Annotated in this window: 394 protein-coding genes, 5 tRNA genes, 5 pseudogenes and 1 riboswitch (1 of these 405 only partly in view); of the genes and pseudogenes, 221 read left to right on the top strand and 183 right to left on the bottom strand. The window is 60.6% G+C overall.

Going from position 1 to position 459,808, the window contains the following annotated elements:
• The coding region (locus BW33_RS21570; protein ID WP_047601074.1) for a retention module-containing protein at nt 1–2,446 on the bottom strand (2,446 nt) is incomplete at its 3' end.
• A gap of 357 nt (nt 2,447–2,803) precedes the next feature.
• Here BW33_RS21570 and BW33_RS21565 point away from each other — a divergent pair.
• The 11 genes from BW33_RS21565 to BW33_RS21515 all read left to right on the top strand — a co-directional run bounded on the left by BW33_RS21565 (nt 2,804) and on the right by BW33_RS21515 (nt 17,332).
• Complete coding sequence (locus tag BW33_RS21565; protein ID WP_007961502.1) at nt 2,804–4,156, top strand: TolC family outer membrane protein; 1,353 nt, start codon at nt 2,804–2,806, stop codon at nt 4,154–4,156.
• A 42-nt stretch (nt 4,157–4,198) separates the two neighbouring features.
• Complete coding sequence (locus BW33_RS21560) at nt 4,199–6,355, top strand: type I secretion system permease/ATPase (RefSeq protein ID WP_027611114.1); 2,157 nt, start codon at nt 4,199–4,201, stop codon at nt 6,353–6,355.
• Nucleotides 6,345–7,712, top strand: coding sequence for an HlyD family type I secretion periplasmic adaptor subunit (locus BW33_RS21555; protein WP_047601073.1), 1,368 nt, complete (start codon nt 6,345–6,347; stop codon nt 7,710–7,712). Before BW33_RS21560 ends, BW33_RS21555 begins: the two co-directional genes overlap by 11 nt.
• A 373-nt stretch (nt 7,713–8,085) precedes the next feature.
• Nucleotides 8,086–8,982 (top strand): TauD/TfdA dioxygenase family protein, encoded by an 897-nt coding sequence (locus tag BW33_RS21550; RefSeq protein ID WP_047601071.1) that lies wholly within the window; start codon nt 8,086–8,088, stop codon nt 8,980–8,982.
• A gap of 18 nt (nt 8,983–9,000) precedes the next feature.
• The gene (locus BW33_RS21545) at nt 9,001–10,026 is read left to right on the top strand and encodes an ABC transporter substrate-binding protein (RefSeq protein ID WP_047601070.1); all 1,026 of its coding nucleotides are present in this window, start codon (nt 9,001–9,003) and stop codon (nt 10,024–10,026) included.
• A gap of 5 nt (nt 10,027–10,031) precedes the next feature.
• Nucleotides 10,032–10,892, top strand: a complete 861-nt coding sequence (locus BW33_RS21540; RefSeq protein ID WP_047601068.1) for an ABC transporter ATP-binding protein — start codon at nt 10,032–10,034, stop codon at nt 10,890–10,892.
• A gap of 20 nt (nt 10,893–10,912) precedes the next feature.
• On the top strand, nt 10,913–11,779 hold the full coding sequence (locus BW33_RS21535; protein WP_003220459.1) for an ABC transporter permease: 867 nt from the start codon (nt 10,913–10,915) through the stop codon (nt 11,777–11,779).
• Nucleotides 11,780–11,981: 202 nt separating this feature from the next.
• The gene (locus BW33_RS21530; protein WP_047601066.1) at nt 11,982–12,899 is read left to right on the top strand and encodes a LysR family transcriptional regulator; all 918 of its coding nucleotides are present in this window, start codon (nt 11,982–11,984) and stop codon (nt 12,897–12,899) included.
• 220 nt (nt 12,900–13,119) lie between these two features.
• On the top strand, nt 13,120–14,658 hold the full coding sequence (locus BW33_RS21525) for an MFS transporter (protein WP_047601064.1): 1,539 nt from the start codon (nt 13,120–13,122) through the stop codon (nt 14,656–14,658).
• Nucleotides 14,659–14,684: 26 nt separating this feature from the next.
• Nucleotides 14,685–15,755 (top strand): HlyD family secretion protein, encoded by a 1,071-nt coding sequence (locus BW33_RS21520; RefSeq protein WP_047601062.1) that lies wholly within the window; start codon nt 14,685–14,687, stop codon nt 15,753–15,755.
• Complete coding sequence (locus BW33_RS21515) at nt 15,752–17,332, top strand: efflux transporter outer membrane subunit (RefSeq protein ID WP_236645230.1); 1,581 nt, start codon at nt 15,752–15,754, stop codon at nt 17,330–17,332. The genes BW33_RS21520 and BW33_RS21515 overlap by 4 nt, the downstream gene beginning before the upstream one ends.
• 44 nt (nt 17,333–17,376) lie before the next feature.
• On the opposite strand, the gene BW33_RS21510 is transcribed toward BW33_RS21515, so the two are convergent.
• The 5 genes from BW33_RS21510 to BW33_RS21490 are packed head-to-tail and all read right to left on the bottom strand — an operon-like array spanning nt 17,377 to nt 24,091.
• On the bottom strand, nt 17,377–19,563 hold the full coding sequence (locus tag BW33_RS21510) for a lipase family protein (protein WP_047601061.1): 2,187 nt from the start codon (nt 19,561–19,563) through the stop codon (nt 17,377–17,379).
• Nucleotides 19,564–19,575: 12 nt separating this feature from the next.
• The gene (locus BW33_RS21505) at nt 19,576–20,388 is read right to left on the bottom strand and encodes a hypothetical protein (protein ID WP_442965410.1); all 813 of its coding nucleotides are present in this window, start codon (nt 20,386–20,388) and stop codon (nt 19,576–19,578) included.
• Between the two features lie 12 nt (nt 20,389–20,400).
• Complete coding sequence (locus tag BW33_RS21500) at nt 20,401–21,135, bottom strand: hypothetical protein (RefSeq protein ID WP_052032738.1); 735 nt, start codon at nt 21,133–21,135, stop codon at nt 20,401–20,403.
• A 35-nt stretch (nt 21,136–21,170) separates the two neighbouring features.
• On the bottom strand, nt 21,171–22,028 hold the full coding sequence (locus BW33_RS21495) for a DUF4123 domain-containing protein (protein WP_047601060.1): 858 nt from the start codon (nt 22,026–22,028) through the stop codon (nt 21,171–21,173).
• Nucleotides 22,025–24,091, bottom strand: coding sequence for a type VI secretion system Vgr family protein (locus tag BW33_RS21490; RefSeq protein ID WP_047601059.1), 2,067 nt, complete (start codon nt 24,089–24,091; stop codon nt 22,025–22,027). Before BW33_RS21490 ends, BW33_RS21495 begins: the two co-directional genes overlap by 4 nt.
• A 349-nt stretch (nt 24,092–24,440) precedes the next feature.
• Between BW33_RS21490 and BW33_RS21485 the strand changes: the two genes are divergently transcribed.
• Nucleotides 24,441–26,036 (top strand): glycosyltransferase family 39 protein, encoded by a 1,596-nt coding sequence (locus BW33_RS21485; RefSeq protein ID WP_047601058.1) that lies wholly within the window; start codon nt 24,441–24,443, stop codon nt 26,034–26,036.
• An 18-nt stretch (nt 26,037–26,054) separates the two neighbouring features.
• Here the strand turns inward: BW33_RS21485 and BW33_RS21480 are convergent, their stop codons facing one another.
• Together BW33_RS21480 and BW33_RS21475 are read right to left on the bottom strand one after the other, a co-directional pair.
• Complete coding sequence (locus BW33_RS21480) at nt 26,055–26,813, bottom strand: slipin family protein (protein ID WP_003220464.1); 759 nt, start codon at nt 26,811–26,813, stop codon at nt 26,055–26,057.
• Nucleotides 26,814–26,815: 2 nt separating this feature from the next.
• A complete protein-coding gene (locus tag BW33_RS21475; protein WP_081794241.1) occupies nt 26,816–27,367 on the bottom strand; it encodes an NfeD family protein in 552 nt (183 codons plus the stop codon).
• Between the two features lie 154 nt (nt 27,368–27,521).
• Here BW33_RS21475 and BW33_RS21470 point away from each other — a divergent pair, with 154 nt between their 5' ends.
• Nucleotides 27,522–27,983, top strand: a complete 462-nt coding sequence (locus tag BW33_RS21470; RefSeq protein WP_047601057.1) for an aminoacyl-tRNA deacylase — start codon at nt 27,522–27,524, stop codon at nt 27,981–27,983.
• 127 nt (nt 27,984–28,110) lie between these two features.
• Nucleotides 28,111–28,356, top strand: a complete 246-nt coding sequence (locus tag BW33_RS21465; protein WP_047601056.1) for a DUF2789 domain-containing protein — start codon at nt 28,111–28,113, stop codon at nt 28,354–28,356.
• 3 nt (nt 28,357–28,359) lie between these two features.
• Here the strand turns inward: BW33_RS21465 and BW33_RS28660 are convergent, their stop codons facing one another.
• Together BW33_RS28660 and BW33_RS21460 are read right to left on the bottom strand one after the other, a co-directional pair.
• Nucleotides 28,360–28,551: a type II toxin-antitoxin system RelE/ParE family toxin gene (locus BW33_RS28660; RefSeq protein WP_442965409.1), complete on the bottom strand. Its 192-nt coding sequence runs from the start codon at nt 28,549–28,551 to the stop codon at nt 28,360–28,362.
• Nucleotides 28,552–28,636: 85 nt separating this feature from the next.
• Nucleotides 28,637–28,915 carry a CopG family ribbon-helix-helix protein gene (locus BW33_RS21460; protein ID WP_047601055.1) on the bottom strand — a complete coding sequence of 93 codons (279 nt, stop codon included), beginning with the start codon at nt 28,913–28,915 and terminating at the stop codon, nt 28,637–28,639.
• Nucleotides 28,916–29,116: 201 nt separating this feature from the next.
• Here BW33_RS21460 and BW33_RS21455 point away from each other — a divergent pair, with 201 nt between their 5' ends.
• The 11 genes from BW33_RS21455 to pgaD all read left to right on the top strand — a co-directional run bounded on the left by BW33_RS21455 (nt 29,117) and on the right by pgaD (nt 43,240).
• A complete protein-coding gene (locus tag BW33_RS21455) occupies nt 29,117–29,545 on the top strand; it encodes a MarR family winged helix-turn-helix transcriptional regulator (RefSeq protein WP_047601054.1) in 429 nt (142 codons plus the stop codon).
• Entirely contained in the window at nt 29,542–31,605 is a 2,064-nt protein-coding gene (locus BW33_RS21450; protein ID WP_047601053.1) for an FUSC family protein, read from the top strand. Before BW33_RS21455 ends, BW33_RS21450 begins: the two co-directional genes overlap by 4 nt.
• Entirely contained in the window at nt 31,602–31,811 is a 210-nt protein-coding gene (locus tag BW33_RS21445) for a DUF1656 domain-containing protein (protein WP_047601052.1), read from the top strand. The genes BW33_RS21450 and BW33_RS21445 overlap by 4 nt, the downstream gene beginning before the upstream one ends.
• Nucleotides 31,808–32,695, top strand: a complete 888-nt coding sequence (locus tag BW33_RS21440) for an efflux RND transporter periplasmic adaptor subunit (RefSeq protein ID WP_047601051.1) — start codon at nt 31,808–31,810, stop codon at nt 32,693–32,695. The genes BW33_RS21445 and BW33_RS21440 overlap by 4 nt, the downstream gene beginning before the upstream one ends.
• A complete protein-coding gene (locus BW33_RS21435) occupies nt 32,692–34,134 on the top strand; it encodes an efflux transporter outer membrane subunit (protein ID WP_047601049.1) in 1,443 nt (480 codons plus the stop codon). Before BW33_RS21440 ends, BW33_RS21435 begins: the two co-directional genes overlap by 4 nt.
• Nucleotides 34,135–34,227: 93 nt before the next feature.
• Entirely contained in the window at nt 34,228–34,863 is a 636-nt protein-coding gene (locus BW33_RS21430; protein WP_047601048.1) for a hypothetical protein, read from the top strand.
• A gap of 246 nt (nt 34,864–35,109) precedes the next feature.
• On the top strand, nt 35,110–36,615 hold the full coding sequence (locus BW33_RS21425) for a YdgA family protein (protein ID WP_047601046.1): 1,506 nt from the start codon (nt 35,110–35,112) through the stop codon (nt 36,613–36,615).
• A 247-nt stretch (nt 36,616–36,862) separates the two neighbouring features.
• Nucleotides 36,863–39,343, top strand: coding sequence for a poly-beta-1,6 N-acetyl-D-glucosamine export porin PgaA (gene pgaA / locus BW33_RS21420; protein ID WP_047601044.1), 2,481 nt, complete (start codon nt 36,863–36,865; stop codon nt 39,341–39,343).
• 12 nt (nt 39,344–39,355) lie between these two features.
• Entirely contained in the window at nt 39,356–41,353 is a 1,998-nt protein-coding gene (gene pgaB / locus BW33_RS21415; protein ID WP_047601043.1) for a poly-beta-1,6-N-acetyl-D-glucosamine N-deacetylase PgaB, read from the top strand.
• A 1-nt stretch (nt 41,354) separates the two neighbouring features.
• On the top strand, nt 41,355–42,710 hold the full coding sequence (gene pgaC, locus BW33_RS21410) for a poly-beta-1,6-N-acetyl-D-glucosamine synthase (protein ID WP_047601041.1): 1,356 nt from the start codon (nt 41,355–41,357) through the stop codon (nt 42,708–42,710).
• Nucleotides 42,707–43,240, top strand: a complete 534-nt coding sequence (gene pgaD, locus BW33_RS21405) for a poly-beta-1,6-N-acetyl-D-glucosamine biosynthesis protein PgaD (protein WP_047601040.1) — start codon at nt 42,707–42,709, stop codon at nt 43,238–43,240. Before pgaC ends, pgaD begins: the two co-directional genes overlap by 4 nt.
• 159 nt (nt 43,241–43,399) lie before the next feature.
• Here pgaD and BW33_RS21400 read toward each other — a convergent pair whose 3' ends face one another.
• Nucleotides 43,400–44,923, bottom strand: coding sequence for an FAD-dependent oxidoreductase (locus tag BW33_RS21400; RefSeq protein WP_047601038.1), 1,524 nt, complete (start codon nt 44,921–44,923; stop codon nt 43,400–43,402).
• Between the two features lie 139 nt (nt 44,924–45,062).
• Here BW33_RS21400 and BW33_RS21395 point away from each other — a divergent pair, with 139 nt between their 5' ends.
• The 5 genes from BW33_RS21395 (at nt 45,063) to BW33_RS21375 (ending at nt 48,892) form a co-directional block, all read left to right on the top strand.
• Nucleotides 45,063–45,623, top strand: coding sequence for a YbhB/YbcL family Raf kinase inhibitor-like protein (locus BW33_RS21395; RefSeq protein WP_047601037.1), 561 nt, complete (start codon nt 45,063–45,065; stop codon nt 45,621–45,623).
• An 89-nt stretch (nt 45,624–45,712) separates the two neighbouring features.
• Nucleotides 45,713–47,398, top strand: coding sequence for a vWA domain-containing protein (locus BW33_RS21390; RefSeq protein ID WP_047601036.1), 1,686 nt, complete (start codon nt 45,713–45,715; stop codon nt 47,396–47,398).
• A gap of 29 nt (nt 47,399–47,427) precedes the next feature.
• Complete coding sequence (locus BW33_RS21385) at nt 47,428–48,009, top strand: RNA polymerase sigma factor (RefSeq protein ID WP_236645231.1); 582 nt, start codon at nt 47,428–47,430, stop codon at nt 48,007–48,009.
• On the top strand, nt 48,006–48,605 hold the full coding sequence (locus tag BW33_RS21380) for a hypothetical protein (protein ID WP_047601033.1): 600 nt from the start codon (nt 48,006–48,008) through the stop codon (nt 48,603–48,605). Before BW33_RS21385 ends, BW33_RS21380 begins: the two co-directional genes overlap by 4 nt.
• 56 nt (nt 48,606–48,661) lie before the next feature.
• Entirely contained in the window at nt 48,662–48,892 is a 231-nt protein-coding gene (locus BW33_RS21375; RefSeq protein WP_007963505.1) for a hypothetical protein, read from the top strand.
• Between the two features lie 76 nt (nt 48,893–48,968).
• On the opposite strand, the gene BW33_RS21370 is transcribed toward BW33_RS21375, so the two are convergent.
• A tRNA-Arg gene (locus tag BW33_RS21370) sits at nt 48,969–49,045 on the bottom strand.
• A gap of 442 nt (nt 49,046–49,487) precedes the next feature.
• Between BW33_RS21370 and gabD the strand changes: the two genes are divergently transcribed.
• The 3 genes from gabD (at nt 49,488) to BW33_RS21355 (ending at nt 53,736) form a co-directional block, all read left to right on the top strand.
• Nucleotides 49,488–50,930, top strand: a complete 1,443-nt coding sequence (gene gabD / locus BW33_RS21365; protein WP_007963502.1) for an NADP-dependent succinate-semialdehyde dehydrogenase — start codon at nt 49,488–49,490, stop codon at nt 50,928–50,930.
• Between the two features lie 185 nt (nt 50,931–51,115).
• Complete coding sequence (gene gabT / locus BW33_RS21360; protein ID WP_003220503.1) at nt 51,116–52,393, top strand: 4-aminobutyrate--2-oxoglutarate transaminase; 1,278 nt, start codon at nt 51,116–51,118, stop codon at nt 52,391–52,393.
• Nucleotides 52,394–52,524: 131 nt separating this feature from the next.
• The gene (locus BW33_RS21355; protein WP_047601030.1) at nt 52,525–53,736 is read left to right on the top strand and encodes a response regulator; all 1,212 of its coding nucleotides are present in this window, start codon (nt 52,525–52,527) and stop codon (nt 53,734–53,736) included.
• A 117-nt stretch (nt 53,737–53,853) separates the two neighbouring features.
• Here the strand turns inward: BW33_RS21355 and BW33_RS21350 are convergent, their stop codons facing one another.
• Both BW33_RS21350 and desA read right to left on the bottom strand, forming a co-directional pair.
• Nucleotides 53,854–54,843 (bottom strand): GGDEF domain-containing protein, encoded by a 990-nt coding sequence (locus BW33_RS21350; protein ID WP_047601029.1) that lies wholly within the window; start codon nt 54,841–54,843, stop codon nt 53,854–53,856.
• 277 nt (nt 54,844–55,120) lie between these two features.
• The gene (gene desA / locus BW33_RS21345; RefSeq protein WP_047601028.1) at nt 55,121–56,302 is read right to left on the bottom strand and encodes a delta-9 fatty acid desaturase DesA; all 1,182 of its coding nucleotides are present in this window, start codon (nt 56,300–56,302) and stop codon (nt 55,121–55,123) included.
• A 147-nt stretch (nt 56,303–56,449) separates the two neighbouring features.
• Between desA and dibA the strand changes: the two genes are divergently transcribed.
• The 6 genes from dibA (at nt 56,450) to BW33_RS21315 (ending at nt 62,858) form a co-directional block, all read left to right on the top strand.
• Nucleotides 56,450–58,369 carry a phosphodiesterase DibA gene (gene dibA, locus BW33_RS21340; RefSeq protein ID WP_047601027.1) on the top strand — a complete coding sequence of 640 codons (1,920 nt, stop codon included), beginning with the start codon at nt 56,450–56,452 and terminating at the stop codon, nt 58,367–58,369.
• A 290-nt stretch (nt 58,370–58,659) separates the two neighbouring features.
• Nucleotides 58,660–58,842, top strand: coding sequence for a sulfur starvation response protein OscA (gene oscA, locus BW33_RS21335; RefSeq protein ID WP_003220508.1), 183 nt, complete (start codon nt 58,660–58,662; stop codon nt 58,840–58,842).
• Nucleotides 58,843–58,991: 149 nt separating this feature from the next.
• On the top strand, nt 58,992–60,005 hold the full coding sequence (locus BW33_RS21330; RefSeq protein WP_047601026.1) for a sulfate ABC transporter substrate-binding protein: 1,014 nt from the start codon (nt 58,992–58,994) through the stop codon (nt 60,003–60,005).
• A 155-nt stretch (nt 60,006–60,160) separates the two neighbouring features.
• Nucleotides 60,161–60,979 (top strand): sulfate ABC transporter permease subunit CysT, encoded by an 819-nt coding sequence (gene cysT, locus BW33_RS21325; protein WP_027611147.1) that lies wholly within the window; start codon nt 60,161–60,163, stop codon nt 60,977–60,979.
• Nucleotides 60,980–60,992: 13 nt separating this feature from the next.
• Entirely contained in the window at nt 60,993–61,865 is an 873-nt protein-coding gene (gene cysW / locus BW33_RS21320) for a sulfate ABC transporter permease subunit CysW (protein ID WP_003220512.1), read from the top strand.
• Nucleotides 61,866–61,868: 3 nt separating this feature from the next.
• Nucleotides 61,869–62,858, top strand: coding sequence for a sulfate/molybdate ABC transporter ATP-binding protein (locus BW33_RS21315; RefSeq protein ID WP_047601025.1), 990 nt, complete (start codon nt 61,869–61,871; stop codon nt 62,856–62,858).
• A gap of 89 nt (nt 62,859–62,947) precedes the next feature.
• On the opposite strand, the gene BW33_RS21310 is transcribed toward BW33_RS21315, so the two are convergent.
• Nucleotides 62,948–63,475: an Mpo1 family 2-hydroxy fatty acid dioxygenase gene (locus BW33_RS21310; RefSeq protein WP_047601024.1), complete on the bottom strand. Its 528-nt coding sequence runs from the start codon at nt 63,473–63,475 to the stop codon at nt 62,948–62,950.
• A gap of 82 nt (nt 63,476–63,557) precedes the next feature.
• Between BW33_RS21310 and BW33_RS21305 the strand changes: the two genes are divergently transcribed.
• Nucleotides 63,558–64,235 (top strand): Crp/Fnr family transcriptional regulator, encoded by a 678-nt coding sequence (locus BW33_RS21305; protein ID WP_047601022.1) that lies wholly within the window; start codon nt 63,558–63,560, stop codon nt 64,233–64,235.
• A gap of 126 nt (nt 64,236–64,361) precedes the next feature.
• Here BW33_RS21305 and uraH read toward each other — a convergent pair whose 3' ends face one another.
• Both uraH and BW33_RS21295 read right to left on the bottom strand, forming a co-directional pair.
• Nucleotides 64,362–64,772 carry a hydroxyisourate hydrolase gene (uraH, locus tag BW33_RS21300; protein ID WP_047601020.1) on the bottom strand — a complete coding sequence of 137 codons (411 nt, stop codon included), beginning with the start codon at nt 64,770–64,772 and terminating at the stop codon, nt 64,362–64,364.
• 2 nt (nt 64,773–64,774) lie between these two features.
• Complete coding sequence (locus BW33_RS21295) at nt 64,775–65,269, bottom strand: GlcG/HbpS family heme-binding protein (protein ID WP_047601018.1); 495 nt, start codon at nt 65,267–65,269, stop codon at nt 64,775–64,777.
• A gap of 136 nt (nt 65,270–65,405) precedes the next feature.
• On the opposite strand from BW33_RS21295, the gene BW33_RS21290 reads away from it, so the two are divergent.
• From BW33_RS21290 to BW33_RS21280, 3 genes and pseudogenes are all read left to right on the top strand, one after another.
• Nucleotides 65,406–66,086 carry a heavy metal response regulator transcription factor gene (locus BW33_RS21290; RefSeq protein ID WP_027611153.1) on the top strand — a complete coding sequence of 227 codons (681 nt, stop codon included), beginning with the start codon at nt 65,406–65,408 and terminating at the stop codon, nt 66,084–66,086.
• Complete coding sequence (locus BW33_RS21285) at nt 66,076–67,464, top strand: heavy metal sensor histidine kinase (RefSeq protein WP_047601017.1); 1,389 nt, start codon at nt 66,076–66,078, stop codon at nt 67,462–67,464. Before BW33_RS21290 ends, BW33_RS21285 begins: the two co-directional genes overlap by 11 nt.
• A gap of 11 nt (nt 67,465–67,475) precedes the next feature.
• A pseudogene (locus tag BW33_RS21280) lies at nt 67,476–67,886 on the top strand (HipA domain-containing protein); the annotation flags it as partial.
• A gap of 3 nt (nt 67,887–67,889) precedes the next feature.
• Here BW33_RS21280 and BW33_RS21275 read toward each other — a convergent pair.
• Nucleotides 67,890–68,894, bottom strand: a complete 1,005-nt coding sequence (locus BW33_RS21275) for an AraC family transcriptional regulator (protein WP_047601016.1) — start codon at nt 68,892–68,894, stop codon at nt 67,890–67,892.
• A gap of 100 nt (nt 68,895–68,994) precedes the next feature.
• Here BW33_RS21275 and BW33_RS21270 point away from each other — a divergent pair, with 100 nt between their 5' ends.
• Nucleotides 68,995–70,068 (top strand): fatty acid desaturase, encoded by a 1,074-nt coding sequence (locus BW33_RS21270; protein ID WP_047601015.1) that lies wholly within the window; start codon nt 68,995–68,997, stop codon nt 70,066–70,068.
• Between the two features lie 112 nt (nt 70,069–70,180).
• Here the strand turns inward: BW33_RS21270 and BW33_RS21265 are convergent, their stop codons facing one another.
• From BW33_RS21265 to BW33_RS21255, 3 genes are read right to left on the bottom strand one after another with little or no spacing between them, the layout of a single operon-like run.
• On the bottom strand, nt 70,181–71,791 hold the full coding sequence (locus BW33_RS21265) for an arylsulfatase (RefSeq protein WP_047601014.1): 1,611 nt from the start codon (nt 71,789–71,791) through the stop codon (nt 70,181–70,183).
• Between the two features lie 13 nt (nt 71,792–71,804).
• Complete coding sequence (locus BW33_RS21260; protein ID WP_047601012.1) at nt 71,805–72,620, bottom strand: ABC transporter ATP-binding protein; 816 nt, start codon at nt 72,618–72,620, stop codon at nt 71,805–71,807.
• Nucleotides 72,617–74,215: an ABC transporter permease gene (locus BW33_RS21255; protein ID WP_047601010.1), complete on the bottom strand. Its 1,599-nt coding sequence runs from the start codon at nt 74,213–74,215 to the stop codon at nt 72,617–72,619. Before BW33_RS21255 ends, BW33_RS21260 begins: the two co-directional genes overlap by 4 nt.
• A gap of 397 nt (nt 74,216–74,612) precedes the next feature.
• Here BW33_RS21255 and BW33_RS21250 point away from each other — a divergent pair, with 397 nt between their 5' ends.
• Nucleotides 74,613–75,626 (top strand): ABC transporter substrate-binding protein, encoded by a 1,014-nt coding sequence (locus tag BW33_RS21250; RefSeq protein ID WP_047601008.1) that lies wholly within the window; start codon nt 74,613–74,615, stop codon nt 75,624–75,626.
• Between the two features lie 85 nt (nt 75,627–75,711).
• Here the strand turns inward: BW33_RS21250 and BW33_RS21245 are convergent, their stop codons facing one another.
• Nucleotides 75,712–76,632, bottom strand: coding sequence for a LysR family transcriptional regulator (locus BW33_RS21245; protein ID WP_047601007.1), 921 nt, complete (start codon nt 76,630–76,632; stop codon nt 75,712–75,714).
• A 181-nt stretch (nt 76,633–76,813) separates the two neighbouring features.
• Between BW33_RS21245 and BW33_RS21240 the strand changes: the two genes are divergently transcribed.
• Nucleotides 76,814–77,734: a TauD/TfdA dioxygenase family protein gene (locus tag BW33_RS21240; protein WP_047601005.1), complete on the top strand. Its 921-nt coding sequence runs from the start codon at nt 76,814–76,816 to the stop codon at nt 77,732–77,734.
• A 110-nt stretch (nt 77,735–77,844) separates the two neighbouring features.
• Here the strand turns inward: BW33_RS21240 and BW33_RS21235 are convergent, their stop codons facing one another.
• Nucleotides 77,845–79,461: an alkaline phosphatase family protein gene (locus tag BW33_RS21235; RefSeq protein WP_047601004.1), complete on the bottom strand. Its 1,617-nt coding sequence runs from the start codon at nt 79,459–79,461 to the stop codon at nt 77,845–77,847.
• Between the two features lie 215 nt (nt 79,462–79,676).
• Nucleotides 79,677–80,621, bottom strand: a complete 945-nt coding sequence (locus BW33_RS21230) for a LysR family transcriptional regulator (protein ID WP_047601003.1) — start codon at nt 80,619–80,621, stop codon at nt 79,677–79,679.
• A 165-nt stretch (nt 80,622–80,786) separates the two neighbouring features.
• On the opposite strand from BW33_RS21230, the gene BW33_RS21225 reads away from it, so the two are divergent.
• From BW33_RS21225 to BW33_RS30085, 13 genes and pseudogenes are all read left to right on the top strand, one after another.
• Nucleotides 80,787–83,147 (top strand): TonB-dependent receptor, encoded by a 2,361-nt coding sequence (locus tag BW33_RS21225; protein WP_047601002.1) that lies wholly within the window; start codon nt 80,787–80,789, stop codon nt 83,145–83,147.
• Nucleotides 83,148–83,170: 23 nt separating this feature from the next.
• Entirely contained in the window at nt 83,171–84,514 is a 1,344-nt protein-coding gene (locus BW33_RS21220) for an aryl-sulfate sulfotransferase (protein ID WP_047601001.1), read from the top strand.
• 189 nt (nt 84,515–84,703) lie between these two features.
• Entirely contained in the window at nt 84,704–85,030 is a 327-nt protein-coding gene (locus BW33_RS21215; RefSeq protein WP_047601000.1) for a hypothetical protein, read from the top strand.
• Between the two features lie 162 nt (nt 85,031–85,192).
• Nucleotides 85,193–85,516 carry a hypothetical protein gene (locus tag BW33_RS21210; protein WP_047600999.1) on the top strand — a complete coding sequence of 108 codons (324 nt, stop codon included), beginning with the start codon at nt 85,193–85,195 and terminating at the stop codon, nt 85,514–85,516.
• 53 nt (nt 85,517–85,569) lie between these two features.
• Nucleotides 85,570–85,905, top strand: a complete 336-nt coding sequence (locus BW33_RS21205; protein ID WP_047600998.1) for a hypothetical protein — start codon at nt 85,570–85,572, stop codon at nt 85,903–85,905.
• Between the two features lie 274 nt (nt 85,906–86,179).
• Nucleotides 86,180–86,995: an energy transducer TonB gene (locus tag BW33_RS21200; RefSeq protein ID WP_047600997.1), complete on the top strand. Its 816-nt coding sequence runs from the start codon at nt 86,180–86,182 to the stop codon at nt 86,993–86,995.
• A gap of 44 nt (nt 86,996–87,039) precedes the next feature.
• The gene (locus BW33_RS21195; RefSeq protein WP_047600996.1) at nt 87,040–87,765 is read left to right on the top strand and encodes a MotA/TolQ/ExbB proton channel family protein; all 726 of its coding nucleotides are present in this window, start codon (nt 87,040–87,042) and stop codon (nt 87,763–87,765) included.
• A gap of 1 nt (nt 87,766) precedes the next feature.
• On the top strand, nt 87,767–88,168 hold the full coding sequence (locus BW33_RS21190) for an ExbD/TolR family protein (protein WP_003220570.1): 402 nt from the start codon (nt 87,767–87,769) through the stop codon (nt 88,166–88,168).
• Between the two features lie 221 nt (nt 88,169–88,389).
• Nucleotides 88,390–88,971, top strand: a complete 582-nt coding sequence (locus tag BW33_RS21185; RefSeq protein ID WP_047600995.1) for an alpha/beta hydrolase — start codon at nt 88,390–88,392, stop codon at nt 88,969–88,971.
• 56 nt (nt 88,972–89,027) lie between these two features.
• A complete protein-coding gene (locus tag BW33_RS21180; protein WP_047600993.1) occupies nt 89,028–89,948 on the top strand; it encodes a sigma 54-interacting transcriptional regulator in 921 nt (306 codons plus the stop codon).
• 276 nt (nt 89,949–90,224) lie between these two features.
• Entirely contained in the window at nt 90,225–91,022 is a 798-nt protein-coding gene (locus BW33_RS21175) for a MetQ/NlpA family ABC transporter substrate-binding protein (RefSeq protein ID WP_027611172.1), read from the top strand.
• Between the two features lie 633 nt (nt 91,023–91,655).
• A pseudogene (locus BW33_RS30275) lies at nt 91,656–91,853 on the top strand (ABC transporter permease subunit); the annotation flags it as partial.
• A 23-nt stretch (nt 91,854–91,876) separates the two neighbouring features.
• Nucleotides 91,877–92,574 (top strand): annotated as a pseudogene (locus BW33_RS30085) (transporter substrate-binding domain-containing protein); the annotation flags it as partial.
• Nucleotides 92,575–92,693: 119 nt separating this feature from the next.
• Here the strand turns inward: BW33_RS30085 and BW33_RS21160 are convergent.
• A complete protein-coding gene (locus BW33_RS21160) occupies nt 92,694–93,890 on the bottom strand; it encodes an AAA family ATPase (RefSeq protein ID WP_047600991.1) in 1,197 nt (398 codons plus the stop codon).
• Nucleotides 93,891–94,092: 202 nt separating this feature from the next.
• On the opposite strand from BW33_RS21160, the gene BW33_RS21155 reads away from it, so the two are divergent.
• From BW33_RS21155 to BW33_RS21145, 3 genes are read left to right on the top strand one after another with little or no spacing between them, the layout of a single operon-like run.
• Nucleotides 94,093–95,196 carry an efflux RND transporter periplasmic adaptor subunit gene (locus tag BW33_RS21155; protein ID WP_047600990.1) on the top strand — a complete coding sequence of 368 codons (1,104 nt, stop codon included), beginning with the start codon at nt 94,093–94,095 and terminating at the stop codon, nt 95,194–95,196.
• On the top strand, nt 95,193–96,257 hold the full coding sequence (locus tag BW33_RS21150) for an efflux RND transporter periplasmic adaptor subunit (RefSeq protein WP_047600989.1): 1,065 nt from the start codon (nt 95,193–95,195) through the stop codon (nt 96,255–96,257). The genes BW33_RS21155 and BW33_RS21150 overlap by 4 nt, the downstream gene beginning before the upstream one ends.
• Entirely contained in the window at nt 96,254–99,307 is a 3,054-nt protein-coding gene (locus tag BW33_RS21145) for an efflux RND transporter permease subunit (RefSeq protein WP_047600988.1), read from the top strand. Before BW33_RS21150 ends, BW33_RS21145 begins: the two co-directional genes overlap by 4 nt.
• 84 nt (nt 99,308–99,391) lie before the next feature.
• On the opposite strand, the gene BW33_RS21140 is transcribed toward BW33_RS21145, so the two are convergent.
• From BW33_RS21140 to BW33_RS21085, 12 genes are all read right to left on the bottom strand, one after another.
• Nucleotides 99,392–100,021, bottom strand: a complete 630-nt coding sequence (locus tag BW33_RS21140) for a class I SAM-dependent methyltransferase (protein WP_047600987.1) — start codon at nt 100,019–100,021, stop codon at nt 99,392–99,394.
• A 158-nt stretch (nt 100,022–100,179) separates the two neighbouring features.
• Nucleotides 100,180–100,824, bottom strand: coding sequence for a methionine ABC transporter permease (locus tag BW33_RS21135; protein WP_027611182.1), 645 nt, complete (start codon nt 100,822–100,824; stop codon nt 100,180–100,182).
• Nucleotides 100,814–101,935 (bottom strand): methionine ABC transporter ATP-binding protein, encoded by a 1,122-nt coding sequence (locus tag BW33_RS21130; protein WP_047600986.1) that lies wholly within the window; start codon nt 101,933–101,935, stop codon nt 100,814–100,816. Before BW33_RS21130 ends, BW33_RS21135 begins: the two co-directional genes overlap by 11 nt.
• A 2-nt stretch (nt 101,936–101,937) precedes the next feature.
• Nucleotides 101,938–102,747, bottom strand: coding sequence for a MetQ/NlpA family ABC transporter substrate-binding protein (locus BW33_RS21125; protein ID WP_047600984.1), 810 nt, complete (start codon nt 102,745–102,747; stop codon nt 101,938–101,940).
• A 119-nt stretch (nt 102,748–102,866) separates the two neighbouring features.
• Nucleotides 102,867–104,225 (bottom strand): LLM class flavin-dependent oxidoreductase, encoded by a 1,359-nt coding sequence (locus tag BW33_RS21120; RefSeq protein ID WP_047600983.1) that lies wholly within the window; start codon nt 104,223–104,225, stop codon nt 102,867–102,869.
• On the bottom strand, nt 104,225–105,418 hold the full coding sequence (locus BW33_RS21115; RefSeq protein ID WP_047600981.1) for an SfnB family sulfur acquisition oxidoreductase: 1,194 nt from the start codon (nt 105,416–105,418) through the stop codon (nt 104,225–104,227). The genes BW33_RS21120 and BW33_RS21115 overlap by 1 nt, the downstream gene beginning before the upstream one ends.
• Before the next feature lie 38 nt (nt 105,419–105,456).
• The gene (locus tag BW33_RS21110; protein ID WP_047600980.1) at nt 105,457–106,698 is read right to left on the bottom strand and encodes an SfnB family sulfur acquisition oxidoreductase; all 1,242 of its coding nucleotides are present in this window, start codon (nt 106,696–106,698) and stop codon (nt 105,457–105,459) included.
• Nucleotides 106,699–107,093: 395 nt separating this feature from the next.
• Nucleotides 107,094–107,858: a hypothetical protein gene (locus BW33_RS21105; protein ID WP_047600979.1), complete on the bottom strand. Its 765-nt coding sequence runs from the start codon at nt 107,856–107,858 to the stop codon at nt 107,094–107,096.
• Between the two features lie 466 nt (nt 107,859–108,324).
• On the bottom strand, nt 108,325–109,074 hold the full coding sequence (gene tcyN / locus BW33_RS21100) for an L-cystine ABC transporter ATP-binding protein TcyN (RefSeq protein WP_047600978.1): 750 nt from the start codon (nt 109,072–109,074) through the stop codon (nt 108,325–108,327).
• 4 nt (nt 109,075–109,078) lie between these two features.
• Nucleotides 109,079–109,744 carry a cystine ABC transporter permease gene (tcyL, locus tag BW33_RS21095; protein WP_003220607.1) on the bottom strand — a complete coding sequence of 222 codons (666 nt, stop codon included), beginning with the start codon at nt 109,742–109,744 and terminating at the stop codon, nt 109,079–109,081.
• A complete protein-coding gene (tcyJ, locus tag BW33_RS21090) occupies nt 109,744–110,544 on the bottom strand; it encodes a cystine ABC transporter substrate-binding protein (protein WP_047600977.1) in 801 nt (266 codons plus the stop codon). Before tcyJ ends, tcyL begins: the two co-directional genes overlap by 1 nt.
• Before the next feature lie 292 nt (nt 110,545–110,836).
• A complete protein-coding gene (locus tag BW33_RS21085) occupies nt 110,837–111,829 on the bottom strand; it encodes a D-cysteine desulfhydrase (protein WP_047600976.1) in 993 nt (330 codons plus the stop codon).
• A 190-nt stretch (nt 111,830–112,019) separates the two neighbouring features.
• On the opposite strand from BW33_RS21085, the gene epsC reads away from it, so the two are divergent.
• Both epsC and betT read left to right on the top strand, forming a co-directional pair.
• Nucleotides 112,020–112,946, top strand: coding sequence for a serine O-acetyltransferase EpsC (gene epsC / locus BW33_RS21080; protein WP_047600975.1), 927 nt, complete (start codon nt 112,020–112,022; stop codon nt 112,944–112,946).
• Nucleotides 112,947–113,404: 458 nt separating this feature from the next.
• Nucleotides 113,405–115,366 (top strand): choline transporter BetT, encoded by a 1,962-nt coding sequence (gene betT, locus BW33_RS21075; protein ID WP_177327514.1) that lies wholly within the window; start codon nt 113,405–113,407, stop codon nt 115,364–115,366.
• Between the two features lie 24 nt (nt 115,367–115,390).
• On the opposite strand, the gene BW33_RS21070 is transcribed toward betT, so the two are convergent.
• Both BW33_RS21070 and BW33_RS21065 read right to left on the bottom strand, forming a co-directional pair.
• Nucleotides 115,391–115,651: a hypothetical protein gene (locus BW33_RS21070; RefSeq protein ID WP_047600972.1), complete on the bottom strand. Its 261-nt coding sequence runs from the start codon at nt 115,649–115,651 to the stop codon at nt 115,391–115,393.
• 308 nt (nt 115,652–115,959) lie between these two features.
• Entirely contained in the window at nt 115,960–116,997 is a 1,038-nt protein-coding gene (locus BW33_RS21065) for a LacI family DNA-binding transcriptional regulator (protein ID WP_047600971.1), read from the bottom strand.
• A gap of 205 nt (nt 116,998–117,202) precedes the next feature.
• Here BW33_RS21065 and BW33_RS21060 point away from each other — a divergent pair, with 205 nt between their 5' ends.
• The 3 genes from BW33_RS21060 (at nt 117,203) to mgrA (ending at nt 121,897) form a co-directional block, all read left to right on the top strand.
• Nucleotides 117,203–119,428 carry a TonB-dependent receptor gene (locus BW33_RS21060; RefSeq protein WP_047600970.1) on the top strand — a complete coding sequence of 742 codons (2,226 nt, stop codon included), beginning with the start codon at nt 117,203–117,205 and terminating at the stop codon, nt 119,426–119,428.
• A gap of 1 nt (nt 119,429) precedes the next feature.
• The gene (locus BW33_RS21055; protein WP_047600969.1) at nt 119,430–120,749 is read left to right on the top strand and encodes an LLM class flavin-dependent oxidoreductase; all 1,320 of its coding nucleotides are present in this window, start codon (nt 119,430–119,432) and stop codon (nt 120,747–120,749) included.
• 110 nt (nt 120,750–120,859) lie between these two features.
• Complete coding sequence (gene mgrA / locus BW33_RS21050) at nt 120,860–121,897, top strand: L-glyceraldehyde 3-phosphate reductase (RefSeq protein ID WP_047600968.1); 1,038 nt, start codon at nt 120,860–120,862, stop codon at nt 121,895–121,897.
• A 90-nt stretch (nt 121,898–121,987) separates the two neighbouring features.
• Here mgrA and tauD read toward each other — a convergent pair whose 3' ends face one another.
• From tauD to BW33_RS21015, 7 genes are all read right to left on the bottom strand, one after another.
• Nucleotides 121,988–122,827: a taurine dioxygenase gene (gene tauD, locus BW33_RS21045; RefSeq protein WP_047600967.1), complete on the bottom strand. Its 840-nt coding sequence runs from the start codon at nt 122,825–122,827 to the stop codon at nt 121,988–121,990.
• A gap of 135 nt (nt 122,828–122,962) precedes the next feature.
• A complete protein-coding gene (tauC, locus tag BW33_RS21040; RefSeq protein ID WP_047600966.1) occupies nt 122,963–123,796 on the bottom strand; it encodes a taurine ABC transporter permease TauC in 834 nt (277 codons plus the stop codon).
• Nucleotides 123,793–124,587: a taurine ABC transporter ATP-binding subunit gene (tauB, locus tag BW33_RS21035; RefSeq protein ID WP_047600964.1), complete on the bottom strand. Its 795-nt coding sequence runs from the start codon at nt 124,585–124,587 to the stop codon at nt 123,793–123,795. Before tauB ends, tauC begins: the two co-directional genes overlap by 4 nt.
• Before the next feature lie 16 nt (nt 124,588–124,603).
• A complete protein-coding gene (gene tauA / locus BW33_RS21030) occupies nt 124,604–125,581 on the bottom strand; it encodes a taurine ABC transporter substrate-binding protein (protein ID WP_047600963.1) in 978 nt (325 codons plus the stop codon).
• A 208-nt stretch (nt 125,582–125,789) separates the two neighbouring features.
• Complete coding sequence (gene gshA, locus BW33_RS21025; protein ID WP_047600962.1) at nt 125,790–127,373, bottom strand: glutamate--cysteine ligase; 1,584 nt, start codon at nt 127,371–127,373, stop codon at nt 125,790–125,792.
• A gap of 247 nt (nt 127,374–127,620) precedes the next feature.
• Nucleotides 127,621–128,004, bottom strand: a complete 384-nt coding sequence (locus tag BW33_RS21020; RefSeq protein ID WP_052032737.1) for a PaaI family thioesterase — start codon at nt 128,002–128,004, stop codon at nt 127,621–127,623.
• On the bottom strand, nt 128,004–130,328 hold the full coding sequence (locus tag BW33_RS21015) for a Tex family protein (protein ID WP_047600961.1): 2,325 nt from the start codon (nt 130,326–130,328) through the stop codon (nt 128,004–128,006). The genes BW33_RS21020 and BW33_RS21015 overlap by 1 nt, the downstream gene beginning before the upstream one ends.
• 358 nt (nt 130,329–130,686) lie before the next feature.
• Here BW33_RS21015 and ompR point away from each other — a divergent pair, with 358 nt between their 5' ends.
• Both ompR and BW33_RS21005 read left to right on the top strand, forming a co-directional pair.
• The gene (ompR, locus tag BW33_RS21010) at nt 130,687–131,427 is read left to right on the top strand and encodes an osmolarity response regulator transcription factor OmpR (protein WP_003220637.1); all 741 of its coding nucleotides are present in this window, start codon (nt 130,687–130,689) and stop codon (nt 131,425–131,427) included.
• 114 nt (nt 131,428–131,541) lie between these two features.
• Nucleotides 131,542–132,855, top strand: coding sequence for an ATP-binding protein (locus BW33_RS21005; RefSeq protein ID WP_003220639.1), 1,314 nt, complete (start codon nt 131,542–131,544; stop codon nt 132,853–132,855).
• An 88-nt stretch (nt 132,856–132,943) separates the two neighbouring features.
• Here the strand turns inward: BW33_RS21005 and rimK are convergent, their stop codons facing one another.
• Together rimK and rimB are read right to left on the bottom strand one after the other, a co-directional pair.
• Nucleotides 132,944–133,849: a 30S ribosomal protein S6--L-glutamate ligase gene (rimK, locus tag BW33_RS21000; RefSeq protein ID WP_007949201.1), complete on the bottom strand. Its 906-nt coding sequence runs from the start codon at nt 133,847–133,849 to the stop codon at nt 132,944–132,946.
• Nucleotides 133,846–134,325: a retropepsin-like aspartic endopeptidase RimB gene (gene rimB, locus BW33_RS20995; protein ID WP_003220644.1), complete on the bottom strand. Its 480-nt coding sequence runs from the start codon at nt 134,323–134,325 to the stop codon at nt 133,846–133,848. The genes rimK and rimB overlap by 4 nt, the downstream gene beginning before the upstream one ends.
• A 216-nt stretch (nt 134,326–134,541) precedes the next feature.
• Here rimB and BW33_RS20990 point away from each other — a divergent pair, with 216 nt between their 5' ends.
• Nucleotides 134,542–134,946, top strand: coding sequence for an RNA-binding S4 domain-containing protein (locus tag BW33_RS20990; RefSeq protein WP_027611206.1), 405 nt, complete (start codon nt 134,542–134,544; stop codon nt 134,944–134,946).
• Nucleotides 134,947–135,035: 89 nt separating this feature from the next.
• Here the strand turns inward: BW33_RS20990 and BW33_RS20985 are convergent, their stop codons facing one another.
• Complete coding sequence (locus BW33_RS20985; protein WP_047600960.1) at nt 135,036–135,836, bottom strand: phosphatase PAP2 family protein; 801 nt, start codon at nt 135,834–135,836, stop codon at nt 135,036–135,038.
• 104 nt (nt 135,837–135,940) lie between these two features.
• Between BW33_RS20985 and hslO the strand changes: the two genes are divergently transcribed.
• Together hslO and BW33_RS20975 are read left to right on the top strand one after the other, a co-directional pair.
• Nucleotides 135,941–136,843 (top strand): Hsp33 family molecular chaperone HslO, encoded by a 903-nt coding sequence (hslO, locus tag BW33_RS20980; RefSeq protein WP_047600958.1) that lies wholly within the window; start codon nt 135,941–135,943, stop codon nt 136,841–136,843.
• 181 nt (nt 136,844–137,024) lie between these two features.
• Entirely contained in the window at nt 137,025–138,566 is a 1,542-nt protein-coding gene (locus BW33_RS20975) for a phosphoenolpyruvate carboxykinase (protein ID WP_007964688.1), read from the top strand.
• A gap of 54 nt (nt 138,567–138,620) precedes the next feature.
• Here the strand turns inward: BW33_RS20975 and BW33_RS20970 are convergent, their stop codons facing one another.
• From BW33_RS20970 to BW33_RS20945, 6 genes are all read right to left on the bottom strand, one after another.
• Nucleotides 138,621–139,886 carry a type II toxin-antitoxin system HipA family toxin gene (locus BW33_RS20970; protein ID WP_047600956.1) on the bottom strand — a complete coding sequence of 422 codons (1,266 nt, stop codon included), beginning with the start codon at nt 139,884–139,886 and terminating at the stop codon, nt 138,621–138,623.
• Complete coding sequence (locus BW33_RS20965) at nt 139,883–140,374, bottom strand: helix-turn-helix domain-containing protein (RefSeq protein ID WP_047600955.1); 492 nt, start codon at nt 140,372–140,374, stop codon at nt 139,883–139,885. Before BW33_RS20965 ends, BW33_RS20970 begins: the two co-directional genes overlap by 4 nt.
• Nucleotides 140,375–140,552: 178 nt before the next feature.
• Entirely contained in the window at nt 140,553–140,783 is a 231-nt protein-coding gene (locus tag BW33_RS20960; protein WP_047600954.1) for a YhfG family protein, read from the bottom strand.
• Between the two features lie 77 nt (nt 140,784–140,860).
• A complete protein-coding gene (locus BW33_RS20955; RefSeq protein WP_047600953.1) occupies nt 140,861–141,160 on the bottom strand; it encodes a hypothetical protein in 300 nt (99 codons plus the stop codon).
• A gap of 342 nt (nt 141,161–141,502) precedes the next feature.
• Nucleotides 141,503–142,645 (bottom strand): hypothetical protein, encoded by a 1,143-nt coding sequence (locus BW33_RS20950; protein WP_047600951.1) that lies wholly within the window; start codon nt 142,643–142,645, stop codon nt 141,503–141,505.
• Between the two features lie 91 nt (nt 142,646–142,736).
• Entirely contained in the window at nt 142,737–143,012 is a 276-nt protein-coding gene (locus tag BW33_RS20945; protein WP_047600949.1) for a hypothetical protein, read from the bottom strand.
• 302 nt (nt 143,013–143,314) lie between these two features.
• Between BW33_RS20945 and BW33_RS20940 the strand changes: the two genes are divergently transcribed.
• From BW33_RS20940 to BW33_RS20925, 4 genes are all read left to right on the top strand, one after another.
• The gene (locus BW33_RS20940; RefSeq protein WP_047600948.1) at nt 143,315–143,818 is read left to right on the top strand and encodes a hypothetical protein; all 504 of its coding nucleotides are present in this window, start codon (nt 143,315–143,317) and stop codon (nt 143,816–143,818) included.
• A 181-nt stretch (nt 143,819–143,999) separates the two neighbouring features.
• On the top strand, nt 144,000–145,928 hold the full coding sequence (locus BW33_RS20935; protein ID WP_047600947.1) for a RecQ family ATP-dependent DNA helicase: 1,929 nt from the start codon (nt 144,000–144,002) through the stop codon (nt 145,926–145,928).
• Nucleotides 145,929–146,147: 219 nt separating this feature from the next.
• The gene (locus BW33_RS20930) at nt 146,148–147,374 is read left to right on the top strand and encodes a 3-hydroxyacyl-CoA dehydrogenase (protein WP_047600945.1); all 1,227 of its coding nucleotides are present in this window, start codon (nt 146,148–146,150) and stop codon (nt 147,372–147,374) included.
• Nucleotides 147,375–147,581: 207 nt separating this feature from the next.
• Nucleotides 147,582–148,007: an acyl-CoA thioesterase gene (locus BW33_RS20925; RefSeq protein WP_047600944.1), complete on the top strand. Its 426-nt coding sequence runs from the start codon at nt 147,582–147,584 to the stop codon at nt 148,005–148,007.
• 61 nt (nt 148,008–148,068) lie between these two features.
• Here BW33_RS20925 and BW33_RS20920 read toward each other — a convergent pair whose 3' ends face one another.
• The 4 genes from BW33_RS20920 to BW33_RS20905 form a co-directional block, all read right to left on the bottom strand.
• Complete coding sequence (locus BW33_RS20920; protein ID WP_047600942.1) at nt 148,069–148,551, bottom strand: glycine zipper domain-containing protein; 483 nt, start codon at nt 148,549–148,551, stop codon at nt 148,069–148,071.
• Nucleotides 148,552–148,791: 240 nt separating this feature from the next.
• A complete protein-coding gene (locus tag BW33_RS20915) occupies nt 148,792–151,140 on the bottom strand; it encodes an FdhF/YdeP family oxidoreductase (RefSeq protein ID WP_047600941.1) in 2,349 nt (782 codons plus the stop codon).
• Entirely contained in the window at nt 151,137–151,976 is an 840-nt protein-coding gene (fdhD, locus tag BW33_RS20910; RefSeq protein ID WP_047600939.1) for a formate dehydrogenase accessory sulfurtransferase FdhD, read from the bottom strand. The genes BW33_RS20915 and fdhD overlap by 4 nt, the downstream gene beginning before the upstream one ends.
• A gap of 92 nt (nt 151,977–152,068) precedes the next feature.
• Entirely contained in the window at nt 152,069–152,956 is an 888-nt protein-coding gene (locus BW33_RS20905; RefSeq protein ID WP_047600937.1) for a LysR family transcriptional regulator, read from the bottom strand.
• A 139-nt stretch (nt 152,957–153,095) separates the two neighbouring features.
• Here BW33_RS20905 and lysM point away from each other — a divergent pair, with 139 nt between their 5' ends.
• On the top strand, nt 153,096–153,536 hold the full coding sequence (gene lysM, locus BW33_RS20900) for a peptidoglycan-binding protein LysM (protein WP_008080501.1): 441 nt from the start codon (nt 153,096–153,098) through the stop codon (nt 153,534–153,536).
• A 102-nt stretch (nt 153,537–153,638) separates the two neighbouring features.
• Here lysM and yrfG read toward each other — a convergent pair whose 3' ends face one another.
• Complete coding sequence (gene yrfG, locus BW33_RS20895; RefSeq protein ID WP_047600935.1) at nt 153,639–154,301, bottom strand: GMP/IMP nucleotidase; 663 nt, start codon at nt 154,299–154,301, stop codon at nt 153,639–153,641.
• Between the two features lie 88 nt (nt 154,302–154,389).
• On the opposite strand from yrfG, the gene nudE reads away from it, so the two are divergent.
• Nucleotides 154,390–154,956 carry an ADP compounds hydrolase NudE gene (gene nudE, locus BW33_RS20890; RefSeq protein ID WP_047600934.1) on the top strand — a complete coding sequence of 189 codons (567 nt, stop codon included), beginning with the start codon at nt 154,390–154,392 and terminating at the stop codon, nt 154,954–154,956.
• Nucleotides 154,957–154,961: 5 nt separating this feature from the next.
• Nucleotides 154,962–155,795: a 3'(2'),5'-bisphosphate nucleotidase CysQ gene (gene cysQ, locus BW33_RS20885; protein WP_047600933.1), complete on the top strand. Its 834-nt coding sequence runs from the start codon at nt 154,962–154,964 to the stop codon at nt 155,793–155,795.
• Nucleotides 155,796–155,880: 85 nt separating this feature from the next.
• Here the strand turns inward: cysQ and BW33_RS20880 are convergent, their stop codons facing one another.
• Genes BW33_RS20880 through rfbC form a run of 4 tightly spaced genes read right to left on the bottom strand, consistent with a single transcriptional unit; the run spans nt 155,881 to nt 160,108 of the window.
• Nucleotides 155,881–156,336, bottom strand: a complete 456-nt coding sequence (locus BW33_RS20880) for a YiiD C-terminal domain-containing protein (RefSeq protein ID WP_047600932.1) — start codon at nt 156,334–156,336, stop codon at nt 155,881–155,883.
• Nucleotides 156,333–157,715, bottom strand: coding sequence for a sigma-54-dependent transcriptional regulator (locus tag BW33_RS20875; protein ID WP_047600931.1), 1,383 nt, complete (start codon nt 157,713–157,715; stop codon nt 156,333–156,335). The genes BW33_RS20880 and BW33_RS20875 overlap by 4 nt, the downstream gene beginning before the upstream one ends.
• Complete coding sequence (locus tag BW33_RS20870; RefSeq protein ID WP_047600930.1) at nt 157,712–159,520, bottom strand: sensor histidine kinase; 1,809 nt, start codon at nt 159,518–159,520, stop codon at nt 157,712–157,714. Before BW33_RS20870 ends, BW33_RS20875 begins: the two co-directional genes overlap by 4 nt.
• Before the next feature lie 42 nt (nt 159,521–159,562).
• Nucleotides 159,563–160,108, bottom strand: coding sequence for a dTDP-4-dehydrorhamnose 3,5-epimerase (gene rfbC / locus BW33_RS20865; RefSeq protein WP_047600929.1), 546 nt, complete (start codon nt 160,106–160,108; stop codon nt 159,563–159,565).
• Between the two features lie 146 nt (nt 160,109–160,254).
• On the opposite strand from rfbC, the gene BW33_RS20860 reads away from it, so the two are divergent.
• From BW33_RS20860 to BW33_RS20850, 3 genes are all read left to right on the top strand, one after another.
• Nucleotides 160,255–163,167 (top strand): aminotransferase, encoded by a 2,913-nt coding sequence (locus BW33_RS20860; protein ID WP_047600928.1) that lies wholly within the window; start codon nt 160,255–160,257, stop codon nt 163,165–163,167.
• A 228-nt stretch (nt 163,168–163,395) separates the two neighbouring features.
• A complete protein-coding gene (gene aguA, locus BW33_RS20855) occupies nt 163,396–164,502 on the top strand; it encodes an agmatine deiminase (protein ID WP_047600927.1) in 1,107 nt (368 codons plus the stop codon).
• A 246-nt stretch (nt 164,503–164,748) separates the two neighbouring features.
• Nucleotides 164,749–164,961: a hypothetical protein gene (locus tag BW33_RS20850; RefSeq protein ID WP_007961849.1), complete on the top strand. Its 213-nt coding sequence runs from the start codon at nt 164,749–164,751 to the stop codon at nt 164,959–164,961.
• Nucleotides 164,962–165,135: 174 nt separating this feature from the next.
• On the opposite strand, the gene BW33_RS20845 is transcribed toward BW33_RS20850, so the two are convergent.
• The gene (locus BW33_RS20845; RefSeq protein ID WP_047601086.1) at nt 165,136–167,229 is read right to left on the bottom strand and encodes a TonB-dependent receptor; all 2,094 of its coding nucleotides are present in this window, start codon (nt 167,227–167,229) and stop codon (nt 165,136–165,138) included.
• Between the two features lie 256 nt (nt 167,230–167,485).
• On the opposite strand from BW33_RS20845, the gene BW33_RS20840 reads away from it, so the two are divergent.
• From BW33_RS20840 to BW33_RS28655, 6 genes are all read left to right on the top strand, one after another.
• Complete coding sequence (locus BW33_RS20840; protein WP_047600926.1) at nt 167,486–168,154, top strand: DsbA family protein; 669 nt, start codon at nt 167,486–167,488, stop codon at nt 168,152–168,154.
• Nucleotides 168,155–168,449: 295 nt separating this feature from the next.
• Entirely contained in the window at nt 168,450–169,736 is a 1,287-nt protein-coding gene (locus BW33_RS20835) for an OprD family porin (RefSeq protein ID WP_047600925.1), read from the top strand.
• Nucleotides 169,737–169,967: 231 nt separating this feature from the next.
• A complete protein-coding gene (locus BW33_RS20830; RefSeq protein WP_007961854.1) occupies nt 169,968–170,714 on the top strand; it encodes a 2OG-Fe dioxygenase family protein in 747 nt (248 codons plus the stop codon).
• Between the two features lie 79 nt (nt 170,715–170,793).
• Entirely contained in the window at nt 170,794–171,171 is a 378-nt protein-coding gene (locus BW33_RS20825) for a GNAT family N-acetyltransferase (protein ID WP_008080517.1), read from the top strand.
• Nucleotides 171,168–171,884, top strand: coding sequence for an AzlC family ABC transporter permease (locus tag BW33_RS20820; RefSeq protein ID WP_003220701.1), 717 nt, complete (start codon nt 171,168–171,170; stop codon nt 171,882–171,884). The genes BW33_RS20825 and BW33_RS20820 overlap by 4 nt, the downstream gene beginning before the upstream one ends.
• Nucleotides 171,863–172,180, top strand: a complete 318-nt coding sequence (locus BW33_RS28655; RefSeq protein WP_003220702.1) for an AzlD domain-containing protein — start codon at nt 171,863–171,865, stop codon at nt 172,178–172,180. Before BW33_RS20820 ends, BW33_RS28655 begins: the two co-directional genes overlap by 22 nt.
• Here the strand turns inward: BW33_RS28655 and BW33_RS20815 are convergent.
• The gene (locus tag BW33_RS20815) at nt 172,097–173,023 is read right to left on the bottom strand and encodes a LysR family transcriptional regulator (protein WP_007961685.1); all 927 of its coding nucleotides are present in this window, start codon (nt 173,021–173,023) and stop codon (nt 172,097–172,099) included. The genes BW33_RS28655 and BW33_RS20815 overlap by 84 nt on opposite strands.
• A gap of 351 nt (nt 173,024–173,374) precedes the next feature.
• Here BW33_RS20815 and BW33_RS20810 point away from each other — a divergent pair, with 351 nt between their 5' ends.
• Complete coding sequence (locus BW33_RS20810; RefSeq protein ID WP_007961687.1) at nt 173,375–173,785, top strand: MbcA/ParS/Xre antitoxin family protein; 411 nt, start codon at nt 173,375–173,377, stop codon at nt 173,783–173,785.
• Nucleotides 173,782–174,462: an RES family NAD+ phosphorylase gene (locus BW33_RS20805; protein WP_047600923.1), complete on the top strand. Its 681-nt coding sequence runs from the start codon at nt 173,782–173,784 to the stop codon at nt 174,460–174,462. The genes BW33_RS20810 and BW33_RS20805 overlap by 4 nt, the downstream gene beginning before the upstream one ends.
• Before the next feature lie 51 nt (nt 174,463–174,513).
• On the opposite strand, the gene BW33_RS20800 is transcribed toward BW33_RS20805, so the two are convergent.
• A complete protein-coding gene (locus BW33_RS20800) occupies nt 174,514–174,789 on the bottom strand; it encodes a DUF3077 domain-containing protein (protein ID WP_047600922.1) in 276 nt (91 codons plus the stop codon).
• Between the two features lie 448 nt (nt 174,790–175,237).
• On the opposite strand from BW33_RS20800, the gene BW33_RS28650 reads away from it, so the two are divergent.
• The 3 genes from BW33_RS28650 (at nt 175,238) to BW33_RS20790 (ending at nt 180,025) form a co-directional block, all read left to right on the top strand.
• Nucleotides 175,238–175,474 (top strand): helix-turn-helix domain-containing protein, encoded by a 237-nt coding sequence (locus BW33_RS28650; RefSeq protein WP_081794239.1) that lies wholly within the window; start codon nt 175,238–175,240, stop codon nt 175,472–175,474.
• A 502-nt stretch (nt 175,475–175,976) separates the two neighbouring features.
• Nucleotides 175,977–178,115, top strand: coding sequence for an ATP-dependent nuclease (locus tag BW33_RS20795; protein ID WP_047600921.1), 2,139 nt, complete (start codon nt 175,977–175,979; stop codon nt 178,113–178,115).
• Nucleotides 178,100–180,025, top strand: a complete 1,926-nt coding sequence (locus BW33_RS20790; protein WP_047600920.1) for an ATP-dependent helicase — start codon at nt 178,100–178,102, stop codon at nt 180,023–180,025. Before BW33_RS20795 ends, BW33_RS20790 begins: the two co-directional genes overlap by 16 nt.
• Before the next feature lie 120 nt (nt 180,026–180,145).
• On the opposite strand, the gene BW33_RS28645 is transcribed toward BW33_RS20790, so the two are convergent.
• The 9 genes from BW33_RS28645 to BW33_RS20740 form a co-directional block, all read right to left on the bottom strand.
• Nucleotides 180,146–180,505 (bottom strand): hypothetical protein, encoded by a 360-nt coding sequence (locus tag BW33_RS28645; RefSeq protein WP_081794238.1) that lies wholly within the window; start codon nt 180,503–180,505, stop codon nt 180,146–180,148.
• A gap of 268 nt (nt 180,506–180,773) precedes the next feature.
• Entirely contained in the window at nt 180,774–181,754 is a 981-nt protein-coding gene (locus tag BW33_RS28635; protein WP_081794236.1) for an integrase domain-containing protein, read from the bottom strand.
• Between the two features lie 910 nt (nt 181,755–182,664).
• Nucleotides 182,665–183,987, bottom strand: a complete 1,323-nt coding sequence (locus BW33_RS20770) for a tyrosine-type recombinase/integrase (protein WP_047600915.1) — start codon at nt 183,985–183,987, stop codon at nt 182,665–182,667.
• A gap of 172 nt (nt 183,988–184,159) precedes the next feature.
• Nucleotides 184,160–184,235, bottom strand: a tRNA-Thr gene (locus BW33_RS20765).
• 419 nt (nt 184,236–184,654) lie between these two features.
• On the bottom strand, nt 184,655–185,890 hold the full coding sequence (locus tag BW33_RS20760) for a methyltransferase (protein WP_047600914.1): 1,236 nt from the start codon (nt 185,888–185,890) through the stop codon (nt 184,655–184,657).
• Complete coding sequence (locus BW33_RS20755; RefSeq protein ID WP_047600913.1) at nt 185,871–186,560, bottom strand: ABC transporter permease; 690 nt, start codon at nt 186,558–186,560, stop codon at nt 185,871–185,873. The genes BW33_RS20760 and BW33_RS20755 overlap by 20 nt, the downstream gene beginning before the upstream one ends.
• The gene (locus BW33_RS20750) at nt 186,557–187,252 is read right to left on the bottom strand and encodes an ABC transporter permease (protein WP_007961693.1); all 696 of its coding nucleotides are present in this window, start codon (nt 187,250–187,252) and stop codon (nt 186,557–186,559) included. Before BW33_RS20750 ends, BW33_RS20755 begins: the two co-directional genes overlap by 4 nt.
• A 77-nt stretch (nt 187,253–187,329) precedes the next feature.
• Complete coding sequence (locus BW33_RS20745; RefSeq protein WP_047600911.1) at nt 187,330–188,079, bottom strand: ABC transporter substrate-binding protein; 750 nt, start codon at nt 188,077–188,079, stop codon at nt 187,330–187,332.
• 13 nt (nt 188,080–188,092) lie between these two features.
• Nucleotides 188,093–188,866 (bottom strand): ABC transporter ATP-binding protein, encoded by a 774-nt coding sequence (locus tag BW33_RS20740; RefSeq protein WP_041071351.1) that lies wholly within the window; start codon nt 188,864–188,866, stop codon nt 188,093–188,095.
• Between the two features lie 553 nt (nt 188,867–189,419).
• Between BW33_RS20740 and gabP the strand changes: the two genes are divergently transcribed.
• Nucleotides 189,420–190,811, top strand: coding sequence for a GABA permease (gene gabP / locus BW33_RS20735; protein ID WP_047600910.1), 1,392 nt, complete (start codon nt 189,420–189,422; stop codon nt 190,809–190,811).
• Nucleotides 190,812–190,881: 70 nt separating this feature from the next.
• Here the strand turns inward: gabP and BW33_RS20730 are convergent, their stop codons facing one another.
• From BW33_RS20730 to BW33_RS20720, 3 genes are read right to left on the bottom strand one after another with little or no spacing between them, the layout of a single operon-like run.
• Nucleotides 190,882–191,334, bottom strand: a complete 453-nt coding sequence (locus tag BW33_RS20730) for a hypothetical protein (protein ID WP_047600909.1) — start codon at nt 191,332–191,334, stop codon at nt 190,882–190,884.
• A gap of 6 nt (nt 191,335–191,340) precedes the next feature.
• Nucleotides 191,341–191,754, bottom strand: coding sequence for a hypothetical protein (locus BW33_RS20725; RefSeq protein ID WP_047600908.1), 414 nt, complete (start codon nt 191,752–191,754; stop codon nt 191,341–191,343).
• 28 nt (nt 191,755–191,782) lie between these two features.
• Nucleotides 191,783–192,733: an alpha/beta hydrolase family protein gene (locus BW33_RS20720; RefSeq protein WP_047600907.1), complete on the bottom strand. Its 951-nt coding sequence runs from the start codon at nt 192,731–192,733 to the stop codon at nt 191,783–191,785.
• A 243-nt stretch (nt 192,734–192,976) separates the two neighbouring features.
• On the opposite strand from BW33_RS20720, the gene BW33_RS20715 reads away from it, so the two are divergent.
• Together BW33_RS20715 and BW33_RS20710 are read left to right on the top strand one after the other, a co-directional pair.
• Nucleotides 192,977–193,426, top strand: coding sequence for a hypothetical protein (locus BW33_RS20715; RefSeq protein WP_047600906.1), 450 nt, complete (start codon nt 192,977–192,979; stop codon nt 193,424–193,426).
• A gap of 73 nt (nt 193,427–193,499) precedes the next feature.
• A complete protein-coding gene (locus tag BW33_RS20710) occupies nt 193,500–193,781 on the top strand; it encodes a YceK/YidQ family lipoprotein (RefSeq protein ID WP_047600905.1) in 282 nt (93 codons plus the stop codon).
• Between the two features lie 9 nt (nt 193,782–193,790).
• On the opposite strand, the gene BW33_RS20705 is transcribed toward BW33_RS20710, so the two are convergent.
• From BW33_RS20705 to BW33_RS20680, 6 genes are all read right to left on the bottom strand, one after another.
• Nucleotides 193,791–194,144 (bottom strand): hypothetical protein, encoded by a 354-nt coding sequence (locus BW33_RS20705; RefSeq protein WP_047600903.1) that lies wholly within the window; start codon nt 194,142–194,144, stop codon nt 193,791–193,793.
• Nucleotides 194,145–194,310: 166 nt separating this feature from the next.
• Nucleotides 194,311–194,386, bottom strand: a tRNA-Phe gene (locus BW33_RS20700).
• 103 nt (nt 194,387–194,489) lie between these two features.
• The gene (locus tag BW33_RS20695; protein ID WP_003220737.1) at nt 194,490–194,762 is read right to left on the bottom strand and encodes an oxidative damage protection protein; all 273 of its coding nucleotides are present in this window, start codon (nt 194,760–194,762) and stop codon (nt 194,490–194,492) included.
• Nucleotides 194,759–195,826, bottom strand: a complete 1,068-nt coding sequence (gene mutY, locus BW33_RS20690; protein ID WP_047600902.1) for an A/G-specific adenine glycosylase — start codon at nt 195,824–195,826, stop codon at nt 194,759–194,761. Before mutY ends, BW33_RS20695 begins: the two co-directional genes overlap by 4 nt.
• Nucleotides 195,823–198,048, bottom strand: coding sequence for an AsmA family protein (locus BW33_RS20685; protein WP_047600901.1), 2,226 nt, complete (start codon nt 198,046–198,048; stop codon nt 195,823–195,825). Before BW33_RS20685 ends, mutY begins: the two co-directional genes overlap by 4 nt.
• A gap of 78 nt (nt 198,049–198,126) precedes the next feature.
• The gene (locus tag BW33_RS20680; RefSeq protein ID WP_047600900.1) at nt 198,127–198,531 is read right to left on the bottom strand and encodes an acetyl-CoA sensor PanZ family protein; all 405 of its coding nucleotides are present in this window, start codon (nt 198,529–198,531) and stop codon (nt 198,127–198,129) included.
• Nucleotides 198,532–198,849: 318 nt separating this feature from the next.
• Between BW33_RS20680 and BW33_RS20675 the strand changes: the two genes are divergently transcribed.
• The 7 genes from BW33_RS20675 (at nt 198,850) to BW33_RS20645 (ending at nt 204,660) form a co-directional block, all read left to right on the top strand.
• On the top strand, nt 198,850–200,514 hold the full coding sequence (locus BW33_RS20675) for an OFA family MFS transporter (protein WP_047600899.1): 1,665 nt from the start codon (nt 198,850–198,852) through the stop codon (nt 200,512–200,514).
• A gap of 264 nt (nt 200,515–200,778) precedes the next feature.
• Nucleotides 200,779–201,372: an imidazoleglycerol-phosphate dehydratase HisB gene (hisB, locus tag BW33_RS20670; protein WP_007909204.1), complete on the top strand. Its 594-nt coding sequence runs from the start codon at nt 200,779–200,781 to the stop codon at nt 201,370–201,372.
• Nucleotides 201,372–202,010, top strand: a complete 639-nt coding sequence (gene hisH / locus BW33_RS20665) for an imidazole glycerol phosphate synthase subunit HisH (RefSeq protein WP_027611254.1) — start codon at nt 201,372–201,374, stop codon at nt 202,008–202,010. The genes hisB and hisH overlap by 1 nt, the downstream gene beginning before the upstream one ends.
• Nucleotides 202,011–202,271: a DUF2164 domain-containing protein gene (locus tag BW33_RS20660; RefSeq protein ID WP_007952545.1), complete on the top strand. Its 261-nt coding sequence runs from the start codon at nt 202,011–202,013 to the stop codon at nt 202,269–202,271.
• Between the two features lie 42 nt (nt 202,272–202,313).
• Nucleotides 202,314–203,051, top strand: a complete 738-nt coding sequence (gene hisA / locus BW33_RS20655; protein WP_047600897.1) for a 1-(5-phosphoribosyl)-5-[(5-phosphoribosylamino)methylideneamino]imidazole-4-carboxamide isomerase — start codon at nt 202,314–202,316, stop codon at nt 203,049–203,051.
• A gap of 9 nt (nt 203,052–203,060) precedes the next feature.
• Nucleotides 203,061–203,831, top strand: a complete 771-nt coding sequence (gene hisF, locus BW33_RS20650) for an imidazole glycerol phosphate synthase subunit HisF (RefSeq protein WP_007909211.1) — start codon at nt 203,061–203,063, stop codon at nt 203,829–203,831.
• A 73-nt stretch (nt 203,832–203,904) separates the two neighbouring features.
• Nucleotides 203,905–204,660 (top strand): substrate-binding periplasmic protein, encoded by a 756-nt coding sequence (locus BW33_RS20645; protein WP_047600894.1) that lies wholly within the window; start codon nt 203,905–203,907, stop codon nt 204,658–204,660.
• Here BW33_RS20645 and BW33_RS20640 read toward each other — a convergent pair.
• The 6 genes from BW33_RS20640 to gpmI form a co-directional block, all read right to left on the bottom strand.
• Nucleotides 204,641–205,945, bottom strand: a complete 1,305-nt coding sequence (locus BW33_RS20640; protein ID WP_047600893.1) for a Vps62-related protein — start codon at nt 205,943–205,945, stop codon at nt 204,641–204,643. The genes BW33_RS20645 and BW33_RS20640 overlap by 20 nt on opposite strands.
• 207 nt (nt 205,946–206,152) lie before the next feature.
• A complete protein-coding gene (locus BW33_RS20635) occupies nt 206,153–207,631 on the bottom strand; it encodes a S1 family peptidase (protein WP_047600891.1) in 1,479 nt (492 codons plus the stop codon).
• A 130-nt stretch (nt 207,632–207,761) separates the two neighbouring features.
• Entirely contained in the window at nt 207,762–208,538 is a 777-nt protein-coding gene (locus tag BW33_RS20630; protein ID WP_047600890.1) for a divergent polysaccharide deacetylase family protein, read from the bottom strand.
• 2 nt (nt 208,539–208,540) lie between these two features.
• A complete protein-coding gene (locus BW33_RS20625; RefSeq protein WP_047600888.1) occupies nt 208,541–209,860 on the bottom strand; it encodes a S41 family peptidase in 1,320 nt (439 codons plus the stop codon).
• A gap of 31 nt (nt 209,861–209,891) precedes the next feature.
• The gene (locus BW33_RS20620) at nt 209,892–211,178 is read right to left on the bottom strand and encodes a murein hydrolase activator EnvC family protein (RefSeq protein WP_047600886.1); all 1,287 of its coding nucleotides are present in this window, start codon (nt 211,176–211,178) and stop codon (nt 209,892–209,894) included.
• Between the two features lie 253 nt (nt 211,179–211,431).
• Complete coding sequence (gene gpmI, locus BW33_RS20615) at nt 211,432–212,961, bottom strand: 2,3-bisphosphoglycerate-independent phosphoglycerate mutase (protein ID WP_047600885.1); 1,530 nt, start codon at nt 212,959–212,961, stop codon at nt 211,432–211,434.
• A gap of 154 nt (nt 212,962–213,115) precedes the next feature.
• Between gpmI and BW33_RS20610 the strand changes: the two genes are divergently transcribed.
• The 3 genes from BW33_RS20610 to secB are packed head-to-tail and all read left to right on the top strand — an operon-like array spanning nt 213,116 to nt 214,328.
• Nucleotides 213,116–213,529: a rhodanese-like domain-containing protein gene (locus BW33_RS20610; protein WP_047600884.1), complete on the top strand. Its 414-nt coding sequence runs from the start codon at nt 213,116–213,118 to the stop codon at nt 213,527–213,529.
• A 1-nt stretch (nt 213,530) separates the two neighbouring features.
• Complete coding sequence (gene grxC, locus BW33_RS20605) at nt 213,531–213,785, top strand: glutaredoxin 3 (protein ID WP_047600883.1); 255 nt, start codon at nt 213,531–213,533, stop codon at nt 213,783–213,785.
• 57 nt (nt 213,786–213,842) lie between these two features.
• Entirely contained in the window at nt 213,843–214,328 is a 486-nt protein-coding gene (gene secB / locus BW33_RS20600; RefSeq protein ID WP_027611264.1) for a protein-export chaperone SecB, read from the top strand.
• A 159-nt stretch (nt 214,329–214,487) separates the two neighbouring features.
• Here the strand turns inward: secB and BW33_RS20595 are convergent, their stop codons facing one another.
• Nucleotides 214,488–214,943: a tRNA (cytidine(34)-2'-O)-methyltransferase gene (locus tag BW33_RS20595; protein ID WP_003220777.1), complete on the bottom strand. Its 456-nt coding sequence runs from the start codon at nt 214,941–214,943 to the stop codon at nt 214,488–214,490.
• Between BW33_RS20595 and BW33_RS20590 the strand changes: the two genes are divergently transcribed.
• Nucleotides 214,942–215,382: a hypothetical protein gene (locus BW33_RS20590; RefSeq protein WP_047600881.1), complete on the top strand. Its 441-nt coding sequence runs from the start codon at nt 214,942–214,944 to the stop codon at nt 215,380–215,382. The two genes, BW33_RS20595 and BW33_RS20590, sit on opposite strands and share 2 nt — an antisense overlap.
• Nucleotides 215,383–215,891: 509 nt before the next feature.
• On the opposite strand, the gene ntrC is transcribed toward BW33_RS20590, so the two are convergent.
• The 5 genes from ntrC to glnA form a co-directional block, all read right to left on the bottom strand.
• Complete coding sequence (gene ntrC / locus BW33_RS20585) at nt 215,892–217,328, bottom strand: nitrogen regulation protein NR(I) (RefSeq protein WP_007961729.1); 1,437 nt, start codon at nt 217,326–217,328, stop codon at nt 215,892–215,894.
• Nucleotides 217,325–218,410, bottom strand: coding sequence for a nitrogen regulation protein NR(II) (glnL, locus tag BW33_RS20580; RefSeq protein WP_047600880.1), 1,086 nt, complete (start codon nt 218,408–218,410; stop codon nt 217,325–217,327). Before glnL ends, ntrC begins: the two co-directional genes overlap by 4 nt.
• A 231-nt stretch (nt 218,411–218,641) precedes the next feature.
• Nucleotides 218,642–219,259 (bottom strand): DUF4124 domain-containing protein, encoded by a 618-nt coding sequence (locus BW33_RS20575; protein WP_047600879.1) that lies wholly within the window; start codon nt 219,257–219,259, stop codon nt 218,642–218,644.
• Entirely contained in the window at nt 219,256–219,768 is a 513-nt protein-coding gene (locus BW33_RS20570; protein WP_047600878.1) for a DUF4124 domain-containing protein, read from the bottom strand. Before BW33_RS20570 ends, BW33_RS20575 begins: the two co-directional genes overlap by 4 nt.
• A gap of 283 nt (nt 219,769–220,051) precedes the next feature.
• Nucleotides 220,052–221,458 carry a glutamate--ammonia ligase gene (gene glnA, locus BW33_RS20565; protein WP_003220788.1) on the bottom strand — a complete coding sequence of 469 codons (1,407 nt, stop codon included), beginning with the start codon at nt 221,456–221,458 and terminating at the stop codon, nt 220,052–220,054.
• 328 nt (nt 221,459–221,786) lie between these two features.
• Between glnA and thiI the strand changes: the two genes are divergently transcribed.
• Both thiI and typA read left to right on the top strand, forming a co-directional pair.
• Complete coding sequence (gene thiI, locus BW33_RS20560) at nt 221,787–223,241, top strand: tRNA uracil 4-sulfurtransferase ThiI (protein ID WP_047600876.1); 1,455 nt, start codon at nt 221,787–221,789, stop codon at nt 223,239–223,241.
• A 139-nt stretch (nt 223,242–223,380) separates the two neighbouring features.
• On the top strand, nt 223,381–225,201 hold the full coding sequence (typA, locus tag BW33_RS20555; protein WP_007961739.1) for a translational GTPase TypA: 1,821 nt from the start codon (nt 223,381–223,383) through the stop codon (nt 225,199–225,201).
• A 190-nt stretch (nt 225,202–225,391) separates the two neighbouring features.
• On the opposite strand, the gene BW33_RS20550 is transcribed toward typA, so the two are convergent.
• Nucleotides 225,392–225,829 carry a YkgJ family cysteine cluster protein gene (locus BW33_RS20550; RefSeq protein ID WP_007961740.1) on the bottom strand — a complete coding sequence of 146 codons (438 nt, stop codon included), beginning with the start codon at nt 225,827–225,829 and terminating at the stop codon, nt 225,392–225,394.
• Between the two features lie 259 nt (nt 225,830–226,088).
• Here BW33_RS20550 and BW33_RS20545 point away from each other — a divergent pair, with 259 nt between their 5' ends.
• The 5 genes from BW33_RS20545 (at nt 226,089) to BW33_RS20525 (ending at nt 235,610) form a co-directional block, all read left to right on the top strand.
• Nucleotides 226,089–228,539, top strand: coding sequence for a glycogen/starch/alpha-glucan phosphorylase (locus BW33_RS20545; RefSeq protein WP_047600875.1), 2,451 nt, complete (start codon nt 226,089–226,091; stop codon nt 228,537–228,539).
• A gap of 168 nt (nt 228,540–228,707) precedes the next feature.
• Entirely contained in the window at nt 228,708–232,310 is a 3,603-nt protein-coding gene (locus BW33_RS20540) for a DUF2339 domain-containing protein (protein ID WP_047600874.1), read from the top strand.
• The gene (locus BW33_RS20535) at nt 232,307–233,671 is read left to right on the top strand and encodes a DUF3999 domain-containing protein (protein WP_047600873.1); all 1,365 of its coding nucleotides are present in this window, start codon (nt 232,307–232,309) and stop codon (nt 233,669–233,671) included. The genes BW33_RS20540 and BW33_RS20535 overlap by 4 nt, the downstream gene beginning before the upstream one ends.
• A 322-nt stretch (nt 233,672–233,993) precedes the next feature.
• Nucleotides 233,994–235,004 carry a class 1 fructose-bisphosphatase gene (locus BW33_RS20530; protein WP_007961744.1) on the top strand — a complete coding sequence of 337 codons (1,011 nt, stop codon included), beginning with the start codon at nt 233,994–233,996 and terminating at the stop codon, nt 235,002–235,004.
• A 3-nt stretch (nt 235,005–235,007) separates the two neighbouring features.
• Nucleotides 235,008–235,610 carry a DUF924 family protein gene (locus BW33_RS20525; RefSeq protein ID WP_047600872.1) on the top strand — a complete coding sequence of 201 codons (603 nt, stop codon included), beginning with the start codon at nt 235,008–235,010 and terminating at the stop codon, nt 235,608–235,610.
• Between the two features lie 106 nt (nt 235,611–235,716).
• Here the strand turns inward: BW33_RS20525 and BW33_RS30575 are convergent, their stop codons facing one another.
• Complete coding sequence (locus tag BW33_RS30575; protein ID WP_373557751.1) at nt 235,717–236,481, bottom strand: methyl-accepting chemotaxis protein; 765 nt, start codon at nt 236,479–236,481, stop codon at nt 235,717–235,719.
• Between the two features lie 93 nt (nt 236,482–236,574).
• A pseudogene (locus BW33_RS30570) lies at nt 236,575–237,597 on the bottom strand (cache domain-containing sensor histidine kinase); the annotation flags it as partial.
• Nucleotides 237,598–237,891: 294 nt separating this feature from the next.
• Here BW33_RS30570 and BW33_RS20515 point away from each other — a divergent pair.
• The gene (locus BW33_RS20515) at nt 237,892–238,146 is read left to right on the top strand and encodes a lipoprotein (RefSeq protein ID WP_047600870.1); all 255 of its coding nucleotides are present in this window, start codon (nt 237,892–237,894) and stop codon (nt 238,144–238,146) included.
• A gap of 31 nt (nt 238,147–238,177) precedes the next feature.
• Entirely contained in the window at nt 238,178–238,747 is a 570-nt protein-coding gene (locus BW33_RS20510; RefSeq protein ID WP_047600868.1) for a lipocalin family protein, read from the top strand.
• A 92-nt stretch (nt 238,748–238,839) separates the two neighbouring features.
• Here the strand turns inward: BW33_RS20510 and BW33_RS20505 are convergent, their stop codons facing one another.
• Nucleotides 238,840–240,204, bottom strand: coding sequence for a formimidoylglutamate deiminase (locus BW33_RS20505; RefSeq protein WP_047600867.1), 1,365 nt, complete (start codon nt 240,202–240,204; stop codon nt 238,840–238,842).
• Between the two features lie 188 nt (nt 240,205–240,392).
• Here BW33_RS20505 and hutC point away from each other — a divergent pair, with 188 nt between their 5' ends.
• The 18 genes from hutC (at nt 240,393) to BW33_RS20415 (ending at nt 262,882) form a co-directional block, all read left to right on the top strand.
• Nucleotides 240,393–241,061, top strand: coding sequence for a histidine utilization repressor (gene hutC / locus BW33_RS20500; protein WP_230679353.1), 669 nt, complete (start codon nt 240,393–240,395; stop codon nt 241,059–241,061).
• The gene (locus BW33_RS20495) at nt 241,058–241,630 is read left to right on the top strand and encodes a HutD/Ves family protein (RefSeq protein ID WP_047600865.1); all 573 of its coding nucleotides are present in this window, start codon (nt 241,058–241,060) and stop codon (nt 241,628–241,630) included. Before hutC ends, BW33_RS20495 begins: the two co-directional genes overlap by 4 nt.
• A gap of 481 nt (nt 241,631–242,111) precedes the next feature.
• Complete coding sequence (gene hutU / locus BW33_RS20490) at nt 242,112–243,794, top strand: urocanate hydratase (protein ID WP_047600863.1); 1,683 nt, start codon at nt 242,112–242,114, stop codon at nt 243,792–243,794.
• Nucleotides 243,795–243,948: 154 nt separating this feature from the next.
• Nucleotides 243,949–245,421, top strand: a complete 1,473-nt coding sequence (locus tag BW33_RS20485; protein ID WP_047600861.1) for a purine-cytosine permease family protein — start codon at nt 243,949–243,951, stop codon at nt 245,419–245,421.
• A 69-nt stretch (nt 245,422–245,490) separates the two neighbouring features.
• Entirely contained in the window at nt 245,491–246,459 is a 969-nt protein-coding gene (locus tag BW33_RS20480) for an ABC transporter substrate-binding protein (protein ID WP_047600859.1), read from the top strand.
• Between the two features lie 84 nt (nt 246,460–246,543).
• Nucleotides 246,544–247,395, top strand: coding sequence for an ABC transporter permease (locus tag BW33_RS20475; RefSeq protein WP_027611284.1), 852 nt, complete (start codon nt 246,544–246,546; stop codon nt 247,393–247,395).
• On the top strand, nt 247,392–248,222 hold the full coding sequence (locus tag BW33_RS20470; protein ID WP_047601084.1) for a quaternary amine ABC transporter ATP-binding protein: 831 nt from the start codon (nt 247,392–247,394) through the stop codon (nt 248,220–248,222). The genes BW33_RS20475 and BW33_RS20470 overlap by 4 nt, the downstream gene beginning before the upstream one ends.
• Before the next feature lie 135 nt (nt 248,223–248,357).
• Nucleotides 248,358–249,881, top strand: a complete 1,524-nt coding sequence (hutH, locus tag BW33_RS20465) for a histidine ammonia-lyase (protein WP_047600858.1) — start codon at nt 248,358–248,360, stop codon at nt 249,879–249,881.
• A gap of 116 nt (nt 249,882–249,997) precedes the next feature.
• Nucleotides 249,998–251,530: a histidine ammonia-lyase gene (gene hutH / locus BW33_RS20460; protein ID WP_047600857.1), complete on the top strand. Its 1,533-nt coding sequence runs from the start codon at nt 249,998–250,000 to the stop codon at nt 251,528–251,530.
• 102 nt (nt 251,531–251,632) lie between these two features.
• Nucleotides 251,633–252,838 carry an imidazolonepropionase gene (gene hutI / locus BW33_RS20455; RefSeq protein ID WP_047600855.1) on the top strand — a complete coding sequence of 402 codons (1,206 nt, stop codon included), beginning with the start codon at nt 251,633–251,635 and terminating at the stop codon, nt 252,836–252,838.
• Nucleotides 252,839–252,848: 10 nt separating this feature from the next.
• Complete coding sequence (gene hutG / locus BW33_RS20450) at nt 252,849–253,652, top strand: N-formylglutamate deformylase (protein ID WP_047600854.1); 804 nt, start codon at nt 252,849–252,851, stop codon at nt 253,650–253,652.
• Nucleotides 253,653–253,889: 237 nt separating this feature from the next.
• Complete coding sequence (pip, locus tag BW33_RS20445; RefSeq protein ID WP_003220824.1) at nt 253,890–254,861, top strand: prolyl aminopeptidase; 972 nt, start codon at nt 253,890–253,892, stop codon at nt 254,859–254,861.
• Nucleotides 254,858–255,295 carry a D-aminoacyl-tRNA deacylase gene (gene dtd / locus BW33_RS20440; RefSeq protein ID WP_003220826.1) on the top strand — a complete coding sequence of 146 codons (438 nt, stop codon included), beginning with the start codon at nt 254,858–254,860 and terminating at the stop codon, nt 255,293–255,295. The genes pip and dtd overlap by 4 nt, the downstream gene beginning before the upstream one ends.
• Nucleotides 255,296–255,602: 307 nt before the next feature.
• Nucleotides 255,603–257,387 (top strand): glucan biosynthesis protein G, encoded by a 1,785-nt coding sequence (locus BW33_RS20435; RefSeq protein WP_177327511.1) that lies wholly within the window; start codon nt 255,603–255,605, stop codon nt 257,385–257,387.
• Nucleotides 257,380–259,950 (top strand): glucans biosynthesis glucosyltransferase MdoH, encoded by a 2,571-nt coding sequence (gene mdoH / locus BW33_RS20430; protein ID WP_047600852.1) that lies wholly within the window; start codon nt 257,380–257,382, stop codon nt 259,948–259,950. The genes BW33_RS20435 and mdoH overlap by 8 nt, the downstream gene beginning before the upstream one ends.
• Before the next feature lie 266 nt (nt 259,951–260,216).
• Nucleotides 260,217–261,014, top strand: a complete 798-nt coding sequence (locus BW33_RS20425) for a transporter substrate-binding domain-containing protein (RefSeq protein WP_047600851.1) — start codon at nt 260,217–260,219, stop codon at nt 261,012–261,014.
• 181 nt (nt 261,015–261,195) lie between these two features.
• On the top strand, nt 261,196–262,155 hold the full coding sequence (locus BW33_RS20420; protein ID WP_047600850.1) for an amino acid ABC transporter permease: 960 nt from the start codon (nt 261,196–261,198) through the stop codon (nt 262,153–262,155).
• Nucleotides 262,148–262,882, top strand: a complete 735-nt coding sequence (locus BW33_RS20415) for an amino acid ABC transporter ATP-binding protein (RefSeq protein WP_041071506.1) — start codon at nt 262,148–262,150, stop codon at nt 262,880–262,882. Before BW33_RS20420 ends, BW33_RS20415 begins: the two co-directional genes overlap by 8 nt.
• A 91-nt stretch (nt 262,883–262,973) precedes the next feature.
• Here the strand turns inward: BW33_RS20415 and BW33_RS30565 are convergent, their stop codons facing one another.
• The 11 genes and pseudogenes from BW33_RS30565 to ubiE all read right to left on the bottom strand — a co-directional run bounded on the left by BW33_RS30565 (nt 262,974) and on the right by ubiE (nt 271,155).
• The gene (locus tag BW33_RS30565; RefSeq protein WP_442965414.1) at nt 262,974–263,687 is read right to left on the bottom strand and encodes a methyl-accepting chemotaxis protein; all 714 of its coding nucleotides are present in this window, start codon (nt 263,685–263,687) and stop codon (nt 262,974–262,976) included.
• Nucleotides 263,688–263,828: 141 nt separating this feature from the next.
• A pseudogene (locus BW33_RS30560) lies at nt 263,829–264,773 on the bottom strand (methyl-accepting chemotaxis protein); the annotation flags it as partial.
• A 306-nt stretch (nt 264,774–265,079) separates the two neighbouring features.
• On the bottom strand, nt 265,080–265,787 hold the full coding sequence (locus BW33_RS20405) for a 16S rRNA (uracil(1498)-N(3))-methyltransferase (RefSeq protein ID WP_047600847.1): 708 nt from the start codon (nt 265,785–265,787) through the stop codon (nt 265,080–265,082).
• Nucleotides 265,784–266,575, bottom strand: a complete 792-nt coding sequence (gene tatC, locus BW33_RS20400) for a twin-arginine translocase subunit TatC (RefSeq protein WP_038360030.1) — start codon at nt 266,573–266,575, stop codon at nt 265,784–265,786. The genes BW33_RS20405 and tatC overlap by 4 nt, the downstream gene beginning before the upstream one ends.
• Entirely contained in the window at nt 266,572–267,036 is a 465-nt protein-coding gene (gene tatB / locus BW33_RS28625; RefSeq protein WP_047600846.1) for a Sec-independent protein translocase protein TatB, read from the bottom strand. The genes tatC and tatB overlap by 4 nt, the downstream gene beginning before the upstream one ends.
• A gap of 10 nt (nt 267,037–267,046) precedes the next feature.
• Nucleotides 267,047–267,328 (bottom strand): twin-arginine translocase TatA/TatE family subunit, encoded by a 282-nt coding sequence (locus BW33_RS20390; RefSeq protein ID WP_003220847.1) that lies wholly within the window; start codon nt 267,326–267,328, stop codon nt 267,047–267,049.
• Between the two features lie 25 nt (nt 267,329–267,353).
• On the bottom strand, nt 267,354–267,686 hold the full coding sequence (locus BW33_RS20385; RefSeq protein WP_007909355.1) for a phosphoribosyl-ATP diphosphatase: 333 nt from the start codon (nt 267,684–267,686) through the stop codon (nt 267,354–267,356).
• Entirely contained in the window at nt 267,679–268,080 is a 402-nt protein-coding gene (gene hisI / locus BW33_RS20380) for a phosphoribosyl-AMP cyclohydrolase (RefSeq protein ID WP_003220851.1), read from the bottom strand. Before hisI ends, BW33_RS20385 begins: the two co-directional genes overlap by 8 nt.
• A gap of 80 nt (nt 268,081–268,160) precedes the next feature.
• Nucleotides 268,161–269,765 (bottom strand): ubiquinone biosynthesis regulatory protein kinase UbiB, encoded by a 1,605-nt coding sequence (gene ubiB / locus BW33_RS20375; RefSeq protein WP_047600844.1) that lies wholly within the window; start codon nt 269,763–269,765, stop codon nt 268,161–268,163.
• Nucleotides 269,762–270,385 carry a ubiquinone biosynthesis accessory factor UbiJ gene (locus BW33_RS20370; protein ID WP_003220855.1) on the bottom strand — a complete coding sequence of 208 codons (624 nt, stop codon included), beginning with the start codon at nt 270,383–270,385 and terminating at the stop codon, nt 269,762–269,764. Before BW33_RS20370 ends, ubiB begins: the two co-directional genes overlap by 4 nt.
• Entirely contained in the window at nt 270,385–271,155 is a 771-nt protein-coding gene (gene ubiE, locus BW33_RS20365; RefSeq protein ID WP_007961779.1) for a bifunctional demethylmenaquinone methyltransferase/2-methoxy-6-polyprenyl-1,4-benzoquinol methylase UbiE, read from the bottom strand. Before ubiE ends, BW33_RS20370 begins: the two co-directional genes overlap by 1 nt.
• Nucleotides 271,156–271,309: 154 nt before the next feature.
• On the opposite strand from ubiE, the gene BW33_RS20360 reads away from it, so the two are divergent.
• The 3 genes from BW33_RS20360 (at nt 271,310) to BW33_RS20350 (ending at nt 273,144) form a co-directional block, all read left to right on the top strand.
• Nucleotides 271,310–271,585, top strand: a complete 276-nt coding sequence (locus BW33_RS20360) for a polyhydroxyalkanoic acid system family protein (RefSeq protein WP_003220859.1) — start codon at nt 271,310–271,312, stop codon at nt 271,583–271,585.
• A 205-nt stretch (nt 271,586–271,790) separates the two neighbouring features.
• Nucleotides 271,791–272,213 carry a phasin family protein gene (locus tag BW33_RS20355; protein WP_047600842.1) on the top strand — a complete coding sequence of 141 codons (423 nt, stop codon included), beginning with the start codon at nt 271,791–271,793 and terminating at the stop codon, nt 272,211–272,213.
• A 10-nt stretch (nt 272,214–272,223) separates the two neighbouring features.
• Nucleotides 272,224–273,144, top strand: coding sequence for a phasin family protein (locus tag BW33_RS20350; RefSeq protein WP_047600841.1), 921 nt, complete (start codon nt 272,224–272,226; stop codon nt 273,142–273,144).
• 203 nt (nt 273,145–273,347) lie between these two features.
• On the opposite strand, the gene BW33_RS20345 is transcribed toward BW33_RS20350, so the two are convergent.
• The 10 genes from BW33_RS20345 to BW33_RS20300 all read right to left on the bottom strand — a co-directional run bounded on the left by BW33_RS20345 (nt 273,348) and on the right by BW33_RS20300 (nt 286,333).
• Nucleotides 273,348–273,968, bottom strand: a complete 621-nt coding sequence (locus BW33_RS20345; RefSeq protein WP_047600839.1) for a TetR/AcrR family transcriptional regulator — start codon at nt 273,966–273,968, stop codon at nt 273,348–273,350.
• 30 nt (nt 273,969–273,998) lie between these two features.
• Nucleotides 273,999–275,681: a class II poly(R)-hydroxyalkanoic acid synthase gene (gene phaC, locus BW33_RS20340; protein ID WP_047600838.1), complete on the bottom strand. Its 1,683-nt coding sequence runs from the start codon at nt 275,679–275,681 to the stop codon at nt 273,999–274,001.
• A 139-nt stretch (nt 275,682–275,820) separates the two neighbouring features.
• On the bottom strand, nt 275,821–276,675 hold the full coding sequence (phaZ, locus tag BW33_RS20335) for a poly(3-hydroxyalkanoate) depolymerase (RefSeq protein ID WP_047600836.1): 855 nt from the start codon (nt 276,673–276,675) through the stop codon (nt 275,821–275,823).
• A gap of 132 nt (nt 276,676–276,807) precedes the next feature.
• Nucleotides 276,808–278,487, bottom strand: coding sequence for a class II poly(R)-hydroxyalkanoic acid synthase (gene phaC / locus BW33_RS20330; protein WP_047600835.1), 1,680 nt, complete (start codon nt 278,485–278,487; stop codon nt 276,808–276,810).
• A gap of 257 nt (nt 278,488–278,744) precedes the next feature.
• A complete protein-coding gene (locus tag BW33_RS20325) occupies nt 278,745–279,122 on the bottom strand; it encodes a gamma-butyrobetaine hydroxylase-like domain-containing protein (RefSeq protein ID WP_047600834.1) in 378 nt (125 codons plus the stop codon).
• Between the two features lie 118 nt (nt 279,123–279,240).
• Nucleotides 279,241–280,578 carry an ATP-dependent protease ATPase subunit HslU gene (gene hslU / locus BW33_RS20320; RefSeq protein WP_047600832.1) on the bottom strand — a complete coding sequence of 446 codons (1,338 nt, stop codon included), beginning with the start codon at nt 280,576–280,578 and terminating at the stop codon, nt 279,241–279,243.
• A 55-nt stretch (nt 280,579–280,633) separates the two neighbouring features.
• Nucleotides 280,634–281,164, bottom strand: a complete 531-nt coding sequence (gene hslV / locus BW33_RS20315) for an ATP-dependent protease subunit HslV (protein ID WP_047600831.1) — start codon at nt 281,162–281,164, stop codon at nt 280,634–280,636.
• 290 nt (nt 281,165–281,454) lie between these two features.
• Nucleotides 281,455–282,162 (bottom strand): SPOR domain-containing protein, encoded by a 708-nt coding sequence (locus tag BW33_RS20310; RefSeq protein WP_003220877.1) that lies wholly within the window; start codon nt 282,160–282,162, stop codon nt 281,455–281,457.
• Between the two features lies 1 nt (nt 282,163).
• On the bottom strand, nt 282,164–283,900 hold the full coding sequence (gene argS / locus BW33_RS20305) for an arginine--tRNA ligase (RefSeq protein ID WP_047600830.1): 1,737 nt from the start codon (nt 283,898–283,900) through the stop codon (nt 282,164–282,166).
• A 213-nt stretch (nt 283,901–284,113) separates the two neighbouring features.
• The gene (locus BW33_RS20300) at nt 284,114–286,333 is read right to left on the bottom strand and encodes a primosomal protein N' (RefSeq protein WP_047600829.1); all 2,220 of its coding nucleotides are present in this window, start codon (nt 286,331–286,333) and stop codon (nt 284,114–284,116) included.
• Nucleotides 286,334–286,623: 290 nt separating this feature from the next.
• Between BW33_RS20300 and rpmE the strand changes: the two genes are divergently transcribed.
• The 3 genes from rpmE to BW33_RS20285 all read left to right on the top strand — a co-directional run bounded on the left by rpmE (nt 286,624) and on the right by BW33_RS20285 (nt 289,115).
• Nucleotides 286,624–286,839 carry a 50S ribosomal protein L31 gene (rpmE, locus tag BW33_RS20295; RefSeq protein ID WP_007968345.1) on the top strand — a complete coding sequence of 72 codons (216 nt, stop codon included), beginning with the start codon at nt 286,624–286,626 and terminating at the stop codon, nt 286,837–286,839.
• A 41-nt stretch (nt 286,840–286,880) separates the two neighbouring features.
• Entirely contained in the window at nt 286,881–287,663 is a 783-nt protein-coding gene (locus BW33_RS20290; protein WP_047601083.1) for a thermonuclease family protein, read from the top strand.
• A 183-nt stretch (nt 287,664–287,846) separates the two neighbouring features.
• A complete protein-coding gene (locus BW33_RS20285; RefSeq protein WP_047600827.1) occupies nt 287,847–289,115 on the top strand; it encodes a malic enzyme-like NAD(P)-binding protein in 1,269 nt (422 codons plus the stop codon).
• 212 nt (nt 289,116–289,327) lie between these two features.
• On the opposite strand, the gene BW33_RS20280 is transcribed toward BW33_RS20285, so the two are convergent.
• Entirely contained in the window at nt 289,328–291,772 is a 2,445-nt protein-coding gene (locus tag BW33_RS20280; RefSeq protein WP_442965413.1) for a penicillin-binding protein 1A, read from the bottom strand.
• 219 nt (nt 291,773–291,991) lie between these two features.
• Between BW33_RS20280 and BW33_RS20275 the strand changes: the two genes are divergently transcribed.
• The 11 genes from BW33_RS20275 (at nt 291,992) to hemE (ending at nt 307,786) form a co-directional block, all read left to right on the top strand.
• Nucleotides 291,992–293,056: a pilus assembly protein PilM gene (locus BW33_RS20275; protein ID WP_047600825.1), complete on the top strand. Its 1,065-nt coding sequence runs from the start codon at nt 291,992–291,994 to the stop codon at nt 293,054–293,056.
• The gene (locus BW33_RS20270) at nt 293,056–293,622 is read left to right on the top strand and encodes a PilN domain-containing protein (RefSeq protein WP_047600822.1); all 567 of its coding nucleotides are present in this window, start codon (nt 293,056–293,058) and stop codon (nt 293,620–293,622) included. Before BW33_RS20275 ends, BW33_RS20270 begins: the two co-directional genes overlap by 1 nt.
• On the top strand, nt 293,619–294,242 hold the full coding sequence (pilO, locus tag BW33_RS20265; protein ID WP_047600820.1) for a type 4a pilus biogenesis protein PilO: 624 nt from the start codon (nt 293,619–293,621) through the stop codon (nt 294,240–294,242). The genes BW33_RS20270 and pilO overlap by 4 nt, the downstream gene beginning before the upstream one ends.
• Nucleotides 294,239–294,766 carry a pilus assembly protein PilP gene (locus BW33_RS20260; protein WP_047600819.1) on the top strand — a complete coding sequence of 176 codons (528 nt, stop codon included), beginning with the start codon at nt 294,239–294,241 and terminating at the stop codon, nt 294,764–294,766. Before pilO ends, BW33_RS20260 begins: the two co-directional genes overlap by 4 nt.
• Before the next feature lie 13 nt (nt 294,767–294,779).
• Nucleotides 294,780–296,852: a type IV pilus secretin PilQ gene (pilQ, locus tag BW33_RS20255; RefSeq protein ID WP_047600818.1), complete on the top strand. Its 2,073-nt coding sequence runs from the start codon at nt 294,780–294,782 to the stop codon at nt 296,850–296,852.
• A 4-nt stretch (nt 296,853–296,856) separates the two neighbouring features.
• On the top strand, nt 296,857–297,375 hold the full coding sequence (aroK, locus tag BW33_RS20250) for a shikimate kinase AroK (RefSeq protein ID WP_027611316.1): 519 nt from the start codon (nt 296,857–296,859) through the stop codon (nt 297,373–297,375).
• 151 nt (nt 297,376–297,526) lie between these two features.
• On the top strand, nt 297,527–298,627 hold the full coding sequence (gene aroB / locus BW33_RS20245; RefSeq protein ID WP_047600817.1) for a 3-dehydroquinate synthase: 1,101 nt from the start codon (nt 297,527–297,529) through the stop codon (nt 298,625–298,627).
• Between the two features lie 10 nt (nt 298,628–298,637).
• Nucleotides 298,638–300,230: an AAA family ATPase gene (locus BW33_RS20240; RefSeq protein ID WP_047600816.1), complete on the top strand. Its 1,593-nt coding sequence runs from the start codon at nt 298,638–298,640 to the stop codon at nt 300,228–300,230.
• A 350-nt stretch (nt 300,231–300,580) separates the two neighbouring features.
• The gene (gltB, locus tag BW33_RS20235) at nt 300,581–305,026 is read left to right on the top strand and encodes a glutamate synthase large subunit (RefSeq protein WP_047600815.1); all 4,446 of its coding nucleotides are present in this window, start codon (nt 300,581–300,583) and stop codon (nt 305,024–305,026) included.
• Between the two features lie 33 nt (nt 305,027–305,059).
• Nucleotides 305,060–306,478, top strand: coding sequence for an FAD-dependent oxidoreductase (locus BW33_RS20230; protein WP_007909438.1), 1,419 nt, complete (start codon nt 305,060–305,062; stop codon nt 306,476–306,478).
• A 240-nt stretch (nt 306,479–306,718) separates the two neighbouring features.
• Entirely contained in the window at nt 306,719–307,786 is a 1,068-nt protein-coding gene (gene hemE / locus BW33_RS20225; protein WP_007968321.1) for a uroporphyrinogen decarboxylase, read from the top strand.
• Between the two features lie 131 nt (nt 307,787–307,917).
• Here the strand turns inward: hemE and BW33_RS20220 are convergent, their stop codons facing one another.
• On the bottom strand, nt 307,918–309,237 hold the full coding sequence (locus BW33_RS20220) for an MFS transporter (RefSeq protein ID WP_442965408.1): 1,320 nt from the start codon (nt 309,235–309,237) through the stop codon (nt 307,918–307,920).
• Nucleotides 309,238–309,310: 73 nt separating this feature from the next.
• Here BW33_RS20220 and BW33_RS20215 point away from each other — a divergent pair, with 73 nt between their 5' ends.
• Nucleotides 309,311–310,213, top strand: coding sequence for a LysR family transcriptional regulator (locus BW33_RS20215; protein ID WP_047600811.1), 903 nt, complete (start codon nt 309,311–309,313; stop codon nt 310,211–310,213).
• A 103-nt stretch (nt 310,214–310,316) separates the two neighbouring features.
• Here the strand turns inward: BW33_RS20215 and BW33_RS20210 are convergent, their stop codons facing one another.
• Nucleotides 310,317–310,754 carry a hypothetical protein gene (locus tag BW33_RS20210; RefSeq protein WP_047600810.1) on the bottom strand — a complete coding sequence of 146 codons (438 nt, stop codon included), beginning with the start codon at nt 310,752–310,754 and terminating at the stop codon, nt 310,317–310,319.
• A 117-nt stretch (nt 310,755–310,871) separates the two neighbouring features.
• Here BW33_RS20210 and BW33_RS20205 point away from each other — a divergent pair, with 117 nt between their 5' ends.
• Both BW33_RS20205 and BW33_RS20200 read left to right on the top strand, forming a co-directional pair.
• Nucleotides 310,872–311,177 (top strand): type II toxin-antitoxin system RelE/ParE family toxin, encoded by a 306-nt coding sequence (locus BW33_RS20205; protein WP_041074898.1) that lies wholly within the window; start codon nt 310,872–310,874, stop codon nt 311,175–311,177.
• The gene (locus BW33_RS20200) at nt 311,174–311,461 is read left to right on the top strand and encodes an addiction module antidote protein (protein WP_007943750.1); all 288 of its coding nucleotides are present in this window, start codon (nt 311,174–311,176) and stop codon (nt 311,459–311,461) included. The genes BW33_RS20205 and BW33_RS20200 overlap by 4 nt, the downstream gene beginning before the upstream one ends.
• Nucleotides 311,462–311,518: 57 nt before the next feature.
• On the opposite strand, the gene BW33_RS20195 is transcribed toward BW33_RS20200, so the two are convergent.
• The 21 genes from BW33_RS20195 to BW33_RS20095 form a co-directional block, all read right to left on the bottom strand.
• Nucleotides 311,519–312,322, bottom strand: coding sequence for a hypothetical protein (locus BW33_RS20195; protein ID WP_047600807.1), 804 nt, complete (start codon nt 312,320–312,322; stop codon nt 311,519–311,521).
• Between the two features lie 25 nt (nt 312,323–312,347).
• The gene (locus tag BW33_RS20190) at nt 312,348–313,574 is read right to left on the bottom strand and encodes a beta-ketoacyl-ACP synthase (RefSeq protein ID WP_047600806.1); all 1,227 of its coding nucleotides are present in this window, start codon (nt 313,572–313,574) and stop codon (nt 312,348–312,350) included.
• On the bottom strand, nt 313,574–314,302 hold the full coding sequence (fabG, locus tag BW33_RS20185) for a 3-oxoacyl-ACP reductase FabG (RefSeq protein WP_047600805.1): 729 nt from the start codon (nt 314,300–314,302) through the stop codon (nt 313,574–313,576). The genes BW33_RS20190 and fabG overlap by 1 nt, the downstream gene beginning before the upstream one ends.
• A complete protein-coding gene (locus BW33_RS20180; RefSeq protein ID WP_047600804.1) occupies nt 314,295–314,759 on the bottom strand; it encodes a hotdog family protein in 465 nt (154 codons plus the stop codon). Before BW33_RS20180 ends, fabG begins: the two co-directional genes overlap by 8 nt.
• Nucleotides 314,756–315,952: a beta-ketoacyl-[acyl-carrier-protein] synthase family protein gene (locus BW33_RS20175; RefSeq protein ID WP_047600803.1), complete on the bottom strand. Its 1,197-nt coding sequence runs from the start codon at nt 315,950–315,952 to the stop codon at nt 314,756–314,758. Before BW33_RS20175 ends, BW33_RS20180 begins: the two co-directional genes overlap by 4 nt.
• Nucleotides 315,949–316,545 (bottom strand): hypothetical protein, encoded by a 597-nt coding sequence (locus BW33_RS20170; protein WP_236645228.1) that lies wholly within the window; start codon nt 316,543–316,545, stop codon nt 315,949–315,951. The genes BW33_RS20175 and BW33_RS20170 overlap by 4 nt, the downstream gene beginning before the upstream one ends.
• Nucleotides 316,545–317,270, bottom strand: a complete 726-nt coding sequence (locus BW33_RS20165) for a class I SAM-dependent methyltransferase (protein WP_047600802.1) — start codon at nt 317,268–317,270, stop codon at nt 316,545–316,547. The genes BW33_RS20170 and BW33_RS20165 overlap by 1 nt, the downstream gene beginning before the upstream one ends.
• Nucleotides 317,267–318,514 carry an NAD(P)/FAD-dependent oxidoreductase gene (locus BW33_RS20160; protein ID WP_047600801.1) on the bottom strand — a complete coding sequence of 416 codons (1,248 nt, stop codon included), beginning with the start codon at nt 318,512–318,514 and terminating at the stop codon, nt 317,267–317,269. Before BW33_RS20160 ends, BW33_RS20165 begins: the two co-directional genes overlap by 4 nt.
• Nucleotides 318,501–319,664 (bottom strand): hypothetical protein, encoded by a 1,164-nt coding sequence (locus tag BW33_RS20155; protein ID WP_047600800.1) that lies wholly within the window; start codon nt 319,662–319,664, stop codon nt 318,501–318,503. Before BW33_RS20155 ends, BW33_RS20160 begins: the two co-directional genes overlap by 14 nt.
• Nucleotides 319,661–322,000, bottom strand: coding sequence for an MMPL family transporter (locus tag BW33_RS20150; RefSeq protein WP_047600799.1), 2,340 nt, complete (start codon nt 321,998–322,000; stop codon nt 319,661–319,663). Before BW33_RS20150 ends, BW33_RS20155 begins: the two co-directional genes overlap by 4 nt.
• The gene (locus tag BW33_RS20145) at nt 321,984–322,586 is read right to left on the bottom strand and encodes an outer membrane lipoprotein carrier protein LolA (RefSeq protein ID WP_047600797.1); all 603 of its coding nucleotides are present in this window, start codon (nt 322,584–322,586) and stop codon (nt 321,984–321,986) included. Before BW33_RS20145 ends, BW33_RS20150 begins: the two co-directional genes overlap by 17 nt.
• Complete coding sequence (locus BW33_RS20140; protein WP_047600796.1) at nt 322,583–323,008, bottom strand: acyl-CoA thioesterase; 426 nt, start codon at nt 323,006–323,008, stop codon at nt 322,583–322,585. The genes BW33_RS20145 and BW33_RS20140 overlap by 4 nt, the downstream gene beginning before the upstream one ends.
• Nucleotides 323,001–324,545, bottom strand: a complete 1,545-nt coding sequence (locus tag BW33_RS20135) for an HAL/PAL/TAL family ammonia-lyase (RefSeq protein WP_047600795.1) — start codon at nt 324,543–324,545, stop codon at nt 323,001–323,003. Before BW33_RS20135 ends, BW33_RS20140 begins: the two co-directional genes overlap by 8 nt.
• Complete coding sequence (locus BW33_RS20130; protein WP_047600793.1) at nt 324,526–325,473, bottom strand: LpxL/LpxP family acyltransferase; 948 nt, start codon at nt 325,471–325,473, stop codon at nt 324,526–324,528. Before BW33_RS20130 ends, BW33_RS20135 begins: the two co-directional genes overlap by 20 nt.
• Entirely contained in the window at nt 325,470–326,204 is a 735-nt protein-coding gene (locus tag BW33_RS20125; protein ID WP_047600792.1) for a glycosyltransferase family 2 protein, read from the bottom strand. Before BW33_RS20125 ends, BW33_RS20130 begins: the two co-directional genes overlap by 4 nt.
• Before the next feature lie 128 nt (nt 326,205–326,332).
• Nucleotides 326,333–328,012 carry an acyl-CoA synthetase family protein gene (locus BW33_RS20120; RefSeq protein WP_047600791.1) on the bottom strand — a complete coding sequence of 560 codons (1,680 nt, stop codon included), beginning with the start codon at nt 328,010–328,012 and terminating at the stop codon, nt 326,333–326,335.
• Complete coding sequence (locus BW33_RS20115; protein WP_047600790.1) at nt 328,009–328,554, bottom strand: membrane protein; 546 nt, start codon at nt 328,552–328,554, stop codon at nt 328,009–328,011. Before BW33_RS20115 ends, BW33_RS20120 begins: the two co-directional genes overlap by 4 nt.
• On the bottom strand, nt 328,551–328,805 hold the full coding sequence (locus BW33_RS20110; RefSeq protein ID WP_003220947.1) for an acyl carrier protein: 255 nt from the start codon (nt 328,803–328,805) through the stop codon (nt 328,551–328,553). The genes BW33_RS20115 and BW33_RS20110 overlap by 4 nt, the downstream gene beginning before the upstream one ends.
• 9 nt (nt 328,806–328,814) lie before the next feature.
• Nucleotides 328,815–329,075 carry a phosphopantetheine-binding protein gene (locus BW33_RS20105; RefSeq protein WP_007967290.1) on the bottom strand — a complete coding sequence of 87 codons (261 nt, stop codon included), beginning with the start codon at nt 329,073–329,075 and terminating at the stop codon, nt 328,815–328,817.
• The gene (locus tag BW33_RS20100; protein WP_047600789.1) at nt 329,056–329,865 is read right to left on the bottom strand and encodes a lysophospholipid acyltransferase family protein; all 810 of its coding nucleotides are present in this window, start codon (nt 329,863–329,865) and stop codon (nt 329,056–329,058) included. The genes BW33_RS20105 and BW33_RS20100 overlap by 20 nt, the downstream gene beginning before the upstream one ends.
• Nucleotides 329,841–330,560, bottom strand: coding sequence for a beta-ketoacyl synthase chain length factor (locus tag BW33_RS20095; RefSeq protein WP_047600787.1), 720 nt, complete (start codon nt 330,558–330,560; stop codon nt 329,841–329,843). The genes BW33_RS20100 and BW33_RS20095 overlap by 25 nt, the downstream gene beginning before the upstream one ends.
• Before the next feature lie 359 nt (nt 330,561–330,919).
• Here BW33_RS20095 and BW33_RS20090 point away from each other — a divergent pair, with 359 nt between their 5' ends.
• Nucleotides 330,920–331,690 (top strand): ParA family protein, encoded by a 771-nt coding sequence (locus BW33_RS20090; RefSeq protein WP_003220955.1) that lies wholly within the window; start codon nt 330,920–330,922, stop codon nt 331,688–331,690.
• 131 nt (nt 331,691–331,821) lie between these two features.
• Here the strand turns inward: BW33_RS20090 and trxC are convergent, their stop codons facing one another.
• From trxC to BW33_RS20065, 5 genes are all read right to left on the bottom strand, one after another.
• Entirely contained in the window at nt 331,822–332,256 is a 435-nt protein-coding gene (trxC, locus tag BW33_RS20085) for a thioredoxin TrxC (RefSeq protein WP_047600786.1), read from the bottom strand.
• Between the two features lie 80 nt (nt 332,257–332,336).
• Nucleotides 332,337–333,800 carry a protein adenylyltransferase SelO gene (gene selO, locus BW33_RS20080; protein WP_047600785.1) on the bottom strand — a complete coding sequence of 488 codons (1,464 nt, stop codon included), beginning with the start codon at nt 333,798–333,800 and terminating at the stop codon, nt 332,337–332,339.
• 48 nt (nt 333,801–333,848) lie between these two features.
• Nucleotides 333,849–337,202 (bottom strand): mechanosensitive channel MscK, encoded by a 3,354-nt coding sequence (mscK, locus tag BW33_RS20075; RefSeq protein ID WP_047600784.1) that lies wholly within the window; start codon nt 337,200–337,202, stop codon nt 333,849–333,851.
• A gap of 34 nt (nt 337,203–337,236) precedes the next feature.
• Nucleotides 337,237–338,979 carry a potassium/proton antiporter gene (locus BW33_RS20070; protein WP_047600783.1) on the bottom strand — a complete coding sequence of 581 codons (1,743 nt, stop codon included), beginning with the start codon at nt 338,977–338,979 and terminating at the stop codon, nt 337,237–337,239.
• Between the two features lie 200 nt (nt 338,980–339,179).
• Entirely contained in the window at nt 339,180–340,805 is a 1,626-nt protein-coding gene (locus tag BW33_RS20065; RefSeq protein ID WP_047600782.1) for a methyl-accepting chemotaxis protein, read from the bottom strand.
• A 278-nt stretch (nt 340,806–341,083) separates the two neighbouring features.
• On the opposite strand from BW33_RS20065, the gene BW33_RS20060 reads away from it, so the two are divergent.
• The 3 genes from BW33_RS20060 (at nt 341,084) to BW33_RS20050 (ending at nt 343,650) form a co-directional block, all read left to right on the top strand.
• A complete protein-coding gene (locus tag BW33_RS20060; protein WP_003220969.1) occupies nt 341,084–341,314 on the top strand; it encodes a hypothetical protein in 231 nt (76 codons plus the stop codon).
• Nucleotides 341,311–341,613, top strand: coding sequence for a cell division protein ZapA (locus tag BW33_RS20055; RefSeq protein ID WP_027611351.1), 303 nt, complete (start codon nt 341,311–341,313; stop codon nt 341,611–341,613). The genes BW33_RS20060 and BW33_RS20055 overlap by 4 nt, the downstream gene beginning before the upstream one ends.
• Before the next feature lie 99 nt (nt 341,614–341,712).
• The gene (locus BW33_RS20050; protein WP_047600780.1) at nt 341,713–343,650 is read left to right on the top strand and encodes a methyl-accepting chemotaxis protein; all 1,938 of its coding nucleotides are present in this window, start codon (nt 341,713–341,715) and stop codon (nt 343,648–343,650) included.
• A 120-nt stretch (nt 343,651–343,770) separates the two neighbouring features.
• Here the strand turns inward: BW33_RS20050 and BW33_RS20045 are convergent, their stop codons facing one another.
• Both BW33_RS20045 and putA read right to left on the bottom strand, forming a co-directional pair.
• Nucleotides 343,771–345,573, bottom strand: coding sequence for an acyl-CoA dehydrogenase (locus BW33_RS20045; protein WP_047600778.1), 1,803 nt, complete (start codon nt 345,571–345,573; stop codon nt 343,771–343,773).
• A gap of 301 nt (nt 345,574–345,874) precedes the next feature.
• Nucleotides 345,875–349,828: a trifunctional transcriptional regulator/proline dehydrogenase/L-glutamate gamma-semialdehyde dehydrogenase gene (gene putA / locus BW33_RS20040; RefSeq protein ID WP_047600777.1), complete on the bottom strand. Its 3,954-nt coding sequence runs from the start codon at nt 349,826–349,828 to the stop codon at nt 345,875–345,877.
• Nucleotides 349,829–350,285: 457 nt separating this feature from the next.
• On the opposite strand from putA, the gene putP reads away from it, so the two are divergent.
• The 4 genes from putP to BW33_RS20020 all read left to right on the top strand — a co-directional run bounded on the left by putP (nt 350,286) and on the right by BW33_RS20020 (nt 355,479).
• Nucleotides 350,286–351,770, top strand: a complete 1,485-nt coding sequence (putP, locus tag BW33_RS20035) for a sodium/proline symporter PutP (protein ID WP_047600776.1) — start codon at nt 350,286–350,288, stop codon at nt 351,768–351,770.
• A gap of 351 nt (nt 351,771–352,121) precedes the next feature.
• The gene (locus BW33_RS20030) at nt 352,122–354,137 is read left to right on the top strand and encodes a type VI secretion system Vgr family protein (protein WP_047600775.1); all 2,016 of its coding nucleotides are present in this window, start codon (nt 352,122–352,124) and stop codon (nt 354,135–354,137) included.
• Nucleotides 354,127–354,831: a DUF4123 domain-containing protein gene (locus BW33_RS20025; RefSeq protein ID WP_047600773.1), complete on the top strand. Its 705-nt coding sequence runs from the start codon at nt 354,127–354,129 to the stop codon at nt 354,829–354,831. Before BW33_RS20030 ends, BW33_RS20025 begins: the two co-directional genes overlap by 11 nt.
• A 330-nt stretch (nt 354,832–355,161) precedes the next feature.
• Nucleotides 355,162–355,479: a hypothetical protein gene (locus tag BW33_RS20020; RefSeq protein ID WP_047600772.1), complete on the top strand. Its 318-nt coding sequence runs from the start codon at nt 355,162–355,164 to the stop codon at nt 355,477–355,479.
• Nucleotides 355,480–355,547: 68 nt separating this feature from the next.
• On the opposite strand, the gene BW33_RS20015 is transcribed toward BW33_RS20020, so the two are convergent.
• The 3 genes from BW33_RS20015 to BW33_RS20005 are packed head-to-tail and all read right to left on the bottom strand — an operon-like array spanning nt 355,548 to nt 357,117.
• Nucleotides 355,548–355,964, bottom strand: coding sequence for a hypothetical protein (locus BW33_RS20015; protein ID WP_007967323.1), 417 nt, complete (start codon nt 355,962–355,964; stop codon nt 355,548–355,550).
• A complete protein-coding gene (locus BW33_RS20010; RefSeq protein ID WP_007967325.1) occupies nt 355,961–356,533 on the bottom strand; it encodes a type VI secretion system amidase effector protein Tae4 in 573 nt (190 codons plus the stop codon). The genes BW33_RS20015 and BW33_RS20010 overlap by 4 nt, the downstream gene beginning before the upstream one ends.
• Nucleotides 356,533–357,117 (bottom strand): PAAR domain-containing protein, encoded by a 585-nt coding sequence (locus tag BW33_RS20005; RefSeq protein ID WP_007967327.1) that lies wholly within the window; start codon nt 357,115–357,117, stop codon nt 356,533–356,535. Before BW33_RS20005 ends, BW33_RS20010 begins: the two co-directional genes overlap by 1 nt.
• An 83-nt stretch (nt 357,118–357,200) precedes the next feature.
• Here BW33_RS20005 and BW33_RS30265 point away from each other — a divergent pair, with 83 nt between their 5' ends.
• Nucleotides 357,201–357,401 (top strand): hypothetical protein, encoded by a 201-nt coding sequence (locus BW33_RS30265; protein ID WP_152546145.1) that lies wholly within the window; start codon nt 357,201–357,203, stop codon nt 357,399–357,401.
• 313 nt (nt 357,402–357,714) lie between these two features.
• Nucleotides 357,715–358,554 carry a 23S rRNA (adenine(2030)-N(6))-methyltransferase RlmJ gene (locus BW33_RS19995; protein ID WP_047600768.1) on the top strand — a complete coding sequence of 280 codons (840 nt, stop codon included), beginning with the start codon at nt 357,715–357,717 and terminating at the stop codon, nt 358,552–358,554.
• Between the two features lie 154 nt (nt 358,555–358,708).
• Here BW33_RS19995 and msrA read toward each other — a convergent pair whose 3' ends face one another.
• The 5 genes from msrA to aceE form a co-directional block, all read right to left on the bottom strand.
• Nucleotides 358,709–359,374 (bottom strand): peptide-methionine (S)-S-oxide reductase MsrA, encoded by a 666-nt coding sequence (gene msrA / locus BW33_RS19990; protein WP_047600766.1) that lies wholly within the window; start codon nt 359,372–359,374, stop codon nt 358,709–358,711.
• 195 nt (nt 359,375–359,569) lie between these two features.
• Complete coding sequence (locus BW33_RS19985; RefSeq protein WP_047600764.1) at nt 359,570–362,266, bottom strand: putative bifunctional diguanylate cyclase/phosphodiesterase; 2,697 nt, start codon at nt 362,264–362,266, stop codon at nt 359,570–359,572.
• A 253-nt stretch (nt 362,267–362,519) separates the two neighbouring features.
• On the bottom strand, nt 362,520–363,917 hold the full coding sequence (locus tag BW33_RS19980) for an alkaline phosphatase D family protein (protein WP_047600763.1): 1,398 nt from the start codon (nt 363,915–363,917) through the stop codon (nt 362,520–362,522).
• Nucleotides 363,918–364,189: 272 nt separating this feature from the next.
• Nucleotides 364,190–366,151, bottom strand: a complete 1,962-nt coding sequence (gene aceF, locus BW33_RS19975) for a dihydrolipoyllysine-residue acetyltransferase (RefSeq protein ID WP_047600762.1) — start codon at nt 366,149–366,151, stop codon at nt 364,190–364,192.
• Nucleotides 366,152–366,162: 11 nt separating this feature from the next.
• Complete coding sequence (gene aceE, locus BW33_RS19970) at nt 366,163–368,808, bottom strand: pyruvate dehydrogenase (acetyl-transferring), homodimeric type (RefSeq protein WP_003220999.1); 2,646 nt, start codon at nt 368,806–368,808, stop codon at nt 366,163–366,165.
• 262 nt (nt 368,809–369,070) lie between these two features.
• Between aceE and BW33_RS30340 the strand changes: the two genes are divergently transcribed.
• The 16 genes from BW33_RS30340 (at nt 369,071) to BW33_RS19895 (ending at nt 388,048) form a co-directional block, all read left to right on the top strand.
• Nucleotides 369,071–369,196, top strand: a complete 126-nt coding sequence (locus tag BW33_RS30340; protein ID WP_269079449.1) for a hypothetical protein — start codon at nt 369,071–369,073, stop codon at nt 369,194–369,196.
• Nucleotides 369,193–372,132 (top strand): bifunctional [glutamate--ammonia ligase]-adenylyl-L-tyrosine phosphorylase/[glutamate--ammonia-ligase] adenylyltransferase, encoded by a 2,940-nt coding sequence (gene glnE, locus BW33_RS19965; protein WP_047600761.1) that lies wholly within the window; start codon nt 369,193–369,195, stop codon nt 372,130–372,132. The genes BW33_RS30340 and glnE overlap by 4 nt, the downstream gene beginning before the upstream one ends.
• A gap of 713 nt (nt 372,133–372,845) precedes the next feature.
• The gene (gene waaF / locus BW33_RS19960; protein ID WP_047600760.1) at nt 372,846–373,880 is read left to right on the top strand and encodes a lipopolysaccharide heptosyltransferase II; all 1,035 of its coding nucleotides are present in this window, start codon (nt 372,846–372,848) and stop codon (nt 373,878–373,880) included.
• Between the two features lies 1 nt (nt 373,881).
• The gene (waaC, locus tag BW33_RS19955) at nt 373,882–374,943 is read left to right on the top strand and encodes a lipopolysaccharide heptosyltransferase I (protein ID WP_047600759.1); all 1,062 of its coding nucleotides are present in this window, start codon (nt 373,882–373,884) and stop codon (nt 374,941–374,943) included.
• The gene (locus tag BW33_RS19950) at nt 374,943–376,064 is read left to right on the top strand and encodes a glycosyltransferase family 4 protein (protein ID WP_047600757.1); all 1,122 of its coding nucleotides are present in this window, start codon (nt 374,943–374,945) and stop codon (nt 376,062–376,064) included. Before waaC ends, BW33_RS19950 begins: the two co-directional genes overlap by 1 nt.
• Nucleotides 376,065–376,871 carry a lipopolysaccharide core heptose(I) kinase RfaP gene (gene rfaP / locus BW33_RS19945; RefSeq protein ID WP_047600756.1) on the top strand — a complete coding sequence of 269 codons (807 nt, stop codon included), beginning with the start codon at nt 376,065–376,067 and terminating at the stop codon, nt 376,869–376,871.
• Nucleotides 376,871–377,605: a lipopolysaccharide kinase InaA family protein gene (locus BW33_RS19940; protein WP_047600755.1), complete on the top strand. Its 735-nt coding sequence runs from the start codon at nt 376,871–376,873 to the stop codon at nt 377,603–377,605. Before rfaP ends, BW33_RS19940 begins: the two co-directional genes overlap by 1 nt.
• On the top strand, nt 377,602–378,354 hold the full coding sequence (locus BW33_RS19935) for a lipopolysaccharide kinase InaA family protein (RefSeq protein ID WP_047600754.1): 753 nt from the start codon (nt 377,602–377,604) through the stop codon (nt 378,352–378,354). Before BW33_RS19940 ends, BW33_RS19935 begins: the two co-directional genes overlap by 4 nt.
• A complete protein-coding gene (locus BW33_RS19930) occupies nt 378,354–379,805 on the top strand; it encodes a lipopolysaccharide kinase InaA family protein (RefSeq protein ID WP_047600753.1) in 1,452 nt (483 codons plus the stop codon). Before BW33_RS19935 ends, BW33_RS19930 begins: the two co-directional genes overlap by 1 nt.
• A 213-nt stretch (nt 379,806–380,018) precedes the next feature.
• Complete coding sequence (locus tag BW33_RS19925) at nt 380,019–380,354, top strand: YceK/YidQ family lipoprotein (RefSeq protein WP_047600752.1); 336 nt, start codon at nt 380,019–380,021, stop codon at nt 380,352–380,354.
• A gap of 413 nt (nt 380,355–380,767) precedes the next feature.
• Nucleotides 380,768–382,525 (top strand): carbamoyltransferase family protein, encoded by a 1,758-nt coding sequence (locus BW33_RS19920; RefSeq protein ID WP_007967355.1) that lies wholly within the window; start codon nt 380,768–380,770, stop codon nt 382,523–382,525.
• Nucleotides 382,509–383,639 carry a glycosyltransferase gene (locus BW33_RS19915; protein ID WP_027611372.1) on the top strand — a complete coding sequence of 377 codons (1,131 nt, stop codon included), beginning with the start codon at nt 382,509–382,511 and terminating at the stop codon, nt 383,637–383,639. Before BW33_RS19920 ends, BW33_RS19915 begins: the two co-directional genes overlap by 17 nt.
• Nucleotides 383,639–384,535, top strand: a complete 897-nt coding sequence (locus tag BW33_RS19910) for an antimicrobial resistance protein Mig-14 (protein WP_047600750.1) — start codon at nt 383,639–383,641, stop codon at nt 384,533–384,535. Before BW33_RS19915 ends, BW33_RS19910 begins: the two co-directional genes overlap by 1 nt.
• 8 nt (nt 384,536–384,543) lie before the next feature.
• Nucleotides 384,544–385,980 (top strand): PIG-L deacetylase family protein, encoded by a 1,437-nt coding sequence (locus BW33_RS19905; protein WP_047601081.1) that lies wholly within the window; start codon nt 384,544–384,546, stop codon nt 385,978–385,980.
• Complete coding sequence (locus BW33_RS19900; RefSeq protein ID WP_047600749.1) at nt 385,977–387,131, top strand: glycosyltransferase family 4 protein; 1,155 nt, start codon at nt 385,977–385,979, stop codon at nt 387,129–387,131. Before BW33_RS19905 ends, BW33_RS19900 begins: the two co-directional genes overlap by 4 nt.
• 32 nt (nt 387,132–387,163) lie before the next feature.
• Nucleotides 387,164–388,048: a glycosyltransferase gene (locus BW33_RS19895; RefSeq protein WP_047601080.1), complete on the top strand. Its 885-nt coding sequence runs from the start codon at nt 387,164–387,166 to the stop codon at nt 388,046–388,048.
• Between the two features lie 15 nt (nt 388,049–388,063).
• Here BW33_RS19895 and BW33_RS19890 read toward each other — a convergent pair whose 3' ends face one another.
• Both BW33_RS19890 and BW33_RS19885 read right to left on the bottom strand, forming a co-directional pair.
• Nucleotides 388,064–389,281 carry an acyltransferase family protein gene (locus tag BW33_RS19890; RefSeq protein ID WP_047600748.1) on the bottom strand — a complete coding sequence of 406 codons (1,218 nt, stop codon included), beginning with the start codon at nt 389,279–389,281 and terminating at the stop codon, nt 388,064–388,066.
• Nucleotides 389,281–391,143 carry a bifunctional O-antigen ligase/aminoglycoside phosphotransferase family protein gene (locus tag BW33_RS19885; protein WP_047600747.1) on the bottom strand — a complete coding sequence of 621 codons (1,863 nt, stop codon included), beginning with the start codon at nt 391,141–391,143 and terminating at the stop codon, nt 389,281–389,283. The genes BW33_RS19890 and BW33_RS19885 overlap by 1 nt, the downstream gene beginning before the upstream one ends.
• Before the next feature lie 154 nt (nt 391,144–391,297).
• Here BW33_RS19885 and msbA point away from each other — a divergent pair, with 154 nt between their 5' ends.
• From msbA to hldE, 3 genes are all read left to right on the top strand, one after another.
• On the top strand, nt 391,298–393,100 hold the full coding sequence (gene msbA / locus BW33_RS19880) for a lipid A export permease/ATP-binding protein MsbA (protein ID WP_047600746.1): 1,803 nt from the start codon (nt 391,298–391,300) through the stop codon (nt 393,098–393,100).
• A 233-nt stretch (nt 393,101–393,333) separates the two neighbouring features.
• Nucleotides 393,334–394,038 (top strand): sulfotransferase family 2 domain-containing protein, encoded by a 705-nt coding sequence (locus BW33_RS19875; RefSeq protein ID WP_047600744.1) that lies wholly within the window; start codon nt 393,334–393,336, stop codon nt 394,036–394,038.
• Between the two features lie 124 nt (nt 394,039–394,162).
• Nucleotides 394,163–395,584, top strand: coding sequence for a bifunctional D-glycero-beta-D-manno-heptose-7-phosphate kinase/D-glycero-beta-D-manno-heptose 1-phosphate adenylyltransferase HldE (gene hldE / locus BW33_RS19870; protein ID WP_047600743.1), 1,422 nt, complete (start codon nt 394,163–394,165; stop codon nt 395,582–395,584).
• A 90-nt stretch (nt 395,585–395,674) separates the two neighbouring features.
• Here hldE and BW33_RS19865 read toward each other — a convergent pair whose 3' ends face one another.
• From BW33_RS19865 to BW33_RS19850, 4 genes are all read right to left on the bottom strand, one after another.
• On the bottom strand, nt 395,675–396,643 hold the full coding sequence (locus tag BW33_RS19865; RefSeq protein ID WP_047600742.1) for a hypothetical protein: 969 nt from the start codon (nt 396,641–396,643) through the stop codon (nt 395,675–395,677).
• 31 nt (nt 396,644–396,674) lie between these two features.
• Nucleotides 396,675–397,487: an aldo/keto reductase gene (locus BW33_RS19860; protein ID WP_047600741.1), complete on the bottom strand. Its 813-nt coding sequence runs from the start codon at nt 397,485–397,487 to the stop codon at nt 396,675–396,677.
• Nucleotides 397,484–398,659, bottom strand: a complete 1,176-nt coding sequence (locus tag BW33_RS19855) for an NAD(P)/FAD-dependent oxidoreductase (RefSeq protein ID WP_047600740.1) — start codon at nt 398,657–398,659, stop codon at nt 397,484–397,486. The genes BW33_RS19860 and BW33_RS19855 overlap by 4 nt, the downstream gene beginning before the upstream one ends.
• A 146-nt stretch (nt 398,660–398,805) precedes the next feature.
• Complete coding sequence (locus BW33_RS19850) at nt 398,806–399,138, bottom strand: DMT family transporter (protein WP_003221050.1); 333 nt, start codon at nt 399,136–399,138, stop codon at nt 398,806–398,808.
• Between the two features lie 102 nt (nt 399,139–399,240).
• Between BW33_RS19850 and BW33_RS19845 the strand changes: the two genes are divergently transcribed.
• Nucleotides 399,241–400,143 (top strand): LysR family transcriptional regulator, encoded by a 903-nt coding sequence (locus BW33_RS19845; RefSeq protein ID WP_047601079.1) that lies wholly within the window; start codon nt 399,241–399,243, stop codon nt 400,141–400,143.
• A gap of 11 nt (nt 400,144–400,154) precedes the next feature.
• Nucleotides 400,155–401,429 (top strand): lipid IV(A) 3-deoxy-D-manno-octulosonic acid transferase, encoded by a 1,275-nt coding sequence (gene waaA, locus BW33_RS19840; protein WP_047600738.1) that lies wholly within the window; start codon nt 400,155–400,157, stop codon nt 401,427–401,429.
• A 96-nt stretch (nt 401,430–401,525) separates the two neighbouring features.
• Here waaA and BW33_RS19835 read toward each other — a convergent pair whose 3' ends face one another.
• Nucleotides 401,526–402,959 (bottom strand): TolC family outer membrane protein, encoded by a 1,434-nt coding sequence (locus BW33_RS19835; protein WP_047600737.1) that lies wholly within the window; start codon nt 402,957–402,959, stop codon nt 401,526–401,528.
• A gap of 205 nt (nt 402,960–403,164) precedes the next feature.
• Nucleotides 403,165–403,270, top strand: a riboswitch (TPP riboswitch).
• Between the two features lie 146 nt (nt 403,271–403,416).
• Here BW33_RS19835 and thiC point away from each other — a divergent pair.
• The gene (gene thiC / locus BW33_RS19830; RefSeq protein WP_047600736.1) at nt 403,417–405,306 is read left to right on the top strand and encodes a phosphomethylpyrimidine synthase ThiC; all 1,890 of its coding nucleotides are present in this window, start codon (nt 403,417–403,419) and stop codon (nt 405,304–405,306) included.
• Nucleotides 405,307–405,526: 220 nt separating this feature from the next.
• Nucleotides 405,527–406,819, top strand: a complete 1,293-nt coding sequence (cytX, locus tag BW33_RS19825) for a putative hydroxymethylpyrimidine transporter CytX (RefSeq protein ID WP_047600735.1) — start codon at nt 405,527–405,529, stop codon at nt 406,817–406,819.
• Here the strand turns inward: cytX and BW33_RS19820 are convergent.
• Nucleotides 406,788–407,534 (bottom strand): RsiV family protein, encoded by a 747-nt coding sequence (locus BW33_RS19820; protein WP_047600734.1) that lies wholly within the window; start codon nt 407,532–407,534, stop codon nt 406,788–406,790. The two genes, cytX and BW33_RS19820, sit on opposite strands and share 32 nt — an antisense overlap.
• A gap of 229 nt (nt 407,535–407,763) precedes the next feature.
• On the opposite strand from BW33_RS19820, the gene BW33_RS19815 reads away from it, so the two are divergent.
• The 9 genes from BW33_RS19815 (at nt 407,764) to BW33_RS19775 (ending at nt 417,195) form a co-directional block, all read left to right on the top strand.
• On the top strand, nt 407,764–408,381 hold the full coding sequence (locus BW33_RS19815) for an NUDIX domain-containing protein (RefSeq protein WP_047600732.1): 618 nt from the start codon (nt 407,764–407,766) through the stop codon (nt 408,379–408,381).
• Nucleotides 408,372–408,824, top strand: a complete 453-nt coding sequence (locus BW33_RS19810) for a DUF1249 domain-containing protein (protein WP_007967395.1) — start codon at nt 408,372–408,374, stop codon at nt 408,822–408,824. The genes BW33_RS19815 and BW33_RS19810 overlap by 10 nt, the downstream gene beginning before the upstream one ends.
• 99 nt (nt 408,825–408,923) lie before the next feature.
• A complete protein-coding gene (gene cpdA / locus BW33_RS19805; RefSeq protein WP_047600731.1) occupies nt 408,924–409,739 on the top strand; it encodes a 3',5'-cyclic-AMP phosphodiesterase in 816 nt (271 codons plus the stop codon).
• A 218-nt stretch (nt 409,740–409,957) separates the two neighbouring features.
• A complete protein-coding gene (locus tag BW33_RS19800; protein ID WP_047600730.1) occupies nt 409,958–410,566 on the top strand; it encodes a YqiA/YcfP family alpha/beta fold hydrolase in 609 nt (202 codons plus the stop codon).
• 42 nt (nt 410,567–410,608) lie between these two features.
• Nucleotides 410,609–412,516: a DNA topoisomerase IV subunit B gene (gene parE / locus BW33_RS19795; RefSeq protein ID WP_007967400.1), complete on the top strand. Its 1,908-nt coding sequence runs from the start codon at nt 410,609–410,611 to the stop codon at nt 412,514–412,516.
• Nucleotides 412,516–413,505 (top strand): esterase-like activity of phytase family protein, encoded by a 990-nt coding sequence (locus tag BW33_RS19790; RefSeq protein ID WP_047600729.1) that lies wholly within the window; start codon nt 412,516–412,518, stop codon nt 413,503–413,505. Before parE ends, BW33_RS19790 begins: the two co-directional genes overlap by 1 nt.
• The gene (locus BW33_RS19785; RefSeq protein WP_047600728.1) at nt 413,502–414,026 is read left to right on the top strand and encodes a retropepsin-like aspartic protease family protein; all 525 of its coding nucleotides are present in this window, start codon (nt 413,502–413,504) and stop codon (nt 414,024–414,026) included. Before BW33_RS19790 ends, BW33_RS19785 begins: the two co-directional genes overlap by 4 nt.
• Before the next feature lie 7 nt (nt 414,027–414,033).
• Nucleotides 414,034–416,298, top strand: a complete 2,265-nt coding sequence (parC, locus tag BW33_RS19780; RefSeq protein WP_047600727.1) for a DNA topoisomerase IV subunit A — start codon at nt 414,034–414,036, stop codon at nt 416,296–416,298.
• 186 nt (nt 416,299–416,484) lie between these two features.
• A complete protein-coding gene (locus BW33_RS19775; protein ID WP_047600726.1) occupies nt 416,485–417,195 on the top strand; it encodes a PqiC family protein in 711 nt (236 codons plus the stop codon).
• Between the two features lie 270 nt (nt 417,196–417,465).
• On the opposite strand, the gene BW33_RS19770 is transcribed toward BW33_RS19775, so the two are convergent.
• Nucleotides 417,466–418,980 (bottom strand): AhpA/YtjB family protein, encoded by a 1,515-nt coding sequence (locus tag BW33_RS19770; RefSeq protein WP_047600725.1) that lies wholly within the window; start codon nt 418,978–418,980, stop codon nt 417,466–417,468.
• Nucleotides 418,981–419,114: 134 nt separating this feature from the next.
• Here BW33_RS19770 and serB point away from each other — a divergent pair, with 134 nt between their 5' ends.
• Complete coding sequence (serB, locus tag BW33_RS19765; protein ID WP_047600724.1) at nt 419,115–420,329, top strand: phosphoserine phosphatase SerB; 1,215 nt, start codon at nt 419,115–419,117, stop codon at nt 420,327–420,329.
• 135 nt (nt 420,330–420,464) lie between these two features.
• On the opposite strand, the gene BW33_RS19760 is transcribed toward serB, so the two are convergent.
• The 4 genes from BW33_RS19760 to BW33_RS19745 form a co-directional block, all read right to left on the bottom strand.
• Nucleotides 420,465–422,219 carry a hypothetical protein gene (locus tag BW33_RS19760; RefSeq protein WP_047600722.1) on the bottom strand — a complete coding sequence of 585 codons (1,755 nt, stop codon included), beginning with the start codon at nt 422,217–422,219 and terminating at the stop codon, nt 420,465–420,467.
• A 143-nt stretch (nt 422,220–422,362) separates the two neighbouring features.
• Nucleotides 422,363–423,223: an archaetidylserine decarboxylase gene (asd, locus tag BW33_RS19755; protein ID WP_047600720.1), complete on the bottom strand. Its 861-nt coding sequence runs from the start codon at nt 423,221–423,223 to the stop codon at nt 422,363–422,365.
• Nucleotides 423,223–424,056 (bottom strand): thiosulfate sulfurtransferase, encoded by an 834-nt coding sequence (gene rhdA / locus BW33_RS19750; RefSeq protein ID WP_047600719.1) that lies wholly within the window; start codon nt 424,054–424,056, stop codon nt 423,223–423,225. The genes asd and rhdA overlap by 1 nt, the downstream gene beginning before the upstream one ends.
• Nucleotides 424,057–424,098: 42 nt before the next feature.
• Entirely contained in the window at nt 424,099–425,637 is a 1,539-nt protein-coding gene (locus BW33_RS19745; protein WP_047600717.1) for an HDOD domain-containing protein, read from the bottom strand.
• A 166-nt stretch (nt 425,638–425,803) separates the two neighbouring features.
• Here BW33_RS19745 and motA point away from each other — a divergent pair, with 166 nt between their 5' ends.
• Together motA and motB are read left to right on the top strand one after the other, a co-directional pair.
• Complete coding sequence (motA, locus tag BW33_RS19740; protein ID WP_007952169.1) at nt 425,804–426,655, top strand: flagellar motor stator protein MotA; 852 nt, start codon at nt 425,804–425,806, stop codon at nt 426,653–426,655.
• 3 nt (nt 426,656–426,658) lie between these two features.
• On the top strand, nt 426,659–427,735 hold the full coding sequence (gene motB / locus BW33_RS19735) for a flagellar motor protein MotB (protein WP_047600716.1): 1,077 nt from the start codon (nt 426,659–426,661) through the stop codon (nt 427,733–427,735).
• A 52-nt stretch (nt 427,736–427,787) separates the two neighbouring features.
• Here motB and BW33_RS19730 read toward each other — a convergent pair whose 3' ends face one another.
• The 4 genes from BW33_RS19730 to rsgA all read right to left on the bottom strand — a co-directional run bounded on the left by BW33_RS19730 (nt 427,788) and on the right by rsgA (nt 430,894).
• Complete coding sequence (locus BW33_RS19730) at nt 427,788–428,279, bottom strand: toll/interleukin-1 receptor domain-containing protein (RefSeq protein ID WP_047600715.1); 492 nt, start codon at nt 428,277–428,279, stop codon at nt 427,788–427,790.
• Nucleotides 428,279–429,238: a caspase family protein gene (locus tag BW33_RS19725; RefSeq protein WP_047600713.1), complete on the bottom strand. Its 960-nt coding sequence runs from the start codon at nt 429,236–429,238 to the stop codon at nt 428,279–428,281. Before BW33_RS19725 ends, BW33_RS19730 begins: the two co-directional genes overlap by 1 nt.
• A gap of 2 nt (nt 429,239–429,240) precedes the next feature.
• On the bottom strand, nt 429,241–429,648 hold the full coding sequence (locus BW33_RS19720; protein ID WP_047600711.1) for a TIR domain-containing protein: 408 nt from the start codon (nt 429,646–429,648) through the stop codon (nt 429,241–429,243).
• A gap of 214 nt (nt 429,649–429,862) precedes the next feature.
• Complete coding sequence (gene rsgA, locus BW33_RS19715) at nt 429,863–430,894, bottom strand: small ribosomal subunit biogenesis GTPase RsgA (protein ID WP_027611409.1); 1,032 nt, start codon at nt 430,892–430,894, stop codon at nt 429,863–429,865.
• 107 nt (nt 430,895–431,001) lie between these two features.
• On the opposite strand from rsgA, the gene orn reads away from it, so the two are divergent.
• The 3 genes from orn (at nt 431,002) to BW33_RS19700 (ending at nt 433,515) form a co-directional block, all read left to right on the top strand.
• Complete coding sequence (gene orn / locus BW33_RS19710; protein WP_003221098.1) at nt 431,002–431,544, top strand: oligoribonuclease; 543 nt, start codon at nt 431,002–431,004, stop codon at nt 431,542–431,544.
• A 158-nt stretch (nt 431,545–431,702) separates the two neighbouring features.
• Nucleotides 431,703–432,314, top strand: a complete 612-nt coding sequence (locus BW33_RS19705) for a trimeric intracellular cation channel family protein (protein WP_003221099.1) — start codon at nt 431,703–431,705, stop codon at nt 432,312–432,314.
• Nucleotides 432,315–432,468: 154 nt separating this feature from the next.
• A complete protein-coding gene (locus tag BW33_RS19700) occupies nt 432,469–433,515 on the top strand; it encodes a Fic family protein (RefSeq protein ID WP_047600710.1) in 1,047 nt (348 codons plus the stop codon).
• Nucleotides 433,516–433,517: 2 nt separating this feature from the next.
• Here the strand turns inward: BW33_RS19700 and queG are convergent, their stop codons facing one another.
• On the bottom strand, nt 433,518–434,588 hold the full coding sequence (gene queG, locus BW33_RS19695; protein ID WP_047600708.1) for a tRNA epoxyqueuosine(34) reductase QueG: 1,071 nt from the start codon (nt 434,586–434,588) through the stop codon (nt 433,518–433,520).
• A 63-nt stretch (nt 434,589–434,651) separates the two neighbouring features.
• On the opposite strand from queG, the gene BW33_RS19690 reads away from it, so the two are divergent.
• From BW33_RS19690 to BW33_RS19635, 12 genes are all read left to right on the top strand, one after another.
• Nucleotides 434,652–436,151 carry a bifunctional ADP-dependent NAD(P)H-hydrate dehydratase/NAD(P)H-hydrate epimerase gene (locus BW33_RS19690; protein ID WP_047600707.1) on the top strand — a complete coding sequence of 500 codons (1,500 nt, stop codon included), beginning with the start codon at nt 434,652–434,654 and terminating at the stop codon, nt 436,149–436,151.
• Entirely contained in the window at nt 436,139–436,609 is a 471-nt protein-coding gene (gene tsaE, locus BW33_RS19685; RefSeq protein WP_007967425.1) for a tRNA (adenosine(37)-N6)-threonylcarbamoyltransferase complex ATPase subunit type 1 TsaE, read from the top strand. Before BW33_RS19690 ends, tsaE begins: the two co-directional genes overlap by 13 nt.
• A 51-nt stretch (nt 436,610–436,660) precedes the next feature.
• Nucleotides 436,661–438,040 (top strand): N-acetylmuramoyl-L-alanine amidase, encoded by a 1,380-nt coding sequence (locus BW33_RS19680; RefSeq protein WP_442965412.1) that lies wholly within the window; start codon nt 436,661–436,663, stop codon nt 438,038–438,040.
• Nucleotides 438,041–438,045: 5 nt separating this feature from the next.
• Nucleotides 438,046–439,947 carry a DNA mismatch repair endonuclease MutL gene (gene mutL / locus BW33_RS19675; RefSeq protein WP_177327513.1) on the top strand — a complete coding sequence of 634 codons (1,902 nt, stop codon included), beginning with the start codon at nt 438,046–438,048 and terminating at the stop codon, nt 439,945–439,947.
• Nucleotides 439,947–440,918: a tRNA (adenosine(37)-N6)-dimethylallyltransferase MiaA gene (miaA, locus tag BW33_RS19670; protein WP_047600704.1), complete on the top strand. Its 972-nt coding sequence runs from the start codon at nt 439,947–439,949 to the stop codon at nt 440,916–440,918. The genes mutL and miaA overlap by 1 nt, the downstream gene beginning before the upstream one ends.
• 94 nt (nt 440,919–441,012) lie before the next feature.
• Nucleotides 441,013–441,273 carry an RNA chaperone Hfq gene (gene hfq, locus BW33_RS19665; RefSeq protein WP_003221112.1) on the top strand — a complete coding sequence of 87 codons (261 nt, stop codon included), beginning with the start codon at nt 441,013–441,015 and terminating at the stop codon, nt 441,271–441,273.
• Between the two features lie 12 nt (nt 441,274–441,285).
• Complete coding sequence (gene hflX, locus BW33_RS19660; protein WP_003221114.1) at nt 441,286–442,587, top strand: ribosome rescue GTPase HflX; 1,302 nt, start codon at nt 441,286–441,288, stop codon at nt 442,585–442,587.
• Between the two features lie 96 nt (nt 442,588–442,683).
• Nucleotides 442,684–443,859 carry an FtsH protease activity modulator HflK gene (gene hflK / locus BW33_RS19655; RefSeq protein WP_047600703.1) on the top strand — a complete coding sequence of 392 codons (1,176 nt, stop codon included), beginning with the start codon at nt 442,684–442,686 and terminating at the stop codon, nt 443,857–443,859.
• Nucleotides 443,859–444,728, top strand: a complete 870-nt coding sequence (hflC, locus tag BW33_RS19650) for a protease modulator HflC (protein ID WP_047600702.1) — start codon at nt 443,859–443,861, stop codon at nt 444,726–444,728. Before hflK ends, hflC begins: the two co-directional genes overlap by 1 nt.
• A 313-nt stretch (nt 444,729–445,041) precedes the next feature.
• On the top strand, nt 445,042–446,229 hold the full coding sequence (locus BW33_RS19645; protein WP_047600701.1) for an ATP phosphoribosyltransferase regulatory subunit: 1,188 nt from the start codon (nt 445,042–445,044) through the stop codon (nt 446,227–446,229).
• A 54-nt stretch (nt 446,230–446,283) separates the two neighbouring features.
• Nucleotides 446,284–447,573, top strand: coding sequence for an adenylosuccinate synthase (locus BW33_RS19640; RefSeq protein WP_047600700.1), 1,290 nt, complete (start codon nt 446,284–446,286; stop codon nt 447,571–447,573).
• A gap of 139 nt (nt 447,574–447,712) precedes the next feature.
• Nucleotides 447,713–449,647 carry a methyl-accepting chemotaxis protein gene (locus BW33_RS19635; protein WP_047600699.1) on the top strand — a complete coding sequence of 645 codons (1,935 nt, stop codon included), beginning with the start codon at nt 447,713–447,715 and terminating at the stop codon, nt 449,645–449,647.
• A gap of 80 nt (nt 449,648–449,727) precedes the next feature.
• Here BW33_RS19635 and BW33_RS19630 read toward each other — a convergent pair whose 3' ends face one another.
• From BW33_RS19630 to BW33_RS19615, 4 genes are all read right to left on the bottom strand, one after another.
• Nucleotides 449,728–451,293, bottom strand: coding sequence for an ABC transporter permease (locus tag BW33_RS19630; RefSeq protein WP_047600698.1), 1,566 nt, complete (start codon nt 451,291–451,293; stop codon nt 449,728–449,730).
• Entirely contained in the window at nt 451,293–452,303 is a 1,011-nt protein-coding gene (locus BW33_RS19625) for an extracellular solute-binding protein (protein WP_047600697.1), read from the bottom strand. The genes BW33_RS19630 and BW33_RS19625 overlap by 1 nt, the downstream gene beginning before the upstream one ends.
• A 311-nt stretch (nt 452,304–452,614) precedes the next feature.
• Nucleotides 452,615–452,701: transfer RNA gene (locus BW33_RS19620), tRNA-Leu, on the bottom strand.
• Nucleotides 452,702–452,881: 180 nt separating this feature from the next.
• Nucleotides 452,882–452,968: transfer RNA gene (locus BW33_RS19615), tRNA-Leu, on the bottom strand.
• Nucleotides 452,969–453,193: 225 nt separating this feature from the next.
• Between BW33_RS19615 and rnr the strand changes: the two genes are divergently transcribed.
• The 7 genes from rnr to dnaB form a co-directional block, all read left to right on the top strand.
• Nucleotides 453,194–455,824 carry a ribonuclease R gene (gene rnr / locus BW33_RS19610; protein WP_047600696.1) on the top strand — a complete coding sequence of 877 codons (2,631 nt, stop codon included), beginning with the start codon at nt 453,194–453,196 and terminating at the stop codon, nt 455,822–455,824.
• Nucleotides 455,821–456,585: a 23S rRNA (guanosine(2251)-2'-O)-methyltransferase RlmB gene (rlmB, locus tag BW33_RS19605; protein ID WP_047600695.1), complete on the top strand. Its 765-nt coding sequence runs from the start codon at nt 455,821–455,823 to the stop codon at nt 456,583–456,585. Before rnr ends, rlmB begins: the two co-directional genes overlap by 4 nt.
• A gap of 295 nt (nt 456,586–456,880) precedes the next feature.
• Nucleotides 456,881–457,300 carry a 30S ribosomal protein S6 gene (gene rpsF / locus BW33_RS19600; RefSeq protein WP_007915844.1) on the top strand — a complete coding sequence of 140 codons (420 nt, stop codon included), beginning with the start codon at nt 456,881–456,883 and terminating at the stop codon, nt 457,298–457,300.
• A 29-nt stretch (nt 457,301–457,329) separates the two neighbouring features.
• Nucleotides 457,330–457,560: a 30S ribosomal protein S18 gene (gene rpsR, locus BW33_RS19595; RefSeq protein ID WP_002551829.1), complete on the top strand. Its 231-nt coding sequence runs from the start codon at nt 457,330–457,332 to the stop codon at nt 457,558–457,560.
• 36 nt (nt 457,561–457,596) lie between these two features.
• Nucleotides 457,597–458,490, top strand: a complete 894-nt coding sequence (locus BW33_RS19590; RefSeq protein WP_047600694.1) for a hypothetical protein — start codon at nt 457,597–457,599, stop codon at nt 458,488–458,490.
• Nucleotides 458,491–458,509: 19 nt separating this feature from the next.
• Nucleotides 458,510–458,956: a 50S ribosomal protein L9 gene (gene rplI / locus BW33_RS19585; RefSeq protein ID WP_003221136.1), complete on the top strand. Its 447-nt coding sequence runs from the start codon at nt 458,510–458,512 to the stop codon at nt 458,954–458,956.
• Nucleotides 458,957–459,076: 120 nt separating this feature from the next.
• Nucleotides 459,077–459,808: the 5' portion of a replicative DNA helicase gene (gene dnaB / locus BW33_RS19580; RefSeq protein ID WP_047600693.1), read on the top strand. The gene runs 666 nt beyond the window's last position; 732 of the gene's 1,398 nt are visible here — the first part of the coding sequence; it begins with the start codon at nt 459,077–459,079; its stop codon lies beyond the right edge, outside the window.

Here is a 459,808-nt window from a genome sequence, read left to right as displayed (position 1 = left end):
TGGACTGACCGTTGGCCAAGGTCACGACAACCGGCGAGCCAGTCACAGGCGCACCAACGGTCGCGGTGTAAGTGACGGTGCCACCCTCGGCGACCGAGGTGTCAGCGGACAGTTTGACCGTCGAAGTGTCGATGGTATCGGTCACTTCGGTGACCGCAGGGACAGTGCTTGGCACCAGATTTTCGAAGTTGCCGCCGGTTGCACCGTTGATGGTGACTTCGACTTTGCCGGCATCTTTGTAGACGTCATCGGCAGGTGCTGGAACCGTTACGGTACCGGTAGTCTTACCCGCGTCGATGGTGATCACCGAGCCGTTCGACAGGGTCACGGTGACCGGCGAACCGGCAGCGTTGGTCAACGTCGCGGTGTAAACGATCGAACCGCCCTCAGCCACGGTACCGGTTGCGCTCAGCGACAGGTTGGTGGTGTCGACAGTGTCGGTGACGTTGGTCGAAACCGGGGTTTTGTCGGCGACGAGGTTCTCGTAGTTACCGCCACTGACATTGGTGATCGAGTTGGTCAGCGGCGGGTTACCGGTCAACGCATCGTTCGGTGCGGTGGTGGTCACGGTGCCGGTGGTTTTGCCGACTTCGATGGTGATGGACTGGCCGTTGGCCAGGGTCACGACAACTGGCGAACCGGTCACTGGTGCGCCAACCGTCGCGGTGTAGGTGACGGTGCCGCCTTCGGCGACCGAAGTATCGGCGGTCAGTTTGACGGTCGAGGTATCGATGGTGTCAGTGACTTCGGTAACAGCCGGAACGGTGCTTGGCACCAGGTTCTCGAAATTGCCGCCGGTGGTGCCGGTGATGCTGACTTCGACTTTACCAGCGTCTTTATAGACGTCATCGGCAGGCGCTGGAACGGTCACGGTGCCGGTGGTTTTGCCGGCGTCGATGGTGATGACGGAGCCGTTGCTCAACGTCACGGTCACCGGGGTACCGGCCGGGTTGGTCAGGGTCGCGGTGTAAACGATCGAACCGCCTTCGGCCACAGTGCCGGTGGCACTCAGCGACAGGTTGGTGGTGTCGATGGAGTCGGTGACGGTGGTGGTCGCTGGCGTGGTGTTCGGCACCAGATTCTCGAAGTTGCCGCCGGTCGCGCCGGTAATCGTGGTGCTGACGGTGCCGCCGTTGTTGTAGACGTCATTCGGCGCGGTCGGCACGTTGACCGTGCCAGTGGTCTGGCCGGCTTCGATGGTGATGGTCGAGCCGTTGGACAGGGTGACGGTGACCGGCGTCTGTGCCGGATTGGTCAGGGTCGCGGTGTAGGTGATCTGGCCACCTTCGACCACGCTGCCGGTGGCGGTCAGGGTCAGGCCAGTGGTGTCGCGCGAATCGACGATGTTCGTCACGGCTGGCGTCGTGTTAGGCACCAGGTTCTCGAAGTTGCCGCCGGTGGCACCGGTGATGGTGGTGCTGACGGTGCTGCCGTTGTTGTAGACGTCATTCGGCGCGGTCGGCACGTTGACGGTGCCGGTGGTCTGGCCGGCTTCGATGGTGATGGTCGAACCGTTGGACAGGGTGACGGTCACCGGCGTCTGCGCCGGGTTGGTCAGGGTCGCGGTGTAGGTGATCTGACCGCCTTCGGTGACGCTGTTGCCCGCCGTCAGGGTGACGGTAGTGGTGTCGATGGTGTCGGTGACCTGAGTCGTGGCCGGGGTGGTCGGCGTGGTCACGGTGATGCCGTTGCCGCCGGTGGTGCCGGTGACGGTCACGTCGATCTGGGTCGGGTCGTTATAAACGGTGTCGTTCGGTGCCAGCGGCACGTTGACGGTGCCGGTGGTGGAGCCGGCCGGAATCACGATCACCGAGCCGTTGGACAGGGTGATGGTCAGGTCGGTCAGCGGCGCCTGGGTCAGGGTCGCGGTGTACACCAGCACGCCACCGGCTTCGGTAATGGTCGGCGTGGCGCTGAGGCTCAGGGTCGACTCACGCAGAGCGTTGGTGGTGGTGTCGGTCGTCTGGCCACCGGTGATGTTCTGCGCCGCTTGCGCGCCGGCGTTGATGCCCGCGGTCGGGAAGCCGATGGTCGGATCGACGCGGCCAGCGGTGGCGTCGAGCATCACGAAACTGTGGCCGCCGCCCGCCGCGCCGCCAGTTCCTGCGGCGGTAGCGCCGGCAGCGGTGGCTTCAAGGGCGGTGGTCGGGTCGGCACCGGCGGCGATGGCCTGCTGCAGCTCTGCTACAGAAGGCGCGGCCTGCGCGGTGGCTTCGGCCAGGTCAGTGCTGGAGTCGGGCGCGTTGGCGCTCCACTGGGTTTCACGGCCCAGGTCCAGGGTGCGGCCATCCGCCAGTTCCAGCGACACGGCGCCGGAGAGGCCGGTATCGATCTGGTCGCCGACGAACAGGCGATCGCCTTCAACGAGCACGCGGCGTACACCCTCGGGGGAGACCACGAATACCTGACCGACAATGCTTTTGACGATGGCAACAACACTGCTCATTGAAGACTCTCCGGGTGTCACGTTCAGTTGACTTCCATAGCCTGATGGCTTCGGCGCCGATTCAGTCTGGACGTACTTTTAAAATTTGCGAATCAAGTTTGACGCTGTTTTTCGTCAATATTTTGGCTAGATTCTTTCGCTATTAACTTTATGCCAAACTATTGACCTTCTGGGTGCCATCCTAAACAATCGCCCCACTAATGTCACATTGATATTTCCGCGGCGACCTGTCCCTCAGCGTGTGATCCAGTTCCTATTTTGAACTTTCCGACATACGGTCATTCCGGTTGCCAATCATCCGACGCAGCAGCACGTTTTGCTGTGATTCAAGACAAGAAGTCCTGGGAAATCTTTACCATGCGTTTGCACCTGTTCAAGGCTCTACCGTTCGCCCTCGCCGCCTCGTTTGTACAAGCACAATCCTTACCAGAAGCCATGCAGCAGGCACTGGATGTCCATCCGGAAATCCAGGCAGGGGTCAACAGCCGTTTGGCCGCGGATTATCAGTTAAAGGCTGCCAAAGGGGGATACCTGCCCAAGGTCGATCTGCTGGGCGGTTATGGTCGTGAGGGCACCGACAGCGTGACCACCCGCGCCAACGGTGGCGGCAACCACTGGGAAACTTTGAACCGCAGCGAGTCAAGTTTACGTCTCTCGCAAATGGTTTTTGACGGTTTTGCGACGTCGAGTGAAGTCGGGCGTCAACAAGCCACCGTCAACTCCCGCGCCTACTCGCTGCTCGGCACTTCCGAGCGCACCGCGCTGACCGTCGCCCAGGTGTACCTGGATGTATTGACCCGCCGCGAATTCGTGCGTCTGGCCGAAGAAAACCTCAAGAGCCACCAGCGCATCTACGACCAGATCCAGTTGCGCACCCAGCGCGGCGTCGGCAGTGGTGCCGACCTCGATCAGGCTGAAGCGCGGATGGCTCAGGCCCGCAACAATCTGATCACCGAACAGACCAACCTCGCCGACTCCGAAACCAACTTCCTCAGCGCCGTCGGCCAGATGCCAGATCAGCTGGAGCGTCCGGCACCGTTCATGGCGATGATGCCGGCCAACCTCAATGAAGCTCGTACGCAGATGCTGGAAAACAGCCCGATCCTGCGCTCGGCCGAGTCCGATATTGCCGCTGCCGAGAAACAGTACGAAACCGCCAAGTCGACCTTCTACCCACGTTTTGACGCCGAGCTGGGTCGCACCGCCGACAACGATCTCGACGGTCAGAACGGTCATAACAATGAGTGGCAGGCGATGCTGCGCATGCGCTTCAACCTGTACTCCGGTGGCAGCAACAAGGCTGACCTTGAATCCAAGTCGTACCTGTCGAACCAGGCGCTGGACATCCGCAACAACGCCCTGCGTCAGTTGAACGAAGAACTGGGTCTGGCCTGGAACGCCCTGAACAACGCCAATGCGCAAGTGCCGATCGCTCAGCAATACGTTGATCACAGCACCGCCGTGCGCACCGCCTACCAGCGTCAGTTCAGCCTCGGCGAGCGGACCCTGCTCGATTTGCTCGACAGCGAAAACGAGTTGTTCACCGCTTCGCGCCGTTTGGCCGAGATCAAGAACATTCAGTTATTTACTCAGTATCGAATCAAGGCGACCATGGGCGAGTTGCTCAAGAGCCAGGGAGTGGTCGCACCATTGGCATCCGTCGTGCAGAACGATGTGAAGCCGAAGGTTCAACTGCCCGGTATGAATTGAGCAGAACCTTCATTGTTCAATTGTTAGCCAAGAGTGCCGAGCGTGGAATCAGAAGTCAGTCGAGTTCAACTCATTCATGATCCGCGCGCGATGCACGACGATCCGTTACTGGATGGTCTGCTTGCTCTGTGCATGTTGCACCAGAAGCCGGCCAGTGCCGCGATGCTCACCACTGGCCTGCCGTTGCCCAAGCAACGCCTGAGTGTCGAGTTGCTGCCCCGCGCAGCGGCTCGCGCCGGGCTGCAGGGCCGGGTGCTGCAACGCAAACTGGAAGAGATTCCGGCGATTGCCATGCCGGCGCTGTTGCTGCTCAAGGATGGCCGCAGCGCTGTTCTGCTCGGCTGGCAAGGTGACAACGAAGCACGGGTGCTGCTCAGCGAAAGCGATGGCGGCGAATCGGTGGTCAGCCGCGAACTGCTGGCCGACGATTACACCGGCAAAGTGTTCTTCGCCCAGCCGCAGCACAAATTCGACGTCAACCACGGCACGCTGATCCCGCGCGCTCGCTCGTGGTTCCGCGACACCCTCAAGCGTTCGCGCTGGCTGTATGCCGATGCGATCGCCGCGAGTTTCCTGATCAACATCATCGCCATGGCCGCGCCGCTGTTCGTGATGAACGTCTACGACCGCGTGGTGCCGAACCAGGCCGAAGCGACCCTGTGGGTGCTGGCGCTGGGCATCACCGGTGCCTACATTTTCGACCTGATCCTCAAGAGCCTGCGCAGCCTGTGCCTGGATCTGGCCGGCAAGAAAACCGATCTGATCATCTCCGCGACGCTGTTCGAGCGTATCGTCGGCATGGCCATGAAGTACCGCCCGGCGCGGGTCGGCAGCTTCGCGCAGAACATCCATGAGTTTCAGAGCCTGCGCGACTTCCTCGCCTCGCTGACCCTGACCAGCCTGATCGACCTGCCGTTCACCATTCTGATCTTCATCGTCATCGCGATTCTTGGCGGGCATCTGGTGTGGATTCCGGTGCTGGCGTTCCCGATTGCGCTGTTGATCGGCTACGCGCTGCAGAAGCCGCTGGTCGCGACCATGGAACGCACCATGGCCCTCGGCGCCGAACGTCAGTCGAGCCTGATCGAAACCCTCGCCGGCCTCGATGCAGTCAAGGTCAACAACGCCGAAAGCGAACGCCAATACCAGTGGGAACAGACCATCGGCACCCTCAGTCGCCTCGAACTGCGGGTGAAAATGCTCTCCGGTCTGGCGATGAACATTACCTTGCTGATCCAGCAACTGGCCGGGGTGATCATGATCGTCTTCGGCGTGTACCAGATTATCGCCGGCAACCTGAGCATGGGCGGTCTGATTGCCTGCTACATGCTCAGCGGCCGTGCGCTCAGCCCGCTGGCGTCGCTGTCCGGTCTGTTGACCCGCTACCAGCAGGCGCGGGTGACCATGACTTCGGTTGACCAGATGATGGAGCTGCCGCAGGAACGCAATTTCGAAGAGCGTCCGCTGAGTCGCAAGGTGTTGCAGGGCGCGATCGAGTGCCGTCAGCTGAACTTCACCTACCCGGAGCAACAGAACCCGGCACTCAAGAACATCAACCTGGTGATTCGTCCCGGCGAGAAGATCGGCATCATCGGGCGCAGCGGTTCCGGTAAAAGCTCACTGGCGAAACTGCTGGTCGGCCTGTACCAACCGGATGACGGCGCGCTGCTGGTGGATGGCGTCGACATCCGTCAGATCGACGTCAGCGAGTTGCGCTACAACATCGGCTACGTGCCGCAGGACATCCAACTGCTGGCCGGTACCCTGCGCGACAATCTGGTCTCCGGCGCGCGCTATGTGGAAGACGAGTTGGTGCTGCAAGCCGCTGAACTGGCCGGCGTGCACGAATTCGCCCGCCTGCACCCGCAAGGCTATGAACTGCAAGTCGGTGAGCGCGGGCAGAACCTGTCCGGCGGCCAACGGCAGAACGTTGCACTGGCGCGGGCGCTGCTGCTCAATCCGCCGATCCTGCTGCTCGACGAACCGACCAGCGCCATGGACAACACTGGCGAAGAACGCCTCAAGCAACGCTTGGCCGCTGTCGTTGAAAACAAGACCGTGGTGCTGGTGACGCACCGGGCCTCGCTGCTGTCGCTGGTCGACCGGCTGCTGGTGGTCGACCGTGGACAGATTCTCGCCGATGGCCCAAAAGCCGCCGTGATGGAAGCGTTGAAGAAGGGGCAGATCAGTGTTGCTTAAGTCGGGTGTCAAAGAGTCGATCCGTCGCTACTTCAAGGGTTCTGCCTCGCTGCAGGGCCAGCCGCTGCCGGAGGTCAACAAGGCGCTGATCGAAGACGCCCCGCGCGTCGTGCGTCTGACCATCTGGGCAATCATCGGCTTCTTCCTGTTCCTGATGCTGTGGGCCAACTTCGCCGTGATCGACGAAGTGACCAAGGGCGACGGCAAGGCTATTCCGTCGTCGAAGATCCAGAAAATCCAGAACCTTGAGGGCGGGATTGTCTCGGAAATGTTCGTCAAGGAAGGTCAGATCGTCGAGGCCGGCGCACCGCTGATTCGCCTGGACGACACGCGATTTGCTTCCAACGTCGGTGAAACCGAGGCTGATCGGCTGTCGATGTTGCTGCGCGTCGAACGCCTGAGCGCCGAGGTCGATGACCGTCCGCTGAACTTCCCGGAAGACGTGCTCAAAGCCGTGCCGGGTCAGGCGAAAAGCGAGGAATCGTTGTACATCAGTCGTCGTCAGCAACTGCACGACGAGATCGGTGGTTTGCAGGAACAGTTGATCCAGCGTCAGCAAGAGCTGCGCGAGTTCAGCTCCAAACAGGCGCAATACCGCCAGCAACTGGGCCTGCAACGTCAGGAAATCAACATGTCCGAGCCGCTGGTGGCGCAGGGCGCGGTGTCGCCGGTGGAGGTGCTGCGACTCAAGCGTGCCGAAGTCGAAACCCGTGGTCAGCTCGACGCCACCACGTTGGCGATCCCGCGCGCCGAATCGGCAATCAAGGAAGTACAACGCAAGATCGACGAGACTCGCGGCAAATTCCGCAGCGAAGCGCTGACTCAGCTCAATGAAGCCCGCACCGACCTGAACAAGGCCCAGGCTACCGGCAAAGCGCTGGAAGACCGAGTCAGCAGGACACTGGTCACCTCGCCGGTACGCGGCATCGTCAACAAGTTGCTGGTCAACACCATTGGCGGCGTGATCCAGCCGGGCAGCGATATGGTGGAAATCGTGCCGCTGGATGACACCTTGCTGGTCGAAGCCAAGATCCGTCCGCAGGACATTGCGTTCCTGCATCCGGGGCAGGAAGCGATCGTCAAATTCACCGCGTACGACTACACCATTTATGGCGGGCTGAAAGCCAAACTGGAGCAGATCGGTGCCGACACCATCACCGACGAAGACAAGAAAACCACCTACTACATCATCAAGGTGCGCACCGAGCGCAGCCACCTGGGCACTGATGAGAAGCCGTTGCTGATCATCCCGGGGATGGTTGCGTCGGTGGATATCATCACTGGCAAGAAGTCGGTGTTGAGTTATCTGCTCAAGCCGATCATCCGGGCGCGGGCCGAGGCACTGCACGAGCGTTAGATTTGCAGCGCGGCTGATGGCCTATTCGCGAGCAGGCTCGCTCCCACATTGGATCTTTGTTAAACACTCATTTTGTGTTCACCAACGAACCCCTGTGGGAGCGAGCCTGCTCGCGAAGGCGTCAGCGGGAATAACACACTCCTGTCAGTAAGTGACACAAATCGTCACTCACCAACCAGTCCATTCCTCAACATCCGCCATATCGTTATTCATTAACGGTATTTAATTTCCGGTTCTTATAGCTATAAAGTCATCCCTCTGCGTACCTGCCGACCAATCGGCGCGCCGCACGACCTGAACCAACACGCAATCCAGCGTGAGTTTCTGATCGACGTGCGCGCCTGTGAGCGCGCCGTGCGTGGGAGATTGAAAGATGTCCGCAGCTACTGCCACCCCAAGCGCCGCGACTGCCGCGCCGCAAAGCTTTGAAATCCGTCCGTTCAGCGGTGCCGTCGGTGCCGAAATCATCGGCCTGGACCTGACCCGACCGGTCAACGACCAGGACTTCGCGCGCATTCATCGTGCGCATCTGGATCACCATGTCGTGGTGTTCCGCGACCAGCGCATCACTCCGCAACAGCAGATCGATTTCAGCCGCCGCTTCGGCGTGTTGCAGATTCACGTGCTCAAGCAGTTCCTGCTGGTCAATCACCCGGAAATCCTCATCGTTTCCAACATCGTCGAGAACGGCCAGAACATTGGCCTCGGCGATGCCGGCAAGTTCTGGCACTCCGATCTTTCCTATAAAGAGCTGCCGAGCCTTGGCTCGATGCTGCATGCCCAGGAGTTGCCGTCCGAGGGCGGCGACACGCTGTTCGCCGACATGCACAAAGCCTGGGACGACCTGCCCGAAGCGTTGCGCAAAGCCGTGGAAGGCCGCTCGGCCGCGCATTCCTACACCGCGCGATACAGCGAAACCAAATTCGAGGGCAATTGGCGTCCGACCCTGACTCCGGAGCAACTGGCGCAGGTCGCCGAAGTGGTGCACCCGATCGTCCGTACCCACCCGGAAAACGGCCGCAAGGCGTTGTTCGTCAGCGAAGGCTTCACCACCCGCATCGTCGGTCTGCCGGAGGAAGAGAGCAAACAACTGCTCGCCGAGCTCTACGCCCACAGCGTGCTGCCGCAAAACATCTACCGCCATCAGTGGCAGCCTCACGACATGGTGTTCTGGGACAACCGCTCGCTGATCCACCTTGCCGCCGGCTGCCCCGCGCACCTGCGCCGCAAGCTGTATCGCACGACCATTCAGGGCGACGCGCCTTTCTGATTTGCCGGAGATTCGATCATGTCCAAACGTCTTCCATTTGCACCGCTGGCCGCGGCCATCGGCTTGGGTTTCAGCCTGATTGCCGGCAGCCTGGTGGCGCCGACCGTGGCCCACGCCGAAGGTGAAATCCGCATCGCCGAACAGTTCGGGATTGTCTATTTATTGCTCAACGTGGTGCGCGATCAGGGCCTGATCGAGAAGTACGGCAAGCAGCAAGGCCTCGACATCAAGGTCGACTGGACGCAGCTCTCGGGCGGCGCGGCGGTCAACGATGCGCTGCTGTCCGGTTCCATCGACATTGCAGGCGCCGGGGTCGGCCCGCTGCTGACCATCTGGGATCGCACCCACGGCAAACAGAACGTCAAAGCTGTGGCCTCGCTCGGCAACTTCCCGTACTACCTGGTCAGCAACAATCCCAAGGTCAAAACCATTGCCGATTTCACCGAGAAGGACCGCATTGCGGTGCCGGCGGTGGGCGTGTCGGTGCAGTCGCGCTTCCTGCAATACGCGGCGGCCAAGCAGTGGGGTGACAAGGAATTCAATCGCCTCGACAAGTACACCATCGCCGTTCCGCACCCGGATGCGACCGCGGCGTTGATCGCCGGCGGCACCGAGTTGACAGGGCACTTCTCCAACCCACCGTTCCAGGATCAGGCGCTGCAGAACCCGAACGTGCACGTGGTGCTCAACTCCTACGACATCCTCGGCCCGAACTCGCCGACGGTGTTGTTCGCCACCGAGAAATTCCGCAATGAGAACCCGAAAACCTACAAAGCCTTCGTGGAAGCGCTGACCGAAGCCGCGCAATTTGCCCAGAACGATAAGGGTGCGGCGGCGGACACCTACATCCGCGTGACCAAGGCCAAAATTGACCGCGCCGAGCTGCTGAAAATCATCGATAACCCGCAGTTCGAATTCAGCGTCACGCCGAAAAATACCTATCCACTGGCCGAATTCCTATACCGCGTCGGTGCGATCAAGAACAAACCCGAGTCGTGGAAGGACTACTTCTTCCAGGACGCCAAGCCACTGCAAGGGAGCTGATCGAGATGAATGCCCCCTTGCAAGGCCACGCGGCCAGCAACCCGATCGCCAGTACGCAAGCGCTGCTGGCGGTGGATAACGTCAGCCTCGAATACCGCACCCCGCAACGGGTGGTGCGGGCCACGCATCAGGTCAGTTTCGAAATCGATCCGGCGGATCGCTTTGTGCTGCTCGGCCCGTCCGGCTGCGGCAAGTCGACTTTGCTTAAAGCAGCCGCCGGGTTCATTGCACCGAGTGAAGGCGAGATTCGCCTGCAAGGTCAGCGGGTTGATGGACCCGGTCCGGACCGGATCGTGGTGTTCCAGGAATTCGATCAACTGCCGCCGTGGAAAACCGTGAAACAGAACGTGATGTTTCCGCTGCTGGCCTCGCGAACCCTGAACAAAAAAGACGCCGAAGAACGCGCGCTGCACTATCTGGAAAAGGTCGGTCTGGCAGCGTTCGCCGACGCCTATCCACACACCTTGTCCGGCGGCATGAAGGCGCGGGTGGCGATTGCCCGCGCGCTGGCGATGCAGCCGAAAATCCTTCTGATGGATGAGCCGTTCGCCGCGCTGGACGCACTGACCCGGCGCAAGATGCAGGAAGAGTTGCTGCTGCTCTGGGAGGAGGTGCGCTTCACCTTGCTGTTCGTCACCCACTCGATCGAAGAGGCGCTGGTGGTCGGCAACCGCATCCTGCTGCTGTCGCCACATCCGGGGCGCGTGCGCGCCGAAGTGCACAGCCATCAATACGATCTGCAAAGCCTCGGCGGCGTGGCGTTTCAGGAGTCGGCGCGGCGCATTCACCGTTTGCTGTTCGATGAAGGCCAGTCGCCGGAAACCGAGCGTGACCATGACTTCAACGACATTCGTATCGCTTATTGAGCGTTCTGGAGGATTGCCCGATGAGCCAACCATCGTCTGTACGACAAGAGTTTGAAACCGTCCTTGAACCATTGACCAGCGTGCCGCTCGAGCGCGAATTGCCTCTAGGCCAACGCCTTTGGCAACAGGGCTGGCTGCGTAAGAGTGTGATCCTGATTTTGCTGGCGATCCTTTGGGAGGTGATCGCCCGGGTGCAGAACAACGACCTGCTGCTGCCAAGTTTTCTGCAGACCAGTCATGCGCTGTACGACGGCCTGCTCAGTGGTGAGTTGCTGGGCAAGGTATGGATATCGCTGGTGGTGCTGATCAAGGGTTACCTGATCGGCATCGTGCTGGCATTTGCCCTGACCACGCTGGCGGTGTCGACCCAGTTTGGTCGCGATCTGCTGAGCACCCTGACCTCGATGTTCAACCCGCTGCCGGCGATTGCCTTGCTGCCGCTGGCACTACTTTGGTTTGGACTGGGGCAGAACAGCCTGATTTTCGTGTTGGTGCATTCGGTGCTCTGGGCGCTGGCTTTGAATACCTACGCCGGTTTTCTCGGTGTCTCGGAAACCCTGCGCATGGCCGGGCGTAATTACGGGCTGAAGGGCATGCGTTTTGTGCTGTTCATCCTCATTCCGGCAGCGCTGCCGTCGATCCTCGCGGGGCTGAAAATCGGCTGGGCCTTTGCCTGGCGCACGCTGATCGCCGCCGAGCTGGTGTTCGGCGCCACCAGCGGCAAGGGCGGGTTGGGCTGGTACATCTTTCAGAACCGCAATGAGCTGTACACCGACAAGGTGTTTGCCGGGTTGGCGGTGGTGATCCTGATCGGGTTGCTGGTGGAGAACCTGGTGTTCGATACGTTGGAGCGGGTCACCGTAAAGCGCTGGGGCATGCAGCGGTAATTTGTGCTGTTCCCACTGGCGCCATTGCGAGCAGGCTCACTCCTGCAAGGGATCTGCGTCGAACACAAAATTTGCGATCACTGAAGATCAAATGTAGGAGTGAGCCTGCTCGCGATAGCGTCCCTAATTGGCGCCGCTAAACTTGAAAAATGTTTGCTAGCATTGCGCCTGAATCAATTCAGATCAGCCAAGAGTGCTCAGCATGCAACTCCCGGACATGAATCTTCTGGTCGCCCTCGATGCCTTGCTCGACGAGGGCAGTGTGGTCGGCGCCGCGCGGCGGATGAACCTCAGCCCCGCCGCCATGAGTCGCACCCTGACGCGTATTCGCGAGGCGATCGGCGATCCGATCCTGGTGCGCGCCGGTCGCGGCCTGGTGCCAACTCCCAAGGCGCTGGAGTTGCGTGAGCAAGTGCGCGAGGTGGTCGAGCAGGCCGCGCTGCTGTTTCGCTCCGCCGACAGCGTGGAGCTGGGCACTTTGCGCCGGCGCTTCAGCATCCGGGCCAACGACTTTTTCGTCGGTGTGTACGGCGGCAAATTGTTCGATACCCTCGATCAGCAAGCGCCGCACTGCGAATTGCGTTTCGTCCCCGAGGGCGATGGCGACGACGAAGCGCTGCGTGAGGGACGGATTGATCTGAGTGTCAGCAACACCCGTCCGGTGACCCCGGAAGTGAAGATACAAAACCTGTTTTCCACCCATTTCGTCGGTCTGGTGCGTGAGGATCATCCGTTACTCGACGGCGAAATCACCGCCGAGCGCTATGCCGGGTTCTCGCATATCAGCATGTCCCGTCGTGGCATTGCTCGCGGGCCTATCGACACCGCGCTGAACGCCCTGGGCCTGGAGCGGCGGGTGGCGGTGATCGCCCCGAGTTTTCACGCGGCGATGTTTGCCTTGCCCGATTCCGACCTGATCCTGCCGGTGCCCAAGGAAGCGTTGCTCAGCGTGCGCCGACTGGGCCTGAAGCTGCGCTCGTTCAATCTGCCAATCCCGTTGCCGACGCTGATGCTGACCCAGGCCTGGCACCCGCGCTTCGACAAAGACCCGGCGCACCGCTGGCTGCGCGAAACGCTCAAGGCGTGTTGTGACGAGACGTGGCTGGCCGCGCAACCCTGATTCCGCAAACCACACAACCCCCCTGTAGGAGTGAGCCTGCTCGCGATAGCGGTGTATCAGTCGCCAAAAATGTCGACTGAAATGCCGCTATCGCGAGCAGGCTCACTCCTACAGGAAATAGTTGTGTCTGACGCACTTATAACCTGCCAATAAGTCAATTTTCGTCAGCAGTAAGCCTTACTAAAATGCTCCGGTATTTTTCCTTCCGGAGTGTGTATCCATGACATCCCTGACGGTCCCGGCGCCCATCGCTGCGGCCAGTCCGGCGACGGCGGCCGCGCCACCGGTGTTCGGGGCGCGGATCATCACCGGCCTGGTTGGCGTGCTGCTGGCGGTGCTGGTCTCGGGCCTCAACGAGATGGTGACCAAAGTCGCGCTGGCCGATATTCGGGGCGCGCTGAACATCGGTTACGACGAAGGCACCTGGCTGGTGTCCTGTTACGCCGCGACTTCGGTGGCGGCGATGGCTTTCGCGCCGTGGTGCTCGGTGACCTTTTCGCTGCGCCGTTTCACCCTCTGCGCGATCAGCCTGTTCACGCTGCTCGGCGTGCTGTGCCCGTTCGCCCCCAACTACGAAAGCCTGTTGCTGATGCGCACCCTGCAAGGGCTGGCGGGCGGCGCGTTGCCACCGATGCTGATGACCGTCGCCCTGCGGTTTCTACCGGCCAATTTCAAACTCTACGGCCTGGCCGGTTACGCCCTGACCGCGACTTTCGGCCCCGGCCTCGGTACGCCGCTGGCCGGGCTGTGGAGCGAGTACGTTGGCTGGCAATGGACGTTCTGGCAAATCATCGTGCCGTGCCTGATCGCCATGGCGATGGTCGCTTGGGGCATTCCGCAGGATCCGCTGCGCCTGGAGCGCCTCAAGACGTTCAACTGGAAAGGCCTGCTGCTGGGTTTTCCGGCGATCTGCATGCTGGTGATCGGCTTGCTTCAGGGCAATCGGCTGGACTGGTTCGAGTCGAGCCTGATCTGCGGTTTGCTCGTCGCCGGTTCGCTGTTGCTGGTGGCGTTTCTGATCAATGAATGGTCGCAGCCGATTCCGTTTTTCAAGTTGCAGATGCTCGGTATCCGCAACCTGTCGTTCGCACTGATGACCCTCGCCGGGGTGCTGGTGGTATTGCAGGCGGTGGTGCTGATTCCGTCGAGCTATCTGGCGCAGGTCCAGGGTTATCGCCCGGTGCAGACCGCGCCAATCATGCTGATCGCCGCGTTGCCGCAGTTGATCGCGCTGCCGCTGGTGGCGGCGCTGTGCAACCTGCGCTGGGTCGATTGTCGCTGGGTGCTCGGCATCGGTTTGAGCATGTTGACGCTGTCTTGCCTGGGCGGCTCGCTGCTGACCTCGGAGTGGATCCGCGACAATTTCTACGTCCTGCAATGGCTGCAGATTTTTGGTCAGCCGATGTCGGTGTTGCCGCTGTTGATGTTGTCGACCGGCAGCATCCAGCCGCAGGACGGGCCGTTCGCCTCCGCGTGGTTCAACACGGTGAAAGGCCTGGCGGCGGTGATCGCCACCGGAGTCATTGAGGCGCTGACCACCGCGCGCCTGCATTTCCACTCGACCATGTTGATCGACAACCTCGGCAATTCACCGTTGGTCGATCGCAGCGATCCGGGGCTCGCCCATCGCCTGCATGAACAGGCCGTGGTGCTGACTTCCTCTGATCTCTATGTGTGCATGGCCGGCGTCGCGGTGGCGCTGATTCTGCTGATTTTCTGGCTGCCGACGCGGATCTTTCCACCGCGCGCGCCGACCTGATGGCTGTACTGAAACAGAAGGTTTTTATGACGACTCAAGCAAAGCAAAAACTCGCGGTGGCCGTGGCGGCCGCACTGGCGGTCGGCGTGTTGCTGTACCTGGCGGTGCCGGGACTGTTCGGCAAGCGTACCCAGCAAAATACCAACGACGCGTTCGTTTCCGCCGACTTCACCTTGGTGGTGCCGCGCGTGGCCGGGTTCATCAAGGAAGTGCTGGTGGAAGACAACCAGCGGGTCAAGGCCGGGCAACTGCTGGCGTTGATCGATGATCGTGATTTGCGCGCCGCCGCTGAAGCGGCCGATGCGCAAACCCTGGTCGCCCGTGCTCAGCTGCAAAATGCCAAGGCCACGCTGGAGCGGCAGACGTCGGTGATTGCTCAGGCACAGGCCTCGGTGGTCTCGGCCAAGGCAGAAATGGCCTTCGCTCAGCAGGAACTCAATCGCTACAACCACCTCGCCGGCGTTGGTGCCGGCACGGTGCAGAATGCGCAGCAGGCGCGCACGCGCATTGATCAGGCGAGCGCTCGGCTCGACACCGCCAGCGCGAAACTGGCGGCAGAGCGCAAGCAGGTAGAGATTCTCACGGCGCAGCGCGATGCAGCCGAAGGCAATCTGAAGCATGCGCAAGCGGCGCTGGAAATCGCCAGTTTCGAGCTGTCCTATACGCGCATCACCGCGCCGCAGGACGGCATGGTCGGCGAGCGTGCGGTGCGCGTCGGCGCCTATGTGACGCCGGGCAGCAAGCTGCTGGCGGTGGTGCCGTTGCAGCAGGCGTATGTGGTTGCCAACTTCCAGGAAACCCAGCTCACCGACGTGCAGCCGGGGCAGCAAGTGCAGGTGCATGTCGACAGTCTCGGGGGTGAGGCCTTGAGCGGTCGCGTCGAAAGCATCGCGCCGGCCACTGGGGTGACATTCGCCGCGGTGAAACCGGATAACGCCACGGGCAACTTCACCAAGGTGGTACAACGGATTCCGGTGAAGATCGTGCTTGAGCCGGGTCAGCCGTTGGCCGAGCGTTTGCGTGTGGGCATGTCGGTGGAGGCCAGTATCGACACTCGCCGTTCGGCGCCGGCGGAGCGCGAGGTGACTCAGCGATGATTCTGCGTAAAAACCTGTGTCGAGGGAGCTTGCTCGCGCGGGGGGGCGAAGCGACCCCGAAAATCGCGAGTGCTACGCACTCGAGCGGGAGCAAGCTCCCTCGCCACAAAAGTCTGTATCAGTCACTTGTTGTGGTGAGCTTGTTTGGCCTTAGCGCCTGTACCGTTGGCCCGGACTTCCACAAGCCTGAAGCTACACAGATCAGCGACTGGGCCAAACCCGCCAAGTCCGCTCCCAGCCAAGCCGTCAGCGAACCGCTGAACGAACGCTGGTGGGAGGTTTTCCACGACCCGCAACTCTCAGCCCTGACTCAGCGCGCGATGAACAGTAACCTCGATCTGCAACTGGCCAGCAGCCGTTTGCAACAAAGCCGTGCCGCGCGCCAGGTGATCACCGCGGATCGCTACCCGAACACTGCCGCTACCGGGAGCTACGCGCGTAAACGCAACAGTGGTGAAGGCCTGAATGACCCGTCCGGGCACAACGGCGATTCCGCTTTCAACCTGTGGGACGCCGGTTTCTCCGCCTCCTGGGAACTGGATTTCTGGGGCCGTGTACGCCGCGAAACCGAAGCCGCCGATGCCAACCTCGAAGTCGCCGAAAACGATCGTCGTGGCGTGCTGCTCGCGGTCCTCGCCGACACCGCACAGAACTACATCCAACTGCGCGGCGTGCAGAACACCCGCGCGGTCACCGAGCAGAACCTCGACGTCGCCCGGCACAGCCTCAAGCTGTCGCAACTGCGTCTGAACGACGGTGTAGCGACCGATCTGGACGTCGCCGAAGCCGCCGCGCAGGTTTCCGCCATCGAATCGCGCCTGCCGGCCCTTGAGCAGCGCCAGTCACAACTGATCAATGCGATCAGCCTGCTGATGGGCGAACCACCGCAAGCACTGGCCAAGGAGTTATCCACAGACGGTGCGGTGCCGCAGTCACCGTTGCAAGTCGCCATCGGCCTGCCATCGCAGTTGGCCGAACGCCGTCCGGACATCCGACAGGCCGAAGCGCGCCTGCACGCTGCCACCGCCAACATCGGCGTGGCCAAGGGTGATTTCTATCCGCGCATCACCCTGTCCGGCAACCTCGGATCGCAAGCGATGCAACTGAGCGATTTCGGTTCCTGGGGCTCGCGAGCTTTCGGTATCGGCCCGCAATTCAGCCTGCCGCTGTTCGACGGCGGACGCCTGCGCGGCATGCTGCAACTGCGCGAAGCCCAGCAACAGGAAGCGGCCATCGCCTACCAGCAGACCGTGCTGCGCGCCTGGCACGAAATCGACGACCAGCTGACCGCCTACAACGCCAGCCAACGCCGCCGCGACAGCCTCGCCGAAGCCGTACGCCAGAACCAGATCGCCCTGCGCACCGCGCAACAGCAATACGTCGAAGGCGTGGTTGATTTCGTCAACGTCCTCACCGTGCAAGGCGCATTGCTGGCAACTCAGGAGCAGTGGGTGGAAAGTTCGACCGGCGTTTCGCTGGCGATGGTCGGGTTGTACCGGGCGTTGGGCGGGGGCTGGGAGTCGGTGTATCCGTCGGGGGAGATGGCGAAGGGGACCCAATCGATACATTCGATTTGATCGGAGGTGCCGGGGACTCCAGCGTTTCGCCCCCTCCGATTGCACTAGATGATCGAATCGATATCAAGCGTATGCGGCGCACCGATCGTATGCCCGTAAAGTGAGGTCAGCCGTGCATCGTTGCTGGCGTTGTCCGGAGCCTGCGCGAGTTGTTCTTGCTTGAGGTTTTCCGGGTGCGCACGCCAGCGTTGCATGCACTCGGCGAGCAGCGCCGGCTGTTCGGCGAGCAGGCCATAGACGTCCGTTGCGCTGACCCGTTTATGCCGCAAGGCGCTCAGGCGCGCATGGCTGGTCTCGATGCGGCTGACTTCATGGCTGATCGCCTCGATCGTGCGCTCCTGGGTGCGCACGTAGGCCGCTGGCCGGGCCAGCAGGTCCTGGCGAGCGGCGCGCAATTGCCGGGTAATGCGCACCAGCGCTTGCTCCACCCATTCAAACTCGCTGTCAGTGACCCGCGTGCGATTCGCCTCATGGGCCTGTTGCCAGCGGCGCAAGGCGGCCCAGCACGCCGGGACATAGCCGCCGACCATCGAGTGATGCCCGGCATTGAAGATCTGCCGTAACAATCCCGGACGATCCGGCAGGCCGTTTTTCTGTTGCAGCGCGAGGGTGCACGCGGCGTGCTGGGTGATGGTGTCGCTGCCCGGCTCCCACAGGATCGAAGAGGTCTGCTGGCGCCCGAACTCCACCGGCATGGCGTGATGCAGGGTGCCATGGTGGTCGTAGGCTTCCCCCGTCCAGTTTGTAATCCCCGCGACGAACACCGACAGCCCGACCGGCACGTTGGTAAACATCAACGCCGCGCCAGTCCCGTAGACCCCAACTTTGGTATTCATCCAGCTACCCGGCACGCTGGGCACCGGGTCGTTGTGGTTGACCATGCGGTAATGCACCTGCGGGGCGGCGGCTTGGGTGAAGACGGTATCGCCGGCGCGGGGGGCGCCGTAGGTGTAGAGCTGGATGTTGTACGTGAAATTCGATCTGCGGCGCAGCATTTCCGCGAGCAGCAGGGTGATTGCACCGCCGAGGCTGTGGCCGCAGATGAGTAGTTTTTGGCCGGCGTAGAATCTGTCGAGATATTTAATTGCGAAATCGTATGCAGTCTGTGCTGCCGTGTAAAAACCTCGGTGTACCTGGCCCACGCCCTCAACGAATGGGACTTGCTGTGCATCGGCATCGCGCAATCCATCGGGGATGATCTCAAAAGTGCCCCGCACTGCAATCAAAATCAGTCCGTCATTGTGAGTTATGAACGCCTGAGTGTCAGTGGCCTTTTTACCGAGGTGCCTGTCGTCGAGAAAGTGAACCTTCTCGGGATGCTCCTGATCCTCCCCAAGGGCTGGATCATTGACCTCATACAGCGTCGGATCGAACGGCACGATTTCCAGCCTTCTCGAATACGCCACGTCTTCATACAAAGGGTAATAGGCATTCTTTTGCGCGGCATCGACGCGCCACAGCTCATCAGACTTGGCCAAGGCATCGGCGAACCAGTTGCCGACACTGGGTTGTTCGGGGAAGGTCACCTTGGGTTCCTTGATCGGAGCGGTGGCGGGTTTCTGGCCAAAAGGGCAGTAACTCAGGGTGGCCATCAATGCCAGTTGATAGAGGTTGAGTGCGCAGAACTCCGGCGCGGTCGACAGCATCGGGCGCAAGGCCCGCAACGCACGGACTTCCAGCACCGTGTGCTTGCGCGAGGCCAGAGCGACGCCGACCTGTGCATGCTTGCCCATGATCGCTGACAGGCCACTGTTGGCGGGGTAGTGGCGATAGACCTCGGGTGGTAGATGAGCGACATGCCGGACCAGATGGCGCACCTCCACCTGTATGTATTCGTCGCCGTCCGGAACGGGTTGTTCGCGGTTACGGGTGGCGTCCGGATTGCGGTAACGGGTTTGTTCGGCGCGAACCTGGAGTTCGGTGATTTTCAGTGGGTAGTGGGGACGTTCCATTACGCGCAGATAGACTTTTTCCTGACCCTCGTAAGCCTGTTCGAAGCGCAACGCAATCGGACCCGCGCAATAGTTTTCGACCTTTCCAATACCGTTGATATCGAGGTATCCATTGAATAGTTGTCCCTCTGAATCGACCGCAACATAGGCCAATCCCTCATAAGCCGCCCCCGAGCCAAACTCATCGACCAGTTGAAAACTGCTCCAGTTACCTTGTGCGGGGCAGCTCAGCAGGCGGTTGTTGAGCGGTGATTGCAGGTCCTTTTCAAGTGACGTCATGTGGAACACTCCTTATTCCGTGCAGCCGGGATAGATGGTGCAGATGCGGCCATCGACCATCTGGAAGGTGCTGAAATCGGTATGGTTGCCGAAGCAGAAGGCGTACTGGTCTTCGAAGTTGTCGCCCATGCAGCGCTTCCAGCCGTTAGGTACTTTGACCCAGGTCTTGCCGATGGCAGGCCTTTCTTCCTCCGCTAAATCGATCTTCATCCGCACGGTTTTTCCCGGCAGTTGGTCGAGGATATAAGCGGCAAAAGGGCGACCTCGCGCGAGTGCGCCAAGCTCATCGGTTTTTTTGCAGTCGAGGAGTTTTACGATGCGGCGGTACGGTCCCATCGTGCGGAACAGCCACTGGCACTGGCCGTAAAAACGGCTTTCACCGGTTTCGTCGAATGTGCCTTTGTACTTTTCTTCAAGTTCTCCGCGTATGGCCACGGCGGCATAGTCTGAAGCGAAATCCCCTCGATCTTTGCCATATGCAAAGTAGAGTTCCAGGTCGATTTTGCGGATCACCAACGGGCAGCCGCGCACGGTTCTGCGAATAGCTATTTCTGATACGGCCACGTAGTTCTCACGCCACTGCAGGTTGTACCCCTCGGCGGTATTGCGGCCGTCCGGAACAGTGCAGGTTTCACCTGCATCGGGTTCGTATTTGGCGATAGCTTGATAAACAAACCCCGGCGGCAAATCAGCCGTGAAGGTGAAGCTGTTGGACGGACTGCTCTTGCAGCCAGCCATAAGAGCGAAGCAACCACCCAGCATCGCCATGCATCGCAAGTGAGGCCCGGTGAGGTAGCTGTGCAACCCCTTTTCAAATGACGTCATGTGGAACACTCCTTATTCCGTGCAGCCGGGATAGATGGTGCAGATGCGGCCATCGACCATCTGGAAGGTGCTGAAATCGGTATGGTTGCCGAAGCAGAAGGCGTACTGGTCTTCGAAGTTGTCGCCCATGCAGCGCTTCCAGCCGTTAGGTACTTTGACCCAGGTCTTGCCGATGGCAGGCCTTTCTTCCTCCGCTAAATCGATCTTCATCCGCACGGTTTTTCCCGGCAGTTGGTCGAGGATATAAGCGGCAAAAGGGCGACCTCGCGCGAGTGCGCCAAGCTCATCGGTTTTTTTGCAGTCGAGGAGTTTTACGATGCGGCGGTACGGTCCCATCGTGCGGAACAGCCACTGGCACTGGCCGTAAAAACGGCTTTCACCGCTTTCGTCGAATGTGCCTTTGTACTTTTCTTCAAGTTCTCCGCGTATGGCCACGGCGGCATAGTCTGAAGCGAAATCCCCTCGATCTTTGCCATATGCAAAGTAGAGTTCCAGGTCGATTTTGCGGATCACCAACGGGCAGCCGCGCACGGTTCTGCGAATAGCTATTTCTGATACGGCCACGTAGTTCTCACGCCACTGCAGGTTGTACCCCTCGGCGGTATTGCGGCCGTCCGGAACAGTGCAGGTTTCACCTGCATCGGGTTCGTATTTGGCGATAGCTTGATAAACAAACCCCGGTGGCAAATCAGCCGTGAAGGTGAAACTGTCAGGCGGACTCGCCACACAACCCGGCAACATCCCCATGCAGCCCACCCACCCGGCATGTCGAAAAAATCGTTTCACTGCGTTGCCTCTTCAGCCATCGTTTTTACCCAGTGGCTCACCCGTTCGAAGTGGTCCAGCGGCGTTTCCCCCGGGCGCACTTGCCACTGCGCATCAAAGCCGTTGGCCGGCGCTCGCAAGCTGTGAATCAGCAGAAACTCCAGCTGCTGCGGGGTCTGCCACCCCCACTCATCCGCCTGCGCCAAGCGTTCGCGCAGCCAGGTTTGCGGTGGCTGTGTACGGGCGAGGTCGGCGTAGGCCTGTTCGTGTCCGGCCAGCAGATAGCGATGAGCGTTAAGCTGGCGAATCTCGCGGGTTTGCTCCGCAGGCACGGGTGTATGCAGCCACGGTGGAGACTCTGGCAGTGGATAGTGGCCAGGCGCCGGGTTGTCGCAGCTTTCCCATTGCGTGCCCTGCCAGTAACACACGCTGAGGGCGGGGCCGAGGTAGGCCGCAATGTCTTCGGTTGGCAGATACGCCAGTGTCCGGGTCAGCACGCGGTTGTCGTGAAAGCGGTACAGCGCCTGATGCGGGCGTGCGCCGATGATCAGCCGTTGCTGCCAGTGTTCGACCCACGCGGACAGGGAGGTTTGCGGCAGGCTGAACAGCCATCCCCAGTTGCTTTCCGGACTGGCGAGCAACGGCGCGATGCGCTTGTCGTCGTACCGCTCCAGGGCGAAGACAAACGGCCCGTTGTCCGCCAGTTCGGCGGCGGGTGTGTCTTTGTAGAGGATGCGGTAATGCTCGAAGTCGCTGGTTTGCAGCAGCGTCTGCCGGGTTTCCCGTTGTGGCGGCTGTGAGTCCAGTAGCACATACAGGCCGTGCCCTGAGGCGAATTGACCGGTCATCCAGCGGCGCGGAAACGTTTCGCTCATGCGGCGTTCTCCCGTGGCAGGCAGACGCCATCGCGACAGTCTTCGCAAAGCGCGCAGAAAGTCGCTCCCATGGCGTTGTTGTCCGCCAGCAGCGCGAGTTGCGTGGGCGCCAGCACGGGTGGCAATGGCGGCGGCAGCCCCACATCTGTTACGCCATCGGGCATCAATGCCCTCGCTGGCGTAACAGATGTGGGGCTGCCGCCGACCTGAATGGCACTGCTGCTGAAAATGCCACCGTGACCGATCACCAGATGCTCGCCACCGACCGTGAGGCTGATGCTGTTGCCGGCGTTGAGTACCAGATGATCGCCGGCGTTGAGGTGGATCTGCCGACCGGCTTCGATCACCTGCAACCGATCGACACGGCTATGACTGTCTCCGCTGACGTGCAAGTGATCGCTGGCATGCAGCCGGGTTTTGCGGTCGCCGTGCACGGTGCGCTGTTCTTCGGCCTGCAACACGCTGATGCTGTGGCCCTTGATGGTTTCGTGGCGCTGGTTGCCGACGTCCAGGCGGCTGTCGTTTTCCACCTTGTGTTCGAGGTCGCGCTGGGCGCGCAGGTAAATCAGTTCACGACCGGCGCGATCTTCCACATGCAATTCGTTGAAGCCGCCATTGTCCGGTGAACTGCGTGAGCGAAACACGCTGCGGGTCTTGTGTTCCGGCAGTTCATAGGGGGCCGGGTTGGCGCTGTTGATCAGGCAGCCGCTGACCACCGGGTGATCGGGGTCGCCCTCGAGAAAACTGACCAGCACTTCCATGCCGACCCGGGGCAGCGTCACGCTGCCGTGGGCGCTGCCGGCCCAGTTCGAGGCCAACCGCAACCAGCAGCTGCTGTGGTCGTCGTGATTGCCTTCGCGATCCCAGTAGAACTGGACTTTGACCCGACCAAACGCGTCGCAATGGATCTCTTCGTTGACGGGACCGGTAACCACGGCGGTCTGACTGCCGAAGATTCGCGGCTTCACGAATGATTGTGGTGGACGGTAGATCACCTCCCATGGCGTGGCGACAAAATCGTTCCGGTAGCCTTCTACAAAACCATCGTCAGCGGCGCCGGCCACCCCGTCCAGCGTTTCCTCCAGCACGGCGGGCTGTTTGCCGCAGTGGTTCACCTCGGTCAGCAGCCACAACCGATTGTTGTCCTCGCAGGGATGCTCGCTGATCGACAGGAAATGACCCGCCATCAGGCTTGGCTGATCGCTGTGGCCGCGAGCCTGCAAGTAGTCGGCGCGATGACTTTCGAGGGCGCGGTGGGTCAGTTGCTTGCCCCGCGCGCCGTCGGTGAAGAGCCCCGGATAGCGATAATCCTCAAGCGCCGGCCGTGCCGCGTCGCTGTCGGGCCGTTGGGTCGCCTCCAGCAGAAAGCGGGTCTTGCGAAAGTCATGATCGCGGCGCGTGGTCGCCGTGGGGCGGGTTTCTACCCGTACCTGCCATTGTTGGATCGCAGGCGTTTCGGCCACCATGCCGCTGTCCTGGCGATAGGGTGTGGGGCGCTCCAGACGAGGAAAAACCGTCTGATTGTCGCCCAGCACCAGCAGGTGTTTTTCCCGGCTGTGCTGGAAGTGATAGTGAATGCCTTCTTCCTGACACAGGCGCTGGATGAAGTGCAGATCGGATTCCGACTGGACACAGTATTCGCGCGGCGGATAGTCGGCGCCGAGATGAAACTGGTGCAGGTCACGTTGAATGCCGTTGTCCGCGAGAATCCGGGTAATGATCTGTGGCACGTTAATCTGCTGGAAAATTCGCTGGTTGAAACGGTGTTGCAGATACGAAAGGCGTGGAACCAGTGTCAGGCTGTAGCGAGTCAGGCGTTTGCCGCTATCGCCCCGGGCAACGCGATTGACTACGCCGTGGATGCCATGACCTTCGAGGTCGAACGCCAGGAACGCCTGCTGGTGCATGAAGCTTTCAAGGCGCAGGTTCGCTCGTTCGCTGACCAACTCGATCTCGAACGTGTAGGGCTGGCTGATGGATTCGTGGCCGGTGAAGGAGAGGACCTGCAGGTCATGTTTAACGTCGGTGAGCGAAAGGCTGAAGCGGGCACGGGTGGTCGACATCCTTTATTCCTTGTCCTGTGACGGGGCACAGGCTCTCGGACGTCGATGCAACGCTTGCGCGCAGACCTTCCATGGTCTTGCGCGCAACAAACGTCTCGGAGCCGGTTTTGTGCAACGCTAACAAGGCCGCCGAAGAAATGATGTCAGACGCTTCCCAAATTGCAGTTACACGTAAGCGGGGCGTGGAACGCGGTCAGGAGATGTTCGCAGAACCTGCTCCCTGCCGAGCGGGTTGCCGGATGTCGTGAAACCGTACACCGCCATCGACGGCCCTCCCGTGGCTGACCTAAAGTGACGGACAGGTTCGGCTCCATCCGTTCGCGATATTCCGGCACAGCAAGAGGACGCAATGGCGGCACACAGAGAAACGCCGGTCGGCGACACGCAGGATCCACGTGCTGTCCCCGGGGCATGGTTGGTTGCCTTGCGCCTGATTCGTTGGGCCCGGGAGCACTGGCTGTTACCGATCATGCTGCTCGCGGCGGCGGTGCGTTTTTTCGACCTGACGGCCGCGTCGATCTGGTTCGATGAAGGCTCCAGTGTTCTGCTCAGCCGGTTTTCCCTGCCTGATATCTGGGGGCATGCGGCCCATGACGTGCATCCACCGCTGTATTTCATGTTGTTGCACGGCTGGATAGGCCTTTTCGGTGACGGCATGCTGTCGATTCGCCTGATGAGCGCCGTGCCGGGAATCATCACCGTCGGGCTGGGGGTGTGGCTGGTGGATCTGCTCGCCACCCGCCGCGCTGCGTTGTTGGCCGGGTTATTGCTGGCGTTGTTGCCCACGGCCGTGCGCTACAGCCAGGAAGTGCGCATGTATGCGCTGCTCGGTGTGTGGCTGATCGGCGCGACGATCGCGCTGGTCTACTGGGTGCGCCAGCCGAGGCGGCATCGTTATCTGGTGGCCTATGCGCTGCTGATGACGGCAGCGTTCTACACCCACTATTTCACTGTTCTGTGCGTGATCAGCCACTGGCTGTATTTGACGGCGGTGCGCGTGCAGCCGGGGTATCGGCTGCGGCATATTCAGCGACCGGCGTGGTGGTTGGCGAACCTGAGCATCGCGTTGCTGTACTTGCCGTGGGTGCCGAATCTGCTTGATCTGCTGCGGCACATCCCGGAACTCAAGGCCAGTAATGACATTGGCTGGGAAGATCCGGTGACCCTCAGCTCATTGCCGTCGATGGTCTGGTCGTTGCTGATTCAGGACGACGGTTTGACCTTGCCGGTGTGGCTGTTCTGGCTGCTGCCACTGGCATTGGTGGCCGTGATCGGCGTCGCGTTGCGACGTGATCGCAGTGTGTTTCGCGGCAGCCTGTTGCTGCTGTCTTACAGCGTGGTGCCGATTCTGCTGGTGTTTGGCGTGTCGTTCCTCTCGCCGGTGTTCATCGAGCGGTATGTGACGGCCTATGCGCTGGGGTTGCCAATGCTGGTGGCGCTGGCGGTCGATCGTCTGTACGCAGGCTCTCGCGTGCTGGCGCTGGCGATTCTGGTGTTGTTCGTTGGGGTCGAGCTGGTGGGTGTGAAGAACAATGCCACGGTCGACAGCAACGATCAGTTCAGCGTGCTGGTCGACTACGTCAACCGGCACTTCATCGAGGGTGACCGGATCGTCACCAGCGACATGATGTGGTACCTCAGCTACATCTACTACAACCGCACCGACGCGCAGATCCGCCTGTATACGCCACCAGCGGCGGACGGGCGTTCCACGCGCCCCAATGCCTATGGGTTTGGCACTTTGGTCGGCGAGGAGGTTTTCCTCGATCAGCTTGGTGACGTGTCAAAGGGCAGCACGCGGATGTGGTTGATCGGCACGCTGGATGAACCCGATGAGTTTGCGGCGTTGCCTGAAGGCTGGCAGCGGCAGAGCGATGTCCATGCAGGCGGTGCTTTTGCACGCTTGTATGTGAGGGGGCCAGGCACCGATAAACCGGGCGGATGATCGCTGGCCTGCGCAGGCTCAGGATTTGCCCGACAAATCCGCCATCCCCTTGAGCAGCTCGATCGGCAACGGAAAGACGATCGTCGAGCTCTTGTCGCCGGCAATCGAACTCAAGGTCTGCATGTAGCGCAACTGCATGGCACCGGGCTGACGGCCGAGCATTTCGGCGGCCTGCATGAGTTTTTCCGAGGCCTGCAGTTCGCCTTCGGCGTGGATCACCTTGGCCCGGCGTTCACGTTCGGCTTCGGCCTGTTTGGCAATTGCGCGCACCATCGACTCGTTGAGGTCGACGTGCTTGATCTCGACGTTGGCGACCTTGATACCCCAGGCATCGGTCTGGGCGTCGAGCACCTGCTGGATGTCGATGTTCAGTTGCTCGCGTTCGGCCAGCAGTTCATCCAGCTCATGTTTGCCGAGCACCGCGCGCAGGGTGGTCTGCGCCAGTTGGCTGGTGGCCGAGAGAAAGTCTTCGACCTGAATGATCGCCTTCTGCGGGTCGAGCACGCGGAAGTACAGCACCGCGTTGACCTTCACTGAGACGTTGTCGCGGGTGATGACATCCTGCGGCGGCACGTCGAGCACCACGGTGCGCAGATCGACCCGGACCATTTGCTGCACCACCGGAATCAGCAGGATCAGCCCCGGACCCTTGACTTGCCAAAAGCGCCCGAGCTGGAACACCACGCCGCGCTCGTACTCACGCAAGATGCGGAAGGTCGAGCCGGCGAGTGCGATCACCAACAGCAGCAGTGCAACGAAACCGATTTGCAGACCCATGATCACTCTCCGTGTCGCACCGCGTCAGTCGCGGCGACTTTCAGCAATAAGCCCGTACGCCCGACCACCCGCACCGATTGCCCGGTGTGCAGCGGTGTCGTGCTGTGCACCTGCCAATGTTCACCCTGCAATTGCACCCAGCCGTTGTGGGCGTTTTGCGCTTGCACGGTAGTCACCGCCGTCACGCTGCCGACCAGCCCGGCATCGCCGCTGACGGCGTGGCGCGGGCGGGTTTTCAAGGCGCGGACGATCAACGCGATCAGCAGCAGGGCGCTGAGCAGGCCAAGTCCGATGATCATCGGTACTGGCAACTCGGCGTTGCCCAGAATCAGCGCGCCGATGACGAACATGATGATCCCGCCGAGGCCGATCACCCCGTAGTTGGGCAATGCCGCTTCGGCGATCAGAAAGGCAATGCCGAGGGTGATCAGCCATAGGCCGAGCGGATTGACCGCCGTCAGCGGGACGTCAGCCGCGAGGGCCGAGCCGCTGGTCAGCAGTATCAGGAAAAACGTGCAACATCGGCTATTCACGTGACCCTCCGGGAGAGTCATGGGGGTGTTTCCTTAAGTCTAGTTGAGCCTGGCGCTGGATGAATTCTGCTCAATGAGCAGATGTGTCCAGTGAGCGGATTTCCTTTCGCCAATGCCTTGTCGGACTAGACTCAGCAGAACAGGTACAACGTTCAGCGGGACACCGAGGTGCAGCATGCGTATGGCAAAAAAAGTGCAAAGCAGCCTGAACCGGGCGCATTGCGAATATGACATCGTGGCCCACCGCCACTCGGCCAGCAGCCTGGAAACCGCACGGGTTTCCGGAGTGCCCGCCGAACGCGTGGCCAAATCGGTCATTCTCGACGACCACCACGGGCATTACCTGATGACCGTGCTGCCGGCCAGCCGGCATCTGGACTTGAGCAAGGTGCGCAGCAGGGGCGAATGGCAGATCACCCGGGAGAGCAACCTGGCGCATATCTTCGATGACTGCGAACGCGGCGCGGTGCCGCCGCTGGGTGATTCCTACGGCCTGGACATGGTCATCGACCCGCTGCTGACCCGGCAGAAAGACATCTACCTGGAAGCCGGTAACCACAACTACCTGCTGCACATGAGCATGCCCGAATTCCTGAAAATGGTGCCGCATGCCGAGGTGCGGGAGTTGAGTCAGTAGGATTTGTAGCGTTTTTGCCGGCGCCCTCGCGAGCAGGCTCGCTCTCACAGGTTGAACACGTTCCCCTGTGGGAGCGGGCCTGCTCGCGAATAATCTCCCACCCACCGCATTCTTGAAGGAGTCCTCCATGGAACAGCCCACCCACAGCCTGCCGTCCCTGTTCAAACAACTGGGTCTGGACAACGACCCGACCAGCATCGACCAATTCATCACCACCCATTCACCACTCAAACCCGAGCTGCACCTCGCGGACGCGTTTTTCTGGAGCAAGAGCCAGGCGGATTTTTTGCGGGATGAGATTCTTGATGATGCGGACTGGGCGGAGGTGGTGGATCAGTTGGATGTGTTGTTGCGCAAGGGGCGGGAGGGATGACCGCTATTTTGGGAAAGGCCACATCTGTGCGGTATGAACAATCGCCATGATCCAGACCACCTCTCGATCCATTTGGTGAACGAGACGATAGCTAGGATGCGGAATGATCTCTCGAGTGCCAGCGATAACGCCGACAGGGCCAACTTCGGGGTGTTGGGAGATCCGGGATACCGCTTCAGTGAAGCGGCGATCCATTTCGAGGGCTACTCGCGGGTTTACGGCGTGTAAGTAGTCCCAGATTTTTCACGATCCTGTACAGCATTTTTAGTCCAGATAATCTTCATCCTTGATTGTCTGCCCGCCTGCGCCTGACGGCGAATTGTGCTTCAACTTCCTCGTTGGAAAAAACCTCGCCGGCGGCTATTGAGGCTCGCGCAAGCTCGACCTTTCGCTGCAAAAACATCTCGTACTCACGGGCTTCCCTTTGAGTCTGAACAAACTGACGCATCATTTCGCGCACGATCTGTGATGCAGGGCGATGCGAGGCCTCGGCTTCGGCCATGAACTGCTCTCGCAGCTCGAGCTCGAGTTTCATTGTGAAAACCGCCTGTTTTGACATTGCAATGTTCCCTTTAAAAGGTGATGTACTTACGAGGTACATACATCGTAATGCTTTGATTAGGAATCACGCGTTGCTCCGAGTGACCAACGGGCAGATTTGTTTCAAAACTTGACTGAAATTCCCCGCCAATGCGATATTGATAGTTAGCAAACTAACAGTGTGCATTTTCCCGTGCCGAATTCCCTCGACGCTCTCCAGATGAACATCAGCAGTGCCATGGTGGTGGCCGCCAGGCATTGGCGGAAGATCTGCCAGACCACGCTGGTCAACTATGGAATCTCCGAAGCCTGCGCCGTGCCCTTGTTGATGATCGGGCGGTTGGGCGAGGGCGTGCGTCAGGTGCAGGTGGCGCAGGCGGCCGGGATGGAGAGTCCGTCGCTGGTGCGCCTGCTCGATCAGTTGTGCTACGCCGGCTACGTCTGCCGCACCGAAGATGCGCAGGATCGCCGGGCCAAGTGCCTGAGCCTGACCGACAGCGGCCGTGAGCTGGTGCAATCGGTGGAAAGCGAGCTGGTACGTCTGCGTCATGAAGTGCTCGAAGGCATCGACCAGAGCGATCTGGAGGCTACGCTTCGGGTACTGCGAGCTTTTGAGGCGGCCAATCCGCCTGTGGTGATCAATTCTTGAACGGTTTTTTTTCCGGCATTCCTCCGGCCCGTGACTGGTTCTACGGGGTCCGTACCTTTGCAGCGTCGATGATTGCGCTGTACATCGCCTTGCTCATGCAAATGCCGCGTCCGTATTGGGCGATGGCCACGGTGTACATCGTCTCCAGCCCGTTTCTCGGCCCGACCAGCTCCAAGGCGCTGTACCGCGCCATCGGCACTTTTCTCGGGGCGGCAGCAGCGGTGCTGTTCGTGCCGATGTTCGTGCAGAGTCCGTACGTGTTGGTGGTGGTCGTCGCGCTGTGGACCGGGATTCTGTTGTTCTTGTCGCTGCACCTGCGCACCGCCAATAGCTACGCGCTGATGCTGGCCGGTTACACCTTGCCGCTGATTGCCTTGCCGACCGTGGATAATCCGCTGGCGGTGTGGGACGTGGCGGAGGCGCGCACCGAAGAGATTTTTCTCGGTATCGCCGTGGCGGCGGTGGTCGGCGCGATGTTCTGGCCGCGCCGTTTGGCGCCGGTATTCAACGACGCGGTGGGCAAGTGGTTCGCCGACGCCACCACCTACAGCCTGAAGTTTCTCAGCCGCGACGTGCAGCCTGAACAGATCGCCGCGCTGCGCATGGCCATGGTCGCCAACTTCAACAGCCTCGAATTGATGATCGGCCAGTTGCCCCACGAAGGTGCCCGGCCGCAAACCGTGCGCAACACCAAGGAATTGCGTGGACGGATGATCCACCTGTTGCCGGTGATCGACGCTCTGGAAGACTCGCTCTATGCCCTTGAGCGACGTACGCCGGAACTGGTGGAAAAGTTTGCCCCGCTGCTGACCGCGACCCAGGAATGGCTCGGCCATAACGACGCCGATCTCGAACGATGGCAGGCCCTCAAGGATCAACTCCAGGCCCTGCAGCCAAGCTGCGAGGCGCTGGAAGATCGCAAGCAATTGTTGTTCTCCAACGCGATTTATCGCCTCGGCGAATTTATCGATCTGTGGCAGGACTGCCGCAGTCTGCAGGACGCTATTCTCTGCGAGCGCCAGGACAGCTGGCGCGCGGTGTACCGGCACTGGCGCCTCGGGCGGCTGACGCCGTTTCTCGATCGCGGGATGATGCTGTATTCGGTGGCCTCGACTGTTCTGGCGATCATCGTCGCGTCGGTGCTGTGGATTCTGCTCGGCTGGCCGGACGGTGGCAGCGCGGTGATTCTGGCGGCGGTAGCGTGCAGTTTCTTCGCCTCGATGGACGACCCGGCGCCGCAGATCTATCGGTTCTTTTTCTGGACCGGGATGTCGGTGCTGTTCGCCAGTCTCTATCTGTTTCTGATTCTGCCGAACCTGCACGATTTTCCGATGCTGGTGCTGGCGTTTGCGATTCCATTCATCTGTGTCGGCACCCTCACGGTGCAGCCACGCTTCTTCCTCGGCATGCTCCTGACGCTGGTCAACACCTCGTCGTTCATCAGCATTCAGGGCGCGTACGATGCGGACTTCTTCGCCTTTGTGAACTCCAACCTGGCCGGCCCTCTGGGCCTGTTGTTTGCGTTCATCTGGACCCTGATCGCCCGTCCGTTCGGCGTCGAGCTGGCGGCCAAGCGTCTGACCCGCTTCAGCTGGAAAGACATCGTGCACATGACCGAGCCGGCCAACCTTGCCGAACACCGGCAGCTGGGCGTGCAGTTGCTCGACCGCTTGATGCAGCACTTGCCGCGCCTGGCCATGACCGGTCAGGACACCGGGATTGCCATGCGTGAAGTACGCGTGGGGCTGAATCTGCTCGACCTGCTGGCCTATACGCCACGGGTCACCGGTGCGCCGAAGGCTCTGCTGCAGCAAGTGGTGTCCGAGGTTGGCGAGTATTTCCGCGCGTGTCTGAAGGCGGGCGAACGCTTGCCGGCGCCGAGTCCGTTGCTGATGACCATGGATCGCGCGCGCCGCGCGCTCAAAGGCCACGGCGACGAAGAAACCCGGCTAAACCTGTTGCATGCCTTGAGCGGTTTGCGCCTGGCGCTGCTGCCCGGCGTGGAATTCGTCAGCACCAGCGATGCCGAAGAACCGCTGCCCGATGGAGCGCCCCTATGATCGGTGATCTGGATATCAGCGGGATTTTCCTGCCGACCCTGCTGGTGCTGATGGGCATCACCTATGTGTTGTTTCTGCTGGTGCACGGCGTGCTGACGCGTGTGCACTTTTACCGTCTGGTCTGGCACCGGGCATTGTTCAACGTGGCGCTCTACGCCGTGCTGCTGTACGGCGTGGACTCACTCAGTCGATACCTGATGACATGAAAAAACCGTTTCTGACCATCGGTCGCGTGGTACTGACCCTGCTGATCGTGACTTTTGCCGTCGTCCTCGTCTGGCGCATGGTGATGTATTACATGTTTGCGCCGTGGACCCGTGACGGCCACATTCGTGCCGACATCATTCAGATCGCCCCGGACGTGTCCGGGCTGATCCAGCAGGTCGAGGTCAAGGACAACCAGTTGATCAAGCGCGGTCAGGTGCTGTTCAGCATCGACCAGGACCGTTTCAAACTGGCCCTGCGTCAGGCTAAAGCAGCGGTTGCCGATCGTGAAGAAACCCTGGCCCAGGCGCAGCGTGAAGCCAAGCGCAACCGTGGCCTGGGCAACCTGGTGCCGGCCGAACAACTGGAAGAAAGCCTGTCGAAGGTCGCCCGCGCGCAATCGGCGCTGGCCGAAGCGCTGGTGACGGTGGACAGCGCGCAGCTCAATCTGGATCGCTCGGTGATCCGCAGCCCGGTGGACGGTTACGTCAACGACCGCGCGCCGCGAGTGCAGGAGTTCGTCACCGCCGGGCGGCCGGTGCTGTCGGTGGTCGACAGCAACTCGTTCCACATCGACGGTTATTTCGAAGAAACCAAACTCGACGGCATTCATGTCGGGCAGTCGGTGGATATCCGCGTGATCGGCGACAAGGCCAGGCTGCGCGGGCATGTCGAAAGCATCGTCGCCGGTATCGAAGACCGCGACCGCACCAGCGGCAACAACCTGCTGCCCAACGTCAACCCGGCGTTCAGCTGGGTGCGGCTGGCGCAGCGGATTCCGGTGCGTATCGCCTTTGACGAAGTGCCGGAAGACTTCCGCATGATCGCCGGACGTACCGCCACCGTGTCGATCATCGACGACAAAACGCAGGAGCCCGCGCAATGAACAAGGCCCTGATGATCGCCGGGTTGGGCGTGATGCTCTCGGCCTGTCAGATGGTCGGGCCGGACTATTATCTGCCCGCTGACGCCGCGGTGCAGCGCAAGGACTTTCAGGGCGAACTCGCGGTGGAGGGCAAACCGGTGGTGTCGGCGCCGGTGCCGGCGGATTGGTGGCGGCTTTATAAGGATCCACGTCTGGATCAACTGGTGCAGCAGGCCATGGCCTCCAACACTGACTTGCGCGTGGCGGCGGCGAACCTTCAACGGGCTCGCGCGCAAGTCGATGAGGCCGAAGCGGCGGGTGGCTGGAGCGCAGGCGTGAAGATGGGCGCGCAGCGTTTGCAGGAATCCGGTCAGGCGTTCTTGCTGCCGGAAAAAGTCCCGGTCGACAACGTCGGTGATATTGGCATCAGCGCGTCTTATCAGTTCGATCTGTGGGGCACTCTGCAACGCGGTATCGAAGGCGCGAAGGCTAACGCCGATGCGACGCAAGCGGCGGCTGACACCGCACGGATCACTTTGGTGGCCGACGTGGTTCGCGCCTACACCCAGGTGTGCGCCGCCAATGAAGAGCGGGAAATCGCCCAGCATTCCCTCGACCTGCAATCGCAGAGCACCACGCTGATCCAGCGTCTGCGCGATGCCGGGCGTGGCGATGAGACTCAGGTCACCCGTTCGCAAACCCAATTCAAGTCGTTGCGCGCCGACCTGCCGCGTTATGAGGCAGCGCGTCAGGCCGGGTTGTTCCGCCTGTCGATGCTGCTGGCCAAACCGGTCGAGCAATTGCCGGCCGGCACCGCAACCTGTGCCGAGTTGCCGAAAATCGCCCAATTGGTGCCAGTGGGTGATGGCGCTGCGCTGCTCAAGCGTCGTCCCGATATCCGTCAGGCGGAACGTCGCTTGGCGGCCTCGACAGCGGGCATCGGCGTCGCCACGGGCGAGTTGTACCCGGACATCAGTATCGGCGCGACCATCGGCACCGTCGGTCTTATTGACGACTTGGGTGATCCGTCGACCAACCGCTGGGGCTTTGGCCCGTCGCTGAGCTGGAAGGTACCGACCAACGGCGCCCGCGCGCGGATCCGTGAAGCCGAAGCATCGGCGCAGGGTGCACTGGCGCATTTCGACGGGGTGGTGCTCAACGCCATCCGCGAAACCCAGACCGGCCTGGCCCAGTACAGCGCGCTGCTGCAACGCCGCGACGCCCTGGCCGACGCCGAGCAATCGGCAAAACTGGCGGCGGACCAGACCCACCGCTTCTTCCAGGCCGGACGTGAGTCGTTCCTCGCCGACCTGCAGGCGACCCGCACCTACACCGACGTCACCGCGCAACTGGCCGCCGCCAACACCCAGGTCGCCATGAGCCAGATCGATTTGTTCCTCGCGCTGGGCGGCGGTTGGGAAAGCGGACGAACGCAAGCCTCAAGCACCAGCAAACCCTGAAGCCGTTGCTATGCTTTGAAGTGTTGGAAGGGTGCCACGTGCAACGCACCCTTTCAGCGCACATTGCTAGCGCTGGTCTAGGGGAAACCAATAATGAAAAACCCTTACGCTCTCGGCTTCTGGTGCGCCCTGGTAGCGCTGGTGCTGCTGTCGGCCACCTATTTCTACGGCATCATGCTGGCCCATCAGATCGACAAGGCCATGGTCTTCCTCGACAGCGCCGTCGCGCTGATTGCGGTCATGGCAATCGTGGTGGTGGCCTGGGCGTCGCTGCAGGTGCAGCGGGTCAAGAAACGCCAGATGGAACAGGGCAAGACGCTGGTGCTGATCTGGGACACCAAAGTCGCCCTGCGCCGGGTCGAAACCGTGTTCGACCGCTACTTCTGGGGCAGCTACTGGCAACCGGGACGCACCTTCGCCGAAGTCATGGGCGAACTCACTGGCACCCCGCTGGAAAAAAGCCTCGAAGCCCTGAAAAAACAGTGCCTGGAACTCGACAAGCAGATTGCCGATGAAGGCTGGCACTGGCTCAACAATGCCCGCGAACTGTCGGATGTCGCCACGGCCATGGCCCGTGAGCGTTATCAACTGGATTTCTGCGACCCCCGGGCCGACGGGCCGGGCGGGGCGGTAATCGATCGCGACTTTGAAGTGCTGGTGTATACCTGGACGGCGCGGCTCAAAAGCTTTGATCATCAACTCGATGAGATCGAGGTTCAGTACTCCTGAAAAGCAAAAGTTCGCAGCCTTCGGCAGCTCCTACAGGAAACGCATTCCTTTGCAGGAGCTGCCGAAGGCTGCGATCTTTTTGCTTTTGCGTGTGTCCATAGACACTCTTTAACCTTTAAACATTGGGCCGCCTCGTGCTGCCAGTGCTAATCTCCACTGCTAATTTCAGCGGAGTCGAGCCGCGACCCGGTCACGGGTTCAGGGAAGACGACCACATTTCAGCCACGGACATTGATCAGGTCATTCATGAATAAATCAGCAGGCGTGCTTCTCGGGATTGTTGTTGCCATCGGTGCGATCAGCGCCGGCGGGGCCTGGTATACCGGGACCAAGATTGAAGGTGTGCTGAACAACGCCGTCAGCAACGCCAATAAAGAGCTGCAGACCGCGATGGCCGGCTCCAATGGCACCGCGTCGCTGGAGCTGGTGTCGCTGGAGCGTCACACCTTCACCAGCACCGCGCACTACCGCCTCAAGGGTGAGGGTGAGATGTTCGGTGACCAGCCGGTCGAGCTGCTGTTCGTCGACCACATCGAACATGGCCCGCTACCGTTCTCGCGTCTGGTGTCGCTGAAGTGGCTGCCGGTCATGGCGACCAGCAATTACGAGCTGGAAAAGAGCCCGGCCACCGAAAAATGGTTTGCCGCCACCAAAGGCGCCGCGCCGCTCAAGGGCGTGACCAACATCGGCTACGACGAATCCACCACCAGCAGCCTGGAATTGCTGCCGCTGGAAACCGCGCTGGACGAGCAGTCGAGCCTGAAATTTTCCGGCCTGACCATGAACATTTCCGCCAGTGCCCAGGCGCAGAAGGTCAAGGCTGACGGCTACATGGACAACCTGAAACTGGTCACCGTGTCGCAGGATCAGGCGCCGGTGCAGGTCGAACTCAACGGTCTGACCCTGGCCAGCAACCTCACCAAGAGCAGCTACGGCTATTACACCGGGGAAAACACCCTGGAGCTGACCAACAGCAAAACCACCTTTGGTCCCAAGCAGTCGGTGCTCGGCGTGAAGAACTTCGAAATGAAGAACCTCACCGAAGAGAGCGGCAGCAATGCCTCGGGTCGCGCTGACTACAAGGTGGGTGAAGTCACCCTCAACGACAAGAAAATCGGTTCGGCCAACATGGCCATGAGCCTGAAGAACCTCGACATCCCGTCGACGATGTCGTTGATGCAGATCTACCAGACTAAGTTGCAGCCATACGAGAAGGAAGCGGCGGCCGCTGCCGAAGCCGGCCTGCCGGCACCGGAACTGAACCTGACCGAAGCCGAGTCGGCACAGGTCAAGGCTGACCTGCAGAAACTGCTGGCCGCCAGTCCGCAGATCGCGCTGGAAAACCTGTCGCTGAAAACCGCCAACGGTGAAAGCCGCGCGAGCCTGGTGATTGACCTGACCAAGCCGCAGTCGATGGATCTGCCGCCGGATCAACTGGGCAAACAGTTGATCGCGCTGCTGGATATGAAGATTCAGGTGTCCAAGCCGATGCTGATCGATCTGCTCAGCGTGCAGGCGCAGCTCGACGGTCAGACTGACGCCAAAGCCATCGTTGATCAGGCCAGCGCCGGTGCCGACATGTTCTCCGGCATGGCAGTCGGTTCGCAGTTGGCGACCGTCGATGGCACCAACGTCGTGACCAAGCTGCATTACGCCGCCAATCAGGTGGAGTTCAACGGCCAGAAGATGACCGTCGAGCAGTTCGTCGGCTTCCTGATGAGCAAGTTCGCTGGCGTCACGCAAGTGCAGTAATCCTGCGTTCTAAATAACAACGCCCGGCCTCTGATCCACAGACGCCGGGCGTTTTGCTGTCTGGTGTTCGGGTTTTCGTCTGAGCCGACGCCACGATTCTGAACAATTATTGCGTTCTGGATATTCGACTACGCTTGCATGCAAGACTGCCTGACTAAGCTTGGCCGGGTCTGTTTTGACCCGGTCTCCGTTACGAATGGGCAAGGGGGGCATTGCGACCCGGCTGGCCATGTAAGGATGCTGACGAATGCCGCGTATTGATGTTCCTGCTTTACATCGTGGTTTACGCCCGTTGTTTCGCGTTGCGCTGTGCAGCCAGTTGCTCTGGCCGGCACTGGCGTTTGCCGATACACCCTATGATCAGATGGTGCGTGATGCCCGTGCCGGCCAGACCACGCCTGCGCTGAACGTGCTGCGCCAGGTGCCACCGGGGCAGTCGACCACTGGCCAGATCAGCGATCACCTGCAGATCGCCAGTTGGGCCGGCCTCGATGCGGAAGTGGTGCAGGTCTATGAGACCCAGGGCCGTGACCGGGTGCTGCCGGTGCAGGCACTGACCGCCACCGCACGCGCCTATCGCAACCTCAAGCGTTGGGATCAGGCGACCCAGGTCTACAACAAGGCCCTGGCGCTGGAGCCGGACAACGCTGACCTGCAACTGGGTCTGGCGCTGACTCAGGCTGACTCGGGCAAACCTGACGAAGCCGTGACCCGCGCCAAGGCCCTGGTCGCCGCCAAACCCGACGATCCCTCGCGCCGCCTCGCACTGGGCTATGCCCTGACCCGCGCCGGCAAGCAGTACGACGCGCTGTTTGAATACGATCAGGCGTTCATCCGTGCCGGCAGCAAGCCGGAAGTCGCCCGTGAATACGTGGTCGCCCTGCAAAAGGCGCGGCTGCCGGAACCGGCGCTGCGTCTGGCCAATCAACGTCCCGGGTTGATCGACCCGGTCACCCTGCGTCGCCTCGAAGGTGATCTGGCTGCCGAACGCGTGCGTCTGGCCGAACTCGCCACCCGCAGCGAAAAAGAACGCTACGTGATCGCCGACCGCGCGTTGGCCGATTACGACAAATTGCTCGCCACCTGGACCCCGGACGCCAGCGCCCACGAGGACGTGGTTCGCTGGCGCATCGACCGCATGGGCGCACTCAAGGCCCGGGCGCGCACCGCTGATGTCATCAACGAATATCAGAAGCTGCAAGCCGAAGGCGTGAAGATTCCGACCTACGCCCTGCGCTGGGTAGCGGCGTCGTATCTGGATCAGCGCCAGCCGGAAATCGCCACGGACCTGTATCGCCAGGTGCTGTCGGCCCCGGACGCCGATGTCGGTGATCGACTCGAAGACACCACGGCGTTGTACTACTCGCTGCTGGAAAGCGACCGCGCCGATGACGCGCGCAAAGTCGCCGAGGATCTGGCCAAGACCCAGAAACCGCGAGTCGAACTCAAGGGCTTGCCGATCGGCAACCCCAACGATGAATGGATGGACGCCCAGCAGCTCGCGGCGCAAGCCGGCACCTACGGCTCCGACCTGCCGCACGGCGAGGAACGCCTGCAGACACTGGTCGATCAGGCGCCGGGCAACCTCGGTTTGCGTCTGGCCCAGGCCGATCTGTACCTGGCCCGACAGTGGCCACGCCGCGCCGAAAACCAGCTCAAGGAAACCGAGAGCATAGCCCCCCGCGACATGGGCCTGGAAATCGCCCAGGCGCGCACCGCGATGACCCTGCAGGAATGGCGGCAGATGGATGCGCTGACCGATGACGTGGTCGCGCGTTTCCCGGACAACCGCCAGGTGCAACGAGCGGCCCGCGAGCGAGAAGTCCATGACATGTCCGAACTGCGCGTCGAAGCTTACGGCGGCAAAGCCAATGGCGGTGGCAGCGGTGATGCCGGCGCGGTCAGTGGCAGTCGCGACTTCGGCATTCAGACTACGTTGTACAGCCCTCCGATCGATGAAGACTGGCGCGTATTTGCCGGCGCGGGTTATGCCACCGGCGACTTCGCCGAAGGGACCGGCCATCACCGTTTTCAACGTGTCGGTCTGGAACGTCGAACCCGCGACATGACGCTTGAAGCCGAAGTTTCCAATCATGATTATGGCTTTGGCGACAAACAGGGCGCACGTCTGGCGATCGCCCGTGACATCAACGACCACTGGCAGTACGGCGGCAGCCTCGAATACCTGTCGGCCGAGACGCCGTTGCGTGCGCTGAACAGCGACATCAAGGCCAACGGCGGCAACGCGTTCATCCGCTGGCGCGCCAACGAGAGCCGCGAGTGGCGGCTGTCGGTCAGTCCGTCGCACTTCAGTGATGGCAACAACCGCGTCGAGGCCTTGCTCACCGGGCGCGAGGGTGTCTACAGCGCGCCGAACGTGCAGGTCGATGCCGGTCTGGAAGTCGGCACCAGCCACAACTCGAAATCCGATGACGTGCCGTACTTCAACCCGAAGTCGGACTTCAGCGTGATGCCGACGGTCAACGTCAACCATGTGCTCTACCACCGTTACGAAACCTCGTGGAGCCAGCAGTTCCAGGCCGGTGCGGGTACGTACAGCCAACGTGATCACGGCACCGGCGGCATGGCGATGCTCGGCTACGGCCAGCGTTATGCCTGGAACGACGTGTTCGAGGTGGGCGGCTTGTTCAGTGTGATCAACCGGCCCTACGACGGTGATCGGGAGACCGATCTGCGTCTGCTTGTCGACCTCACTTTCCGCTTCTAGAAGAGTTTGAAGATGCCTTTGATGACGCGTTTCATCCTTCTGCTGGGAGTGCTGCTGGTCAGCGCCTGCGCCCAGCAAGCCCCGGCCTTCGCGCCGCCGTCGCAACGTCCGGTGGCGGCCAGTGAAAAACCGTGGCCGAAAAACCACGTGCTGGGCATCGCCTATCACGACGTCGAAGACCGTGACCCCGATCAGGCCGTGGTGGCGGTGCGCACCGAGCGCATGATCGAGCAGCTCGCGTGGCTGCGGGAGAACGGCTACCAACCGGTCACCGTCGATCAGATCATGGCGGCGCGCAAGGGCGGCCCGGAATTGCCGGCCAAAGCCATCCTGCTCAGCTTCGACGACGGTTACTCAAGCTTCTATACCCGCGTGCTGCCGGTGCTGCGCGCCTACAACTGGCACGCCTTGCTGGCACCGGTCGGCACCTGGATCGACACCCCGCTCAATCAGCCAGTGGATTTTGCCGGTGCACCGCGCGCACGCTCCGACTTCCTGACCTGGGATCAGGTGCGCGAGATCTCGCAATCGGGGCTGGTGGAAATCGCCGCCCACACCGACGCCAGCCACAAAGGCATCCTCGCCAACCCGCAAGGCAACCTGCAGCCGGCTGCCGCGACACGCCGCTACGATCCGCTCACCAAACGCTATGAGTCCGAAGAGCAGTTCCGCGCCCGGATCCGCAATGACGTCGCGACCATTTCGGAAAAGATCCGCAAAGTCACCGGCAAGAAACCGCGCATCTGGGTCTGGCCGTACGGCACGGCGGACGGCACATCGCTGGCCGTGGTCGGCGAGCAGGGCTACGAAATGGCCCTGACCCTGGACGACGGTCTCGATGCCCTCGACAACCTGATGAGCAGCCCGCGTTTCCTGGTGGCCTCCGATCCTGACGGCGAGCATTTCGCCAACAGCATCGTTGGCGTGCAGTCGGATTTCGCCATGCGTGTGGTGCACGTCGATCTGGACAACGTTTATGACCCGGATCCGGCGCAGCAGGAAATCAACCTTGGCAAGCTGATCCAGCGCATGGCCGACATGGGCGCCAACACCGTGTTCCTGCAGGCCTTCGCCGATCCAAAGGGCGACGGGCTGGTGCACTCGCTGTACTTCCCCAACCGTCACCTGCCGGTGCGCGCCGACATCTTCGATCGTGTTGCCTGGCAACTGCGAACTCGGGCGCACGTGAAAGTGTTCGCGTGGATGCCGGTCCTGAGTTTTGGCCTCGATTCGAAGCTGCCGCGTGTCACGCGCTGGGATCCGAAGACCGGCACCACTTCGGTCGATCCGGGCCAGTATCAGCGCCTGTCGCCATTCGATCCGCAAGTACGGCGGATCATCGGTGAAATCTACGAAGACGTGGCGCGCCTGACCTCGGTCGACGGCATCCTTTATCACGACGACGCGGTGCTCTCGGACTTCGAAGACGCCAGCCCGGAGGCCTTGAAAGCCTATACGGCGCAGGGTTTGCCGGGGTCGATCGCCGCCCTGCGCGACGATCCGGCTGCGATGCAGCGCTGGACGCGTTTCAAGAGCCAATACCTGATCGACTTCACCAACGAACTGACCGCCAAGGTGCGTGCGATCCGTGGCCCGCAGGTGCTGACCGCACGCAACATCTTCGCCGAGCCGGTGCTCAATCCTGAGAGCGAAGCCTGGTTTGCGCAGAACCTCGACGACTTCCTCGTGACCTACGACTGGACGGCGCCGATGGCCATGCCGCTGATGGAAAAACAGACCCTGGCGCAATCCGGCCCGTGGCTCGAAGAACTGGTGGCGAAGATCAAACAGCGCCCCGGCGCGCTGGATCGCACCGTGTTCGAACTGCAGGCCCGCGACTGGACGAAAAAGGATCAGGCCGACATCGATGGCGCCCAACTGGCGGACTGGATGGGCCGGCTCAAGCGTCAGGGTGCGACCAGTTTCGGTTACTACCCGGACAATTTTCTCGACAACCTGCCGGACCTGAAAACCGTAAGGCCTGCGCTCTCCAACAAATGGAACCCATGACATGCTGGATAGACTGTTAGCCCTGCTTGTTCTGGCGCTCGTCCTCGGCGTGCCGCTGGGGTTGATCTTCCTGGTCACCGGGCAGTTTCTGATGGACTTCGTGTTCTTCTACCCGTTGTTCATGTCCGGTCTGTGGATTGCCGGCGGCCTGTATTTCTGGCTGCACTGGGAACGCCACTGGCCGTGGAAGGACGACACCCTGCCGCCGCCACTGGAAGGCGAGCCGCTGATCTCGATCCTGATCCCTTGCTACAACGAAGGCGAAAACGCTGCCGACACCATTCACGCGGCGCTGGCCCAGCACTATCCGAACATCGAAGTCATCGCGATCAACGACGGCTCCAAGGACAACACCGCCGAAGTGCTCGACCGGCTCGCCCAGGAAGACCCACGCCTGCGGGTGCTGCACCTGGCGGAAAACCAGGGCAAGGCCGTTGCCCTGCGCATGGGTGCCATTGCTGCGCGCAGCGAATATCTGGTGTGCATCGACGGCGACGCGCTGCTGGCGCCTAACACGGCGGCCTATCTGGTGGCGCCGATGCTCGACAACGCCCGGCTGGGCGCGGTGACCGGCAACCCACGGATTCGCACACGTTCGACCCTGGTCGGGCGGGTGCAGGTCGGTGAGTTCTCGTCGATCATCGGCCTGATCAAGCGCACGCAACGGGTGTTCGGGCGGATCTTTACCGTGTCCGGCGTCATCGTCGCGTTCCGCCGTACCGCGTTGAACCGGGTTGGCTACTGGAGCCCGGACATGATCACCGAAGACATCGACATCAGCTGGAAGCTGCAACTCGATCACTGGAGCATCTTCTACGAGCCGCGCGCGCTGTGCTGGATCCTCATGCCGGAAACCCTGCGCGGTCTGTGGAAGCAGCGCCTGCGCTGGGCCCAGGGCGGTGCCGAGGTGCTGTTCAAGAACATTCGCGGCATCTGGCAGTACCGCCATCGTTACCTGTGGCCATTGCTGTTCGAATATTGCCTGTCGACCGGGTGGGCCTTCACGTTCCTGCTGTCGGTGATTTTCTGGGGCGTCGGCAAGTTCGTGGTCATGCCGGAATCGATTGCCGTGCATCACCTGATGCCGCCGGCGTTCACCGGATTGCTGCTGGCGATCGTCTGCCTGGTGCAGTTCGCCGTCAGCATCATCATCGACCGGCGCTACGAACCGGGTCTGGGCAGAACCATGTTCTGGGTGGTCTGGTACCCGATCGCGTTCTGGCTGGTAAGCCTGCTCACCACATTGGTCAGTTTTCCCAAGGTTCTGTTTGGCCAACATCAGAAGCGTGCGCGTTGGGTCAGCCCTGACCGCGGCATCAAGCCGGTTGGCGACGACGAAGAGGAGGTCATCAAATGAAAATCATCCGGACCCGGCAGCGGCCCTTCCTGGTGGTGGTCGATGTGGTCCTCACCGTGCTGGCCTGGGTCGGCCTGCTGTTTCTGCTGATCCGCGGATTGTGGCCGTTGATCGAGACCCACGCCGGTGGGCCTCGCATCGACAACTCGGCGTTTGAAGCCCTCGGCACCTTGCAGATCTACCTGTGGGTGGCGCTGGTCAACGCGGTGATTCTGATTGGTTGGGCGCGTTATCAGCAGCGCAAAAGCAGAAGCTTCGCCCAGCGTCGCTTGCCGGCACCGGTGGTCGATGATGAAGGGCTGAGCAAGAGCTTCCGCCTGTGCGATGACCGCCTGGAGAAGCTGCGGACCCCTGGAGTGATGACTATCCACAACGATCAGGAGGGCGATATCAGCCATGTGGTGCTGAACTTGCGTCCGATCGAGCCTGCGGAGCTACCGCCAGCGCTGGCGCCACTTGAACATCCGCGGGTGATCTTTCTGCACGCCGAGGATGATGACAATCGCGACCCGGTGAATCGCCCCACCTGAACGACGACGCCCCTGTAGAAGCTGCCGAAGGCTGCGATCTTTTGATTTTGATTTTAAAGATCAAAAGATCGCAGCCTTCGGCAGCTCCTACATTGTTCAGCATTCAGCATTCAGCATTCAGCATTCAGCAATCGGCAATCGGCAATCGGCAATCAGCATTCAGCGGCGAATCAGCTCCCAAGCTTCTTCCATCGCCAGCGGTTGTTTCATCCGCTCGGCGAGCATCGCCATGGCCCGCTCTTCCTCGCAGGCCACGGCGGCGACCACCACGCCGTTGTGGCCGAACAGGCCGATGAAGGGCGGATGCTCGGGTTCGCCGTTGAACTCGATTTCATCCCACTGACTGGCATGGCCAAGGTAGTCGTAGTTCCTGCCGAAGTGCCAGGTCCAGAAAAACGGCACATCCAGATAATGCTCATCGGCGCCCAACATGTTGGCGGCAGCGATGCGTGCGTGCTGCTGGGCCAGGCGCCAATGTTCGATGCGCTGCGGCTGGCCGCTCAGGGTGAACGTGGCGATATCGCCAATTGCCCAGAGGCCTTCGCAGACCCGCAGGCCGGCATCGACACGCAGCGATTGATCCTTCTCCCTTGGCAGTGAAGCGAAGGCTCCTGTCGCTGGGCGCACGCCGATCCCCGCCAGCACCAGATCCGCCGAAACGCGTAAGCCATTGTCCAACAGCACCGCCTCGACCTTGCCCTCGCCGGTGATTTCCCTGGCTTCGTGATCGGTGATGAATTTCACCCCGTGCTGTTCATGCAACGCACGGATCGCCTTGCCCACCGCTTCGCCGAATTGCGCGGCAAACGGAATGGCGTGGCGGGCAATGACTGTGACGTCGAGGCCGAATTGGCGCAGGGCCGAGGCGCATTCGAGGGCGATAAAGCTGTCGCCGATGATCAGCGCCCGCTGCTCGGGTTTGGCGGTGCGCATGATCTGTTCGGCCTGGGCTTTCGAGCGCAGGACGAACACCTGCGGCAGGTCAGCGCCGGGTAGTTGCAGCGGATTGGGCTCGCCGCCGGTGGCGAGCACTGCGGCGTCGTAGCGCAGGGATTGGCCGTCGTTCAAATGCAGGGTTTTCGCTGAAGCGTCGAGGGCAGTGATTTCGCCTTGTCGGCGTTCAATGCGCTGCTCTTGATAAAAATCTTCATCGCGCAGTGGCGGAGTTTCCTGCGCCGACATCTCGCCGGCGAGGACGAATTTGCTCAGCACTGTGCGGTCGTAACCGGCGTCCGCTTCGCGGTCGAGCATGATGATCCGGCCACCGAAACCTTTCTCCCGCAGAGCTGCCGCACATGCCGTGCCCGCTGCACCTGCGCCGACAATCACAAAGGTGCGCGAATCATCGGTCGGAGGCGTGTGCGCATCCGGCAGCGGTTGATCATCGACCCAGACTTCCTCGCCGCGTAGCTCCAGCGGGTAACGCTTGAGGCTGTCGAGGGCTGGTGGTTCGCACAACGCGCCGTCTTCGGCGCGAAACGCGGCTTTGTGCCAAGGGCAGATCAGGCGTCCGTTGCACAGCGCGCCGTCAGCCAGTGGCGCCCCGGCATGTGGGCATTCGCCTTGAAATGCGCGCAGTTGGCCATTGGCGTGGAGCAGGACAATCTCGCAGTCGCCGATTTCGACTTGCAGGCCACGGTCTTCGGGGACATCGGCGAAAAGGGCGACACGGTGCAGGCTCATGTTCGTGCTCCTGACAGGCATTTCTCTTACGAGTTTGCGCCGCAGTGCGAGGTTCAGCCAATTGCCACTGCCAAGCTACGAACGGTACAGCTATAGTTTGCAGGCCGACGAAGGCCCAACCGCACAAGGTACTCCCGGAATGACCCGATTGACCTCTCTCAACCCTTGGCTGGCGGCCGTCGCCGTCGCCCTTTGCGTGCAGTTTCCGGCGCAGGCGGCCGAGCGCTTTACCCTCGACATCCCCGGTGTCTCGGACAATCGCCTGTTCACCTCGGCCGCCGCGAGCGATGCGGCCGGTTGCGGTGGCAAGAACCAGTCCCCGGCACTCGCCTGGAACGCGGGGCCTGCCGGCACTCTGAGCTACGCGATCGTCATGCATGACCCGGACGGCCAGAAAGGTGCTGGCGTCGATCACTGGATTCACTACGGCATCAAGGCCACTACCCGGCAGATCCCGGCCGGCGTCGGCGCCAAATCCAGTCTCGAAGGCGTGGGCGGTACCAACACCAAAGGCACCACCCATTACATCGGGCCATGCCCGCCGGTTGGCGACAGCGCGCACCACTACATCATTCAGATCTACGCCCTTGATCTGGCCCCGGACGCTTTGCCCGCCGGCCTGACCCGCGCCGAGTTGATGGACAAGATCAAAGGCCACGTACTGCGTAACAGCAGCGTGGTGCGGCGTTATCACCGCTGAAAATATTTTCAGCGGCGTTTAACCCGATCTGAAGGGGCTGCCCGTCTCAGTGGATGAATGGATCACTTTTCATCCCGAGGTCAGCCCCCATGTCCCGCTCCCTGCCTTTTCTGCGACCCGTTGCCGTCGGTGTGTTGTTGACCGTCGCCGGTTGCGGCGTGTCTTCCAATCCCGAATCGGCTGCCGTCCCGGCGCCGGCCCAGCCACAGGCGTCGATTCAGCATGAGGCGCTCGTTGCCGACAGTGCGCTGGCCAAGCGCAGTGCGCGACCGGCGCCAATGACGAGTTTCGCGGCGATGCCGGCGAGGGAAAGTTATCCACAAGGCTATCGCGACGAGCAGCGCGAGCAGTATCAGGCGCTGGCCGACAACCCGATTCACAGCGTGACCGAGGCCCCGGTCTCGACCTTCAGCGCTGACGTCGATACGGGCGCCTACGCCAACGTCCGGCGTTTGCTCAATCAAGGGCGATTGCCACCTGAAGGCGCGGTGCGACTGGAAGAGATGGTCAATTACTTTCCCTATAACTACGCGCTGCCCAGCGACGGCTCGCCATTCGGCGTAACCACCGAACTGGCCGCCACCCCGTGGAATCCGCACACCCGTCTGCTGCGGATCGGCATCAAGGCGTCCGACCGGGCTGTGGCAGAACTGGCCCCGGCGAATCTGGTGTTTCTGGTGGATGTGTCCGGTTCGATGGATCGCCGCGAAGGGCTGCCGCTGGTCAAAAGCACATTGAAACTATTGGTCGATCAATTGCGCGAGCAGGACCGGGTTTCGCTGGTGGTGTATGCCGGCGAATCCCGCGTGGTGCTGGAGCCGACTTCCGGACGTGATAAAGCGAAAATTCGCACAGCCATCGAGCAATTGACCGCAGGCGGTTCAACCGCTGGTGCGTCGGGCATCGAACTGGCCTATCAAATGGCGCAGCAGGCGTTCATCCCCAAAGGCATCAACCGTATCCTGTTGGCCACCGACGGTGACTTCAACGTCGGCATCAGCGACTTCGACAGCCTCAAACAAATGGCTGTGGATAAACGTAAAACCGGGATTTCCCTGACCACCCTGGGTTTCGGTGTGGATAACTACAATGAGCACTTGATGGAACAACTGGCCGACGCCGGTGACGGCAACTACGCCTACATCGACAACCTGCGCGAGGCGCGCAAAGTGCTGGTGGATCAACTCGGTTCGACCCTGGCGGTGGTGGCGAAAAACGTCAAATTGCAGGTGGAGTTCAACCCGGCGCAGGTCAGCGAATATCGCCTGCTCGGCTACGAAAACCGCGCCTTGAAGCGTGAGGATTTCAGTAACGACAAGGTCGATGCCGGTGAAGTCGGCGCAGGACACACGGTGACCGCACTGTATGAAATTGTCCCGGCAGGTGAGAAGGGCTGGCTGGAACCGCTGCGCTACGCTAAATCGGAGAAGGTGGTTGCTGCGAAGGATGGAGAATTGGCGATGCTGCGTGTGCGTTATCAACAGCCTGAAGGTGGGAAAAGTCTGCTGATCGAGCGGCCGATTGCCAATCAGGTTGCACCGGCCAGCGAGGATCTGCGTTTTGCGGCGGCGGTGGCGGCGTTTTCCCAGCAACTGAAGGACGGTCGTTATATCGGCGACTTTGGCCTGAAAGACACCGAGGCACTGGCCCGAGGCGCTCGCGGCGACGACCGCTTCGGCTTGCGCAACGAGTTCGTGCAACTGGTCGAATTGGCGCAAAGCCTGCGCACCTCAACCGCATTGAATGCGCTGCCCACTGAGCGACGGATTGAATAGTGAGCCGATTGAAAGGCTTCATCAGTCAGCTGTTTGCTACGCCAGACAGCCTGGCCGCCAGCAGCGATGAAGCGCTGCTGGCGCGTTATCGCGAAGGCGACAGTGCGGCGTTCGAGATCTTGTACGCCCGTCATCGCCAAGGTTTGTATCGGTTTCTGCTCGGATTGAGCGGCAAACCGGAACTGGCTGACGAAGTGTTTCAGGACACTTGGCTGAGCCTGATCCGCAGCGCCAGTCAGCCACAAGGACGGGCGACGTTTCGTACATGGCTGTTCCAGATTGCCCGCAATCGGCTGATCGATCACTGGCGCAAACACGGCGTGCATCAGCCGCTGCACGACAGCTACGACGAACAGCTGCATGCGATTGGCGACGAGACCAATGACCCCGAACAATTGCTGAACCTCAGCCGCGACAGCCAGCGCCTGGAAAGCGCTCTGCAAACCCTGCCTGCCGATCAGCGCGAAGTGTTCCTGCTGCGCGCCCACGGCGACCTCGACCTGGCGCAAATCGCCAGCCTCACCGAAACACCGCTGGAAACCGTCAAGAGCCGCTTGCGCTATGCCCAGCAAAAACTGCGTCGGCTGCTGGCCGAGGAGGTACTGACATGACTGACGCCCGCCAGACACCCGAAGAACAACTGCTCAAGCATTATCGCGAGCAACACACCGGCGAGCCGTCAGAGCAGCTCGATGCGCTGATTCTCGCCGCTGCCCGCCGCGCAGCCCCGGCGCCCAAGCCAAGCCTGTGGCAACGCTGGCTGCAGGCCTGCCAGAAGCCGCGTTGGCAGGTCGCATTCGCCAGCCTGGTCGGTGTGGCACTGATGCTGTCACTGGTGCAACGCGCGCCCGAGCCACAACGGCAATTCGACTTCGCACCGGCCGCCAAACCGGCCGCGCCGCTGGCGCGCAAGCAAGCCCCGGAAGCGCAATCACTGGCCGCTCCGCCCGCTGCGGCCATGTCCGCGCCGGCACCGATGATGGAAATGGCCGCGCCGATGCAAAGCGACGCGATCAGCGACGACCAAGCCAAACTCAGCAAACGCGCCGCCGCCCCGGCCAACGGCCTCGATACGCAACTACGCGAAGTCCTGCGCCTGCGCGACTCCGGCCAGTCGCAAGCCGCTGATGCTTTGTACAACGATCTGCACAAACGCTACCCCGGCGTGGACCTCGACCTGCGACTCGAAAAAATCCGCCAGAACTGACCGCCTGTTCGCCCAGCCATTTGGCATTGCCCGGCAAAAACGCGCACTATCGGGCCATGGCTGAAGCGCTGGAGAACAAAGTGGCAGCAAAAATCGACCGCATCGCCCAACTCCTCAACTGCCCGCAGAAGGGCGAGGAGATGCGGCGCGCGATTACCGAGGCGCGCAAGGAGTTTCTGCTGAACCAGTCGGAAGAAGACGTCGTGGAAGAAGACGAGGTTTTTGAGGAGGTTGGGGAAGAAGAGGAAGACGACGATTACGACGAGTTTGACTGGACGACGGAGTGACCGTCGTCGCATGAAACACGGCGCCCACAAAAAAGCCCCGGACCATCACAGTCCGGGGCTTTCTCGTTTCAATTCATGGCGCACCAGGCGGGATTCGAACCCACGACCCCTGCCTTCGGAGGGCAGTACTCTATCCAGCTGAGCTACTGGTGCAGCGGGCGACATCATACCTAGGTCGGCTCGGGGCGTCCATGCCGGGTTTTGGCGGGTTTTGTCAGTGCGCGTGTCCGTAGAATCGCTGCATTCCTTAAAGCTGTAACGTCCTGCAAAACCCTCGCTTGGCGCTTTTTCCTGGCTGATCTAAGGTTTGGCTGCGGCCGGGGCTTTTTGCTCGTTGATCTGAAAAAACCAGCAAACGCTGGGTTTTTGTTCTTTTTTTCGAACGACCTATTGTCCTTTACCCCCTTTGATCCTACGATCCGTTTGAGATTTCAAACGCTCTTTGACGGGGTGTTGGAGCGCAGGTGCTTTGAATAACGCACGATCGCTGCGCCTCACCTGGTAGATGATTTCCCTGACGGCAGCCTTGCGAGGCGCCTTTCTACAATCATAATTTTGCTCCGCGCAGGCCGCGGTGCTGTTAAGGAAAGCCGACATGCAGCTTAAAGATACCCAGTTGTTCCGCCAGCAAGCCTTCATTGATGGCGCTTGGGTCGATGCGGACAACGGTCAGACGATCAAGGTCAACAACCCGGCCACCGGCGAAATCCTCGGTACTGTGCCGAAAATGGGCGCCGCCGAAACCCGCCGCGCCATCGAAGCCGCCGACAAGGCGCTGCCGGCCTGGCGTGCACTGACCGCCAAGGAGCGTGCAGGCAAGCTGCGTCGCTGGTTCGAACTGATGATCGAGAACCAGGACGACCTCGCGCGCCTGATGACCCTCGAGCAGGGCAAGCCGCTGGCCGAAGCCAAGGGCGAAATCGTTTACGCCGCTTCGTTCATCGAGTGGTTCGCCGAAGAAGCCAAGCGCATCTACGGCGACGTGATCCCGGGCCACCAGCCGGACAAGCGCCTGATCGTGATCAAGCAGCCGATCGGCGTGACCGCAGCGATCACCCCGTGGAACTTCCCGGCGGCGATGATCACCCGTAAAGCCGGCCCTGCGCTGGCCGCCGGTTGCACCATGGTGCTCAAGCCGGCTTCGCAAACCCCATTCTCCGCCTTTGCTCTGGCTGAACTGGCCCAGCGCGCCGGCATCCCTAAAGGTGTGTTCAGCGTGGTCTCCGGCAGCGCCGGCGACATCGGCAGTGAGCTGACCAGCAACCCGATCGTGCGCAAGCTGTCCTTCACTGGCTCGACCGAAATCGGCCGTCAGCTGATGTCGGAATGCGCCAAGGACATCAAGAAAGTCTCGCTGGAACTGGGCGGCAACGCGCCGTTCATCGTGTTCGACGACGCGGATCTGGATAAGGCCGTGGAAGGCGCGATCATTTCCAAATACCGCAACAATGGCCAGACCTGCGTCTGCGCCAATCGTCTGTACATTCAGGATTCGGTCTACGACGCGTTCGCCGAGAAGCTGAAAGTGGCGGTGGCCAAACTGAAGATCGGCAACGGTCTGGAAGAAGGCACCACCACGGGTCCGCTGATCGACGAAAAAGCCGTGGCCAAGGTGCAAGAGCACATCGCTGACGCCGTGGCCAAAGGCGCCACCGTGCTGGCCGGTGGCAAACCGATGGAAGGCAATTTCTTCGAGCCGACTATCCTGACCAACGTTCCAAAAGACGCGGCTGTGGCCAAGGAAGAAACCTTCGGCCCGCTGGCGCCGCTGTTCCGCTTCAAAGACGAAGCCGAAGTGATCGCGATGTCCAACGACACCGAATTCGGTCTGGCGTCCTACTTCTACGCTCGTGACCTCGGTCGTGTGTTCCGTGTGGCGGAAGCGCTGGAGTATGGCATGGTCGGTGTCAATACCGGGCTGATCTCCAACGAAGTCGCGCCGTTCGGCGGCATCAAGGCTTCGGGCCTGGGCCGTGAAGGCTCCAAGTACGGCATCGAGGATTACCTGGAAATCAAATACCTCTGCCTGGGCATCTAAGCCGGGAAAGGGATTGCTGCAAACGCAAAGGGCACGAGAGCGCTGTCCCTTTGCGTCGTTTCAAACCGGAATTTTCTCTGCGGCCAGGAACGCCGTGGCAGTCGATCATCGCATGCTGCCACCGCCGATTTCTCCCGCTTAATCCTTGAACCACGCCGCCCGATGAGCGGTGAATGAGGACTGTAATGAGCAAGACTAACGCTGAACTGATGGCCCGCCGCACCGCAGCTGTTCCACGTGGTGTTGGCCAGATTCACCCGATCTTCGCTGAATCGGCGAAGAACGCTACCGTGACTGACGTTGAAGGTCGTGAATTCATCGACTTCGCCGGCGGTATCGCCGTGCTGAACACCGGCCACGTGCACCCGAAAATCATCGCCGCCGTGACCGAACAGCTGAACAAGCTGACCCACACCTGCTTCCAGGTGCTGGCCTACGAACCGTACGTTGAGCTGTGCGAAAAGATCAACGCCAAGGTGCCAGGTGATTTCGCCAAGAAAACCCTGCTGGTGACCACCGGTTCCGAAGCCGTGGAAAACGCCGTGAAAATCGCCCGTGCCGCCACTGGCCGTGCCGGCGTGATCGCCTTCACCGGCGCTTACCACGGTCGCACCATGATGACCCTGGGCCTGACCGGTAAAGTCGTGCCTTATTCGGCCGGCATGGGCCTGATGCCAGGCGGCATCTTCCGCGCGCTGTACCCGAACGAACTGCACGGTGTGAGCATCGACGATTCGATCGCGTCCATCGAACGCATCTTCAAGAACGACGCCGAGCCGAAAGACATCGCCGCGATCATCATCGAGCCTGTGCAGGGTGAAGGTGGTTTCTACGTCGCGCCGAAAGAATTCATGAAGCGTCTGCGTGCCCTGTGCGACCAGCACGGCATCCTGCTGATCGCTGACGAAGTGCAGACTGGCGCTGGCCGTACCGGCACTTTCTTCGCCATGGAACAGATGGGCGTTGCTGCCGACCTGACCACTTTCGCCAAATCCATCGCTGGCGGCTTCCCGCTGGCGGGTGTCTGCGGCAAGGCCGAATACATGGACGCTATCGCTCCAGGCGGCCTGGGCGGCACCTACGCCGGTAGCCCGATCGCTTGCGCTGCGGCTCTGGCCGTGATGGAAGTGTTCGAAGAAGAGCAACTGCTGGATCGCTGCAAGGCTGTCGGCGAGCGTCTGGTAACCGGCCTGAAGGCCATCCAGGCCAAGTACCCGGTGATCGGTGAAGTGCGTGCCCTGGGCGCGATGATCGCGGTCGAGCTGTTCGAAAACGGCGACAGCCACAAGCCAAACCCGACCGCCGTTGCGGCTGTCGTGGCCAAGGCTCGCGACAAGGGCCTGATCCTGCTGTCCTGCGGCACCTACGGCAACGTGCTGCGCGTCCTCGTACCGCTGACCTCGCCGGACGAGCAACTGGACAAAGGTCTGGCGATCATCGAAGAGTGCTTCTCGGAGCTATAATTCCGGGCACTGTGTGATCTGATCGAGAAAAAACCCGCTTCGGCGGGTTTTTTTATGCCTCGGAAACCCTTTTGCGCTGTATCGAAAGGCCAGCATTGGCTAAGGTTCAGGCATTGCAAGGGAGAGCGCGCATGACCGCCGTTGATTTACCCGCCGTACCCCGAGTGCTGATTGCCGAGGCCGATCCGTGGTCTCGTGACCTGCTTAAACAAGTGTTGCTCAACGTGCGCTGTGATGCGCGGCTGGACTTGTGTGCCGATGGCCGGCAAGCCATGTCGTTACTCAGCGAAGTGCCTTATGACCTGGCCATTGTCGATTGGGAATTGCCCGGTATCGATGGCTTGAGCGTGCTGCGCAGCGTGCGCCAGCGCAAACGCAATCCGCCGCTGCCGTTCATTCTGATGAGCAGTCGCAACGACAGCGCCAGCGTGCGCGAAGCCATCCCGTTGGCCCCGACGGCCTATCTGACCAAACCGCTGAACATGGAAAGTCTGACCGAGCGGCTGCAGGGTTTGCTGCTGAATTCGGGTGAAGAGGTGTTCTGCGAAGTGCCGACGCTGGCGCCTGGCATGACCTTGTCGGTGTTTCTTGAGCGGCGTCGCGAACAAGCCGATGGCGCGCCGTTGATGACCGATGTGCAAGTGGCGGTCAAACGCAGCCTCAACCCCAATGGCCTTGATCTGAAGCTGCTGGAAGAAGAGATCCGCACCGATCCGCAGATCACCGCCGTGCTGATCGCCGCCGCCAACAGCGCGGCGCAGCATCATGGTGTGGCGGTGCAGACCCTGGGGCAGGCGCTGCATCGCCTCGGCACCGGGCAGAGCATGAACCTGATTCTCGGCCTGGCGCTCAAACGCAGCGCCAGACTCAGTGACCCGTGCCTGGCGGACTACGCCGAGCGCTATTGGGGGCTGTCGCTGCACACCGCCGAATACGCCCGCACCCTGGCGCGTCTGCTCGATCTGGATCAGGAGCGCTGCTACTGCGCGGGCATGCTGCATCGTCTCGGTGACCTGGCGTTGCTGCGCTGTTTGCAGGAGTGGAAGCAGGCCGGTGGCGAGCTGGATGAGTGGGAGGAGGTCGGTGACGCGCTGGCGGAGTTTGGCGCGGCCTACGGTTCGGCGCTGCGTACACGCTGGCGCCTGCCGCTGGAGCTGCGGGAGTTGATTGCTTCGGTCTACCAGCTCGGTGGCGGGGTCTACTCCCGAGAGGCGCTGGTGATGAACATGGCAGCGCAAATGGCCCGTCTGACCGAGCATGAGGGCGTTGAGGAACTGGCCAGGAGTCGTACGGCGCGGCTGCTGAAGATCGGGCTGCCGGAGTTGATGCGGATGCGCAAATAACCGGATTTGTCAGGATCCCCTGTAGGAGCTGCGGCACGCTGCGATCTTTTGATTTAACGATCAAAAGATCGCAGCGTGCCGCAGCTCCTACAGGGGAGGTAAATCGGACGGTGGATTTCAGCTTGAGATGATCCGGTTCTTGCCCTGACGCTTGGCCTCATACATCGCTGCATCCGCCCGGGCGAACAGGCTGTCGAGGCTTTCGTCTTCATACTTGAGGCTGGTCAGTCCCTGGCTGACGGTGATGCCGAAAGTCTGGCCGTCGACATTGAAGCTCAACCGCTGAATCTCCTGCCGCAGTCGCTCGGCCACTTGCAGCGCCATGTCCGGCGCGCAACCGGGGAACACGGCGGCGAACTCTTCGCCGCCAATCCGCCCGAACAGATCACCCCGGCGTAACGAGGCGCGCCCGCATTCGGCGATGCGCTGCAGCACGTTATCACCCTCCGGGTGGCCGTAACTGTCGTTGATCAGCTTGAAATCATCGATGTCCAGCAGCAGGAAGGCCAGTGGTGCACCTTGCAGGCGCGCCTCTTCGAACTCGCGGTTGGCGCATTCGAAGAAGTGCCGACGGTTGCTGCTCTGGGTCAGCACGTCGGTGGTCGCCAGGCGATGCAGCTCGGTTTCCATGTGCTTCTTGTCGGTGATGTCTTCGGCAATGCCGACAATGATCACCGGTTGCCCGGGCTCGTCCTGACGGTTGATGAAGCATTTGTCGCTGAGCCAGCGAACCTGGCCGTCGGCGGCGATGATCCGGTACTCGCGGTCTTCCACCGCGCCCTTGTGCAGCACTTCGGCAAGACTGCGTTCGGCATAATCCAGGTCGTCGGGGTAGATGCTGTCGCGCCACTGGTTGTAGTCGGCCAGCAACAGGCCTGCGGAGCGACCGAAAATCCGCTCGTACGCAGGGCTGACATACAGCACCTGACGGGTTTCCCAATTGAAGGCCCAGAGCACCGCGTTGACGCTCACCAGCAATGAGCTGAACAGCTGTTCGCGCTCGCTCAGCCGGGCGACTTCGCCTTGGGCGTGCATCAGCGCCATCAGGGTTTGCGCGGCCTCGGGCCACTGCGCAAGGGATGAGTCTTTTTGATTGTTGTTGACCATCGGCACGTTTCTCAAAAGGTGTGCCGCAATTTCGACAACGGCCACAGTACAGCCCGCCGGGGTGGCGAAGTGTCTTTGAGATAGGGCTTTCGGTGCTAAGTTCCGCGCTTTTGTGGCGAGGGAGCTTGCTCCCGCCAAGCGGTAATCACCATGATCACGCTGCCTGGAGGGGGAAATGGCATTAACCCTGTAGGAGCTGCCGCAGGCTGCGATCTTTCGATCTTGTCTGTTAAAACAAAATCAGAAGATCGCAGCCTGCGGCAGCTCCTGCAGGAGGTTATGCAGTAGGGCGCAGCGAGTAGGTTTTCAGCTGGTCGGCGAATTCACGCAGGGACTGGATGCCGCTGGCTTCGGCCTCGTGCACCCATTCCTTGATGGCGGCGAGCATGTCGTGACCATTGGCGCTGGTCTTGACCCAGATCTGCTGCAGGGCCAGACGTTTTTCGTAAATGACCTTCAGCGCCTGACTGTGCTCGAGCATGTTCTGGATGCGCAAGTGATGACGGTCTTCCAGCAGGCTGGTTTCCCGCGACAGCAAGCGTTTGGCCCGATGGAATTGATGACGTACCGAATGATCGACCTTGTCCAGCTCCTGCTTTACCAGCGGGCCGATGACCAATTTGCGGTACTGGGCCATGATCTGGAAGCGGTTGTTGAGGATCGCCATGGCGGTGTCCATGTCCAGACTGCCCTTGCCTTCGACGCGGTGGGCGATCGGCGCCACACGCTGCACTTTGGCCAGACCGAAGAAGCTGAAGACCTTGATCCACGCCCAGCCGAGGTCGAACTCCCACTTCTTCACCGACAGCTTGGCCGAGTTGGGGTAGGTGTGATGGTTGTTGTGCAGTTCTTCGCCGCCGATCAGGATGCCCCACGGCACCAGGTTGGTCGCCGCGTCGCGGCATTCGAAGTTGCGGTAGCCGATGGCATGGCCCAGACCGTTGACCACGCCGGCGGCCCAGACCGGAATCCACATCATCTGGATCGCCCAGATGGTGATGCCGATGGTGCCGAACAGCAGCAGGTCGATGACGCCCATGATCGCTACGCCGAGCAGCGGATAGCGGCTGTAGAGGTTGCGTTCGATCCAGTCTTCGGGGCAGTTCTTGCCGTAGATACGCAGGGTTTCCGGGTTCTCTGCTTCGGCGCGATACAGCTCGGCGCCTTTGCGCAGCACGGTGGACAGACCCTTGATGACCGGGCTGTGCGGGTCATCTTCGGTTTCGCATTTGGCGTGGTGTTTGCGGTGGATGGCGGTCCACTCGCGGGTGTTCTGCGCCGTGGTCAGCCACAGCCAGAAACGGAAAAAGTGTTTCAGGCCGGCATTCAGCTCGAGCGAGCGATGGGCCGAGTAACGATGCAGATAGACCGTGACGGCGACAATTGTCACGTGGGTCATCAGCAAGGTGACCGCGACCAGAGACCAGGCCGACAAGCCAAGAAAACCTTCGTACCACATAGGCTATAGGGCCCTCGATAAAGATAAAAACAGCCGTTGCATTATCACCAAGCACACAGATAAAACCAGTCGCCCTTTCAGATAAGAGTCGCTGGATGTTTCTTGACCTATAATTCCAGCCTTTTTTGTAGGGACATGGACAGCCGAATGCCTGCCACTTATCGCGATGCCTTGCATGCAGCGCTGCTCTATCTCGTGCTTGCCGTCGTCTGGCTGCAAGGCACTGGTTATTTATTAAACAATTTCTTCGATGAGTCCGTCGATCAACTGCACTGGCAACTGATCAACGGTTACGTCTGGGCGGCGCTCAGTGCCGGGATGATTTTCCTGGCCCGTGTGCGTTTGTGTGAGTTTCTCGGCATTGGTGCGCGGTTGCGCGAGCGTCAGGCCGATCGTGAACGCCTGCGCCAGGCGGCAGCGGTGTTCGATTGCACCCGCGAAGGTGTGCTGGTCACCAATCGTCAGGGCCTGATCGTGCATGTCAACCGCGCGTTCATGGAGATCACCGGCTATCAGCGTGAAGAAGTCCTTGGGCATCAGCCAAGCCTGTTCAAGTCCGGCCACCATCCGCCGGGCTTCTATCAGGCAATGTTCGCCACGCTGGAGAGCGAGGGCGAATGGAGCGGGGAGATCTGGAACCGGCGCAAGAGCGGCGAGATTTATCCACAGTGGCAGACCATCCGCGTGATTCACGATGATCAGGGCCGCCTCAGTCACTACGTGGCAGTGTTTTCCGACATCAGTGCGATCAAGGACTCCGAACACGAACTCAAGCACCTTGCCCACCACGATCCGCTGACCGACCTGCCCAATCGCCTGTTGTTCAGCGACCGCGCCGAGCAGGCGCTGGCGTCGGCGCAGATCCACAAGCGCGGCTGCGCCCTGCTGATGATCGATCTGGATCACTTCAAAATGATCAACGACAGCCTCGGGCACAACGTCGGCGATCGCCTGCTCAAAGCAGTATCGGCGCGCCTGCAGGAATTGTTCGGTCCCGGGATCACTCTGGCGCGGCTCGGCGGTGACGAATTCGCGGTGCTGGCGGAGAGTTGTCCACAACTGGTTCAGGCGGCGGCGCTGGCCCAACGCATTCTCGATGCGCTGAAGGAACCGTTCGGTATCGACCGGCATCAGCTGTTCATCAACGCCAGTATCGGTATCAGCCTGTTCCCCAGCGACGCATTGAGTGCCGATCAATTGCTGCGCAACGCCGACGCCGCGCTGTTCAAGGCCAAGAGCAGCGGGCGCAATGGTTACGCGTTGTACACCGAAGAGCTGACCGCGCATGCGCAACAACGCGTTGAGATCGCCTTCGAGCTACGCCGCGCGCTGGAGCAGCAGGAGTTGCGGGTCTATTACCAACCGGTTCACGATTTGCGCAGCAGTCGCCTGATCGGCGTTGAAGCGCTGGTGCGCTGGCAGCATCCGCAGCGGGGGCTGGTGTCGCCGGCGGAATTCATTCCGATTGCCGAGCGCACCGGGCTGATCGACGAAATCGACGCCTGGGTGATGCGCCAGGCGTGTTTGCAGATGTGCCAGTGGCAGCAGGCCGGGATTGTGTTGTCGTTTGTCGCGGTGAACGTGTCGTCGCGCTTGTTTGCCCGGCGTGAGCTGTATCAGCAGGTGGCGCAGGTGCTGCACGAGACCGGGCTGGATCCGGCGTATCTGGAGCTGGAGGTCACCGAAAGCGCGGTGATGGATGACCCGGAAGTGGCGCTGGAACAGATGCATCGCTTGCGTGAGTTGGGTATTCGCCTGGCGATCGACGACTTTGGCACCGGGTACTCGTCGCTGCTGCGGCTCAAGCGCTTGCCGGTGCAGAAGCTCAAGATCGATCAGGGTTTTGTCGCCGGTCTGCCGTGGGACGAGGATGACGCGGCGATTGTTCGGGTGATCGTCGCGTTGGCCCGCAGCATGGGCATGCAGGTGCATGCCGAAGGGATCGAGCAGGCCGAGCAGGCGGCATTTCTGCTGGAGCAGGAATGTGATCTGGGGCAGGGCTACTGGTTTGGGCGGCCGGTGCCGGCGGGGGAGATTGATTGGGCGCGGGTACCGTTTATCGGTTGAGTCCGATTCTGTGGCGAGGGAGCTTGCTCCCGCTGGACTGCGTAGCAGGCCCAAAAAAACGGCGAGCGCTTCGCACTCGAGCGGGAGCAAGCTCCCTCGCCACAGGGGTTGCGGTGCTCTTTCGTTGCGGGAACACCGCGCAAACCCTTGCTCCGTCAGATAATGTTTTCTAGTTATATAAACATTCTTAAATAGTCTTTTTAAGAATATCTGCGCCTCTCTTATATTGCTTCCACGCCGAACGCAGTGCCGCCCACTGCCAGGCATATCCCATTCAAAGGAGCAGCACCATGAGCGCATCCCTTCGCAGCGTTGACGGTCAGGACGAAACCACCATCTTGCGTGAAATCCAGAGCGCCCTGCGCGACCTGCGATTTGGCGCGGTGGAGATCACTGTGCACAACGCCCAGGTCGTGCAGATCGAACGCAAAGAGAAATTCCGTTTGCAGCAGCCGGGTAACAAGCCGAGCTGAGCTGAAGATCAAAAGATCGCAGCCTGCGGCAGCTCCTACAGGGGGCTGTGTGTGCAGGAGCTGCCGAAGGCTGCGATCTTTGGATGAGCAACCCGATTCCAGCAACACATAAGAAAAAGCCACCACCAAGAATTCCAGGAGCTTTCACCATGTCGTCGATTCGCCGTTACGCTTTGGCCGCCCTGGCCAGTGCTGTGTTTGCCGGTTCCGCGGTTGCCAAGGATTACGAACTGCTCAACGTGTCGTACGACCCGACGCGCGAGCTGTATCAGGACTACAACGCCGAATTCATCAAGTTCTGGCAGAAGGATCATGCCGGCGACACCGTGAAAATCCAGCAATCCCATGGCGGTTCGGGCAAGCAGGGCCGCGCGGTGATCGACGGTCTGCGCGCCGACGTCGTGACCCTGGCGCTGGCCGGTGACATCGACGAAATCGCCAAGCTCGGCAAGACCCTGCCCGCCGACTGGCAGAAGCGTCTGCCGGAAGCGAGCACCCCGTACACCTCGACCATCGTGTTCCTGGTGCGCAAGGGCAACCCGAAAGGCATCAAGGACTGGGGCGACCTGGTCAAGAACGACGTCTCGGTGATCACTCCGAACCCGAAAACCTCCGGCGGTGCGCGCTGGAACTTCCTCGCCGCGTGGGCCTATGGCCTGAAAGCCAACGGCGGCAGCGAAGAAAAAGCCAAAGAGTACGTGCAGACCCTGTTCAAGCACGTTCCGGTACTGGACACCGGCGCCCGTGGCTCGACCATCACCTTCGTCAACAACGGTCAGGGTGACGTGTTGCTGGCTTGGGAAAACGAAGCGTTCCTGGCACTGAAAGAAGACGGCGGCGCTGACAAGTTCGACATCGTTGTGCCGTCACTGTCGATTCTGGCCGAACCACCGGTGGCGGTGGTCGACAAGAACGCCGAGAAGAAGGGCAACGAGCAGATCGCCGAAGCCTATCTCAAGCACCTGTACAGCCCGGCCGGTCAGGAGATCGCGGCGAAGAACTTCTACCGTCCGCGTGACAAGGACGTGGCGGCGAAGTACGCCCAGCAGTTCCCGAAACTGGAACTGGTGACCATCGACAAGGACTTCGGCGGCTGGAAAACCGCGCAGCCGAAATTCTTCAACGACGGTGGCGTGTTCGACCAGATCTATCAGGCGCAGTAATCTCACCCTTAACCAGCCTGATGTTTGGGCACATGACATGTGGGAGCGAGCCTGCTCGCGAAGGCGGTATTTCAGGCGACAAGCACGTTGACTGATACTCCCTCTTCGCGAGCAGGCTCGCTCCCACATTGATGCGTTTTTAACCAAGGACTTTTATGTCGCGTCGTATCTCCCCCGTCATACCCGGCTTCGGGCTGACGCTGGGTTACACCTTGGTGTACCTCAGCCTGATTGTGCTTATCCCGCTGGCGGCGATGTTCGTCCACGCCGCCCAACTCACCTGGGATCAGTTCTGGACGATCATCACCGCGCCACGTGTGCTGGCAGCCTTGAAGCTGAGCTTCGGCACCGCGCTGTGTGCGGCGATCATCAACGGCATCATCGGTACGCTATTGGCCTGGGTGCTGGTGCGCTACACCTTCCCCGGACGCAAGGTGATCGACGCGATGATCGACTTGCCGTTCGCCCTTCCGACGGCGGTGGCCGGTATCGCCCTGACCGCGCTGTACACCCCGACCGGTCTGGTCGGACAGTTCGCCGCCGATCTCGGTTTCAAGATCGCCTACACCCCGTTGGGCATCACCCTCGCGCTGACTTTCGTCACGCTGCCGTTCGTGGTGCGCACGGTGCAGCCGGTACTGGCTGACATTCCCCGTGAAGTCGAAGAAGCCGCCGCCTGCCTTGGCGCGAAACCTTTGCAGGTGTTCCGCCATATCCTCCTGCCAGCGCTGTTGCCCGCCTGGCTGACCGGTTTTGCTTTGGCGTTTGCCCGGGGTGTCGGCGAGTACGGCTCGGTGATTTTCATCGCCGGCAACATGCCGATGAAAACCGAGATCCTGCCGCTGCTGATCATGGTCAAGCTCGACCAGTACGATTACACCGGCGCCACTTCCATCGGCGTGCTGATGCTGGTGGTTTCCTTCGTCCTGTTGCTGCTGATCAACCTGTTGCAGCGGCGCATCGAAACCCCATAAGGAGGCGCGAACCATGTCCCAATCGTCTATTGCGGCCGCGTCCTCGGCCAACGCTGCACGGCGTGGCAGTGCTACTTCGCGGCGCGTGCTGATCGGTCTCGGCTGGCTGATCTTTTTTCTGTTTCTGGTACTGCCGCTGTTCATCGTGGTGTCGCAAGGTTTGAAGAATGGCCTCGGCGCATTCTTCACGGCGATCTTTGAACCGGACGCTTTGTCGGCGCTGAAACTCACGGTGATCGCCGTGCTGATTTCGGTGCCGCTGAACCTGGTGTTCGGCGTCAGCGCCGCGTGGTGCGTGAGCAAATATTCGTTCCGCGGCAAGAGCATGCTGGTGACGCTGATCGACCTGCCGTTCTCGGTATCGCCGGTGATCGCAGGTTTAGTCTACGTGCTGATGTTCGGCGCCCAAGGCCTGTTCGGGCCGTGGCTGCAGGATCACGACATTCAGATCGTCTTCGCCCTGCCGGGCATCGTGCTGGCGACGATCTTCGTCACCGTGCCGTTCGTGGCCCGCGAGCTGATCCCGCTGATGCAGGAACAAGGCACGCAGGAAGAGGAAGCCGCGCGCTTGCTCGGTGCCAATGGCTGGCAAATGTTCTGGCATGTCACCGTCCCCAACATCAAATGGGGCCTGATCTATGGCGTGGTGCTGTGTACCGCGCGGGCCATGGGTGAGTTCGGTGCGGTGTCGGTGGTTTCCGGGCACATTCGCGGGGTGACCAACACCTTGCCGCTGCACGTCGAGATCCTCTACAACGAATACAACCACGTGGCCGCGTTCGCCGTGGCGAGCCTGTTGCTGATCCTGGCGCTCTTCATCCTGCTGCTCAAGCAGTGGAGCGAAAACCGTATCAACCGCCTGCGCGCCAGCGCCGCGGAGGAATAATTCATGTCGATCGAAGTGCGTAACGTCAGCAAGAATTTCAATGCGTTCAAGGCGCTGGACAACATCAGCCTGGACATCCAGAGCGGTGAACTGGTGGCGCTGCTCGGGCCGTCCGGTTGTGGCAAGACCACGCTGCTGCGGATCATCGCCGGCCTGGAAACCCCGGATCAGGGCAATATCGTGTTTCACGGTGAAGACGTCTCCGGCCACGATGTGCGTGATCGCAACGTCGGTTTCGTGTTCCAGCACTACGCCTTGTTCCGCCACATGACGGTGTTCGACAACGTCGCGTTCGGCCTGCGCATGAAACCGAAAAACCAACGCCCGAGCGAAAGCCAGATCGCGACCAAGGTCCACGAGCTGCTGAACATGGTGCAACTGGACTGGCTGGCGGATCGCTACCCGGAGCAACTGTCCGGCGGCCAGCGTCAGCGTATCGCCCTCGCGCGCGCGTTGGCGGTGGAGCCGAAAGTGCTGCTGCTCGACGAGCCGTTCGGCGCCCTCGACGCCAAGGTGCGTAAAGAGCTGCGCCGCTGGCTCGCGCGGCTGCACGAAGACATCAACCTGACCTCGGTATTCGTGACCCACGACCAGGAAGAAGCGATGGAAGTCGCCGACCGTATTGTGGTGATGAACAAGGGCGTGATCGAGCAGATCGGCTCGCCGGGCGACGTCTACGAAAACCCGGCCAGCGATTTCGTTTACCACTTCCTCGGCGACTCGAACCGCTTGTTGCTCAGCGACGACAACCACGTGCTGTTCCGTCCGCACGAAGTGTCGTTGTCCAAGCATGAGCTGGAAGATCACCACGCCGCTGAAGTGCGTGATATCCGCCCGTTGGGTGCGACCACGCGGGTGACGTTGAAGGTGGAAGGGCAGGCCGATCTGATCGAGGCCGAAGTGGTTAAGGATCACGACAGCCTGATCGGTTTGGCCAAGGGTGAAACGCTGTTCTTCAAACCGAAGGTCTGGCAGAAAATCGCCAATCTCTAAAAGCAAAAGATCGCAGCCTGCGGCTGCTCCTACATTGGAATGCGTATCCTCTGTAGGAGCTGCCGCAGGCTGCGATCTTTTAAAGCGGCCTAAGCCGCCGCTTTGCGATTCGGATTGACCCGCACCACCCCCGCCCGCGCCTCGATCTGTTCTTTCAACTCATGGCGCATTCCCAGCAGGAACGCCAGTTCGGCCACCACGAACAACGGCCCGACAATCAACCCGCTGACATCATCGACAAATGCCGGTTTGCGTCCTTCATAGTGGTGCCCGACAAACTGGATCACCCAGCCAATCACAAACATCGCCAGGCCACTGCTCAGCCAGATCATGGTGCTCTGCTGCGCCAGCGTGTGCCCGGCCCAGACCGACAGCCCCATCAACAGGGTCATCAGAATGCCCAGCTTCAGTTCCAGGCGCAGGTAGAACCACGCCGACGCCAGCGCCAGCAGCACCGCCGGCGATACCCACAAGCCGCCCAGTGACCATTCTGGTCGCGACAACAACACCGCCACCGCCACCACGATCAGCGGAATGCCGATAAAGTGGCTGGCGATGTTGCGCGGGTCGCGATGGTAGGCGGCGTATTGACTGAGATGGTCGACGAGGCTTTTCATTGTTGTTCCTCCTATAGGGTGCGTGCAGCATGCCTCGGGTTCGGCATTCGCTCTGTCAGGCAGGCGACAATTGGGAGAGATCATGGATAAGCGTTCACGGCTGATGACCGGGCAATGGTTCAGTCATCTGCCTTCATCCTTTCAGGATAGTCTGCTGGCGGCGGCCCGGGAGCGGCGGCTGACGGCGGGGCAGCGTTTATTCCAGCGCGGTGATGCGCCGTGCGGGTTGTACGCGGTGCTTGATGGCGCGATTCGTATCGGGGCGGTGAGCGAGCAGGGCAAGGAGGCGTTGCTGAGCCTGGTGGAGGCGCCGCACTGGTTCGGCGAAATCAGCCTGTTCGACGGCCAGCCACGGACTCACGATGCGTATGCAGTCGGGCCGTGCATGCTGCTGAATATCCCGCAGGCCACGCTGCTGAAAATCCTCGACGAACAGCCGGTGTACTGGCGCCAACTGGCGTTGCTGATGAGCCACAAACTGCGCCTGACCTTTATCAATCTCGAACAGTTGAGCCTGCTGCCGGCTCCGGCACGCCTGGCCCATCGCTTGTTGATGATCGCCGAAGGCTACGGTGAAATCGATGCGCCACGTCGGGTGCTGCAACTGCCGCAAGAGCAGTTGGCGTCGATGCTGTCGCTGTCACGGCAGACCACCAACCAGATCCTCAAGGATCTGCAGGCGCAGGGGGTTATCGGGCTGGGGTATGGCGAGATCGAGATTCTCGATGCCGAGCGATTGCGCGCGCTGGCGACAATTTGACGGGCACCTGAGATCCCCTGTGGGAGCGAGCCTGCTCGCGAAAGCGGTGGGTCATTCAACGGTGATGTCGACTGAACCGACGCCTTCGCGAGCAGGCTCGCTCCCACATTTTTGATCTGTGTTGATTCAGGAGCCGCGATAGGTCGAGAAACCATAAGGGCTGAGCAGCAACGGGATGTGGTAGTGCTGATCAGTCTGCTTCACCTGGAAGATCACCGGGATCTCCGGGAAAAACGTCTCGCGCTTGTTCTTCTCGAAATACTCGCCGGTCTTGAACACCACCCGGTATTCGCCCGCCTCGAAAGGCTGTTTGGCCGGGAACAGTTCGGCGATGCGCCCCTGTTCGTTGGTGGTGCCCTGGGCCAGTGGTTGCCAGTTCTGGCCGATGTGTTTTTCCAGCGTCACGTTGACGCCCGGCGAGGGCAGGCCGTTTTCCAGGTTGAGCACGTGCACGCTCAGCGGGTTGCCGGCGGCCAGCGCCAGGCTGGAGAAGGCACTCAGGCCGAGTGCGGCGAAGGTCATGCGCAGGGTAGTCATGGTCAGTCTCCTTTTTGGGAACGGGTGAAGGTCAGGCCGGCCTTTTCGGCGGCCTTGATGGCACAGCTTTCGTCCTGCTCGCCGCTGCCGGAACCGGCCACGCCCATGGCGCCGACCAGTTCATCAGCGGCGAATAGCGGGATGCCGCCGCCGAGCAACAGCAGCTCATCGAGGGTGTTGAGGTTGGCGGTTTCCGGGTTGCTGCGGGCGCGCTCGGCGAACAACCGGGTCGGGGTTTTCGTCGATAGCGCGGTGTAGGCTTTGCGCTGGCTGGCAGCGGTGTTGTGCGGGCCGATGCCGTCGCCGCGCAGGATCACCAGCAGGTTGCCGCCACGGTCGAGTACCGACACCGTGGCGGTGCAATTGCTCAGCGCGGTGTCGACCAGCAGGCGTGCGGTTTTCAGATCCAGGTCGGCGTGACGCGGCAGTTCAGGGGCGGCGAAAACGCTGGTGCTGAGGCCGAGGGCGAGGCTGGCTGCAAGGTATTTGGCGGTCATGAACAGGCTCCGAAAGCGAAGGGCATCACCTTAGCCGCCGCTCTTCGTCAGAACCCCGTCAGTCGGATTACAAGTTTGTAATGGGCAACGCCGCCGAAGGCGCCTAGCCTGTGTGTCTGATCAATCGAGGTGTGCCATGCGTTTGCTGGTCGTAGAAGATGAAGCCAAAACCGCGAATTTCCTTGCCAAGGGGCTGGGCGAGTCGGGGTTTGCTGTGGACGTGGCGCTCAATGGCCTCGATGGGCGCTATTTCATCGAGCAGCAGGAATACGACCTGATCATCCTCGACGTGATGTTGCCGGGCCTCAATGGCTGGCAATTGCTGCAACTGATTCGCCAGCGCGGCGCCACCCCGGTGCTGTTCCTCACCGCCAAAGACGCCATCGAAGATCGCGTGCGCGGCCTCGAACTGGGCGCCGATGATTACCTGCTCAAGCCTTTCGCCTTTGCCGAATTGCTCGCGCGGGTGCGCACGCTGTTGCGGCGTGGACCGCTGCGCGAGGCCGAGTCCTACAGCATCGCCGATCTGGAAATCGACGTGCTACGGCGTCGGGTCAGCCGCGGCGGCCAGCGCATTGCCCTGACCAACAAGGAATTTGCCCTGTTGCAATTGCTCGCCAGCCGTCAGGGCGAAGTGTTGTCACGCACGTTGATCGCTTCGCAGGTGTGGAACCTGAATTTCGACAGCGACACCAACATGGTCGAAGTTGCCGTGCGTCGCCTGCGGGCCAAGGTCGATGACCCGTACATGCCGAAACTGATCCACACCGTGCGCGGGGTCGGCTATCAGCTGGAGGCGCCCGACGATGCGGTCTAGGTCGATCGCCTGGCGTCTGGCGCTGGCGTTCGCCTTGGTTTGCGCGTTGGTGTTGAGCGCGATTGGCGTGTTTCTCTACCGTTCACTCGACTCGGAGATCGCCTATCGGGATGATCTGGCGTTGCTTGGCCGTCTGGAACAAGTGCGCGCCTTGCTCGCCGACAGCGACAGCCTCGGCGCCTTGCAAGCGCGGCCACGTCTCTATCAGAACATGCTCGGTAACCTCGACAGCCTGCTGTTGGTGCGGCGGGCCGATGGCTCGAACGTGATCGCGATCAACCCGCGCCAGCGCGACCTGCCGCCATTGAACGCAATCGCACGCGAGCAAATGCCGCAGCGTCGCGATGTGCTGATCTGGCAGGCGCCGGATGGCGCCGAGCTGGCGCTGTTATCCGGTGAAGCCCAAGGGCCGAACGGAGAACCGCTGACGGTGATCGCCGGCAAGGTGCTCACTGAGCGTGAGCAGATGCTCGCCAGTTATCGCTTGCGCCTGTACCTGTCCGTCGGACTTGGCGCGTTGCTGGCGTTCGCGTTGGGCCTGGTTTTGCTGCGCCGTGGTCTGCACCCATTGCGCCAGTTAAGCGCGGCGGTGCGTGGCATTGATCTGCGCAGCCTCGACCAGCGTCTGCCCGCCAGCGGCACCCCCGCCGAACTGCTCGAACCGGTGCAGGCGCTCAACGGCATGCTCGCGCGGCTGGACGACAGCGTGCAGCGGCTGTCGCAGTTTTCTGCCGATCTGGCCCACGAGATCCGCACCCCGTTGCACACCTTGCTCGCCAGCAACGGCCAGGCGCTGAATCACCCGCGCAGCACGGCGGAATATCAGGAGCTGCTGGCCTCGAACATGGAAGAGTTCGAACGCCTCAAACGCATGGCCGAGAACCTGATGTTCCTTGCTCGCGCCGAACAGGCGGAGCGCGCGCTCGACTTGCAGACACTGGATCTGCACAGCGTCGGCAGCGAGCTGTGCGATTACTTCGAAGCCCTGGCCGATGATCGCCAGTTGCGCCTGGAAAACCGGCTGCACGGCGAACTGTTGGCCGATCAGCAACTGCTGCAACGTGCCCTGGGTAATCTGCTGGCCAACGCGGTGCGTCACGCCGATGAAGGCACGCCGATCAGCCTGCGTCGCCACGATGAGCCGGGTGTGTGCTGGTTACAGGTACACAACCACGGCCCGGTGATCGCGCCAGAACATCTGGGCAAACTGTTCGACCGCTTCTATCGCGTCGATCCTTCACGGGCGCAACCAGGAGATTCCGGTGGGCTGGGGCTGGCGATTGTGCAGTCGATCATGCTGTTGCATGGCGGGCAGGTCAGGGTGAGCAGTGATGCGAGTGGCACTGTGTTTGAGTTGGGTTTTGTCCTGAGCCCATGATGCGCCGTGCAAGTATTCTGAAACTTGTCGCGTTGTCTGCGGGGCTGCAAAACGGTGATGCGCATCTGAAAAACTTCGGCGTACTTTACGAAGATTATGCAGAGCAGTCATCCCGTCAGGCTCGCGCCGGCGTACGACATCATCACAACGTCGGTTTATATCAAGAGCGACAGCATGGCGCTGCTGCTGGCGGTTCGAAAGCCTGGCCCAAGTACAAGATGTTGGTACGGTTTGGTCGTACGGCATGCAACCTGACCGAGGCGCGTTGCAGCGAATTACTGCAACAAGTGGCTCATGGCATGCAGATGGCGATGGAGGAAATGGCCGAATACAGTCGCAGGCATCCCGAGTTTGCCGAAGTGGGCGAGGCGATGATCGAACAGTGGACTTCCGGCCTGCAACGCAGCTTGATCAAGGGCTGATGTTCAGCGCAACTGATCGCGAAACTGCCCCGGTGTCATTCCCGTCCAGCGTTTGAACGCGCGGCTGAAGCTGCTGGTGTCGGCAAACCCCAGCAGGTAACTGACTTCACTCAACGAACACTGCGGATCGCGCAGGTGCAGTAGCGCGAGGTTCTCGCGGCTCTCGTTGAGCAGCGTGTCGAAGCGACAGCCCTCATCCGCCAGATGCCGTTGCAGGCTGCGCAGGCTCAGGTGCAAAGCCTGGGCGATGCGTTCCGCGCTGGGTTCGCCTTCGGGCAGTTGTTCTTCGATGGCGTCGCGCACCTTACGCTCCCAGGTCAGCGGTTTGAGCTGAGCCAGGGTGCGCTTGAGCACCGCTTCGTTGTGTTCGGCGAGTTCCGGGTTGGCGTCATCGAGGTGGCTGTCGAAGTCGGCGAGGGCGAACTCCAGGCGATCTTCGGCGCAGGAGAAATGCACCGGGGCGCGGAACACCTTGTGCCACTGATGCGCATCCGACGGTTCCGGCCGGCGCAGGTACACCGCCAGCGGCGCGTAATCGCGACCGAGGCGATTGCGGCAGGTGCGCACGTAGATCGCGGCAAAGGCGTCGATGGCTTCGAAGGCCGGCGCCGGATTGCCTGACGGAATTTTCAGACGGAACAGGTAGCGGTCATCGCTGCGGCTCAGCTCCAGTTCCAGCGCATCGCTGACCACCGGGTGATAACGCACGATGCGCTCGAACACCTCCCGCAGGCTGCCGCTGGCCACCAGCGCGTAACCGAGCGCATGGAACGTGGTCGGGCTGACAAAGCGCGACACTCGCAGTCCGATCGCCGGATCCCCGCTGAACTGCACTGCCAGTTGCCATAGGCGCGTGGTGCCGGATAACGGATAACGCGCGTTCGGGTCGTCCATCAACTGCGGATCGAGCCCGGCCTGTTGGCACAGGCCAAGACTGTCCAGCCCCAGCGCATCGAGTTGCTTGCGCAAGGCACGGGTCCAGCTGGCGAGCGAGGTCGGTTCCTTCATGCTGATTGGCGCTTCCGGTCAACAGGTTGGCGTTCACGGCTACCATCAATAAAGCTTTCGCGAGGCAGGATGCAAACATCAATAAACAGAGGATGGAAGCATGGACCGTACTTCTGCAAGTCCCCAGCGACACAATGCTGCCCAGCGATCAGCGCATATTCGCGAAGTGGTGCTGGCCAAGGGCGTCGAACTGCGCGAGCGTTACCCGATCCTGCAGCATCAGGACGCCCTCGGTGCCGGCATTCTGGCCTTCGCCCTGGTCGGGATGATCGGCTCGGCGGCGCTGTATATCACTGGCCATATGGCGTGGTGGGTGTGCCTGCTGCTGAACGCATTTTTCGCCTCCTTGACCCATGAGCTGGAACACGACCTGATCCACAGCATGTATTTCCGCAAACAACGGCTGCCGCACAACCTGATGATGGGCCTGGTGTGGCTGGCGCGGCCGAGCACGATCAATCCGTGGATCCGCCGCCATCTGCACCTCAATCACCACAAGGTCTCCGGCACCGAAACCGACCTGGAAGAACGTGCGATCACCAACGGCGAGCCTTGGGGGTTTGCGCGCTTGCTGATGGTCGGCGACAACGTGATGTCGGCGTTCATCCGCATGCTGCGGGCCAAGACCTGGGCGCACAAAATCAACATCATCAAGCGCACGCTGAAGGTCTATGCGCCACTGGCGCTGGTGCATTGGGGCGCGTGGTACGTGTTCCTCGGCTTCCATGCGGTGAATGGCATCGCCTACCTTATGGGGTCGTCGATTGAATGGTCGGCGACCACGCTGTCGGTGATGCAGGTGATCGACATCGCGGCAGTGGTGATCATCGGCCCGAACGTGCTGCGCACCTTTTGCCTGCACTTCATCAGCTCGAACATGCATTACTACGGTGACATTGAGGCGGGCAACGTGCTGCAGCAATGCCAAGTGTTGAACCCGTGGTGGTTGTGGCCGCTGCAGGTGTTCTGCTTCAACTTCGGCAGCAGTCACGGGATTCACCATTTTGTGGTGAAGGAGCCGTTTTACATCCGGCAGATGACCGTGCCGGTGGCGCACAAGGTGATGCGCGAGATGGGCGTGCGGTTCAATGATTTCGGCACGTTCGGGCGGGCTAACCGGTTTGTTCGCAGGGATGAATTGGCGCAGGAAGAGGTGCGTACTGCCAGGGCTTGATGGGTGAGTGTGAAGGCCTATTCGCGAGCAGGCTCGCTCCCAAATTGGATCGTATTCGCAAATCCGGATTGTGGGAGCGAGCCTGCTCGCGAAAGCGATCTATCAGGCAACATCAATCCGGCTGAAACGGCGAAGCACTGAGAATCACCCCAGTCTCCTCCACATATTTCTGCCAATGCCCGATCAAGGTGCTGAGCTTGTCCGGCTGACTCGACGCCAGATCGTGAATCTCCCCCGGATCGCTGCTCAAGTCATAAAGCTGCCACGTCGCCGGCCCCACCGGCCCGGGGATCCACACCGCTTTCCACGAACCCTGGCGAATTGCCCGGCGACCAAACAATTCCCATCCGGTGACGGTATGCTCGTCGTGCACCTGCGCCGTCTCGCCGGACAAAAAGCCCAACCATGATTTACCGCGCAACGGCGCCACCGGTTTACCGTGCCATTGCTTGCCCGGATGGCGTACGCCCGCCAGATCGAGAATGGTCGGGGTGACGTCCATCACCGTGCCGAAGCCATGGCTGATCTGCCCTTTGATTGGCAGTTGCGGATAGTGCAGCAGCGCCGGTACCCGAATCCCGCCTTCGGTGGTGAACGCCTTGAACAGCCGTGACGGCGCGGTCGCCACCTGCGCCCAGCTCGGCCCGTACCAGACGTAGGAATTGGCACGACCGATGTTGTCGAGGCTGTTGTCGTAATGCTGGTTGAGGTAGGTCAGCAGTTCCGGGCCGAACTTGGGGAACGCTTCCAGCAGCGCGCCTTCGGCACCGTTATCGGACATGAACAGGATGAAGGTGTTATCGAGCTGGCCCTGCTGGCGCAGATAATCGACCACCCGGCCGATATTCCAGTCCATGCGCTCGACCATCGCCGCGTAGACCTCCATGGCCCGCGCGGAAATCTGTCGTTGCTCAGCGCTCAGCGCAGCCCATTGCGCATTCAGTTGAATCAGTGGATGCGGCTCGACATCCGGCTCGATCAGCCCCAGCGCCTTGAGTTTTTCCAGGCGTTCCAGACGCAAGACTTCGGGACCGGCGTCATAGCGGCCACGGTATTTTTCGACAATGTCAGCCGGCGCCTGCAACGGCCAGTGCGGTGCGGAGAAGGGCAGATAAGCGAAGAATGGCCGGCTCTGGTCGCGCTCCTTCAGGTACTGCAGCAGCTTGTCGCCGAAGGCATCCGACGAGTAGAAATCCTTGGGCAATTCGTCGACAAAAGTGTCGTCTTCGATATACAGCGCCGGGGTCGATTTCAGCAGGCCAGGGGTGTGTTCATCGTAGGTCGGTTCGAACCCATAGTGGTTGGCCGCACCCGGCAGAAGCGAGAACGAGCGTTCGAAACCACGAGCCTGCGGCGCCAGTTCAGCGGTCAGGCCGAGGTGCCATTTGCCGCTCATCAAGGTTTGATAACCGGCCTCGCGCAGCAGCTCGGGCAGGGCCACAACGCGGTCGTTGAGATAGCCCTCGTAACCCGGTTTGCCGATCAACTCCGGGGTCAGCGCTTCGGCCATGGTGCCGATGCCGGCGATGTGGTGGTCGGTGCCGGTCAGCAGCATCGAACGGGTTGGCGAGCAGGTCGGTGCGGTGTGGAAATCGGTCAGGCGCAGGCCGTTGTTGGCCAGGGCATCGAGGTTCGGCGTGGCGATTTCGCCACCGAATGCGCCGATGTCGGAGAAGCCGAGATCGTCGGCCAGAATCAGCAGAAAGTTGGGGCGTTGCGGCATCGGAAAACTCCTCTCAGCAGGCAATGAACGACAACGGCAGATCGCGGATCTGTACCGGCAGGCTCGGTTGGTAATGGTCGTCACTGGTCAATTCGTGCAGCAGCTCTTCGCGCAACTGATGGAAATCGAAACTGCTGCGCTGACGCGGGTGCGGCAAGGCGATGTCGACCACTTGCTTGATCCGTCCCGGACGCGGCTCCATCACCACCACGCGGTCGGCGAGAAAGATCGCTTCTTCGACGTCGTGGGTGACGAGGATCGTGGTGATCTTCGCCCGGTCACGAATCGCCAGCAGCTCGTCCTGCATTTGCTGGCGGGTCAACGCATCAAGGGCGCCGAAGGGTTCGTCGAGCAGCAGAATCCGTGGGCTGGCGACCAGTCCACGGGCAATCGCCACGCGCTGGGCCATGCCGCCGGAGAGCTGGTGCGGATAGGCGCGGGTGAAATCGCGCAGGCCGACCAGGTCGATGAAATCGTTGATACGCTGCTGCTTTTCAGCGGCGCTCAGCGGTTCGTTGACCAGACCGAGACCGATGTTGTCGGCCACCGTCAGCCACGGGAACAGCCGATGCTCCTGAAACACGATGCCGCGCTCGCCACCGATGCCGTTGACGGCTTTGCCATCGACGCTGATCTGCCCGCGAAACTGCGTATCCAGACCCACCAGCAAACGCAGCAAGGTGGATTTGCCGCAACCGCTGGAGCCGACGATGGCGACGAATTCGCCCTCGGCGATGTCGAGGTTGAATTCGCGAATCGCCTCCAGTTCGAAACCGTCGACGTCGAAGGATTTGCCTACGTGGGTGAAGCTGACAATCGGTGCGTTCATGCGTGTCTCCAGCGAGTGGCGCGAATTTCCAGGCGTTGGCCGATGAGGTTGAGCAGGGCGCCGGTGAGGCCGACCAGCAGCATCCCGGCCATGATCAGGTCCATGCGCAGCAGTTGTTGGGCGCCGATCATCTGGCTGCCGATGCCACCGTTGGACGGCATGAAGTATTCGGCGCCGATGGTGCCGAGCCAGGCGTAGATCAGGCTCAGGCGCAGCCCGGCGAAAATCCCCGGCGCCGCACCCGGCAGCACTAGACGACGCAGGCGCTGGCCGAGGCTCAGACGCATCACCTGCGCGGCTTCGTTGAGTTGTGGCGAGAGGTTGGCGACGCTGCGCTGGGTGGCGATGAACAGCGGGAAAAATGCGGCGAGGGCGACGAATACCCACTTCGCCAATTCACCCAATCCGAACCACGCGGTGAGCAGCGGCACCCAGGCGAAAATCGCGATCTGGCGAATGGCAGCGAGGGTCGGGCCGAGCAGCCGTTCGCTGGTGCGCGACAAACCCAGCAACAGGCCGAGGGCGAAACCGAGTCCGCCGCCCAGCAGCAACCCGCCAAGGGTCCGACCGAGGCTTAACGCCATGCCGCTGATCAGCGTGCCGTCGAGCAGACCGTTTTTTGTTGTTTCCAGCACCGCCAGCGGGCTGACCAGAATGTTCGCATCGACCCACTGCTGATCGCTCGCCACTTGCCACAAACCGATCAGGCTCAGCGGCAAGAGCCACGGTTGCAGGCGTTGCCAGCCTTCATAACGCGGGCCACGACGGATTTCCGCAGTGGCCGGGTGCGGCCAGTGCACCAGTTTGCGGTCGAGAAAACCGATGCCGCGATCCATTGCTACACCCAGCACACCGATGACTACGATGCACACGAACACGATGTCGAGCATGAACAGTTGCCGTGCCCAGACCATCAGGTAGCCGATGCCTTCGCTGGAGGCCAACAGTTCCACCGCCAGCAATGAAGTCCAGCCAGCGGCCAGGGCCAGACGCACGCCGGCCATGAACGCCGGCAGCGCGGCAGGCAACACCAGACGCCGGATCAGCAAGTACGACGGCAGGCGCAGTACAGCGGCGGCTTCGCGCAGTTTCGGTTGCGCATCTCGAACGCCGACCAGGGTGTGCAGGGTCACCGGCACCACGATGGCCTTGATCAGCACCACCAGTTTCAGCACTTCGCCGATGCCGAAAAACACCATGAACAGCGGAATCCACGCCAGCGTCGGTACCTGTGCCAGACCGGCGAACGTCGGGAAGACCAGACGTTCGAGACGCCGGCTGAAGCCCAGCGCGGCACCCAACAGCGCACCGGCGCAGATCCCTGCCAGCAAGCCCCAGAGCAGACGTTGCAGGCTGATCCACAAATGACTCCACAACTCGCCCTGGGACAGCTCGATGGCGCTGTTCCACACCAGCGATGGCGCCGGCAGGATCTGCTCGCTCATCCATTGATTGCGCGCGGCCAGCCACCACAGAGCGAACAGGCTGATCGGCAACAGCCACGGCAACAGACGGTGGTTGAGGCTTGGCCACACCCGTCGACTTTTCAGGGGCGGCGCGGGCAGCGGCAGGCTGAGCAGGGAATCACGGGCCATGGGTGACCTCCGTTGTCGGGTTGGATCGGGAGCAAGATCAAAAGATCGCAGCCTTCGGCAGCTCCTACAGGGAGACGCGTCCGTGAATTCGCCCCTGTAGGAGCTGCCGAAGGCTGCGATCTCTAGCGGTATTAGCTATAAACAAATTGTTATAAGCGATATGTAAAATATTGAATTTGGAGATAAGCAGCGCCATTTAAGGCTTCCAGCGCATCGCGCATCCAATGCATTCGAAGAATATTTTCGATGCTGTTAATGCATACACCGCTGCAGCCCGCGTTATTGCTTGCTTAGCTTTAAAAGCTATAAAAATGTGCATTTATAGTATTTAAGCGAAGGTCGCGCTTCGGCCTACTTTCGGCTCCTCAACGCCCGTCGTGATCAAGGAGCCGCACCCATGAACCTACCCTTCAAACGAGTCTTCAGTCTGTTTGCCATCCCGGCACTGGCGGGCCTGCTGGCGTTTTGCGCGCAGGCCGACGAGCTCAAGGAAATCAGGATCGCCGTGCCTGACCTGAGTGCCGGCACCCAGCACAGCGGCGGCGGTGTAGTGGACGTGCTGCGTGATCAGCAGATCTTCGAAAAAGCCTTCGCCGATCAGGGCATCAAGATTCAGTGGAGCTTCTTCAAGGGCGCCGGGCCGGTGATCAATGAGGCGTTTGCCAACGGTCAGGTCGATCTGGCGTATCTGGGCGACCTGGCGGCGATCATTGGCAAGTCCAATGGCCTCGACACGCGGCTACTCAGCGCCAGTGCGCGTGGGGTGAAGCAATATCTAGGCGTGGTGCCGGGGTCGGGGATCAAGACTTTGCAGGATCTGAAAGGCAAGCGCGTGGCGATCTTCCGTGGCACCGCCACGCAGTTGTCGTTTGATGCGGCGTTAGCCAGTCAAGGCTTGAGCGAGAAGGATCTGAAGGTGATCAATCTCGACTTCAGCGGGGCGGTTGCGGCATTGGCGGCGAAACAGATCGACGCGTCGTGGGGCAGCTCAGGGCTGACGGCGCTGCAAGCCAAGGGGCTGGCTGAGTTGCCGCTGAACACCAAGGATCTGGGCGGCGCCGGTAGCGTGCAGTCGGTGCTGGTCGGCACCGGCAAGTTTGTCGACGGGCACCCGGAGGTCGTGGCCAAACTGCTCAAGGCGCAGCAGCAGGCGGTGGAGTGGCTGACTCAGGACAGCAACAAGGACGCTTACGTGCAACTGGTGTCGAGGCTGGCGAGTTATCCACCGGTGATCCTGACCCAGGACCTGCAGGATCAGAAACTCAGCGAGGTGTTCCCGTCGACGCTGGACCCGGTGTTCCTCGGCAAGTTACAGGACTCGGTGGATCTGGCGGCGCAACAGAAGTTGATTCGCAAGCCGTTCAAGGTCAGTGATTGGGTGGCGCCTGAACTGGCGGCGGCCAAGCTTTAAAAGCAAAAGATCGCAGCCTTCGGCAGCTCCTGCAGGAGAATACGTTCTCTTCTAGGAGCTGCCGAAGGCTGCGATCCTTTGATCTTCAAACAGCGACGCTGATTGACTGTTTATCCACAGTCACCAACGTCTCGATCATCGCTCTTGCTGCCGGTGACAAGCGAAACCCGGTACGACTGACAATCCCGCAGCGTGCGTTCATGCTATCCAGATTCTGCGGCAGGTTGCGCCAGTGCAGCAGCGCCAGCGAACCCTGAGCAATGTCCTCGTAAAACGCCTCTTCCGTACCGATGCCGATGGCATTCGATTGCAACACCACTTTTACCAGCGCCGGGAAATGCTCGGTCTCGATGGTTGGCGAAAAATCGATCCGGCCGCTGAGGTTCGCCAGCAGTTTGCGAATTCCCGGCGGGATCAGCGTGGTCGCCAGCGGGTAGTCGAACATGTCGTTGGTCGACAGGCTTTCCTTGGCCAGCAGTGGGTGCCCGGGACGGCAGAAAAACACCCCGCGCTTGGGCGTCAGGGCCTGGGTCTGAAAATTCGGATCGGCCTCAAAATGACGGATGTCGGCGATGAAGAATTCGATCTCTTCGCGGCTCAGCGCGCGGCTGAGTTTCTCCCAGTTATCCACCTGAAAACAGGTGCGCACTTTCGGGTGCGCGTTGATGAATTGCGCCACCGCATCCGGCACCAGTTTCACCGCCGGGGCCGGGCCGCAGCCGAAGTGCAGTTCCCCAGCATCGAGCTTGGTCATCTGCGTCACCTCGGCACTGAGCAGCGCCGCGCCTTGCACCAGGGTCAGGGCGTGTTGCAGCACCACCTGGCCTTCGGGCGTCGGGCGCAGATCCTTGTTGCCGCGATCCACAAGCACGCAGCCGAACTCCTGCTCCAGCCCTTGAATGCTGCGGCTGAACGCCGGTTGAGTGATGCCCATCGCGTCCGCCGCACGGACAAAACTGCGGTGTTCGTTGAGGGCGATGAAGTAGCGCAACTGGCGAAGATCCATATGCTTTTCCGGCATCCTAAAAATAGCTCGAAGGCATTTGCGACGAGGGTTGCTTGAGGTTTTAAATGCAAGCTCTTATTCCGTCAACGAAGCATGTGAATATCTATTAGATGTAAATGGAATATAGATAGAGCGATGTTTCGCTGCCGCCCAACCGCAAGCAGTCGATGAGGGTCTACCCATGAGCAATGCCGCACTCGCTGTAAAACCTGCTGTCCATGCGCTGGAAATCCATCCGGTGGCCGGCCGAATCGGCGCCGAGATTCGTGGCGTGCACCTGTCCGGGGAACTGGACGCCGCTACCGTCGAAGCCATTCAGCAGGCGCTGATCCAGTACAAGGTGGTGTTCTTCCGCGAGCAGACCCAGCTCGACGATCAGCGCCAGGAAGCCTTCGCCCATCTGCTCGGCGAACCTGTGGCGCATCCGACCGTACCGGTGCGTGAGGGCACGCGGTATCTGCTGGAACTGGACGGGGCCGAGGGCCAGCGCGCCAACTCCTGGCACACCGACGTGACCTTCGTCGAGGCCTATCCGAAAGCCTCGATCCTGCGCTCGGTGGTGGCCCCGGCCTTCGGTGGCGACACCCTGTGGGCCAACACCGCGACCGCCTACAACGAACTGCCGAGCGAGCTGCGCGAGTTGGCGGACAAACTGGTCGCCGTGCACAGCAACGAATACGACTACGCCAGTGCCAAGCCAGACGTGTCGCCGGAGAAGCTTGAACGCTATCGCAAGATCTTCACCTCGACCGTCTACGAGACCGAGCACCCGGTGGTCCGCGTGCACCCGATCAGCGGCGAGAAAAGCTTGTTGCTGGGGCACTTCGTCAAACGCATCAAGGGTTATTCGCAAGCCGATTCGGCGCACCTGTTCGGCCTGTTGCAGAGCCATGTAATCCGTCAGGAAAACACCGTGCGCTGGCGCTGGAAGGCTGGCGATGTCGCGATCTGGGATAACCGTTCGACTCAGCATTATGCGATTGATGATTACGGTACTCAGGAGCGCATCGTGCGGCGGGTGACGCTTAAGGGTGAAGTGCCGGTTGGGGTTTCGGGGCAGAGTAGTCAAACCATCAAAGGGCTTGATATCGGCGGCGTTTGATCGGGCCCTTTCGCGAGCAGGCTCGCTCCCACAGTGGAAATGTGTTGAACACAGTGGATGTGAACAACATATGGCCCTGTGGGAGCGAGCCTGCTCGCGAAGCTTTTAATTCACCAAACTCCAATCTGCACGACTTTCTCGGTCTGCGGCTCGCCATAGCGAAACCGCTGCCCGCGCAAATCAATCTCCTGATGACTGATCGTGGTGCGCCGCTTCAAGCTGCGCACCCATTCAAACAGATACCCCGCATGCTCCTCGCGCACCGCCGCGTATGCCGGGTCCTCACCCAAATCACGCAGCTCCTGCGGATCATTCAACAGGTCAAACAGCTGCGGCCGGAAGCCGTCGTACGCCAGGTATTTCCAGCGCTCGCTGCGCACCATGGTCATCCGGCAACGGTCGATCGGCTGACCCAGACGCTCGCGGGCCGGGGCCTGAAAGGCGTAGTCGTATTCGCTGATGGCGTAGCGGCGCCAGTCGGGATTTTCGCCGTGCAACAGCGGGATCAGCGAGCGTCCTTCCAGCCGATGCTCGGCGCCCGGCAGGCCCAGCGCCTGCAGAAACGTCGGCAATGCATCAATGGTTTCCGCCAACCGCTCGTCCACCGTGCCCCGAGTGATGTCCGCCACCGCGCGCGGGTCGCGCACGATCAATGGCACCCCCACCGCTTGCTCCAGCAGAAACTCCTTCTCGCCCAGCCAGTGATCGCCGAGAAAGTCGCCGTGATCGCTGGTGAACACAATCAAGGTGTCATCCCAACGTCCGTTGCTCTGCAGAAAATCGAACAGCCGCCCGAGTTGATCATCCACCTGCTTGATCAGGCCCATGTAGGTGGGGATTACATTCAATCGTACTGAATCACGGGAGAAGTTGAGGCTTTCCTCGTGCTGGCGAAACGCTGTGTATACGGGGTGTTTGCTGGCTTCGGAGGGCGTCGCGCGGATCGCTTCGAGAATCGATTTCGTACTGTACAAGGCGTGGTATGGCGCCGATACGATATAGGGCCAGTGCGGTTTGATGTAGGAAAGGTGTAAACACCAGGATTTCTCACCTTGCTCGGTGATGAAGTCGATGGCTCGATCTGTAGTGTAGACAGTCTCTGAGAACTGCTCGGGAATTCGTGCTGGCAAATGCGCATGACGCATCTGCCAGCCGCTGAGTATTTCGCCGTTCTCGCCTTCGGCGGCGTTGGCCCAGTCGTGCCAAGGGTTGCGCCCGTCGAAGCCCTGCTCGCGCAGGTAATGGGTGTAGGGTGCGGATTCGCGTTTGTCGTCGAACAGTGGGTCGTCGGGGAAGATCCCGTCGTGGCGAAAATACGGTTCGAAGCCGACCTCGTTGAGCACCTCGGCCTGCGTGCTGTCCGGGTTGATCGCCAGTCGTTGCAAGGCATCGACGTTGGCCGTGGCGTGGGTCTTGCCGACCAGCGCGGTGCGGATGCCGTGGGGGCGCAAGTAATCACCGATCGTCAGTTCTTCCAGCGGCAACGGCACGGCGTTCCATGCGACCTGATGGCTGCTGACGTAGCGCCCGGTGTAGGCCGACATCCGCGACGGCCCGCAAATCGTGCCCTGGGTGTAGGCGCGGCTGAAGCGCACGCCGGCGGCGGCCAGGCGATCGATGTTCGGCGTGTGCAGATGCGGATGGCCATAGCAGGACAGGTAATCGCGGCGCAGTTGATCGCACATGATGTACAGCACATTGCGCACGGGGTTTTGCGGGTTGGACATGGGGTTCACCGGTCAGAAAGACAGGCGAGGGTTGTCGCTTTCGGCGGGGGTGTTCGGCAAGTGCATTTGGGGAATGGATTTTATGCAGGGATTGCATTGGCGCCTGTAACGGCCTCTTCGCGAGCAGGCTCGCTCCCACAATGGATGGTGGTGAGTGCAGAATTTGTGATCGACGCTAACTCTGTGGGAGCGAGCCTGCTCGCGAAGGCGTGCTGTCAGACGGCAAAATTTTCCAGCGAACACACCTCGTCATCCACCGCATCAATCGCCTTGATCTGCTCAATCATCGCCTCGGCCAGCGGCGACAACCGATAGCCCGCCCGACTGACAATCCCGTAGCGCGTGTACAGCTCCTCCAGATCATCCGCCAAGCCCTCGATCCGCAAACACGCCAGCTCACCCTTGGCCTGATGCAGTGCATCGGAATACGCGCCGACGATGCCGATGGCATCCGAGCGCAGCACCACGCTGAGCAGGCTTGAGCTGTTTTCGCATTCGACATTGGGGGTGAAATCCGGGCGGCCGCTGAGGTCGACGATGACCTTGCGCAGGTTCGGCGGACGAATGCTCACCGCCAGTGGATAACTCATCAGTTGCTCGGCCGAGACCCGTTCAAATGCCGCCAACGGATGCCCGGCACGACAGCAGAAATGCCATTTGCGCGGCCGCAAGCGGTACGTCAGGTAATCCGGATCGGCCTCGAAGTGTCGAGTGTCGGCGACGAAGAATTCGAACTCCTCACTGAGCAGGCGTTTGCTCAGGCTTTGCCAGTCATCGACCTGAAATTGCACCCGCGCTTTCGGGTAACGGCCGATGAACGCGCCGATCGCGCGCGGGATCAATCCCGCCGCTGGTGCCGGGCCACAACCGAAACGCAGCTCGCCCGCTTCCAGACCATTGAACTGGCTGATCTCGTTGGCCATCTGCTGCGCGCCGCTGACCAGTCGCCGCGCATGTTCGAGCAGCACCTGACCCTGTTTGGTCGGCGGCAGGTCCTTGCGCCCGCGATCGACCAACTGACAGCCGACGCTGTGTTCAAGTGCCTGAATGCTGCGGCTGAACGCCGACTGCGACAGGTTCACCACCTGCGCGCCGGCGACGAAACTGCGTTGTTCGGCGAGGGCAATGAAGTGTCGAAGCTGGCGCAGGTCGATATGCATTTTTCACATAAAAAATATCCGGGAAATGCATTGGATATGCATTAGGTCGACTCCTTATAAAGGCAATCTCTTATGCAGTAAATCTTTGTAAAAACATAAATAAATAACTTAAAAGAATATGCAGCATTGAAGATGTCTGCGTGTTTTTTGACCAGGAGCCGCGCCATGAGCCCGTTGAACCTTGCGTCACCCTTAACGCCACGACGGCTCAAACGCCTGCCTCTGGCCCTGTTGCTGGCGGGGAGTGCCAGTTGGACTCACACCTACGCCGCTGACTCTGAAACCCCGCCGCCGGCTCCCGCCGGCAAGGCTGCGGCCAATAGCTCGCAGCTGGAAACCGTGACCGTCACCACCCGCCGTCGCGAAGAAAGTTCGCAAGACGTGCCGACGCCGATGAGCGTGGTCAGCGGCCAGACTCTGGAGACGCAGCGGGTCTACCGGATTCAGGATTTGCAGCAACTGGTGCCGAGCGTCAATGTCGCCTACATGCATGCGCGCCAGTCCAGCGTGTCGATTCGCGGCCTGGGCAACAATCCGGCCAGCGACGGTCTGGAAGGCAGTGTCGGTCTGTACATCGACAACGTGTATCTGGGCCGTCCGGGGATGGCGGTGTTCGACCTGATGGACATCGAACAGCTCGAAGTCCTGCGCGGGCCACAGGGCACGCTGTTCGGCAAGAACACCACCGCCGGGGTGATCAACATCAGTACCCGCGCGCCGACCTTTACCCCTGAGCGCAGCATCGAAACCTCGTTCGGCGAGGACAGCTACTTCCAGACCAAGGGCACTATTTCCGGGCCGATCAACGATGAACTGGCCGGACGTTTTTCGGCCTATCGCACCCGCAGCGACGGCGACATCAAGAACGAATACAACGGCCATGACCTGAACGGTGGCTCGCGCGATGGCTTCCGTGCGCAGTTGCTGTTCAAGCCCAACGAAGATTTCAATCTGCGCTGGATCGGCGATTACAACGAAGAGGACTCCAGCGCCGGCACCCGCGTGCTGTACAACACCGGGCCGACCATCAACGGCGTCAATCTTTATCAATCGCGGGCCAATGCCGCAGGTGCGACGCTGGTCAACGGCTCGCACCGCAAGGTCAATCTGGACAACGATCAGCACGTCACCGTGCATCAGGGCGGCACGTCGGTGGAGGCCAACTGGACGCTGCCGAGCGATTTCACCCTGACCTCGATCAGCTCCTATCGCTTCTGGAATTTCACTCCGGCCAACGATGATGGTCTCAACGTCGCGGCGACCTACAATGCCGGGGTTTCGGTCGAAGACAAACAGTACTCGCAGGAATTTCGCCTGGCCTCGCCCAAGGGCGAGTTCTTCGATTACGTGGTGGGCGCGTACTACTTCGGCTCGGATCTGGACAACAAATCCTTCGCCTATTACGGCCCGCAGGCCGACATCTGGAACGGCACGCCACGCGGCGCGCTGGCCAACGTCGGCAGCGTCGGCAACGGCCACATCAAGACCGACAGCTTCGCGCTGTTCGCCCAAGGCACCTGGCACCTCACCGAGCGTCTGGACTTCACCGCCGGGGTGCGTGGCACCTATGAAGAGAAGAACGCCTGGGTCACTCGCGATGCTCCGGTCGGTGGTGCCACTGTCACCGGTGCAGCGGCTACGGCACGTCGCGGTCGCGCTGGCGCCTATGACTCTGGCGATCTGAATCAGTACAGCTCCAGCCCGTCCGGGTTGCTCAACCTCAGCTACCGCATCACCGATGATCTGCTCGGTTACGCCACGCTGTCCCACGGTGAAAAGTCCGGCGGGGTGAACCTTGCGGTGGGGTCTGCGCCAACCGCCGGCGCCGACTCGCTGCTGATCGGTACCGAGCGTGCCAACAACGCCGAACTCGGCTTCAAAAGCACCCTGTGGGACCGGCGTCTGCAGCTCAACGCCAACGTATTCTGGACTCAGGTCAACGCCTATCAGACCAACGCCTACGACGACGTCAACCGTGTGCAATACCTGACCAACGCCGGTTCGGTGCGCTCACGTGGCGTCGAGTTTGAAAGCACGGTGATTCCGTTGCGCGGCCTGACGCTGAACTTCAACGGCTCTTACAACGACGTCAGCTACCTCTCGTACAAGGATGCACCGTGCCCGCCGGAAGTCAGTCAGGCACCGGGCGCACCGACGTCCTGCGACCTCAGCGGCCATCAAGTGGTTGGCGCGTCGAAATGGATCGGCAACGCCAACGGCGAGTACAAATGGAATCTGGCCAACGGCTTCGAACCCTACATCACCGCCAGCTACGCGTTCCGCTCGAAAGCGGTGGGTACAGTCGAGGATTCCGACTACGGGCAGATCCCGAGCTACGCGGTGGTCAACCTGTCCACCGGTCTGCGCGGCGATTTCAATCAGGGCCAGTGGGACGTTTCGCTGTGGCTGAAAAACGCCTTCGACAAGACCTACTACACGACCCTGTGGACCGGCGGCAACGGCGGTTATGAAGGCCTGCTCGGTACGCCGCGCACCCTCGGCGTTACCGGTCGCTATGACTTCTGATCTGTCATTCAAGGAGCTGCATCATGTTGCCAGGCAAAACCGCTTTAGCGCTGTTGTTATCCGGCGCAGTGTCAAGCAGCGGGGCGTTCGCCGCCCCCAGCGTGTACCCGACCGGCGTCACCCGTTACGACCCGGACAAGGCGTTCAACCAATACGTGATTTTCAGTGGTGCCGACAAGCAGACGCACCTGATCGACATGGACGGCAACGAGGTGAAAACCTGGCCGCAGGCGGGTTTCCCGTCGGCGATCATCGACCCGCAACTGGTCGGCGGCGAGCGCGGGCATGTGCTGTTGCAACTGAGTGACAAGGATCCGGGCAAGCTCGGCTCCGCCGGCAACGGTCTGGGCAATCAGAGTGTCGGCGAGCTGGACTGGAACGGCAAGGTTGTCTGGCAGTGGGGCGACAAGGCGCCCGGCGGCGCAGCGCAGCAACACCATGATCAGCGACGCCTGAGCAACGGCAACACCGTGGTACTGGCGAACAAGGTACACCCGGTCAAAGGCTTCAAAGTGCCCGAGGTGATCGACGATGCGATCTATGAAGTCAGCCCCGACGGGCAGGTGAAATGGCAGTGGCTGGCCTCGGAACACCTGAACGAATTCGGCTTCACCCCGGAACAATTGAAACTGGTGCGCGCCAGCGACAACCCGGACTATTTGCACATCAACAACCTGAGCGTGGTCGGGCCGAACAAGTGGTTCGATGCCGGGGACAAACGCTTCAATCCTGACAACCTGTTGCTCGATTCACGCAACGCCAACTTCATCGCGATCATCGACAAACACAGCGGCAAGGTGGTCTGGCGCCTCGGCCCGAACCTGCCGCTGATCAACCCGAAAACCGCGCAGAAACTGCCACGCCCGGTGGATCAATTTGTCGGCCAGCACGACGCGCACATCATCCCTGCCGGGCTGCCCGGTGCGGGCAACCTGCTGGTGTTCGACAACCAGGGTTCGGCGGGGTATCCGAATGTCACCCTCGGGCTTATTTCCGGCTCGCGAGTGCTGGAAATCGACCCGCAGAAAAATGAAATCGTCTGGCAGTACAGCGCGGCGAATTCGAAGCAGCCGGGGTGGGCGTTCTATAGCTCGTTCATCAGCAGCGCGCGACGTTTGCCCAACGGCAATACGCTGATCGACGAAGGCATGAACGGGCGGTTTTTCCAGGTCACGACCAGCGGCGAAAACGTCTGGGAATACGTCAGCCCATATCTGGGTAAAGCACCGGGCAGCGACGCAATCAGCAACTGGGTCTATCGGGCGTTGCCCGTTAGTTACGACTGGGTGCCGAAGGGTACGCCGCGCTCGGAAACGGCCGTGATTGCCCCGACCTCGGCGACGCAGCAGACCAGCGCCAGTCGTTAGTTGAAACGGAATTAATGCTCGAAGGAATGGCAATAAGATATGTGCGGTTTGAATAGTGCTTATTGCAATTTCGTTGAAAAGTCGCGTGGACAATAAGTGAATGGCCAACCATCCTGAGTGTCGTGAGTTTCCAGGAGGAAACTTGCTCTCAGCGGAAGACACTTATCCAACGATAAAGGAAATCACGTTATGTCGAGCATTAATGGAACTTATGTAAACGCTAACGCTGGCGCCAAACTGACGATTACCGACGGCAACGACTCCAACGGCACCTTCAGCGGCAAGTTGAGCCAGAACGGCGTGAACTACGACATCGCTTACGGGCATTACCATTTCCAGAACAGTACCGGGCAGCCGACGATCATCACGATCTCGGCGTTGAATGAGGGTACAGGCTATCAGGCCTGGACATTGTTCTCGCCGGATCACAACTATTCGAAAGTTCGTGCGGCGGGTTCGCGCAATAACTTTGATGGTGATGTTGTTAGCCTGGCTGGGGAGTTTGTTAAACAGTAATTGTGTGTCGCAAAAAAACCGCCATGCTAATGAAGCCTGGCGGTTTTTTCTTACATGAAATAAGTCATTTTCATGTTGGTTGTGCTTCCTGTGGATGACAGCGTTTGCGGGTGTCTGATTCTAAGCTCGCGGTGAACTTAATCATTCGATCAGGACGCTTACATGCAAAACGCACTTTATTCCAACACACTCGACGGCCCCTCTCTGACCATTGTCGATTCCGATGACCGCACCGGGGTCTTCGGCGGCACGTTGCATCACCAAGGCATCAACTACGGCATCGTCAATGGCCGTTATGCCAGCCTCAACGGCTACCAGCCGCCCACCGTGGTCACGCTGATTGCCAATAACCAGGATCACGGTTATTTCGCCCTGACCCTGTTCTCGCCAAGTCGCGGCACCCATGAATTGCGCGGGCACTGTGTGCGGGTCACCTATGACGGCGTGGTCAGCAGCCTGCCGGGCGACTTCGTTCGCCACGCATGAGGCGCAGTCAGCGCCAGATTTCTCTCTCAAAACATCAAGCAAGGATGCTGCACATGTTCACGATCAACGGCGTTTATCGTCATGAACCTTCAGATACAACCTTGACCCTCGTCGAGGGCGATGATCGCTCCGGCAGTTTCACCGGCACCCTGTCACTGTCCGGCATCAAGTACCCGATCGAATTTGGCAATTTTCATTTCAGGCATGGTTTTTCAACAGGCCCTGTCGCCATCTCTTTCAATACGCTGCTGGACGACGGCATGGTGCAAGCCTGGGTGATGTTCTCACCCGATCAGGCCTACACACGCTTGCGGGCACTGGGCAGCGCGGCGGACATGATGGGCAACATCGGGTTGAACGGCCTGGAATTCATCCGGCAAAACCGCTGAAGAAGCGCGAAATGAACGGGTTTCGCATGCCTTCGCCGAATATTTTTCATGCTTCAAAAGCATTGTAAATTTTCGTTGCGGCGCAAGCCCTTACAGGGCGTGGCCTGGCGGGAATCGGCTGAATCTTATATGCATAAAAAATCTAACCACATCGATAAAAGTTACTTTCGGAGATAAGCGATTGCTCCAATGATTCACCCAACGACCGGTCGCCCGGGGGATGTTTGCGGCGACCGGTCGGGTACTTCGCAAAGAGACCGCAGGGAGTGAATCAATGGGCAATGTCCAGACCGCCGCCAGCGCACAGGAATTGCTGTGGCGTCAGACGCCAAGTGGCGAACTGGTCGATCTCGGCCGGCCGCATCGTGTGCCGCTGGGGCAGCTGCGTTTGCAGCGTGCGCCCAAGGGCATTCTGCGCCGCCGTGAAACCATTCTGCTCGGTGTGCTGGCGCTGCTGGTGCACGGCGCGGTGATCTACTGGATCAACCAGCATCCGACGCCAGCGCTGCCGATCGTGCCGCCGGAAATTCCACCGATGACCATCGAGTTTTCGCGGCCGGCGCCACCCGCGCCGCCAGTGGTCGAACCGCCGCCACCGGCACCGGTCGTTGAGCCACCGCCGCCGGTTGAAGACGAGTTGGCGGTGAAGCCGCCGCCACCCAAACCGATTCCCAAGCCCAAGCCGAAACCCGTGGCCAAACCGGTGCCGAAACCGGCCCCCAAAGCAGTCGAACAGCCTCCGGCGCCGCCACAACCGGCCGCTCCGGTCGCCGCTCCGGCACCGCCCGCGCCACCGGCTCCCGCGCCAGTGACACCGGCCTCGGCCAACGCGGCGTACCTGAAGAACCCGGCGCCGGAATATCCATCGCTGGCCCAGCGTCGCGGCTGGGAAGGCACGGTGATGTTAAGGGTGCACGTATTGGCCAACGGCAAACCCGGTGAAATTCAGATTCAGAAAAGCAGCGGTCGGCAGCAACTCGACGATGCGGCGCTAAGCGCGGTCAAGCAGTGGAGCTTTGTGCCGGCCAAGCAGGGTGATGTCGCCCAGGACGGCTGGGTCAGCGTGCCCATCGATTTCAAGATTCATTAAACCGAAACCTATTCGCGCTAAATGTTTACACGAGGGAATACATCATGACGTTACTGGCCTCTCCACTGGAATCCATCGAAAGCGCGGTGATCTGGCTGCTGGTGGTTTTTTCCGTTGCCACCTGGGGACTGGCGCTGCTCAAGGCTGTGCAGTTCGGTCGTCTGAAGGCGCAGGATCGCAAGTTTCATAAACGCTTCTGGGCGGCGTCGAGTCTCGATTCCGCCGCCGAATTGAGCGAAACCCAACCCGGCGCTGCGGCCCGGGTGGCACAGGCCGGTTACGCGGCGATCCAGGTGGGTGAGGCGCCGCAGGCCAATGACCTGAGCCAGGCGATCAACCATCAGGATCGCCTCGAACGTGCCTTGCGTCAGCAGATCGTCCGCGAACGGCGTTCGCTGGAAACGGGTCTGGCGGTGGTCGCAAGTATTGGTAGTACGTCGCCGTTCATTGGTTTGTTCGGCACGGTGTGGGGAATCATGGAAGCGTTGAAAGGCATCAGCGCGGCAGGCTCGGCGAGCCTGGAAACCGTTGCCGGTCCGATTGGCGCGGCACTGGTCGCCACCGGGGTGGGGATCGCGGTCGCAGTGCCGGCGGTGCTGGTTTACAACTACTTTTTGCGTCGCCTGAAACTGACGGCGGCGGATCTGGATGACTTCGCCCACGACTTCTACAGCCTGGCGCAGAAGAGCTCGTTCCGTGTGCTGATCCACCCGACTGCGAACAAGGTCGCGGTACCGGGCAATGCGACAAAAGTGAAGGAGGCGTCCTGATATGGCCTTCTCCACGCAAGACAGCGACGAGGTGCTGAGCGAGATCAACGTGACGCCGCTGGTGGACGTGATGCTGGTGCTGCTGGTGGTGTTTATCGTCACCGCGCCGCTGCTGACCAACGCGATCCCGATCAATTTGCCGAAGACCGAAGCGGTGGCGCCGGTCGAGCAGAAAGATCCACTGGTGGTGAGCATCGACGGCGCTGGCAAACTGTTTATCAACAAGGATGAAATTCAGCCGGACTTGCTGGAATTCAACCTCAAGTCGGCCAAGGCCAAGGACCCGGAAGTGCGCGTGCAATTGCAGGCCGACGACGGGGTGAACTACGGCGAAGTGGCGCGGGCCATGGCCTCGATCGAGCGGGCGGGGATTACCAAATTGTCGGTGATCACCGCGCGGTAACAGGATTTACGTTTTTCCGGGGCCGTCTCCTTGGCAGGGTGCGGCCCTTTTTTTATCCCGGTTTTAACCCACACGCGATCCCTGTAGGAGCCTTCGGCAGCTCCTACAAAAGGCAACTTATATTCTTTATGGGTCTTAATAAATAGCTTCTTATTCCTTAACGAATATAAATCCCGTCCCTATACTCGATCAGGAACAGACACGACGCAGGAGAGCTCCCCATGCGCAACGAATCAATCCGCTACCTGATTGTGCCGGGCTGGCAAGGATCGCCAGAAGATCATTGGCAAACACACTGGCAGAACAGCCTGCCCAACAGCGCACGAGTGGAGCAGGCCGACTGGCTGACACCGCGCCGTGAAGACTGGGTCGCGGCGCTGGCCGAAGCGATTGCCGCCGACAGCACGCCGGTGATCCTGATTGCTCACAGCCTGGGTTGCATCACCGTTGCGCATTGGGCTGCCACCGCGCCCGTGCAATACCTGCGTCAGGTGCGCGGCGCGTTGCTGGTGGCGCCGGCGGATGTCGAGCGTCCGGCCTGCGCGCCGGCACTGCGCAATTTTGCGCCGATCCCGACCGACCTGCTGCCGTTCCCGAGCCAGGTGGTCAGTTCCGACAACGACGCCGCCGTCAGCGCCCCGCGTGCCCTGGAGCTGGCGCGCAACTGGGGCGCCGAAGCGGGGATTCTTGCGGGGGCCGGGCACATCAACGTCAAGTCCGGACATCAGCGCTGGGAGCAGGGTTTCGCTTATCTGTATCGCCTGCAGAACCGCCTGGAACACCACGCCCGGCGTCGCGCTTGAACCTTTTTCTTTTCTGAACGCCCCCGTCTGCCGGCGGTTCTGGGCGGGAGTCTGCCATGAGTTTCGAAACGTTCGGTCAGCCGTTGCTGACCTTTCCCGATGCGGAAAAAAGTCCTCTGAGCATTCGCGCCAAGGCGCTGGTGTTCGTCGATCCCCGCTCCCGCCAGTTGCGCGAGGAGCTGGAGCACCTGGCGCCGCGTGCCATCTCGGTGTTGATTCGCGGCGAGACCGGCACTGGTAAAGAGCTTCTCGCGCGACATATCCATCGTGCCAGTGATCGCAGCGGTCTGTTCGTCTCGGTCAACTGCGGCGCGATCAGCCCGACCTACGCTGATGCCGAGCTGTTCGGCTATGCCGCTGGCAGTTACACCGGTTCGGCGAGCAGTCGCGCCGGCTGGTTCGGTTCGGCCAATGGCGGCACCTTGTATCTGGACGAGATCGGCGATCTGCCGTTGCCGATCCAGATCAAGCTGCTCGCCGCCCTGGAAAATCATGAAGTCACCCGCGTCGGCGCGCATCAGCCAAGCCCGGTGGATGTGCGGTTGGTCGCAGCCACCAGTATCGATCTGGCACAAGCGGTGGACGCCGGAAAATTTCATGAACGGCTCTATCACTACCTCAGCGAAGGTCAGCTGGAATTGCCGGCCCTGCGCGAGCGGATTGGTGACATCCTTTCGCTGGCCGAGTATTTCCTCGGCATCTACAGCCAGCGCCTTGATCTGCCGGTGCCATTGATCAGCGAAGCGGCGCAGCAGCTGCTGGAGCGCCACAGCTGGCCGGGCAACACCCGAGAGCTGGAAAACGTCATTCACTTTGCGCTGCTGGTCAGCACCGGCGATGAAATCCTGCCGGAGCACCTGAACCTGCCACAGACGCTGGTGCAGATCGAAAGCCAGATCAAGCAAATCCTGGAAAATGGCACCGCCGCCGATCAGCAGGCGCTAAAGCAGTTACTGAAAAATGCAGGTCTCGTGTAGGAGCTGCCGCAGGCTGTGATCTTGTGATCTTGTGATCTTGTGATCTTGCTTCTTGCGCATTTAACCCATTGAAAATAAAAAGATCACAGCCTGCGGCAGCGCCTACATGTCTATCTCGCGCGTATGAGCAAAATGGAATATCAAAGTGAATAAACGTTATTGTCCTGGAATAAAAAATCCCGGTATTGTCCGCTTCACGCCAGAGATAGCACTTCACTGGCACTCGTATTAATAGCCGTCGCCATTCGCGACCGTGATTCTCGATAAGGACACTGCATGAAAAAGGTTCTGTTGTTTACCGCATTGGCGGCTGCTCTGACGGCTTCCCTGGCCCAGGCCGGCGAGAAACTGGTGGTGGCGGCGACTCCGGTGCCGCACGCGGAAATTCTCGAGCTGATCAAACCGACCCTGGCCAAAGAAGGCGTGGATCTGGAAATCAAGGTCTTCACCGACTACGTGCAGCCGAACGTGCAGGTTGGCGAGAAGCGTCTGGACGCCAACTACTTCCAGACCAAGCCTTACCTGGACAGCTTCAACGCTGGCAAATACAAGGACGACAAGTCCAAGTACCTGGTGACTGTGCAAGGCGTGCACGTTGAACCGTTCGGTGGCTACTCGAGCAAGTACAAGAAACTGGCTGACCTGCCGGACGGCGCGACCATCGCCATTCCGAACGAAGGCAGCAACAGCGGCCGTGCCCTGATCCTGCTGCAGAAGGCTGGCCTGATCGAACTGAAAGATCCGAAAAACGCGCTGGCGACCCCGAAAGACATCGCCAAGAACCCGCACAACTTCAAGTTCAAGGAACTGGAGTCGGCCCTGCTGCCACGTGTGCTGAAGGAAGTTGATCTGGACATGATCAACACCAACTACGCGCTGGAAGCCAAGCTGAACCCGACCAAGGATGCGCTGGTGATCGAAGGCGCTGATTCGCCGTACGTGAACTTCCTGGTGGCCCGTGAGGACAACAAGAACAGCGACGCCATCAAGAAACTGGCCGCTGCGCTGACCAGCCCGGAAGTCAAAGCGTTCATCGAGAAGAAGTACAACGGCGCGGTATTGCCGGCGTTCTGATCCAACGCTTGAACCACCCCTTCAAGGTATGAAAACGTCGATGGCCAGTGATGGTCATCGGCGTTTTTTTGCGTGCTCGATTTGTGGAATCGCCACAAGATCTAAAGCCAGAGGCAAAAGATCGCAGCCTGCGGCAGCTCCTACAGGGAGCGCGATCTTCTGTAGGAGCTGCCGCAGGCTGCGATCTTTTGATCTTGAAGTGTGGTAACTCAGGCCACTTGAGTCTTCAACGCCCGGCGCAACGCCACGAGCAATTTCACGATGTCCTGCGGATCCAGTCGCTGCGGCACTTTTACGTCCATGTTGTCTTCCTTGTAATGGTTTGGCCGGGGGAGTCTGGCCAAAAGCTGTTCGTCCTTGGAGGGCTTTCATGCAAAAAAGATCCGTCCTACAGCGCAAGGGAAAATAGCCTTCTTATTCCTTCCCGGCAAACCCACAAGATAGTTTTTTGCGTGATATCAATATGCTTTAACAGTATTTAAATTCTTGTTTTTATACCTATAAAGTCAGCGCCTGCCGGACAGTTACCGCTGCCATGGACTGCATGACCGTCGCTTACCGAGCGACGTCCAGGATGCTTCATGACTTTCGGTTACGCATTTATCCTCAGTACCCTGCCGGCGTTTCTCAAAGCCGTGGGCGCAACTGGAATCGGGCCGCTCCATCGGCCTGTCGCACGGCCAGTTGCTGCGCTACGTGATCCTGCCGCAAGCGGGGATTCTCAGCCTGCCGTCGCTGTTCGCCAATTTCATTTTCCTGCTCAAGGAAACCACCGTGGTTTCGGCGGTGGCCGTGCCTGAAATCCTCTACACCACCAAGAGCTACATCGCGCCGAAGCCGAAAGTCGTCAGCGAAAGCGCCGCGACAAACTGATCGTCGGCGTGTTCACCGACAAACCGCCTTTCGGTTTCGTCGATGAGGCCGGACGCTACGTCGGCTTCGACACCGACATCGGCCGGCGCTTCGCCAAGGATCTGCTGGGCGATGAAAACAAGGTCGAATTCGTGGCCGTGGAGCCGGCGAGCCGCATTCCGTTCCTGCAACGCGACAGGTCGACCTGATCCTCGCCAACATGACCGTGACCCCGAACCTCAAGGTCGCGGTGCAGGCGCTGGTGCCGCAAGGCAACGCAGTGAAAAGCCTCGATGACCTGGCCAGTTGCACCACCACCGGCACCACCGCCGACATCTGGCTGACCAAGAATCATCCGGACTGGAAACAGCTGAAGTTCGAGAAAAACTCCGAGTCGCTGCAAGCCCTGGCCAACGGGCGCGGCGATGCCTGCGCGCAGGACAATCTGGTGCTGTTCAGCTGGGCCAAGCAGAACCCGGGCTACCGCGTGCTGGACGAAAAACTCGGTGCCGAAGCACCGATTGCGCCGGCAGTGAAGAAGGGCAACGTCGAGCTGCGTGACTGGGTGCATACCGAGCTGGCGAAGCTGGGTGAAGAGAAGTCCCTGCTCAAGCTGTACGACCAATATGTGCGTAAAGAGCTGAGCGATGACACCCAGCCTGAGAGTGTGATTGTCGAGGGTGGCAAGTGGCAGGGGTGATTAATCAAGGCGCAAAAGATCGCAGCCTGCGGCAGCTCCTACAGGGGCAGCACCTGTCGCCATATCACGGCGCGACGCGAAACCTGTAGGAGCTGCCGCAGGCTGCGATCTTTTCGCTTTCAATCCGGCCAATGCCACGCCGGCTCATCCAGCACCCGCTGGCCGACAATGCCGGTCTGGCCGAAGGTCTTCTCCAGCACGATGCAATTGCACTCCGGATCTTCCTGCAACGCCGAGATCAACCGCCGCGCATGGGACACCACCCACACCTGACACCGTTCCGACGCGCGAATGATCAAGCGCGCCAGCGCCGGCAACAGATCCGGATGCAGACTGGTTTCCGGTTCGTTGAGCACCATCAAAGACGGCGGCCTCGGGGTCAGCAAAGCCGCGACCAGCAGCAGATAACGCAATGTCCCGTCCGACAGCTCCGCCGCCGACAATGGCCGCAACAACCCCTCCTGGAAAAACTCGATGGCAAAGCGTCCGCCGGCCAATGGTGCGATGTTCAGCCGTGCGCCGGGAAACGCGTCGCTGACCGCGGCCTGCAACGCCTCGGGGTCGCCGATTTCATTGATGGTCTGCAACGCTGCGGCGAGGTCGCGGCCGTCGTGATGCAGCACCGGCGTGCGCGTACCCAATTGCGGCTGGCGCACCGGGGCGTCGGCGTCGCTGCGAAAGTGATCGTAGAAGCGCCAGCGGCGAATGAACTCGCGCATCTGGAACACTTCCGGCGAACTGCGCAGGCTGCCGACCTGATCGAACAGGCTGTCGAAGTTCGGCGTGTGTTGCGCCAGCACGTCCCAGCTGCGGGCTTCGCGGGCGCGGATCATCGGCCCGTTGCGATCCACCAGCAGGCTCGCCGGGCGATAGAGCGGCCCGGCCCAGATGCATTCGCGCTTGATCTGCGGATCGAGGCTGAAACGCGAGGGGCTGGGATGAGTGTCCCCCGGCAACATGAAGTGTCCGTTGGAGTCGGGCAAGCCGAGGCTGATGGAGTAGCTGAAATCCTCGCCGGCAAACCCCAGGCGCAGACGTTTGACGCCCTGACGCACCGTCGGCTCGACCGCCACTTCGCCGTTGCGCATGCGCCGGCTGATGGTTTCCGGCCCGGCCCAGAACGTCGAATCCAGCCCACCCTCGCGGGCCAGCGCATTGACCACGCCGCCCTGCGCGGTCTCCGCCAGCAGACGCAAGGCCCGATATAGATTTGACTTGCCGCTGCCGTTGGGGCCGGTGATCAGGTTCAGCCGGCCCAGTGGAATCACCAATTTGTTGATCGAGCGGTAATTGGCCACCGCGAGGGTCTTGAGCATGAAAATCCTTCTCTTGAGGCGACCATTGTAGGAGCTGCCGTAGGCTGCGATCTTTTGATCCTGCTCTTATAAAGTCAAAAGATCGCAGCCTGCGGCAGCTCCTACACGGGAAATATAGAGATCACGCAGGCGAAGGTTGAACCCTGTTCTAAGCTCACAGTCGTATCGTCACTTGCACGTTCGTACACAGGAAGGAGTCTGCATGGCGAGTCCCGGATTGAAAACAGTGGTCATGCTGAGCCTGCTCACGACGCTGACCGCTTGCGGCAAGAAAGAAGCCCCGGCGGAGTACTTGCCCCGGGTCTTTGTGCAAGTGGTGAAGCCGGCTGACTACGCCGCTGCCGTGACCCTCACCGGTGACGTTCAGGCCCGGGTGCAGACCGAACTGTCGTTCCGCGTCGGCGGCAAGATCATCCAGCGCATGGTCGATGTCGGCGACCGGGTGAGCGCCAGGCAGGTGCTGGCCAAACTCGATCCCAAGGATTTGCAGACCAACGTCGATTCCGCCCAGGCGCAGGTTGTCGCCGAGCAGGCGCGAGTCAAACAGACCGCCGCGGCGTTCGTGCGGCAGCAGAAACTGTTGCCCAAGGGTTACACCAGTCAGAGCGAATTCGACTCTGCTCAAGCCGCCTTGCGCAGCAGTCAGAGCGCCCTGAGCGCGGCTCAGGCGCAACTGGCCAATGCCAAGGATCAACTCAGTTACACCTCACTGATTGCTGATGCTCCCGGCATCATCACCGAGCGGCAGGCTGAAGTCGGCCAGGTGGTCCAGGCGACCGCACCGATTTTCAAACTGGCCCGCGATGGCGAGCGCGATGCGGTGTTCAACGTCTACGAATCGCTGCTCTCTGAGCGGCCCGCCGATCGCTCGATCGTGGTCAGCCTGCTCGACAACCCCAACATCAAGACCACTGGCACCGTGCGCGAAATCACCCCGGCGGTGTCGGCACAGTCCGGCACGGTGCAGGTCAAGGTCACCCTCGACAGCCTGCCGCAGGGCATGCAGCTGGGCTCGGTGGTCAGCGCCAGCGCCAAAGGCTCCGGCAAGTCGGCAGTGGAATTGCCGTGGTCGGCGCTGACCAAAAACATCAGCGACCCCGCCGTATGGATTGTCGATGACAAAGGCGAGGCGCAACTGCACAACGTCACGGTCGGTCGCTACCTGACCGGCAACGTCATCATCAGTGAAGGACTCTCCGGCGGCGAGAAGGTGATTGTGGCCGGTGGGCAACTGCTGCACCCGGGGATAAAAGTCGAGGTGGCGGAAAACACCTACAAGGATCTGCAACCGGGAGCGCAGCCATGAAGCGTCTGGGGCTGTTGTCCATCGGTGTGTTGCTGGCTGCCTGCTCGAAAAGCGAGCCACCGCCGGAACCGGTGCGGCCGGTGCTGTCGATCAAGGTGCAGGCGCTGAACGAGGAAACCCTCGGGCGTTTTGCCGGGAGCATTCAGGCGCGTTACGAGAGCAACACCGGGTTTCGCGTTGGCGGCCGTATCGCCAGTCGCAACGTCGATGTTGGCGCTGAAGTCGACAAGGGCACGCTGCTCGCCACCCTCGACCCGACCGATCAGCAGAACCAGTTACGCTCGGCCCAAGGCGATCTGGCCAAAGTGCAGGCGCAACTGATCAACGCCCAGGCCAATGCCCGGCGGCAGCAAGCGCTGTTCGATCGCGGAGTGGGTGCCCAGGCACAACTGGACATCGCCACCACCGACCTGAAAACCACCCAGGCTTCGCTCGATCAGGCGCGGGCAGCGGTCAATCAGAGCAAGGATCAGCTCGGCTACACCGAACTGCGCGCCGACCACAAAGCCGTGGTCACCGCATGGAATGCCGAGGCCGGCCAAGTGGTGACCGCCGGCCAGCAAGTGGTGACCCTGGCGCAACCGGACATCAAGGAAGCAGTGATCGACCTGCCGGACACGCTGGTCGATCAGATCCCGTCCGACGTGGTGTTTCTGGTGGCCGCGCAACTCGACCCGAGCATCAACACCACGGCGATCATTCGCGAAATCGAACCCCAGGCGCAGAGTGCCACGCGTACCCGTCGCGCCCGCCTGACCCTGAGCGAAACACCCCCCGGTTTTCGTCTCGGCACAGCGATCAGCGTGACCCTCAGTTCGGCGATCAAACCGCGCATCGAATTGCCCGCCACGGCGTTGCAGGAAGTCGACGGCAAGACCCGCATCTGGGTCATCGACACCCAGAGCAAAACCGTGTCACCGCGCGATGTCAGTGTCACCAGCCGCACCGACAGCACCGTGGTGCTGGCCGGCGGGGTCAAGAGTGGTGAGCAGGTGGTCAGCGCAGGCGTCAACAGTCTCAAACCCGGACAAGCCGTGAAACTCGACGAGGACAGTCAATGAAAGGCTCTTTCAATCTCTCCGAATGGGCCCTCAAGCATCAGTCGTTCGTCTGGTACCTGATGTTCGTCGCGCTGCTGATGGGGGTGTTTTCCTACTTCAATCTGGGGCGCGAAGAAGACCCCTCGTTCACCATCAAGACCATGGTCATCCAGACCAAATGGCCGGGCGCGACCCAGGAAGAAACCCTCAAGCAGGTCACCGACCGCATCGAGAAAAAACTCGAGGAACTCGATTCTCTCGACTACGTGAAAAGCTACACGCGCCCCGGCGAATCGACGGTCTACGTGTACCTGCGTGACACCACCAGCGCCAAGGACATCCCGGAAATCTGGTACCAGGTGCGCAAGAAGATCGATGACATTCGCGGACAGTTTCCCCAAGGGATTCAGGGCCCCGGATTCAACGATGAGTTCGGCGACGTCTACGGCTCGGTCTACGCGTTTACCGCCGACGGCCTGACCATGCGCCAGTTGCGCGACTACGTGGAACAGGCCCGCGCCGAGATCCGCAACGTACCGGGGCTGGGCAAGATCGAGATGGTCGGCCAGCAGGACGAAGTGATTTACCTGAACTTCTCCACCCGCAAACTCGCGGCGCTGGGTATCGATCAGCGCCAGGTGGTGCAGAGCCTGCAATCGCAGAACGCGGTGACCCCGGCGGGTGTGATCGAGGCCGGGCCGGAGCGGATTTCCGTGCGCACTTCGGGGCAGTTCGCTTCGGAGAAGGATCTGGCCGAGGTCAATCTCAAGCTCAACGACCGTTTCTATCGGCTGGCCGACATCGCCGACATCAGCCGTGGTTACGTCGACCCGGCCACCCCGGAATTCCGCTTCGACGGCAAACCGGCCATCGGCCTGGCGATCGCCATGCAGAAGGGCGGCAACGTGCAGGAGTTCGGTAAAGCGCTGCACGCGCGCATCGACCAGTTGACGGCCGACCTGCCGGTGGGCGTCGGCGTGCACACCGTTTCCGATCAGGCGGTGGTGGTGGAAGAGGCCGTCGGCGGCTTCACCAGCGCGCTGTTCGAAGCGGTGATCATCGTGCTGGTGGTCAGCTTCATCAGTCTTGGCGTGCGCGCCGGACTGGTGGTGGCGTGCTCGATTCCGCTGGTGCTGGCGATGGTCTTCGTGTTCATGGAATACAGCGGCATCACCATGCAGCGGATTTCCCTCGGCGCACTGATCATCGCCCTCGGCCTGCTGGTGGACGACGCGATGATCACCGTGGAGATGATGGTCACGCGCCTGGAAATGGGCGAGACCAAGGAGCAGGCGGCGACGTTCGCCTACACCTCGACGGCATTTCCGATGCTCACCGGTACGCTGGTGACGGTCGCCGGTTTCGTGCCGATTGGCCTCAACGCCAGCTCTGCGGGTGAGTACACTTTCACCCTGTTTGCGGTGATCGCGGTGGCGATGCTGGTGTCGTGGATCGTCGCGGTGCTGTTCGCACCGGTGATTGGCGTGCACATTCTCAGCACCAACGTGAAACCCCACGAAGGCGAGCCTGGGCGCATTGGCCGAGCATTCAACCATGGCCTGTTGTGGTCGATGCGCAACCGTTGGTGGGCGATCGGCATCACCGTGTTGTGCTTCGTGCTGGCGGTATTCTGCATGCGCTTTGTGCAGAACCAGTTCTTCCCGTCCTCCGATCGCCCGGAAATCCTCGTCGATCTGAACCTGCCGCAAAACGCCTCGATCGACGAAACCCGCAAGGCCGTGGACAAGCTTGAAGCCACGCTCAAGGGCGACCCGGACATCGTGCGCTGGAGCACTTACATCGGTCAGGGCGCGATCCGTTTCTACCTGCCGCTCGACCAGCAATTGCAGAACCCGTACTACGCGCAGCTGGTGATCGTCAGCAAAGACTTCGAGGCCCGCGAAGCCCTCAGCCAACGCTTGCGTGAACGCTTGCACAAGGACTTCGTCGGCATCGGCAGTTACGTGCAGGCGCTGGAAATGGGCCCGCCGGTGGGACGGCCGATCCAGTACCGGGTCAGTGGCAAGGACATCGATCAGGTGCGCAAGCACGCCATCGACCTGGCGACGGAGCTGGACAAGAACGAACACATCGGCGAGATCATTTACGACTGGAACGAGCCGGGCAAAGTCCTGCGCATCGACATCGCCCAGGACAAGGCGCGTCAGCTCGGGCTGTCGTCGGAAGACGTGGCGAAGCTGATGAACAGCATCGTCAGCGGCTCGCCATTGACCCAGGTCGATGACGATATCTACTTGATCAACGTTGTTGGCCGGGCGGTGGATTCCGAACGCGGCACCCCGGAAACCCTGCAGAATCTGCAGATCGTCACACCCAACGGCACGTCGATTCCGCTGCTGGCCTTCGCCACCGTGCGGTATGAGCTGGAGCAACCGCTGGTGTGGCGTCGCGACCGTTTGCCGACCATCACCATCAAGGCCTCGGTGCGTGACGAGATCCAGCCGACCGACCTGGTGAAACTGCTCAAGCCGTCGATCGATGCCTTCGCTGAAAAACTGCCGGTCGGCTACAAAGTCGCCACCGGCGGTACGGTCGAGGAAAGTGGCAAGGCCCAAGGGCCAATCGCCAAGGTGCTGCCGTTGATGCTGTTTTTGATGGCGACCTTCCTGATGATCCAGCTGCACAGCGTGCAGAAGATGTTCCTGGTGGCGAGTGTCGCGCCGCTGGGTCTGATCGGCGTGGTGCTGGCGCTGGTGCCGACCGGGACGCCGATGGGCTTTGTGGCGATCCTCGGGATCCTGGCGCTGATCGGCATCATCATCCGTAACTCGGTGATTCTGGTGACGCAGATCGATGAGTTCGAGCAGAAGGGCTATGCGCCGTGGGATGCGGTGGTGGAAGCGACCGAGCACCGGCGCCGGCCGATCCTGCTGACCGCCGCGGCGGCGAGCATGGGCATGATCCCGATCGCCCGAGAAGTGTTCTGGGGGCCGATGGCTTACGCGATGATTGGCGGGATCGTGGTGGCGACGTTGCTGACGCTGCTGTTTCTGCCGGCGCTGTATGTGGCCTGGTACAAGATTCGCGAGCCGAAGAAAGAGACCGCTTGAGGCAAAAGCAAAAGATCGCAGCCTGCGGCAGCTCCTACGGGTAATCCCATGCAGGAACTGCCGAAGGCTGCGATCTTTTGATCTTCAGCCAACCCGCCGCCAGACACTCGCCAGCCAAGGCTGCTGCTCGCGCGGCAATCCCGCCGGCCGGTAGTAATGCTCAAGCTCGACAAACCCCGCTGCCGTGAGCAACCCGCGCCACGCCTCAAGATCGTGATACGCGCCATACCTCGGCCCGTTCCAGCCCTCACGGTTATCCCCGCGCGGATTGGAACTGAACAACACCCCGTCCGGCTTCAGCGTGCCATGCAACTGCTTGAGCACTCGCGGCAATTCCTGCGACGGCACATGAAACAGCACCGCATTGGCGAAGATCCCGTCGAAGCGCTCGGCCGGCAGATCGAGTTTCAGAAAGTCCTGCTGCCAGACCTCGCAACCGCTGTCCTCGCGGGCCATGCGCGCAAATTCCGGCGTGCCATCGAGGCCGACCGCGACGTGGCCCATGCGGGTGAACGTCTGCAGGTCGCGCCCCGGGCCGCAACCGAAATCGAGAATCGTGAACGGCGCAGTGCCGTGAATATGCCGTAGCAGCGCGTCGATGTTCTGGCTGACATCGTGGTCGCGGGTGCCTTCGCGGAAGTCTTCGGCCACCGAATTGTAGTGGCCGAGGGTGGTGGCGGTGATCTGTTCCAGATCGGTGGGAGTCTGCTTCATTGTCGAGGGCTGCGCGGCAGTTGGGATTTGCCGAATATACGCCAACCAGCGGGGCCGCTGCGCAGCCCATCGCGAGCAGGCTCACTCCTACATTTGAAATGCGCTCCCCTGTAGGAGTGAGCCTGCTCGCGATAGCGGTTTCAGAGGCGCGGCATGCCTTAACGCTTGTTCAGGCCCCGCGCCAGACGATCGCCACCCAGCTGAATCACCGCCACCAACGCCACCAGCAACACAATCACTGTCAACATGATCTGGCTGTCGAAACGCTGATAACCGTAGCGGTAAGCGATGTCGCCGAGGCCGCCGGCACCTATCGCCCCGGCCATGGCTGACGAGTTGATCATCGTCACCAGCGTAATCGTGAACCCGCCAACAATCCCCGGCAGCGCTTCAGGCAACAGTACGTGCCAGACGATGTGCCAGCGTCGGCAGCCCATGGCCTGCGCCGCCTCGATCAAGCCGTGATCGACCTCACGCAAGCTCACTTCGGCAATCCGCGCGAAGAACGGCGTCGCGGCAATGGTCAGCGGCACCACCGCCGCCCACACACCGTACGTGGTGCCGACTATTAGCCGGGTGAACGGAATCAGCGCGACCATCAGGATCAGAAACGGGATCGAGCGGAACAGATTCACGAACGCGCCCAGCGCCCGGTTGAGCAGCGGCGCCTGATAGATCCCGCCCTTGTCGCTGGTGACCAGAATCACCGCCATCGGGATCCCCACCAGCAACGCGATCAGCGACGACACGCCGACCATCAGGAAGGTGTCGATGAATCCCTGGAGCAAACGATCAAACCACATAACCCGATACCTCCACTCGTTGCGCCCACTGCCCGGCGCGCTCGCGCAATTGTTCGGCGCTCAAGGATGAGCCGCTGACCGCCAGCAACAGTTGTCCCAGCGCGTGGCCCTGAATCCGTTCAACGCCGCCCTGCAGCAACTTCACGCGTCCGCCGAGGGCAGCAAATAACGCGGCCAGATCCGGCTCGTCGCCGGCACTGCCAGTGAACTGCAAGCGCAATACCACCGCCGCGCCCGGGGAGGGCGGCTGGGCATGCAGACGGCTTTGCAGTTCTTCCGGCAGTGCGTGTTGCAGCGGCGCGAGCAAGGTCTGGCTGACCTCGTGCTGCGGATTGCCGAACACTTCCCAGACCGGGCCTTGCTCGACAATTCGCCCGTGTTCCAGTACCACCACGCGGTCGCAGATTTCGCGGATCACCGCCATTTCATGGGTGATCAACACAATGGTCAGGCCCAGGCGCTGATTGATCTCGCGCAGCAGGCCGAGGATCGACTGAGTGGTCTCGGGATCGAGCGCCGAAGTGGCCTCGTCGCAGAGCAGAATGTCCGGGTCATGCACCAATGCGCGGGCGATGCCGACACGCTGTTTCTGCCCACCGGAAAGCTGCGCCGGGTAGGCCGTGTGCTTGGCTTGCAAGCCGACCAGTTCGAGCAGTTCACGAACCTTCTGCTCGCGTTGCGCCTTCGGCACGCCCGCGACTTTCAGTGGCAGTTCGACGTTCTGCCATACGGTCTTGGCCGACATCAGGTTGAAGTGCTGGAAGATCATGCCGATGCGCCGCCGCAGCGTGACCAGCCGGTCTTCATCGAACTCGCCGATGTCGACCTGATCGATCAGCACCCGCCCCGCAGTCGGTTGTTCCAGACGATTGATCGTGCGGATCAGCGACGACTTGCCGGCGCCGCTGCGACCGATGATGCCGAACACCTCGCCGCGCTGGATCGCCAGATCGATGCCTTGCAGGGCCGCGACCGGGCCTTGTCGACCTTCGTAAATTTTACCCAGGCCGATGAAGCGTACGTGGGCGCGATTCAGCTCGGGATGCAGTTCGGTTTTTTCAGCATTTTTTGGCTCTGGAATCTCCAGTCGCCGTTGGATCGCGGCCGTCATGCTCAGCTTTCCCAACCGGCCTGATACAGCTTGCCGTGAGCTTTATCCAGCGCGGCGCGAACGGCCGGCGAGTGCTGGTAGATGTCGACGAACTTGATCAGGCGCGGGTCGTCCTTGCTCTTGGGCTGGATCACGAACTGGATCACGTATTCCTTGTGGTCGAGACCGTCGAACAGCAACGCCGAGCCCGCATCGAAGGTCTTCGCCAGACGGATGTAGGCCGGGTAGCCCTGAACCAGATCGGCGTCGTCATAGGCGCGCACCAGTTGCACGGCTTCGACTTGCAGGATCTTGATCTTCTTCGGGTTGGCGACGATGTCGTCTTCGGTGGCCTTGTAGCCGACCCCTGGTTTCAGGGTAATCAGACCCGCCTTGGCCAGCAGTTGCAGGCCGCGACCGCTGTTGATCGGATCGTTGGCGATGGCCACGCTGGCGCCTTCAGGCAACTCGTCGAAGCTTTTGTATTTTTTTGAATAGAGGCCGACGTTGTTGATGATCCCCGGAGCGAACGGCACCAGGTCAAAACCGGAGGCGGCCTTGGCGTTTTCGAGGAACGGGATGTGCTGGAAGTAGTTCACGTCGATGTCGCCGGCGGCGAGGCTGACGTTCGGTGCGATCCAGTCGGTGAACTCCACCAGCTCGACTTTCAGGCCTTGTTTGGAGGCCTCTTCGACGGCGGCTTCCAGCGGAATGGCGAAGGCGGCGGTGGTGCCGATTTTCAGTGGTGCATCGGCGGCGAACACAGCCGAACTGAACAGGCCGAAGGCCAGGGCCAGTGCTTTGACTGGGTGGGTCAGGAATTTCTGGGTCATGGTGGTTTTTCCAGTCAGTGCATAAGTTTTTAGTGTCTATTTGGGCCTCTTCGCGAGCAGGCTCGCTCCCACAGGGGAAATGCATTTCAAATGTGGGAGCGAGCCTGCTCGCGAAGCTGTTAATGCCGGTACGAAGCGCCGGTATGTTGCTCGGGCAAATGCGCTTCGCCGTGGAACAGCTTCTCGCGCAAGCTGCCGCTGTCATACGCGGTCTTGTACGACCCGCGCCGCTGTAACTCCGGAATCACCAGCTCGATGAAATCGACATAGCTTTCCGGGGTCACGATGCGCGTGAGGTTGAAGCCGTCCAGCCCGGTTTCGGCGATCCACGATTCCAGTTCATCCGCGACTTGCTCAGGCGAGCCGACCACGGTGATATAGCGGCCACCGAGGGCGTGCTGGTCGAGCAACTTACGTCGGGTCCAGTCGTTGTTCTGCAGGTTCTTGGTTGCGGACTGGATGGCGTTGCTCTTGACGTACTGAATCGGTTCGTCGATTTCGTACTGGGAAAAGTCGATGCCGGTGGAGGCTGAGAAATGTGCGACGCCGGCCTCGGCGCTGGCATGACTCAGGTACTCGGCGTGTTTGGCCCACGCGGCTGCTTCGGTCGCGCCGACGATCACGTTGAGGCCCATGAACACCTTGATGTCCTCGGGATTGCGCCCGGCCTCGACCGCGCTGGCGCGGACCTTGTCCACCTGCACCTTGGTCGACGGCTTGTTCTGGCCACTGATGAACACGCACTCGGCGTGACGTCCGGCGAACAGCAGACCGCGATCGGAACTGCCGGCCTGGAACAGCACCGGCGTACGCTGCGGCGACGGCTCGCAGAGGTGATAACCCTCGACCTGATAAAACTCGCCATGGTGCTCGACCTTGTGCACCTTCTCCGGCTGCGCGTAGATACGCTGCTCGCGATCATTGAGCACCGCGCCGTTTTCCCAACTGCCTTCCCAGAGTTTGTAGAGCACTTCGAGGTACTCGTCGGCCTGATCGTAACGGCGGTCATGCTCGACCTGTTCGCGCAGACCCATGGCCTTGGCGGCGCTGTCGAGGTAACCGGTGACGATGTTCCAGCCGACCCGACCACGGCTCAGATGATCGAGCGTGGACATTCGGCGGGCGAACAGATAGGGCGGTTCATAGGTGAGGTTGGCGGTGAGGCCGAAGCCGAGGTTTTTCGTCACGGCGGCCATCGCTGACACCAGCAGCAGCGGGTCGTTGACCGGCAACTGGATTGACTCTTTGAGCGTGACGTCCACCGAGTTCTGGTAGACGTCGTACACGCCGACGATGTCGGCGATGAACAGCCCGTCGAACAGCCCGCGCTCCAGCAACTGCGCCAGTTCGGTCCAATATTCAATTGTGTTGTAGCGGGTCGAGGTGTCGCGCGGATGCGTCCACAGGCCATGGTTGATATGGCCGATGCAGTTCATGTTGAACGCGTTGAGCAGGATCTTCTTTTTCGCGGCGCTCATCAGATCGTTCCTCGCAGCGGAGGCTTTTCATCGTTGAGGTAGTAATTGCCCACCGCGTGATACTTCCAGCGCACCGGGTCGTGCAAGGTGTGCACCCGGGCGTTGCGCCAGTGGCGGTCGAGGCCGTGCTCGATCAGGGTCGCCTGACTGCCGGCCAGTTCGAACAGGGTGCTGCCAGCGGCGAGCGATATTTCGGTGCTGATCGCCCGTGCTTCGGCGACGGCAATCGAGGCGGCGGCGACTGTTTCAGCGTTGGTCTCGGCCTGGGCTTTGTCGAGGAATTCGCCGGAGCGTTCCAGCAGTGCTTCGGTGGCGTGCAGACGAATGCTCAAGTGGCCGAAACTCTTCAGGGTCAGTGGATCCTCGGTGGCCTTGTCGTTGCCGGAATCGATCCACGGCCGGGTCTTGCTGCGCACGAAGTGCAGGGCATCTTCGTAAGCGGCGCGAGCGATACCGGTGTCGATGGCGGCGTGAAGAATCTGCGCCAGCGGGCCGACCGTGGTCGGACGCTCGAAGGCGCTCTGGAACGGGATCACATCCTCGGCGGCAACGTAGACGTCTTCGAACACCACCGAACCGCTGCCGGTGGTGCGCTGGCCGAAACCGCTCCAGTCGTCGATCACCGTAAGGCCTTTGCTGTCACGCGGGACGAAGGCCAGTTGCTGCACGCCATTTTCATCAACCACCGACGTCGGGATGCGCTGCGCATAGATCGCGCCGGTCGCATAAAACTTGCGACCGTTGATGCGATAGCCGTCGCCGTCACGCTTGAGGCTGGTGACGCGATCGTGGGCGGTTTTGGTACCCAGTTCCGCCAGAGCATTGCCGAAGCGCTGGCCGGCCAGCACCTCGGCGTACAGGCGTTGTTTCTGCTCGTGGCTGCCGTTAACGCGCAGCACTTCGAGGGCGTAGAAATGGTTTTGCGGAATCTGCCCGAGAGAGCCGTCAGCCTGAGCGATCAGGGCGATGACCTTGGCCAGGGTCACGTTGGACACGCCGGCGCCGCCATACTCCTTGGGCACGCTGATGCCCCACAGGCCGGAGCGGGAAAATACGTCGAGTTCCGGCAGTGGCAGGCGGCGTTCACGGTCGCGCACGGCACTGTCGCGTTTGAAATCTTCGGCCAGGTCGCTGGCGACGATCAGGGCTTGCTCATCGCTGGTGATAACCGCGACGGGATGGGAAAAAGGCATGGGTTTCTCCAATGCTTTTGAGAAAGTGTGCGGTCGTCTCAGATCCAGGAATGGCGAGCAGGCAAAGTACCGTTCAGGCGATAGGCGCCAACCGCGTGATATTTCCAGCGCACCGGATCGTGCAGGGTGTGCACCCGAGCGTTGCGCCAGTGGCGGTCAAGGTTGAATTCGGCGAGGGTCGCGCGGCTGCCGGCCAGTTCGAAAAGCTTTTCGCTGGCCTGCAGCGAGATCTCGGTAGTCAGCACTTTCGCTTCGGCCACCGCAATTGAAGCGCGGGCGGCGGATTCGGCGGTCAGCGGTGCGGCGTGCACCTGATCCAGCACTTGCCCGGCCTTGCGCAGCAACGCTTCGGCGGCGTGCAGTTCGATTTTCAGCTTGCCGATGTCGGCGATCACGTAGAGGTCATCGCTGGCGCGTTCGACCCTGGCGTCGATCCATGGGCGCGCGCGGGTTTTGACGAATTCGATGGCGTCGTCGATGGCGCCACGGGCGATGCCGGCGTCGATGGCCGCCTGAATCAGCTGCGACACTGCGCCTTGAGTGTTTGGCTTCTGGTTGATTTTCCAGTTATCGACGACCAGGCTCGACTCGACGCGCACGTTGTTCAGCAAAATCGTGCCGCTGGCAGTGGTGCGCTGACCGAAGCCCGACCAGTCATCAACGATGCGCAGGCCCGGGGTGCCACGACGGACGAAGGCCAGCACCTGCTTGCCGTCGTCATTGAGCGCCTTGACCGCCACCCAGTGCGCGAACAGCGCGCCGGTGGAGTAGAACTTCTGGCCGTTGATCACGTAGTCATCGCCGTCGGCGGTGATGCGCGCTTTCAATTCCAGGGTGTTTTTGGTGCCGCGCTCAGGGCCGGCATTGCCGATGCGCCAACCTTCCAGAACACTCTGGAACAGCTGTTTTTTCTGCGCTTCGGTGGCGCTGCCGAGTACCAGATTGATAATGCCGAACTGGTTCTGCGGGATCTGTCCCAGCGCCGGGTCGGCCGCGGAAACGATCGCGAACACTTCGGCCAATGTGACGAATGAAACTTGTGGGCCACCGTATTCGCGCGGGATCGCAATGCTGCCGAGGCCGCTGCGGGTGAACTGTTCGATTTCCGACCACGGCAGCTTGCGCTGGCGGTCGCGCCTGGCGGCCTGCACGCGGGCGACTTGCGCCAGTTCGTGGGCAGCCTTGATGGCTTGGGCGTCGTTGCGCAAGACCTGCGCGGGCAACAACGACGGGGCGATGTCCAGATCCGACTGGACGTTAGCGTCTGCCAGACTGGACATCAGTGCCGCTCCTTGGCTGCACGCAATGCCCTGGCGATCTGCACTGGGGTGATTGTGTTCCGGACCATACTACCTACCTCACATCTCATGAAAAACGCCGCAAAAGTGCGGCGAACGAAAGAATGTCCGGTGGTCCGGTTCATATACCCTAAGCGTGTATAAATATTAAATAAACTAACTTTTAGGAATATGTATAGAAGGGGTGGTGGTCGGGTTGGTTAACAGGCTCACAGCCGTGGTGATACAACCTGTGGTGAGGGGATTTATCCCCGACAGGCCGCGCAGCGGCCTTTTCTGAGTCATAAAAAACGGGACTGCTTCGCAGTCCATCGGGGCGGCGCGTCGTTTCCCTGAATCCCCTCACTACAAAGCCCCACAAGTACAGGAATGCGGCATCAATCCTTGGTCGATTCGGCGGCCTTCAGCGCTTGGCGCAGCGGCACCTTCAGATAAGGATTCACGCACCCGATCTTCAGCGTCCGTGGCGGTGCCCAGCGTGAGTTGTTGCCCACCCAGTCGATGATGCAGTAGGTCACGTCCAGGCGTAGATCCTCGCCTCCTTCGACGATCACTGCCGGTGGCACCCAGACCTGAATCGGCAGGCCGACATCGGCTGCCGTGATCCGGGCCAGGTCCATGCGCACGTCGCCCCAGCGCAGGGTGATGGCGTCGTCCTCGGCCATGTTCAGGTAGGGTTCGATGGTCAGTGGTACACCGCGTTTGATCTGATTGGGGTTCACGCCCTGGCGGCGAATGGTGTCGGGCAGCGAGACGGGGGCCAGTTGCTGATTCTCGTCACCGCAGAGCGGCGAAGGCTGGCCGCCGGGACAGTCGAGCTTGACCTGCACCCGGGTTGCCGCCGACAGCGCCGGCCCCTGACCGATTTGCATCACCCGATAGTGAATCCGTGCGGTGCCACTGGCGATAAAGCTCTCCGGTACCCGCAGGCTGATCGAGGCGCCGACGTCTTCGCTGGTCAAGACCCGTGAGGCAACGTAGCAGTTGTTCCAGAACAGTTCGATCAGATCACCGGCGTCCATGCCGGAATAGGGCAGCACATCAATCAGCAAGTGCGCGGCCGCCGCCAGGTTGATCGCGTTGTTGTGTGCGGATGCGAGGTTCGGCGCTGCCAGTTCGGGGTTATGCGAAGTGCGGGTCATCGGGTTCTCTCCTTGAAGTCTTGCGGCGAATTCCGTTTCTTGAAAAAACAAAAGGCGTGATGAATCGGTAATGCAACCGTGAACTTTTGTTCGGGCTGAGTACGGATTGATTCAACTAATGGGTGCCGGTTGCCGACTAGATAAGAGCGTGCGGGAAAGAGTGTCAATAGAGCACCTTAGTTAATCCATGAATTACGGATTAATCAGAAGCGTCCTACGCTGATAAGGCATGCTGCCTAGCGTTGATGGCGAATGGAACTACGGTTTTTCCTGAGTTTTTGCGATTTTGTGCTGGCCCGTTTAAATCATTTCACAGGCACGAAAGCGCGCCGCAGATTACTTGTGTCTGTTGCGGAACATATAGGTATTGTTTTGACAGGTTTAAGCTGGAGGGATTTAGAGGTTTTCAGGCGGGATAAGTAAAACTTCCGTCCATGGAAGTTAATGACTCAAGGCAATAAGTGTCTCAGGCGTGATTCAGAAACTTGCTGAGAAACTGTTTGGTGCGTTCTTCTTTCGGGTTGGCAAACAACGCCTTGGCTTCGCCTTGCTCGACGATCACGCCCTTGTCGAAAAACACCACACGGTTGGCCACGTCGCGGGCAAACCCCATTTCGTGGGTGACAATGACCATGGTGCGTTTTTCTTCGGCGAGACCGCGAATGGTCGCCAGCACTTCGCCCACCAGCTCCGGGTCGAGGGCCGAGGTCGGCTCGTCGAACAGGATCACCTCCGGCTCCATCGCCAGCGCTCGGGCAATCGCCACGCGCTGTTGCTGACCGCCGGACAGACGACGCGGATACGCATCTTCCTTGCCAGCCAGACCGACCTTGGCCAGCAGCTTCATGCCCAGGGCAACGGCTTGCTCGCGCGGCATCTTCTTGACCACGATCGGCCCTTCGATGACGTTTTCCAGTGCAGTGCGGTGGGGGAACAGGTTGAAGTTCTGGAACACGAAACCCACGTGCTGGCGCAGGTTGCGCACCAGGCTCTGTTGCTGGCTCAGCGGGCGGCTGGTATCGATCTCGATATCGCCGACCTTGATCCGGCCGCTGGTGGGTTGTTCAAGGAAGTTCAGGCAGCGCAGGAACGTGGTCTTGCCCGAACCGCTGGGGCCGATGATGGCCACGACCTCGCCTTCTTTCACCTCAAGATCGATGCCTTTGAGCACCTCTTGACCCTTGAACTGCTTTGTCAGTTTTTCCACGACAATCATGGGGTCAGGACTCCTGGTCGTGCCGATTGGCCCGCTCTTCCAACTTGTTCTGCAGGTGCGACAGCACCGTGGCCAGAATCCAGTAGATCAGCGCGGCGGCAAGATACATGGTGAAGACTTCAAAAGTCCGGGCGGTAATCAGTTGCGCCTGGCGGAACAGTTCCGGCACCTGAATGGTGGCGGCCAGTGCCGTGTCCTTGACCAGCGAAATGAAGCTGTTGCCCAGCGGCGGCAATGCCGTGCGCATGGCCTGCGGCAGGATGGCCCGGCGCAGGGTCTGCGCACGGGTCATGCCGATGCTCGCAGCGGCTTCCCACTGGCCGCGCTCAATCGAACCGATCGCCGCACGGAGGATTTCACAGGCGTAGGCGGCCATGTTCAGCGAGAAGCCGATCAGCGCCGCCGGCAGCGGATCCAGTTCCAGACCCAATTGCGGCAAGCCGTAATAGATCACGAACAGTTGCACCAGCAACGGCGTGCCGCGAAAGAACGACACGTAGATGCGGGCAATCCAGCTCACCAGTTTGAAGCGCGACAGGCGCATCAAGGCCAGGCCGAAGCCCAGCAGCAAGCCGAAGAACATGCCGCCCAGACTGAGGATGACCGTGTAGTACGCGCCCTTGAGCAGAAAGGGCGCGGAGTCCAGTGCGAGTTGGAAAGCTTCTTCCATTATTGGGTGACGTCAGCGTTGAAGTATTTCTTCGACAGCTTCTCAAGGGTACCGTCGGCACGCAGCTCGTCGAGAGCCTTGTTCACCGCAGCCAGCAGCTCAGGCTCGCCTTTGCGCAGGGCAATCCCGGATTCCTGACGGGAGAACGCTTCCCCGGCAGCCACGGTTTTCGGGGCTTTCTTGGCGTATTCCAGTGCGGCCAGACGGTCGATCAGGATGGCGTCGGTGCGGCCGTTGTTCAGGTCGGCGAACTTGGTCGGATCATCGTCGTAGGTGCGCACGTCAGCGCCCGGCACGTTGGCGCGGACCCACTGTTCGTAGTTGGTGCCCAGGCCGACACCGACTTTCTTGCCGGACAGGTCGGCGGCAGTCTTGATGTTCAGCGCGGCTTCCTTGCTCTTCAGCACCAGTGCCTGAATCCCGGAAACGGTGTACGGTTCGGAGAAGTCATACTTCTTCTTGCGCTCGTCGGAGATGGTCACCTGGTTGACGACGACGTCCAGACGCTTGGATTCCAGTGCAGCGAGGATACCGTCCCACTTGGTCGGCTGAATCTTGGCTTTGACGCCGAGCTTCTGCGCCAGAGCTTCGGAGAGTTCGACTTCGAAACCGGACAGCTTGCCATCGGCGTCAACGAAGCTGAACGGTGGGTAAGTGCCTTCCAGGCCGACGTTGATAACGCCTTTGTCCTTGATCTGTTGCAGTTGCTCACCGGCGGTTGCCTGACCGATCAGGCCGGCGCTCAGTGCAAGGCCCAGCGAACCTACCAGCAGATTGCGACGTAGTGCGGAAAAATTCATGACAAGCCCCTGTGTTTTCTTATGGAAGACGCTTAAGGAAAGTTGGCGAATCCGGGAATTGAACGACTGCGTTATCGTGCCCTAAAGCAGCTTATGCGTCTTGCCCGAAATTCGCCTGCGGCGAGACTATAAGATGTCTGCTTTAGACTTGAAAATACTTAATATTTGAAATGTTATTCCTTTATGGAATATTTACTGTTCGCGAAAAAGATCGCAGCCTGCGGCAGCTCCTACATTTGGAATGCGTACTCCTGTAGGAGCTGCCGCAGGCTGCGATCTTTTGATCTACCGGTTACAGAAAATCCCGATATGCGAACAATGCTGGCGCCCCACCGGTATGCAGGAAGATGATCGGGCCATCGTCGAAACGCTGGCGGCCGATCCCGTCGAGCAACCCGGCCATGGCCTTGCCGGTATAGACCGGGTCGAGCAGCACTGCGTCCTGACTGGCCAGCAGTTTCACTGCCGCCAGTGTCCCGGCATTCGGCTCGCCGTAACGCGGGCCGAAGTATTCGTCCCACAACTCGACCTTGAAGTGCTCCGGCAATTTCACGCCCAGCAGGTCCGCCGTACGTTCGGCCAGCCCCTGCACTTTCGGGCGCTGATCTTCTTCGCTGCGCGATACCGTCACGCCGATCACTGGCAATTGCGGCAGCGCTTCGCTCAACGCCAGCGCCAGACCGCTGTGGGTCCCGGCGCTGCCCGAGGCCAGCACCACGGCGGCGAAATTCAGGCCGGCGTCCTTGATCTGTTCTGCCAGTTCCAGACCGGCACGTACGTAGCCCAAGGCACCGAGGGCATTCGAGCCACCGATCGGCACCAGATACGGTTTCTTGCCATTGCTGCGCAGGCGCACGGCGAGTGCGGCCAGTTGTTCGTCGGCGTTGTCGAGGTTTTCCACCAGCTCGACCTTGGTGTCGAACAGGTCGAGCAGCAGGCGGTTGCCGTTGCTGGTGTAGTTGCTGTCGTCGGTGCCTAGCGGATTCTCCAGCAGCGCCACGCAACCCAAGCCGAGTTTGGCCGCCAATGCGGCGGTCTGGCGTACGTGGTTCGATTGCAAGGCGCCGGCGGTGATCAGCGTGTCGGCGCCTTGGGCGAGGGCGTCGGCGGCGAGGTATTCGAGTTTGCGCAGCTTGTTGCCGCCCATGGCCAGTGGCGTCAGGTCATCGCGTTTGATGTACACATCACGGCCCAGCCACGCGGACAGGCGTTCGAGTTTTTCCAGTGGCGTGGGTTGGCCGAGCAGGTCGAGACGGTTAAAGCGATCCAGCTGTTGTTTGATCATGAGCCCGTACTGGCGGAGGAAGATGACAGGACTATAGGCAGGCCGTTTTAGCGGGGCAACCGTGAATTGCTTATAGCCAAATGTGCTTAGTCCAGCACTATCGGTTCTTAATTCGCCTTCGTGGGCATGCCGTAAAGTAGTCGCCGTTGACGCGGCCAGACCGTCCGGCCGCCCGTGAGGAGTCTTTACCGTGAGCGAGCGTTCCAGCCATTGGCAATTGCAGACCATCGTCAGCCAACTGCGTACCGCGCGGGATCAGTGGCGTACCCAGAATGGCCGGGCCAGCGGCGAGCAGGGTGGTCGCGAGTTGCCGTCCCGCGCCGCGATGGCCGAGATTCTCGAGGCGCTGTGTGGCGCGTTGTTTCCGATGCGGCTGGGGCCGGTGGATCTGCGTGAGGAAAGTGAGGACTTTTATGTCGGGCACACCCTCGACACTTCGTTGAATGCGTTGCTGGCGCAGGCGCGGCTGGAGTTGCGTTATGTCGCCCGGCACAGCGCTCAAGGCGAGGCTGACGTCGAAGCTCAGGCGATCCGTATCATTCAGGATTTCGCCCTGGCCTTGCCGGGCCTGCGCAGCTTGCTCGATACCGACGTGCTGGCCGCCTATCACGGTGATCCGGCGGCACGCAGTGTCGATGAAGTGTTGCTGTGCTATCCGGGAATTCTGGCGGTGATTCACCATCGTCTGGCGCACCATTTGTATCGCGCCGGGTTGCCGTTGCTGGCGCGGATCAGCGCGGAGATTGCGCACTCGGCCACCGGCATCGATATCCACCCGGGTGCGCAGATCGGCCGCAGCTTTTTCATCGATCACGGTACGGGTGTGGTGATCGGCGAGACCGCGATCATCGGCGAGCGTGTGCGGATCTATCAGGCCGTGACTTTGGGCGCCAAGCGCTTCCCGGCGGATGAAGACGGGCAGTTGCAGAAGGGCCATCCACGGCATCCGATTGTCGAGGATGACGTGGTGATTTACGCCGGGGCGACGATTCTGGGACGGATCACCATCGGCCAGGGTTCGACCATCGGCGGTAATGTGTGGCTGACGCGCAGCGTGCCGGCGGGGAGCAACCTGACTCAGGCCAATCTGCAGCATGATGACGGGACGCAGAAGTAATCCACTCAACCAACCCCTGTAGGAGCTGCCGAAGGCTGCGATCTTTAAAATCAAAAGATCGCAGCCTTCGGCAGCTCCTGCAGAGCCCGGGTTTCAGGTCGAATCAAGATAATGGCATTCAGCCAATTCTGCAGTGAACGAATCGTTCGACCCTCACGTCATAGCCTTCCTTGAACTAACGTAAAGCGGGCTATTTCCGGCTGGAACAGGGAGGGCTGCTGCGCGTTCCATCGGGGATAAATCCCCTCGCCACAAGCTACCGCTTGGCCGTGCGATTAGTCCTTGGCGCCCTATCCATGTTTAACTTGAACGTTCATTCAAGTTAAACCGGTGGTTCGCTGCCCGCTCACAACAGGAGGCTTGCCTTTGCTGAGTCCGATCATTTCAGCCACGTTTCAACCCCACGAGGTGCACGTTTCATGAGTGCATCGTCTACCCCCGCCAGCGGTCTGGTACGCATGAATCCGCCGGTGTTCTACTTCGCCGCGACGGTGATTCTGCTGTTTGGTCTCGTTGTCATCGCCATGCCGGAGCAGGCCGGCGCCTGGCTGCTGGCTGCGCAAAACTGGGCCGCCAATACGGTCGGCTGGTACTACATGCTCGCGATGACCCTGTATCTGGTCTTCGTGGTGGTCACCGCGTTATCGGGCTACGGCAAGATAAAACTCGGTGCCGACCACGACGAACCCGAGTTCAGTTACCTGTCCTGGGCCGGCATGTTGTTCGCCGCCGGGATCAGCATCACGCTGTTTTTCTTCTGCGTATCCGAGCCACTGACGCACCTGGCCCAACCGCCGCAAGGCGAGGCCGGCACTGCCGATGCGGCGCGGCAGGCGATGCAGATTCTGTTTCTGCACTGGGGCCTGCACGGCTGGGGCGTGTTCGCCTTCGTCGGGATGGCGCTGGCGTACTTCGCTTACCGGCATAACCTGCCGCTGGCCTTGCGTTCGGCGCTGTACCCGCTGATCGGCAAGCGCATCAACGGCCCCATCGGCTACGCGGTGGACGGCTTCGGCATCATCGCCACGGTGTTCGGTCTGGGCGCCGACATGGGCTTCGGCGTGCTGCACCTCAACTCCGGTCTCGATTACCTGTTCGGCATCGCTCACACCCAATGGATTCAGGTCGGCCTGATCACGTTGATGATGGGCGCGGCGATCATTGTCGCCGTGTCGGGTGTGGATAAGGGCGTGCGGGTGATGTCCGACATCAACATGCTGCTGGCCTGTGCGCTGCTGCTGTTCGTGTTGTTCGCAGGGCCTACCCAGCACCTGCTCAACACGCTGATCCAGAACCTCGGCGATTACCTCGGCGCGCTGCCGATGAAGAGTTTCGACCTCTACGCCTACGACAAACCAAGCGACTGGCTCGGTGGCTGGACGGTGTTCTACTGGGCGTGGTGGATCGCATGGTCGCCGTTCGTGGGCCTGTTCATCGCGCGGATTTCCCGTGGCCGGACCATCCGCGAATTCGTCTTCGGTGTGCTGCTGATTCCGCTCGGTTTCACCCTGGCGTGGATGTCGATTTTCGGCAACAGCGCGATCGATCAGGTACTCAACCACGGCATGTCGGCGTTGGGCATGTCGGCCCTCGACAATCCGTCGATGAGCCTTTACTTGCTGCTGGAAACCTACCCGTGGAGCAAGACCGTCATCGCGGTGACGGTGTTCATCAGCTTCGTGTTCTTCGTCACTTCCGCCGACTCCGGTACCGTAGTGCTTTCGACCCTGTCGGCCAAGGGCGGCAACCCGGACGAAGACGGACCGAAATGGCTGCGGGTGTTCTGGGGCGCGATGACTGCGCTGGTGACCAGCGCGCTGCTGTTCTCCGGCAGCATCGATGCGCTGAAATCGGCGGTGGTGCTGACCTCGTTGCCGTTCTCTTTGATTTTGCTGCTGATGATGTGGGGCCTGCACAAGGCGTTCTATCTGGAATCGCAGAAGCAGATCGCGCAATTGCATTCGCTGGCACCGGTCTCCGGTTCGCGGCGTGGCACGGGCGGCTGGCGCCAGCGTTTGAGCCAGGCGGTGCACTTCCCGTCGCGTGACGAGGTGTACCGTTTCATGGACACCACGGTGCGCCCGGCGATTGAAGAAGTGACGGCGGTATTCGTCGAGAAGGGCTTGAACGTGGTCACGCAGCCGGATCCGGCGCACGACAACATCAGCCTGGAAATCGGCCACGGTGAGCAGCATCCGTTCATCTATCAGGTGCAGATGCGCGGCTATTTCACGCCGTCGTTCGCCCGTGGCGGCATGGGTTCCAAGCAGCTCAACAACCGCCGCTACTACCGCGCTGAAGTGCACTTGAGCGAGGGCAGTCAGGACTACGATCTGGTCGGCTACACCAAAGAGCAGATCATCAACGACATCCTCGACCAGTACGAACGCCACATGCAGTTCCTGCATCTGGTGCGTTGATCAGCAGATGAGCGCCGGGACGTTTCACGACTCGGCGCTCAGCACCATGAACAACACCATCGCCGCCATCGGCACCCCGAACACCGCACTGCCCACCGCGATCTCCGAACCCAGCGGCTGCCCGGCATGCACCACCCCCACCGCGCCGTTAATCACTGTCAGCGCCAGCCACAGCGCGGCGAAACTGTAGGCCAACGTTTGCCGACTGAAACCGACGCGCTCGCCGATGTAGAGCATCAGGGCGAGCAGGATCAGGCCGAAGAAGATGATGATGGCGGTGTGCATGATCGGGGGCTGCCTGATAGGGATCTGTTGTTTGGCGGGGGCTCATCGCGAGCAGGCTCGCACAATGGACCTCGGTTGTTCACTGATTCTGTGTTCACAGCTGATCCCTGTGGGAGCGAGCCTGCTCGCCATAGGGCCAACTCGGTGTTTTTTAGAGCATAGCTAATTCAGCCCACCTCAATTCAAGCCAGGCTCAATGGTCGGCGTAACGAAGAACCGGTAGGAGCTGCCGCAGGCTGCGATCTTTCGCTTTTAAAGCCAGAATCAAAAGATCGCAGCCTGCGGCAGCTCCTACAGAGGCACGTGTGTCAGGTGCTTTCGCGCTCGATCACGTTGCACTGCAATAAATTCAGCCGCTGCACATCATCGCTCGGCAACACCCCAAGGCTTTCCAATACCCGCGTTGCCGCCAGCACGCCGATCTCCAGTGCCGGTGGTTTGATCGTGCTCAGGCTCGGCAAGAGCATTTCGGCGAACGGGTAATCGCCGAAGCCGAGCACGGCGCAGTCTTCAGGGATCTTGAGGCCGGCGCGTTGCCCGGCGAGCAGGCCGCCGGCGGCGAGGTTGTCGTTGGCGAAGATGATGGCGTCGGGGCGGTGAGCGGCGTTCATCAGCGCCTCCATTGCCTGCTTGCCGGCCTCGAACGGCGGGCGGTCGGCGTCCGGGGCGAACACCCACGGCTCCAGCCCGAATTCGCGGAGGGTGGCGGCGTAACCGTCGCGACGTTCCAGGGCACTATGGTCGCCGGGTGCGCTGTTCTGCACGAAGGCGATGCGGCGATAGCCTTTGTCGTACAGATAACGCGCAGCGGTCACACCGACTTCATAGTGCGAAAAGCCGATCTGCATCGGCTCGCGATCCGGCTGGTAATCCCAGGTTTCAATCACCGGAATCTCCGCCTCGGCGATCATCTTTTCCGTGCCCGAACTGTGAAAGTGGCTGGTCAGCACCAGCGCTGCCGGCGACCAGCCGAGAAACGCGCGCACGGCGTTTTCTTCCTGCTCGGTACTGAAGTAACTCGACGCCAGCAACAGTTGATAACCGTGGCGGCTGAGGGTGTCGCTGAAGCCCTGAATGGTGTTGGCAAAGATCGGCCCGGAGATGTTCGGAATCACCATGCCGACGATTTTGCCCCGCGCCGACGCCAGTCCGCCGGCCACCAGATTCGGCACGTAACCCAACTCGGCCACCGCCGCCGCGATTCGCTCGCGGCGCTCGGGCGAGACGGTTTCCGGCTGATTGAAATAGCGCGACACGGTAATCGCCGAAACACCCGCCTCGCGCGCCACCCCATTCAGGGTCACGCGTCCGGCGCCACGGCGTTTGCGGGGCTTTTCCTGGCTCAAGGCTCGATCCTTCTTAAAAACCAAAACGCATATAAAAGTAATTTTTCAGTATTGGACGGTCTATGCCGAGCTTGCCAATACTGGCGATGTTAGCGCTAACAAAGCGCATTGTCTGCTACTCGCTCGAGCGAATGCCCAAGACACCGATTCAGGCGCTGTCGTCGTAGAACGGCAGCGGTTCAGGGCCAATTTCGAGCGGGCAACCATGCACAACATTCCTGGGGCGACACACAAACTGGCGCAGTCGATTCGCGCCGCTGGCTGGATCTTTACCGGGCTGGCGGCGTTGCCGATGCCCACTGCTTTTGCCGCCGACAGCAGCGAACAAGAACCGACACTCAAGTCCGTCACGGTCACCGCCACCCGCCGCGAAGAGTCGCTGCAGAAGGTGCCGGTGGCAGTGTCGGTGATCGACGGCGAACAACTGGAGCGCGACAACCGCAACGGCGTGGCGAGCATCGTTCAGCAAGTGCCGTCGCTGAATTTCCGTACCGGTGCGTCGAACAAGGACACCTCGTTGTTCGTGCGTGGTGTCGGCACGATTTCCACCTCGCCCGGCGTCGAGCCAACGGTGGCCACGGTGATCGATGGCGTGGTCTATGCGCGTCCCGGTCAATCGACCCTTGATCTGCTGGATCTGGAACGCGTCGAAGTGCTGCGAGGCCCGCAAGGCACGCTGTTCGGCAAGAACGCCTCGGCCGGTGTGCTCAACATCACCAGCAAGGCGCCGACCAACGAGACCCACGGTTACATTGACCAGTCGTACTACAGCGGCAATGAAAGCCGCACCCGCTTCGGCATTGGCGGCAGCCTGATTCCGGACACGCTCAAGGGTTCGATCAGCACCCTGTTCGGCACTTACGACGGCAACGTCGATAACAAGCACAACGGCCAGGAAGTCAACGGCTACAACCATCGCGGGGTGCGCGGCAAACTCGAATTTACTCCGAACGATGACGTGACCTTCACCCTGATCGCCGACTACATGCAGTCCCACGACGACGGCCCCAACGGCGTCGTCAGCAAGTCGCTGACCCCGGCATTCGCCAACGCGCTGAGCCCGGTCTATGCCAGCAGCCACAACCGCGACATCAACACCGACACCCGCAGCCACGTCGAGGACACCAACAAAGGCCTGTCCGGCCAGCTCGACTGGCAACTGGGTGATTACACCCTGACCTCGATCACCGCGTGGCGCGGCTGGGACAACACGCAGTATCAGGACGGCGATCGGCTGAGCACGATCACCCCAGCGTTCCCCGGCACCGCCGACAAGGGCGATCTGGCCTTCGACCAGTACTCGCAGGAGCTGCGCCTGGCCTCGCCGAAAGGTGAGTTCCTCGAATACGTTGGCGGCCTGTTCTACATGCACGGCAAGGACGACGAGACCTATCAGCGCACCTTGACCACCACCACGCGCACCGACCGTGGCGTCGCCGATTACAGCACCACCAGCGACAGCTACGCCGCGTTCGGCGAAGCCACGCTGAACTTCACCTCGGGCTTTCGTGGCATCGCCGGCCTGCGCTACACCCACGACGATCTTGAATACGATCACCGCCGCGTCTCGACCTCGGCGACTACAGTCAGCGGCATTCAGCCGGCCACCAGCAGTTCCGGTTCGGTGGACGAGGACGGCTGGTCCGGCCGGCTAGGTGTGCAGTACGACCTCAGCGATGCGGTCACCACGTACCTGACCTATTCGCGCGGCTACAAAGGCCCGGCGTACAACGTGTTCTTCAACATGCAGCCGCGTGACACCGAAGCGCTGAAGCCGGAGACCTCGAATACTTGGGAGGCGGGGATCAAGGCCACCAGCTGGAACAACCGGCTGACCACCAACCTCGCGGTGTTCCACAGCGATTACGACAACTACCAGGCGAATTTTTTCGACACCGTCGCCGGGCAAGTGGTGACGCGCCTGATCAACGCCGGCAGCGTCAGCACCGAAGGCGTCGAACTCGATTACGCCTTGCAGGCGACCCAGCAATTGAAGTTCTCCGGTGCACTGGCCTACACCCGCGCGCGCATCGACCAATTCAGCTGCCCGGCGGGGGCCGCGGCGTCGTGCAACGTCAATGGCAAGCCATTGCCGTTCAGCCCCGACTGGAAAAGCTACGTGCGCGCCGACTACAGCATCCCGCTGGACAACGGCCTCGATATCGAACTCGGCACCGACTACAGCTGGCAGAGCGAGGTGCAGTACGACATCAGCCAGAACGCCGACACCAAACAAGGTGCCTACGGCATCTGGAACGCCAGCGTCGCGCTCGCCGATTACAGCAACGGCTGGCGCGTGGCGCTGCTGGGCAAGAACCTCGCCGACAAGTCCTACTCACCGTTGCTGGCCAGCGGCGGCAGCTACATCTATCGCGCTGTGCCACGGGATGACGAGCGCTACTTCGGCGTGCAACTGCGCAAGGATTTCTGAGATGAGCAGACAATTGAAACTCGGTGCCTTTCTCATGGCCACCGGGCACCACGTCGCCGCGTGGCGCCACCCGCAGGTGCCGGCCAATGCCGGTCTGGATTTCGCCCACTACAAGCATCTGGCGCAAATTGCCGAGGCGGCGAAGTTCGACACGCTGTTCGTCGCCGACAGTGTTGCCGCGCCGACTCAGGACATCGCCAGCCGCATGGCGCGCTCGGATCACTTCGAACCGCTGACCTTGCTCTCGGCCCTGAGCGCGGTGACCGAGCACATCGGCCTGATTGCCACGGCGACCACCAGCTACAACGAGCCGTATCACGTGGCGCGCAAATTCGCTTCGCTCGATCATCTGTCGGGCGGCCGCGCCGGGTGGAATCTGGTGACCTCGGACAACGCTGCCGAGGCACTGAATTTTGGTCGCGACGAACACATCGGCCATGCCGAACGCTACAGCCGTGCCCGCGAGTTTCATCAGGTGGTCACCGGGCTGTGGGACAGTTGGGAGGACGATGCCTTTGTCCGCGACAAGGTCAGCGGCGCCTATTACGACCCGGCGAAGTTGCACGTGCTGGATCACGTCGGCGAGCACTTTCGGGTGAAAGGCCCGCTGAACATCGCACGCTCGCCGCAGGGACAACCGGTGATCGGGCAGGCCGGCTCGTCCGAAACCGGGCGTGAACTGGCGGCACAAACCGCAGAGGTGGTGTTCACTGCGCAGACTTCACTGGCCGGCGCGCAGGCGTTCTACGCCGATCTCAAGGGACGTCTGCCCAAGTACGGACGCAGTGCCGATTCGCTGAAAATCATGCCCGGGGTGTTTGTCGTCGTCGGGCAGACAGAAGCCGAAGCGCAGGAAAAATTTGAAACGTTTCAGCAATGGGTCGAACCGGGGGTTGGCGTGGCGTTGCTTGGGCGTATGCTGGGCAACTTCGACTTGTCGAAGTACCCGCTGGACGGCCCGCTGCCGCAGTTGCCGCTGACGGACAGCGGCCAGCAGAGCCGGCAGAGATTGCTGACTGAACTGGCGGGCCGGGAGAATCTGACCCTCGCCGAATTGGGCCGCAAGATTGCCGGGGGGCGCGGGCACTACAGCCTGGTGGGCACGCCGGCGCAGATCGCCGATCGTTTGCAGGAGTGGTTCGAACAGGGCGCGGCGGATGGCTTCAACGTGCTGGTGCCGCACCTGCCGGGCGGGCTCGAAGACTTCGCCCATGGCGTGGTCCCGGAACTGCAGCGGCGTGGGCTGTTCAGAACCGAGTATGAGGGCCGGACCTTGCGCGACAACCTGGGCTTGGCCCGGCCCGGCAACAGATTTGTGTAACACCCTTCGCGAGCAGGCTCGCTCCCGCAGGGGAGTGCATTCCAAATGTGGGACCGAGCCTGCTCGCGAAGAAGTCGACACCCATTTCAAGACAGACAAGAGAGGATTCGATGACTTACACCGCTGCCGAAAACCGCTACGACTCCATCCCTTACCGCCGCGTCGGCCGCAGCGGTCTGGTGCTGCCGGCGCTGTCGCTGGGCCTGTGGCACAACTTCGGCGACAGCACGCCGATCGACACCCAGCGTGCCCTGCTACGCACCGCGTTCGACCTGGGCATCAACCACTTCGACCTGGCCAACAATTACGGCCCGCCGTACGGCAGCGCCGAGGTCAATTTCGGTCGCTTGCTGCGCGAAGACTTCAAGCAGTACCGCGATGAGCTGATCATCTCCAGCAAGGCCGGTTGGGACATGTGGCCCGGCCCGTACGGTCAGGGCGGCGGCTCGCGCAAATACGTGCTGGCCAGTCTCGACCAGAGCCTGCAGCGCCTGGGTCTGGACTATGTGGATATCTTCTATTCGCACCGCTTCGACCCGGACACCCCGCTGGAAGAGACCGCCAGCGCCCTCGCCACTGCCGTGCAACAGGGCAAGGCGTTGTACATCGGTATCTCGTCGTACTCCGGGGTGAAAACCCGCGAGATCGCTGCGCTGCTCAAGGAATGGAAGGTACCGCTGCTGATTCATCAGCCGGCATACAACCTGCTCAATCGCTGGGTGGAAAAAGACTTGCTCGACACTACCGAAGAACTCGGCACTGGCGTCATCGCGTTCACGCCGTTGGCGCAGGGTCTGTTGACCGACAAATACCTCAACGGCGTGCCGGCGGATGCGCGGGTCAATCGTCCGGGCGGTGGTTCGTTGCAGGCTTCGCACCTGTCCGAGGCCAACATTGCGCATGTGCGCGCATTGAACGAGATCGCCAAACGTCGCGGCCAGAGCCTGGCGCAACTGGCGCTGGCCTGGACCCTGCGTGATCCGCGAGTGACCTCGGCGCTGATCGGCGCGAGCCGGCCGGAACAGATCATCGAGAACGTCGGGGCGTTGAAGAACCTGAGTTTCAGTGCTGAGGAACTGGCGGAGATCGACCGGTTTGCCCAGGAGGGCGGGATCAATCTGTGGGAAAAGCCTTCGACGGCGGAGTAATCGGCAAAGCAAAAGATCGCAGCCTGCGGCAGCTCCTACAGAGGAACGCGTTTCAATGTAGGAGCTGCCGCAGGCTGCGATCTTTTGATCTTAAAAATAAGGCACATCCCCCAACACCGTCGCCCGCTGCATCACCCGTCGTGCAGGGCGGTAATCATCCACCGCGTAATGCTGGGTCACGCGGTTATCCCAGAACGCAATGTCGTCCTGCTGCCAGCGCCAGCGAATGGTGAATTCCGGGCGGGTTGCGTGGGCGAACAGGAACTTCAGTATCGCCTCGCTTTCGGTTTCCGACAGCTCGTTGATCTTCGAGGTGAAGCCTTCGTTGACGAACAACGAACGGCGTCCGCTCACCGGGTGAGTGCGGATCACCGGGTGCGACAGCGGCGGATTCTTGCGCCTTGCTTCTTCCCACTGCGCCAGGGCTTGCGGCGTATTGCCGTAGCGTTCCAGCGGAAACGAACGGGTGAAATCGTGAGTGGCGGTCAGGCCTTCGAGCAGGATTTTCATCGGCGCCGACAGCGCTTCATAGGCGGCAATTCCGCTGGCCCACAGGGTGTCGCCGCCAAACTCCGGCAACAGCTTGGCGCTGAGCACCGCGCCCATCGCCGGGGTCGGCAGGAAGGTCACGTCGGTGTGCCAGATCGCGTTGTCGCGCACGTCGGTGACGGCGGTGTCTAGGATCAGCACTTCGGGCTGCTCCGGCACGTTCGGGTAGATCGGGTGAATGTGCAGGTCGCCGAAGTACGCGGCGAAACGTGCCTGTTGCGAAGGCTCGATCGGCTGGTTGCGGAAGAACAGCACCTGGTACTTGAGCAGCGCCTGCTCGATGGCATCGCGCTGTTCCAGGTTCAACGGCTGGCTGACGTCGACGCCGCTGATCTGCGCGCCGAGGGCCGAGCTTAATGGGGTGATGGTCAGGCTGCTCATGGTGGTTCTCTTCAATTCCGGGAAACCGCGCCCCTGTAGGAGCTGCCGCAGGCTGCGATCTTTTGATCTTGATCTTTTAAAAACAAAAGATCGCAGCCTGCGCCAGCTCCTACAGTGGGCGAATTTTCAAATGACTCAGTGCGCCTGGCCGTGCCACGGCACCAGTTTGCGCTGCAGGGCGCGCAGGCCCATTTCCATGGCGAAGGCGATCAGGGCGATCACCAGAATCCCCAGCAGCACCACATCGGTGACCAGGAACTGCGCAGCCGACTGCACCATGAAGCCCAAACCGCTGGTGGCGGCGATCAGTTCAGCGGCGACCAGGGTTGACCAGCCAACACCCAGACCGATGCGCACACCGGTGAGAATATCCGGCAGAGCGCTGGGCAAGATCACATGCCGAATCAACTGTGCGCGAGTGGCACCCAATGACTGCGCGGCACGCAATTTCGCCGGGTCTACAGTGCGCACACCGGTGGCTGTCGCGATGGCGATCGGCGCGAAAATCGCCAGGTAGATCAGCAGCACTTTCGACAACTCGCCAATGCCGCACCAGATCACGATCAGCGGCAGATAAGCCAATGGCGGAATCGGCCGGTAAAACTCGATCAACGGATCAAGCACACCACGGGCAATACGGTTGGCGCCGATGGCGATGCCCACCGGCACGGCGGTCAGAATCGCGAAGCCGAGGCCCAGACCGATGCGGCTCAGGCTCGCGCCCAGGTGCTGCCACAGGGTTGAATCCATGTAACCGGTGGTCGCCAGCAACCAGCCTTTTTGCAGCACGGCGGACGGTGGCGGCAGGAACAGCGGTTCGATCAAACCGCTGGCGGTCACCGTCCACCAGATCGCCAGCAAGGCGAACAAGGTCAGCAGGCTGATCCAGCGAGTGCTCAGGCTGCGGCGCTGCGGAATCACCACCGAAGGACTTTTCACGGCCGCTGCGGAAACGTCGTAACTGCTCATGCGCGCTCCTGCCGCTGAACGGCGCTGCGTTGCGAGAACACTTTGCTCAGCACGTGCTCGCGGGTTTCGATAAAACGCGGGTCGGATTTGATCGCCCGCGCCGATTCACCGGCGGCGTAGCGCTGACCGAAATCCAGATGCAGACGCTCGACGATCTGCCCCGGATTCGGCGCCAGCAGAATCAGGTCAGTGGCGAGGAACACCGCTTCTTCGATGTCGTGGGTAATCAGGAACACCGGTTTGGCGGTGCGCTGCCAGACTTGCAGCAACAGCTCCTGCATCTGCTCGCGGGTGAATGCGTCGAGGGCGCCGAAGGGCTCGTCCATCAGCAGCACACGTGGGTCAGCGGCGAGAGCACGGGCCAGGCCGACACGCTGTTTCTGGCCGCCAGAGAGCTGCCAGATACGACGGTGTTCAAAACCTGTGAGATCAACCAGCGCGAGCATCTCGCGGGCGCGTTGTTCGCGTTTGTCTTTGGCAACGCCAGCCAGTTCCAGACCGAAAGCGACGTTGGCCAACACATCCTGCCACGGCAGCAGTGCGTCATCCTGGAATACCACGCCGCGTTCGGCGCTCGGGCCTTTGACCGGCACGCCGTCGAGGGTGATGCGTCCGGCGCTGGGTTCGACGAAGCCGGCAATCAGGTTCAACAGCGAAGTCTTGCCACTGCCGGACGGGCCGAGGGCGACCAGCAATTGCTGAGGCCCGAGGGTCAGGGAAATGTCCGCCAGTACCGGTTCCGGGTTGCCGGGATACTGTGCGCTGATGCGCTCCAGCTGTAGCAAGGCCATCGCAGTTAACTCCCGATCAGTGGGTGATGTATTTGGCGCTGACGTACGGCGCGTAGTCCGGCAGAACGGCTTCGACCTTGCCTTGCTCCTTGAGGAACGCGGCGGTGTCGGTAATGGCTTTGGTGGTCGGCGCGCCGAGGGTAATCACCTGATCGGCCGCCAGCGGGTAGACGTTGCCCTGCAGCAGTAATGGAATGTCGCTGGCCTTGGCGCCGGAGAGCTTCACCAGCTTGTCGACGTGGGATTGATCGGCGAGCCAGGCTTTTGGATCCTTGCGGTAATCGGCGTACGCGTCGAGGGTGACCTTGGCGAACGCGGTGACGATTTCCGGGTGCTTCTCGGCGAAGTCCTTGCGCACGATCCACGCATCGAAGGTCGGCGCACCGAACTTGGCCAGTTCACCCGAGGTGATCAGCACTTTGCCGTTTTCCTTGGCCACACCCAAGGCCGGATCCCACACGTAAGTGGCGTCGATATCACCGCGTTTCCACGCGGCGATGATCGCTGGCGGGGCGAGGTTGAGCACGGTGACTTTCGACGGATCGATGTTCCAGTGCTTCAACGCAGCGAGCAGACTGTAATGACCGGTGGACACGAACGGCACGGCGATTTTCTTGCCGATCAGATCCTGTGGGCTCTTGATCCCGGAACCGTCGCGAGCGACCAGAGCTTCGGCGGCGCCGATCTGGGTGGCGATGAGGAAGGTTTCCACCGGTACGTTGCGGGTGATGGCCGCGGTCAGCGGGCTGGAACCGAGGTAGCCGATCTGCACGTCACCGGAAGCGATGGCGGCGATGATGTCGGCGCCGTTGTCGAACTTGCGCCAGCTGATGTCGACTTTGGTGGCTTTTTCGTAAGCGCCATCGGCCTGGGCGACTTTCGCCGGGTCCACGGTGGTCTGGTAGGCGACGGTGAGGTCGGCGGCCTGCGCCAGAAAGCTCGCAGCAGCCAACGAAGCCACGGCCAGCAGGCGAAGCGGGAAATTCAGTTTCATGGGGGAGTGCTCCAAGTCAGGCGACCGATGATCGGCGTGAAAGGAGACTAAATGATCTAAGAATCTAAAAATAAATAACTTTTTAGACTTAGCTTATGAGCGGAAAAATCTAAAGATCAAAAGATCGCAGCCTGCGGCAGCTCCTACAGTGGAGGGGTGTTTTCCCTGTAGGAGCTGCCGCAGGCTGCGATCTTTTTTAAGACGGCGCTTAGTTGCTGATCGCCAGAATGCTCGCCTGATACGACCCGACAAACACATCGAAATCGCCGACTTCGTTCTGCTCAAGCTCCGCCTGTTGCGCCAGCGACGAACGCGCCAGCTCCTCAAACTTCGCTTGTTCATCAGCCGCCAGCGGCTCGCTGCGGAAGAACTCGGCATGCGCCTGGCTCTGGCGCAGGGAGAATTGCGCGAAGCTTTCCTTGTGCTCGGCCATCGCTGCCAGCACTTGGGCGGAAGGCGTCAGGGACGAATCCTTGACCTTGGCCAGCTGCGTGTCCAGCGCCTTGCTGTGTGCGTCGCCGCCATGGCTCTGATCGAGCAACGCCGCCAGCGGTGCGATTTTTTCCAGCAGCTCGGCTGCCCAAACCTTCAGCTCGACCGCTTCGCCGTCACGCTGCAATTGCAGGCCCGGACGGCGACCTTCCTTGACCACGCTGAGGAAGTTCGAGGTGGCGTTGCCGCAACTGTTGTTGGTCAGCAACGGGCTGTCGTTCAGCGCGCAGTACAGCAGGAACGCGTCGAGGAAGCGCGATTCGGTGACGTCGATGCCCATCGGCAGGAACGGGTTGATGTCCAGGCAACGCACTTCGACGTACTGAATACCACGGGCCATCAGCGCCTGGATCGGCCGCTCGCCAGTGTAGGTCACGCGTTTCGGGCGGATGTTGGAGTAGTACTCGTTTTCGATCTGCAGGATGTTGGTGTTGAGCTGTACCCACTCGCCATCCTGGTGCGTGCCGACTTCAACGTACGGCGGGTATGGCGTGGCCACGGCCTTGCGCAGGCTGTCGGTGTAGCTCGCCAGATCGTTGTAGCACGGTGTCAGGCCGGCCTGGGCGTTGCTCTGGTAACCAAGGTCGCTCATGCGCAGGCTGGTGGCGTACGGCAGGTACAGGGTGTCCGGATCCAGTTGTTCCAACTGGTGCGAACGGCCGCGCAGGAAGCCCGCATCCAGCGCTGGCGAAGCACCGAACAGGTACATCAGCAGCCAGCTGTAGCGGCGGAAGTTGCGGATCAGCGCGATGTAGGACGACGACTGGAAATCGCGGTCGGTGCCGACGAAACCCTCGGCTTCGCGCAGCAGCGGCCAGAGTTTTTCCGGCAGCGAGAAGTTGTAGTGAATCCCGGCGATGCACTGCATGGTCTTGCCGTACCGCAGGGCCAGGCCTTTGCGGTAGACGTACTTGAGCTGACCGATGTTGGAGGTGCCGTAGTAGGCAATCGGGATGTCTTCCTCGGCCGGCAACGGGCACGGCATCGATGGACTCCACAGGTACTCGTTGCCGAGCTTGCTGTAGGCAAAGCGATGAATCCTGTCCAGGCTCGCCAGCGTATCGGCCGGATCGGGCAGGGCGGGGGTGATGAATTCCAGCAGCGACTCGGAATAGTCGGTGGTGATCTGTTCATTGGTCAGCGCGGAACCCAAGGCTTCCGGGTGCGGCGTTTGCGCCAGACGACCTTCGCTGGTCACGCGCAGGCATTCACGTTCGATACCGTGGAGGCACTGTTCGAGCAGAGAGAGGTTGGCGCGCTCGCCGAGCAGAGCCAGGCGGCGGTTGAGAAGTTCGCTCAATTTGGATTCCTTCACGCGTCAGTCGCCCCAATATGGGGGTGGGCAAGACGGTCTACAAGGGTGAAGTTGAAACTGGCGTTTTCGCCTGGTTTTTCTAGCCGGTCAGCCACACACATGACCTGTAGGAGCTGCCGCAGGCTGCGAACTTTAAAAACAAAGTCAAAAGATCGTCCGATCGCGGCCCGAGCCTGCTGCAGCTCCTACAGGATTCGTTGCGCCGAAATTAACTCAAAATGATGAACAACATCTACAGGACAGCGAACGTGCCTTGCGCTTTTGCGACCAGTTTGTCGCCCTGCATCACGTCGGCCTCGACCACCAGCGTGCGGCGGCCCGGGTGGATGACCCGCGCCGTGCACAGCACCTCGCCATCAGACACGGCGCGGATGTAGTTGATCTTGCACTCGATGGTCGCGCTCTGCTGATCAAAGCCGTGGGTGCTGGAACAGGCCAGCCCCATGGCGATATCGACCAGACTGAACAGCGCGCCACCGTGCAATTTGCCGCCGCGATTGCGCAGTTCCGGTTCCAGCACCAGGGCGACTTGCGCCACCCCGGTTTCCAGGCTGTGCAGGCGGCAGCCCAACAGCTTGAAAAACGCGCTCTCGACGAGCCCGGCCGGAATGTCCATCAGCGTTTCTTCAGCTGCTTGGCGTTGGCGAACAGCGAGGCCATGGCGTTGTTCACCGGAGCAGCTGTGGCCGTTTCCTTGCGCGGCGCGTTGCCCGAAGACTGGCGCGGTGCCGAGCCCGGACGCGAACCACGGGCACCGTCGACCTTCTCGCCCGGTGTGTCGCTCATGCGCATCGACAGGCCGACGCGTTTGCGCGGGATGTCGACTTCCATGACCTTCACTTTCACCACGTCACCGGCCTTCACCGCTTCGCGTGGGTCCTTGATGAACTTCTCCGACAGCGCCGAGATGTGCACCAGGCCGTCCTGATGCACACCGATATCGACGAACGCGCCGAACGCGGTCACGTTGGTCACGACGCCTTCGAGGATCATCCCCAGTTGCAGGTCTTTGAGGTCTTCGACGCCTTCCTGGAACTCGGCGGTCTTGAACTCCGGACGCGGGTCGCGGCCGGGCTTTTCCAGTTCTTGCAGGATGTCGGTGACGGTGGGCAGACCGAACGTCTCGTCGGTGAATTTCTTCGGATCCAGACGCTTGAGGAACGCAGCGTCGCCGATCAGCGAGCGGATGTCGCGGTCGGTTTCAGCGGCAATGCGCTGTACCAGCGGATAGGCTTCCGGGTGCACCGCCGAGGAATCCAGTGGGTTGTCACCGTTCATCACGCGCAGGAAACCTGCGGCCTGTTCGAAGGTTTTCTCGCCCAGACGCGCAACTTTCTTCAGCGCCGCACGGGTCTTGAAGGCGCCGTGCTCGTCACGGTGGGCGACGATGTTCTGCGCCAGGGTCGCGTTGAGACCGGAGATCCGCGCCAGCAAAGCCACCGAGGCGGTGTTCACATCGACGCCGACGGCGTTCACGCAGTCCTCGACCACCGCATCCAGACCACGCGCCAGTTTCAGTTGCGAGACGTCGTGCTGGTACTGGCCGACGCCGATGGATTTCGGATCGATCTTCACCAGCTCGGCCAGTGGATCCTGCAGACGACGGGCGATGGAAACGGCGCCACGGATCGACACGTCCAGATCCGGGAATTCCTTGGCCGCCAGTTCCGACGCCGAGTACACCGATGCGCCGGCCTCGGACACCATGACCTTGGTCATCTTCATGGCTGGGTATTTTTTGATCAGCTCGATTGCCAGTTTGTCGGTTTCACGGCTGGCGGTGCCGTTGCCGATGGCGATCAGGTCAACCGAGTGCTTGGCGCACAGGGCGGCCAGAATCGCGATGGTCTGATCCCACTTGTTGTGCGGCACGTGCGGGTAAACCGTGGCGTGATCGAGCAGCTTGCCGGTGGAGTCGACCACCGCGACCTTGCAGCCGGTACGCAGGCCCGGGTCGAGGCCCAGAGTGGCGCGCGGGCCGGCCGGAGCGGCCAGCAGCAAGTCGTGCAGGTTGTGGGCGAAGACGTTGATCGCCTCGGTTTCGGCACCGTCGCGCAGCTCGCCGAGCAGATCGGTTTCGAGGTGAGTGTAGAGCTTGACCTTCCAGGTCCAGCGCACCACTTCACCAAGCCATTTGTCGGCCGGGCGGTTCTGATTCTGGATGCCGAATTGCTGGCCGATCATGCCTTCGCACGGGTGCATGGTGCCCGGCAGTTCGTCGCCGACCTTCAGCGCGGAGCTGAGGATGCCTTCGTTGCGACCACGGAAAATGGCGAGTGCGCGGTGCGACGGCATGCTTTTCAGCGGTTCGTCGTGTTCGAAGTAGTCGCGGAACTTGGCGCCTTCTTCTTCCTTGCCGGCGATCACGCGGGCGCTGATGGTCGCTTCCTGCTTGAGGAAGTTACGCAGCTTTTCCAGCAGGCTGGCGTCTTCGGCGAAGCGTTCCATCAGGATGTACTTGGCGCCTTCCAGCGCAGCTTTCACGTCGGCTACGCCTTTCTCGGCGTCGACGAAGCGTGCGGCTTCGGTTTCTGGCGTCAGGTTCGGGTCGTTGAACAGGCCGTCGGCCAGTTCGCCGAGGCCGGCTTCCAGGGCAATCTGGCCCTTGGTGCGGCGCTTCTGCTTGTACGGCAGGTACAAGTCTTCGAGGCGGGTCTTGGTGTCGGCGAGCTTGATGTCGCGCTCCAGGGCAGGAGTGAGTTTGCCCTGCTCCTGGATGCTGGCGAGGATGCTGATGCGCCGTTCGTCGAGTTCTCGCAGGTAGCGCAGACGCTCTTCCAGATGACGCAACTGGGTGTCATCGAGGCTGCCGGTGACTTCTTTCCGGTAACGGGCGATGAAGGGAACGGTAGAGCCTTCATCGAGTAGCGCGACGGCCGCTTCGACCTGTTGCGGGCGTACGCCGAGTTCCTCGGCGATGCGGCTGTTGATGCTGTCCATAAAACCACCTGACATATTGTGAAAGCAGGCTCGCAGGCACGGAAATAAAGGCCCGGAGTCTGGTTGAGCGGCTAGAAAATTGCCGCTGCCTGGGTCAAAAGGCTCCCCATTGACCCGTGAAATCGAACAATTACTGCGGCCACCGGGAAAAAAGCCCGGCCACCTGCGGTAACGATTCAGACGTTGCCTGGCACAAAACGCCGCGCATTATAACCAGCGTTCTGTCATTCGGGGGTGTAGCAGTCTGTAGGTAGAAACCCCGGTTTTCTGGCAGTGAAGGAAAAATCTGCTAACAATGCACACGGTGCGTATAACGGCAGCTACGCCATAATGCGCGCCGAGCTAAAAGGAGCATCCAATGAGCAGCACTGCAAACAATGCTGAAGGCGAAAAAATTCTTATTGTTGACGACGATCCGGGGCTGAGCAGCCTGCTGGAACGCTTTTTCGTCAGCAAGGGCTACCGTGCCCGTGCCGTACCGAACACCGAGCAAATGGACCGTCTGCTGTCGCGTGAAGTGTTCAATCTGGTCGTCCTCGACTTGATGCTGCCGGGCGAAGACGGCCTGACCGCATGCCGTCGCCTGCGGGCGGCGAACAATCAGATTCCGATCATCATGCTCACCGCCAAGGGCGATGAGATGAGCCGTATCAAGGGCCTGGAACTGGGCGCCGATGACTATCTGGCCAAGCCGTTCAACCCGGACGAGCTGATGGCTCGGGTCAAAGCCGTTCTGCGTCGTCAGGCCGCACCGGTGCCGGGCGCGCCGGGCAGCGAAGACGAAAACGTCACCTTCGGCGATTACGTGCTGTCGCTGGCCACCCGCGAACTGAAACGTGGCGAAGAAGTGCACATGCTCACCACCGGGGAGTTCGCGGTACTCAAGGCTCTGGTGATGAACGCGCGTCAGCCGCTGACCCGCGACAAGCTGATGAACCTGGCCCGTGGCCGCGAATGGGATGCGCTGGAGCGTTCCATTGACGTGCAGATTTCCCGTCTGCGCCGGATGATCGAACCGGATCCGTCGAAACCGCGTTACATCCAGACTGTCTGGGGCGTGGGCTACGTGTTCGTACCGGATGGCGCCGCTACCAAGTGATCGGCGATTTGTAGGAGCGGGTCTGCGCAGATCGGGTTGATCGACCCTCTACGCAGACTCGCAATCCGCAATATGCGAGCATGGCTCGCTCCTGCAAGTGTGTAACGGTTATCGATGAAAACCCCCGTCTGGTTCCCCCAAAGCTTTTTCTCCCGCACCCTTTGGCTGGTGCTCATCGTCGTGCTGTTTTCCAAGGCGCTGACCCTGGTTTATCTGTTGATGAACGAGGACGTGCTGGTGGATCGTCAGTACAGCCACGGCGTGGCCCTGACGCTGCGCGCTTATTGGGCTGCCGATGAAGAAAACCGCGCGAAGATCGCCGATGCCGCGACCCTGATCCGGGTAGTCGGTGCCGGCGTGCCGGAGGGCGAACAGCACTGGCCCTACAGTGAAATCTATCAGCGGCAGATGCAGGCGGAGCTGGGTGCCGACACCGAAGTGCGCTTGCGCATGCACTCGCCACCGGCGTTGTGGGTGCGTGCGCCGAGCCTCGGTGACGGCTGGCTGAAAGTGCCGTTGTACCCGCACCCGCTGCGCGGCCAGAAAATCTGGAACGTGCTCGGCTGGTTCCTCGCCATCGGCTTGCTGTCCACCGCCTCGGCGTGGATTTTCGTCAGCCAGCTCAACCAGCCGTTGAAGCGTCTGGTGTACGCCGCCCGACAACTCGGTCAGGGCCGCAGCGTGCGTCTGCCGATCAGCGACACACCGAGCGAGATGACCGAGGTGTATCGCGCCTTCAATCAGATGGCCGAAGACGTCGAACAGGCCGGTCGCGAGCGCGAGCTGATGCTGGCGGGGGTCTCCCATGACTTGCGCACACCGCTGACCCGCTTGCGTCTGTCGCTGGAATTGATGGGCGATCGCAACGACTTGACCGACGACATGGTGCGCGATATCGAAGACATGGACGCGATTCTCGACCAGTTCCTCGCGTTCATCCGCGATGGTCGCGACGAGTCGGTGGAGGAGGTCGACCTGAGTGATCTGGTGCGTGAGGTGGCCGCACCGTACAACCAGAACGAAGAGAAAGTGCGTTTGCGTCTGGAGCCGATCCAGCCGTTTCCGCTGCGCCGGGTGTCAATGAAGCGCCTGCTGAACAACCTGATCGGCAACGCCCTGAACCATGCTGGCAGTGGCGTCGAAGTCGCGGCTTATGTGTCCGGTGATACCAGCGCACCGTATGTGGTGCTGAGTGTGATGGACCGGGGGGCGGGGATTGATCCGTCGGAGCTGGAGGCGATTTTCAACCCGTTCACCCGTGGCGACCGTGCCCGTGGCGGCAAAGGCACCGGGTTGGGCCTGGCGATCGTGAAGCGGATTGCTTCGATGCATGGCGGCAATGTCGAGCTGCGCAACCGCTCCGGAGGCGGATTGGAGGCGCGGGTGCGGTTGCCGTTGGGGTTGATGTTGCCGCGGGATGCGGTTTAACCGTTGAAAAAAAGATCGCAGCCTTCGGCAGCTCCTACAGGGTACGGATTCCCATGTAGGAGCTGCCGAAGGCTGCGATCTTTTGCTTTTAACCCTTGCCTTTGGTGCGAGTCATATTCGGCCCGCCATTTTTCTCAAGGTGTTCGATGATGATCCCCGCCACGTTCTTGCCGGTGGTGGTCTCGATCCCTTCCAGGCCCGGCGACGAGTTCACCTCCATCACCAGCGGCCCGTGGTTCGAACGCAGGATATCCACACCCGCCACCGCCAGCCCCATGACCTTGGCCGCACGCAACGCGGTCATGCGTTCTTCCGGGGTGATCTTGATCAGGCTGGCGCTGCCGCCACGGTGCAGGTTGGAGCGGAACTCGCCCGGCTTGGCCTGACGCTTCATGGCTGCGATCACTTTGTCGCCGACCACGAAGCAGCGGATGTCCGCACCGCCGGCCTCCTTGATGTATTCCTGAACCATGATGTTCTGCTTCAGGCCCATGAACGCCTCGATCACCGATTCGGCGGCCGTGGCGGTTTCGCACAGCACCACGCCGATGCCCTGGGTGCCTTCCAGCACCTTGATCACCAGTGGCGCGCCGTTGACCATGTCGATCAGGTCGGGAATGTCATCCGGCGAGTGAGCGAAGCCGGTGACCGGCAGGCCGATGCCACGACGCGACAGCAATTGCAACGAACGCAGTTTGTCCCGCGAGCGGGCGATGGCCACCGATTCGTTGAGCGGAAACACCCCCATCATTTCGAACTGGCGCAACACCGCGCAACCGTAGAACGTCACCGACGCACCGATCCGCGGGATCACCGCATCGAAGCCTTCGAGCGGCTTGCCGCGATAGTGGATCTGCGGCTTGTGGCTGGCGATGTTCATGTAGGCGCGCAAGGTGTCGATCACTACCATTTCGTGCCCGCGCTCGGTGCCGGCCTCGACCAGACGACGGGTGGAATACAGACGCGGATTCCGCGACAGCACAGCGATCTTCATGCAACACCTGTGGAGGAGGTAGATACCGGGAACACCGGCTTGTCTTGTACATATTTGATGCCCGGATTGACCACCAGCTGGCCATCGATCAGGGCTTTGGAACCGAGCAACAGGCGATAGCGCATGGACTTGCGACAGGCGAGGGTGAACTCGACTGCCCAGACCCGATCACCGAGGGCCAGGGTGGTGCTGATCACATAGCGCACCTGCGCCTGGCCGTTGGAGCTTTTAATGGTTTTGCGCGTCACCAGCGGCGCTTCGCAGCGCCGGTGACGCAACTGCACGACCGTGCCCAGGTGCGCGGTGAAACGCACCCACTTCTCGCCGTCGCGTTCGAACGGCTCGATGTCGGTGGCATGCAGGCTGGAGGTGCTGGCGCCGGTGTCGATTTTCGCCCGCAGGCCTGCGACTCCCAGATCAGGGAGTGCCACCCACTCGCGCAGACCGACAACGGTCAAATGGTCAAATGTCTTCAAAGGTAATCAACCGGCAGAAACCGCTCGGGCCGCGTACGGCCGAATTCGCGGTATTCACGCAGAATAAGGGTTAAAAGGCGACAGATTTCTACGGCCCGGATCGCCGACGCTTCAAGCAGGTATCGGCTGGTGCGCATTGTAATCCGGGACGGGGTAATTCATGGCACGACAGAAACGGTAGTACAGTTCATCAATATTTCAGAATGAGGAAATTCCATGGCACAAAAAAGCGAAGAGGACGACAAGGTCCGTCTCGACAAGTGGTTGTGGGCGGCGCGCTTTTATAAAACCCGGGCCCTGGCCAAAGCGGCCATCGAAAGTGGCAAGGTGCATTGCCGAGGCGATCGCTGCAAGCCTGGCAAAGAGCCACGCATTGGCGATGAATTCGAGATTCGTACCGGCTTTGAAGAGCGCACGGTGAGGGTTGAAGCCTTGTCGATCGTACGTCGCGGCGCACCCGAGGCGCAGACGCTGTATACCGAGACCGAGGCGAGTATTGCCAAACGTGAAGCGGCAGCGGCGATGCGCAAGGCCGGAGCGTTGGGCGTGAGCACCGATGGCAAGCCGAGCAAGAAGCAGCGGCGGGATCTGTTTAAATTTCGTGGGAACAGCCACGAATAGAAAGATCGCAGTCTGCGGCAGCTCCTACAGGACAATGTATTCCCATGTAGGAGCTGCCGCAGGCTGCGATCTTTTCAGCATTCAACCCATTAACGGGCAGACACCACACTCATCCGTGAAACCAGCGGCAGCTTGCCCAGCAAAGCGAAAATCGGTGCAGTCACCTTCAGCCAGAAGTTGGCGGCGTGACAGGCAAACGGCGTGTAGTAACCCCAGCCCAACGCCCACACCGCCAGCAGCATGCCGCCGATGTAATCGTCCTGACCCCAATGCGCGCCGGCGACCAGACGTGGCAGCATGAACAGCAGCGCCAGGCCCCAGACCGTCAGGAACTGGCCGATGGTACGGCTGAATACGCCCATGAACAGCGCCCAGATCAGCAGCACCGAAGCGTGATCACCGGGGAAGCTCTGGCTGGAGCGATCCTTCAGCTCCCAGGCTTTTTCCAGATGCGGGAAGTAGTCACTCAGGTGCACCGCGCCTTCCAGCACCATCGATGGGCTGCTGTGCTGCCAGTCCATGTAGTCGGCAAATTTGGAAAACAGCGCGCGAATCACCACCATCAGCAGCAGAATCGAGAAAAAACCGAAAAAGGCGCGACGTACATCAATCGCCTTGAACACCCAGTCACCCTTGATCAGCAGCGTCAGCAGAATCAGCCCGACGACAATGTCGAACGGCCGCAGACTTGCAATTGCCCAGATGTGGAGCCATATGGGGTTGCTGGCCAGTGGTGCATTGAGTGAGCGGAACAGCCACTCGTCGAAAATCACACACAGCATCTGGCCCGTAGGCCATAACCAGAAAGCCAGTAACGCTAATGGCACTGCGTTACACAGAACCAGCCGGCCGAGGTTCCACCTTGATTGGAACAAACCCGGATTGTTCATAAAATGCCTCCCGTGGCTGAACGTTTCGCACCAAATGGGTGCGGAGAAGCGCGGGATTTTCATCTTTTGTAACCATTTTGTCATCAATTCAGATACCCAGACCTATGACCGACCTACCGGATACCGACTACACCCAACGCTTCATCTTCGATGACAGCGACACTCGCGGCGAACTGGTGGCGCTGGAACGCAGCTACGCCGAAGTTCTCGCCAAGCACCCGTACCCGGAGCCGGTCGCGCAATTGCTGGGCGAATTGATGGCGGCTGCCTCGCTGCTGGTGGGCACCCTGAAATTCGACGGCTTGCTGATTCTGCAGGCGCGCTCCGAAGGGCCGATTCCGATGCTGATGATCGAGTGCTCCAGCGAGCGTGAAATCCGCGGCCTGGCCCGTTATCACGCCGACCAGATCGCCCCGGATGCGACCCTTGCCGACCTGATGCCGAACGGCGTGCTGGCCCTGACCGTCGACCCGACTGTCGGCCAGCGCTATCAGGGCATCGTCGACCTTGACGGCGAAAACCTGTCCGAGTGCTTCACCAATTACTTCGTCATGTCGCAACAGGTCGGCACGCGTTTCTGGCTGTACGCTGATGGCCGCCGTGCCCGTGGCCTGCTGCTGCAACAACTGCCGGCCGATCGCCTGAAAGACGAAGAAGAACGCGCCGCCAGTTGGCAGCACATCACTGCGCTCGGCAGCACCCTGACCGCCGATGAGTTGTTGAGCCTGGACAACGAAACCGTGTTGCACCGTCTCTACCATGAGGAGCAAGTGCGCCTGTTCGATGTGCAGAACCTGCGCTTCCGTTGCAGCTGCTCGCGGGAACGCTCGGGCAATGCGCTGGTCAGTCTGGGTCTGGAAGATGCTCAGGCACTGGTGGCCGAGCAGGGTGGCAAAATCGAGATCGATTGCCAGTTCTGCAACGAACGCTACCTGTTCGATGCCGCTGATATTGCTCAATTGTTCGCTGGCGCAGGCGTCGACACGCCGTCAGATACCCGGCACTAAAACGGTTCAGCGCAGGTAAATTCACTGCGTAACGACGGAATTTCGCCGTTACGACGGGAGGACCCTACTCTTTTTGGGCTTTTCTGGCATAATCCGGCCCACTTTTTTCGCGGTAGTAGTGCACGACTTTCTACTACAAAACGTTTGGAGCACACTCGGCCACTGGCCGACGGGGAACCTCATGACGCAAGCCAATAACGCCGTGTACACCGATCTGAGTGTTGATGATCTGGTTAAAGAAGCCCTGCAACGCGGTGAGGGCGAGCTTGCCGATACTGGCGCTCTGGTAGTCCGCACCGGTCATCGCACCGGCCGTTCGCCAGTCGATCGTTTCATCGTTGAAGAGCCTTCCACCCAGGCCGCTATCGCCTGGGGCCCGATCAACCGCAAGTTCCCGGCCGACAAGTTCGACGCGCTGTGGGCTCGTGTCGAGGCGTTCAACAACGCGCAAGAGCACTTTGTTTCCCACGTGCATGTAGGTGCGGCTGAAGATCACTACCTGGCCGTGAAAATGACCACCCAGACTGCCTGGCAGAACCTGTTCGGTCGTTGCCTGTTCATCAACCCGGCCCAGTACAACCCGGCCGGTCGTGAAGAGTGGCAAGTGCTCAACGTGGCCAACTTCGAGTGCGTGCCTGAGCGTGACGGCACCAACTCCGACGGTTGCGTGATCATCAACTTCGCGCAGAAGAAAGTGCTCATCGCCGGCATGCGTTACGCCGGTGAAATGAAGAAAGCCATGTTCTCCGTGCAGAACTTCCTGCTGCCAGCCGCTGACGTGCTGCCAATGCACTGCGCTGCCAACATCGGTGAAGAGGGCGATGTGACCCTGTTCTTCGGTCTGTCGGGCACCGGTAAAACCACCCTGTCGGCCGACGAAAGCCGTTACCTGATCGGTGACGACGAACACGGCTGGGGCGAAGGCGTGGTGTTCAATATCGAAGGCGGTTGCTATGCCAAGTGCATCGACCTGTCCGAGAAGAACGAGCCGGTTATCTGGAAAGCCATCAAACACGGCGCTGTGCTGGAAAACGTGGTCATCGACGACGCCAAGCACGCCGACTACGCCGATGTCAGCCTGACCCAGAACAGCCGCGCGGCCTACCCGCTGGAGCACGTTGCCAAGCGTTCCGAGAAGAACCTGGGCGGCGAGCCAAACGCTGTGATCTTCCTGACCTGCGACCTGACCGGCGTACTGCCGCCAGTGTCGATCCTCAACGAAGAACAAGCGGCCTACCACTTCCTGTCCGGCTACACCGCGCTGGTGGGCTCGACTGAAATGGGTTCGGGCAGCGGCATCAAGTCGACCTTCTCCACCTGCTTCGGCGCACCGTTCTTCCCGCGTCCGGCTGGTGAATACGCAGAACTGCTGATCAAGCGCATCCGCGGCTTCGGCTCCAAGGTCTACCTGGTCAACACCGGCTGGACCGGCGGCGGCTACGGCGTCGGCAAACGCTTCAACATCCCGACCACCCGCGCCGTGATCGCTGCGATCCAGAGCGGCGCGCTGATCGGTGCCGCCACTGAGCATCTGGACACCATCAACCTCGACGTGCCACTGGCCGTACCGGGCGTTGAAACCAACCTGCTCAACCCACGCAACACCTGGGCTGACAAGGCTGCGTACGACGAAGCCGCCAAGGCGCTGGCCGGTCTGTTCATCGAGAACTTCAAGAAGTTCGAAGTGAGCGACGCGATCAAGGCTGCGGGTCCCAAGTTGTAAGATTGGTTTGTAGTTATGAGAAAGCCGCCTCCAGGGGCGGCTTTTTTGTGGGCATTAAAGGGCACTAAACGCTGTTGCCATAAGGTCCTGTTCACGCTTGGATAGTCCCAATACACGTGCTACTTCCGGCCAGTTGCTGATCTCGGATTTAAAGTGCTCAATTATTTCTTCTGCATGTATCGAGCTCACCCGAAAATACCCCGCCACTTCCCTCGCCAGCTCCAGATCCAACGCGTTGTCAGCATCAGTGATGTTCAGCTTCAACCCATCTGCATCCGCTACCGGGTTCATGTCATACGCTGCCGACAAGCGCCATCCCCGACCGGGATCCAGAATAAATCCGTGATTACGCAGGTGGTCGTCGGTGTTGGATACGAGGATGTTGAAGACGATTCTCGACCATAACTCGCGAAGGTCTGCATTGGGCTCCGAACCGTGTTCCATGAGTACTTCCGCCAACTCAAGGTAGCTGGCGCCTGTTGACGCGTCGTCGCCGTCGGTGCGGTTGGTCAGTGTCATGGCTGAGGCGAAGTGGTGGCGCCCACCGCGTTCGGTTCGGTCAAAGCGTTTGACCAGAAAACAGTGGTTGTCGCTCGCGTAACGTCGTGCCATGCCGGTTGCGACACGTAGCCCGCAGTTGACCGCCAAGGCGTTCACCAGCATTTCCCAGCCTCCTACATCGTAGTCGTCTCGCGTACTGGGAAACTTGGCGATCCATAGTTGGCCATGCTCGTCGACCACACTGGCTTTTGGTCTGGCGCCGCCCAGTGAGCCACCCGGCGCGATGAGCATTCTTAGCCATTCGCGGCCATCGAGTGCGGTGTTGTCCGCGTCGTTTTCCAAGGCCAGGCTCGCCTGTTCCAGCGCACGTAATTCAACAAGGGGTGGGGCAGCAACGCCATCGCGATCGTCGAGAAAATTACCCTCGTCGTTGAGCTTGTAGCGGATGGCGCCGACGCGGAACTGGTCATGCACGCCAAGGAGATAGTCAGACTCGAATAGCTTGCTGCCCTTGGGAATCAAACCGTCGCGGATATCCCTCTCCAGGCGCCGCTTCATTAGCAGTTGGCCCCAACGATCAGGGCTTGAGTCAGCGAAGACGCCAAAACGAGTCTGATGTTGACCAGGAAACTGACGTCCTTCAAAAAGTCTGATTCGTGGGTCCAGCTGTGTGAAGCTTAACTCGGAGTCGGCCAGCGCTACGGGATCGTATTCAAACTCGAATACGTTGGTATTGCGTGTCTTACGGGCATGCAGGAAGCCGAGACGCCTGGCGCCATTCAACGATTCCCAATCTGCATAAACAGCGATCAGCGTCATTTTTCACCTGTGGTGGAACCTGGCTTTTTCTTCTTCAACAGATTGGAGAGAGTGTGCGTGTTGATTGGAAAGTCGTCCGGAAGTTTTGTTGTAGTAGCGGCATCGATGACGCTTGAAGTCTCGCTGTGATCGAATGCAGCTTTTTTTAACGTGCTGACTCCGCGTACTCGCTGTGGCTTTTTGATTGGGGATCTTGATGCAGGTATTAACTGAGCATCCTGTAGCTGGCGGCCCATTTCATCGGTCGCGGCAAGCTGATTCAGATCCTTTTCCAGGCCCAGCACCTGCATGACCGACAGATAAGCGCCGATGGTTACTCCTGATTCGCCTGACTCCAGATTGCGCAAGGTGGTCAGCGACATGCCTGACCGTTCAGCGACCTGCTTTGCCGTCAGCTTGCGGCGCAGACGAGCCAGCTTCAGCCGTTCTCCAAATTCGGACAGCAGTCGAGCGGAGGCGGGCAGAAGCGGTGCTGTTTTCTTGGCCATGTGGCAGTATTCCTTCATTTTTTTTCAATAACTACCAGAATAATAGCACTTAAGTAGAAGGTTGCCTTTTGGCGTGGAGTCGGCAATAACGGCTCTTATTAACTGCCATTATTCAAGCTTTTTTTCATGTAAACGGCCAGAATAATGCCACTTAAGCGCCGTAGATCACTCTTTGGAGTCAGCTAGTGTCGTGATGGTAACGATCAAGGATTTGCTGCCGAGCAGACAATGATTCAGCCGCATCGGCAGGCACCGTTTCAAAGCCTTCAATGCGTAAACTGGCGAGATAAAACGTCAGCGTGTTCTTTTCAGATATTTTCGGAGCAAGGGGCGAGTTGCAGCGCTGCGCGCACAAGTTCTCGTCCATTTCCTGCACGCTTTCCATCAGTGCATCAAAAAACTCGCTCATGGTTACTTCAATTTTTGATCACGTTTTTATTGATCGCTCTCAGGTTAGGCGTGAGAGCGACCGGAACACTGTCAGCCTCAGACCGGTGCTTTCCAGCCGAGCATCTGCTGCTGCGCGACCTGCAGCAGGTCACCGCCATCCTGCGTCAGCAGGTACAGGGCGTGAGTTATGTGGGGGATGTCTTCGACGTCGGCTTGTTTGAAACTGAGGCAGTAGAGGGTTTTCAGCAGGTCGCTGGAGGCGCGCAGGCGCTGGACGGCGCATTCGAGGATGTCTTGCGGGTTGGCCTCTGTGTCGATGATCAGGGACTTGGTGTCGGTGAGGCTGGATTCGAGTGAGCGGTAGCGATCGAGGGGAAGCGCGGTCCATGCTTTCATAGTGTGTATTCCAAATGTCGTGAGGATTCATCCCACCGTGACCAAGCGATGGGAGGCGAACTGTGTTCGGGTTGGTCAACCGAAGGAACACACAAGTCCGGCACGCTCAAAGGCGTCCCAAACACAGCCACCATCAAGCGTGCAGACATTTGAACTGCCGGCAGCATACAACGGACGCATTTATGTGTCCCTCCGGGTGACCAATCCCGAGCCGCTGATTTGCCAGCGACAGTCACGACTATAGATTTGTGCCCTCAAGCCGCGATAGGCGACAAAGAGTCATGGCGTGTAGGAACGGGATGAAGATTTCATCGGACGTTCCTACCGGTCCTTCATCGTTTTTCAACGTAAATGCTGATACGCCGAAATATCCAGCAAGCTGGTTGCCAGGCCGGTCGCCGGCTTGTAGATCTCGCCCTTCACGCTGGTGAACGGTACACCTTTGCTGCCCAGCGAAACGTAGCGCTCGTTTTGGTCCAGCTCGGTGAAGTAGGTGTAGGAATGTTTGTGCATCAGTGTGTATTTGGCTTCGTCGCGTGCGATGCCGTTGGTGAGGTTTTCCAGATCGACCTGGGTCAGATTCAAGGTTTTCTGCAGTCGTACGCCCCATCGTTTGAGGCAGGTTTCGGCGAGGTGGCGCACGATGCGTCCGGGCTCGGACAGCGCTTTCCGATCACTGGCGCCGGTCGGGACGCCGCCGCTGCTGGTGGCATTGCCGGCCATGGTGGCGTGGCGGCCAGCCATAGGATAGATGTAGGTTTTAGTGCCGGTAGCGGTCTGTGGGATGACGCAGCTGAAACCTTTGGAACGTTCGTCACGAGCATAGAACGCTACATACTCTTTGACGTTGGCCGCGAGTTTGACGCGCTCTTCCTGAAAGTTACCAATGCCCGGCACGGGATCAAGCGCAAAGATATTGATCGGGATGTTTTTCAGCAGGCTGTCCTCGAACATCGCATTGGCCAACATATGGCAACTGATGCCGCCTCGGCTCCAACCGACGAGGTTGACTTGATTAGGAATAACACCGTCCTTGCGGTGGGTTTTGATGATTCCTTCCTGTAATTGCTGCTGGGTAACGCTGCGATTACCGTAATTATATTTGCGCCAGAACCAGGAACCCTCGGATTTTACATCTTCGATCGGAATGCCGGCGGCTTTCAGCCGATTGTATTCGGCTTCCGTCAGTTGCTCGCGTTGCCAGTCGCACTTGCCCTTGATGATATTGAGCGCGTGCAACACGTTTTCTTCCCAGCCCTTGCCGAACAAGGTGCCGCTCAGGCCGTATTCCTTGGTCTTGGTGAACAGATCGTCGGCCTGCATGTTGCCGCTGCCGGGGCCATCGACCACGATCCACTCGGCAAACTCGTAGCCCGTATGATTGGCCGCCAAGGTGGAAATCAGTTCTCCGTCCCAGAAGTTTTCGTGGGAGACGTCGAATTTATTGGAACCAGTACCGCAGAAAAAGATAGTTAAAACAGTCATTGTGTTGCTCTCGGTTGAAGTAAGAGTCAACAACTTAGAGCTTTTATAGTTGTTTGTTAAAGCATTCTGTTGTTTCTGGATTTTAGTTTTATTAGTGTGTGTCTGTTTGTTGTGGTTTATGTTTTGCTACTTCGAGCAAGTCGCAGCCGTCCTGCACTAATAAATAGAGAGCGTTGACGATGTTAGGTATATCTTTCACGTCGGCCTGTTTGAAACATAAACAGTAAAGAGTTTCCAGCAGATCACTGGCGGCACGCAGTCGCTGGTCAGCGGCATCAAGCAGATCGCGATGGCTGGAGTGAGTATCGATGACCAATACGGGATTTTCGTTGTAGCAAGTCTTCAAGGGGCGATAGCGGGTAATCATGGTCAGGCTTGTCCTTTACAAAGGCACTCGGGCGGGGCTGATTCAGTGGTCAGTCGCGCCGGCCACTATAGAAGTGCGTGGCGAGCACTCACAAGAGCGCCGCAATGGACAGCGTTCGTAGGGGATTTTCCGAGGGCCGGGCATATGCCCTACAAGGTTTTGCGGCTTTTTTGAGGTGAAACCCCTAGCGCAGACATTTCCCACGGGATTCACAGGCGTTTCTTGGCAAATCTATGTATGGTGCGCGCCAGAATCTGTAGGACGTTTCCAAACGTCCGATACGCGCTTAAAGGGAATTGAGTATGCAGTGGCTACGTATGGCCTCGATTTTATTGCTGTGGGCCAGTGGTTGCCGTTTGGCCATGGCGTCTGATACTGGCAACGGCTGGATGTTTGCCGACCTTGAACGCACCGGTTGGCCCGATGCGCTTTCCAGCCAGACCGGTATCGATACCGCCTCGCGTGCCGAGGTCTTGATGTTCGGCAGGGCCTTGCTGGCCAGCGAAGCGCTGGACGAGGTAGGGCTGGACCAGCGACTGGGTGTGCCGCATGTGCAGCTCAAATCGATCAGGCAGGTGCGTGACGGTCTGTGGGATCGTTTGCTGAGCACCTATCGCAACGCCAGTCAGAACTGTGACGGGCAGCCGTTTTGTCCGCGCGTGCGCAGTGTTGCGGAACTGCGGCAATTGGCGGCGGCCTTTACCGGTGACATCAGCCCGGCTCATGCAATGTGGGCGAGCAAGAGCCAGAGCGCGCATGAACAGGTGTTGAACGAGCAGCTGCGAGTGGCGGTTTTACGGCCCTGAACCGGTAAGTTTGTATTGCTGTTGCGGGCCTCTTCGCGAGCAGGCTCGCTCCTACAGTGGGCCGAGTTGTCTGCGCCATTGGCTGTATCATCCCGTATTGAATTGACCCCGGCCTTTTCTCGACTCGCTGCGATCGCCCGCTAGGCTGTTGGCATCACAGCGGTCAACGGAGTGACAGCGAATGCACAACACCCTGGAACAGGTTTTCGGTTATCCACAGTTTCGACCCGGGCAGGAAGCCGCGATCAGCGCGGTACTGGCGGGACGTTCGGCAGCAGCGATTTTCCCCACCGGATCCGGCAAGTCGCTGTGCTATCAAGTGCCCGCGCTGTTGCTGCCGCATCTGACCCTGGTGGTCTCGCCACTGTTGGCGTTGATGCAGGATCAACTGGCATTCCTCAAGCGTCACGGCATCAGTGCCGGCAGCATCGATTCGGCACAAAGCCGCGATGACGCCAATGATGTGATGGCTCGCGCCCGTTCGGGTGAATTGAAGATTCTGATGATCTCGGTGGAGCGCCTGAAGAACGAGCGTTTCCGTAATTTTTTGCAGCAGGTGCCGATCTCGCTGCTGGTGATTGACGAAGCGCACTGCATCTCGGAATGGGGCCACAACTTCCGCCCCGACTATCTGAAACTGCCGGACTATCAACGCCAGTTCAACATCCCGCAAACCCTGCTGCTGACGGCCACGGCGACGCCGAAAGTCATCGCCGACATGCAAGCCAAATTCGCCATCGCTGCCGAAGATGTGGTGACCACCGGTTTCTATCGCCCCAACCTCAATCTGCTGGTGGAACCGGTGCGTGGCCAGGACAAGCGCCGGCGGCTGGTGGAGTGGATGGGCGTGCGTTCGGGCCAGCCGAGCATCGTCTACGTCACGTTGCAGAAAACCGCCGAGCACATCGCCGAACATCTGGGGCGCAATGACATACAGGCCGAGGCTTATCACGCCGGTTTACCCAACGATCAGCGCGAGGCGATCCAGAAGCGCTTCATGGCCGGGCAGTCCAGTTGCATTGTCGCGACCATTGCGTTCGGCATGGGCATCGATAAAGGCGACATCCGCAACGTGGTGCATTTCGACCTGCCGAAATCCATCGAGAACTACAGTCAGGAAATCGGTCGCGCCGGACGGGACGGACAGCCGTCGGATTGCCTGGTGCTGGCCAACCGCGACAGCCTCAACGTGCTGGAAAACTTCGTCTACGGCGATACCCCGGAGCGCGAGGGGATTCGTTGTGTACTGGAGGAAATACAGGCTGCCGCACCTGAAGGACAGTGGGAGTTTCTGCTCGGGCCGCTGGCCGACCAGAGCAATATTCGCACGCTGCCGCTGAAGACTTTGCTGGTGCAACTGGAGCTGCGCGGTTTGATCGCGCCGCGCTATGCCTATTACGCCGAGTACCGCTTCAAATACCTGCTGGAGCCGGAAGCGTTGCTTGAGCGTTTTGAAGGTGAGCGCAGGGATTTTGTCGCGGCCATCATCCACACCTCCAGCCGCGCACGTACCTGGGCCACGGTGAATTTCGAGGCGATGTACACGCAGTATTCGGCTGAGCGCAATCGGGTGGTCAAGGCGCTGGATTACTTTCAGGAGAAGGGCTGGGTCGAGCTGGAGAGCAAGCAGATGACCGAGGTCTACAACGTGCAGCACAGCGATTTCGACAGCGCTGTGTTGAGCGCTGAGTTGCATGCTTGTTTCACTCGACATGAACAGACTGAAATCGCGCGGATTCACGCCATGCTCGAACTGTTCGGCACTGAACGCTGCCTCGGTTATCGCCTGGCCGAGTACTTCGGCGACCACAATGCGCCCGAGCGCTGCGGGCACTGTTCGGTGTGTCACGGTGACGTCGCGCGGCTGCCGGCACCTCCCGGGTTGCCTGCGCTTGTGGATAAGAATTTCGCGGCGCTGTGCGGTGATTTTATCCACAGGCACGAACAGCACACCGGCAATGTGCCGACGGCGGAGCGCCTGACACGTTTTCTGTGTGGGATCAGTGTGCCGTTGTTCACCAGGTTAAAGGCGCGGACGATCTCGGGGTATGCGGCGCTGGAGGCGTATCCGTACGCCGAGGTTCGTAGTTGGGCTCAAGAACACCTCTGATCTGTCTGTAGGAGCTGCCGAAGGCTGCGATCTCTTGATCTTGCTGTTGAAAATCAAGATCAAAGGATTGCAGCCTTCGGCAGCTCCTATAGTGTGCGGCCTCAGGGCGATTGGGGTTTATCCATGCGCTGAATGTCGCTGATCACGGTAATAAATTTCAAAAATGCCCGTTGTCTGACTATGGTGAAGGCTGTCTCCGGATCGCCACAAGAGAACAACATGAGCCAGACATCCTTCGAGATTCAGCGAGCTGCCGTGATTGGCGCGGGCACCATGGGCCGCGGCATTGTCATGTGCCTGGCCAATGCCGGCATTGCCGTGCAGTGGGTCGATAACAATCCACAGATGCTTGAACAGGCGATGGGCACGGTGGCCGACACCTATGCACACAACGTGCGCCAGGGCCGGATCGATCAGGCCGAGGCAGACGCGCGTATCGCGCGGGTCAGCGTGGCGGCGGATTACGCGGCGATCCGCAATGTCGATCTGGTGATCGAAGCGGTATACGAAAACCTTGAGCTCAAGCAGAAGATCTTTCGCGAGCTGGATGGCCTGCTCAAGCCTGAGGCGTTGGTGGCAAGCAATACGTCGGCGCTGGATATCGACGCGATTGCCGCCGCAACAAGACGTCCATCGCAAGTGCTCGGCCTGCATTTCTTCAGCCCGGCGCACATCATGAAACTGCTGGAAATCGTCCGCGGAGCACAGACTTCACCGGCGGCGCTGGACGCGGCCCTGGCCCTGGGCAAACGCATGGGCAAGGTCAGTGTGGTGTCGGGCAACTGCCACGGTTTTATCGGCAATCGCATGTTGCATCCGTATGTGCTGGAGGCGCGCAAGATGCTGCTCGAAGGCGCTTATCCACAGCAGGTCGATGCGGCCTTGCAGGGCTTCGGTTTCGCCATGGGGCCGTTTCGCATGTATGACGTGGTCGGCATTGATCTGGAGTGGCGCGCGCGCGAATTGGCCGGCAAGGGGCAGGATGCGCCGGAAGTGCAGGTGGACAACCGCTTGTGTGAGATGGGCCGCTTCGGGCAGAAATCCGGCAATGGTTATTACCACTATGAACCCGGGAGTCGTCAGGCCGAGCATGATCCTGAAGTGGATGCGCTGGTGCTGGAAGTCAGCGAAGGGCTGGGTTTCCAGCGTCGCGAGATCGGCCCGGAGGAGATTCTTGAACGTTGCTTGCTGGCGTTGGTCAACGAGGGCGCGAAGATTCTTCAGGAAGGCATTGCCGGGGCGGCCCATGACATTGATCTGGTGTACCTGAACGGCTACGGCTTCCCGGCCGACAAGGGCGGACCGATGGCCTGGGCGGATCAGCAGGGGCTGGCGGACATTCATCAGCGCTTGCTGGCACTGCAGACGCGCCAGGGCGATCAGTGGCAACCGGCGCGCTTGATTGGCGAGCTGGCGGCGCAGGGTAAGGGGTTTGCTGAAGTTTAGTGTTAGAGCGAAAATCGGTCCCCCTCTCCCCCAAAGAGAGGTGAGGGGGGAAGGGAGACGATCTTCATTGCTTTCCAAACTTGAGTCCGACTCGAGTGCTCAGGTCGACTTATGGCGAATGAACACCTCGTTCAGTCCCCTCTCCCTCTGGGAGAGGGCCAGGGTGAGGGCAGGCGGCCTCACTAAAAAACAAGAGAACCAGCAAACATGTCCACCCCTCAGCGCAGCGACTACCCACACTTCCAGCCCATCACCACGCGCTGGCACGACAACGACGCCTATGGGCACGTCAATAACGTCACCTATTACAGCTTTTTCGACACGGCGGTGAATACCTACCTGATCCAGGTCGGCGGGCTGGATATTCATGACGGCGAAGTGGTGGGGTTTGTGGTCAGTTCGGCCTGTGACTACTTTGCCTCGATTGCTTTTCCGGACCTGATCGAGATCGGTCTGCGGGTCGGCAAGCTGGGTAACAGTTCGGTGCAATATGAACTGGCGGTGTTCAAGGTCGGTGACAGCGAGGCGTGTGCAGCAGGGCGTTTCGTCCATGTGTTCGTCGATCGGACGACCAATCAGCCGGTGCCGATTCCTGCTGATCTGCGGCAGGCGCTGGAGTATCTGGTGGTATGACAGGCAAAAAAAATCGCAGCCCTTGGGCTGCGATTTTTGCTTTCGCGCTTAACGCAACGCGTTAGTCGCGATAGTAGCGATGATGCTTGCGGTGGCCGTAGGCGTGGCCGCGGCCCGGGTGACGATCGCGGTAATAACCACGGTCACGATCACGGCCACGATCGTAATGACGATCGTCATCATTGCTCTGGTTGCCCATGTAGTTGCCGAGCGCGCCACCGGCGCCGCCACCTGCTGCGGCGCCGATCAGGCTGCCGGTGGTGCCGCCCATGCTGCGGCCGACCACGTTACCGCCGGCTGCGCCCAACGCACCGCCAATGGCTGCTTCACCACGGCTGTGTTTGTTGGCGCCGACCGCGCTACCACCCGCGCCGCCCAGGGCTGCGCCAATGGTTGAACCTGTGCTGCCGCCTAAAGACTGACCGACGACCGAGCCAAGAACCCCGCCCAATGCGCCGCCCACACCTGCTTCGGTGGTGCCTCCGGCAGAAGCGAAGCCACTGACCAGGCCAAGGGACAACAAGAGAATCGAGGAGAACTTCATAGAGGAGCCTCAAAGGGATGACGGCGCCGATCCTGAGGCTGTGTAACAAGGCTGACAATCGAAATCCGACGAATAGCACGACTTGTATACAATTATGCAAGTTGCTGTTTTGTATGCGGAACTTAAGCGATTTTCGTCGGTCTTTAGCTACTTCGGACAGGCCGCTTTTGAGAAAAAGCGGCCTTTTTTGTGGGCGTTTGAAAGCTTCAGGAAACAGAGGCTCGCCACAGGGCTGCGTGTTTAAGCGGATTTGGCCATGATCAGCCCCGTCTCACTCGCCGCCTCAAGGCGGATCGCAATGAACTTCGATGTCGGCGTATGGCTGCCATCCCCGGTGCTTTCCAGCGGCACCAGCGGATTCACTTCCGGATAGTAAGCCGCCGCCTGACCGGCAGGAATATCAAACGCCAGCAAGGTAAAACCCTTCACCCGACGCTCACGACCATCGTCCCACAGCGACACGATGTCCGCCTTCTGCCCTGGGCGGAAGCCCAGGCGAATGATGTCGGCCTCGTTGGCGAACAGCACGTCGCGCTGGCCCTTGACCCCACGATAACGGTCGTCTAGGCCATAAATCGTGGTGTTGTACTGATCGTGGGAGCGCATCGATTGCAGGATCAGGTCCGGCAGTTGCCCGGTGGCGCGGGTGCGCTCGTGTACCAGATCCTTGGGCAGCGTGTTCGCGCGGAAATTGGCCCGGCCCGATGGAGTGTTCCACTTGCGCGCGCCAGCACTGTTGCCGAGGTAGAAACCGCCCGGGTTCTTGACCTTCTCGTTGAAATCCTTGAAGCCCGGAATGGTGTCGGCAATCAGGTCGCGGATGCGCCGGTAATCGGCCACCAGCCAGTTCCAGTCCACCGGTTTGCTGCCCAGCGTGGCAGCGGCGATCCCGGCGATGATCGACGGTTCCGAGCGCATCTGGTTCGACAGCGGCTGCAACTGGCCGTTGGAGGCGTGGACCATGCTGAACGAGTCTTCCACGGTGACCGCCTGCGGGCCTTCGCTCTGGATATCGATGTCGGTACGGCCCAGGCACGGCAGGATCAGCGCGTTTTTACCGTGGGCCAGATGGCTGCGGTTGAGCTTGGTGCTGATCTGCACGGTCAGGTCGCAATTGCTCAGCGCCGCGAAGGTGCGCGGGCTGTCCGGCGTGGCCTGGGCGAAGTTGCCGCCCAGACCGATGAAGACCTTGGCGCGGCCCTCGGCCATGGCGTGGATCGCCTCGACCACGTTGTGCCCGTTGTCACGCGGCACCTTGAACTGGAAACGCCGCTCAAGAGAATCGAGGAACGCCACTGGCGGACGCTCGTTGATACCCATGGTGCGGTCGCCCTGCACGTTACTGTGACCGCGCACCGGACACAGGCCAGCGCCGGGTTTGCCGACGTTGCCGCGCAGCAGCATCAGGTTGGCGATTTCCTGGATGGTCGGCACCGAGTGGCGATGCTGGGTGATGCCCATTGCCCAGCACATGATCACGTTCTTGCCTTTGGCGTACATGCGCGCCGCTTGCTCGATCTCGACCAGGGTCAGGCCGGACTGCGCGACGATTTGCTCCCAAGGCGTGTCATCGACCACGCCGAGATACTCCAGCACGTTGGTGCTGTGCGCATTGAGGAAATCATGATCGAACACCGCAGGCTCACCGGCCTTCTGCGCATCGCGCTCCCACTGCAGGAGGAACTTGGCCATGCCGCGCAGCACCGCCATGTCGCCGCCCAGTGCCGGACGGAAGTACGCAGTATTGGTCGGTTTGTCGCCGTTGGTGAGCATTTCGATCGGGTGCTGCGGGTGCTGGAAACGTTCCAGGCCACGTTCTTTCAGCGGGTTGATACACACCACTTGCGCGCCGCGCTTCACCGCTTCACGCAGCGGTTCGAGCATCCGCGGATGATTGGTGCCGGGGTTTTGGCCCCAGACGAAAATCGCGTCGGCGTGTTCGAAGTCGTCGAAGGTTACGGTGCCTTTGCCGACGCCAACGCTTTGCGCCAACGCCACACCACTGGCCTCGTGGCACATGTTCGAGCAGTCCGGGAAGTTGTTGGTGCCGTAGGCGCGCACGAACAGCTGATACAGGTACGCCGCTTCGTTGCTGGCACGACCCGAGGTGTAGAACTCGGCCTGGTCGGGGCTCGACAGCGCTTGCAGGTGCTTGCCGATCAGGGCGAAGGCATCGTCCCAGGCGATGGGTTTGTAGCGGTCGGTCTCGGCGTCGTAGACCATCGGCTCGGTCAGGCGGCCCTGATATTCAAGCCAGTAGTCGCTCTGCTCCAGCAACGAAGTGACGCTGTGTCTGGCGAAGAACTTGCCGTCCACCCGACGCTTGGTCGCTTCCCAGTTCACCGCTTTGGCGCCGTTCTCGCAGAACTTGACCATGCCGCTCTCCGGCGAATCGCCCCAGGCGCAGCCCGGGCAGTCGAAACCGCCGTTCTGGTTGGTCTTGAGCATCATGCGCAGGTTTTTCAGTGCGTTGTCGCTGGTCAACCAGGCCTGGGCCACACTGATCAGGGCACCCCAGCCGCCGGCTGCACCTTTGTAAGGTTTGTAGCGCGGGACAGGTTTCTGGTCGGCTTGATGATGTTGGCTCACGCTTGATTCTCCATCGCTGGGCTGTAGACCCGCGGCGCATTCTTCTGCGGCAGGTGGATGAGATTGAGGTTGTGGCGACGGGCCCATTGCACGGCAAGGCCCGTGGGCGCGGACAGGCTGACCAGAGTCTGGATGCCGGCGCGTAAAACTTTCTGGATCAATTCGAGACTGCAACGGCTGGTGACAATCGCCAGGCCGCCTTCGGTGGAAATTTTCTGGCGGATCAGCCCGCCAATCAGTTTGTCGAGGGCGTTGTGCCGGCCGATGTCTTCACGGCCCAGCAGCAATTCACCGCTGGCGTTCATGAACACCGCCGCGTGGACCGCGCCGCAGTGCTGACCGAGCGGCTGGAACGCGCCGATGCGCTGGCGCAGACCGTCGAGCCATGCGGCGGGCGGCAACGGTGCGCCGGGCAGCACTTTGAGGTCGGGCAAGGCCTGTTCCACCGCCTCGACGCCGCACAGCCCGCAACCGCTGGTGCCGGCCAGTTGTCGGCGCTGTTGCTTGAGGTTCCAGAACGCGCGATTGGCGATGGTCACTTGCGCGTATTGCGCCGAGCCGGCGCCGGTCAGTTGCAGGTCATAAATGTCGCTGGCGTCTTCGATGATGCCGCTGCCGAGGCTGAAACCGACTATGAAATCTTCCAGATCCGTCGGCGTCACCAGCATCACCGCCTGACTGATGCCGTTGTAGGCGATCGCCAACGCGACTTCCTCGGCGAGCGCGGTGCTGGCCGACTCCACGAGGGGCAGATCGCTATAGCTGTAAGTCTGGCTGGCGGCGGGCGCGGGCGTTTCGAGTGCAGGCGCCGCGCAAGTTGGGCGCTTGGCGTTCATGGCATCACCGACGGATTGATCAACGTTAAGACTAGGCGCGGCAACTTGTCGCGTCTAATCGCTACTGTCGATCTATTGATAGATGCCGTCGATCAAGGCGACGTCGGTGATTCCCGATACAGCGCAAAACAGGCCTCGGCCAACGCTGAGCGCGGCGCACCGCGACGCATGATCAGGCCCAGTGGCGCGAGGGTTTGGGCGTTTTCGATCGGTTGCAGGCGCAGGTGATCGGTGAGTTTTTCCAGACCGCCTTCCAGCGGCATTACCGCGCAGCAGAAGCCGCCGTGCACAGCTTGTAACAACTGATGCACGGCATCGGTTTGCAGCAGCGGCAGCGGGGTCAGACCCCGGCTGTGGAAGTTGTGGTCGATGGACTGACGGAAATGCATGCCGCTGGTGAGCATGCCCAATGGCAGCTCGATCAGCGACTCCCAGCTCAACGCGGCCTCGCCGAAGCTGAAAGAGCGCTGATCGTACAGCAGGCCCATGCGCGTCTCGCTGAAGGCCAGCGACTCGAAACGTTCGTGATCCAGCCGGTCGAGGTACGACACGCCGAGGTCGATGCGGTTGTTCGCCAGGTGTTCGAGGATCTGCTCGGAGCTCAGCGCCGACAGTTCGAAGCGCAGGTCAGGGTGCGAGCCGTGCAGGCGTTGCATCAGTGGCAGTGGATCGAAGCTCGACAGCGGCACCACCCCCAGGCGCAGCGTGCCGATCAGGTTGCCGCGACAGGCCGCCGCTTCCGCCTGCAAACCGTCGTAAGCCGCCAGCACCGAACGGGCCCACGCCAGCACCCGCTCGCCCGGCGCGGTAAACCCTTCGAAGCGCTGGCCGCGATTGACCAGCGGCAGATCGAGTTCTTCTTCGAGGCTGCGCAGGCGCATCGAAAGAGTCGGCTGAGTGATGTGGCAGCGCGCGGCAGCCTGGCCGAAGTGGCGAGTCTCGTCGAGGGCGATGAGGAATTTCAGCTGCTTGATGTCCATCTTCGCTCCGGAGGGTGTTGGCGGGGGTGGGCGATTCTAGCGCTTGCGTGGGGATAGGGTCATTGGTCGGGCCGGAACCGGGTTCGGCAAAGGTGGTCTAGGCTTTGACGTCTGGAATCCCAATCAAGGAGTGTGCGCTATGAGTCTGTTGAGCTTTGTGAAAGAGGCCGGTGAAAAGCTGATCGACCTGCTGACCCCAGGTAATGCCAATGCCAGTGAGCAGTTGAAGGAACATATCAGCAAGGTCGGATTGGGCAATCCGAATGTTCAGGCAACCGTGGACGGCGACAAGGTCACCGTTACCGGTGAAGTAGCGAGCCAGGAGGAGAAGGAAAAAATTCTGCTGGCGGTGGGTAACATCGAAGGCGTGGGCAGTGTTGATGATCAGATCACGGTGACCGGGCCGGTTGTGGCTGCGGCACGTTTTGTCGTGGTGAAAAAAGGCGACACCCTCAGTGCGATTTCCCTCGCGGTGTATGGTAATGCCAACCAGTACAACAAGATTTTCGAAGCCAACAAACCGCTGCTCAAGGATGTGAACAAAATCTATCCAGGCCAGACCCTGCGTATCCCTGAGTAACACAACACCCTGTAGGAGCTGCCGAAGGCTGCGATCTTTTGATCTTGTTTTTTAAACAATCAAAGTCAAAAGATCGCAGCCTTCGGCAGCTCCTACAGGAAATCAGAGTTCCCGGATCAAATCGCGGTAGTCTTCAACCGCCGCAAACTCGGCGGTGTCCTTCGGCCCTTTGCGACTGTCCGGCTCTTTGACCGCCAGCAAATGCGCCACACCGAAGCGCTGTGCACTACGCAGAATCGGCAACGTATCGTCGATGAACAGACTGCGTGCCGGATCAAAATCGATATCCGCCTGCAAGGCATCCCAGAACTGCGGGTTCTCCTTGGGATAACCGTAATCGTGGGAGCTGATCAGCCTCTCGAAATAAGGTGCCAGTTCGATCCGCTCCAGTTTCAGCGACAGCGAATCCCGGTGCGCATTGGTGATCATGATCACCCGTTTGCCGGCGCTTTTAATCGCTTGCAGAAACGTGTCGGCATCCGCACGCAGCGCGATCAGGTGTGCGGTTTCCAGTTTCAGTTCACGCACCGAGAGCTTCAGCTCGGCACTCCAGAAATCCAGGCAATACCACTGCAGTTGCCCGGCATGGCGCTCGAACAGCGGCTGCAACTCCATCTCGGCCATGGCCCGGCTCACCCCGTGCAGTTCGGCGTAGCGTTGCGGCAGGTGTTCCAGCCAGAAATGGTTGTCGAAGTGCAGATCCAGCAACGTACCGTCCATGTCCAGCAGGACGGTATCGATGTCAGACCACGGTAAAGAAGGCATGGCAACGTCTCGAGCGGTAGAAAGATATCCGACACAAACAATCGGGGAAGCCGCGTTATAGTAGCGCGTTCACGCCAAGGAGCTTTGCATGCGCCAGAAACCCACTGTACTCGCCCGCGAGATCGTCGCCACCAGTCGTCTGTTTTGCGTCGAAGAACTGAAGCTGCGTTTTTCCAATGGTGTGGAACGCACTTACGAGCGTCTGGTCGGCAAAGGCGCGGGTTATGGCGCGGTAATGATTGTGGCGATGCTCGACAGCGAACACGCGGTGTTGGTCGAGGAATACTGCGGCGGCACTGACGAGTACGAACTGTCCCTGCCCAAAGGCTTGATCGAGCCGGGCGAGGATGTACTGGCAGCAGCCGAGCGCGAGCTCAAGGAGGAGGCTGGTTTCGGTGCGCGCCAACTGGAGCATCTGACCGAGTTGTCGTTATCGCCCGGTTACATGAGCCAGAAGATCCAGGTGGTGCTGGCCACCGATCTGTACGAGGAGCGTCTGGAGGGCGACGAGCCCGAGCCGATGCGCGTCGACAAGGTCAACCTGCGTGAACTGGCGGCGCTGGCGCAAAACCCGCAATTTACCGAAGGCCGTGCTCTGGCGGCGTTGTATCTGGCTCGTGATCTGCTGACGCAGCGCGGGTTCTTTCAGTCATGAGTGAGATGTCGATGAATTTTTCCCATCCTTTGATGGCGCCAGTGGTTGAGCTGGCATTGCGGGCTGGCGAGGCGATCCTGCCGTTTTGGCGTTCTGGCGTGGAGGTCACCGCCAAGTCCGATGATTCACCAGTGACCGCAGCAGACATGGCCGCGCATCACGTGATTGTCGCCGGGCTGACCGCGCTGGACTCCAGTATTCCGATTCTGTCCGAGGAAGACGCCAACATCCCGCAGAGCGTGCGCGCCGGGTGGCAGCGCTGGTGGTTGGTGGACCCGCTGGATGGCACCAAGGAGTTCATCAGCGGCAGTGAAGAGTTCACCGTCAACATCGCCCTGATCGAAAACGGTCGGGTGGTGTTTGGCGTGGTGTCGATGCCGACCAATGGCCGCTTCTATGTCGGCGGAGCCGGTCTCGGCGCGTGGCGTGGGGACAAAGGTGGTTCGCCGGTGACGATTCAGGTGCGTGATGTGCCGGCCCCCGGTGAAGCGTTCACCGTGGTGGCGAGCCGTCGGCACTCCAGCCCGGAGCAAGAGCGTCTGCTCGCCGGTTTGAGCGCCAGCCTGGGTGAGTTGCAACTGGCGAATATCGGCAGTTCGCTGAAGTTTTGTCTGTTGGCTGAAGGGGCAGCGGATTGCTATCCACGATTGGCGCCGACTTCGCAGTGGGATACCGCGGCCGCGCAGGGCGTACTCGAAGGTGCCGGCGGCGAGGTGCTGGATCTGCAGGGCGAAGCGTTCTGTTATCCGGCGCGGGAATCGCTGCTCAATGCGTTCTTTCTGGCGCTGCCGGCGAAAGCGGCTTGGCGTTCAAGACTGTTGGAGCTGGCTCGCTCCTGAGATCAAAAGATCGCAGCCTGCGGCAGCTCCTACAGAGGATTTCGTATCTCCCTGTAGGAGCTGCCGAAGGCTGCGATCTTCTGCTTCAGCGGTGCAGAACGTATTGCCCGCTGAACGTCACAGCATCTTCATCACTCCCGGCGTTGACGATCCGCGTAGTGAGCGTCAACCGTGCCCGCCCATAACGCTGATACATCGCCAGAAACTTCTTCCAGACCGCCACTTCCGGTGCCGGACAGATTGCTCTGGCATCCCCGGTCACAGGCAGCGGATAGCTGATCTGGCCTTCCTGAATCACGATGTGCCCGTCTTCGATGCCTTCTTCCTTCAGGCGCAGATGCAGCCAGCCCCAACCCGCCAGCACTGCGCCGCAGTAGAGACTGCCGCCGAACATGGTGCTCTTGTGATTGACGTTCGGCTCGAGCGGCAAGTGCAGACTCAACTGCTGCTCGTGCCAGGCGAGGACCTTGAGGCCCATCTCGCGGGTCAGGGGAATGTCGTGATGCAGCACCGATTCCAGATAGCGGCTGTCGCGGCTCATTCGGCTTCATCTCCATGGGCGCCACTGTCGGCGAAATTCAAGCCGTGCTTGCGCAGTTTGTCGTGCAGGGTCTTGCGCGGAATTCCCAGGGCTTCGGCGAGGCTGCGCACCGAACTGTGGGGGCGCGCCAGCTCAGCGGCAATCAACGACTTCTCGAAGTTTTCCACCTGCTCGCTGAGCCCGCCACTGATGACTTCCACGGTGGTGCCGCCTTCGCCTCCACTGTTATCCAGCGCCAGTTCCAGACCGAGGGCGAAACGCTCGGCAGCGTTCTGCAGTTCGCGCACGTTGCCCGGCCAGGTGTGGCGCAACAGCAAGGCGCGTTGCGCCGGTTGCAGTTCGTGGGGCGGCAAGCCATGCCGGGCACTGGCTTCATCGGCGTAGTGCTGGAACAGCACCAGCGCATCTTCGCCGCGTTCGCGCAGCGGCGGAATGCGCAATGGGGCGACGTTCAGGCGGTAGTACAAGTCAGCGCGGAAGCGCCCTTGATCAGCGGCCTGACGCAAGTCTTCCTTGGTCGCGGCGATGACGCGGATGTCCAGCGGGATCAACTGATTGCCACCCAGACGTTCGACCACACGCTCTTGCAGCATGCGCAGCAATTTCACCTGCACGTCCATGCTCATGCTTTCGATTTCGTCGAGGAACAGCGTACCGCCGTTGGCGAACTCGAACTTGCCGATCCGGCGTTTCTGGGCGCCAGTGAACGCGCCCGGCTCATGCCCGAACAGCTCGCTTTCGACCACGGATTCGGCCAGTGCCCCGGCGTTGATCGCCACGAACGGGCCGTTGCGCCGGCTCGACAAGTCGTGCAGCGCACGGGCCACGACTTCCTTGCCTGCGCCGGTCTCTCCGAGGATCAACACGTCGGCCTTGGTCGCCGCCAGCGCGCCGATCTGCTCGCGCAGGCGCAGCATCGGCGCCGAATGGCCGACCAGGCGTGCGCTCAGTTCGTTGCGATCGCTCAGGGCGAGGCGCAGGCTGCGGTTGTCCAGCACCAGTCGGCGCAGGGCCAGGGCGCGGCGCACGCTGTCGAGCAGCGCGTCACTGGCGAACGGTTTTTCCAGAAAGTCATAGGCGCCGGCACGCATCGCCTGCACCGCCAGCGGCACGTCACCGTGACCAGTGATCAGCAGCACCGGCAGCTCCGGATCCTGAGCGTGCAATTCGCTCAACAGTTCCAGGCCGTCCATGCCCGGCATGCGGATGTCGCTGACCACCACGCCGGGCCAGTCACGCTCCAGTTGCCCGGCCAGACCTTTGGCTTCGGACAGCGGGAGGATTTTCAGCCCGGCCAGGTCCAGGGTCTGGCCGAGGGCCTGACGCAGGTGCGGATCGTCATCGATCAACACCACCTCAATGCGATTGTCGATGGTCATGCACTTCGATCCTCGGACGGTTGCAGGCTGACCCCGGGCGCGCCGGCACGCAGCCGCAGGGTGATCAAGGCGCCACCTTGCTTGTGGTTGGCGAACGACAGTTCACCCCCGAAGGCGCGCATCAGGGTTTCACAGATCGCCAGCCCCAGGCCAAGGCCCTGAGTGCGGGTCTTGGTGGTGTAGAAGGGCTCGCTGGCGCGGCCGAGGGCTTCCATGCAAAAGCCCGGGCCGTTGTCGCGAATGTACAGATTGACGCCCTCGGCGGTGGATTCGGCACTCAGCCACAGTTTGCGCGGCGGGCCTTTTTCGGTCAGCGCATCGAGGGCGTTGGCCAGCAGGTTGCCGAGCACCTGACGCAGACGGGTTTCCCCGGCCTCGACCCACAGCGTGGCGGCGGGCAGGTCGCGGATCAGCTCGACTTCCATGCTGCGGCGCCGTTTGGCCAGCAATGCCAATGCATCATCCAGCGCCGGTTGCAGGGCCACGCTTTCCGGAGCATGGCGGTCGCGGCGGGCGAAGGCACGCAGGTGGGCGATGATCGAGGCCATGCGCCCGGTCAGTTCGCTGATCAATTTCAGGTTGCCGCGAGCATCGTCGGTGCGTTGATGATCGAGCAGCACTTCGGCGTTTTCCGCGTAACTGCGAATCGCCGCCAGCGGCTGATTGAGTTCGTGGCTGATACTCGCCGACATCGTGCCCAGCGCCGAGAGTTTACCGGCCTGGACCAGATCGTCCTGGGCGCGCACCAGTTCCTGCTGAGCCTGTTCGCGCTCCAGCACTTCCTGCTTGAGGCGGCGGTTGAGGCCTTCCAGATCACTGGTCCGCTCGGCCACCCGACCTTCCAGTTCACGACGGGCCTTGGCCTCGAAGGCGATGCGTTCCAGGTAATGCCGACGGCGCTGCATCATCAGCCCAAGCAACAGCATCACCACCAACAGCGTGGCGCCGCCGATCGCCACCACGGTGCGCACTGGGCGGTCGATCAGCGTGCGCGGGGCAAGAATACTGACGCTCCAGCCGGTTTCGGCGATATTGACGGTTTGGGTCAGCCAGGCGCTGTCGCTGAGGTTCAGCGGACGCGGCTCGCGGGTCGGATAGGGCAGGATGGCGGTGATCGCCGAGCGCTCGGTGTCGCTCAAGATACGGGTCGAGCGAAAGCGCCACTCCGGGCGCGAGGTGAGAATCACCACGCCGTTGTGGTCGGTCACCAACAGTTGTTCCGGGGTTTTGCCCCACAGGCTTTCGGTGTGGTCGAGATCGACTTTGATCACCAGCACGCCGATGATTTTTTCGCCGTTGCGCACCGCCGCGGCGAAGAAATAACCGCGTTTGGCCGAAGTAGTGCCGAGGCCGAAGAAGCGGCCCAGACGTCCGGCCATGGCTTCGCTGAAATACGGACGGAAAGCGAAATTGCGCCCGACGAAGCTGTCATGTTTGTCCCAGTTTGACGCCGCCAGAGTCTGGCCGCTGGTGTCCATCAGGTACATGACTTCGGCGCCGGTCTGCGCCGCGATGTTTTTCAGCAGGCGGTTGGCGTTGCCTTGGGTGACGCCGTCGTCCGGTGCCCCGAGCACGGCGCGCAGGGCCGGCAAATCGCCGAGAATCTGCGGCAATACTTCGTAGCGGTGCAGGGTGCCCAGCAGGTTGGCGACGTAGAGATCGAGGGTCTGGCGGTTTTGTCCGGCCAGTTCACTGCGGTAATAGCGCTCGGCCAGATGCTCAAGCGGCCATAGCAGCGGCGCAAGACACAGGGCCAGCAGGGCGAGGCTGCGCCAGCGGGGTCTGCGGGGAAGGGTAGGTTTCATGAGCCGGATGCGCCTGAGTGAACAGGCGCATTATGCCTAGGCTCAGGCGAAGACGTCAGCGTCCTTGAGCAGCGCACCGGCCTGATCCTTGGCCGACAGCTTCGGCGCTTCGTCCAGTTGCCAGTCGATGCCCAGAGCAGGGTCGTCCCAGCGAATGCTGCGCTCGGACGACGGATCGTAGTAGTTGGTGGTCTTGTAGAGGAATTCGGCGAACTCGCTCAGCACCACGAAACCGTGGGCAAAGCCTTCCGGAACCCACAATTGACGGTGGTTTTCAGCCGACAGTCGCACGGCGACCCACTTGCCGAAGTGCGGCGAGCTGCGACGGATGTCCACGGCCACATCAAGCACTTCACCGACCGTTACCCGGACCAGTTTGCCCTGGGTATTCTGCAGCTGGTAATGCAAACCGCGCAGCACGCCTTTCTGCGAGCGCGAATGGTTGTCTTGAACGAATTGAGTGTCCAGACCGGTTGCATCCTGGAATGCCTTGGCGTTGAAACTCTCGTAGAAGAAGCCGCGCTCGTCACCAAATACCTTGGGTTCGATGATCAGAACACCGGGCAGATCGGTGGTGATTACATTCATGAGGTTTTTCCAGATAGGTGTGAATGGCCGACATTCTTGCGCAAAACGCTAGCGGATGCGAGCACTTGAATATCGCCGGTCGGGGGTTGCGCATCGACTGCAGCAATGGCGATATAGGCGCCTAATAAAATTTCAGGGGTCGTTCCATGCCGCTCGCCACGTTGATTCATCGCGCCAGTTTGCCCAGCCCGCAGGTCTCCCAGGCGCAGGCCCGACAGTGGTTGGCCGAGCATTACGGGCTCAGCGGCACGCTACAGGCGCTGGGCAGTCAGCAAGACCTCAATTATCGGGTCGACAGTGAACGTGGGCGCTTTGTCCTGAAAATCTGCCGGGGTGATTACGCGCTGGTGGAGTTGCAGGCCCAACATGCGGGCCTCAAGTACCTCGCCGAGCATTCGTCGGTGCACGTACCCAAGGTGATCTCGGCCAATAACGGCGAGGACCTGTTATCGCTGCAGGCCAACGGCGAGCCGGTGCACGTGCGGCTGCTGGAGTACATCGAAGGCCAGCCGCTGACCCATCTTGAGCATTTGGGGCATGACGTGGTGGCCGGGTTCGGTCAGTTGTGTGGCGAGATGGATCTGGCGCTGGCCAGCTTCGATCATCCGGGTCTCGAGCGTGCGCTGCAATGGGACGCGCGCCACGCCAGTGCGCTGATCAACCACCTGCTGCCGGTGATCAAGGATGAACGCCAGCGTGCCCTGATCGCTGCCGCCGCCGAACAGGCCGAACGTCGCTTGCAGCCGTTGCAGGACAAGCTGCCGGTGCAGGCGATCCACATGGACATCACTGACGATAACGCTGTCTGGCAACGCGATGCCAAGCGTCATTGGCAATTGCAGGGTGTGATCGACTTCGGTGATCTGGTGCGCACCTGGCGCATCACCGATCTGTCGGTGACGTGCGCGGCGCTGCTGCACCATGCCGGCGGTGATCCGTTTGTGATTCTGCCGGCGGTGCAGGCCTATCACGCAGTCAATCCGCTGCAACATGAGGAGTTGCTGGCGTTGTGGCCGTTGATCGTGGCGCGGGCGGCGGTGCTGGTACTCAGTGGCGAGCAGCAGGTCAGCATCGATCCGGGCAACACCTACAGCCGCGACAACCTTGGCCACGAATGGGAAATTTTCCACGTGGCCACTTCTGTACCGCTGGCGCTGATGGAAGCGGCGATCCTCACGGCGGTCGGCCAGCCCCTGCCAGCCATCGGTAGTGAAGGCTTTGCACCGCTGTTGCCGGAGTTGGTCGGGCGGGAGTTCGCGCTGATCGATCTTGGCGTCCTGAGTCCGCATTTCGAGGCGGGCAACTGGGAGCAGCAGGGCATCGATCAACGGCTGCTGACTGAAGCCGCTGCCGCGCATGGCCTGGCAGCGAGTCGTTACGGGCAATATCGCTTGTCGCAGACGCGTCCCGACAGTGCCGTCGAACCGGAGACGTTCCCGCTGCACGTTGAGTTGCGCGTACCGCAGGGGGCGGCGGTGGAAGCACCGTTTGCCGGTGTGCTGCATCACGTGGCGGATGGAGTGCTGCAACTCGACGGCCCACAGCTCAGCGTGAGCCTGTGGGGCGTGAACGCCTCGTTGCACAGCGGCGCGGCGCTGGTCAAAGGTCAGGTGCTGGGTGCGGTCAGCGGCCCGTTGATTGTGCAGTTGAGCCGCGTTGCATCACTGGATGCGCCACTGTTCTGCAGTCCCGCGCGCGCTGCAGCTTGGCAGGCCTTGTGCCCATCGCCAGCCACTCTGCTGGGGCTGGCCTGCGATGCCGAACCGGAGCTGGACGCCAAAACCTTGCTTGAGCGGCGCGACGCCAGTTTCGCCCGCACGCAAAAACATTATTACGTCGATCCGCCGCGCATCGAGCGTGGCTGGCGTAATCACCTGATCGACATGCAGGGCCGCTCCTACCTCGACATGCTCAACAACGTCGCGGTGCTCGGTCATGGCCATCCGCGCATGGCGCAGGTGGCAGCGCGGCAGTGGTCGCTGCTCAACACCAATTCACGTTTCAACTATGCGGCGGTGGCGGAGTTCTCTGAACGCTTGCTGAAGCTGGCGCCGGAAGGCATGGACCGGGTGTTTCTGGTCAACAGTGGCAGCGAGGCCAACGACCTGGCGGTTCGTCTGGCGTGGGCCTACAGCGGCGGCTGCGACATGCTCAGCGTGCTTGAGGCTTATCACGGCTGGACGGTCGGCGCCGATGCGGTGTCGACGTCGGTTGCCGACAACCCGCGAGCGCTGGAAAGCCGCCCGGACTGGGTGCACCCGGTGACCGCGCCGAACATCTATCGCGGTGAATTCCGTGGCCTGGATTCTGCGCCGCACTATGTGCGCAGCGTCGAAGCGCAACTGGCGCATATCGCCGCACAACAGCGCCAATTGGCCGGTTTCATCTGTGAACCGGTGTATGGCAACGCCGGTGGTATCTCGCTACCGCCAACGTATCTGAAACAGGTTTACGCACTGGTGCGTGCCCAGGGAGGGGTGTGCATCGCCGATGAAGTACAGGTCGGTTACGGACGCATGGGCCACTTCTTCTGGGGTTTCGAAGAACAGGGCGTGGTGCCGGACATCATCACCATGGCCAAGGGCATGGGCAACGGCCAGCCGCTCGGCGCCGTCATCACGCGGCGGGAAATCGCCGAGGCGCTGGAAGCTGAAGGCTATTTCTTCTCGTCGGCCGGCGGCAGTCCGGTGAGCTGCCAGGTCGGTATGGCGGTGCTGGATGTGATGGAAGAAGAAAAGCTCTGGGAAAACGCCAAGGTGGTTGGCGGGCATTTCAAGGCACGCCTGGAGGCATTGATCGATAAACACCCGCTGGTGGGCGCGGTGCATGGTTCCGGGTTCTATCTGGGGGTAGAGCTGATCCGCAACCGCGAGACGCTGGAGCCGGCCACCGAGGAAACCACGTTGTTGTGCGATCGCCTGCGGGAGCTGGGAATCTTCATGCAACCGACCGGGGATGACCTGAACATTCTCAAGATCAAACCGCCGATGGTCACCTCGCGGCGCAGTGTCGACTTCTTTGTCGACATGCTGGATCGCGTGCTCGGGGAAGGCCTCTAAAATCAGACCCCTGTAGGAGCTGCCGCACGCTGCGATCTTTTGATCTGGCTTTTCAAAATCAAAAGATCGCAGCCTGCGGCAGCTCCTACAGCGATTCAGATTTATATCGATAATTGAACTGTGATTTTAGATGTCTGGATGTTTGTTTGCTTTTAATGCCGATATTTATCGGTTATAAAGTCGTCATTGCTTTGCAACCCTTCGACGGTTCCCTGGAGTCCTGATCCGATGACCACTTTGAAAAGTACCCCGCGTGACGATGGCTTCTACATGCCGGCCGAGTGGGCGCCGCAGACCCAGACCTGGATGATCTGGCCTGAGCGTCCAGACAACTGGCGCCTGGGTGGCAAGCCGGCGCAGGCCGCGCACGTTGCAGTGGCCAAGGCCATCGCCCGTTTCGAACCGGTGACGGTTGCCGTGTCGGCCGGTCAGTATGAGAACGCTCGCGCACGCCTCGACCTGCCGAATATCCGCGTGGTCGAGATGTCCAGCGATGACGCCTGGGTGCGTGATACCGGCCCGACGTTCGTCATCAACAACAGTGGCGAAGTGCGCGGTGTGAACTGGGACTTCAACTCTTGGGGCGGCTTTGAGGGCGGTCTGTATTCGCCGTGGAACCGTGATTCGCAGGTCGGCGGCAAGATCCTCGAAATCGAGCGCAGCCCGCGTTATCGCACCGAAGGTTTTGTGCTGGAAGGCGGCTCGATTCACGTCGACGGTGAGGGCACGCTGATCACCACCGAAGAGTGCCTGCTCAACCACAACCGCAATCCGCATCTGGGCCGCGAAGAGATCGAAGCGGTGCTTCGCGACAATCTGTCGGTGGATAAGATCATCTGGCTGCCGGATGGCCTGTTCAACGACGAAACCGACGGCCATGTGGATAACTTCTGCTGCTACGTGCGTCCGGGCGAAGTGCTGCTGGCGTGGACCGACGATCCGCAGGATCCGAACTACCCGCGCTGCCAGGCCGCAATGAACGTGCTGCAAAGCAGCACCGACGCCAAGGGCCGCCCATTCACGGTGCACAAGATGCCGATTCCGGGACCGCTGTACGCGACCGAAGAAGAGTGTGCCGGTGTCGATCCGGTGGACGGTACCCAGGAGCGCAACCCTTCCGTGCGTCTGGCCGGATCCTACGTGAACTTCCTGATCGTCAACGGCGGCATCATCGCGCCGAGTTTCGACGATCCGATGGATGCCCCTGCGCGGGAAATCCTGCAGAAGTTGTTTCCGCAGCACGAAGTGGTGATGGTACCGGGCCGTGAACTGTTACTGGGCGGTGGCAATATCCACTGCCTTACTCAACAGCAGCCAGCCCCGCACAAAGAGTGAGTTGAGACGTAACAGCTTGAGTTGATTCATAAATCGACCGGGCAACAATTAGCTTGCCATACATGCAAACAAGCCCGCGGCCCTGTTGGACCGCGGGCTTGTTTGTATCCGCCTGTCGACAAACAGGAAACCTTGGCATAGCTCTTGTATCGGACAAAGTGCACTAGGGAGAGGGGGGGAGCTTCAACAGTTCTGTCATAAACCTTGGATAACTTAGCCGCTGACGAAAGGGGAGAGAGCGCTGAAATGAACGCCGAAGTGAACGTAGTCAGCGAGCGGACTTTGCATCCCATGGCCGTAAACGGCGAATCGCTCCAGATTGTCGCGCACTTTTTGAAATCCAACGGAACGCGTCAGATCAGGGAACCTGATCCGCGCCGGATGATGATCGAGCGCTACCCCGCTGGCCTGTTCAGCGAGGCTGAGCTGGAAGCGTTATGGGCTGTGATGGAAGGATAAGAAAAACAACAAGGATTGGTAAAAGCGCTGCCGGGATGGCGGCGCTTTTTTATGCACGAAACAAAACCACTGTAGGAGTGAGCCTGCTCGCGATGGCGGAGTAACAGCCAACGAATCTGTTGAATGTTAAATAGTCATCGCGAGCAGGCTCACTCCTACAGGTATTGGGTTGAATCAGAAAGAATAGGTGCCCGTCATTACAACGCTGCGCGGTGCGCCTGGCTGGATCTGATATTGGCTGGTGGCCGAGGCGTAATACTCGCGGTCGGTGATGTTGTTCAGTGCCGCGCGCAAGTCCCAGTCCTTGAAGCGGTAGCCGACCAGCGCATCCCAGCGGCCATAACCCGGTAGCACCGTGGTGTTGGCGTTGTCGGCGTAACGCTGGCCGACCAGGGTAAGACCCGTTTCGCCGTACCAGCCCATTTCCGGCTTCCAGGTCAGGAACAGGCTGCCGTTGTGTTTGGCTACGTTGTTGACGCGCTTGCCTTCCAGCCCGTTGTTGTCCTTCTCGATGGTGGTGTCTTGCACGCCGACGCCACCGCGCATGTACCAGTTGCCGACCAGTTTGCCGGTGGCGGTCAGTTCGATGCCGCGCGAGCGCTGAAGGCCGGTCATGACGGTCAGGGTCGGATCGTTCGGATCACTGGTGCGGCGGTTGTAGAGTTCCAGGTCGTAGACTGCCAGCGTGGTGCTCAAGCGATCATCCAGCCAGTCGCTTTTCACGCCGATTTCTTTCTGTCTGGTCAGCTCCGGACTCAAGTCGTTGCTATTGCCGGCAGCACCAGGGGTGATGCCGATCAGGCCGCCGCCAACGGGCGAGAAGGTCTTCGACCACGAGGCATAGAACGAATGATTCTGCAACGGCGTCCAGACAATCCCGAAGCGTGGACTGGTGCTGTGGCTGTCGCGATCCTCAGTGATGTTCTTGAGCTGGTTGGTCGACTCGATATCGAAGGTGTCGTAGCGCAGGCCGGCCAGCAGTTGCCATTGATCGTTCAGGCGCAACTGGTCCTGCACGTACACCGCGCGACTTTCGACTTCGGTGTGGCTGTCGCTGAACACCTGCATGCTGCCGGTATGACGGAGCTCGCGGTTGGGGTTGAACAGATCAAGGGACGGCACCGGCTGCGCGCCCGGGGTTCTGCCGGTCGCGGCGTTGTACAACTTCGGATCGCGGCGCTGGCTGCCGATCTCGACGCCAGTCAGCAGGCGATGCTCGAGGCCAAAGGTATCGAAACCACCTTCCAGTTCGAGGTTGTTGTAGACGTTGCGGGTGGCCAGATCCTGCTGCCAGTGCTGGCGCGCGACCTTGTTGGTTTTCGGGTCGAAGCTGGTCAGGTAGGTGTTGTCGAAATCGCTGTCGAGCTTGAATACCCCCAAGGTTTGGCGCAGTTGCCAGTTGTCGTTGATCTCATAGGTGAGTTTCGAACGCAGGGACTGCGCCTTGTCGTCGATGAAGTCGTGATCGTTGCCGTAGGTGGTGTCGCGACCGACGTCAGCCGGGCGGCCATTCACACCGGGAATGCCGCGATCCGGGGTGCGGTTGTAGCGGCTGTATTCGTATTGCACCAGCCAGTTCAGATCCGGTGTGAGCTGCCAGCTCATCGACGGCGCGAACAGCTGGCGGTTGCCGCTGACGCCGTCGCGGAAGCTGTTTTCATCCATATTGCCCATGTTCAGGCGCAGGCTGAGGTTTTCACTCGGGTCGGTGCTGAGGTCGGCGTACAAGCTGCGCAGGTCGTCGCTGCCGCCCTGGGCCTCGATGGTCGAACGACGGCCGAACTCGGGCAGCTTGCTCACGCGGTTGACGATCCCGCCCTGGCTGCCACGGCCGTAAAGTACCGCCGCCGGGCCTTTGAGCACTTCGACCCGCTCGATGTTGTGCAGGTCGCGCTTGTATTGGCTGTCGTCGCGAATGCCGTCCAGATAGAAGTCGTTGCTGGCGTCGAAGCCGCGGATGCGCAGGCTGTCGAAGCGCGTGTCGGCGCTGCTGCTGACGTTGGGAATACCACTCAGGGCGTCGCCGATGTCATGGGTGCCATAGTCGGCGACGTTCGCGGTCTTGATCGAGTCGATGGCCTGCGGCACATAACGCACCGGGGTGGAGGTGCGGGTCGCGGTGTTACTGATCTTGATACGCGGGTCCTCGGCCTGTTCTTCGGCGCTGATCGCGGTGGCAGGCAACTCGGTAGCGGAATAAGCAAAACCGCTGGACAGAAAGGCAGACAATCCAAGGGTGACGGGCGTGAGGCGGAACGGGGCAGGCATGGAAAAGCGCATCCGAAAGGGTGGGGAAATTCAAGCGCGCGAATGGTAATGCTTTGCATTTGCTTCCGTAATTTATTCCTGAATAGTTCATCTGTCAGATTGTTTCAATTTATGTCGATCTCGATACAAACTGATCAGACGATTCATTCGACCGATTCACGAAACAGTCTGAGAGTCATTCCGGCGTTTTTCCCTCAGGCGCGGAGGAATAGTCTGCTGCCATCGAATTTTCCTGATTGGTTGCCGGAGTTCTCTCATGATCCTTCACTACATTTACGACCCGTTGTGTGGTTGGTGCTACGGCGCCAAACCCCTGGTGCAAGCGGCGCAGCGAGTGCTACCGGTCGTTGCCCATGCGGGCGGAATGATGAGTGGCGCGAATCGCCAGCGTGTTTCGCCGCAACTGCGCGATTACGTCATGCCCCATGACCGGCGCATCGCCGAATACACCGGACAACCCTTTGGCGAAGCGTATTTCGAAGGTCTGCTGCGTGATCACTCGGCGGTTTTCGATTCGACGCCGCCGATCGCAGCGGTGATGGCGACAGAGGCCATCGACGGCCGTGGCCTGCAGATGCTCGGGCGTTTGCAGACGGCGCATTACGTGGAAGGACGGCGGATTGCCGATGAATCGGTACTTTTCGAACTCGCCAGTGAGTTGGGCTACGCCGAGGACACCTTTGCGGCTGCGTTTAAATCCGTTGATACGACAGCGCATGTAAAAGCCAGCCGCGCACTCTTGGCGCAACTGGGCGGCCAGGGATTTCCGACATTGGCGCTGGAGCAGGACGGGCAATTCACCTTGATCGACATCAGCCCATGGCTTGGCAAGCCCCAAGCCTTTGCTGAGTGGCTGGGGCAGGCGATTGGGGTCGAAGAGGCGGGGAAGTCCCCTGCGCTGTGCTCTATGGATGGCTGCGCCTGATCGCGCTGGATTCACTGGCTGAGCGCATTTCCGAGCAATGCGCTATCGCAAAATTTACGATTCTTAGACGATTTTTACCTATTTAAAGACGATTCTTGAAATTGACACATTATTGAGGGCGCGGCTACGATTCGGCCCAACGCCTGTGGCCAACCGCCATGACTCAAAATAATAAAAGGGCCCGACACGGTTTTACCGTGGGCGGGTCTTTTTGTTTCGGGGTGAAAAAAGAGTGCAATAGCGCCGTTTCAGCCGTTCGACACAGCGCGTTTCAACCCGTAATAAGGAAAACAAAATGTTGAACAAGCGAATCAGTCTGATCGCACTGGGGATGTTGAGTGCCACTTCGGCTATGGCTGACGGCCAGGCCGAATCCAAGGGTTTTGTAGAAGACAGCAGCCTGAAAGTGCTGCTGCGCAATGCCTACATCAATCGTGATTACAAAGACGGCAACCCGGATAAAGCCGAGTGGGGCCAGGCGGCCATCGGTACGTTCTCTTCCGGTTTCACCCAAGGCACCGTTGGTGTGGGTGTTGATGCTTTCGGTCTTTACGCACTGCGTCTGGATGGCGGCAAGGGCCGTAGCGGCGCCGGTGGTATCGACTTCTTCAAACAGGGTGACAGCGGCAACGCGGCTGACGACCTGTCCAAGGGTGGCGCTGCGGTCAAATTCCGCGTGTCCAACACCGTGCTGACCTACGGCGACCAGATGCCGGCGCTGCCGGTGCTGAACTACGACAACTCGCGTCTGCTGCCGGAAAGCTACACCGGTACCTTGATTACTTCCAAAGAGATCAAAGGCCTGCAACTGGACGCCGGTCGTTTCACTGCCGAATCGCGCAAAAGCGCAGAAGGCCGTGACAGCGGTGGTCTGAAGTCGATCAACGTATTGGGCGGTAGCTACCAGTTCACCGAACAGTTCAAGGCGGCGCTGTACGCTTCCGACGTTGAAGACGTCATGAAGAAGCAGTACGTGAACGCCAACTACGTGTTCCCGATCGACAAGGATCAGTCCCTGACCCTGGACTTCAACGGCTATCGCACCAAGCTCGACAAGTCCTACGCCGAGGCCAAGAGCACCGGCGGCCAGGACAACAAGATCTGGAGCCTGGCAGCCACATTTGCCACCGGCCCGCACTCGTTCACCGTGGCGCACCAGCGCAGCACTGGCGACAGCAACTTGGGCTACCCGTACGGCGGTTATCAGAACGCGGGTTTCCGTCAGGGCGACGGTGGCAACACCATCTACCTGGCAAACTCCTACTGGTCGGACTTCAACGCGGAAGACGAGCGCAGCTGGCAGTTGGGCTACGGCCTGGATTTCGGCGCGTTCGGCGTGCCGGGTCTGAGCTACAACTTCGCTTACGTGCGTGGCGACAACATCACCACCGACACCAGCAGTGGCGGCACCGAGCGTGAGATCTTCAACCAGGTCAAATACGTCGTGCAAAGCGGTCCGGCGAAAGACCTGAGCGTGAAACTGCGCAGCTCGATCCTGCGCGTGTCGCAGAAATCCGCCGACTACAACGGTAGCGGCAACGAAGTGCGTGTATTCGTGGACTACCCGATCAACATCTTCTGATGAACGAACCGGTGTAACAAGCATAAGAAAACCCCGACTGGCTCGGGGTTTTTTTTCGAGGTCTTTTCTGCGAAAACCGTAAAAAAACCGGGTTTTTGTCACGTAAAAGTTGTTTTGAGGCGTCTTCAAGTACCGTTTCAAACAGGGCTTTAAATGCCTGAAATTCTTTCTCATGGACGCAAATTCTCCACCTAATAGATTAGGCCGCTCAACGCAGCGGAGAATTTGGTAATGATCGTTTTGAACAGAGAAGTGGGCGAATCGCTACGGCGCGACAAATATGTCAACGTCCAGGGTGGTGACTTCAATCTCTACGGTCATTTTGCCGACTTCGTCAGACTGACCAAAAGTTGGGAAAACATGGAGCCGGACAGTTACTACGGTCAGGCCGAAGCCGGCATGCGTTACCGTCGTTACAGCGACTTCGAGTACAACCCGAAAACACGTGAATTGAAGCAACTCGAGCATCGCGCGTACGTGCAGTCGAAAGAGAACAACGCCTATGTGGGCGGTGTAGTGCGGCACTTTCAGGACTTCTCCGATGAAGTGATTACTTCGCCGGTGATGCGCAGCCTGATCGACACCGACTTCGAAGTGTACAAAAGCGTTTTGCCGGAAGAATTGCACGATGAAATCTGGCAATGCCAGATCCATCAGATTCGCATCGAGATCAAACCCGGCAAGCAACTGGAAATCACCCCGGAAGGGATTCACTGCGACGGCTATCCGTTCAGCGGCGTGCACTTCTGGGGACGCAACAATGTCGAGGGAGCGGAGAGTCGTCTTTACGACATCCACGAGCATCAATTGGCGTCGACCACCTACCAGGAAATTCTCGACACCACCTACTTCCTTGATCGCGATATGCGCCACTACGTAACCCCGGCGCGCAACACCCACACGCATGCCATGGCGTACCGGCAAATTCTGGCGATTTCCTTCTCGCGGCCCGGGACCGCTTTCGACATTGTTCGCTAATCAGATCACCCCGGTCGATGGCGTCGAGTGCTCGACGCCGGTGGTGCTGCGACGTGCCACCGCCAAGGACGCGCAGCGCATGGAGCGTTTCTTCCGGCAGTTCGACGAAGTGTCGTTCTGCGAATGGCAGGACGCCAAATGCCTGCGCGGTGTATTGATCCAGAAGACCACCACGGCCTATCTGGCCTTCGACGTCGCAGGCGAAATCGTCGGTGCGGTGCTCGGCGGCATGCTCGGCAGTCGCGGCACCATCAACCACCTCGCGGTCAGCCCGCGCTACCGCAGCCAGGGCGTCGGCCAGCGGTTGGTGGAAGCGGCGTCGTCCGACATGAAACGGGTCGGTGTATTACGGATGTTTCTGTTCGTCGACGATGCTAACCTCGCGGGCAAGCGATTCTGGACTGCCCAGGGTTTTTGCGAACCCCACGGCGAGCGGACATTTGAGAGGGATCTATGAATGAAACGTCCGGCAGTGCGCCGCTGATGGCTGCCCATCAGCCATCGCGCACGTTTGCCGAAGCCAGCCCGGTGGTGGCCGGTTATTTCACGGTGTCGTTCGTGTTCGGGCTGATGGCGGTCAATGCCGGACTGCCGATGTGGCTGCCGGTGGCGATGTGCCTGTTCGTCTACGCCGGCGCTTCGCAATTTGCCGCGCTGGCGCTGATCTCCAGTGGTGCTTCGCTGACCACCATCGTGCTGACTACGTTCCTGATCAATGCACGGCACATGCTGATGTCGGTGTACATGGCCAAGGCCCTTCGCGCACTGGGGCTGAGCCGTATGGAGCGCTGGGCTTACGCCGGTGGCCTGACCGACGAATCCTTCGCGTTTCACAGCGTCAAACTCGGCACCGGTGCGCCGGTCAACATCCGTTACCTGATCGGCTTCAACCTGTTCTGCCACACCTCTTGGGTGCTGGGCGGATTGCTGGGCGCCGTCTGCGCGCAATACGCGTCGCACCTGATCAAGTATCAGCTCGACTACGCGCTGACTGCGATGATGCTCTACGTGCTGGTGTCGCTGTGCAACACCCGCAACAAACTCATCGCCGCAGCGGCTGCCGTCGCCTGCATGGGCGCGCTGAGCCTGGTCGGTACTTCGCCGTTCAACGTATTCATCGCCACGTTTGTGGGCTGCGGAGTGGGTGTATGCCTGACCAAACGTTCCTGATCCTGGTGGTCGCGCTGATGATGGCCGTGACCTTCCTGCCACGCGCGTTGCCGCTGCAGGTCAACACCGAGCACTGGCCGCCATTCGTTGCGCGGGCGCTGGAGTACCTGCCGGTGGCGATCGTCGCTGCGATCAGCCTGACACCCTTGTTGATCAAGGATCAGCACCTGCAGCTCGATCGCCCGGAATTTTATGCAGCCATTCCGACGTTGCTATGTGCGTATTTCAGCAAAAACCTCTTTCTCAGTGTGGCGGTTGGGACGGCTGCGTACATTGCGCTCGGCTCGTTCATGTAACGGCAGATCGACCACGTCATTCAGGGCCTGCCCCGACAGGTTCGGGTTGTTCACCGCCAGACGCACTTCGAGGAAATCCTCGAATCCGGGGAAAATCGTCAGGCCGTTCTTTTGCGCGGCCTCACGAGAAACCATGCCCACTGCGTCCATCTGCGTGATCAACGACAGCGTCAGGGTTTCGCTGCACGAATAAACCATGCGTTGACCATTCTCGTGATTGCCCAGTCCGGCGTCGAGAAAACGCAGGAAACTGTGGGAATACGGACAATCTTCCGCAGGACGCACCTGAAACTTGTTGCCCAGCAACGTCAGTGGATCGTTTTCCTGCCCGCAATGGGCACCGACCACCTGCACCTGCACATCCGGCAAAACAATGCTCGGCAAACCCGGCCGCTGCGGGCCGATCAGCACCGCGAGGTCAAAGTCTTCGTTCTTCAGCTTGCTGAGGTTCTCCATCGACTCGGCATAGCTGAATTCCATCTGGTAATCGGGAAACACCTCGATCAGGCGTCCGATCATTCGGCGGTTGAAGTCAGACGACAACGTGTTGTTCAACGCGACCTTCAACGTGCGCTGGCCCGGCACCTTGAGCGCCTCGACCTTTTCTTCCATCTGTCGCGTGGCAATCAGCACTTTGTCCATGTAGGGCGTCAGCTCCGTGCCTTGCGGCGTCAGCGTCAGCCCTTTGTTGGAACGACGAAACAAGCGGAAACCGAACTGCTCTTCGACCTTGTTCAACTGCGCGGCCAGCGCTTGCACAGTCAGGCACGAATGCTCGGCTGCGGCCGACAACGAGCCGGTCTGCACGATGCGCATGAGGTTGCGTAAGGTTCTGCTATCCATGGGTAATGCCCTCTGAAGTGGGCTGGGTATTGTTGTTTACGAGACTGCCGATCCGGCGCCATATGCCGGCTATATTCCAGCACCTGAGCATAGTTGTCGCGGGTTTAGTAGCGAATTGATGTCCTCGCCGATGGCTGGAAGCTGACACAGGATCGGGATTTTTGATGATGTGGGGGTGATTGGGGTCAAGAAAAGTGCCCGATTCGGACGAGTCGGGCACTTTTTTACGCCTCGGACACATAGAGGTGTCAACCTTGGAATTTCAAGGTTCTTATTCGCATGCGAATAGATATTTTGAAAAAATTCATATATGTACTACGCTCAGCTGCGGACCAGCCAAGAAGGGCGACCATGCCTACCTCATCCCCAGCCCTCACCCCGCGTGAACAACTCGACGTCCCCGAGGCCGGGCGCGTCGCGCTGAAGTTTTTCTTCAATCTCATGGAGCGCTGGGGTTGCAACGCCGAGCAGCAGCGCACTTTACTGGGCGGCGTCGGCAACACCACGTTCTACAAGTACAAGCACCTGCCGCCGAACATTCGCCTGCCGCACGACACGCTGGAGCGCATCTCGTATCTGATGGGCATTCACAAGGCCTTGAGCATCATCTTCAGCAACAGTCGCGAGCGTGCTTATACGTGGGTCAGCAGCCCCAACACGGCTGCGCCATTCAATGGCCGGACTGCGCTGGATTACATGCTGGCGGGGAGGGTGGTCGATATCGCTGATGTGCGCCGCTACCTCGACGGGGTGCGCGGTTGAAGGCCCCGCCCCTGGCTGAGCCGCAATGGCCGAAGGCCTACCGGATCGTCAACAGCAGCTTCCCGCCCATTGCGCTGTTCGAAGACGTGCTCGACCCCGAAGACCTGGAAGTCGCCTACGCGCTGGAAGCACTGACCAACGATCGCGTGATCGAACAGGCTGGCGTACTCGCCCGTGTACGGCCCGAAGACCGACTCTCCGGCCCCGGTTCAACCCCGGTGATGGCGGCGTTTACCCACATCGGCAAAAGCAGCCGCTTCACCGACGGCACCTTCGGCGTCTACTACGCCGCCAGCAGCCAGGCCGCGGCCATCGCCGAAACCTGCTATCACCAGGAACGCTTCCTCGCGGCCACCAACCAAGCGGATCTTGAGTTGACGATGCGGACTTACATCAATCGTGTGGTTAAGCCGCTGCACGATGTTCGAGATGGTTTTGCACATTTGCATCAACCCGATCCGGAAGCCTACGGCCCATCCCAGGCATTTGCCCGACAACTGCGCGAGTCTGCATCCTGGGGACTGCTCTACAACAGCGTTCGCCTGACGGGTCACGAATGTGTTGCTGCGTTCCGCCCGCCGGCCGTGTCGATTCCGAAGCAGGGTAAGCATTTGCGTTATGTGTGGAGTGCGAGCCAGCGCAGGATTTCGTATGTGTTTGAGATCAGTCAGGTTTGAAACGCAAAAAGCCCTCGCGGTACAGCGAGGGCTTTCTTCTGGCGGTTTACGTCAATGGCTTGCTGTTGGCGCATCCAGCACTTTCACCACATCGTCGATCAGTGCCTTGCTTAACTCCTGCAGATACTGGGAGGCATAAGCATGAAGATCCGGATCGCGCGAGACTGAAGTGTCCGCAGTGAGCAATCGTGAGATGTGAAGCAAGTGGGAGGCGTGGGAAAGGGCGGTTATTACCGGAACACCACGATTCGTGCGGAACAGCGCTTGATTGGCCTGGAAGGAAAAGTGCGTAAGGCCTGGTGTTTTCAAATCGAGGTAGTCGGTCATTTCGCTTCACCTGCCGTATCCAAGGCGTGGAGTGAGGTGACCGGTGTTGCAGCGCGGCGGATTACGGATGGATCAATGGCATTCATTTGTGAACTCCCTGTATCAAATGAGAGCCGCCATTTTCGTTCTCAGGCGAAAGGGTGGCAGCTATGCGCAGGCTGAGAAACCGGAGATACAGGAACCCGGCAGACCCGAGGGTCTCCCACGCACAGCCGCCATTACACGTGAGTGCGGACACAAAAAAGCGTCGGCAATCGTGATTTTGGGTGCTGGTGCGCCTGTATCTTACGCGGGTTCTCAGGCCCGGACGCTGAATTGGCAGCGACGGGTTTGACGGTAGCTTTGGGGCAGGCAGATGAGCAACGGTGGCTAGTAGTGGCTTCTCGTTACAACAGATTTCCCAAGGCCTCGCCCCATACTTTTCGTCGATCTGTCCCAATAAGCGTTTATGGTTTGTTTATACGGCGAGGCCGCACGCGTAACGCAGGTGCGGCTCTCTGCGGCAGCAGAAGCGTGTGCCAAAGTGGGCGTTTCACAAAGTGCGTTTGCCAAACTGATCGGTGTGAGTCTGCGGACTTTGCAGGATTGGGAGCAGGGTCGCCGGCAGCCGACGGGGGCAGCGCAAACTCTCCTGAGGGTCGCCAGTCAGCATCCTGAAGCGTTGCGGGATTTGTATCCTGCCTGAGATTGTTTACGCACAGGGAGCAAGTCTCAGGCACAGAAGCATCTACCACACTCTAGAAATAGCAAAGCCCCTGCATTTATGCGGGGGCTTTTTTGTATGGTGGTACCAGGAGTCGAACATAAAACTAACTTGTTGTTTTTATTTGATATTTATAAATTTTATGAAATTTCTATCTCTAAATTTACCCTGACATCTACAACATCTTTCGCATTTGCAGAGTGCGATGCCAACTGCGCCTTTGGTAGCTACTTGCCAGGTAGGCCAAGCTTTAGCTACTGTCTGGCGAGTGGCCAGCTCCCTGGGTCATGTGACCCTTGGCAGCGGGAGGCTTGGTTAGCATGGATGCAAATGATCCGCTTAAGCGATTAAGCCCATTAATGTCAGTATTTTACACACCGATAGCTCTAATTTTATTGATCGATAACTGGTTATTTTATGTCAGGGACTAGATGTGTCTGATATCTAATGGCGGTGCAATTTATTCTAATACAAGGATAGGTTCATGAAAGTAGTAAGGATCGAAGTTAATAATTTTCGCTTATTGAAGAGGTTCTCTCTTGATCTTGAGAGCAATCTTTCTCTGGTGTTGGGTAAAAATAATAGCGGAAAGACTTCGCTGCTCTCTGCGTTAGAGAAATTTATAAATTCTTCTGAGAAGCATAAAATAGTTTTTGACGATTTCAATGTCGATTTAAAAGCCGCCTTAATCAAATTGGTGAGCGGCGCTGATCCGATAGGTCCGGAGAATGCCTATATCCCCTTGGGTATAACGTTGAAATTATATGTTGAGTACGATGACGTCGATAATTTGTCGCCAGTAAGCCAGTTAATAATGAGCTTGGATCCTGATGATAATCATATTGTGCTTGGGTTTGAGTATCTGGTTAGTTATTCTCAGTTGACGGCGATGCGGAATGATTACAATGCTGTAAAAGAAAAATATGACAACGATTCGAGTTTGTTTCTTAAGGAAAATCAGCATATTTACTTTGATCAAGTCAGGAAAAAAAGCTTTTCCTATAGTGATCCGGATGTGTTCACAGACTTGACTAAAGAAAACATTAGTTTGGCTGATGTTATTTCATTCAGGTCTATCGGTGCGAAGCGGAGTGTTACGAATAAAGACAATGATAAAACCCTCTCTTCTCAGACTGCAATCATATACAAAAAGACATCTGAGAACCAAGAGCAGCAGGAGGCTGTCGAGGGCTTTAAGAAACAATTGCGCTCGACGGATAAAGAGCTGAGCGAAATATATCAGGATATGTTTTCTGGGTTGTTGGGAAAAGTTGCAAAGTTTGGCGGGTCTAGATTGTCCGAGACGCATATTAAAATTGCATCCACCCTGCAGCATCGAGAGCTGTTGGATGGAAATACAACTGTGATGTATACCCATGACACCCATGATCTTCCCGAGCACTTTAATGGGCTTGGCTATATGAATCTAATCAGCATGATTTTTGAAATAGAAATGTTGATGAGTTCTTTTCGGAGATCTAGTAAAGAGAATCCTGCTGCGATTAATTTACTTTTTATTGAGGAGCCGGAAGCGCATACACATCCTCAGATGCAATATACTTTTATAAAAAATATTAAGTCCCTATTAAAAGAAAGTCGGGTGAGAGAGGATGGGGTGGAGATTCATCTTCAAACGATTATCAGCACTCACTCATCTCATATAGTGGCAGAGTGTGATTTCGACGATATCAAGTACTTGAGGAAGTCTCCTCTTGCTAATAGTGTTGATGCAAAAAATCTTAAGGCGCTCAAGTCGGAGTATTCGTCCGATGATGTGGATGACAATGCCCAGGCTGAACTTTACTACAAATTCCTTAAACAATATCTTACGTTGAATCGCGCCGAGCTATTTTTTGCCGATAAAGCAATACTTATTGAGGGTGATACTGAGAAGATTCTTCTACCAGCAATGATGAGAAAATTTGACCAAGAGGTTCCTGATGTTGGCGCTATACCTCTGCTTTCACAGAATATTTCAATTGTGGAGGTAGGAGCACATGCTCAAATTTTTGAAAAGTTTATCCATTTCATTGGTATTAAAGCTTTAATTTTGACCGATATCGATAGCGGGATTAAAGAACTGCTTTTTGAAAAGGATGGAGTTACTCCCCAGTTATACAAAAAAGGCACTCAGAAAATAGAGACTATAAAATGTCGTCCTGATGACCCGGCGGCAGACCATACAGCAAATGGATCGTTAATATTTTATCACGGCAAGGTTAGAGAAGATTTGGACTACTTTACCTCACTTAGTGTTGAAGGTAAGGCTTTATCCAAAGTCGGAGGCGAATGGAAGGTCGATGTCGATGGCTGTATTTTTCTAGCATATCAGACTAAAGACGACGGCTATCATGGAAGAAGCTTCGAAGATGCATTTTTTTCGCTAAACAAAGCACTACTTGGAACTGACTCTGAAAAGTTTCCATCTCTAACGCCTAAGTGGTTCAATAAATATATAAATGGCGAGTGCGATGCATTTGAGTTTGCAGAGAAAGCAGTTGGCAAAAAACCTTCGTTAGCGATTGAAGTTCTGCTTAATAGTATACCTGATGAAAAATCAGACTTCTCCAATTGGAAGACTCCTCATTATATCCAAGAGGGCTTGGAATGGCTGCGCAAATGAAGAGCATAGAGGAGGTTAGTGAAGAGACGAAAAAAATTCTAGATACTATCAGTGAGGGTAAGAGTTTTTTACTGAGTGGCGGTGCTGGGAGTGGGAAAACTTATTCTTTGGTAGAGGTTATAACGAAATTGGTTACCCTCAAGCCCTTGGCACGCGTAGCGTGTATTACCTACACCAACGCGGCGGTGCGGGAGATTGAGGGCAGAGCCAGTCATCCAAATCTGCACGTTTCTACGATCCATGATTTTCTGTGGGGAGTAATCAAACACTTTCAAGTGGAACTAAAGGAGGTTTTGTTAACGCTGATTAATGATGACGAAATATCAGGGTTTAAAGTTTTAGATAGCAATGGAGAGTCGGAAAAATTAGATACAATTGAGGGGGACGTAAGGTATAAGGAGTACGTAAAGTTTAGGGAGGGGGTAATTTCACATGATGAGGTTATTGTCCTTGCTAACGAAATGTTTAAGCGATACGACAAGCTGTGCCGGATTTTGAAAGATTGTTATCCATATATTATGGTGGATGAGTATCAAGATACTCAGGTGGAAGTTGTAGATATACTTCTTACGCAGTTGGCTAGAGTTGGTGATCCAAATGTTGTTGGCTTTTTTGGCGATGCAATGCAAGCAATTTATGACGAAGGTATTGGTGATTTAGATTCTTACAAAGGGGAGGGGGTTGGGCAGGTAAGAGAAATAAAGAAAGAAGAAAATAGAAGAAATCCACAAAATGTAATCGATTTGGCAAACAAGCTTAGGAATGATGGGCTTTTTCAAGTTCCCTCTAAAGATTTAAATGCTCCAAATATGACTGGTGAAGGTGGTGTAAAAAGTGGTCATATACAATTTATATACTCTTCGAATGATGATATTAATGTTGTAAAAGAATATCTGGGTTGGGAGTTTTCCGAGCCATCAGGCGCTAAGGAACTCAATCTCACTCATAATCTCATCGCTGCCAAAGCAGGGTTTAGTGAGCTGATGAGGATTTATGATGGCGACAAAATTTTAGAGTATGTCCGTAGGGTCAAAAATTATATTAAGAAAAATGAGCCTGCTTTTAACTCTGAGGGAAAAACGTTCGGAGAAGTATTGGCCGAGTTGAAGTATAAGAAAACTGGTAAAGCCTTAAAAGAGGTTGATCCCACAGACGGCATGGCGATATATATTGCAGAACACCAAGCCATATATGACTCTGCGCTGGGTTTTCCATATGGCGAACTGGCTTCTTTATATATTGACAAAGACCAGCTTATAGATGATCAGAAATCTGATCGAAGTGAGTTGGGGCGTGGTGGGGGTAATAGGGATGACCTGATAAAACATTTATTTAAAATACAAAAAAATGTCCAGCTTTACTTAGATGGAATTTTTAATGAGTTTCTTCGCGTAACTGAACATGCCGTCAAATCTAAGAATGATAAAGTTAGACTGAAGGAGAGGGTTATAAATTTATCTAAAGTCGATGATAAAACAGTACAGCAAGTCATCGATGAGGCAAATGAAAGCGGCCTTGTTAGAATTGACGATCGCCTTCAATCATTTATGGAGTCGAAACGTTATATTTATAGCCAAGTGGCCGCGCTTCCATTTTCTCAATTTCAGAAACTATTTGAATATCTTGAAGGGTTTACGCCGTTCTCTACTCAACATAAAACCAAAGGTCGAGAGTTTCCTGATGTTCTAGTTGTTCTGAACAACGGTCGGTGGAATTCCTATAACTTTGATTATTTGTTCACTGATCGTGTGGATAAAGAGAGTGTGGTGAATCGGACGCGAAAAATTCTCTATGTATGCTGTACCCGTGCAAAATCAAATTTGGCTTTATTTTATCACTCGCCGTCTGAAGCAGTTATTGAAAAAGCGAGGGCCTGGTTTGGCCATGAAAACGTAAAAAATTTAGATTAATTTTTATGCGGAAAAGCAGTGCCTGATACTACCTAGGAAAGTTATCTGGGTAAGTCAGGCAATGCTAATGAAATTCAAGTGCATATTTAATTGGTGGTGCTTTTAATTAGATATTAACGTCTAAACGCTGTAGTTATAGTGTTTTCCAGTGTCGTAATCGTACAGAGAAATATTTTTACCGTTTATGGTTCCGCTAAAATACTTTTTTGTGTCGTAGTCATAGCCATCAAATTTCTTTCCGTTCATTTTGAGGTTTACATGCTTTGAATTGTTGTAGTCATAGAAGTCTAGTGAGTTGTTGCTGCTTCCAGAAAAGAAGCTAGATGTTGTGTAGTCATATCCTTCAACCTTTCCGTTTGAGATGCTAGCTGAAATATTCCTATGTGATGAAGTCGAGTAATCGTAAATAGAGCTTATTTTTTTCTGATTTCCGGCAGCTCCGACGACTGCAGCGACCCTAGCTCGCGTTGTTTCTTTCATTAGTCAAATCTCCATTTTTTACTTAGTCGCACAGTAATTAACTCTGCAGTCAGCTTATAGTAATAACGCGTGGAAGCGGCTCGATGTTGTATCTTCATGCGCAAAAACCATAGCACATGCTTTCTTTGCCACGTCCAAGGATTGTCTCGGTGCCAGCGCTCAGCGATCGCTGTTTGGATAGCCTTCGCCTGATGTAGGTGGCGTTGGCGAGTGGTATGCGATCCGGTCAGGACGCCCGCCAGGAACAGATCCATATCGAATCCCGTGCTCATGCTCGACCACCAACGTAAGCGGCCACCACGACGATACGGTTGTGCCCCAGCTCATAACTGATTTGTACTCGGGCATCCTGATCTAAGCGTCGGTCGAGTTGGTAGCAATGGCCACCGTTGATGGGGGCGGGATGCTGGGTGATTTGCTCATAGCGTTCGCACGCATAAGCTGCCCGCAATTCGTGGAAACCTATGAGGTGGTGCGTATGGAGGATGTCTCGTGCAGGGCGAACGATTCGTTGATGGAAATCGAGGTAGCGTTCATTCGGCGCGAGCAAGTTGCGGCTGCCGTCGGGCGATACCTGTTCGGCAAAGCTCAGCGCCTCACGAACATGATCATCTACCGTAATCCAGCGTGGCGCCGAAGCACCTGAGCGCCCCCCTTTGGTGCCATCCTGGATGTTGATCTTGCCGTAGTGTTCGGCCTCACGTTTTAGACGCGGTAGGTCGGCCAAAATGGCCTCGCGTAAGCGCATGCCGGTGGCTCGCGCCAGATGAGCGATGGCGGCGGCGCGTGGTATCTGGTGTTCGCAGAGTACGTCGACTATCTGTTTCACATGTTCGCGGTCTTGGCCTTGCGGCACCGAGCGGCGAACACTGGTTCGCTGCATCCTCAGCGCCTTGCTCGGGCTCGGCACTTTCACATATTGATCACCGCGAAGCGCCGCCATTGTTCGGTTCACACTGGACAACCGGTTTTGCGCGGTGGCGATGGCGAGGCCGCCTTGTTCAACTTGGTGACGCAGATGTATCGCGTAGTTCAGCAAGGTCTGCCGATCAATTTTTCGCGCATCGTTAAACCCGGGCCCATCCTCCGACCGACACCAGCGAACGAAAGCCTGCCAGCGATCGCTGTGGGCTTTGACCGTGCCATAATGGCCGCCGCCAAAAAGATCACGCAATGCTTGTAGCCCCGCATAGCTCAGCTGCCGGCCATATCCAAAATTGCGCCCGTCTCGCCTTCCTATCAATGCCATGATCAAACTCCTCTCGAAGCCAAACCTTTAAAGCCTTCCCCACGTCATCCCGCCAAGAATGTTGAGTGTTATCAGGGATCAAGGCCCCTGCGACCTGTGAGGGTTGTCCACTAACGCGGGACTGTCGGCTCTTTACAACCGGGAGCTTGGGCATCTCATGATCTGACCTCCTGAGCACTTCCGAAGAAGTGGGCGGGTGGAGGTTGCACTGGCTGACGAGACCGGCGCCGCGAGATCCTGAGTCGGGTGAAGGCAGGGATGTGATGACCGGGGCATGCCTGACTGTCAGTCAGGTGCAGTCCATTCCGTGGGCTGCGGCACCATCATCCGCATCGCTGTTGCTGGTGACTTCGGTGTTTGTCACGCCGATTGTCACGAGGGGGAATGCCGCAAAGCCTTGTACGAGTTGGGCTGCAGCAGCGGTAGGAACGCCCGTCTCTTTCCGGGAGAAAGAGACGGGCGCAGGTTGGCGCAAGGAAATGGCCACGCGGATAGGTTGCTGCAGGGCAGCTATGAAAGGGGATGAGTTGCCGCAGTGGGCACACTGGTAAAAGTAGGCATCCATCACATCGCTGTGACCGTGCGAGCCGCCGGACGCTAATCGCACTTTGGGAGAACCACCACGGTGTGGCGTAGCCTTAAAGGTTCTGGCTACCTGGGTTGCTGTCAACGACAGCGCTTTGCCCGATCTTTTCTACGCCTGTGGATAATTCGGGTCAAGGCTCGAATTTTCGGGAGTTCTGCGGCTGTGGATGAAATTATCCACCGGTGGAAATCAGTGGTTTTCCACAGACAGTTGTGGGGGCTTTAGATTTTTTAAGTGAGGTCCATCCAAACAGGGCGGCTTTGCAGCCCTGTTTGGATGGACCCGCGTGGACAAGCGGATCGCTGAGATATGAAGACCGAGCGCTTACTCAGTTGCGCCACGTTTTGCTTTTAGGCGAGTGACGTTCGCTCCTGTCTGGTTCGCGAATTCGTGTGGAGTGACATGCTCCTGCCGGTTGGCCTCCAGGTACCGGCTCCACCAGTTCATGATCAGCCTGCGCTCCTCGATGAACTCGGCCTTGTGGATGTAAGCGGCGCGGACGTTGTTGCGCTCCTTGTGGCTCATCTGCCGTTCAATGGCTGTCTCCGACCACAATCCTGACTCGATCAGCGCGCTGCAGGCCATCGAACGAAATCCATGCCCGCAGATATCGGTTTTGGTGTCGTATCCCATCGTCCGTAGCGCGTTGTTCACGGTATTTTCGGACATGGGCTTCCAGGGTTTGGCATCGCCTGCGAAGACCAATGCGAAGTTACCTGTGAGCGCATGGATTTTTTCGAGTAGCGCCACTGCTTGCGGCGATAAGGGTACTAAATGGATATCCCCTGCCATCTTCGTACCCCTTGTGGAAAAGGGTACTCCTTCCAGCGCGGGGCGAGTGTCCGGTATCTCCCAGGTGCCGCGCTTGAGGTCGAACTCGCTCCAGCGGGCGAAGCGCAGCTCACTGGAGCGTACAAACACATGCAGCGACAGCATCACCGTCAGACGGGTAAGTGCCCGGCCTTTATAGGTGTCGATCCGCTCCTGCAGTTCCGGCAGTCGCGATAAGGGTAGAGCGGGGCGATGCACCACCCGCAGGGCCTTGATCGAGCCTTCGAGGTCGTAGGCAGGGTTTATGGTGATAAGCCGGAGGCGCTTTGCCTCGCGCATGATGCTCTGCAGGTAGTTTTGTACCCTTAAAGCAACGTCTATCGTTCCGCGCTTCTTGATCGCTTCCAAGGGCTGCATAAGGTCATGGGTGTCGAGATCAACAATGGCGCGTGCGCCGATCAGCGGGAATACGTGGGTTTTGAGGCGGCTCATCACAGTCTTGGAGTGGCCTGGTGCCCATTTGGCCGACATTTCCGTGTGCCAGTCCAGCGCAACGCTTTCAAAGGTTCTGCCTTTGATCACAGCTTCCGCCTTGGCTTGGTGCTTGGTCTCTATGGGATCAATGCCATCCGCCAGCATTCGCTTGATCTCCAAGCGCTTGCGGCGCGCATCGGCGAGGCCAATGACGGGGTAGTTGCCGAACGAGGTCAGTCCTTCCCGTCCGTCAGGTTTGACGTAACGAAGCCGCCAGCCTTTGCGGCCATTGGGTTGGACTAGGAGATAGAGGCCATCGCCGTCGAAAAGCTTGTAGGCGCGGTCTGTAGGTTTTGCCAAGCGGCAAGCTGCGTCGGAGAGCGGAGCTGTGGTGCGCGACATAAGGGTACTCCCTTTTATCGACGTGACCTGTATCCCAAACTCTACCCTTAAAACGGTTGGAATCCACCAGTTTCTGACGGAAACCGATGGAACGCCAAAACGAAAAAACCCGCCAGAAGGCGGGTTTTTCGGGGGTTCTAGAGATTTTGAAAGCCTTCTCTGGAACCTTGTATGGTGCCGGCACCAGGAGTCGAACCCGGGACCTACTGATTACAAGTCAGTTGCTCTACCAACTGAGCTATACCGGCGTGTGGGCGACGATTATAGCGATTGGGTTGGTTCTGTAAACCCCTTAATTCAGACTATTTTTACGCAGGTGCTGGATCAGGCGCTGCATGAGCTGTGTCATTGGGTGTCAAGCCGCAAAATCGGGCTGTTCGACGTCAATCCAGCAGGCGAGTGATGGCAGGATTTCTGCACTGTTCAAGCACCCATTTCACCCGTTTATGCCCTTTTGATTGGGAGCTTATGCACAACGGATGGGCGCTACGGCTGCGTTGCAGGGGATTTTGTGGACACGTTCTCATTTTGTGTGCAAAGCCCTGTTTTACAGGTTTTTTATCTATGTGAACAAAAAATGACCAATGCTGTTTTTGTCATGCAATGGCCGTGGATATTGGATCCACGGCAAAACCATCAACAGAGTTATCCACAGGCTGTAAAGATTTTAAGCGCGCTCGGCCAGCAGCAGAAAATTACGCGGAGTCAGCGGTGCGTCGCAGAAGGTGCCGAGGCGTACGATGTATCCCTGTTCGGCGAGGAAAATGGCTCGATCAAGATTCAGCCAAAGCTCCAGTGGTCGTCGGAACAATCCGCGCAGTAATTCCAGGTTGCGAACTTCGGCCAACCGCTGCCAGCCGGAGGCTTCCAGTGCCCGCCAATCTGGCGAGCCGATTGTGGATAACTCTTTCAGCGTTGCCAGATCGTGACAGTAATCGGCGAAAGGTTTGTCCAGCCAGGCGCTGGGCAGGGACGGGGTGGGCAAGTATTTGTCTACTTCACGCACTTGCCGTTGCAGCAAATCGAATGCCAGGCGCCGGGCCATGGAGGTGTCGCGCTGACGTCGGACCCGTGCACCGGCGGTGACGGTTTCGCTCATGGGCAGCGCCAGATCTTCGATCGAGAGCTGTAGGGCGGATCGCAAACCCGCTGAGGACAATGCCTGATACTCGCTGTGATTGATCCGGTTGTAACAGCACGGGGCGATGGCCATCTGCTGACATCCGGCAGCGCTTGCCAGTTGCATCAGGCGCACGTGCAAATCGCCGCAGGCGTGCAGGGCGACGGGGGTGTGCTGAGCACTCATAACGCTCGCTGCGTCTGTCGCCAGTACATCCTGTTCGATATGCAGCGCGTGCAAATGATGGCGCTGACTTAATGCCTGACCACTGGCGACCAACGCCGGATCGTATTCAACGCAAGTCAGCTGTTGTCCCGCACCCAACAGGCGTCGACCCAAATGTCCCTTGCCGGAGCACCAGTCAAGCCAATGCGTTGGCGGCGAGGCAAAAGACAAACGACTGGCGAACGCTTCGATCTGCTGCCACTTGCGCCCCGGCACATCGACATTCAATCGATGGCCTGCGGCTTCCAGCGCATGTTCCGGCAACTCACCGACCGCGCTCAGCTCAGCCGACAACGCCGCCAATGCAGCGAACGGCTCCGGGGCATCGATGAGCTCGGCAGGCCGGTTGTGCGCCCGTTCTGCATCTTCCAGTGATCGTCCGCGTAGCCACGAAGCCAATTCGGGGTAGGCGGTTTCCCATGGAAGCGAAAGATGGGTGAACGGACGAGGTTTCCACAGCGCCTGATGCTCAAGCAAAAAAGCATCCAGCGCGGTGAAGCGGGCGAGTAGGTCCTCGCCCGTCAACACGTGGGAAGTATCAACGCCCTTGGCAGGCATCGACGCGCAGCCAGCGCTCCAGCAGCTTGAAGCCGCGCACCAGCACGTAGGACATCAGCAGATAGAACACGCCGGCGGCGAAGAAGATTTCCACCGGCAGGTAGGTGCGCGCGATGATTGTGCGGGCCATGCCGGTCAGTTCCAGCAGGGTCACGGTGCTCGCCAGTGCGCTGGCCTTGAGCATCAGGATCACTTCATTGCTGTAGGCCGGCAGGCCGATGCGCGCCGCACGCGGCAGCATGATGTAGAACATCGCCTTGGGCCTGGACATGCCCAGCGCTCGCGCCGCCTCGATTTCGCCGGGCGGAATCGCCTGGATCGCGCCGCGCAGGATCTCCGCGATGTACGCCGCCGTGTGCAGGGTCATGGTCGCGGTGGTACACCAGAAGGGATCGCGCAGGTACGGCCACAGCGCGCTGCTGCGCACCGCATCGAACTGCGCCAGGCCGTAATAGACCAGAAACAGTTGCACCAGCAACGGCGTACCACGGAAAAAGAAGATGTAGGCGTAGGGCAAGGCGCGCACATACCACAGCTTCGAAGAGCGGGCGATGCCCAGTGGAATTGCCAGTAGCAGGCCGGCTATCACGGCAATCGCCACCAGCTCCAGGGTCAGGGTCGCGCCCTGCGCCAGTTTTGGCAGCCACTTGATGATCACTTCCCAGTTCATGAAGCGCTCCTCGCAAAGCCGCGAGCGGCGCGTTTTTCCAGGAAGTGCATGCCGGTCATCGCCAGCACCGTCAGGCCCAGGTACATGACTGCGGCGACCAGATAGAAAGTGAACGGTTGTTTCGACACGGTCACGCCGATCTGCGCGTGACGCATGATTTCTTCCAGGCCGATCACCGACACCAGTGCGGTGTCTTTCATCAGGATCATGAACAGGTTGCCCAGGCCGGGCAGGGCGATGCGCCACATCTGCGGCATGATCAACTTGGTGAAAATCCGCCATTTCGACAGGCCCAGCGCCACACCCGCTTCGCGATGGCCCTTGGGAATGGCAAGGATCGCGCCGCGGAACACTTCCGTGGCGTAGGCGCCGAAGCACAGGCCCAGCGCAATTACGCCGGCGGCGAAGGCACTGAGTTGCAGGTCGGGATTGCCGAAGAACTCACCGAGGCTGCGCATCAGGTTGACCGTACCGAAGTAGATCAACAGCACCCAGAGCAATTCCGGGACGCCACGCACCAGGGTCGAATAAGTACCGCCAAGCCATTGCAGCGGCTTGTACGGGGAAGTCTTGGCCAAGGCGCCGAGCAGACCGAGCACCAGTCCCAGGCACAGGGCCGTCAGTGCCAGTTTGACGGTCATCAGCGCGCCGGCGGCGAGGGCCGGGCCGAATCCGTAGAGGTCGATAATCATGGATTTCTTTTCAAATCGCGGCAGGCAAGGCCGGGAGCCGGCGCCGTCGGATCACGGCGCCGATCCCGCAGGTCAGATCAATAGATGCTGAACGGGAAGTACTTGTCGTTGATCTTCTTGTAGGTACCGTCGGCGACGATTTCCTTCAGGGCGGCGTTCAGCTTCTCACGCAGCGGGTCGCCTTTACGCACCGCGATGCCGATCTTGTCGCTTTCAACGACAGCATCGCCCTTGAACTCGTAGTTCTTGCCGGCGTCGCTTTTCAGCCAGTCGTAGTTGGCGTACTTGTCGGCCAGGATGGCGTCGACCCGACCGGAGGTCAGATCCAGGTAGGCGTTTTCCTGGGTGTCATAGAGTTTTACTTCGATATCGCTACCGTAGGTGTCCTCCAGCCAGGTACCGGCGAGCGTTGCGCGCTGCGTACCGATGATCTTGCCTTTGAGCGAATCCTTGTCGGTTTTGAAGTCTTTATCTTTCGGTGCGATGAACTGCAGTTTGTTCGAGTAGTACGGGTCGGTGAAATCCACCGCGCCCTTGCGCTCTTCGGTGATCGACAGCGAGGAGATCAGGAAATCGAACTTCTTGGCGTTCAGCGCCGGGATGATACCGTCCCAGTCGGAGGTGACCACGGTGCACTCGACTTTCATCTTGGCGCACAGGGCGTCGCCGATGTCTTTGTCGAAGCCGACCACGTTGCCGCTGGCGTCTTTGTTGTTGAACGGCGGGTAAGCCGCCTCGATGCCCATCTTCAGGGTCTCGGCCATGGCACCGGCGCTGAAGGCGAGGGTGACGGCGGCGGCCAGGAAGACCTTTTTAAAATTCTGCATGCATGTTGCTCCGTTAGCGGTTGCTGGACATGAATTGTTTGCAGCGCGCCGAAAGCGGGTTTTCGAACACCTGCTGAGGCGATCCTTGCTCTTCCACCAGCCCCTGGTGGAGGAACACCACTTCGCTGGAGACTTGACGGGCAAAGCCCATTTCGTGGGTCACCAACAGCATGGTACGGCCTTCTTCGGCCAGTGCGCGGATGACACTAAGTACTTCCTGAACCATTTCCGGGTCAAGGGCGGAGGTGGGCTCGTCGAACAGAATCACCTTCGGCTGCATCGCCAGCGTGCGTGCGATCGCCGCGCGTTGTTGCTGACCACCGGACAGTTGCGACGGGTAGGCGTGGCGCTTGTCGGCAATGCCGACCTTGGCCAGCAGCGCTTCGGCGACCTCGATCGCCTCGGCCTTGCTCTGGCCAAGCACGCGGCGCGGGGCCTCGATGATGTTGTCGAGCACACTCATGTGCGGCCACAGATTGAAGTTTTGAAATACAAAACCAATCTCGGAACGCAGGCGGTTGATCTGCTTGCCATCAGCGGCAACCAGTTCGCCATTCTTGGCGGGCTTGAGCTTGAGTTCTTCACCGGCCACCAGAATCTGACCCTGGTGCGGGTTTTCCAACAGGTTGATGCAACGCAGGAACGTGGACTTGCCGGAACCGGAGGAACCGAGGATCGAGATCACATCGCCGTCGCGGGCGGTCAGCGAGATGCCTTTGAGCACCTCAAGCTGTCCGTAGCGTTTGTGCAAGTTGCGGATTTCAAGCGCGGGCGTGGCCTCAGCCATGTGCGTTCCTCATATATGTTGCGCTCCTGCTGTTGGCGGGCCTTCCTGGCGAGGCGGCCAAGCTAGCATAGCGTTTCAATGGCAGCCAACAGCGCTACGAGCGGTAAGCGGATGGCGTGTGGCAGGTTGTCGCATCGGCACAGCAGACTGTCGCCACATCAACAACCGAACGGGTGTTCGAACGTGCAAACCCGTGGGTGTTGCGTAAAAAAAGGCGCGATGTTGCCAGCTTTGGCGGGGTGTTGGAAGCGCTATCCGGCCGAACGTACACGATTCGCCCTTTTATTGGGCATCCCATACTTTTTCAGTGTGTTTCTGGTGCGCCCGTACGTTGGGAAAAGTGAGTCGCAGGGTAACGCTCTGGCGAATTGCCATTCATTCCAATGACTTGCGGTGACTGTCCGGTCTCGCTGAAGACCGCGGCCCAGAAGAGTTTGAAATATTTTGGCGCAATAATTGCGTGCAGAATCTGGAACGCCCTGTTGGTTTCTTTTTACGAGAAGGAAAATCAGACAGGACGGACGCAATCGCTTTCCTCGCAAAGGTAGTTCCGATGAGCAGTACCCCAAGCTCCAATGGCCTCGAACAGGGGCTCAAACCGCGTCATGTGACCATGTTGTCGATCGCCGGTGTTATCGGCGCCGGTCTGTTCGTTGGCTCCGGCCACGCGATCGCTGCCGCCGGCCCCGCCGTGCTGCTGGCCTACGCCGCCGCTGGCACCCTGGTGGTGCTGGTGATGCGCATGCTCGGTGAAATGGCTGTCGCTTCGCCCGACACCGGCTCGTTCTCGACTTACGCCGACCGTGCCATCGGGCACTGGGCCGGTTTCACCATCGGCTGGTTGTACTGGTGGTTCTGGGTATTGGTGATTCCACTGGAAGCCAACGCCGCCGCGACCATCCTCCATGCCTGGTTCCCGGGGATCGAGATCTGGGCGTTCGCATTGATCATCACCATGCTGCTGACGGTCACCAACCTGTTCAGCGTAAAAAACTACGGTGAATTCGAATTCTGGTTTGCTCTGATCAAAGTCCTGGCAATCATCGGTTTCATCGCGCTGGGTCTTGCGGCTGTTTTCGGCTTCCTGCCCACCAGTCAGGTCAGCGGTGTTTCGCACCTGTTTGATTCCGGCGGCTTCCTGCCAAATGGCATGGGCGCGGTGCTGGGTGCAATTCTGACCACCATGTTCTCGTTCATGGGTACTGAAATCGTAACCATCGCGGCCGCGGAATCGAAGAACCCGGGCAAGCAGATTTCCAAGGCCACCAACTCGGTGATCTGGCGGATCGGCCTGTTCTACCTGGTATCGATCTTCATCGTTGTGGCCCTGGTGCCGTGGAACGATCCTACGCTGGCCAACCTCGGTTCCTACCAGACCGTGCTTGAGCGCATGGGCATTCCGAACGCGAAAATGATCGTCGATATCGTGGTTCTGGTCGCGGTGACCAGCTGCCTGAACTCGGCGCTGTACACCTCGTCGCGCATGCTGTTCTCCCTCGGCAAGCGCGGTGACGCACCGGCGATGTCGACCCGGGTCAACAAAAGCGGTACGCCTTATTGGGCCGTGATGCTGTCGACCGGCGCTGCGTTTCTCTGCACCTTCGCCAACTACGTGGCCCCGGCTGCCGTGTTCGAATTCCTGCTGGCGAGCTCCGGCGCCATCGCGCTGCTGGTGTACCTGGTGATCGCGTTCTCGCAACTGCGCATGCGTAAACAACGCATGGCCCGCGGCGAGAAAATCGTCTTCAGCATGTGGCTGTTCCCGGGCCTGACCTACGCGGTGATCATCTTCATCGTCGCGGCCCTGACCATCATGCTGTTCCAGGAAGCCCACCGCGTGGAAATCCTCGCAACCGGCCTGCTGAGCCTCATGGTAGTTGCCGCCGGTCTGCTGGTGGCACGCCGTCGCAAGCTGGAAAACCGTGGTGCGGTGGTGTTGAACTGATCCGTAACGCGTAATGCAAAACGGCCGCTGTCAGTGATGACGAGCGGCCGTTTTTGTTTGTGCGCGGGGTTTATTCGCCCTTGTCTTCCTGGGTGTCCAGCGACTTGCCGTAAGTATCCAGTGCAATCCCGAAATCGGTGATGAACTGTGGCTCGGTCAGCCAGGCTTGGGCGGTTTCGATGTCCATGCCGTCGGCCCACATGCGGTAGTCGATCAGCATGTCGGCGGCCAGGTGGGTGGCGGCCATGCCTTCGTTCTCGGCGTTTTCCATGTCCAGCAGCTCTGGATGGTCAACGATGATGAACGCCAGTTCGCGCAGCAGGGTCAGCAGCATTTCATTGCGGCTGACGGCTTCGGCGTCGCGCATCTTGCTGAACATCGCCAGGGTGTATTCCGGGATCGGTTCGTCCAGATGCCCGAGGTTGTCGTCCTGCTCCAGCGGCTTACGGCCGACCATGCGGATGTGCTTGGCTTTGGCTTTGGCGCGCTTGGCGCGTTTCTGTTGCTTGTTCAGGGATGCCATGGGGACTCAGTTCTTCTGTTGGGTTTGTGCGGCAATCGCGTCGGACGCCGCCACATAGTCGGCCTGGAAGGCCGGGGATTCGATCCACGCCAGGGCGCCGGCCTCGTCGGTTTCTTGCGACCACTGGCGATACTCGATCAGTGCGGCGAGGATGAAATCCATCGCGCCTTCTTCGCCTTCCTGCTCGTAGACCAGCTCCAGCAGCGGGTCTTCGAGGAACGCGGTGCACATGGCTTGCTGGCTGATCTTCTCGGCGTCGATCATTTTCTTGAACAGCTCGGTCAGGTCCACCGACTCGAAGTCGATGCGGTCATCGTTCGGGTCCAGTTCGACCGGCGCCTCGGCGCGTTTGGTGCGGTTCTGCTTGGCCTTGGTCTTGGCCCGGGCGGCGCGTTTTTTTTGCTTGTTGGCGGAGGCCATGGTGTGTTCCGTCGTGCGTTGAGGGGGCTCAGCTGCGTGGCACTGGCCGCCCGGGTGTATCGGGGGCCAGCTCGCCGGTTTGCAGCCAGGTCAGAGCGATGGGCCATAGTGTGGCTTGGTATGCGCTGCGAAAAAAGGCGAAATGTCCGACTTGTTGTTCGCCGATGTCCTGCGGCGCGATGCGCAAGTGGGTTTTGTGCGCATGACTGAAGTAGCCGAGCAGGCGTTCGATGGCCGGGATCGTGCCGTAAGGGTCGTCGCTGATGCTGATCGCCAGGGTTTGTGCGCGGACGTTGGCGAAGGGCAGGCGACCGCTTGCCTTCAGAAGTCGGCGGCCGCTCGGACGCTGCTCGTAGCGCGCGGCAGGCGTGCTCCAGTCCCGTACGACGCCTGCTGGTGTGTCCTCCAGCCAGCCGAGGCGTTTGCCCGGGAAATAGCCACAGAGCCGCGTCAGCAGCGGCATCAGCAGGTGCCATTTGCCGAACATGCGCCAGCGCTGTGCCGGCGCATAGTCGCGCCAGTAAGCGAACTGCGCGCCGACCGTCACCAGCCGACGAATGACCTGCCCGGACTCGCCGAGCCCAGCCGCGCAACCGCCGAAGCTGTGCCCGACCGCATCAATTGGCTGGCCGGGGAATTCCCGTTGCGCGCGTTTGAGCATCGCCTCGAAATCCAGCGCGCCCCAGTCGGTCCATGAGGCCTCAAGACCTTTCAGGGTCGCCGGGCGCGATTCGCCGATGCCTCGGTAGTCGTAGGTGATCACGTCGAAGCCGTTGGCGAATAGGTAATCGGCGAAGCGCGAGTAGTGTCGGCAGCGTACCGAGGTGGCGGCGTTGATGATGACTACCGGTCGCTGGATCTCGGGCAGGGCGTGACGCCAGGTGAAGCCGCCGAGCATAAAGCCATCTGCGGCAGCTTCTTTGAAAGGTTCGCTCATGGTTGCTGTGTCGGGCGTAAACGCGGGACTGCATGAATTCATACGGACTTGGCCTTGGCGAAGACGGATCGAGAATGAGCTTCAACGCCGGGCTGCGCAATCACTCGAAACGCAGTGCGTTCCGGATTGAAGATTAGCGACTCTGTGAATTCGAGCCGCCGTGCGTCTCGAATTAGTCCCTTTCGCACCCTGGCCAAGTTCCAATCATTCTAAAACACGTGCTTCTCTGGCCGGATCAAATAAGGAGTAACAGTTGGGCTCTACAAGAGCCCGGGAGTCGTCATCATGAAACGTGTTCTTTCATTCCTGCTGCCCATCGCGGCGGTGGCGGCATTGGTCTTTCCGGCGATGTTGCAGGCGGCCAACCTCGACCCGATCGACAGTGCCGGGGTGCAAGTCCAGCAACAACAGCAAAACGGCATCAACTACCTGTCCGGCGGGATCGGCCTGGACGAGTCAAAAGCCATTCAACAATCCACCGGTTACAACCTGCACATGACGTTCGCGGTGGGCGCGCAAGACCAGTACACCGCTGATGTCGACGTGATGATTCAAAAGTCGCCGGGGCAAACCGTGCTGACCCTCACCCAAACGGGCCCGCTGGTGTACGTGCAATTGCCACCGGGTAAGTACACGGTGGTCGCCACGCGCAATGGCGAAACACGGCGTGACGTGACAGACGTTGGTAGCGGCACTGCGCGCAATCTGGTGTTCCACTGGAATGACGCTGGATAACGTTGGGTGCAATTGAACGTCGAGGCGCGGGTATAATCCCGCGCCTACTGTTTGTGGCGAAGGAAGTGCTGGTTTGAAAGGGATTTTGCGTATCGGCTCAGTGGTGAGCCTGGTTTTGCTGCTGGCCGGTTGTGGAACGATGATGGGGCGCCTGAACGGTGATTCTGAAGAGCCGTACTACAAAGGTGTCGATGGCAGCCTGCACTTGCTTGGCGTGAGAGGGGGAGACGGCATGCCCTCGGCGGTCATCTGCTACATGATGATCGTTTGCCCGCTGATTAGCGTTGTATCGCTGCCGGTAGACGCTGCGCTCGACACGGTTTTGTTGCCGGTCGACTACGTCAACACCCTCTGAGGCCGGTCTTCATTTATCGCGCGTACGCTTGGCCTTCTGCTTGTAACTGGGCTCGTGCGCCATTCGGTAAATCCATAATCCGATCCAGCCGACGGCTATCAGGAACACGGTGCCGACGCACTGCGACACGATCTCGAACCAGAACATTCGGGGTTGCAGCGCGAGGGTGTAGGTATGGCGTGGGCCCGATCGGTTCCAGGTAGTGATGGAGCCGCTGATCAAACTGTGGATGATCAGATAAGTCGACGCGGCGATGAGGAAGGCGATCAATACGCCGACCAGCACCGTCACCCAGAATGCCGCCCGACTCTGGCGATAGGGTGGCGGATGGGGCAGGGGTACGCGGGTTCTTTTCTGGTTCATCGAGCGGATGACCCTCTTCCTTAAGGTGCGGCCAAAGTAGCGCGGATCGCCTTCGTTCGAAACCCGTCGCGCATTTGCGCAGCCCGGAAAAAAGACTGGATTTAGCCGCTATCAAATCGCAGGCATAAAAAAACCCTGAATCTTGCGATTCAGGGTTTTCGGTATTTGGTGCCCAGAGACGGAATCGAACCGCCGACACGGGGATTTTCAATCCCCTGCTCTACCGACTGAGCTATCTGGGCAACGGGGCGCATTAAAAGGGTTTTTCGGATTTACGTCAACGACTTTTTTAAAATTTCTTAAATTAATTCCGTCGCTTACGATCCGCCCCCCGATTTTGCAGGTTTACTCTGCAGGCGGAACGTAGCCTTCCGCCTTGGCGTAATCCTCGCCGGAGAAGTACTTGTCCATTTCGCCCTGAAGATATTTGCGGTCTTCGGCGTTCATCATGTTCAGACGCTTTTCGTTGATCAGCAGGGTCTGGTGCTTCTGCCAGTCAGCCCAGGCCTTGGCCGAGACGTGGTCAAAAATATCCTGACCTTTGGCGCCCGGGAAAGGAGCGCGTTCCAGCGCGGGCAGTTCTTCTTTGTACTTGCGGCACATGATGGTGCGGGTCATGACGACTCTCCTGCGTTCAATACGGCGGCCGCGCGTTCGAGCAAGGTTTTGACCGGGGCGGCAAGGCCCAGGCGCGGCGGGGTGGCGAGGTTATACCAGAGCCAGTCGGCCTCGGCCACGTGCTGACCGGCCTCCTGCACCTGAACCAGCCAGGGTTCTATGGACAGCTGGAAGTGGCTGAAGGTATGCACCAGGCTTGGCAGCGCCTGCTGCTCGCCCATTGTCAGCGAGTGCTGGTCGGCCAGATGTTGCAGGTCGTCGAGGTCATCGAGTTCCGGCAGGCTCCATAAGCCGCCCCACAACCCCGTGGACGGGCGGCGATAAAGCAGAATCGCGCCTTCGCCGTTGGCCAGCAGCGGCATCAGCGTGCGTTTCTGCGGTATGGCCTTGCGCGGCTTGGGGATCGGGTAGCGAGTCTCCAGCCCGAGCATGTGCGCTTCGCAGCCCTTTTCCAGCGGACACAGCAGACAGCTCGGTTTGCTGCGCGTACACAGCGTAGCGCCGAGATCCATCATCGCCTGGGTGTAGGCGTTGACCCGATCGTGCGGCGTGAAGCGTTCTGCATTGGCCCACAGCTGTTTGGCGACCTTCGGCTCACCCGGGTAACCCTCTTGCGCGGTAAAACGCGCCAGAACGCGTTTGACGTTGCCATCGAGGATCGGCGCGCGCAGGCCCATGCTGATGCTGGCGATGGCGCCGGCGGTGGACAGGCCGATCCCCGGCAGATCCGTCAGCTTTTCGACGTCCCGCGGAAATTCGCCGCCGTACTGGCTGACGACGATCTTTGCGGTCTTCTGCAAATTGCGCGCGCGGGTGTAGTAACCCAGCCCGGTCCACAGGTGCAGCACTTCGTCCTCCGGCGCCTCGGCCAGCGCTTGCACCGTTGGCAGCGCGGCCATGAAGCGGTCGAAGTAATTGAGCACGGTGCTGACCTGGGTCTGCTGCAACATGATCTCCGACACCCACACCCGATACGGGTTGATGTCTTGCTGCCAAGGCAAATCGTGGCGGCCGTGGCGGTCGAACCATTCCAGCACCGCCGTGGAAAACTGCTCCGCTCTCATCGCTTGAACAGCCCCTTCAATGCGTTTTTCAATTCCGGGCTGACCTTGTCGCCGAGTTTTTCATCGATCTTCTCGCCGAGTTTGTCACCGGCCATTTTGGTCGCGACCTGGCCGAGGCGTTCGTTGTCCACACGGCAAGCCTTGGCGCCCAGTTCCAGAGGGCCACGGCAGCGCAGCGGCCACTCGATGCCGACGAATTTCTCGCCGACCTGACAGGCCGGATCCGGCATGGCGCTGGTGTCGCCTTCGACGATGATGCCGACGCGGTAATCCATGCCCAGCACCCGCAGGTCGATGTCGCCGTCGCCGTTGACGGTCATACCGGGGATGCGCACTTTCAGGTCCGGGTTGCTCGCCACGCCGTTGCGCAAGGTCAGGTTGCCCTTGAGCTCCTGGAACGGCGTGTCCTTGCCCCGCGGCTCGCCGCTGAGGGTTTTGCGGTTGAGGGTGGCGATGCCTTTGCACAGTTGCTGTTCAAGGTTGGCGTTGAGCAGCACACCGTTGTTGATCACGAAACTGGCGTTGCCGTTGAGGGTTTCGATCAGCGCCTGTTGGCTGTTGCCGCTGCCGGTGAGGCTGCTGGTCAGCGTGACCAGACCTTTGACCGGCGGATTCTTGCCCTGGCTTTCGAGGATTTTCTCGGCCGGCACGCGGTTGATCCTGGTTTGCAGGTTCAGCACCGGCGCACTCGGGCGTACGTCGAGGGTGCCCTTGGCTTCGAAGTCGCCGTTGTACAGGCCGCCACGCAGACTCTCCAGGGTCAGCAGGCCGCCCTGGCCGGTGGCTTTGAGCGCGGCGTTCTGGATCGGCAGTTTGTCGAGGGTCAGTTGGCCGAAGCTCAGGTCGGCATCGACGTCGAGTCTGGCCAGACGCTCGACCGGCAGCAGACGCTCGGTGCTCCAGGCGCTTTTGCTTGGCTTGTCCGGCAACGGTGTGCTGCCGGCGCCGGCCATGGCATCGGCTTCGGTGCTGGCGACTTCGGCCTGACGCACTTGCGCGGCGTTTTTGGCTTTTTCCGATTTCGGCGGCAGGTAGCGGTCGACATCGAAGGTGTCAGCCTTGAGGATCGCGCGCAGCGACTGCTTGGCGAAATCTTCCACGGCAATGCGCCCGCTGAAGCTGCTGTCGTCGAGTTTCAGGTTGATGTTGTCGAAGGCCACGCTGGTTGGCGTGGCGGCCACGCGGCTGACCAGTTCGACCTTGCTCAGGCTGCCGGGCGCCATGGCTGGCAGCGTTTGGCCGATGCTGTCGACAAATTTCGCCAGATCGAACTGGGCGATCGAGATCCCGCCAGTGACCTGCGGGGTCTTGTCGAGGTCGTTGACCTTCAGCTCACCGAGCGCGCGCAACTGGTTGGCGGAGATCTTGATCCCGGTCCATTCGGCGACGTTCGCCGCCTTGTCCAGCAAGATCTGCCCTTGGGCGGAGAAAGTCATGGCTTTGCCCTGCAGCGGATCGCCGGTCAGTTCGCCGGACAGTTTCATGTCTTCGAACTTGTAACGTTGCAATGCACGCTCGATGCGCAGCTCGCCATTGAGTTCGGTACGCACGCGCAGCACAGGCTGATTGGTGCTGAGGAACGCCGTGGCTTTCAGCGGAATGTTGGTCGAGTCGTGTACCGCACCGGTGCTCAGCTGGATGCTTTCGGCGCTGTACTGTTTGCCGGTCTGCTCATCGTTGTATTCAACGCGAGCGTTGTTGACGGTCAGGCTGTCGATGTCGAGGCGGATCGGCTGCGGCGGTTTTTCCGGCTGGGCGGGGGCCTCTGCAACAGGTGGGCTGGCAAGTGGCGGGCTGCCGGCAGGCGTGGCGGGAGGTGGCAGCTTGCCGATGTCTTCCCAGTTGCCGTGGCCGCTCTTGTCGCGTTTGAGGCGCAGGTTCAGGCCTTCGACGCGCACATCGCTCATCTGCACTTCGCGGCGCAACAGTGGCAACACGCGCACGGACAGGCCGAGCATCTGCAGGTCGGCATACGGTTCGGTCGGATTGATCAGGGTGGCGATGCTGGCCTCATGCAGTTCCAGGCCGAGCCACGGGAACAGGCTCCAGCCGATATCGCCATTGAGCGTCAGCTCGATGTGGGCCTTGTCGCGGGCTATCTGGCGAATCTCGTCTTTGTAGTCGTTGGGATCAAACAGGTGGGTCAGGGCGAAGCCCGCCGCCACAATGATCAGCAACAGCCCGAGAAGTACCAGACCCAGGATTTTGCCGAACGCTTTCATGGGCGAGTCCTTGTAGTTAGTCGAATTCGTAATTTAGCCGGGGAGTATAGCGCTGCATCCGCCCGGTTCGGGGCGCTGTCATGTTGCGATCACGTCCAGCGGCAATTGCAATTTGGTGGCCAGCGCCTGGGTTTCAAGGTGTCCGGCCGGTGCCAGCAGGCGCAGTTGAGCACCCGCTTGCGACGCCATTTTCTGTGCTTGGTTCACCAACCGCTCGGCTACCCCACGGCGCCGGGTGACTTTTCGAACACACAAATGTGACAAGTACCAAACCCTGTCGTGCCTTGTCAGGCGTGCTGCACCGAGCAGGCGATCGTTGAAACGTCCTGCAATCAAAGAGCTGTCAGCCAGGCTGTTTTCGATCAGTTGAGCGTCCCCGGAATACGGCGCGAACAGCCATTGCGGGGCGTCACGATAGATCTTCTGCAGATCCTGTTGATCCTGGTAATTGGCGTCTTCAAGCATTTGAACGATGACAGGCATTGGTGCCTCCTCAAAAGTGCCCCCTGCAGGAGCTGCGGAACGCTGCGATCTTTTGATTTTGCCTGTCAAAACAAGGTCAAAAGATCGCAGCGTTCCGCAGCTCCTGCAGGGGACGAGATCAGATGACATGAAAAAGGTGATATCAGTTTGGTTTTTCTGTCACGTGCAAATGGTAACCTTCGCCGGTTCGCCCGTCCTTCTGCGACTTAACGTCGCGCCTTCAAGGAGCTTCACCCGAAAAAACGGTCATGCCTGCGTGCATAAAGGCCGAGGGTGAGCAGTGGCTGGCGAACCATACTAATAATTGGGGGATACACAATGAGCACGAGCATCACGGCGGACGGCCTTCGCGCCGACCAGCCTGCGTTCCTGTCCAAGGAGCGCATCATCGCCAAGCCCGGTTTCAACCGCTGGCTGGTTCCACCGGCCGCTCTGGCCATCCACCTGTGCATCGGCATGGCCTACGGTTTCTCGGTGTTCTGGCTGCCGTTGTCCAAGGCGCTGGGCGTCACCGCGCCAGTGGCTTGCGCGCCGGACATGAGTTTCATCGCTCAGGTCTTCTCTTCGCAATGCGACTGGCCGATCTCCATGCTCGGCTGGATCTACACCCTGTTCTTCATCTTCCTCGGCTGCTCGGCAGCGATCTGGGGTGGCTGGCTGGAACACGCCGGGCCACGCAAGGCGGGTGTGGTTTCGGCGCTGTGCTGGTGCGGCGGTCTGCTGATCTCGGCACTGGGGATTTATACCCACCAGATCTGGCTGATGTGGATCGGCTCCGGCGTGATCGGCGGTATCGGTCTGGGCCTGGGCTATATCTCGCCGGTATCGACCCTGATCAAGTGGTTCCCGGACAAGCGCGGCATGGCGACCGGCATGGCGATCATGGGTTTCGGTGGCGGCGCGATGGTCGGTGCACCGTTGGCGACTGCGCTGATGAGTCACTTCGCTTCGCCTGCCGGTGTCGGCGTGTGGCAGAGCTTCGTGGCGATGGCGGCGATCTACTTCGTGTTCATGATCGGTGGCGCCCTGGCTTATCGCGTTCCGCCAACCGGCTGGAAGCCTGAAGGCTGGACTGCTCCGGCGAAGAAAGCGTCGAACTCGATGATCACCCACCGTCACGTTCACGTGAATGTGGCGTGGAAAACTCCGCAGTTCCGTCTGGTGTGGCTGGTGCTGTGCCTGAACGTATCGGCCGGTATCGGCATCCTCGGCATGGCCTCGCCACTGCTGCAGGAAGTGTTCGGCGGCAAGCTGCTGGGCGTTGACGTGCCGTTCGGTCAACTGGACGCCGGGCAACTGGCTTCGATCGCTGCGATCGCTGCCGGCTTCACCGGTCTGCTGAGCCTGTTCAACATCGGTGGCCGCTTCTTCTGGGCTTCGTTCTCGGACTACCTGGGTCGCAAAAACACCTACTTCGTGTTCTTCGCCCTCGGTTTTGCGCTGTACGCACTGATCCCGAACATGGGCCATTTGGGCAACGTTGCGCTGTTCGTGGCGGCGTTCTGCATCATCCTGTCGATGTACGGCGGTGGTTTTGCGACCGTTCCGGCGTATCTGGCCGACCTGTTCGGCACGCAAATGGTCGGCGCGATCCACGGTCGCCTGCTGACTGCCTGGGCTGCGGCCGGCGTGCTCGGTCCGGTGCTGGTGAACTACCTGCGTGAGTATCAGTTGAGTATCGGCGTTGAGCGCGCTGCCGCTTACGACATCACCCTGTACATCCTCGCGGGCCTGCTGGTGCTGGGTTTCCTCTGCAACCTGATGGTGCGTCCGGTAGCAGACAAGTACTTCATGACCGACGCTGAACTGGCCGCCGAACAGGCGCTGGGCCACGACAAAGGTGCTGATGCGAGCACCGTGCTGGAGTGGAAAGCCGCACCGGGCAGCAAGCCGCTGGCAATCGCTGCATGGCTGGTGGTGGGCGTTCCGTTGGCGTGGGGTGTGTGGGTGACCCTGCAGAAGACGGCGGTACTGTTTCACTAAACAAAACGTAGTACCCCTGTAGGAGTGAGCCCTGCTCGCGATAGCGGTCTGACAGTCACGGAAATGTTGGCTGTCACGCCCTCATCGCGAGCAGGCTCACTCCTACAGTTGTTTTCGGGGTGCCTGTAATGGCTTGTATGGACATGTCTACCCGCGACAGCCGGGGCCTCTGTCCGTCAGGCATATCACGTCGCGTGTTTCTGTTTCGGCCCCGCGTGCCTATAATGGCTGCCTTTTTCGCCCAATGATTTTGCGGAGCTGGTGATGGCCGAACGTAAGGCGTCTGTCGAGCGCGACACTCTGGAAACCCAGATCAAAGCCTCGATCAACCTTGATGGCACCGGAAAGGCCCGATTCGATATCGGTGTTCCTTTTCTTGAGCACATGCTGGATCAGATCGCCCGTCACGGGTTGATCGACCTGGATATTGAATGCAAGGGCGATCTGCATATCGACGACCACCATACCGTGGAAGACGTCGGTATCACCCTCGGCCAGGCCTTCGCCAAAGCCATCGGCGACAAGAAAGGCATCCGTCGCTACGGCCACGCCTACGTGCCGCTCGATGAAGCGCTGTCGCGCGTGGTGATCGACTTCTCCGGCCGTCCAGGCCTGCAGATGCACGTGCCATACACCCGCGCCACCGTGGGCGGCTTCGACGTTGACCTGTTCCAGGAATTCTTCCAGGGCTTCGTCAACCACGCACTGGTCAGCCTGCACATCGACAACCTGCGTGGCACCAACACCCACCACCAGATCGAAACCGTGTTCAAGGCTTTCGGCCGTGCGCTGCGCATGGCCGTCGAGCTGGATGAGCGCATGGCCGGGCAAATGCCATCGACCAAAGGCGTTCTGTAATGCAGACGGTTGCAGTTATCGACTACGGCATGGGGAACCTGCACTCGGTGGCCAAGGCCCTCGAGCACGTTGGCGCCGGCAAGGTACTGATCACCAGCGATGCGGACGTGATCCGCGAAGCCGACCGCGTAGTGTTCCCCGGCGTTGGCGCGATTCGCGATTGCATGGCGGAGATCCGTCGCCTCGGTTTCGACGCGCTGGTGCGTGAAGTCAGCCAGGATCGTCCGTTCCTCGGCATCTGCGTCGGCATGCAAGCCCTGCTCGACAGCAGCGAAGAGAACGACGGTGTCGACTGCATCGGCCTGTTCCCGGGCGCGGTGAAGTTCTTCGGCAAAGACCTGCATGAAGACGGCGAGCACCTGAAAGTCCCGCACATGGGCTGGAACGAAGTGCAGCAGAAGGTCAGTCACCCGCTGTGGCACGACATTCCGGACATGGCGCGCTTCTACTTCGTGCACAGCTACTACATCGCTGCCGCCAATGCGCGGCAGGTAGTCGGTAGCGGTCATTACGGGGTCGATTTCGCTGCAGCGCTGGCCGAAGGCTCGCGTTTCGCCGTGCAATTCCACCCGGAGAAGAGCCATACCCATGGCCTGCAATTGCTGCAGAACTTCGCCGCGTGGGACGGTCGCTGGTAAATGGCTGCCAAGAAGTCCAAACCGCCGATTCTGACCCTCACACCTGAACAGGAGAGTGAGGCCAACCGCAAGATTCAGCGGTTCATGGAGGATCGGTTCGAACTCGACCTGGGTTCGTTCGAAGCGGCGGAGATTCTTGAGCTGTTTACCCGCGAAATTGCTCCGCACTATTACAACAGGGCGATTTTCGATGTGCAGACCCACCTCAAAGAGCGGTTTGAAAGCATCGAAAGCGACCTGTGGGCGCTCGAGAAAAACTGATTTCCGAGCCAAGCTGAACATTCAAATTTGAAGGTTTGCCAGATGCTGATTATTCCCGCTATCGATCTCAAGGACGGTGCCTGCGTACGTCTGCGCCAGGGCCGCATGGAAGATTCCACAGTGTTCTCCGAGGACCCGGTGAGCATGGCTGCCAAGTGGGTGGAGGGCGGTTGCCGCCGTCTGCATCTGGTCGATCTGAACGGCGCGTTCGAAGGCCAGCCGGTCAACGGCGAAGTGGTCACCGCGATCGCCAGGCGCTACCCGAACCTGCCGATCCAGATCGGCGGCGGTATCCGCTCGCTGGAAACCATCGAACACTACGTCAAGGCGGGCGTGAGCTACGTGATCATCGGCACCAAAGCGGTGAAGGATCCGGCGTTCGTCGCTGAAGCCTGCCGCGTGTTCCCGGGCAAAATCATTGTCGGTCTGGATGCCAAAGACGGTTTCGTCGCCACCGATGGCTGGGCTGAAATCAGCACCGTGCAGGTCATCGACCTGGCCAAGCAGTTTGAAGCCGACGGTGTATCGTCGATCGTTTATACCGACATCGCCAAAGACGGCATGATGCAGGGCTGCAACGTACCGTTCACCGCTGCGCTGGCTGCAGCGACGAAGATCCCGGTGATCGCGTCCGGCGGTATCCACAATCTGGGTGACATCAAGTCGCTGCTCGACGCCAAGGCGCCGGGCATCATCGGTGCAATCACTGGCCGGGCGATCTACGAAGGCACCCTCGACGTCGCTGAAGCGCAAGCTTTCTGCGATGCGTACCAAGGCTGAGGACTGACCATGGCGCTGGCCAAACGCATCATCCCTTGCCTGGACGTGGACAACGGCCGGGTCGTCAAAGGTGTGAAGTTCGAGAACATCCGCGATGCCGGTGACCCGGTGGAAATCGCCCGTCGCTATGACGAGCAGGGTGCTGACGAGATTACGTTCCTCGACATCACTGCCAGCGTCGATGGCCGCGACACCACGCTGCACACCGTCGAGCGCATGGCCAGCCAGGTGTTCATCCCGCTGACCGTCGGCGGTGGCGTGCGCACCGTGCAGGACATTCGCAACCTGCTCAATGCCGGTGCGGACAAGGTATCGATCAACACCGCTGCTGTGTTCAACCCGGAATTCGTCGGCGAAGCCGCGCAGCATTTCGGCTCGCAGTGCATCGTCGTCGCCATCGACGCGAAGAAGGTCTCCGGCCCGGGCGAAACCCCGCGCTGGGAAATCTTCACCCACGGCGGGCGCAAGCCGACCGGTCTCGACGCGGTCGAGTGGGCGAAGAAGATGGAAGGCCTCGGCGCCGGCGAGATCCTGCTGACCAGCATGGATCAGGACGGCATGAAAAACGGTTTCGACCTCGGCGTGACCCGCGCGATCAGCGATGCGCTGGGCATTCCGGTGATCGCTTCCGGCGGCGTCGGCAACCTGCAGCATCTGGCCGACGGCATCCTCGAAGGCCACGCCAGCGCGGTACTGGCGGCGAGTATTTTCCACTTCGGCGAATACACCGTGCAGGAAGCGAAAGCGTATATGGCCAAACGCGGCATCGTGATGCGCTAAACCGTACAGGCCAGTGGACAGCATGGCGTACCCAAGGCACTCTTGGGCACGCCATGGATTCCGGTAGCCCGACATGATCAAACGCCTGCTTCTTGTTCTCGCCAGTGCCTCTGTGTTGTTGCTCAACACGGCGCGGGCCGAAAACAGTCCCGACACCGATCTGGTGCTCCTTACCGAAAACTTTCCGCCCTACAACATGGCGAAAGACGGCAAGAACTTCGCCAAGGGCGAGAACATCAATGGCATTGCCGCCGACATCGTGCGCGAAATGTTCAAGCGCGCCGGGCTCACCTACAGCCTGACGCTGCGCTTCCCATGGGAGCGGGTCTACAAACTGGCGCTGGAAAACCCCGGTTACGGCGCCTTCGTGATGGCCCGCCTGCCGGATCGCGAGAACCTGTTCAAATGGGTCGGCCCGATCGGTCCGGACGACTGGATCATGCTGGCCAGGGCCGACAGCAAGATCACCCTCGATACCCTTAATGACGCGCGCAAGTACAAGATCGGTGCCTACAAGGGCGATGCGATTGCCGAGACGCTGACCAAACAAGGCTTGAAGCCTATGGTCGTGCTGCGCGATCAGGACAACGCGAAAAAACTGGTCAACGGCCAGATCGACCTGTGGGCCACGGGTGATCCTGCCGGGCGTTATCTGGCGCGGCAGGACGGGGTCACCGGCCTCAAGACCTTGCTGCGCTTCAACAGCGCCGAGTTGTACCTGGCGCTGAACAAGGATGTGTCGGATGCAACGGTCGCCAGGCTGCAGGCGGCGTTGGATCAGATGCGCAAGGACGGGGTTGTCGACGAAATCATGGGGCGCTATCTGTAGCCGTCGGTAACGACTGGTCCGCTGCGTCGTGGGTACATTCTTGCGGCGGATACTGCAGCAGATTGAGGTTTTCGTTCTGGGTGTAAGCCAGATTGATCCCCGCCTGCGAGCCGTCAGCACGAAGCAGCTCGTAGAAACTCTCCAGCTGATAAACCGCGACGAATTTGCCTTTGCCGGCCATAGCGATCACATGGGTAGCAAATGAAGTCTGCCAACCACTGGTTGACGTCTCGCCGTGAGTGAACTGGCTGTCCAGTCTTGCCGAAAATGGGAGTGACGGATGAGCGTCTGCCTTCGTTGCCCACGGACTCACAAAACTGATCGCAGTAAGTTGAGTGAACAGACGCAGCGTCTTCGGATTCTGCAGCCGCTGCGCGGTCCACTTGAAAGCCCGTGCCTCCTCGCCCGTGTTGTGTCCGCTCCCAACCAAATAGTACTGGTCGGTTCTTTCCAGGCGATAAAACGGCGTGGTGCGTAATTGATCAATTGGCGACAAGTCATCCTTGACCACGAACCATGGCAACTCGATGACTTGGGAGAGCGTGGCTGCGCCTTTGGTTTCTGGGGCTTGCGCTGCGGAGAGCGTCGGCAGCTGTGGCGATGACTGGATCAGTGGCGCGATCTGCATCCGTAGCGAATAGGCACCGACATTGCCCTCTGGCCGGTTGAAGCTGCTTGCCGCAACAAAGGTACCTGGTGCGAAATGAATCTCTCCCGGCGGCGCATTCGTCGGCGTGACGCTCCAGGCGCTGAAACTCTGTCTGGCGCCGCTGCCCCTGTCATTCCAGATCAGTTCACCAACGTCCGAGGCGATCACCAGATCGGCGCGTACACAGCGAACCGCGTTGAGTGAAGGTTTTTCGTGATCATTGGAGCAGACCGCGCCCATGGCCACATACCCTTGCGGGGCGATCGGTCGCCATACGGCACCGTCTTTCTTCGAGCCTGAGCCGGAATCTTTCCAGATCAGTTCGAAATCCTCCGGGCGCCTTAATGCCGGGCCCCTGGCCGGATCTGCACTGGGTGCATCGGCTTCGCAAACCACAGCTACCACGGTGCTGCCGTTAATGTTGTCGTGCCCGGCGACGAACACGTCGCCGAGCGGGAAATAGCCCGGCAACACATCCGGCGCCGGAGTCGGGCGCCAGAAGGCCGCGGGTTTAGCCCGAGAGCCGGTGCTGTCCCAGATCCGGTGAAATTCCGTGGTGAAATGGATCAGCAGATTGTCGTGTCGGATCGGCTCGATTTGCCTGGATGGCGCTGCGGCCTGGTCATGAATGGTCATGGTCACTCCTGATAGTTGAACGGCGACTCAAGGGAGTCGCGACCCGTTGCAGGTCTCACTATCGGTATTCGCATCCGGTCTCTGGCGGTAACTATGTATGGCGTCGTGACCAGTTATTTCCAAAAAGACCGTTCCTTGCCATTGGCAGCCTTGCGCGCCTGTTTTTCCCATTGATGCAGAAGCACAAGGCCGACGTCACTGATCAGCTCAGGGGGCGCTGTTTTTGAGGGCTTCCCATTCCAGGATGTATTCCTTCAATTCTGAGCGCTGATTGTTGGGGTCGACAGCGTAAACGCAGAGCTTGAGGGGGAAGTTGCTTTCCGGGCGTAGCCAATGGGAGGTCACGCGCCTATAACCCTGCGGGTCTTCGCAGCTGACTTTTTCAGCAAGGCCGTCTTTTACCTCGTATCGATCAAGGCCCTCGTTCTTGCGTTCCGGCCACAGAATCTGCGCTCTGTTTATTTCTTTGTTAAACGAAGTCTCTATGGTCGGAACAGGCGTCGGGCCCGCATCAATCAGATAAGTGGGAACAGTGACGGCATTTCGATAAGTGCCTGCCGGTAATAAGTCCTCAGTACTGTTTGTGGCGATGACACAAAGGTTGTCAAGCCCGGTTTCAGGTCCCATTGGAATATTTAACTGGGTGGGAGTAGTGCCAGTATTGATCGGCGGGCTGTAGCCTTGCGGAACTTCGCAGTCGACCGGGTCAGCCGTACGTTTGGTTCGGATAAACCGGGTGCTGGCGGTTATTTCGAAGTTCCATTCTGGATAAACGTAGTTGCCCTGAGCGTTTACGCTGATCTTTGCATGCGTTGGCAGTTGGGCAGGCAGTCCGATAGAGGCTGCCGGAAATAATTCGCACACCTGCGGATCCGTATTGAATTTGCCATCGATAAAGCAGTTGTTGAAAACCGAAGTCGGGCTACCGTAACTGCCGCTCGAAATCTGACCGTATCCTGGCAGTGGCGTCAGATGGTGAGCCAAGGTTCCAAGGACGCCATAGACCTCGTTGGTCGCTCGAACGATGACCGGACTCCCCGAGCTTCCGGAAGCAATATCTTTGCATTGGTTGCTGACGGTGTGCCGCCAAACCCAGGGCTTCTCGAAAATCGCCGGGGAGGGCATGTGGGTGCAAGCTGACATTTGCAATGGAGCACCAACGGGTTTGTGCACAATCAGAATGTCGCTATCGTCGGACGGCGCCTGCCGGGCCAGTTTCATGGGGGTGATGCCCAGTGCCAGAAGTTCGCCCTGTGACACTCCAAGCTCCAGAAGAGCCAGGTCGACACCCTGAATACTGCTCCAGGCTACTTTCTGCAGAGGAAATGTTCTGGAGGCAGCAGTCGTATCGATGAAGTTGTTGAAGGTAATGGTGGCTTCGATAGGGTCATCTATTCGCATGACCCCGTTTTCCTTGCCCACGCAGTGCGCACTGGTCAGTGCATAGGCGGAATCGGACGGGCGAGAGCTGTTTGTGTCGATCAGGAAGGCGGTGCAGGAGCCGTGCTCGCGGCTTTTGTACTCACCGATTCCCATCCAGTGGTTATTTTCGCCATCTTTGTTAGTCAGGTGTTGTGACGGTGAGAAGTTTTCAACACCCTTGCCGTAATCGACGGGGCTGGAATAAGCGGGAAGTGAGAAGGCTGTCAGTAATAAAAAGCTTGGGTTGATATAGTTCAGGTTCATGGCCAGTCCTTGGCTAATAGGTAGGTGCAAGACTGGCGCAGAATAAGACAGTTTGGTTTAAGTGGGTTCTATAAGTTATTGCTACTTGTTTTGGTTGTAGGGGGGTATGAGAATTTAATAACTTGATAGTTTAACGATAAATTCCATTTTTCCCGTGTGCAGCTGTCGCCTTGTTACTCCGCACACTGATCATCTGCTTGATATCGATCCACTCGATGCCTTGGGCCTTGAGTTTCGGCAATTCACGTTCCAGTACCGCCAGTGTTTGCGGGTAAGGGTGGCCGATCATCACCGCCGATCCTTGCTTGCGCGCCAGGCTGATCGCCGTCTGCAGCTGGGTGAAGATGGCGGCTTCGGTGCGTTCGTCGTCGAGAAACACATCCCGCGAAACACTCGCCAGATCGATCTTCTGTGCTTGCTGCGCCGCCACGGTTTGCGCACTGGTGCGGCTGTCCACGAAGAACTTGTGCCGGCGCTGCAACTCACCCATCAACCACGCCATTGCTATCGGTTGTGCAGTCATGCGGCTGCCCATGTGGTTATTGATGCCAGCGGTGTAGGGAACCATTTTGAAGGCGGCATCGAGGCGCTTTTGCAGTTCCTCGAGCGGTAGCTCTGGATGCCAGGCATACGGGCCGGTGGCCGGGTCCATGGGCATATGCAGGATCACGATCTTGCCGGCGCGATGGGCTTCGCGGGCGAATTCAGTGGCGTGCGGGGTATCTGGCATGATCGCCGTCGTCACCGGGCCGGGCAGGGCCAGCACGCGGCGATCCCGGGGCAGATTCTGCCCCAGGTCGTCGATGATCAGCGTCAGGTAGGCTTTTGGCGGGGGCGAACTGGCGGGTTCTGCGTGAGCAGCACCCGCCAGACAGCACAGCAGGACGAAGAGCAAACGCAACGACATCCTCAACGACCGGACGTGATGCTCAGCCCTTTGAGCAGGCTCAGAGCCTGGGCCAGTTGGTAATCGTCATCCTGCGGCATGGCCTTGGCTTTCGCGCCGGAACCGGTCGGCTTGTCCGCGCCGCCGTTGCCGTTGCCCAGGTGGCCTTGCAGGTCGGCTTCCTTGAAGTAGTCGCCGTCCGCTTCGTTGGTGATCTTGGCCTTGCGCACTTCGATGTCCGGGACGATGCCCTGGGCCTGGATCGAGCGGCCATTCGGCGTGAAGTACAGCGCGGTAGTGATCTTCAGCGCACGATCGTTGTTCAGCGGCAGCACGGTTTGCACCGAGCCTTTGCCGAAACTGGTGGTGCCCATGACCACGGCGCGTTTCTGATCCTGCAGGGCGCCGGCAACGATTTCCGAGGCCGAGGCACTGCCACCGTTGATCAGCACGACCATTGGCACCGCTTCGCTCTCGTCCTTGCCGGTGGCGGAAAAGCGCAGTTCGGAGTTGGCGATCCGGCCTTTGGTGTAGACGATCAGGCCTTTCTTGATGAAGTGGTCGACCACTTCCACTGCCGCCTGCAACACGCCGCCCGGGTTGTTGCGCAGGTCGAGGATGATGCCGTTGAGCTTTTTGCCATTGTCTTTGCGCAGCTTGGCCAGGGCCTTGGAGACCTCTTCGCCGGTCTTGACCTGGAACTGGGTAATGCGGATGTAGCCGTAGCCCGATTCCAGCAGCTGCGCCTTGACGCTCTTCACTTGAATCACGGCGCGGGCCAGGGTCACGTCGAACGGTGTACCGCCATCGCGTACCAGGGTCAGGGTGATTTTCTGGCCGATCTTGCCGCGCATCTTGTCCACGGCTTCGGTCATGGTCTGGCCGCGAGTTGGTGCGCCGTTGATCTTGACGATGAAGTCACCGGCCTGAATGCCGGCCTTCGACGCCGGGGTGTCGTCGATCGGCGAGACGACCTTGATGAAACCGTCTTCGGAGCCGACTTCGATGCCCAGGCCGCCGAATTCGCCGCTGGTGCTTTCCTGCAGTTCGGTGAAGTCTTCAGGGCCGAGATACGCGGAGTGCGGATCGAGGTTGCTGAGCATGCCCTTGATGGCGTTTTCCAGCAGGGTCTTGTCGTCCACCGGCTCGACGTACGCCGCCTTGATCCGGTCCATGACCTCGGCAAAGGTGCGCAACTCTTCCAGCGGCAACGGAGCCTTGGCGGTCGCGGCAGTACCTGCCGGAGCGACGGCCGGAGCCGGTTGAGCGGCGAACGCCAGAGGCGCGCCGATCACCAGGGCGATCGTCAGGGCCAGCGAGGTAAGGCGGGACAAATGCAGCATGTCGAACGAACTCCTTAATTAGGCGACGCGCTTATCCTTGCGCGTGACACCATTGCGCCGGATCACTCGGGTGACCCTGCTGACGAATTGCGAAATACAGCGCTGGTGTGTCCTGACCGCCACTGTTACCCACAGTGGAAATCGACTCACCGGCTTTTACCACGTCACCGGCCGACTTGAGCAGCGTCTGGTTGTGACCATAAAGACTCAGATAACCATTGCCATGATCAAGGATCACCAGCAGCCCGGCGCCACGCAACCAGTCGGCGAACACCACGCGCCCGCCGTGCACGGCATGCACCTGGCTGCCGGCGGCGGCGCTGATCATCACGCCATCCCACTTGGTGCGGGCATCGTCGCCACGGCTTTCGCCGAAGCGTGCCAGTAATCGACCATCAACCGGCCACGGAAGTTTTCCCCGGGTTGCAGCAAAAGGGCCACCGAAGGTCTCGCCGCTGCTGGATACCAGCGCGCCTGGCGTTGACTTGACTGGTTTTCGTGGGGCGTCGCTGTTGTCAGCCTGCGCCTCACGCAAACGCTTTTTTTCCGCTTCCTGCTGGGCGATCAGCGCTTTCTGTCGCGCTTCTTCTGCCTCACGAGCCTGGCGGGCCAGGGTTTCTTCAATGGTTTTAAGGACTTTAGACAGGTCTGCCTGATCCTGCTCGCGGGCGGCCAGTTTCTGGTCGCGGGCTTTCACGTCATCGTTGAGCTTGGCGAGGACTTGCTGGCGTTCCTTGCGGACCTTTTCCAGCTCGTCGCGCTGGGTGTCGAGGCTGCTTTTCTGTACCAGCAATTGCGCCTGCTGCATGGCGATGTCTTTTTCGACATTGGCCAGTTGGCGCAGAGTTTCGTTGAAGTTCTTCAACTGCTCCAGGCGGGCCTGGCTCAGGTAATCGTAATAGGTGAGGGTGCGGGCGAATCTCTCGGGATTCTGCTGGTTGAGCAGCAGCTTGAGGTATTCCTGACGGCCATTCTGGTAGGCCGCGCGGGCCTGGATGGCAATCAGTCGCTGTTGTTCAGTGCGCGCGCTCTGGAGTTTTTTTTTCTCCGCATCGAGCCGCTGCAGCTCGGATTCGCTTTTCTTCAGCTCTTTCTGCAGGGCATCGACCTGCTTCTCGAGCTTGCCCATCTCGGTTTCGGTGCCCTTGAGCTCTTTCTGCACGCCGGACTTTTCTTCCTGCAGCTTGCCCAGCAGCTTTTTCAGCTCGGCAATGTCCTGACGCGTGGCATCCAGCTGCTGTTGGGTTTGCGCGCGCTCGTCAGCGAAGGCCGGTTGGAGCAGGCAGGTCAGAGCGAGGGCGATCAGGACGCGGAGCATAGAGGCGGGCGGCACCAGGGTAATGGACGGCCTAGTATGCCCGCCCGGGGCTGCAAAAAAAACGCCCAATTGGGCTTGTGTGATAACTGGCTGGAGATACAGCTGAAAATAATCTTTGAAACCACCATAAACAACTGTAGGAGTGAGCCTGCTCGCGATGGCGTTCTCACATTCAACAGAGTAGTTGACTGTCAGATTGCTATCGCGAGCAGGCTCACTCCTACAGGGTTTTGCGGTGTTTTATGGATTCGGGTCAGACCAGAATCGAAGCGCCAGTCATTTCCGCCGGTTTTTCCAGGCCCATCAGCATCAGCATGGTCGGTGCCACGTCCGCCAGTACGCCGCCTTCACGAACCTTGAGGTCACGCTTGCCGACATAAATGAACGGCACCGGCTCGGTGGTGTGTGCGGTGTGCGCCTGGCCGGTGGAGGCGTCGGACATCTGCTCGACGTTGCCGTGGTCAGCGGTGATCAGCGCTTCGCCGCCAACCTTTTCCAGCGCCTCGACGATGCGCCCGACGCAGGTGTCCAGGCACTCCACGGCCTTCACCGCCGCGTCGAACACGCCGCTGTGGCCGACCATGTCGCCGTTGGCGTAGTTGACCACGATCACGTCGTAACGCTGGTGTTCGATGGCATCGACGATGCGGTCGGTGACTTCCGGTGCGCTCATTTCCGGTTGCAGGTCGTAGGTGGCGACTTTCGGCGACGGAATCAGGATGCGCTCTTCGCCCGGGAACGGTTCTTCGCGGCCGCCGGAGAAGAAGAAGGTCACGTGTGCATATTTTTCCGTTTCGGCAATGCGCAACTGGGTTTTGCCGTTCTTCGCCAGATAATCGCCGAGCACGTTTTCCAGGCTGCCTGCGGCGAAGGCCGACGGCGCAGGGATGCTGGCGGCGTACTGGGTCAGCATGACGAAACCGGCCAGTTTCGGCTGACGCGCACGTTCGAACTCCTTGAAATCGTCTTCGACGAACACGCGGGTCAGCTCGCGGGCACGGTCGGCGCGGAAGTTCATGAATACGACGGCGTCGCCGTCTTCGACCTTGACCGGCTCGCCGATGGTGGTGGCTTTGACGAATTCGTCGCTCTCGCCGCGGGCGTAGGCGGCGTCAAGGCCTTCCTGGGCGGTGGCCGCGTTGAATTCGGCGTTGCCGTCGACGATCAGGTTGTAGGCCTGGGATACGCGGTCCCAACGGTTGTCACGGTCCATCGCGTAGTAGCGACCGACGATGCTGGCGATGCGGCCCTTGCCGAGCGCCTGGAAGGTCGCGTCGAGCAGTTCGATCGACGACGTGGCGCTTTTCGGCGGCGTGTCGCGGCCATCGAGGAAGGCGTGCAGGTAGATCTTCTCGGCGCCGCGCTTGAAGGCCAGTTCGGCCATGGCGATCAGGTGATCCTGATGGCTGTGTACGCCGCCGTCGGACAGCAGGCCCATGAAGTGCACGGCTTTGCCGGCGGCCACGGCTTTATCCACCGCGGCGCAGATGGTCGGGTTGTCGAAGAACTCACCGTCGCGGATCGCTTTGGTCACGCGAGTGAAGTCCTGATACACCACGCGCCCGGCGCCGAGGTTCATGTGGCCGACTTCGGAGTTGCCCATCTGGCCGTCCGGCAGGCCGACGTCCATGCCGCTGCCGGAGATCAGACCGTTCGGCACCGTGGCCCAGAGACGATCGAGCACAGGTTTCTTCGCCGCATACACGGCATTGGATTCGTGGCTGTCACTGTGACCGAAGCCGTCGAGAATCATCAGGACCAAAGGTTTAGGCGTGGTAGTCATGGAATCCACTCGTGGCTAATAAAGAAGAGGGCGTAGAAAAAGGGAGTGGCGAGTTTAATGCTTAGTTCCGACCACGTCACCGCCGGACGGGGTTTGGCCCACCATAGTGGCTGTGTATACTGGCCGACATTTTAACGCCCTGGAACCTCCTTCGATGGTTGCTCACCTGATTGAATTTGCCACTAACCACTACATTCTTGTCGGTATCTTCGTCGTATTGCTGGCTTTGCTGCTGGCGCACACGATGCAGGGCGGCGGTAAAAGCCTGAGCACCGGCGAACTGACCGCACTGGTCAACAAGGACGCAGGCGTGGTGGTGGACATCCGTCCGGCGAAAGATTACGCCGCCGGCCATATCGTTGGCGCGATCAACATTCCTCAAGACAAGCTGGCCGCGCGCGTCGGCGAGCTGGAAAAGCACAAGGCCAAGACCATCATTCTGGTCGACGCACTGGGCCAGACCGCTGGCACCCACGCTCGCGAGCTGCTGAAATCCGGTTTCACCGCCGCCAAGCTGTCCGGCGGGATCTCCAGCTGGAAAGGCGACAACCTGCCGCTGGTGAAGTGATATGAGCCACGTCATCGTCTACTCCAGCGATTACTGCCCTTACTGCTCGCGAGCAAAATACCTGCTCGAGAACAAAGGCGTGGCCTTCGAAGAGATCAAGGTCGATGGCAAGCCGCAGGTGCGTGCTGCCATGAGCCAGAAGGCCGGACGCACCTCCGTGCCGCAGATCTGGATCGGCGAAAAGCACATCGGCGGTTGTGATGATTTATATGCCCTGGAGCGCGCCGGCAAGCTCGACGCGCTGCTCAAGGCCTGAACGGCTGCACCCACGTACAGCACTCCCTAAAAGACCCAAGATCAGAAAGGATCTGAGATGACTGACCAACAGAACACTGCAGCCAGCGAAGAAGAAACCGCACCGCAATTCTCCTTGCAGCGCATCTACGTACGCGATCTGTCCTTCGAAGCTCCGAAAAGCCCGGCGATCTTCCGCCAGCAGTGGGACCCGACCGTCGGTCTGGACCTGAACACTCGCCAGAAAGAACTGGAAGGCGATTTCTACGAAGTCGTGCTGACCCTGTCCGTGACTGTGAAAAACGGTGACGAAGTGGCCTTCATCGCTGAAGTGCAACAGGCCGGTATCTTCCTGATCAAGAACCTCGACGCAGCTTCGATGAGCCACACCCTGGGTGCGTTCTGCCCGAACATCCTGTTCCCGTACGCTCGCGAAACCCTGGACAGCCTGGTGACCCGCGGTTCGTTCCCGGCCCTGATGCTGGCTCCGGTGAACTTCGACGCCCTGTACGCGCAAGAGCTGCAGCGCATGCAGGAAGCTGGCGAGACGCCGACCGTACAATAAGCGGTTTGAGCGACAACGAAAAAAGCGCCGTAACAGGCGCTTTTTTCTTGGGTTGGAATACAGACTTCCTGTAGGAGCTGCCGCAGGCTGCGATCTTTTGATCTTCAAAAACAAGATCAAAGATCGCAGCCTGCGGCAGCTCCTACAGGGATCGGGTGGTTATTTGAAGTCGTTCTGCCGCCACGCTTCGTACACGGCCACTGCCACGGTGTTGGACAGGTTCAGGCTGCGGCAGCCTTCACGCATCGGCAGGCGCAGGCGCTGTTCGGCGGGCAGGGCGTCGAGCACTTCCGGCGGCAGGCCACGGCTTTCCGGGCCGAAGATGAACGCATCGCCCGGGACGAACGCGGCATCGTGAAACGGCCGCGAGCCTTTGGTGGTAAACGCGAACAGCCGTGGATTGCCGAGACTCTCAAGGCAACTGGCGAGGTCGGCGTGACGCTGCAACGTGGCATATTCGTGGTAGTCGAGACCGGCCCGGCGCAAGCGTTTGTCGTCCATCTCGAAACCCAGCGGTTCGATCAAATGCAGGTGGCAGCCACTGTTGGCGCACAGCCTGATAACGTTGCCGGTGTTCGGCGGAATTTCTGGTTGAAAAAGGATGACGTGAAACATGCACGGCTCCGAAGGTAAAGATGACGCGCATTCTACGCCGCAAGCCGACCCGCGTTCGAAACTATTCCCGCGGGTGATCGGTTCGCTGGCGATTGTCGGCGTGATGATCGGTTTGATGATCGGTCGCCTGACCACGCCGGATCCGAGTGTGCTGCAGCAGGTTGACGTGACCGATGACGGCCTGGTGGTGTGGTTCAACAACGAACCGAAGCTGCACGGCGAAATCATCGATGGCACCGTGGCCCTGTTGTTCCAGGCTGAAGGTCGCGCGCAGAAAGGCCAGCTCAAGCTCAACGGCAAGGACGTGAACTGGCGAACGCGGTTGAGTGACGGTGGGCTGTTGCTGACGGTGCTGGCAGCGCGACCGCTGCAAGGGGAGTGGGCCGGCAGCAAGGTCGATGACCGCTGGCGGCTGGAGATCCATCTCCGAGAGCAATAAAAGCGGGAATTCCCGGCCTGCCTGTACCAGGGTTCCCAAAACGGGGTGGACCGCGCTTGCTGCGTCGGTCCGGTGTAAAGAGGGAACCCCCGGCCTGCCTGTACCAAGGATCCCAAAAGGGTGGGCGCATCGCGTTGGCGGTGTGAGCCCGGTGTAAAGAGGGGATTCCCCGGCCTGCCTGTACCAAGGTCCCCGAAACGGGTGGTGAACCGAATCACCTGTGAGGGTTATTGCAGGGGGCGTGCCAGTTTTAGTATTTCGAAACAGAAAAAAGCTTCAGATGCGCGAAAGCCCCGTAAATCGGGGCTTTGATGCTTCTGCCTGGCTGGAGTCTTTATCCTGGTCGGTGTTTTTTTGATCGATGACTTGTGCCCAATTGCGGTTCGTCGTGCCTTGTGGCGGTGCACACAAAAAAAGATCGCAGCCTTTGGCAGCTCTTACAGGGATAGGTGTTCTCTGTAGGAGCTGCCGGAGGCTGCGATCTTTTCGCGGACGACTAGAGTGCCGAGTTAACCCTCATCCCCCTCATCATCATCCCCGCCATCCACTTTCATCCCCAATTCTTTGATTTTGCGCGTCAGGGTATTACGCCCCCAGCCGAGCAATACCGCCGCATCACGACGACGACCCGCCGTGTGCTTCAGTGCGGTCTCGATCATGATCCGCTCGAACGCCGGCACCGCGCTGTCGAGCAAGCTCGACTGGCCACGGGCCAAGGCCTGATCGGCCCACTGGCGCAGCGCCTGCTCCCAGTTGGTCACTGGCGCCGAATCCTGTGGCAGGCTCAGCAGTTCCGGCGGCAGGTCACTGATGTGCACTTCGCGCCCGGAGGCCATCACGGTGATCCAGCGGCAGGTGTTCTCCAGCTGCCGCACGTTGCCCGGCCATGGCAGGTTCTTCAGGTATTCCTCGGTCTCGCTTTTCAGCAGCTTCGGCTCCACCGCCAGTTCTTGCGCGGCGCGGCTGAGGAAGTGCTTGGCCAGGGTCGGGATATCTTCGCGACGGTCCGACAGGCGCGGGATGTGGATGCGGATCACGTTGAGGCGGTGGAACAAGTCCTCACGGAACTTCCCGGCATGCACCAGGGTTTCCAGATTCTGGTGAGTCGCGGCAATGATCCGCACATCGACCTTGACCGGCACATGGCCGCCGACGCGATAGAACTCGCCGTCGGCCAGCACCCGCAGCAAGCGGGTCTGGGTATCGGCTGGCATGTCGCCGATTTCGTCGAGGAACAACGTGCCGCCGTCAGCCTGTTCGAAACGCCCGCGGCGCAGGTTGGCCGCGCCGGTGAACGCACCTTTCTCGTGGCCGAACAGCTCGGATTCCATCAGGTCCTTGGGGATCGCCGCCATGTTCAGCGCGATGAACGGCGAGGCCGCGCGCGGGCTGTGGCGGTGCAGGGCGTGGGCCACCAGTTCTTTACCGGTGCCGGATTCGCCGTTGATCAACACAGTGATGTTGGAGTGGCTCAAGCGGCCGATGGCGCGAAACACCTCCTGCATCGCCGGCGCTTCGCCGATGATTTCCGGGGTGCGGGTCAGCGCCGGCACCACTTCCAGGCCTTGCTGTTCCTGCGCATGCTGGTTGGCGCGTTTGACCAGCGATACCGCCTCGTCCACGTCGAACGGCTTGGGCAGGTACTCGAACGCGCCGCCCTGATACGAGGCGACGGCGCTGTCCAGGTCGGAGTGAGCGGTCATGATGATGACCGGCAACCGTGGGTGCTGTTCGCGGATGCGTGCCAGCAGGTCGAGGCCGCTGGCGCCCGGCATGCGGATGTCGGAAATGATCACATCAGGCTGCTGACGTGCCAGACGACTCATCACGCCGTCGGCGCTGTCGAAGCTCTGCGTGGTCATGCCTTCCTGCTGCAAGGCCTTTTCCAGAACCCAACGGATAGAACGGTCGTCATCGACGATCCACACGGTTTCACTACGGCTCATGTCGATGTGGCTCCTTGTTCCAGTGGCAGAAAGATCGAGAACGTGGTGTGGCCGGGGTGGCTGTCACACTCGATCAGGCCCTGGTGCTGGCTGATGATGTTCTGGGTGATGGCCAGGCCCAGCCCGGTACCGTCCGGGCGGCCGCTGACCATGGGAAAGAAGATGGTTTCCTGAAGTTCTGCAGGGATCCCGGGACCGTTGTCGATGATCTCGATTTTGGTCACCAGACGATGACGGATGTGGCCAATGGTGAACTGGCGCATGGTCCGCGTGCGCAGGCTGATGCGGCCCAGACGCAGCTCGTTCTGGCTGCTGATCGCCTGCATCGCGTTGCGCACGATGTTCAGTACGGCCTGAATCATTTGTTCGCGGTCGATCAATACGTCGGGAATGCTCGGGTCGTAGTCGCGCACCAAGGTGATGCAACCCTGGCTTTCCGCTTCGACCAGTTGGGAGACGCGTTCGAGCACTTCGTGAACGTTGCACAGCGCCAGCGACGGCAGCTTGTTCGAGCCGAGCATGCGGTCGACCAGATTGCGCAGGCGGTCGGCCTCTTCAATGATCACGTTGGTGTAGTCGCGCAGGCTGTCTTCCGGCAGTTCGCGGGCCAGCAACTGCGCGGCGCCACGGATGCCGCCGAGCGGGTTCTTGATCTCGTGGGCGAGGCCGCGCACCAGCATCTTGCTGGTTTCCTGTTTGGACAGTTGCGCCTCTTCCTTGGTGATCCGCAGCAGGCGATCACGCGGGTGCACTTCCAGCAGGAGCATGGTCGCGCCGTTGCTGAGGATCGGCGTCACTGCGTAATCCACGGTCAGGGTCTGACCGGTGAGGGCGGTGAGCATCGCCTCACGCTTGGTAAACGGGTGTGCCTGTTCGACCGCCTGACGCAGCGAGTTGAGCGCCTCGGTGGACTCGGTGAACAGCTCGCTGATGAACTGTCCATGACTGCGCTGACCGCTGATGGCCAGCAGCATCTCGGCCGCCGGGTTCATGTACTCAAGGCGCAGTTCGGCGTCGAGCAGAATGGTGGCAGTGGTCAGGTTGTCGAGCAGCAAACGGTGGATTGCGTCGCTAATAGTCATCGGAGCCTCTTTTGGGGGCGGAGCGTGCGCAAGAAGCAGGCGTCGTTAAACATAAAATGCAAAAACCAAACCAAGGCTCCGAAAAGAAGCGTTCAACCCGTGAAACAGGCGTTTGACGCTCGTTTGAGTGGCAGGGTGCCAGCTCGAATGGGAAGTTTCGAACCAAAATGGGTTGGAATCTGGGTGCGGTGCAGTCTATTGCACCAATATAGTGCGTAAAGCTGAACGGCGTTAGAAGAAGCGCAGGAAGGGATTTTTTTCTTCAGCGGGTTTGTCTTTCAGCGGACATTCCGGGCGCACGCCGTAGTCCGCGCTGACGCAGGGTTTGACTTGGCGCTTTTGTGCCAGCGAGATACGCAGCATGTGGAACGGCTGGTTGGCGGTGCGCTCGACGGTGCGACCCTGCTCATCAAGGATTTCCACCGACAGGTTGTGACTGCCCCGGTCGATGTTGCTCAACGGGAACACCGGACTGAGGCCTGGTTCGCCAGTGGCCTGTCCGTCCAGTAGCAGGCGATAGCGATGGCCCTGCTGCAAACCGGGTTCGCTGGTGACACTGACGATCACCTCGCCCGCGCTGCTGCGAAGGGTCGCATCCGGCTCGGGGATCAGAATGCGCAGCATGTCGTAGTGAAACAGTGGTTGTTCCGCGACCTTTTTTACAGCGCTGATCGGTGCTGCAGCCGTGGGGTTGGCCGACATGCGATTGCTGGTTGCGATAGGCACGCGCTTGGCGTTGCCGCGCGGCTGGTCGGTGTAGACGCGATTGCCCTGCGCATCGACATAGGTGAAGACCTCCGCCGAAACGGGCAGGGCAGACAGGCACAGGATCAGCCAGAAAATCCTCACGGCTTGTGCACCCGCTGCACCGTGAACACCGCCGCCGGGCTTTGCTGGATGATCGCTTCGCCGTCGATCACCTGCACCGCGAGACGATGCTCGCCGCGATCGACATTCACCAGTTGCAGGATCGGCACGTTGCTCGGCTGGCCGTAAGGCGCGTCGTCCAGGACCAGCCTTAATTGGTGCGGAGGCTGCAGGCGTGGCTTGATCAGCACGTTGACAGTGAAGGTGCCGTTATTGGCGCGCAGCGCTTCTTCGCTGGGCAGGCCGGTCAGTTCCAGCACTTCATAAGCGCTGCGTGCAGGTGGGCGATTGTCGGTGCTGGCGGGCGCCGGTGCGCTCGGTGCCTGCGGCTCGACGCGGTTCAGCGGCGGCAACTCGACCGGTTGCGCCTGAACACCGTCCGGCGAGTGATCGCTGTAGACCGTGTTGCCGTTGGCGTCGGTGTACTTGTAGATCTGCGCGGCGGCGGGCAGGGCGATCAGCAGCAGGCTGTAGAGAAAGGTGCGACCCATGAAATCGACCGGGAAAGAAAGCGATGGGGTGCAGCATAGGTCAGGTGTGGCGGTTGGCCCAACCCGGGACATATCCGGAGATCATTCAGAGGCCAAAATCCCTTGTGGGAGCGAGCCTGCTCGCGAAGGCGGCGTATCAGTCGCCTTCCCTGTCAATGACCCACCGCATTCGCGAGCAGGCTCGCTCCCACAGGGGATTTGCGTAGTTTCATAAATCGTGGGCAATAAAAAGGCCTCCCGAAGGAGGCCTCTTTGTCACGCCGCGGAGCGCGGCGCTACCGGATCAGCAGCTGTAGTACAGCTCATATTCCAGTGGGTGTACGAAGGTGCGGACCTTGATTTCTTCTTCGGATTTCAGCGCGATGTAAGCGTCGATGAAGTCGTCGGAGAACACGCCGCCCTTGGTCAGGAACGCACGGCCCTTGTCCAGCTCTTCCAGGGCTTCTTTCAGGCTGCCGCAAACTTGTGGGATCTCTTTCGCCTCTTCAGGCGGCAGGTCGTACAGGTTTTTGTCAGCGGCATCGCCTGGGTGGATCTTGTTCTGGATACCGTCCAGACCGGCCATCAGCAGTGCTGCGAAAGCCAGGTACGGGTTGGCAGCCGGATCCGGGAAGCGTGCTTCGATACGACGGCCGCGTGGGCTGTTGACGTAAGGAATGCGGATCGAGGCGGAACGGTTGCGCGCCGAGTAGGCCAGCATCACCGGAGCTTCGAAACCTGGCACCAGACGCTTGTAGGAGTTGGTTGCCGGGTTGGTGAAGCCGTTCAGGGCCTTACCGTGCTTGATGATACCGCCGATGAAGTACAGGGCGGTTTCGGACAGGCCGGCATAGCCTTCGCCAGCAAAGGTGTTCTTGCCATCTTTGGCGATGGACATGTGTACGTGCATGCCCGAGCCGTTGTCGCCGTACAGTGGCTTCGGCATGAAGGTCGCGGTGCGGCCGTAAGCGTCGGCAACGTTGTGGACAACGTATTTCAGAGTCTGAACTTCGTCAGCTTTCTTCACCAGGGTGTTGAACTTGACACCGATTTCGTTCTGACCGGCAGTCGCCACTTCGTGGTGGTGAACTTCAACGGTCTGGCCCATCTCTTCCAGTGCGTTGCACATGGCAGTACGGATTTCGTGGTCGTGGTCGAACGGCGGAACCGGGAAGTAGCCGCCTTTGATACCAGGCCGGTGGCCTTTGTTGCCGCCTTCGATGTCCTGGTCGGACATCCACGAGCCTTGTTCGGAGTAGATCTTGAACATCGAGCCGGAGATGTCGGACTTGAACTTCACTTCGTCGAAGATGAAGAATTCTGGTTCTGGACCGGCGAAGACGGTGTCACCGATACCGGTGGTCTTCAGGTATTCCTCGGCACGGTGAGCGATGGCGCGCGGGTCGCGATCATAACCTTGCATGGTCGAAGGTTCGATGATGTCGCAAACCAGGATCAGGGTCGCGTCTTCGGTGAACGGGTCGAGAACGGCAGTATCGTCGTCCGGCAGCAGGATCATGTCGGAGGCTTCGATGCCTTTCCAGCCAGCGATGGAGGAACCGTCGAACATCTTGCCGACTTCGAAGAAGTCGTCTTCCAGCGCATCGCGAGCCGGCATGGTCACGTGGTGCTGAGTGCCTTTGGTGTCCGTGAAGCGCAGATCAATCCACTTGACGTCATGATCTTTGATGAGTTGAACCGACTTCGACATAGTGTCCTCCGGGTGGCTTAGGGCTTGGTAGTGGATGCCCTTAATAGGGGTGATGCCGGCGCAGATACTCTGCCAAGGCAACCTGCCTCACAAGGGAGCAAATTGCATGCCAGTGCCCCAGCATGGGTTTTTTGCCCCAATTTCACGCTTTGAGCACTGCAAAGCGTCATAAAGGTGAAAATCTCGCCCCTTAATGTAGCGCTTCAAATCAGAAATGACCCGTTTTGGTGCAAGTGAAACCTTCTGCATATTAACTGGTTAAACCTTGAGCAATTTCCGCTATAATCCGCGCCCCCCTTTTTCGGCTGGCCCTGCGCGCGCTGTTTTCATGAAACTAATCGTAAAAGTCTTCCCCGAGATCACCATCAAAAGCCGCCCTGTCCGGATGCGTTTCATCCGCCAGCTGGCCAAGAACATCCGCGCCGTGCTCCGCGATCTGGACCCGGCCGTGGTGGTGAACGGTGTGTGGGACAATCTCGAGCTGGAAACCCGCGTTACCGACCCCAAGGCCTTGAAAGAGATGGGCGAGCGCCTGGTCTGCACCCCGGGTGTCGCGCACTTTCTGCAGATCGACGAGTACCCGCTGGGCGACTTCGACGACATCACCGAGAAGTGCAAACAGCACTACGGCGATGTGCTGGCCGGGAAGATTTTCTCGGTGCGCTGCAAGCGTGCAGGCAAGCATCCGTTCAGCTCGATGGACGTCGAGAAATACGTCGGCAGCAAGCTGCGTCGTGAGTGCGGTGCGGCCGGAATCGACCTCAAAGACCCGGAAATCGAAGTTCGCATCGAAGTTCGCGACCAACGGTTGTTCGTCATCCACAGTCAGCACAACGGCATCGGCGGCTACCCGCTCGGCGCCCTGGAGCAGACGCTGGTATTGATGTCCGGTGGCTTTGACTCGACGGTTGCCGCGTACCAGATCATGCGTCGCGGCCTGATGGCGCATTTCTGCTTCTTCAATCTGGGCGGGCGTGCCCACGAATTGGGCGTGATGGAAGTCGCGCATTTCATCTGGAAGAAGTACGGCAGCTCGCAACGCGTGCTATTTGTCAGTGTTCCGTTCGAAGAAGTATTGGGCGAAATTCTCGGCAAAGTCGATAACAGTCATATGGGCGTCGTATTGAAGCGTATGATGTTGCGCGCATCGTCGGCCATCGCCGACCGGCTGCACATCGACGCGCTGGTCACCGGCGAAGCGATCTCCCAGGTATCGAGCCAGACGCTGCCGAACCTGTCGGTGATCGACTGCGTGACCGACAAACTGGTCCTGCGTCCACTGATCGTTGCGCACAAACAGGACATCATCGACACGGCCAACGAGATCGGCACCGCCGATTTCGCCCGGCACATGCCGGAGTACTGCGGGGTCATCTCGGTCAATCCGAAGACTGCCGCCAAGCGCCACCGTGTTGAGCACGAAGAGAAAGAATTCGACATGGCGGTTCTCGAGCGTGCGCTCGAAAACGCCAAGCTGGTGCCGATCGATCGAGTGATCGACGAATTGGGCCAGGATTTGCAGATCGAAGAAGTCGGCGAAGCGCTGGCCGGTCAGATCGTCATCGACATCCGTCACCCGGATGCGGCCGAGGATGACCCGCTGGAACTCGCCGGAATAGAAGTACAGACGATGCCGTTCTACGCAGTGAACGCTCGTTTCAAGGAGCTGGATCCGACTCGCCAGTACCTGCTGTATTGCGACAAAGGCGTGATGAGTCGCCTGCATGCTCACCATTTGCTCAGTGAGGGGCATGCCAATGTGCGCGTTTATCGACCGAGCTAAGTGCCCGGGGCTGTTTGCCTGTGGCCTGCGTCACCGGCCCCCCGACACCGCCGTCAAGCTGTAACGGCCATGCCGGACACTACTGTTAATCGCTGCCAAGACTTGTCAGCAAACCGAATCCTCTGATCGAGATACACAAGTGATCGAAAATCTACGTAACATCGCCATCATTGCCCACGTTGACCATGGTAAGACCACCCTGGTAGACAAACTCCTGCGTCAATCCGGCACCCTGGAGCGCAACGAGCTCAACGACGAGCGCGTGATGGACTCCAACGACCAGGAAAAAGAGCGCGGTATTACCATTCTGGCGAAAAACACCGCCATCAATTGGAACGGCTACCACATCAACATCGTGGACACCCCGGGCCACGCCGACTTCGGCGGTGAAGTAGAACGCGTAATGTCGATGGTTGACTCCGTTCTGCTGCTGGTTGACGCTCAAGACGGCCCTATGCCGCAAACCCGTTTCGTGACCAAGAAGGCGTTCGAAGCCGGCCTGCGTCCAATCGTGGTAATCAACAAGGTTGACCGTCCAGGCGCGCGTCCGGACTGGGTTCTGGATCAGATCTTCGACCTGTTCGACAACCTCGGTGCTACCGAAGAACAACTGGACTTCCAGGTTGTTTACGCTTCGGCCCTGAACGGCATCGCCGGTCTGGATCACACCGCCATGGGCGAAGACATGACTGCGCTGTACCAGGCAGTTGTCGACCACGTTCCGCCTCCGGCCGTTGACCGTGACGGTCCGTTCCAGATGCAGATTTCCGCTCTGGACTACAACAGCTTCCTGGGTGTTATCGGTGTTGGCCGTATCGCTCGTGGTCGCGTCAAGCCGAACACCCCGGTTGTCGCGATCAGCGCCGACGGCAAGCGCCGCAACGGTCGTATCCTGAAACTGATGGGTCACCACGGTCTGCACCGCATTGACGTTGAAGAAGCAGCGGCCGGCGACATCGTCTGCATCAGCGGCTTCGACGAGCTGTTCATCTCCGACACCCTGTGCGATATCAACACCGTCGAGGCGATGAAGCCGCTGACCGTTGACGAGCCAACCGTTTCCATGACCTTCCAGGTAAACGACTCGCCATTCTGCGGTAAAGAAGGCAAGTTCGTGACCTCCCGTAACATCAAGGATCGTCTGGACAAAGAGCTGCTGTACAACGTTGCACTGCGCGTTGAAGAAGGCGACTCGGCTGACAAGTTCAAGGTTTCCGGCCGTGGTGAGCTGCACCTCTCGGTACTGATCGAAACCATGCGTCGCGAAGGCTTCGAGCTGGCCCTGGGCCGTCCTGAAGTGATCATCCGTGAAGTTGACGGCGTGAAGCAGGAACCGTTCGAAAACGTCACCATCGACATCCCTGAAGAATCGCAGGGCAAGGTCATGGAAGAGATGGGTCTGCGTAAGGGCGACCTGAGCAACATGGTGCCGGATGGCAAGGGCCGTGTTCGTCTGGAATACAACATCCCTGCTCGCGGTCTGATCGGTTTCCGTAACCAGTTCCTGACCCTGACCAACGGTGCTGGCATCCTGACCTCGATCTTCGACCGTTACGCTCCAGTGAAGTCGGGCCACATGTCCGGCCGTCAGAACGGCGTTCTGGTTTCGGTTGAAACCGGCAAGGCACTGACCTACTCGCTGGAAACCCTGCAGGCTCGTGGCAAGCTGTTCGTAGAACACGGCCAGGAGATCTACAACGGTCAAATCGTTGGTCAGAACAGCCGCGACAACGACCTGGGTGTGAACCCTACCAAAGGCAAGAAGCTCGACAACATGCGTGCTTCGGGTAAAGACGAAACCATCGCTCTGGTACCACCTGTTCGCTTCACTCTGGAACAGGCTCTGGAATACATCCAGGAAGACGAGCTGTGCGAAGTTACTCCTAAGTCCATCCGACTTCGCAAGAAGATCCTGGACGAAAGCGAGCGTACCCGCGCTGCCAAGAAAGCCAAGGCATAAGATTTAGCCCAGGCTAAAAAAAACGCCCCCGGTCGAGAGACCGGGGGCGTTTTTGTTTGTCTGGGGTTTATACGGTGTTTGAACTGGCCCCATCGCGAGCAAGCTCGCTCCCACAGGGGAACGCATTCCAATGTGGGAGCGAGCCTGCTCGCGAAGGCGGCCTATCAGCCGCCGCAAATTTCAGCAAAGATCAAAACTTCTCGATCGACCGCGAATTCTGCACCCGCTCGACTTCTTTCGGCTTGTACGCGCAATACCCCGGCCGCGGGCCGATTTTCGGGTGGTTGCGGCAGGTGTCCGGACGCTTGTCATAAATGGTGCACAGGCGGCTCTTACGATCCAGGTAGTAGCAATCGTTGTTGCTCATGCGCTGCAGAGTGAAGATCCCCGACTTCTGGTTGAAGCGCTCCACCAGCCCTTCCTTTTGCAGGCGCTTGGCGATGTTCTTTGGCGGATCACCCAGCTCGAACTCGTCGACCACGCCGATACGTACCAGGTCCTTGATCTTGACCTCGACCGGCAGGGTGCAGCAGCTGGAGACACAAGAGCCGCACATCGGGGCCGAATATTTGGCCCACGTATCGAGACGGTCGATCTCGGCGGCGGCAATCAGGTTGGGCTTCATCATCGGGGGTTACCAGGCGTGTGTGCATCAGGGCGCGCGATCATACCGGGACTGGTGGATTTTTGAACAACCTTTCGCCAGATTTTTGCAAATGCCGCGCAAATGCCATTCGGTCCGGCACGGCCCCTGCATTCATTAGCCCACTCGCCAAGGTAATGCCGGGCTATCTCACCGTCTTCGGAAAAACTGCAGAACCTGCGCCTCTACCGTCGGTCAGACCGTCTAGGCTCAGACAATTCCCCGCTCGCTCGAGGTCCTATCGATGACTCAAGAACCACTAGTTCGCGAAGCAGAGGTGGCCGCATTCCGCGATGCCGTCCTGACCAAGCTCACCTATGCAGTGGGCAAAGACCCGGATCACGCCTTCGACCATGACTGGTTCGAAGCCATTGCCCTGGCGGCGCGCGACCACATGGTCGAACACTGGATGGACCACACCCGGCAGATCTACCGCAAAGGCCAGAAACGGGTGTATTACCTCTCGCTGGAATTTCTCATTGGCCGTTTGCTCTACGACAGCCTGAGCAACCTTGGCCTGCTCGACGTCGCCCGTGAGGCGCTGACTGAGCTCGGTGTCGATCTGGAACGGATCCGCCTGCTGGAACCCGATGCGGCGCTCGGCAACGGTGGCCTCGGACGTTTGGCGGCGTGCTTCATGGAAAGCATGTCGACCCTCGGCATCGCCGGGCACGGCTACGGCATTCGCTACGAGCACGGTCTGTTCCGTCAGGCCATCGTCGATGGCTGGCAGCAGGAGCAGACCGAGCACTGGCTGGACTTCGGCAACCCTTGGGAGTTCGAACGTCCGGAAGTGGTGTACTCCATCGGTTTCGGCGGCAGCGTCGAAACCGTCACCGATGCCAGCGGCAAGACCAGACAGGTCTGGTCGCCAGCGGAAACCGTGCGCGCGATTGCCTACGACACGCCGGTGGTCGGCTGGCGCGGGGCAAGCGTCAATACCTTGCGCCTGTGGCGTGCGCGAGCTATGGAAGATCTGCACCTGGAACGTTTCAACGCCGGTGACCACTTGGGCGCCGTCGCCGAAGTCGCCCGTGCTGAAAGTATTTCCCGCGTGCTTTACCCGGCCGACAGCACCGAAGCCGGTCAGGAGTTGCGCCTGCGTCAGGAATACTTCTTCGTCGCCGCCTCTCTGCAGGATCTGCTGCGCCGCCATCGCAACATGCACACCTCGGTGCTGACCCTGGGCGATCACGCGGCGATCCAGCTCAACGACACTCACCCCTCGATTGCCGTCGCCGAACTGATGCGGCAACTGGTCGACGTCTACGACGTGGCCTGGGACGCGGCGTGGCAAGTCACCGTCGATACGCTGTCGTACACCAACCACACGCTGTTGCCCGAGGCGCTGGAAACCTGGCCGGTTGGCCTGATGGAACGCATGCTGCCGCGGCACATGCAGATCATCTATCTGATCAACGCCCAGCACATTGACTCGCTGCGCGCCAAAGGCATTCACGATTTCGACGTGCTGCGCGCCGTGTCGCTGATCGAAGAGGATAACGGTCGCCGGGTGCGCATGGGCAACCTCGCGTTCCTCGGTTCGCACAGCGTCAACGGTGTGTCCGGGCTGCACACGCAGTTGATGCGCAAGACCGTGTTCGCCGAACTGCACAAGCTCTACCCGGAGCGGATCAACAACAAAACCAACGGCATCACCTTCCGCCGCTGGTTGTTCCAGGCCAACTCCGAACTGACCTCGATGCTGGTCGACTCCCTCGGCCCGGAGGTGCTGGATAACCCGGAAGAGCGCCTGCTCGATCTGGAACCGTTCGCCGAGAAACCCGCCTTCCGCAAAGCCTTCGCCGAACAGCGCCTGCACAGCAAAAAGGCCCTGGCCTATCTGATTCATGAGCGGCTGGGGATCGCAGTCAACCCGGCGGCGATGTTCGACGTGCAGGTCAAACGGATCCACGAATACAAGCGCCAGTTGCTCAACCTGATGCACACGGTGGCGCTGTATCAGGCGATCCGCGCCGAGCCTGAAGTCGACTGGGTACCTCGGGTGAAAATCTTCGCCGGTAAAGCGGCGGCCAGTTATCACCAGGCCAAACTGATCATCAAGCTGACCAACGACATCGCCCGGGTGGTGAACAACGATCCGACGGTGCGTGGCTTGCTGAAGGTCGTGTTCCTGCCCAACTACAACGTCAGTCTGGCGGAGAGCATCATTCCGGCGGCGGACTTGTCCGAGCAGATTTCCACCGCCGGGTTCGAAGCTTCGGGCACCAGCAACATGAAGTTCGGCCTCAACGGTGCGCTGACCATCGGCACCCTCGACGGTGCCAACGTGGAAATGTGCGAGCGCATCGGCGCCGAGCACATGTTCATCTTCGGCCTCAGCGCGCAGCAGGTTGAAGCGCGCAAGCAGAACCACGAGTTCAGCGCCGTGCCGGACATCGCCGCCTCCCATCGTCTGAACGATGTGCTGCAAGCGATCCGCAGCGGCGTGTTCTCGCCGGACGACACGTCGCGCTATACCGGGCTGATCGATTCGCTGGTGGACTACGACCGCTTTCTGGTCTGCGCCGACTTCGATTCCTACTGGGAAGCGCAAAAACGCGTCGATGCGCATTGGCACGACGCCAACAACTGGTGGCGCTCGGCAGTGCTCAACACGGCACGCATGGGCTGGTTCTCGTCCGACCGGACGATTCGCGAGTACGCCACGGATATCTGGAAGGCACTGGAGTAACTTTTCGCTGGGCTCGATATAATCGGCGCGCCGGAAAAGATCGCAGCCTTCGGCAGCTCCTACAGGGTTATGTGAACACCTGTGCAGGAGCTGCCGAAGGCTGCGATCTTTTTGGATCAGGCTGCGCTAATCTTCCCGGATTGGCCTTTGCGCTTAGGGATATCGACCATGCAATGGATGTTCATGTTGATCGGGCTGCTGCTCGGCTGGCTGCTCGACGAGTCGTTCAGTGACGCACTGTTGGGTGCGCTGCTGGGACTGGCGATCGGGCAAACGCTGCGCATCGCCCGGCTTGGCTCGCAGGCTGCAGAGCAACAGCGCCAACTTGAACAGACGAAGGTGGCTTTGCAAGGCGTCGCACAGCGCTTGTATCTGCTGGAAGGCTCCCCCTCTCACGCGGTGCCGGCGGCAAACGCGGAACCGGTCAGCGAGCCGGTCGTCGCGCCCCTCGATATCGATGAAGATGCCTCAGCGTCCGAATTGGTCTGGGAACTGCCACCCGAGCTCGAACCGATCTCTGCCGTTGCCAGCGAAACCAGTCAGCCACTGCCGGCTGATGTCTGGCATCTGGACGCCGTCACCGCCGATCCTGCACAACCCGCACAACCCGCACAACCTGCCGAACCCCGTGGCCCGAGCCTGATCGAGCGTGGCATCCGTGCGGCGCGTAACTGGCTGTTCGGTGGCAACACCGTGCTGCGGGTCGGCGTAGTGCTGCTGTTTTTCGGTCTGGCTTTCCTGTTGCGCTACGCCACCGAGGGCATGGTGGTGCCGATCGAATTGCGTTATGCCGGCGTCGCGGCGGCGGCGTTGGCCCTGCTGGCGCTGGGCTGGTGGCTGCGTACGCGCTACAGCAGTTATGCGCTGATCTTGCAGGGCACCGGGATCGCGGTGCTGTACCTGACAGTGTTTGCGGCGATGCGTCTGCATCCGTTGCTTGATCCGTCTGCCGCGCTGGGTTTGCTGGTGGCGGTTACGGTGTTCTCGGCGATTCTGGCCATCACCCAGGATGCACTGGGGCTGGCGGCGGCTGCAGCATTGGGCGGTTTCGCCGCGCCGATCCTGACCTCGACCGGGGAGGGCAACCATGTCGCGCTGTTCAGCTATTTCGCGCTGCTCAACGCCGGTATCCTCGCCATTGCGTGGTTCAAGGCTTGGCGCCTGCTCAACCTGATCGGGTTCGTCGGCACGTTCGGTATCGGCTTCGCCTGGGGCCTGCGTTCCTATGCGCCCGAGTTGCTGTGGAGCACCGAGCCGTTCCTGATCCTGTTCTTCCTGATGTACCTGGGCATCGGCCTGCTGTTCGCCCGGCGCAAGTTGCTCGACATGCCCGATGCCCCGGCGGACGGCGATCGCGAGGCGCTGCTGCACTGGTCGGCGCGCAAGGGCGACTACGTCGACGGCACGATGCTGTTCGGCCCGCCGATCGTTGGCTTCGGTCTGCAGTTTGCGCTGGTGCAGCATCTGGAGTTCGCCGCTGCGTTCAGCGCACTCGCACTGGGCGTGATCTACATGGGTCTGGCCCGGGTATTTATGGCGGGCCGCGCATTGCTGCTCGGTGAAACCTGTCTGGCGCTGGGGGTGATTTTCGCCAGTCTGGCGATCCCGCTGGGCCTCGATGCGCGCTGGACTTCGGCGGCGTGGGCAGTGGAGGGCGCGGGGATTTTCTGGCTCGGTTTGCGTCAGCATCGGCCGTTCGCCCGAGCGTTTGCGCTGCTGCTGCAACTGGGGTCGGCGCTGGCCTTTCTCAGTCAGTTGCGGGTTGGCGAAAGCAGCCTGCTCGACGGCGCACCGCTGGGGGCGTTGATGCTCGGCATCGCACTGCTGTTCAGTTTCTATCAATTGCGCAAAGCCGCGCCGGAACGGGCTTCGCCATGGGAGCGCCAGGGCTTGCCGGTGCTGGCGGCGCTGGGCCTGACGTTCCTGTACTTGCTGGCGCCGCTGTTTTTCTTTGTTCAGCTGACAGCGATCAGTTGGGCCCTGGCCGGACTGGTGACCTTGTTTGTCGGCCTGCGCCTGCAATCGCGCACGTTCCTGTTCACCGCGTTCGCTGTGCAGTTGCTCGGTGGTGCGTTGTTCCTGTTGCGCCTGCAAGGTGCAGGTGAGGATTCGGCGGCCGTGTTCAGCGCCGGATGGAGCGGTTTGCTCAGCGCATCCGTGATCGGTCTGGCGTTGATCGGCGGGATGCTGCTGGCGGCGCGCGACGAGATGGTGCGCGACGATGTGCGGCTGCTGCGTGGCTTGTCGGTGGTGTTGCTGGCGGGGTTGGTGCTGATCAATCTGGCGGTGCTGTTCGTGCTGCCGTGGCAAACCGCGAGTGCGGTGTGGGCGGCGAGTGGTCTGCTGATCATCTGGCTGAGCCTCTACCTCAAGCAGCGCGTGAGTTTTGTTTTCGGCCTGTTGTTGCAGTTGATCGGTGGCGCGGCATTCTTGTTGGCCGGCCCCGAGTTGCTCGGGCCGCTGTCCAGCGAAGGTCTGCGGCCGTTGGCCCATGGCGGCTTCTGGACGCCGTTGGTATTGGGGCTGGCCGCGCTGGTCGGTGCCTGGCGTCTGCAACTGGGTAATCATGCCTCGGCGTTCGATGCGCTGAGTTTGCAACGCCTGTCCGAAGTGCTGCTGGTGTGGGGCGCCGGTTGGTGGGTGTTGGCGTGGGTCAGCGAAGTGCTGCGTTTCGCGCCGTTGAATCTGCAGGCGACGCTGTTGCTGCTGGTTGCCGCGCTGAGTGTGGCGCTGTGGACGCTGTTGTCGCTGCGCCTGAAATGGCCGGCGCTGGGCCTGCTCTGCACCTTGCTGATTCCGGCGGCGGGGCTGGTGCTGCTGGCGGCGTGGCATTCGCGTTATCACCCGGCGGCGAACTTCGGCTGGCTGGCGTGGGTATTGGTGTTCGTCGTGCACTTCTTCAGCTTGCGACGTCTGGCACCGATGCTGCCGGCACGGGTCTTGAGCACGGCGCACGTGCTGGGTTGCTGGCTGCTGATCGGCGTGCTGGCGCTGGAATTGCGCTACGGCCTGCTGCTGTTGTCCGAGCAATACAACGCCTGGCGCTGGCTGGGGTGGGCGATCCTGCCGAGTCTGTATCTGTTGCTGGCGGCGGCTCCGCGCAACTGGCCATGGCCGGTGGCGGCATTCCCGCGTGAATATCGCTTGTACGCCGCCGCGCCGCTGGCAGTGCTGATGTTGGCGTGGTTCTGGCTGGCCAACGGCTTCAGCGACGGTAACGCCGAGCCGCTGCCGTACGTGCCGCTGATCAACCCGCTGGAATTGGGCCTGCTGTTCGCTCTGTTCGGGGTGTATGTGTGGTCGCGCCATGCGGTGACGCAGTTTGCCCTGCGCAAGGATTACGCCGAGTACGCCACGCAACTGGTCGCCGGGGTTTCGCTGTTCGCCTTCTGTACCGCGCTGGTGACTCGCGCCGCGCACCATTGGGCGGGCATTCCGTTCGAGCTGGATCTGCTGCTCGAATCGATGCTGGTGCAGGCCGGGTTGTCCATCGTCTGGACCCTGATGGCGCTGGGTCTGATGATCGGCGGGCATCTGCGTCACCGGCGCGAAGTCTGGCTGATCGGCGCGGCGTTGATTGCGCTGGTGGTGGCCAAACTGATTTTTGTCGAATTGAGCAACCGTGGCGGCCTCGCCCGGATCGTCTCGTTTATCGGGGTCGGCGTGTTGCTGCTGGTGGTGGGCTACTTTGCACCGCTGCCACCGAAACGCGTCGAAGCCGAACCGGCGGCGGACAAACCCGTGCCGGATACCGAAGGAGTTTCATCTTGAGTCGCATGCTGAATCTGGGGTGGTTGGCGTTGGGCGTGGTGATGGCTGCCGGCGCGCAGGAAAAACCGGCGGACTTCGCCACGCAGGTGCCGCTGACGGTGAGCGGCAACGGCCCGTGGTATCGCCTCGATCTGCCGCTGAGCGCGCAATTGCAGGCACGCCAGACCGATCTCAGCGACCTGCGCGTATTCAACGCCGCCGGCGAACCGCAGGCCTACGCCCTGGCCCGGGAATCGGCGCAGACCCGCGACGACGGGCAGTTGCATGAAGTGAAGTGGTTCCCGTTGTACAACGCTGCCGATGCCAGCGAGCGCGCGCCGAACGTGCGCGTGCAATCGACCACCACCGGCACGCTGGTGGAAGTGCAGCCGTCGACTCAACTGGAGGCTGGCGAAGAAGTGCTACGCGGCTGGCTGCTCGATGCCAGTGCGATCAAGGCGCCGCTGCAGCAGTTGATCCTCGACTGGACCAGCGAGCGCGACGGCTTCCAGCGTTTCAGCATCGAGGCCAGTGATGACTTGCAGCATTGGCAGGCGTGGGGCGATGGGCAGGTGGCACGCCTGACTTTTTCCGACGAGCGCATCGAACAGCATGAGGTGACGCTGCCGGGGCAATCCGCTCGCTATCTGCGTCTGCTATGGGATGCGCCAACCTCGGCGCCAATCCTCACGTCGGCGCAACTGAAAAGCAGCGATCCACGCAATGTGCCGCTGCCGTTGGTCTGGTCGCAAGCGCTGGCGGGCAGCAGTACCCAATCCGGCGAGTACACCTGGCAGTTGCCGATGGGGCTGAATGTCGAGCGGGTGCAGGTCGAGCTGAAACAACCTAACAGTCTGGCTCCGGTCACGCTCGCGGGGCGGCGCGAAAGCAGCCTGCCGTGGCAAACGCTGAGCAACGGTTTGCTGTATCGCCTGACCCAGAACGGTCAGGACGTGGTGCAAAACGAATTGCAGTTGTACGGGCAAACCGTGCAGCAATTGGAACTGAGTGTGGATGAGCGTGGCGGTGGTCTGGGCGAGCAGGCGCCGAGCCTGAAATACGCGGTACGGGCGACGCAGGTGATTTTCCTTGCTCGCGGTGATGGGCCTTACAGTCTGGCGCTGGGCAATCCGACGGTGAAAACCGCGAACCTGCCGCTGAGCACGCTGATTCCGGATTTCAAAGCGGAAAAACTCGCGGCGCTGGGCAAGGCGACCGTGCAGGGTGAGGTGGTTGCCACGCAGGCTGCGCCGGCGAATACGGCGGCAGTGGCCGAGACCAACTGGAAGAAGATCGGCCTGTGGGCGGTGTTGCTGGTGAGTGTGGTGTTCCTCGGGGCGATGGCGGCGAGCCTGTTGCGCAAGCCGCCAACCAATTCCTGAGAATGGCTGGTGCTGCGCCATTCGCGAGCAGGCTCGCTTCCACAGTGGATCTTCAATCGGCGCCCATTCAGCGTTCACCCCGATTCTCTGTAGGAGCGAGCCTGCTCGCGAAGGCGAACGTTCAAGCGGCGAAGCTTCCGAGCTGCCATTCGTCCCGATTCGAACTACGCTCAATCCGGTGCCTGAACTCTCTCGACCCGATCACGTCTGATGCAAGCAATTGCGCCCCAATGCACGTTACCGGGCGTCATCGCTCGCTACGTTTTCAGACTCCCTGTAAACTGCGCGGGTTTTTAACCCCCCCATTCCACCGGAGCCGTCCATGTCCCGCGTTACCCTGAGTCGCTATTTGATTGAGCAGACCCGCAGCAATAACACTCCTGCCGATCTGCGTTTCCTGATCGAAGTGGTGGCGCGTGCCTGCAAAGAGATCAGCCACGCCGTGTCCAAAGGCGCCCTGGGTGGTGTTCTGGGCAGCATGGGCACTGAAAACGTCCAAGGCGAAGTGCAGAAGAAGCTCGACGTCCTGTCGAACGAGATCCTTCTCGAAGCCAACGAATGGGGCGGTCACCTGGCCGGCATGGCGTCCGAAGAAATGGACAATGCCTACCAGATCCCGGGCAAATACCCGAAAGGCGCCTACCTGCTGGTGTTCGACCCACTGGACGGCTCGTCGAACATCGACATCAACGCCCCGGTCGGCACCATCTTCTCGGTACTGCGTTGCCCGAACGAATACCTGAGCCAGAACGAGCCGCTGAACGAAAAAGCCTTCCTGCAACCAGGCACCCAGCAGGTTGCTGCCGGTTACGCGATCTATGGCCCGCAAACCATGCTGGTACTGACTCTGGGCGACGGCGTCAAAGGCTTCACCCTGGACCGTGAAATGGGCAGCTTCGTACTGACCCACGAAGACATCACCATTCCTGAAACCACCCAGGAATTCGCGATCAACATGTCCAATCAGCGCCACTGGGAAGCCCCGGTACAACGCTACGTCAGCGAACTGCTGGCCGGCGAAGAAGGTCCGCTGAAGAAGAACTACAACATGCGTTGGGTCGCGGCGATGGTCGCCGACGTGCACCGCATCCTGACCCGTGGCGGTCTGTTCATGTACCCACGCGACAGCCGTGAGCCATCCAAGCCTGGCAAACTGCGTCTGATGTACGAAGCCAACCCGATGTCGTTCCTGGTGGAACAGGCCGGCGGCGCGTCCACCGATGGTCACCAGCGCATCCTCGACATCCAGCCGGAAGGCCTGCACCAGCGCGTAGCGGTGTTCCTCGGTTCGAAAGAAGAAGTCGCCCGCGCCACGGCCTACCATAAGGAATAAACCATGAACGCGCCCTGGCAGCCGTTGCTCGATTGGTGGTTCGGACACGCCGAATCACCGGACGAGATTGCGGCTGACAAGGGCAAGTTGTGGTTCGGCAAGAAAGACAGCCAAGACCTCGAAGCGCGTGAGCGTTTCGGGGTCTTTGTCGATCAGGCCCTGGCCGGCGAATTGACCGAGTGGACGCAACGTCCAGAAGGTTGGCTGGCGCTGGTGCTGCTGCTCGATCAACTGCCGCGAATGATTTTTCGCGACTCTCCCAAAGCATTTTCCGGTGATCTGCGCGCGCAGAAACTCGTCGCCCAAGGCATTGCAGCGGACTTCGATCGGCAACTGAAGCCGATTCAGCGGGTATTCATTTATCTGGTGTTCGAACACTGCGAAAACCTCGCGGTGCAGAACGAAGCCGTTTCGCGTTTTATCGATCTGGTGGCTGAACAGCCGGAAGCCGAGCGGGCGGTGTTTGCCGACAATCTGGACTATGCCGAGCGACATCGGAAGGTGATTGCGCGGTTTGGACGGTTTCCGCATCGCAATGCGGTGTTGGGGCGGGAGTCGACGGTTGATGAGCTGGCGTTTCTTTCTGAACCAGGTTCCAGGTTCTAAATCTGCATTGCGGCTGAATCCCTCTTCGCGAGCAGGCTCGCTCCCACTTTGAAATGCATTCCAATGTGGGAGCGAGCCTGCTCGCGAAGACGCCAGTCGCAGCGCCTTAGATCCTGAAGCTGCCCACCAACTGCTTCAACCGCGCCGCCTGCTGTTCCAGATCCGAGCACGCACGCAAGGTTGCCTGCAGGTTCTCCACACCCTCCTGGTTCAGTGTGTTTATCTCGTTGATGTCGACGTTGATCGACTCGACCACGGCAGTCTGCTCTTCGGTCGCGGTAGCCACCGACTGGTTCATGCCGTCGATCTCGCCGATGCGCTGGGTCACGCTGCCCAGGCGTTCGCCAGCCTGGTTGGCAATGCCGACGCTGCTTTCGCTCTCACGCTGGCTCTCGGTCATGATGCTCACCGCCTGACGCGCGCCCACCTGCAGTTCTTCGATCATCTTCTGCACCTGCTGCGCCGAATCCTGAGTGCGGTGGGCGAGGTTGCGCACCTCGTCAGCGACCACGGCGAAACCACGGCCAGCCTCACCGGCTCGGGCCGCTTCAATCGCAGCGTTGAGTGCCAGCAGGTTGGTCTGCTGCGAGATGCTGGTGATCACCTCCAGAATCTGCCCGATATTCACTGTGTTGCTGTTGAGGGTTTCGATGTTGCCGCAGGAGTCGCTGATTTTTGCCGACAACTGCTGCATGGCGTGAATGGTTTTATCCACAACCTGCTGGCCGTCGACCGCCAGGTTGCGCGCATCGCTGGAGTGCTGCGAGGCGAGGGCGGCGTTCTGGGCGATTTCCTGGGCTGCGGCGCCGAGCTGGTTGATCGCGGCGGCCACGCTGTTGGTGCGGCTGGCCTGCTGGTCGGAGTTGTACATCGACGAATTCGACGCGGCGACCACGCGCAGAGCGACTTCGTTGACCTGACCGGTGGCCGAGGACACTTCGCGGATCGAGGTGTGAATACGCTCGACGAAGCGGTTGAACGACAGGCCAAGGGCACCGAACTCGTCGTGGCCGTGGATCACCAGACGCTTGGTCAGGTCGCCTTCACCTTCGGCGATGTCGTGCATGGCGCGGCCCATGGTCAGCAGCGGTTGCATCAGCACGCGGATCAGCATGCCGAGCAGGGCGATGATGATTACCACGGCGATCACCATGGCGATCAGCGCCGAGGTGCGGAATTCACTGAGCATCGAGAACGCGGTGTCCTTGTCCAGCACCAGCGCCACGTACCAGTCAGCCGATGGCACGCCGTTGACGCGGGTGAAGGAGATCAGTTGGGTCTTGCCGTCGAACTCGACTTCTTTCAGTCCCGGGCTGACTTTCGGCGCACCGTTCGGATAGGCCTCGGCGAGGGTTTTCAGGACCAGTTTGCTGTCCGGGTGAATCAGGATCTTGCCATCGGCGCTGACGATGAACGCATGGCCGTGGCCACCAAAGTTGAGCGAGTTGATGATCGCGCTGACGCTGGTCAGGTCGATATCCGCGCCGGCCACACCGATCATTTGGCCCTGACGCTGCACCGGGGTGGCGACGGTGATTACCAGTTTGCCCGACGAAGCGGCGATGTAGGGTTCGGTGACGATGGTCTGTTGGGCGCTGTTGGCTGCCTTGTACCAGCCACGGGCGCGCGGGTCGTAGTCCGGCGCGCGATTGCCGGCGGGTACCGAGAACATCACGCCGTCAGCGCCGCCGAAGTAGCTGAGCTGGAAATTGCCGGTGTAGGCGGGCAGGTCAATGATGCGCTTGAGGCTGGCCGGGGCGCTGCCGTCGGCGGCGACCTGCTGCGACAGCGATTGCAACAACTGGATGCGGCTTTCCAGCCAGGTCTGGATGTTGCTGGTGGTCAGGCTGCCCAGCTCCTGCATCGAGGCTTCGGTGCTGCTGCTCAGGGCTTCGCGTTGTCGATAGTCGTTGAACAAAATGAAACAGGCGAACGCAACGGCCACCACGAGGGCGGCAGCCAACAAGATCTTGTGGCTGAATTTCATGTTTCTGGTCATCGAATGAACTACCGCGAAGGGGCTGGTCGAGAAAGGGCGGCAATTTGCCACACTCGGGGGCTTTGCGCTGCTCTTATTTCGACCGCCGCGCGCCAAAGATTAGACGTCTTTGATGAAATGCGACGAAATGCTCAATGGCCGCAGAAAGTGTCTGATTTACCGGTAAATGCCAGACGAGCGGAGCGATAAATAGCCATTTCTGAAGGGAACCAGATGAGGGTTTTCTCTTCTAAGCTTCTGGTTGGCACCCTGCCATCCCCCTTCCGCTCCAGGAGTTACTTCATGTCGCTGCGATCTATCGCCGTCCTGACTTTTTGCGTGCTGTTGGCCGCGTGCAGCAAGGTCAATCAGGAAAACTATTCCAAGCTTTCGGCCGGCATGGCCAAGGCCGAAGTTGAGACCCTGCTCGGCAAACCCACCGACTGTTCGGGCGCGCTCGGCATGTCCAGTTGCACCTGGGGCGACAAAAACAGCTTTATCAGCGTGCAGTACGCCGGTGACAAAGTGCTGATGTTTTCCGGCCAAGGCCTGAAGTAAACCGGGGCTACGCGCCCACGGGAGAAAAATAATGAAGCGGTTATTGTTCGTCCTTTTTGCCGGCCTGGTACTGGCCGGCTGCGCCACCCACGGTGAAGATCCGCTGGCGCCCAAGACGGCTCACAGTGTCAACCTCAAGCGTTATCAGGGCACCTGGTATGAACTGGCGCGCCTGCCGATGTACTTCCAGCGCAACTGCGCGCAGTCCGAAGCCCATTACTCGCTCAGACCGGACGGCGATGTCGATGTGCTCAATCGCTGCCTGACCGCCGACTGGCAATGGGAAGAAGCCAAAGGCAAGGCTTATCCACAGGTGCCGGGCAAGACCGACAAGTTGTGGGTCGAATTCGATACCTGGTTCTCGCGCTTGATTCCGGGTGTGGCGAAAGGCGAATACTGGGTGTTGTACGTCAGCGACGACTACAAGACCGCCATCGTCGGCGATCCGAGTCGCAAGTACATGTGGTTGTTGTCCCGCACGCCGACTGTCAACGGTGTGGTGCGTGAAGAGCTTTTGAGCAAGGCGCGGCAGCAGGGCTACGACACCACGCGACTGATCTGGCGGGCGTCGGATCGGCAGATGGCCAAGACTTCGAATTAACAGCGAAAAGATCGCAGCCTTCGGCAGCTCCTACAGGAACCATCTCATTTCCATGTAGGAGAGCTGCCGCAGGCTGCGATCTTTTGCTTTTCTTAGCCTAAAAGTTCGCGCAGAACCTGGGTGAAGGCGCGTGCGCTTTCCTCTTCGCCCGCGTGCCGCCCATCACGTACCACCCACTGGCCATTGACCAACACGTCGCGCACCTGACGATCGCCGCCGGCAAACAGCCAGCGATTCAGAATCCCGTCACCACTGGCCGTCGCCAGATACGGATCATCGCCATCGAGCACGACCCAGTCCGCACGCTTGCCGACTTCCAGCGCACCAATCGGCTGTCCCAAAGCCTGGGCGCCGCCGTCCAGCGCTGCGTCATACAACGTGCGTCCGACCATCGGCTGATCCGCGCCATACAAACGGTTACGCCGCTGATCGCGTAGACGCTGGCCGTATTCCAGCCAGCGCAATTCCTCGACCACGCTGAGCGACACGTGGCTGTCGGAACCGATGCCCATGCGTCCGCCTTGAGTGAGGAAATCCACCGCCGGGAAAACCCCGTCGCCCAGATTCGCTTCAGTGGTCAAGCACAGCCCGGCGATGGCCCGACTTCTGGCCATCAGCGTGACTTCTTCCGGGTTGGCGTGGGTCGCGTGAACCAGGCACCAGCGCTGATCGACCTCGGTGTTTTCGTAGAGCCATTGCAGCGGACGGCGACCGCTCCAGCTCAAGCAGTCATCGACTTCCTTCTGTTGTTCGGCGATGTGAATGTGCACCGGGCACTGCTTGTCGCTGGCGGCCAGCACTTCGCTGATCTGCTGCGGGGTGACCGCGCGCAACGAGTGGAAGCACAGACCCAGCGATTGCGCTTTTTGCTGAGCCAGCAACGGCTGCAAGCGCGATTGCAGATTCAGGTAATTTTCGCTGCTGTTGATAAAGCGGCGCTGCCCATCATTGGGCGTTTGGCCGCCGAATCCGGAATGGCTGTAAAGCACCGGCAACAGGGTCAGACCGATGCCGCTTTCGCTCGCTGCCTGACTGATGCGCAGTGCCAGTTCGGCCGGATCGGCATACGGCTGACCGTTGTTGTCGTGGTGCACGTAGTGGAATTCAGCCACCGAGGTGTAACCGGCCTTGAGCATTTCGATGTACAGCTGACGGGCGATGACGCCGAGTTGCTCGGGGCTGATTTTTCCGACGAGGCGATACATCAGGTCACGCCAGGTCCAGAAACTGTCGTTGGGATTACCGGCCACTTCGGCCAGTCCCGCCATCGCGCGCTGGAAGGCGTGGGAGTGCAGATTGGGCATGCCCGGCAGCAGCGGACCGCTCAGCCGCTCGGCGTCGTCTGCGGTGGAATCGGCCAGGATTTGGGTCAGCACGCCATCGGCGCTGACCTCAAGACGTACATTGTTGGCCCATCCGTTAGGCAGCAGCGCGCGTTCGGCAAAGAAAGCGGACATGGTTCAGCACCCCATCGTGTGTTATTTGTATATACATATACAGACGTTTGCCTGCCCGGTAAACTCCGGCAAGCTAGCAACCTTCATCCAATGAACAGGGATCAACCGTGCCGACTCCGCCCCCAGTCTCCCCGTTGGCCGCGAACCTGGGCGACAGTCCGGCGCCCTTGTACGCCCGCGTCAAACAGATGATCACCCAGCAGATCGACAGCGGTAACTGGCCACCGCACTACCGCGTGCCATCGGAAAGCGAGCTGGTCAGCCAGCTCGGTTTCAGCCGCATGACCATCAACCGTGCGCTGCGCGAAATGACTGCCGACGGCCTGTTGGTGCGCATGCAAGGTGTGGGTACGTTTGTCGCCGAACCGAAGAGCCAGTCCGCGCTGTTCGAAGTGCACAACATCGCCGACGAAATCGCCTCCCGCGGCCATCGCCACACCTGCCAGGTGATCACCCTCGAAGAAGAGGCTGCCGGCTCCGAGCGCGCGCTGGCGCTGGACATGCGCGAAGGGCAGAAGGTTTTCCACTCGCTGATCGTGCATTACGAAAACGACATTCCTGTGCAAATCGAAGACCGTTTCGTCAACGCGCTGGTCGCCCCGGAATACCTCAAGCAGGACTTTACCCTGCAGACCCCATACGCCTATCTCAACCAAGTGGCGCCGCTGACCGAAGGCGAGCACGTCGTCGAGGCGATCCTCGCGGAGCCGTCCGAGTGCAAGCTGCTGCAGATCGAAAAAGGTGAGCCTTGCCTGTTGATCCGCCGCCGCACGTGGTCGGGTCGTCAGCCGGTGACTGCTGCGCGCCTGATTCATCCCGGTTCCCGTCATCGTCTGGAAGGACGCTTTCATAAATGAGCAGTGAAGTGAAAGTTTTACGCGCCGAAGGCTACCCGCGCATGCCGTGGAAAAACGGCGGCGGCAGCACCGAAGAAATCACCCGTGATGCGGGTGCCGGCCTCGATGGTTTCGGCTGGCGGCTGTCGATTGCCGACATTGCCGAGTCCGGTGGATTCTCGACTTTTGCCGGTTACCAGCGGGTAATTACGGTGCTGCAGGGCGATGGCATGACCCTGTGCGTTGATGGCGATGACACGCCTCCACTGTTACCGCTGGACCCGTTTGCGTTCAGCGGCGAAAGCCAAGTGTCCTGCACCTTGCTCGGTGGCGCGATCCGCGACTTCAACCTGATCTACGCGCCGCAGCGTTACAGCGCGCGGTTGCAGTGGCTGGACGGCGAGCAGCGGTTCTTCAGCTCGGCATCGACGGTGCTGGTGTTCAGTGTCAGTGAGTCTCTGCAAGTGCGGGTCGGTGACAGCACTGCGCAACTGGGCCGACATGATTGCCTGCAGCTGGACGGTAACACCGGTCTGGTTGAAGTCGCGGTCAATGCCGCGTGCTGCGTGATCGAGCTGACTGCGCGCTGATCCTTCTGCTCATATAAAACACATTGTGGCGAGGGAGCTTGCTCCCGCTGGGCTGCGAAGCGGCCCCATTTCGGTAAATGCCGGAATGGGAGTCCTTCGGCCTCCAGCGGGAGCAAGCTCCCTCGCCACAATTGCATTCATACAGGCCGTTTCCCTCGGCGCACCAACTTGTTACCGAACGCCCCAGCGTGGCGCAAAACCACGCTTTCGTAACAACCGCACACTTCCCCCAAACACCCCTGCGAAAAATTTCATCCACGCCGCAACCCTTGGCTCAGGCGCTTTGCAGCCCTGTTCGCGATTTTTCTTGTACAGCTCTTCAGCAAGTTGGCCGCTTGATTGCATATGCTTGTATGTACAAGTAAAGACGTATGCGTATGAGTCCGCAGCGTCCACTGATTCGCTTGTCGCGCATTGAGGCGCACAGGCTGCTTGCCCACTGCCAGGGTTGGTTTGAATTGATCGCTGAGGAGTCTTTTTCGTGACTGACAATAAGCCTACAAAGTTTCGCAACGTCGAGATCCGCGCTGCACGCGGCAACAAGCTGACCGCCAAGAGCTGGCTGACCGAAGCGCCGCTGCGCATGCTGATGAACAACCTCGATCCGGAAGTGGCCGAGAACCCGAAAGAGCTGGTGGTCTACGGTGGCATCGGTCGCGCGGCGCGTAACTGGGAGTGCTACGACAAGATCGTCGAGAGCCTGACCCACCTCAACGACGACGAAACCCTGCTGGTGCAATCGGGCAAACCGGTCGGCGTGTTCAAGACTCACAGCAATGCCCCGCGCGTACTGATCGCCAACTCCAACCTGGTGCCGCACTGGGCGAGCTGGGAGCACTTCAACGAACTCGACGCCAAAGGCCTGGCCATGTACGGCCAGATGACCGCCGGCAGCTGGATCTACATCGGCAGCCAGGGCATCGTCCAGGGCACCTACGAAACCTTCGTTGAAGCCGGTCGCCAGCACTACAACGACAACCTCAAGGGCAAGTGGGTGCTGACCGCCGGTCTCGGCGGCATGGGCGGCGCTCAGCCACTGGCAGCCACCCTGGCCGGTGCCTGCTCGCTGAACATCGAATGCCAGCAGGTGAGCATCGATTTCCGCCTGAAAAGCCGCTACGTCGACGAGCAAGCCAAAGACCTCGACGACGCCTTGGCACGCATCGCCAAATACACCGCTGAAGGCAAAGCGATCTCCATCGCCCTGCTGGGTAACGCGGCAGAAATCCTGCCGGAACTGGTCAAGCGCGGCGTGCGCCCGGACATGGTCACCGACCAGACCAGCGCCCACGACCCACTCAACGGCTACCTGCCGGCGGGCTGGACCTGGGACGAGTACCGCGCCCGCGCCAAGACCGAGCCGGCCGCTGTGATCAAAGCCGCCAAGCAGTCGATGGCCGTCCACGTCAAAGCCATGCTGGACTTCCAGAAGCAAGGCATTCCGACCTTCGACTACGGCAACAACATCCGTCAGATGGCGCAAGAAGAGGGCGTGGAAAACGCGTTCGACTTCCCAGGCTTCGTCCCGGCCTACATCCGCCCACTGTTCTGCCGTGGCATCGGCCCGTTCCGCTGGGCGGCGCTGTCGGGTGATCCGCAGGACATCTACAAGACCGACGCCAAAGTCAAAGAGCTGATCCCGGACGACGCGCACCTGCACAACTGGCTGGACATGGCCCGCGAGCGCATCAGCTTCCAGGGTTTGCCGGCGCGTATCTGCTGGGTCGGTCTGGGCCTGCGCGCCAAGCTCGGTCTGGCGTTCAACGAAATGGTGCGCAGCGGCGAGCTGTCGGCACCGATCGTGATCGGTCGCGACCACCTCGACTCCGGCTCCGTTGCCAGCCCGAACCGCGAAACCGAATCGATGCAGGACGGTTCCGACGCCGTGTCCGACTGGCCACTGCTCAACGCCCTGCTGAATACCGCGAGCGGCGCGACCTGGGTTTCCCTGCACCACGGCGGTGGCGTGGGCATGGGCTTCTCGCAGCACTCGGGCATGGTGATTGTCTGCGACGGTACTGACGAAGCGGCCGAACGTATTGCGCGTGTGCTGCACAACGACCCGGCCACTGGCGTCATGCGTCACGCCGATGCCGGTTACCAGATCGCCATCGACTGCGCGAAGGAGCAGGGGCTGAACCTGCCGATGATTACCGGCAAGTAAGCGCACAACCTTGTGGGAGCGAGCCTGCTCGCGAATGCGGTCTGTCAGCCACCACACATGTTGAATGTGCTGACGCCTTCGCGAGCAGGCTCGCTCCCACACTAGTGCGCAAGACGCTCAGTGAACTCGAATAACAATCCACAGAGGTTGAATCATGGCTGTAACCCCCGATCGTGAAGGCAGTAAACCGTTGATCGAAAGGCGTTCGATCGACTACATCCCGGAAGCGGAAAGACACGGTCGTCTGTTGAGCCAGTTCACCCTGTGGATGGGGGCGAATCTGCAAATCACCGCGATTGTCACCGGGGCCCTGGCCGTGGTGCTGGGCGGTGATGTGTTCTGGTCGTTGATGGGTCTGTTGATCGGTCAACTGCTGGGCGGCGGTGTGATGGCGCTGCATGCGGCGCAAGGGCCGAAACTGGGCCTGCCGCAGATGATTTCCAGCCGCGTGCAATTCGGCGTCTACGGCGCGGCGATCCCGATCGTGCTGGTGTGCCTGATGTACCTGGGTTTCACTGCCACCGGTACGGTGCTTTCCGGCCAGGCGCTGGGCCAGTTGTTTGGCGTCAGCGACACCGTCGGTATCCTGCTGTTCGCCAGTGTCATCGTGGTGGTCACGGTGCTCGGTTATCGGGTGATCCACTGGATTGGCCGGGTTGCCAGCGTGATCGGCGTGATTGCCTTTGTTTACCTGTTCAGCCGTCTGCTGAGTCAGGAGGATGTTGGCGCACTCCTGCAAATTCGCCACTTCAGCTGGAGCAGTTTTCTGCTGGCGGTGTCGCTCGCAGCGTCCTGGCAGATCGCGTTCGGCCCGTATGTGGCTGACTATTCGCGTTACCTGCCGAGCAAGATTTCCTCGGTGAAAACCTTCTTTGCCGCTGGCGCAGGTTCGGTCATCGGTGCACAGGTGGCGATGGTCCTTGGCGTGTTCGCGGCAGCTTCGGCCAACGGTCAATTTGCCGGGCACGAAGTGGCCTACATCGTCGGTCTGGGCGGCACCGGTGCCACTGCGGCGCTGCTGTACTTCAGCATCGCGTTCGGCAAGGTGACCATCTCGACGCTGAACTCCTACGGCAGCTTCATGTGCATCGCGACCATCATCAGTGGTTTCAAAGGCCACCTGACCGTTACGCGCATGCAGCGTCTGGTGTTCGTGCTGGTGATTGTCGGCGCGGCAACCCTGATCGCCTTGCTCGGTCAGCACTCGTTCCTCGGTGCGTTCAAGTCGTTCATCCTGTTCCTGCTGGCGTTCTTCACGCCATGGAGCGCGATCAACCTGGTCGACTACTACTGCATCACTCGCGAGCGTTACGACGTGCCGGCGCTGGGCGATCCGAACGGTCGCTACGGTCGCTGGAACCTGCTCGGGATCAGCGTCTATGTGTTCGGCGTGCTGGTGCAGCTGCCGTTCATCTCCACCAAGTTCTACACCGGCCCGCTGGTGGCTGCCCTCGGTGATGTGGATATCTCCTGGATCATCGGTCTGGTGCTGCCTGCCGCGCTGTATTACCTGTGCGCGAAGAAATGGCACGGCTCGGTGCCTGATCAACTGATTCTGCCGGTCGAGCAGAACAGCGTTGTACCCCCTGAAAAAAGTGGGGCCGGTCGCGCTGCGGCGCAGGCCTGATTGGACGTGGACAGGGCTGGATGCCTCTTGACTGCCGTAAGCCAATTCATGATTAGGAGCGTCGCAACAATGAAATCGAACAAGACCCTGCTGACCACACTGCTGTCCATGGGCCTGCTGGCCAGTGCCGGCGCCACTCAGGCTGCCGGCTGGTGCGAATCCGGCAAACCGGTGAAATTCGCCGGCCTGAACTGGGAAAGCGGCATGCTGCTGACCGACGTGCTGCAAGTGGTGCTGGAGAAAGGTTACGACTGCAAGACCGACAGCCTGCCGGGCAATTCCATCACCATGGAGAACGCCCTGAGCAGCAACGACATTCAAGTGTTCGCCGAAGAATGGGTCGGCCGCAGTGAGGTCTGGAACAAGGCCGAGAAGGCCGGCAAAGTCGTCGGTGTCGGCGCCCCGATCGTCGGCGCTATCGAAGGCTGGTACGTGCCGCGCTACGTGATTGAAGGCGACACCAAACGCAAGATCGAGGCAAAAGCCCCGGACCTGAAAAACATCGCCGACCTGGGCAAGTACGCGGCTATTTTCAAAGACGCCGAAGAGCCGTCCAAGGGCCGTTTCTACAACTGCCCGGCGGGCTGGACCTGCGAGCTGGACAACAGCGAAATGCTCAAGAGCTACGGCCTGGAAAACAGCTACACCAACTTCCGTCCGGGCACCGGCCCGGCGCTGGATGCGGCGGTGTTGTCGAGCTACAAGCGTGGCGAGCCGATCCTGTTCTACTACTGGTCGCCAACCCCGCTGATGGGCCAGATCGACGCGGTCAAACTCGAAGAGAAACCGGGCGTCGACAAGAGCGTGAGCATCAAGGTCGGCCTGTCGAAAACCTTCCACGAGCAGGCGCCAGAACTGGTGGCCGTGCTGGAAAAGGTCAATCTGCCGATCGACCTGCTGAACCAGAACCTGGGCCGCATGGCGAAGGAACGTATCGAGTCGCCGAAGCTGGCGAAAATCTTCCTCAAGGAACATCCTGAAGTCTGGCATGCGTGGGTCAGTGAAGACGCTGCCAAGAAAATCGACGCGGCGCTGTAGGTCGATACCTCCCGGTCAACCGTGAGGCTGGCCGGGAGATATGCCGTAAATCGCTTGATTGAGATTTCTGATTGAGAGCCGCTTATGTTTCCCGAAAGCTTTACCTTTTCCATCGCCGACTGGGTCAACGGTTGGGTCGATTCGCTGGTCACCAACTACGGTGATGTGTTCCGCCACATCTCGGACACTCTGCTGTGGGCCATCGTCAACCTCGAAGGCCTGCTGCGTGCGGCGCCGTGGTGGTTGATGCTGGCGATCGTCGGCGTCGTCGCCTGGCACGCCACGCGCAAAGTGCTGACCACCGCCGTCATCGTCGGTCTGCTGTTCCTCGTCGGTGCTGTCGGCCTGTGGGACAAACTCATGCAGACCCTGGCGCTGATGATGGTCGCGACGATTATTTCGGTGCTGATCGGCATTCCGCTGGGCATCCTCTCGGCGCGCAGCAATCGCCTGCGTTCGGTGCTGATGCCGTTGCTCGACATCATGCAGACCATGCCAAGTTTCGTGTACCTGATTCCGGTGCTGATGCTGTTCGGCCTGGGCAAGGTCCCGGCGATTTTCGCCACGGTGATCTACGCCGCGCCGCCGCTGATTCGCCTGACCGATCTGGGCATCCGCCAGGTCGACGGGGAAGTGATGGAAGCGATCAACGCTTTCGGTGCCAACCGCTGGCAGCAACTGTTCGGCGTGCAACTGCCGCTGGCTCTGCCAAGCATCATGGCCGGGATCAACCAGACCACCATGATGGCCCTGTCGATGGTGGTGATCGCCTCGATGATCGGCGCCCGTGGCCTGGGTGAAGACGTGCTGGTGGGGATTCAGACCCTCAACGTCGGACGCGGCCTCGAAGCCGGTCTGGCGATCGTGATTCTCGCAGTGGTCATCGACCGCATTACTCAGGCGTACGGTCGGCCACGGCATGAGGTGAGCAAATGAACAACGCAACCGTGAGCAAGATCGAAGTCAAAAACGTCTTCAAGATTTTCGGCAACCGCGCCAAGGATGCACTGGCGATGGTCGGCCAGGGCAAGACCAAGGATCAGGTGTTGAACGAAACCGGTTGCGTGGTCGGGGTCAACGACCTGTCGCTGAGCATCGGCACTGGCGAGATCTTCGTGATCATGGGCCTGTCCGGCTCGGGCAAGTCGACCCTGGTGCGCCACTTCAACCGCTTGATCGACCCCACCAGCGGCGCGATCCTGGTCGACGGCGTGGACATCCTGCAATACGACATGGAAGCGTTGCGCGAATTTCGTCGGCACAAGATCAGCATGGTGTTCCAGAGCTTCGGCCTGCTGCCGCACAAGACCGTGATCGAGAACGTCGCCTACGGCCTGAAAGTGCGCGGCGAGAGCAAGCAACTGTGCGCCGAGCGCGCGTTGCACTGGATCAATACCGTGGGCCTCAAAGGCTACGAAAACAAATACCCGCACCAGCTCTCCGGCGGCATGCGTCAGCGCGTGGGTCTGGCCCGCGCCTTGGCGGCGGACACCGACATCATCCTGATGGACGAAGCTTTCAGTGCGCTGGATCCGCTGATCCGCGCCGAGATGCAGGACCAGTTGCTGGAACTGCAAAAGACCCTGCACAAGACCATCGTGTTCATCACCCACGACCTCGACGAGGCCGTGCGCATCGGCAACCGCATTGCGATCCTCAAGGACGGCCGCCTGATCCAGGTCGGCACCCCGAGAGAGATCCTGCATTCGCCGGCGGATGAGTATGTCGACCGGTTCGTGCAGCGGCGGGCGGCAGTGGTTTAGGTAGATCTGTGTTGGCTGGGCTGGCCTCTTCGCGAGCAGGCTCGCTCCCACAGGAGGTACGCATTCCAAATGTGGGAGCGAGCCTGCTCGCGAAGGCGTCGGTAAAGCTGCATCAATGTTTGGATGAGGTTAAAGATGTCCCAGGCTGAAAAAATCATCATCACCGCCAGCCCCCTGCGTTGGCAGGACGTGGTCGCCGTCGCCCGTCACGGCGCCACTTTGGAGCTGTCGAGCGAGACCTGGGCGCGCATCGAAAACGCTCAGGGCATCGTCCAGCGCATCGTCGAAAGCGGCGAGCGTGCCTATGGCGTCAACACCGGTCTGGGTGGCCTGTCCAACGTCTCGCTGAAGGACGAACAACTCAGCCAGCTCTCGCGCAATACCTTGCTCAGTCACGCCTGCGGCGTCGGCCCGGTGCTGCCTGATGAGCAAACCCGCGCGATCATCTGCGCCGCGATCCACAACTTCAGCCACGGCAAATCCGGCATTCATCGCCGGGTGGTCGAAGCGCTGCTGGCGCTGCTCAATCGCGGCATCACCCCGCAAGTGCCATCGCAAGGCTCGGTGGGTTACCTGACGCACATGGCGCACATCGGCATCGCGCTGCTGGGCGTGGGCAATGTCAGCTATCGCGGGCAAATCACCTCGGCGCAACAGGCGCTGGCCGAAGAAGGCCTGCAACCGGTGCAACTCGGCGCGAAGGACGGTTTGTGTCTGGTCAACGGCACGCCGTGCATGACCGGCCTCAGCTGCCTGGCGATTGCCGACGCGACGCGGCTGGTGCAATGGGCCGACGTGATTGGCGCCATGAGCTTCGAAGCGCAGCGTGGGCAGATCGCCGCGTTCGACGCCGAGATCATCGCGCTCAAGCCGCACCCCGGCATGCAACAGGTCGGTAGCAACCTGCGCGCCTTGCTCGATGGCAGTGAAGTGATCGCGACCAGCAAAGGCATTCGCACTCAGGATGCGCTGAGCATCCGTTCGATCCCGCAGGTGCACGGTGCGGCGCGCGATCAACTGGAACATGCGATCAAACAGGTCGAAGCCGAGCTCAACGGCTGCACCGATAACCCGTTGCTGTTGGGCACGCCGGAGAATTTCCGGGTGATGTCGCAGGCCAACCCGCACGGTCAGTCGGTGGCGATGGCGGCGGATCTGCTGGCAATTGCCATGGCCGAAATCGGCTCGATTGCCGAACGCCGCCTCGATCGTCTGGTCAACCCGCACGTCAGCGGTCTGCCGGCGTTTCTGGTGGCCAATCCGGGAGTGAACTCCGGGATGATGATCGTGCAATACGTCGCCGCTTCGCTGTGTGCCGAGAATCGCCAGCTGGCGCAACCGGCAGTGCTCGACAACTACGTCACCTCGGGCCTGCAGGAAGACCACCTGAGCATGGGCACCAGCGCCGCGCTGAAGCTGCACCGCGCCCTTGAAAACTGCAAGCAGATCCTCGCCATCGAATACCTGCTGGCGGCGCAGGCCTTTGAATTCCTCAAGGAGCAGCGTTTTGGTGCGGGCACTGACCGGGCGTGGCGCCTGCTGCGTGAAACCGTCCCGGCCTACGATCAGGATCGCTGGCTGGCGCCGGATATCGCCGCCGCCGCAGGCGTTCTGAAAAACCCGAATGCGCTGCACAACGTATTACCGAATCTGCACTGACAACTACCCATACCAGCGTGCCAAGGCGCGGATCGCTCAGAAGGCGAGAGGCGACGGATAACGGAATGCTCCGGAGCGACTGGTAGTTAATAACAATGTTCAAAAGGAGCATTTTAATGACTGCGCTGAACCTGATTCCCGGCCAACTGAGCCTGGCCCAACTGCGTGACGTCTATCAGCAACCGGTCAAGCTGACCCTCGACAACAGCGCTGCGGCGCAGATCGAGGCCAGTGTTGCCTGCGTCGAGCAGATCCTCGCCGAGAACCGCACCGCCTACGGCATCAACACCGGTTTCGGCCTGCTGGCTTCGACCCGCATTGCCAGCGAGGACCTGGAAAACCTGCAGCGTTCTCTGGTGCTGTCGCACGCCGCTGGTGTCGGCCAGCCGATCAGCGATGAGCTGGTACGGCTGATCATGGTGCTCAAGGTCAACAGCCTCAGCCGTGGTTTCTCCGGCATTCGCCGCGTGGTGATCGACGCGCTGATCGCGCTGATCAACGCCGAGGTTTATCCGCACATTCCGCTCAAAGGTTCGGTCGGCGCCTCGGGTGACCTCGCGCCGCTGGCGCACATGTCGCTGGTGCTGCTGGGCGAAGGCAAGGCGCGTTACAAGGGCGAGTGGATGCAAGCCACCGAAGCGCTGAAAATCGCCGGTCTGACCCCGCTGACGCTGGCGGCGAAAGAAGGTCTGGCGTTGCTCAACGGCACTCAGGTGTCCACCGCATTTGCCCTGCGCGGTCTGTTTGAAGGTGAAGACCTGTTTGCCGGTGCGCTGGCAATCGGCGGTCTGACGGTTGAAGCGGTGCTCGGTTCGCGCTCGCCGTTCGATGCACGTATTCACGCCGCTCGCGGTCAAAAAGGTCAGATCGATGCTGCAGCCGCGTATCGCGATCTGCTCGGCGAGCGCAGCGAAGTCTCCGACTCGCACCAGAACTGCGAGAAGGTTCAAGACCCGTACTCCTTGCGTTGCCAGCCACAAGTCATGGGCGCCTGCCTGACCCAATTCCGCCAGGCCGCCGACGTGCTGGTGGTTGAAGCCAACGCCGTCTCCGACAACCCGTTGGTGTTCGCTGCTGAAGGCGATGTGATTTCCGGTGGCAACTTCCACGCCGAACCCGTGGCCATGGCCGCCGACAACATGGCCCTGGCCATCGCTGAAGTCGGCTCGCTGAGCGAACGCCGTATCTCGCTGATGATGGACAAGCACATGTCGCAACTGCCGCCATTCCTGGTGGCCAATGGCGGTGTGAACTCCGGCTTCATGATTGCCCAGGTGACCGCCGCGGCACTGGCCAGCGAGAACAAGGCGCTGTCCCATCCGCATTCGGTCGACAGCCTGCCGACCTCGGCCAACCAGGAAGACCACGTGTCGATGGCTCCGGCCGCCGGCAAGCGCCTGTGGGAAATGGCCGAGAACACCCGCGGGATTCTCGCGGTGGAATGGCTGGCGGCGGTGCAGGGGCTGGATCTGCGTAACGGTCTGAAGACCTCGGCCAAGTTGGAACAGGCGCGGGCGATTCTGCGCAAGGACGTGCCGTTCTATGAGAAGGATCGCTTCTTTGCACCGGACATCAATGCGGCGACCGAGCTGCTGGCTTCGCGCTGCTTGAGCGAATTGGTTCCGGCGAAATTGCTGCCTAGCCTGTAATGGCCTCTTCGCGAGCAGGCTCGCTCCCACAGGGGAGCGCATTTCAACTGTGGGAGCGAGCCTGCTCGCGAAATCGATTTTGAATACTGTGGAGACTAAGGGATGAAAACCCTCTGGCAACACTGCCACGTCGCAACCATGGCGCAGGGCGTCTACTCGATCATCGAGGATGCGGCAATCGTGACGTCCGGTGCGCACATCGAGTGGATCGGTCCGCGCAATCTGCTGCCGTCCGGCGAATACCCGGCGGTCAACGATTTGCAAGGCGCGTGGGTCACCCCCGGCCTGATCGACTGCCATACCCACACGGTGTTCGGTGGCAACCGCAGCGGCGAATTCGAGAAGCGCCTGCAAGGCGTCAGCTATGCCGAGATCGCCGCGCAGGGCGGCGGTATCGCCAGCACTGTGCGCGCCACCCGTGAAGCGACTGAAGACGAGCTGTTCGCCAGCGCCGCCAAGCGCCTGAAAAGCCTGATGCGCGACGGCGTGACCACGGTCGAGATGAAGTCCGGCTACGGTCTGGACCTGGCCAGCGAACGCAAGATCCTGCGGGTCATCCGTCGCCTGGCCAAGGAGCTGCCGATCAGCGTGCGCAGCACTTGCCTCGCCGCCCACGCGTTGCCGCCGGAGTACAAGGATCGCGCTGACGACTACATCGAGCACATCTGCGCCGAGATGCTTCCGGCGCTTGCTGCCGAAGGGCTGGTCGACGCGGTGGATGCGTTCTGCGAATACCTGGCGTTCTCGCCGGAGCAGGTCGAGCGGGTGTTCATCACCGCACAAAAACTCGGCCTGCCGGTGAAGCTGCACGCCGAGCAATTGTCATCGCTGCATGGCTCCAGTCTGGCGGCGCGGTATCACGCGTTGTCCGCCGATCACCTGGAATTCATGGATGAAGACGACGCCATCGCCATGGCCAAGTCCGACACCGTCGCCGTGCTGCTGCCGGGGGCGTTCTACTTCCTGCGCGAAACCCAGTTACCGCCGATGGACGCCTTGCGCAAACACAAGGTCAAGATCGCCATCGCCAGTGACCTCAACCCCGGTACCTCGCCGGCGCTGTCGCTGCGCCTGATGCTGAACATGGCCTGCACCTGTTTCCGCATGACCCCGGAAGAAGCCCTGGCCGGCGCGACCATTCATGCCGCACAAGCGTTGGGGATGGCTGACACCCACGGTTCGCTGGAAATCGGCAAGGTCGCGGATTTCGTCGCCTGGCACATCGATCGTCCGGCGGATCTGGCCTATTGGCTCGGTGGTGATCTGGACAAACGCGTCGTGCATCACGGCGTCGAATCAAGTCTGTAGGAGAGCGGTTGTGGATAAGGTTCTGAGTTTCAAACAAGGTCGCGTACCGCTGCTGATCAGCATGCCGCATGCCGGCGTACGCCTGACGCCTGCGGTCGAAGCCGGGCTGATCGCGGACGCGAAAAGCCTGCCGGACACCGACTGGCACATCCCGCAGCTCTATGATTTCGCCGAGCAGTTGGGCGCCAGCACGTTGGCCGCCGAATACTCGCGGTTCGTCATCGACCTCAACCGTCCGTCCGACGACAAGCCGTTGTACGCCGGTGCCACCACCGGGCTGTACCCGGCGACGCTGTTCGATGGCATCCCGCTGTTCCGCGAAGGGCACGAGCCTTCGAAAGAGGAACGCGCGACCTATCTGGAACAGGTCTGGACGCCTTACCACCGCACTTTGCAACAAGAACTGGCGCGGCTGAAGGCCGAGTTCGGCTATGCGCTGCTGTTCGACGCGCACTCGATCCGCTCGATCATCCCGCACCTGTTCGACGGCAAACTGCCGGACTTCAACCTCGGTACCTTCAACGGCGCCAGTTGCGATCCACAATTGGCGACGCAACTGGAAGCCATTTGCGCCCGTCACGGCAACTTCAGCCACGTGCTCAACGGACGTTTCAAGGGCGGCCACATCACCCGCCATTACGGCAACCCGGCCGAGAACATCCACGCCGTGCAACTGGAACTGTGCCAGAGCACCTACATGGAAGAGTTCGAACCGTTCCGCTACCGCGCTGATCTGGCGGAGCCGACGCGGGTGGTACTGCAGGAGTTGTTGCAAGGCTATCTGGCGTGGGGCAAAACCCGTTACACCGCATGATCTGCTTCCTGTAGGAGCTGCCAAACGCTGCGATCTTTTGATCTTGCTTTGTCTGCAAAAAAACAAAGTCAAAAGATCGCAGCCTTCGGCAGCTCCTACAGAGGGACTGCTTCGCCGCCACAGGTTTTGATTCATGTCCTCAGGCATGCTCATTAACGTAAATCGGGTTTATGATGCCGGACGGCAGAATAATAGAAGTCCCCCCAGGGATGACCTCGACCCCTTACGGAGCACGCAATGCAGACATTGTTTCCGCAGATCAAACCCCATGCCCGGCACGATCTGGCTGTCGATGACACCCACACGCTGTACGTCGACGAAAGCGGTTCACCGGAAGGCTTGCCAGTGGTGTTCATTCACGGTGGCCCGGGCGCCGGTTGCGACGCGCAGAGCCGTCGTTATTTCGATCCGAACCTGTACCGCATTGTCACCTTCGACCAGCGCGGCTGCGGACGCTCCACCCCGCACGCCAGCCTGGAAAACAACACCACCTGGGATCTGGTCGCCGACCTTGAGCGTATCCGCAAGCACCTGGGCATCGACAAATGGGTGCTGTTCGGCGGTTCGTGGGGTTCGACGCTGGCGCTGGCCTACGCGCAAACCCACCCCGAGCGCGTACACGGTCTGATCCTGCGTGGGATCTTTCTCTGCCGTCCGCAGGAAATCGAGTGGTTCTATCAGGCTGGTGCCAGCCGTCTGTTTCCTGATTACTGGCAGGACTACATCGCGCCGATCCCGCTGGACGAGCGCGACGATCTGCTCAGCGCCTTCCACAAGCGCCTGGTCGGTAACGATCAGATCGCGCAGATGCACGCGGCCAAGGCCTGGTCGACGTGGGAAGGGCGCACCGCGACCCTGCGGCCGAACCCGCTGGTGGTCGACCGTTTCTCCGAGCCGCAGCGCGCCCTGTCGATCGCGCGGATCGAGTGTCACTACTTCACCAACAATGCGTTTCTCGAGCCCAATCAGTTGATCCGCGACATGGGCAAGATCGCCCATCTGCCGGGGGTGATCATTCACGGTCGCTACGACGTGATCTGCCCGCTGGACAACGCCTGGGAATTGCATCAGGCCTGGCCGAACAGTGAGCTGCAGGTGATTCGCGACGCCGGTCACGCCGCCTCCGAGCCCGGCATTACCGATGCGCTGGTGCGTGCCGCGAGCAACATGGCCCGCCGCCTGCTCGACCTGCCGCCTGAAGAAGCATGAAGGGGCTGTTACAGCGTGTGCGCGGTGCACGGGTCGAAGTCGCGGGAGAGATAGTCGGCGCGGTGGATCAGGGGTTGCTGGTGCTGGTGGCGGTCGAGCCCGACGACACCCGTACCAGTGCCGACAAACTTCTGCATAAGCTGCTTAACTATCGGGTATTCAGTGACGCCGAGGGCAAGATGAATCTGTCCCTGGCGGATGTGGGCGGCGGGTTGCTGCTGGTCTCTCAGTTCACCCTCGCAGCCGACACCAAGAGCGGGTTGCGCCCGAGTTTCTCGACCGCAGCCCCTCCGGCATTGGGCGAGGAATTGTTCGACTATCTATTGAGCAAAGCGAAACAGATGCATGGCACTGTGGCATCAGGTAGATTCGGCGCGGATATGCAGGTGCACCTGGTCAATGATGGCCCGGTAACCTTCCTGTTACAGACATGAAAGCGCTTGAAACATCTTTTCAAGGGCTTTTCGACTGTAAACAGGCGTTTTTCGCGATAAATACTTTGTTACCCCTGATGCGTTGTCACGCGGGCTACTAGATAATCGCGCGCTATGGGGATCAGCGTTCGTTGGTCCATTTTTGACTTAGGTAGAGACTTGTCTGGATCCGATTGGGGAATCATTTTGCCCCAGCGGAGTCGGAACAATGCTCGCCAACCTGGCATATAGATAGCTGGCCGTTGGTTTTTTGATCTGTTTTCGGCGAGGGTTGCTCGTGATTGTTAGTCCCTGTAATGCAGCAAAAATGTCTGCCAAACGCATGCGAAGTGCCCTGGTAGCGGGTTCGGCGCTCCTGTGCCTGCTCAGCGCCGGCCAGCTTTGGGCGTTCAATCTTGACGATGTATCAGCCAAGGCTAAAGAGCTGGCCGGGCAGAAGTTCGAAGCCCCGCGCAGCAACCTGCCGAACGAATTCCGTGACATGAAGTTCGCGGATTATCAGAAAATCCGCTTCCTCACCGAAAAGGCTGAGTGGGCCGATCAGAAGACACCGTTCAAGCTGTCCTTCTATCACCAGGGCATGCACTTCGATACGCCGGTGAAAATCAACGAAATCACGGCGAACACCGTCGAAGAGATCAAATACGATCCGACCCGCTTCGATTTCGGCGACCTCAAGTTCGATCCGAAGGCCACTGAACAACTGGGCTACGCCGGTTTCCGTGTGCTGTACCCGATCAACAAGGCCGACAAGCAAGACGAAATCATGACCATGCTCGGCGCGAGCTACTTCCGCGTTGTCGGCAAGGGTCACACTTACGGTCTGTCGGCCCGTGGTCTGGCCATCGATACCGCGTTGCCGTCGGGCGAAGAATTCCCGCGTTTCCGCGAGTTCTGGATTCAGCAGCCGAAGCCGGGCGACAAGCATCTGGTGATCTTCGCCCTGCTTGATTCGCCGCGCGCCACCGGTGCCTACCGCCTGATCCTGCGTCCGGGCAGCGACACCATTGTCGACGTCAAGGCGCAGATGTTCCTGCGTGACAAGGTCGGCAAACTGGGCATCGCACCGTTGACCAGCATGTTCCTGTTCGGCGCCAACCAGCCGTCGAAAGTCCTCAACTACCGTCGTGAACTGCACGACTCCAGCGGTCTGTCGATCCATGCCGGCAACGGCGAGTGGATCTGGCGTCCGCTGAACAACCCGAAACACCTGGCCGTGAGCAACTTCAGCGTCGAGAACCCGCGTGGTTTCGGTCTGCTGCAGCGTGGTCGCGACTTCAGCCACTACGAAGACCTCGACGACCGTTACGACAAGCGTCCAAGCGCCTGGATCGAGCCGAAGGGCGAGTGGGGCAAGGGCACCGTTGATCTGGTAGAGATTCCGACTGCCGACGAAACCAACGACAACATCGTTGCGTTCTGGAGCCCGGAAACCATGCCGGAGCCAGGCAAGCCGCTGGACTTCGCCTACCGCCTGCACTGGACCATGGACGAAGCGGCGCTTCACGCCCCCGACAGCGCCTGGGTCAAGCAGACCCTGCGGTCGACCGGTGACGTCAAGCAGTCGAACCTGATCCGTCAGCCGGATGGCAGCGTTGCCTACCTGGTCGATTTCGAAGGTCCATCGCTGGCGGCACTGGCTCCGGATGCCGATGTGCGCAGTCAAGTCAGTGTTGGTGATAACGCCGAACTGGTTGAGAACAGCGTGCGTTACAACCCGGAAACCAAGGGCTGGCGCCTGACCCTGCGGATGAAGATCAAGGACGCGAGCAAGTCCACCGAGATGCGCGCTGCCCTGGTACAGCCAGTGGTGACCGCTGATCTGGCCAAGTCTTCGGTACCGGCGTCGAACTCGTCGGTGGCCAAGGCGGACAAGGTCGCGGCCAAGCAACAAGAGAAGGTAGAGAAGGAAGCCAAGGCAGCCGAGGCCAAACAGGCTGACGCCAAGCCAGCTGCAGATGCCAAGGACAAGGCCAACAAAGACGCCAAGCAGCCAACCGCTGCCAACGCGGCCCCAGCCACACCGGAATCGGCACCGACTGAAGAAGTCCTGACCGAGACCTGGAGCTATCAGTTGCCTGCCGATGAGTAACTCTCAAGTACAGCCAGAGACTCTGTCCGAGTATCTGGCGCATCTGCCGATGACCGACGAGCAGCGCGCGGAGCTCGCGGGCTGCCAGTCCTTCAGCGAACTGCACCAGCGCCTGTCGTCGCCGACGTTCGACGCCCCTGCCGAAGCCGCCCAGGCTTCGGTGGGCAAGCGCCTGACCCTGAGCACTGCCGAGGAGCTGGAAGAGGCGGAAATGCTGGTGCTCGACGCCAGTGGTCGGGTCAGCATGAAAGCGACGCCGCCAATCCGTCGGACCAAAGTCGTGCCGGAGCCATGGCGCACCAATATTCTGGTGCGTGGCTGGCGTCGCCTGACCGGGCGCACCAACCCGCCGCAGCCGCCGAAGGACGAAAACGTGTTGCCGGCGGCGCGCTGGCGCACCGTAGGTTCGATCCGTCGCTACATTCTGTTGCTGCTGATGCTCGGCCAGACCATCGTTGCCGGCTGGTACATGAAAGGCATCATGCCGTACCAGGGCTGGTCGTTCGTCGATCTGGACGAAGTGCTGCACCAGCCGCTGCTGCAAACCGCCACGCAAGTGCTGCCGTATGCGCTGCAGACCAGCATCCTGATCCTGTTCGGGATTCTGTTCTGCTGGGTCTCGGCCGGTTTCTGGACGGCACTGATGGGCTTCCTCGAGTTGCTCACCGGTCACGACAAATACCGTATCTCCGGCAAAAGCGCCGGCAACGAGCCGATTCCGAAAGACGCCCGTACTGCGCTGGTGATGCCGATCTGCAACGAAGACGTGCCTCGGGTATTCGCCGGTCTGCGCGCCACCTTCGAATCGGTCGCCGCGACCGGTGATCTGGATCGCTTCGACTTCTTCGTCCTCAGCGACAGTAACGACACCGATATCTGCGTCGCCGAGCAACAGGCCTGGCTGGATGTCTGCCGCGAAGCCAAGGGTTTCGGCAAGATCTTCTATCGCCGTCGCCGCCGCCGTGTGAAACGCAAGAGCGGCAACCTCGACGACTTCTGCCGTCGCTGGGGCGGTGACTACAAGTACATGGTCGTGCTCGACGCCGACTCAGTGATGAGCGGCGAGTGCCTGACCAGTCTGGTACGCCTGATGGAAGCCACGCCGGACGCCGGGATCATCCAGACCGCGCCGCGTGCGTCGGGCATGGACACCCTGTATGCGCGCATGCAGCAGTTCGCCACCCGCGTGTACGGTCCGCTGTTCACCGCCGGTCTGCACTTCTGGCAGTTGGGTGAATCCCACTACTGGGGTCACAACGCGATCATCCGCATGAAGCCGTTCATCGACCACTGCGCCCTGGCGCCGTTGCCGGGTAAAGGTGCGTTCTCCGGGGCGATTCTGTCTCACGACTTCGTTGAAGCCGCGCTGATGCGCCGTGCCGGTTGGGGCGTGTGGATTGCCTACGACCTGCCGGGCAGCTACGAAGAACTGCCGCCGAACCTGCTCGACGAGCTCAAGCGTGACCGTCGCTGGTGCCACGGCAACCTGATGAACTTCCGCCTGTTCCTGGTCAAAGGCATGCACCCGGTGCACCGCGCGGTGTTCCTGACCGGCGTGATGTCGTACCTGTCGGCGCCGTTGTGGTTCTTCTTCCTGGTGCTGTCGACCGCGCTGCTGGCGGTGAACACGCTGATGGAGCCGCAGTACTTCCTGGAACCTCGTCAGCTCTATCCGCTGTGGCCACAATGGCACCCGGACAAGGCGATCGCGCTGTTCTCGACGACCATCGTGCTGCTGTTCCTGCCGAAACTGCTGAGCATCATCCTGATCTGGGCCAAGGGCGCGAAAGAGTTCGGTGGCAAGTTCAAGGTGACCCTGTCGATGCTGCTGGAGATGCTGTTCTCCATGCTGCTGGCGCCGGTGCGGATGATTTTCCACACCCGTTTCGTCCTCGCCGCGTTCCTCGGCTGGGCCGCGACCTGGAACTCGCCGCAACGTGACGACGACTCCACGCCATGGAGCGAGGCGGTCAAACGCCACGGTCCGCAGACCCTGCTGGGCTTCTGCTGGGCATTGCTGGTGATCTGGCTGAACCCGAGCTTCCTGTGGTGGCTGGTGCCGATCGTCGGTTCGCTGATGCTGTCGATCCCGGTATCGGTGATTTCCAGCCGTGTTGGTCTGGGCCTCAAATCCCGTGACGAGAGCCTGTTCCTCATTCCTGAGGAATACAATCCGCCGCAGGCCTTGCTGGCGACTGACCAGTACACCCACGAGAACCGCTGGCATGCACTGAACGACGGCTTCATCCGCGCCGTGGTCGATCCGCAGCAGAACGCCTTGGCGTGCTCGCTGGCGACGGCCCGTCACGGTCAGGCCGAGCCGATCGAGTGGCTGCGTCAGGAGCGTGTGCGTCACGCGATCAAGGTCGGCCCGGCCGGGCTGAACAACCATGATCGTCTGCAACTGCTGAGCGATCCGGTGGCGCTGGCGCGTCTGCACGAGCTGGTCTGGTCCGAAGACCACAAGGAATGGCTGGATGCCTGGCGCGCTTCGGTGAAAGCCGATCCGCATGCACCGCTGTTGCCGTTGCGACCGCTGAGCGTGCAGGCTCAACCGGCCTAAAAAGAAGCCCCGCCAATGCGGGGCTTTTTTTAAAGATCGCAGCCTTCGGCAGCTCCTACACGAAATGGGTGTACACCCTGTAGGAGCTGCCGGAGGCTGCGATCTTTTGCTTTTGAAACCCTCCCCGTAACAACAAATCCCGGCAAAAAACCTTGTGCAAACGGACGAGTGCGTTAGCATCCGTCCCCGAATTGGCGCACCCGGACAATCTTGTCCATTTCTGTCGGTTTTCGCGCCGCAAACGCAATGGTTTTGGGGACTTGAAGATGAAGAAGTATCTGTCGATGCTGCTGGTCGGCGTCACGGCACTGGTTGCAGTCACTGCGGCGCAGGCCGGCGCAATCGATGACGCGGTCAAGCGCGGCACGTTGAAAGTCGGTATGGATCCGACCTACATGCCGTTCGAAATGACCAACAAGCGCGGCGAAATCATCGGTTTCGAAGTCGACATCCTCAAAGCCATGACCAAGGCCATGGGTGTCAAGCTCGAGCTGGTGTCCACCGGTTACGACGGGATCATCCCGGCCCTGATGACCGACAAGTTCGACATGATCGGCAGCGGCATGACCCTGACTCAGGAGCGTAACCTGCGCCTGAACTTCAGCGAACCGTTCATCGTCGTCGGTCAGACCCTGCTGATCCGCAAGGAGCTGGAAGGCACCATCAAGTCCTATAAAGACCTGAACACCGCGGACTATCGCATCACCTCCAAGCTCGGCACCACCGGTGAAATGGTTGCCAGGAAGCTGATCGCCAAAGCCAAGTACCACGGCTACGACAACGAGCAGGAAGCGGTGCTCGATGTAGTCAACGGCAAGGCCGACGCCTTCATCTACGACGCGCCGTACAACGTGGTCGCGGTGAACAAAGTCGGCGCCGGCAAACTGGTGTTCCTCGACAAGCCGTTCACCTACGAGCCGCTGGCCTTCGGTCTGAAGAAGGGTGATTACGACAGCATCAACTTCATCAACAATTTCCTGCACCAGATCCACGAAGACGGCACCTACGATCGCATTCATGACAAGTGGTTCAAGAGCACCGAGTGGCTCAAGGACATGGAATAACGCCGGTCGTTGTGGCGAGGGAGCTTGCTCCCGCTCGGCTGCGAAGCAGTCTAAACCGGTTGACTCGTTCTACCCGACGTTGCGCGGTGGCTGATTTCAGGGCTGCTCCGCACCCCAGCGGGAGCAAGCTCCCTCGCCACAGAGGGAGCGAGCATCCTGATCGATATGGATTTGCTCTTAGATGAAACAGAAAAAAGCCCAATGGCCCTGGCACGTCCTGACCGTGTTGGTGCTGGTCGGCCTGGCGGGCGCGTTGTATTACGCCACGTCGCTGATGTCCTACGAATGGCGCTGGAACCGCGTGCCGCAGTACTTCGCCTATCAGGCCGAAGAATCTCAGCGTGCCACCGATATCTCCACCGTCACCGAACTGGTGCGCAAGGGTGGCAGCGCGCAGGTCACTCTGCGCAACGATGCCGGTGACGAGCAGCGCCTGACCGTCGACGAGAACAGCCTGCAATTCGCTCAGGGCGACGATGTGGCGGAAGGCGACGTCGTGGGCGTGACCCGGCACTGGGCGGCAGGGCCGCTGCTGTGGGGCCTTTGGACGACGCTGTGGCTGTCGGTGGTGTCCGGCGTACTCGGTCTGCTGATCGGTCTGGTCACCGGACTGTGCCGTCTGTCGAGCAACCCGACCCTGCGCGACCTGTCGAGCATCTACGTCGAACTGGTGCGCGGCACGCCGCTGCTGGTGCAGATCTTCATTTTCTACTTCTTCATCGGCACGGTGATGAACCTGTCCCGCGAGTTCGCCGGGATCGCCGCGCTGTCGTTGTTTACCGGCGCCTACGTGGCCGAGATCATCCGCTCCGGGGTGCAGTCGATTGCCCGTGGCCAGAACGAAGCGGCGCGTTCGCTCGGTCTGAGCGCCGGCCAGTCGATGCGCCACGTGGTATTGCCGCAAGCGTTCAAGCGCGTGCTGCCGCCGCTGGCTGGGCAGTTCATCAGTCTGGTCAAGGACACCTCGCTGGTGTCGGTGATTGCGATCACCGAGCTGCTGAAAAGTGGTCGTGAAGTCATCACCACCTCGTTCTCGCCGTTCGAAATCCTGTTCTGCGTCGCCGGCCTGTACCTGTTGATCAACCTGCCGCTGTCGAAAATCGCCAGCCGTCTTGAGCGGAGGCTCGCGCAAAGTGATTGAAGTCCGCGATCTGGTAAAAGTTTTCGACACCCGTGGCCAGGTAGTTCGGGCTGTGGATAACGTCACCACCACCGTTGCCAAGGGCGAAGTGCTGGTGGTGATCGGTCCGTCCGGTTCGGGCAAGTCGACCTTCCTGCGCTGCCTCAACGGCCTGGAAGCGTTCGACTCGGGCTCGGTGAGCATCGACGGTCTGCAACTGGCTGACCCGAAAACCGATGTCAACGCCTACCGCCGTGAAGTCGGCATGGTGTTCCAGCACTTCAACCTGTTCCCGCACATGACCGTGCTGGAAAACCTCTGCCTGGCGCAGAAAGTCGTGCGCAAGCGCGGGCAGAAGGAAAGCGAGGCCAAGGCCCTGGCGTTGCTGGAGAAAGTCGGTATTGCGCAGAAGGCTCGCGAATACCCGTCACGTTTGTCCGGCGGTCAGCAACAGCGCGTGGCGATTGCCCGGGCGCTGGCGATGGACCCGAAAGTGATGTTGTTCGACGAACCGACTTCGGCCCTCGATCCGGAAATGGTTGGTGAAGTGCTGGATGTCATGAAGAACCTGGCCGTGGAGGGCATGACCATGGTTTGCGTCACCCACGAAATGGGCTTCGCCCGGGAAGTGGCGGATCGGGTGTTGTTCTTTGATCACGGAAAATTGCTGGAAGATGCTTCTCCGGCGGAGTTCTTTGATGCGCCGAAGGACCCGCGCGCTCAGGCTTTCCTGCGTCAGGTCTTGTAAAGCAAAAAAGATCGCAGCCTTCGGCAGCTCCTACAGAGTTATGTGTACACCTGTAGGAGCTGCCGAAAGCTGCGATCTTTTGCTGTGATGCTTAGACCTTGAACCGCCCCACCAGCGTCTGCAGATGCGTCCCCAACCGCGCCAACTCAACGCTGGAAGCCGCGGTCTCTTCACTCGCCGCCGACGTCTGATCCGACACATCCCGCACATTCAGCACGCTACGGTTGATCTCTTCAGCCACGGCGCTCTGCTGCTCGGCCGCTGCGGCGATCTGCTGGTTCATCGCCTGAATCGCCGACACGGTGCGGGTGATGCTTTCCAGCGAACCACCGGCACGGCGGGTCAGTTCGACGCTGCTGTCGGTCAGGCTGCGGCTGTTGTCCATGATCGTTGCCACCTGCTGGGTGCCGTTCTGCAGGCCGACGATCAGCTCTTCGATCTCTTCGGTGGACTTCTGCGTGCGCTGGGCGAGGCTGCGCACTTCATCGGCAACCACCGCAAAACCACGCCCGGCCTCACCGGCACGCGCCGCTTCGATCGCGGCGTTCAGCGCCAGCAGGTTGGTTTGCTGGGCCACGGACTTGATCACGTCGAGCACGCTGCCGATCTTGTCGCTTTCACGCTTGAGTTCGCCCATGGCTTCGGTCGAATGACCCACCTCAGCTGCCAGACGCTCAATCTGCGCGATGGCTTCACCGACCACCTTGTCGCCTTCGCGGGCCTGCTGGTCGGCGGCCACGGCGGCTTCGGAAGCCTCCTCGGCGTTGCGCGCGACTTCCTGCACGGTGGCGGCCATTTCGTTCATGGCGGTGGCGACCTGATCGGTCTCGATCTTCTGATTGTTGACCCCGGCGCTGGTCTGCTCGGTCACCGCCGACAGCTCTTCGGCGGCGCTGGCGATCTGCGTGACGCCGTCGCTGATGCCACCGATCAACTCGCGCAGGCCTTGGGTCATGCTCTGCATCGAACGTTGCAACTGGCCGAGTTCGTCGCGACGCTGCGACACCAGGTTGTGGGTCAGATCGCCGGCGGCCACTTGTTCAGCGACTTTCAGGGTCTGGTTCAGCGGAATGATGATCTGCCGGGTGATCGCCCAGGCTGCCAGCAGGCCGAAGGCCAAGGCCAGCGAGGTGGCGATCAGCAGCAAGTTCTTGGCGCGTGCGGCGTCAGTGTCCCGAACCACAGTCTGCGATTCAGTGAGCTTCTTGCTGACGGCGATCAAAATGTCGCCCTGCGCCGCCATACTCGCGAGCGCTGCGGCGTTCTTCACCTGTGAGTCACGGAATTGGCTGACTGCGGCGCGGTAGGCCTTGAGCGAATCTGTGGCTTGTTGCAGGTTGGCGATGTGCTGTTCCGGTACCCGAGCCGGCAGGCTTTCGAGGTTTTTCAGCGCATTATCGATAGCCTTCAGCGCCGGTTGTTCGGCCTCGGCCTTACCGCTGTAGGTGTAACCGCGTACCTGATAGCGCGCTTGCTGCAGCAGTTTGCTCATCTCAATCACGGCGTTGAACTGCGCGACGCTGTCACCCTGCAGCAGTGCATTTTCGACTTCGCTGACCTTGGCCACGGCATTGTCCGCGTTTGCACCCAGCTTGTTGCGAGCGTCCTCACGTTGCACGGTGGCTTGGGTCATTTCCCCAAACGCGCGCTTGTACTCGGCTACGGCCGCCAGTTGCTGGTCGACCATCGCTGCATCGGCGGGTTGTTCGATCATGCTGCGCGCCGATTGCAGACCGCTTTCGAGTTTGGCCAGCAATTCATTGACGGCGCCCGGTCCCTGCTCGCCGCGACGCATGTCGTAGTCCATGCGCGCCAGGCGCAGGTCCTTGGTCAGCTCATTGAGGCTGGAGATGAAGCCGAGCTTGTCGCCACGGCTGATGATGCCGCCCATGCCGGTCCAACCGGTAAAGGTAATCAGCAGGGTGAGCAACAGCACCAGGCCGAAACCAATGCCCAGCTTGCGTTTGACGCTGACGTTCCCAAGATTCTCGGCTAACCAACGGTACATGCGACGACTCCCCTCAGACCACTAATTGGACTTATGGGGACTGTATCGGCTGGGTGATGGCAATCTGTAACCGATTTGTCCGACACCGCCCCTCTGCAGGAGCTGCCGCAGGCTGCGATCTTTTGATCTTGCTGTTAAAAAACAAAATCAAATCGCAGCCTGCGGCAGCTCCTACAGGGGAGTGGTATGTCAGAACAGGCGGGCGAGCAGTGCGGTGACGGCGGTTTCGACGCGCAGGATGCGTTCGCCCAGTTGCACCGGTTGCAGGCCGGACTTGCCCAACAGATCGATTTCGTAGGGGATCCAGCCGCCCTCGGGGCCGATCGCCAGCGTTACCGGTTCGCTTACTGCCCGTGGGCATGGCGGGTAATTGCCGGGATGGCCAACCAGGCCGAGGGTGCCTTCGCTGATCGCCGGCAGGCGGTCTTCGACGAACGGTTTGAAGCGCTTCTCGATGATGACTTCCGGCAGCACGGTATCGCGGGCCTGTTCGAGGCCGAGGATCAGATTCTCGCGGATCGCTTCCGGCTCCAGAAACGGCGTCTGCCAGAAGCTTTTTTCGACGCGGTAGCTGTTGAGCAGAATCACCTTCGACACGCCCATGGTCGCCACGGTCTGGAACACCCGTCGCAGCATTTTCGGCCGTGGCAAGGCCAGTACCAGAGTCAGCGGCAGCTTGGCCGGTGGCGGTTGATCGAGGCTGACGCGCAATTCCGCCTCGCCGGCCTCAAGGCGCAGCAGCTCAGCCGAGCCCATCAAGCCATTGATCCGCCCCACGCGCAGGCTGTCACCGACTTCCGAGCGGTGAACCTCCTGCATGTGGGTCAGGCGCCGGTCACGCAGCACGACGCGGTCGACCGCGATAAAGTCGGCCTCTTCGAGCAACAGCAGGTTCATGCCTGGGTCGCTGGCGGCTGGTCGTTGTGATCGTCGGCCGGCGTTTCGTCCGGACGTTCGCGCTTGCTGATCAGGCCGCCGAACAGAATGCCGATTTCAAACAGCATCCACATCGGTACCGCCAGCAGGGTCTGCGAGAAGATGTCCGGCGGGGTGAGGATCATGCCGACCACGAAGCAGCCGATGATCACGTACGGGCGGATTTTCTTCAGGTAGGCGACGTCGACCACGCCGATCCACACCAGCAGCACCACGGCCACCGGGATTTCGAACGCCACGCCGAAGGCGAAGAACAGCGTCATCACGAAGTCGAGGTAGCTGGCGATGTCGGTCATCATTTCCACGCCGGCCGGGGTGGCGGCGGCGAAGAACTTGAAGATCAGCGGGAACACGAAGTAATAGGCGAACGCCATGCCGGTGTAGAACAGCAGGATGCTCGACACCAGCAGCGGCACCGCGATGCGCTTCTCATGCTTGTACAGGCCCGGCGCGATGAAGCCCCAGATCTGATGCAGGATCACCGGGATCGCGAGGAACAGCGAGACCATCATCGTCAGCTTCAGCGGCGTCAGGAACGGCGACGACACATCAGTGGCAATCATCGTCGCGCCGACCGGCAGGTACTGGCGCAGCGGCGTCGAGACGAAGGTGTAGATCTGCTGGGTGAAGGCGAACAACCCGGCGAAGATGATGAAGATCGCCGCCACGCAACGCAGCAGGCGGGTACGCAACTCGGTGAGGTGCGAAACCAGCGGCATGTGCTGGTCGTTTTCGGGGAGATCGCTCATGGGGCTCGCGGCGGCAGAGTGGTGTCGTGAGGCGCTGGTGTGATCGGCGCGGCGGTTTGAGATACGTGTTCAACCGAGGCTTCTGTAGCCGCCGACACGGGGGCTGGCGGCGCTACAGCGGCGGCAGGTGCAGGTGTCGGAGCTGTTACAGCGGGCGCGGCTGGCGCATGAATCGTCTGCTCACCCACATGCTCAACCGGCGTTGGCTCCTGCTGAACCGGCGTGAAAATCTTCCGCGCCTCCTGCTCCAGCGACAAGATGTGCTCGTTGTGCAGTTGCCGACGAATCTCGTCGGCACCGATTTCACGTTCAACTTCCTGTTTGATCGCGTTGAAGCTGCGCTTCAGCCGGCCGACCCAAAGGCCGGCGGTGCGCGCAGCGCCCGGCAGACGCTCGGGGCCCAGCACCAGCAGGGCGACGAGGCCGACGAGCAGCAGTTCAGAGAAGCTGATACCAAACATTAGTCAGTGCTCACACGTCTTTGCGGATCGGCTCTTCGACTTTCTGCGCCTGCACGTCGATGGTGTGCGGCGGGTTGGCCTGAGCGGTGGCTTGCGGCTGCACCGGTGGTACCGGCTGCGCAGGTGTTACGGTCGGATCGGCGGCCGGCTTTTCGTCATCGTTCATGGCTTTGCGAAAGCCCTTGATCGACTCGCCGACGTCGGTGCCGAGGTTTTTCAGTTTCTTGGTGCCGAACACCAGCACCACGACTACCAGAATGACGATCCAGTGTTTCCAGTCAAAAATGCCCATGTTGCTGTTCCTCTCTAAAAATTGTTCAGGCGGACGGACGCGAGGCTTTCTCGACGTGTCCGGACAGACCGAAGCGACGATCCAGTTCATCCAGTACGGCCTGCGGATGCTGCCCCAGTTGGGCGAGCATGACCATGCTGTGGAACCACAGGTCGGCAGTCTCGTAGATCACATCGCTGCAGTCACCGCTGATGGCGGCGTCCTTGGCGGCAATAATGGTTTCGACCGACTCTTCGCCGACTTTCTCCAGAATCTTGTTCAGGCCCTTGTGATACAGACTAGCCACATATGAGCTGTCGGCTGCGGCACCTTTGCGCTCTTCGAGCACCTCGGCCAGACGGGTCAGGGTGTCACTCATGTTTGTGTCCTGCGGAATAGATGGCGTGCGGGTCTTTCAGAACCGGGTCGACTGTTTTCCAGTCGCCGTTTTCATAGACGCGGTAAAAGCAGCTTTGACGGCCGGTATGGCAAGCGATGTCGCCGATCTGTTCGACCATCAGGATGATCACGTCGGCGTCACAGTCCAGGCGCATTTCATGCAGGGTCTGTACGTGGCCGGACTCTTCGCCCTTGCGCCACAGCTTGCCACGGGAACGTGACCAGTAGATTGCACGGTTTTCCGCGGCGGTCAGCTCCAGCGCTTCGCGGTTCATCCAGGCCATCATCAGCACGCGTCCGGTCTTGTGATCCTGGGCAATCGCCGGCACCAGGCCGTCAGCGTCCCACTTGATCTCGTCCAGCCAGTTTTTCATCTTCGACTCCGACAGCGAACCCGCACTTCAATAGTCAGGTTCAGGCGTTGAAACAGTGTGCCAGCCGATCAGCGAACTGGCTATCGGCGAACGACCAGATACAAGCCGACTGCCACCATGATTCCCGCAGGCCAATGCCCCAACTCGTTAAGCGGGCCACCGATGGCAAGGATCACCCCACCCGCCAGATGCGCGCAACCGAGCAGGCGCAGGAACCAGTCGTCCTTGCGTTTGTGCCACGGTGGCGGCGGATCGTAGGCGTGCGGTTGCGACATGCGTTCGAGCAGATCGCGGGCCATGTTGGCCAGGTGCGGCAGTTGCTCGAACTGGCTCTGCACGTTGCCGAGCAAGGCTTTCGGGCTGACGCGCTCGCGCATCCAGCGCTCGAGGAACGGCTGCGCGGTGTTCCACAGATCCAGATCCGGATACAGCTGACGGCCCAGGCCCTCGATGTTCAACAGGGTCTTTTGCAGCAATACCAGTTGCGGCTGGACTTCCATGTTGAAGCGTCGCGCGGTCTGGAACAGACGCATCAGCACCTGACCAAATGAAATATCTTTTAACGGTTTTTCGAAGATCGGTTCGCACACGGTACGGATCGCCGCTTCGAACTCGTTGAGCTTGGTTTCCGCCGGCACCCAGCCCGAATCAATGTGTAACTGCGCCACGCGGCGGTAGTCGCGCTTGAAGAAGGCGAACAGGTTGCGCGCCAGGTAGTCCTGGTCTTCCGGGGTCAGGCTGCCGACGATGCCGCAGTCGATCGCAATGTACTGCGGGCTCCACGGGTTGACGGTGCTGACAAAGATGTTGCCCGGGTGCATGTCGGCGTGGAAGAAACTGTCGCGGAACACCTGGGTGAAGAAGATCTCCACGCCGCGTTCGGCGAGCATTTTCATGTCGGTGCGCTGGTCGGCGAGGGTCGCCAGATCCGTCACCTGAATCCCGTAGATGCGCTCCATCACCAGCACTTTCGGCCGGCACCAGTCCCAATAGACTTGCGGCACATAGAGCAGCGGAGAGCCTTCGAAGTTGCGCTTCAACTGGCTGGCGTTGGCCGCCTCGCGCAGCAGGTCGAGTTCGTCGTAGATGGTTTTTTCGTAGTCCTGCACCACGTCCACCGGGTGCAGCAGGCGGGCGTCGGCGGAGACCTTTTCGGCGGCGCGGGCAAGGATGAACAGCCACGCCAGATCCTGGGCGATCACCGGTTTCAGGCCCGGGCGGATCACCTTGACCACCACTTCTTCGCCGGTTTTCAGCTGCGCGGCATGCACCTGCGCCACCGAGGCCGAGGCCAGCGGTTCGACGTCGAAACGGCTGAACACTTCGCTGATTTTCTTGCCCAGCTGTTCTTCGATCAGCTTGATCGACAGCTGCGAATCGAACGGCGGCACGCGGTCCTGCAGCAGCATCAGCTCGTCGGCGATGTCTTCCGGCAGCAGATCGCGGCGGGTTGAAAGAATCTGCCCGAACTTGATGAAGATCGGCCCCAGATCCTGCAGCGCCAGACGCAGACGCGCGCCACGGCTCAACTCCAGCGGCTTGCGCGGCAACCAGCGCCACGGCAGCACGTAGCGCAGCGCCAGGAGAAACCAAGGCAGCGGCAGGTCGAAAAGCAGGTCATCGAGGCGGTAGCGGATCACGACGCGCTGGATGCGCAACAGACGGCGGACGGCAAGCAGCTTCATGCGTTATCGCTTGGGTCGAGGGATCGGGAAAGGCGCTCGAAACGCGCCTCGAGACGTTCCAGATCAAGTTTGATCCGGTCCAGTTCGCTGAACCGCGCTTCGGCTTCGCGCTGGCCGACGAGGGTGCGCGATTCTTCGGCGAGGTATTCGGCGAGGTTCTGGTTGAGGCTGGCAAATCCTTGTTGATACCAGCGTGCACGGCTGCGCAGGTGACCGCCGATCAGTTGCGTGGCAACCGGGCCGAGCCAGCGCGAGAGTTCGTACTCCCAGTCCAGCTCGAGGTCCTGCAGCACGCCGGCCAATTCCAGCAGCACGCCGCTGTCACCGTCGAGCTCGACTTCCGGGGCGTGCAGCACCGCGGTCTTGTCTTTGCTCACAGCCAGTTTCACCAGGCTTGAAGCCGGGGCGCGAAGGGTACAGTCGACGCCGGTTTCCCAGTGCGAGGCGAGCATCAGACCTTCATCGCTGGGCAGAATGAACAGTTGCAGTGCCGGGCTGCGGCAATCGACGGCAATCACTTTGCCAGTCAGATGCGCCAGCCGCGGCAGCGCCGTGCTGTCGAGACGCAGCACCCGGTTGAGGCCGAGTTCGACGCTGGCGAGCAGCCCGGTGAGCAACATCAGGGCTTGATGCCGCGGTGCAGGGCGACAATGCCTGCGGTCATGTTGTGATAGGTCACGCGGTCGAAACCGGCGTCGACCATCATCGACTTCAGGGTTTCCTGATTCGGGTGCATGCGGATCGATTCGGCCAGGTAGCGATAGCTTTCCGAATCATTGGTGATCAGCTTGCCCATCAGCGGCATGAAGGCGAACGAGTAGGCGTCGTAGGCCTTGGACATCAGCGCGTTGGTCGGCTTGGAGAACTCCAGCACCAGCAGGCGGCCACCGGGCTTGAGCACGCGCAGCATCGAGCGCAGCGCATCTTCTTTGTGCGTCACGTTGCGCAGGCCGAAAGCGATGGTCACGCAGTCGAAGTGGTTGTCCGGGAACGGCAGTTTTTCCGCGTCCGCCTGAACGAATTCAACGTTGCCCGACACACCCAGATCCAGCAGGCGGTCACGGCCAACCTTGAGCATGGATTCGTTGATGTCGGCCAAGACCACCTGACCGGTCGGGCCAACCAGGTGCGAGAATTTCTTGGTCAGGTCGCCAGTGCCGCCGGCGATGTCGAGCACGCGGTTGCCTGCACGCACACCGGACAGTTCGATCGCGAAACGCTTCCACAGACGGTGCATGCCGCCCGACAGAAGGTCGTTCATCAGGTCGTACTTCGCGGCTACGGAGTGGAACACCTCAGCGACTTTTTCCGCTTTCTGGCTTTCCGGAACGTTTTTGAAGCCGAAGTGAGTGGTGGGTTCGGCATCGCTGCCTTTGCGCTGATCAGTCATATCGCTGTCACCAAAAGAGAATGCGCGACATTCTAATCCCCAAGCCATGCTTTGTCTTGGAATGGCTAAAGGTAAGATGGGCGACCTTCGGGACGATTTGCCGCAGACGCGGTCAAGATTTACCGTCACCTATTCATCAAGCAGGAGTCATTCGATGGCCAAAATCAGTGTTGAGCGTGCCCACAGCCTGGGCAAGGAAGCCGCCCGCGAGAAGGCCGACAAGCTGGCGCAGAAACTCTCCGATCAATATGGACTGGAGCCGCAGTGGTCGGGTGACACCCTGAATCTCAAGCGCTCGGGCGTGAAAGGCGCGGTGCATGTGGCCGACGATTCGATCCGCGTTGACGTGGAACTGGGCATCATGATGTCGGCCATGAGCGGCATGATCAAAGCCGAGATCGAGAAGGCGCTGGACAAGGCGCTGGTCTGAAGATCAAAAGATCGCAGCCTTCGGCAGCTCCTACATGGGAATGTGTGTCCCTGTAGGAGCTGCCGAAGGCTGCGATCTTTTCATTCAGGCACCCCTCTTTTATGTCAGTTGTTAGGGTGCCGTTTCTAATTTTTCTCCCTACTTTGTGCCTGAGCCCGACACCTTTGCGGGCAGTTCCTCAAACCTTCTGCGCGTGAGGTGCACCATGGCCAAAGTAATTCTGAAGAAAAAAATCGACGTTTCGACTTCTGCTCTGAGCGACGTCAAATCCTATGCCCGCAAGATCTGGCTGGCAGGCCTGGGTGCCTACGCCAAGGTCGGCCAAGAGGGCAGCGAGTACTTTCAGGAGTTGATCAAGGCTGGTCAAACTGTTGAAAAGAAAGGCAAAAAAGTCGTCACCGAAAAACTCGAAGCCGCCAATGCCGAGATCGATGAAGTCAAGGGTGAAGTCAGCTCGTTCAAAGGTCGCGTCGAAGTTCAGCTCGACAAGGTCGAGAAGGCGTTCGACTCCCGTGTAGCAAGCGCCTTGAATCGTATCGGCATTCCGTCTAAACATGACGTTGAGACACTCTCTGCTAAGCTCGATGAGCTGACGGCATTGCTCGAACGCGTCGCGCGTAAATCTTAAGGAGAACGGGATGGCTGGTAAAAAGAACACCGATAAAGAAGGCAGCTCGTGGATTGGGAAAGTCGAAGACTACTCCCGCAAAATCTGGCTGGCTGGTTTAGGCGTGTACTCGAAGATCGACACTGACGGCAGCAAGCTCTTCGATACATTGGTCAAAGACGGCGAGAAGGCCGAGAAGCTCACCAAGTCTGCAGTCGGCAAGAAAGTCGATGCCGCCAAGGATTCCGCTTCTTCGGCCAAGTCGCGTATCAGCGGCGTGAAAGATCGCGCACTGGGCAAGTGGGACGAGCTGGAAGGGGCTTTCGACAAGCGCCTGAACAGCGCGATTTCGCGCCTGGGTGTGCCTAGCCGCAATGAAGTCAAAGCGCTGCACAGCAAGGTCGAAACCCTGACCAAGCAGATCGAGAAACTCACCGGTCTGAAAACCCAACCGGTCGCGGCGAAAACCGCAGCAGCCAAACCGGCAACCAAAACCGCCGCCAAGCCATTGGCTAAAGCGGCTGCGAAACCAGCTGCCAAAGCTGCGGCCAAGCCTGCGGCGAAAACCGCGACCGCCAAGCCTGCTGCTAAAACGGCCGCTGCCAAGCCGGCCGCCAAAGCTGCTGCCAAACCGGTTGCTGCCAAAGCTGCTGCGAAACCTGCGGCCAAACCCGCAGCAAAACCCGCCGCCAAGCCAGCAGCGAAAACCGCTGCCGCCAAACCGGCTACCAAACCGGCTGCCAAACCTGCGGCCAAACCGGCTGCGGCGAAAAAACCGGCAGTGAAAAAACCGGCCGCGCCGAAAGCCGCTGCGCCGAAGCCGGCTGCCCCAGCAGCCAAGCCTGCCACCCCGGCAACCCCGGCCAGCGCGTCGAACTCCGCCGCTGCACCGACTCCGGTAGCCACCCCGACTGCTGCATCGACCCCGTCGACGCCAACCAGTCAGTCCTGATTTTTCAGGGCAAAAAAAACGCCCGGCCTGTGAAGGTCGGGCGTTTTGTTTTGTGCAGACAATCTCCAAACCACTGTAGATCCCTGTGGGAGCGAGCCTGCTCGCGAAAGCGGTGTATCAGCTACATGGAAATCAACTGACAGGATCCATTCGCGAGCAGGCTCGCTCCCACAATGGGTGTTGGTCAGGCGAAAAGATGTGGGTCACTCGTGATCTTCAAGGTACTGCAGGGCCATCCGTTCGGTGGCGACTTTCACTGGCGGCAGCAGATGCGGTGCCACCAGCATCATGATCTGGTACACGACCAACCTGACCTCACCCTCGCGATCCAGAATCCGCTGATAGTCCAGCGAGAACAGCAGGGTCATGGTGATCTGCTCCACCAGTTGCCCCAACGCCTGGGTATCACTGACCAGTTGCCCCGAAGCCTTCAACCGCGCCAGCAATGACGCCAGCGTGCGCTTGAGGGCGTTGAGCAGGTTGCGAATGCCCTTGGCCAGTTTCGGCAGGCGCCCGGCGAGGTTCGACAGGTCCTGGAACAGGAACCGGTACTGCGCCAGACGCTCGACGATCAGGTGCAGAAACAGCCAGTAGTCCTCCGGCGCCAGCTCGACGTCCGACGGTGGATCGAGCAGCGGCGCCAGTTCATTCTGGAAGCGTTCGAACAGGCCGAGAATCAACGGTTCCTTGCCGTGGAAGTGGTAGTAGAGATTGCCGGGGCTGATCCCCATTTCGTTGGCAACTTCCATGGTGGAGACGTTGGGCTCACCCTTTTCGTTGAACAGTTGCAGGGCACATTCGAGAATCCGGTCGCGGGTTTTCATCCAGTCTTCTTAGAAAAGTTCGGTTAAGCGTCAGCGCACATGCACGTAGGTGCCGGGTGCTGCCTCCATCGGTGGATAGTTCGGGTTGCCGAGGGTCATCAGGGTTTCGCGTTGGGCGCCGGAGCGTTGCTGAATCCACTCCAGCCACTGCGGCCACCAACTGCCGTCGACGCGCTTGGCGTCGTAATACCAGGCGCGCGGATCGCTGCTCAGCTTGCCGTTCTCGACGTAATTGGCTTTCGGGTTGCTCGGCGGGTTGAGGATGCTTTGCACATGACCACTGTTGGACAGCACAAAACGCCGCTCACCGCCGAGCAGCAGGGTCGAGCGATACACCGCGTCCCACGGCGTGATGTGATCGTTCATGCCGGCCACGCTGAAGCTGTCGACGGTGACTTTTTGCAGATCGATCGGCGTACCGCAGACTTCCAGTCCGCCCGGGTGGGTCAGCGGATTGTGTTTGAAGAAGTCCAGCAGGTCGCCGTGGAATGCGGCGGGCAGGCGGGTGTTGTCGTTGTTCCAGTAGAGAATGTCGAAGGCCGGCGGCTCCTTGCCGAGCAGGTAGTTATTGACGAAGTAGCTCCAGATCAAATCGTTGGGCCGCATCCAGGCGAACACCTTGGCCATGTCGCGACCGTCGAGCACGCCTCTCTGATAGGAACGGCGTTTGGCTGCTTCGATGGTCTGTTCGTCGGCGAACAGGGTGGTCGGGGTTTCGATCTCGCTGTCGAGCAGGCTGACCAGATAGGTCGCACTGGAGATCCGCCGCAGTTGCCGTTTGGCCTGCAGATGACCCTGCAGCGCGGCGATGGTCAGGCCACCGGCGCAGGCGCCCATCAGGTTGACCTCGCGCGCGCCGGTGATCGTCCGGCAGATGTTCATCGCTTCTTCCACCGCCTCGACATAGGTCGACAGGCCCCATTCGCGATGGCGTACGTCCGGGTTGCGCCAGCTGATCATGAAGGTCTGCAGGCCGTTCTTCAGCGCGTACTGGACGAAGCTGTTCTGCGGGCTGAGGTCGAAAATGTAGTACTTGTTGATTTGCGGCGGCACCACCAGCAGCGGCTTGGCGTACTGGTTTTCGCTCATCGGCTTGTACTGGATCAGCTCCAGCATCTCGTTGCGAAACACCACGGCGCCAGTGGTGGTGGCAACGGTCTTGCCGACCTCGAAAGCCTGCTTGGTGACCTGGCGTGGCAGACCATCGTTGTGCAGCAGATCATCGAACAGATGGCTCAGGCCGCGCACCAGACTCTGGCCACCGGAATTGAACAGTTCCTTCACCGCCAGCGGATTGAGCAAGGTATTGGAGGGTGCGACGGCATCGTTGAGCAGGGTGAACGCGAAGTGCGCGCGAGCGCGGTCGTCCTCGCTCATGCTGCTTTCATCGATCCAGCTCTTGACCTGTTTCTGCCAGGCCAGATACGCCTGCAGGCTGCGCCGGTAGAACGGATTGAGGCTCCACGCCGGATCGGCGAACCGCGCGTCCTGCGGGTTGGTCGGGTGCAGGGTTTCACCGAGCAACACGCGACCGAGCTGGCCGCCGAGTTTCAAGGCGTGTTTCGCACTGTGGAACGGGTTGCGCAGACCGTGGGCTGCGACGCTGCGCAAAGTCGAGAGCAAGTCCCGCCCGCGCAGGCCAGTCATTGCACTTTGTGCATTGATGAAAACGGCGGGACTGGGCACTACGCCCGTCGCAGGTTTGTCGCGCATGACTCAACACTCCTTCGTCTTCAGGTCAAAAACAAACTCACCGAACCAGAACACCATAGTCGCTGTTACGGGTTGCTGCCTGCGCGGCGTCCTGCCGCGCACTTTGTTCAAAACCCTGCATAAAACCTGCCGCTGTGATTTATCCGCCCAGCGGGGTCGGATGCGGGTGCATCACGGCGCGCTGCCGTTCCTCCTCAAGGAATTTCATGATGATCGGCGCTACGGCTTCGGCGCGGGTGATCAGGAACAAATGACCGTCGTCGATGATGTGCAACTGGGCGTTGGGGATGCGCCAGGCGAGCATGCGCATGTTGATCAGCGGGATCAGCGGATCGTCATCGCCGGCCAGCACCAGGGTCGGCTGATGGATCTTGTGCAGCCAGTGAATGCTGGTCCAGCCCAGGCCGGCGAACAGCTGCCAGTAATAACCGAGCTTGCCCGCCGAACGCACTTTCGCCGCATGGCTGGCAGCCAGGGTCGGATCGCGGCGGAACGAGCCGCCGTAGATCAACGGTGCGATGCGGATCACGTGCGATGGCTGGATGTAACGGCGTGGGCTGGCCATCATCCATAGCACTTTCGGCTTGCCCGGCACCATGAAGGCGCCGGCCGCAGTCGCCGCCAGCACCAGTTTCTTGCAGCGTTCGGGGTAGTCGTGGGCGAATTGCTGCGCCAGCGCACCGCCCCAGGACACGCCGATGACGTTGACCTGACCGTAGTCGAGGTAGTCGAGCATCCGCGACGTCAGCTTCGCCAATCCGGGAAAGCGATACGGTCGGTTGGGCGTCGACGAGCCGCCGACACCGGGCACGTCGAAGGCGATCACTTCCAGATCCGGGTCCAGCGCCGCGACAAATGGAAACACCAGCTCCAGGTTGGCACCGATGCCGTTGAAAATCAGCAAGGGCGTCAAATGAGGCTTGCCGGGGCGTACCGCCGTGCGGAGGGTCTGCCCATCCAGATCGACGGTACGGAAAATGAACGGTTGCGGCATGCTTCAGGCCCTGTGGATTAATTCATCCCCGCTCCCCTGTAGGAGCTGCCGGAGGCTGCGATCCTTTGATCTTGAAAAGCAAAATCAAAAGATCGCAGCCTTCGGCAGCTCCTACGCAGGGCGAGGTGTCAGTTACCGCTCATGTACATAAGTGCCCGGCGATGCTTCACCTGGCGCATACGCTTTGTTGCCGAGTTTGGTCGGCGCCTTTTTCAGATTGCCCGAGCGCTCGGCCTGCCACGCCTGCCAGTACAGCCACCAGGAATCAGTGTGCTTGGTCGAGTTCTCTTGCCATTCGTCGGCATTGGCGGCCATGCCTTCGCTGGTCATGTAGCGCGATTTCGGATTGCCCGGCGGGTTCAGGATGCTCTGGATGTGCCCGCTGCTCGACAGCACGAACTCGACCTTGCCGCCAAACAGCTGCGCCGACTTGTAGCAGGACTTCCACGGGGTGATGTGGTCGTTGGTGCCGGCCAGCGAGAAGATGTCGGCGGTGACCTGCTTGAGGTCGATCGGCGTGCCGCACACTTCCAGTGCATTGGGGCGGATCAGTGGGTTGTTTTTGAACATCTCGATCAGGTCGCCGTGGAACGCGGCCGGCAAGCGGGTGGTGTCGTTGTTCCAGAACAGGATGTCGAACACCGGCGGCTCGTTACCGAGCAGGTAGTTGTTGACCCAGTAGTTCCAGATCAGGTCGTTGGGGCGCATCCACGCGAAGACCTTGGCCATGTCCTTGCCTTCGAGCACGCCGGCCTGGTACGAGTGGCGCTTGGCGGTCTCGAGGGTCTGCTCGTCGACGAACAGAGCGACGTCGCTGTCCAGTGTGGTGTCGAGCACGCTGACCAGCAGGGTCAGGGCGTTGACCTTGTTCTCGCCGAGGGCGGCGTAGTGGCCGAGCAGGGCGGTGCAGGTGATGCCGCCGGAGCAGGCGCCGAGCATGTTCACGTCTTTGCTGCCGGTGATCGCCGTGACCACGTCGACCGCTTCCTTGAGCGCATCGATGTAGGTCGACAGACCCCACTCGCGCTGGGCCTTGGTCGGGTTACGCCAGCTGACGATGAAGGTCTGCACGTTATTGCGCAGGCAGAAGCGCGCCAGACTCTTGTCCGGGCTCAGGTCGAAAACATAGAACTTGTTGATCTGTGGCGGCACCACCAGCAGCGGGCGCTCGTGGACTTGCTCGGTGATCGGCTTGTACTGGATCAGCTCCAGCACGTCGTTGCGAAACACCACCGCGCCTTCGGTCACGCCGAGGCTCTTGCCGACCTCGAACGCGCCCATGTTGACCTGGCTCGGCATGCCGCCGTTGTGTACCAGATCCTTGGCCAGATGCGAGAGGCCGTCGAGCAGGCTTTTGCCGCCGGTTTCGAAGAAGCGTTTGACCGCTGCCGGGTTGGCTGCGGTGTTGGTCGGGGCCATGGCTTCGGTCATCAGGTTGATCACGAAGTGGCCGCGCGCGATGTCTTTGGGTGACAGGCTGCTGTCGTCGATCCAGGAGTGGAGCTCCTTGCGCCACGCCAGGTAAGTTTGCAGATAACGTTTGTAGAGCGGGTTCTGACTCCACGCCGGATCCGCGAAGCGACGGTCATCGCTGGCCGGTTGCAGTTCGGATTTGCCGAACAGCACGTTCTTCAGTTCAAGACCGAAATGAGTCACGTGCTTGACGCTATGGATCGGTTGTTTGATGGCCTGGGTCAGCACCATACGAGCAGAGGCCAGCAGATCCTTTCCGCGCAGCCCAACGACGGGATTAAGCCCCAGGGTGTTTTCCGAGGCTTGGTACTTCAGGTCATCGTTATTCTTGTTACTCATCTACGACGCTCCATTGTCCTGAGACGAGTACCCGGTTTCTGCTGTGCAGTTCCACAGCGAATGCCAGGTACTACTGCTCGGGTGACCGTTAATTCTGCATAGCTGCTTTACAGTCGTAGAGCACTGCAGGGAACTTGCCAGCTCCATTGGTTACCCGAGTTTAATTTTTTTCGCAAGCAGGCCGATCCTCGGCCACACAGCAGAGCATTCAAACAGATGAATTTAGAAAATGCCCTCTAAAGAGCAAGAGTCTCGGACTAGAGCATCAGCTTGACGATTGACTCGTCCGGATCACGGGTTTTCCCGGCCGCTTTGAGCTCGGCCAGATAATCGGCCCAGAGTGCGTCATGACGTCGCCCCAACTCGTAGAGGTAATCCCAGGTGAACAAGCCGCTGTCGTGACCGTCGTCGAAGGTCAGTTTCAGTGCGTAGTGACCGGCCGGTTCCAGGCCGCTGAGGCCGACATTGAGCTTGCCGAATTGCAGGATCGGTTTGCCGTGGCCCTGGACCTCGGCGGAAGGGGAATGCACGCGCAGAAATTCGGCGGGCAGGGTGTACTCCTCGCCGGACGCGTATTTGAGCGTCAGGGTTTTCGAGGCTTTGTGCAGTTTGATGTCGGTGGGAATATTGGTCATTGCAGGTCATCCGACTGTGATGAACCCCTGTAGGAGCTGCCGCAGGCTGCGATCTTTTGATCTTGAAAAGCAAAATCAAAAGATCGCAGCCTGCGGCAGCTCCTACAGAGAAGGTGACCTACAGGATATAACGGGACAGGTCTTCGTTCTGCGCCAATTCGCCCAGATGGCTGTTGACGTACGCAGCGTCGATCAGGATCGGTTTGTCGTCATGCGCGCTGGCCAGGTCGCCGGCACTGAACGACACCTCTTCCAGCAGACGCTCAAGCAGCGTGTGCAGACGACGGGCACCGATGTTCTCGGTCTTCTCGTTGACCTGCCAGGCGATTTCCGCCAGACGCTTGATGCCTTCCGGCTGGAACTGGATGTTCAGGCCTTCGGTTTTCAGCAGTGCGCAGTATTGCTCGGTGAGCGAAGCGTGCGGCTCGCTGAGGATGCGCTCGAAGTCTTCCGGGCTCAGGGCCTTGAGCTCGACACGGATCGGCAGACGGCCTTGCAGCTCCGGCACCAGATCGCTCGGCTTGCTCAGGTGAAACGCACCGGAGGCGATGAACAGGATGTGGTCGGTCTTGACCATGCCCAGTTTGGTGTTGACTGTGCAGCCTTCGATCAGCGGCAGCAGGTCGCGCTGTACGCCTTCACGGGAGACATCGGCGCCGCCGACATTGCCGCGCTTGGCGACCTTGTCGATTTCGTCGATGAACACAATGCCGTGCTGCTCGACCGCTTCCAGCGCCTTGGCCTTCAGCTCTTCTTCGTTGACCAGGCGCCCGGCCTCTTCGTCGCGCACAAGTTTCAGCGCTTCTTTGACCTTGAGCTTGCGCGCTTTCTTCTTGCCCTTGCCCATATTGGCGAACAGGTTCTGCAACTGGCTGGTCATTTCTTCCATGCCGGGCGGCGTAGCGATCTCGATGCCGGACACTTCGGCGACTTCGATTTCGATTTCCTTGTCGTCCAGCTGACCTTCGCGCAGGCGTTTGCGGAACAGCTGACGGGTGTTGGAATCGCTGCTCGGTGCCTCTTCATTGCTGAAGCCCATGCGTGCCGGTGGCAGCAGTGCGTCGAGGATACGGTCCTCGGCAGCGTCTTCGGCACGGTGGCGCACGCGGGTCATTTCCTGCTCGCGGAGCATCTTGATCGCGGCGTCGGCCAGATCACGGATGATCGATTCAACGTCGCGGCCAACGTAGCCGACTTCGGTGAATTTGGTCGCTTCGACCTTGATGAACGGCGCGTTGGCCAGTTTCGCCAGACGACGGGCGATTTCGGTTTTACCGACGCCGGTCGGGCCGATCATCAGAATGTTTTTCGGGGTCACTTCAACGCGCAGCTCTTCAGGCAGCTGCATGCGGCGCCAGCGGTTGCGCAGGGCAATCGCGACGGCGCGCTTGGCATCGTCCTGGCCGATGATATGGCGGTTGAGTTCGTGGACGATTTCGCGGGGAGTCATGGACATAGTAATTGACGGTCCTCAAGCAGAAACAAGCCGTGGCACTTAGGCCGCGTCAGGCTTATTCAGCGAGATCCTGCTCCTCAATGGTCTGAGTGTGGTTGGTGAATACGCAGATGTCGGCAGCGATGCCCAATGCGGTTTCGACGATTTCACGGGCCGACAGGTCGGTCTTTTTCAACAGTGCGCTGGCTGCTGCCTGTGCATAGCCGCCGCCGGAACCCATGGCGATCAGGCCGTTTTCCGGTTCGACCACGTCACCGTTGCCGGTGATGATCAGCGAGGCGTCCTTGTTGGCGACCGCGAGCATGGCTTCGAGGCGGCTCAGGGAGCGGTCGGTGCGCCATTCTTTGGCGAGTTCGACAGCGGCGCGGATCAGGTGGCCCTGATGTTTCTCGAGCTGGCCTTCGAAACGTTCGAACAGGGTGAAGGCGTCGGCGGTGGCACCGGCGAAACCGGCGATGACCTGGCCGTGGTACAGGCGACGCACCTTTTTGGCGTTGCCTTTCATCACGGTGTTGCCGAGAGAAACCTGGCCGTCGCCGCCCATGACGACTTTGCCGTGGCGGCGGACTGAAACGATGGTGGTCAAGGGAAGAGTCTCCACGCAGCGGGGCGAAAATGCCTTATGCCCATTCATATGGGGGTGCTGGAGAGGATTTCAACCGGGGGCGGAGAGAGGGGACGAGCGGTGATGAAGGGGTGGTGCAAACCTCTGTGGCGAGGGAGCTCGCTCCCGCTCGGCTGCGCAGCAGTCGTAAAACCTGCAATCCCAGGCTGTCTGACGCACTGGAATCACAGGATTTGGGGGCGCTTCGCACCCCAGCGGGAGCAAGCTCCCTCGCCACAAAGTCCGCCGAACGATTTACGTTCGGCGAGAGGTCAGCGGCTCTGGCGTTGTTGTAACAACAGGTTGCTGAAGCCGCTGCCGGCCAGTTGTTTCTGCGCAGTAGTCAACTGTTCGCGGTTGCTGAACGGGCCAACGAGTACGCGATACCAGGTCTCATCCTTCACCGTGCCCGACTCAACCGAAACAGCCTGGCCCAGCAGAATGATCTGCGCCCGCACCTTGTCCGCGTCCGCCTCTTTGCGGAACGAACCGGCCTGGAGGAAGAACTTGGTCACCGGCGCCGCTTTCGCCACTGGCGGCGCGGGTGGCGGGGTAATGCCCGACAGCGCAGCCTGCGCCCGTGCCGTGTCGATCTTCGCCGCTTCCGCCGGGGTGACCGGCGTGGTCGGCACTTGTGGCGTCGGCAGGGTTTTCTCCGGCACGGCATCCGGCGGCACGATCACTTCCGATTCCGGCAGCAGCGTGTAGAAGTCGTACTTCGGCTTCACCGGTTGCGTCGGGCTCGGCGGGGTCTTGTTGGCCTCGGCGATTTTCGTGGCTTTCTGCTGTTGCGCCTGCTCGATCTTCTCGCGCTTGACCGTGTCGCTGCCCTTGCCCGGCTCCAGTTTCATCAGGAAAACGATGAACGCACCGACCGTCAGGCCGATGGCCATCCACAGCCAGCCCGGAATCGGTTGCTTTGCAGGAGCTTGGTAACGGCTGGCGCCACGCTTGGGTGCAGGTTTTTTCTTGGCAGCCAACTTACATGCGCTCCAGAGTTTCCAGGCCCAGCAGTTCCAGGCCTTGCTTGAGAGTACGACCGGTCAGCGCGGCCAGACGCAGACGGCTCTGCATCTGGGCCGGCGTCTCGGCGGCGAGGATCGGGCAGTTCTCGTAGAAGCTGGAGAACAGACCGGCGACGTCATACAGGTAGGTGCAGAGGATGTGCGGCGTGCCTTTTTCCGCGACGTTGTTCAGCACTTCGCCGAACTGCGCCAGCTTCGCTGCCAGCTCTTGCTCGTGCTCGGCTTCGAGGACGATCTGGCCGTCGACTTCGCTGAAGTCCTTGCCCAGTTTGCGGAACACACCGGCGACACGGGTGTAGGCGTACAGCAGGTACGGCGCGGTATTGCCTTCGAAATTCAGCATCAGGTCGAAGTTGAAGCTGTAGTCGCTGGTGCGGTGCTTGGACAGGTCGGCGTATTTCACCGCACCGATGCCGACGACCTTGGCGATATTGCGCAGTTCGTTTTCGGCCAGTGTCGGGTTCTTCTCCTTGACCAGGTTGTAGGCACGTTCCTGGGCTTCGGTCAGCAGGTCGATCAGCTTCACGGTGCCGCCATCACGGGTCTTGAACGGACGGCCATCGGCGCCGTTCATGGTGCCGAAGCCCATGTGCTCCATTTCCATCGGATGGGTCACGAAACCGGCCTTGCGCGCCACGGCAAACACTTGCTGGAAGTGCAGGGCCTGACGCTGGTCGACGAAGTACAGGGCGCGGTCAGCTTTCAGTTTGCCAGAACGATAGCGCACGGCCGCCAGGTCAGTGGTGGCGTACAGGTAACCGCCGTCAGCCTTGACGATGATCACTGGCAGCGGATCGCCGTCGGCGTTCTTGAACTCGTCGAGGAACACGCACTGGGCGCCGTTGCTCTCGACCAGCATGCCGGCGGCTTTCAGGTCGTTGACCACGTTGATCAGGTCGTCGTTGTAGGCGCTTTCGCCCATCACGTCGGCCATGGTCAGTTTGACGTTGAGCAGTTCGTAGATCTTCTGGCAGTGCGACAGCGAGATATCCTTGAACTTGGTCCACAGCGCCAGGCATTCGGCATCGCCGGCCTGCAGCTTGACCACCAGGCCACGGGCGCGGTCGGCGAACTCTTCGGATTCGTCGAAACGCTGCTTGGCGGCGCGGTAGAAGTTTTCCAGATCGGACAGCTCGTCGCTGGTGATCGGGTTTTCCTGCAGATACGCCATCAGCATGCCGAACTGGGTGCCCCAGTCGCCCACGTGGTTCTGGCGGATCACTTCGTCGCCGAGGAACTCGAGAACACGGGCCACGCCGTCGCCGATGATGGTCGAGCGCAAGTGGCCGACGTGCATCTCTTTGGCCAGGTTCGGCGCCGACAGGTCGACCACGGTGCGCTGCGCCGGGCCGGCCTTGCGCACGCCAACATGTGCGTCAGCCAGGGCTGTGTCGAGGCGCGAGGCCAGAGCCTGGGTGTTCTGGAAGAAATTGATGAAGCCTGGACCGGCGATTTCGGCCTTGGTGACGTTCTCGTCGGCCGGCAGTGCGGCGATGATTTTCTCTGCCAGATCGCGCGGCTTCATGCCCGCAGGCTTGGCCAGCATCATGGCGATGTTGCTGGCGAAGTCACCGTGGGTCTTGTCACGGGCGTTCTCCACCTGAATCGCCGGCGACAGGCCTTCAGGCAACACACCTTCGTTGACGAGTTGGGTGAGGGCTTGTTGGATCAGCTGGCGAATGGTGTCTTTCATGGTCTTCTCTTTCGACCGCAAGCGCGGCGGCGCATCGATGCGCGGGTGGAAAAACTGGGCATTATCCGTTGCGAAGACGGGCTTGCCAACCTTAGCAGGCAGGATGTGGATATGTGGTGACATTAAAAGCAAAAGATCGCAGCCTGCGGCAGCTCCTACAGGGAAACACGCTCGATTCTGTAGGAGCTGCCGCAGGCTGCGATCTTTTGCTTTTCAGTACAGATCCACGGGATCGACATCCAGCGACCAGCGCACCGCGCGCCCGCTCGGCATCTGCTCCAGCACCAGCAACCAGCTGGCGAGCAACCGATGCAGCGGTGCCCGCGCCGTCGCCTGCAATAATAGCTGCGCCCGATAGCGACCGGCACGCCGCTCCATCGGCGCCGGCACCGGACCGAGCAGTTCGATGCCGCTCAGATTCTGCTCGACCAGCAAGCGCTCGGCCGCGCTGCACGCCTCATCGAGAAATCCTTCGGCCTGCCCCGGTTTGTGCGCTTCGGCGCGCAACAGCGCCAGATGCGCAAACGGCGGCAGTCCGGCGGCGCGGCGCTCGCTCAACGCCTGCTCGGCAAAGGCGAAGTAGCCCTGCTCGGTCAGTTGCACCAATAGAGGATGGTCGGCCAAGTGCGTCTGGATGATCACCTTGCCCGGCTCCTCAGCCCGCCCGGCGCGCCCGGCGACCTGCACGATCAACTGCGCCATGCGCTCGCTGGCGCGGAAGTCGCCGGAGAACAGCCCGCCGTCGGCATCCAGAATCGAGACCAGCGTGACCCGGGGGAAGTGATGCCCCTTGGCCAACATCTGCGTGCCGACCAGAATGCACGGCTGCCCCTTCTGAATCGTCGCGAACAGTTGATTCATTGCGTCCTTGCGCGAGGTGCTGTCGCGGTCGACACGCAGCACCGGGTAGTCCGGGAACAGAATCGCCAGACGCTCTTCGGCGCGTTCAGTGCCGGCACCCACCGGGCGCAGATCAACCTTGTTGCACTTGGGGCACTGGCGCGGCGTGCGTTCGACGTAGCCGCAGTGGTGGCAACGCAGTTCGCCATAACGCTGGTGCACGGTCATTCGCGCATCGCAGCGTGAGCACTCGGACATCCAGCCGCAATCGTGGCACAGCAACGTCGGCGCAAAGCCGCGCCGGTTAAGGAACACCAGCACCTGCTGGCCCGCCGCGAGGGTCTGGCCGATGGCTTGTTGCATCGGCCCGGAAATGCCGCTGTCCAGCGGACGGCTTTTCACGTCCAGCCGCAGGAAGCGTGGCTGCCTGGCGCCGCCGGCCCGCTCGTTGAGGCGTAGCAGGCCATAGCGACCGGTGTAAGCGTTGTGCAGGCTTTCCAGCGAAGGCGTGGCGGAGCCGAGGACGATCGGGATGTTTTCCTGTCGCGCGCGCACCAGCGCCAGATCCCGGGCGTGGTAGCGCAGGCCTTCCTGCTGTTTATAGGAGCCGTCGTGCTCTTCGTCGATGATGATCAGCCCCGGGTTCTTCATCGGGGTGAACAGCGCCGAGCGGGTGCCGATAATAATGTCGGCCTCGCCGTCGCGGGCAGCGAGCCAGGCGTCGAGGCGCTCACGGTCGTTGACCGCCGAATGCAGCAGGGCGATACGCGCATTGAAGCGCTGCTCGAAACGCGCCAGGGTCTGCGGGCCGAGGTTGATTTCGGGAATCAGCACCAGTGCCTGCTTGCCGGCTTCGAGGGTTTCGCGGATCAGTTGTAGATAGACTTCGGTCTTGCCGCTGCCCGTGACCCCGGCCAGCAGAAACGCGTGATAACTGTCGAACCCGGCGCGGATCGCTTCGTAAGCGGCGCGTTGTTCGGTATTGAGCGGCAACTCCGGTTGCGCCAACCAGTGTTCATGGCGCACGCCAGGGGCGTGCCGACGAATCTCGACCTGCACCAGGCCTTTGGCCAGCAGCAGGTCGAGGCTGTCCTTGCTCAGCATCAGTTTGCTCAACAACTGATGGGCGACGCCGTGCGGGTGCTGCGCCAGCGTCGCCAGCGCTTCCCGTTGCCGTGGCGCGCGGGCGACGCGCGGATCATCGAGGCTGGCGCCGGGCGCAATCGACCAGAAGCGCTCCTGACGGGCCTCCGCCAATTCACCCTGACGCAGCAGCACCGGCAGTGCCCAGCTCAAGGTGTCGCCGAGGCTGTGCTGGTAATACTGCGACGTCCAAAGGCACAGTTTGAACAGCGCGGGCGGCAACGGCGGTTCGGCATCGAGCAGGGCCAGCGCGGGTTTGAGTTTCTCCAGCGGCACGTCGCTGGTGTCGGTGATCTCGACCAGAATCCCGATCATCTCCCGCCGACCGAACGGCACCCGCAGGCGCATGCCCGGCTGCAACTGGGCGCGCAGCACCCCGGCCGGGGCCCGATAGTCGAACAGGCGGCGCAGGGGCGAAGGCAGGGCGAGGCGCAGAATGGCGTCGGGCACGCGGGGGGATCTCTATCAACAAACGGTAAAAAGGACTAGGCACATAACCCTGTAGGAGTGAGCCTGCTCGCGAAAGCGGTGTGTCAGGCGGCTGATATGCTGGCTGATAGATCGTCTTCGCGAGCAGGCTCGCTCCCACAGGGGGCAGCGCAATGGGCCGGGAGCCTAGCAGACGGTCGGTCTCAGGGACAGCTTGCGCGATTGACATTGTCTGGTAGAATCCGCGGCCTAATTACGTGCGGTATTCAACAATAGTGTTGGGTGGCGGCACGCTAGCTGAGGAAGACATCATGAAAGCTGATATCCACCCGAATTACCCAGAAGTTGCAGTAACCTGCAGCTGCGGCAACAAGTTCGAAACCCGTTCGACCTTCGGCAAAGCCCTGGCGATCGACGTTTGCAACGAGTGCCACCCGTTCTACACCGGTAAGCAGAAGACTCTGGACACCGGTGGCCGCGTTCAGAAGTTCGCCGACCGTTTCGGTGCCTTCGGCGCCAAGAAGTAAGATTGATCATTCTGGAAAACTTCGACGGTTTCTCCAGGCTGATGAAAAAGGCGTCCCTTGTGGGCGCCTTTTTTGTGTCCGCGACTTGGCTGTCCGCTGCCCAGGCATTTTGCCCCACGCCTGCCGGCCTGAGCAGCGTCAGCGTCCAGCGCGTGGTCGATGGCGACACGCTACGCCTGAGCGATGGGCGCAGTGTGCGGATGATCGGTCTCAACACGCCGGAGCTGGGCAAGCAGGGCCGCAGTGACGAACCCTTCGCCGTGGCGGCGCGCAAACGCCTTGACGCACTGGTGGCGGACAGCGGCGGTCGGGTCGGTCTGCTGCCGGGCAAGCAGGCCAAAGACCATTACGGCCGCACCCTTGCGCATGTCTACAGCACCAGCGGCACCAATCTTGAAGCGCAAATGCTCGCCGACGGCCTTGGTTTTCAGGTGGCGGTGGCGCCGAATGTCGATCTTGTGGCCTGTCAGCAAGCGGCCGAACGCAGCGCTCGGCAGGCCGGTCGAGGCCTGTGGCGCCAGTCACCTGTACTGAAAGCGGAGCAGATCCGCGCTTCGGGTTTCGCCGTGGTCAGTGGACGTGTGAGCAAGGTTCAACGCAATCGCGGCGGAATCTGGATCGAGTTGCAGGACTCGGTTGTACTGCGCGTTGCACCCAATCTCGTCGGACAATTCGACAACGCCCGGTTGCAGGCGCTGCAGGGCAGGCAGATCGAGGCTCGCGGCTGGATCGTCGACCGTTCGCGGCGTGGCGGGTTGAAATCGGGTCAGCCGCGTTGGCTGCTGCCGTTGTCCGATCCGTCGATGCTGCAAAGCGCTCGCTGAAGAAAAATTGTAGACATTTTTTCTGTCGATTGTGAACAGTCAAGCCCTTGTGCGCCGTGGCTCTTGGCCCAAAGTCGTAGGACAGCGCGCTTGACAGGGGTGACCGCTCAGTCTTGTGGGGACTTTGCGAGGCGCGTATCCTCGCTGACCAGTCTGTCCAACAGTAAAAAGCGGAATGCCAAAATGTCTGATCTGAAAACTGCCGCTCTCGAATATCATGCCAATCCTCGTCCAGGGAAGCTGAGTGTCGAGCTCACCAAGGCCACTGCTACCGCCCGCGACCTGTCGCTGGCCTACAGCCCCGGCGTAGCTGAACCAGTGCGTGAGATCGCCCGCGATCCTGAACTGGCCTACAAATACACCGGCAAGGGCAACCTGGTTGCAGTCATTTCCGATGGCACCGCGATTCTGGGCCTGGGTAACCTCGGCCCACTGGCTTCCAAGCCAGTGATGGAAGGTAAAGGCGTGCTGTTCAAGCGCTTCGCCGGCATCGACGTTTTCGACATCGAAGTCGACTCCGAAAGCCCGCAAGCCTTCATCGACACCGTAAAACGCATCTCCATCACTTTCGGTGGCATCAACCTGGAAGACATCAAGGCACCTGAGTGCTTTGAGATCGAACGTGCTCTGATCGAGCAGTGCGACATTCCGGTATTCCACGATGATCAGCACGGTACCGCGATCGTGACCGCTGCCGGCATGATCAACGCCCTGGAAATCGCCGGCAAAACCCTGCCGGAAGCCAAGATCGTCTGCCTCGGCGCTGGCGCTGCGGCCATCTCCTGCATGAAGTTGCTGGTGAGCATGGGCGCAAAAATCGAAAACATCTTCATGGTTGACCGTACCGGCGTGATCCACTCCGGCCGTGACGACCTGAACCAGTACAAAGCGGTATTCGCTCACGCCACCGACAAGCGCAGCCTGGCTGACGCTCTGAAAGGCGCTGACGTGTTCGTCGGTCTGTCCGGCCCGAACCTGCTGAGCGCTGAAGGCCTGCTGTCGATGGCGGCCAACCCGATCGTCTTCGCCTGCTCGAACCCGGATCCGGAAATCTCCCCGGAACTGGCGCACGCCACCCGCAACGACGTGATCATGGCCACCGGTCGTTCCGACTACCCGAATCAGGTCAACAACGTACTGGGCTTCCCGTTCATCTTCCGTGGTGCCCTGGACGTTCGCGCCAAGCGCATCAACGAAGAAATGAAAGTGGCCGCGGCCAACGCCCTGCGCGAACTGGCCAAACTGCCAGTGCCACAGGACGTGTGCGACGCCTACGGTGGTGCGCCGCTGGAATTCGGCCGTGAGTACATCATTCCGAAACCAATGGACAAGCGCCTGATCACCCTGATCTCCGACGCCGTGGCCAAGGCTGCGATCGAGACCGGTGTGGCGACCCTGCCGTATCCGAAGAACTACCCGCTGAAAAGCGTGGATGACGTGTTCAACGGCTAAGTCGTTGTAGCGCTTCAACAAAAGCCCCGGCTCGTAATGAGTCGGGGCTTTTTGTTAGGCAGATCAAAAGATCGCAGCCTGCGGCAGCTCCTACAGGGGGAGCAAATTCCAAATGTAGGAGCTGCCGCAGGCTGCGATCTTTTGATCTTGATCTTCAGGCAATAAAAAGCCCCGCACTTCAATCGAAGGCGGGGCTTTCCAATGCCGCTGGATCAGAACAGATCGATCGGCGCCTGCTCATCCGCCGGCAGCGGGCTGCCCGGTATGGCGCCGTTGCCCAGCTCATTCACCGAGGGCGGCGTGTCTTCGGACTTGAACAGTTCGAAGTACGCGCCCGGCGTGCTCGGAGTGGCGGCACGACCGCTGACCGGATCCACCCGCAGGCTGAGAATGCCTTCCGGCTCAGGCTGCACGTGTGGCGGCTTGTCCTTGAGGGCGGCCGACATGTAGTTCATCCAGATCGGCAGCGCCACGGTGCCACCGAACTCGCGGCGACCAAGGCTTTCCGGCTGGTCGAAGCCGGTCCACACGGTGGTCACGTAATCGGCGTTGTAACCGGAGAACCATGCATCCTTCGATTCGTTGGTGGTACCGGTCTTGCCGGCGATGTCGCTGCGACCCATGGCCAGTGCACGGCGACCGGTGCCGAGCTTGATCACGTCCTGCAGCATGCTGTTGAGGATGTACGTGGTGCGGCCATCGACGATCCGCTCAGCCACGGCCGGCGCTTGTGGTGCGGCGGCAGCGCCCGGTGCTTCACCCGGAACCGGAGCGGCGTTGACGGTGATCGACTGAGGTGTCGGCGCCGCGATGCCATCGGTCGCCGAGCCACCCTGTGGCACGGTCGGCGGGTTGGCGACGAACAGCGTGTCGCCGTTGCGGCTTTCGATCTTGTCGATGATGTACGGGGTGATTTTGTAGCCGCCGTTGGCGAAGGTGCTCCAGCCGGTAGCGATCTCCATCGGTGTCAGGGTCGCGGTGCCCAGCGCCAGCGACAGGTTCGGCGGCAGGTCCTGCTTGTTGAAGCCGAAGCGGGTGATGTAGTCGATGGTCTTGCCCACGCCCATCGCCTGCAGCAAGCGGATCGACACCAGGTTACGCGACTTGTACAGCGCCTCGCGCAGACGGATCGGGCCGAGGAAGGTGTTGGTGTCGTTCTTCGGCCGCCAGACTTTGTCCAGGTACTCGTCGACGAACACGATCGGGGCGTCGTTGACCAGGGTCGCGGCGGTGTAACCGCTGTCCAGCGCAGCGCTGTAGACGAACGGCTTGAAGCTCGAACCCGGCTGACGCTTGGCCTGCAGGGCGCGGTTGTAGTTGCTCTGCTCGAAGGCGAAACCACCGACCAGCGAGCGAATCGCGCCGTTCTGCGGATCCAGCGACACCAGCGCGCCTTGCGCCTGCGGAATCTGACTGAATTTCAGCGAATTGTTCGGCTGACGCTGCACGCGAATCAGATCGCCGACCTGCGCCACATCCGACGGCTGACGCGGGGCCGCGCCCATGCTGTTGGTATTGAGGAACGGCCGCGCCCATTTCATGGTGTCCCAGGCGACGTGTTCTTCGCCGGTACGGGTCAGCACCTGCAAGCCATTCTTGTCGACCTGGGTGACGATGGCCGGTTCCAGGCTGCTGATGGTGCGCTGCTTGGTCAGCTCGGTCGCCCATGCCTCGTGGGTCTTGCCCGGCAGGCGCGACTCGGGGCCTCGGTAGCCGTGACGCTGGTCGTAGGTCATCAAGCCTTCGTGCAGCGCGGTGTTGGCCATTTCCTGCAGGTTGCTCGGCACCGTGGTGGTGACGCGGAAACCTTCGGTGTAAGCGTCGCTGCCATAGCGGCCGACCATTTCGGCACGGGCCATTTCGGCGATGTACGGTGCGTTCACTTCCGGGGTCGGCACGTGATAACTGGCGTTCAGCGGCTCGTTGATCGCGGCGGTGTAGTCGGCCTCGGAAATCTTCCCGAGCTTGTACATGCGCCCGAGGATCCAGTCGCGGCGTTCCTTGCTGCGCGCCGGATTGGCCAGCGGGTTGAAGCGCGACGGGGCTTTCGGCAGGCCGGCGATCATCGCCATCTGCGCCAGGCTGACGTCGCGGATCGACTTGCCGTAATACACCTGCGCCGCCGCCTCGATGCCGTAGGCGCGGTTACCCAGATAAATCTTGTTCACGTACAGCTCAAGGATCTCGTCCTTGGTCAGCTGCCGTTCGATCTGCAGGGCCAGCAGAATCTCGGTGGTTTTGCGCGAGAAGCTGCGTTCGCTGGTCAGGAAGAAGTTCTTCGCCACCTGCATGGTGATGGTGCTGCCGCCGGACTGAATGTGCCCGCTTTTCACCAGTTGGGTCGCGGCACGCATCAGGCTGCTCGGATCGACGCCATAGTGGTTGGCGAAATTGTCGTCTTCAGCACTTAGTAACGCATTAATGAAATTGGGTGGAATGTCGGCGAAACGGATCGGAGTACGGCGCATTTCGCCAAATTCTGCGATCAACTTGTTGTCGCTGCTGTAGACCCGGAGCGGAATCTGCAACTGAATGCTTCTCAGCGCCTCCACAGACGGCAAACCCGGACTAAGGTAAAGAAACGCGCCGCTGAGACCTAAAAGCAGTCCGCAGAAAACGGCGACGATGGACCAACCGAAAAATTTCAGCAGACGAATCAAGGCTTTTGGGCACCCAGGGCAAAGAATGAATGTGGCGACAGGGTTCCGGTTACACACAGAACGGCCCGCGCCGGCAGTAAAAAGCGGAAAAAAACGCTGGGCATTATAAGCACTTTTCTGCTGGGGGCGTCATTTGCGCTTCTGTCAAGACGGGGTGAAGGAACGCAATGCGTATTACAGAGTCCGTAACTCACGGAAAGTCATAGGGAATTGGTAGTGCTGGGACTCTTCAAGAAAAAGACCAATACGTTACTGGGGATCGACATCAGCTCCACTTCGGTGAAGCTGCTGGAGTTGAGCCGTCAGGGCGACCGCTACCGGGTCGAGGCCTACGCAGTTGAGCCGCTGCCGCCCAACGCCGTGGTCGAGAAGAACATCGCCGAGCTCGAAGGCGTGGGCCATGCCTTGTCCCGGGTGCTGGTCAAGGCGCGCACCGGGCTCAAGAGCGTGGCGGTGGCGGTGGCCGGTTCCGCGGTGATCACCAAGATCATCGAGATGGATGCCGGGCTGACCGATGATGAGCTGGAAAACCAACTGAAGATCGAGGCAGACCAATACATTCCCTATCCACTGGACGAAGTCGCCATCGATTTCGAGGTCCAGGGCGTGTCGCCGCGCAACCCGGAGCGGGTCAGCGTGCTGCTGGCCGCCTGTCGCAAGGAAAACGTCGAAGTCCGCGAAGCAGCGCTGGCGCTGGCCGGGCTGACCGCGCGGGTGGTCGATGTCGAGGCCTATGCGCTGGAGCGCTCGTTCGCTTTGCTCGCCACTCAGCTGGCAGCCTCGCAGGAACGCCTGACGGTGGCGGTGGTGGACATCGGCGCGACCATGACCACCCTCAGCGTCCTGCACAACGGCCGCATCATCTATACCCGCGAGCAACTGTTCGGTGGCCGGCAACTGACCGAGGAGATCCAGCGCCGCTACGGCCTGACCGTCGAGCAGGCCGGGCTGGCGAAAAAGCAGGGCGGCCTGCCGGATGACTATGTCAGCGAGGTGTTGCAGCCGTTCCGTGATGCCTTGGTGCAGCAGGTCTCGCGCTCGTTGCAGTTCTTCTTTGCCTCCGGGCAATACAACGCCGTCGATCACATCCTGCTGGCCGGCGGCACTGCCTCGGTGCCGGGGCTGGATCGGCTGATCGAGCAGCGTCTGGGCACCCCGACCCAGGTCGCCAACCCGTTTTCCGACATGGCCTTGAGCAGCAAGGTCAACGCCGGTGCGCTGGCCAGTGACGCGCCGGCCCTGATGATTGCCTGCGGGCTCGCGCTCAGGAGTTTCGACTGATGGCGCGGATCAACCTTCTCCCCTGGCGTGAGGAGCGCCGCGAAGAGCGGCGCAAACGCTTTCTGCTGATCCTGATCGGGGTCTTCGTCGGTTCGGTGGGCGCAGTGTTCATCGCCGATCAGATCGTCAGTACCGCCATCGAGCGGCAGGCAGCGCGCAATGCCTACATCGGTAAACAGATCGCCGTGGTCGACGAACGGATCAAGCAGATCAGCGAGCTCAAGGCGCGGCGCCAGCAACTGGTCGAGCGCATGCGCATCATCCAGGACTTGCAGGGCAACCGGCAGATCAGCGGGCGGATCTTCGATCAGCTGGCGCGCACGCTGCCGGACGGTGTGTATTTCACCAGCGTGAAACTGGTCGACAAGACGCTGTCGATCAGCGGCGCGGCGGAGTCGAACAATCGCGTTTCGGAGCTGATGCGCAATCTGGACGCTTCCGACTGGTTTGATGCGCCCAGCTTGAACGAGGTGAAAGCGATGACCGCCGGTCAGGTGGATCAGGCAAACGTCTTTCAGCTGACCGTGCGTCAGACCCAGCCAGTGGTGACGGAGGGCGACAAATGAAGCCGTCCGAATGGCTGCAGAGTCTGCGCAATATCGACTTCAATGATCTGGACACCAGCAATATCGGTTCCTGGCCGGCCGCAGTGAAAGCCATGGCGGGGGCGCTGTTGATGGTACTGGTGCTGGCGCTTGGCTATAACTTTTTCATCAGTGACATGGAAAACCAGCTGGAGGCCAAGCGCCAGGAAGAAGACACCTTGAAGGAGCAATTCGCCAGCAAGGCGCGTATGGCTGCCAACCTGGAGCTGTACACCCAGCAGATGAAGGAGATGGAAAACACCTTCGGTGTGCTCCTGCGTCAATTGCCCAGCGACACCGAAGTCCCGGGATTGCTCGAAGACATCACACGCACCGGGCTGGGCAGCGGTCTCGAATTCGAAGAAATCAAGCTGTTGCCGGAGGTGGCTCAGCCGTTCTACATCGAGTTGCCGATCCAGATCACCGTGACCGGGGCTTACCACGACCTCGCGACCTTCGTCAGTGGCGTCGCCGGATTGCCGCGGATCGTCACCTTGCACGATTTCGAACTGGCACCGGCCAATCCCGACGGCGGGGCGAAGTTGCGCATGAGCATCCTTGCCAAGACCTACCGCTATAACGACAAGGGGTTGGACAAATGACCCCGATCCGTTATTTCGCCCTGTTGGTGCTGTTACTCGGCCTCAATGGTTGCGGCAGCAGTGACGAGTTCAGCGACCTCGATGCTTACATGAACGAAGTGCGTCTGCGGCCGGCCGGCCGGATCGAGCCGACGCCGACGTTCCGTTCCTATCCCACCTTTACCTACAGCGCGGCCAACCTGCGCAGCCCGTTCTCGCGCCAGTTGCGAGTCGATCTGGCCGGGCAGCAGCGTGGCTCGCGTAACGTCAAACCCGACCCCAACCGGGTCAAGCAATACCTCGAAGGTTTCAACATCGAGCAGTTTGAAATGGTCGGCACGATCTCCAATGCCACCGGCTCCTTTGCCTTGCTGCGCGGGGCGGGTGCAGTGCATCGGTTGAAAGTCGGCGACTACCTGGGGCGTAACGACGGGCGCATCGTCGCCATCAGCGCCACTCAGGTCGATGTGGTCGAGATCGTGCCCGACGGCGAAGGCGCCTGGCTGGAACGTCCGCGCACCATTCCTTTGAAAGAGCACTCATAGTGGAAGTCGAACAATGAACAGGATTTTCTCCACCCTCGGTTTTTCGCTATGGATAGCGCTGCTTTCACCGATGGTTCAGGCGGCCAACCTCAAGACGCTGGATGTCGCGGCGTTACCGGGTGACCGCATCGAGTTGAAGCTGTCGTTCGACAGCCCGCCACCGCAACCCAAGGGCTACACCACCGAATCGCCGGCGCGCATCGCCCTGGATCTGCCGGGTGTCGCCAGCCAACTGACGAACAAGACCCGCGATCTGGGCAGCGGCAACGCGCGAACCGCAACGGTGGTCGAGGCCAACGACCGCACCCGCCTGATCATCAACCTGACGCAACTGACGCCCTACACCTCGCGGGTCGAGGGCAACAATCTGTTGGTGGTGGTCGGGCAGGGCGCCAAGCCTGCTGCGCCACGGCCAGCCGCTGTTGCGCCGCGACCGGTCGCGGCCCCGGCGAAGACTTACACCCCCGTCGCCAAAACCATTCGTGGCGTCGACTTCCAGCGTGGCACCGCCGGGGAGGGCAACGTCGTCATCGACCTGTCGGACCCGACCATCGCCCCGGACATTCAGGAGCACGACGGCAAGATCATCCTCAGTTTCGCCCGCACGCAGTTGCCCGACAGGCTGCGGGTACGCCTCGACGTCAAGGATTTCGCCACCCCGGTGCAGTTCGTCAACGCTGCCGCCACCGGTGATCGTGCGGTCATCACCGTCGAACCCAGCGGTACGTTCGACTATTCCACCTACCAGACCGACAACAAACTGACCGTCAGCATTCGCCCGATGACCGTCGATGACCTGCAAAAGCGCAACGCCGACCGCAACAGCTACAGCGGCGAAAAACTCTCGCTGAATTTTCAGGACATCGACGTGCGTTCGGTGCTGCAACTGATCGCCGATTTCACCAACCTCAATCTGGTGGCCAGCGATACGGTGCAGGGCGGGATCACCTTGCGTCTGCAGAACGTGCCGTGGGATCAGGCGCTGGACCTGGTGCTGAAAACCAAGGGGCTGGATAAACGCAAGATCGGCAACGTGTTGCTGGTGGCGCCGGCCGACGAAATCGCCGCCCGCGAACGCCAGGAACTGGAGTCGCAGAAACAGATCGCCGAACTGGCGCCGCTGCGCCGCGAGCTGCTGCAAGTGAACTACGCCAAGGCCGCGGACATCGCCAAGCTGTTCCAGTCGGTGACCAGCGCCGAGGCGAAAATCGACGAGCGTGGCTCGATCACCGTCGATGAGCGCACCAACAACATCATTGCCTATCAGACCCAGGATCGCCTCGACGAACTGCGGCGGATCGTGGCGCAACTGGATATTCCGGTGCGCCAGGTGATGATCGAGGCGCGGATCGTCGAGGCCAACGTCGATTACGACAAGAGTCTGGGCGTGCGCTGGGGCGGTTCGATCCAGAACAAGGGCAACTGGAACACCTCCGGGGTCAGTAACGGCTCCTCGACCACCATCGGTACCCCGGGCAGCACCAGCACCAACTCGCCGTTCGTCGACATGGGCACGGTCGGTAATACCTCGGGGATCGGCATCGCCTTCATCACCGACAATGTGCTGCTCGATCTTGAGCTGACCGCCATGGAGAAGACCGGCAACGGTGAGATCGTCTCGCAGCCCAAAGTGGTCACCTCCGACAAGGAGACGGCGAAGATCCTCAAGGGCACCGAGATTCCGTATCAGGAGGCCAGCTCCAGCGGCGCGACGTCGGTGTCCTTCAAGGAGGCTTCGCTGTCGCTGGAAGTGACGCCGCAGATCACCCCCGACAACCGCATCATCATGGAGGTCAAGGTCACCAAGGACGAACCGGACTACCTGAACAAAGTGCAGGATGTACCGCCGATCAAGAAGAACGAGGTCAACGCCAAGGTGCTGGTAAACGACGGCGAGACCATCGTGATTGGGGGCGTTTTCTCAAATACTCAAAGCAAGGTCGTAGATAAGGTGCCATTTCTTGGCGATGTGCCGTATCTTGGCCGCCTTTTCCGGCGTGATGTGGTTTCGGAGAAAAAATCCGAGCTGCTGGTATTTCTCACTCCGCGTATCATGAATAACCAGGCGATTGCTGTGAGTCGTTGATTCTGTGCGAAATTTGATTCTTGTAGGACCGATGGGCGCTGGAAAAAGCACCATCGGCCGGTTGCTGGCCAAAGAGCTGCGCCTGCCGTTCAAAGATTCCGACAAGGAAATTGAACTGCGCACGGGCGCCAATATCCCGTGGATCTTCGACAAGGAAGGCGAGCCCGGCTTTCGTGACCGTGAGCAGGCGATGATCGCCGAGCTGTGCGCGTTCGACGGCGTGGTGCTGGCGACCGGTGGCGGCGCGGTGATGCGCGATGCCAACCGCAAGGCCCTGCACGCGGGCGGGCGGGTGGTGTATTTGCACGCGTCGGTCGAGCAGCAGGTCGGGCGTACGTCGCGTGATCGCAATCGTCCTTTGCTGCGCACCGCCGATCCGGCGAAAACCCTGCGAGACCTGCTCGAGATCCGCGATCCGCTCTATCGGGAAATTGCCGATCTGGTGGTGGAAACCGACGAACGGCCACCGCGCATGGTGGTGCTCGACATTCTCGACCGTCTGGCACAGCTGCCACCCCGTTAAAGCGCCGCCCGAAATGCGCTATCCTCGGCGTCCTGTCACATCCGTCGAGGTTGTGGCGGATGGCGTGCGAGCGGCGTCAGATTCGCTAGAGGCCGCAGACAACCAATAATTCAGGGCAGGACGCCTGCTTCCATCTTCACTGTGGGGACACATGCAGACACTCAAGGTCGATCTAGGCGAGCGCAGCTACCCGATTCATATTGGCGAAGGTTTGTTGGATCAGCCCGAATTGCTGGCGCCGCATATCCACGGGCGGCAAGTGGCGATCATCTCCAACGAGACCGTTGCACCGCTCTATCTCGAACGTCTGACCCGCAGTCTTGCGCAGTTCTCGGTGATCTCGGTGGTGCTGCCGGACGGCGAAGCCTTCAAGAACTGGGAAACCCTGCAATTGATCTTCGACGGCCTGCTGACTGCCCGTCACGACCGCCGCACCACGATCATCGCCCTCGGCGGTGGTGTCATCGGTGACATGGCCGGTTTTGCCGCCGCTTGCTACCAGCGTGGCGTCGACTTCATCCAGATTCCTACCACGCTGCTGTCCCAGGTCGATTCGTCGGTGGGCGGCAAGACCGGCATCAACCATCCGCTGGGCAAGAACATGGTCGGCGCGTTCTATCAGCCGAACGTGGTGCTGATCGATACCGCATCGCTGAAAACCCTGCCGGCGCGTGAGCTGTCCGCCGGTCTGGCCGAAGTCATCAAGTACGGCCTGATCTGCGACGAGCCATTCCTGACCTGGCTCGAAGACAACGTCGACGCCCTGCGCGCGTTGGACCAGAAGGCCCTGACCTGCGCCATCGAGCGTTCCTGCGCAGCCAAGGCAGCGGTGGTCGGTGCCGATGAGAAGGAAACCGGCGTGCGCGCCACGCTCAATCTCGGCCACACCTTCGGCCACGCCATCGAGACCCACATGGGCTATGGTGTCTGGTTGCATGGTGAGGCGGTCGCCGCTGGCACCGTGATGGCGCTGGACATGTCCGCGCGTCTGGGCTGGATCAGCGAGCAGGAACGTGATCGCGGCATTCGTCTGTTCCAGCGTGCCGGGCTGCCGGTGATTCCGCCGGAAGAAATGACCGAAGCCGATTTTCTCGAACATATGGCAATTGATAAAAAAGTGATCGACGGTCGTCTGCGCCTGGTGCTGCTGCGCCGGATGGGCGAAGCGGTGGTGACCGCCGATTATCCGAAAGAGGTTCTACAGGCCACGCTGGGAGCGGATTACCGCGCTCTGGCTCAGCTTAAAGGTTAATAAGATTCCGATGACTAGTTTGCATGCCGACGAGGCGTTCCTCGGCCATTTCCAGTTAAGTCACGACCCTTTCGCGCCGCGGGTGCCGGGCTTCAAATTCTTCCCGGCCCAGCGCAAGCCGGTGCTGGGGCAACTGCACCACTTGGCGCGTTACAGCCAGTTGCTGCTGGTGGTCACCGGACCGCAGGGCAGCGGCAAGACCTTGCTGCGTCAGGCGCTGGTGGCCAGCACCAACAAGCAATCGGTGCAAAGTGTTGTAGTGTCGGCCCGTGGGGCTGGCGATGCTGCCGGTATTCTGCGTCAGGTTGCTCAGGCGCTGGACGTGGCGCAGGCCGAGGTCGGCGCAATTCTGGCGCAAGTGGTGCAGCTGGCGCTGACCGGGCAGGAAGTCTATCTGCTGGTGGATGACGCCGAGCAGCTCGACGAGTCCGCTCTCGAAGCGCTGATGGCGCTGGGGGCCGGTGCACCGGAAGGTCGCCCGCATGTGTTCCTGTTCGGTGAGTCGTCGCTGATCGCGCAACTGGAGGCCTTGCACCTCGAGGAAGAGCGCTTCCACGTCATCGAGTTGCAACCGTACACCGAAGAGGAGACTCGCGAATATCTCGACCAACGGCTCGAAGGTGCGGGTCGGGGTGTCGAACTTTTCACCGCGGATCAGATCTCTGAGATTCACGAAAGCGCCGAGGGTTGGCCTGGCAACATCAACCAGGTCGCTCGCGATGCACTGATCGAAGTCATGATTGCCAGCCGCTCTGCGGTCAAGCGTCCAAGTATGGGGTTCAACATGCCGAAGAAACACGTATTGGCGATTTCCGCCGTCGTTGTGGTCGCGGTCGCCGCCGCCTGGCTGATGCCGGGTCGCAACAAGGCGCCAACCACCGGCGCACCTGCCAACGAACAGGCACAACTGCCATTGGGTCAGGGCGCAGCCAATGGTGGCGCACCAAACGTCGAGTTCGCCGGTAACACGCAACCGATGCCGCTGCCGCTGGTCGGCAACTCGCAGCCGGTGATGCGCGGCCCGTTGGCTGAAGCTGCGGGTGGCATTACCGAAGGTGACGACGGTGTGCCAGTCGAAGGCTCCAGCGCAACGCCACCGACCGTAACGACTTCCGCACCTCCGGCAGGTGTTCCGGCCGGCCCGGCGCCAACCCCGGTTCCGGTGCCAGCCGCCAAGCCGACTCCGGCACCGACTCAGGTGGCCACCGCCAAGCCTGCTCCGGCAGCGCCGGCGGCCAAACCGGCTCCGGCCCCGGCCAAGCCTGTTGCGGCCGCCAAACCGGCCGAGAAGCCGGTTACTGTGGCCAAGGCTGCCGGTGGTAGCTGGTACGCCGGTCAACCGACCAGCAATTACGTGGTGCAGATCCTCGGCACCAGTTCCGAAGCGACCGCGCAGAACTTCGTCAAGGAGCAGGGCGGCGAGTACCGTTATTTCAAGAAAGTCCTCAACGGCAAGCCTCTCTACGTGATCACCTACGGCAACTTCGCCAATCGTGATGCAGCCGTTTCTGCCATCAAGGCCTTGCCAGCGAAGGTTCAGGCTGGTAAACCTTGGCCTCGCACTGTCGCCAGCGTCCAACAGGAACTGGCAACAACTCGCTGAAGATTCGGCGGCCTTACCCAGGCCGCCTCTCCAAGCACCTCAAAATTTCTACAAGTGCGCGCCGCCCTTTCGGGCCGCGTGCCTTGCGGTGTCTGCGTCACAGTAGTCTTTGAGTCGTTGCGGTCAAAATTAAAAAAGTTTTGACTAGCACAGCAGATCGCTTTAAACCTTTCACAAATGCGACATGAATTTGCGACATTTCGTCGTCAAATTTGTGAGCCTCTGTGTCGCTGTGTACAATGACCACCCTTTTGCCCCCGCAAAGCCGGCGTACGTTCGGCGCGGCAAGCAAGTGGTTGAATTGAAAAGAAATTTGCCTCGTAAAGAGGCAGCCTGGTGAGAAAGTGTCTATGAAAGCAGGTCTGTACCAACCAGATGAATTCAAGGATAACTGCGGTTTCGGCCTGATAGCCCATATGCAGGGCGAGCCCAGTCATACCCTTTTGCAAACGGCCATCGAGGCCCTGACCTGCATGACCCACCGCGGTGGGATTAATGCCGACGGCAAGACCGGTGACGGTTGCGGTCTGCTGATTCAAAAGCCTGACGCGTTCCTGCGGGCGATGGCCCAGGAAAACTTCAGCGTCGAGCTGCCCAGGCAATATGCCGTGGGCATGGTCTTCTTCAACCAGGATCCGGCCAAGGCCGAAGCTGCTCGCGAGAACATGAACCGCGAGATCCTCGCTGAAGGCCTGCAACTGATCGGCTGGCGCAAAGTGCCGATCGACACCAGCGTCCTCGGCCGCCTGGCCCTTGAGCGCCTGCCGCAGATCGAGCAGGTGTACATCGGCGGTGAAGGTCTGAGCGATCAGGACATGGCGGTCAAGCTGTTCAGCGCCCGTCGTCGCTCGTCCGTGGCCAACGCCGCCGACACCGACCACTACATCTGCAGCTTTTCGCACAAGACCATCATCTATAAAGGCCTGATGATGCCGGCCGACCTGGCCGCGTTCTATCCGGACCTCGGTGATCAGCGCCTGCAAACCGCGATCTGCGTGTTCCACCAGCGTTTCTCCACCAACACCCTGCCGAAATGGCCGCTGGCCCAGCCATTCCGCTTCCTCGCGCACAACGGCGAGATCAACACCATTACCGGTAACCGTAACTGGGCGCAGGCCCGTCGGACCAAGTTCACCAACGATCTGATGGATCTGGAAGAGCTCGGCCCGCTGGTCAACCGTGTCGGTTCCGACTCCTCGAGCATGGACAACATGCTCGAACTGATGGTCACCGGTGGCATCGACCTGTTCCGTGGCGTGCGGATGATCATTCCGCCAGCGTGGCAGAACGTTGAAACCATGGACCCGGATCTGCGTGCGTTCTACGAGTACAACTCGATGCACATGGAGCCGTGGGACGGCCCGGCCGGCGTGGTGATGACCGATGGTCGTTACGCGGTGTGCCTGCTCGACCGAAACGGTCTGCGTCCGGCGCGCTGGGTCACCACCACCAACGGTTTCATCACCGTTGCTTCGGAAATCGGCGTCTGGAACTACCAGCCGCAAGACGTGATCGCCAAGGGCCGTGTCGGCCCGGGTCAGATCCTCGCCGTGGACACCGAAACCGGGCAGATCCTCGACACCGACGCGATCGACAACCGTCTGAAGTCCCGTCATCCCTACAAGCAATGGCTGCGCAAGAATGCCCTGCGCATCCAGGCGACCATGGAAGACAACGACCACGGTTCGGCGTTCTACGACGTCGATCAGCTCAAGCAATACATGAAGATGTATCAGGTCACGTTCGAAGAGCGTGATCAGGTGCTGCGTCCGCTCGGCGAGCAAGGCTACGAAGCCGTCGGTTCGATGGGCGACGACACGCCGATGGCCGTGCTGTCGCAGCGCGTGCGTACGCCGTACGATTATTTCCGCCAGCAGTTCGCGCAGGTCACCAACCCGCCGATCGACCCGCTGCGTGAAGCGATCGTGATGTCGCTGGAAATCTGCCTCGGTGCCGAGCGCAACATCTTCCAGGAATCGCCGGAACACGCCTCGCGCGTGATCCTCAGCTCGCCAGTGATCTCGCCGGCCAAGTGGCGCTCGCTGATGAACCTCGACCGCCCGGGTTTCGAGCGGCAGATCATCGACCTCAACTACGACGAAAGCGTCGGCCTCGAAGCGGCGATCCGCAATGTTGCCGATCAGGCTGAAGAAGCCGTGCGTGCCGGGCGTACGCAGATCGTCCTGAGTGACCGCCATATCGCTCCGGGCAAACTGCCGATCCACGCTTCGCTGGCCACCGGCGCGGTACACCACCGCCTGACCGAAAAAGGCCTGCGTTGCGATTCCAACATCCTCGTAGAAACCGCGACCGCACGCGATCCGCATCACTTTGCGGTGCTGATCGGTTTTGGCGCCTCGGCGGTGTATCCGTTCCTGGCCTACGAAGTGCTGGGCGACCTGATCCGTACCGGTGAAGTACTGGGCGACCTCTACGAGGTGTTCAAGAACTACCGCAAGGGCATCACCAAAGGTCTGCTGAAGATCCTGTCGAAGATGGGCATCTCGACCATCGCCTCGTACCGCGGTGCGCAGCTGTTCGAAGCCATCGGCCTGTCCGAAGAAGTGTGCGAGCTGAGCTTCCGTGGCGTGCCGAGCCGCATCAAGGGTGCGCGTTTCGTCGATATCGAAGCCGAGCAGAAAGCCCTCGCTACCGAAGCCTGGAGTCCGCGCAAGCCGATCCAGCAGGGCGGTCTGCTGAAGTTCGTCCACGGCGGCGAATATCACGCGTACAACCCTGACGTGGTCAACACCCTGCAAGCCGCCGTGCAGCAGGGCGACTACGCCAAGTTCAAGGAATACACCTCACTGGTGGACAACCGTCCGGTGTCGATGATTCGCGACCTGTTCAAAGTCAAGACTCTCGACAAGCCGCTGGACATCAGTGAAATCGAGCCGCTGGAATCGGTGCTCAAGCGCTTCGACTCCGCGGGTATCTCGCTGGGCGCACTGTCGCCGGAAGCTCACGAAGCCCTGGCCGAAGCCATGAACCGCCTCGGTGCGCGTTCCAACTCCGGCGAAGGCGGCGAAGACCCGGCGCGCTACGGCACCATCAAGAGCTCGAAAATCAAGCAGGTCGCGACTGGCCGTTTCGGTGTAACCCCGGAATACCTGGTCAACGCTGAAGTCCTGCAGATCAAGGTCGCGCAGGGCGCCAAGCCGGGCGAGGGCGGGCAACTGCCGGGCGGCAAGGTCAACGGGCTGATCGCCAAGCTGCGTTACGCAGTGCCGGGCGTGACCCTGATTTCGCCACCGCCGCACCACGACATCTATTCGATCGAAGACTTGTCGCAGCTGATCTTCGACCTGAAACAGGTCAACCCGAAGGCGCTGGTTTCGGTGAAACTGGTAGCAGAAGCAGGCGTCGGTACCATCGCCGCCGGTGTGGCCAAGGCCTATGCGGACTTGATCACCATCTCCGGTTACGACGGTGGCACCGGTGCTTCACCGCTGACCTCGATCAAATACGCGGGCGCTCCGTGGGAACTCGGCCTGGCCGAAACCCACCAGACCCTGCGCGGCAACGACCTGCGCGGCAAAGTCCGGGTGCAGACCGACGGCGGCCTGAAAACCGGCCTCGACGTGATCAAGGCTGCGATCCTCGGCGCTGAAAGTTTCGGCTTCGGTACTGCGCCGATGATCGCCCTTGGCTGCAAATACCTGCGCATCTGCCACCTGAACAACTGCGCCACCGGCGTCGCGACGCAGAACGAGAAGCTGCGCAAGGATCACTACATCGGTACGGTCGACATGGTGGTGAATTTCTTCACCTACGTCGCCGAAGAAACCCGTGAGTGGCTGGCCAGGCTCGGCGTGCGTTCCCTCGAAGAATTGATCGGCCGCACCGATCTGCTGGAAGTCCTCGAAGGCCAGACCGCCAAGCAACATCACCTGGATCTGACGCCGCTGCTGGGCAGCGATCACATCCCGGCGGACAAACCGCAGTTCTGCGGCGTTGAGCGCAACCCGCCGTTCGACCAGGGCCTTCTGGCCGAGGAAATGGTCGACATGGCGACCTCGGCGATCAACGACCTCAGCGGTGCCGAGTTCGAACTGGACATCTGCAACTGCGACCGTTCGATCGGTGCGCGGATCTCCGGTGAAATCGCGCGCAAGCACGGCAATCAGGGCATGGCCAACGCGCCGATCACCTTCCGCTTCAAAGGCACGGCCGGCCAGAGCTTCGGCGTGTGGAACGCCGGCGGTCTGAACATGTACCTGGAAGGCGACGCCAACGACTACGTCGGCAAAGGCATGACCGGCGGCAAACTGGTCATCGTGCCGCCGAAGGGCAGCGTCTATCAGACTCAGAACAGCGCCATCATCGGTAACACCTGCCTGTACGGCGCCACCGGCGGCAAGCTGTTTGCTGCCGGCACCGCAGGCGAGCGTTTTGCCGTGCGTAACTCCGGTGCCCATACTGTCGTGGAAGGCACTGGCGATCACTGCTGCGAGTACATGACCGGTGGTTTCGTCTGCGTCCTGGGCAAGACCGGTTACAACTTCGGCTCTGGCATGACCGGTGGTTTCGCCTACGTGCTCGACCAGGACAACACCTTCGTTGACCGGGTCAACCACGAACTGGTGGAAATCCAGCGTATCAGCGGCGAGGCGATGGAAGCCTACCGCAGCCACTTGCAGAACGTGCTGAACGAGTACGTCAAGGAAACCGAGAGCGAGTGGGGTCGTGAACTCGCCGAAAACCTTGATGACTACTTGCGCCGTTTCTGGCTGGTCAAGCCTAAGGCTGCCAACCTGAAATCGTTGCTTTCCAGCACTCGTGCCAACCCGCAGTGATATGCGCCTGAAGAGTTTGATGAGGTTTTAACAATGGCTGAACGTCTGAATAACGACTTCCAGTTCATCGATGTCGGGCGCAAGGATCCGAAGAAGAAACTGTTGCGTCAACGCAAGAAAGAGTTCGTCGAGATCTACGAACCGTTCAAACCCCAGCAGTCGGCCGATCAGGCCCACCGCTGCCTAGGTTGCGGCAACCCGTATTGCGAATGGAAGTGCCCGGTGCACAACTTCATTCCCAACTGGCTGAAGCTGGTGGCCGAGGGCAACATCCTCCAGGCCGCCGAGCTGTCGCACCAGACCAACACCCTGCCGGAAGTCTGCGGCCGGGTGTGCCCGCAGGATCGGCTGTGCGAGGGTGCCTGCACCCTCAACGACGGTTTCGGTGCGGTGACCATCGGTTCGGTCGAGAAGTACATCACCGACACCGCGTTCGCCATGGGTTGGCGCCCGGACATGTCCAAGGTCAAACCGACCGGCAAGCGTGTCGCGATCATCGGTGCAGGCCCGGCAGGTCTGGGCTGTGCCGACGTGCTGGTGCGTGGCGGCGTGACCCCGGTGGTGTTCGACAAGAACCCGGAAATCGGCGGCCTGCTGACCTTCGGCATTCCCGAGTTCAAGCTTGAGAAGACTGTGCTGAGCAATCGTCGCGAAGTCTTCACCGGCATGGGCATCGAGTTCCGCCTCAATACCGAGGTCGGCAAGGACGTGACCATGGAGCAGCTGCTCGCCGAATACGATGCGGTATTCATGGGCATGGGCACCTACACCTACATGAAGGGCGGTTTTGCCGGTGAGGATCTGCCGGGCGTCTATGACGCGCTGGATTTCCTGATTGCCAACGTCAACCGCAACCTGGGCTTTGAAAAGTCACCGGAAGATTTCGTCGACATGAAAGGCAAGAAGGTCGTGGTACTCGGCGGTGGCGACACGGCGATGGATTGCAACCGCACCTCGATCCGTCAGGGCGCCAAGTCGGTGACCTGTGCTTATCGTCGTGACGAAGCGAACATGCCCGGCTCGCGCAAAGAGGTGAAGAACGCCAAGGAAGAAGGCGTGAAATTCCTCTACAACCGCCAGCCGATCGCGATCGTCGGTGAAGACAAGGTCGAAGGCGTGAAGGTGGTCGAGACCCGTCTCGGCGAACCGGATGCCCGTGGCCGTCGCAGCCCCGAGCCGATCCCGGGCTCCGAAGAGATCATCCCGGCCGACGCCGTGGTCATCGCGTTTGGTTTCCGTCCAAGCCCGGCACCGTGGTTCGAACAGTTCGAAATCCAGACTGACAGTCAGGGCCGCGTCGTCGCGCCTGAGCAGGGTCAGTACAAGCACCAGACCAGCAACCCGAAAATCTTCGCCGGTGGCGACATGGTGCGCGGTTCCGACCTGGTGGTGACGGCGATCTTCGAAGGCCGCAACGCCGCCGAAGGGATTCTCGATTACCTGGGTGTCTAACCTAACAACGCAATACCTTGTAGGAGTGAGCCTGCTCGCGATGACGGTAGATCGGTCACCTGATGCATTGACTGAAACACCGCTATCGCGAGCAGACTCACTCCTACAGTTGTTTTGAGGTGTTGCAAAATCAGTATTCCAGCGCAGTAAATTGACCCGATAGACAAAAGGCTGACCTGCATCCGTGCCTTTTGCGTCGCGCTCTGAGAAAATGCCCGCACTTTTTTTCCGGATGCCGACATGACTGCCCTGAAGAACGACCGTTTCCTCCGCGCCCTGCTCAAGCAACCCGTTGACGTCACCCCGGTGTGGATGATGCGCCAGGCCGGCCGCTACCTGCCGGAATACCGCGCCAGCCGTGCCCAGGCCGGTGATTTCATGAGCCTGTGCATGAATCCGGAGTTCGCCTGCGAAGTCACCCTGCAACCGCTCGACCGCTACCCGCAACTGGACGCGGCGATCCTGTTTTCCGACATCCTCACCATCCCCGATGCCATGGGCCAGGGCCTGTACTTCGAGACCGGTGAAGGTCCGCGCTTCAAGAAAGTCGTCAGCACCCTGGCGGACATCGAAGCGTTGCCGATCCCTGATCCACACAAAGATCTCGGCTACGTGATGGACGCGGTCAGTACCATCCGCCGCGAGCTGAATGGCCGTGTGCCGCTGATCGGCTTCTCTGGCAGCCCGTGGACCCTTGCCACTTACATGGTTGAAGGCGGCTCGTCGAAAGACTTCCGCAAAACCAAGGCGATGCTCTACGACAACCCGCAAGCCATGCACCTGCTGCTGGACAAGCTGGCGCAGTCGGTGACCTCGTACCTCAACGGCCAGATCCAGGCCGGCGCGCAAGCGGTGCAGATCTTCGATACCTGGGGCGGCAACCTGTCGGCGGCGGCATATCAGGAATTCTCCCTGGCCTACATGAAGAAAATCGTCAGCGGCCTGATCCGCGAACATGACGGTCGCAAGGTGCCGGTGATCCTGTTCACCAAAAACGGCGGCCTGTGGCTGGAAAGCATTGCCGAGGCCGGCGCCGACGCACTGGGCCTGGACTGGACCTGCGACATCGGCAACGCCCGCGCCCGCGTCGGCGACAAGGTCGCGCTGCAAGGCAACATGGACCCGACCGTGCTCTACGCCAAACCGGAAGCGATCCGCACTGAAGTCGGGCGTATTCTGGCCAGCTACGGCAAGGGCAGCGGCCACGTGTTCAACCTCGGCCACGGCATCACCCCTGAGGTCGATCCGGAGCATGCCGGCGCGTTCCTGCGCGCAGTGCACGAGTTGTCGGCGCAGTATCACGAGTGATCGCCACACAATAAAAACGCCCGGCTTGTGCCGGGCGTTTTTCAAGATCAAAAGATCGCAGCCTGCGGCAGCTCCTGCATTGGGATTCGCGTTTCCCTGTAGGAGCTGCCGCAGGCTGCGATCTTTTGCTTTTAAGCTTTCACACCGCCGAGCGGTGGCAATTTCGCCAGTTTCAACGCCACCAGCAGCGCCACCAGCAACAGCGCTCCAATGAACAGGCCAATCCCGTTCCAGCCGCCCAAATGCCAGAACACCCCGCCCGCCGTGCCGGCAATGCTGGAGCCTGCGTAATAACTGAACAGATACAACGACGCCGCCTGGCCCTTGGCCTTGGTCGCGCGCCGGCCGATCCAGCTGCTCGCCACCGAGTGCGCACCGAAGAAGCCGAAGGTGAAGATCAGCATGCCGACGATCACCAGCAGCAGCGACGTGAACATAGTCAGCGCAAGGCCGGCGAACATCAGCGCGATGGTTGCCCACAACACTTTGCGCCGCCCCAGTTTGTCCGCCAGCGAACCGATCTTCGCCGAGCTGTAGATGCCCGACAGGTACACCACCGACAACAGGCCGACGAACACCTGATCGAGATTGTACGGCGCGGCCAGCAGGCGATAGCCGATGTAGTTGAACAGGGTGACGAAGGCGCCCATCAGCACGAACGCTTCAAGAAACAGCAGCGGCAGGCCGGCGTCGCGAAAGTGCATGGTGAAGCCATCAAACAGGCTGCGTGGGTGCAGCGAGCGGGAGCGGAAGTTGCGCGACTCGGGAAGGATTTTCCAGAACACTGCCGCCGCAACCAATGCCAGACCGCCGATCACCAGCATCGCCGTGTGCCAGCTGACAAAGTCGATCAGCACCCCGGTGATCAAGCGCCCGCTCATCCCGCCAATTGCGTTGCCGCCGATGTACAGGCCCATCGCCAGACCGATGTGCTGCGGATGGATTTCCTCGCTCAGGTAAGTCATCGCCACGGCCGCCAGGCCGCTCAGCGACAGCCCGATCAGCGCGCGCATGATCAGCACGCCGTGCCAGCTCGGCATCACCGAGCTGGCGATGGTGCACAGCGCGGCGGCGAACAGCGCCGCGACCATCACCGGTTTACGCCCGATGCGGTCGGAGATCGGCCCGGTGATCAACAGTCCGAAGGCCAGCATGCCGGTCGCCACCGACAGAATCAGGCTGCTTTGCGCCGCGTTGATCGAATATTCGTGGGACAGCAGCGGCATCATCGGTTGCACGCAATACAGCAGGGCGAAGGTCGCGAAGCCGCCGCTGAACAGCGCCAGCACCGTGCGCATGAACATCGGCGTGCCTTTTTCGATGTAGATCTCCTGCAACTCGGCGATGACATCGTCCGTCGCGGCAGGCGGAACTTCATGGGCAAGAGGGGCGGCGGCGGTTTTCACATCAGACCTCGGAGGACACGGCCAGGCAGGCAATGAAAAAATCATATAGCTGGCTAATGTTTCTATCCAATATATTGTTCGACCTGTTTGATAGCTTTAACGACCTAATGAGGTTTCCATGGAATTGCGTCATCTGCGCTACTTCATCGCCGTCGCCGAAGAACTGCATTTCGGCCGCGCCGCACAGGTGCTGGGGATCTCTCAGCCACCGCTGAGTCAGCAGATTCAGGCGCTGGAGCAAGAGGTCGGCGCGCGGTTGTTCGAACGCACCAATCGTCGGGTCGAGCTGAGTGAGGCCGGCAGATTGTTTCTGCAGGAGGCACGGCTGGTGCTGGCGCAGGTCGACAAAGCGGCAGACGTTGCCCGGCGTGCGCAACTGGGCGAACTGGGCGAATTGAAAATTGGCTTCACCTCGTCGGCCCCGTTCAACTCGACCATTCCCCAGGCGATTTTTTCTTTTCGCCAGCGTTTCCCGGCAGTGCACCTGAACCTGCGGGAGATGAGCAGCACCATGGTCGCGGATGCGTTGGTGGATCAGTCGATCGAAGTCGGGATCATGCGCCCGCTGGGCCTGCCGGATTCGCTGAGTGTGGTGGAGCTGATGCGTGAGCCGCTGGTGGCGGTGCTCGGCTCCAAACATCCTTTGGCGCAGGGTAGCGAAGAAGGGCTGTTCCTCTCGGCGCTGGCGCTGGAACCGTTCGTGTTCTTTCCACGCAGCTACGGCAGCGGGCTGTATGCGCAACTGCTCAGTCTGGCTCGCGATGCCGGATTCAGTCCGCACTTCGCCCAGGAGGCCGGTGAGGCGATGACCATCATCGGTCTGGTCGCAGCGGGGCTGGGGGTTTCGGTGTTGCCGGCGTCCTACCAGCGGATGCGCATCGACGGTGTGGTCTACCGGCCACTGCTTGATCCAGAGGCGGTGTCGGCGGTGTGGCTGGTGCAGCGCAAGGATCAGAAATCGCCGATGGCCAAGGCGTTTGTCGAACTGCTTACGCGCAAGGTCGAACCTTCAAAAGCCTGATTGCTGAGCAATCAAATCGCGAACAGGCTCGCTCCCACAGGGAACGCATTCCAAGGTGGGAGCGAGCCTGCTCGCGAAGGCGTCAACTCAAACACCGACGCCCTCAGGGCAACCGCACCAGATCCCCCTTCAACGCCACCCGCGTCACAAATATCCCGGCCCGGCACTCATAAGTATTCAAATCCTTGCGTACATGCTGGTCGTAATAACTGACGATATTGACCACCGTATTCGCCCCGACCCGCTTGGCGTCGGCCTGCAACTTGATCAGGTTCGACTGCAGCACCCACTCGCAGGAATCGTGGTCACTCTTGTTGAAGCCGTTGGTCTTCAGATCACTGACCACATCGCGGCGCAACAAGCGTTGCGTGCCCTGCGGCCCATTGCCGATCAGATAGAACTTCACACTGCCATCCAGCCGCCCGGCGCGAATCGCATCCGAGAGCACGGTTTCGAACGGCATGTACATCAGGTTGGTGGCATGGCTGGCGCTGGGCAATAGCCCGAGGAGTGCGGCGGTGATCAGGGCTTTCACTTGCATGGTCATCTCCTTGACTTTGCGAGTCAGCATTCAACGATTTAACGAGTGTAGACACCGTGCGTCGGTGCAGAAAAAACCATCTGGAACATTTGTAGCTCAAGGGCTACACTTCCTTGCATGCCCGAGATTATTCGAAGTTCAACATTCTCCAGCTGGCTTTTGAAGCTGGCTGACAGCCGCGCCAGGATGCGTATTCAGGTGCGCATTGATCGTATGGCCGATGGGAATTTTGGTGATGTCAAAGCCGTCGGTGAGGGGCTCAGCGAAGTCAGAATTGACTATGGCCCCGGATATCGAGTCTATTTCATGCAACAAGGTCGGCAAGTGGTGATCCTCCTTTGTGGTGGAGACAAGAGCAGCCAACCCCGAGATATCAAGCAAGCCAGGCTCATCGCGGAGTCCTGGCAGGAGCAAAACCCATGACCGAACAATTCACTCGTTGGGACTCTGCCGAGTACCTCAAGACAGAAGAGGACATGGCTAATTATCTGGATGCCTGTATGGAGGAGGCTGGAGATGATCCTGCCTTTATCGCCAAGGCCCTGGGCACCATTGCGAGAGCGCGAGGCATGACCCAAGTCGCACGTGACGCCGGGCTGTCTCGAGAAAGTCTCTACCGTGCACTATCAGGTGAAGGAAATCCTGAGTTTGGAACGATTCTGAAAGTGGTGAAGGCGTTGGGCTTGAAGTTACATGCCAGCACTTGAGCTGAACTGAATAGCAAAGGGCGCCGCAAGGCGCCCTTTGTCGTTTCTACAGTTCAATCAATCCACGTGCGCCAAATCCCCACGCAACGCCACGCTCGACACCACCAAGCCGGCGCGGCACTGGAATTTCTCGGTGTCTTTGTACAGGTCGCGCTGGTCGACGCTGGCGATGTTGATCACGGCGTTGGCGTCGGCTTTTTTCGCGGCGTTCTGCAGGGTGGCGAGGGCCGATTGCAGGGCCCAGAAGCAGGCGTCGGTGTCGGATTTGTTCGAACCGTTGGTCTTGCGGCTGCTGCTCACGGTGTCGAGTTTGCGCACTTGCTTGGGCAGGGTTTCGCCGGCCAGGTAGAACTTCACGCTGCCGTCCAGCAGGCCGGCGTCGGTGGCGCGTTTGACGCCTTCGCGAAAGCTCAGGTAGGTCGGCTCGTCGGCGCCTTGCTTGACGATGCCCAGGTCGTTGACGAACTCGATGTCCGGGTTGATCGACAACTCCTTGAGCACGTTGTCGCGCAGACGGTTGACCCAACGGTTGTAGTTGCCGTGGATCTTGCCGTCCTTGGCGTCGAGGCCGTAGCTGCTGCGGTAGTCGATTTCAAACGAGGTCGGGCTGAACGGGATGTCGACTTCGGCGTGGTGACGGCCGCGTACGGTAATCGCTGCCTTGATCATGCCCGGGCGCACCGACTGCACGACCCACTGGCGGTCGTTGAGTGCGGTGACGATGGCGCGGCTCATCTGCGCCTGGGTGAAGCCGAGGTTGGGCGAGAACTCTTCCTTGGCGTTGTAAACCGGTTTGCTGGTGCAACCGCCGAGCACAAGGGCCAGGGCCAGCAGGGCGGCGATGCGGTGAAACTGAGTCATTCCCTTCACTCCAAACGTGTTGCGGTCAGTGCCAGCGGCGGAAAATCAACGAGGTGTTGACGCCACCAAAAGCGAAATTGTTGTTCATCACGTGCTCGTGATGCATCTGGCGGAATTCGCCGCGCAGGTAATCGAGTTTGCCGCAGTGCGGATCGACCTCGTCGAGGTTGAGCGTGTGCACGTACAGGTCGCGATTGAGCATTTCGATGCTGAACCACGACTCCAGCGCGCCGCAGGCCCCGAGTGTGTGGCCGAGAAAACTCTTCTGCGAGCTGATCGGCATGTGTTCGCCGAACAGACTGCTGGTTGCCAGTGTTTCGGCAATGTCGCCCTGTTCTGTAGCGGTACCGTGACCATTGACGTAACCGATGTCATCCGGCGCAAGCCCGGCATCTTCCAGCGCCAGTTCCATGGCACGGCGCATGGTGACCTGCTCGGGGCGGGTGGTGTGCTGGCCGTCGGCGTTGCTGCCGAAACCGACGACCTCGGCGTGGATCCGCGCGCCGCGAGCCAGCGCATGCTCCAGCTCTTCGAGCACCAGCATGCCGCCGCCTTCGCCGATCACCAGACCATCGCGGCCCTTGTCGTACGGACGTGGGCTGGTCTGTGGCGCGTCGTTTTTCAGGCTGGTGGCGTACAGCGCGTCAAACACCATGGCTTCGGTCGGGCACAGCTCTTCGGCACCGCCGGCGAGCATCAGCGGCAGACGCCCGAACTTGATCGCCTCGTAGGCGTAGCCGATGCCCTGACTGCCACTGGTGCAGGCGCTGGACGTCGGGATCAGGCGCCCGGTGAGGCCGAAGAAAATGCTGATGTTGGCCGCGGTGGTGTGCGGCATCATCCGCACGTAGGAGTTGGCGTTGAGACCCTCGGCCACCGAGTTGAGCAGCATGTTGCCGAAGGCCTTGATCTCGTCGGTGCTGCCGGTGGATGAGCCACACGCCACACCCATGCGCCCGTCCTTGATCGATTCGTCACCGAGCAGGCCGGCGTCGGCCAGTGCCTGTTCCGCCGCGCCCACTGCCAGCCGTGACACCCGACCCATGCTGCGCAGTTGCTTGCGAGTCCAGTGCGCGGGAACTTCAAAATCATCGATCGGCCCGGCCAGACGGGTGTTGAGTTCGCTGAAGCGGTCCCACTCGTCCATGCGGCGAATGCCGCTGCGGTTGGCCGCGAAGTTGCCGGCGATGGTCTGCCAGTCGCTGCCCAACGAAGTGATGCCGGCCATGCCGGTGACGACGACGCGCTTCATCAGCACAGGCCTCCGTTGACCGCCAGGACCTGACGGGTGATGTACGAGGCTTCCGCCGACATCAGGAAATTCACCGCAGCAGCGACCTCTTCCGGGGTGCCCATGCGTTGTGCGGGGATCATTTTCATCAGTTCTTCCACCGGCACGTTTTCGTCGAGCATCGCCGTATCGATCAGGCCCGGCGCGACGCAGTTAACGGTGATTTTGCGCTTGCCCAGTTCAATCGCCAACGCTTTCGCGGCGCCGATCACCCCGGCCTTTGAGGCGCTGTAGTTGACCTGGCCACGGTTGCCGATCAAACCCGACACCGAGGTGATGCAGACGATCCGACCGGCGGCGCGACGGCGGATCATCGGCATCATCACCGGGTGCAGGACGTTGTAGAAACCGTCGAGGTTGGTGCGCAGCACCACGTCCCAATCGTCATCGCTCAGCGCCGGAAAAGCGCCATCGCGGGTCAGGCCGGCGTTGAGCACCACGCCGTAATAGGCGCCGTGGGTTTCGACGTCGGTTTCGAGAATGATTTTGCAGGTTTCGCGGTCGGCGACGTCGAATTGCAGGATGCGCGCGTGACGCCCCAGTGCTTCGACTTCGGCTTTCACGGCCTGGGCTTCAGCCACGCCGCTGCGGCAATGCAAGACGATGTCATGCCCGGCCTGCGCCAGACGCAAGGCAATGGCGCGGCCGATGCCACGGCTGGAGCCGGTGACCAGTACGGATTCAGTCATCGTTCGACTCTCTGTTTTGTTCAAGGTATTGGCTGGGCTGCGGCGGGCGGAACACGTTCAAGCGTGCGCTGGCCTCGATGCCGGGGGCGTTGATGTGGCATTCGAAAACACCCATGCCGTTGTCGTCTTCCAGCGAACGGATACCGTGGATGGTCAGTTCGCTGCCGGCCGGAAACGCCTCGACGTTGCACTCGAATTTGCGCGTGCCGAGGAGGAAACCCAGCTCCACCGGGTTGCCCTTCTGCCGTGCATGGCAACCGGCGAACGCGGCGACGCTCTGCGCCATCAACTCGATGCCGACCCACGCCGGCAGGCTGCCGTCGGGCAGGCTGAACAAGCCGTCGGGCTTGACCGTGAGGCGGGTGTGGATCTGCTCTTCGTCGAAACCGAGGATGTGCTCGATCAGAATCATGTCGCCAGCGTGGGGCAGCAATTCGGCGAGCGGCCAGTCGTTCATGGGGCGTCTCCGATAATCAGGCTGACGTTGTTGCCGCCGAAAGCAAACGAGTTGCTCATCAAGTAGCGGGGTGCAATGGACGACAGGCGTTCGCTCGCGGTCACCCACTTCAGCGCCGGCAAGTCGGGTTCGGGCTGGGCGTCCCAGACGTGTGGCGGCAACGCTTGCTGCGGGTTGTCGGCGCTCAGGCTCAGCCAGCAGAACGCCGCTTCGAGGGCACCGGCAGCGCCGAGAGTGTGCCCGGTCATCGGCTTGGTCGACGAGCAGGCCACGCCTTCAGGGAACAGCGTGGCGACCGCCAGACTTTCCATCGCATCGTTGTGCTGGGTCGCGGTGCCGTGCAGGTTCAGGTAGCTGATTTGACCGGCTTGCAGTTGCGCGCGGTGCAAGGCTTTCTGCATCGCTTGCAGGGCGCCGCGGCCGCTCGGTTCCGGCGCGGAAATGTGGTGCGCGTCGGAGCTGGCGCCGCTGCCGAGCAGGGCAATGGCCGGGCCGTCGCCGCGTTGCTTGCTCATCAGAAACAGCACCGCCGCTTCGCCGATATTAATGCCATTGCGGTTGGCCGAGAACGGATTGCAGCGCTCGTCGGACACCGCTTCCAGTGAAGTGAAACCGTTGAGCGTCAGTTTGCACAGGCTGTCGACCCCGCCGCACAGCACCGCGTCGCACAGGCCGAGATCGAGCAGGCGCTGCGCGCTCATCAACGCCCGCGCACTGGAAGTGCAGGCAGTGGAAATCACATAGGCCGGGCCGCTCAGTTGCAGCCAGTCGGCAAGAAAATTCGCCGGGGCGCCGAGCTCCTGTTGCCGATAGTCGTACTCAGCAGGGAACTGCTGCTCGCGAAGGTAATGCGCCAACCCGCGACTGGCTTCGTCGATCCCCGAGGTGCTGGTGCCGAGCACCACGCCGATGCGTTCGCGACCATAGATTTGGATCGCCCGGTCGATGTCCTCGCGAATCTGCAGCGCGGCTTCCAGCAGCAGTTGATTGTTGCGGCTGCTCTGGTCGGCCAGTTCGGCCGGAATCGCCGCCAGCTCACCGTGCACCGCCGCCACCGGCAACTCACGCCCGGCCACCCAGCCGGACTCGCGGCGCATGCCCGAGCAGTCACCGGCAAACAGGTTGTGCGCGACCTGTTGCTTGTCGCGGCCCAAGGCGCAGATCACGCCGAGGGCATTGAGGTAGGCAGTCATGGCGTCGGTTCACCGAGGGCAGAAACCCGATAGTGCGGGCCTTGGGGCAGGTTCAATTGGAAACTCAACGGTTGTGCATAACGGATCGTCCAGCGCGGCGCCAGCGTGCGTTGCTCGCCCTGCTGTTGTGCGACGGGATAATTGCGCGCCAGTTCGCCGGACGGCGTCAGGGCGAACAGCAACGCGGCAAACAGCTCCCGGGCTTCCGGGTTGGGCGGCAGCAGCCCGTCGGCCTGCCAGCGACCGTCGATCAGTTGCTGACGCGCCTGCGGGATGCCCAGCGGGTCCATCATCGACCAGCGGATGCCGGGGCCTTCGCGCTGGATCACCAACAACCAGTCCTGACGCTGATCGGCTTGCTGGCGTTCGATGTGCAGTTGCAGCGGTAACGGCAGCGTCGGGTTGCCCGCTGGCAGCGGGGCCTGGCTGGCGCAGGCGCTCAACAGAAGCATCATGCTGACCACAAAAAGTCGCCACAACGCGGACACTGTGGGAGCGAACCTGCTCGCGAAGACGCCGGCACATTCAACAAAGAGGCTGGCTGACCCATCGCTATCGCGAGCAGGCTCACTCCTACAGGTTATGTGTCGCATCAACGATCACCTTCAAGCGGCTTGCGGGCAACGACATTCACCAACGTTTCCTCACGCTTGCCAAACGGCTTTGGCCGGCGCAATCCGAATCGTTCCAGCAGTCCGAAATCCTGCGACCGGCTCCACCACAGATATGGGTACGAGACATTGCGCTCGCCAAACTCGAAACCCTGCTGGCGAATCATCTCCAGGTACTGCGCGGCGCTCTTCTGCACATGCATCGGATGGCGGAACAGCCAGCGGATCACCCAAGTATCAATGTAAGCCTCGGTGGACTCGGCGAACAGCAGATAACCGCCCGGCTTCAGTACGCGGTAGAACTCGGCGAGGGCTTTTTCCTGTTCGACCAGATGATGAAAGGTCTGATGGCAGAACAGCAGGTCGACACTGGCATCGGCCACATTTAGCGTTGCGCAGTCGCTGCCGATCAGCTCGACGTCGAAGCCCTGCCGCACCGCTTCTTCGGCGCTCAGTTGCAGGCTGTGCGGATCGGCATCGACGCCGATCAGACGCAGTGGGGCGAAGGTCTGGCGCAGGTGGCGGAACGATTTGCCCTGACCACAGCCGGCATCCAGCAGCACCGGATTGGCCGGCAGCGACTCGCTGAACAACCCGCGCAGGTCGTTGATCGCCACGCGTAACACATGGTGCTGCCAGGTGTGGCTGCGCAGGAACCAGAAACCGAAGCGGGTTTCCTCGACGTAGCTGTCGCTCAAGTAATTCATGGGGCGTCCTTTGCACAGAGTTCGGAAATCATCTTCAACCGGCGGCGCGCTTCGCTGACGAACGGGTTGCGTTCATCCCAGGCGTAGCCGGCGAGGATCGAGCAGATCATTCGGCGTATGTCGGCCTGACTGTCTTGATAAAAAATCACGTCCTGGAAGGTGCCGGCGTACCAGCCTTCGACGTAGCAGCGAAACGTGTCGACACCACGTTTGAGTGGCTCGGCGAACTCGCGCTGCCAGTCGACGGTTTCGCCCTGCAACTGCCGGTGCAGGACGGCGGCGGCCATGCTCGCCGAACGCATGGCGATGGTCACGCCCGAAGAGAACACCGGGTCGAGAAACTCCGCGGCGTTGCCGAGCAGGGCGAAGCCCGGACCATGCAGGGTTTTCACATTGGCCGCATAACCGCCGAGGGTGCGCGCCGGGGTGTCCCACACGGCGTTGTCCAGCACGCCTGCAAGGCTCGGGGTTTCGGCGATGAAGCCGCGCAGGCAGGCGTCCAGATCGCTGTCGCGACCCTTGAAGTGTTCGGCGGCAGCCACCACGCCCACCGAGCAGCGACCGTTGCTGAACGGGATCGTCCAGAACCAGATGTCGCGGTGCTCGGGGTGGGTGGTGACGAGGATCTTCTCGCGGTCGAAGGCCGGGTTGTCGATGTGATCTTCAACGTGGGTGAACACCGCCTGGCGCACCGGGAAATTCGATGGTGCTTCCAGCTCGAGCAAGCGCGACAGCACGCGCCCGTAACCGCTGGCGTCGAGTACAAAATCCGCGTCGACGCGGTACTCGCTGCCGTCTTCGCGCAGCACGTCGAGCTGCGGCTTGGCGCGGTCGAAATCGACGCGGACGATGGCGTCGCCGTAGCGGATTTCGGCACCCTGCAATTCAGCCTGATCGGCCAGCAGCTTGTCGAAATCGGCGCGCTGCACCTGGAACGTGGTGGGTTTACCTGCGGTGAAGGTGTCGCTGAAATCGAAGGCGCTGTAGCGCTCGCCCCAGGCGAACGCAGCACCGGTCTTGTGCTGGAAGCCGGCGGCGTTGACGGCGTCGAGCATACCGGCCTCTTCGACGAAATCCAGGCAATGGCTGAGCAGGCTTTCGCCGATGGAGAACCTCGGGAAGTGCTGGCGCTCGAGCACCAGCACATCGTGGCCCTTGCGCGTGAGCAGCGCAGCGGCGATGGCGCCGGACGGGCCGGCACCGATGATCACTACCTGACGACGTTGCATTTCAACGGTTGGCACGTGAACTCCCGGGCGCAGTGGCGATGGTTTTCAGGGGCGCGCGGTGCAGGCCGATCAGGGCCGGCAACAGCGTCGCGATCAGGCCCATCAGCATCAGCGCGAAGTACAGTGCCGGGCTGATCAGCTGTTGTTGCAGCAACAGATTGAGAAAGACGATTTCGCTCAAGCCGCGAATGTTCAGCAGCACGCTTTCACGCCAGCGGCTGGCGCCTTCGAACGAGGCACCGGCCCAGCCAAGACCCAGCCAGTTGCCGAGCAGTTTACTGGCAATCGGCAACAGCAGCAGCGCCGCCCATTGCACTGCGCCGAGGCTGGCGAGGGCGCTGTGCACGTCGATCTGCACGATGCCGAAGGTGAGGATCAGCGGGATCGCGATCCACGTCTGCAAACGGCTCATCCACCGCGCGGGCAATGGCAGCACCAATGGCACTTTCAGCAAGGCCATGCACAGCAGATAACCGATGCCGAAAATCAGCGCGTTGAGCTTGTAGTGCTCGGCCAGCACCAGCAGCGCGAAGAAGCCGAGGCTGTAGGTCAGCGGTCGACGCACGCGCAACAGATGCAGCAGCACCGGCACGCAGGCCAAGCCGAGCGGCAGCAACAGACTGCTCAAATGCAGACTGCCCTGAGCGAGGCCGAACAGTGTCCAGCAGGTCAGGTCGATGAGGATGGCGGTCTGCACCAGACGCCGGGTGGCGGCGGGCGGATAGTCGATGTGGCGCAGGTACAGGTACAGCACCGGGATCGCCGTGATCGCGAACACCAGACCGATCGCCAGCGAGTTCAGCCACGGTTGCGCCGGCAGCAGCCAGCAGGCGGCGGCCAGACCGCAAGCGAACGGCACGGCAAAACTCGGCACGGCGATTTTCACGCTCTGGCGGTCCAGTCGCAGGTCGATCACATCACTGAGAATGTGCCCGAGCAACAGCGCAAAACTCAGGCTGTAGAGGTCTTTCAGCCACCCCGGCGCAATCAGTTCGGCGCCGCTGAGCTGCCAGCCCGGTTCGATCCAGAAATACATCAGCAGCGGCAAACCGAAGCTGGCCAGCAGCAACTGGCTGACGATCGGGATCAGGCCGAAATGCCGACCGACACCGGTCGCCACAGCGAACAGTGCCAGGGCCATCAGCCAGAAGCTGACGACCATCATGCTGCCGACTCCACGACGGCGGCGCGGTGGACGTGACGTCCGGCCCACGGCGCCAGAATGAAACTGAAGGCCAGCCCGAGGCTTACCGCCAGGCCGAAGTTGCTCACCGCCGGCGTACTGGACACCGCCAGCAGCCCGAACGACAGCCAGGTCGTCAGCGCTGCCAGCAAGGTGCCCAGCAGGCTGACAGCCGCACCGCCGACCTGCTCACGCATGAGGATCGCGTAATCGACGCTGATCGCCGTTACCAGCAGCAGGCCGAACAGGCTGAACAGCGTCAGCGGCTGGCCGAGCCAACCGAGGCTGGCCAGGCTGCACAGTGCCGCCAGCAACGGCAGGGCGACGATGCGCAAGGCGCCGCCGAAGCCGAACGGCACGATCAACACCAGCACGATCAACACGCAGGAGGCGAGTTTCAGTTCGGCGGCGCTGATTTGGGTCTCGGCGAACACCGCGTTCAATTCGCCGAGACGATCGACCAGCATCACCCCCGGCAAGTCCAGCGCCTGCACCCGCAGCAGTGACGGATTGTTCAGCCCTTGCAGGCTGGTCATCGCCGCCACGCCGTCATCGGTCGGCCCGAGCCACAGCGTGCGGTAAGGCTCGCCCAACGGCCCGGCCAGTGCCGCGTCGATGTCCTCGGCGGGCAGCTTCTGCAACTGTTGCAACTCGGTTTGCAACGCCGCGAGCGGTACGCCGAGGTCGAGCAACGGCTGCCAGAACTGCGGCATTTTGCTCAGCGCTTCGCGAACCTGCTGTTGCTGGCTCGGCGGACTGAGCAGTTGATCAAGCGCCAGGTAGCCTTGCAGCTTGTCGAGGTTGACCAGTTGCTGCAGACGCTCGCTCAACGCAGCCTGACGCTCCAGCAGTTGCTGCTGATTGGCGCCACGCACGAGGAAGAACTGGCTGGTCGGCTGATAGCCGGTGATGCGTGCGATGGTTTGTGCTTCATCGGTCAGGCGTTGTGGCGCACCGACCCACTGGCGGATGTCGTTCTTGCTTTGCAGCTGCACCAGACCGCCGGCGCAGAAGGCGATCAGCAGCGCCAGCAGCACCGGGGTGCGCACGTGTTCGAGCAGGGTTTCGCGCAGTTGCACCAGACGCTCGGCCAGACGCAGCGGCCATTGCGCCGGCTGCAGTTCAACGTTTTTCAGCAGGGCCGGCAGCAGGCACACCGCCGACAAATAAGCGCCGAGCAAGCCGGCGGCGGAGAACACTGCGATTTGCGTCAGCGCCGGGAAGGGCGTCCAGGCCAGCGCCAGATAACCGATGGCGCTGGTGATCAGGCTCAGCGTCAGTCCGGACAGGGTCAGGCGCAGCGCCGGCCAGCTGCGCCACGGCTTGAGGCTCCAGCTTTTCGACAGATAGTGCAGCGGGTAATCCACCGCCACGCCGATCAGGCTGGAACCGAGCACCAGCGTCATCACATGCATGTGGCCGAACAACGCCACGCAGGCCACCGCGCCGAACAGCATGCCCACCAGCACCGGCACGAACGCCAGCAGCACCCGCCAGCGACGAAACGCCAACAGCAGCAACAGCAGAATCCCGAGGGTGGCGCCGCCGCCGACCCAGGTCATTTCGCGGGTGGCTTGTTGCTGACCGTTGGCGGCGTAGAGCAGGCCGCTGGCGGCCAACAGTTGTACGTCGGCTTTCGCTGCCTGCGCGCGACTGTGCTGCAGCAGATCGGCGACTTTCAGCGGCAGGTTCATGTCGAAGGCATTGCCGGTGGTGCGCGCGCGCAGCAGCACCCAGCTCTTGCCGTCGGCATCGGCGACCAGTGCGCCGCTGCCGATGTCCAGTTGCACCGCGCCGTGTTTCGGCTGGCTGTTCTGGATGCGCCCGGTCAGGCCTAGCCAGTCGTCTTGGCTCGGTACCAGAGTGAAACCGTTGAACGGGTCGAACAGCGCCTGCACCCGTTGCTGAATGAACGCATCGGGATGCTCGCTCAGCAGTTGCCGGTCATCCGCCGAGAGCATCGCCAGTCGACCTTGCAGCAGTTGCGTGCGCAGCGCCGGCAGATCCGCCTGCAGGTTCCACTGGACCTTTTCGAACAGACCGCTGGCCTGCCATTGCTCGCCCAGGGTCTGCGCCATGGCCACCGCTTGCTGGCGATCGGCATGGCCGACCAGCACCAGCATTTCCCGATTGAGCGGCTCCTGCATGCGTTGTTCGGCGCGCAGTTCGAGGGCGTCAGGATTGGTCCCGGGCACCAGTTCCATGAGGTTGGCCGACAGCGGTGCACCGTCGCGCCACTGCCATCCGGCCAGCGCGACGACCGCCAGCAGCAGGATCAGAAACAGCCACGGCAGCCTGCGTTCACTCGGCAAAGTCATGTTGCTCCGCTTCGCTCAACGGTTGACTGGCGCTGCTGTCTTTCATGCGCAGCACGGTGCTGTCGCCCTGGGTTTCCAGCAACTCGATGGTCTGTACCAACTCACCGCCGTCGATATTGATTTGATTGAACACTTGCTTGAGCAGCACCGAGCGCGGGGTCAGGGTGAGTTTCCACTGCTGTGCGTCGCCGCTCAGCGCCAGTTCGAAGTCCCGTTGCAGGCCGCTGCTGTCGCCTTGCAGCACAGCGAGGAACAAACGGTTCTGTTCGGCGCCGGCGCTTTTGTTCGGCAGCAGTTGCCAAGCGTTGCCGTCACGACGGGCGATGCCTTTGGCGGTGATGCGGTAATCCTGTTGCAGCGGGGTCTTGAGCAGCCAGAGCAGGCCGTGATTTTTCGCCAGCACGAAGCTGCCCTTGCTGATCAACGGCTGAGGCAGGGCGCGCAGGTGTTTTTCCTGAATGAACTGGCCGTGGATCACTTCCGGTTTCGCCAGTTGTTCGCTGAGCTGTTGCAGGTCGAAGGCGTTGGCCAGCGTCGACACGGCGAGCAGCGCCAAAGCGCCGAGAAATTTATTGATCAGGTTCATCGCAGCATCCCTTCCACCGCGTCGGTGAACGCTTTGGGTGAGGCCATTTGCATCTCGCGGCTGCTGATTTCGACCGCCACCTGCACCGAGCTGGCACGGGTCAGGCGTTCGCCGGTCTGCAGGTCGGTGATCAGATAATTGATCTTCAAGCGGTTCTCCCACTCCACCAGACTGGCGCGTACGTTCAAGCGTTGGCCGAACACCGCGCCACGCACATAACGCAGTTGCAGGTCGATGATCGGCCACGCGTAGCCGGATTCGGACATCTGCGTGTAGTTGTGGCCGATCTTGTCGAGCAGCGCGCAGCGCGCGACTTCCAGGTATTTGACGTAATGCCCGTGCCAGACCACGTGCAGGGTGTCGACGTCGAAAAACGGCACGAGGATTTCCGTGTCGGCGTGCAGCACTCCTGCGCTACGCATGCAGCCTCCAGTGTTGCTCGGCGATGCGTTGCAGGCACAGGCGCAGTTCGCCTTCCAGTGCACGGTCTTCGATGACCGGCGGGAAGTCCTTGGCCAGTTCTTCGTGCATGGCGGCCAGCGAAGGTGGCAGCGCACGCGCGTCTTCATCGCGACCGCGCAGCCAGACGCCCTGATTGGCCGCGAGCAACGTGGCGGCGGCGACTTGCTCGGTCAGCTCCAGCACGCGGATCGCGTCACGGGCGGCGATGGTGCCCATGCTCACCTTGTCCTGGTTGTGGCACTCGGTGGAGCGCGAGAACACGCTGGCCGGCATGGTGTTTTTCAGTGCTTCGGCGGTCCAGGCACTGGTGCCGATCTGCACGGCCTTGAAGCCGTGGTTGATCATGGCGCGATCCGCCGGGGCGCCGGACAGATTGCTCGGCAAGCCATGGTTGTAGCGCTCGTCGACCAGCAACGCGAGCTGGCGGTCGAGCAGGTCGGCGACGTTGGCCACCAGATTTTTCAGGCTGTCCATGGCGAACGCGATGTGTCCGCCGTAGAAGTGCCCGCCGTGCAGCACGCGCTCGGCTTCGGCGTCGATGATCGGGTTGTCGTTGGCGCTGTTGAGTTCGGTCTCGATGAACGCACGCAGCCAGTTCAGGCTGTCGGCCAGCACCCCGAGCACGTGCGGGGCGCAGCGCAGCGAGTAGCGATCCTGCAGGCGATGCAGCGGTGCGGTCGGCGCGTCGATCGCCAGATCCTTGCGCAGCCACGCGGCGACTTGCATCTGCCCCGGATGCGGCTTGGCGGCGAACAGACGCTCGTCGAAGTGTTCCGGATTGCCTTGCAGCGCGACCACGTTGAGCGCGGTGATGCGCGTGGCCAGTTGCAGCAGATAGTCGGCGCGGGCGTAGGCGAGGCTGGCGAGGCCGGTCATCACCGCCGTGCCGTTCATCAAGGCCAGCGCTTCTTTCGGGCGCAGCACCAGCGGCGTCCAGCCCAGTTCGCGATGCACGTCGGCAGCCTGGCGACGCTCGCCACGGAACAGCACTTCGCGCTCGCCGGACAGGGTGGCGGCGACGTAGGACAGCGGCGTCAGATCGCCGCTGGCACCGACCGAGCCTTCTTCCGGAATCAGCGGCAGGATGTCGTGTTCAAGGAAGGCGTGCAGGCGCTCCAGCAGTTCGATTCGCACCCCGGACACGCCGTGGCACAACGACTGCAAGCGCGCCGCCAGCACGGCGCGGGTGGCTTGGGCGTCGAGCAGTTTGCCGAGGCCGCAACCGTGGAAGGTGTAGAGATGACGCGGCAGTGCCTCGACGTGATGCAGCGGTACCGCGACCACGCAGGAATCGCCGTAACCGGTGGTCACGCCATAGATCACGCCTTCCTTGTCCAGCAGCGAATCGAGGAACCGTGCGCCTTTGGCGATGCGTTCGCGGTAGGCGGCGTCACTCTGCAACTGCACGGGCGCCTGACGGTTGGCCAGGGCCAGCACGTCTTCGATGCGCAAAGGGCGTTCGCCGAAGGTTACCGGCTCATGGGTTGGCGTCGTCATCGGTCTTCCAGAAAGGGTAAAAGTTGAACCATTGGTGCGGGGCTTCAAGGCAATAGTGACTCAGGCGCTGCGCGTAGCGGGTGGCCCACTGATGAATGACCTGCTCGCGCTCGCGGCGCGTCCACACCACGCTGTCGGTGAACGGTTCGAGGGTCAGGCGATAGTGGCCGTCCGGTTGTTTCAGGCACATCAGCAGATTGACCGGGCACTTGAGCAAACCGGCCAGCAACCATGGGCCTTGCGGAAACGCTGCCGGATGGCCGAGAAAGTCCACGGTGACGCTGCGCCCGCCGTGCAACGGCACGCGGTCGCCGGCAATCGCCAGCCATTCGCCGCGCTCCAGGCGTTCGTGCAGTTGCAGCATGATCACCGGGTCCAGTTCGCTGACCTGAATCAGGCGCAGGTTGGTCGCGCCGGCCTCACCCAGCAAGCGGTTGAACTGCTCGGCGTGCTTGGTGTGCACCAGCACATTCATGGTGACCTTTTCGCCGATCTCGGCCAGCGCCCGGCACACCTCGAGGTTGCCCAGGTGCGCGCCGACCAGCAGTTGCCCGCGACTGCCACGCAACTGATTGCGCAGCAGTGCCGGGTCGATGATTTCGATCTGCTCGATGCGCAGCTTGCCGTTCCACACGTCGAGCTTGTCGAGCAGCGAATCGGCGAACGCCATGAACTGGCGGAACACGCGCCAATAACTCGGGCGCAATTCGGCGCGGTTGCTCCAGTCGGCCAGCCGTTGCTGGTATTGCCAGGCACTGTTGCGTGCGGTACGGCCGAACAGGAAGAAATACAGGACGATGCCGTACAGCAGCGGACTGAGCAGGCGTCGGCCAAGCACCTTGGCGGCGAACGCGGTGAATTTCATCAGCAGGAAGCTGCCGCGCTCTTCGCGGTCGGCCCAGTGCTTCTTGTCGGTCTCGACGCTCATGTGCGCCACCGGCGCCAGAGGATGACGGGCAGGCGCAGCAGCATGCCGAAGAACAACCGGGTGTGCATGCTGGAAATCAGCGCGTTGTCGTGGAACAGACGGAAGTGCGAGACGCCGTCCAGCGGGTAATGCACGCTGGTCTGCAGCCAGCGCATCGGCTGGTTGCGCCACGACAGGCGCACGAGGATGTCCGAGTCGAAATCCATGCGCTTGCCGACTCGCGCCGAGTCGATTACCGCCAGCGTCGGAGCCAGCGGATAGACGCGAAAGCCGCACATCGAATCGCGGATCTGCAACGACAGGGTGTTGATCCAGACCATCACGTGGGTCAGATAACGCGCGTACAAGCGGCCCTTGGGCACACTCTCGTCGAACAGCGGATAACCGCAGATCATTGCGTCCGGGTGGACGCGGGATTCCTCGACGAAACGCGCGACGTCGTGCAAGTCGTGTTGACCGTCGGCGTCAACCTGCAAGGCATGGGTGAAGCCCAGACGCGCCGCTTCGCGCAGGCCGGTCATCACCGCGCCGCCCTTGCCCTGATTGAGGGTCAGGCGCACCAGATGCACGTTTTCGCGCTCGGCCAGCGTATCCAGCACCCGCGCGCAGGACGGAGTGCTGGCGTCGTCCACCAGAATGCACGGCAGGCCTTGGGCGAGCAGGGCATCGACCACGGTGCCGATCGCGGTTTCATGGTTGTAGACCGGAATCACGGCGCAAGGGTTATGCATTGAACACATCCCCACTGTGGCGAGGGAGCTTGCTCCCGCTCGAGTGCGCAGCACTCGCTCGCAGTTTTGCGTGGACCGAGTTTGGGGCCGCTTCGCAGCCCATCGGGAGCAAGCTCCCTCGCCACAGGTTATGCATCGGTGGCTCCCAGGAGGATTCGCCCGCTGGAGCAGGTCGCGGTGTCATTGCGGTAGGCGAAATACAGCTTGCCGCGTTCTGGATCGAAACGCAGGTGCAGTTGAACCTCATCGCCCGGGCGCACCAGTTGCTGGAATTTCAGCACTTCCATGCCGGCAAATTTGCCGGGCAGGTTCAGCAGTTGTCGGCCGAGGTTCAGCGCCCATTCGACCTGTACCACGCCGGGCAGCACCGGGGCCTTGGGGAAGTGGCCGCTGAAGTAGGCCAGGTCCGGCGGAACACTCAATTGCAGGCTCCACTCGCCGTCGGTTTCGACCTGTTCCAGCACTTGCGGGGCTTTCGGCCGTGGCGCCAGCAGCAGCGCTTCGATGTCGGCCTGCGGCAGCTTGCCCTGACTGTTCAGCGGCAGTTGCCGCACCAGACGCCAGCGCCGGGGCAAGGCCAGGGCTTCGCAATGCTGGCTCAGGTGTTTGCGCAGGGCTTCGGTCAGGCTGCGGCGCCCCTGTTCACGCAGGGCAAACAGGCCGGCGTCGCTGAGCACCAGCAAGGCGCCAAGCACCGCACGGTTTTCTTGAACCACGCCCATCCGTGCTTCGGCGACCCAGGCGTGGGCGACCAGCGCCTGCTCCAGCATCGGCAGGGAGATGCGCTTCTCTTCGAGTTTGACGATACGGTCCAGCCGTCCCAGCAGTTCGAAACGCCCATCGGCGGCAATGCGCGCGGCGTCGGCGGTGTGCTCGACATGCCCGGCCGGCAGGTAGGGCGAGGCGACCAGCAGGGCGCCGTCGCGGTCCTGGCTCAGCTCAACCCCGGCGAAGGGCTGCCACAGGCTGGCGCCCTGACGCCAGGCAATGCCGCCGGTTTCCGAACTGCCGAGGATTTCGGTCGGCCACTGCTGCAGGCGTTGCTGCAGGCTCTGCGCCGCCTCTGTCGGCAACGCACCGCCGGAGGAAAACACCCGGCGCACGGCGCTCAGGGCCGGCCAGTCGAGGTTGTCGCCCATGCGTTTGAGCAGTGCCGGGCTGCCGACCCAGGCGAAGGCCGAGTGTTCGCGGCTGGCGCGCTGCAGGTCTTCCGGAAACGCCAGTTGCCTGCGCACGAACGGGCGCCCGGCGCACAGCGGCCACAGCACGCGGAACAGCAAACCGTAGATGTGCTGGGTGGCGACGCTGCCGATGATCCAGGCTTCACCAAGATCCGCGCCCCACAGTTGCTCCAGGGCTTCGACCTCGTTGGCCAGTTGGCGCAGGGTCTTGTCGATACGCTTGGGCTCACCGCTGGAGCCGGAGGTGCACAGGCTCAGCCGGCACTGATCGAGATCCAGTTCAGCGCCGGGCAGGGCCGGCTGCAACAGATCGCTCAGGTGAACATCCGCGCTGTGATCGGTCAGCCACAGATCGACTTCACTCGACCAGCGCTGGCGGGTCTGCGCTTGCAGGTCCGCGGGCAGCAATACACTGACGCTGGCGCGCCAGGCCCCGAGCAGGGCGATGGCGAGGTCGGCGGCATCTTCCAGATGCACCGCCATGCGCTGCACGCCGCGTGCCTGCAGGCCGGCGGCAACACTCAGCGCCTGCTCGCGCAGTTGTGTGTGGTCGAGCGCCGGAGCGGCGCTGATCGCGCGCTCCGGCAAGGTCTTGAGCAACAGTTGCTCAAGTTTTATCCAGTTCATTTACGGCCTCTTACCCGTTGTCGTATCAGCCATTCAATGGCAAACATCAGGCCGATCAATCCGTAAGAGATCAGGCCGGTGTACAACATCCACCAATGCAGCGGCGCCCACAGGGTCAGGAGCGCGGCGCACAAACCGTTGCAGAAGAAAAACACGCTCCAGGCCACGGTGACCTGGCGGGTGTAGCGGATCGCCTCGGGCGGCAGTTGCGGCTCGCGCAGCCGCGCCAGGCGCTCGACCATCGGCGGGCCGTATTTCAGGCTCAGGCTGAACAGCGCCAGCATGAAGCCGCTGATCAGCACCGGATACCAGCGCAGCAACTGCGGACTGTCGAACAGCGCCAGCAGCAGGCAGAACCCGATCGCCACGCAGGCCATCCACAGGCTGCCGGGTTTGCGCTCGCCGGTCAGCGCGCGTGCCAGCCACAGCCCGCCCAACAGCAGTCCGAACTGCCACGGGGCGAAGTGCTCCATGCCGAAATACACCGCAAAGGGGTACAGCAGCCCCGCCAACAGCAGGCCGAGGCTGATCAGTCGGCTCATGCGGCCGGTTGAACCAGACGGTAGACCGCCTCGACCACGTCACCGACGGTGCGCACCGATTTGAATTCTTCAGCGGCGATTTTCTTGCCGGTCTGGCGTTTGATGTGATCGATCAGGTCGACCGCGTCGATGCTGTCGATCTCCAGATCCTGATACAGGTTGGACTCCAGGCTGATTCGCGCCGGATCCAGTTCGAACAGCTCGACCAAGGCATCGCGCAGGGTGTTGAAAATGTCGTCACGAGTTTGCATGGTCCGGTCTCAAGCTGCCTGTTTTGCCGTGACGAACGCCGCAAGGCTCGCCACGTTGGTGAAGTGGTTACGGGTGTCTTTGGCGTCGGCGTCGATCTTGATGCCGTACTTTTTCTGGATCGCCAGACCCAGTTCCAGTGCGTCGACGGAATCCAGGCCCAGGCCTTCGCCGAACAGCGTCTGCTCGTCGCCGATGTCGTCGACGCTGATGTCTTCGAGGCCGAGGGCATCGATGATCAGCAGTTTTATTTCACGGTGCAGATCGCTCATCTTCGGCGAGCTCCTTAATGTAGTAAGAGTGCAAATAATCGTTGAGCTTGCGCGAGGCCTGCGGTGCCGGGCCTTGCGTGGCGAAAGTCTGTGGGTCTATATCGGCCCCTACACGAAAACTGAAGTGCACGCGGCGGCGGGGGATGCGATACCAGGGTTCGGCCTTGGTCAGGGTAGTCGGGCTGACCTTGATGACCACTGGCGTAAGGATTTTCGCACCGCGCAGGGCAATCGCCGCAGCCCCCCGATGAAAGGCTGGCGCCTGACCGGGTTGAGTGCGCGTGCCCTCGGGGAAAATGATCAGGGTCTGGCCGTTTTGCAGGGACTCGGCGGCAGCGTCGAGCATGTCCATGCTGCCGTCATTGCTGATGTATTCGGTGCGGCGCAGGGGGCCGCGGGTGAAGGGATTTTCCCACAGGCTTTTCTTCACCACGCAATTGGCCTGGCGCACCAGGCCGATCAGGAACACCACGTCGATCAGCGACGGGTGGTTGGCGATGATCATCTGCCCCGGCCGACCGAGGCGTTCCGCCCCTTGAATGTCGTAAGTCAGGACGCCGGTGCGGGCCATGAATCGCACGAAAAACCAGAACAGCCGACTGACGGTCTGCCGCGCGCGCTGACGATGTTTGAGTGCGTCACCCGGCAAGCAACCGAGCAGCGGAAATACCAGTATGCGCAGGCACAGCCCCCCGAGCCCGAACAGGGTGAAACTGGCGGCGGTGGCCAGCAAGCGCCAGTAATAGGCGTCGCGGTTCTTCTCGGTCACGGGTTGCGTTGCCAGGTCCATACACGATTTTTCCAGGCATGTTGGCAATGGGTTTGCTGGCCGAGCAGGGTGCGCAACAGATTCAGCGCGTGTGGCCAGTGCGCCTTGGACAGTGCTTGCGGCCCGCTGTTCAAGGTCAGCCGCCAGTCGGTACCGGGGGTGAGCAGCAGACCCAGCGCATAAGGGAACGGTACGTCGTCGATCCACTGCGAATAGGCTTGGGGCGGCTGTTCTTCGGTGATGATCAGCAGCACCGCCGGAGCGCCTTCATCGAGCAGGGCGGCGGCTTCGAGGATGCCGTGTTCCAGGCCATCGCCCGCGGCCGCAAGGGCCGTCATTTCGCTGGATTCGCCGCGCATGATCGACCACAGACCGATGATCGCGTTGTGCACCGACAGGCTGAACTGGGTCGGCGACAACGGCTCGTCCTTGGCCAGGTCACTGAGGATCTCGAAGGTGCGCGGGGTTTCACCGTGTCGTGAAACAAACACCAGCGGCAGGTTCTCCCGTCCGTCGGCCAGCGGCCAGCCGACACTGAACGCCATCCGCGCCAGACGACTGAGCCGACGGCGCTGCATGGCTGGCAGAAACGACACATCGGGCGCGACATCGCTGCTCGGGAGTACGACCGGTTGTCGGCTCCAGGCCTGCCACGCGTCCACGCTGTCGAGCCCCGGGGCCCACGCGCGCCATTGGGCGATGTTGAAGTTGATCACGGATGTTCATCCCGCCCCTGCGGGCTTTTCATGACGCTTTGAGTCGCCAGGGCGCGGCTGACCTGAGGTGGCGCTTGGCGCCGGGTGGCGCGCATTATCCCGGTGCGACGAGTGTGTAGCAAATGTTGGTTACGTTTTGCTCAACGAAATGTACCGAGTGGTTTGCGGAAAACTGTCACTTGGCCATTATCCAGGTCGTGCGGGATTTGTCTGTCGGGTATATCAGCGCACTCGGGAGGTTTTTGCCCGCTGTACCCGCTGATTTGTGGCCTGACTCCGTAGTCCGCGTCGTTGAAGGTAGCGAAGCGCACGCACAGGCAACTACACTCGGTCATTCTTTGATACACGGAGGTTTTGTCATGCGGCGCGTGGTGTTCAATCAGAAAGGTGGCGTGGGCAAATCCAGCATTGCCTGCAATCTGGCGGCGGTGAGTGCCAGCGAGGGCTATCGCACGCTGTTGGTCGACCTCGACGCCCAGGCCAACTCCACCCAGTATCTGACGGGGCTCACCGGCAATGACATACCGATGGGCATTGCCGACTTCTTCAAGCAAACCTTGTCATCAGGGCCGTTCTCGAAGAAAAACCAGGCCGACATCTACGAAACCCCGTTCGACAACCTGCACATCATCACCGCCACCGCTGAGCTGGCCGATCTGCAGCCCAAGCTTGAGGCCAAGCACAAGATCAACAAGCTGCGAAAATTGCTCGATGAGCTGGATGGCGAATACGACCGGATTTATCTCGATACGCCGCCAGCACTGAACTTCTATGCGGTGTCGGCGTTGATCGCCGCCGATCGGGTATTGATTCCCTTCGATTGCGACAGCTTCTCGCGGCAGGCGCTGTACGGGCTGCTGGCGGAAATCGAAGAGTTGAAGGAAGACCACAACGAAGGCCTGGAAGTCGAAGGCATCGTGGTCAACCAGTTCCAGGCCCGGGCCAGCCTGCCGCAACAGATCCTCGATGAGTTGATTGCCGAGGGCTTGCCGGTGCTGCCGGTGTACCTGAACAGCTCGGTGCGCATGCGTGAGTCGCACCAGGCCAGCACCCCGCTGATCCACCTCGACCCACGGCACAAGCTGACACAGCAGTTCGTCGAGCTGCACAACCTGCTCGAAGATCACTGATTTCCGGATTGCACCCCACCCTCCTGTGGGAGCGAGCCTGCTCGCGAAGAGGCCAGCACGTTCAACATCTCTGTTGACTGAACGGGCGCCATCGCGAGCAGGCTCACTCCTACAATTGAATTTGTGTTGGGTCAGATGCCCTGGCTACGCAGCCACGCCATCAACTGCGGCAACGGAAACGCCCCGCTCTGGCGCGCCACTTCCCGACCGTTCTTGAACAGAATCAAACTCGGAATTGAACGAATCCCCAACTGCGCCGACAACTGCTGATTGGCCTCGCTGTCGAGCTTGGCCAACCGGCACTTGCCCGCCAACTGCGCTGCCGCCTGCTCGAACACCGGCGCGAACGACTTGCATGGCCCGCACCACTCCGCCCAGACATCCACCAACAACGGCAGATCACCCTTGATCTGGCTGGCGTAGTCACCTTGCTTGAGTTCGAACGGCTTGCTCAGCAGCACCTCGGATTTACAGCGCCCGCACTTCGGCTGATCGCCCAGGCGTTCGGCGGGGATGCGGTTGAGGCCGTTGCAGGCGGGGCAGGGGATTAGGAGTGGAGTGGTCATGACGGGCTCGGTTTAAGTTGATATCTCGTACGACTGATCTGGAGTCGTACGAGGCGTTTATCAAGGTTGAGTCCGGAGCCTCAAGACGAACAACTGATCTCCAGATGCTTGCCCCACTCCGGCGGCCGTTCGGCATAACCTTCCATTCCCGGCTGTTCGTCGAACGGTTTGCTTAGCACCGCATGCAGTCGGCGCACCTCGGAGTAGTCGCCTTGTTCGGCGGCATCAATGGCCTTCTGCGCCAGGTAGTTGCGCAGGATGTACAGCGGATTGAGTGCATGCATGCGGGTGCGGCGTTGTTCCTGATTGCTGTCGCCATCACGGGTAACCCGCGCCACGTAGCGCTCGCCCCAGGCGTCGAAGCCTTTGATGTCGACGAAATCGTCGCGCAAACGGGCCACGGCCTGGTCGGCGGATTCTTCACCCAGTCGACGGAAGAACAGCGTGTAATCGACGCCGCTGTTCTGCATCAGTTGCAGCAGATCCTCCAGCAGTTTCTGGTCGTCGTCCTCGGCGGTGGTGAAGCCGAGGCGGCGGCGCATCAGGTCGAGGTAGTGCGCCTGGAAGAGCGGCAGGTAGAGGCCGAGGGCTTCGCGCAGGGCTTCGACGCTGATGAACGGCGTCAGGGCCTGGGCCAGAGCGCTGAGATTCCACTGGCCGATCGGCACCTGGTTGCTGAACGAGTAGCGGCCCTGATCATCGGAGTGGTTGCAGATGAAGTTGGCGTCGAAATCGTCGAGGAAGGCGAACGGGCCGAAGTCGAAGGTGATGCCGAGGATCGACATGTTGTCGGTGTTCATCACCCCGTGACAGAAGCCGTAGGCCTGCCACTTGGCGATCAGTTCGGCATTGCGCTCGACAATCTCGCGGAACATCGCCAGATACGGTTCCGGTTGCTCCAGGCACTCGGGATAGTGCATCGCCAATACGTGTTCGCCGAGCAACTTCTGCTGCTCGGGACGCTTGGTGTAGTAGAAATATTCGAAGTGGCCGAAGCGAATATGGCTTGGCGCCAGACGCAGCACCATTGCGGCGCGCTCCTGCTTTTCACGCCACACCGGAGTGTCGGAGCCAATCACGCAGGCGGCACGTGAAGACGGAATGTTCAGCGCGTGCAGCGCCTCGGAGGCGAGGAATTCACGGATCGACGAACGCAATACCGCGCGGCCATCGCCCATGCGCGAAAACGGCGTCTGTCCGGCGCCCTTCAGGTGCAGGTCCCAGTGTTCGCCAGCCTGGTTATACACCTCACCGAGCAGCAGCCCGCGACCATCGCCCAATTGTGGCGTGTAGCCGCCGAACTGGTGCCCGGAATAGACCATCGCCCGTGGCTCGGCATCGGCCCACAGCTTGTGGCCGCCGAACAGTTCGGCGAATTCCTGAGTGTCGGCCGTCGCCGGGTCGAGATCGAGCAAGGCCAGGGCCGCAGGGCTGGCGACGACCAGACGCGGGTTGTCGATCGGCTCGGGCAGCACATGGGCGGAGAACGCGTCGCCGAGGCGGGCGAAGCGATTGTCGAAGGTCAGTTCGTCGAGGGCTTTCAAGGGCCGGCTCCAGCAGAATGTCCGAGCATTCTGCTGGGATCAGACCGGTTAGTCGAGTTTGGCCGGCGGCGGCTCTTGCAGCGGCTTTTGCTCCGGGCCGATCGACACGATGGTTTTGTTCTCGTCCTCGATGGGCACCAACTTGTATTCCTGACCGTGGAGGTTCTTCAGGTACACCTCCATCTGGCGGAACGAGATGTTGATGTGCTGCTTCTTGAACTCGCGGTTGATGAAGCGGTTCACTTCGTCGATCACCGGGTTGCGGTCGCCGAGGTCGCGCACATGCATGCGCAGTTCGTGATCGAGGGTACTTTCGCCGAAGTTGAGGAAGTACACGTGCGGCTCGGGCTCTTTAAGCACGCGCGGGTTTTCCCGGGCAGCCTTGAGCAGCAGTTCCTTGACCAGATCCAGATCGGAGCCGTAGTCCACGCCCAGCTTCAGGGTGACGCGGGTGATGGTGTCGGTCAGCGACCAGTTGATCAGTTGCCCGGTGATGAACGTCTTGTTCGGGACAATGATGTCCTTGCGGTCGAAGTCGGTGATGGTCGTGGCGCGGATGCGGATCTTGCTCACCGTGCCCGACAGGTTGCCGATGGTGATGGTGTCGCCGATCCGCACCGGGCGTTCGAACAGGATCATGATGCCGGAGATGAAGTTGGCGAAGATCTCCTGCATACCGAAACCGAGGCCGACCGACAGCGCCGCCACCAGCCACTGCAACTTGTCCCAGCTGACCCCGAGGGTCGACAGGGTCGAGACAAAACCGACGCCGGCGATCACGTAGGACAGCAACGTCGTGGTCGCATAGGCGCTGCCCTGCGCCAGGTTGAGTTTCGACAGCACGAACACTTCGAGCAGACCCGGCAAGTTGCGCGCCAGGGCGAAGGTAATGCCGATGATGATCAGCGCGCCGAGCATGTCGCCGATGCTGATCGGCACCATGCTCATGTTGGCACCGGTGCCGCTGGTGTATTCGTAGAGGGTGATGTTGTCGAGGTACGAGAACACCGAGATCAGGTCGGCCCAGACCCAGTACAGCGCGGCGATGAAACCGCCGAGCAGCGCCAGACGGATCAGGCGCAGCGACTGTTCGTTGACCTTTTCGATGTCCAGCGTCGGCTCTTCGATCACCGCTTCGCCGTCGCCTGCTTCTTTGGCCGCCTGACGTTTGGCCAGGGCGCGCTGATAGGCCAGGCGGCGTGCGGCGACCGCCAGACCACGGACGAAGGTGGCTTCGATCACCAGCCAGAACATCAACAGGTACAGGGTGTTGATCAACCGGTCGCTGAGTTTCAGCGCGGTGTAGTAGTAGCCGAAGCACACCGCGACGAACAGCGCGATCGGCAGCAGGGTGAACATCACGCCGACGGCCTTGCGGAACAGCGAGGTATTTTCGTGGGCCGGGCTGCTGATCAGCAGGCGGCTGAGTAGCCATGCCATCAGCGCATAGCAGGTCAGCACGACCGGCATGCCGATTACGTCGTCGGCCAGCGCCGCCGGTTGCAGCTCGGCGACGGCCACCACGGTCACCAGCGCCATCACCACCAGCCCGAGGCGGCGGATCCAGCCCTGAAGGAACTCGACCTGCGGTTTGTCCCAGCGGAAATGCAGCTCGGCCACGCCGCCCGGCGAGAGAATTCGGTAAGCGGTGTAGAACACCAGCCACGCCTGACCCATTTGCAACAACGCCGCACCCATGTTGGCGTTCTGCCCGCGGGCGTCGATCTGCAGGGCCAGGCCGCACAGGCCCAGACCCAGTGCCACGGGCATCGCCAGCAGAATGTTGATCAGAATCGCCTGCGGCGTGTGCCACTGGCTGTCACGCTTGAAGTGCCCGATGTCCTGGTGAACCTTGTTCAGCCGCGCATACAGCGCCTTGCGCCGCCACAGCAGAGCACCGATCAGCAAGGCCAGGGGCAGGAACAGCAACGGACGCTGGGTCAGGCCGTCGGTCAGCTCGCTCAGGCTCGAAGCCAGCGGCAGGGTGTCGATCTGACGCTTGAGCCGCTCCGGCACGCCGCGTATCCATTCGGTGTCCAGCGGCTTGTTGCTGGGAATCCAGAACATCTGCTCGTCGAGGGTGGCGCGCAGGCTTTGTGCGGTGCTCAACAGTTGTTTCTGGTTGAGCTGCAGGGTGATCGATTCGTTGAGCACCGCGCTCAGTTCGCGGTTCAGGCGCTCCAGCAGGTCGGCGCGGGTGTTGGCCAGTTCCAGCAGGCTTTTGCGCAGTTGCGGGGTGACTTGTTCCGGCGGCTGGGTGGACAGCAGGTTGTCGACGTAGGTTGCCGGGTTGCTCAGCAGCTCGCGCTGCTGGCTGACTTCAAACTGATACAGGCGAATGTCGGCGATCTGGTCCGCCAGATCGCGGTCGACCTTGAGTCGCGGCAGCGCCTGTTTCTGCTTATAGAGAATTTTCGACAGCAGCAGGCTGCCCTTGAGCACGTTGATCTGCTCGTCGAGGGCCGAATCGCTCTGGGTCAGGCTGTCGAGTTGCTGTTTGGCCTGCAGGTTCTGCTGGGTGACTTCGTTGAGGCGATCGGTGCTTTTGAGCAGGTAGTCGGAAAGCTTGAGGTTGGCCGCACTTTCAGTGGCGAGCAGGCTGCTGCCGCCGGCCTTTTGCGCCTCGATCGACTGCTGGGTAACGGTTTCCTGGGACTGCGCGAGACGCTTCTGGTTGATCAGCGTCTGCAGTTCCTGGATCTCGCGGTCGAGACGGTCGGATTTCTCCGAGAGCAGGTCATGCTGACTGTTGCCCAGATCCTGCAACTGGCTGTTGCCGGCCAGCTCCTGACGGCGCAGCGGAATCAGGGAGTTCAACGCGGCGAGCTCGGCATTCAACTGGTCGCGCTGCTCGGCACTGACGGTCTTGCCCGCGTCCTTGCCGGATTTGAGGATGTTGTTGATCTGCTGGATGCGCGTCTGGCTGGCAGAGATTTCCGCCTGCGCGCGCTCGGGACGGGTCTGGGCGGTGATGATCAGGCTGTTGGCATCGGCCAGGGCCTTTTGCAGGTCGCTTTGCTGGGTCGAGCGATCGGTGAGAATCTGCTCCAGCTGCTGGATCGACTCTTTGCTGAAGCGCTGCGCCACCGGTACTACCGCCGTGGCCTTGAGGCGTGCCAGTTCGCGGGTGTTCTCGATGGTCTGCCGCGGGGCGGAGGCCAGTTGCTGCTTGAGGTCGATCAGCTTCTGGTCGTAATCACGCCGGCTGTTGAGCTGATTGAGCGTGGTTTGCAGGACCGTCTGCAGAGACTTCTTGTCGGCATCCGGCAGTTTGCTGTCGGCCAGTTTGTCCAGGCTGGCCTGCACGGCTTCGCTGGACGGCGGTTCGGCGGCGTAGAGCGGGCCGACGGAAAGACTCAGGCCCAGCAGGGCCGCGAAAAAGAAGGAGCGCAGGGTAGGCATAGAGACCGGTCAAGCAAGTGAGAGTGGACGCAGTTTAGAGGAAGAGACCGGGACCCGGGCGACTTCCTTCGGGGAATCTGACGCCCACTTTGCCGATCTTGTTCCCGTCCATGACCGCAACCGTCCAGTGGGTGTTGTTCCACTCCACCTGGTCGCCAACGATCGGTGCTCCCCCGACCTTGTGGGCAATGAACGCACCCAGAGTCATGTCCGGATCGATGCCCTCGGCCGGCAACCCGTAAAGCGCTGCAACCGCTTTAAGCTGGGCGTCTCCTTCGAGCACGAAGTCACCGAAGAAGCGCAGATCCAGACCGCGTTGCGGCGCCTGGCTGAACAGTTTGCCAAGGGCCGGAAGGTTGTGTTCATGGCCGATAACACACAGCAAATCATCGACTTCCAGCACCGTACTACCCGACGGATGGAGCAGTTGCTGACCCCGAAACAGCGCGGCGATACGCGTGCCTTCAGGCATTTTCAAATCACGCAGCGGTGAACCGATGCACCATTTCTCGGCGCCGAGCTTGTAAACGAACAGCTCCCACTCGCTGGTGATGTGCACTTCCAGCGCTGAACGGGAAATCGGCGCCGGCTCCGGCGGTACCGTCACCTTCAACAGTTTCGCCACCCACGGCAGGCTCGTGCCCTGCACCAGCAGCGACACCAGTACGATGAAGAACGCGAGGTTGAAGTACAGCTGCGCATTCGGCAGCCCGGCCATCAATGGGAACACCGCCAGAATGATCGGTACCGCGCCGCGCAACCCGACCCAGGAAATAAACGCTTTCTCACGACCGTGGAACGCTTTGAACGGCAGCAGGCCGACGATGACCGACAGCGGCCGGGCGAACAGAATCATCCACAGCGCCAGGCCAAGAGCGGGCAGGGCGATCGGCAGCAGATCGTGCGGGGTGACCAGCAACCCCAGCACGAGGAACATGCCGATCTGCGCCAGCCATGCCATGCCGTCGAGCATGTGCAGGATGCCGTGACGGCTGCGCACCGGGCGGTTGCCGATCACCAGGCCGCACAGGTACACCGCGAGGAAGCCACTGCCGTGCAGGGCGTTGGTCAGAGCGAACACCACCAGACCGCCGGCGATCACCAGGATCGGGTACAGGCCGGTGGCGAGGTTGATCCGGTTGACCAATTGCAGCATCAGCCAGCCACCGCCCAGACCGATCACGCCACCGATACCGAACTCGCGAATCAGGTGGGTCAGCAGGCTCCAGTGCAGGCCGGTCTGGCCGCTGGCGAGCATGTCGATCAGGGTCACGGTGAGGAACACCGCCATCGGGTCGTTGCTGCCGGATTCGATTTCCAGGCTGGCGGTCACCCGTTCGTTGAGGCCCTTGCCGCCGAGCAGCGAGAACACCGCGGCGGCGTCCGTGGAGCCGACAATGGCGCCGATCAGCAGGCCCTGAATCAGGTTCAGGTCGAACAGCCACGCCGCTGCCATGCCGGTCAGCCCGGTGGTGATCAACACCCCGACCGTCGCCAGCGACAGTGCCGGCCACAGGGCCACGCGGAAACTCGAAACGCGGGTGCGCAAGCCACCGTCGAGGAGGATCACCGCCAGTGCGAGGTTGCCGACCAGATAGGCTGTCGGGTAGTTATCGAAAATGATCCCGCCGCCATCGACCCCGGCCGTCATGCCGACCGCGAGGATGATGACCAGAATGGGGATGCCGAGACGGGAGGAAAGTGAGCTGACAAGAATGCTCGCACCTACCAGCAACGCGCCGATCAAGAACAGGCTGTTGATGGTCGTCGCATTCAAAGGCAGTACTCCAGAAGCGTAAAGACGGGCACAAACTGACCATGCAGTCTGCGTGCCAGCGATTCTAACCTGTTGAAATGTGATGCTGTCAAAAAGCTTTTTTCAAGATCAAAAGATCGCAGCCTGCGGCAGCTCCTGCATGGGGATTTGCGTTTCCCTGTAGGAGCTGCCGCAGGCTGCGATCTTTTTGCTTTTAAAAGTTACAGGCTGAACCGCCCGACCATATTGTTCAGATCCAGCGCCAACCGAGACAGCTCGTTGCTCGCCGCGCTGGTCTGATTCGCGCCGGTGGCCGATTGCACCGACAGGTCGCGGATGTTCACCAGGTTGCGATCCACTTCGCGGGCCACTTGCGCCTGTTCTTCGGCGGCGCTGGCGATCACCAGGTTGCGCTCGTTGATCTCGACGATCGCGGTGTTGATGGTGTCCAGCGACATCCCTGCACCCCGCGCGATGTTCAGGGTCGATTCTGCGCGCTCGGTGCTGTTGCGCATCGAATCCACGGCGTGTTCGGTGCCGCTCTGGATGCTGCCGATCATGCGTTCGATTTCGCTGGTCGACTGCTGGGTGCGATGGGCCAAGGCACGCACTTCGTCCGCCACCACGGCAAAACCACGCCCGGCTTCACCGGCACGCGCCGCTTCGATCGCTGCGTTCAGGGCCAGCAGGTTGGTCTGATCCGCCAGACCACGAATCACGTCCAGCACCTTGCCGATGTCACGGGATTCATTCGCCAGATCGCCGATCAGGGTCGCGGTGCTCTGCACGTCGGCGCTCATGCGTTCGATGGCGCTGACGGTTTCCTGCACCAGGTCGCGGCCGTCGCCCGCCGAGGTGGTGGCGTTCTTCGAGGCTTCAGAAGTGCTCACGGCATTGCGCGCGACTTCTTCCACTGCGCTGGTCATCTCGTTGACGGCGGTGGCAGCCTGTTCGATTTCGTTGTTCTGCTGAGTCAGGCCACGGGCGCTTTCGTCGGTGACGCTGTTCAGCTCTTCGGCAGCGGAAGCCAGTTGCGTGGCCGAGCCGGAGATGCGCTGCAAGGTGTCGCGCAGCTTCGACTGCATCTTGGCCATGGCCGCCAGCAGGCGCCCGGCTTCGTCGCTGCCGTCGACGTGGATCGGCTGGGTCAGGTTGCCTTCGGCGATGGTTTCCGCCGCGTCCAGCGCTTTGGAGATCGGCTTGGTGATGCTGACGGTCAGCAGCCAGGCGAACAGGAAGGTCAGACCGGTGGCGATGACCAACAGGGTGACCACCAGATTGAACGCCGAGGAATACTGGTCGGCCGCCTCTTGATTGGTCTGACTGATCTGCTCGCCGTTGATCTGCATCAGGCGGTTGAGCACGGTGTTCATCGCTTCGGAGTTGTTCAGCAACTCGGTGTTGAGCAGGTTGCGCAACTCGTCCACCTGATTGTTGCGCGACAGGCTCTTCATCCGGTCTTCGATTTGCCGGTACTGGCCGAGCAACTGCACGTATTGATCGTAGGCGGCGCGTTCTTCCGGGCTGCTGATCAATGGTTCATAGGCCGATTGGGCGGCGCGGATCTGCTGGTTGCGGGTGTCCAGCAGTTCCATGGTCTTCTGCTGCACGTCCGGCTCACGGTTGACCAGCAAGCGATAGGACAGCACCCGCAGGCGCAAGGTCAACTGCGTGAACTCGTCGAGGTTCTTGATGCTCGGCACACTGCTGTTAGTGATGTCCTCGGCAGCGCCGCGGATTTTGCTCATCTGGTTCAGGGCGAACACACCGAGAATCAGCATCAGGGCGCCGATCAGGGCGAAACCGGTGAACGCCCTGGGGGCGATATTCATATTGCGAAGGGACATGGCGCGGATACCAAAAAGGGCCGCTTCCATGCGGGCTGAGACTGCTGTATGGATGACTTATCGGTCATACGACTAAAGTCTTGAGGTGCTGTGCGTATTTGTCGCAGGCGGGTCTGAGCGACGAAGTGCAGGAACCAGATCGGCAGATCACAGTCTTTTAAACTCGCGAGAACGGTCGGCCACCAGGAAAATCAAGGCCTTGCGCCGGTATAACCCTGGCATCCGCAGTGACTTTTCTTTATCGTACGCGCCCTTTGAAAAACGCCTGGAAGATCAAAATGTTGGAAGCATCCCTCAGCCAATTGGAACAGCTCGTCAGCGACCTGGTGCAACAGAACCAGACCCTCACGCAAACCAACCAGACCCTGTCCACGGAACTGGCTCAGGCCAAGGATGAAAACGAAAGCCTGCAACTGAGCCTGATGGAACAGGAAGAGAAGCACGGCGCCACCGCAGCGCGCATCCAGGCCCTGGTTGATCGCGTCAACGCAGGTCCTGTCAGCGCATGAACCACGGCACCGCAGGGGTAAAAGTCATCTCCATTCTGGGGGAGGACTATTCGATCAAGGCACCGGCCGGGGAAGAACAGACCCTGCTGGACGCCGCACTGATGCTCAAGGCCGCACTGGCCGACACCAAACGCAAATACCCGACGCTGATCGGTGACCGCTTGCTGGTGCTGGCAGCGATGAACCTGTGCTCGCAGCAGATCGAAATGAAGAAGCAGCATCAGGCAGAACTCGACCGTTACCAAGAGCAAGTCAGCGCCACGGTCGACACCATCGCCAAGACCATCAATCAGGGCTGATGGGGTTGCGCACAACCAAAGAATAGATTGTCGATCGGGTTGTATACAATCGGCACGGCTGTTGCATTGTTTCGGCCACTTATTCTTTGGGGGTGCTCCATGCAGTTGTGGCGACGCAGTATTCAATGGCAGCTGATTCTCAGCATGGGCACCGCCCTGCTGGTCAGCATCCTGATCGTGGTTGGCATTTATACCCTGGTGGTCAACCGCCTCGCCCAGAGCTATCTGGTCGACCAAGCGCTGCCGTCGAGCATCGAAGCGACGCGCAACGACATCGAACGCATCCTCGTCCAACCCCTCACCGCCGCCAAAGACATCGCCAGCAATTCCATGGTGCGCGACTGGCTGGCAGCGGGTGAAGACAGCAGCAAAACAGCGGCCTTCGCAGAGTATCTGGAAGGCATCCGCGCCGAACATAAAGCTTTTACCGCCTTGATCATCGGCACCGAATCCAATCACTACATCACCGAAAAGGGCCTGGATCGCACCCTCAGCCGGGACAAACCGGCCGATGCCTGGTTCTATTCCTTCCTCGACAGCCATCAGCCGCGCACCCTGAATATCGACAACGATGGTGCCACCGGAGAATTGGCGCTGTTCATCGACTTGAAGGTCGAGCAGGCCGGCAAAGTGGTTGGCGTGGCCGGATTGGGCCTGAGCATGAAAGAGCTGTCGGAGTTGATCCACAACTTCAGCTTTGGCGAGCGCGGCAAGGTCTATCTCGTGCGTTCCGACGGCTTGATCCAGGTCCATCCCGTGGCCCAGTTCAGCGGCAAGCGCACCCTTACGGAGCAGATCGGTGCTTCGGCGGCGCAAGCGGTCATGGGGCAGAAAGTCGCCACCAACAGTTCCTTCCAGCGCGATGGCGAAGACTTCCTCGCCTTCAGCCTGCCGCTGCGCGATCTGGGCTGGACGTTGGTGGCCGAAGTGCCGCAATCGCAGATCTACGCTGAAGCCCGCAAAGCGATGTGGATGAGCGGCGGTATCGGTCTGGCGGTGGCACTGGTGTGTCTGGCGCTGGTGGTGTGGCTGGCCCAAGGGCTGGTGCGACCGATTCGTCAGGTAACAGCCGCGCTGGTAGCGATCGGTAGCGGCGGTGGAGATTTGACCCATCGGTTAGATTCCAGTCGCGCCGATGAACTGGGCGATCTGGCCCGAGGCTTCAACCGTTTCCTCGACAGCCAGCGCGGGCTGATCGGCGAAGTCCTGACCACCAGCGAGCGCTTGCGCACGGCGGTCGGCCAAGTCGCAAAAGTGGTGGAAAACACCGCCGAACGCTCCGGGCGCCAGCAGGAAATGACTGATATGGTCGCCACGGCGGTGCACGAGATGGGCCTGACCGTGCAGGAAATCGCGCAGAACGCCGGCAACGCCGCGCTTGCTTCACAAACTGCTCGCGATGAAGCAATGCAGGCGCGGGAAGTGGTCGGCGGCTCGATCCGCCATATAGAAAGCATGTCCGATGAGATTGGCGTGGCGGCGGGCGCGGTAGGTGAGCTGGCGCATCAGGTGGCGTCGATCGATTCGGTGCTGGCGGTGATTCGCGGCGTGTCCGAGCAGACCAACTTGCTGGCGCTCAACGCGGCGATTGAAGCAGCGCGGGCCGGAGATATGGGGCGCGGGTTTGCCGTGGTGGCGGATGAAGTGCGCACCTTGGCGCGCAGGACCCAGGCGTCCACCGACGAGATACAGCAGATGATCGGTAGCCTCAAGCAAGGCGCCGAGAATGCCGTGTCATCGATGCGCACCGGGCAGGCGGCGACCGGTACCGGGGTTGAGTCAAGCCAGCGTACGGGCGCGTCGTTGACCGCAATTACCGGGCAGGTCGAACACATCAGCGACATGAACCATCAGGTGGCGACGGCGACGGAGGAGCAGTCGGCGGTGACCGAGGAGATCAACCGCAACGTGCAGGGAATTTCCGATCTGGCCCGGGCGACGGCAGGGGAGGTGCGGGCGTGTCGTGAGGATTGTCAGATGTTGCAGCGGTTGGCGGATGATCTGGCGCGGCAGATGGGTGGGTTCAAGCTGTCCTGAGAGATGTGTTGTTTGAACTGACGCTATCGCGAGCAGGCTCGCTCCTACAAGGGGAGCGCATTCCAACTGTAGGAGTGAGCCTGCTCGCGATTGGACTTCAGCTGCGACACACCATCTGGATCAGAACCACCCATCCTGCATCGCCAGGCACGTCTCATCCCGCGCCTCCAGCAACGCCAATTCATGATGACAACCCGGTACTTCCCACGTCAGGAAGTACCGCGCCGCCTGCAGCTTGCCCTTATAGAAGTCAGCATCCGCCGCATTGCCCTTGGCCAAGCCTTCCTCTGCCCGAATTGCCTGCTCCAGCCAGCGCCAGCCAATCACTGTGTGCCCGAACACCTTCAGGTACAGCGCCGAATTCGCCAGGCTGCTGTTGATCTTGCCCTGCGCCAGATCGGTCAGCAGGCCGATGGTCACCGCTTGCAGGCGAGCCACCAGTTTCTCCAATGGTTCACGCAGTGCTGTCAGCGATTCGTACGCGGTTGCGCGCTCGGCGGTGTTGGCGATCAGACGGATCAGTTGTTTGAGCCCCGCGCCGCCGTTCTGCGCCAGTTTGCGCCCGAGCAAGTCCAGCGACTGAATGCCGTGGGTGCCTTCGTGGATCGGGTTCAGGCGATTGTCGCGGTAGTACTGTTCCACCGGATATTCGCGGGTGTAACCGTGACCGCCGAGAATCTGGATCGCCAGTTCGTTGGCTTTCAGGCAGAACTCCGACGGCCAGGATTTGACGATCGGTGTCAGCAAGTCCAGCAGCTCTTGGGCCTGTTTGCGCTCGGCTTCGGTATCCAGCGTGGTGGTGTCATCGAACAACCGTGCCGCGTACAGGCCGAGGTCAAAGGCCCCTTCGACGTAGGACTTTTGCGTCAGCAGCATGCGTCTTACATCTGCGTGCTGAATGATCGCCACTGGCGCGGTGCTCGGATCCTTGCTGTCCGGCACTCGGCCTTGCGGGCGTTCGCGGGCGTATTCCAGCGAATACAGGTAACCGGCGTAACCGAGCATCACCGCGCCCATGCCAACACCGATCCGCGCCTCGTTCATCATCTGGAACATGTAGCTCAAGCCATGGTGCGGCTTGCCCACCAGATAGCCGACACACTTGCCGTTATCGCCGAAGTTCAGCGCGGTGGAGGTGGTGCCGCGCCAGCCCATCTTGTGGAACAGCCCGGCCAGCAGCACATCATTGCGCTCGCCCAGCGTGCCGTCATCGTTGACCAGAAACTTCGGCACGATAAACAGCGAAATGCCTTTGACCCCCGGCGGCGCGTCCGGCAGTTTGGCCAGGACCATGTGCACGATGTTTTCCGACAGCGGATGATCGCCGCCGGAAATGAAGATCTTGTTGCCCTTGAGTCGATAAGTGCCGTCGGACGCCGGCTCGGCGCGGGTACGAATATCCGACAGCGACGAACCAGCGTGCGGTTCGGTGAGGGCCATGGTGCCGAAGAAGCGGCCGTCAATCATCGGTTGCAGGAAGCGCTGTTTCTGCTCGTCGGTGCCGAAGCTTTCGATCAGGTTGGCCGCGCCCATGGTCAGGAACGGATAGGAAGTGGTCGCCGCATTCGCCGCTTGAAAGTGCGCAAAGCAGGCTTGCGACAGCAACGTCGGCAGTTGCATGCCGCCGGCTTCGAAGCTTCGCGCGGCATTGAGGAAGCCGGCCTCGAGGAACGCATCCACCGCTGGTTTCACTTCGGGAATCAGAATCGCCTGAGCGTTCTCGTAGCGCGGTTCATTCTCGTCGCCCTTGCGGTTGTGCGGTGCGAAGTATTTCTCGGCAATGCTGCGCGCGGTGCCGATGGCCGCGTCGAAGGTCTCGCGATTGTGCTCGGCAAAGCGCTCACGCCGGGTCAGGCCCTCGGCATCGAGGACTTCGTACAGCTCGAAAGCCAGATTGCGGGAACTGAGCAGCGTCTCGGACATGGCGGCCTACCTGAAAATTGGAGTTGGGCCGAGTCTAGGCTTGCTGATAAAGGCTGAATACGATGATTGATGGGCGTGATACAGAAGCAAAAGATCGCAGCCTTCGGCAGCTCCTGCACCGATCGTGGTAGGAGCTGCCGAAGGCTGCGATCTTTTGATCTTTTGCAGGAGCGAGCCTGCTCGCGATCGCAGTCTGTCAGCCTGAATGAATGCGTCTGATAGATCGCTATCGCGAGCAGGCTCACTCCTACAGGGGATGTTATTCCAGGCGGCCATTGCGGACGCCTGGAGTTACAGCGGTTTAACCGATAGTCATCAGGCTGGCATTGCCACCCGCCGCCGCCGTGTTGACGCTCAACGCCCGCTCGATCACCAGACGCTCCAGCGCAATGTTGGTCTCGCCCTGGGACAGGCCCTGAACGCCAACGATCGCACCGGCGCGCTTGGCAATCTGCTGGCAGACACCACGCAGCTGGTCGGAGTGGCCGTGATGCAACACGGCGTCAAATACCACTTCATCCTTGTGCCAGTCGGCAACCCGTTTGATCCGCGCCTGAACGTCCTTCGGCAGGCGTGCGAACAATGCCTTGCTGATGTCGGACTCCGGCCATACCGCCGAACCGCCGACCGCCAAGACCGCCGCCAGTTGGGTCAGCAGATCGCCTTCGACGTCCGCCAGGCACAGCACGTGTTCACGCGGCAGGATCGCGTAGCTGTTCTTCTCGCCGGTCGGGCCGGCCAGCACGCGGGTGATGCCGCTTTGCGATTGAGCGGCGTACTGCCCGCACAGGGTGCTCAGGTCGGCGTATTTGTTGCTCTCGGCCCAGGCCTTGAAAGCGTTAAGCGGTTTGCTCATGGCATCACGCAGACGCACGTCCGGGGCGACGACCGCATCACCGCGAGCGAAGGATTGTTCGATCGCGTCGCCAGGACGAGTCGACAGCAAACGGTACAGGTACAGCGGACCGCCGGCTTTCGGGCCAGTACCCGACAGGCCTTCGCCGCCGAACGGCTGCACACCGACCACGGCACCGACGATGTTGCGGTTGACGTAGACGTTACCTGCGTTGACGTTGTCGATCACCTTGGCGATGGTCTCGTCGATACGGGTGTGCACGCCGAGGGTCAGGCCATAACCGGACGCATTGATCTGGCCGATCAACTGGTCGATGTCCTTGCGCTTGTAGCGCACCACGTGCAGCACCGGGCCGAAGATCTCGCGTTGCAACTCGTCGAAGCTTTCCAGCTCGATCAGGGTCGGCATGACGAAAGTGCCGCGTTTGACTTCTTCGCTGTCGGCGATAGCCACCTGGTACACGCTGCGACCTTTATCGCGCATGGCCTGGATGTGCTTGTCGATACCGGCCTTGGCTTCGGCGTCGATCACCGGGCCAATGTCCACGGACAGACGCTCAGGGTTGCCGAGACGGCTTTCAGCCATCGCGCCTTTGAGCATTTCGATGACACGGTCGGCGGAATCTTCCTGCAGGCACAGTACGCGCAGGGCCGAGCAACGCTGACCGGCGCTGTCGAAGGCCGAGGACACCACGTCGATCACCACTTGTTCGGTCAGCGCCGAGGAGTCGACGATCATCGCGTTCTGCCCGCCGGTTTCGGCGATCAGCGGAATCGGACGGCCCTGGCTGTCGAGACGGCCAGCGATGTTGCGTTGCAGCAGACGCGCGACTTCGGTGGAGCCGGTGAACATCACGCCTTTGACGCGCTCATCACCGACCAGACCGGCACCGACGGTTTCACCGCGACCCGGCAGCAGTTGCAGCACGCCTTCGGGAATCCCGGCTTCGAGCAACAAACGTACGGCTTGCGCGGCAACCAGCGGAGTCTGTTCAGCCGGTTTGGCCAGTACCGGGTTACCGGCGGCCAGTGCGGCAGCGACCTGACCGCTGAAGATTGCCAGCGGGAAGTTCCACGGGCTGATGCACACCACCGGGCCCAACGGGCGGTGGGCGTCATTGCTGAAATCGTTGCGCGCCTGCACCGCGTAGTAGCGCAGGAAGTCGACCGCTTCACGCACTTCGGCGATGGCGTTGGCGAAGGTCTTGCCGGCTTCACGGGCCAGCAGGCCCATCAATGGCTGGATTTCACCTTCCATCAGGTCGGCGGCGCGTTCCAGAATCGCCGCGCGCTCGGCAGGCGGGGTAGCCTGCCAGATAGGCGCGGCATTCAGCGCGCACTGGATCGCATTGTCGACGTCTTCGACGGTGGCTTCCTGCACGTGACCGACCACATCGCGGTGATCCGCCGGGTTCAGCACCGGTGCCAGGGCTTCGTTGCTGGAGGCGCAACCGAGCATCGGCGCGGCTTTCCAGTGGTTGTGCGCGGTGGCGAGCAGGGCACAGGACAACGAGGCCAGACGATGTTCGTTGGCCATGTCGATGCCGGCGGAGTTGGCGCGCTCGGAGCCGTACAGGTCACGCGGCAGCGGAATGCGCGGGTGCGGCAGGCCGAAACCACCTTCCACGGTTGCCATCTGCTCGATCTGCGCCACCGGATCGGCCACCAGTTCCTGAATCGAAATCGACTGGTCGGCGATGCGGTTGACGAACGAGGTGTTCGCGCCGTTTTCCAGCAGACGACGCACGAGGTACGCCAGCAGGGTTTCGTGAGTACCGACCGGGGCGTACACGCGGCACGGACGGTTCAGCTTGCCTTCGGAAACTTTGCCGACAACCTGCTCGTAGAGCGGTTCGCCCATGCCGTGCAGGCACTGGAATTCGTACTGGCCCGGGTAATAGTTCTGACCGGCAATGTGGTAAATCGCCGACAGGGTGTGGGCGTTGTGCGTCGCGAACTGCGGATAGATGACTTCCGGCACCGACAGCAGTTTGCGCGCGCAGGCAATGTAGGAAACGTCGGTGTACACCTTGCGGGTGTAGACCGGGTAGCCTTCCAGGCCCTCGACCTGGGCGCGCTTGATTTCGCTGTCCCAGTACGCGCCTTTCACCAGGCGGATCATCAGGCGATGACGGCTGCGGCGGGCCAGATCGATCACGTAGTCGATCACGTATGGGCAACGCTTCTGGTAAGCCTGAATCACGAAACCGATGCCGTTCCAGCCGGTCAGTTGCGGTTCGAAGCACAGGCGCTCGAGCAGATCCAGCGACAGCTCCAGACGGTCGGCTTCTTCGGCGTCGATGTTCAGGCCGATGTCGTATTGCTTGGCCAGCAGGGTCAGCGACAGCAGGCGCGGGTACAGCTCGTCCATCACGCGCTCGTACTGCGCACGGCTGTAACGCGGGTGCAGCGCCGAGAGCTTGATGGAAATGCCCGGGCCTTCATAAATCCCACGCCCGTGGGAAGCTTTGCCGATCGAGTGAATGGCTTGTTCGTACGACGCCAGGTACTTCTGCGCGTCGTGTTCGGTCAGCGCCGCTTCACCGAGCATGTCGTAGGAATAACGGAAGCCTTTGGCTTCGAACTTGCTCGCGTTGGCCAGCGCTTCGGCGATGGTTTCGCCGGTGACGAACTGCTCGCCCATCAGACGCATGGCCATGTCGACGCCCTTGCGGATCATCGGCTCGCCGCTCTTGCCGATGATCCGGCTCAGCGACGAGGTCAGGCCTGCTTCATTGTGAGTCGACACCAGTTTGCCGGTCAGCAGCAGACCCCAGGTCGCGGCGTTGACGAACAGCGACGGGCTGTTGCCCAAGTGCGGCTGCCAGTTGCCGGTGCTGATCTTGTCGCGGATCAGTGCATCGCGAGTGCCCTTGTCGGGGATGCGCAGCAGCGCTTCGGCCAGGCACATCAGTGCCACGCCTTCCTGGGACGACAGGGAAAACTCCTGCAGCAAGCCCTGAACAATGCCTGCACGACCGCCGGCACTTTTCTGGTTACGCAGTTTTTCCGCGATGGTCGCGGCGAGTTTGTTGGTGGCATCGGCCATCGATGCTGGCAGGCGTGCCTGTTCGATCAGCATCGGCACCACTTCCGGCTCGGGGCGGCGGTAAGCAGCAGTGATCGAAGCGCGCAGCACCGATTGCGGCAGGATGCTTTCAGCGAATTCGAGGAAGCACTGGTGGGCGTGATCGGTCTGCACTTCGCCAGCGTCGTCGGCGTCCTTGGCGGTCAAACCGTTCAGCTCGGTCAGGGTTGCACCACCCTCGAGTTTTTCCAGGTAATTGAAAATTGCCTGCTTGATCAGCCAGTGCGGTGTGCGATCAATCGAGGTTGCGGCAGCCTTGAGGCGCTCGCGGGTCGGGTCATCGAGTTTGACCCCAAGGGTGGTGGTAGCCATATTTTTATCCTCATGGTTGCCACAGTTGCGTGGCATCAGCTGGCGGCAAGATTAGCCGTGCGCCGGAAGAGGTGCAACCGGGTGCAACCCTTTTTTTCTTGGAAAAATAAACGCTTCGTCAGAAATTATTTTCTGGTACTGAAGTACCGCTCCTGCTTGGTGCTTTTACTTCTAGCAGAGCGACTCAACTGCGCTAAAAGGGAGCAAAAACGGCTTGTTTATCGGTATATCCGACTAGGTGCAACTTAATCGCCAGAAACTGGTTGCACCTTTTTTACTTTGTTGCATAGCATTCGCGCCCAAGGTGCAACCGGGAATACCCGGTGCATCGGCTGGTGGCTTTCCTGGGGAAACATCAGTCCTAAATGCGCGGGATTCCGTTTCGTCTGCCAAACGTCGTCGTTTGTGGGCGATTGATTACCGCTGCAACATAAAAACAAAGCCAGGGCGTAACTTAATGAGCGTAAGCAATCCAACACTGATCACGTTCGTGATCTACATCGCAGCAATGGTGCTGATCGGCTTCATGGCCTATCGCTCCACCAACAACCTTTCTGACTACATTCTTGGCGGCCGCAGCCTCGGCAGCGTCGTTACGGCTCTGTCTGCCGGTGCTTCCGACATGAGCGGCTGGTTGTTGATGGGCTTGCCAGGTGCCATCTACATGTCCGGTCTGTCCGAAAGCTGGATCGCCATCGGTTTGATCGTTGGCGCCTACCTGAACTGGCTCTTCGTCGCCGGCCGTCTGCGCGTGCAGACCGAGCACAACGGTGATGCGTTGACCCTGCCGGACTACTTCTCCAGCCGTTTCGAAGACAAAAGCGGTCTGCTGCGCATCATCTCGGCGGTGGTGATTCTGGTGTTCTTCACCATTTACTGCGCTTCCGGCATCGTGGCCGGCGCCCGACTGTTCGAAAGCACCTTCGGCATGTCCTACGAGACGGCGCTGTGGGCCGGTGCTGCAGCGACGATTGCCTACACCTTCGTCGGCGGTTTCCTCGCGGTGAGCTGGACTGACACCGTACAAGCCACGCTGATGATCTTCGCCCTGCTGCTGACGCCGATCATCGTGCTGCTGGCCACCGGTGGCGTCGATACCACGTTCCTGGCCATCGAAGCGCAGGATCCGAGCAACTTCGACATGCTCAAGGGCACCACCTTCATCGGCATCATCTCGCTGATGGGCTGGGGTCTGGGGTACTTCGGTCAGCCGCACATCCTTGCGCGTTTCATGGCCGCTGACTCGGTGAAGTCGATTGCCAACGCCCGTCGCATCTCCATGACCTGGATGATCCTGTGCCTGGGCGGCACCGTCGCCGTGGGCTTCTTCGGTATCGCCTACTTCTCGGCGCACCCGGAAGTGGCCGGTCCCGTGACCGAAAACCACGAGCGGGTATTCATTGAACTGGCGAAAATCCTCTTCAATCCGTGGGTTGCCGGTGTCCTGTTGTCGGCGATTCTCGCCGCGGTCATGAGCACCCTGAGCTGCCAACTGCTGGTGTGCTCGAGCGCCCTGACCGAAGACTTCTACAAAACCTTCCTGCGCAAATCCGCTTCCCAGGTGGAACTGGTCTGGGTTGGTCGCGCGATGGTGTTGCTGGTGGCGCTGATCGCTATCGCCATGGCCGCCAACCCGGAAAACCGCGTACTGGGCCTGGTGTCCTACGCCTGGGCCGGTTTCGGTGCAGCGTTCGGTCCGGTGGTGCTGATCTCGGTGATCTGGAAAGACATGACCCGCGACGGCGCGCTGGCCGGCATCCTGGTCGGTGCCATCACCGTGGTGGTGTGGAAGCATTTCGAGGTGATGGGTCTGTACGAAATCATCCCGGGCTTCATCTTCGCCAGCCTGGCGATCTACATCGTCAGCAAGCTCGGCGCGCCGACCGCTGGCATGGTGCAGCGCTTCGAAGCGGCGGAAAAAGATTTCCACCTGAACAAGTAATTGTTCTGAGCTGACGCTCACGCGAAAACGGCCCGTTTCCTACAGGAGACGGGCCGTTTTTTTGTGCCTGCAGTTTCTCTGATTCACCGCAATTCCCCTGTAGGAGTGAGCCTGCTCGCGATAGCGGTGTGTCAGTCAAATTTTTGCCTCTGACACACCGCTATCGCGAGCAGGCTCACTCCTACAGGGGGTGGTGGTGGGTTTGCGGGATTTGTCTGTAGTTGAAGGCGCCGATTTTCGAAAGCTTTTTCGCCAGAAAAAGTAGGGCAAATCTGATTTTCCTGTCACCCACCCAACACGACTTGCTCCTCATGCAGAATCGCCCGCCCTCATTTTGCAGAGAGACATCGGATGTTCGCGCCTGCCAATCAACCGCGTTTCACGTTGACCCTCGAAGGCGCCCAAATTGATCTCAAAGTCCTTGAGTTCACGGGCAAGGAAGCCATCAGCCAACCCTTTCGTTTCGAGCTGGAACTGGTCAGTGAACGGCCCGATCTGGATCTGGAAAGCCTGCTGCATTGTCAGGCGTTTCTGAGTTTCGATGCAGATGGCAGCGGCATTCACGGTCAGATTTATCAGGTCGGGCAGGGCGATTCCGGGAAACGTCTGACGCGCTATCACCTCAGTCTTGTCCCGCGTCTGACCTACCTCGCGCACCGAATCAATCAGCGGATCTTTCAGCATCTGACGGTGCCGCAAATCGTCGCGCAGGTGCTCAAGGATCATTCGATTCTGCGCGATGCTTTCGAATTTCGCCTAGGCAGCGAGTACCCGGAGCGCGAGTACTGCGTGCAATACGCCGAAAGTGACCTCGCGTTTATCCAGCGCCTGTGCGCCGAAGTCGGCATTCATTACCACTTTCAGCACAACCCGGAAGGTCACCTGTTGGTGTTCGGTGATGATCAGACGGTGTTCCCGAAACTGGTTCGACCGACGCTGTATCTGCCCGGCAGCGGCATGGCCGGTGGCGCGCCGGCGATCAATCGTTTCAATGTTCGCGTGGAAACCCGTACCAGCGTAGTGACCCGGCGCGATTACAACTTCATCAAGCCGCGTCTGCAGTTGCAAAGTCGAGTCGACGGTGAGCAGCGCCCGGTGCTCGAGGATTATCACTTCCCCGGCCAATTCAACGATCGTGAAACCGGCAAGCACCTCGCCCAAAGAGCGCTGGAGCGACATGTCGCCGATTACCGTCAGGCCGAGGGCGTCAGCGACGAATCTGCATTGGTTTGTGGACATTTCCTGCAACTGATCGACCATCCGCGTAGCGACTGGAACGACCTGTGGCTGCTGACCTCGGTCGAACACCACGGCCGACAGCCGCAAGTGCTGGAGGAATCGGTGACCAGCGATGGGGAAGCATTCCAGGGTTACCGTAATACCTTTCTTGCCACGCCGTGGGATGTGTTCTTTCGCCCGGCGTTGGGACCGGAAAAACCGCGCATGCTCGGCTATCAACCTGCCGTGGTGACCGGCCCGACCGGCGCGGAAATTCACTGCGACGAGTACGGTCGGGTCAAGGTGCAACTGGCCTGGGATCGCGATGGCGAGTTGAACGAGCATTCCAGTTGCTGGCTGCGCGTGGCCGCCGGTTGGGCCCATGACCGTTACGGCAGCGTGCTGATTCCACGGGTCGGCATGGAAGTGCTGGTCGGTTTCATCGACGCCGATGCCGACAAACCGCTGGTCATGGGTTGTCTGCCCAACGCCGCGACGCCGGTGCCGCTGGATCTGCCAGCGGACAAGACCCGCAGCATATTCCGCAGTCAGAGCAGCCCCGGCGGTGGCGGCTACAACGAACTGCGCATCGAGGATAAAAAAGGAGCGGAGGAAATTTATCTGCGTGCCCAGCGAGATTGGACTCAGCATGTGTTGAACGACCAACAGGTGCAGGTCGACAACCAGCGCAGCATCGTTGTCACCGGCACCGCGCGACATGAGTTGAAGGCCGATGAGCAACGCATCACCCACGGTCAGCGGCAGACCGAAGTGAAGCAGGACGATCACTTGACCGTGGTCGGCGATCGGCATATCAGGGTGAGCAATCAGGCAACCAGCGCCAGCGCGCAAATCCACGTCAGTGCCGGGCAACAAGTGGTAATCGATGGCGGCGCGAGCGCGACGATTCAGGCCGGCGGGCAGTGGATCAACATTGGGCCGGGTGGAATTTTCAGCAGCGTGCCGATTGTCGTGGGCGGCGCGCCGATGGCAGCGATGAGCGCCGCGCCGGTGGTGCCGGGGTTGCCGGAGAAACTGGTCGCAGCGCCGGCGGCCATGCTCACCGCCGCACAAATCATGAGTTTCAAAGGCGATGCGCCGTTCTGCGAAGAGTGTGAGCGTTGCAAGGATGGTGTTTGTGCAGCCTGATTGCCTCATGCCGGCAGAGTGGCTGGCGCGTGAACCGCTGAAACCTTCGGAACAACTGTTCGCGATCTTCAGTAACGCCAGCGACGCCAGGCCTCCATTGGTCGCACCTAAGCCGATCTGGGCGGAGACGATCTACGCCGAGTGGGACGCGGTGATGCCCTTCGTGGGAGTTGTCGCTACTGACAGTGAGTTTCTCGATTGGGTGGCCTCTACCGAGTCTTGCGACTGGGGTTGGCTGGCGGTGTCTTCGGCGAGTCTGGAAGTGCTGGTCGAGCACTTTCGCAGCCTGACTCAGGTGCTGATGCCGGACGGCAAAGCGGTGTTTTTCCGCTTCTGGGATGGGCGGTTTTTGTTGCCGATCCTGCAGTCCGACGAAGTGCAATCGGCGCAGTTGATCCCAGTGATTTCGCGCGGTTTGATCAACGGACAGGCCGTTGAGATCGGGGGCAGGGCGCAGGTTTCGGGGCGGGTTTTTCCTTGGTGGAAGGTGCCTGAGTCGGTGATGGTTTCAGCAGGGAATGGAGTCCGGATCGGCAATGCGCTGCAGTGGCTGAGCGAGGAGCATCCAGCGCTGTACGAGGTGTTTCCGGAGGCTGTGTTGCGCTGCAAGGTTCGGCAGTTTTTTCAGGTTTCAGCGTCGGAAGAATCCTCGCAATCGGCGTTATTGGCATATTTGCAGGACGAAGCCGAGTGAGATTTCCGGGCGAAGTCCTCGGAAATTTCCTGCGAGTTACGGCGGATTTCATGAACTGGTGGGCGGTGGGTTGCGGGGATAGTCTTTTCGTTGTCACTGCGAGAGTGGTGGCAGGGTGTAGGAACCCGAACTTCAAATGTGCATCAGTACCGTCGATTGGTTGCGACACTTAACCAGTGTCCACAACGCCTTTTATGGCGGCTGTGTGCGGGACACGTTTCGACGTGGCTGATTTGAAGTTCCTCAGTTCCTACTCCCGCGCATGGCTGCCACCCAACCCGTAGGAAGGTCGATGGCAGTCTCTATTTAGAACTTCGAGAATGCTCAAATATGACGATGCTTAAACCCGATCCACCCTACGAAAAAATCATCCCCCATCCCGATAATCGCTTCATGGCCCTGACCGGCAATTGCAGCGACATGCCCACCCTGTTCATCGATACCCAAGTTCCCCTCGACATCCTCATGGACGCCGCCAACCACCGCATCCGCGCCGCTATTCAAGTGCTGGAAAACATGTGCATGCGCGGCTCGGTCGAATGCGACTCGATCATCCTCAGCGACTTCGCCATGCTCTGCGCCATTCCGCTGCGTGACGGCTGCGATGTGCTGGATGTCATCGGCAAACGCTTGAGCGCGATGCCTTAACGTCACAATTATGAATAGATCCTTCCAGCCTCTATCGATGGCAGGATCACTAGCCTGCTGAGAAGAATTTAGTTCTGCAGATACTGATCTTGTGACTTGATAAAGGCGTCGAATGCAGGGGAGTTGTAAATTTCAAGGCAAGAATAGAACACGATATTTTTTCCAGACTGCTTGCTGGTTGAAGAAGTCTTGGCGTAAGCATCCGCCACGTACTTCTCTGTTTCCACATAGGGATCATGGATGACTTCAAGCGTGTCTTCGTTCTGCAAAATCGCGTGTTGCCCCTTGCCCATTACGGAGTAAGCGCCAATAGCGAGGCCGAGATCCGATTTGATATCTGATTCACTCTTGAATTGATTTGATATGCAGTTGGCGAGGCCGTAATTCTTCAATGAAACTCTTGCGGTGGTTAGATCTGCTTCACTTGAGAAGGCATTTACAGATGCGCCAAGAATACCTACCGCAATGAATAGCTGGAATTTCATCCCTTTAGCTCCCAGAAATTGATTTTTTCGAGTTTTACGTCTGGCCGATCATAAGTGTGGCTATTCGGGCGATGGTAGTCGCTGTTGTCTCCGGTGGAGCTACCGTTCCACAAGGTCGCATGACCGGTCGCGTCGGTCCACCCGGTGATTTCCATAATAATCACGCCTTTCTTGCCATTGATGAAGTCAGCCTCACTGAGTTTCAATTCATGATCCGGAGCCCCCCAATTGTGTTTCAGGAAGGCAAGGAAATCTGCGACCTTCATGATGTACGGGAGTTGGTCTGCGCCGGCAAGGCGATAGATGGATTTGCTGGGAATGATCGTTCCTTTCGGGATTTTGTAGCCGCCATAGTTAAATCCTCTACTTATTCTAAGGGCGCAAGCGTTCGCGTAAGCATCAGGCTTTTCTGCTCTGGCCGCTTCGACATTACCTCCAACCAGTGCATAAACATCAATCGAGTTTTTGAGGCCGACCTCTGCGTAGGCAGTCCATAGGGTGCTGAATTTTGGTCTTTTGACAACTATGTTTGAGGTTACGCCACCGGCACTGATATTGAGCTGAGCCACTAGACTTCTCCTTCCATGTCGAAGAATTCACCTTGAAAAGCGTTTGGAATGATCGCTATGCCTTTTGCCCCCACCGTCCCGGTCAGTTTTTTTTCTGTCGTACCGCTGATCGTTACAGCCACGGTCTCTCCCGGTAAATAGCCGGAAGTTTTCACATGAATATTCAAGTCGCAATAGAAGCGCGATATCGAATCGACGGGTGTCTGGTTTTCTCCATACGAGAACGTTATGCGCTGGATGCTCTTCGGTTCAGGGATCAAAGGGACGATGGGAGAAAAGCTCGCAGCGCTATGTTCCCCGCCACCAAAGACAGAGGATTGAGCAAAGAGAACAGTGTTGGATTTTGGCGGGCAGCCACACGCGACATAGTCGCCCTCAAGTGCAACCAGGCCAGCCGGTAAAGTGATTGTTCGTGGGCCGACAGCTACGATGGGACCTTTGCCTGGAGGGCATACAGGACAACTTGCCATGTGGCCGATGGATGAAGTGCTCACCGCGTAATCAATGTTGATTCCAACGTTTCCTTCCAGAACCACACCACCAGTTGATGTAGGCGCGCCGATTCCGACCACTTTCCTTCCCATGTAAATTTCCCTCTTTACAGGTTTTCAGTGGAGCGGATATTCGCACTCCCTTCGCTCGTGAGACGACGGTAATCCTGAGGAAGATGTTTCTTTATGTTGCTCATAGAGTTGCGGGAGACCGCCCAAAACTACCGCAGGTGCTGGAAAACATGTGCATGCGCGGCTCGGTCGAATGCGACTCGATCATCCTCAGCGACTTCGCCATGCTCTGCGCCATTCCGCTGCGTGACGGCTGCGATGTGCTGGATGTCATCGGCAAACGTCTCGGCAACCCATCCCTGTAAGCCTGAGACAGTTTTTGTGGCGAGGGAGCTTGCTCCCGCTCGGCTGCGCAGCAGCCGTAACCAGATTGTCGCGGTGTCAGACGGAATCGGGATTTAGGTCTTGTAACGCTTCGCAACCCGGCGGGAGCAAGCTCCCTCGTCACAAAGGCAAGAGCAGAAGATCGCAGCCTTCGGCAGCTCCTACAGGGGGTACGCCAATTCTGTGTAGGAGCTGCCGCAGGCTGCGATCTTTGCTGCTGGAGGCCGCTCGGCCGCCAACCCCTGACTTGCCGGCCGGTAAAAGGTAAACTTTGCGCCCTTCGCAGGAGCAGCCATGAATTATCGTCACGCCTTCCATGCCGGCAATCACGCCGATGTGTTCAAACACCTGACCTTGACCCGCCTCATCGCCCTGATGTCGCGCAAGGAGCAGCCGTTTGCCTATCTCGATACGCACGCCGGTATCGGTCTGTATGACCTGCAGGGCGATCAGGCCAACCGTACCGGCGAGTATCTGGAAGGCATCGCGCGGTTGTGGGATCAGCCGGATCTGCCGGCGCTGACCGACGACTACATGAAGGTGCTGCACGAGATGAACCCGGACGGCCAGTTGCGCTACTACCCGGGTTCGCCGGAGCTGGCGCGGCGTCTGACCCGGCCGCAGGATCGGGTGATGCTCAACGAGAAACACCCGGAAGACGGCGTGCTGCTCAAGGACAACATGGCCGGTGATCGTCGGGTCAAGGTGCATCTGGGCGAGGGCTGGCATGTGGCGCGGGCGATGCTGCCGGTGCAGGAGAAACGCGCGGTGATGCTGATCGATCCGCCGTTCGAGCAGCTCGACGAGATGCAAAAGTGTGCGGCGTCGCTGAAAGAAGCGATTGGCCGGATGCGCCAAACCGTGGCGGCGATCTGGTATCCGGTGAAGGATCAGCGTGCGTTGCGGCGGTTTTATCAGGATCTGGCGGGTACCGGTGCGCCGAAGTTGCTGCGCGTGGAACTGCTGGTGCATCCGCTGGATACGCCGAACAGCCTGAACGGCTCCGGGATGGCGATTGCCAATCCGCCGTGGGGGCTGGAGGAAGAATTGCGTGAGCTGCTGCCGTGGTTGTCGAAGAAGCTTGGGCAGACCCAGGGTGGGTGGCAGATGGATTGGTTGATCGCCGAGAGCTGATCAACGGCAGGATCAAAGGATCGTCCGAACGCGGCCCGAGCCTGCGGCAGCTCCTACAGGATTCAGTGTCGTCCACTTATGTGCGGACAATCACGGACCTGTAGGAGCTGCCGCAGGCTCGGGCCGCGTTCGGACGATCTTTTGCTTTAAGGGTTTAGTTACCCGCCAGGCTCGGTGGCATGCACACACCGGTGCCACCAATCCCGCAATAACCTTCAGGGTTCTTCGCCAGGTATTGCTGGTGATAGGCCTCGGCGAAATATACGGTCGGCGCCTGTTCGATCTCGGTGCTGATTTCGCCCAGACCCGCCTTCGACAGTTCAGCCTGATACACCGCTTTGCTCTTCAGCGCCGCGTCGAGGTGCTCCGGGCTGGTCGCGTAGATCACCGAACGGTACTGGGTGCCGATGTCGTTGCCCTGACGCATGCCCTGTGTCGGGTTATGCAGTTCCCAGAACATTGCCAGCAGCTCTTCGTAGCTGACTTTGGCCTTGTCATATACCACCAGCACTACTTCAGCGTGGCCGGTCAGGCCCGAGCAGACTTCTTCGTAGGTCGGGTTCGGCGTGTAGCCGCCGGCGTAGCCGACCACCGTGCTGACCACGCCTTCGCGCTGCCAGAAGCGGCGTTCCGCGCCCCAGAAGCAACCCAGACCGAAGATCGCAAAGTCGACGTCCTGGAAAAAAGGGCCGAGCAATGGGGTTTCTTCGAAGACGAAATGCTTTTCAGGCAGGGTCATCGCGGTTTCGCGGCCGGGCAGAGCTTGATCTTTGGTCGGTAGCACGTTTTTGTTCACCAGAATTTCCGAGCGCAGAACCATGATCGTTCCTCTCAGTCAGGATGGGATGTAAAAAGTCAGACCGCCAGTGTGCCGAATGATGCCGGATTTCGCACTATTCAAATGTGGGAGCGAGCCTGCTCGCGAAAGCGGTGTGTCAGGCGACGATGATGTCGACGGCTATAACGCCTTCGCGAGCAGGCTCGCTCCCACAGGGGGGGCTTCGACAGATGGGATTTAGAGGCAGAGCGGGCCGCGTGGGTAGCGCTTGAGGGCCTGTATCAGCTCGGCGCCGGGGATTGGCCGGTCGAACAGGTAGCCCTGGCCGACGTCGCAGCGGTGGCGACGCAGGAACGCCAGTTGCTCGGCGGTCTCGATGCCTTCGGCCACGACTTTGAGTTTCAGGTTGTGGGCCATGGCGATCACCGCGGAGGTGATTTCCATGTCGTCCTGATTGTCGGGGATTTCGTGGATGAAGCTGCGATCGATCTTGATGATGTCGATCGGGAATTTCTTCAGGTAGCTGAGCGATGAGTAACCAGTGCCGAAGTCGTCCATGGCCAGGGTCAGGCCGAGGCGCTTGAGCTGATCGAGCTGCAAGTGCGTGTCTTCGGTGGCTTCCAGCAGCAGGCCTTCGGTCAGCTCCAGTTCGAGCAGATTGGCCGGCAGCGCTTCTTCCTTGAGGATGTTGGCGATGGACGCAACCAGATCCGGGTCAGAGAACTGCTTCGGCGAGAGGTTGATCGCCACTTGCAGGTTGCCCAAGCCCGCGGCGGTCAGCGCCTTGCTCATGCGGCAGGCCTGACGCGCAATCCACTTGCCGATCGGGATGATCAGGCCGGTCTCTTCGGCAACGCTGATGAACTGGTCCGGGCGGATCATGCCGCGTTCCGGGTGGTTCCAGCGCAGCAGCGCTTCCATGCCCAGCAGGCGACCGCTGCGCAGGCACAGTTTGGGCTGGTAGAACACGTCCAGCTCGTTCTGGGTCAGGGCGCGGCGCAGGTTGTTCTCGACGAACAGCTTGTAACTGGCCTCGGCGTTCAGTGCTTCGGTGAAGACCTGGACCTGGTGTTTGCCGTTGGCCTTGGCCTTGTGCAGGGCCAGGCCGGCGTTGCGCATCAGGGTCTGCGGGTCGCGGCCATGCAGCGGCGCGCAGGCCAGGCCCACGGAGCCGGTGACGCTGATCAGCTGGTTGTCGACGAACATCGGTTTGTCGAGGGTCGCCAGCAGTTGATTGGCAATCTGTTGGCCAGTGGCGAGGTCGGTGTCGTCGAGCAGCACGGCGAATTCGTTACTGGCAAAACGCGCAAGGCTGCCACTCGGGCTGAGGCTGTTGCGCAGGCGTCGGGCGAGGCTGATCAACAACTTGTCACCGGTCTGGTGCCCGAGGCTGTCGTTGATCCGCTTGAAGTTGTCGATGTCCACCAGCAGCAGACTGATCGGCGTGTCGCTATCGCGGGCGAAGCGTTCGTCCAGATTGCGGATAAACGCCGGGCGGTTGCCAAGGTTCGTCAGGTTGTCGGTGTACGCCAGCCGCTCGATGCGCTGCTGCGCCAGTTTGGTCTGGGTGATGTCTTCGTAGATGCCGATGTAGTGCGTCAGCTCACGGTTGTCGCCGTACACCTTGGAAATCGACAACTGGCCCCAGTACGGTTCGAGGTTCTTGCGCCGGCTCTTGAATTCGCCCTGCCAGCTGTTGCTCTTGGCCAGCGCCGAGGGCGCGTCGAACAGCAGCTCGCTGAGGTTCTCCAGCGCCGGCAGTTCCGACAGGCGCTGGCCGTGGACTTCCTCGGTGGAGTACTGGGTAATCGCGGTGAAGCTCGGGTTGACGTACTCGACCACGCCATCGCAATTGACCAGCAGAAAGGCGTTGGCACTTTGCTCGACCGCGCGCTGGAACAGGTGCAGGGCGCTGGTGGCGGTGCGACGGTTGTGGTTGTTGATGACCTGGGCGAACTGGTCGGCCAGCTCACCGGCAAAGGCGATTTCGTCGGACTGCCAGGCGCGGGTGACGCCGGTCTGCTCCAGACAGAGCACGCCGACCACCTGGCCATCGACGCGGATGCTGGCGTCGAGCATGGCGTTGACGTCGCGCGGGCGCAGGGCCTCGGCCATCTCGCGGGTGCGCGGGTCGCGCATTGCATTGTGCGCGTCGATGGCGCGGCTGCCGTGTAGCGCTTCCATGTAGTCGGGGAAGCCGCTGATGTCGATCACCTCCGGCAGGATGTATTCCTGCGTCGCGCGGTGATACGCGGAAATCGGCACCAGCAGATTGCCTTCGAGGTTCCACAGGCTGGCGCAGTCGATTTCATAGATGTCGCAGGCGCAGCGGGTGATCAGTTCGGCGGCTTCCTGCAGCGAGTTGTGGCTGCTGTAGCGCTGGCGGGCGAGTAGCAGAATCAGATCCTGCTGGGCGCGTACGCGATCGAGGTGCTGCAGTTGTTCCTGCTGGGCGCGCTGGTTCAGTTCGAGGGCGATCTGCAGGCGCGAGTTCTGGGTTTCGAGGTCGACGGACGGCAGCGTCGGGGCCTCGTCGAACACGTCATCGACTGCCAGCAGGTAGCCACGCAACAAATGCCGATTGTGCTGTTTATAGGCTTCGCCCAGTTCGAGGATGCTCAGCACGCCCGCGGCGGTGTGCAGGGTGTAGCGCACCAGATAATGCGGACTGTCGCGCAGTTGCTGCTGAATGGTGTCATGCAACTGATAGCGCGCTTCGGGCTCCATCAGGCTGGCGTAGGGCGAGCCGACCAGCGCACACAATTCGACGGCTGGCTGGCCGAACTGGCGTTCGCAATTGGGGTCGAGAAACAGCATCGCCCAACTGGCTTCATTCAAGCGCTCGAAACGCAGCATGCCGAGCCGCGAGGGCACAGGCAACTGCGTCACTACCTCGGCCGCCATACGGCTGGCGGCATCGGGTTGGCTCTTCATGAAGGAACTCGCTTGGAAATATGCTGAACGCGCCGGGCTCGCGCCCTCTTTACTGTTGCCTGCGGCAAGGTTGCATCATTGCGGCACCGACTGACAAGAGAGATGAAGGCCAAGTGCTATAAGAATGTGTCGGCCGCTCGGGGCATTTCTCCAGTGGGTGGTTGAAAAGAGCAAAAGATCGGAGCCTGCGGCAGCTCCTACAGGCGATGCATACCAATGTAGGAGCTGCCGAAGGCTGCGATCTTTCAGGATCTCAACGTAATTTCAGGCTGATCGATTGCAGCTTCTTGCCATCCCGATCATGGTAATTGACCAGAATCTGATCAGCCTCGACCACCACATGGGCGAAGTTGTCTTCGCTGACCACTGCGCTGGTCAACTCATGCTGATAGTCGCCCGCTGCCGTGCGCGCCAGCGGTTGATCAAGGATGAACGTCGACGCCTTGGCATAGGGCAGCAGCTTGCTGTTGCACAACGGCGAGGAAACGATGGTGTGGACTTCGAAATCCGGGTCTTCGCTGTGGGTCAGACGCGAGGTCAGCGAGCCATGCACATCGCCCGAGATAAACACGACATTCCTGATGCGTCGGGTGCGTATGGTTTCCAGCAGGCGCAGGCGCTGCTCCGGGAAGGCTTTCCAGGCATCGTCGCCGTGCAGTTTGCGATCCGGGTAGAACATCACGCTGGTCACGACGAACTTCACCCGCGCCGGGCTGTTGATCAGCCACTTGAGCAGCGCCTGTTCCTGCGCCTCATCGAGTATGCGGCGATCATCGGCTGACAGGTTGCGGCGGGTGCGGCTGTCGGTCACAAACCATTCGATATCCCCGTCACTGAATTGATACCAGTAGTGCTCGAGTTTTGCCCGATTCACCTCTTCGTTAGTTGTAAGTTCATGCGCCGGGCTATGGCTGACTTGATAGATTTCATAGGCGGCCATGGCATTGCGATAGAACGCTTGATCTGACTTGTCGGCGTTCGCCGGCCAGTTGTCTTCGATTTCGTGATCATCCAGGATCATGTAAGTCGACGTGCCGGACATCAGGCGCTGAATGTTCGGCTGAGAGAATGCCGCGCGGTACTTGCTGGTAATTTCCTTATATTCACGATCAGGTGCGAACAGATTAAGGTCGTCGACATAAATCTGATCGCCCGTCATCAAACAGGCACTGATCGGCGGTTGCGCGCCTTCGATCAACTGGTTGATGGAGGCAAAGATCCGGTCACCCAGTTGGGGCAGCATCGGCACGCCCGCGGTCATGCGTAAATAGCGGCAGGAGCCGACGATATAGGCCTTTGGCTGCAGGGCTTTGCTGGAGCGGGTGCGCAATCGATAGATTTCCCGCGGCCACTGCAGCGGCAGTTCGGCGACGCTGTCCACGGTATGTACCGGATTCATCGGGCTGAACCAGCCGGTCTGGTATTCGTATTCGGTGTCACTGCTCAAGTTGTTGAGGGTGAACACTTCGGTCATATCGCGCCGTGCACTGGGTTCGGCGAAAGTGCCGGCTGACCACTGTTGTGTGCCAGCCGTGCGATAACGAATAGCGGCAAATACCGGTGCGTTGCCCTGGATGTCGGCGCGCATGAATATACGCGCGTGATTAGTTGTAGTGTGGCCGATAATCGGGCCAACCGTTGGCTTGAACATATTCGAGTCCGTTCGAGTAAGTTTCGTTTTTATAAATAACGCAAGATGATCGCTATTTAATCCGAGGGCAGAGATTAGTTGTCTGTCGAGGAAAAATATCGAGACGAATTCGACTGTGTTCGTAGTTCAAGTAAACCGAACTTGTAGGAAGAGGCGTTGCATTTTTCCAGGCAAAAAAAAGCCCCGTCAAACTGACGGGGTTGAGGTACGAGCGTGTGGCGCTCGAAAACGTGGAACGCAATCGGCCCTCCGTTGCCGGAGGGCCGAACGCTTTACAGCAGGATGGTGCGGATGTCGCCCAGCAGGCTGCCCAGACGCTGGGTGAAGCGTGCAGCGGCGGCGCCGTTGATCACACGGTGATCGTAGGACAGCGACAGTGGCAGCATCAGTTTCGGCTGGAAGGCTTTGCCGTCCCAGACTGGCTGGATGGTTGCCTTGGAAACACCGAGGATCGCCACTTCCGGCGCGTTGACGATCGGCGTGAAGCCGGTGCCGCCAATGTGGCCGAGGCTGGAAATGGTGAAGCAGGCGCCTTGCATCTCGTCCGAAGAGAGCTTCTTGGTGCGGGCTTTTTCAGCCAGCGAAGCAGCTTCTGCGGCCAGTTGCAGCAGGCTCTTCTGGTCGACGTTCTTGATGACCGGTACCAGCAGGCCATCCGGGGTGTCGACCGCGAAGCCGATGTTGACGTACTTCTTGCGAATGATCGCCTTGCCGCTTGGGGCCAGCGAACTGTTGAAGTCCGGCAGCTCCTTGAGCAGGTGCGCGCAGGTCTTGAGCAGCAGCGGCAGGATGGTCAGCTTGACGCCGGCCTTCTCCGCGACGGCTTTCTGCGCAACGCGGAAGGCTTCCAGCTCGGTGATGTCCGCCGAGTCGAATTGCGTCACGTGCGGCACGTTCAGCCAGCTGCGGTGCAGGTTGGCAGCGCCGACCTGCATCAGGCGGGTCATCGGCACTTCTTCGATTTCACCGAAGCGGCTGAAGTCCACGACCGGGATCGGCGGGATGCCCGCGCCACCGGTTGCGCCGCCAGCAGCGGCCGGTGCTTCCTTGGCCTTCTGCATCATGGCTTTGACGTAAACCTGCACGTCTTCTTTCAGAATGCGACCGTGCGGACCGCTGGCGCCAACGGCACTCAACTCGACGCCAAATTCACGGGCCAGTTGACGCACGGCAGGGCCGGCGTGAACTTTCGCGCCAGGCTTGGCCGGAGCAGCAACCGGAGCGGCGGCAGCAGGTGCAGCGGCAGCCGGAGCAGCAGCGGCCGGTGCCGGAGCACTTGGCGCAGCGGCAGCTGGAGCCGGGGCTGCAGCAGGGGCTGCGCCTTTGACTTTCAGCTTGAGGATCAGGTCGCCGGTACCGACTTCGTCGTCCAGCTTGATCGAAACGCTTTCCACCACGCCAGCGGCAGGCGATGGGATTTCCATGCTCGCCTTGTCGGATTCGAGGGTGATCAGCGACTGGTCGGCTTCAACGCTGTCGCCAGCCTTGACCAACACTTCGATGATCTTGGCCTTGCCGGCCGAACCGATGTCCGGAACGTGGATGTCCTGAACGCTGTCGGCGACCGGTGCAGCCGGAGCGGCGGCCGGAGCCGGCGCAGCAGCAGCGGCTGGCGCAGCAGCCTGAGCCGGAGCGGCTGCAGCAGGGGCCGCAGCACCCGCCACTTCCAGATCGAGGATCAGGTCGCCAGTGCCGACTTCGTCGTTGAGCTTGACGCTGATGGCCTTGACCACGCCCGCGGCAGGCGACGGGATTTCCATGCTGGCCTTGTCGGATTCCAGGGTGATCAGCGATTGATCAGCCTCGACCTTGTCGCCGACCTTGACCTGGATCTCGATGATCTGGGCCTTGCCCGACGAACCGATGTCCGGCACGTGCACTTGCTGCACCGAAGCGGCAGCAGGGGCAGCGGCTGGCGCGGCTGCAGCAGGAGCGGCAGCCGGTTTGGCTTCAGCTTTTGCAGCCGGTGCAGCGGCAGGCGCAGGAGCCGCTTGCGCGGCGCCCTCGACTTCCAGCTCAAGCAGTTCGTCGCCTTCTTTCAGACGGTCGCCCAGCTTCACTTTCAGGCTCTTGATGACGCCGGCTTTCGGGGCCGGCACTTCCATGCTGGCCTTGTCCGATTCCAGGGTCAGGATGCTCTGGTCGGCTTCGATACGGTCGCCGACCTTCACAAACAGTTCAATTACTTCACCTTCACCGCTGCCGATGTCAGGTACGCGAATGAGTTCGCTCACAAAATGTCTCCTCAGCAGTCCAGTGGGTTGCGTTTTTCCGGGTCGATGCCGAACTTGACGATGGCCTCGGCCACCACTTTAGGTTCGATATCACCACGGTCAGCCAGTGCTTCCAGGGCTGCCAACACCACGAAATGACGGTCGACTTCGAAGAAATGACGCAGTTTCTTGCGGCTGTCGCTGCGGCCGAAACCGTCGGTGCCCAGGACTTTGAATTCCTTGGACGGTACCCACTGACGGATCTGTTCGGCGAACAGCTTCATGTAGTCGGTAGAGGCAATGACCGGACCTTTGCGGCCGCTCAGGCACTCTTCAACGTAGCTCTGCTTAGGCTTCTGGCCAGGCTTCAGGCGGTTGCTGCGCTCAACGGCCAGGCCGTCGCGACGCAATTCGTTGAAGCTGGTGACGCTCCATACGTCAGCGCCGATGTTGAACTCTTCACGCAGAATCTTCGCCGCTTCACGCACTTCACGCAGGATGGTGCCGGAGCCCATCAGCTGTACGTGATGCGCCGCATCGCGGGTGTCTTCTTCGAGCAGGTACATGCCTTTCTTGATGCCTTCTTCGGCACCGGCCGGCATGGCTGGCTGCTGGTACGACTCGTTCATCACGGTGATGTAGTAGAAGATGTCCTGTTGCTCTTCGGTCATCTTCTTCATGCCGTCCTGAATGATCACCGCCAGCTCGTAGCCGTAGGTTGGATCGTAGGTGCGGCAGTTCGGGATGGTTGCGGCCAGCAGGTGGCTGTGACCGTCTTCGTGTTGCAGGCCTTCACCGTTCAGGGTGGTACGGCCGGCGGTGCCGCCGATCAGGAAGCCACGGGTACGGCTGTCGCCAGCGGCCCACGCCAGGTCACCGATACGCTGGAAACCGAACATCGAGTAGAAGATGTAGAACGGCAGCATCGGCTGGTTGTGGCTGGAGTACGAAGTACCGGCAGCGATGAACGAGCTCATGGCGCCTGCTTCGTTGATGCCTTCTTCAAGGATCTGACCTTTCTGGTCTTCCTTGTAGAACATCACCTGGTCTTTATCGACTGGCTCGTAGAGCTGGCCGACGGAGGAGTAGATTCCCAGCTGACGGAACATGCCTTCCATACCGAAGGTACGGGCTTCGTCCGGGATGATCGGCACGATGCGCGGGCCGATTTCCTTGTCCTTGACCAGTTGCGCGAGGATCCGCACGAAGGCCATGGTGGTGGAGATTTCACGGTCGCCCGAACCATCGAGGATGGCTTTCAGGGTGTCCAGGTCCGGGGTCGGTACGCTGAAGCTCTGTGCGCGGCGCTGAGGTACGAAACCGCCCAGTGCAGCACGGCGCTCGCTCAGGTAGCGGGCTTCGGCGCTGTTTGGTTCTGGCTTGAAGAACGGCAGGTTCTCCAGCTCTTCGTCCTTGACCGGGATGTCGAAGCGGTCACGGAACAACTTCAGGCTGTCGACGTCGACTTTCTTGGTGTTGTGCGCAGTGTTTTTCGCTTCGCCGGCACCGGTGCCATAACCCTTGATGGTCTTGGCGAGGATGACGGTTGGTTGTTCTTTGTGGTTGACCGCTTCGTGGTACGCCGCATAGACCTTGTACGGGTCGTGGCCGCCACGGTTGAGTTTCCAGATCTCGTCGTCGGACAGATCGGCAACCATCGCCTTGAGTTCAGGCGTGTTGAAGAAGTGCTCGCGAACGAACGCGCCGTCTTTGGCTTTGTAGTTCTGGTACTCGCCGTCGATGACTTCGTCCATGCGACGTTGCAGGATGCCGTCGACGTCCTTGGCCAGCAGTGGGTCCCAGAAACGGCCCCAGATGACTTTGGTCACGTTCCACTGAGCACCGCGGAACACGCCTTCGAGTTCCTGGATGATCTTGCCGTTGCCGCGAACCGGGCCGTCGAGGCGCTGCAGGTTGCAGTTGATGACGAAGATCAGGTTGTCCAGCTTCTCGCGGCCGGCCAGGGAGATCGCGCCCAGGGATTCCGGCTCGTCGCACTCGCCGTCGCCCAGGAAGCACCAGACTTTCTGTTTGCCCGGCTGGATGAAACCGCGGTGTTCCAGGTACTTCATGAAACGTGCCTGGTAGATCGCCTGGATCGGACCCAGACCCATGGATACGGTCGGGAACTGCCAGAAGTCAGGCATCAGCCAAGGGTGCGGATAGGACGACAGGCCCTGACCGTCGACTTCCTGGCGGAAGTTGTTCATCTGGTCTTCGGTGATGCGGCCTTCCATGAACGCACGGGCGTAAACGCCTGGCGAGGTGTGGCCCTGGAAGTAGATCAGGTCGCCGCCGTGTTCGTCGGTCGGGGCCTGGAAGAAGTAGTTGAAGCCGATGTCATACAGGGTCGCGCTGGAAGCGAAGCTGGAGATGTGACCACCCAGGTCAGAATCTTTCAGGTTCGTACGCATTACCATGGCCATCGCGTTCCAGCGCACCAGCGAGCGAATGCGGCGTTCCATGAACAGGTCGCCAGGCATGCGTGCTTCGTGGGTTACCGGGATGGTGTTGCGGTAAGGCGTGGTGATGGCGTAAGGGAGCTGCGAACCGCTGCGGGTCGCCAGTTCACCCATACGGGTCATCAGATAGTGAGCACGGTCTTCGCCTTCTTTGTCGAGAACCGATTCCAGGGCGTCCAGCCATTCCTGGGTTTCGACGGGATCGAGGTCTTGCATGGCTTGCTCCAGGGCGGAAAGGCTTCCAGAATCGGTTGCCTGAGTTTGCGACTGGCCTTGTGGGCAGACGATTTAAAATTCTTGGATTGCCGACAGGTTGTTCCGGCGGCGTGTAGTTTTACTACAAATCTTTGAGCATTTCAGCCTTTCGCCTGTATAGACGAGTAGTAAAACTACAGAGGAAAGGCTTGTGGCCTCCGACTGCGTTGTGAGAATAATCGTTAAGGTTGGTCGATTACCATCCGAAAAAGGTGAAAGTTTGATGCTGGATGCCAAAGAAGAAGAAATTTCAGCTATTTCTAACTTTTGTTCGACAGTCCTTCGCGTAGCGGTTTTTCATCAAACACTACAAGCGGCCGTTTACACGCCGATCAAGGATAGACCATGACCCTGCCCGTGCTTGCCGAACTCCCCGCCATTCTCCTGCCGTTGGTCACTCGATCCGAGCAGTCGTTCCGTACGGCCGTCGCCGCGCTGGAAGACGATCTCGGCTTCTCCAACTGGACGCCGGAGCGCTGGGCGCAATTCGCTCGCGTCAGTGCCGCCAGCGATTTCGTCATTGAACAGAGCGTTCGTGACCCTTTGATGTTGCTGTCGCTGGTGCAGTCCGGTGAACTCGATCGGCCGTTCGCGCCGGGTGAACTGTGCGCGCAGATTGCCGCCGCCGTGAACACCGCGCAAAGCGAAGACGAGCTCGGGCGCGTCCTGCGCCGTCAGCGCGCTCGGCATCAAGTGCGGATCATCTGGCGTGACCTCAATCGCCAGGCCGATCTGGTGCAGACCTGCCGCGACCTGTCGGACATGGCCGACGCCACCATCGATCAAGCCTACCAATGGCTGTACAGCCGCCATTGCCAGCAATTCGGCACGCCGACCGGCCGACGCAGCGGTCTGCCACAGCAGATGGTCATTCTCGGCATGGGCAAGCTCGGCGCGGTCGAGCTGAACCTGTCGTCGGACATCGACCTGATCTTCGCCTACCCCGAGGGCGGCGAAACCGTCGGCGTGAAACGCGCGCTGGATAATCAGGAATTCTTCATTCGGCTTGGTCAGCGCCTGATCAAGGCGCTCGACCCGATGACCGTCGACGGCTTCGTGTTCCGCGTCGACATGCGCCTGCGCCCGTACGGTTCGTCCGGCGCGCTGGTGCTGAGCTTCAATGCACTGGAGCAGTATTACCAGGATCAGGGCCGCGACTGGGAACGCTACGCGATGATCAAAGCGCGGGTGGTGGCCGGCGATCAAACGGCCGGCGCGCAGTTACTCGATATGCTGCGCCCGTTCGTCTATCGGCGTTATCTGGACTTCTCGGCGATCGAAGCGCTGCGCACCATGAAGCAGCTGATCCAGCAGGAAGTGCGGCGCAAGGGCATGGCCGACAACATCAAACTCGGCTCCGGCGGTATCCGCGAGGTCGAGTTCATTGCCCAGGCCTTCCAGTTGATCCACGGCGGGCGCGACCTCAGCCTGCAACAGCGTCCTCTATTAAAGGTGCTGAGCACGCTGGAAGGGCAGGGCTATCTGCCGCCGGCGGTGATCAGTGAGTTGCGCGAAGGTTACGAATTCCTGCGTTACACCGAGCACGCGATTCAGGCGATTGCCGATCGCCAGACCCAGATGTTGCCGGACGGCGCTCAGGATCAGGCGCGGATCGCGTTCATGCTTGGTTTTGCCGATTGGCACGCCTTCCACGAAAAACTGATGTTCTGGCGTGGCCGGGTGGCCTGGCACTTCGCGCAGGTGATCGCCGATCCCGATGAGGAAGAGGGCGCTGACTGCGAAGTCGTGGTGGGCGGTGAGTGGTTGCCGCTGTGGGAAGAGGCGCAGGACGAAGAGGCTGCTTGCCGGCAGCTCGAAGAGGGTGGCTTTGCTGATGCGACCAAGGCCCTGAAAGCGCTGGCGAGCCTGCGTGGCAGCCCGCAATTGCGCGCGATGCAGCGGCTGGGTCGCGAGCGTCTCGATGCGTTTATTCCGCGTCTGCTGGCTCAGGCGGTGGAACATGACAATCCGGATCTGGTGCTGGAGCGGGTGCTGCCACTGGTCGAAGCGGTCGCCCGACGTTCGGCTTATTTGGTCCTTCTGACGGAAAACCCCGGCGCCTTGCGGCGTTTGCTGACGCTGTGCGCGGCCAGTCCGTGGATCGCCGAGCAGATCACCCGCTTCCCGTTGCTGCTCGACGAATTGCTCAATGAAGGCCGGCTGTTCAAGCCGCCCCTGGCGCCCGAATTGGCCGCCGAGTTGCGCGAGCGCCTGACGCGGATCCCCGAAGATGACCTCGAACAGCAGATGGAAGCCCTGCGCCACTTCAAACTGGCGCACCGCTTACGCGTCGCCGCCTCGGAAATTGCTGGCAGTCTGCCGTTGATGAAAGTCAGTGATTACCTGACCTGGCTCGCCGAAGCGATTCTCGAACAAGTGCTGGCACTGGCCTGGCGTCAGACGGTGGCCAAATACGGCACGCCGCTGCGCACTGACGGCAGCCTGTGCGATCCCGGCTTCATCATTGTCGGTTATGGCAAAGTCGGTGGGCTGGAACTGGGGCATGGTTCGGACCTGGACCTGGTGTTCATCCATGACGGCGATCCGCAGGCGGAAACCGACGGGCCGAAGCCGATCGATGGCGCGCAGTTCTTCACCCGGCTGGGGCAGCGGATCATTCACTTGCTGACGGCGCAGACCAACTCCGGCCAGCTGTATGAAGTGGATATGCGTTTGCGGCCGTCCGGCGCGTCGGGGCTGTTGGTCAGTTCGCTCGGGGCGTTTGAGCGCTATCAGGAAAATGAAGCCTGGACCTGGGAACATCAGGCCCTGGTGCGGGCGCGGGTGCTGGTCGGCAGTCAGGATGTCGGTCAGGCCTTCGAGAAAGTCCGCGCGCAGGTTTTGGGCAAGGCGCGGGATCTGGCGAAGTTGCAACAGGAAGTCAGCGAGATGCGCGCCAAGATGCGCGATAACCTCGGCAGCAAGAGCACGGCGGCCGGAACCGCGGTAAATGCCTTCGAGGCCACGGCGCCGTTCGACCTCAAGCAGGACGCCGGAGGTATCGTCGATATTGAATTTATGGTGCAATACGCGGCCCTGGCGTGGTCGCACAGCCACCCGCCATTGCTGCGCTGGACCGATAACATCCGCATTCTGGAAGAGCTGGAACACGAAGGGCTGATGCCTGCCGAAGATGCCAGCCTGTTGCGCGAGGCCTATAAAGCCTACCGCTCCGCCGCTCACCGGCAGGCCTTGCAGAAGGACGCCGGGGTGATTGCAGGCGATCAGTTTGTCGAGGAGCGCCGGCAGGTATTGCGGATCTGGAAAGAATTGGGGCTGAGCTGAGTCGCAGATGTGTGAACAGATGCAAAACCCTGTAGGAGCGAGCCTGCTCGCGATAGCGGAGTATCAGACGACTTCAATGTTGAATGTAACGACCCCATCGCGAGCAGGCTCACTCCTACAATAGATCTGCGGTGAGTCGCAGATGTGTGAACAGATGCAAAAACCTGTAGGAGCGAGCCTGCTCGCGATAGCGGAGTACCAGACGACTGCAATGTTGAATGTAACGACCCCATCGCGAGCAGGCTCACTCCTACGATAGATCTGCGGTGAGTCGCAGATGTGTGAGTCAATGCAAGACCCTGTAGGAGCGAGCCTGCTCGCGATAGCGGAGTATCAGACGACTGCAATGTTGAATGAACGACCCCATCGCGAGCAGGCTCACTCCTACGATAGATCTGCGGTGAGTCGCAGATGTGTGAACAGATGCAAAACCCTGTAGGCGCGAGCCTGCTCGCGATAGCGGAATATCAGACGACTGCAATGTTGGATGAACGACCCCATCGCGAGCAGGCTCACCCCTACAATAGATCTGCGGTGAGTCGCAGATGTGTGAACAGATGCAAAACCCTGTAGGAGCGAGCCTGCTCGCGATAGCGGAGTGACAGTCGACAGTCATGTTGAAGGTAATGACCCATCGCAAGCCGCGCCGCTCCCACTGTGATTCTCGAGGCGGGGAGGCGTAAATGCCTCCCCGGTTCGTTTATGGAAACCACATGAATATTCTGATCGTTGGGCCCAGTTGGGTCGGTGACATGGTGATGGCGCAGACACTGTTTCAGTGTCTCAAGCAGCGCCACCCGCAATGCGAAATCGACGTGCTGGCCCCCGAGTGGAGCCGGCCGATCCTTGAGCGCATGCCCGAAGTGCGCAAGGCCTTGAGCTTTCCGCTCGGCCATGGCGCGCTGGAACTGGCGACGCGTCGGCGAATCGGCAAGTCCCTGGCCGGCCAGTACGATCAGGCGATCCTGCTGCCGAACTCGCTGAAGTCGGCGCTGGTACCGTTTTTCGCCGGCATCAAACAACGCACCGGCTGGCGTGGTGAATTCCGCTACGGCCTGCTCAACGACGTGCGCACGCTGGATAAAGAACGCTATCCGTTGATGATCGAGCGCTTCATGGCCCTGGCTTACGAGCCGAACGCCGAGCTGCCGCAACCTTATCCGCGTCCGAGCCTGCAAATCGATCCGGTGACCCGCGAAGCGGCGCTGGCGAAATTTGGCCTGACCCTCGACCGACCGGTGTTGGCTCTGTGCCCCGGCGCCGAGTTCGGCGAATCCAAGCGCTGGCCGTCCGAGCATTACGCCAGGGTTGCCGAAGCGCGGATTCGCGAAGGCTGGCAGGTGTGGTTGTTCGGCTCGAAGAACGACCACGCGGTGGGCGAAGACATCCGCGCGCGGCTGATTCCCGGCCTGCGTGAAGAGTCGGTCAACCTCAGCGGCGGCACCTCGCTGGCCGAAGCCATCGACCTGCTGTCGTGCGCCGATTCGGTGGTGTCCAACGACTCCGGCCTGATGCACGTTGCTGCTGCGCTGAACCGTCCATTGGTGGCGGTCTACGGTTCGACGTCGCCGGGGTTCACCCCGCCGCTGGCCGAGCACGTCGAAATTGTTCGGTTGGGTCTGGATTGCAGTCCGTGCTTCGATCGCACCTGCCGTTTCGGCCATTACAACTGCCTGCGCCAGCTGATGCCGGACGCGGTCAACGATGCCTTGCAGAAACTGCAGGGCTCCGTGGTCGAGGTTCATTAAGTTGCGGGTATTGCTGATCAAGACCTCATCGCTGGGCGACGTGATTCACGCGTTGCCGGCGCTGACCGACGCGGCCCGGGCCATCCCCGGGATCAAGTTCGACTGGGTGGTGGAAGAAGGCTTCGCCGAGATCCCGACCTGGCACCCGGCCGTCGGCAAGGTGATTCCGGTGGCGATCCGTCGCTGGCGCAAAAACCTCTGGCAGACCATCAAGAGCGGCGAGTGGAAGCGCTTCAAGCAAAGCGTGCGCGCCAGCAAATACGATCTGGTGATCGACGCTCAGGGCCTGCTGAAAAGTGCCTGGCTGACGCGCTACGTCAAAGCCCCGGTGGCCGGTCTCGACAAAGGCTCGGCGCGCGAGCCGATCGCCGCACGTTTCTACGACCGCAAACTGGCGGTGGCCCGCGGGCAACATGCAGTCGAACGGGTGCGTCAGCTGTTCGCCATCGCCCTCGGTTATGACCTGCCCAAAGGGTTGGGCGACTACGGCCTCAACGTCGAGCGTCTGGTGGAATTGCCGCGCAAGAGCGCCTTCGTGGTGTTCCTGCACGGCACCACATGGGACACCAAGCATTGGCCGGAAGCCTACTGGCGCGAGCTGACCGAACGCGTCGGCTATCTGGGCGTCGGGGTCAAACTGCCGTGGGGCAACCCGCTGGAGAAGGCCCGTGCCGAACGGATTGCCGCCGGTTTCAAGCACGCCGAAGTGCTGCCGAAGCTGAATCTGGCCGGGGTCGGCAAAGTGCTGGCCGGCGCCCAGGCTTGCGTCGCGGTGGACACCGGTCTCGGTCACCTTGCCGCCGCGCTGGATGTACCGACAATTTCGCTGTTCGGCCCGACCAACCCGGGCCTGACCGGCGCCTACGGCAAGGTGCAGATTCACATGGCCAGTGATTTCCCCTGCGCCCCTTGCCTGCAAAAGAAATGCACTTACCAACCGACCGCGCAGGATGCCCGTCAGTTTGACCTGAAACGCGAGCAGCCCCTGTGCTTCACGCGTGTGAATCCCGAGCGTGTCGCCAGCCGACTGAGCACGTTGTTAATGGCTGAGGAGCTGCGCTGATGCAATTGGCTTTTGTTCTGTACAAATATTTCCCGTTCGGTGGTTTGCAGCGCGATTTCATGCGCATCGCCCTCGAATGCCAGAAGCGCGGCCATCAGATCCGCGTCTACACGCTGATCTGGGAAGGCGACGTGCCGCCCGGTTTCGAAGTGCTGGTGGCGCCGGTCAAGGCGTTCTTCAATCATCGGCGCAACGAGAAGCTCACGGCGTGGATGGAAGCGGATCTGGCCAAGCGTCCGGTGGACCGGTTGATCGGCTTCAACAAGATGCCGGGTCTGGACGTCTACTACGCCGCCGACGGCTGCTTCGAAGACAAGGCGCAGAACCTGCGCCATTCGCTGTACCGCCGTTGGGGCCGCTATCGCCACTTCGCCGAGTACGAGCGCGCGGTGTTTGCCAAGGACGCGAAAACCGAAGTGCTGATGATTTCCGAAGTGCAGCAGCCGCTGTTCATCAAGCATTACGACACGCCGCTGGAGCGCTTCCACCTGTTGCCGCCGGGTATCGCCCAGGACCGTCGCCGGCCGGCGGATGCCGACGAGATTCGCGCCGGTTTCCGCGCCGAATTCAGCCTCAAGGACGACGAATTGCTGCTGGTGCAGATCGGCTCCGGGTTCAAGACCAAGGGCGTCGATCGCAGCCTCAAGGCGCTGGCCGCACTGCCTGCCGAACTGAAGAAACGCACCCGGCTGTTTGTAATCGGCCAGGATGACCCCAAATTGTTCCAGATGCAGAGTGCGACTTTGGGCCTGGGCGACAACGTGACGTTCCTCAAGGGGCGCAGCGATATCCCGCGTTTCCTGCTCGGCGCCGACCTGTTGATCCACCCGGCGTACAACGAAAACACCGGTACGGTGCTGCTCGAGGCGCTGGTCGCCGGGTTGCCGGTGCTGGTCAGCGCGGTCTGCGGTTACGCCCATTACATCGCCGAGGCGGACGCCGGGCGAGTGCTGGACGAACCGTTCGATCAGGCGCAACTGACGCAATACCTGACTGACATGTTGAATGACGACGCTGCACGCGCGGCCTGGAGCCGCAATGGTCTGGCCTTCGCCGAGACGGCCGACCTCTACAGCATGCCGCAGCACGCGGCCGATGTGATTCTGGCGGAGCACGCTTAAATGAAGTTGATGCTGGCTGAACCGTTCAAGAGCCTTTGGGCCGGACGCGACCCGTTCGCCGAAGTCGAAGGCTTGCAGGGCGAGGTCTACCGCGAGCTGGAAGCTCGACGCACGCTGCGCACGGAAGTCGACGGCAACGGCTTTTTCGTCAAGATCCACCGGGGCATCGGCTGGGGCGAGATCTTCAAGAATCTGCTGACCGCCAAGCTGCCGGTGCTTGGCGCAGGTCAGGAGTGGAAGGCGATCCAGCGTTTGCAGGAAGTCGGCGTGCCGACCATGACCGCCGTGGCTTACGGTGAGAAGGGCAGCAACCCGGCCGATCAACATTCGTTCATTGTTACCGAAGAGCTGGCGCCGACCATCAGCCTCGAAGACTTCAGCATCGATTGGGTCAAGCAACCGCCGGCGCCTGCGCTCAAGCGCGCGCTGATCGCTGAAGTGGCGCGCATGACCGGCATGATGCACCGCGCCGGGGTCAACCACCGCGACTGCTACATCTGCCACTTTCTGCTGCACACCGACAAGCCGATCACCCCGGAAGATTTCAAGCTCTCGGTGATCGACCTGCACCGCGCCCAGACCCGCCCACGTATTACTCAACGCTGGCGCAACAAGGACCTGGCCGCGCTGTATTTCTCGGCGCTGGACATCGGCCTGACCCGACGCGACAAGCTGCGTTTCCTCAAGGGCTACTTCCAGCAACCGCTACGGCAGATTCTCGCCGAAGAAGCACCGTTGCTGAGCTGGCTCGAAGGCAAGGCCAACAAGCTTTATGCGCGCAAACAGCGTTACGGGGATGCGCTCTGATGGCGGGTTGGACGCTTGAACCGCAGTACAGCGAACTGGCCGAAGATTTTGGCAGCCTCGAAGCGGTGTTTGCCCTGCAGGGCGAGCGCCTGACCCGCGACCCGCTGTCCGAAGTCATCCGCGTGCAGCGCAACGGCGTGAATTACTACGTCAAACGCTACGTCGGCGCCGGCAAAGGCTTGCGCCGTTACTTGGGCAAGCCACGGGTAAAAATGGAGTGGCAGAACCTCAAGCGCTTCGCCAAGTGGGGTATTCCCACTGCCGAAGTGGTGGCCTGGGGCCTGGAGCGACGTGGCGCGGCCTATGCTCGTGGCGCCATGATCACCCGCGAGCTGCCGCGCACCGAAGACCTCTCGGCGCTGGCCGAACGCAACGATCCGAAACTCAAGGATCGGCTGTGGGTCGATGGCATCAGCCGTCAACTGGCCGGCTACACCCGAACCATGCACGACCACCGCTTTACCCATAACGATCTGAAATGGCGCAACCTGCTGATCGACGATCAGGCGCAGGTGTTTCTGATCGACTGCCCGAACGGCGATTTCTGGCGCGGCTTCTGGCTCAAATACCGGATCACCAAGGATCTGGCCTGTCTCGACAAGGTGGCCAAATATCACCTGTCGAACACCCAGCGCCTGCGCTTCTATCTGCAATACCGCGGACGTGATCGGCTCAATGCCGCCGACAAGAAACGGATTCGCCACGTGGTGAGATTTTTCGAGGGACGCGAATGACTGATTTCCTGGCTGCTGAAGACCGGGCGCTGCTTGAGCGTCATGGCCTCGGCACTTTCGACGCGCTCTGGGCCAAACAGCTCGAAGCCGTGGACGAACCGAACACCGATGGCGGTGGCTGGAGCAGCGTGTTTCGCCTGGAGCTGGATGGGCAGGCGTATTACCTCAAGCGCCAGAGCAACTACCTGACCCGTACCCTGCATGCGCCGTTCGGCGAGCCGAGTTTCGCCCGCGAGTTTCGCAATATCAGCCGCTACAACAAGTTGGGGATCCCGGCGCTGCAAGCGGCGTTCTTCGGTGAGCGCAAGGTCAAGGGCGATGTCCAGGCGATCCTGCTGACCCGGGCCCTCGACGGCTGGGACGACCTTGATTCGCTGTTGCAACGCTGGTCCGAGCTGACCGCCGCGCAGCACTCGGCCATTCTCAAGGCCTGTGGACAGCTGGCGCGCCAGCTGCACGGCGTGCGTCAGGTGCACGGCTGCTTTTATCCGAAACACATCTTTTTGCAGGCTGATGGCGACGCGTATAAGGCGCAGTTGATCGACCTGGAAAAGACCCGGCCACTGCTGTTCTTCATTCGCGACCGGGTCAAGGATCTGGAGCCGCTGCTGCGTCGCGCGCCGGAATGGAGCGAGGCGCAATTGCGCGAGTTGCTCGCGGCCTATCTCGATCAGCCAGTCGACAGTTCGCTGGTCGACAGTTGGGTGACGCGCCTGACCGCACGGCGCAGTCGCAAGGAGACCCGTTGATGCGCTTGTCCGAACTGAAAAACGCCGGACGTGCGCCGAGTCTGCCGCTGACGATCAGCCTCGCTGATGCGGCCGGCCCTGCGGATTTGCAGTTGCTCAGTCTGTTGCGGGTGTTGCCGGGGCAGCGCTATGTCGGTGCCGGGGTCTGGCGCGGGCGGCCGGTGCTGGCCAAATTGCTGGTGGGCAGCAAGGCTGCGCGGCATTTTCAGCGCGAACTGGCGGGCGTCAAACTGCTCGCCGAACAAGGCCTGACCACGCCGCTGTTGTTGGCTGATGGTTTGCAGGACGGCGAGGGTGGCTGGCTGTTGTTCGAATTTCTCGAAGGTGCCGAAAGCCTCGGTGATGCCTGGCAGAAAGTCGAATCGCTGCCGGTGCTGGCGGACGAGCAATCGGCGGTACTCGCCGAGGCGCTGGGCGCTATCGGCCAACTGCATGGCAAAGGCCTGTGGCAGGAAGATCTGCACCTCGACAACCTGCTGCGCCAGGGCGGTCAGTTGTACCTGATCGACGGTGCCGGGATTTGCGCCGAGACCGCTGGCCAGCCGTTGTCGCGGCAGAAAGTGCTGGAAAACCTCGGGGTGTTTTTCGCCCAGTTGCCCAAGTCACTGGAGCCGTTCACCGAAGAATTGCTGGTGTATTACCTGCTGAGCAACAGCGAGCATGCGCTGCCGCTGGAAGCCCTGCAGAAGCAGATCGCCAAGGTGCGTGCCTGGCGCCTGAAGGATTATCTGATCAAGGTGGGCCGCGAGTGCACGTTGTTCAGTGTGCAGCGCGGTGCATTTGGCCTGCGGGCGATCCGTCGCGAGGAAGAAGCGGCGATGCTGCCGGTGCTGGATCAGGCCGATGCGCTGCTCGATCAGGGCCATCTGTACAAGACCGGCGGCGCGGCGAGCGTCGGCAAGGTCGAAGTGGCCGGGCGCACGTTGGTGATCAAGCGCTACAACATCAAAGGCTTCGCGCACTGGCTCAAGCGCTTCTGGCGTCCGAGCCGCGCGTGGCACTCGTGGCGTGAAGGCAATCGCCTGGCGTTCCTCGGCATCGCCACGCCGAAACCGCTGGCGGTGCTGGAAAAGCGCTTTTTGTGGCTGCGCAGCCGTGCTTATCTGGTGACCGAGTTCCTGCCGGGGCCGGACATCATCGAGCGCTTTGCGCCATATGTTGAAAGCGGTGCGGCGCCGGAATCCGAATTGCTGGCGCTGGATCAATTGTTTGCACGATTGATTGCCGAGCGCATCAGCCATGGCGACTTCAAGGGCCATAACCTGTTCTGGCAAGAAGATCGCTGGGCGCTGATCGACCTGGATTCGATGTGTCAGCACAGTTCTGTCGGAAGTTTCGCACCGGCCTATGCGCGGGATCGGGCACGGTTCATGCGCAACTGGCCCGAGAGCAGCGCGCTGTATCAAGTGATCGATCAGCGGTTGCCCAAGGACATCTCCAGCGCGTCCTGAGCCGCCTTCGCCAGCAGGCTGGCTCCTACAGGGGAATGCATTCCACTGTAGGAGTGAGCCTGCTCGCGATAGGGCTTTAAAGCCCCATAAATCTCCCGTTGAGCAATAGCGGACAAACTCCACTGACTTGTCCTACAGCTTCTCCAGAAGCCATGAACTGTGCCCGCTCCAGTCCCGATGCTAGCTTGCCCTGACCACTTCGGAGGGCAAACCTTGAGCATCAAAAACGCCGTAACACTCAGCACCTGCGCATGGCTTTTATCCGGCTGCGGCACCGCCGCCTCGGTATTGCAAATGGACGCTGACGTCGCCCGCGACATGCGCAAACAGAAGACCTACTGCCAATCGATTCCACGGATCTACAGCGGTCTGGCGTTCGATTTCTGCGTACTGAATGCCCCACCTGACCCTACCGGCGTGCTGCTGCCGTTCGTGCTGCTGGACCTGCCATTGTCCGGGGTGCTGGACACGGTGGTGTTGCCGTATACGATTTATCAACAGGTCGTGGATGGCAATATCGGCATCTATTGGCGAACAGATCGCGGGTAACTGTTTTGCAATTTTCTCTGTTTGAAACCCAGAGCAAGTAAAGCGCTCTCAGTTTTTTTGCATCCAGACTTTGATGTGCTGAGCTTCATCTCTCTATTGGAGTGGAGGACGAAATGATGTTGGGGAGTAAGTTTCGAGAACTGGGGGTTGAAGGTTTTCCCTCCCCCAGAAAGCGAAAAGCCCCGGTGATCTCACCGAGGCATTAGCGCCGACCGGGATCCCCCAGTCCATTTGCACGGAAGTCTATGTTGAGAGGCTCGGGAGTGCAACGCGAACGCTGGCCAGTTCCGCTAGAGGCTTGTCAGCGCTTTTACGCTATAATCCCGCCCTTTAGCTGTCTCTCGCCCGGTGCGAGGGCACATCAATTTTCAAGGCGCATCGCGCCTGAATGCAGACTAAAGAGGCTAGACCCTGTGGCATTGACGATTCTTGGCCTGTCCGGCGCCCTTAGCCATGACCCTTCAGCCGCCTTGTACATCGACGGCAAGCTGGTGGCGGCGGCTGAAGAGGAGCGCTTCGTCCGCGATAAGCATGCAAAGAACCGCATGCCCTACGAATCGGCGAAGTTCTGCCTGGAACAGGCCGGTATCAAGCCGTCCGACGTTGACGTGGTGGCGATTCCGTTCGCGCCGATCAGCCTGTTCGGCAAGGCTCGCTGGCACTACGCCAAGCGCTACTGGTACGCCCCGGACCGTGCCCTCGATGCGATCCTGATGGGCAACCGTCGCTACAAGCGCTATCGCAACAAGATCGTCTGGTGCCTGGAGCAACTGGGTTTTGATCCGAAGAAGATCAAGATCGAGCCGGTCGAGCACCACCTCGCTCACGCCTCCAGCGCCTACCACTGCTCGGGTTTCAAAGAGAAAACCGCGATCCTCGGCATCGACGGCAAGGGCGAGTACGCCACGACCTTCTTCGGTTACGGCGAAAACGGCAAGATCCACAAGATCAAGGAATTCTTCGATCCGGACTCCCTCGGCGGCCTGTACGGCGCGATCACCGAGTTCCTCGGTTTCGAGATGCTCGACGGCGAGTTCAAGGTCATGGGCATGGCGCCGTACGGCGACGCCAGCAAATACGATTTCTCGCGTCTGGCCTCGTTCGAGAACGGCGAACTGGTGATCAACACCGACTACGCCAACGTGATCGGCCTGCGTCGCTACAAAGAGAAGGGCAAAGGCTTCTACTTCTCGCCGAAGCTGATCGAATGGCTGGGGCCGAAGCGTGAAGGCGATATCGCCGACGAACCGTACATCCACTACGCCGCGAGCATGCAAGCGCTGTTCGAGAAACTGGCGCTGCAGATGATCGACTACTACCTGGGCGATGTGCTCAAGGAAACCGGCAAGCTGGCCTTCGCCGGTGGCTGCGCGTTGAACGTCAAGCTGAACCAGAAAATCATCGCCCGCGATGACATCAAGGAACTGTTCGTGCAACCGGCGTCCGGCGATGCCGGCACCGCGGTCGGCGCAGCGGCCTATGTGTCCCACGCCCGTGGCGTGCCGGTCGAGAAGATGGAACACGTCTACCTCGGCCCGTCGTACAGCAACGAAGACGTGATCGCCGCGTGCGCCCGTCACGAGAACAAGCCGACCTGGCGCAAGCTCGACAACATGCCGGAGCAGATCGCCAAAATCATGGTCGATGGCAACCCGGTGGCCTGGTTCCAGGGCCGCATGGAGTTCGGTCCGCGTGCGCTCGGTGGACGTTCGATCATCGGTTGCCCGAGCGTGGCCGGTGTGGCTGACCGCATCAACCACCAGATCAAGTTCCGCGAGCGCTGGAGGCCTTTCTGCCCGTCGATGCTCGACACCGTTGCACCGCAGATGATCAAGATCGATCACCCGGCGCCGTTCATGACCTTTACTTTCGAAGTGGCGGAAGAGTGGAAGACCCGCGTGCCGGAAGTCGTCCACGAAGACGGTACCTCCCGGGCCCAGGTGCTCAAGCGCGAATACAACCCGCGCTACTACGACATGATGAAGGCGCTGGAAAACCTTACCGGCAACGGCGTGTCGCTGAACACTTCGCTGAACCGTCGTGGTGAGCCGATGATCTGCTCGCCGACCGACGCCCTGAACATGTTCTTCGGCTCCGATCTGCAGTACCTGATCATGGAAGACATTCTGGTGGTCAAAGAGGGCGCAAACGCTTATGACTCGCTCGGCTGAACGCCATGTGCTGCAGTTCTGTCACGGCTATGACGGGCCGTTCCTCGACTGCGCACGGCAGTACGCCAGCCTGTTCGCGGGCACCGGTTATCGGGTGACCACGGTCTTTCTGACCGGGGCCGCCGATAGCGAGGTGGCCGCAGCGTGTGCTTCCGATGAAGTGTTGTTCATGGAGTACAGCTCCAAGGCCATTCGTGGCCTGAAGCTGGGCGCCATCGGCGATCTGCGCAAGATTGCCGCATCACGCAATTTCAGTTTCTGCATCGCCCATCGCTTCAAGCCGATCTACATCGCCTTGCTCGGTACTTCGCTGCCGGTGATTGGCGTGCATCACGCGTTTGACGATTACAAACGCGGCACGCGCAAGCTGTTCGCGCACATTTTCCGCAAGCGCCTGAGCCTGCTCGGCGTCTCCGATGCCGTGCGCGACGACATGCGGCGCTGCCTGCCGAAATGGCCGTCGACCCGCATCCAGACCTTGTACAACCGCATCGATGTGCCGGCCTTGCAGGCCAGTCAGGTGTCGGCCCGCGAAGCCCGCGAGACCCTCGGTCTGGCGGCGGATGCGTTCATTGTCGGCAACGTCGGACGGCTGCACCCGGACAAGGATCAGGCCACCCTGCTGCACGGTTTCGCCGCGGCGTTACCCGGTCTGCCGGGCAACAGTCAGCTGGTGATTCTCGGCAAGGGCCGTCTGGAACAGGACCTCAAGGAGCTGGCGCGCGAACTGGGCATCGGTGACCGGGTGCTGTTTCTCGGTCAGGTACCGGACGCGCGCAATTACTTCCGCGCCTTCGATGTGTTTGCCCTGAGCTCCGATCACGAACCGTTCGGCATGGTGCTGCTCGAAGCCATGGCCGCCGGTGTGCCGTTGCTGGCCACTGCGTGTGGCGGGGCCAAGGAAGTGGTCGAGGGCGTGGGGATTCTGTTCCCGCTGGGCGATGCCGAGCACCTTGCACAAGGTCTGCAACATTTGGCGGGTATGGATGATCAGCAACGCCGTCAGTGCGCCGAGCTGATGCTCGATCGCCTGCGTGAGCGTTTCTCCGACCGTGCGGTGCGCGACACCTTCTGGCGTCTGCCGCAAGTTACCGATCTGGCACCGAGGGGCTGATGCTCAACCGATTTCAAGGCTGGCGCGAACGTGGCTGGTCGCCCGTTGACGCCTCCACCTATGCCACCGCCTGGCAGCGTTTTGGCGGCAGCGTCGCGACGCATCCTTTGGTGGTCGAGCGTCTGGCTGATCTGGCTGGCATCCCGGTGCGCTATCTGGCGTGGGAGCAGGACGGTGAAGTCAAAGCGGCGATCCCGACCTGGGGTCGCGACCTGGCCCTGTCCAAGGACGTGCTCAAGCGCAACGGCAAGAAAGGCCTGTTCGACCTCGGCAATGCCGAGCTGATCCTGCCGGCCGCCGTCGATGCCCAGGCGCCGTTGCGCCATCGCGCACGCTATCTCTCGGCGCTCAACGAAAACCGCTTCAGCGGTCTCAAGTTGCAGACCGAACAACTGGCCATGGCCCGCACGCCCGAAGAACTGTCGAAGAAGTTTCGCTACAACCAACGCCGTGAGCTGCGTCTGCTGGAAGAGGCGGGCGGTGTGGTACGTGCGGTCGGCGAGTTCTCCAGCGCCGAACTGGCGGCGATCTACTGTGATCTGTTCCAGCGCCGCTGGGGCTTCCCGGCTACAGGCGCGGCGCGCATGGCCGAAGTCATCGAGCTGCTGCGTGAACTGCTGATCGGCTCGGTGATCTTCCTCAGCGACGCGCCAATCGCCATTCAACTGGTGTACCGCGTCGAAGCGCCGGAGTGGATCAGCGTCGAGTACATCAACGGCGGTGTCGATCCCGAAACCCGCGAGTTCAGCCCTGGCAGCGTGTTGAGCTTTCTCAATACGCAAAGCGCCTGGGAGCATGCGCGAGCACTGGACAAGCCACTGCGGTTTTCCTTCGGTCGCGCCGACCGTGAATACAAGGATCGCTGGTGCAATCCTGTGCCGGTGTTCACCGTATGAGTCAGCCCATGAGCCGCAAACAGCAACTGCTCAAGCGTCATCGTCGCAATAAACGCCTCACCTTGCTGATCGCCCTGAGCGTGTTGATCGCGCTCGGTGTGCTGGTCGCGTGGTGGTTGCCGCTGGTGTTCGCGGTGGTTGGCTGGATCGCCCACGAGGCGTGGTTTGCCGATCACCTGTTCTATTCGCCGAAAGACGATTACCAGTACAGCTTTCCGCCGTTTACGCCGCAACCCAAGGTGCATTTGAGCGGCGAGCAACTGCGCCTGGATGAAGGCGTGATGCTGGTCGACGAAGCGACGTTGATCCTCGCGGTAAAGGTCAAAAGCACCTGGCTGGGACGTTTCCTTGATCCGCGCGTCGAGCTGGTCGGCGGGGCGAATCCTGATGCGCAAACCTTCGAGCGCGGGGTCAATGGCCTGCGTTACCTGAACCTCAGCGGTCAGGCGCAAGCCTTGGCGCAAGGTCAGTTGCGCTTGCGCGGGCGCTTCTGCCGGGTGTCCGGCGAGCCGGTGTTGTGGGCGCTGGAGCAGCCGGACTACCGCCGACAGCGGGTGATGGTGATCGCCCCGCACGCCGACGATGCCGAGCTGGCGGCGTATGGCTTGTACAGCCAGGCCGATGACGCCTGGATCGTCACCCTGACTGCGGGTGAGATCGAAGCCGAACACTATCAACAGATGGGCATGAGCAAGGTCGAGGCCGCGCGGCTCAAAGGCCGTCTGCGTGCCTGGGACAGCCTCGCCGTGCCGCGTTGGGCCGGTGTGCCGCAAGAACACTGCGTGCAGCTCGGCTACTTCTGCCTGCAACTGGCAGCGATGCAGACCGCACCGAATCAGGTGGTGGGCTCGCGCGAAGCGGATCTGAACGACACGCGACTGTTTCGCCAGTTGAATCCGTTCACCCTGCCGGGCGATGCCGATGGCGCACCGACCTGGAACAACCTGCTGGCCGACCTGCGCGAAGTGCTGCTGCGCGCCCGTCCAGAGGTGATCGTGCTGCCGCACCCGACCCTCGATCCGCATCCCGATCATATCTGCGCCCAGCAAGCGGTTTTGCAGGCGCTCCAGGGTCTCGACTGGCAGCCGACGTTGCTCGGTTATGCCAACCATTTGCATGACAATGACCGCTGGCCGATGGGCAACACCGGGCAGGGCATTGCCTTGCCGCCGGCCTTCGATCCGGCGGTGCCGATGCAGCCGCTGTGCCTGCCGCTGTCCATCGAGTTGCAACGTGACAAGGCCATGGCGCTGGGCATGATGCATGACCTGCAGCCGTCGGCACCGTTCAAGCGTCGCCTGCGCCGGGTTATCCAGCGCGTGCTCGCCGGGCGGGCCGCGTCGGTGTACGGCGAAAACGAATTTTTTCGAAAAGCGGTCAGGCGCCAGGAGTTGTTCTGGCTACTCAAGCACGGTGAGACAGGCGTTCAGCGGGGAGAGTCATGAGTCAACGGTTCAAGGTGTTGCAGCTGCAACCCGACTACAACGTCAAAGCCCATGACTTTGCCGACCTCGCCGAACAGATCGTCAAGGCATTGCCGAGCGATCGCTATGAGCTCACCGCGGCTTTCCTGCGCGGCAAACCGGGGCCGGGCGAGCCGGTGAGCCGGGCCGATCACTCGGTGTACTTCGAGTTTTCCGACAAGTCGCTCAAGGGCATGCGCCTGCGGGCGATGTGGCAGCTGTACAAGTTTTGCCGCCGGGAAAAGTTCGACGTGGTGATCTGCAACCGCTTCAAACCAGTGAACATGATGTTGGCGCTCAACCGCTGGTTGAAGGTGCCGCTGTGCATTGGCATCTCCCACGGTTTCGGTGAGTACGATCGCTTCTACCGACGTCGTCAGACCCAGCGTCTGATCGATCGGCACTGGCGCTTCGTCGGCGTGTCACCAGCGGTCAAACAGTACCTGCTCGATTGCGATTGCGGCTTCACCGACCAGAACACCTACGCCATTACCAATGCCATCGACATCGAGCAGGCCGAGGGCTTGCAGCACAGCCGCGAAAAGGCTCGCGAGTTGTTGGGCCTCGACCCGAATGTGCGCTTGATTGGCGCGCTGGGGCGCCTGGTGTCGGTCAAGGGCCACACCTATCTGCTGCAAGCCTTTGCCGCGCTGAAAGACAAATACCCGAACACTCAACTGGCAATCATTGGTGCCGGACGCCTGCAAGCGCCGCTGGCGGCCGAGATCGAGCAACTGGGCCTGAGCGGTCGTGCGCACCTGCTGGGTTTCAAGGAAAACGCTCTGCAGTACGTACGTGCGTTCGACATCTGGACCATGCCGTCGCTGGCCGAAGGCCTGGGCCTGGCGTTGCTCGAAGGCATGAGCGGACACCTGCCGGTGATCGCTTCGAACGTGCCGGCGATGTTGCCGCTGATCGAAGGTGCCGGCGGTTTGGCGATCACGCCCAAGGACGTGCCGAGTCTGGTCGCCGCGCTGGATAACTATCTCGCGCTGTCGGACGACGAACTCAAGGACAAGGGCGAGCAGGCCTATCGTTATCTGCAGGAACAGCACGACATCGAGGTGTTCCGTCAGGAATACCTGGACCTGATCGACTCCGGCCTGGAACAGGCCCGCAAGGAGCAGCCGTGAGCGAAGAGAAAGCCGTGAGTGAAGAAAGAGCCATGAGCGAAGCCAACGCTCTCGTCACCGTGATCATCGCCTCGTACAACCACGGCCCGTACATTGAGGAAAGCATCCTCAGCGTCCTCAACCAGAGCTACAAAAACATCGAGCTGCTGGTGGTCGATGACGGTTCGAAGGACGACAGCGTCGAGCGCATCAGCGCGTTGCAGGCGCAGTACGGTTTCGATTTTCGTGTGCAGCAGAATCAGGGTCTGACCAATACCCTCAACGGCGCTATCGCCCGTTCGAAGGGCAGTCTGATTGTGCCGTTCGGCTCCGACGACATCATGTATCCCGACCGTATTGCCACCCAGGTGGCGTACATGGACGGCAAGCCTGAAGTCGGGATCTGTGCCGGCAATATCGAGCTGATGCACGCCGACGGCAGTCTTTATCCAGAGAAGCGTCAGCGCCGCGACGTGCCGTTTCGCCGCCTCGATTTCGACGACATGTTCCTTGAGCGCAAGCCGTATCCGCCGGCGCCGACGCTGATGATCCGTCGCGAGGCGCTGGAGAAGGTGGGAGGGTTCGATCCGACGATTCGTCTTGAAGACCTGTATATCGAGCTCAAGGTGACCCGTGCTGGCTACTTCATCGACGGTTTGAACGTGGTGATGGCGCGCTACCGCAAGCACGCCACCAACTCGTACAAGAATCATCGCTTCATGATCGAGAACATCCTGCGCACCTATGCGTTGTTCAGCGATCATCCGTTGTACGACGAAGTGCGCTTCAAGGCGCTGAACTCGATGTTCCTCAAGACCGCCAACCGCAATCGAAAGCTGGCACGCGAGCTACTGGCGCAGATCCCGTTCAAGGCCTGGAACAAGAAGACCTGGCGCGGACTGGGGCGTTTGCTCTTTTCCCCGCTGGAAAAGGACTGAGGCGCTCGCTCGCACTCAGCGAGCGATCTTCTCCGGCAGACGCTTTTCGCCCTTCTGACGCTGGCGCAGCCAATGCACAACCTTCTTGCCGGCAGCCATGCCCGGCTGCTCGATATAGAGGAACGTCACGCTGCTGATCAGAATCAGCAAGCACGCGCAGACGGCCACCAGGGGTAGGTAGACCGCCGTTTCCCGTGCATCGATATTCAGCAGCAGCGGCAGCCGTTGCACCATCAGCCATAGAACGAACCCGTGCAGCAGATAGGTGCTGTAGCTGATCTCGCCGAGCCAGCGAATGCTGCGTGGTTTCAGCGCGCCGAACAGATCATTGCCGGACGCTACGATCACGAAAAACAACCCCAGCAAAAACAGCGGTGCAGTCTTGAACGCCCGACTGAACGCGGTGAATGCAATCACCAGCGCGAGCACGGCGATGATGCTCGCCAGGCGCGACTGGCTCCACGCCACGAGCGCCGGCCGGCGAATCCAGTAGGCGGCGGCAATGCCACCGAGGAAACTCGCCAGAAAGTGTTTCTTCAGCGAATGTTCCCAGCCGATGATCTGGTACAGCGCGTAGATGCCGATCAGGCACAGCACCACCTGCAACCAGCTGCCGCGGTAGATGAACACCAGTCCGGCCAATGGCAGCGCCATGTAGAAAAACACCTCATAGGCCAGCGTCCACGTGACGTTGGATATCAGCATGCCGGAATGACGGTACTGGTTGATGTCCGGGCGGTCGAACGTCAGCCAGGCGAGGATCTGTTTGAACAGCTCCAGGCCAGGCTCCTTCATTTGCCAGTCCTGCAAGTGGAAGATCGAGACGAACACCAGCAGCATCAGCGGCAGATACAGCGGATACAGACGAAATACCCGTGAGACGCCGAACGCCAGCCAGTCATGGTTGCGTCCCTGCGCGAGCAGGCGGCTCCAGAACAGAAAACCGGTGATCATGAAGAACAGCGCGACGCTGCCCTGACCCAGCATCGAATAGAAGTTGCTCGGCGGAAAGTCGATCACCCCGGTGCGCAAGAAGATCCAGGTAATGACCGAGTGGTGTACGAACACACCAAACGCCAGATAGCCACGCAGGCCGTCGATGCTGGCATATCGACTTTCGCCGGAATGCTGCAGGTGCCGAGCTATTTTCGGCACCGCGCGCAACAGCAGGGCGGAGGTGACGATGGCCAGCAGGTAGGCTGCCAGCGCGATAAGCGGATTGGTTTCGATCATCACTGAACTCGGGCCGGGGCGTTGCCGGCCAGCACTTGCCTGTGCAGATTTTCAACCGCGGATTTAGACGCCGTCATGGCGTACCCCTGGAGCAACGCATCGAGGTGATCCTCGAACAGCCAGCGTTTGTCGACAGTGTAACGTTGCATATGACGCAAATTGCGTTGGCGCAGGGAAAGACTGAGCGGGGTAGGGTAGATGCGCAAGTCGGCCAGATCGATCAGGCCGAACTCGCCATCTTCCAGCACCAGTACGTTACCCAGGTGCAGCGAGCGGAAATACACGCCTTTTTCGTGCAGTTGCGCCATGAATTTGCCAAAGCGCTCTACCAGCGCCTGGCGCACCGCTGGAGCCGTAATGCTCTGCAGCACCTGACGCAGCGTGTGTCCCGGTAACGGCGCGTAATGCACGGCACTGCTGCCATCGTCGAGACGGTACAGATTCAATATTTGCGGGGTCGGAATGCCCATCTGGCGCAGCTGTTCGCTGTTGACCGCGAAACGTTCGGAGTAGGGATTGAAGCTGCCGGAGGTGTACCAGCGGCGACGGCGGAACAGCTTGAGGAAGCTGCCGTCGGTCAGGCGCAGGACTTTTGGGCCGAGGCCGTCTTCTTCAATGATCTGGGCCGCGCTGCTCATGTGCTCCAGGTCAGCGGTCGCAAGCTTTTGCACCGGCTGTGTCAACAGGCGCCGCGCGCGTTGATTGATGCTCAGCGCCGCGATCAGTGCCAGCGGGATCCACAACAGGAACCAGTGCTCTTTGGGCCGCGAGATGATTCCACCGCCTTCGGTCAGCCCGGCACCGATACCGAATACCAGCCAGGTCGAGGCAATGATCAGCAGTGGCTGCACACGCTGGCGCCAACTGCTCAGCAGGCTCCACAGCAGGAAGAACAACCATGGCAGCAGTCCGATGATCCCGACGTAATACAGGACACCGAGGGCAAAGCTGTGTGGTTCCTGAAAGTTGTAGCCAACGCCCGGGTCGACAGCGAGGGTGGCACTGTAGCCATGGCCGACCCACGGGTGGTCGGCAATCTTGTGCAACACGATTTGCCAGATTTCCAGCCGGTAGGAATCACCACGTTCAATGATCATCTGCGAAAACAGCGTGAGAACCGCCACCCCGCTCAGGGCCAGGGCTACCAGCAACCCCACTGAACGTCGGTTCCAGCAGATGAAGCACAGCCAGAGCGCAGCCATGGTCAGTGCCACCAGCGGTGTCCGGGAACCCGTGCCGATCACGGCCATGAACATGATTGCCATCGCCGGCACGCTGAGCCACATCATCTGGCGACGTTTGCAGGTCATGGTCACGCTCAGCCAGTAGGCACTGAAGAAGCCGAACAGGTGCGAGCTGAGCAACGGGTTATCGAAGGCACCGCCGCCGATCAGGCGCATCCCCGGCTCATAAACCCGGGCGAACATGAACAGGAAAATGGTCGTGGCAATCAGCGCGACCAGCGCAGCGCCGAACAGCAAGGGTTGCAGGATGTCGCTGCGGTAGCGCACCAGCAGGTAGCAGCCGGCAAACAGCAGCAAGGTATGCAGTGGCGGCTTGAACATTCCGCCGAGCGGCTCACCGTCTGGGCCCCATGCGAGGCTGAGCAACGCCCAGGCGGCGAACAACAGGACTGCGATGAAAATCGGCTCGCGCAGCAGCTCCTTGAGCTCGCGTGGACGCAGGCACAGTGCGATCAGTGTCGGAATGCTGAACAGTCCGTAGAACAGCTTGTGATGCAGGCTTCGACCCGGCAAAAAGAACAGCGCGCACAGGAGCAAAAAATAACCGGTGGGTAGTATCCACAGGCTGATGAAATCGAAAACTCGATTGGACGTACTGCTGAAGCCGCGAAGTTGCATGCTGTGAGATTCATTCCTGAGGTTGATCGACCATTCGAGTGATGGCTATTTGATGCGGAAAAAGATGCCTAACAATAACAGCCTTTCGCCGATTGCCAGAACCCTGAAGAAGCTGTGCTAAAGTCAGCGTCCTTTTTATCGACTTTCGCGTGATATGACCGATTCCAGTCCCGCCGCAAGCCCATCGAGCTTGAAAATCTACTTCCGCCTGCTCGGCTATGTCCGGCCGTACATCAGTCTGTTCCTGATCAGCATCGTCGGCTTTCTGATTTTCGCCTCGACGCAGCCAATGCTCGGCTACATCCTCAAGTACTTTGTCGATGGCCTGTCCAACCCTGAAGCGGTGCTGTTTCCTTCCGTGCCGTACCTGCGCGACCTGCAACTGCTGCAGGCCGTACCGTTGCTGATCATTCTGATCGCCGCGTGGCAGGGGCTGGGCTCCTATCTGGGCAACTATTTCCTGGCCAAGGTTTCCCTCGGGTTGGTGCATGACTTGCGTGTGCAGTTGTTCAACAACCTGCTGGTGCTGCCTAACCGCTATTTCGACAAGCATAACTCCGGTCATCTGATTTCGCGTATCACCTTCAACGTGACCATGGTCACGGGGGCGGCAACAGATGCGATCAAGGTCGTAATCCGTGAAGGCATGACGGTGATCTTCCTGTTTGCCTCGCTGCTGTTCATGAACTGGAAGCTGACCCTGGTGATGGTGGCGATCCTGCCGCTGATCGCCGTAATGGTGCGCACCGCCAGCAAGAAATTCCGCAAGCAGAGCAAGAAGATCCAGCTGGCGATGGGCGATGTCACCCACGTTGCCTCGGAAACCATCCAGGGTTATCGCGTGGTGCGCAGCTTCGGCGGCGAGGCTTACGAAGAACAACGCTTCCTCAACGCCAGCCAGAGCAACACCGACAAGCAACTGCGCATGACCCGTACCGGCGCGATCTACACGCCAATGCTGCAACTGGTGATCTACACCGCCATGGCCGTGCTGATGTTCCTCGTGCTGTACCTGCGCGGTGATGCCTCGGCCGGTGACATGGTCGCCTACATCACCCTGGCAGGCCTGCTGCCCAAGCCGATCCGTCAATTGTCCGAAGTCAGCTCGACCATCCAGAAAGGCGTGGCCGGTGCCGAGAGCATCTTCGAGCAACTGGATGTCGAGCCGGAAGTCGATACCGGTACGGTGGAGCGCGATGCGGTGAGCGGTCGTCTGGACGTGCGCAACCTCAGCTTCACCTACCCTGGCACCGAACGTCAGGTGCTCGACGACATCAGCTTCTCGGTCCAGCCGGGGCAGATGGTCGCATTGGTAGGGCGTTCGGGCAGCGGCAAGTCGACGCTGGCCAACCTGATTCCACGCTTCTATCACCACGACAAGGGCGAAATTCTCATCGACGACGTGGAAGTCGAGCAGTACAAGCTGCTCAACCTGCGTCGTCATATCGCCCAGGTAACCCAGCACGTCACTTTGTTCAGCGATACCGTGGCCAACAACATCGCTTATGGCGATCTGGCCGGTGCACCGCGCGAAGACATCGAGAAAGCGGCGCGCGATGCCTATGCGATGGACTTCATTTCGCAGCTGCCGCAAGGCCTGGACACTCAGGTCGGCGAGAACGGCGTATTGCTTTCCGGTGGCCAGCGCCAGCGTCTGGCGATTGCCCGTGCGTTGCTGAAGAACGCACCGCTGCTGATTCTCGACGAGGCCACCTCGGCACTCGACACTGAGTCCGAACGGCACATTCAGGCGGCACTGGATCAGGTGATGAAGGGGCGTACCACGCTGGTGATCGCTCACCGTCTGTCGACCATCGAGAAGGCCGACCTTATTCTGGTCATGGATCAGGGTCGCATCGTCGAGCGCGGCACTCACGACCAGTTGCTGGCGCAAAATGGTTACTACGCGCGCCTCAACGCCATGGGCCTGGATGCCCCGGCCGAAGATATCGCCTGATTTCAGGCTCAGCCCTGTGGGAGCGAGCCTGCTCGCGAAGGCGCTGCAACAGACGACGTCCGTGTCGAATGTTCACCCGCTATCGCGAGCAGGCTCGCTCCCACAGTCGTTTGTATCGAGACCATTACCCTTCTTGACCAAACCGGAATAAAACCGGGTACCGCGCTTGTTAAGGTTCCTCAACGAACTCTGACTTTCATCGAGGGGGTCATCCCCGTCGCGCGGGTACTTTCATGCTGCAACGCTATCTCTGGAAACTGCTGCCCAAGCCACAGCGGGCCTTTCTGCTCGGGCGCCTGTCGGTGGTCGATCGTCAGGTGGTGAACAAGTCGATGTCAGCCAACCTGACGTTTCCCCAGCCCTTCCAGCAGCGCTCCTGCCTGTTCATCCATGTCCCGAAATGCGCCGGCAGCAGCATCTGTACGGCAATGTTCGACGGCTGGCGTCCCGGGCATTTGCCGTTGTACTGGTACGAGGAGCAATTCCCCGAGGCATTCGCGAAGGCATTCAAGTTCGCCTTTGTCCGCGATCCGCTGGAACGCGCCTATTCGGCCTACGCCTTCCTGCGCGGCAATGCGTTGAGCGAGCGTGATCACGCCGCCCAGCAACTGGTCAGGCATTACCGCGACTTCGACGATTTTGTCGCCCGCTGGCTACACCCCGAAACCATCTCGCGGCAACTGCACTTCGCGGCGCAAACCGATTTCCTGACCGACTCGCTGGGGCGTCTCGGGCTGGATTTCGTCGGTTATCAGGAGCATCTGCAGCGTGATTTCAGTCTGGTGTGTGAACACCTTGGACAAACGGTGAGTCTGCCGCACGTCAATCGCTCGCAACAGCGTCGAGCCGTGCCGGCCCGGGAATTCTGCACAATACGCACGCGCAGGCTGGTGCGGCGGATCTACCAGCGCGATTACGATTTGCTGGGTTACGAGTGATCGGCGGCTGTACGGAAAACAAGCGCAAAAGCGTTCTGTTTCATCCTGTTGCAGCCGCTGCGCGAGCCTTTGCCAACCCTGTGTTAATATCGCGCCCCTGTTCATTTTGTATGTGGGTTGCTCCATGAAGTTGTCCATGCCGCGATTCGATCAAGCCCCAGTCTTGGTGGTCGGCGATGTCATGCTCGACCGTTACTGGCATGGTGGAACCTCACGGATTTCCCCTGAGGCACCGGTTCCGGTCGTAAAAGTCGAGCAAATCGAAGACCGCCCGGGCGGTGCTGCCAACGTTGCCTTGAACATTGCCGCGCTGGGTGCGCCGGCGTCGCTGGTCGGTGTGACCGGTGATGACGAAGCCGCCGACAGCCTGAGCAACAGTCTCAAGGGCGCGGGCGTGCGTGCCCTGTTCCAGCGCATTGCGCATCAGCCGACCATCGTCAAGCTGCGGGTCATGAGTCGCCACCAGCAATTGCTGCGTATCGACTTCGAAGAACCGTTTGCCACCGATGCGCTGGCCCTGGCTTCGCAGGTCGATGATCTGCTCGAAGGCATCAAGGTGCTGGTACTGTCGGACTACGGCAAAGGTGCGCTGAAAAACCATCAGGCCTTGATTCAGGCGGCCCGTGCCAAAGGCATTCCGGTGCTGGCCGATCCCAAGGGCAAGGATTTTTCGATCTACCGTGGCGCCAGTCTGATCACGCCGAACCTCAGTGAATTCGAAGCCATCGTCGGCGGTTGCGCCGATGAGCACGAACTGGTGAGCAAGGGCGCGACCCTGATGCACGATCTCGAACTCGGCGCGCTGCTGGTCACCCGTGGTGAACACGGCATGACCCTGCTGCGTCCGGAGCATCCGGCGCTGCATTTGCCGGCCCGTGCCCGTGAAGTGTTCGACGTGACCGGTGCCGGCGACACGGTGATTTCCACCCTGGCGGCGGCGATCGCTGCCGGTGAAGAGTTGCCGCATGCGGTGGCACTGGCCAACCTGGCGGCCGGTATTGTGGTCGGCAAGCTCGGTACTGCAGCGATCAGCGCTCCGGAACTGCGCCGCGCGATTCAGCGTGAAGAGGGCTCAGAGCGTGGTGTTCTGGGTCTGGAGCAGTTGGTGCTGGCAGTGGCTGATGCCCGTGCGCATAACGAGCGCATCGTCTTCACCAATGGCTGCTTCGACATTCTGCATGCCGGGCACGTGACCTACCTCGAGCAGGCGCGCGCCCAGGGCGACCGTCTGATCGTGGCAATCAACGATGACGCCTCGGTCAGCCGCCTGAAAGGGCCGGGACGTCCGATCAACAGTGTCGACCGACGCATGGCGGTACTTGCCGGCCTCGGTGCGGTGGACTGGGTGATCAGCTTCCCGGAAGGCACCCCGGAAAACCTGTTGCGCGAGGTCAAGCCGGATGTGTTGGTCAAGGGCGGTGATTACGGTATCGACCAGGTTGTTGGTGCCGATATCGTCAAGGCTTACGGCGGCACGGTGAAAGTGCTGGGTCTGGTGGAAAACAGCTCGACCACCGCGATCGTGGAAAAAATCCGCGGTCACTGATTCAAGCTGAAAAGATCGCCGCCTGCGGCAGCTCCTGCATTGGAATGCGTTTCCCTGTAGGAGCTGCCGCAGGCGGCGATCTTTTGCGTTTCAGGAGCTGACTTTCTTGCGCGGTACGATCTTTTTCAGCAGTTGCTTGGCCTTGCCACGCAACCGCGCCAGGCCCGTAGGCTTCTCCGGCGGGGTCAGGCCTTGTTGGCGTAACCAGTCCTTCCAGCGAATCCGCTCTTCACGCACCAGCCAGCCATCCTGTCTGGCAAAGCTTTCGGCCAGATACAGACCACGCGTGCCCGCCGGAGACAGCTGACCCTTCTTCAAGGTATACAGCTCGGCCAGCGGTTCGCCGTCCTGCAACGGCATCAGGTACAGATCGGGGCGCTTGCGGTCCAGTCGCGCCACCAGTTGATCACCTTCCAGGCGTTCATCGACATGAAACAGACTCAGGGATTTGACTTCCTTGGGCACGTCCAGGCGCAAGTCATAGATCAGTTGCAGTGATGCCGTCGGCAGATGCACATAGGCCCGTGGCCGTTCGAGCAATTGCAGATTGGCGCAGCGCACCGGCCGCGCCGAACCGGACTGCGGCGTCAGGCGAAACGGCAGGGCCTCGCGATAATGCAGGGCGGAGGAGTAGGGCGCGGGTAGCCAGGTGTCATTGAAGCGTCCGCCGAGCCAGCCTTCCGGGGTTTCCAGCAGACACTCTTCGGCAATTTCCTGAATCGCCGTGTGCAACGGGATGTTCAGTTCTTGAGCAGGCACGTAGCCGGAAATCAGCTTGAGCACGACGTCCCCGCGATCCTGCCGACGCTGGCGCACCAGCACCCAGTAATCGCGATTCTGCCAATGCAGCGTCAGGCGCACCGAGACCCCAAGGTTGGCCAGCTCCACCGCGAAGCGCTCGGCATCCGCCACACTCACCGGTTTGCGCCGCTGCAGGGTCTGGGCGAAATTCAGCGGCATACCGACGCTTTGATAGGTCAGGCCTTCGGGCGTTGCCTCGACGAACAGCGGTAGCGTCTTGAAGTCGCTCGGGTTCTTTCTGATGAGCGTGCGCGGCATGTCGGCTCCTGCTTAAGGCCGCGGGGCGGCGTCAGTGACCACGAAGGACCTGGGCAACGGTCGCAACGTTATGGGCGAGGTGCAGCGGATTGATCGTTCCGACAATAGCACTGGCCACGCCGGGCTGCTGGAACAACAACTCGAAGCTGGCGCGCACTGGATCCACGCCCGGACTCAGGCATACATGGCCGCTTGCCAGGGCTTTTTTCACCAGAATGGCTTTGCCGTGGGCAGCAGCATAGTCAATGACTGCCTTCTCGTTCTGTTCGTTCAGATTGTAGGTGACCATCGCGCAGTCCCCTTGCTCCAGCGCCTTGAGTCCGCCCTCGACAGTTTTGCCGGAGAAGCCGAAACCGCGAATCTTGCCCTCGGCCTTGAGGGCGGCGAGGGTAGCGTAGACCTCTTCGTGCTCAAGGATCGCCAGGTCGTTGCCGTCGGAGTGCACCAGCACCAGGTCGATAAAATCGGTTTCAAGACGTTGCAGGCTACGCTCGACCGACATCCGCGTATGTGCCGCACTGAAGTCATGCTGCGACAGGCCGTCGGCAAACTCTTCACCGACCTTGCTGACGATCACCCAGTCCTGCCGCTGGCGACGCAACAACGGGCCGAGGCGTTCCTCACTGCGACCGTAGGCCGGGGCGGTGTCGATCAGGTTGATGCCCAGCCCTTTGGCCTGCTTGAGCAGCATGCGTGCCGCGTCATCGTCGGGGATCTGGAAACCGTTGGGGTATTTCACGCCCTGGTCGCGGCCGAGTTTGACTGTGCCCAGGCCCAGCGGTGAAACCATCAGGCCGGTGCTGCCCAAGGGGCGATGCAGTTCGTGCAGGGTCGCTACGCTCATGGCAACAGTTGCTCCCAGGCCGGTACGCTCATCGGTGGTTTTGGCAGTGCCGGCAATGGCTCGGCCGGTTGCGGCTGGATGGCGTCGCGCTCCAGCGCAGCGATGACCCGGTCAGCGAAGTCCGGTGCCAGTGCCAGTTTGGTCGGCCAGCCCACCAGCAGGCGACCCTGTTCGGCGAGGAAGGCGTTGTCCGGACGGCTCAGGCCGGTTTGCAGCGGCTCGGCGCGATCCACGCGCAAGGTCGCCCATTGCACCTGGCTCAGGTCGATCCATGGCAGCAACTGGCCGAGTTCTTTCTGCGCCGTGGCGATCTGCTCCGCAGGCTCGCGGGCCACGCCATCGCTTTCGGCAATGTCGCCGCCCAGGTACCAGACCCAGTTGCCATCAGCGGCCGGGTGAGTGGTGACGGTGATGCGCGGCTTGGTGCCGCCGCCCAGGCAGTGAGCGTACAACGGCTTCAGGCTTGGGCCTTTGGCGATGATCATGTGCAGCGGCCGGCGTTGCATCGCCGGTTGGCTCAGGCCCAGGTCATCCAGCAACCGGGCAGTGCCGGCACCGGCACTGAGGACGATGCGTTGGGCGCGGATTTCACGACCGTCGACTTTCAGGCCGACCAGCACGCCTGCTTCCAGCAGCGGCTCGATGGTTTGCCCGGCGAGCAGACCGTCGCCGGCCAGATCGGCCAGGCGCTGGATCAGGCTCGGCACGTCGACCACCAGTTCGGCGAGGCGGTAGACCTTGCCCTTGAAGCGCTTGTCTTGCAGGGCCGGCGGCAGTTGATCGCCCTTGACCTGATCGACCCGGCCGCGCACGGCTTTGCTGGCGAAGAAACTGGTGAGGTTGCCGGCGAGGGTGCCGGGCGACCACAGGTAATGCGCTTCGGACAACAGGCGCACGCCGGACAGGTCCAGCTCGCCGTTGCCGGCCAGCGCTTCACGCCAGCGGCGCGGCATGTCGGCGATGGCTTCCGAGGCGCCCGTCAGCGCACCGTGCAGCGCGTACTTGGCGCCGCCGTGAATGATGCCCTGGGATTTCACACTCTGCCCGCCGCCGAGGCTGGCGTTTTCCACCAGCACGGTCGAAAAGCCCTGGCGGCGCAGACGCGCGTTCAGCCAGAGGCCGGCGACACCAGCGCCGACAATCAAAACGTCGGTGGAAATAACGGATGGCATGCAACGACCTCAGTGTTCAAGACGAGGGCGCAGTATACAGACTCGGGGATCGGAGCTCAGAGGCGAAAAAAGATCGCAGCCTGCGGCAGCTCCTACAGGGATATGCATTCCAATGTAGGAGCTGCCGAAGGCTGCGATCTTTTTCTTCAATGCCCTGCGGTCTTGGAGAACAGCTGGATGACCACCACACCGAGCACGATCAGCGCCATCCCGAGCATCGCCGGTACGTCCAGCTTCTGCCCGTAAATGAACAGCGCCGCGACACTGACCATGACGATGCCCATGCCCGCCCACACGGCGTAGGCGACTCCCACCGGCACAGTACGCACCACCAGTGTCAGCATCCAGAAGGCGATCCCGTAGCCGACGATCACCAGGATCAGCGGCAGCGGAGTGCTCAAGCCTTTGACCGCTTTCATCGAAACGGTGGCGATCACTTCGGCGCAGATGGCGATAGCCAGGAAGGCGTAGGCGTTCATGTGTAGATCCTCATGTAAAACGTTGCTTGCTGAGGCGGCATTCTAGTCGCTCGCCAGATGGGGTAAAGTCATTACCTATCTGTTTTTAAGATGGGCTGCAGCATGAATACCCTGTGGAATCTCGAACAACTGCGCGCCTTCGTCAGCGTCGCCGAACAACGCTCGTTTTCTGCCGTGGCGCGCCAGCAACGCAAGGCACAGTCGGCAATCAGCAGTGCGATTGCCATGCTGGAAGACGATTTGGGTGTCAGCCTGTTCGAGCGTAGCAGTGGTCGCCAACCCAGGCTCACCGAAGCCGGCGAGGCGCTGCTCGAAGAGGCGCGCGAAGTGTTGCGTCAATGCGCGCGCCTCAATGGTCGGGCGATGGCGATGATGCGCGGTCAGGAAGCGCAGCTTCGGGTAGCTCAGGATGAAGCGATGCCGTATCAGGCACTGGTGGAAAGCTTCGATGCGCTGGCCGAGCAATTTCCCAGCCTCGAAGTGCAACTGACCAGCGCCGCCCAGGGTGAAGTCGCACGCAAACTGGTCGAGCGTCGCGCCGATCTGGGCTTGCTGTTCTATCACGATGAAATTCCTGAAGCGCTGGAGCGTCGGGTATTGGGCCGGGTGGAAATGGTCACGGTCTGCGGGATCAATCATCCGCTGGCGACGCAGCCCTACGTCACCTGCCAGCAATTGGCGCAGCATCGGCAATTGCTGATGTCGACGCAAACCAGCGTCTACCCCGGCAACGAACCGGCCAGCCCGCAAGTGTGGCGCGCTGATAGCTTCTACGTGATGGCCGAATGGCTGGTGCGGGATCTGGGCTGGGCCTGGCTGCCCCGGCATGTGGTGCAGTACTCGGCCTATCAGGGGTTGATGGTCGAACTGGACAGCGAATGGACCCCGCCGGCGCTGGTGGTGGAGCTGGTCTGGCGCCGGGATGAACCCCTGGGGCCTGCCGCGAGCTGGCTGGCCGAACGTTTTGCCGTGCACTTGCGGGCGATTGGCGACAAAAGTCGATAAACTCCGCCGCCATGAATAGAACTCTCTACACCGCGCTGTTTTACCTGGGGCTGCCATTGGTGGCGATTCGGCTGTGGCTGCGCTCGCGCAAGGCCCCGGCGTATGCCAAACGGATTGGCGAGCGCTTCTCCTGCGGGATGCCGTCACTGCAGCCCGGCGGGATCTGGGTGCACGCGGTGTCGGTGGGCGAGAGCATCGCCGCTGCGCCGATGATCCGCGCCTTGCTGCAACGTTATCCACAACTGCCGATCACCGTGACCTGCATGACCCCGACCGGATCGGAACGGATTCAGGCACTGTTCGCCAGCGAGCCGCGCATCCAGCATTGCTATCTGCCCTATGACTTGCCGTGCGCCGCGGCGCGTTTTCTTGATCACGCCAAACCGAAACTGGCAGTGATCATGGAAACCGAACTGTGGCCGAACCACATTCATCAGTGTGCCAAACGCGGGATTCCGGTGGCGCTGGCCAACGGTCGATTGTCCGAGCGATCGGCGCGGGGCTATGGTCGCTTCAGCAAGCTGACCGCGCCGATGCTCGCTGAAATGAGCTTGTTCGCGGTGCAGACCGAAGCCGAAGCCCAGCGCTTCCGCGATCTGGGCGCGCGCCCGCAGACGGTCGAGGTCACTGGCTCGATCAAGTTCGACCTGAGCATCGACCCGCAGCTGCTGCAACGCGCCAACGAACTGCGCGGTCAATGGCAGGCGCTGGAGCGCCCGGTGTGGATCGCCGCCAGTACCCACGAAGGCGAAGACGAAGTGGTGCTCGACGCCCATCGCCAGCTGCTGACGAACTACCCGAATGCGTTGCTGATTCTGGTGCCGCGCCATCCCGAGCGCTTCAACTCGGTGTTCGAGTTGTGCCAGCGTGAAGGCTTTGCCACGGTGCGCCGTTCGAGTGGTGCCAATGTCGAGGCGGACACTTCCGTGCTGCTCGGCGACACCATGGGCGAGTTGCTGTTTCTCTATGCACTGGCCGACAGCGCCTTTGTCGGTGGTAGCCTGGTGCCGAACGGCGGGCATAACCTGCTGGAGCCGGCGGCCCTGGCCAAACCGGTCATCAGTGGCCCGCACCTGTTCAACTTCCTCGACATCGCCGCGCAGTTGCGCGAAGCCGGCGCGCTGGCCGAAGTGGATGATGCCGAAGGGCTGGCGGTGGAAGTGCAGCGCCTGTTCGAATTGCCGCGTGATGCCCAGCGCATGGCCGAGGCCGGGCTGGCGGTGATGCGGCGTAATCAGGGTGCGCTGCAGCGGTTGCTGGATGGCTTGGCCCGACTGATCAAGTAACAGGCAAAAAAAAGATCGCAGCCTTCGGCAGCTCCTACAGGAAAATGCATTCCATGGGTAGGAGCTGCCGAAGGCTGCGATCTTTTGCTTTAAGGCTTAAGGCCGCGCCTTGAGCTGTGCTTCGGCGGCCTTGGCCAGATCCGGTGGCAGGAAGTCCTTGTCCGGGTTGTAGTCGGCTTTCAAATAACGCCGCAGATCTTCCAGATCACCCGGGTTCAATGTCCCCGCCGCCTGCTTCAAACGCAGGTTGTCGAGGATGTAGTCGTAGCGGGTATTGTTGTAGTTGCGCACCGAGGTGTACAGCTGGCGCTGGGCGTCGAGCACATCGACGATGTTGCGCGTACCCACCTGATAACCGATTTCCGTGGCTTCCACCGCACTCTGGTTGGAGATGATCGACTGGCGGCGCGCCTGTACCTGCTCGACATCGGTGTTCACCGCGCGGTGCAGATTGCGGGTATTTTCCACCACCTGCCGACGCAGGGATTCGCGCTGTTGCTCGCTCTGATCCAGTTGCGCATAGGACTGGCGCACTTGCGAACTGGTCAGCCCGCCACTGTAGATCGGGATGTTCAGTTGCAGGCCGAGCGTACTTTGCTCGACGTTGCCACTGTATGGCGTACCGAAGGCGTTCGGGTTGGCGAAACCGAGGGCGTCGTTGTCACCCTTTTCGTATTTGGCCACGGCATCGAGGGTCGGCAGGTGACCGGCCTTGCGCTGTTTGAGGGTCTGTTCGGCGGAGCTGACCGCAAAGTTGCTCGCCAGCAGATTGAGGTTCTGCTTGCCCGCGGTTTCGACCCAGGCCTTGGCGTCGTTTGGCGCCGGCGGCAGGATGGGCAGCGTGTGGACGATGCCCTGAATCGAGTTGTACTGACGGTTGGTCAGAGTGATCAGCGCTTCGAACGCATCGTCGACCTGACGCTGGGCGACGATCCGGTTCGCGCGCGCGGTGTCGTAACTCGCTTGTGATTGCAGGACGTCGGTCTTGTCCGACAGGCCGACATCGAAGCGCTCGTTGGACTGGTCAAGCTGTCGCTTGAAAGCGGCTTCTTCAGCCTTGGTCGAGGCCAGGTTGTCCTGACTGCGCAGCACGTTGAAGTAGCTTTCGGCCGATTGCAGGATCAGGTTCTGCTCGGTGGCCGAGAGTTGCAGCGCGGCTTGTTCGTTGACGTCCTTGGCTGCCTGGTACTGGAACCAGCGGTCAGCGCGGAACAAGGGCTGGGCCAGGGTCGCCTGATAGGAATGCGCGCTGCGATTGGCAATGGCTGAAGGCTGGTCGATCGAGGTGCGCACGTCCGCCACTTCGGCGCCGCCGGACAAGTTGGGCAGCAAGCCGGCACGGGCCTGCGGCACCACTTCTTTCTGGGCTCCGTACTGGGCGCGGGCGGCGGCCAGATCGGCGTTGTTGTCGACTGCTTCCTGGTAGACGCTGACCAGATCGGTCTTGGTCGACAAAGGCGCTTCTGCTGCCCAGGCCATTGCGTTGGACGCACAAGACACGGCAAGAGCCAGTGAAAGTTTGCGCAGCATGAGGCGATCCCTAGCAAAAATATTACGGAAATAATGTGCGCGCCAAGGCTACGGCGCGGCCTCGGCAGCGTCAAGGCGCGCAGGGCAAAGCGAGTGTAGTTGCGCAATCGTGCGGCAACAATCCTGCAAGTCCCGGTAATTGCGCCATTCATCATGGTGTTTGCCGCGGTGTTGGCGTTCTTTGCCGGTTGTGTCTAGACTGGCCGGGTTCTTGTCGGGGTGCCTTGCTATGAGGCTGAGATCGAATAATTTCGGATCCCGTTGAACCTGATCAGGTTAGCGCCTGCGTAGGGAACAAGATTTCTCGTCACCCGGCGAGTCCTCTTGTGCTTCGTCCGGGAAATTGTTCGACAATCGAACGCTCGACGACGATGCACAGCACCAGTCCTGGTGCGTCCGTGCCTTTCAGGTTCTGCTCCGACAATCCATTGCCTGGATGCTGTCTGGAGAGCCCGTGATGACTACAAAAGCAAAAAACGCGATCAACCTGAGTGACTCGGCCAAGGTCGACGAACAGTCGGTTCAACCGTTCACCCGTTCGCAAAAAATCTACGTTCAGGGTTCGCGCCCGGACATCCGTGTGCCGATGCGCGAAATCACTCTCGATGTGACGCCGACCGACTTCGGCGGCGAAATCAACGCGCCGGTCACCGTCTACGACACCTCGGGCCCGTACACCGATCCGAACGTGGTGATCGACGTGCGCAAAGGTCTGGGCGACGTGCGTTCGGCGTGGATCGACGACCGTGGCGACACCGAGCGTTTGCCTGGCCTGAGTTCCAATTTCGGCCAGGAGCGCCTGGCGGATCCAGAGTTGACCAAGCTGCGTTTTGCCCACGTCAACAACCCGCGCCGGGCCAAGGCCGGGGCCAACGTCAGCCAGATGCACTACGCGCGCAAAGGCATCATCACCGCCGAGATGGAATACGTCGCCATCCGCGAAAACATGAAGCTGCAAGAGGCCCGCGCCGCTGGCCTGTTGAACCAGCAACACGCCGGCCACAGCTTTGGCGCGAGCATCCCGAAAGAAATCACCGCTGAATTCGTCCGCGAAGAAATCGCCCGTGGTCGCGCCATCATTCCGGCCAACATCAACCACGTCGAACTGGAACCGATGATCATCGGCCGTAACTTCCTGGTGAAGATCAACGGCAACATCGGCAACAGCGCCCTGGGTTCGTCCATCGAAGAAGAAGTGGCGAAACTGACCTGGGGCATTCGCTGGGGTTCGGACACCGTGATGGACCTGTCCACCGGCAAACACATTCACGAAACCCGCGAATGGATCATTCGCAACTCGCCGGTGCCGATTGGTACCGTGCCGATCTATCAGGCCCTGGAAAAGGTCAACGGCGTCGCCGAGGACCTGACCTGGGAGCTGTTCCGCGACACGCTGATCGAGCAGGCAGAGCAGGGCGTCGACTACTTCACCATCCACGCCGGCGTGCTGCTGCGCTACGTGCCGCTGACCGCCAAACGCGTGACCGGCATCGTTTCCCGTGGCGGTTCGATCATGGCCAAGTGGTGCCTGGCGCACCACAAAGAGAACTTCCTCTACACCCACTTCGACGAAATCTGCGAAATCATGAAGGCCTACGACGTCAGCTTCTCGCTGGGCGATGGCCTGCGTCCGGGCTCGATTGCCGACGCCAATGACGAAGCGCAGTTCGGCGAACTGGAGACCCTCGGCGAGCTGACCAAGATCGCCTGGAAACACGACGTGCAGTGCATGATCGAAGGCCCGGGCCACGTGCCGATGCAGTTGATCAAAGAGAACATGGACAAGCAGCTGGAGTGCTGCGACGAGGCGCCGTTCTACACCCTCGGCCCGCTGACCACCGATATCGCCCCGGGTTACGACCACATCACCTCGGGTATCGGTGCGGCAATGATCGGCTGGTTCGGTTGCGCGATGCTCTGCTACGTGACGCCGAAGGAACACCTCGGCTTGCCGAACAAGGATGACGTGAAAACCGGGATCATCACCTACAAGATCGCCGCCCACGCAGCGGACTTGGCCAAAGGGCATCCGGGCGCGCAGATTCGCGACAATGCCTTGAGCAAGGCGCGTTTCGAATTCCGTTGGGAAGATCAGTTCAACCTCGGTCTCGATCCAGACACCGCGCGTTCGTATCACGACGAAACGCTGCCGAAGGACTCGGCCAAGGTCGCGCACTTCTGCTCGATGTGCGGGCCGAAATTCTGCTCAATGAAGATCACTCAGGAAGTCCGTGAATACGCGGCCAACCAGCGAATCGACGCGGTCGACGTGGACGTCGCCCAGGGCTTGGCGGAACAGGCCGAGCGGTTCAAGAAGGAAGGCAGTCAGCTGTACAAGAAGGTTTGATCTGACCTGAAAGGCTCTGGGATGACCGGAGCCTCTGTGGCGAGGGAGCTTGCTCCCGCCCGGCTGCGAAGCAGTCGTAAATCCGGCCAACGCGATCTGATTGAAAGAACGCGTTGGCCGGTTTTGGGTCTGCTGCGCAGACCAGCGGGAGCAAGCTCCCTCGCCACAGGAATGGTGTGCGATCACACACAACAACAAATGTCCCTCTGAGATAACCCCCTTGAGCATTCAACCCAGCACTTATTCCCCCGACCTCGCTGTGCCCGCCGACAGGCGGGTGTTCGGCGGTCGCGATTTGTTTTCCCTGTGGTTTTCCCTCGGCATTGGCCTGATGGTGTTGCAGACCGGTGCCTTGCTCGCACCCGGTCTGGGCCTTTCCGGTTCGCTGCTGGCGATCTTCCTCGGCACCTTGGTTGGCGTGCTGCTGCTGGCCGCCGTCGGCGTGATCGGCAGCGACACCGGTCTGTCGTCGATGGCCGCACTGAAACTGAGTCTCGGCAGCAAAGGCGCGAGCCTGCCGGCGCTGCTCAACCTGTTGCAACTGATCGGTTGGGGCTCGTTCGAAATCATCGTCATGCGCGATGCCGCCAGCCTGCTCGGCACCCGGGCCCTCAGCGAGGGGTCGCTGTGGGCCAGCCCGATGCTCTGGACCTTGTGTTTCGGTGCGCTCGCAACCTTGCTCGCAGTCAGCGGGCCGCTGACGTTCGTGCGCAAGATCCTGCGCAAATGGGGCATCTGGCTGATTCTGGCGGCGTGCATCTGGCTGACCTGGAATCTGTTCGCCAAGGCGGATCTGGCGGCACTCTGGGCGCGTACCGGGGACGGTTCGATGCCGTTCGCCGTGGGCTTCGACATTGCCATCGCGATGCCGCTGTCGTGGCTGCCGCTGATCGCCGATTACTCGCGCTTCGGCAAGCGTGCGAAGAACGTGTTCGGCGGCACTGCCATCGGTTTCTTTATCGGTAACTTCTGGCTGATGAGCCTCGGCGTGGCCTACACCCTGGCGTTCGCGCCGAGTGGTGAAGTCAATGCGTTGCTGCTGGCACTGGCCGGAGCCGGTCTGGGCATTCCGCTGTTACTTATTCTGTTGGATGAGTCGGAAAACGCTTTCGCCGACATTCATTCGGCGGCGGTGTCGAGCGGGATTCTGTTGCGCTTGAAGGTCGAACATCTGGCCTTGGCCATCGGCCTGATCTGCACTCTGATTGCACTGCTGGCGCCATTGGCGCAGTACCAGAACTTCCTGTTGCTGATCGGTTCGGTGTTTGCGCCGCTGTTCGGCGTGGTGCTGGTGGATCACTTCATTCTGCGCAAGCGCAGCGCTCAAGTGGCGTCAGCCGCATTGCGCTGGCCAGCGCTGCTGGCGTGGCTGGGCGGAATCAGCACTTACCACTTGCTGGCGAATCTGTATCCGGATGTCGGCGCGACCCTGCCGGCACTGGTGCTGGCAGGGCTGCTGCAGTTGGTGCTCGGCCGGGCTTTCAGTTACGGCCCGGAAACAGCTCGGGTTTGAGAATGCCGTTCAGACGCGGGTAAGGAATCTTCAGTTCGACGTGGCCCAGCGCGTAAGGCGCGATGGTGCTCACGTCGTACTTGAGGATCACGCCACCGTAGGTCAGCGCCACGTTCGGAGTTTTGACGAACGGCCAGCTCTTCACGAAATCCGCTTCCTGATCGAGCTTGGTGCTGATCAGCCAGCTGTTGTGCGCCACTTGTGCCGCTTTCCAGAACGCCTCTTCCTGACCCGGCAGCAACATGTCCGACAGGTTCAGCACTTTATGCTGTTGGCGCGAATAGTTGATGAAGCCGCGACCCGGGGTGCCATGGGCGCCGCCGGTGTCGAGGTAGCTCGACAGCTCGATGATCACCAAGCCGTCATGCTGCTCGCGTACCTTGGCCTGCAAATAGCTGCTGTTGCGCGGGCCGGCGTTGCGCAGGAATTGATCACGATAGGCGGTCAGGGTTGGCGCTACCGCTGCGTTCTGCTCGGTGCGGGTCATTTGCAGCAGGCGCTTTTCGATAATGCCGTCCAGCGCAGGCTCGGCCGCGAAGTGCACGGTATCGATATTCACCAGCGGGCAGTCCGGGTTGGAACAGCCGGGTTTCAGGGTTTCCGAGGCGTCGCGGGTGGTTTCCAGCGGCGTGCGGTAGTTGGGTTGGAACAGGTTGGCGCAGGCGCCCAGGGTCAGGGCGATGGCGGCCACGGAGGCAATTTTGAAAAGCGACATGGGCGTCCTTTCTGAAACAGGGGAAGGCAAAAAGTTATCCGCTTCGACTCTCGCCGAAGCAGTCAGTTCGCCACTAAGCTAATTAGAGTGGGTTTCGCCGCCACCGTCCATCCCGCTGACGGTAAAGGGGCTGCATCAATCATGGCGGGCGCGTTAGGATGGCGCGAAGTCGAGGTCGCCAGTAACAACAAGCAACCTCGTATTGGATTTGCCGCAAGAGAGGATGCTCATGACAGATTTTGCCAACGCCACTCCGGTCACCGTCGACGTCGTCAAGCGCGAGCGCTGCTACGAGGGCTTCTACAAGCTCGACCGTTTGCACCTGCGCCATGAACTGTTCGCCGGCGGCATGAGCCGCGAGATCAACCGCGAAGTCTTCGTGCGCCACGATGCCGTGTGCCTGCTGCCTTACGATCCGCAGCGCGATGAAGTGGTGCTGATCGAGCAGTTTCGCGTCGGTGCCATGGGCAAGACCGACAACCCGTGGCTGGTTGAGCTGGTCGCCGGTCTGATCGACAAGGCCGAAGTGCCGGAAGAAGTTGCTCACCGCGAGGCACAGGAGGAAGCTGGGCTGGACATCAATGCCCTGTGGCCGATGACCAAATACTTTCCGTCGCCGGGTGGCAGCAACGAATTCGTGCATCTGTTTCTGGGGCGCTGCAGCACCGAAGGCGTAGGCGGCCTGCATGGGCTGGAGGAAGAGGCAGAGGATATCCGCGTCACGGTCTGGGCCTTTGAAGATGCCTTGCAGGCCGTCCGTGACGGACGCATTGCCAACGCGGCGAGCATCATCGCCTTGCAATGGCTGGCGCTGAACCGCGCCGAAGTGAGGGGGTTATGGTCGTAAACAAGCTGCGCGATCGCTATCGAGTCGACCTCGCCGGGCTGCAAGCCGCCTGCGAGGCCAACTACGCGCGCCTGATGCGACTGGTGCCGGACATGCGCAACGACCCCGAGGCGCGGCGCATCGCCGTGACTCAGGGCGAGCAGATGCTCGGCGTGCTGGCCCTCGAAGTGCTGCAGACCTGCCCATACACCACCACTTTGCAGGTGCGTCAGGAACACAGCCTGCCGTGGCTGCCGGTGCCACAACTGGAAGTACAGGTCTACCATGACGCACGCATGGCCGAGGTGATCAGCGCCGAACATGCACGACGCTTTCGCGGCATCTATCCTTACCCGAACGCCGCGATGCATCAGCCGGATGAAAAGGCCCAGCTCAATCTGTTCCTGGGAGAATGGCTGAGCCATTGTCTGGCCCTGGGGCACGAGTACGAAGTCGTACGCTAGTTGTGAACTGCGTCCGGTTCGCCGGTTTCCCCTTTGCGCCATCCCCCAGCATAATTGCGGCACTCAACCGATTCCGTGCTTTTGCCCTGGGAGAACGCCTTGCCGAGCGTATCCGCATTGACCACCGCCGATCCGGCGTTGCTGGTGCAGTTATCCGACAGTCATCTGTTCGCCGAGGCGGACGGCACGCTGCTGGGCATGAACACCCGCGAGAGCCTGCAAAAGGTCATTGAATTGGTGCTGGGGCAGCAGCCGCAGATCGATCTGATGCTGGCCACTGGCGATATCTCTCAGGACGGCACGCTGGAGTCATATCAGCTGTTTCGCCAGATGAGCGCGCAGATCGATGCTCCGGCGCGCTGGATTCCCGGCAATCACGATGAGCCGCTGATCATGGCTGAGGCTGCGGTGCAAAGCGCGCTGCTGGAGTCGGTGGTCGATATCGGCAACTGGCGCGTGACCTTGCTCGACTCGGCGGTGCCGGGGTCTGTGCCGGGTTATCTGCAGGACGATCAGCTGCAATTGCTGGCGCGCTCATTGAGTGAAGCCCCGGAGCGCCATCATCTGGTGTGCTTTCACCATCATCCGGTGTCGATCGGATGCCCGTGGATGGAGCCGATCGGCTTGCGCAATCCCGAAGCATTTTTCGACGTGCTGGACCGTTTTCCGCAGGCCCGCGGCGTGTTGTGGGGGCATGTGCATCAGGAAATCGACCGCGAACGCAACGGCGTACGGCTGATGGCCTCGCCTTCGACCTGCATTCAGTTCGAGCCGGGCAGTGACGACTTCAAGGTCGGCGAACAGGCGCCGGGGTATCGCTGGTTGCGGCTGCTGCCGGACGGGCGGCTGGAAACCGGTGTCGAGCGCGTTACCGACTTCCAATTCACCGTCGATTACGGCTCCAACGGCTACTGAAATTTACTGCACAACCCTGTAGGAGCTGCCGCAGGCTGCGATCTTTTGCTCCTGCTCTTACAATCAAAAGATCGCAGCCTGCGGCAGCTCCTACAGGAGGTAGCGGGGGCCGCGAGGGCAGCATCGCATCGGTCGGTCATGTACATCATTTGTATGGCCCATACTGCTCTGACTCCCTGTAAACTCCGCTATCTTTCGCCGACACTCAGGGAGCTCAAATGTCCGGTTCGATCCTCTATATCCACGGTTTCAACAGCGCGCCGGCCTCGAAAAAGGCCTGTCAGCTGGTCGAGGTGATGGAACGGCTGGGTTTGAGCGACCAATTGCGTGTCCCGGCGCTGCATCACCACCCGCGTGAAGCCATCGGTCAGTTGCAGCAGGCGATTGCCGAGCTGGGCCGGCCGTTGCTGGTGGGAAGCTCACTCGGCGGCTACTATGCGACTCACCTGGCTGAGCGCCACGGCTTGAAAGCCCTGCTGGTCAACCCGGCGGTCAGCCCGCACCGGATGTTCGACGGATACCTGGGCACGCAGAAAAACCTGTATACCGATGAGACCTGGGAATTGACCCACGACCATGTGACGGCCCTGGCCGAGCTGGAAGTGCCGGCGCCCGTGGATGCACAGCGTTATCAGGTGTGGTTGCAGACCGGCGATGAAACACTGGATTATCGCCTCGCCCAGCAGTATTACCGGGCCTGTGCCCTGCGCATTCAGGCCGGCGGCGACCATGGTTACCAGGGTTTTGCCGGGCAATTGCCGGCGTTACTGAGTTTTGCCGGCATTGGCGCCGATTTGTATCAGGCAATCGATTTCACCGAACTGTGAAGTCTTGCCCCTTTTTCATTGAATCACTGACGACGAGACCCTATGGCCACTCCCAGCGCTAGCTCTTATAACGCCGACGCCATCGAAGTCCTCTCGGGCCTCGACCCGGTGCGCAAACGCCCCGGCATGTACACCGACACCAGTCGGCCGAACCACCTCGCCCAGGAAGTCATCGACAACAGTGTCGACGAAGCCCTGGCCGGCCACGCCAAATCGGTGCAGGTCATTCTGCACGCCGATCACTCGCTGGAAGTCAGTGACGACGGTCGCGGCATGCCGGTCGACATTCACCCGGAAGAGGGTGTGTCGGGTGTCGAGCTGATCCTTACCAAGCTGCATGCGGGCGGCAAGTTTTCCAACAAGAACTACCAGTTCTCCGGCGGTCTGCACGGGGTGGGTATTTCCGTGGTCAACGCCTTGTCGACCGAAGTCCGGGTACGGGTAAAACGTGACGGCAACGAATACCAGATGACCTTCAAGGATGGCTTCAAGGCCACCGAGCTGGAAATCGTCGGCACCGTCGGCAAGCGCAACACCGGCACCAGCGTGTACTTCGCGCCGGATCCGAAATACTTCGACTCACCGAAATTCTCCATCAGCCGCCTCAAGCACGTGCTCAAGGCCAAGGCTGTGCTGTGCCCGGGGCTGCTGGTCAGCTTCGAAGACAAGGGCACCGGCGAAAAAGTCGAGTGGCATTACGAAGACGGTCTGCGCTCCTACCTGGTAGACGCGGTCAGCGAGTTCGAACGCCTGCCGGACGAGCCATTCTGCGGCAGCCTCGCCGGTAATAAAGAAGCGGTCGACTGGGCGCTGCTGTGGTTGCCGGAAGGTGGCGACGCGGTGCAGGAAAGCTACGTCAACCTGATCCCGACGGCGCAGGGCGGTACCCACGTCAACGGTCTGCGTCAGGGCCTGCTCGACGCGATGCGCGAGTTCTGCGAATTCCGCAGCCTGCTGCCGCGCGGCGTGAAGCTGGCGCCGGAAGACGTCTGGGAACGCATCGCTTTCGTGCTGTCGATGAAGATGCAGGAACCGCAATTCTCCGGCCAGACCAAAGAGCGTCTGTCGTCCCGTGAAGCGGCGGCGTTTGTCTCCGGGGTGGTCAAGGACGCCTTCAGCCTGTGGCTCAACGCCAACCCGGAAACCGGTCTGGCGCTGGCTGAACTGGCGATCAACAACGCCGGTCGCCGCTTGAAAGCGAGTAAAAAGGTCGAGCGTAAACGCGTCACTCAGGGCCCTGCGCTGCCGGGTAAACTGGCCGACTGCGCGGGTCAGGACCCGATGCGTTCCGAGTTGTTCCTGGTCGAAGGTGATTCCGCCGGCGGTTCCGCCAAGCAAGCGCGGGATAAAGAGTTCCAGGCGATCCTGCCGTTGCGCGGCAAGATCCTCAACACCTGGGAAGTCGACGGCAGCGAAGTGCTGGCCAGCCAGGAAGTGCATAACATCGCCGTGGCCATCGGTGTCGATCCGGGTGCTGCCGACATGAGCCAGCTGCGTTACGGCAAGATCTGCATCCTCGCCGACGCCGACTCCGACGGTCTGCACATTGCGACCTTGCTTTGCGCGTTGTTCGTCCAGCATTTCCGCCCGCTGGTGGATGCCGGTCACGTCTACGTGGCGATGCCCCCTCTGTACCGCATCGACCTCGGCAAAGAGATCTACTACGCCCTCGACGAAGCCGAGCGCGACGGGATTCTCGATCGTCTGGTGGCCGAGAAGAAACGCGGCAAACCGCAGGTCACCCGATTCAAGGGCCTGGGTGAAATGAACCCGCCGCAGTTGCGTGAAACCACCATGGACCCGAACACCCGGCGTCTGGTGCAATTGACGCTGGGCGATGATTTCGCCGAGACCTCGGAAATGATGGACATGCTGCTGGCGAAAAAACGCGCCGGTGACCGCAAGACCTGGCTCGAATCCAAGGGCAACCTCGCCGAGGTGCTGGCCTGATGCGGTTTGGCTGGGCCTTGGCGGGTGCGTTGCTGCTGAGTGCGATAGGCGTGTCGGCGGAGCCGTTGCAGGAATTGCGCGTGCTCTCTGAACACCCGGTCGACGGCATGCGCGGCGGCAATCTGTCGGGGCTGGCCATGTGTGGCAGCGAGTTGTGGACGGTGTCGGACCGCGATGACGACCAGATCTATCGGCTCAATACCGCCGATCAGGTCTGGCAGGCCGAAGCCTTGCACATCGACGTGCCTCTGGTGCCGGAGACCGGTTTGCCGTGGGGATTGCGTTCGCGCAATTGGGCGGCGTCGTTCGTGCGCGGTGGCGACTTGGATTTCGAAGGCATCAGCTGCGACAGCGCCGGCAATCGCTACATTGTCAGCGAGGGCCACGCGGCGGTCTTGCAGGTGCCCGTCAGCGGCCCGGTCAACTGGCTGAAGATTTCGCCGATGATGGTTCGCGAAGCGCGGGCCAGTGGCATGCTCCTGCATTTCAATGCGATCTTCGAAGGTCTGGCGATCAACCCGGCGGGCGATCAGATGTGGCTGGCCGCCGAACGGCAAAGCCGTGGCTTGCTGCTGATCAAGCGTCAGCAGACGGTGTGGGATTGCGACGGTCGTTGCGTGCTGCTCAGCGAGGGCGGCAAGGAGATGCAGCCGCCGCAGTTCCCGCATGCCAAAGCGGTCGACCGCGATTTTTCCGACCTTTCGTTGTTCAACGGCAAATTGTTTACCCTTGAACGCAACGCCTTCCAGATTTGTCGGCGCGATGCGCAGACCGCCAAGGTCGAGCGTTGCTGGTCGTACGCCGCGGAACTGCTGCAGGCCAACCGCCGTTACTCGCAGAACTTCGGTTTGGAGGAGGCATTGATCGTTGACGCTGATGGTGCGTGGGTCGGCGTCGACAATAATTTCGGCCCGCGGGCCGACGGTGAGGTTCGTCCGATCGTCTGGCGCTTCGCCGCGCCTGAAGGTGGCTGGAGCGCCAAACCGTGAGTCAGCAACCGCCGGGCAAGCGTGCCGGCCGGGTATTGATGATTCTGGCCTGGTGCGCGGGGCTGTTTCTGGCCACGCGGTTTTTCGGCGAGTGGGAAGAACGTCAGCAGAATCCGAACGTGGTGGTCACGTCCGAGCAGCATGGCGGCGTGATCGAAGTGAAGCTGGCCGGCAACGCTCAAGGGCATTTTGTCGCCAGTGGCCAGATCAACGGTGAGCCGGTGGAGTTCATGCTCGACACCGGCGCGACCGATGTGGCGATCCCGGCGGATCTGGCCAAACGGTTGAAGCTGGAAGAAGGTTTCGGTGTGACCCTGAGCACGGCCAACGGCCTGAGCCAGGGCTACCGGACCAAAATCGAACGCCTGCAACTGGGTGACATCGTGCTGCGGGATGTCCGCGCACTGGTGGCGCCGGGGCTGCATGGTGACCAGGTGCTGCTCGGCATGAGCGCCCTGAACAAACTTGAATTTACCCAGCGCGGCGGCACCATGCTGCTGCGCCAGACAACGAACCGATGAGGCCCGCATGAGCGACATCCTTGCAGACAGCTTAGACGGCGTAGAACGCCGATCGCTGGCTGACTTCACCGAAAATGCCTACCTCAACTACTCCATGTACGTGATCATGGACCGTGCCCTGCCGCATATCGGCGACGGCCTGAAACCGGTGCAGCGGCGTATCATTTATGCGATGAGCGAGCTGGGGCTGGACGCCGATTCCAAGCACAAGAAATCGGCGCGTACCGTCGGTGACGTGCTCGGCAAGTTCCACCCGCACGGCGATTCGGCGTGCTACGAAGCGATGGTGCTGATGGCCCAGCCGTTCAGCTATCGCTACACACTGGTCGACGGCCAGGGCAACTGGGGTGCGCCGGACGATCCTAAATCCTTCGCCGCCATGCGTTACACCGAAGCACGCCTGTCGCGCTATTCCGAAGTGCTGCTCAGCGAGCTGGGCCAGGGCACCGCTGACTGGGGCCCGAATTTCGACGGCACCCTGCAGGAACCACTGGTGTTGCCGGCACGTTTGCCGAACATCCTGCTCAACGGCACCACCGGCATCGCTGTCGGTATGGCCACCGACGTGCCGCCGCACAACCTGCGCGAAGTCGCCACCGCCTGCGTGCGCCTGCTCGATGAGCCTAAAGCCACGGTCGAACAGCTCTGCGAGCACATTCAAGGCCCGGATTACCCGACCGAAGCGGAAATCATCACCCCGCGCGCCGACCTGCTGAAAATGTACGAAACCGGCAAGGGCTCGGTGCGCATGCGCGCCGTGTACCACGTCGAGGACGGCGACATCATCGTCACTGCGCTGCCGCACCAGGTCTCCGGGGCCAAGGTGCTGGAGCAGATCGCCGCGCTGATGCAGGCCAAACCGTCGAAAGCGCCGCAGATCGCTGACCTGCGCGACGAATCCGACCACGAAAACCCGTGCCGTATCGTGATCATTCCGGTCAACAGCCGCGTCGATCACGAAGCGCTGATGCAGCACCTGTTCGCCAGCACCGAGCTGGAGTCGACCTACCGGGTCAACGTCAACATTATCGGTCTGGATGGCAAGCCGCAGCTGAAAAACCTGCGCGCCTTGCTGGTCGAATGGCTGGAATTCCGCGTGCTGACCGTGCGCCGCCGCCTGCAATTCCGCCTCGACAAGGTCGAGCGTCGCCTGCACCTGTTGGACGGTTTGTTGATCGCCTACCTCAACCTGGATGAAGTGATCCACATCATCCGCACCGAGGAGCACCCGAAAGCCAAGCTGATCGAGCGTTTTGCCCTCAGCGAGATTCAGGCCGACTACATCCTTGACACCCGTCTGCGGCAGTTGGCGCGTCTGGAAGAGATGAAGCTGCGCGACGAGCAGGACGAGCTGCTCAAGGAGCAAGCCAAGTTGCAAGCCTTGCTGGGCAGCGAAGCCAAGCTGAAGAAGCTGGTGCGCACCGAGCTGCTGAAAGACGCTGAAACCTACGGCGATGATCGTCGTTCGCCGATCGTCGAGCGCGCAGAAGCGAAAGCGTTGACCGAACACGATCTGCTGCCGAACGAGAAAGTTACCGTCGTGCTGTCGGAAAAAGGTTGGATCCGTTCGGCCAAAGGCCATGACATCGATGCCACCGGTCTGTCGTACAAGGCGGGTGACGGCTTCAAGACCTCGGCGGCGGGACGTTCCAACCAGTCTGCCGTGGTGATTGACTCCACTGGCCGCAGCTATTCGGTCGCCGCCCACACCTTGCCGTCGGCGCGCGGCCAGGGTGAACCGTTGACCGGGCGTCTGACCCCGCCACCGGGCGCGACGTTCGAATGCGTACTGATGCCGGAAGACGATGCGCTGTACGTGATCGCCTCCGACGCCGGTTACGGTTTCGTGGTCAAAGGCGAAGACCTGCAAGCCAAGAACAAGGCCGGTAAAGCCCTGTTGAGCTTGCCGAACAACGCCAAGGTGATCGCGCCGCGTCCGGTGACTGATCGCGAGAATGACTTGCTTGCCGCCGTGACAAGCGAGGGGCGGATGCTGGTCTTCAATATCAGCGATTTGCCGCAGTTGGCGAAGGGCAAGGGCAACAAGATCATCGGTGTGCCGGGTGACCGTGTCGCCAGCCGTGAAGAGTTTGTCACGGACATTGCGGTTATCCCCGCAGGGGCTACGTTGATCCTGCAAGCAGGTAAACGTCCGTATAAACTGAAAGCTGAAGACCTCGAACACTACAAAGGTGAGCGTGGACGGCGTGGTAACAAGCTTCCACGTGGCTTCCAGCGGGTCGATGCGCTGCTCGTCGAAAACCTCAATTAGGCGAAAACGCCGATCTAGAGGCGTCTATCTACGATTTAACGCGTAGATCGACGCTTTGGCGCTGGAGTCGGAACGCATATTCACGGATGATATGGCCTTTCCAAGCGCCGGCGTGGCCGAGCGTTCTTCATATTTATTGAGTATTTTCACTGTGGTCAGCCTTGTGGCGGCCACCTGGACGGGATGATGACTGCTCTGCGCCCCCTTATTTTCCTGCTCGCTGGCGTTTTGGGCCTGGCGGGCTGCAGCGTTCACCAGCCGGTGTCGCTGTATCAACTGGACAGTGGAAGTCCGGTTCAGCCTGCGCAAAGCGCAGGCATGGCGGTTTTGTTGGGCCCGGTAGTCGTGGCCGACTACCTGCAACGTGAAACCCTGCTGCAACGTCAGCCGGACGGCAGCCTGCAGGCATCGACCGATGGTCGCTGGGCTGGCAGCCTTTCGTCGGATATCGATCAATTGCTGATGCGTCAGGTCGCCGGTCGTCTGGACAGTCAACGTGTGGTGCTGGCACCGGCCACCTTGGGCTTTACTCCGGATGTGCAGGTATTGCTGACCATCACGCGTCTGGACTCCGGCGAGAAACAACCGGCGATCCTCGACGCGCAATGGCGTCTGATCGACCGTCGTGGTCAGGTGCGCGACAACCGTATCGTTCATCTGCAAGAGCTGCATGCGGGCACCACGGCTTCGCAGGTGCAGGCGCAGGGGATTCTGCTGCAGCGTCTGGCCGAGCAGTTGTCGGTGGCGCTCAAGCCATTGGCCAACCAGCCTCCGGTGGCCGAAGCACCGCGTAAAGCAGCGCCTAAACCGGCAGCGCCGGCGGCGGATGCAGAAAAGCAGCCAAAGATTCCGATGGCCTCGCCGATTCGCACCGATATGGAAGTGTTCCGCTTCTGAGTCTGGTTTGAGTCGAAACAAAGCCCGCCGAGTGCGGGCTTTGTTGTGTCTGGACGAACGGATAAGGGGGACCACACACGCGAACCCTGTAGGAGCTGCCGAAGGCTGCGATCTTTTGATCTGGCCGTATCAGGATCAATATCAAAAGATCGCAGCGTGCTGCAGCTCCTACTCGATGCGATGCCGCGTTCGAAGGATCCTTTCAGGCAGCCACAAAAAAGCCCGCAGACAATCGCTTGTCTGCGGGCTCCTGTGTTTCAGGCCTAAGGATTACGCCCGGCGCTCATGCATCCGCGCCAGTTGCCGTTCGAGCATCGACGGATAAGGCTCCATCAACCGCTCGACACAGCAAGCCCCCTCAGGGCTGGCGATCGGACGGATCCGTGCACGCTGGCGAATCAGCGCATCGTCGCCGATCTTGCGCTCGACCAGCAGCAGGTTGCGGCTGTGCTGCGACAGGGCCAGTGCATCCTGGGCCGAATCGGTCAGCAGCAGGTCGATCTGGCTCAGGCCGAACAGCTCGTCGCCCAGGGTCAGGCCCAACTGCAATTGCAGGGTGATGCCGCTGTCGGCGACTTCGATCTGCAACTGATGGCCCAGCGCCCGCAACAATTCACCGCAGCAGATCGCATTGGTCAGGTAGTCGTCACCGCTGTCTTCGGTGTGGAACAGCATCAGTGTGCTGCCATCATTCAGGGTTTCGATCTCACCCTGATACAGCGACGCGGCCTGATCGAGGCAGTCGCGATAGCGCTCCAGCAACTCTTCCAGGCGGGCACGCGGCAGGCGACGCAGTTGTTCCTGCGAGCCCAACTGGATTGCCAGCACCGCGCTGTGTTGCGGCACGCTTGGTGTCGCTTTGCGCGGCGCCGGAACAGCTTCGGTCAGCGACTCGTCGCGCAGATCGGCAAACGGGTCTTCGTCGTCATCATCGTCTTCAACGGTGCTGACCACGTGGCGCGGCGCAGGTTTTTGCGCAGCCATCGGGCGGGTTTCGTCAAAGCTCGGGTCACGCAGATTGCGCACTTCGAACTCTGGCTCATCTTCGTCTTCGAACTCGGGTTCCGGCGCAGGCTCGGGTTGAGGCGCAGGCTCCGGCGCGAAGTTGGCGTGCAGTTGACGCGCCAGGTCGCCGATCTCGTCCTGCCGGTCGGTGCCCGGGGTGTATTCGTCGATATTGCGCAGCCAGACGCGCAATTGCAGCAACGGCGTCGACAGATAGCGACCCATGCGCAGGCTCAGGGCCAGCGACAGCGCCAACAGAATCGCGCTGAGAATGCCCATGCTCTGCAGGCTGATGGTCATCGGCTGCTGGAACTGATCCATGTCCAGACTGATGCGCAGTTGCCCGGCGGTCACGTCCTGGAAGGTGATCTTGCTCTCGTACATGCCCTCGGCTTCGCCCAGCAGGCTGTGCTTGGGACGCTGACCGGATTCGGCGAGGATGCGGTTGTCCACGCTATAGATAGCCGCGTGGGCCACCAGCTTGTTCTTGGTCAGGTTGTTGAGCAGCACGTTGAGGCTGAGGATGTCGTTGGACACCAACAGTTCAGTGGCGGAGGTGGCGGTCTGCGTGGTCAGGCTTTCGCCCAGCGCATCGGCCTGCTCGTGCATGGCCTGCTTGAACTGCAAGCCCATCACCCCGGCATAGATCACCAGGGCCAGAGCGACCAGGATCACGTTATGGCTGGCAATGCGCAATGCAATCGGCACACGGCGATGACGCAGTGCACGGAAGATCAGCAGGAAGAAGTTATCGGTTTTAACTGGCGTGGGCCGGTTCACTGAGCTCGGCTCTTTTGTCCGTGAAGTTGACGCGCAGTATAGCGACAGGCCCTAGACCGGCAAAGCGCTCGCGGTGCCCGATGGTCACTGAAAGTGGGTAGAATGCGGTTTTTTTCCAGTTGCGGGGGTGCGCGTTGCGCGAAATCGTCCTGATTAACATCACGGGAGTCGACCGTCCGGGTCTGACTGCGGCCATTACCGGCGTTCTGGCACAAGGTGGTGTGAACATTCTCGACATCGGTCAGGCGGTGATCCACGACACCCTGTCGTTCGGCATCCTGGTTGAGATTCCCGACTCCGAGCAAGGCAAAGCCGTGCTCAAGGACATCCTGTTCAAGGGCTACGAGCTTGAGCAGCAGGTGCGCTTCACCCCGGTGTCCGAAGAGGATTACCAGCAATGGGTGGGCAATCAGGGCAAGAAACGCCACATCGTCACCCTGTTGACCCGTAAAGTGACCGCAGGTCAATTGCAGGCAGTCAGCTCGATCACCGCCAAATATGGCCTGAACATCGACCATATCGACCGTCTGTCGGGTCGCATGCCGCTGGACACTCCGGCGGACAAGGGCAAGGGCTGCATCGAGTTCTCGGTGCGTGGCGAAGCGGCTGATCCGCAGGCTCTTCGGGCCGAATTCCTCAGTGTCGCCCAAGCGCTGAACGTCGACATCGCCTTCCAGGAAGATTCGCTGTTCCGTCGCAACCGGCGTCTGGCGGTGTTCGACATGGACTCGACGCTGATCGAAGCCGAAGTCATCGATGAACTGGCCAAGGCCGCCGGGGTGGGCGAGCAAGTCTCAGCCATCACCGAGCGCGCAATGGCCGGCGAACTGGATTTTCGCGCCAGCTTCAAAGAGCGTCTGGCGCTGCTCAAGGGCCTGGATGTCAGCGTGCTGGACTCGATCGGCGCCTCGCTGCGCCTGACCGAAGGCGCGGAAACCCTGTTCGCCGAACTCAAGCGCCTGGGCTACAAGACCGCGATCCTGTCCGGCGGATTCACCTACTTCGCCAAGCAGTTGCAGGCCAAACTCGGTATCGATTACGTGTTCGCCAACGAACTGGAAGTGGTCGATGGCAAGTGCACCGGCGTGGCGATCGAGCCGATCGTCGATGCGCAGCGTAAAGCGGATCTGCTGAAGGAGCTGGCGCACAAGGAAGGCTTGCGTCTGGAGCAGACCATCGCTGTGGGCGACGGTGCGAATGACCTGCCGATGCTGGCGATTGCCGGGTTGGGTGTGGCGTTCCGCGCCAAGCCGCTGGTCAAACAGTCGGCGAAGCAGGCGATTTCCACCTTGGGACTGGATGGCGTGTTGTATCTGCTGGGCTTCCGCGATCGCGACGGGCAGCTCTGAGCCTGAGGCGGCCTCTGTGGCGAGGGAGCTTGCTCCCGCTGGGGCGCGAAGCGGCCCCGCTCTTTGACTCAAGAGAGTGGGACTGCTGCGCAGTCCAGCGGGAGCAAGCTCCCTCGCCACAGTTTCTTTAAAGCTTTAAAGCGATTTCCACAACGAATCGAAATCCTCCTCGCTCCCGCCATTGCGCGCGGCCTCCAGCGAGCGATAGGCAAACTGATTGAAACTGTGCGTACTCGCCACCCGTCGATCCAGACCGGCGCGGTGTTCTTCGCCGTGGGTGTTGATCAGCACTTTATTGCCTTCCTGAAATGGCAGACGCGGGGCGAGCAAGGTCGCGGGCACGTCGATGGCGCTGATCTCGGGCAGTAACAGACCGCGCAAATAGTGGCTGTGATCATCCCGCGAACGCACCAGTTGCAAACCGCAGGGTTCGGCGTGTGGGGCCACCAGCTCGATGCCCATTTGCGGCCCGTTGCCGCGTACCTGACGAATCCAGCGGACCACCGCAATGCTCCAGCCCTGATTCGCACTGTCCTGAATCCCGAGCATTTCCCCGGCCTGCAGTTCGGCGGGTACTTCGCTTGGCCACGCCAGACAATAGCCGCCGGGACTGTGGTTGATCACCGGCAAGCTGTAGGTCGGGTAGTGCGGAGGGCTGTCGGTGTGGCTCTCGTCTTCGCCCAGATGGTCGTACTGGATTTCTTCGTACGGCAGCAATTCCTCAGTCGCGCTCTGCGGTGCGGCGTCGAAGGCCTGGCTCCAGCTGTCCTTTTCGCCCTGGACCACCGCGCGGCTGAAGTTCGCCGCGCGGGCGCCGGGATGTTTCAGCAGTTCGCTGAAGGTGCGTTCGCCGCCCAGGTAAAAGTGCAGGGCGCTCATGCCGACGCACACGGTCAGGTTGCCTTGACCGGCGGTGCGCTGAAAACTGCGCTCGGCAGCCTGCCCCCAACTGGCGTGCAAATGTTGCAGGGTATCGAGGCTCAGTCCTGTCGGAACGGGCAGCGGCGTCGACGTCTCCTGCTGCAGTAAATGCGCTTCGATCACATTCACCAGCGGTTGCGGATCGAAGCCCAGCAGTGCGCCCTGTTGTTCTTTGCGAAACATGCTGCGGTAGCGCGGGCCGGCGTCCAGTTCGGCGCTGATGGCGAACAGTCCATCCTGCGGACTGCCGGGATGCAACTTGAGCAGGGCACTCCATGGTTCCAGCACTTCGGCCAGCCGGGCGATCTGGTTCTGGCGCAGTTGATTGCAACGGGCGCTGCCCAGCAGCAGGGTGGCGATGTAGGTCTGTTCCAGGCTCAGTTCGCTGCTCAGGCTCGCCAGATCGTCATGCACCCGGCGCTGTTGCAACTGCAAGGCGCAGGCGCAGCGATACAGCTGATGCAGTTCGAACCACAGATGTTCCGGCGGCGGGCTGTAAAGCTGCGTCGCCCGCAGCAGTTGCCCCTTGAGCGCATGCGTGGCGCGTTGCAGGGCCTGGCTGACCAGCGCTGCCCGATCCTTGTGGTACTTGGGGGTAATGCGCAGAACGATCTGCTTGTAGCCGATGGCCAGATGACTTTGCAGCGCCTGACACAGGTTGCCGATCTTGCGCGAACGGTCATCGAGCATGATCGCCTGATGCAGGAAGTGCCGCTCCAGATGCTGGCAGACGAAGTAAACCTCGGGGCGCAGCAGCTCCAGCAGTTGCAGGCGATTGTCACTGGGGGTGAGCAATTGGTTGAGTTCGCCCAGGCCTTGATACAACTGGCGGGCGGTTTCGCCGATGTTGGCCTTGGGCAGGCCGGCGATCCAGCGCTTGAGGTCGCGCGGGGTGGCTTCGCAGAACGACAGGCGCGTTTGCGTCGGGATCGGGGCGCTCAGCAGCGGTGGAGATAGGGTCGGGCTCATGCCAAAAACCATAGCAGCAAATGAGCATGTCGGCCTTCAACCTTTAGGAGCTGCCGCAGACTGCGATCTTTTGATCCGGTTTTTTAAAAACAAAGTCAAAAGATCGCAGCCTGCGGCAGCTCCTGCACGGGAGCGCCGATGTATCAGGCGTTTGGCAATGCCAGGGCCTGGCCCATTTGCACTGGCGAACCCGCTACCAGTTCTGCAGCCCACTTCACTTGATCCGGGCCAAACAGCACGATCGCCGTCGAACCCAGCTTGAAGCGCCCCAGTTCCGCGCCTTTTTCCAGATGAATCGGTGCACGGGCGGCTTCGTCATAGCGGAAGGTTTTCAGTTCGCGCTTCGGCGGCGTGACCAGACCAGCCCACACGGTTTCGATCGAAGCGACGATCATTGCGCCGACCAGAACCACGGCCATCGGCCCGCGCTCGGTGTCGAAAATGCACGCCACACGTTCGTTGCGGGCGAACAGCTCCGGAACGTTTTCCGCGGTGGTCTGGTTGACCGAAAAGATTCGGCCCGGGATGTAGACCATCTCGCGCAGAGTGCCGGCCAGCGGCATGTGCACGCGGTGATAATCCTTCGGCGACAGGTAGATGGTGGCGAAGTCGCCGCCCATGAACGGCGCGGCATTCGCCGTGTCACCGCCAAGCAGTTCCAGCACGCTGAAGCTGTGACCCTTGGCCTGGAACACGCGACCGTGTTCGATCGGGCCGAGCTGGCTGACCGCACCGTCGGCCGGGCTGAGGATCGCGCCCGGTGTCTGGTCCAGTGGACGCGCGCCGTCTTTCAGGGCACGGGTGAAGAAGGCGTTGAAGTGCTCGTAGGCGGTCAGGTCTTCGACCAGCGCTTGCGACATGTCCACCTGGTAACGCTTGGCGAACCACTGGGTGAAGGCATTCTTGAACCAGCGCACGCGGCACTCGGCAACGCAACCGGCCAGGCGCGACAGCAAGTGATGAGGCAGCAGGTACTGGCTGAGGATAAACAGACGCTCTTTCATTAGTTGTCCTTAGAACCTTGAATCTCGACAGGCGTATCAGGGTGGTTGCCCCATTCGCCCCATGAACCGGCGTAGCCCTTGACCCGCGGATAACCGAGGGACTTGGCCACCAGATAAGTGAAGCCCGACCGGTGATGGGTCTGGCAGTGGGTAATGATTTCTTTGTCCCTGGTGATCCCGAGGTCTTCGAGGATCTGCGGCATGTCCGTGCGAATCCGCAATTGACGCGCCTTGTCCATGCCGGCGGTCCACTCGAAGTTCACCGCACCGGGGATGTGTCCGCCCTTGGCAGCCAGCACTTTCTCGCCCGAATACTCCAGCGGCCCACGAGCATCCCAGATCGCCAGATCGGCGGCGCCGAGACGGCTTTGCAGGTATTCGCGGGTCGCCGTCGGCTCGTCGTGCAGGGGCAGCGTCACCGGGCCGCCCACCGCAGGCGGCACCTGGATCGACATCGGCATACCCGCTTCCAGCCACGCCGGCAGACCGCCGTCGAGGTAGTGATACTTGTCGTGACCGATCACGTCGAGCAGCCAGATGAAACGCCCGGCCCAGCCACCGCCCTCGTCGTCATAGACCACGTAGACCGCGTCCTGACGATGGCCCAGTTCACCGAACAGCGTCTCCAGATCGGCTTTGGCCGGCAGCAGTCCCGGCGCCGGCGGCTGGCCGAGTTGGGTGCGCTTGGGGTCGACAAAGCGTGCGCCGGGCAGATGGCCCTCGGAATAGCGGGCGGCACTGGTCAGGTCCACCAGAATCAGTTCGCTGGCATCCAGCCGAGGGAGCAGGTCGCTCGGTTCGATGACGAGCGGCAAGCCAGAGAAGTCAGACATGTGAGGTCTCCAGAGCACAAAGGGGGGGATTGTAGCGCAGCCTCATCGGCCTCGGCTGCTAAAGCTGTGCAGGGCTTTTTCGATGCACTGCGCGGTTTTGCCGAAAGCCTGCACGCTGATGTCAGCGAACGGCCCACCGCCCTGGTCGGCCACGACGATCATGATCACCCGACCGTTATTGACCAGCGAGCGCAGGAACAGGTGCTCGCCACGGAATAGCGAACGCAGGCCCGGCGGCAACAATGCGGAAAACTGTGCGTTGTTCTCGGGGTTGATCCGCACTTGTGCCTGTTGTGCGAGCAACCGTTGCAGGACTTTGCTCTGACTGACGACGAAGTTCAGCGCAGCGGCTTCTTTTGGCAGGCCGAAGGTCTGGTGCGCGCGCAGATTGGACTGCGTGCGGTCGGCCATCAGAATCATCACCCGGCGCATGCCGCTGGCGACTAGCGCATCACGCGCGGCGACGGTCAGGCTCATGGCATTGGTGAAGCGGCTCGGTTCGGCCAGCAGTTCGGCGCATTGCCGGCGCCATTGAGTCAGATCCTCGGCATTCGGCGCCGCCGCCGGCAGCATCCCGGCCGGCAAGCGATGGGTGCCCCATGGCCACAGCAATGAAACCGCCGGGTGCCACAGATCGGGCATGGCATGCTGGCGCGCACTGTTGGCGGCTTGCTGGTGCAACTGCTGCTGCACTTCATCCATCGAGATTTGCAGATAAAGGCTGGTCAGGTACTGCCAGCGCTCGCTGTGCGGACTGTCCCAGGCCTGTTGCGCCGACAGCGCCAGACCGTTGGCCAGCAACACGGTGTTGGCCGGCTGGTTGAGCCAGCGGCGCAGGGTGGGATCGTCGTCGAGGCGATTCTGCTGGCGCAACGGATGTTCGCTGTCGCGGGCGATGCGCAGCACTTTCACCAGTTCGCGCTGTTCGCCGAGCAGCAGTTTATAGCCTTGCTGCACCCAGATCGGCAGGTGCCAGACTTGCACCAGCGCCTCGGCGATCTTCAGCAGGCGCACGCCAAACAGTTGCTTCTCGACGGTGCGTGCCGATTCGCCCTTGTGGATAACCCGCAGCTCCCACTCTTCGAGCAATTCGGGAAATGTCAGCGCCAGCGGCCACAACGGCGAGAGAAACAACAGGCTGCCCCAGTGAATGTCCTGCCACAGGCGCGCCAGGCGACTGGCGAAAAAACCGTTGGCCTGTTGCGTCGCGTGCTGGCTGATCATTTGCAGTTGGCGCAGGGCCTTGGGGATCTGCATCTGCGGTTCGACGGGCAGACGCGCGAGCAAGTCTTCGGTACGCGCAAGGCCCAGACGATTGATCGCCACCTCGAGATTTTCCGCCGCTGCGGCCATGGTGCCGTGGGTGTGACGATTAGCCTCACGGATGATGCTCAAGGCCAGCGCCGGGCTGTCCTGCATCAGGTCGGCGATATCGCGCAGCGAGCTGCGGTTGTCGCGGATCGCCCGACAAACCTTGTCGTGAGCCTCTTGCGGCACGGGCAGGCGCACGCCATCGAGCAGCTTGACCCAGCCCTCGAGCGTGGTCGGTTTTGCGTGTGGGACGTTCGTTTCATTAGCCATGTCTGGACGAGATCTTCACTGACTGTAGACGCGCCCGGCATGGGCTAAATTGGCTTTTCGCCTGAACTGGCTATAGTCTGGCGCAGTTTTGCCGATAAGTAGAAGAAGAGATTTTTTAACTTCCGAATATGACCTTGAACCCGACTTAAATAAGTACTTTCTACCTATGGCTAAAATTATCGGCATCATCGTCGTATTCGCGAGCGTGCTCGGCGGATACGTGCTCTCCCACGGCAAGATTGCCGCCCTGATCCAGCCCTTCGAGGTGATGATCATCGGTGGTGCGGCCCTCGGTGCATTCCTGCAGGCCAACCCCGGATACATGACGATGCACGTGCTCAAGAAGTCCCTGAGCATGTTCAGTTCGCGCTTCAGCCACACGTTCTATCTGGAAGTGCTCGGCCTGATCTACGAGATCCTTAACAAGAGCCGCCGCGAAGGCATGATGGCCATCGAAGGCGATATCGAAGACGCCGCCGCGAGCCCGATCTTCGCCAAGTACCCGGCTGTGCTCAAAGACGAGCGCATGACTGCGTTCATCTGCGACTACCTGCGCATCATGTCCTCCGGCAACATGGCTCCGCATGAGCTGGAAGGCCTGTTCGACATGGAACTCTACAGCCTCAAGGAAGACCTCGAGCACCCGTCCCATGCGGTGAACGGCATCGCCGACGCCATGCCCGGTTTCGGTATCGTCGCGGCGGTACTGGGTATCGTGGTGACCATGGCGTCCCTGGGTGAGGGCGATCAGAAATCCATCGGTCTGCACGTGGGTGCGGCACTGGTCGGTACCTTCTTCGGTATTCTCGCGGCCTATGGCTTCTTCGGGCCGTTGGCGCATTCCCTGGCGCACGATGCCAAGGAAGAACTGAACGTCTACGAAGCCATCAAGGCCTCGCTGGTGGCTTCGGCTTCCGGCATGCCGCCATCGCTGGCCGTGGAGTTCGGGCGCAAGGTTCTGTACCCGGCGCACCGCCCAAGCTTTGCCGAGCTGGAACAAGCCGTTCGCGGTCGCTAAGCCATGGAAAATAATCAGCCGATAATCATCAAGCGCGTCAAGCGCATAGCCGGTGGGCACCACGGCGGGGCGTGGAAAATCGCCTTCGCCGACTTCGCCACGGCGATGATGGCGTTCTTCCTGGTGTTGTGGCTGCTGTCCACTGCAACCCCCGAGCAGAAGATCGCCATCGCCGGTTACTTCAAGGATCCGGTCGGCTTCTCCGAAAGCGGCACGCCGTACATCATCGATCTGGGCGGCACGCCGACCCTGGCGCCGGAAAACACCCTCAACCCTGAGGTGAAATCCCAGCCGCAACCGGACAAGGTCACGGTCGACACCGAGCAGGTCGAAGGCATGGCCGAGCAGGTCGAGAAAGAACGCCTGGAACTGTTGCTGCAAGAACTGCAGAACAAGGTCGACGAGAACCCGCAGCTGCAGAAGTTCAAGGATCAGATCCTGTTCGAGATCACCCCGAACGGCTTGCGCATCCAGATCATGGACGCGGAAAACCGGCCGATGTTCGACTCAGGCTCCGCACGTCTGAAGCCGTACTTCGAAGACATCCTGCTGGCCATGGCCGACACCATCAAAGCGGTGCCGAACAAGATCAGCATCAGCGGCCACACCGACGCCAAGCCGTACACCGGCACCGGCGATTTCGGTAACTGGGAACTCTCGGCCAACCGTGCCAACGCCGCGCGGCGTGCGCTGGTTGCCGGCAGCTATCCGGATTCGCAGGTGGCGCGGGTCGTCGGTTATGCCTCGTCGGCGCTGTTCGACAAGGAAAATCCGTTCAACCCGGTCAACCGCCGCATCGACATTGTGGTCCTGACCAAAAAGGCCCAAGCGGCCATCGAAGGTTCGCAAGGCGCCGACGCGGCCAAGCCTGCCGCCGACGGTCAGAACGGCGCCGCTGCGGCGACGCCGGTCGATCCGAACGCGCTGCCGGCGGATCAGCAACCGGTGCCGGCCCATGAGTTGCGTGAACGTTTGAACCTGTTCGATGACGCCGCACCGAAACCGGCCGCGCCGGGGACTGCGGCGCCAGCGCCAACAGCTCCGCCAGCCGCTGCACCGGCCCCCGAGCCGAAGCAGTGACCGACAAAAAAGCCGACAGTGATGTCGGCTTTTTTGTGGCTGTCGATTGGCCTCAGAAACCGCGCCGAATCCGGTTCTTCAATCCTTCATGGAACATATCGGCATTGATCTTGTTGGCGCTGCGCGTCGATTGATTGCCGGTCACCGAGTCGAGGGTCATCGAGCGCTTGATCGTACCTTCGCTGCGATAAGCCTCGATGAAGAAATCGACATCTGTGGCCGTACTCAGCTTCGGCCACTTGTCCAGATACTCCGGCAACTGCGCGGGCCCGGTGCGGAACGAGCAGATTCGGCGGTTGCTGATGGTCGCTTCGCCGATTTCGAAAGGCACCCACCACGACAGTGCGGTTTTCTCCGAAACCACCGCCAGCAGGTGCGTGCATTCGGTGATGTTGCGGGTGATCACCCCGGTGATGTCGTCGGTGGTCTGCGACTCCGGGTCGAGTACGTCGAGGTAAGTCTTGATGTTGGCCTGCATCAATTGCGCATTGAGCGCCATGGCATGCGGGCGATCCATGTGGCGGTAGCTGATGAATACGGGCATCAGAAGTGTCCTTTTATGGCGAGTTCACGGTAATAGGCGCCGAGCGCCGTGAGGCGGCAGCCAGTGGAGTTCATGGCGGCGTAGTACATGTGCTCGGCATCCACCGGTTCGATCAGGCTGTGGCGGTTGCACATTTGCAGTTGCTTGAAGATGTCGCCGTGCTCGGGATCGAACAGTGCTTCGGTGGGCTCGTAGCTGGGATCGAGCCTGAACACGAAGCTCGGCTCCGGGAACCAGTCCTTGAGTTTGCGCAGGGTTTCCTCGGCAATCAGCGGTGCGACCTCGCGTAGCGGCACAAACTGCGAGACATTGGTCTTGAATACCGGGCGCTGTTCCCAGGCTCCCAGCGCATTGTCGACAAACGAGTAAACGCTGCCGGGGGTGACCTTGCCGAGTACGTTGGCAGCGCCACCGTGCAGCGCTTGCAGCAACAGATCCGTGAATACGCCATGACCGCGACTTTCCAGGGCGTACTGTTCTTTCTTGCAGGCCGTGAGAATGGTCACGCCTTCGCCGATCACACTGCTACCGCCACGCAGGTTGCGCATGGCGCCTGCTGCGCCGGCCTGGCAGCAATCGAGAATGACGATTTTGTTCTTGATGTGCGGGGCCTTGTCAGCCCACTCCAGAATGTCGCTGATGCGGATCCCGTCTCCGCCAGGCTGATAGTCCTGGGGAATCAGGAGTCCTTCGTCGATGCTGGTGTCGAACTGACCATGGCCGGCGAAGTACAGCAGTGCCACGTCAGAGTCGCCTGAGAACAGGCTCTGGATCTGCTGTTTCATGTGGCTGAGCGTGAGTTTTTCCTCGGCGGAAGTCAGCACTTTGCTGCTGAAATTCGGTCGCCCGTTGGCATGACGCTCCAGTACCGAAGCCATGGCCATAGCGTCGTTGTTACAGCCGCTCAAGGGCGAAACGTGGTCGTAGTGGTTGATGCCGATAAACAGTCCCTTGCGCATGGTTACACCGCCGTGTGCTGACGGATCGCACCGATGATGCTGTTGGTGTTCCACGCGCACTCGGCGTGTGCCGCCTCACGTACTACCGTGGAAATGCGCTCGGCGCCGAACGGCTTGATCGCGATGATCACTTTGCCCATGCGTTTGGCGATCTCGATTTCCTTGTTGATCCACTTGCTGTAGGTCGAATACATGCCGGCCATGATCAGCACCGCCGAACACGGACGGATCTTGTTTTCGATGGCTTCTTCGAGCTGCTTGTCGGTTTGCGCGCCCATGATCGGGTTGTGCGGCGGCACGGAAAAATTCTTGAAACTGAAATCCGGTCTGGCGCCGAGGAGGCGTACCAGATTGTCGTGGGCGTGGGCGTAGTTCCACGAATGGCTGATGAACAAATGGTAGGTCTGCATGGGGTTCCTCGAAGGTCGCGAAGGTGCGAAGGAACAACCCAATCTAGGCATCTGGAAGGCGCCCGCAAGGTCTGCGCGCGGAAAGAGAAATGCCCTGCAAGCAGGCGTGAGCAGGCCTGTCAGAAAGGTCTGATGTTTAAGCCGTTGGGGGGATGTGTCAGACGTGGTCCGACATCCGGCAGCCCCCGGACGCGGGGGCTGCCAGTGCAGATGTTTAGTAGCCGTTTTCCGGCAGGCTGGCGATGATCGAGCGGTAGCTGTTCATCCGCTGCTGCTGCACCCGGCCGTCTTCCAGGGCCTTGAGCAGTGCGCAACCGGGTTCACGATCGTGTTTGCAGTCGCGGAATCGGCAGGTGCCGAGCAGGTCGTTGAACTCGATGAAGCCGGCTTCGACGTCGGCGCGGCTGACGTGGCCCAGGCCGAACTCACGAATACCCGGGGAGTCGATCAGCTCGCCGCCGCCAGGGAAGTGGAACAGACGCGCGGTGGTCGTGGTGTGCGTGCCCTGACCGGACAGCTCCGACAGCGGGCCGACACGGGTTTCGACTTCCGGCAGCAGGCTGTTGACCAGCGACGACTTGCCGACGCCGGACTGGCCGACGAACACGCTGATGCGCCCGTCGAGCTGCTTCTGCAATTGTTCCATGCCGTTGCCGTGATGCGCCGAGACTTCCAGCACCGGATAACCCAGCGTGCGGTACACCGCCAGCAGGGCATTGAGCGCCGGGGCGTTCTGCTCGTCGATCAGGTCGAACTTGTTCAGCAGCAGCAACGGGCGGATGCCGGCGTGTTCGGCGGCGACCAGGTAGCGGTCGATCAGGTTGGCATGCGGCTCGGGCAGCGGTGCGAAGACGATGACGATCATGTCGACGTTGGCGGCGACCGGCTTGAGCTGGCCACGGCTGTCCGGGCGGCAGAGTTCGGTGTTGCGCGGCAGCTGCGCGACGATCACCCCGATGCCTTGGTTGCCGGCGCGCCAGACCACCCGATCACCGGTCACCAGCGCCGGCAGGTTGGCCCGCAGGTGACAACGGAAAACCTGGCCGGCCAGTTCGCCGTCCACGGCCTCGACTTCGACCTGCACACCGAAGTGGGCGATTACCAGACCGTGTTGCTCAGGGCCGAGGTCGCCGCCCTCGAGGGCTTCGACCGCCGAGGACTCGCGTTTGGCGGCGCGCGCGGCGCGCTCGCCCTGAATCTTTTCGATGCGCCAGTTTTGACGACGATTGAGTTGGCGTTTGGCCATGGGTGTTCCGTCTGAAGAATGCAGCGATTAGGTAAAACGGCCGCGAGTTTAGCACGCCCGGGCACCGGCCTAGGCTAAACTGCGCAGCATTGCCTAGGAGTCCGAATATGCAAAACCCGCAGAACCTGATCTGGATCGACCTGGAAATGACCGGTCTGGATCCGGAAAACGACGTCATCATCGAAATGGCCACCATCGTCACCGACAGTGACCTGAACACCCTGGCCGAAGGCCCGGTGATCGCCATTCACCACAGTGACGAAGTGCTTGCCCGCATGGACGAGTGGAACACCCGCACCCACGGCAACTCGGGCCTGACCCAGCGTGTGCGTGACAGCCGTATCAGCATGGCCGAGGCCGAGGCCGAAACCATCGCTTTCCTGGAAAAATGGGTACCGAAGGGCAAGTCACCGATCTGCGGCAACAGCATCTGCCAGGATCGTCGCTTCCTTTATACCCACATGAAGGCGCTGGAAAGCTACTTCCACTACCGCAACCTCGACGTGTCGACGCTCAAAGAGCTGGCCGCACGCTGGGCACCGGACGTGCGCGACAGCTTCAAGAAGGGCAGCACTCACCTGGCACTGGACGACATCCGCGAGTCGATCGCCGAGCTGCAGCACTACCGCAAGCATTTCATCAAGTTCTGATGTTGCACCGGGCCACTTGGTGAAACTGTAGCGGGGAGCGCTTCGCGCTCCATCGGGGATGAATCCCCTCGCCACAGGTTTGAGGGGGCGCTTACCGCCCCCTTCTGGTGCGGCGCTGAAATGGCTAGACTGCGCGCCTTCCTGCCAGGACCGCCGCCATGTTGCTGATGCTCTATCTGATCGCCATTACCGCTGAAGCCATGACCGGCGCGTTGTCTGCCGGGCGGCGCGGCATGGACTGGTTCGGTGTGGTGCTGATCGCCTGCGTCACGGCGCTGGGTGGTGGTTCGGTACGTGACGTGTTGCTCGGGCACTATCCGCTGACGTGGGTCAAACACCCGGAATATCTGGTGCTGACCTCAGCCGCCGCGATGCTCACCGTGTTCACCGCGCGCTGGATGCGCCACCTGCGCTCACTGTTTCTGGTGCTCGATGCGGTTGGTCTGGTGGCGTTCACCCTGATCGGCTGCATGACCGCTCTGGAAATGGGCCACGGCATGCTGGTGGCGTCGGTCAGCGGCGTGATCACCGGCGTCTTCGGCGGTATCCTGCGCGACATCTTCTGCAACGACATCCCACTGATCTTCCGCCGCGAACTGTACGCCAGCGTCTCGTTCGCCGCCGCGTGGTGCTACATGCTCTGCCTGTACCTGAATGTGCCGAGCGAACAGGCGATCCTGATCACCTTGTTCGGCGGCTTTCTGCTGCGGTTGCTGGCGATCCGTTTCCACTGGGAAATGCCCAAGTTCGTCTATAACGACGCACCTTGACGTCATACTGGCGGGCGCATGGAAATATTCTGTTGGGAATATTGCATAGATGCCGCGCCTCTAAATGGGGTAAAAAATAAAGTCTAAAGGGGGTATTTTGTTCTGAATTACCCCATTTAAGTCTTTTTGCCTCATTTAGAAGGCTGCCTGAATCATGCACTCACTCACCCCGGAATTTCTTGACGCCTTGCGCTTCGACGGTCTTCAGATTGCGACGCTTCGTGCATTGGGAGAGTTTCGGGGTAAGCAACAACTGTTCGTTGCTCAATCGCCGCAGATCCTCCAGGGGCTTACGCAGATAGCCGTAATTGAATCCACGGAGTCATCTAACCGACTGGAGGGTGTAACTGTCGCACCAGCGCGATTGAAGTCACTGATGAGCAAAAACGCTGATCCCAAAAGCCGCTCCGAACAGGAAATTGCTGGCTATCGGGACGCACTGTCACTCATCCATGAATCTGCCGATGGAAAGCCATTTTCCGAAGGTGTTCTTAGACAGTTACATAGTCTTCTTTACCGCTATCTACCTCAGGATGGTGGTGAATGGAAGGCGATGAACAACGACATCATTGAGCGCCATGCCGATGGTTCGGCGCGGATTCGCTTCCAACCTATTCCTGCTCATATGACCCCTATTGCGGTGACTGAAACCCTGGCGCATTACCACCGGGCGCTGGCATTGAATCTAGCTGACCCTCTGGTTTTGGTGCCGCTTACGGTCCTCGACTTCCTTTGCATACACCCCTTCTCTGACGGTAATGGTCGCGTCGCTCGTCTGCTGACATTGCTGTTGCTCTATCAATTTGATTACAGAGTCGGGCGATTTATCAGTCTTGAGCGGATATTCGAGGAGTCAAAGGAGGGCTATTACGCAACACTTGAGCTGAGTTCTCAGGGATGGCACGAGGGTACGCATGATGTTCGACCATGGATGGATTATTTTTGGGGGGCAATGCTTAGAGCGTACAAAGAGTTCGAGGAGCGAGTGGGCACGATAGAGAAGCGTCGAGGCGGTAAAGGCGATCGAATCAGAGATGAAGCCTTGAAGCGAGTCCTCCCTTTTTCCATCTCGGAAATAGAAGAGTCCTGTCCGGGAGTCAGTCGCGATACAGTTCGCCTGGTTTTACGATCACTGAAAGCAGAAGGACTGATTGAGCCAACAGGTAAGGGGCGCACAGCCAAGTGGAGAAAGCCGGCATAGCCTCAAGCACGGCGTTCGGCGTGCTGTTTCAGCGCCCACTCAACATGTTCACGCACCAGCTCTGATGGATAGTCGCGGCGCGCCTTCAAGGCTTCCAGCACCGGAATGCTCGATGGCGCGTTGCCCAGCCCGACCGCCAGATTGCGCAGCCAGCGCTCGTAACCGGCGCGGCGCAGCGGCGAGCCTTCGGTGCTGCTGAGAAACTTGTCCTCGTCCCACATGAACAGCTTGGCCAGTTCGGCGTTGTCGAGGTTGTGCCGTGGCTTGAAATCGCTTTCCCCGGATGGCCGGGCGAAGCGGTTCCACGGGCAGACGATCTGACAGTCGTCGCAGCCGAATACGCGGTTGCCGATCAGCGGGCGCAGGTCTTCGGGGATGGCGTTTTTCAGTTCGATGGTCAGGTACGAGATGCAGCGCCGGGCGTCCAGCACATACGGGCCGACGAAAGCGTTGGTCGGGCAGATGTCCAGACACGCGGTACAACGTCCGCAATGTTCGCTGCTGTGCGGTTCGTCCACTGGCAGCGGCAGGTCGACGAACAGTTCGCTCAAGAAGAAATAGCTGCCGGCCTTGCGGTTCAGTACCAGGGTGTTTTTGCCGATCCAGCCCAGCCCGGCCTGTTCGGCGATGGCTTTTTCCAGCACCGGGGCACTGTCTACGAACGCACGGAAACCGAACGGGCCGATCTCCGACTGAATCTTGTCGGCCAATTGCTGCACACGTTTACGGATCAATTTGTGGTAATCGCGGCCCAAGGCATAACGCGAAACGTAGGCCTTCTCCGGTTGCGCGAGCATTTGCGCCATTTGCGTGTCGCCGGGCAGGTAGTCCATGCGCAGCGAAACCACGCGTAACGTACCCGGGACCAATTGCTCCGGATGCGAGCGTTTGCTGCCGTGAGCGCCCATGTAATCCATTTCGCCGTGGTAGCCGGCGGCGAGCCAGCGCTCCAGGTGCTGTTCATGCTCGGCCAGGTCCAGACCGCTGATGCCGACTTGCTGGAAGCCCAGCTCGCGGCCCCAATCCTTGATCGAGTGGGCGAGGGCGGGCAGATCTGTGGTGATGGCGGACATGAGGCGAGAGAAACCGGAGCTGAGGTGCGTATAATTCTGCCAGACATCGGAGCCCGAAGACGCATGCCGCACACGAAAGATGAATTACCCGACGCGCTGTATGGCGCCGCACAGGTGCGAGCACTCGACGCGCGGCTGATCGCTGCGGGCACGCCGGGCTTCGAATTGATGCAGCGCGCCGCGCACGCGACCTGGCGCGCATTGGTGCGGCAGTGGCCGTCGGCGAACCAAATGACCGTGCTTGCCGGGCATGGCAACAACGCCGGTGATGGTTTTCTGATCGCCGCGCTGGCGCACCGGGCCGGTTGGGCGGTGCGGGTGCTGACAGTCGGTGATCCGCAACGCTTGCAGGGCGACGCTGCGCAGGCTTATGCGCAGGCAGTCAACGATGGCGTCGCCGTGCAGGGCTGGTCCGCGCAAAGCGAGCTGCGCGGGGTGATTGTCGATGCCTTGCTCGGCACCGGGCTGGCCGGCGATGTACGTGAGCCGTATGCCGCTGCGATCAAGGCGATCAATGCCAGTGGCCTGCCGGTGGTGGCGGTGGATATTCCTTCCGGATTGTCTGCCGATACCGGACATGTCCTCGGCGTTGCGGTGCACGCTGACCTAACCGTGACTTTTATCGGTTTGAAGCTCGGCCTGTTCACCGGGGAGGCGGCGGATCAGGTCGGGGCGTTGGTGTTCAACGATCTGCGAGCTGCCGCCGACATCTACCGTGACATTCCTGTCAGCGCTCTGCGTCTCACGGCGGCTAATCTTCCACGACTGGTTCCGCGTGCGCCCGCTGCGCACAAAGGGCGCTTCGGGCATTTGCTGTTGATCGGCGGCGATCAGGGCTTTGGCGGCGCGATCCTGCTCAGTAGCGAAACGGCCTTGCGCAGCGGCGCCGGGATGGTGTCGCTGGCAACCCGTGCGGAACATGTCCCGGCAGCGCTGACGCGGATGCCGGAAGTCATGGTGCTCGGCACGTCGTCGGCCAATCAGTTGATGGCGCTGCTGGAAAAGGTTTCGGTGCTGGTGGTTGGCCCGGGTCTCGGACAGGCGAGCTGGGGCCGGGCGCTGTTGTCGGCGGCCGCCAATGCGCCGCTGCCACAGGTATGGGACGCCGACGCGTTGAATCTGCTGGCGAGCGGTTCTGTCAGCCTGCCCAAGGATTGCGTGATCACTCCGCATCCTGGCGAGGCGGCGCGCCTGTTGGGCGTCAGTAGCGCTGAGGTGCAGGCAGATCGTCCGGCCGCCGCGCGGGCGTTGAGCAAAAAATACTCGGCCGTCGTCGTGCTCAAAGGCGCCGGCAGTCTGATCGCCCACCCCGATGGGCGTCTGGCGCTGTGTCATCAGGGCCATCCGGCCATGGCCACCGCCGGCCTGGGCGATGTACTCGCCGGCTTGACTGGCGCGTTGTTGGCCCAAGGCATGGAGGGCTTCGATGCCGCGTGCCTGGCAGTCTGGCTGCACGCCAATGCCGGCGCGCAACAAGGTAAATTCGGCCGTGGGCTGGCGGCCAGTGATCTGATTCCAGTCATTCGTCAGTTGTTGGAGGAGCATGCACCGTGTCTGAAGTAACCCTGTACCTGGCCGATGAACAGGCCATGAGCGACTTTGGCGCACGGATCGCCCGCGTTACCCAGGGCCACGGCCTGATTTTTCTGGAAGGCAACCTGGGCATGGGCAAAACCACCCTGTCGCGGGGCATCATTCGTGGCCTGGGGCACGTTGGCGCGGTAAAAAGTCCGACCTTCACTCTGGTCGAGCCCTACGAGATTGGCGACGTGCGTGCCTTCCACTTCGACCTGTATCGCCTGGTCGATCCGGAGGAACTGGAGTTTCTCGGCATCCGCGACTATTTCGAGGACGACGCACTGTGCCTGATCGAGTGGCCCGATAAAGGTGCAGGCTTTTTGCCAAAGCCTGACCTGACCATTACCATTAGCCCGCAAGACAGCGGGCGTTCGCTGAAAATTTTATCCCAGGGCTCGCGTGGCGAGGCCTGGTGTGCCGCTTTGGCATTGGAATCCAATTAAATGATGGGGTTAGGTATGCGCTTTCGCGCGTTGGTGGCTGCCGTTGGACTGATGTTGATGGCAGTGACCGTCAACGCTGTGGCCGAGACAAAGGTCAACAGCGTGCGCCTGTGGCGGGCGCCGGACAACACGCGACTGGTCTTCGACCTGAGCGGCCCGGTGCAGCACAGCGTCTTCACCCTGACCGCACCGGATCGGTTGGTGATCGACATCAATGGCGCCACTCTGGGGGCGCCGCTGAAAGTCTCGACCGCCAACACGCCAATCACCGCGATGCGCTCGGCCCAGCGTACGCCGACTGACCTGCGGGTGGTCATCGACCTGAAAAAAGCCGTCACTCCGAAAAGCTTCTCGCTGGCGCCGAACGCGCAATACGGTAACCGTCTGGTGGTCGACCTGTTCGACAACCCGGCCGATGCCGCGCCGCCGCCAGCCCCTACGCCATCGGTCGCCACCGTGCCGGCAGTGCCGGTAACGCCGTCGGAACCGGCGATCAAACTGCCACCGGCCCCGGCCGGCAAGCGCGACATCATTGTGGTGATCGACGCCGGTCACGGCGGCGAAGACCCGGGTGCGTCCGGCTCGCGCGGCCAGCGTGAGAAAGACGTGGTACTGCAGATTGCCCGCGAACTGCAGCGTCAGGTCAACGGCATGAAAGGCTTCCGTGCCGAACTGACTCGTACTGGTGACTACTTCATCCCGTTGCGCGGCCGTACCGAAATCGCCCGCAAGAAGGGCGCCGACCTGTTTGTTTCGATCCACGCCGACGCCGCGCCGTCTGCAGCAGCCTTCGGTGCCTCGGTGTTTGCCCTGTCTGATCGTGGCGCGACATCGGAGACTGCCCGTTGGCTGGCCGACAGCGAAAACCGTTCTGACCTGATCGGTGGTGCCGGCAACGTCAGCCTTGACGACAAGGACCGCATGCTCGCCGGCGTGCTGCTCGACCTGTCGATGACGGCGTCGCTGACCTCCAGCCTCAACGTCGGCCAGAAAGTCCTGACCAACATCGGTCGCGTGACCCCGCTGCACAAACAGCGCGTGGAGCAGGCTGGATTCATGGTGCTGAAGTCGCCGGACATTCCGTCGATCCTCGTCGAAACCGGATTTATCTCCAACGCCAACGAAGCGAGCAAGCTCTCGGCATCGAGCCACCAGCAGGCGCTGGCGCGTTCGATCAGCAGCGGCGTGCGCCAGTTCTTCCAGCAGAACCCGCCACCGGGCACTTACATTGCCTGGCTGCGTGACTCCGGCAAGATCGCCCAAGGCCCGCGCGATCACCGCGTGAGCCCGGGCGAGACGCTGGCGATGATCGCCGTGCGTTATCAGGTGTCGCCTGCGACGCTGCGCAGTGCCAACAACCTCGGCAGCGATGAGCTGAAGATCGGTCAGCACCTGACCATTCCCGGCACCGATCTGGCGTCCAAAGAATGAACCAGATTTTGAACGCCGCACGCATCGAACTGCTCAGCCCACGGCTGGCGAACCAGATCGCCGCCGGCGAGGTGGTCGAGCGCCCGGCTTCGGTGATCAAGGAGTTGCTGGAAAACAGTCTCGACTCCGGTGCCAAGCGCATCGACGTCGATGTCGAGCAGGGCGGCGTCAAGCTGCTGCGGGTGCGTGACGATGGCAGCGGTATTTCCGCCGATGACCTGCCGCTGGCGCTGGCCCGCCACGCCACCAGCAAGATTCGCAATCTTGAAGACCTCGAGCAGGTGATGAGCCTCGGCTTCCGTGGTGAAGCACTGGCGTCGATCAGCTCCGTGGCGCGCCTGACCCTGACCTCGCGCACCCGCGACGCCGATCAGGCCTGGCAGGTCGAGACCGAAGGCCGCGACATGGCGCCTCGGGTGCAGCCGGCGGCGCATCCGATCGGTACCTCGGTGGAAGTGCGTGACCTGTTCTTCAATACGCCGGCGCGGCGCAAGTTTCTCAAGACCGAAAAAACCGAATTCGATCACCTGCAAGAAGTGATCAAGCGTCTGGCGCTGGCGCGTTTCGACGTGGCCTTCCATCTGCGCCACAACGGCAAGACCATCCTCAGCCTGCACGAGGCCCACGATGATGCGGCCCGCGCCCGGCGTGTGGCGGCGATCTGCGGTTCGGGTTTCCTCGAACAGGCGCTGCCGATCGAGATCGAGCGCAATGGCCTGCACTTGTGGGGTTGGGTCGGTTTGCCGACCTTCAACCGTAGCCAGGCGGACTTGCAGTATTTCTTCGTGAACGGCCGTGCGGTGCGCGACAAACTGGTGGCTCACGCGGTGCGCCAGGCTTATCGCGATGTGCTGTTCAATGGCCGTCATCCGACCTTCGCGCTGTTTTTCGAGGTCGATCCGGCGGCGGTGGACGTCAACGTGCACCCGACCAAGCACGAAGTGCGCTTCCGTGACGGGCGCATGGTGCATGACTTCCTTTATGGCACGTTGCACCGCGCGTTGGGCGATGTGCGTCCGGAAGATCAGCTGGCCGGTTCTGTCACCACTGCCGTCGTGCGTCCAACCGGCATCGAGGCCGGTGAATTCGGCCCGCAGGGCGAAATGCGTCTGGCGGCCAACGCGCTGCTGGAACAGCCGCAGGCGCAACCGGCGTTCAATACTTCGTCGGGCGCCAGCGCTGGCGGCGCTTATCAGTATCAGTACACGCCGCGTCCGCAATCGGCGATGCCGCCGGCCGCCGAGGCTCAAGCCGCTTACCGCGAGTTCTTCGCACCGTTGCCGGAAGCGAATGCCAATGCGCTGCCTGCCGGTCAGGAAGATATTCCGCCGCTCGGTTACGCATTGGCGCAACTCAAGGGCATCTACATTCTGTCCGAGAACGCTCAGGGGCTGGTGTTGGTGGACATGCATGCCGCGCACGAGCGGATCATGTACGAACGCCTGAAGATCGCCATGGCCAGCGAAGGCCTCAGCGGCCAGCCGCTGTTGGTGCCGGAGTCGCTGGCGGTCAGTCAGCGTGAAGCCGATTGCGCTGAAGAACACGCTGCATGGTTCCAGAAACTGGGCTTCGAGCTGCAGCGTCTGGGCCCGGAAACATTGGCGATCCGCCAGATTCCGGCGCTGCTCAAGCAGGCCGAGGCCAATCGTCTGGTGGGTGACGTGTTGTCGGACCTGATGGAATACGGCACCAGCGACCGGATTCAGGCGCACCTGAACGAACTGCTCGGCACCATGGCCTGCCACGGCGCGATCCGCGCCAACCGGCGCCTGGCCCTGCCGGAAATGAACGGCCTGCTGCGCGACATGGAAAACACCGAGCGCAGCGGTCAATGCAACCATGGCCGACCGACCTGGACCCAACTGGGCCTGGACGATCTGGACAAACTGTTTCTGCGCGGTCGTTGATGAGCCAGCTTCCTCCAGCGATTTTTCTGATGGGCCCGACCGCTGCGGGCAAGACCGACCTGGCCATCGAGCTGACCAAGGTGCTGCCGTGCGAGTTGATCAGCGTCGACTCGGCGCTGGTCTATCGCGGCATGGACATCGGCACCGCCAAGCCTTCCAGAGAACTGCTGGCCGAGTTTCCGCACCGGTTGATCGACATTCTCGATCCGGCTGAGGCCTATTCGGCAGCAGATTTCCGTCGTGATGCCCTGCAAGCCATGGCCGAGATCACCGCACGCGGAAAAATTCCGCTGCTGGTTGGCGGCACCATGCTCTATTACAAGGCGTTGGTTGATGGCCTGGCGGACATGCCGGCGGCCGATCCCGAGGTTCGTGCGCAGATCGAAGAAGAGGCTGCACGCCTTGGCTGGCAAGCCTTGCACGATCAACTGGCGATCATCGATCCGGTGTCGGCAGCACGCATTCATCCGAACGATCCGCAACGCCTTAGTCGGGCGCTGGAGGTTTATCGGGTCAGCGGTCAGAGCATGACTGCCTTGCGTCAGCAACAATCTGCGCAAAGTACTGAAGCAGCCGCTTCGGGACGGCAACAATTGCCCTATACTGTCGCGAACTTGGCCATTGCTCCGGCAAATCGCCAGGTACTGCACGAGCGCATTAAACAAAGATTCACAAATATGCTGGAACAGGGGTTCATCGACGAGGTCGTAGCCCTGCGTAATAGAAGTGACCTGCATTCCGGGTTGCCGTCTATACGTGCGGTAGGCTACCGCCAAGTCTGGGACTACCTGGATGGCAAGCTGTCGTTAGCTGAAATGCAGGAACGCGGCATCATTGCCACGCGTCAATTGGCCAAGCGCCAGTTCACCTGGCTGCGCAGCTGGGAAGAACTGCACTGGCTGGACAGTCTTGATTGCGACAATCTGCCACGCGCCTTGAAATACCTTGGGACCATCTCCATATTGAGCTGAGTCCTTGCAATTGCCGTCTATCCTTGGGGGTGTGGCGGCCAAAGCCATCTGAATTACCTATTTTTATTATTGAATCCTTAAAGGAGTGCGGCACATGTCAAAAGGGCATTCGCTACAAGACCCTTACTTGAATACTTTACGTAAAGAGAAAGTGGGGGTTTCCATCTACCTGGTCAACGGTATCAAACTGCAAGGCACGATCGAGTCGTTCGACCAGTTCGTTATCCTGCTGAAAAACACCGTCAGCCAGATGGTTTACAAACACGCTATCTCGACAGTCGTGCCAGTACGTCCAATTCGTCTGCCTAGCGCAACCGAATCCGATGCAGGTGACGCTGAGCCAGGTAACGCCTGATAGGAGTCTCCTTTGTTCTTTGAGCGCCACGGTGGTGGTGAGCGAGTCATTCTCGTTCACTTGGAAGGTCAGGACCCTGAGGCGCGCGAAGATCCGCAGGAGTTTCAGGAATTGGCTAATTCGGCGGGCGCCGAGACCGTTGCGTTTTTTAACGTACCGCGTCATCGGCCAACCGCCAAATTCCTGATTGGCAGCGGCAAGGTCGAGGAATTACGCGACCTGGTCCATGCCGAAAAGGCCGATCTGGTGATTTTCAATCACATTCTCACGCCCAGTCAGGAACGTAACCTCGAACGTGTTTTCGAGTGTCGCGTGATCGACCGTACCGGCCTGATTCTCGATATCTTCGCCCAGCGCGCCCGTACCCATGAAGGCAAGCTCCAGGTAGAACTGGCCCAGCTTGATCACATGAGCACCCGCCTGGTTCGCGGCTGGACTCACCTTGAGCGTCAGGGTGGCGGTATCGGCATGCGTGGCCCGGGGGAAACCCAGCTCGAAACCGACCGGCGTCTGCTGCGGGTTCGCCTGCGTCAGATCAAGGGCCGTCTGGAAAAAGTGCGCAGCCAGCGCGAGCAATCGCGTCGCGGCCGCTCCCGTGCGGATATCCCTACCGTGTCTCTGGTGGGCTATACCAACGCCGGCAAATCCACGCTGTTCAATAACGTGACCAAGTCCGAGGTGTACGCGGCCGACCAGTTGTTCGCCACCCTCGACCCAACCCTGCGCCGTCTGGAACTGGACGACCTGGGGCCGATCGTTCTGGCGGACACGGTAGGGTTCATTCGTCACCTGCCGCACAAGCTGGTCGAGGCATTTCGGTCTACGCTCGAAGAGTCGAGCAATTCCGACCTGCTGTTGCACGTGATCGATGCGGCCGAACCGGATCGCATGTTGCAGATCGAGCAGGTGATGGTAGTGCTGGGCGAGATCGGAGCCCAGGACTTGCCGATCCTCGAGGTATACAACAAACTCGATTTGCTTGAAGGCGTTGAGCCACAGATCCAGCGCGATGCCGATGGCAAACCGCAGCGGGTCTGGCTGTCGGCGCGTGATGGCACGGGGCTGGAATTGCTTGAGCAAGCCATTGCCGAGTTGTTGGGCAGTGATTTGTTTGTGGGGACATTGCGCTTGCCGCAACGATTCGCTCGACTGCGTGCGCAGTTCTTCGAACTCGGTGCGGTACAGAAAGAAGAGCATGACGAAGAAGGCATCTGCCTGCTGGCCGTTCGTTTGCCCCGTGTCGAGTTGAATCGACTGGTAAGCCGCGAAGGATTGCAGCCGATGGAATTCATCGAGCAACACACTTTGCAATAAAAGCCTGGCAAAGCGGTTGTGCCGCAACGGCAGGCATTCTGTAGCATTGGTCGGCGCGCCGTGGGTGCGTCTTTGCTTTATCAGATGGAGAGCGCTATGGCTTGGAATGAGCCGGGTGGCAACTCGAATAATCAGGATCCTTGGGGTGGCAAGCGCCGCAATAACGGCGACCGCAAGGGGCCACCGGATCTCGACGAGGCCTTCCGAAAGCTGCAGGAAAGCCTGAACGGGTTGTTCGGTGGTGGTAAGAAACGCGGTGGTGATGACGGCGGTGGTTCGGGCAGGAGTGGTGGCGGCTTTGGCGGTCTGCTCGGCATCGGCCTCGTCGTGCTGGCGGCTGTCTGGCTGTACAGCGCGGTCTATGTGGTCGACGAACAGGAGCAAGCCGTGGTGCTGCGCTTCGGCAAGTACTACGAGACCGTCGGCCCCGGCCTGAACATCTACTTCCCGCCGATCGATAAAAAGTACATGGAGAACGTCACGCGTGAGCGTGCCTACACCAAGCAGGGCCAGATGCTGACTGAAGACGAGAACATCGTCGAAGTGCCGCTGACCGTGCAGTACAAGATCAGCAACCTGCAGGACTTCGTGCTGAACGTCGATCAGCCGGAAATCAGCCTGCAGCATGCGACCGACAGCGCCCTGCGTCACGTGGTGGGTTCGACCGCCATGGACCAGGTGCTGACCGAAGGTCGTGAATTGATGGCCAGCGAAATCAAGGAGCGTCTGCAACGTTTCCTCGATACCTATCGCACCGGTATCACCGTCACTCAGGTCAACGTACAGAGCGCAGCGGCACCGCGTGAAGTGCAGGAAGCCTTCGACGACGTGATCCGCGCCCGTGAAGACGAGCAGCGTTCGCGCAACCAGGCGGAAACCTACGCCAACGGCGTCGTGCCGGAAGCCCGTGGTCAGGCCCAGCGTATCCTCGAGGATGCCAACGGTTACCGCGACGAGACGGTCTCGCGCGCCAAGGGTGAGGCTGACCGCTTCACCAAACTGGTCGCCGAGTATCGCAAGGCCCCTGAAGTCACCCGCCAGCGTCTGTATCTGGACACCATGCAGGAAGTCTTCAGCAATACCAGCAAGGTACTCGTGACCGGCAACAAGAACGGCCAGAGCAACCTGCTTTACCTGCCGTTGGACAAAATGATCCAGAACAGTTCGGGCAGCAATGCACCGGTTACCGGTTCGGCTGCCGCCAGCAATAACACGGACGTCACGCCGCATGTCTCTGACGTGCCGCAGACACGTACAAGGGAGACCCGCTGATGAGCAATAAATCGCTGATCGCCCTGATCGTTGGCGTTGTCGTGGTGCTGGTGGGCTGGAACTGCTTCTACATCGTGGCTCAGACCGAGCGTGCGGTGCTGCTGCAATTCGGTCGTGTGGTTCAGGCCGATGTTCAGCCAGGCCTGCATGTGAAAGTGCCTTACGTCAACCAGGTGCGTAAATTCGACGCGCGTCTGATGACGCTGGATGCACCGACACAGCGCTTCCTGACCCTGGAAAAGAAAGCCGTGATGGTCGATGCCTACGCCAAGTGGCGCGTGAAAGATGCAGAGCGCTTCTACACCGCGACGTCCGGCCTCAAGCAGATCGCCGACGAACGCCTTTCCCGTCGTCTGGAATCCGGTCTGCGTGACCAGTTCGGCAAGCGCACCCTGCACGAAGTCGTGTCGGGTGAGCGTGATGCGCTGATGGCTGACATCACCGCATCGCTGAACAAGATGGCGGAAAAAGAGCTGGGTATCGAAGTGGTCGATGTCCGGGTCAAAACCATCGATCTGCCGAAAGAAGTGAACCGCAGCGTGTTCGAACGTATGAGCACCGAGCGTGAGCGTGAAGCTCGCGAGCACCGCGCCAAGGGTAACGAGCTGGCCGAAGGCATCCGTGCCGACGCTGATCGTCAACGCCGCGTGCTGCTGGCTGAAGCCTATCGTGAATCCGAAGAGATTCGCGGTGACGGCGATGCCCAGGCCGCTGCGATCTACTCCAAGGCCTACGGTCAGGACCAGGAGTTCTACGGTTTCTACCGCAGCCTGCGTGCCTACCGTGAAAGCTTCGCGAACAAATCCGACGTCATGGTTCTCGACCCAAGCAGCGACTTCTTCCGTTACCTGGAAAAGTCCAAGCCTTGATACGACGTTGACCTGAATCACTCCGCCCGGCGGCTAAAACCTCGGGCGGGGTGATCCTTTGGGAAAACGTGTGTATGATGCGGCAGCCGGGAAATTCCCGGCTTTTTTGCGTCTGCACGTTTGATTGCTGTTTTTTGTTGCAGGCATCGGGTTGAATGGCCCGAGAGATTTTCGAGGAAAGTGATGGGCGAAGCCGGTAACAGGCCTTTCGCCGCGTCGTTCATGCGCGTGCGTTTTGAACGGATCGGTCATTTTCTGCTTCACTCAAGGCTCGCCCGCAGGCTGGCCGCCCGGATCAAAGGGGAATGGCGTAATGGCAACGGTAGACCGCTGGCTGCTGCCAGATGGCATCGAAGAAGTACTGCCACCGGAAGCGGCGCGCATTGAAGTCGCGCGTCGTCAGGTGTTGGATCTGTTCCAGAGCTGGGGTTACGAGTTTGTCGTGACTCCCCATATCGAGTACCTGGAATCCCTGCTGACCGGTGCGGGCCAGGATCTGGATCTGCGTACCTTCAAGGTCATCGACCCGCAGTCGGGTCGGCAGATGGGGTTTCGTGCCGACATCACGCCACAAGTGGCGCGCATCGATGCGCACACCCTGCGTCGCGAAGGCCCTAGCCGCTTGTGCTACGCCGGCAGCGTGTTGCATGCCCAGCCGCGTGCACTGTCGTCCTCGCGCAGCCCGATTCAATTGGGTGCCGAGCTTTACGGCGATGCCAGCCCGAGCAGCGACGTGGAAGTCATCAGCCTGATGCTGGCCATGCTGCAACTGGCCGATGTGCCGGATGTGCACATGGACCTTGGCCATGTCGGCATCTACCGTGGTCTGGCGCGCGCCGCCGGTCTGTCCGGTGAAGTCGAGCAGCAGTTGTTCGATGCGTTGCAACGCAAGGCCATCGACGAGGTCATTACCTTGACCGAAGGCCTGCCGGCCGACCTGTCCGGCATGCTGCGGGCGCTGGTCGACCTGTGTGGCGGCCGTGAAGTACTGAGCGCCGCCCGTGAGCGTCTGGCCAATGCGCCGGCGCCGGTTCTGGCGGCGCTGGAAGACTTGCTGGAGATCGCCGATCGTCTGGCGACGCGTTTCCCGGAGCTGCCGCTGTACTTCGATCTGGGCGAGCTGCGCGGCTACCACTACCACACGGGTGTGGTGTTCGCGGTGTTTGTACCGGGCGTGGGCCAGTCCATCGCTCAGGGCGGTCGTTACGACGACATCGGTGCCGACTTCGGTCGCGCCCGTCCGGCGACCGGCTTCTCTACCGATTTGAAAACCCTGGTGACCCTGGGGCGTGCTGAGATCGAGCTACCGTCTGGCGGTATCTGGATGCCTGACAGTACGGATGCGGCACTCTGGCAGCAGGTTTGCCAGTTGCGCAGTGAGGGTCAGCGTGTCGTTCAGGCATTGCCTGGACAACCTTTGGCCGCCGCCCGTGATGCGGACTGCGACCGGCAATTGATTCAGCAGAACGGGCTTTGGCAAGTATCGCCACTGGCTTCTTGAGTTTTCCTGCCGGCCATCGCCGGCACCAAGTTTGCGCGAATGAGGACAAGTGTTATGGGTAAGAATGTCGTAGTCCTGGGCACCCAATGGGGTGATGAGGGCAAAGGCAAGATCGTTGATCTGCTGACCGAACATGCTGCCGCCGTAGTGCGCTACCAAGGTGGCCACAACGCTGGCCACACCCTGGTGATCGACGGCGAAAAAACCGTCTTGCACCTGATCCCGTCGGGCGTGCTGCGCGAAGGCGTGCAGTGCCTGATCGGCAACGGCGTGGTGGTTGCTCCTGACGCCCTGCTGCGTGAGATCACCAAGCTGGAAGAGAAAGGCGTACCGGTGCGCGAGCGCCTGCGTATCAGCCCGTCCTGCCCGCTGATCCTGTCCTTCCACGTGGCGCTGGACCAGGCCCGTGAAAAAGCCCGTGGCGAGCTGAAGATCGGTACTACCGGTCGCGGCATCGGCCCGGCTTACGAAGACAAGGTTGCACGTCGTGGCCTGCGCGTGGGCGACCTGCTCAACATGCCGCGCTTCGAAGACAAGCTGCGTGAACTGGTGGATTACCACAACTTCATGCTGGTCGGTTACTACAAAGAGCCGGCCATCGAGTTCGAAAAGACCTTGGCCGAGTGCAAGGAATACGCCGAGCTGCTCAAGCCGCTGATGCTCGACGTGACTGCCGAGCTGCACGACCTGCGTCGCGCCGGCAAAGACATCATGTTCGAAGGCGCCCAGGGTTCGTTGCTCGACATCGACCACGGTACCTACCCGTACGTGACCAGTTCCAACACCACCGCCGGTGGCGTGGCGACCGGTTCGGGCGTTGGCCCGATGTTCCTGGACTACATCCTGGGCATCACCAAGGCTTACACCACTCGCGTAGGTTCGGGTCCATTCCCGACTGAGCTGTTCGACGAAGTGGGCGCGCACCTGGCCAAGCAAGGTCACGAGTTCGGCGCAACCACCGGCCGTGCCCGTCGTTGCGGCTGGTTCGACGCCGTTATCCTGCGTCGCGCTATCGATGTGAACAGCATCTCGGGCATCTGCCTGACCAAGCTGGACGTACTCGATGGCCTGGAAACCATCAACATCTGCACCGGCTACAAAGACGCGCAGGGCAACGCCGTGGCGCCGACCGACGCTGACAGCTACGTGGGCCTGCAGCCTGTGTACGAAGAAGTGCCGGGCTGGACCGAGTCGACCGTGGGTGCCAAGTCCCTGGAAGAACTGCCAGCTAACGCTCGTGCCTACATCAAACGCGTTGAAGAGTTGATCGGCGCGCCGATCGACATTATTTCGACGGGCCCGGATCGCAACGAAACCATCGTGCTGCGTCATCCGTTCGCTTGATAAGTCATTGATGTAAAAAACAAAGGCCCCTTAATCGGGGCCTTTGTCGTTTATGCCTGTTGGACGGCATGACCTTTGCTGTAAATCTTCCTGCAAGAGTGCCATCAAATTAATGGCGTCAGAAGTAGAGGGATTCACAGTGTCGGCCGTTCTCTCACTGTTACAAAGCCGTTTGTTGCGGCCCGTGTTCGTTACCCTTGGTATCGCCCTTTTGGTGCAAGTGCTGGTGGCAGTCGCCCTGACACGAAGCACGGTCACGGCGCTGGAAGCCGATCTCGGCACTCGTCTGGGCGCCGACAGCCAGAAGCTTTCCAGTGAGCTGGAGCAGGCCGGGCGCGAAGTCACCTCAAGCCTCGATAACCTTTCCTCGAGTACCCGGCAGCGTCTGACCGCCGGCCTGTCTTCTCGTCTGAAGGAAGAGCAGGCGCAATTGCGTACGACATTGGAAAAGGATCTGAAGGACTCGGCCAATGACATGGCCCAATTGCTCGCCTCGGTGGCACCGCGCGCCATGTGGGACAGCGACGTGCCGACCCTGTCCGAGTTTGCCCGCCGCGCCCAGCGCAATCCCAACGTGTTGTTCGTGGTTTACGACGATGCCACCGGTCAGCACCTGACGCGTTACCTCAACCGCGAAAATCCGATCAACAAGGCCTTGCTGGAAAAAGGCCAGGGCGAGCGTGCGCTGGACAAGGTCCTGGACGCGGCGAAAAACGATCCGTCGGTCTACTACCTTGAAGCTTCGATCAACCCCAACGGCGTGGAAATCGGCAAGGTGCTGATGGGCGTCTCGACCGCCTCGGTGGAAGCCGATCTGGCGGCGCTCGACCAGCGCTTCTCGGCGCTGATCGCCAGCAGTGATCAACTGGTCGGCGATAGCCTCAAGGGCGCAGCAGCGGACAGCGCCACAGCGATGCAGGCACGCCTGCAGTCGGCGCAATCCACCGCGACCGAGATGAAAGCCAATACCAGCAGCACCGTGCAGGAAGCCGCCGCGACCTTGCGCTGGCGCATCGGTATGGGCCTGGCGCTGGTCGGTTGCGGCGTGCTGTTGTTGCTGACGGTGGTGCTGGGGCACCGGGTAGTCAATCGCTTGAAAATGCTCAATGCGGCGATGGACGATCTGGCGGCAGGCGAGGGCGACCTGACCAAGCGCGTGCAGATCAATAGCAAGGACGAAATCGGCGACATGGCCTCGGCGGTCAATCGCTTTGTGGATAAGTTGCAGCCGATCGTGCGCGAGGCGGGCGACGTGGCCCAGCGTACCGGCGTGGAAATCGGCGCCATGACCCTGCGCAATGCCGGTGCCGACGCAGCGGCCGGGATGCAGCGTGATGAAGTGGCGGAAAGTCTGCGAGCGCTGTCGCAAATGGCTGACGAGGCGCAATCGGAAAGCCATGCCATGCAGGCGGCGTTGAAGCAGGTGGTGGATATTCGCCAGGCCACCGACGAAAACACACGCACCTCGGCGAAGGTCGGCAGCCTGATCGAGGCGCTGGCCGGGCAGGTCGATACCGGGGCGAAAGTCATCGAACGACTGGCGCAGCAGAGTGAACAGATCGAAGTGGTGCTGACGGTGATTCACGGCATCGCCGAGCAGACCAACCTGTTGGCCTTGAACGCGGCGATCGAAGCCGCTCGGGCCGGTGAGACCGGGCGTGGTTTTGCCGTGGTCGCGGATGAAGTGCGCGCGCTGGCGAGCAAGACGCAAAGCTCGACCGGTGACATTCAGGCGCACATCGTGGCGTTGCAGCAGGGCGCGCGTGAGGCGGTCGAGGCGATCGGCCAGGCCGGGCGTCAGGCCAGTGAAGGTTTGCTGGTGTTACGCGACAGCGCGCGGTTACAACAATCGGTGCAGGCTTCGGTCGAGCAGGTGCATGCGGCGATCGGTCTGGCGACGCAGGCGGCGGCGCATCAGGCGCAGGGCGCGCAAGCGGTTCGCGGGCGGGTCGAGACGATTCATGCTCAGGCTGAGAAAGCGGCGCAGGCGGTGGTGGAAACCACGGCCAGTGGCAAGGTGCTGGATGGCTTGGCGGCGCAACTCAAGGCGAGCCTGGGGCAGTTCAGGGCTTAAAATCAAAAGATCGCAGCCTGCGTCAGCTCCTACGGGGAAATGCAAATCCCCATGTAGGAGCTGCCGCAGGCTGCGATCTTTTAGCGGCTCAGATACATCCGCGTCGTCAGCAGATACACCGGCAGCCCCGACACCACAATCAACAACGCCGCATAAGGCGCCGCCGCTGCAAACTCGACATTCGCGGTATGCGCCCAGACCTCGGTCGCCAGCGTGTTGAGCCCGGTCGGACTGAGTAGCAGCGTCGCCGTCAGTTCTTTCATCGCATCCAGAAACACCAGCGCAAACGCCGCGCCCAGTGCCGGGAAAATGATCGGCAGGGTCACCCGACAGAACGCTGTGAACGACGATGCCCCTAGCGTGCGTGCCGCTTCTTCCAGCTGCGGCGCAGCCTTGTTCAGTGCTGTGCGAATCGGCGCCTGTGCCAGTGGCAGAAACAGCAGCGCATAAGCGATCAGCAGCAATGCCGACGTCTGGTACAGCGCCGGCACGTAGTGCAGGGCGAAATACACCAGTGTCAGCGCGATCACCAGGCCTGGCAGCGCATGCAGCAGATACGGCAAGCGCTCGGCCCAGATCGCCAGTTGACCCTTGTAACGCACCACCAGCAACCCGACCGGCACCGCCAGCAGCAAGCACAGCGCCGCGCCACCCAGCGACAAGGCCAGCGACGACAGCAGGGCTTCGGTGATCGCCGCGACCGGGAAGGCTGCCGATGAGCCGACCGCCAGCCAGTACGCGAGCATGCCCAACGGAATCCCGCTGCCGATAATCGCCAGCAACAGGCAATACAGCTGACCGAAAACCGCCCACCGCCCCAAGCGCACTTGCTCAGCCTGGCGCGCTGCACCCTGGCCGGTGCGCACATGACGCCCCTTGCCGCGCACCCGCAGCTCCAGCCACAACAGCATCAGACACAACGCGAGCAGCACCGCCGAAAGCATCGCCGCGTTGGCGTTGCTGAATTCCAGTTCGAATTGCTGATAGATCGCGGTGGTGAAGGTTTGCAGGCCGATGATTGACAGTGCGCCGAACTCGACCAGCATGTGCAGGGCAATCAGCAGCGAGCCAGCCAGCAGCGACGGCCAGAGCAGCGGCAGGGTGACGCGGAAAAACACGCCCCAGCGATTTTGCCCCAAGGTGCGAGCCGACTCTTCGAGGGACGGATCGAGGTTGCGCAGGGTCGCCGCTACCGGCAGAAAAATCAGCGGATACTTCGACAGGCTCATCACCAGAATCGCCCCGCCGAGGCCTTCGAACTGCGCGCTCAACGACACCCAGGTGAAACTGCTGACAAACGCCGGCACCGCAAACGGCAGGCACAGAATCACCCCCCACAGGCGTCGTCCCGGCAGATTGCTGCGCTCCAGCAGCCACGCCAGCGACAGGCCGATCACGCCGCAAGTCAGCGTCACGCCAACCATCAGTGCCAAGGTGTTGCGCAGCAAACCGAACACATACGGGCGCCACAACAAGTGCAACGCATCGGCCCAGCCGGCTTGCCAGGCTTTCAAACCGACATAGGCCAATGGCAACAGGCTCATGACCACCAGCAATAAAACCGGCAACACCAGCCAGATCGAAGGGCGCTTGCGTCGTGGCACGTAACCCCCGCGCGCGGCGGGGGCGGATAACGATGCGGCCATCAGTTCAGGCCAACTTCACGTTCCAGCTCCAGCGCTTCTTCGGCGTTGCCCAGATCGGCCGGGGTCACGTTCGGCGCTTGCAGTTCGCTGAACGGCTTGAGTCCGCGATCCGATTCCATGCCTTTGTGCAGCGGGTATTCGGCGGTGGTCTGGGTGATCACGCGCTGGCCTTCCTCACTGGCCATGTAGGCGAGGAATTGCTGGGCTTCTTTTGGATGTTTGCTGGATTTCAGTACGGCAGCGCTGGACACGGTGATCAGCCCGCCGACGTCGCCGCCGGTGAAGTAATGCAGTTTCGAGTCGAGTTTGCCTTTCTCGCGCTGCAGGGCGAACCAGTAGTAATTGTTCACCAGCACGGTGGCGACTTCGCCGTTTTCCACGGCTTTGAGGGCGACCATGTTGTTGCTGTAGGTCTTGCCGAAAGCGCGCAGGCCGGTCAGCCATTCTTCGGCGGCGTCGCGACCATGCATCTTGATGATCGCCACGGCCTGTTCCTGGAATGCGCCGCTGGTCGGGACGAAGCCGACTTTGCCTTGCCACTTCGGATCGGAGAATTCCATCACCGACTTTGGCAAGTCTTTCTCATCGACCAGTTTCGGGTTGTAGGCAACAACGCGAACCCGCGCGGTGACACCGATCCAGGTGCCGTTGCCGGCGACGTATTGCTTGGGCAGTACGGCCAGCGTGGCGTCGTCGGTCTTGGCCAGCAGGCCTAGCTCGCCGAGGTTGTTCAGCGGGGGAGATTCTTCGGTGTAGATCACGTCGGCGGGGGAACGGTCGCCTTCTTCGATGACCTGGCTGGCGAGCTGGTTGCTGCTGCCCTTGCGTACGTTGACGTGAATGCCGGTCTTGGCCTCGAAAGCCTTGGCGATCGCATCGCCGACTTCCTTGTGTTGGCCGTTGTAGAGCGTCAGGGAAACCGCATCGGCTGCCTGGGTGAGGGGAGTGGCGAGTGCCAGGCCGAGCAGGGTGAAGGTCAAGCCGCGGCGCAGGGTATTTCGAAACATCATTCGCAGGGTTCCTCACTGTCGCATTGCAAAAACTTGCAACAATGATAAACGATATTGTTTCTCAAGTGCGCCTTGCGGGCTGCAGCAAGCTCTGATAAGTGCGGATTGCACTGCCCTTGTAGGAGCTGCCGAAGGCTGCGATCTTTTGATCTTTTTTTAAAAGCAAAAGCAAAGATCGCAGCCTTCGGCAGCTCCTACACAAGGACAATCGAATTTCGAGTGAGGCGTTTAGAATTTCTGGAAGCCAGAAACGCAAAAACCCGCTTTCGCGGGTTTTCGGGAAACTCAACGTCGTAACCTTGAGTTTGAATTGGTGCCCAGAAGAAGACTCGAACTTCCACGACCGTAAGGTCACCAGCACCTGAAGCTGGCGTGTCTACCAATTTCACCATCTGGGCATTCATCGCGAGCGTTGCCGCTGTTGATGTGGCGCACTATACGGAGCGTCTTTTGATCTGTAAACCCCTGATTTAATTTTAATTAATCGGTTTTAACAAATCCGGTGCCTGGAATGCAAAAAACCCGCTTTCGCGGGTTTTGTGTGAGTCTTGAAACTGATCTAGTCTCAAACTCGAAATTGGTGCCCAGGAGAAGACTCGAACTTCCACGACCGTAAGGTCACCAGCACCTGAAGCTGGCGTGTCTACCAATTTCACCACCTGGGCATCTCGTCAACGTATGTACGTCGTCGATGGCGCGCACTATACGGAGCGCCTTTTTAACTGTAAACCCCTGTCAGCAAAAAAAATGAATTTTTTTACCAGCGGTGTTCAAAAGGGCTTTCAGGCGTCGATACAAGGCTCCAGAAGGGCCTTATAGAGTCGGAAATTTCCCGTTTGATGGCGCCTATGCCAAACTAACCCGCATATAGACAAGGTGAAAACTCTCTAATGGCCGATTGGCAGTCCCTCGATCCCGAGGCCGCTCGTGAAGCGGAAAAATATGAAAACCCTATTCCCAGCCGCGAACTGATCCTGGCGCATCTCGCCGATCGGGGTTCGCCTGCTGCCCGCGAGCAACTGGTCGAAGAGTTTGGTCTGACCACAGAAGACCAGATCGAAGCCCTGCGCCGCCGCCTGCGCGCCATGGAGCGCGACGCTCAATTGATCTACACCCGCCGTGGCACCTATGCGCCGGTGGACAAGCTCGACCTGATCCTCGGCCGCATCAGCGGTCACCGTGACGGTTTCGGCTTTCTGGTGCCGGACGACGGTAGCGATGACCTGTTCATGAGCCCGGCGCAGATGCGTCTGGTGTTCGATGGCGACCGTGCGCTGGCCCGTGTTTCCGGTCTCGACCGTCGTGGCCGCCGTGAAGGCGTGATCGTCGAAGTGGTGTCCCGTGCCCACGAAACGATCGTCGGTCGCTACTTCGAAGAGGGCGGTATCGGTTTCGTCGTTGCCGACAATCCGAAGATCCAGCAGGAAGTGCTGGTTACGCCAGGCCGTAATGCCAACGCGCAGATCGGTCAGTTCGTCGAGGTGAAGATCACCCACTGGCCGACGCCGCGCTTCCAGCCGCAAGGCGATGTGGTCGAAGTGGTCGGCAACTACATGGCGCCGGGCATGGAAATCGATGTCGCGCTGCGTACCTACGACATTCCGCACGTCTGGCCTGAAGCGGTGCTCAAAGAAGCCGCCAAGCTCAAGCCGGAAGTCGAAGAAAAAGACAAAGAGAAGCGCGTCGACCTGCGCCATCTGCCGTTCGTCACCATCGACGGCGAAGATGCCCGCGATTTCGACGACGCGGTCTACTGCGAAGCCAAGCCTGGCAAGCTGCGTCTGTTCTCCGGCGGCTGGAAGTTGTACGTGGCGATTGCCGACGTTTCCAGCTACGTGAAGATCGGTTCGGCGCTGGACAACGAAGCCCAGGTGCGCGGCAACTCGGTGTACTTCCCCGAGCGTGTGGTGCCGATGCTGCCTGAGCAGCTGTCCAACGGCCTGTGCTCGCTGAACCCGCACGTCGATCGTCTGGCCATGGTTTGCGAGATGACCATCTCCAAGTCCGGCGAAATGACCGACTACTGCTTCTATGAAGCAGTGATCCATTCTCACGCCCGTCTGACCTACAACAAGGTCAGCGCGATGCTGGAAACGCCGAAAGCCACCGAAGCGCGCAAGCTTCGCGGCGAATACACCGACGTGGTGCCGCACCTCAAGCAGCTCTATGCGTTGTACAAAGTGTTGCTGGCGGCTCGTCACGTACGTGGCGCGATCGATTTTGAAACGCAGGAAACCCGGATCATCTTCGGGTCCGAGCGCAAGATTGCCGAAATCCGCCCGACCACCCGCAACGATGCGCACAAGCTGATCGAGGAATGCATGCTGGCGGCCAACGTGGCCACTGCCGAATTCCTCAAGAAGCACGAAATTCCTGCGCTGTACCGCGTCCACGACGGCCCGCCACCGGAGCGTCTGGAAAAACTGCGCGCCTTCCTCGGCGAGCTCGGCCTGTCCCTGCACAAAGGCAAGGACGGCCCGTCGCCGAAGGACTATCAGGCCCTGTTGGCGAGCATCAAGGATCGGCCGGACTTCCATCTGATCCAGACCGTGATGCTGCGCTCCCTGAGCCAGGCGGTGTACAGCGCCCAGAACGAAGGCCACTTCGGCCTGAATTACGAAGCCTATACCCACTTCACTTCGCCGATCCGTCGTTACCCGGACCTGCTCACGCACCGCGCCATCCGTAGCGTGATCCATTCGAAACAGGACACTCCGCACGTTCGTCGTGCCGGGGCGATGACCATTCCGAAGGCGCGCATCTATCCGTACGACGAAGCGGCGCTGGAGCAACTGGGTGAGCAGTGCTCGATGAGCGAGCGCCGTGCCGACGAAGCCACCCGCGACGTGGTGAACTGGCTCAAGTGCGAGTTCATGAAGGATCGCGTCGGCGAATCGTTCCCCGGCGTGATCACTGCGGTGACCGGTTTTGGTCTGTTCGTCGAGCTGACCGATATCTACGTCGAAGGCCTGGTGCACGTCACCGCGCTGCCGGGCGATTACTACCACTTCGACCCTGTGCATCACCGCCTGGCGGGCGAGCGCACCGGTCGCAGCTTCCGTCTTGGCGATACCGTTGAAGTGCGCGTGATGCGCGTCGACCTCGACGAGCGCAAGATCGACTTCGAGATGGCCGAGAAAACCATCAGCGCGCCGATCGGTCGCAAGAAGCGCGGCAGCGAAACCACTGCTCCAGCGGCCAAGGCCGTGGAAGACAAGGCTCCGACGAAAACCGCCGGCCGTCGTCCAGCCAAAGAAAAAGCCGTCGAGGCCTATCGCCCGAGCGATGCCGTGGCGAAAAACGCCGAGCTGCGCAAAAGCCGTGAATTGAAGAAGGCCTTGCTGGCCGAAGCCAAAAGCGGTGGTAAAGCGGCGTCTGGGGGAAAGACCGGACGGCCGGCGCCTGAGAAGGCCGCCGGCGGCAAGCCAGCCAAACCGAGCAAACACCGTAAAGGCCCGCCGAAAGCGGGTTCGGCCCCAGCCAAAAGTGGCGGGTCGCGTAAACCGAAGGCGAAGTCATGAGTCAGTTGGAAAAAATCTACGGCGTTCACGCGGTAGAAGCGTTGCTGCGTCACCACCCGAAACGCGTCAAGCAGATCTGGCTGGCCGAAAGCCGCAACGATCCGCGCGTGCAGACCCTGATCGAACTGGCCAACGAAAATCGTGTGCAGGTCGGTCAGGCCGAGCGCCGCGAAATGGACGCCTGGGTTGAAGGTGTGCACCAGGGCGTGGTGGCGGACGTCAGTCCGAGCCAGGTCTGGGGCGAGGCGATGCTCGACGAGTTGCTCGATCGCACCGAGGGCGCACCGCTGTTGCTGGTGCTCGACGGCGTGACCGACCCGCACAACCTCGGCGCCTGCCTGCGTTCGGCGGATGCTGCCGGTGCGCTGGCGGTGATCGTGCCCAAGGACAAGTCGGCAACCCTGACGCCGGTGGTGCGTAAAGTGGCCTGCGGCGCGGCGGAAGTGATTCCGCTGGTGGCGGTGACCAACCTGGCTCGCACTCTGGAAAAGCTCCAGCAGCGCGGTCTGTGGGTTGTTGGCACGGCGGGCGAGGCCGAGGTCAGCATTTATGACCAGGACCTGACCGGCCCGACCATCCTGATCATGGGTGCCGAAGGCAAAGGCATGCGTCGCCTGACCCGTGAGCACTGCGACTACCTGGTGAACCTGCCGATGGCCGGCAGCGTCAGCAGTCTCAACGTGTCCGTGGCCACCGGTGTGTGCCTGTTCGAAGCGCAGCGTCAACGGGGCGCCAAGGCCAAGGCATCAGCCAAGAAATAAAGTTCTCTGTGTGGCTTGTAGGAGTTGTCGAGTGAAACGAGGCTGCGACCTTTTGATCTTGTTTTGAAAAAACAAAGTCAAAAGATCGCAGCCTTCGGCAGCTCCTACAGGTGTCTCCCGGTGATTGTTCAAATAATCACCAATTGCCTTGCACCTCTTCAGTCCCTTCTCTACAATTGCGCCCCTTGCTGTGACGGCAGGCACGCATGTGCCCCGCGCCAGCAAGTCCATAAGTGTCATTCACTCCTTGTCTGACCGTTTTTGAGCGGCAGGCTACAACCCGTAAGGAGCATTCATGCGTCATTACGAAATCATCTTTCTGGTCCACCCTGACCAGAGCGAGCAAGTCGGCGGCATGGTTGAGCGTTACACCAAGCTGATCGAAGAAGACGGCGGCAAAATCCACCGTCTGGAAGATTGGGGCCGTCGTCAACTGGCCTACGCAATCAACAATGTTCACAAGGCTCACTACGTGATGCTGAACGTTGAGTGCACTGGCAAGGCCCTGGCCGAGCTGGAAGACAACTTCCGCTACAACGATGCTGTGATCCGTAACCTGGTCATCCGTCGCGACGAAGCCGTTACCGGCCAGTCCGAGATGCTCAAGGCTGAAGAAAACCGCAGTGAGCGCCGTGAGCGTCGCGATCGTCCTGAGCACGAAGGCGCTGAAAGCGCTGAAGGCGAAGAGAACGACAGCGATAACGCTGACGAGTAATCCACGGACCTTATTAAGGAGCCTATCAAATGGCACGTTTCTTCCGTCGTCGTAAATTCTGCCGTTTCACCGCTGAAGACGTGAAAGAGATCGATTACAAAGATCTCAACACTCTGAAAGCCTACGTATCCGAGACCGGCAAAATCGTTCCAAGCCGCATCACCGGTACCAAAGCTCGTTATCAGCGTCAGCTGGCCACCGCTATCAAGCGCGCCCGCTTCCTGGCCCTGCTGGCCTACACCGACAGCCACGGCCGCTGAGACCGGGCAGTCGACAAGTAGCAAAGGATTGAATGCATGCGCGCCTTAGCTGAGTTCATCATGCGCGGCCGCATGCAGGCCACTCTCGTAGTGGCCGGGTGTGCAACATTGCCGTTGTTGTATTGGTTGGGTGCTGCCGCCGGGAGCCTGGTGCTTCTGCGGCGCGGACTGACGGACGCCCTGGGTGTTCTGTCTCTGGGGCTGCTGCCGGCTTTGGTCTGGTGGCTGTATGCCGATGACCCGCGCGCACTTCTGGTGCTGCTGGGGTCTTCGGGACTTGCGCTGGTTTTGCGCGCAAGTGAGTCCTGGGTTCGCACGCTGCTGGTCAGCGTAGTGATTGGAGTGGTGTTTTCAGTGGTGCTCGGGGCAGCGTTTGCGGCCCAGATCGAGATGCTCGCGCAGGCCTTGATAAAGGTCATGCCAGCGCTTCTTGGTGAAACCTACAAGCAATTGTCGGTCGATGAGCAAGCGCGTTTCGCGTCCCTGATTGCACCAGTCCTGACCGGACTGATTGCGGCTTTGTTGCAGATCGTCAGCGTGCTGAGCCTGATTATCGGGCGGCATTGGCAGGCGTTGTTGTACAACCCGGGTGGTTTTGGTCGCGAGTTTCGCGCCATCCGGATCCCGCTGGGGCCGGCGATGTTGCTGCTGGCGTTGATGCTTCTGGGCCCGAATCTCGGTGCACAGATGGCCATGTTGACGCCGTTGTGCAGTGTACCGCTGGTGTTCGCCGGACTCGCCCTGATTCACGGGCTGGTCGGGCAGAAGCGACTGGCCGGTTTCTGGCTGGTGGGGTTGTACGTCACGCTGCTGCTGTTCATGCAGCTGCTCTATCCGTTGCTCGTGGTTCTGGCCATTGTCGACAGCCTGATTGATTTTCGCGGTCGTCACGTGTCGAAAGACACCGATAACGCGAACGGTGAAGGTTAAAAGTTAAGAGGATTTCCACATGCAACTGATCCTTCTGGAAAAAATCGCCAACCTGGGCAACCTGGGCGACAAAGTAAACGTTAAGGCCGGTTACGGCCGTAACTACCTGCTGCCTTTCGGCAAAGCTACCGCTGCGACCGCTGCCAACCTGGCTGCGTTCGAAGAGCGTCGTGCTGAGCTGGAAAAAGCTGCCGCAGACCGTAAAGCATCGGCTGAAAGCCGTGCTGCCCAACTGGCCGAGCTGGAAGTGACCATCACTGCCACCGCTGGCGACGAAGGCAAGCTGTTCGGTTCGATCGGTACTCACGACATCGCTGACGCACTGACCGCCTCCGGCGTTGAAGTGCAGAAGAGCGAAGTTCGTCTGCCGAACGGCACCATCCGCAACGTGGGTGAATTCGACGTGGCCGTGCACCTGCACGCCGAAGTTGAAGCCACCGTACGCGTTGTCGTGGTAGCAGCTTAAGCAATACTTGTCGGCTGGCACCCTCGGGTGCTTGCCGGTAACATCGGGCACGATCCTGTTTACAGGTCGTGCCCTTTGTCTTTCTGGTAATCCCGTTTTCAAACCTGACTCCAAGTGGCCATGAACGAAATCACCGCTCCCGAGCAATACGATCTGCAAACCGCCGCGCTGAAGGTGCCGCCGCATTCCATCGAGGCCGAACAAGCCGTACTCGGTGGTCTGATGCTGGACAACAACGCCTGGGAACGCGTGCTCGATCAAGTCTCCGACGGCGATTTCTACCGACATGACCACCGTCTGATCTTCCGTGCGATCGCCAAACTGGCCGATCAGAACATGCCGATCGACGTCGTGACCCTGGCCGAGCAACTGGACAAGGAAGGTCAGACGTCCCAGGTCGGCGGCCTCGGTTACCTCGGCGAGCTGGCGAAAAATACGCCGTCCGTCGCCAACATCAAGGCCTATGCGCAGATCGTTCGCCAGCGCGCGACGTTGCGCCAGTTGATCGGCATCAGCACCGAAATTGCCGACGCCGCGTTCAATCCTGAAGGCCGCACCGCCGAAGAGATTCTCGACGAAGCCGAACGGCAGATCTTCCAGATCGCCGAGGCGCGGCCGAAGACCGGTGGCCCGGTGGGCGTCAACGAACTGTTGACCAAGGCCATCGATCGCATCGACACCCTGTTCAACACCGCCGACGCGATCACCGGTCTGTCCACCGGTTATACCGACCTCGACGAGAAGACCAGTGGCCTGCAACCGTCCGACCTGATCATCGTCGCCGGCCGTCCATCGATGGGTAAGACTACCTTCGCGATGAACCTGGTGGAAAACGCCGTACTGCGCAGCGAC

The sequence above is a fragment of the Pseudomonas sp. RIT288 genome (assembly GCF_000631985.1).
In the GTDB taxonomy this organism is placed as follows: Bacteria; Pseudomonadota; Gammaproteobacteria; order Pseudomonadales; family Pseudomonadaceae; genus Aquipseudomonas.
This window is presented reverse-complemented; position numbering and strand designations above follow the sequence as displayed.

Coding starts and splice junctions, on each gene's coding strand:
- BW33_RS20145 (WP_047600797.1), bottom strand. CDS start 322,586: ATGAACCTGATCAATAAATTTCTCGGCGCTTTGGCGCTGCTCGCCGTG.
- BW33_RS21395 (WP_047601037.1), top strand. CDS start 45,063: ATGACCCGATTGACCTCTCTCAACCCTTGGCTGGCGGCCGTCGCCGTC.
- BW33_RS21270 (WP_047601015.1), top strand. CDS start 68,995: ATGGACCGTACTTCTGCAAGTCCCCAGCGACACAATGCTGCCCAGCGA.
- nudE (WP_047600934.1), top strand. CDS start 154,390: ATGCGCCAGAAACCCACTGTACTCGCCCGCGAGATCGTCGCCACCAGT.
- BW33_RS20595 (WP_003220777.1), bottom strand. CDS start 214,943: ATGTTTCACGTCATCCTTTTTCAACCAGAAATTCCGCCGAACACCGGC.
- argS (WP_047600830.1), bottom strand. CDS start 283,900: ATGAAAGACACCATTCGCCAGCTGATCCAACAAGCCCTCACCCAACTC.
- BW33_RS20590 (WP_047600881.1), top strand. CDS start 214,942: ATGCACGGCTCCGAAGGTAAAGATGACGCGCATTCTACGCCGCAAGCC.
- BW33_RS20880 (WP_047600932.1), bottom strand. CDS start 156,336: ATGAGCCGCGACAGCCGCTATCTGGAATCGGTGCTGCATCACGACATT.
- tcyJ (WP_047600977.1), bottom strand. CDS start 110,544: ATGAATTTTTCCGCACTACGTCGCAATCTGCTGGTAGGTTCGCTGGGC.
- BW33_RS20725 (WP_047600908.1), bottom strand. CDS start 191,754: ATGGCCTCCGCCAACAAGCAAAAAAAACGCGCCGCCCGGGCCAAGACC.
- pgaD (WP_047601040.1), top strand. CDS start 42,707: ATGAAAATCATCCGGACCCGGCAGCGGCCCTTCCTGGTGGTGGTCGAT.
- hflK (WP_047600703.1), top strand. CDS start 442,684: ATGGCTTGGAATGAGCCGGGTGGCAACTCGAATAATCAGGATCCTTGG.
- dtd (WP_003220826.1), top strand. CDS start 254,858: ATGAAGGGGCTGTTACAGCGTGTGCGCGGTGCACGGGTCGAAGTCGCG.
- BW33_RS20130 (WP_047600793.1), bottom strand. CDS start 325,473: ATGAGCGTCGAGACCGACAAGAAGCACTGGGCCGACCGCGAAGAGCGC.
- BW33_RS20840 (WP_047600926.1), top strand. CDS start 167,486: ATGATCCTTCACTACATTTACGACCCGTTGTGTGGTTGGTGCTACGGC.
- gltB (WP_047600815.1), top strand. CDS start 300,581: ATGAAAGCAGGTCTGTACCAACCAGATGAATTCAAGGATAACTGCGGT.
- BW33_RS19625 (WP_047600697.1), bottom strand. CDS start 452,303: ATGATGTTTCGAAATACCCTGCGCCGCGGCTTGACCTTCACCCTGCTC.
- BW33_RS20960 (WP_047600954.1), bottom strand. CDS start 140,783: ATGAGCGAGTTTTTTGATGCACTGATGGAAAGCGTGCAGGAAATGGAC.
- BW33_RS19630 (WP_047600698.1), bottom strand. CDS start 451,293: ATGGCCGCATCGTTATCCGCCCCCGCCGCGCGCGGGGGTTACGTGCCA.
- BW33_RS20005 (WP_007967327.1), bottom strand. CDS start 357,117: ATGGGAAGGAAAGTGGTCGGAATCGGCGCGCCTACATCAACTGGTGGT.
- BW33_RS19865 (WP_047600742.1), bottom strand. CDS start 396,643: ATGCCGCGCACGCTCATCAGAAAGAACCCGAGCGACTTCAAGACGCTA.
- tatB (WP_047600846.1), bottom strand. CDS start 267,036: ATGTTTGGTATCAGCTTCTCTGAACTGCTGCTCGTCGGCCTCGTCGCC.
- BW33_RS21425 (WP_047601046.1), top strand. CDS start 35,110: ATGAATAAATCAGCAGGCGTGCTTCTCGGGATTGTTGTTGCCATCGGT.
- BW33_RS20745 (WP_047600911.1), bottom strand. CDS start 188,079: ATGCAGAATTTTAAAAAGGTCTTCCTGGCCGCCGCCGTCACCCTCGCC.
- BW33_RS20175 (WP_047600803.1), bottom strand. CDS start 315,952: ATGACTGCCTACCTCAATGCCCTCGGCGTGATCTGCGCCTTGGGCCGC.
- BW33_RS20215 (WP_047600811.1), top strand. CDS start 309,311: ATGGAATTGCGTCATCTGCGCTACTTCATCGCCGTCGCCGAAGAACTG.
- BW33_RS21220 (WP_047601001.1), top strand. CDS start 83,171: ATGTTGCCAGGCAAAACCGCTTTAGCGCTGTTGTTATCCGGCGCAGTG.
- motB (WP_047600716.1), top strand. CDS start 426,659: ATGGAAAATAATCAGCCGATAATCATCAAGCGCGTCAAGCGCATAGCC.
- BW33_RS19915 (WP_027611372.1), top strand. CDS start 382,509: ATGACTCGCTCGGCTGAACGCCATGTGCTGCAGTTCTGTCACGGCTAT.
- hisH (WP_027611254.1), top strand. CDS start 201,372: ATGCAGACGGTTGCAGTTATCGACTACGGCATGGGGAACCTGCACTCG.
- BW33_RS20620 (WP_047600886.1), bottom strand. CDS start 211,178: ATGCTCCGCGTCCTGATCGCCCTCGCTCTGACCTGCCTGCTCCAACCG.
- BW33_RS20200 (WP_007943750.1), top strand. CDS start 311,174: ATGACCGAACAATTCACTCGTTGGGACTCTGCCGAGTACCTCAAGACA.
- BW33_RS20065 (WP_047600782.1), bottom strand. CDS start 340,805: ATGTCCCTTCGCAATATGAATATCGCCCCCAGGGCGTTCACCGGTTTC.
- BW33_RS21445 (WP_047601052.1), top strand. CDS start 31,602: ATGATCGGTGATCTGGATATCAGCGGGATTTTCCTGCCGACCCTGCTG.
- tauB (WP_047600964.1), bottom strand. CDS start 124,587: ATGGCCTTGCTACAGCTGGAGCGCATCAGCGCACAGTATCCCGGCAAC.
- cysT (WP_027611147.1), top strand. CDS start 60,161: ATGTCGCGTCGTATCTCCCCCGTCATACCCGGCTTCGGGCTGACGCTG.
- BW33_RS20055 (WP_027611351.1), top strand. CDS start 341,311: ATGAACCACGGCACCGCAGGGGTAAAAGTCATCTCCATTCTGGGGGAG.
- BW33_RS21310 (WP_047601024.1), bottom strand. CDS start 63,475: ATGAAAAGCCTCGTCGACCATCTCAGTCAATACGCCGCCTACCATCGC.
- rpsF (WP_007915844.1), top strand. CDS start 456,881: ATGCGTCATTACGAAATCATCTTTCTGGTCCACCCTGACCAGAGCGAG.
- BW33_RS19850 (WP_003221050.1), bottom strand. CDS start 399,138: ATGAACGCCTACGCCTTCCTGGCTATCGCCATCTGCGCCGAAGTGATC.
- BW33_RS20240 (WP_047600816.1), top strand. CDS start 298,638: ATGACTAGTTTGCATGCCGACGAGGCGTTCCTCGGCCATTTCCAGTTA.
- BW33_RS21240 (WP_047601005.1), top strand. CDS start 76,814: ATGAGCAATGCCGCACTCGCTGTAAAACCTGCTGTCCATGCGCTGGAA.
- BW33_RS20545 (WP_047600875.1), top strand. CDS start 226,089: ATGACTCAAGAACCACTAGTTCGCGAAGCAGAGGTGGCCGCATTCCGC.
- BW33_RS20925 (WP_047600944.1), top strand. CDS start 147,582: ATGTCCACCCCTCAGCGCAGCGACTACCCACACTTCCAGCCCATCACC.
- rpmE (WP_007968345.1), top strand. CDS start 286,624: ATGAAAGCTGATATCCACCCGAATTACCCAGAAGTTGCAGTAACCTGC.
- BW33_RS20150 (WP_047600799.1), bottom strand. CDS start 322,000: ATGACTTTGCCGAGTGAACGCAGGCTGCCGTGGCTGTTTCTGATCCTG.
- BW33_RS19690 (WP_047600707.1), top strand. CDS start 434,652: ATGCCGCACACGAAAGATGAATTACCCGACGCGCTGTATGGCGCCGCA.
- yrfG (WP_047600935.1), bottom strand. CDS start 154,301: ATGCCTTCTTTACCGTGGTCTGACATCGATACCGTCCTGCTGGACATG.
- BW33_RS21490 (WP_047601059.1), bottom strand. CDS start 24,091: ATGTCGACCACCCGTGCCCGCTTCAGCCTTTCGCTCACCGACGTTAAA.
- BW33_RS30575 (WP_373557751.1), bottom strand. CDS start 236,481: ATGTACAACTCCGACCAGCAGGCCAGCCGCACCAACAGCGTGGCCGCC.
- aroB (WP_047600817.1), top strand. CDS start 297,527: ATGCAGACACTCAAGGTCGATCTAGGCGAGCGCAGCTACCCGATTCAT.
- lysM (WP_008080501.1), top strand. CDS start 153,096: ATGAGTCTGTTGAGCTTTGTGAAAGAGGCCGGTGAAAAGCTGATCGAC.
- phaC (WP_047600835.1), bottom strand. CDS start 278,487: ATGAGTAACAAGAATAACGATGACCTGAAGTACCAAGCCTCGGAAAAC.
- BW33_RS20115 (WP_047600790.1), bottom strand. CDS start 328,554: ATGAGCCGACTGATCAGCCTCGGCCTGCTGTTGGCGGGGCTGCTGTAC.
- BW33_RS20950 (WP_047600951.1), bottom strand. CDS start 142,645: ATGACTGTTTTAACTATCTTTTTCTGCGGTACTGGTTCCAATAAATTC.
- hslO (WP_047600958.1), top strand. CDS start 135,941: ATGACCGACCTACCGGATACCGACTACACCCAACGCTTCATCTTCGAT.
- BW33_RS20540 (WP_047600874.1), top strand. CDS start 228,708: ATGCAATGGATGTTCATGTTGATCGGGCTGCTGCTCGGCTGGCTGCTC.
- queG (WP_047600708.1), bottom strand. CDS start 434,588: ATGTCCGCCATCACCACAGATCTGCCCGCCCTCGCCCACTCGATCAAG.
- BW33_RS21465 (WP_047601056.1), top strand. CDS start 28,111: ATGGAACAGCCCACCCACAGCCTGCCGTCCCTGTTCAAACAACTGGGT.
- BW33_RS20030 (WP_047600775.1), top strand. CDS start 352,122: ATGTTCGCGCCTGCCAATCAACCGCGTTTCACGTTGACCCTCGAAGGC.
- BW33_RS21330 (WP_047601026.1), top strand. CDS start 58,992: ATGTCGTCGATTCGCCGTTACGCTTTGGCCGCCCTGGCCAGTGCTGTG.
- BW33_RS20955 (WP_047600953.1), bottom strand. CDS start 141,160: ATGAAAGCATGGACCGCGCTTCCCCTCGATCGCTACCGCTCACTCGAA.
- tauA (WP_047600963.1), bottom strand. CDS start 125,581: ATGAAACTGAATTTCCCGCTTCGCCTGCTGGCCGTGGCTTCGTTGGCT.
- BW33_RS20045 (WP_047600778.1), bottom strand. CDS start 345,573: ATGTCCGAGACGCTGCTCAGTTCCCGCAATCTGGCTTTCGAGCTGTAC.
- waaA (WP_047600738.1), top strand. CDS start 400,155: ATGAATAGAACTCTCTACACCGCGCTGTTTTACCTGGGGCTGCCATTG.
- BW33_RS30265 (WP_152546145.1), top strand. CDS start 357,201: ATGTTTCTTTATGTTGCTCATAGAGTTGCGGGAGACCGCCCAAAACTA.
- BW33_RS19745 (WP_047600717.1), bottom strand. CDS start 425,637: ATGGCTAATGAAACGAACGTCCCACACGCAAAACCGACCACGCTCGAG.
- BW33_RS28645 (WP_081794238.1), bottom strand. CDS start 180,505: ATGAAAGAAACAACGCGAGCTAGGGTCGCTGCAGTCGTCGGAGCTGCC.
- BW33_RS20230 (WP_007909438.1), top strand. CDS start 305,060: ATGGCTGAACGTCTGAATAACGACTTCCAGTTCATCGATGTCGGGCGC.
- BW33_RS21015 (WP_047600961.1), bottom strand. CDS start 130,328: ATGGACAGCATCAACAGCCGCATCGCCGAGGAACTCGGCGTACGCCCG.
- BW33_RS21525 (WP_047601064.1), top strand. CDS start 13,120: ATGACATCCCTGACGGTCCCGGCGCCCATCGCTGCGGCCAGTCCGGCG.
- BW33_RS19810 (WP_007967395.1), top strand. CDS start 408,372: ATGGTCGTAAACAAGCTGCGCGATCGCTATCGAGTCGACCTCGCCGGG.
- BW33_RS20195 (WP_047600807.1), bottom strand. CDS start 312,322: ATGACTCAGTTTCACCGCATCGCCGCCCTGCTGGCCCTGGCCCTTGTG.
- BW33_RS21290 (WP_027611153.1), top strand. CDS start 65,406: ATGCGTTTGCTGGTCGTAGAAGATGAAGCCAAAACCGCGAATTTCCTT.
- BW33_RS21235 (WP_047601004.1), bottom strand. CDS start 79,461: ATGTCCAACCCGCAAAACCCCGTGCGCAATGTGCTGTACATCATGTGC.
- BW33_RS20760 (WP_047600914.1), bottom strand. CDS start 185,890: ATGCCTGCCAAGGGCGTTGATACTTCCCACGTGTTGACGGGCGAGGAC.
- pip (WP_003220824.1), top strand. CDS start 253,890: ATGCAGACATTGTTTCCGCAGATCAAACCCCATGCCCGGCACGATCTG.
- BW33_RS21020 (WP_052032737.1), bottom strand. CDS start 128,004: ATGGACATTCCGGCCGGGCTCGTCGAGAGCGCGTTTTTCAAGCTGTTG.
- grxC (WP_047600883.1), top strand. CDS start 213,531: ATGAGCCACGTCATCGTCTACTCCAGCGATTACTGCCCTTACTGCTCG.
- oscA (WP_003220508.1), top strand. CDS start 58,660: ATGAGCGCATCCCTTCGCAGCGTTGACGGTCAGGACGAAACCACCATC.
- BW33_RS20610 (WP_047600884.1), top strand. CDS start 213,116: ATGGTTGCTCACCTGATTGAATTTGCCACTAACCACTACATTCTTGTC.
- BW33_RS20570 (WP_047600878.1), bottom strand. CDS start 219,768: ATGGGTCGCACCTTTCTCTACAGCCTGCTGCTGATCGCCCTGCCCGCC.
- BW33_RS20935 (WP_047600947.1), top strand. CDS start 144,000: ATGCACAACACCCTGGAACAGGTTTTCGGTTATCCACAGTTTCGACCC.
- BW33_RS20965 (WP_047600955.1), bottom strand. CDS start 140,374: ATGGCCAAGAAAACAGCACCGCTTCTGCCCGCCTCCGCTCGACTGCTG.
- BW33_RS19985 (WP_047600764.1), bottom strand. CDS start 362,266: ATGAAGAGCCAACCCGATGCCGCCAGCCGTATGGCGGCCGAGGTAGTG.
- ubiE (WP_007961779.1), bottom strand. CDS start 271,155: ATGACTGATCAGCGCAAAGGCAGCGATGCCGAACCCACCACTCACTTC.
- gabD (WP_007963502.1), top strand. CDS start 49,488: ATGCAGCTTAAAGATACCCAGTTGTTCCGCCAGCAAGCCTTCATTGAT.
- ompR (WP_003220637.1), top strand. CDS start 130,687: ATGAGCAGCACTGCAAACAATGCTGAAGGCGAAAAAATTCTTATTGTT.
- BW33_RS21430 (WP_047601048.1), top strand. CDS start 34,228: ATGAAAAACCCTTACGCTCTCGGCTTCTGGTGCGCCCTGGTAGCGCTG.
- BW33_RS21535 (WP_003220459.1), top strand. CDS start 10,913: ATGAGCCAACCATCGTCTGTACGACAAGAGTTTGAAACCGTCCTTGAA.
- BW33_RS19875 (WP_047600744.1), top strand. CDS start 393,334: ATGCTGCAACGCTATCTCTGGAAACTGCTGCCCAAGCCACAGCGGGCC.
- BW33_RS20210 (WP_047600810.1), bottom strand. CDS start 310,754: ATGCAAGTGAAAGCCCTGATCACCGCCGCACTCCTCGGGCTATTGCCC.
- BW33_RS19640 (WP_047600700.1), top strand. CDS start 446,284: ATGGGTAAGAATGTCGTAGTCCTGGGCACCCAATGGGGTGATGAGGGC.
- putP (WP_047600776.1), top strand. CDS start 350,286: ATGAGCGTAAGCAATCCAACACTGATCACGTTCGTGATCTACATCGCA.
- BW33_RS21135 (WP_027611182.1), bottom strand. CDS start 100,824: ATGTGGTTTGATCGTTTGCTCCAGGGATTCATCGACACCTTCCTGATG.
- tatC (WP_038360030.1), bottom strand. CDS start 266,575: ATGAGCGATCTCCCCGAAAACGACCAGCACATGCCGCTGGTTTCGCAC.
- BW33_RS19680 (WP_442965412.1), top strand. CDS start 436,661: ATGTTGATGGCAGTGACCGTCAACGCTGTGGCCGAGACAAAGGTCAAC.
- BW33_RS20630 (WP_047600890.1), bottom strand. CDS start 208,538: ATGTCGTTGCGTTTGCTCTTCGTCCTGCTGTGCTGTCTGGCGGGTGCT.
- BW33_RS21265 (WP_047601014.1), bottom strand. CDS start 71,791: ATGCCGCAACGCCCCAACTTTCTGCTGATTCTGGCCGACGATCTCGGC.
- BW33_RS28655 (WP_003220702.1), top strand. CDS start 171,863: ATGCCTGACCAAACGTTCCTGATCCTGGTGGTCGCGCTGATGATGGCC.
- BW33_RS21390 (WP_047601036.1), top strand. CDS start 45,713: ATGTCCCGCTCCCTGCCTTTTCTGCGACCCGTTGCCGTCGGTGTGTTG.
- hfq (WP_003221112.1), top strand. CDS start 441,013: ATGTCAAAAGGGCATTCGCTACAAGACCCTTACTTGAATACTTTACGT.
- BW33_RS21060 (WP_047600970.1), top strand. CDS start 117,203: ATGCACAACATTCCTGGGGCGACACACAAACTGGCGCAGTCGATTCGC.
- hutH (WP_047600857.1), top strand. CDS start 249,998: ATGACTGCGCTGAACCTGATTCCCGGCCAACTGAGCCTGGCCCAACTG.
- glnE (WP_047600761.1), top strand. CDS start 369,193: ATGACCCTGCCCGTGCTTGCCGAACTCCCCGCCATTCTCCTGCCGTTG.
- BW33_RS20870 (WP_047600930.1), bottom strand. CDS start 159,520: ATGAAACCTACCCTTCCCCGCAGACCCCGCTGGCGCAGCCTCGCCCTG.
- pgaA (WP_047601044.1), top strand. CDS start 36,863: ATGCCGCGTATTGATGTTCCTGCTTTACATCGTGGTTTACGCCCGTTG.
- hldE (WP_047600743.1), top strand. CDS start 394,163: ATGAAGTTGTCCATGCCGCGATTCGATCAAGCCCCAGTCTTGGTGGTC.
- BW33_RS20675 (WP_047600899.1), top strand. CDS start 198,850: ATGAGCACGAGCATCACGGCGGACGGCCTTCGCGCCGACCAGCCTGCG.
- BW33_RS21510 (WP_047601061.1), bottom strand. CDS start 19,563: ATGACGTCACTTGAAAAGGACCTGCAATCACCGCTCAACAACCGCCTG.
- rfbC (WP_047600929.1), bottom strand. CDS start 160,108: ATGAATGTAATCACCACCGATCTGCCCGGTGTTCTGATCATCGAACCC.
- BW33_RS20825 (WP_008080517.1), top strand. CDS start 170,794: ATGGAGCGTTTCTTCCGGCAGTTCGACGAAGTGTCGTTCTGCGAATGG.
- hutH (WP_047600858.1), top strand. CDS start 248,358: ATGTCCCAGGCTGAAAAAATCATCATCACCGCCAGCCCCCTGCGTTGG.
- BW33_RS20060 (WP_003220969.1), top strand. CDS start 341,084: ATGTTGGAAGCATCCCTCAGCCAATTGGAACAGCTCGTCAGCGACCTG.
- BW33_RS20125 (WP_047600792.1), bottom strand. CDS start 326,204: ATGCATAACCCTTGCGCCGTGATTCCGGTCTACAACCATGAAACCGCG.
- BW33_RS20135 (WP_047600795.1), bottom strand. CDS start 324,545: ATGACGACGCCAACCCATGAGCCGGTAACCTTCGGCGAACGCCCTTTG.
- BW33_RS20355 (WP_047600842.1), top strand. CDS start 271,791: ATGGCCAAAGTAATTCTGAAGAAAAAAATCGACGTTTCGACTTCTGCT.
- BW33_RS21475 (WP_081794241.1), bottom strand. CDS start 27,367: ATGACTCTCCCGGAGGGTCACGTGAATAGCCGATGTTGCACGTTTTTC.
- BW33_RS28660 (WP_442965409.1), bottom strand. CDS start 28,551: ATGGATCGCCGCTTCACTGAAGCGGTATCCCGGATCTCCCAACACCCC.
- BW33_RS21120 (WP_047600983.1), bottom strand. CDS start 104,225: ATGAGCGCCGCGAAAAAGAAGATCCTGCTCAACGCGTTCAACATGAAC.
- BW33_RS21545 (WP_047601070.1), top strand. CDS start 9,001: ATGTCCAAACGTCTTCCATTTGCACCGCTGGCCGCGGCCATCGGCTTG.
- BW33_RS21230 (WP_047601003.1), bottom strand. CDS start 80,621: ATGCATATCGACCTGCGCCAGCTTCGACACTTCATTGCCCTCGCCGAA.
- BW33_RS20685 (WP_047600901.1), bottom strand. CDS start 198,048: ATGAAAGCGTTCGGCAAAATCCTGGGTCTGGTACTTCTCGGGCTGTTG.
- rnr (WP_047600696.1), top strand. CDS start 453,194: ATGGCCGATTGGCAGTCCCTCGATCCCGAGGCCGCTCGTGAAGCGGAA.
- BW33_RS21200 (WP_047600997.1), top strand. CDS start 86,180: ATGGGCAATGTCCAGACCGCCGCCAGCGCACAGGAATTGCTGTGGCGT.
- BW33_RS21455 (WP_047601054.1), top strand. CDS start 29,117: ATGAACATCAGCAGTGCCATGGTGGTGGCCGCCAGGCATTGGCGGAAG.
- BW33_RS20020 (WP_047600772.1), top strand. CDS start 355,162: ATGACGATGCTTAAACCCGATCCACCCTACGAAAAAATCATCCCCCAT.
- BW33_RS21350 (WP_047601029.1), bottom strand. CDS start 54,843: ATGGTCAACAACAATCAAAAAGACTCATCCCTTGCGCAGTGGCCCGAG.
- BW33_RS19890 (WP_047600748.1), bottom strand. CDS start 389,281: ATGATCGAAACCAATCCGCTTATCGCGCTGGCAGCCTACCTGCTGGCC.
- desA (WP_047601028.1), bottom strand. CDS start 56,302: ATGTGGTACGAAGGTTTTCTTGGCTTGTCGGCCTGGTCTCTGGTCGCG.
- BW33_RS19820 (WP_047600734.1), bottom strand. CDS start 407,534: ATGTCGCTTTTCAAAATTGCCTCCGTGGCCGCCATCGCCCTGACCCTG.
- orn (WP_003221098.1), top strand. CDS start 431,002: ATGCAAAACCCGCAGAACCTGATCTGGATCGACCTGGAAATGACCGGT.
- BW33_RS20705 (WP_047600903.1), bottom strand. CDS start 194,144: ATGAACCAGAAAAGAACCCGCGTACCCCTGCCCCATCCGCCACCCTAT.
- cysQ (WP_047600933.1), top strand. CDS start 154,962: ATGTCGATGAATTTTTCCCATCCTTTGATGGCGCCAGTGGTTGAGCTG.
- BW33_RS19905 (WP_047601081.1), top strand. CDS start 384,544: ATGAGCCGCAAACAGCAACTGCTCAAGCGTCATCGTCGCAATAAACGC.
- BW33_RS21285 (WP_047601017.1), top strand. CDS start 66,076: ATGCGGTCTAGGTCGATCGCCTGGCGTCTGGCGCTGGCGTTCGCCTTG.
- hutC (WP_230679353.1), top strand. CDS start 240,393: ATGATCACCCAGCAGATCGACAGCGGTAACTGGCCACCGCACTACCGC.
- phaZ (WP_047600836.1), bottom strand. CDS start 276,675: ATGCCGCAACCGTTCATTTTCCGTACCGTCGATCTGGATGGGCAGACC.
- parC (WP_047600727.1), top strand. CDS start 414,034: ATGAGCGACATCCTTGCAGACAGCTTAGACGGCGTAGAACGCCGATCG.
- aceE (WP_003220999.1), bottom strand. CDS start 368,808: ATGCAAGACCTCGATCCCGTCGAAACCCAGGAATGGCTGGACGCCCTG.
- BW33_RS21085 (WP_047600976.1), bottom strand. CDS start 111,829: ATGATCAAACAACAGCTGGATCGCTTTAACCGTCTCGACCTGCTCGGC.
- BW33_RS19790 (WP_047600729.1), top strand. CDS start 412,516: ATGCGGTTTGGCTGGGCCTTGGCGGGTGCGTTGCTGCTGAGTGCGATA.
- BW33_RS21210 (WP_047600999.1), top strand. CDS start 85,193: ATGCAAAACGCACTTTATTCCAACACACTCGACGGCCCCTCTCTGACC.
- BW33_RS20325 (WP_047600834.1), bottom strand. CDS start 279,122: ATGACCAATATTCCCACCGACATCAAACTGCACAAAGCCTCGAAAACC.
- BW33_RS21480 (WP_003220464.1), bottom strand. CDS start 26,813: ATGGGTCTGCAAATCGGTTTCGTTGCACTGCTGCTGTTGGTGATCGCA.
- BW33_RS20170 (WP_236645228.1), bottom strand. CDS start 316,545: ATGCGACACATAACCTGTAGGAGTGAGCCTGCTCGCGATAGCGATGGG.
- BW33_RS30565 (WP_442965414.1), bottom strand. CDS start 263,687: ATGAACGAAATGGCCGCCACCGTGCAGGAAGTCGCGCGCAACGCCGAG.
- BW33_RS20285 (WP_047600827.1), top strand. CDS start 287,847: ATGTCTGATCTGAAAACTGCCGCTCTCGAATATCATGCCAATCCTCGT.
- hslU (WP_047600832.1), bottom strand. CDS start 280,578: ATGTCCATGACTCCCCGCGAAATCGTCCACGAACTCAACCGCCATATC.
- BW33_RS21195 (WP_047600996.1), top strand. CDS start 87,040: ATGACGTTACTGGCCTCTCCACTGGAATCCATCGAAAGCGCGGTGATC.
- BW33_RS19845 (WP_047601079.1), top strand. CDS start 399,241: ATGAATACCCTGTGGAATCTCGAACAACTGCGCGCCTTCGTCAGCGTC.
- BW33_RS20940 (WP_047600948.1), top strand. CDS start 143,315: ATGCAGTGGCTACGTATGGCCTCGATTTTATTGCTGTGGGCCAGTGGT.
- BW33_RS19895 (WP_047601080.1), top strand. CDS start 387,164: ATGAGCGAAGCCAACGCTCTCGTCACCGTGATCATCGCCTCGTACAAC.
- BW33_RS20875 (WP_047600931.1), bottom strand. CDS start 157,715: ATGACCATCGACAATCGCATTGAGGTGGTGTTGATCGATGACGATCCG.
- BW33_RS19930 (WP_047600753.1), top strand. CDS start 378,354: ATGCGCTTGTCCGAACTGAAAAACGCCGGACGTGCGCCGAGTCTGCCG.
- hisI (WP_003220851.1), bottom strand. CDS start 268,080: ATGAAAAACTGGCTGGACGAGATCAAGTGGGACGCTGACGGCCTGGTG.
- aguA (WP_047600927.1), top strand. CDS start 163,396: ATGACCACTTTGAAAAGTACCCCGCGTGACGATGGCTTCTACATGCCG.
- pilQ (WP_047600818.1), top strand. CDS start 294,780: ATGAACAGGATTTTCTCCACCCTCGGTTTTTCGCTATGGATAGCGCTG.
- secB (WP_027611264.1), top strand. CDS start 213,843: ATGACTGACCAACAGAACACTGCAGCCAGCGAAGAAGAAACCGCACCG.
- BW33_RS20770 (WP_047600915.1), bottom strand. CDS start 183,987: ATGTCGCGCACCACAGCTCCGCTCTCCGACGCAGCTTGCCGCTTGGCA.
- BW33_RS19590 (WP_047600694.1), top strand. CDS start 457,597: ATGCGCGCCTTAGCTGAGTTCATCATGCGCGGCCGCATGCAGGCCACT.
- BW33_RS20270 (WP_047600822.1), top strand. CDS start 293,056: ATGGCGCGGATCAACCTTCTCCCCTGGCGTGAGGAGCGCCGCGAAGAG.
- BW33_RS20990 (WP_027611206.1), top strand. CDS start 134,542: ATGGCACAAAAAAGCGAAGAGGACGACAAGGTCCGTCTCGACAAGTGG.
- hemE (WP_007968321.1), top strand. CDS start 306,719: ATGACTGCCCTGAAGAACGACCGTTTCCTCCGCGCCCTGCTCAAGCAA.
- BW33_RS20905 (WP_047600937.1), bottom strand. CDS start 152,956: ATGGACATCAAGCAGCTGAAATTCCTCATCGCCCTCGACGAGACTCGC.
- BW33_RS21225 (WP_047601002.1), top strand. CDS start 80,787: ATGAGCCCGTTGAACCTTGCGTCACCCTTAACGCCACGACGGCTCAAA.
- BW33_RS20525 (WP_047600872.1), top strand. CDS start 235,008: ATGAACGCGCCCTGGCAGCCGTTGCTCGATTGGTGGTTCGGACACGCC.
- hflC (WP_047600702.1), top strand. CDS start 443,859: ATGAGCAATAAATCGCTGATCGCCCTGATCGTTGGCGTTGTCGTGGTG.
- BW33_RS21380 (WP_047601033.1), top strand. CDS start 48,006: ATGACTGACGCCCGCCAGACACCCGAAGAACAACTGCTCAAGCATTAT.
- BW33_RS20180 (WP_047600804.1), bottom strand. CDS start 314,759: ATGAACGACTGGCCGCTCGCCGAATTGCTGCCCCACGCTGGCGACATG.
- phaC (WP_047600838.1), bottom strand. CDS start 275,681: ATGCGCGACAAACCTGCGACGGGCGTAGTGCCCAGTCCCGCCGTTTTC.
- BW33_RS21110 (WP_047600980.1), bottom strand. CDS start 106,698: ATGTCCAGTCTGGCAGACGCTAACGTCCAGTCGGATCTGGACATCGCC.
- BW33_RS19885 (WP_047600747.1), bottom strand. CDS start 391,143: ATGCAACTTCGCGGCTTCAGCAGTACGTCCAATCGAGTTTTCGATTTC.
- BW33_RS20550 (WP_007961740.1), bottom strand. CDS start 225,829: ATGATGAAGCCCAACCTGATTGCCGCCGCCGAGATCGACCGTCTCGAT.
- BW33_RS19800 (WP_047600730.1), top strand. CDS start 409,958: ATGTCCGGTTCGATCCTCTATATCCACGGTTTCAACAGCGCGCCGGCC.
- BW33_RS20970 (WP_047600956.1), bottom strand. CDS start 139,886: ATGACGCTGATCGCTGTTTATGCAGATTGGGAATCGTTGAATGGCGCC.
- miaA (WP_047600704.1), top strand. CDS start 439,947: ATGAGCCAGCTTCCTCCAGCGATTTTTCTGATGGGCCCGACCGCTGCG.
- rimK (WP_007949201.1), bottom strand. CDS start 133,849: ATGAAGATCGCTGTGCTGTCGCGGAATCCGCGTCTGTATTCCACCCGT.
- BW33_RS20715 (WP_047600906.1), top strand. CDS start 192,977: ATGAAACGTGTTCTTTCATTCCTGCTGCCCATCGCGGCGGTGGCGGCA.
- BW33_RS20835 (WP_047600925.1), top strand. CDS start 168,450: ATGTTGAACAAGCGAATCAGTCTGATCGCACTGGGGATGTTGAGTGCC.
- BW33_RS28650 (WP_081794239.1), top strand. CDS start 175,238: ATGGTTTGTTTATACGGCGAGGCCGCACGCGTAACGCAGGTGCGGCTC.
- BW33_RS20510 (WP_047600868.1), top strand. CDS start 238,178: ATGAAGCGGTTATTGTTCGTCCTTTTTGCCGGCCTGGTACTGGCCGGC.
- BW33_RS21550 (WP_047601071.1), top strand. CDS start 8,086: ATGTCCGCAGCTACTGCCACCCCAAGCGCCGCGACTGCCGCGCCGCAA.
- BW33_RS20345 (WP_047600839.1), bottom strand. CDS start 273,968: ATGAAAACCCGCGACCGGATTCTCGAATGTGCCCTGCAACTGTTCAAC.
- mdoH (WP_047600852.1), top strand. CDS start 257,380: ATGAGTAACTCTCAAGTACAGCCAGAGACTCTGTCCGAGTATCTGGCG.
- BW33_RS19910 (WP_047600750.1), top strand. CDS start 383,639: ATGCTCAACCGATTTCAAGGCTGGCGCGAACGTGGCTGGTCGCCCGTT.
- BW33_RS20105 (WP_007967290.1), bottom strand. CDS start 329,075: ATGAGCGATCTGCACCGTGAAATAAAACTGCTGATCATCGATGCCCTC.
- BW33_RS20815 (WP_007961685.1), bottom strand. CDS start 173,023: ATGGATAGCAGAACCTTACGCAACCTCATGCGCATCGTGCAGACCGGC.
- BW33_RS20050 (WP_047600780.1), top strand. CDS start 341,713: ATGCAGTTGTGGCGACGCAGTATTCAATGGCAGCTGATTCTCAGCATG.
- BW33_RS20165 (WP_047600802.1), bottom strand. CDS start 317,270: ATGAATTACTTGAGCGACAGCTACGTCGAGGAAACCCGCTTCGGTTTC.
- BW33_RS21070 (WP_047600972.1), bottom strand. CDS start 115,651: ATGCACACCGCCATCATCATCTTCTTCGGCCTGATCCTGCTCGCCCTG.
- hisB (WP_007909204.1), top strand. CDS start 200,779: ATGGCCGAACGTAAGGCGTCTGTCGAGCGCGACACTCTGGAAACCCAG.
- BW33_RS21205 (WP_047600998.1), top strand. CDS start 85,570: ATGTTCACGATCAACGGCGTTTATCGTCATGAACCTTCAGATACAACC.
- uraH (WP_047601020.1), bottom strand. CDS start 64,772: ATGACTACCCTGCGCATGACCTTCGCCGCACTCGGCCTGAGTGCCTTC.
- BW33_RS28635 (WP_081794236.1), bottom strand. CDS start 181,754: ATGGCATTGATAGGAAGGCGAGACGGGCGCAATTTTGGATATGGCCGG.
- BW33_RS20350 (WP_047600841.1), top strand. CDS start 272,224: ATGGCTGGTAAAAAGAACACCGATAAAGAAGGCAGCTCGTGGATTGGG.
- BW33_RS21245 (WP_047601007.1), bottom strand. CDS start 76,632: ATGGATCTTCGCCAGTTGCGCTACTTCATCGCCCTCAACGAACACCGC.
- tauC (WP_047600966.1), bottom strand. CDS start 123,796: ATGAGCAGTTACGACGTTTCCGCAGCGGCCGTGAAAAGTCCTTCGGTG.
- BW33_RS21540 (WP_047601068.1), top strand. CDS start 10,032: ATGAATGCCCCCTTGCAAGGCCACGCGGCCAGCAACCCGATCGCCAGT.
- fabG (WP_047600805.1), bottom strand. CDS start 314,302: ATGACTGAATCCGTACTGGTCACCGGCTCCAGCCGTGGCATCGGCCGC.
- BW33_RS21400 (WP_047601038.1), bottom strand. CDS start 44,923: ATGAGCCTGCACCGTGTCGCCCTTTTCGCCGATGTCCCCGAAGACCGT.
- BW33_RS20695 (WP_003220737.1), bottom strand. CDS start 194,762: ATGACCCGCACCATCATGTGCCGCAAGTACAAAGAAGAACTGCCCGCG.
- BW33_RS20405 (WP_047600847.1), bottom strand. CDS start 265,787: ATGAACCTGCTGTTGCTCGAAGAGGCCGACTTTATCGCGGTCGACCGC.
- BW33_RS21500 (WP_052032738.1), bottom strand. CDS start 21,135: ATGGGGATGTTGCCGGGTTGTGTGGCGAGTCCGCCTGACAGTTTCACC.
- betT (WP_177327514.1), top strand. CDS start 113,405: ATGAATCCGCCGGTGTTCTACTTCGCCGCGACGGTGATTCTGCTGTTT.
- rplI (WP_003221136.1), top strand. CDS start 458,510: ATGCAACTGATCCTTCTGGAAAAAATCGCCAACCTGGGCAACCTGGGC.
- putA (WP_047600777.1), bottom strand. CDS start 349,828: ATGGCTACCACCACCCTTGGGGTCAAACTCGATGACCCGACCCGCGAG.
- BW33_RS20385 (WP_007909355.1), bottom strand. CDS start 267,686: ATGAGTGACACCCTGACCCGTCTGGCCGAGGTGCTCGAAGAGCGCAAA.
- hisA (WP_047600897.1), top strand. CDS start 202,314: ATGCTGATTATTCCCGCTATCGATCTCAAGGACGGTGCCTGCGTACGT.
- BW33_RS20360 (WP_003220859.1), top strand. CDS start 271,310: ATGGCCAAAATCAGTGTTGAGCGTGCCCACAGCCTGGGCAAGGAAGCC.
- BW33_RS21125 (WP_047600984.1), bottom strand. CDS start 102,747: ATGACCCAGAAATTCCTGACCCACCCAGTCAAAGCACTGGCCCTGGCC.
- BW33_RS21190 (WP_003220570.1), top strand. CDS start 87,767: ATGGCCTTCTCCACGCAAGACAGCGACGAGGTGCTGAGCGAGATCAAC.
- BW33_RS20920 (WP_047600942.1), bottom strand. CDS start 148,551: ATGAAGTTCTCCTCGATTCTCTTGTTGTCCCTTGGCCTGGTCAGTGGC.
- BW33_RS20090 (WP_003220955.1), top strand. CDS start 330,920: ATGCGGCGCGTGGTGTTCAATCAGAAAGGTGGCGTGGGCAAATCCAGC.
- BW33_RS20495 (WP_047600865.1), top strand. CDS start 241,058: ATGAGCAGTGAAGTGAAAGTTTTACGCGCCGAAGGCTACCCGCGCATG.
- BW33_RS21295 (WP_047601018.1), bottom strand. CDS start 65,269: ATGACCGCCAAATACCTTGCAGCCAGCCTCGCCCTCGGCCTCAGCACC.
- BW33_RS20945 (WP_047600949.1), bottom strand. CDS start 143,012: ATGATTACCCGCTATCGCCCCTTGAAGACTTGCTACAACGAAAATCCC.
- rfaP (WP_047600756.1), top strand. CDS start 376,065: ATGAAGTTGATGCTGGCTGAACCGTTCAAGAGCCTTTGGGCCGGACGC.
- BW33_RS20640 (WP_047600893.1), bottom strand. CDS start 205,945: ATGACCATTCATGACCAGGCCGCAGCGCCATCCAGGCAAATCGAGCCG.
- BW33_RS20720 (WP_047600907.1), bottom strand. CDS start 192,733: ATGAATTCATGCAGTCCCGCGTTTACGCCCGACACAGCAACCATGAGC.
- BW33_RS20795 (WP_047600921.1), top strand. CDS start 175,977: ATGAAAGTAGTAAGGATCGAAGTTAATAATTTTCGCTTATTGAAGAGG.
- BW33_RS20015 (WP_007967323.1), bottom strand. CDS start 355,964: ATGAAATTCCAGCTATTCATTGCGGTAGGTATTCTTGGCGCATCTGTA.
- BW33_RS21140 (WP_047600987.1), bottom strand. CDS start 100,021: ATGAAGCAGACTCCCACCGATCTGGAACAGATCACCGCCACCACCCTC.
- BW33_RS21185 (WP_047600995.1), top strand. CDS start 88,390: ATGCGCAACGAATCAATCCGCTACCTGATTGTGCCGGGCTGGCAAGGA.
- BW33_RS21305 (WP_047601022.1), top strand. CDS start 63,558: ATGGATAAGCGTTCACGGCTGATGACCGGGCAATGGTTCAGTCATCTG.
- rsgA (WP_027611409.1), bottom strand. CDS start 430,894: ATGGCCAAACGCCAACTCAATCGTCGTCAAAACTGGCGCATCGAAAAG.
- BW33_RS21250 (WP_047601008.1), top strand. CDS start 74,613: ATGAACCTACCCTTCAAACGAGTCTTCAGTCTGTTTGCCATCCCGGCA.
- BW33_RS21175 (WP_027611172.1), top strand. CDS start 90,225: ATGAAAAAGGTTCTGTTGTTTACCGCATTGGCGGCTGCTCTGACGGCT.
- motA (WP_007952169.1), top strand. CDS start 425,804: ATGGCTAAAATTATCGGCATCATCGTCGTATTCGCGAGCGTGCTCGGC.
- BW33_RS21145 (WP_047600988.1), top strand. CDS start 96,254: ATGAAAGGCTCTTTCAATCTCTCCGAATGGGCCCTCAAGCATCAGTCG.
- BW33_RS20680 (WP_047600900.1), bottom strand. CDS start 198,531: ATGCCTGTCATCGTTCAAATGCTTGAAGACGCCAATTACCAGGATCAA.
- BW33_RS21565 (WP_007961502.1), top strand. CDS start 2,804: ATGCGTTTGCACCTGTTCAAGGCTCTACCGTTCGCCCTCGCCGCCTCG.
- BW33_RS19900 (WP_047600749.1), top strand. CDS start 385,977: ATGAGTCAACGGTTCAAGGTGTTGCAGCTGCAACCCGACTACAACGTC.
- rpsR (WP_002551829.1), top strand. CDS start 457,330: ATGGCACGTTTCTTCCGTCGTCGTAAATTCTGCCGTTTCACCGCTGAA.
- BW33_RS21315 (WP_047601025.1), top strand. CDS start 61,869: ATGTCGATCGAAGTGCGTAACGTCAGCAAGAATTTCAATGCGTTCAAG.
- BW33_RS21470 (WP_047601057.1), top strand. CDS start 27,522: ATGCGTATGGCAAAAAAAGTGCAAAGCAGCCTGAACCGGGCGCATTGC.
- BW33_RS20800 (WP_047600922.1), bottom strand. CDS start 174,789: ATGACCGACTACCTCGATTTGAAAACACCAGGCCTTACGCACTTTTCC.
- BW33_RS20860 (WP_047600928.1), top strand. CDS start 160,255: ATGCCGCTCGCCACGTTGATTCATCGCGCCAGTTTGCCCAGCCCGCAG.
- BW33_RS19645 (WP_047600701.1), top strand. CDS start 445,042: ATGGCAACGGTAGACCGCTGGCTGCTGCCAGATGGCATCGAAGAAGTA.
- BW33_RS19730 (WP_047600715.1), bottom strand. CDS start 428,279: ATGCCCGTATTCATCAGCTACCGCCACATGGATCGCCCGCATGCCATG.
- BW33_RS20930 (WP_047600945.1), top strand. CDS start 146,148: ATGAGCCAGACATCCTTCGAGATTCAGCGAGCTGCCGTGATTGGCGCG.
- dibA (WP_047601027.1), top strand. CDS start 56,450: ATGCCTGCCACTTATCGCGATGCCTTGCATGCAGCGCTGCTCTATCTC.
- BW33_RS20260 (WP_047600819.1), top strand. CDS start 294,239: ATGACCCCGATCCGTTATTTCGCCCTGTTGGTGCTGTTACTCGGCCTC.
- tcyL (WP_003220607.1), bottom strand. CDS start 109,744: ATGGAAGAAGCTTTCCAACTCGCACTGGACTCCGCGCCCTTTCTGCTC.
- trxC (WP_047600786.1), bottom strand. CDS start 332,256: ATGACCACTCCACTCCTAATCCCCTGCCCCGCCTGCAACGGCCTCAAC.
- BW33_RS20730 (WP_047600909.1), bottom strand. CDS start 191,334: ATGGCATCCCTGAACAAGCAACAGAAACGCGCCAAGCGCGCCAAAGCC.
- waaF (WP_047600760.1), top strand. CDS start 372,846: ATGAATATTCTGATCGTTGGGCCCAGTTGGGTCGGTGACATGGTGATG.
- BW33_RS20625 (WP_047600888.1), bottom strand. CDS start 209,860: ATGCTGCATTTGTCCCGCCTTACCTCGCTGGCCCTGACGATCGCCCTG.
- BW33_RS19860 (WP_047600741.1), bottom strand. CDS start 397,487: ATGAGCGTAGCGACCCTGCACGAACTGCATCGCCCCTTGGGCAGCACC.
- BW33_RS20425 (WP_047600851.1), top strand. CDS start 260,217: ATGAAGAAGTATCTGTCGATGCTGCTGGTCGGCGTCACGGCACTGGTT.
- BW33_RS21105 (WP_047600979.1), bottom strand. CDS start 107,858: ATGACCCGCACTTCGCATAACCCCGAACTGGCAGCGCCGAACCTCGCA.
- BW33_RS21440 (WP_047601051.1), top strand. CDS start 31,808: ATGAAAAAACCGTTTCTGACCATCGGTCGCGTGGTACTGACCCTGCTG.
- BW33_RS20220 (WP_442965408.1), bottom strand. CDS start 309,237: ATGATTTTTTCATTGCCTGCCTGGCCGTGTCCTCCGAGGTCTGATGTG.
- BW33_RS20205 (WP_041074898.1), top strand. CDS start 310,872: ATGCCCGAGATTATTCGAAGTTCAACATTCTCCAGCTGGCTTTTGAAG.
- BW33_RS21005 (WP_003220639.1), top strand. CDS start 131,542: ATGAAAACCCCCGTCTGGTTCCCCCAAAGCTTTTTCTCCCGCACCCTT.
- BW33_RS20750 (WP_007961693.1), bottom strand. CDS start 187,252: ATGATTATCGACCTCTACGGATTCGGCCCGGCCCTCGCCGCCGGCGCG.
- BW33_RS21180 (WP_047600993.1), top strand. CDS start 89,028: ATGAGTTTCGAAACGTTCGGTCAGCCGTTGCTGACCTTTCCCGATGCG.
- BW33_RS20985 (WP_047600960.1), bottom strand. CDS start 135,836: ATGAACAATCCGGGTTTGTTCCAATCAAGGTGGAACCTCGGCCGGCTG.
- thiI (WP_047600876.1), top strand. CDS start 221,787: ATGAAACTAATCGTAAAAGTCTTCCCCGAGATCACCATCAAAAGCCGC.
- BW33_RS20740 (WP_041071351.1), bottom strand. CDS start 188,866: ATGGCTGAGGCCACGCCCGCGCTTGAAATCCGCAACTTGCACAAACGC.
- BW33_RS21495 (WP_047601060.1), bottom strand. CDS start 22,028: ATGAGCGAAACGTTTCCGCGCCGCTGGATGACCGGTCAATTCGCCTCA.
- BW33_RS19700 (WP_047600710.1), top strand. CDS start 432,469: ATGCACTCACTCACCCCGGAATTTCTTGACGCCTTGCGCTTCGACGGT.
- BW33_RS20755 (WP_047600913.1), bottom strand. CDS start 186,560: ATGAACTGGGAAGTGATCATCAAGTGGCTGCCAAAACTGGCGCAGGGC.
- mutY (WP_047600902.1), bottom strand. CDS start 195,826: ATGAGAGCGGAGCAGTTTTCCACGGCGGTGCTGGAATGGTTCGACCGC.
- BW33_RS20190 (WP_047600806.1), bottom strand. CDS start 313,574: ATGAAGCGCGTCGTCGTCACCGGCATGGCCGGCATCACTTCGTTGGGC.
- tauD (WP_047600967.1), bottom strand. CDS start 122,827: ATGAGCAGCCTGACCATCACCCCATTAAGCTCGGCCCTCGGCGCGCAG.
- BW33_RS20485 (WP_047600861.1), top strand. CDS start 243,949: ATGGCTGTAACCCCCGATCGTGAAGGCAGTAAACCGTTGATCGAAAGG.
- BW33_RS19935 (WP_047600754.1), top strand. CDS start 377,602: ATGACTGATTTCCTGGCTGCTGAAGACCGGGCGCTGCTTGAGCGTCAT.
- ubiB (WP_047600844.1), bottom strand. CDS start 269,765: ATGAAGCTGCTTGCCGTCCGCCGTCTGTTGCGCATCCAGCGCGTCGTG.
- pgaB (WP_047601043.1), top strand. CDS start 39,356: ATGCCTTTGATGACGCGTTTCATCCTTCTGCTGGGAGTGCTGCTGGTC.
- asd (WP_047600720.1), bottom strand. CDS start 423,223: ATGAAAGAGCGTCTGTTTATCCTCAGCCAGTACCTGCTGCCTCATCAC.
- BW33_RS21260 (WP_047601012.1), bottom strand. CDS start 72,620: ATGAACGCACCGATTGTCAGCTTCACCCACGTAGGCAAATCCTTCGAC.
- BW33_RS19815 (WP_047600732.1), top strand. CDS start 407,764: ATGACAGATTTTGCCAACGCCACTCCGGTCACCGTCGACGTCGTCAAG.
- BW33_RS19775 (WP_047600726.1), top strand. CDS start 416,485: ATGACTGCTCTGCGCCCCCTTATTTTCCTGCTCGCTGGCGTTTTGGGC.
- BW33_RS21155 (WP_047600990.1), top strand. CDS start 94,093: ATGGCGAGTCCCGGATTGAAAACAGTGGTCATGCTGAGCCTGCTCACG.
- cysW (WP_003220512.1), top strand. CDS start 60,993: ATGTCCCAATCGTCTATTGCGGCCGCGTCCTCGGCCAACGCTGCACGG.
- BW33_RS19995 (WP_047600768.1), top strand. CDS start 357,715: ATGAATTATCGTCACGCCTTCCATGCCGGCAATCACGCCGATGTGTTC.
- BW33_RS19855 (WP_047600740.1), bottom strand. CDS start 398,659: ATGCCATCCGTTATTTCCACCGACGTTTTGATTGTCGGCGCTGGTGTC.
- fdhD (WP_047600939.1), bottom strand. CDS start 151,976: ATGAACGCCAAGCGCCCAACTTGCGCGGCGCCTGCACTCGAAACGCCC.
- BW33_RS20435 (WP_177327511.1), top strand. CDS start 255,603: ATGTCTGCCAAACGCATGCGAAGTGCCCTGGTAGCGGGTTCGGCGCTC.
- BW33_RS20635 (WP_047600891.1), bottom strand. CDS start 207,631: ATGAACCTGAACTATATCAACCCAAGCTTTTTATTACTGACAGCCTTC.
- BW33_RS20505 (WP_047600867.1), bottom strand. CDS start 240,204: ATGTCCGCTTTCTTTGCCGAACGCGCGCTGCTGCCTAACGGATGGGCC.
- BW33_RS20470 (WP_047601084.1), top strand. CDS start 247,392: ATGAACAACGCAACCGTGAGCAAGATCGAAGTCAAAAACGTCTTCAAG.
- tcyN (WP_047600978.1), bottom strand. CDS start 109,074: ATGATTGTCGTGGAAAAACTGACAAAGCAGTTCAAGGGTCAAGAGGTG.
- BW33_RS21130 (WP_047600986.1), bottom strand. CDS start 101,935: ATGACGGCCGCGATCCAACGGCGACTGGAGATTCCAGAGCCAAAAAAT.
- BW33_RS20660 (WP_007952545.1), top strand. CDS start 202,011: ATGGCTGCCAAGAAGTCCAAACCGCCGATTCTGACCCTCACACCTGAA.
- BW33_RS20155 (WP_047600800.1), bottom strand. CDS start 319,664: ATGATGGTCGTCAGCTTCTGGCTGATGGCCCTGGCACTGTTCGCTGTG.
- hisF (WP_007909211.1), top strand. CDS start 203,061: ATGGCGCTGGCCAAACGCATCATCCCTTGCCTGGACGTGGACAACGGC.
- BW33_RS19760 (WP_047600722.1), bottom strand. CDS start 422,219: ATGAGCCCGACCCTATCTCCACCGCTGCTGAGCGCCCCGATCCCGACG.
- BW33_RS21160 (WP_047600991.1), bottom strand. CDS start 93,890: ATGCTCAAGACCCTCGCGGTGGCCAATTACCGCTCGATCAACAAATTG.
- msbA (WP_047600746.1), top strand. CDS start 391,298: ATGACCGATTCCAGTCCCGCCGCAAGCCCATCGAGCTTGAAAATCTAC.
- BW33_RS19950 (WP_047600757.1), top strand. CDS start 374,943: ATGCAATTGGCTTTTGTTCTGTACAAATATTTCCCGTTCGGTGGTTTG.
- BW33_RS20975 (WP_007964688.1), top strand. CDS start 137,025: ATGACGCAAGCCAATAACGCCGTGTACACCGATCTGAGTGTTGATGAT.
- BW33_RS20420 (WP_047600850.1), top strand. CDS start 261,196: ATGAAACAGAAAAAAGCCCAATGGCCCTGGCACGTCCTGACCGTGTTG.
- thiC (WP_047600736.1), top strand. CDS start 403,417: ATGACTACAAAAGCAAAAAACGCGATCAACCTGAGTGACTCGGCCAAG.
- BW33_RS21355 (WP_047601030.1), top strand. CDS start 52,525: ATGACCGCCGTTGATTTACCCGCCGTACCCCGAGTGCTGATTGCCGAG.
- BW33_RS20645 (WP_047600894.1), top strand. CDS start 203,905: ATGATCAAACGCCTGCTTCTTGTTCTCGCCAGTGCCTCTGTGTTGTTG.
- BW33_RS20100 (WP_047600789.1), bottom strand. CDS start 329,865: ATGGACCTGGCAACGCAACCCGTGACCGAGAAGAACCGCGACGCCTAT.
- glnA (WP_003220788.1), bottom strand. CDS start 221,458: ATGTCGAAGTCGGTTCAACTCATCAAAGATCATGACGTCAAGTGGATT.
- gabT (WP_003220503.1), top strand. CDS start 51,116: ATGAGCAAGACTAACGCTGAACTGATGGCCCGCCGCACCGCAGCTGTT.
- BW33_RS20790 (WP_047600920.1), top strand. CDS start 178,100: ATGGCTGCGCAAATGAAGAGCATAGAGGAGGTTAGTGAAGAGACGAAA.
- BW33_RS19980 (WP_047600763.1), bottom strand. CDS start 363,917: ATGTTCAAGCCAACGGTTGGCCCGATTATCGGCCACACTACAACTAAT.
- BW33_RS20850 (WP_007961849.1), top strand. CDS start 164,749: ATGAACGCCGAAGTGAACGTAGTCAGCGAGCGGACTTTGCATCCCATG.
- BW33_RS20140 (WP_047600796.1), bottom strand. CDS start 323,008: ATGCGTAGCGCAGGAGTGCTGCACGCCGACACGGAAATCCTCGTGCCG.
- parE (WP_007967400.1), top strand. CDS start 410,609: ATGGCCACTCCCAGCGCTAGCTCTTATAACGCCGACGCCATCGAAGTC.
- BW33_RS21530 (WP_047601066.1), top strand. CDS start 11,982: ATGCAACTCCCGGACATGAATCTTCTGGTCGCCCTCGATGCCTTGCTC.
- BW33_RS21485 (WP_047601058.1), top strand. CDS start 24,441: ATGGCGGCACACAGAGAAACGCCGGTCGGCGACACGCAGGATCCACGT.
- BW33_RS20845 (WP_047601086.1), bottom strand. CDS start 167,229: ATGCCTGCCCCGTTCCGCCTCACGCCCGTCACCCTTGGATTGTCTGCC.
- rhdA (WP_047600719.1), bottom strand. CDS start 424,056: ATGTCTGACTTCTCTGGCTTGCCGCTCGTCATCGAACCGAGCGACCTG.
- gabP (WP_047600910.1), top strand. CDS start 189,420: ATGAGCAGTACCCCAAGCTCCAATGGCCTCGAACAGGGGCTCAAACCG.
- BW33_RS20480 (WP_047600859.1), top strand. CDS start 245,491: ATGAAATCGAACAAGACCCTGCTGACCACACTGCTGTCCATGGGCCTG.
- BW33_RS21515 (WP_236645230.1), top strand. CDS start 15,752: ATGATTCTGCGTAAAAACCTGTGTCGAGGGAGCTTGCTCGCGCGGGGG.
- BW33_RS19705 (WP_003221099.1), top strand. CDS start 431,703: ATGTTGCTGATGCTCTATCTGATCGCCATTACCGCTGAAGCCATGACC.
- BW33_RS20370 (WP_003220855.1), bottom strand. CDS start 270,385: ATGTTGCTCACCGGGCTGCTCGCCAGCGTCGAACTCGGCCTCAACCGG.
- BW33_RS21460 (WP_047601055.1), bottom strand. CDS start 28,915: ATGTCAAAACAGGCGGTTTTCACAATGAAACTCGAGCTCGAGCTGCGA.
- BW33_RS19720 (WP_047600711.1), bottom strand. CDS start 429,648: ATGCAGACCTACCATTTGTTCATCAGCCATTCGTGGAACTACGCCCAC.
- BW33_RS21055 (WP_047600969.1), top strand. CDS start 119,430: ATGAGCAGACAATTGAAACTCGGTGCCTTTCTCATGGCCACCGGGCAC.
- glnL (WP_047600880.1), bottom strand. CDS start 218,410: ATGACTATTAGCGACGCAATCCACCGTTTGCTGCTCGACAACCTGACC.
- pilO (WP_047600820.1), top strand. CDS start 293,619: ATGAAGCCGTCCGAATGGCTGCAGAGTCTGCGCAATATCGACTTCAAT.
- BW33_RS20110 (WP_003220947.1), bottom strand. CDS start 328,805: ATGCAAACTCGTGACGACATTTTCAACACCCTGCGCGATGCCTTGGTC.
- BW33_RS21505 (WP_442965410.1), bottom strand. CDS start 20,388: ATGACGTCATTTGAAAAGGGGTTGCACAGCTACCTCACCGGGCCTCAC.
- msrA (WP_047600766.1), bottom strand. CDS start 359,374: ATGGTTCTGCGCTCGGAAATTCTGGTGAACAAAAACGTGCTACCGACC.
- BW33_RS21435 (WP_047601049.1), top strand. CDS start 32,692: ATGAACAAGGCCCTGATGATCGCCGGGTTGGGCGTGATGCTCTCGGCC.
- rlmB (WP_047600695.1), top strand. CDS start 455,821: ATGAGTCAGTTGGAAAAAATCTACGGCGTTCACGCGGTAGAAGCGTTG.
- BW33_RS21520 (WP_047601062.1), top strand. CDS start 14,685: ATGACGACTCAAGCAAAGCAAAAACTCGCGGTGGCCGTGGCGGCCGCA.
- BW33_RS21150 (WP_047600989.1), top strand. CDS start 95,193: ATGAAGCGTCTGGGGCTGTTGTCCATCGGTGTGTTGCTGGCTGCCTGC.
- BW33_RS20390 (WP_003220847.1), bottom strand. CDS start 267,328: ATGGGCATTTTTGACTGGAAACACTGGATCGTCATTCTGGTAGTCGTG.
- BW33_RS21115 (WP_047600981.1), bottom strand. CDS start 105,418: ATGCCTTTTTCCCATCCCGTCGCGGTTATCACCAGCGATGAGCAAGCC.
- BW33_RS20515 (WP_047600870.1), top strand. CDS start 237,892: ATGTCGCTGCGATCTATCGCCGTCCTGACTTTTTGCGTGCTGTTGGCC.
- hutI (WP_047600855.1), top strand. CDS start 251,633: ATGAAAACCCTCTGGCAACACTGCCACGTCGCAACCATGGCGCAGGGC.
- BW33_RS19940 (WP_047600755.1), top strand. CDS start 376,871: ATGGCGGGTTGGACGCTTGAACCGCAGTACAGCGAACTGGCCGAAGAT.
- BW33_RS19835 (WP_047600737.1), bottom strand. CDS start 402,959: ATGCTGCGCAAACTTTCACTGGCTCTTGCCGTGTCTTGTGCGTCCAAC.
- mgrA (WP_047600968.1), top strand. CDS start 120,860: ATGACTTACACCGCTGCCGAAAACCGCTACGACTCCATCCCTTACCGC.
- gpmI (WP_047600885.1), bottom strand. CDS start 212,961: ATGACTACCACGCCTAAACCTTTGGTCCTGATGATTCTCGACGGCTTC.
- BW33_RS20475 (WP_027611284.1), top strand. CDS start 246,544: ATGTTTCCCGAAAGCTTTACCTTTTCCATCGCCGACTGGGTCAACGGT.
- BW33_RS19725 (WP_047600713.1), bottom strand. CDS start 429,238: ATGCGCAAGGGACTGTTTATCGGCATCAACCACTACGACCACGTTTCG.
- mscK (WP_047600784.1), bottom strand. CDS start 337,202: ATGCCTACCCTGCGCTCCTTCTTTTTCGCGGCCCTGCTGGGCCTGAGT.
- pgaC (WP_047601041.1), top strand. CDS start 41,355: ATGCTGGATAGACTGTTAGCCCTGCTTGTTCTGGCGCTCGTCCTCGGC.
- BW33_RS21275 (WP_047601016.1), bottom strand. CDS start 68,894: ATGAAGGAACCGACCTCGCTCGCCAGCTGGACCCGTGCCTTGCGCAAG.
- BW33_RS20830 (WP_007961854.1), top strand. CDS start 169,968: ATGATCGTTTTGAACAGAGAAGTGGGCGAATCGCTACGGCGCGACAAA.
- BW33_RS20290 (WP_047601083.1), top strand. CDS start 286,881: ATGAAAAAGGCGTCCCTTGTGGGCGCCTTTTTTGTGTCCGCGACTTGG.
- BW33_RS30340 (WP_269079449.1), top strand. CDS start 369,071: ATGCTGGATGCCAAAGAAGAAGAAATTTCAGCTATTTCTAACTTTTGT.
- BW33_RS21215 (WP_047601000.1), top strand. CDS start 84,704: ATGTCGAGCATTAATGGAACTTATGTAAACGCTAACGCTGGCGCCAAA.
- BW33_RS21375 (WP_007963505.1), top strand. CDS start 48,662: ATGGCTGAAGCGCTGGAGAACAAAGTGGCAGCAAAAATCGACCGCATC.
- ntrC (WP_007961729.1), bottom strand. CDS start 217,328: ATGAGCCGTAGTGAAACCGTGTGGATCGTCGATGACGACCGTTCTATC.
- BW33_RS20820 (WP_003220701.1), top strand. CDS start 171,168: ATGAATGAAACGTCCGGCAGTGCGCCGCTGATGGCTGCCCATCAGCCA.
- BW33_RS20810 (WP_007961687.1), top strand. CDS start 173,375: ATGCCTACCTCATCCCCAGCCCTCACCCCGCGTGAACAACTCGACGTC.
- BW33_RS20120 (WP_047600791.1), bottom strand. CDS start 328,012: ATGAACTGGATAAAACTTGAGCAACTGTTGCTCAAGACCTTGCCGGAG.
- BW33_RS21255 (WP_047601010.1), bottom strand. CDS start 74,215: ATGGCCCGTGATTCCCTGCTCAGCCTGCCGCTGCCCGCGCCGCCCCTG.
- BW33_RS20530 (WP_007961744.1), top strand. CDS start 233,994: ATGTCCCGCGTTACCCTGAGTCGCTATTTGATTGAGCAGACCCGCAGC.